This is a genomic window from Thioalkalivibrio thiocyanodenitrificans ARhD 1 (assembly GCF_000378965.1).
Classification (GTDB): Bacteria; Pseudomonadota; Gammaproteobacteria; order Ectothiorhodospirales; family Ectothiorhodospiraceae; genus Thioalkalivibrio_A; species Thioalkalivibrio_A thiocyanodenitrificans.
Map to the genome: position 1 here is coordinate 599,241 of NZ_KB900536.1, position 456,253 is coordinate 1,055,493.

The following is a 456,253-nucleotide window of genomic DNA, read 5'->3' on the forward strand; positions in this document are numbered from 1 at the left end:
CGACGGTGGCGTGATCAACCCGATCCCCGTGGCCCCGACATTGCGCGACGGTACGGATATCTGCATTGCGGTGACATCGAGCGGGCGCGAGGAGGAAGGGGTCGGACAGTCTGCCGACAGACTGACTGGTGAGGCAACGCCCCCAGAGAGCTATCAGAAAGCGATCGCTGATTTCATCGACGGCGTGCAGGAAAAGCTCGGTATGAAGGAGGGCCCGGAGCCCTCGGTAGACATGTTTGATGTGGTATCCCGCTCCATCGAGGCCATGCAGAACAGCATTGCACGCTTCCGTATGGCCGCCTACAACCCGGAATATCTGATAGAGATCCCGATGAATGCCTGCGGCCTGTTCGATTTCCATCGCGCCCGGGAAATGATCGAACTGGGTTACGAACGGGCGGAGCGTGTGTTGCGGGATAGCTGACGCGTGCGACGGACAGGAATGAACGAGATTTCTCTGAATGAACGGGATCAGGGCGGGGCCGTCGGGCCCATGGACCGACACCGCCTGTCCCGCGAGCCGCCTGCAGGCGGCCCGTGCGTCTGGACCGCCGCCCCGCCCCCCCTGTCCGACCTGTCCCAGCCATGCTGACCACCTCCCACAAGGATCGGGCGAAACGGCTCCTGGCCGACTCGGTCTTTCATTACCGATGCGTCAGATCAAGACAGCGGGCCCACCGGATACGGAAGCAGATCGTCGCGCAACGGGGTTTCTCGCGGGTGGATGCGGGCGTAATGAGAAGTATACGGAACTACTGCCGGTCGGCCTTTGGCAGTGCATCGTTCTGGCCATGGTTGGCCGTGTACACGGAAGTGCGGGGGGAGTTCGTCCGGGGCTGGATTCCCATCGAACTGCTGGTGCACCGGCTGTTCCCACGCGCAAACCCGGTCGACATTGCCCATGTAAGCCTCTACAAGACTTTGGACTACCGCCTGCTCGGAGACCTGTGCGTTCGGCCGGTCCTGATCTTCGTCGGTCAGTGTGTGTACGATGCGGACTACAGGCGCATCGGCATCGAGCAGGCCCGGGAAATCCTCAAGGCCCAGGAGGGAGAGGTCGTAATCAAGCGCGACGGAGGGTCCGGTGGCGATGACATCGATTTCGTGCATGCTCGGGAACTGGTTCCCGAGCGCTATCTGGGCAGGGGCAACTGGGTAGTCCAGCCGGTGGTGCAACAACATGACAACCTTGCAGCGATCTACCCGGACTCGGTCAATACCCTTAGAATCCTGACCGCCATCGATGGCCGCTCGGAAGTCAGGGTCCTGTTCCAGTTCATGCGGTTCGGGATCAACGGGTCGCGGGTGGACAACACCGCGAAAGGAGGGCGCTTCCTGTACCTGGACGCCGAGGGCCGTGCGGTGACCGGCGCGGTCAGTGATCTGGGCATCGAGTTCGAGCATCATCACCCGAACACGGGATATCCTTATCGCAGCATCGTGGTGCCGCAAGTGGCGCAGGCACGGAAGATGTGCGTAGCTGCGCATCATCGTTTTCCCTACGCGGGAATCGTGGGGTGGGATGTATTCATTGGGCCCGACGGCAGTCCCCGCTTGCTGGAGTGGAACGCGAGGCTACCCTACTACTGGATGAACGAGCCCTACATGGGGCCCTTGTGGGATGTAGACGATCCACGATTGCAGGCGCCATCATCTGGGGATCTGCGTGGCATTTTTGGCTGACAGGGCTTTGCCGAAAGGTGGGCCCGGTGACAGAGACCTGCGCCGGTTCTCGGCGTCCATTAAGCCCGGGGTTCGAATCCGTGCCCGGCTCCTGTCGGAGGTGCAATGAGCCGTATAACGGCGCAAGCAGTTCACTGGCTGTTCCGGCTGCGTGAGATCCGCATGCGCCGGGCCTTCAACCGGAGGGGTCATCGTCTCGCCCGCCGTCTGGGACTCCAGGCTCACGCACCAGACCGCAGCGGCATGGCCGAGCACGAGGCTGTCTGGTCCCCGGTGGCAAGGCGCGTTGACCCCGTTTGGTATCGCATTTACGGCCATGTGTTCGGCCGGGGCGACATACGTTTCATTCCGCTGGACGTCTACTACGTGCTTGTGGAGCCGGTCCTGAACAATGCGCGATTCTCGCTCGCATTCGGCGACAAGAATGGGTACGACCTCTGTCACGGAGATCTCCGCAAGCCCCGGGATTTCATTCGCCATATCGAGGGGAGCTACTACGATCGCTCCTACCGGAGGATTCCGGAGGATGCGTTGCAGGCGTCTTTTCTGCCCGAGGGGCTGATCGATGCCGACACGGGCACGGTGCTGGTGAAACCTGCGATCGACACCCGGCAGGGACAGTGGATCCGCAAGCTGTGGTTCCGGGATGGGATGCTGCATGACGCTACGGGCTGCGTGGTGACATTGGCGACCCTCGCGCGCGATTACCGGCGGGATTTTCTCGTGCAGGAATGTATCCGGCAACACGCCTGTACGGCCCGCTTCAATGACTCGTCGGTCAACAGCCTGCGCGTGTATACATATCGGTCGGTCGATGATGACACGGTCATTCCCCTGCATGTACTCCAGAAGGTCGGCGTGGCGGGCCACCTGGTCGACCAGGGGCTGCGGATCGGCGTCCGACCGTCGGGGCACTACAACCCCTTTTGCACCGATGAGAACGGGACCCGCTACGATGCGGTGAACGGCATGGCCCTTGGAGCGATCGAACCCTTTCCGTTTATGGATGAACTGAGAAAACAGGCGGTTGAAGTAGCAGAACGTTTTATCCACCAGCGGGTTCTTGGTCTGGACTTCGCGGTGCGTGAGGATGGGGAGATCCTCCTGCTCGAGGCCAATACGCGCTTCATCGGTCTCGATAATCTGCAGTTTCACCACGGACCGCTGTTCGGGGAGTTTACGCAGGAGGTGATCGATTTCTGCCGCAGCGCTCCCAGGACTGAGCTGTTAAGCACCATTCTTCGTTGATCCCGATTCCTTCGAGGCATCCGGGACAGATTCGAGATGAAGGAACGGAAAGGTACTGTGCTCCCGGCTCGGACAGGCCCATCGTTTCCGGCAATGATCTCAGGTGGTCATCCGGACCTGTACGAAGCCGCGTTTGGGCAACCGCGCGCACACGGCCGCTGCGACGATCAGAATGACGCCGGACGAGCCGAAGGCGACCCAGTGGGTACCGAAGGTCTCATAGCCCCAACCCCCCAGCCAGGAACTGATCATGGCGCCGATCTGGTGCCCCAGGAATGTCCAGCCGTAGAGCAGGCCGACAATATGTGACGATGCGGGACGTTGTCGATATCGGTGATGGATCCGGGGAAGAGAAAACCCTGCCCGCGATCAGCGATCCGGCCTCCTGCCCGGTCTGATGCGCATCATCCGCTCCCGCCTGGTGGCGGGACAAAGCCGCGATGGTCATTCCTGCCCATACGCAATTCCTGCGTCCTTTCCTGCACTGATCGTCATCCTTGCTTCGCGTCACCGGCCGCATGCTCGCTCCGCCACCCGGCCAGGCAGTCGTAGAGATCCCTGAATTCCGGCAACAGGCACACCCCCTTGATTGGCTTGCGGATCGGCTTGATGCCGTGACCGCCGGCCCACAGCGCCTGTTGTACGGGCAGGGCCCGACGCAGGTCGCGCATACCCTGTGCGGCGAGTGCCGGTGCGTACGCGGTGCTGAATGACAGGCACACGGCATCGATCTGCTTGGCTCGCGCGGCACGCACGATCTCGTCGATCGGTGTCTGCGGGCCGAGCAGGACCGGGTAGGCGTTCTCCATCGTCAGCAGCGCCTCGACCATGAGCAAGCCCAGCGTGTGTTCCTCGCCCGACAGCGTGGTGAGCAGGACCCGCGGACTGCCCCTGTGCGGTCCCATTCTGGCAAGGGTGGCACGGAACAGCTGTTCAAGTTGTTGGGAGAACAGGTGCTCCTCGAATACGCCGATCTCGTTGCGTGACCATGCGTCACCCACACGCGTGATGAGCGGTGCCACGATGTCCTGGACAAACGGTGCGAGCCCGCGCCTCGCCATCTCCCGGTGAAACTGCCCCTGCAGGACCTCGCTGTCATGGTCCTTGATCAGTTGCAGCCAGCTGTCGATTTGCGCCGTTTCTGGCGTGGCAAGGGGGGCCGCGCCCGTACCGTCGAGGGCGAGCAACGCTGTTTCGTCGAGGGCGAGCAGCTTGCCGGGACGGTGGCCGCGGTCCATCAGACGCTTGATCTGCACCAGGCGCCGGACCTGTGCCGGGGAATAGAGGCGCTCGCCCCGGGCGTCGCGCTCTGGTGTCGGGAATCCGTAACGGCGTTCCCACACCCGAAGTGTGTCCTTGGAGAGGCCGGTTTCACGCTCGACCGAAGCGATGGGCAGGTTGGGTGTGTTTTGCATTTGTCCTAGACAACCACTTGACATGATGGAGCGGATACCCTAGTTTAGCACTATGTCCATGTGTTGCCCAAGACAAACTCCTATTCTGTCTATGAGCATGCTGGTCATGGCCGGGCTGTTGTTCGCAGTCCCGGCGAAGGCACCAGCGGTGACGCCTGCCTTGAACCGGGCAGAAAACGCCGGCATCCCCGAGGGGATACCGGCCGAGTATCTGTTTTACCACAGGGCGTTCGTTCCGCAGGTGCTGATGTTTGAGAGGCCGCCGGAAGGCCGTTGCGGTATTACGCCGCGCGGTGGCCCGGATTCCGGTCTCACCGTGTCCCGTCCCCCACCCGCCCGGACCGCCCCGGCGGCCCCGGGCCCTGAATCCGACTCAGGAGTATCCCGATGAACAAGCCTTTGTGGATTGCCGGCGCCGTACTCGCGTCCGTCTGGCTGGCCGGCTGCAACAGCAGTTCGTCCAGTGATCGTGCCGATGCTTCTCCCCCGCAGCTGCGGGTACTGCACGCCTCGCCGGACGCCCCCAATGTCAATGTGCGCGTCAACGGCAGCACCGTGCTCGAAGATGTGCCGTACAAGACGGGCTCCGGCTACCTGGCACTCGAAACCGCAGCCATTGAAGTCGCGGTGGATGCACGCCTGCCGGGCGGCACCACCGCGACCGTCATCGGTCCGGTGCAGCTGGATGTGAGCGCGGACGCGCCAGCCACGGTGGTCGCATTCGGGCCGGTGGCGGATCTGGGGCCGCTGGTGGTGACCGCTTCCGGTGACCCGGTGGAACCCGGCCAGGCCAGGGTCCAGGTGCTCCATGCCGCGGCCGACGCGCCGGACGTGGATGTTTACGTGGTGGAACCCGGCACCGGCGATCCGCTCGGACTGGCGCCGCTCGGCGGTTTTGCCGCGGGTGAGATCCTCGGTCCGGTCAGTGTTCCGGCCGGGGAGTACCGCATTCTGGTGACGCCGGCAGGCAGTGCGGCTCCCGTGGTCTTCGACTCGGGGCCGATCAGTCTGGCGGACGGCGCGGACCTGCTGCTCGCGGCCGTATCCAATACCGGGCCGGGTGCCGCCCCGATCAGCCTGGTCGGACTGGATGGTACCGGGTCGTTCGAGATCCTCGACACCGGCACCCCTGCCAGCCTGCGCGTGGTGCATGCCTCGCCGGATGCACCCGCGGTGGATGTGGTGGTCAACAACCAGTTCGCCAGTCCGTTGGTTGCCGGTCTCGCTTTCCCCGGTGCCACCGGTTATCTCGATCCGGCGCCGGGCGACTACAACGTGAAAGTGGGTCCCACCGGCCAGGTCGCCGCTGTCACCGTGATCGACGCCGATCTGTCACTGGCCGCCGGACAGAGCTATACCGTGATCGCCGCCGGTCCGCTCGCTGCCATTGAACCGCTGGTGCTCACCGATGACCGCCGCGCCATTGCCACGGAAGCCCGTGTCCGCCTGGTGCACGGCTCGCCCTCGGCCGGCCCCGTCGACATCTACGTCACCGCCCCGGGGACCGATCTGGCCGGCGCTGATCCCGCCTTCGCGGATGTGCCGTTCAAGGCCGAGACCGGCTACGTGGCGCTGACCGCGGGCGACTACGAGATCTCGGTCACCCCGGCAGGCGACAAGACGGTCGCGATCGGCCCGGTCACGGTTTCGCTTGAGGCCGGACACATCTACGGTGCGATCGCCCGTGACGCCGCCGGTGGCGGGGGGCCGCTGGGCCTGATCCTGCTCGACGGTTTCGCGCCGTAACCCCCCGGTCATCCTCGCGGCGGTGCACCGCCCACCGATTCTGTCGAGCCCGGCCTTGTGTCGGGCTCGACGGTTCCGGCTGATCCAGCGCGGCTTCGGTTCACGATATGGTGTCGGTCGGTGGATCCGGGGCTTCGACGGGGCCAAGGCCGAATTCTTGCGAGGGCGCCGCGATGACTGTCGCTTGTGGTGGCCGGGTTGGCGGGTGTTGTTCCGTTGGTGAAGGGGAAAGGGCTGGTGTCCGGAGCATGATTCGGTGGGCAGGGGCTGCTCATTGCCCCGTTCTCTACTGTTCCGGTCCGGAAAGGATCTGTGCATACGCTCCGGACACGCCCATCGTTTCCGTCAGTGATTTCAGGTGGCCATCCGGACCTGGACGAAGCCGCGTTTGGGCAACCGCGCGCACACGGCCGCTGCGACGATCAGAATGACGCCGGACGAACCGAAGGCGACCCAGTGGGTGCCAAAGGTTTCGTAGCCCCAGCCCCCCAGCCAGGAACTGATCATGGCGCCGATCTGGTGCCCCAGGAATGTCCAGCCGTAGAGCAGGCCGACGATGCGGACCCCGTACACGTCGGCCAGGATGGCCGAGGACAGCGCGATGCTGCCCGCCCAGACGATCCCGCCGATGGCCGCCACCAGGTATAACTCCCACACCGCCGCCACCAGCAGAAGGCCAAAGAAACCCAGCCCGCGGATGAGATAGATCATGGCGAGCAGGTCTTTTCGCTGGAGGATATCCGAGAGACGGCCAAGCACCAGGGTGCTGGGGATGGCCACCAGTCCGATCAGGCCGATGCCGTAGGCGGCGGTCATCGGATCGAAGCCGTGGTCCACCAGCATGGGCACACCGTGGGCGCCGAGCAGGTTCATGCTGTAACCGCAGGCGAACAGACCGATGGCCACCTGCCAGAAGGGTCGCGTGCGCACCGCTTCACGCCATGTGAGGTCGTAGACCTCGATCGGCGGCGGGACCGGTCTTGCCGGCCGGCCCTCGCCGTGCGCCTGTTCCGGTAACAGGTCCGTATGCTCGGGCGCCTGATCACGGATGACCAGAAAGGTGATGGGCACGACCAGTACCACGAACAGCACGGAGAAACCGAGCAGGGTGTTCTGCCAGCCCACGTGCTGAATGAACCAGGACAGCGCCGGGGTGAGGATGGCGATGCCGACCATGGCACCGGTGGACAGAAAGAAAAGTGCCATGCCGCGTCTGCGGGTGAACCACCGGCTGATGACCGGCGTGAGTGCAACCGGACTGGTGAAGGAGAATCCCAGCGACATCAGCACGCCATAGGCCAGAAAGAAGGTGAAGGGATGCCGGGCGGTGACGGTCCAGATGATGGACGCAACCACGATCACCGTGCCCAGCAACAGCACGAACCGGGTGCCCCGGGTACCCGCCAGATGACCCGCAATGGGCATGCCCAGCCCATAGCAGAGCATGCCGATGGCCACGATCCCGGCCAGCATGCTGCGGCTCATCTGCAGATCCTCGGCCATGGGGATGAAGAACGGGCCGATGCCCATGCGCATCCCTACGGTCAGCAGGGTGATGAGGGTGGCGGCTGCAACGATGTTCCAGCCGAAATACCAGTTCCCGGGGATGGTTCCTTGCATGTCCTGGCTCTCGGTCAACAAACAGCGGGATCGGGTCCCGCGCCTGAACCCCGGATTTGCGGAGGAGCGGCACAACGCAGGACCCGATTCCGGGCACAGCGGGGGATTATGCCAAGTTCAAGGGGAAATGAGGACCGTCCGTGGGGCGCAAGGAGACCTTGGCGTCAGGCCCCGTCCGAAGCGCGTTCAGACAATGCCGTGCCGTCGAAGTGCACGGCATGAAGCCACACACGGGAGGGGGGTTCCCGCCACGACACCCGTTGCGTCCGGATCCTGTCCACCGGCCCCGGGTTCACTGCAGATATCGTTGAACGATCGCATCCACCGTGCCGTCGGCCAGCAGCGCGTCCAGCGCGTCCTGCAGCCGGGCAATCAGCGCGGGATCCGTGTCCCTGTGACAGGCATAGCCCATGTGACCTTCCCGCAGGGTGAGCACGGGTTCATAGAGGCTGGCGTCGATGCCTTCCTGTGCCATAACCCAACTGGCGGTGACGTGGTTGTAGGAGATGGCGTCGAAGCGCGCCCCCTGGAGCATGCGCATGAGAATGCGGGCCGAATCGGTGCGCACGACGGTTCCCTCGAAGCCTTTCTCCATGAGGGACTGTTCACCGATGTCGTCGCGCACCACGCCGATCCGGTAAGGGGTGAGCCCCTCCATGCCGTCCACATTCAGGCCCTGGCCCCTGGCCGCGATAATGCTCACGTTCGAGTCGATCAGCGGTTCGACGAACACGAACAGATCCCGGCGCGCGTCGGTCACGGTGGCAGCGAACAGGCAGGTACCGGGCTGTTCCTGGGCAATGCGATAACCCCGCGCCCAGGGCAGGACCTGGATGTCGGCGGGTGTACGGGCGACCCCCAAGCGTTCCCAGACCTTCACCAGGACGTCCACGGCGATGCCGGTGGCGACGCCATCCTCGGAGTAGTTGTAGGGCGCGAATTCCTCGGTGATCCAGTGCAGCCCGTTCAGGGCCTGGGTCTGGCCCGCGGCGAATCCGGTTGTCATCAGCACGAGACCCGCCAGCCAGCGGTTGATCAGGCGCGGCGCGGCGCGGTGTGCTGTGTGCATGGTGTTTCCCCCGAAAGTGACGGTGAACGGGTTTCTGGTCCGCCATGACAAATCCTTGCGGACGTCATGGGGTCTCCCGGAAAGATTATGCCAAGGAGACGCAGGCAAGGGGACTGTTTTCGCGGCGAGGGGCAGGTGCAGGCAATGGGCATCGATGCCACGCGGACCCGGGAGAGCGGCCCGGCGCATGCGTTCCCGGCTCCCCGGTCAGCGCCGGATCACTGCAGATAGCCCTGGATAATGGCATCCACCGTGCCGTCCTCGATCAACGCGTCCAGTGCTGCCTGGAGTTGCGCAATCAACGCGGCATCGATGTCCCTGTGACAGGCGTAGCCCATGTGGCCTTCCTGCAGGGTGAGTACAGGCTCGTAGAGTTCCGGATCAATGCCCTCCTGAAGCATCGTCCAGTCCGCCACCCGGATGTTGTACGCGGCACCGTCAAAGCGCTGGCCCTGGAGCATCCGCATGAGGATACGGGCCGAATCCGTGCGCACGTAAATGCCGGAGAACCCGCCTTCCTGAAGCAACTGGTCGCCGATATCTTCACGCACCACACCGATGCTGTAGGGTTCGAGATCCCGCACGCTGTCTGCCTTGAGGTTGTGTGAGCGGGCGGCGATCACACTGACGTTGGCGTCGAGGATCGGCTCGATGAACTGAAACTGCTCCCGGCGCGTGTCGGTCACGGTGGTGGAGAAGAGGCAGGTGTCCGGCTGATCCAGCGCCATCCGGTAGCCCCGTGCCCAGGGCAGGCTCTGTATGTCCGCCGCGGTCTTGTCCACGCCCAGACGCTCCCACATCCTGACAAGGATATCCACGGCGAGCCCGGTGACGACACCATCCTGCGTGAAGTTGTAGGGAGCGTATTCTTCCGTGATCCAGCGCAGCTCGTTGAGGTCACGGGGTGCGGACTGGGCCTGGGCATGCGCGGCCACGAGACCGGCGACAAGCAGGGCAAGACCCGCCATGCATCGGCTGAACAGGTATGAGTTGCGGGCACTGCCTGGGCGCATGATCGTTCTCTCCCCGGGTGTCAACGGTCAAGACTCATTTCTGCTTGAGAATGACCAGTGTCAGGTCGTCGTACAGGGTTTGGGTGCCGATGTGGCGTTTCACATCGTTGATGATGGAATCCTTGATGGCCTCGGCCGATTCATCGCGATGGGTCGCGATGATTTCCCTGAAGCGTTCGTCGCCGTAGAGACGATGGTCCTCGTCCGCGGCCTCGGTGATGCCGTCGGTGTACAGCACCACCACATCGCCCGGATGCAGGTCCACGTCGATCTGCGCAACGAAATGCGCCATTTCCTCCACCAGGCCGATGGGGAAACCGAGGTCGTCGGTGTCCACCACCTCCATGCGTCCGTCCCGGCGCGCGATGATCACGGATTCGTGCTGGCCGCTGATGCGCAGGTGGCCCGTTGTGCCGGGACGATCCGGATCGCTCACATGCCGGTAATCCAGCAGGGCGAGGGTCAGGTTCTTGCCGCAGCCCATGCGCTGCACGTTGTTGTAGATGGTGGTGTTGAGCACGTCCATGACCCGCACCATGTCCTGCTCACGGCTGGTGAGCAGGGTGCGCACTGCGCTCTGGGTCATGAGCATGACCACGCCGCTCTCCAGGCCGTGACCGGTGACGTCGCCGATGCCGATGCGCACGCCTCCGTCATGACTCAGGATGTCGTAGTAATCCCCCCCCACTTCGTGGGCAGCCTCCATGTGCGTGGCGATATCCAGGCTCTCGATGGCGTCCAGTTCGGCGCGCGAAGGAAGCAGGATCTGCTGGATGCGTCGGGAGACGTCCAGTTCCGCGCCCAGGCGGGTGTTTTCGTCTCGGGCGCGGTCGCGCTGCTCCAGTCCCTGCTGGAAGGCTTGCATGAGATTGTCGAGACTCTGCACGATCTGGCCCAGTTCATCGCGCTCATGGCGCGGGAAACGCGGCCGCGGCCAATCCCCGGGCCGGGCCGGATCGATGCGGGTGATGGCGGTGTGAAGTCCAAGCAGGGGACGCGTGATCATGAAGTAGAAGATCAGTACCACCAGCGCCGAGATCACCAGCGCCTTGACCAGTCCCACCGAAAAGATCACCAGCCCGCGTTCAGTGAAGCGCGCCGCGATCTCGCCGGCAGCCAGCCGAACCTCCAGCGCCCCCACGTGCTGGGCCGCTGCCTCCACCGGACCATGGTGCAGCTCGGTGGTGTATTCGGTGATATCTCCGAACAGCGTCCCGACCAGGGCGCTGGCGGGCGCGACGTCCTCCCGGTCCCGGCGCACGATGGTCCCGCCGAAGTTGTCGCGGATCACCACCGACTCCATCTCCCGGTGGGCGAACAGGCCGTCGACAACCTGTGTCGCGAGATCGTCATTGAACTGGAAGGCGGCCTCGGCGGCGGAGCCGCGCACCAGTTCCAGGCTCCGCCAGGTATGCTCCTGGATCTCCCCGCGCATGGAACGCCAGTCGGCGCCGAGCTCCACGGCACCGCCCAGCAGCCCGAGGAATGCAACAATGAGCAAAGTGACGGCAGCCTGACGGAAGGTCAGGCTGGCTGTGAACGGAATGGATCTGTCGCCCTTTTCGGTGCCCGTCCGCGGTTGAGTCACAAGGAATCCTTGATCGCTGTCACTCGAAAGTCAGTTCAAGCGCCGGCATGAGCCGTTTCAGGTTCTTGAGCGACTTGCCTTGCCATGCGATGGCCTCGGAGCCGCGAATGGCCAGCGCGCAATGCTGGCGATTGCGGGCGCTGATCACGAACTTGGACAGGGTCGCGATACCGGAACTGTTGAGGAATTCCAGTTCGGTAAGGTCGATGGTCAGTTCCGTACGGTCATCCAGTGCGTCTTCCAGCAGTTGGGAGAGCGGGGCGTACTCGGCCAGTCCTCCCAGGCGCAAGGCGCCGATCAACCGAACACTGTCGGTCTCGGCATCCAGTTCGACTTTGTAACCCTCTCCGGAAAGAGACTGCATCAGATCTTGCTCCGTCAAATTTCCAGGATCACCTGGGTGGTGACCCGAAAGCCGTTATCGGCGATAGGCTCGAAGCGCCAGGCCAGCTCCGCCCCGTAATCATTGATCATGGTCAGATACCCCAGCCCCGCGCTGCCTTCGGAGGCCGCACCCTGTTCAAGCTGCTGCACAAACAACTCGCCCGGGTCCGAGGAGCCGAGCCGCTCGACGAACGCGCGAAATGCCTCCGTGGCCTCACGGCCGGTGCAATTGACCTGCTGGAATATGATCTCCTTCTGTTGGAGACACAGCCGCATGGTGATCGGCTCGGGCAGGGAATCGTCGTGAAACTTCATCGCGTTCTCCAGGAGTTCGTTGGCGATAAAGCTCACGGCACCCCGGATCTCGCTCTGACGCTTTCGGGTAGCGGGATCATTCTCATCCAGAGGGAAAAAGGTGGTGACGTAGTCACCCAGAAAGTCGGCGGAAAGTCCGTTGTTGCGCCATCGCTGCTTGAGCGGCACCGATCCGGGCCAGAATGACAGGTCAAGTGACTCGGTGTTCCGATCGAACCGGATCTCCCTGATCTCCCCCTGATTCCCGTTCATGAAGATTCTCCGACTCTGGATGATGTGTGCTGTTGACGATGCAATTTCGACCCTTCTGCTTGGCCAGATACAGGCGCCGGTCCACCTCGGCGAACAGCGTGCCTTCGTCGTCATTTTCCGGGATTATGGCCGCCACCCCCATACTCAGCGTAATCCGGCCCAGGGGGGAATCCTCATGCCGATGATTCAACTCGGCGAGCCTCCTCTGGATACTGAATGCGACCTGCAGGGCGCCGCCTTCGTCAGTGTTCGGTAGAAGCAGGATGAACTCCTCTCCACCGTAGCGGGCGACCAGATCGCCTTCACGATGCAGCAGGTCCTTGAGCAACTCCGATAGCTGTTTCAGGCATTCATCGCCCGCCTGGTGGCCATAGCGGTCATTGTAGGGCTTGAAGTTGTCCACGTCGCACAGCAACATCGCGAGCCACTGACTCTGGCGCCGGGCCCGCGCCCATTCACGTTCCATCGCCTCGTCCAGCATGCGCCGATTGGCCAGCCCGGTCAGCGGATCATGCCTGGCGGCGCTCTCCGATTCGATATAGCGCTGTAACCAGTGCAGGTCGATCTGGTCCGCGTGTTCGGTGATGGTCTGCAGAACCAGTTCCAGATCGCGGCTCTTCTGGGTAATGGTGGTCACCAGATCGCGCAGTTGTTTCTCAATCAGCCGCCGCTCCCGCACTTCCCCCTGGAGCTGCCGGTTGGCCGTTTCGAGTTGGGATTCAATGGCATCGCCGTGTTCAACGGCGGTGGTCAGCGCAATCTCCAGGTCGTCCCGTTCCTGGCGCAAACGATCCACCGTCTCGCTCAGATCGGCCAACGTCTGCTCGATATCAAGCACCTGGATGTAGGGCGTCTTGCCTGGCATGAGTTCGCCGATGCTCCGTCAACCACCGCCCGCAGCGGTAAGCCATTGAATCCAAGAGGTGATTGCTCCCACCCCGTCCGGAGAGGGTATCCCCAGTACGCTTGGATTGTCCACAAGAGGTCATCGCCACGCAAGCCGGACCCGGACGAACGGTGGTGATCCAGGCCATGGGGCCCGTGGCAACCGCCGGGGATCGATGCCCACGGCCGCAAAGCGGCCGGGCCGTATGGGATCAAGGGGGGAAAGGCAGTACCAGCTTGGTACGTGCCACCGCGAGCATATAGAGGAATACACCGATGGCGGTGAACCAGACAATGGCCCTGGTCCCCGGGGACCGGGCAAGGCGGAATGCCGCCATACCCAGCAGAATGTAACAGACCAGCGCGATGAGCTTGGCAACGAGCCAGGGTTGCAGGTACTCGTGCATTCGCCAGAACCAGGCAAGCCAAAATCCCGTCAACAGCAGCACAGTGTCCACCACATGCGGAGCAATTCGGACGAACGGTCGTCTCACCAGCGGAGAATGACGCAGATGGAGAAGGCCCCGCAGCACGAAGCCGGCCAGGGACAGAAACGCCAGCGACATGTGAAGATGTTTGATGGTCAGGTACATGAGCGGTCGCGACCCGTCTCGATGCCGCGGCGGGCGAACGATAGTCGGGGTGCCGCGTCAGGGGAGGTGAGGCCCGTGGAACTTCGCCTCAAACCGAATCCCTCCACAACAGCCGTTCCACGGCACTTTCAACCGCAAGGGTGATGCGCCGGCTCAGCGGCTGACGCTTGCGGTAGCGGATCTCGTACAGGTCAAACTCGCGGGAAAGGTCCATGAGCAGGTCGTCGCTGGTGCGCAGTTCGTCCACCAGGCCCAGGGGCAGGGCCTGCTCGCCGTACCAGTGCTCCCCGGTGGCCAGCCTGTCCAGATCCAGGGCCGGCCGGTAGCGCTTCAGGTATACCTTGAACAGCCGGTGGGTCTCTTCCAGCTCCTGGCGGAACTTCTCCCGGCCCTCGGGGGTGTTCTCGCCCAGGACCGTCAGGGTCCGCTTGTACTCTCCCGCCGTGTGCAGTTCGATGTCCACGTCGTGCCGCCTGAGCATGCGGTTGATGTTGGGGATCTGGGCAACGACGCCGATGGATCCGACCACGGCAAAAGGGGCCGCCACGATCCGGTTGGCGACCGCGGCCATCAGATAACCGCCGCTGGCCGCGATCCGGTCCACGGCGATCGTCAGGTCCACGCCCTTGTCCCGCAGGCGCGCCAGCTGCGCGGCCGCGAGGCCATAGGAAGCCACCAAGCCGCCGCCGCTGTCCAGGCACACCACGGCCCGGTCCGTTTCCGGGCGCACCTGGGTCAGGACGGCGGTGATCTCCTGGCGCAGATTCTCCACGTGGCTGGCGCGTATGTCACCATGGAAACGCAGCACGAAGACCCGGGCCCGGTTTTCGTCGCGTTCCTTGTCGGCCTGCTTGTTCTCCCGCTTGAACTGACGGATCAGCCGGCGTCCGCCCCGCCGGCCCAGAATGCCCTGCCGGAGCGTGTGCTCCATATCCCGGTAACGGTCGTTGAGCCGTTTGACGGTCAGGTCCTCTCGTTCCCTGTCACGCCCCCGGCTCATCAGGGCGGCGAACACGCCCAACAGCAGCAGCGCCACCAGCAGGAGGGTCAGCGTCTTGGCGAGAAAGAGTCCGTAGTCCTGGATGAATTCCATGGGATACCGGGTCATGTGGATTCGAGTGGGGAGTATCCCGGTTTCCGACCATGCCTGTCCACGCGCAAGGCATCGTGTAAAGCTTGACGCAGCGCATTGGCGACCGGGGCGTAGCATGATCCAATCAGCCATGGTTCGGGCGGTTCCTGTCATCGCGCTGTCGACGGGTGCGTGTGCCGACCGGGCTGTTTTCCCTGATTCAATGCCCCGGGGTCCGACAACCGGGCCGCGACAAGGAGTTCCCGATGGGTCTGGTCGTAGCCACAGGTCTGGAGAAACGCTACCGCGCGGGAGACGTGGAAGTACCCGCGATCAGGAGGGTGGACTTCTGCATCGAACCCGGCGGTTTTGTCTGCTTTGTGGGACCCTCGGGCAGCGGCAAGAGCACGCTGCTCAACATGATCGGCTGCCTGGACCGGCCGAGCGCCGGTAGTCTTTCGGTGCTGGACACGGATGTGGCCCGTCTTGGGCGACGGGCGGCAGCCGACTTCCGTGGCGCGAACCTGGGTTTCGTGTTCCAGGACTTCAACCTGGTGCCGGTGCTGAGCGCCGCTGAGAACGTGGAGTACCCGCTGCGCATGGTGCAGAATTGGCCCGCGGCAAAGCGCCGCGCCCGGGTGGGTGAACTGCTCGAAGCGGTGGGCATCGCGGACCGGGCGGACAAGCGCCCGGATCAGCTCTCCGGCGGACAGAAGCAGCGTGTGGCCGTGGCCCGGGCGCTGGCCACCCGGCCCAGGCTGGTGCTGGCCGACGAGCCCACCGCCAACCTGGACCATGACACGGCCCTGCGCATCATCGACCTGATGCGGGCCATGCGTGACGAGTTCGGCACCACCTTCGTCTTCTCCACCCACGATCCCAAAATCATGGACGCCGCCGAGGTGGTGCACACCCTGGAAGACGGGCGCCTGGTGGCTTCGGGGGAGGGCGGGTCATGATCCGCGTCCTGGGGCTTTCGGCGCGCAATCTCGCCCGTTACTGGCGGCGCAGCCTGCTGACCGCTGGGCTGATCGTGCTGGGCATGGTGGCCGTGCTGGGGTTCATGGCCGTGTCGGGCTCCTTCCGGGACATCATGGTGGGCCAGATCACCGACTCCATGCTGGGCCACGTGCAGGTGCACCACCGCGGTTACGTGGCCTCCCTGGAGAACCTGCCCCTGAATCTCAACATGACCCCGGAGATGGTGGTGGAGGTGGAACGGTCGCTGGATGAGCTGGACGTGGTCGAGGCGATCACCCCGCGTCTGAAATTCGGCGCCATGTTCAGCAACTTCGAGGAGACCACCTCCATCCGCCTGAACGGCGTGATCCCGGAACGAGAGGCAGCCGCCATGCCCTTGCTTGGCGGACGACTGGTGGGGGGCAGCGTGGAGGACGGCCTGGTGGTCCCGGGGAGGCTGCTGATCCCGGAACTGCTGGCCCGGGGCATGGGCGTCCAGGTGGGTGATACCGTGGTGCTGGTGGCCACCAACCTGGACGGCTCGGTAAACGGCCGCACCTTCATCGTGCAGGGCATCCTGGAAGCGGTCACGGGCCCCGGCGGGCGGGACGGCTACCTGCACATGGACGATGCCCGCGAGCTGCTGCGCCTGGACAGGCCCGAAATCAACGAGCTGGCCATCCGGCTCCAGGACCTGCGCCACATGGAGCGGGTGATGGCGCACCTGGACCGTGCGCTGGCGACCGTGACGACACCGCGCGGCCAGCCGGCACTGGAGGTGCACGGCTGGGACCAGCTTTCGCCGTTCGCCAACATCGCCCGCATGATCGATCTGCTGGATCTCTTCATCCGCGTCATGCTGGTGGGCATTGTGCTGATCGCCGTGATGAACGTGATGATCATGGCGGTCTACGAACGTATCCGCGAGATCGGCACTCTCTCGGCCATCGGTACGCCGCCGGGGCGGATCATGGGACTGTTCGTGGGCGAGGGCGTCCTGCTCGGGCTGGCGGGCACGCTGGTGGGCGCACTGGTGAGCCTGCTCCTGGTGCAGGTGCTTAATTTCTGGCCGGTGAGCTTCGCCTTCGGACGCCAGCACATCCTGCTCGCCCCGCAGCTGGGTCCGGCGGACATCCTGGCGGTGAGCGGCATCGTGATCCTGGTGGCGGCCGTGGCGAGCCTGCAACCAGCCTTCAAGGCGGCACGCATGGATCCCATCGTGGCATTGCGTCACGTCTAGTGGGTGCCGCGACGTGCTTCCTGAGTATTTGCCACAGAGGGCACAGAGGGCACAGAGAAAGAACACGAGCCTTTTTTATCTCTGTGCTCTCTGTGTTCTCTGTGGCCAAACGCATTTGCCTTGCCGGCGGCGGGTCGATTCGCTAGTTGCAGAACCCATAGGCCGGATAAGGCGCAGCCGCATCCGGCACATCATCGGCCGGGGGGCGGCTGCCCCTCGCTTATCCGCCCTACGAGGCGAAGGGGGCGCGGCGTGCTTCTTGAGGATCAGCCACAGAGGTCACAGAGAAAGAACAAGCGCCTTTTCTCTCTGTGACCTCTGTGACCTCTGTGGCCAACGGCATTATTTCCCTACGGCCAGGACCAGTTCGGAGGGATCATGAAATCGATGTTCAGTGTTGCGTGGTTTCTTGTGCTGTGGATGCTCAGCGCCACAGTGGCTGCGCACGAGACGGAAGGGGACCAACTGCTGCGGGAGGTGGATCGGCGCATGCAGCCAGGTTCCTACGAGATGTATCGCAAGATCATCAATATCGAACCCGATGGGCGCCAGCGGGAGTTCGTGCTCTACAGCGTGCGCAAGGGGGAGGACAAGCTCGCGGCCGTCTTCCTGGACCCGCCGAGCGAGCGGGGCCGAAGCACCCTGCGCCTGGGCGAGAACATGTGGCTGTATATACCGGAGGTGGGGCGGCCCATTCGCATCACCAGCCTGCAGTCGGTGACCGGAGGCGTGTTCAGCAACGCCGACATCCTGCGCCTGGATTTCAGCACCGAGTACACGGCCACGCTGGAGGAGGAGGACGAGGAAGGCTACGTGCTGGACCTGAAAGCCCGCGGCCCGGCAGTGGCCTACGACCGGCTGCGCATGGAGGTGGACAGGGCCACACTCACGCCGGTGACCATCGAGGCCTACGCGGTGGGCGGGATGCTCATCAAGACCCTGCGCTACAGCGACATCACCGATTTCGGTCACGGCATCGTACGCCCGTCGGTGCTGGAGACCGATAGCCCGCTGTATCGGGGCTACCGCTCTGTGATGCTGTTCTCGGGCATCACCCCGCAGGAGTTGCCGGACGAGGTGTTCACCCTGAGCTACATGCCCCGGATCGGGGAGCTGCGCCGGTGATCCAGTGGATCCTCCGGGTGCTGCTGCTCGCGGCACCCGCTGCGGCAGCGGAGGAGTTCACCTTCGACTTCGACATCGCCCGCTACGAACGCCCGACCTACGAGTTCAGCGGATACCTTCAGGGCACGGCGGAGCACCTGCGCCTGGACAGGGATTCCGCCCTCTACGCCCTGAACTTTCCCGACCTTGATCCGGGCAGCTTCGAACGCTATCGGGCCCTGGGCGAACTCTCGGCGGTGTACCGCCACGAGGAGAGCGCTCTGCGGGCACGCATCCAGGCCGAGGTGGTGGATGACATCTTCGGCAGCAGCAGCGACCTGAACGTCCACGAACTCTACGTGTCCACCCCGGCCGGGGAGCACACCAGTCTTGAGATAGGCAAGCGCAGCCTGCGCTGGGGCACCGGCTACGCGTGGAGCCCCATCGGCTTCCTGGAACGCCCCAGGGATCCCAACGATCCGGAGCTGAGCCGCGAAGGCTTCATTCTCGGCTCGGTGGAACATGTGCGCAGCTTCCCGGAGGGGCGGCTGCGCACGGTCTCGTTCACGCCGGTCATCCTCCCGGTGACCGCGGACGTGAACGGCGATTTCGGCGAGCGCGAGACCATCAACGTCGCCGCCCGACTGTACCTGCTCTACCGGGACACGGACATCCACGTTACTGCCCGGAGCGACGGCAGCCGACCGGGTGCGCTGGGCATCGGGTTCTCGCGTAACCCGGTGCCCCACATGGAGATCCACGGCGAACTCGCCTGGTACGACGGACGCACGCGCGCGCTGATCAGCCATGGGGATCTTGAAACAAACGACACCCGCCCCGTGGACCTGCTGCTCGGCATGCGCTACCTGACCCGCGGCGAGACCACCTGGATCGTGGAGTACTACCGCAACGGCGCCGGTTACAGTCGGGACGAGATGAAGCGCTTTCTCGATCTCGCCCGTGCCTCGCGTGAAGACCCGGCCCTGCGGCCCCGGGCCATGTCCGCCCGCCGCGAAGGCTACGGCGCGCCCCAGGCGATGCGCGACTACCTCTTCCTGCGGGTGCGCAAGAATGAGCCCTGGGATGCCCTCTACTGGAGCCTGGGGGTCAACGCCATCGTCAACCTGCACGACGGCAGCGCCTCGACCATCCCCGAGGTGATGTACACGGGCTTTCGCAACACCGAACTGAGGGGCCGGCTGGCCGTGCTTTCCGGAGGGCGCGATACCGAGTTCGGTGAGCGCCTCAACGACTGGCGGCTGGAGTTGCGCGCCCGGTATTTCTTCTGACGACCCAATGGGTCGGTGAGGAGTAAGGAATGAGGGGTGAGGAGTGGCGGGGGATGATCTCCTCTCCTGCCTTGTCAGGTCCGCGGCCCGCCCTTGGCTTTCCCTGCCAGCCCGGTAGGTTGGGGTGAGCGCAGCGAACCCCAACATCCGAGGCTTCGATAGGCACGTCCGTTGGGGTTCGCTGTGCTCACCCCAACCTACGGTCCGGGAATCCCGATCATCGCCGGATGCGCTTCGTCTGTCCGGCCCGGATCGCCGTCAAGTCACGGAAACGAGACAGGACGGGGCGCTTTGGGTATCTTGTATGCGCCCTCAACTGCACCGGGGAAGAACAACAATGGAATGGGTCCTCCTGATTCTGGTCATTCTGCTGGTGGTGTTCGCGGTGGTGATCTACAACCGCCTGGTCACCGCGCGCAACCGCTACAAGAACGCCTTCGCCCAGATCGACGTGCAGCTCACGCGCCGTTACGACCTGATCCCCAACCTGGTGGAGGTGGCCCAGCGCTACATGAGCCACGAGAAGGACACGCTCGAGGCGGTGATCAAGGCCCGCAATCAGGCCCTGGGGAGTCTCAAGGAGGTGGCCGCCGACCCCGGCAACGCGGAGGCCATCCAGCGCCTGGGCGCCTCCGAGCAGGGGCTTTCCGGGGTATTGGGACGCTTGTTTGCCCTGTCCGAGAACTATCCGGACCTGAAGGCGAACCAGAACATGATGCAGCTCTCCGAGGAGCTGACCAGCACCGAAAACCGCGTCGCCTTCGCACGCCAGGCCTTCAACGACGCGGTGATGCACTACAACACCACCCGGGAGGTATTCCCCAACAACCTGATCGCCAACAACTTCGGCTTCCGCCCGGCGGCGCTGCTGGAGATCGACGCGCCGGAGAAGCGCGAGGCGGTGCGGGTCAGCTTCCAGTAAGGTGAGTGCCTCGATACGGGCTGCGGGGCGCGCGGATTCATGAACTTCTTTCAACACCAGGACAGGGCCCGGAATCGGACCCGCTGGCTGCTGGTGCTCTTCGCCCTGGCGGTGCTGGCCATCCTGACCGTCGTGAACCTCGTGGTCCTGCTGGTGCTCGGGGGCATGGAGCCGGCGGAACATCCCGTGTCCATGGGCGAATTCCTGGCCCGCCATGGCGGCGTCATTCTCTTGACCAGCCTGCTCACCGGGTCGGTGATCGGGATCGGCAGCCTCTACCGGACGCTGAGCCTGCGCGGCGGCGGGGCGGTGGTGGCCTGGCAACTGGGCGGCAGCGTGGTGGACCCGGACACCAACGACCCGCTGCGCCGGCGGCTTCGCAACGTGGTGGAGGAGATGGCCATCGCCTCGGGCGTGCCGGTGCCGGATATCTTCGTGCTGGAACACGAGGACGGCATCAACGCCTTCGCCGCCGGGTACTCCACGGCGGACGCCGCCGTGGCCGTCACCCGGGGGGCACTGGAGACCCTGGACCGTCGTGAACTGCAGGGCGTCGTGGCCCACGAGTTCAGCCATATCCTCAACGGCGACATGCGCCTCAACATCCGCCTCATGGGCATCCTGTTCGGCATCCTGGTCATGGCCGTGCTCGGCCGGCAGTTCATGTATTACACGCACCACGTCTCGGTGCGCCGCACCCGCGGCAACCAGGGGGCCATGGCGGTCCTGGCCATCGGCGTGACGCTGATGCTGGTGGGTTACATCGGCCTGTTCTTCGGGCGCTGGATCAAGGCGATGGTGTCGCGCCAGCGGGAATTCCTGGCCGATGCCTCGGCCGTGCAGTTCACCCGGGAGCCCGAGGGCATTGCCGGTGCCCTGAAGAAGATCTCCGTTGCAGGTGGGTCGGTGCTGCGTGCCAGCCCGGAGGAGGTGGGCCACATGCTGTTTGCCGATGGCGCCCTGGGCCGGATGTTCGCCACGCACCCGCCCTTGCTCGACCGCATCCGCGCCATCGAGCCCGGTTTCGACCCGGAGGAGTTCCACGCCCTTCGGGAACGGGTGCGGCGCCACAGGGAGGCACTGCGCGCGGCAGCGGAAGAGGCGACCCGCCGGGAGACCGAGAGGACGGCCCCGTCACCGGGCGGCCTCGCCCTGGATGCGGACTCGCTTCTCGAGCAGATGGGCCGGCCCGGGGTGGGCCAGATCCTGGCCGCCGCGCTGCTGGTGGCCTCGGTCCCACGCCCCCTTGAGCGGGCCGCCCATTCGCCCGAATGGGCCCCCGAACTGGTGTGCTACCTGCTGCTCGACCCCGAGGCGGAGATTCGCGACCGCCAGCTTCTCATGGTGGCCGAGGCCCTGGGCGGCGAGAGCGAGGGCCAGGTGCGTCAGTTGCTGGAGATGGAGCCCTGGCCCGCGCCGGAACTGCGCATCCCACTGCTGGAGATGGCCTTCCCGGGCCTGAAGCGGCGTCCGGAGAGGGAGATGGAGACCCTGCTCGCCCTGGTGGAGCGATTGATTCATGCGGACGGCCGGGTGGATGTGTTCGAGTACGCCCTGGCGAGGATGCTGGAACAGCACGTCACCGACGCCCGCAACCCCTCAGACTCCGCGCCTGCCGGTCGGCGCCGGCTGGGCGATGTGCGGGTCCAGGCGCTCGATCTGTTGGGGATTCTGGCCCACCACGGTCATCCGGAGGATCCCGACGCCGCGCTCGCGGCCATGAATGCCGGCCTGTCCGCGTTGGACATGGCAGCGGCAGGCAGGATGCCCGTGCCGGACGGATGGCCTGACCGACTGGATGCCTCTCTTGAACGCCTGGATGCCCTGAAGCAGATGGAGAAACAGCAACTGCTTCGGGCCCTCGTGGTCACCATCACCCATGGCGGCAAGACGGTGCCCGCCGAGGCCGAACTGCTGCGGGCGGTGTGTGCGGTGCTGCATATGCCCCTTCCCCTGTTGGATGCTGCTCAGGAAGAGCCGGCGGCGGAGGGGAGCTGATCGTTCCGGTTTCTGTTGGGGTGATGGAACAGTGGCAAGTCTCAAGTGGCAGGGAAAACCACCCTCACCCCGGCCCTCTCCCTCAGGGAGAGGGGGCACAGAACCGATGGGCCTGATTATTTGCTCCCTCCCCGGCAATGCGGGGGAGGGGGCCTTCCCACGTCGCGACCCGCAACTTCCCGCTTCGTTCAGGTCCGTTCGCCGATCCACTCGCCGATGGCGGGGGGCACCTGCTTCTGGGCCTTGCCGCTGACGTAGATGCCGATGTGGCCGCCGGGGAATGAGAGTTCCGTGTAGTCCTTCGTGCCGGCCACCTTCTTCAGGGCCTTGGAGGCGGCCGGCGGGACCAGGTGATCCTGTTCGGCAAAGACATTGAGCACGGGCATGCTGAGATTGGCAAGATCCGCCCGCGTCTTTCCGATCATCACACCGCCGTTCATCAATCCGTTCTTCTGGTAGAAATCCTTGATGAACTGACGGTAGGCCTCACCGGCCTGGTCGGGACTGTCGAAGATCCATTTCTCCATGCGCAGGAAGTTGTTGACCTTCGTGCTGTCATCCAGCAGGTCCACCATGTCCAGGTACTTCTGGCCGATGAGCTGGTAGGGCCTGAGCATCAGGAAGGTGGCATTGAGCAGTTCGCCCGGAATGTTGCCCATGGTGTCCACCAGCAGGTCCACATCCACGTGCCGGACCCACCGGCTGAGCACATTGTCCGGCGTGTGGAAGTCCACCGGCGTCACCATGGTGACCAGGTTTTTGACCTTCTCCTGATGCAGGGCGCTGTAGCACAGGCTGAAGGTGCCGCCCTGACAGATACCCAGCAGATTGACGGCATCCACGTTGTGGCGCTTGCGGATGACGTCCACGCAACGGTCGATGTAGCCGTTGATGTAATCGTCCAGGGTCAGGAACCGGTCGGCCCGGTCGGGATAGCCCCAGTCGATGAGATAGACATCCAGCCCCGCATCCAGCAGGCCGCGCACGGTGGAGCGGTTCTCCTGCAGGTCGGTCATGTACGGGCGGTTCACCAGCGCGTAGACGATGAGCACCGGTACCGGGTTCTGTACTTTTGCGGCCGGCGGCTGGAAGCGATAGAGGGTGAGCTTGTCCTCCTCGTAGATGGCCTCCTTGGGGGTGACGCCGGTGGGGATCTCGCCCGCCTCCATGAGGTTCTGAAGGCCGTGCCCCAGCTTGGTCTGAAACTCGGACAGCTCGGCCAGGATCTGATCGGGTCGCATCTGTACGGGGATCATTGCCTCATTTCCTCCTGGTCGCCGGCTTTCCGGCCGTGGTGCTCTTGCCGGTGGATTTCTTTGTCTTTGGTGCGGCCCGCTTGCGCTTGGGGGCGGCCTTGCGGGCAGACGTCGAAGCCGGTTCGGATTGCCTGTCAGCGCCGTTGCCTGCCGCTTTCAGTTCCTCGATCTCCCGGCGCAGGTTCCGGATCTCCCGCCGGCTTTCCTGAAAACGCTCGTGCAGGGTGCTGATCTCGCGCCGCGTGGGCATGTTGAGACCTTCCAGCGTCTCGTCCACCAGCCGCGAACCCTCCTGTTTCACCGCCATGAGGGCGTTGACCATATCGCCGTAGGTGCGGGCATAGTTGTCGGACATGGCGTACTCGCCGTAGACCTCCTCGCACACGTCCACCCATTCGTTGAACAGTTCGCGCATGGAGGTGATGGGCTGTTCCCGGCGCGCGGCGTCGTCCAGACGGGCACGGAACCGATCCACCGATTCCAGTGCCACACGGGCGAGACCCGTCTCGTAGGCCTGCCAGGCCCGCTGGTATTCGAGGATGCGGCGCGAGAGGGACTGGTACTGCTCCTGCGACTCCCGCGTGTAACCGACACCGGGCAGGGACAGGAAGCGCTCCAGATGCTCGCCGGGCCCGAAGGCGGCGGCGCCCTCGGGGCGCAGAGCCTTCAGCATGTCGCCCGGCAGGGGCGTGAACGAGGAGGCCACCCGCTGCCAGGTATCCATGGGGAGCTGCCAGAAGGCCATGAAATCCCGGGTGGAGTCGTCCTTCGCCCCGGCACCCGTGCCGACCTTGCGGAGCGCGTCGGCGCACTGATCGAGCCAGGACCTGAGGGCCTCGGTGCCCGCCTCGCCGCCGTCCTGGCGCATGAGCCCTTCGGCCATGCCGAAGTAGCCCCGGCCCAGATCCATCATGCGGCCGTAGAAATCGCGGGCATCCGGGGTGACGGCGGGGGCCACTGACTTCCACCACTGATCCAGGGCGCCGGACCATGGGTTGGCGGATCCGTGTGCCTGGCCGCCGGAAGACGGCGCGGCGTCCATGGAGGCACGGGACAGATCGAGCCAGGCGTCCCAGTACTTGCGTTGCGCCTCCATCCAGGCATCCGGATTGAAGGGGTTGGAATCGCTCATGCTTGGGTGCTCCTGCAAAGAACCTCCGCGCGGGAGGCCGAGTCTTGCGTGGGTGACGTAATGTGGTTAGCCTAACACAAAATTTGTGCACTGCAACAATTCAGGGGCCGTGACCGGGGCCGGCAGAACTTCGGCCTTTCTGTTATAGACAAACACAGGGTCCGTGGTCCCGTGACCCCGTCAACCCATCATCTGCGTCAAGCGAGGAGCGTCCCAAATGAGAGATTCCACCGTCATCGTGGAAGCGGCCAGAACACCCATCGGTTCATTCAACGGGGCCCTGTCCGGCATCCCCGCCAGTGAACTGGGTGCCCGGGTGATCCGGGCGTTGATGGAACGCTCCGGGCTCGACCCGGACCTGGTGGGTGAGGTGATCCTCGGCCAGGTCCTGCAGGCGGGCATCGGGCAGAACGGCGCCCGCCAGGCCGCCATGGGGGCGGGCCTTCCGGTGTCCGTTCCGGCCATGACCATCAACAAGGTCTGCGGCAGCGGCCTCAAGGCCGTGCAGCTGGCCTGGCAGGCCGTGGTTTGCGGTGATGCCGCGGCAGTGATCGCGGGCGGGCAGGAGAACATGAGCCTCGCTCCCCATGTACTGCCATCCTCACGAACGGGCAGGAAGATGGGGCCCTGGGAACTGGTGGATTCCATGATCGTGGACGGCCTGTGGTGCGCCTTCAACCAGTACCACATGGGCAACACGGCCGAGAACGTGGCGGGGGAGTTCAAGATCAGCCGCGAGGATCAGGATGCCTTCGCCGCCGAATCCCAGCAGCGCGCCGAGCGGGCGCAGAAGGCCGGCGTATTCGCCGACGAGATCGTGCCCATCGAGATCCCGCAGAGAAAGGGCGACCCCATCGTCTTCGACTCGGACGAATTCCCCCGCCACGGCACCACCGCCGAGGGACTGGCCAAGCTGCGGCCCGCCTTCAGCAAGGACGGCACGGTCACCGCGGGCAATGCCTCGGGTATCAACGACGGCGCCGCCGCGGTGATCGTCATGAGCGAAGCCCGGGCACGGGACCTGGGTCTGAAGCCGCTGGCGCGGATCGTGTCCTTCTCGGCCAGCGGCGTGGATCCTGCAGTGATGGGCACGGGCCCCATCCCCGCGGCCACCCGATGCCTGGAAAAGGCCGGCTGGAAACCCGCCGACCTGGACCTGGTGGAGGCCAACGAGGCCTTCGCCGCCCAGGCCATCGCCGTGAACCGATCCATGGGCTGGGATCTGTCCAAAGTCAACGTGAGCGGGGGCGCCATCGCGCTGGGGCATCCCATCGGCGCCTCCGGCGCGCGGGTCCTGGTGACCCTGCTGCACGGTATGAAGCGCACCGGTGCCCGCAAGGGGCTGGCAACACTGTGCATCGGCGGCGGGCAGGGGGTGGCCCTGGCCGTGGAGGGGGTGTGACATGGGCGAGGAACTGAAAGGACGGGTGGCACTGGTCACCGGGGGTACCGGCGGCATCGGCACGGCCATCTGCGCCCGGCTGGGCCGCATGGGCGCCCGGGTCGCCACCACCTACCGCAACCGCGAGAAGGCCGAGGCCTGGCAGAAGCAGATGAAGGCGCAGGGCCAGGACGTGGCCATCTACGCCTGTGACGTGGGCGATTACGATACCTGTGTGGCGCTGATCGGCCAGGTGGAGAAGGATCTGGGGCCGGTGGACATCCTTGTCAACAACGCGGGGATCACCCGGGATACGACACTCAAGAAGATGACACCGCAGCACTGGCGCGACGTGATCTGCGCCAACCTGGACAGTGTGTTCAACATGACCCAGCCGGTGCTCACAGGCATGGCCCAGCGGGGCTGGGGCCGGATCATCAACATCTCCTCCGTCAACGGGCAGAAGGGCCAGTTCGGACAGGCCAACTACGCCTCCTCAAAGGCGGGCATACACGGCTTCACCATGTCGGCGGCGCAGGAGGTGGCCCGCAAGGGGGTGACCGTCAACACCGTCTCGCCCGGCTACATCGCCACGGAGATGGTGATGGCGGTGCCCGAGGAGGTGCGCGAGAAGATCATCGCCCAGATTCCCGTGGGGCGTCTTGGACGCCCCGAAGAGGTGGCGCATGTGGTAGCCTTTCTGGCCTCGGAGGACGCCGGTTTCATCACCGGCGCCAATCTGGCGGCCAACGGCGGTCAGCACATGCACTAGCACTGCGGGCATCGTCCGAGGCGAATGATTCCGGCATGCAGTTCTGAGGGGCGATCAGGATGAACGAACCGCGCATCATCAAGAAGTATCCCAACCGCCGGCTCTACGATACGGAAGAAAGCCGTTACGTCACGATCAACGACGTGCAGCAGTTGGTTCGCGGGGGAACGGACATCCAGGTGCTGGACAGCCAGACGGGTGAGGACATCACCCGCAGCATCCTGATCCAGATCATCACGGACCAGGAGACGGGCGGCGACCCCCTGTTCTCCACCGAGACGCTCACCCACTTCATCCGTTTCTACGACGAGGCGGTGCATGACGCCTTCTCCGGTTACCTGGACCAGAGCATGCGCTTTTTCGCCGAGCAGCAGCAGCGCTTCACGCGGCAGATGCGCGACGTGGTGTCGGGCAAGGACGTCTGGGACGTGGCCGAGGTGACCCGCCGCAATCTCAAGTTCTGGCAGGACATGCAGGGTGAGTTTCTCAAGGCCGCGGGCTTTCCCGTGCCCGGCGACAAGTCCGATCCGCCGCGAAAGGATCCCAAGGACAAACCGCGCGACCCGGACTAGTGTCGTGTCCCGTGAATGACTTGCCAGTCAGCGCCCTGGGAGGCGCTGCGGCAAGCCCCGACGTCCACAGCCACCGGTTGCGCGCCAGGGTGCATTCCGGGGCCTCCATGGACCACGCAGGGTTGTGGCACCTCACTTCCCACTCCCCGAAGGTGCCCGATCCTCCTGGGTGATCCTGCCCAAACCCCTTTCGCCCGGAGGACCGGGCTCCTACGCTTGCCCGGATCCGCATCCCGTAGGAACTCGGTCCCCCGGGCGGATCGGTCGTTGCCGACAAAGGCTTTCCATTCGAGACGTCGAAGAACCCGTTTCCGACAGACGCGACTCCTGCCTGCCGCCTCGTCCGGCTGATGCGAGGCCCTGCCGTTAGATCCCGATGCTGGAGCGACTCAGCGTGTGCATCCCTCTGATGACGCTCTGTCGCGGCCTTTTCGAGCCCTGAAGAAATTCCGGATGAGGGCACTTGACATCCGGTGGGGATCATCTATATTGTGCACTGCAACATTGTTGCATCGCAGCAATGCATGAGATTCCGATGAACCTGGAGGGTAACCCCATGAAAGAAATGTTTGAACTGATGAACCAGATGGGCGAAAGCGCCCTTGAAACCTCCCGTCGCCTGGCCGAAATCAACCAGGCCACCATGGAGAAGCTGATGGCCCAGCAGATGGAACTGATGGACGCCTGGATGGACGCCGGCGTGAAGAACCTGGAGCTGATGGGCAAGGCCAAGGGCTACCAGGAAGTGGTGTCCGGTCAGGCCGATGTGGCCCGTGAGTACGGCCAGAAGGTCCTGGCAGGCTGCAAGAACGGTTCCGAGCTGCTGAGCGAGGCCCGCGATTCTTCTACCAAGATCGTGGACGAAGCCGTCAGGAGCACCGGCGAGAAGGTCAAGCAGGCCACCACTGCCGCCACCAAGCGTGCCGCCTGAAAGGAAACCGAAAGCCCGAAAGGAGAGAAGTCCATGGCAAGACGTGTAGCCCTGGTCACCGGGGGTACCGGCGGCATCGGGACGGCTATCTGCCGGGAACTGACCCGGCAGGGCTGTCTGGTGATCGCCAACTACCTGCCGGAGCTGGAGCAGGAGGCCAGGGCCTGGCAGAAGCAGCAACTGGCCGAGGGTGTCGAGGTGGAGATCGAACCCGGGGACGTGTCTTCGTTCGAAGGTGCCCGGGGCATGGTCGAAGCCGTACAGACGCGCATCGGGCCGGTGGACATCCTGGTCAACTGCGCCGGTATCACGCAGGACAAGACCCTGCGCAAGATGACCGAACAGCAGTGGCGCGACGTTCTGTCCACCAACCTGGACAGCGTATTCAATGTCACCCGGCACGTGATCGAGGGCATGATCGAGCGTGGCTTCGGCCGCGTGGTGAATATCTCCTCGGTGAACGGCCAGAAGGGCCAGTTCGGTCAGTGCAACTATGCCTCGGCCAAGGCGGGCATCCACGGGTTCAGCATGTCGCTGGCGCAGGAAGTCGCCACCAAGGGCGTGACGGTCAATTCCGTCTCACCCGGCTACGTGTCAACGGCCATGACCCTGGCCATGCCGGAAGAGGTGCGTGATGCCATCGTGGCCCAGGTCCCCATGGGCCGCATGGGTACACCGGAGGAAGTGGCCTACGTGGTCGGTTTCCTCTGTGACACACGTGCCGAGTACATCACTGGCGCCAACATCCCCGTCAACGGCGGCCTGTACATGTCCTGATCTGAATTACCTCCCCCCCATTGAGGCCCCGCCCGGGGCCTTTTTTTTGTGGTCAATTATCAGTGGTCCGTTGTCCGTTGTGAAAGAAGCCTTTGACATGCGGGTGGGGCAGGTTAGGCTCCTGACAACTGACAACTGACAACTGACAACTGACAACTGACAACCCATGAAACGGGTCTATTCCGCAAGCGACATCGGTGCTGCCGGCTTCATCCAGGGCGTGCTGGAGAACGAGGGCATCCAGGCCCTGGTCAAGCACGGGCTGTTGTCGGGCGCGGCCGGCGAGCTGCCGCCCACCGAGTGCTGGCCGGAGGTATGGGTCATGGAAGACGAGGATGAAACCCGGGCCCGGGAGATCATCGGGGCGGTGACCGCGAGCGGCCCCGAGGACGTCACGGGCTGGACCTGCCCCGGTTGCGGGGAGTCCCTGGAGGCGGCGTTCACCCAGTGCTGGAACTGCGGGCGCGAGAGGAACTGAAGTTGAAACTCCGCGTGCCTTTTGTCCGCCTTGCAATCAAAAGGCCATCCGGGAGAGCAGCGAGCGCAGGTTGGGGTGAGCATGGCGAACCCCAACGGGGGTCCGCAGACAGCCCGTAGGGGTTCCGGGGTTCCGGGCTTCGCTTCTCCCTGTCCGGTGCCTTACCCGGAACGGCCCGCACGCGCTTTCGCCGCTACGCCCTGACCTTGCCCTCGAGGCGCACAATCTCTCCGCTGGTGCGGCCGGCGTCGGGGCCCAGGAAATAGAGGTAGGGTGCGGTCACCTCTTCGGGGGCCGGGTTGTTGTGCGGGTTCTCGCCCGGATAGTGCTGGGTGCGCATGCGCGTGCGCAGCGGTCCCGTATCCACGGCGTTGACCCGCAGGAAACGCTCGCCGGAATACTCCGCGGACAGTATCTTCAGCATGGCCTCCTGTCCGGCCTTGGCCACCCCGAATGCGCCCCAGTAGGCTCGCGAGCAGGCATGGGCCGAGAACACGACGGCCGGATCCGGTGCCGATTCCAGTAAGGGCAGCACCGCACGGGTCAGCAGGAACGGTGCGTGCAGGTTGACGGTGATCACCCGGGACCACAGCTCCACATCGTACAGCTTGAGCGGCGTCAGCCCGCCGATCCAGCCGGCGTTGTGAACCAGCCCGTCCAGGTGCCCCATCTGCTCCTGCACGTTCCCCGCCAGGTCCTCGTAGTCCTTGGCGGTGGCCCCTTCCAGGTTCAGGGGATAGATGCCCGGCTGTCGGCCGCCTGCCTGTTCGATCTCGTCATACACCGATTCCAGGGCGCGGATCTCCTTGTCCAGGAGGATCACCGAGGCACCCAGCCGCGCGCAGGCGAGGGACAGGGCGCGGCCCAGCCCGGCGCCGGCGCCGGTGACGAGGATCACGCGTTCCGCGAGCAGGTCCGGGGGCGGCTCGTAGGTCAGCAATTGTTCGGGGGTCATGGGTTCGGCGTGAGGTGTCAGGGATCAGGCGTCAGTGTTTCGGGTAATGGCCCGGGCGCATTGTACGCCATTCATGACCGCGCCTTCGAGCGTGGCGGGCAGATCGTTGCGCACATGATCGCCCGCAAGCAGGAGTCCCGGCACGGGAGTGTGCATGGCGGGGCGGTGTTTCTCACAGCCGGCGGCGGCACGGAAGGTGGCACGTTTCTCACGCACGACCCAGTGATCCCCGGGTGGCGGCCAGTCAGGATAGAGCAGGCCCAGTTCCGCGGTGACCTGCCGGGCCAGCGCATCGTTGTCCAGTTCTATGTGGGGGCCGGGGCCGGAGATCACCACCGCCATGATGCCCGGATGCCCCGAGTGCCGGCGATCGAAGATCCACTGGGTGGTCAGGTCCAGCACGCCCACCATGGGCACGGGCAGATGCACCTCCGGCGGGTACTGCAGATAGACCGTGCAAATGGGTTCCTGCCCCAGGTGTTCGAGTCCGCGCACCACTGGGCGCATGCCCGCCAGCGGCGTGCACAGCGCCGCACTCACGGCAGGCGGCGTCGCCAGCACGACATGACGGGCGTCCATGGTGAGATCGCGCGTCCGGACACGCAGGACGCCGTCCATCGGTTCGAGCCCGGTGACGCGCCGCCCGGTCAGCAGGCGTCCGCCGCGGGCTTCCAGATAGCGCCGCGCCGGCTCGGCCAGCACCCGGTCCATATCCACCCGGGGAATCAGCAGGTCCGAATTGCGCCGGTGGCCGGTGAATGCCTGGCCGAGTACCCGGCAGAAGAGCTGCGCAGAGGCCTCCTCCACGGGGGTATTGAGGGCCGCGAGGCACAGGGGGCGCCACAGGCCGCGCACGAGATGCTCCGGCTGACGGCAGCGTTGCAGCAGGGCGCCGACGGTGATGTCGTCGTCTTCGCTCCGGCGAAGCATGCGTCGGATGCCGGGTAGGGCACCCAGGGTTTCCAGCACGCCGGCACCCCGTGCCGTGAGCAGTCCCGCCAACAGGTGTACGGGTGCCGGCAGATACAGGGTCGACAGTGACAGGCCGCGCCGCTCGGGGGCACGCATGGTCAGGTCCAGGGGCAGGCGCAGCAGTACATCCGCCTCGGCCACCTCCAGTGTCCGCAGCAGCGAAAGCACATGCTCGTAGGCGCCCAGCAGGATGTGCTGCCCGTTGTCCAGCGTGCGTTCGCCCAGGGTCACGCTGCGCGCCCGCCCGCCGGCCTGGGGTGCGGACTCCAGCACGGTCACTTCCCGGCCCGACGCGGCGAGTTCCACCGCCGCCGCCAGCCCTGACCAGCCGGCGCCGATAACCACCGTGTCGACGGATCTCATGGATGCTCGAGGCGGCGGTGGCGCCGCTTCTCGTGCCGGGCCGTGCGCCAGGCGATCCAGAGTTTGCGGATGGGCGTGAGCCGGATGCGCCGTTCCAGCACCCGGTAGCCGTCCGCCTCGATCTCGTCCAGCAGCGTCCGGTAGATGGCGGCCATGATGATGCCGCTTCTCTGGGCATGGCGGTCGACCTCAGGGAGCCGTTGGAACGCGCGGTCGTAGTATTCGTGCGCACGCCGTGCCTGAAAGTCGAACAGGGACTTCAGCCGGTCGGAGGCCTGGGGGAGCGTGAGTTCCCCTGGTTCCACGCCGAAGCGGTTCAGTTCCTCCATGGGGATATAGACCCGCCCGCGCATGGCGTCCTCGCGCACGTCGCGCAGGATGTTGGTGAGTTGCAGGGCCATGCCCAGATCGTGGGCGTAGCGGGTCGTCCGGCGATCCTCGTAGCCGAAGATCTCCGCGGCCATCAGCCCGACCACCGAGGCGACCCGGTAGCAGTACAACGAGAGTTCCGTAAACGTGGGGTATGCGTCGTAGTCCAGATCCATCTGCATGCCATCGATGATCTCCCGGAAGTATTCCTGGGGGAGATTGTAGCGCTCGATGGCCGGAAGCAGCGCCCGGCCCACCGGGTGGGTCGGGGCGCCAGCGAACAGACGGTTGATCTCCTCGCGCCACCAGTCCAGTTTCCTGCGCGCCACGTCGGGTTCGCGCATCTCGTCCACCACGTCGTCCACCTCCCGGCAGAAGGCGTACAGGGCGGTGATGGCCTGCCGTTGTTCCCCGGGCAGGAACAGGAAGCTGTAATAGAAGCTGGAACCGCTGCGCGCGGCCTTCTCCTGGCAGTACTGTTCCGGGGTCACGGCGGTGTCTCGCTGGCCATGGCGGCTGTTCCTGCGGGAAACAGGGCGCCCCTGAGGATGGCGGCGTAATCGCGCAGACGCAACCGGGGCCGCGAGAACACGTCCGCCTGCTGACATTTCAGGCGCCACAATACCCGCGCCCCGGCAACGGTGATCAGGCGGATCTCCAGCCCGAAACGTCCTCCCAGCGCCGAGCCCAGGGGCGCACCCGAGCGCAGCAGCCGGTCCGCCCGCGCGTACTGGAAGCGCATCAGCGCCTGCATGGGCGGATCGCTGATACCCTGTTGGATATGGGCCTCGGTGACACCGAAACGGGCCATCTCGTCCATGGGCAGGTAGATGCGTCCCATCTCGTGGAAATCCTGTGAGAGATCCTGGTAGAAATTGATCAACTGCAGGGCCGAGCAGATGGCATCTGACCACGCCAGCGAGCGCGCATCCGTATGACCGGCCACGTGGAGCAGCAACCGACCCACAGGGTTTGCCGAGCGACGGCAGTATTGCATCACGTCGCCGAAGTCCTGATAACGTGTCCGGGTTACATCCTGGCGAAACGCGTCCAGCAGGTCCAGAAACAGGGACACTGGCAGCCGGTGGACCCGGATGGCATGGGCCAGTGCCACAAAGCCCGCGTCATCGCCGGGATCGCCGTCAGCGGCCGCATGCAGGCGGCGTTCAAGGGCATCCAGTTCGTTCAGGCGCTGCCCGGCGGCCAAGCGGCCCTCGTCGGCCAGATCATCGGCCCGGCGGGCGAACACGTAGATGGCTGCCACCGGGCCGCGCATGTGTGCCGGCAGAAGGCGGGATGCGACGGGGAAGTTCTCATAGTGGGCCCGGGCCTGGCGTGTACACTGGGCATAGGCCCGGCGGGTCTCCGGGTCAGGCCGGGTGGACATGCGCACGCGGCTGCCCGCACCGGGGCGTGGAAGGAGGTGAACGATGAGACCGGGTTTGATCCGACATGGGTGGCGAGTCTATCACACGGATTCCACGGAGCCGGGGGCCACGGACCCCGGCTCCGCAGGGAGGTGACGCATGGATGAACTGGAACTCTACCGCGACACGCTGATCTATCTGGTCCTGCTGCTGGTGGTCTTCCTGGCCACCGTGGTGCCCGCACTGATCTCCCTGCGGCGCATGCGTGCCCGCGGTCGGCAGATGCGCAAGGCGGGGGGACGCCATGGCTTCGAACCCTGGTCCGGCAAGGAGGCGGTGCTGATGCGCGAACTGGAACGCCTGGGGGTGGTGGAATCCTCGGGCACGGCGGGCATCTTTCATCCCCTCTACCGGGAGGAGATGCGCCACCGTTCGTGGCTGTTCGACCTGTTGACGGGGCAGTCCGGGTGGCGGCGTTATCTGCTGCGTGACCGGGCGGCCGGCTCCACCCGGACCGTGGTGCTCATCCAGAGCGAGACGATGGATTGTCCCTACCTGATGGTCGAGCCGGAGAATCCCCGCACCCGGGCCCTGGGGCGCCTGGCCGACAGCATCGAGACCCTGCACGGGCTCGAACCCCTGGAACTGCCCGCCGGTGTGCGCCCGGTGACCGGCATTCGCATCCGCACCCAGGCGGGCCGTCAGGCCGAGGCCCTGCGGGTGGTCATGGAGTCGGGTCTGCTGGAGACCCTGCGCCGGGAAAAGGATCTGGCCGTCAGGGCCCACGGGAACACCATGGCGCTGGTGCGGCCCCTGAGCCCGACGGAGCCCCGGGAGGTGGGCGCACTGCTCACGACCGCGGAAACGGTGATCTCCGAACTGGAGAATGCCGCGCGGCCCGGCGAATCTCACGCCGCTTCATGAGCGCCGGATAAGCGGATGGCCTTGCGTCCGTCCCGTATCGGATTGCGGGTCGCGCGGATCGGTGCCATGGCCGCATTGTTCCTGCTGTCCCCGGGGCTTGTACCGGTCAGCGCGGAAGAACGCTTCACGTTCCCGGACACGGGTCTGGTGGCGGATCATCGACTGGGCCTGATCTGGATGCGTTGCAGCATCGGCCAGAGGCAGACCGGCGAGGGGTGTCCGGGAGAAGCCGATCGCCTGACCTGGACCGAGGTCCTCGCACGCATCGACACCCTGGCAACCCCCGACTGCCCGTGGCGGATTCCCGAGTTTCACGAGCTGCGCGCGCTCCTGCAGCCCGGCGGCGGAAAGCAGGCCCTGGACCCGCAGGCCTTCCCGGATACCCCGGATGGCTGGTTCTGGACCCGGGTGCGTGCCGGCGGCCACTCCCAGTACGACTGTTTCGTGGATTTCGCGGGTGAGGGCCGGACCCGCTGCAACATGGGCGGACGATTCCACCTGCGGCCGGTCATGACGCCGGTTGACGATGCGGGCTCATGCGCCGTCCGGTAGGCGCAAGCGTCAATCCGGCTTGCCCTCCTGCGGCGCGTCCTCGGTCTCAAGCGGCATGCGCGGCGCCTGCTCCAGGGGCGTCGGTTCCTCCATCTGCTTTCGCGCCTGGATGCCAAGCTCGGAGAAGCGCCGCGCCCCGGGCATGACGTTGCGTTCCAGGGAACCGACCGCCCTGTTGTAATGGTCCACGCTGGTGCCCAGGGTCTTGCCCAGTCTTGCAAGATGCTCAGTGAATACGGCGAGGCGCTTGTAGAGTTCCTCGCCCAGCTCGCGGATCTTCTCCGCGTTCTCCGCCACCGCCTGCTGGCGCCAGCCGTAGGCCACGGCACGCAGCAGCGCCACGAGACTGCTGGGGGTCGCCAGGATCACGCGATTGGACAGGGCATCCTCCAGCAGGGCCGGATCGTGTTCCAGCGCTGCGGAGAGAAACTGATCGCCGGGGATGAACAGGATGACGAAATCCGGTGACTCCTTGAACTGAGTCCAGTAGGCCTTGCTGGAGAGTTCGCGCATGCGCTCGCGCACCTTGCGCGCATGGGTCTTGAGGTGCTGTTCGCGCTGCCGGTCATCCGGCGCGTCCGCCGCCGCAAGGTAGGCGTCCAGCGGCGTCTTGGCATCCACCACCAGTTCCCGTGCGTCAGGCAGGCGCACGATCATGTCCGGTCGCATGGCGCCGTCCTCGGTGGCCCGGTGGGTCTGCTCCTGGAAGTCGCAGTGCTCCACCATGCCCGCCAGTTCCGCCAGGCGCTTAAGGGTCATCTCCCCCCACTGTCCGCGCACCGTGGGGCGGGAGAGGGCGCGCACCAGGTTATGCGTTTCCGACTGCAGCCGCTGCTGACCTTCAGCCATGAGCCTGAGGTGCTGGCTCAGCGAGCCGAATGCCGCCTCACGGGCCTGTTCCATGGCCCGGATCTGGGCTTCGGTCTTCTCCAGCGTCTCACGGATGGGCTTGACCAGGCCCTCGATGGCCTTTTCCTTCTGGGTGAGTTCGGCGTTGGCCTGCACCTGCACGCCCTTCAGGTGTTCGTTGGCAAGCCGCAGGAACTCCTCGCTGTTGTGGCGAAGCGCCTGGCCCGCCAGCGTGGAAAAACTGTCTCCGATCTGCTTGCGGTATTCCTCGAAGGCCGCAGTCCGTTCCTCTGTGCGGCGCCTCTCCGCCGCCAGTTCCGATTCCAGTACCGCCATCCGGCCCTGAGTACGCAGGTGCCCGATGAAGAAGCCCAGGACGAGCCCTGCGGCGAAGCAGACGACGGCGGCGGTGATGAGGAGTGTGGTGTCCACGTCAGGGCCTATTGGGGCGAATCAGTGTTCAAAGTTCAAGGTTCAAAGTTCAAAGTTCAAAGTTCAAGGTTCAAAGGGGAAGGGTGCCTTCGACTTGTTGAGATGGAAAGCGAAGCCAGCGTCTCTCCTTTGAACTTTGAACCTTGAACTTTGAACCTTGAACTTTGAACATTGAACCCTGCATGTCGGTATCAATTCACGTGTTCTCCACCCGTCGCACCGGCTCCAGGGTGCCGAGGATCCAATCCAGAATCTCGCGAGGTTCGTGGATCATGCCGTCGGCACCCCATTGATCCGGGTGCTGCGTCCCGTCGATGTAGCCGTACAGGGCAATGAGGGTGGACATGCCGGCGGCGTGTCCGGCCTGAATGTCACGCTCGGCATCCCCCACATAGAGGCACTCGGCGGGACGGCACCCGGCCAGTTCACAGGCGTGCAGCATGGGGGCGGGATGAGGCTTGCGTTGCGTGATGGTGTCTCCGCTCACGAGGCAGGCTGCCCGATGGGCCAGTCCCAGGGATTCCATCAGCGGATCGGTCAGAAACGCCGGCTTGTTGGTCACCACGCCCCATTTGAGGCCCCGGGATTCCAGCCACGCCAGCAGACTCTCCATGCCCGGAAACAGGGTCGTGTCCAGAAAGAGGTTCTCGGCATAGATGGCCAGGAAGCGCGCCCGCAACTGCTCGAAACGTTCCCCCTCGGCCTCCGGGAAGGCGAGCTTCACCAGGGCGGTGGAGCCGTGCGAGACATGGTCCCGTACCGCCTCGAAGGGCATGGGCTCGAGGCCGTGCTCCCTGGAGAGCAGGGCCTGGGCGGCATACAGGTCCGGGGCGGTGTCGGCGAGCGTGCCGTCCAGATCGAACAGCACCGTCCGGTAGGGAATCTCCAGGGCGGCCCTCACGCGTCCCTCGTGGTATGCATAAGGTAATTGACCTGCACGTCGTCCGCCAGCCGATACTCACCGGTGAGCGGGTTGTAGCCGAGGCCTCCGATGTGACGGGTCTCCAGTCCGGCCGCGCGTGCCCAGGCGGTCAGTTCCGAGGGCCGGATGAAGCGGGCGTACTCATGCGTGCCCCGGGGCAGCATGCGAAGCAGATACTCCGCCCCCACAATGGCGAACAGGAACGATTTCGGATTGCGGTTGATGGTGGAGAAGAATACGTGCCCCCCCTGCCGCACCAGGCGCGCGCAGGCGTCGACCACGGAGGCGGGATCCGGTACGTGCTCCAGCATTTCCATGCACGTCACCACGTCGAAGGCGCCGGGCATCTCCTCGGCCAGTTCCTCCACCGGGACCTGGCGGTAGTCCACCTCCACTCCCGACTCGAGCAGATGCATGCGCGCAACCTCCAGGGGCGCCGCCGCCATGTCGATGCCGGTGACCTGCGCGCCGCGCCGGGCCATGGACTCGGCCAGGATGCCGCCGCCGCAGCCCACGTCCAGCACCCGGGCATCGTCAAGGGGCATCCGCCGTTCCACGTAGTCCAGGCGCAGGGGATTGATCTCGTGCAGCGGCCGGAATTCGCCCTGGGGATCCCACCAGCGATGGGCCAGGTCGTCGAACTTGGCCACCTCGCGAGGATCCATATTGGGGCTGGAGGCGTCTGACATATGAAGCATCTCTGACCGCGTGTGGCGTTATGTTACAACACGAACCGAAGGAGATGATTCAAAATTCAAAGTTCAAAACTCAACGGAACGGCGGTTTGCCCTTTGAATCTTGAATCTTGAGTATTGAATCGCCTTCATGCCTTGCCCATGAGGCGTTGCTGCCACAGCGTCGCCTTGTCCTGGATCGCTTCCAGATCCAGGGTGGTGAGCCGGCGGTCCCGGAGCAGCGCCTTGCCGGCCACCCACACGTGGGTGACGTGCTCGCGGCCACTGGCGTAGACCAGCTGCGACAGTGGATGGTACACGGGGCGGCTCTCCAGACAATCCATGTCCACGGCCACCACGTCGGCCGCCTTGCCGGGCACCAGGGAGCCGATCTCGTCCGCCAGCCCCAGGGCCCGGGCGCCGTTGAGGGTGGCCATGCGCAGTGCCGTGGCGACCGGCAGGGCAGAGGCATCACCGGCAACGCCCTTGGCAAGAAGGGCGGCGGTGCGCATCTCGCCGAGCAGATTCAGGTCGTTGTTGCTGGCCGCCCCGTCGGTGCCGAGACACACGTTCACGCCGGCATTCAAGAGCTTGTGTACCGGGCAGAACCCGCTGGCAAGCTTCAGGTTGGATTCGGGACAGTGCAGTACGTGGGCGCCTGCCCGGGCCAGGTGCGCGATCTCCGCGTCATTGAGCTGGGTCATGTGCACCGCGAGCAGGTTCGGCCCGACGAGCCCCATCTGTGCAAGACGCTCCAGGGGGCGCACGCCGAAACGGGCCATGGATTCCTCCACCTCGTGGGCAGTTTCGTGGACATGCATGTGCACAGGCAGGTCCAGCTCGTTGGCCAGGGTGCGGATGCGCTGAAGCGGCTCGTCGGAGACCGTGTAGGGGGCGTGCGGGGCGAAACAGAAGGACAGCAGCGCCTCGTCCTTGTGCTCGTCGTAGATCGCCAGGCCCTTGGCGATGTACTCATCGGCACTTGACGCCCAGGCGGTGGGAAAGTCGATGACGATGAGTCCCAGGGCCGCGCGCATGCCGGCCCGGGCCGCCGCGTGGGCGGTGATCTCCGGGAAGAAGTACATGTCATTGAAGCAGGTGACACCGCCGCGCAGCATCTCCGCCATGGCCAGCTGCGCGCCGTCCTCCACGAACTCCGCCCCCACCCAGCGGTCCTCGTGGGGCCAGATGTGGCCCTGAAGCCATTCCATCAGCGGCAGGTCGTCAGCGACTCCCCGCATCAGGCTCATGGCCGCATGTGTGTGGCTGTTCACCAGTCCCGGAATGAGGGCATGGGTGGTGAGTTGATGCACGGCGTCAGCCCGGTAGCGCTCTTCGGCGTCCCGGATGGGCAACAGGTCCACGATGCGTCCGTCGCGAACGGCCAGCGCGTGGTCCTCCAGCACTACGTCGTCGGGCTCCACCGGAACGATCCAGCGGGCCTTGATCAGGGTGTCGACCATTTCCATGGCGATGAACCATACAGGGGGCGGGATGGCGCGACAATCTCCATGGATACATGACGCCGGGCAGGGCTCCGGAGTCATGCAGGTGGCCGCTCGGGCCGCTTCCGGGTACCGCCCGGCGGGCCACCGGGCCCCGGGAGCAGCCCGGCAGAAGGCGTTTTTCGGGATATTTTCTATAGTTATCAGGTATGCCACAGGTCCGGGCCAGGGACGGGCTGACAGATTGGGCCATGCCCGAACCAATGGGGAAAGGCCGTGTGACCGCAAGGTTGTCCCATATCCTCGAGGCCTGCCGTGCCCTGTTTCACGGGCATCCGGACGCGGTGTACCTGATGGACACGCAGGGGCACTACGTGCAGGTCAACGAACAGGCCTGCCGGATCCTGGGACTGGCGCGCACGGAACTGATCGGACGTCACTACGGCGAGTTCATCGCGCCCGAGGAGCACGAACGCCTCGACGCCATCTTCGAGGACGTGCTTCGCGGTCATCCCAGGGCCTTCGAACACACGTGTGCGGCACAGGACGGTGCCCGCATGCACTTCACCGTCAATGCCATGCCGTTGCTGGTGGACGGGAAGGTGGCCGGCGTCTATGCCATCACCCAGGACGTGACGGAACATCGACGCATGGAAGAGGCATTGCGGGACAGCGAGATGCTGCTTCGCGCCGCCAGCCACAGCGCACGCCTCGGCGGCTGGCTCGCGGATCTGGCAGCAGACCGGATGCGCTGGTCCGATGAAGTCTGCGCAATACACGATATGCCGGTGGAGACCGCGCTGACCGTGGCGGAAGGGATGAACTTCTACGCGCCTGAATCCATCGACCGGTTTCGGGAAGTCTTTCAGGCGTGTGTGTCCCGCGGCACCCCCTTCGACGAGGAACTGGAGGTCATCTCCGCCCGGGGCAGGCGCGTCTGGGTGCGCACGATCGGCGAGGCAGTGCGCGACCCGGAGGGAACGATCATCCAGGTGCGCGGCGCCATCCAGGACATCTCCAAGCGCAAGGGCACCGAGGCGAAGCTGAGGCATCTGGAGTCACGCCTGAGCGGAGCCATGGAGGCGATGAGCGACGCCTTTCTCACGGTGGACCGGGATTACCGTTATACCTACGTCAACCGGGAAGCCGAACGCCTCCTGGGCCGCCGGCGCGAAGAGATGATCGGGAGGCCGGTCTGGGACGAGTTTCCCGACCTGTCGGGCACCGTCACGGAGATGTCATTTCGTCGCGCCATGGATGAAGGATGCACCGTTCACTATGAGTTCCGGTATGAACCCCTGGGGAAGTGGATGGAGGTGCATGTGTACCCGGCACCCGAGGGGCTGGCAGTCTATTTCTGTGACATCGATGAACGCAAGCGCACCGAGGAGGAGATCCAGTCCCTCGCCTTCTACGATTCCCTGACCGGCCTGCCCAACCGGCGTCTGCTCATGGACAGGCTGCAACAGTCCCTGGCGGCCAGCCAACGGCTCGGCCTGCTGGGTACAGTGCTGTTTCTCGATCTGGACAATTTCAAGACACTCAATGACACCCTTGGCCATTCGGAAGGTGATGCCCTGCTGCGCCGCGTCGCCGAACGGCTGGCCGCCTGCGTACGGGCCACTGATACCGTGGCCCGGTTCGGGGGTGACGAGTACGTCGTGGTCCTGGGAAATCTGGGCGCGGATGCCGAGGAGGCCATGGCCCAGGCGGAATTCATGGCGAGAAAGATGCTCGCGGCGCTTCATCAGCCGTCCGGTGAGCCGGGACGGCAGGGTCAGATCACGTGCAGCATCGGAATCACCCTGTTCGGCATGCCGGGCGATACCGTGGATAGGGTCATCATGCAGGCGGATCTGGCCATGTACCAGGCCAAGGCGTCCGGGCGCAACACGTACCGCCGTTTTGACCCGAGCGCGCAGTCCACCGTACACCTCCGGGCGCAAATGGAGGAGGAGCTGCGCAGGGCCGTGGAAGAGGGGGAGTTCATTCCCTACTATCAACCCCAGGTCGATATCGGGGGGGAACTCTCGGGAGCCGAGGCTCTTGCCCGCTGGAGTCATCCACAGCGGGGTATCCTCGGCCCATCGGACTTCATTCACCTGGCCGAGGAGTCAGGGCTGATCTTCAGGCTGGGTCCCCTGCTGCTCGAATGCGTCTGCCGTCACGTGGCCGGATGGGCGGCGCACCCGCAGGGACCGGGATTCCGGGTGGACGTGAATATCAGCGCGCGGCAATTTCACCATCCCGATTTCGTCCACCAGGTCATTTCCGTCATCGAAAGCACGGGCGCCGATCCGCGGCAGCTGAGACTCGAACTCACCGAGGGCGCCCTGCTGCTGAATATGGACGACACGATCTCGAAGATGAAGGCACTGACATCCTGTGGTATCGGTTTTGCACTGGATGATTTCGGCACGGGATACTCGTCGCTGTACTACCTGAAGCACCTGCCCCTGAATCAGGTCAAGATCGATCAGCGTTTCGTGCGCGGCGTGCTGGACGACTCAAGCGACGCGGCCATCGTGCGGGCAATCATCGTGCTTGCGCAGAGTCTCGGTCTCGATGTCATCGCCGAGGGAGTGGAAAGTGTCCCCGTGCGGGATTTCCTCGTCAAACAGGGCTGCCTCAAGTTCCAGGGTTTCCTTTACGGCCATCCGATTCCCCGGGAACAGTTCGAGAAGTTCTTTCTTTCCACTCCCGCGTCAGGACACAACGACATCGGGGGCTGTGGCTGATCGGTGCCCGCCGCAGAGCGCGGAGGAAACTCCGGTCAGATCAGCCAGCCCAGCACCAGGGACAGGGTGACGATACTCAGCAGATTGCCGATGAACACGATGGAGGCAACCCGCCGGGGTTCCTGCTGGTACTTTTCCGCCACCATGTAGTTCAGGACGGCAGGCGGCAGCGCTGCAAAGACGAACAGATAGGCCAGCTGCTGGGACGTCAGATCCAGGAACGGCGAGACCACGGCCGCGACCAGCAGACCGCTCGCCGGGGTGAGCACTGCGCCCCAGAGCCCGAGGCGCCAGTCCGAGAAATCCGCGCCCACCATCCTCACACCCAGGGTGAAAAGCATCAGCGGAATGGCGATCTGTCCGACCATGTCGATGGGCACAGCCAGAACGTGGGGAACGACCAGGCCGCTCAGGCTGACGATGATGCCGGCGATGCTGGCCGCGATGATCGGTATGCGCAGCAGATCCCAGAGGCGCAGCCTGTGGTCCATCATGTAGATGCCGACACTGAAATGCAGCGTGTTCTCCACCAGAAAAAGCACGATGGCCGCCGGCAGGGCCGCCTCGCCGAAGGCGAGGAGCAGGATGGGGATGCCCATGTTTCCGCTGTTGGTAAACATTACGGGGGGCACAAAGGTCTTCCACTGGACCTTGAGCAGGCGTACGAACGGGAGCACCACGATGCCCGAGCCCAATACCACCAGCGTGCCCCCCAGGATCAGCAGCGAGTAGTCGGCGAGCTGGAAGCCCTGGGCCGACAGGGCACTGAAGATCAGGGCAGGGGTGAACACGTCCATGTTCAGGCGGTTGGCCGTGTCGATGTCGGTGGGATGACGCCGGCCGTAGAAATAGCCCAGGCCCACGACCAGGAATACGGGCAGGACGATCTGGAGGACTGGAAGCGGATTCATCTGGTTGATACCGGGCGCAGCATCCCGTCCCCGGTTCGATCGGGTGGATCAGTGCCATTAACCCAAGGAAAGGGAAGTTGTGTCCCGATTCCGTGCGAGGCCTCTTCTTAACACACTTGCGACAGCCTTGGACAGCCGGGGCCGTCTGTGCCCCGGGTCAGCCGCCGCTTTCTTCGCATGAGGAAGGTGGTTTGCCGGGGCGGCCTATCCGGCGGTTGATGACCGCAGGCGCTCCACCCACATGGCCGTGGCCCCGGCCACCCCTGCCGGCATCGCCACGAAATTGAGCACCGGGACCAGGGTGAGGATCAGCATGGCACTGCCAAATCCCAGCGCCAGCGCCGGCCGCTGCGCCAGCAGCCGGCGCGCATCGCGGAATCCAAGACCGTGGTTGCCCATGGGTGCATCGGCATACTCCAGTGCCAGCATCCACGCCCCGAAGGCGAGCCATACCAACGGCGCCAGCAGCTGTACGCCCGGAATGAGGAACAGGAGCAGCAGGGGCAGTGCGCGCAAGCTGATATATATCAGCTTGCGCAGTTCGTTCACGATGGCCGTCCCAGCCTCCCGCGCCCATGACAATCCGCTCTCCGGTGCGACGCCGGAAAGCTGCGTCTCCAGGCGGGCCGCCAGCAGGCCGTTGAACGGCGCACCCGCCAGGTTCGCCAGCAGGGTGAAACCGAAGAAGAAGACGGCAAGAACAGCGAGCACGAACAAGGGCCAGATCAGCCATTCGAGCCATGCGGGCAGAAGCGCCTCCAGGGTCGTGTTCAGGTATATGGCGGCCAGGACGATCGCGCCCGCGAAGATGACTGTATTGAGCAGAAACGGAACCACCACCAGCGGCCGGATGCCCCTGCGCCGGATCAGGCCGAGACCTCTAAAGGGATAGGAAAAGCCGGTCAGGTAGTCGTCAATCATGTTCTGGTGTCTTGTCCCGTGGGTATCCCGCACAGCCAGGCCCGAAGGGAGCGCCGCAAGAGCGCCAACGCCCCGCCACAGCGCGCAGATCGGCGACCGCAGCACGAGGGTGGCGAGATATGGGGGCTAGAATAGCCGGAAGCATTCGGAGTGATGAGGTCATGTTGCGTTTGCTTTTGAGCATTGCACTCATGATAGGCGGGGCGTACGGGATCCTGGTGGGTCTGGTGTACCTGGGTCAGGAGCGGCTCATGTACATGCCCACATCGACGCTGGTGACCACACCCGGGCAGCACGGCATGGATTACGAAGACGTGCATATGACTGCCCGGGACGGCGTGCGCCTGCATGGCTGGTATATCCCGGCACCGGACCCGCGCGGCGTGCTGCTGTTCTTCCATGGCAATGCCGGCAACATTTCCCACCGCATGGAGTCGATTCGCATCTTCCGTGACCTGGGCCTGTCTGTCTTCATCACCGACTACCGGGGATACGGCGAGAGCGAGGGGCGTCCCGGGGAGGCAGGCATCCGCAAGGATGCCCGTGCCGCATGGAACCACCTTCGGGAGGAACGCGGTATTCCGGCTCACGAGATCGTGATCTTCGGTCGATCCCTCGGGGCCGCCGTGGCCGCGGAACTGGCGGCGCGCAAGCAGCCGGGCGCCGTGATTCTGGAATCCGCGTTCACCAGTGCCGCGGACCTGGGAGCCGAGGTCTACCCGTTCCTGCCGATTCGATCCCTGCTGCGCCATCGCTACGAGGTCCGTGGCGTGCTCGCCGAAGTGAGATCTCCGCTGCTCATCGCTCACAGCCGGCACGACGAGATTGTCTCATTCGACCATGCCCGACGGCTCATGGATGCGGCTCATGACGCCGCAGTGTTGCTGGAAATGGAGGGCGGCCACAATGACGGTTTCCTGCGCACCGGCGCCCGTTACATACACGGCCTGGACACCTTTCTCGAAAATCATCTGTCCGCCGCCCGGTCAGCGCCGTAAGACCATCCGGTTGCGGCCGGCGGCGCTCAACCGGTGCGGGTCGCCATGAATCCCCGACGGGCGAGGATGGCCGCACCGCAGGCGGCTTCGCTGTGCACCGCGTCCCTCAGGGGAGCCGGGAGCAGCCGCTCACGGATGCGCCGCCAGGCAGGGTTGCCCGCGCCGCCGCCCACAGTGCGTATGTCTGCCGGGGCGGGCGCTCCCAGTTCCATGAGCCGCCGGTAGCCCGCGGCCTCGATGGCGCCAATACCCTCCAGCAGCCCCTGCAGGAAGCGGGCATCGTCGTCCGGACGCGGTGCCATGCGGGGCGGCAGGCGCGGGTCGCATACCGGGAAGCGTTCACCGGATGCCGGCAGCGGATAGAAATCCAGACCGGTGGGATGGTCCGGATCAAGGGCGGGCGTGAGCGACGCCAGTTCAGCCGGCGAGAAATACTGCAGGAGGACGGCGCCCCCGCTGTTGGAAGCGCCGCCGGCCAGCCAGCGGTCCCCGAGCCGGTGGCTGTAGACGCCGTACTCCGGGGCAAACACCGGGGTCGGGGAGACGATCTTGAGCACCAGGGTGCTGCCCAGTGAGGTGACCGCCTCGCCGGGTTCGGCGGCCCCGGTGGCCAGGAAGCCCGCCACGCTGTCGGTGGTGCCGGCGAACACCGCAAGCCCCGCCGGCAGGCCGGACAGGGCGGCAGCCTCCCGGGTGAGGCGGCCGAAGGTGTCTCCGGGCACCTTCACCTCCGGCAGCACGTCATCGGGCAGTCCCAGCGCGGCGAGCCAGTCCGGCCATGATCGGCTCACCGGGTCATAGCCCATTTTGAGCGCGTTATTCTCGTCACTCAGACCCCATCGTCCGGTGAGACGCGCGGCCAGCCAGTCGGCCTGGTGCAGGGCGTGGCACAGCGATCCGGCCTCGCGGTGCTCCAGCCACCAGAGCAGCTTGGCGAGGCTCGACGTGGCCCCGTGGGCGCCGCTCTCCCTGGGGGCAATCCCGCTGATCCGCTCCGCCTGCGCGCGTGCGCGGGCGTCGTTGTACATGAGCGCGGGCCCCAGGGGCTCACCCCGCGCATCCGCGACCACAAGGGTGCCCGAGGTGCCGTCGATGGCCAGTGCCCGCGGCGGGTCCGGCAGCTCCCCCATGATCGCCCGGGTCGCCTCACACAGGGCCTTCCACCAGAGCCCGGGGTCCTGCTCCACCCGGTCCCCCCGGCGGTCCGGGGGAGGCAGGGGTACGCTGCGCCGGGCCATCTCCCGCCCCCGGTCATCCACGGCAATGGCCCGGCACCCGGAGGTGCCCATGTCGATGCCTATGAACATCGAATTCAACATTCAAAGTTCAAAGTTCAAGATTCAAAGGGAAAACCGTGGGCCGTCCACGCCACCGTTGCCACTCGAAGGCCCCTTTGAACCTTGAACTTTGAACCTTGAATTGCCTTTATCACGGCAGGCTGACGGGGCTCGGCGGCTGCCAGGCCGGATCCCGGTGTTCCGCCACCACGGTGGTGTAGATGCCGCCACGCACCCCGAATTCGGCGGTCAGGCGCATGAAATGGGGATCGGTGGCGGCCACCAGATCGTCCAGGATCCGGTTGGTGACCGCCTCGTGGAAGGCGCCCTCGTCCCGGAAGCTCCAGACATAGAGCTTGAGGGACTTGAGCTCCACGCATCGCGCCCGGGGCACGTAGTCCAGGTGCAGGGTGGCAAAGTCCGGCTGGCCCGTCTTCGGGCACAGGCAGGTGAACTCGGGAACCCGGATGCGGATGGTATAATCCCGACCCGGTCGGGGGTTTTCGAAGGTTTCGATATCCTTGCTCGGCTGGCTGGGCATGATGTTCCTGTCTCGGACGGGATGGGGGCGGCCCGGAGAACGCGACTGGCGGCACACGGAGCCGGACCGGTTCCCCCCAAGGGCGGCATTATTGTAATAATGGGCGCCGTCCATGGCCACAACATGGGCACCACCTTGATCCCGGGCTTCTGGCCGGGCCGATCATCCCGGAAAACACAAGACCGCAGGTCCCGATGCGACTGAGCAAGATCAAACTGGCCGGATTCAAGTCCTTCGTGGACCCTACCACCATTCACCTTTCCAGCAGCCTGGTCGGTGTCGTCGGCCCCAACGGGTGCGGCAAATCCAACGTCATCGACGCGGTACGCTGGGTGATGGGGGAATCCTCCGCAAAGCATCTGCGCGGGGATTCCATGGAAGACGTGATCTTCAATGGCTCGTCTTCTCGAAAGCCCGTGGGTCAGGCCTCCATCGAACTGGTGTTTGACAACAGCGAAGGCACTCTGGGCGGCCAGTACGCGGAGTACAGCGAGATCTCGGTCAAGCGCCAGGTGAGCCGGGACGGCCAGTCCCAGTACTTCCTCAACGGCACCCGCTGCCGCCGCAAGGACATCACCGACATCTTCCTGGGCACGGGCCTGGGCCCGCGCAGCTATGCCATCATCGAGCAGGGCATGATCTCGCGGCTCATCGAGGCCAAACCCGAGGAGTTGCGCGTCTACCTGGAAGAGGCCGCCGGGATCTCCAGGTACAAGGAACGCCGCCGGGAGACGGAGACGCGTATCCGTCACACCCGTGAAAACATCGATCGCCTGGATGATCTGCGCGACGAGATCGAGAAACAGATCAATCACCTGCAGCGCCAGGCCAACACCGCGGAACGCTACAAGGGACTCAAGGAGGAGGAGCGCCGGGCCCGTGCCGAACTGCTGGTCCTTCGCCTGCAGGACATGGACAGCGATGCGCAACAGCGCGAACGGGGACTGCGCGAGGAGGAGACGCGTCTCGAGGGCGTGATCGCGGAGCTGCGCCGCCTGGAGGCCGCCATCGAGAAGAACCGCGCGTTGCACGTGGAGGCCAACGAAGCCTTCAACGAGGTGCAGGGCCGCTTCTACGCCTTGGGCAGCGATATCTCCCGTGTCGAGCAATCCATTCAGCATGCACGGGAGTTGCGCGAACGTCAGACGCGGGAACTGCACCAGGCCGAAGCGGGATTGAAGGAGGTCCGCGAGCATATCGAACTGGACCGGAGCCGGCTGCAGGAACTGGACCTGGAACTGGAAGCCCTGGTGCCGCAACACCGGGCCGCGGAAGAGGCACGCCGGACGGCCAACGACGCCCTCGGTGCCGCCGAGCACGCCATGAGCGAGTGGCAGGGCCGTTGGGAGGCATTCAATCAACGGGCCGCGGAACCGGCCCAGACCGCCCAGGTGGAGCGTACGCGCATGGAACACCTGGAACGCCAGATCCAGCATCTGCAGTCACGCCTGGAGCGGCTGCACCAGGAGCGCGGCCAGCTCTCCGGCGAGGCCTTGCGCAGTGAAATGGCGCAGCTCTCGGCCCAGGCCACCGAGGCCCATCAGGCTGCGGAAGCGCGTCAGGCGGAATTGACCGACACCCTCGATGCCATCCAGTCGGCCCGGGAATCCGGCCGCGCCCGTACCGGCCAGCTGGACGAACTGCGCCGCGGCATCCAGACCCGGGCCGGGCGGTTGTCCTCCCTGGAGGCGCTGCAGCAGGCCGCGCTCGGCAAGGGCGAGAAGGCCGTGGTGCAATGGCTCGAGGGCCAGGGGCTGGCCGAAGCCCCGCGCCTCGCCGAGCAGCTCTCCGTGGAATCCGGCTGGGAGCGGGCCGTGGAAGCGGTGCTGGGCCGATATCTGGAAGCGGTGTGCGTCGACGATCTGGACGGCGTGGCCGGCGTTCTGGACAGCCTGACGCACGGGGATCTGCTGGTGCTGGACACCCGCGCCGGCGGCGAGGGCGCGGGTGAGGCCGCCGGTGGGCTGCTGATGCAACGGGTCACGGGTCCGAAGCCCCTGGCAGACCTGCTGCGGGGCGTGCGCACGGCACAGGATCTCGGCGAGGCCCTGTCCATGCGCACCCGTCTGGCCGCCGGCGAGTCGGTGATCACCCCGGAGGGTGTCTGGCTCAGCCGCGCGTGGCTGCGGGTGGCCCGCGATCCCGACGAGCATTCCGGCGTGCTCGGCCGGGAACAGGAGATCAAGGGGCTCCAGGCGGAACTGGCGGACCTCAATCGCGAGCAGGCACTGCTGCAGGAGGCCCTGGAGGAGGACCGCGGCCGTGTGCGCGAACTGGAGGCGCGCCGCGAGGAGCTGCAGGTCTCGGTGAACCGTGCACACCGCACGGCCGCCGATCTGGATGCCCAGTTGAGCAACCGGCGCACCCGCCTGGAGCAGATGGAGGGGCGCTTTGCACGCATCAACGACGAGATCGCCGAGATCGAGGCCGCGCATGCGCGTGATGCCGAGGCCCTGCAGCAGGCCACGAATCGCCGTAACGAGGCGATGACGCTCATGGAGAACCTGGCCCGCGAGCGGGAGGCGCTCACTGCGGAGCGCGACGGTCTGGGCGAGCAACTCCAGGCCGCACGGCAAGACGCCCAGGGCCGGCGGGACGCATTGCACGAGATCGACCTGCGGGTGCAGACCCTGAAGAGCACCCGCGAATCCACCGCCCAGGGCCTGTCCCGGATGGAGACCCAGGCGGCGCAGCTCGCCGAGCGCCTGGAGGTCCTTCAAACTGCCATGCAGGACGGCGACGCACCCATCGGGGAGCTGTCCGCCGAACTGGAGTCACTGCTGGCCCGGCGCGTGGACGTGGAGCGTTCGCTGGCCGACGCGCGTGCCCGGGTGCAGGGCATCGAGGCGGAGATGCGCGAGCATGATCAGCGCCGCGTGGCCGTGGAAAGGCAGGCGGAAGAAACCCGCGCGAACCTGGACGGCCTGCGCATGGCCTGGCAGGAGATCAACGTGCGCCGCCAGACGCTGCGCGAGCAGCTGGCGGAAACCCCGTTCTCGGCGGAAGAACTGCTGGAGGCCATGGAGGAGGGCGCCACGGTAGCCGCCTGGCAGGAGAAGGTGGAGAACCTGGGTCAGCGCCTCCAGCGGCTCGGCCCCATCAATCTGGCGGCCATCGACGAGTTCAGGGAACAGAGTCAGCGCAAGGAGTACCTGGACGCCCAGCATGCGGACCTGATGGAAGCGCTGGAGACACTGGAGAACGCAATCCAGAAGATCGACCGGGAGACGCGCCAGCGTTTCCGCGATACCTTCGAACGGGTCAACGGCCGGATGCAGGAGATGTTCCCGCGCCTGTTCGGCGGCGGACAGGCCCACCTGGAGATGACCGGCGACGATCTGCTCTCCACCGGCGTGGCCGTGATGGCCCGCCCGCCCGGCAAGCGCCTGTCCACCATCCATCTCATGTCCGGCGGCGAGAAGGCACTCACCGCGGTGGCCCTGGTGTTCGCCATCTTCGAGCTGAACCCGGCTCCGTTCTGCATGCTGGACGAGGTGGATGCGCCCCTGGACGAAGCCAACGTGGGCCGCTTCTGCGACCTGGTGAAGGACATGTCCGGACGGGTGCAGTTCATCTTCATCACCCACAACAAGACCACCATGGAGCTGGCCGATCACCTGGTGGGTGTCACCATGCGTGAACCCGGCGTATCCAGGCTGGTGGCCGTGGACGTGGACGAAGCCGCACAAATGGCCACCGGCTGAGGAGAACGATTCGTGGACGCCCTGCGCTGGATACTGCTCATTCTCGCGGTGGTGGTGCTTGCCGGCATCTACCTTGCCGGGCGCATGCGCGCCGCCGGCCGGCGCTCCCGTGACCTCATGGATGAGGCGGTGGAGCGCGAGGAACTGGAGCAGATTCATATCCGCGCCGACAGCGAACGGCAGATTCCTTCCTTGCGCGCCGGCGGCCACGATGACCTGGATGCCCTGAACGATCTGGAGAACCTCAAGGCGCGCGTGGTGGAAGAGGCGAGGGACCGGCCGGTGCCCGCCGTGCAGACGACGGCGCGCCCGGCACCGGCATCAAGCGTCGAACACAAGGCCCGGGAGACACCCGAAGCCGAGAAGGCGGCTGCCCTGCCCGACAAACTGATCGTGCTGCACGTGGCCGCGGGGCCCTCGGGACAGATCATGGGTGTGCAACTGAAGGCGGCCCTGGAGGCCGAAGACCTCGAGTTCGGCGTCATGGACATCTATCACCGGCTGGCCCCCACCGGGAACGGGCGGGTGCCCCAGTTCAGCGTGGCGAACATGCTCAACCCCGGTACCTTCGATCCGGCGGCCATGGACGAATTCACCACCGTGGGCGTATCCCTGTTCCTGCAGCTGCCCGGGCCGCGCGACGGCATGGAATCCTTCGAGGCCATGCTCTCCTGTGCCCAGTCCCTGGCGGCACGTCTGGGCGGCCAGGTGCTGGACGCTTCCCGCAGTACGCTCACACCGCAGGGCATCGAGCACATTCGCGAAGGCATCCGCGAGTGGGCACTCAAGGCCCGTGTGCCCCGGGGGCGCTGAAGATTTGTCCGGTCCGCAAGTGAACGCTGAAAAGGCGCGTGCAAGAGCGGCATCGTTGCGCGAGCAGATCGATTACCACAACTACCGCTACTACGTGCTGGACGATCCGGAGATTTCGGATGCGGCCTACGACGCGCTGTTGCGTGAACTGCAAGAGCTGGAAGCCCGGTATCCGGCACTGGTGACACCCGACTCGCCCACGCAGCGGGTAGGGGCCGAACCCCTGAAGTCATTTGCCGAGGCCAGGCACCTGCTGCCCATGCTGTCCCTGGACAACGCCTTCGAGGAGGCCGAGGTGCTGGCATTCGAGAAGCGCATCGGGGACCGGATCGGCCACAACATCGAGATCGACTTCGCGGTGGAACCCAAGCTGGACGGGCTGGCCATCAGTCTGCTCTACGAAGATGGCCATCTGGTTCGCGGCGCCACCCGCGGCGACGGCACCACCGGCGAGGACGTGACCGCCAACGTGCGCACCATCCGGGCCATCCCCCTGAAACTCAAGGGCGGCGGTTATCCGGGAAAGCTCGAGGTACGCGGCGAGGTCTACATGGACAAAGCCCGCTTCGAGGCCTTCAACCGGGAGGCGGCCGAACGTGGCGAAAAGGTCTTCGTCAATCCCCGCAATGCCGCCGCCGGCAGTCTGCGTCAGTTGGATCCGCGCATCACCGCCCGGCGCCCGCTGACATTCTTCGCCTATGGCGCCGGCTACGTGGAGAACGGCACACTCCCCGATACCCAGGCGGCGGTGCTGGATGTGCTGGCCGACTGGGGCCAGCGGGTATGCCCGGAGCGTGACCTGGTCACCGGTGCCCGGGGATGCCTGGATTACTACCGGCGCATCGGCGAACGGCGGGACAGTCTGGCCTACGAGATCGACGGCGTGGTGTACAAGGTCAACCGCTTCGATCTTCAACTGCGCCTGGGTTTCGTCTCCCGCGCGCCGCGCTGGGCCCTGGCGCACAAGTATCCCGCCCAGGAGCAGGAGACCGTATTGCGCGACGTGGAATTCCAGGTGGGGCGCACCGGCGCGCTGACCCCCGTGGCACGGCTGGAGCCGGTATTCGTCGGCGGCGTGACCGTGAGCAATGCCACACTGCACAATATGGACGAGGTGGAACGCAAGGACGTGCGCATCGGCGACACGGTGATCGTGCGCCGGGCGGGTGACGTGATCCCCGAGGTGGCCGCGGTGGTGTTGTCGAAACGTCCGGCCGGGACGCGGCCCGTGGTCATGCCGACCCGCTGTCCCGTGTGCGGCTCGGAGGTGGTTCGCTTGGAGGGCGAAGCGGTGGCGCGTTGCTCCGGGGGGCTGTATTGCGCAGCCCAGCGCCGGGAGGCCATCAAGCACTTTGCCTCCCGCCGCGCCATGGACATCGAGGGTCTGGGCGACAAGCTGGTGGAGCAGCTGGTGGACGCGGGTCTGGTGGATCATGTGGACGGACTCTACCGGCTCACCGCCGAAGAACTGGCGGATCTGGAACGCATGGGCGAGAAATCCGCGCAGAACCTGGTGGAGGCGCTGGACCGGAGCCGGCATACCCAGCTCGCGCGGTTCATTTTCGCACTGGGCATCCGCGAAGTGGGTGAAGCCACCGCGCGGGCCCTGGCGCAGCATTTCGGCGGCCTGGATGCCCTCATGCAGGCGGACGAGGAAAGTCTGATGGAAGTGCCGGACGTGGGCCCCGTCGTGGCCCATCACGTGGCCACCTTTTTCCAGCAGCCCCATAACCGGGAGGTGATTCAGGCGTTGCGGGACGCCGGCGTACACTGGGAGGAAAAGGAACCGGCTGCGCGTAAGGAAGAAACACTCCCGCTTGCCGGCAATACCTACGTGCTGACCGGCGCGCTGGAATCCATGACCCGGGAGGAAGCAGGTGAACGGCTCATGGCGCTGGGAGCGAAGGTCGCGGGCAGCGTGTCGAAAAAGACCACCGCCGTGATCGCCGGCGAGGCCGCCGGTTCGAAGCTGGCGAAGGCCGAAAAGCTGGGTGTGACCGTGCTCGACGAGGCGGCATTCCTGGCACTCATCGGCGAAGGATAGCCTCCGGTGGCGGCGCCACCGAGTGGTCCGGAGCGCCCTGGCGAACGGGCGCGAAGAGTCCAGGGTTCAAAGGTGAACCGACCCGCGGGATTGCGTGCGTTCCCGAAGCACCGCATGATCCGCCCCGAACACCAAACGAGCGTGACCGACGACCCATGCGATTTGAACCAGGCAAACCCTACTCCGCGGCCTGTGACCAGAACCGCGACCCGATCCTGGCGGTGTTGCGGCGTTACCTTGACCGGCCCGGCACCATCCTGGAGATCGGCAGCGGCACGGGACAGCACGCGGTGTATTTCGGGGCAGCACTGCCGCACCTGGACTGGCAGCCTTCCGACGTGCCTGCCCACCTGCCGGGAATTCGCCTGTGGCTCGAGGAGGCGGCGCTGCCCAATGTGGCCGAGCCGCTCGAGCTTGATGTGCGCCGCACGCCCTGGCCGGTGCAGGCGGTCGACGGCGTCTATTCCGCCAATACGGCCCATATCATGCACTGGCCGGATGTGGAGGCCATGTTCGAGGGGGTGGGGCGTGTACTGCGTCCGGGCGGTTGCTTCTGCCTGTACGGGCCGTTCAATGAAGACGGCGAGTTCACCAGTGAAAGCAACGCCCGCTTCCACATGAGCCTGCGGATGCGCGACCCCGGCATGGGGATCCGCGACAAGGGCGACCTGGACCGGCTGGCCGGAGCGGCGGGGCTGGAACTGGTGGAAGACGTGGTGATGCCGGTGAACAACTTCACCCTGGTCTGGCGGAAGCGCTGACAACTGCTTGCGGGTCCTTTCGGCATCGCAGGGCAGATAAGCGAAGCGCATCCGCCAATCCCTGTCGATGGTTTGCCGGATGCGGCTGCGCCTTATCCGGCCTACGAGCTACGAGGTGGATTACCACCCCCCGGTCAGCCGCCTGGGACTCAACGTGAACAACCTTATGGGTTTACACAAATAGCCCGCATGCCTCACCACCGCAGCGGCGACGCGATGACTCGCACAGGCGCCCGGGAGCGCCGGCCCCGCCGCGAACCGGAAGTCCGGCGTCCTATCTGAGCTCAATGTCCGCCTGGCGGCGCAGGTCCTCGATGTTCTCCTGGACGATCCGGTTGTCCAGGATCTGCCGTACCCGATCCCGCACGGCCTCGAACGGAGGCGGCTCCGCGGTCCGGGTGTCTTCCAGAAGTATCACATGCCAGCCGAAATCCGATTGCACGGGCTCGCTTGAGTGGCTGCCGGGCTCCATGGCACGCACTGCATCGGAAAATGCCGGCACCATCCCGTCGGCGGTGAACCAGCCCAGATCGCCTCCCATGGGCCCGGAGGGTCCGGTGGAATGTTCCCGGGCCAGCTCCTCGAAGTCCGCGTCCGCATCCAGGGCCTCGATGATGTCGCGCGCATCCGCCTCGCTGTCCAGCAGAATGTGGCGTGCCTTGTATTCCTGGCGGTCCAGGGATGCGACCTGCCGGTCATATTCCGCGCGCATCTGTTCCTCGGTGTAGTCCTGACCCAGCCAGTCCTCGAAGAGCGCGCCCACCATCAGGTTGGTGCGGCTGCGCTCGACCTGGCGCAGGATCTCGGGATCGCGATCCAGCCCGCGCTCCGCGGCCGCCTGGCGCAGCAGTTCCAGGTTAACCATCTCGTCGAGCACCTGTTCCGGCTGCAGGTTCTCGTCGGGCCGGGTCATTCGCTGCAGACTGAGAAACTCCTGAAAGTCGGCATCGGCGATGGCCACGCCGTTCACTACCGCGATCACATCACCGTCCGGGATCTGCGCGCGAGGTTCCTCGGCACGGTCGCAGGCGGTCAGCAGGGCGATGGCCAAAAACAGTGCCAGGATGATATGCAGGTGTCGTGATGTCATGGCGTGCTTCCTTGTCAATGTACGGAATGCGGGTCAGGGGAGGACCTTGCGGAACGGCTTTACGGTGACCTGCGCGTAGACGCCGGCCTCCACATAGGGATCCGCGTCCGCCCATTGCCGCGCCTCGTCCAGGGAATCGAACTGAGCCACCACCAGGCTGCCTGTAAAACCGGCCGGGCCGGGGTCTTCGCTGTCGATGGCGGGCATGGGGCCCGCCAGTACCAGGCGACCGTCGTCGCGCAGGGCTTCCAGTCGGGCCAGGTGAGCCGGGCGGGTCTGTTTGCGTTTTTCCAGGCTGTTCTCCGTATCCTGGCCGATGATGGCGTAAAGCATCAGGATGGGTCTCCGGGGGAAGTGTGTTGATCGGGTTCGGTATGATGCCGCGCCAGGTAGACCGCCTGGCCGAGGATGAAAACCAGCGTCATGCCCAGCATGCCGAAGAGCTTGAAGTCGACCCAGAACGCCTCGCTGAAGGTGTAGGCCACGAACAGGTTCGCCAGTCCCGATACGATGAAGAAGATCACCCAGGCGTGGTTGGTCCGGGCCCAGATCCGTTTTGGCACATGCAGGGCATGTCCCATCATCGACTCCACCAGGGTGGAACGTCCCAGCCATGGCGGGATCAGAAACACCACGGCGAAGAGGAAGTTTACCAGAGTCGGCTTCCATAGGATGAACAGCGGGTCATGCAGCAGCAGGGTGGCCCCGCCCAGCACCACGATCAATGCGCCCGTGAGCATGGGCATGGCCTCGAGCCTGCGCTTGACGGCAAACCCCAGACCCAGTTGTACCACCATCACCCCCATCGCCACGGCGGTGGCAAGGTAGATGGCGTGTCCCGGGTCGCCCGGGACCAGCGCCACAGGCAGCCAGGCGCCCACGGCGAGCACCGCCGGCTCCGGCAGCGCATCGTAAAACTTGTACGCCAGAAAAAAGAGGATGACCGGAAGCAGGTCATAGAGAAGTTTCATCGCAATAGTGTGGCGCGTTTGAGGGCGCCTGGCCAGTTGTCCGTTGTCAGTTGTCCGTTGCTGTTATGCTTCGGACAACTGACAACTGACAACTGACAACCGTGAACCGAAGGCTTGACATTCATCCGGACAATCCCCAGGCCCGCCTGATTCGCCAGGCGGTGGATGTGATCCGGGCGGGGGGCATCATCGTCTACCCCACGGATTCCTGCTACGCGCTGGGTTGTGCCATCGGTGACAAGGGCGGCCTGGAGCGCATCCGCCGCATCCGGCAACTGGACGATGGGCACCACTTCACGCTGGTATGCCGCGACCTGTCGGAGATCTCCACCTACGCAAAGGTGGACAACGCGGCCTATCGGCTGCTGAAGATGCTCACGCCGGGTCCCTACACGTTCCTGCTGAAGGCCACCCATGAAGTCCCCCGGCGCCTCCAGCACGCCAAGCGCAAGACCATCGGGCTGCGCGTGCCGGACCATGCCATCACGCAGGCACTGCTGGCGGAGCTGGGAGAGCCCCTCATGAGCACCACGGTTCGCCTGCCGGGAGACGACCTCCCCATCTCGGATCCCTATGACATCGAGGAACGCCTTTCTTCACAGGTGGATCTTGTCCTGCTGGCCGGGTCCTGCGGCGTGGAACCCACCACCGTGCTTGATCTGGTGGGGGACGTGCCCGAGGTGGTGCGCCAGGGGTGCGGGTCCGTGGACTGGCTCTCTTGAAGGGGGAAGTGGGAATTGGGAAGGGGGAATCGGGGGCTTCGCCTGGAGACGGCGTTTGGCGGTATAATTCCCGTCTCCATGGATAACATCCTCCAGACCATTGCCATCTGGGCAATTCCCGTCCTGTTCGCCATCACCCTGCACGAGGTTTCCCACGGTTGGGTGGCGAAGCTGCTGGGCGATACCACGGCCCAGATGCTGGGCCGGCTGACGGTCAATCCCCTGAAGCATATCGACCCGGTCGGCACCGTGCTGGTGCCCCTAGCAATCATTTTTTACAGCGTGCTGATCCTCGGGACGCAGTATCCAATCATTTTCGGCTGGGCCAAGCCTGTGCCAGTGAACAGCCGCAACCTCAGGCATCCCCAGCGGGACATGGCCATCGTGGCGGCGGCCGGACCCCTGGCCAACCTGGTCATGGCCATGTTCTGGGCGCTGATGATCAAGCTGGGCTTCGGACTGCTGGGCACGTTCGACTGGGTGGCCATGCCCCTGATCTACATGGGCATGGCGGGCATCACCATCAACATCGTGCTCATGGTGCTGAATCTGCTGCCCGTGCCGCCCCTGGACGGCGGCCGCGTGGTGTCGGGATTTCTGCCCCCGCGCATGTCCGACGCGTACGACCGGATCGAGCCCTACGGGTTGTTCATCATCCTGGGGCTGCTGGCCACGGGAATGCTGTGGGCCATCATCGGGCCGTTCTTCGGTTTCTTCGTGGACCTGATCCGGACGATGTTCACGCTACCTCCGGAGATATTCGGATAGGACTATCCCCCCGGACACGGAGGGGAATGCCGTCAGGCGGAGTCACTTGCTCTCATGAAGAGAAAATACCTGGTCCCGATTCTGGTCATCGCCACGTTCATTGCGGCGTGGCCCGCCTGGCTGGGCTGGCAGGCCGATCGCCAGCTCGCCGCCTACCAGGGCGGACGCGTGGGCGATCTGATGCTGGCGCACAGCCTGGAGTTGTTCGACCGCGGCTGGTTCCGGTCCACCGCCACGAGCCGGATGGAGGCCCGCCTTGGTCCCGAGGTGTACCGGTTCGCCGTGCGTCACCGCGTTCACCAGGGTTTCGACGGCCTGACGGTGACGTCGGAACCCGTCTATCCGCCGGAGGCGGCCGAACGCCTGAGGGCGCTCTTCGGCGAGCACGCCCCCCTGTCCGTCACCACCCGTCTGGGCCCCTTGGGCGACAGCGCCGAGATCCATGTGTACTCGCCGGCCTTCAGCGGGATACTGCCGGATAACCCCGGCACCCATGTGCAGTCGGCGGGCCTCGAAGGGACGTTCCATGTCCATGCCCAACGACTGGACGGACAGATTCATGTCCCCGAGTTCACGCTGGCCGACGGCGAGGGCCGCCTGACGCTGAGGGGGCAGGTGCTGGAACTGAACCTGGCGGATCCGGCGAGCCGGCTGGCGGATGCACGCGTCGAGTACCGGCTGGACACCCTGGACGCGGCCGGTCAGGATGGCCAGGCACCGGTCCGCGTGGAACGTCTGCGCGTCCGGTCGAGCCAGGCGCGCAACGGCGAGTATCTGGATCTGGCGTTCCAGATGGGTTTCGGCGCCGTGACCGCCGCCGGATGGGAAACCAGCCAGGGGGACATCGGCCTGCGGCTGGGTCCGCTGCATGCGGCCACTTTCGACGCCCTGTTGCGGGAACTGGAGCAGGTGCAGGGCACCGGGGACGGTGAGATCACCCGCGGCGAACGGGGCCGCGCCGTGTTTCTGGCGTTCCTGCCCGCATTCCTGTCCCATTCCCCGGAACTGGCGCTCGACCCCCTGCGGGTGCAGACGCCGCGGGGCAGCCTCGAACTGGCCCTGGGCGCGGGCTTCGACGGCCGCGACCCAGAGGGCGGGCCGGACGAACTGGCGCGAATCCGGTTGACGGGCCGGCTCCAGGCCAGCCGGGCGCTGGCGGAGGAACTGGCCGGCGTCATCAGCCTGCAGACCATGGCCGGGGAGGGCGGCGCGGCCGTGGACCCGGACACCCGGCGCCTGCTGGCACGTCCGCTGGGCCGCGGCATCCTCAAGGGCCTGCGGGAGGAGGGGTATGTGCGCGCCGACGGTGATTCCTATCGCACGGATCTGCGCGTGGAGCAGGGCCGCCTGAGCATCAATGACGTGGACCGCAGCGAATGGCTGTATCTGCTGCTGGCCGGCCTGATTGCGCCGGATGGGTTCAACTGAACCGCCCGACCCACCATAATGTCGCATCGCCCGTCGATTGCGGCGACCCCGATCCGTTGACAGAGAACCGACAGGAGCGACCTTGAGTTCCCTACCTGCGCAACACCAGCGCGTGGTGTCCGGCATGCGGCCCACGGGCCGGCTTCATCTGGGCCACTATCACGGCGTACTGAAGAACTGGGTGGAATTGCAGCATGCCTACGAATGCATGTTCTTCGTGGCGGACTGGCATGCGCTCACGACCCACTACGAGGATCCCCGGGTGCTCTCGGAGAGTGTCTGGGAGATGGTGGTGGACTGGCTGGCCGCGGGCGTGAGTCCGGGGGCGGCGAAACTGTTCATCCAGTCCCGGGTACCCGAGCATGCGGAACTGCACCTGCTGCTCTCCATGATCACGCCCCTGGGCTGGCTGGAGCGGGTGCCCAGCTACAAGGATCAGCAGGAAAAACTGCGCGAAAAGGACCTGGCCACCTACGGTTTCCTGGGCTACCCGTTGCTGCAGAGCGCCGATGTGCTCATCTACAAGGCGGGCCAGGTGCCCGTGGGCGAGGACCAGGTGGCCCATATCGAGATCACCCGGGAGGTCGCCCGGCGCTTCAATCACCTCTACGGCCGCGAGCCCGGTTTCGAGGAAAAGGCCGAGGCCGCGGTGGACAAGATGGGCAAGAAGAACGCGCGCCTGTACCGGGATCTGCGCCGGCGCTACCAGGAGCAGGGCGATGACCAGGCCCTGGATGTGGCCCGTGCCATGCTGGAAACCCAGCAGAACATCTCCCTGGGTGACCGGGAGCGCCTGTTCGGTTATCTCGAAGGCTCCGGCAAGATCATCCTGCCAGAACCCCAGGCGCTGCTGACCAGGACCGCGAAGATGCCGGGCCTGGACGGGCAGAAGATGTCCAAGTCGTACAACAACACCATCTCCCTGCGGGAGGACCCGGCAGAGGTGGAGAAGAAGATCCGCACCATGCCGACGGATCCCGCCCGGGTGCGGCGCACCGATCCCGGCGAGCCGGAGAAATGCCCGGTCTGGTCCCTGCACCAGGTCTACTCCGACGACAGTACCCGCCAGTGGGTCCAGGAGGGTTGCCGCAGCGCCGGGATCGGCTGCCTGGAATGCAAGCAGCCGGTCATCGATGCGGTACGTGCCGAACTTCGCCCCATCCAGGAGCGCGCGCGGGAATACGAATCCGATCCCTCGGCGGTGCGCACCATCATCAACGAGGGCTGCGAAGCGGCCAGGGACATGGCCCGGGACACCCTGGACGAGGTGCGCCGGGCCATGGGACTTGCCTACCGATGAGCACCGAGATCCACGGGCCTCCCCCGGCCGGCCACCTGCAGGAGGAGATGCCTTTCGCCATCGTGCGCGGCGAGCCCCTGAGCATGCCGCCCAAGGACCTCTACATCCCGCCGGATGCCCTGGAGGTGTTCCTGGAGGCCTTTGAAGGCCCTCTGGATCTGCTGCTGTACCTGATCCAGCGCCAGAATCTGGATGTCCTGGACATACCCATTGCCGAGATCACGCGGCAGTACATGAGCTACATCGATCTCATGAAGGATCTGCGCCTGGAACTGGCGGCGGAATACCTGGTGATGGCCGCGATGCTGGCGGAGATCAAGTCCCGCATGCTCCTGCCGAGACCGGGCTCCATGGATGAAGAGGAGGATCCCCGCGCGGAACTGGTGCGGCGACTCCAGGAGTACGAGCGCTTCAAGAAGGCGGCGCTGGATATCGACGCCTTGCCGCGGGTGGAGCGGGACATCTACCCGGTGGCCGCCGAGGCGCCGCCCCTGGAGCGCGCGCCGATCCTGCCGGACGTGGAACTCAAGGAACTGCTGCTTGCCTTTCGCGAGGTCCTGCGCCGTGCCGAGATGTTCACTCACCACCACATCCAGCGCGAGCCTCTGTCCGTTCGCGAGCGCATGTCTCGAGTGCTGGAAGCCCTCAACGGGAGCCCCTTCGTGGAATTCCATCAACTGTTCACTCCGGAGGAGGGGCGCTCGGGGGTGGTGGTGACCTTTCTGGCCATTCTGGAGATGCTCAAGGGACACCTGATCGAACTGGTGCAACAGGAGCCGTACGCACCGATCTACCTCAGCCTGGCGGGCGACGCCCGGGAAGGCGATGAAATCGAAAATAACCTGGAATCAGAGTTTTAGTGTTTATATCTAATGAATAAGGTGAGCGTGAAACAAAATATCTTGCGCAGACAAAGGAATGCTTATAACTAATGTATTTTGTAGTTTTTGAAGATAACTTACGGTTTATAAACAATATATGGATCATGACCTGCTGAAGAAGATCATCGAGGGCGCCCTGCTGGCCGCCAACCGTCCCCTGAGCGTGGAACAGCTTGAGCGGCTGTTCGAGGGGGATGGGCACCCGGATCGCGCGGCCATCCGCTCCGCGCTCGGGCAGTTGTCCGAGGACTGCGATGACCGGGGCTACGAACTCAAGGAGGTGGCCAGCGGATTCCGTTTTCAGGTACGCGAGACCGTAGCCCCCTGGGTCTCCCGCCTCTGGGAAGAGCGGCCGCCACGTTACACGCGGGCCCTGTTGGAGACCCTGGCGCTGATCGCCTATCGCCAGCCCATCACCCGGGCGGAAATCGAGGAGATCCGCGGCGTGGCGGTGAGCACCCAGATCGTCAGGACCCTGACCGAACGGGAATGGGTCCGGGTGGTGGGCCACCGCGAGGTGCCCGGCCGGCCGGCCCTGTTCGGCACCACGCGGCAGTTTCTGGATTACTTCAATCTGAAGAGCCTGGACGAGCTGCCGACGCTGGCCGAACTGCGCGATCTGGACAAGCTGCATCCCGAACTGGATTTTGACGGTCCGCAGGAGGAAGCCGCCGCAGCGGGCGAGAGCGCGGCCGGGCCACCCGAGCCCGATGCCGGCGCGGGACCGGCGGACGAGCGGGGAGGTGAACAGGATCTGGACGCCGGCGCAGAACTGCCCGGGACGTCCGGAGGCCACACGCTGCAGTAAGGGCCGGGGCGCGGGTCCCGTCTGTGGCCCTGCATGTCCTCGTGGTGACCGGAGCCCCCCTGGTACAGGGTCCATACGCCCGGCATATCACCGGTAGGAGCCCGGTCCTCCGGGCGATGGCGCGGCAAGATGGCCGCCCAGGTCGACGGATTCCGGCATTGCGGGTCCGGCCGGACTCACTTCTCATCCAGGCGCGGCATTAGCATAACCAGGTTGCAGGGCATGTGACGATGGTCCAGTTGCTCGCGGATGAGTTCCTCCCAGCCTGTTTGGCAGGCGCCGGACGAGCCGGGCAGGCAGAAGATGAAGGTGGCATTGGCCACCCCCGCCAACGCCCGGGACTGCAGGCTGGAGGTGCGGATCTCCCGGAAGGAAATGGCCCGGAACAACTCCCCGAAGCCCTCGATCTCCTTGTCCAGCAGGGGAGCGACCGCTTCCGGCGTGCCGTCGCGGCCGGTGATGCCGGTACCTCCGGTGGTGATCACCGCGTTGACCTCCGGGTCCGCGATCCAGCCGGACACCACCGCGCGGATCCGGTAGATGTCGTCGGGCACGATGCGTTTCTCCGCGACCCGGTGCCCGCTCTCCCGCACCGCGTTGACCAGGTAGCCGCCGGAGGTGTCATCGGCCTCGGTGCGGCTGTCGGAGACAGTAAGTATGGCGATGCCGATGGGGATGAAGGGGCGGCTGTCGGACATGAAAGACTCCGGGATAGACTGTCAGCAAGTCGTGTGCGGCGATGGGGCGGTAAGCCATGTTCAAAGTTCAAGGTTCAAAGTTCAAGGTTTGAAGTTCAAAAGCGATACTATTGGGGCTCTTCGAAGTTTTGAATGGAAAACCCTGGTCGGCAACGGCCGGTTCGCCCGGGGAAGGGCACCTGGCCTGGGCAGGGTCACCCGGGGGATTGAGGGGGGATCGAGGCCGCGTAGGAGCCCGGTCCTCCGGGCGAAAGGGGCCTGGTGTTGGCAGGATCGCCCAGGGGACTGGGCTCCTACCGGGGGGAGATCATCACACGGATCTTCGTGGATGCCCTGTCACAATCAAAACCACCGGGAACCTCCAGAACCATAATCAACCAAAGCCATTGAACCTTGAACTTTGAACCTTGAACTTTGAACCTTGAACTTTGAACCTTGAATTTTGAATATTGAATCTTGAATTCCGAACCTGACCCCCGAATCGCCGGGAGGCGAATCATGACTGAACGACTGCAAAAACTGCTGGCCCGTCTGGGCCATGGCTCTCGCCGGGAGATCGAGCGCTGGATCGAGGATGGCCTCATCACCGTCAACGGACGCGTGGCGACCCTGGGCGACCAGGCCGGCCCCGAGGACAAGGTCACCATCCGGGGCCGGGTGGTGCCGCTCAAGGCCAGCGCCAGGCCCCGGGTGATCGCCTATCACAAGCCCGACGGTGAACTGACCACCCGCAAGGATCCGGAGGGCCGGCCCACGGTGTTCGAGCATCTGCCGCGGCTGCGCAACGGACGCTGGATTGCCGTGGGGCGCCTGGATTACAACACCTCGGGCCTGCTGCTGTTCACCACCGACGGGGAGCTGGCGGCGAGGCTCATGCACCCCTCTACGGAAGTGGAGCGCGAGTACGCGGTGCGGGTCCTGGGAGAGGTCTCCCCCGAGGCGCTCAGGCAACTCACCACCGGCGTGGAACTGGAGGACGGTCCGGCCCGGTTCGAGACGCTGCGCGATGCCGGCGGCGCCGGCGCCAACCACTGGTATCACGTGACACTCAGGGAAGGCCGCAACCGCGAGGTCCGCCGGCTGTGCGAGGCAGTGGGCCTGACCGTGAGCCGCCTCACTCGGGTCCGTTACGGTCCCGTGGCCCTTGGCCGCGCGCTGCGCGCCGGGCGATGGCGCGACCTCGAACCGCGGGAGATGGGAGCCCTGTACCAGACCGCCGGCCTGGACTGGCAACCGCCCAAACCGCGACGGGAAGCGCGCCGCCCCTCCCGCCCCCCGCGCACCGCGAGACGTCCGAAGCGATGAAGTAGTAAGGGGTGAGACGTGAGGGGGGAGGTGTGCCGGCAGCGGTGCATTCACGTCTCTCTCCTGACACCTCACGCCCGTCCGCCCAGCCAATGAACGCCCGCCGCCTGCAAGACATCTTCAGTATCCTGCTCAGGACGCACGGTCCCCAGCACTGGTGGCCGGCGGACAGCCGGTTCGAGGTGATGGTGGGTGCGGTGCTCACCCAGAACACCGCCTGGCGCAACGTGGAACGGGCCATTGCGGCCCTCGCACAAGCCGGTGTCCTGGAACCGCGGGCGCTGCTGGCCCTGTCCGATGCCCGGCTCGCCCGCCTGATCCGTCCCTCCGGCTACTTCAACGTGAAGGCCGCCCGCCTCAAGGCCCTGTGCCGCTGGTACCTGGAGCGGGGAGGGTGGCCGCGGCTGCGCCACTGGCCCACGGGGCGGCTGCGCGCGGCACTGCTGTCGGTGCACGGGATCGGCCCCGAGACCGCCGACGACATCCTGCTCTATGCCTTCGGGCGGCCGGTATTCGTGGTGGATGCCTATACGCGCCGTCTGCTGGGCCGGCTGGGGCATGCCCATGCCCGGGAAACGTACGATCAGTTGAGAACGGCCCTCGAATCCGCCCTCGGCCCGGACGTGAAGCTCTACAACGAGTACCACGCGCTGATCGTCGCCCATGCCAAGCACGTGTGCCGGCCAAGACCCCTGTGTGACCGGTGCGGGCTGGCCAAGGGATGCGCCGCGCGCAAGGATGAAGGATGAAATTCGGGGGCGTTCCGAGTCAGAACAGGTCCGGCTCCACCGACCAGCGGGCACCGTGGGGAGACAGCTCGCACAAATGGTCCAGACACCGGCGGAACTCCCGGCGCGGCATGGACCGCGCACCCATGCGGGTCAGGTGGGCGGACGGGGTCTGGGCATCGATCAGCGGGTAACCCCAGCGCTCCAGATGGCGGCAGAGCATCACCAGGGCCACCTTGGACGCGTCACTGACCCGGCTGAACATGGATTCCCCGTAGAACATGCGGCCCATGGAGACACCATACAGACCGCCCACCAGGGTGCCGTCCTCCCAGACCTCCACGGAGTGGGCGTGGCCGGCCTCGTGCATCCTTACAAAGGCCTGCTGCATGCCATAGGTGATCCAGGTGCCGTGCACCCCGCCCCGGGGCTCCGCGCATCCCCGGATCACGTGGCTGAAGGCCTCATCGATGCTGAACCGGAAGCGGCCGCTTCGCAGGGTTTTTTTCAAACTGCGGCTGACGTGCACTTCCGAGGGCACGAGCACCGTGCGCGGGTCCGGTGACCACCACAGGATGGGCTGACCCGCCTCGTACCAGGGAAAGATCCCTTCCCGATACGCGCGCAGCAGTCTCTCCAGGCTCAGATCACCCCCGGCCGCCAGCAGGCCGTTGGGTTCGGTCAGCGCCCGGTCCAAATGCGGAAAGGGTTCGTCCGGCTGTCCCGGATGCAACCAGGTGAGGGGATACATGGGTTCGGTCAGGACATGGAGGCCGCCGGGGGCCCGGCGTCATCCGGTCCGGCCCCTTCACGGAACGGGGAGAGGCCCATGAGTTGCCGGCAGTGCCGGGCCATCACCTGCTGCTCACGCCGGCAGAAATCCGCCACGGCCCGGCCCAGCTCTTCGTGGGCCAGCCAGTGGGCCGACCAGGTGGGCGTGGGCAGAAAGCCCCGCGGGATCTTGTGCTCGCCCTGGGCACCGGGTTCGAATCGCGCCAGGCCTTCCCGAATACAGTACTCGATGCCCTGGTAGTAGCAGGCCTCGAAGTGCAGGCCGTCGTAGTCCCGGGCACACCCCCAGTAGCGCCCGTACAGACTGTCATGACTGCGATAGCACAGGGCCGCGGCCACGGGCTCACCTTCATGTTCGGCCAGCACCATCACTACCCCGCGGCCCAGGGCCCGGCCGGTTTCCCGGAAGAAATCAAGGCTCAGGGTGGGGATGCCCATTTTCTTCTCGAAGGTGTCCGTATAGAACCCGTGAAAGGTTTCCCAAAGGGTGTCGGAAACTTCATTTCCGTGGAGGATGCGCAAGCTTACCCCCTGTTCCCCCACCTTGCGCCGTTCACGGCGCACATTTTTGCGTTTCTTTGAACTGAATCGCTCAAGGAAGTCATCGAAGTCCCGGTATCCGTCGTTGCGCCAATGGAACTGACAGCCCATGCGCAGGGAGAGGCCCTGCGCGCGCAGGGCCTCCAGATCGGTGTCATCGGGAAACAGCCAGTGAAGTCCGGAAACCCCGTGCGCCCGGGCAAACCGGATGCCCTGATCGATGAGCACGCGGCGCAGGTCCGGCGCATCGGCCTGCGGATGGATCAGCAGGCGCGGGCCGGTGGCGGGCGTGTAGGGGACGGACACCACCAGCTTCGGGTAATAGGACACGCCCGAGCGTTCCCAGGCGGATTCCCAGGCCCAGTCGAAGACGAACTCTCCGTAGCCGTTGGTCTTGGCATACATCGGCATGGCGGCCAGCAACCGTCCGCTTTCGTCCTCTGCCAGCACGTGGCGAGGGTACCAGCCGTATTGGCTGCCGAGACAACCGTAGCGCTCGAGTCCCGCCAGAAAGGCATGGCTCAGCAGGGGGTTGTGTTCGCCTCCCAGCGCATCCCATTCCCGGGCCGGAACCGTGTCCAGTTGCTCGACGATACGGATCTGCATGCGGTCAGTATGTCCCGAGCGCTCCTCAGCCGTTGTCCTCCAGGAAACGCTCCGCATCCAGGGCGGCCATGCAGCCGGTGCCGGCGGAGGTCACCGCCTGCCGGTAGACGTGGTCCATCACGTCACCGGCGGCGAATACGCCGGGTACGCTGGTGGCCGTGGCGTTGCCCGAAGTGCCGCTCTGCACCTTGATATAGCCGTTGCTCATCTCGAGCTGGCCCTCGAAGATGCCGGTATTGGGTTTGTGGCCGATGGCGATGAACACGCCCATCAGGTCGATATCGCGCGCGTTGCCGGACTTGACGTGCTTGATGCGCATACCGGTGACGCCCGAATCGTCGCCCAGCACCTCGTCCAGAACGTGATCCCATTCGATGGTGATCCGCCCTTCCTTCTCCCTGGCGAACAGCTGGTCCTGGAGGATCTTCTCGGCACGCAGCTTGTCCCGGCGATGCACCAGGGTCACGTGTTCGGCGATATTGGACAGGTACAGGGCCTCTTCCACGGCCGTGTTGCCGCCGCCGATCACCGCGACCTTCTGGTTGCGGTAGAAGAAGCCGTCGCAGGTGGCGCAGGCCGACACGCCCTTGCCCTTGAAGGCCTCCTCCGAGGGAAGGCCCAGGTACATGGCCGAGGCCCCGGTGGCGATGACGAGGGCGTCACAGGTGTAGCGGCCGGCGTCGCCCTCGAGGTTGAACGGGCGGCTGGACAGATCCACCTTGTTGACATGATCGAAGATGATCTCGGTATCGAAGCGCTCCGCGTGGCGCTTCATGCGTTCCATGAGTTCCGGACCCTGCACGCCCGCATCGTCGCCCGGCCAGTTGTCCACGTCGGTGGTGGTGGTGAGCTGGCCGCCCTGTTCCAGTCCCGTGATCAGCACCGGGGCAAGATTGGCGCGCGCGGCGTAGACGGCGGCTGTGTATCCGGCTGGACCGGATCCGAGGATGAGCAGCCGGCAGTGCTTGGATTCGCTCATGTATACTGACTCCTGTTTTCAATAGGTCTGGATCTGTGTGATTCTCAGGCGGTCCGGGCGGCATTCGATGAGACACGATTGGCCGTGCCGGGTTCGGCCGAAGGCCGGACTCGCGGGGCCCGTATTATCCGGGCCCCGTCCGTGCAAGTCACGCCCGCCGAGGTTTCCCCGGAACGAGGGATCTGAGGATGCGAGTTGGAATTCCCACTGAGGTGAAGACGCGGGAGGGCCGGGTGGGCCTCGTGCCTGCCGCCTGCGCGGAACTCGTGCGGCATGGCCACGACGTGGTCATCCAGCAGGGCGCGGGCAGCAAGAGCGGCTATGGCGATGCCGACTACCTGGCGGCAGGGGCCCGGATACTGCCGGATGCCGATGCCATCTATGGCGAGGCGGAGCTGATCGTGAAGGTCAAGGAGCCGGTGGGCGAGGAGATTTCGCGCCTGCGCCCGGAACACCGCCTGTTCTGCTTCCTGCACCTGGCGGCCAACCGGGAACTGGGCGAGCGCCTGCGCGCCATCGGGCTCACCGCCATCGCCTTCGAGACGGTGCGTGTGGGCGGTACACTGCCCCTCCTGGCGCCCATGAGCGAGATCGCCGGGCACCTTGCGGTCCAGGTGGGCACCCACCTGCTGCATCAGCCCCAGGGAGGCAAGGGCATGCTCCTCGGGGGGCTCGCGGCGGCCAGCCGGGGCCACGTGGTGGTGCTCGGCGCGGGGGTGGCCGGAGGTGCGGCGGTGCACACGGCAGCAGCCCTGGGTGCCCGGGTGACGGTGTTCGACGTCCATCGCGAGCGCATGACGGCCATGCGCGCCATTGGCAACAACGTCACCACGCTGTATGCCTATCAGCAGGCCATCGGCGACAGCTTGCCCTCGGCGGACATCCTCGTCGGGGCGGTACTGGTGCCCGGGCGGCGCACGCCCCACCTGGTGACCCGGGGGATGCTCCGGGCGATGGTGCCCGGCAGCGTGGCCGTGGACATCTCCGTGGACCAGGGCGGGTGCATGGAGACCACCCGTCCCACCACCTACGACGATCCGTTCTACATGGAGGAGGGCGTCACCCATTTCTGCGTCACCAACATGCCCGGTGCCGTGCCGCGCACCTCCTCCCAGGCCCTGTCGGCGAGCCTCATCCCCCACGTCCTGCGGCTCGCGGAGCCGGACTGGGCGGACGATCCGGCACTGACGGAAGGCATCAATGTACGGGATGGGGAGTATGTGAATCCGGCGGTCAGGGCGGAGTTGGGGTGAGGGGAATTGAAAAGTGGGAAGTTGGAATTGTGAAGTGCGAAGAGTCGGGGACGACAATCGGCGTATCGGCTCCGGCATGGGTTGGAGACCAGGCCTCAGCAGGCTCCGGGGTGTCATGCGACCACGCAATGGGGTAGGGGTTTCTTCTCACTTCCCAATTCATACTTCCAACTTCACCATATAAATCATATAATTGTGACCTATTCCTTACGCGGATACTGATCTTGGCCCAGGCAACCCAGAAGAAGACCAATGGCAAGCCGCTCTCGGCCCATGTGGGGCGGGGGCTGCGCGAGGTGGCGCTGCTGGTGCTGGGCGCGGCCGCGACATATCTGCTGATTGCGCTGGTGACCTTCAACCCGGCGGATCCGGGGTGGTCCCATACGGGCAGCGGGCTGCGGGTGACCAATCTGGGTGGCCGGGTGGGGGCGTGGTTCGCCGACGTGTTCTTCTATCTGTTCGGTTACCTGGCGTATCTGGCGCCGGTGATCGTGGGGTACAGCGGCTGGCTGCTCTACCGGGGGCAGTCGGATACCGGCGAACTGGACCTGCGCACCCTGGGCATCCGCTGGGCCGGATTCGTGCTCACCCTCGCCGCCGGGTGCGGACTCGCCACCCTGCATTTCGCGCCGGGTGTCCTGCCGCTCAACGCCGGCGGCATCCTCGGCGAGGTGCTGAGCGTACTGCTCATGTCCGGTTTCGGCATGGTGGGCACCACGCTGCTGCTGCTGGCCCTGTTCCTGGCCGGCGTCACCCTGTTCACCGGCCTGTCCTGGTTTGTGGTGATGGACACCGTGGGCCGCTACTCGCTGCTGCTGGCGGCCTGGGTGCGTGAACACATCGCGGGCATTCTGGAGCAGCGCGCCGGGCGCAAGGCGCGGGAGGCCCGGGAGACGGTCTTCCGGACCGAGACCGAAAAGATCCGCGGGCGTCCCAAGCCGCGCATCGAGCCGGTGGTGAGCAAGCCCGCCCCCGGCGAGCGCGTGCAGCGGGAGAAACAGATCCCCCTGTTCCAGGGCGCCCGTTCCGATGCCCTTCCGCCCCTGGCCCTGCTGGATCAGGCCAGGCCTCACGAAGGCGGCTATTCGGAGGCGAGTCTGGAGGCCATGTCCCGGCTTGTGGAGATCAAGCTCAGGGACTTCGGTGTGGAGGTGGAGGTGGTGGCCGTGCACCCGGGTCCGGTGATCACCCGGTTTGAACTGCAACCGGCGGCGGGTGTGAAGGTCAGCCGCATCAGTGGGCTCGCCAAGGATCTGGCCCGGGCATTGTCGGTGATCAGCGTGCGCATCGTGGAGGTGATCCCGGGCAAGTCCACTGTCGGCCTGGAGATCCCCAACGAGCAGCGCGAACTGGTGGTGCTCTCGGAGATCCTGCAATCCCAGGTTTTCGAGAGTTCCGGCTCGCCCCTGACCCTGGCGCTGGGCAAGGACATCGGCGGCGTGCCCATCGTTGCGGACCTGGCGCGCATGCCGCACCTGCTGGTGGCCGGCACCACCGGGTCGGGCAAGTCGGTGGCCATCAATGCCATGCTGCTGTCGCTGCTCTACAAGGCGCGCCCGGAACAGGTGCGGCTGATCCTCATCGATCCCAAGATGCTGGAGCTCTCGGTGTACGAGGGCATTCCCCACCTGCTGGCACCGGTGGTCACCGACATGAAGGATGCCTCCAACGCCCTGCGCTGGAGCGTGGCGGAGATGGAACGCCGCTACCGGCTCATGTCCCATCTGGGCGTGCGCAACATCGCCGGCTACAACCGCAAGGTGAAGGAGGCCGCCGAGAAGGGCGAGCCGCTGCGCAACCCGTTCCACAAGCCGCAGATGGAGTTCGACGACGAGGCGCCGGCCCCGGAACTCAAGCCGCTGCCGTTCGTGGTCATCGTGGTGGACGAGTTCGCGGACATGATGATGGTGGTGGGCAAGAAAGTGGAGGAGCTCATCGCCCGCCTGGCCCAGAAGGCCCGGGCCGCGGGCATTCACCTGATCCTTGCCACCCAGCGCCCGTCGGTGGACGTGATCACGGGCCTGATCAAGGCCAACATCCCGACCCGCGTGGCCTTCCAGGTCTCCTCGCGGGTGGACTCGCGCACCATCCTGGATCAGATGGGTGCGGAACAACTGCTCGGGCACGGGGACATGCTTTATCTGCCGCCGGGCACTGCCCATCCGGTGCGCGTGCACGGCGCCTTCGTCGCCGACCACGAGGTGCACCAGGTAGTGGACCACCTCAAAACCCTGGGTGAACCCGAGTACCTGGACGAGGTCCTAGAAGAACCGGAGTCCGGCGCGGCTGCCATTCCCGGCCTGGAGCCGGTGACCAGCGGAGACCCGGAGAGCGATCCGCTCTACGATCAGGCCGTGGCCGTCGTGCTGGAATCCCGCAAGGCCTCCATCTCCTATGTGCAGCGCCGCCTAAAGATCGGCTACAACCGCGCCGCGCGCATGATCGAGGACATGGAAGCGGCGGGCCTGGTGAGCGCGCTGCAATCCAACGGCAACCGTGAGGTCCTCGCGCCGGGCGGCCCCAAGGACTGACGCGGCCACAGTTCCCTTTCCGAGAGAGATTGCATGTCCAGATACCTGATGACGTCCCTGCTGGCGCTGATCCTGTTCACGCCGGCCATGGCCGATGACGCACGCCAGCAGCTCGACCGGTTCTTCCATGACGTCACCGGCTTCGAGGCCCGCTTCGAGCAGCTGGTGATCAACGAGGAGGACGAGGTCCTGCAGAAATCCGAGGGCACGGTGCAGTTGCAGCGCCCCGGCCGCTTCCGCTGGGACTACGAGACCCCGTATCGCCAGCTCATCATCGCGGACGGACAGTTTCTCTGGACCTACGACGAGGATCTGGCCCAGGCCACTGCCCGCCCGATGGAGCATGTCCTGGCCGGCGCGCCCATCATGCTGCTGTCCGAGCCGCGCCCCCTGGACGAGGATTTCGAGGTCGAGGTCGTGGGCGAGCGCGGTGGATTGAACTGGGTGGAGCTCTATCCCCGTGACCTGGATGCGGACTTCACGCGCATCCTCATCGGAATGGACGACCGGCAGATCGGCATGATGGTGCTCTACGACCAGTTCGGCCAACAGACCCGTATCCGCTTCACCGACATGAGCCTGAACCCGGATTTCCCCGCGCGCACCTTCCGCTTCGAGGCGCCCGAGGGTGTGGACATCATACGGAACTGACGGCGTGGACGTGAGGCGTGAGGGGACAGGCGAGAGGCGTAAAGCCGCCGTTACACGGTACGTCGAGGGGGTTAGACTGATACTCACGCCTCACCCCTGACGCCTCGCCCCTCACGCCCCACAACCATGACCGATCTCTTCGACACCGCACCCATTGATGAGACCGGCCGCCCGCTGGCGGACCGGATGCGGCCGCGCACGCTGGAGGAGTTCGCCGGGCAGGAGCATCTGCTGGCGCCGGGCAAGCCCCTGCGCCGGGCCATCGAGGAGGACCGGCTGCACTCGATGCTGTTCTGGGGGCCGCCGGGTACCGGCAAGACCACCCTGGCGCGCATGATCGCCCATTATTGCGGCGCGCAGTTCCTGACGCTCTCCGCCGTGCTCTCCGGCGTCAAGGACATCCGTGCCGCCGTCGAGCAGGCCCGCGAGCATCGGCGCATGCGCGGCAAGCCCACGGTGTTGTTCGTGGACGAGGTGCACCGTTTCAACAAATCCCAGCAGGATGCCTTCCTGCCCCACGTGGAGGACGGCACCATCGCCTTCGTGGGCGCCACCACGGAGAATCCGTCCTTCGAACTCAACAACGCGCTGCTCTCGCGCGTGCGCACCTACGTGCTCAAGGGCCTCACCGAGGCGGACATCCGTGCCGTCATCGATGCGGCACTGACGGATGCCGAACGGGGCTTGGGCGACCGGCACATCCGCATGGCCGACGGGTTGCGCGATCGCCTGGCGAAGGCCGCGGACGGCGATGCGCGGCGCGCGCTCAATCTGCTGGAGATCGCCGCCGACCTGGCGGAAGAGGGCGAGGACGGAGCGGAGATCACCGGAGCGACCCTGGATGAAGTCACCAGCCAGGGTCTGCGCCGTTTCGACAAGGGCGGCGAGATGTTCTACGACCAGATCTCCGCCCTGCACAAGTCCGTGCGCGGCTCCGACCCCGATGCGTCGCTCTACTGGTTGTGCCGCATGATCGACGGAGGATGTGACCTGGTGTACCTCTCCCGGCGCGTGGTGCGCATGGCCAGCGAGGATATCGGCAACGCCGATCCCCGGGGACTGACGCTGGCCCTCGAGGCCTGGGACGTGTACGAGCGCCTGGGCTCCCCCGAGGGAGAACTGGCGCTGGCCCAGGCGGTGGTCTACATGGCCTGCGCACCCAAGAGTAACGCCGTGTACAAGGCCTACAGCCGCGCCATGTCCGATGTGCGCGAACTGGGCAGCCTGGACGTGCCCCTGCACCTGCGCAATGCCCCCACGAAGCTCATGAAGGAACTGGACTACGGCAGGGATTACCGGTATGCCCACGACGAGGCCGACGGCTTCGCGGCGGGGGCGCGCTACTTCCCGGACGACATGCCGGAACGCCGTTATTACCTGCCGGTGGACCGGGGCCTGGAGATCCGGATCCGGGAAAAGCTGGAGGATCTGCGCCGCCGCAATGCGGACGCGCGCGGTGAGATCCGGGCCGGCAGCGAAGACAAGGGAAGTGGGAAGGAGATGCCGGAAACGCAGAGCGATGATTGAAGGGTTTGTCTGAACGCCGATCCCCACGACGTTCGCGAAGCAGCCGGATGATCATTGGCCCTTCTGTGGCCCCCGTAGGAGCCCGGTCCTCCGGGCGAAGCATTCCCCCGTGCCCTGCTATCGCCCGGAGGACCGGGCTCCTACGGGGGGGCGATTCAATCCGCAGGATTACGTCGAAGCGCCATATCGTTCCTGCCGGAACCCCTCACAAATACGGCGTCATCAGGCGCGCCGCACCGTCCCTGAGCTGCACCGCCAGGGAACGCCCGTCGACCTCTTCGAGGCTCACCTGCCGGGCGGATGCGCGCCGCCTTTCCACCCAGTCCGCGAGCCGGGCGCCCAGTTCCGGGTCCAGGCATTCCAGGTTGAACTCGAAATTGAGCCGCAGGCTGCGCGGATCCCAGTTGGCGGATCCCAGCAGGAACCACTCCCGGTCCACCAGCATGAGCTTGGTGTGATCGAAGGGGGGCGGCGTGAGCCAGATGCGGCAGCCCCGTTCCAGCAGTTGCCAGTACATGGCCTGGGAGGCCCATTGCACCAGGCGCAGGTTGTTGCGCTCCGGCAGCAGGATGTCCACCTGCAGACCCCGGAGCGCGGCACTGTTGAGCGCCGCGATGAGTGCATCGTCCGGCAGGAAATACGGGGTCATCACGGTCACCCGTTCCCGGGCTTCGGTGACGGCTGCGTGGATGATCAGCCGCAGGTTCTCGAAGTGCTCGTCCGGTCCGTCGGGCACACCCCGCGCAAATGCGTCGCCCGCGGGCCCCTGATGCGGAAACCATGCCTCGCCCTGCAGAGGCTCACCGGAGGCGAAATGCCAGTCCCCGGCGAAGATGCGCTGTATCTGCGCCACCACCGGACCTTCCACCCGGAACTGCAGGTCCTGGACGGGATGACGCCCCGGATTCGCCAGCAGGTTGCCCGCGCGCAGGTTCATGCCCCCGGTGAATCCGGTCTGTCCGTCCACGATCAGGAACTTGCGGTGATTGCGCAGGTTGAACGCGGCCAGACTGCGGGGCAGGTGCATGGGCAGAAACAGCCGGGTGGGGATGCCGACCCGGCGCAGTTCCCGCGCCATGCTGCGCCGGCTGTAGCGCGCGCCGACGCCGTCGATGAGCACACGCACCGACACCCCGCGCTCATGGGCGCGGTGCAGGGCATCCCTGAACCGGCGGCCGACCGGGTCGGTGTCGAAGATGTAGGTGGCGAGCCCGATGCTGCGGGTGGCCGAGTCGATCGCCTCGAGCATCTCCGGGTAGGCCTGGTCGCCGTTGACGAGCGGCTTGAGCCGGTTGCCGGCACTCAGGGGCAGCAGACCCAGTGCGTCGCCCACGGCCGCCAGCGGGTGCCATCTGGTATCCACCTGCGCGGGATCCACGCTCAGAGGCATGGATCCGCGGCCCGCAGACTCGCGCAGGGCGCGCGCCCTGCGCTTGATGCGGTTGACGCCCAGCAGCCAGTAGAGGATGGATCCGCCCAGCGGCAGGAGCATGATCAGCCCCACCCAGGCGATCACGGCGCGCGTGTCCCGCTTGTGGAGCAGGGCATGGCCCGCGCTGTAGAGCGCAAAGGCCAGCACGAGCACGGCGCTCACGCTGGCAATGACGGCTTGCAGAGTCTCGGGCAGCATCCCTCAAGTGTGAAGGAAGAGGGATGAACGATGAAGGATGAAACGACCCGGCCGGGTATTCAGCCGGTTTCTTCCACCGGCATGCCGGCGGTTTTCCACTCCGGGTAGCCGTCCTCCATGCGCCGCGCATGGTAGCCCCGTTCGCGCAGGCGGTAGACCGCGTCGTAGGCGAGCACGCAGTAGGGGCCCCGGCAGTAGGCGATGACCTCCCGTTCCGGGTCGATCTGCGTCAGGCGGGTTTCCAGTTCCTCCAGCGGGATGTTCAGTGCGCCGGGCAGATGCCCCGCCCGGAACTCGGCCTCCGGGCGCACGTCCACCACCGTGACCTCGCCATTGCGGATGCGCGCCAGAAGTTGATCCAGGGGCACCGGTTCCATGGCATCGCGCGGGTCCAGGTGATCGCGCACCAGCATGTCCACATCCGGCAGGTGCTGACGGGCCACCCGGCGCAGGGCGTCCATGAGAGACACCACATCGTCTCCGGCGAGCTGGTAGTACACCCGCTGTCCCTGTCGCCGCGACTCCACCAGCCCCGATTGCCGGAGCTGTTGCAGGTGCTGGGAGGTGTTGGCCACGCTCATCCCGCTCACGCCCGCCAGCTCATCCACGCCCCGTGGACCCTGAGCAAGGAATTCCAGCAGCTCGAGCCGGTTCGGATGGCTCAGGGCCTTGCCCAGGCGGGCGAACTGGGTCAGCAGTTGATGTTTGATCGTGGGGCTTGACATGGATCCATTACATCGCGAAACTGCACCGAAAGCAAGAATCAATAGATCAATTGAATTTTTATTTTAGACGAAGTCCATTGAGAGGGGATCGCCGATGAGCGAATGGATCACCGACCACGAGGCCATGCTGCGCCTCGGATTCTTCCTGGGCATGCTGCTGATGCTGGCCGTCTCGGAGGCCTGGTGGCCGCGCCGCGGCCGGTCGCTATCGCGTCTGCAGCGCTGGACCAGCAATCTGGGCATCGTGGTGATCAACACGGTGCTGCTGCGCGTGCTCTTTCCGGCGGCGGCGGTGGGCATGGCCCTGTTCGCCCAGTCCGCGGGGTGGGGCGTGTTCAACACCTTCGAGTTTCCCTACTGGGTGGCCGTGCTGGTCTCGGTGATCGTGCTGGACTTCATGATCTGGCTGCAGCACGTGATGGTCCACGCGGTGCCGATCCTGTGGCGTCTGCACCGGGTGCATCACGCTGATCTGGACTTCGACGTCACCACGGGACTGCGTTTTCATCCCATCGAGATCATCCTGTCCATGGTCATCAAGTTCGCGGTGATCGCGGTGCTCGGGGCGCCGGTGCTGGCGGTCATCCTGTTCGAGATCGCCCTCAACGCAACGTCCATGTTCAATCACAGCAATCTGCGCCTGCCCTCGGGCCTCGACCGGTGGCTGCGCTGGATCGTGGTGACGCCGGACATGCACCGGGTGCATCATTCCGTGGAGGATGACGAGACCAACTCCAACTTCGGCTTCAACCTGCCCTGGTGGGACCGCCTGTTCGGCACCTACCGGGCGCAGCCCCGGGGCGGCCACGAAGGTATGACCCTCGGCATCTCCACGTTCCGTGATCCCACGCAGTGCGACGGACTCAAGGGGATGCTGCTCATGCCCTTTGTGGGCAAGGTGACCGACTACGCGATCAACCGGCGGCACTGGGAGTGACGGGCATGGGCAATGGCAGAATCTGGATGCGCATCGTCCTGGTGGCGCTGGTGGTGGCGGGCATCCTGGTGGCGATCGGATTTCGGGACCGGCTCACGGTGGAGGGACTGGAGGTCTGGATCGGCGGGCTGGGTGCCTCGGCGCCGTGGCTGTTCATGGGTGTCTACGCGCTCGCGGCCGTTTTCTTCCTGCCGGGTTCCGTGCTGACCCTCGCCGGCGGAGTCCTGTTCGGCCCGGTGTGGGGCAGTCTGTACAGCCTGGTCGGGGCCACCGCGGGGGCCACGCTGGCCTTCCTGGTGTCACGCTACGTCGCCTCCGACTGGGTCAGCCGGCGCGCGGGCGGAAAGGTCGCCACCCTGATCCGGGGCGTGGAACAGGAAGGCTGGCGGTTCGTGGCCTTCACCCGGCTGGTGCCGCTGTTCCCCTACAACCTGCTCAACTACGCCCTGGGGCTCACACGCATCCCGCTCGTGCCCTATGTCCTGGCCACCTTCGTGTGCATGGCCCCCGGCGCCATCGCCTACACCTACCTGGGCTTTGCGGGCAGGGAGGCGGTGGCCGGCGGCGAGAACCTGATACGGACCATCCTCATCGCCCTGGCCCTGCTGGCCGTCGCCCTGTTCATCCCCCGCCTGGTGACCCGCCTGCGCCGGGGCCGTGACCTGACGGTCCGGGAGGTGCAGAGCGCCCTGGATGAAGGCCGGCTCACGCTTCTGGACGTGCGCGGCCCCGACGAGTTTGCCAAGGCCCACGTGGCGGGTGCCGTGCCCATTCCCGTGGACGATCTGCTGGCGGCCCCGCAGCGGGTGGCGGAGGCCCATTCCGGGCCGCTGGCCCTGATCTGCCGCACGGATCGCCGCTCGGCCAAGGCCCAGCGGGCCCTTGCCCGTGCCGGGGTAACGGACGCGCGGGTGGTGCAGGGCGGAATGGAAGCCTGGGAACGGGCCGACCTTCCGGTGGTGCGGCCGGACGGTTCGTGACCATTCCCCCGCCGCCGTTGTCCGTGGTAGTCCCCACCCTAAACGAAGCGGACAACCTGGATGACCTGCTGGAGACCCTGGCGCCGCTGCGCCGGCGGGGCTGCGAGGTGATCCTGGTGGACGGCGGCAGCCGCGACGGGACTGCGGCCAGGGCACGGGACCGGGTGGATCGGGTCCTGGCATCCCCGAGGGGGCGGGCAGTGCAGATGAATGCGGGTGCCGCCGAGGCCCGTGCCGGCGCCCTGTGGTTTCTTCATGCCGACTGCCGGATCCCCGAGGACGCCGATGCGCTCATCCGGGCGGGCCTCGCGGATCGGGGCTGGGGCCGGTTCGACGTGCGCCTCTCCGGCAGTCATCCGCTGCTGCGGATGGTGGAGTCACTCATGAATATCCGTTCCTGCCTCACGGGCATCGCCACCGGAGATCAGGGCCTGTTCATGCGTACGGAAACCTTTCGTGCCGCGGGCGGATTCGCCGAGATTCCGTTGATGGAGGACATCGATCTCAGCCGCCGCCTCAAGCGCGGGGCGGGGCGGCCCGCCTGCCTGCGGCACAGACTGGTGACCTCCAGCCGTCGATGGGAACAGCAGGGCATCGTGCGCACCATCGTGCTCATGTGGTGCCTGCGCGGCGCCTACGCACTGGGCGTGAGTCCCTCGCGTCTGGCCGGATGGTACCGGTGACGCGCATCCAGGTCTTCGCGCGGGCGCCCAGGGCCGGGGAGACCAAGACCCGGCTGATCCCGGTCCTGGGTCCGGAAGGGGCCGCGCGTCTTCACGAGCGGCTGATTCATCGCACCCTGCAGACGGCGCAGGCGGCATCGCCGGACGGGTTGGAACTCTGGTGCACGCCGGACACCGGGCATCCGTTCTTCATCGAGTGTGCCACTCGCTATGACGTCCGCCTGCGTGCACAGACGGGCGATGATCTGGGTGAGCGGATGCATCACGCCCTGGAGGATGCCCGGCGACGGGGCGCGCATGCCGTGCTGGTGGGCGCGGACTGCCCGGCGCTGACCGCCGGGCACCTGCGCCAGGCCATGGCGTGGCTGGAGGAGGGCGCGGACCTGGTGCTCGGTCCGGCGGAGGACGGCGGCTACGTGCTCATCGGTGCCGGACGGGCGGAACCGGAACTGTTCCGGGCCGTCCCCTGGGGCACCGCACAGGTCCTGCAGGAAACCCGGACCCGGGCCCGGCGCCTGGGGCTGGGGGTGCGCAGTCTGCCCGTATTGCCGGACCTGGATCGTCCCGAGGACCTGGGCCGTTTTCCGGAACTGCTCGGGGATGCGGACCCGTAAGCGGGCCGGGTTCGGGTACAATGCCGCCCCATGAAAAGACGGCTTCTGTCCATCATCGACCACGCATCGCTCACCCCGCTGATCATCCTGGCGCTCCTGCTGGGGCTCGCGCCCTTCGTGCCGGAACCCCATCTCACCGAGAAGCTGCGCATGCTGTTTCAGGGTACGCTCACCCGGCCCCTGGATATCTTCGACCTGCTCATGCATGCGGCGCCCATCGTGCTGCTTGGGCTGAAGCTGTGGCGCATGGCGTGGTTGAGGAAAGCGGCGCAGGCCTGACCCGTGCGGGCCATCCGGGGGCAGCGGGCGACCGTGTTGCGCGGCGGGATCGGCTGACCGCCTGGGGAGGGGCGTCTGATCCGGGCTACACGCCCGTGAGTTCCAGACTCCCCTGGTAGATCTTCTGCAAGGCGATGCGGTACGCAGCGGTGCGATAATCGTAAATCTCCCCGTCGCGCGCTTCCATGATGTCCTGGAACGCGGTACGCATGGTGTCATCGAGGCCGGAATGCACCAGGTCCACCTCGCGCGCGCCGCGCACCAGCGCGCTGTGCATCCAGTCCGGCACCTGCTCGCCGGTCAGCAATTCAAGGGCGGAGACGATGTGCTGTCCGCGCAGTTCATCGAAGCGCCGCTGCAGGCGTCCCAGGCGGATGTGGGACAGGTTGCGGATCCACTCGAAGTAGGACACCACCACTCCGCCGGCATTCATGTAGACATCGGGCAGCACCGACACCCCCATCTCCCGCAGGATCTGGTCGGCATCGAAGGTGATGGGCCCGTTGGCCGCCTCGGCGATGAGCCGTGCCTTGATGCGCGGTGCGTTGTTCCCGTGGATGACCCCTTCCAGGGCCGCGGGTACGAGGATGTCGCATTCGTGTTCCAGGACGATCGACCCGGGCTCCACGAACTCCACGCCGGGGAACCCCTGCACCCCGCCGGTCTTGGTCATGAACTGGCGCACGTCCTCCACGGGCAGGCCCGCCTCGCTGACCAGCGCGCCGTCCTGCTCGATGATCCCGATGATCAGGGCGCCATCCTCCTCCTGCAGAAACTTGCCCAGGTGATAGCCCACGTTCCCCAGTCCCTGGATGATCACGCGCTTGCCTTCAAGGGCGCCCGAGAGCCCGGCCTCCCTGAGGGCGGACGGATGGCGGAAGAATTCCCGCAGGGCGAACTGGATGCCGCGCCCGGTGGCTTCCAGGCGCCCCCGGATACCGCCGAAGTGCAGCGGCTTGCCGGTCACGCAGGCCGCGAAATTGAGATCCTCCGGGTAGAGGTTCTTGTAGGCGTCCATGATCCAGGCCATCTCCCGCTGCCCGGTGCCCACATCGGGTGCCGGCACGTTGGTGGCGGGGCTCAGGAAACCCTTGCGGGCCAGTTCCTGGGCAAAGCGCCGGGTGATGCGTTCCATCTCGTCGCGGTCGTACTGCCCGGGATCGATGCTCAGGCCGCCCTTTGAACCTCCGAAGGGCACATCCACCAGCGCGCACTTGTAGGTCATCAGCGCGGCCAGGGCCTCGGCGGTCTCCTGATCCAGCGTGGGGGAATAACGCAGGCCGCCCTTGGCGGGCAGCCGGTGGGTGCTGTGCACCGCGCGCCAGCCCGTGAACTCGCGGATCTCACCGCGGATCTTCAGGGGAAAGGACACCTGCAGGATCGCATTGCAGGATTTCAGGGCGCGGTCCACGCCCGGCGGAAGGTCCAGGCCCTCCAGCGCCTTGTCCACCATCAGGGCCACGCTTTGCAGGAAGTTGGGGGACGGCGCGGAATCTCCCGGCATGGACGACCTCCTCGAACAGGATTTCAGCGGTTTGGACATGCGCCGGCGCGGCGGCATGAATCAGCAGGCGCTGCAAGGCCGGGCCTGGTGCATCGTCCTGTTACAGCCTAGCAGATCGTGCAATATCCCATCGCGGCGGCCAGCCGTGTGAACCCGCCAGGTTGTTCACGGGCAATCCTGGGGACATAGGGCGGATAAGCGAAGCGCATCCGCCGGGCACCTTGCCCACGGCGTGTACGACAACGCTCTCCAGCACCCTAGGAGCCCGCTGCATCGCAGCAACCCTCCGGATGACAACCTGTTGAGAGATCACAGCCAGCCCTTCCGTCAGCCGGAACCGTGTCCGGGCGTTTCCTGCCGGCCCGAGGTGCCCACCAACCAGAGCGCGGCGAACGCGATCACGCCCAGCATGGCCGAGATCGCCAGCACCCCGGTGCCGAAACGCTCGATGAGCAGCGCGAACGCGAAGGGCGCCCCCGCCTGGGCGAAGCGCGACGGCGCGCTCAACAGGCCCATGCGATGCCCGTAGTTCTCCGGCCCGAAGATGGCCAGCGGAAGCGTGCCCTTGGCGATGGACAGGATCCCGTGGCCCGCGCCGTGCAGCAGCGTAAAGAACGCCGCCGCGGGTGCGCCCAGCACCAGTATGGCCAGTGCGCCCACCGGGTGTGCCAGGGTCGCCAGCTTGCTGGCCAGCAGCGGATGGAAGTGACGGAGCACCATGTAGTCGAACAGGCGCGCGGCCACCTGTGCGGGCCCCACCAGGGCCGCGATGGCCACCGCGGCGGCCGGCGAGAGCCCGGTGTCCTGCAACAGACGGGGCAGGTGCGCCGCCATAGCCGTGCCCGTGAACCATGCCACCGCGAACACGCAGGCGATCAGGATCAGCGATCGGTCCAGGGCGGTCGATCCGGTGGTGTGCAGTGCCCGGGGCGGCGGGGGCGGCTGAACCACTCGGGGCAGCAGAAACCGGTTGACGGGCAGCCCCGCGAACAGGTGCACGCCGGCCCAGATCAGGCAGGCGGCGCGCCAGCCCAGTTGCACCTCCATGTAGGCCGTCAGGGGCCAGCAGATGGTGCTGGCGAAGCCGGCCATGAGCGTCACGCCGATGATGGCGCCCCGTGCATCCCGGCCGTAGATGCCCGCGAGCGTGGAGAACGCTCCCTCGTACAGCCCCATGGACATGCCCATGCCGATGATCAGCCAGCCGGCCAGCATCGTGCCCGGCCCCTGGGCCAGCGCCAGGACCAGCAGGCCCGCGGCGAAGATCAGGCTGGAGGCGGCGAGCACGTGGCGGCCGCCGTAACGATCGATGCGGCGTCCCGCGACCGGCCCGAACAGTGCCGCGAGCACCAGTGCGGCGGAGAACGCGCCAAAGACCCAGCTCGGGGGAATATCCAGTTCCCGGGCCATGGGGATCGCCAGGATGGCCGGCAGGTAATAGGTGGAACCCCAGGCCAGGGTCTGGGTCGCACCCAGGGCGAGCACGGTGCGGTTGCGGGGGGCTTCGTTCATGCGGGCCGGGAAACGCACCGCTCCCGGCACGGGCATCGATTCTGGTACCCTTCCGCCTGAGTCCCGGGACGGCCGTGCGCCGGCGCCCCGCCGGCCTGGCCCGCGGGGCGTCGGGAGGCAGCGCAGAATCGAGACAGTGAATCAGGAATATTACGCATCATATTGTTTCTTATTATTTTATTGTGAATATTTCAGTCTGTTCATCGAACCGGATTGCCGTGGCGCCCATGATGGATTGGACGGATCGGCACTGCCGATACTTTCTGCGTCTCATCAGCCGCCGAGCCCTACTGTACACCGAGATGGTGACTACGGGCGCCCTGCTGCACGGGGATGCGGCGCGCTTTCTCGCCTACCACCCCGACGAGCATCCCGTGGCCCTGCAACTGGGCGGCAGCGAGCCGTCCGAGTTGGCCGGCGGCGCACGCATGGCCCAGGCGCACGGCTATGACCAGGTGAATCTCAACGTGGGCTGCCCCTCGGATCGGGTGCAGTCGGGGCGCTTCGGCGCATGTCTCATGGCGGAACCGGCGCTGGTGGCCGAGTGCGTCGCCGCCATGGCAGACGCCTGCACGCTGCCGGTGACGGTCAAGACCCGCATCGGCATCGACGATCTCGACGCCTACGAGGATCTCACCGCCTTCATCGACACCGTCCGGGCGGCCGGCTGCGGGACTTTCATCATCCACGCCCGCAAGGCCTGGCTGCACGGCCTGAGCCCGAAGGAGAACCGCGAGATCCCGCCGCTTCGCTACGACGTGGTGCACCGGCTGAAGGCCGATTTCCCGCACCTGGAGATCATTCTGAACGGCGGCGTCCGGGATCTGGACACGGTGGCGGCCCAACTGGACCATGTGGACGGCGTGATGCTCGGACGGGAGGCCTATCACAACCCCTACCTGTTGGCGGACGTGGACCGGCGTTTCTTCGGCGACAACCATCCCGTGCCGGACCGCCACGGCGTGGTGGAGGCCTTGCTGCCCTATATGTCCGACCGCCTGGATGAGGGGGTCCCCCTGCAGGCCATGACGCGCCACATCCTGGGCCTGTTCCAGGGCCGACCCGGCGCGCGCGCCTGGCGGCGCCACCTGAGCGAGAACGCCCATCGCCCCGGTGCCGGCATCGAGGTCATCCGCGCGGCGGCCGCGCGCGTGCCGGTGCCGGACGCGGAAGAGGCCCGCAGCGCGATCGCCTGATTGAGTTCAGCGGCATTCGAGGGAATGCATTTTTGCCACAGAGGGCACAGAGAAAAAACCAACGGAATCGTAGGTTGGGGTGAGCGCAGCGAACCCCAACACGGCGGAGGTCTTCCGGGCCCCGGAGCGTTGGGGTTCGTTCCTCACCCCAACCTACAACGGTTCAAAGCTTTTCCTCTGTGACCTCTGTGGCAAACGAAACTCTCACCCGGCCGCCTTGATCCGTTCCCACCGCACCAGCGCCTGCCTCCGGGTTTCCGCCAGGTCCACCACCGGCCCGGGGTAGTTGTCGCCCAGACGCACGCCCGCCTGTTGAAGCACCGTCCCGGGTGCCTCCCAGGGCTTGTGAACATACCGGGCGGGCAGGTGCGCGAGCTCGGGCACCCAGCGGCGCACATAATCGCCCTGCGGATCGAAACGTTCCCCCTGGAGGACCGGATTGAACACCCGGAAGTAGGGTGCGGCATCCGCGCCGCAGCCGGCGGTCCACTGCCAGCCCAGGGTATTGGCCGCCAAATCCGCGTCCACCAGGGTGTCCCAGAACCAGCGCGCGCCATCCAGCCAGTGAATGCCCAGGTTCTTGGTGAGCAGGGAGGCGACGATCATGCGGGCGCGATTGTGCATCCATCCGGTCGCCCACAGCGCACGCATCGCGGCGTCCACCAGGGGGATGCCGGTCCGGCCCTGCTGCCAGGCCTCGAGGATGTGCGGATCGGGATCGACCCAGGGGAGGGCATCGAAGCGCGGGTCCAGCGGGCGGGTGGCGGTGTGGGGAAAATGGTGGAGCAGGTGATGGGCGAACTCGCGCCAGCCGATCTCCCGAAGAAACGCGTCCACGGACTCGCGGCCGTTCCGGCTGTCCGCCTCTGCACCGGCCATGCGACAGGCGGCGACCACCTGGCGTGGTCCGATCTCCCCGAAATGCAGGTGCGCCGACAGTCTCGAACTGCCGTCCCGGTCGGGACGATTTCGCATGGGCTCGTAATCCTGCACCACCTTGTCCATAAAGGTCCGCAGACGGGCCAGTGCGCCGGCCTCGCCTGGTTGCCAGTATTCGCCAAAGGACGCGTCCCAGCCCGTGCGCGGCAGGAGCGCCAGGTCCTCCGGGTCAAGGCCCCGGGGCACGTGCCGCGGGGCCGAGATCCGCTCGGGGGCGGGGGTGACCCTGTCGGGCAGGCCCGCATCCCGGCATGCCTTCCAGAAGGGCGTGAACACCCGGTACGGATCGCCGGCGCGGTTGATCACCGCGCCGGGCTCGTGGAGCAGGGCGGCATTGAAGCTCTCCGCGATGACGCCTTTCTTCGTCAGCATGTCCCGGACCACCTCGTCCCGGGCAACGGGCGCGGGTTCGTGGAGCCGGTTCCAGCAGACGCGGCCGGCGCCGGTTTCCGCGATCAGCGCCTCCAGACACGGCAGCGTGGGTCCGCGCCGGATCACCAGCGGCGCGCCCCGGGCGGCAAGATCCCGTTTCAGGGCAACCAGACTGTGATGCAGCCACCAGCGGCTGGCGGCGCCCGGCGGCCAGTCGCCTTCCTCCTCCGTTGCATGAATGAACACCGGGATCACGCCGCCCTGTTCCAGTGCCCGTGCGAGGGCCGGATTGTCGGTCAGGCGCAGGTCACGCCGGAACCAGAGCAGCGACACGGTCATCGGTGACTCCCATGGGGAAATGGCGTACGTTCGGCGGCAAGGGGATGGCGGGTCTGCTCCGGCCATCGGTGGACGGTACGGACAGGCAACGCCCCCCTGTGCCGGCAGTGTAGGGCAATTGGTCGGACGACTCACCCGCGTGCACGACATGGACCCTGAACGGCCCCGGTCGGAAGGGCGCAGCGGAACAATCCGCACGCCGGCAACGTCCGTATCCATAGGCCGGAACACCATGCACAGCGCAACCAAGGGCATCCCATGATCACGCCTCGACCCCTGTTCATCGCCTTGCTCACCTGCCTGTGGCTCCTGCCGGGCCTCGGGCTGCCGCTGCTGGCGGGCGATCCGGATCTGCGCAACACCATGGGCGAGAGCCCGTCACCGTATCTGAGACTCCATGAGGATGATCCGGTCCGCTGGCAGGCCTGGTCGGATGCCACCCTGCAACTGGCCAGCGAGTCCGACCGCCTCCTGCTGGTGTCCGTGGGCTATTTCTCCTGCCACTGGTGTCACGTGATGCAGCGGGAGAGTTTCAGGGATGAGGACATCGCCGCGCGCATCAATGCGGGCTTCATACCCGTGAAGGTCGACCGGGAACTCAACGCGGCGCTGGATGAACGCCTGATGAATTTCCTGCACGCGACCCGCGGTTTCGGCGGCTGGCCCCTGAACGTGATCCTGACCCCCGAGGGACATCCCCTGGTGGGCACGGTTTACCTGCCTCCCGAAGAGTTCGACGGCTGGCTGGCGCGTGTCCATGAACACTGGCGGCAGGACCGGGAAAACCTGAGAGTCGTCACCCGGGAGGCCGCCCGGGAGCTGGCGGCCCTGGAACGCGCCGGGCAGGCCCCCGTGCAGGGCGCGAACCCGGAGGAACTGCTGGATCGCATGCTCAACGCACACCGCGGCCTGGCCGACAAGATGAGCGGCGGTTTCGGCAACCAGAGCAAGTTCCCCCACGCGGCGCAACTGCGCGTTCTGCTGGAGGCCACCCGGCTGCGTGACGAGCCCTGGCTGGAGGAGTTTCTCGCCGTGACCCTGGATGCCATGGCGACCCAGGGGCTTCGGGACGTGCTGGGCGGCGGCTTCTACCGGTACACCGAGGACCCGGAATGGCAGGTCCCCCATTTCGAGAAGATGCTCTACGACAATGCCCTGCTGGCCGAGTTGTACCTGCGCGCCGCCGAGGTCCTGGGCCGCGAGGACTACCGGGGCGTGGGCATGGACACCGTGCGTTTCATGCTAGAGGAGATGGCAACAGGGCGGGGCGACTTCGTTGCCAGCCTGTCCGCCGTGGACGACCAGGACGTGGAGGGCGGCTATTACCTCTGGTCGCGGGAGGAGGTGCACGCCCTGGTGGGTGACGATGCCTGGCCCGCGGTGGAACTGGCCTGGGGTTTCGACACCACGCCCATCCTGGAACACGGCCATCTGGCCGTCCAGGCAAGGTCGCCGGCCCGGGTGGCCGATGCACTGGACATGGAAGCGGGGCGGGTGGCCACGCACCTGGCACAGGCCCGTGAACGGCTGCTCGAAGCCCGGGCGTCGCGCGTATTGCCCGTGGACGACAAGGTGGTGGTGGGCTGGAACGGCCTCACGCTGTCGGCCCTCGCGGCTGCCGCGCCCCATGATGAGCGCGCCGCCGACGCCGGCGCGGCCCTGCATGGCCGCATCCTGGAAGCCATGTGGCGAAACGGGGAGCTGCCCCGTGCGCTGGACGCGGACGGCGTGCCCGTGGGTGAGGGGGAGCTGGAGGACTACGCCTTCATCGCCCGGGGACTGGCGCAATGGGCGGCGTACACGCAGGAGCGCGACGTGTGGCAACAGGCCGCGCAGGTGGCACATGCCGCCTGGAGCCTGTTCCACAACGAGGACGGCTGGCGCCCCACCCGGGTCCCGGTCCTGCCCGGATCACCCCGCCTGGTGCACCTTGAGGACACGCCGCTGCCTTCCACCAGCGCCACCATGCAGTCGGTCACCGCGCGCATCCTCGCCCACACGGACCACGATGGCCTTCGCCAACGCGCCGCCCGGGCGGAACGCCGCATCACCCGAAACCTGGTGGGTTCACCCTTTGTGCACGCCTCGCAGATTCTTCAATTGCATGCGGTGAATCAGTGAAGGGGGCAACTCATTGAGCAACTGATTTCAGTACTGCCGGGCGTCGGTCTCTGGCCTGGTTCTCTGACTCCTCGACATTCCCGATGATTCGATCATCTCAGAGGGTCGAAGGACATCCGCGATCAGAGGCATAAACACCTGGGCCAACCTGCCCAATCCAAACACCTTTCGCCCGGAGGACCGGGCTCCTACGCGTGCCCGTATCCCATACCGTAGGAGCCCAGTCCCCTGGGCGATCCTGCTCAAACCAAACCCCTTTCGCCCGGAGAACCGGGCTCCTGCGTGCCCATATCCCCATCCCGTAGGAGCCCAGTCCCGTGGGCGATCCTGCTCAAACCAAACCCCATTCGCCCGGAGACGCAGCCCGAGCACTATCCCGGTCGCGACTGCAGCTCCAGTACGTTCCCTTCCGGATCGGTGACATAGACCCACGTCAGCTTGACCCCCGCCGCATTCGTCAGCGTGACGACTTCTCCCACCGGCTGCCCTCCCGCAGCGAGCACGGCCTCGCGTGCGGACGGCACATCGTCCACTGCAAAGGCGATGTGGCCGAATCCCGGGCGGTTCACCGCCACTCCCGGCTTTTCCTCCAGGATGTTGTAGTTGAAGATCTCGAGCGTTGGGCCGTCCGCGCCGTAACCCGGCAAGCGCAGGTGCACGCCGCGGAGTTTGGCGCCCGGAATCCCCGTCCCACGCTCGAGGTCCCGGCCCTTGAAATCGCGTTCCGGCGGGACCGGCGTGCAGCCGAACAGATCCTGGTAGAACCGCGCCAGTGCCCTCCAGTCCTTCGCAATCAGGTTCGTGTGCCGGTACCTGGCTCCCGCGATCATCGTGTATCTCCGAAATCAGCTGACGTCGTTTCCGGGATCCGTTCGGCGGTTCGAGCGTCCGGCCGACGGAGTGTGGGCGACGGCCATCAGGCCGGCGGCTCCACCGACATGCTGCTCTCGATCGCCAGGTTGTACTGATGGAACTGAGTGTTGCGTACCCATCCCAGCGACTCGTACAGCGCCTGCGCCGGTCGGTTGTCGATTGCAGTGGAAAGCGAGAGCCGAACAGCCCCCGCCCCTTGTGCAAACTCGGCCGCCGCAAGCAACAGCGCCCGCCCGACGCCTCCCCGGCGTTGCGCGGGAGCCACAAAAAGATCGTTCAGAATGAACACCGGCGCGACGGCGACCGACGAGAATCCGGGGAACATCTGCGTAAAGCCCGCCAATACACCAGTCGGCATCTCCGCGACCAGCACAACAGAATCTCCCCGTTCCATGCGATCTGCCATGAAACGATGCGCGGCGGCAAAATCCGCAGCTTGTCCATAGAACATGCGGTACTGATCAAACAGCCCCGCGACCTCCTCAAGATCCTCGGGGACAGCAGGCCGTACGTGGATCACGACGTGACTCTCCTTCTGCTCTGGCGCGTCGCCTCGTACCGCAGCGCCACCGCCCCCGAGCTCAACTCCAGCCGGCTCACGAGCTTCAGGTCGACATGCTTCGACAGCCCCGCGAGCACCGTCGGGCCATGGCCCGCCAGCCTGGGATGCACAACGAACTCGTACTCATCGATCAAGCCCAGCTCCGCCAACGCCAACGGCAGCTTCACGCCTCCCACCAACAGTCCCTTGCCTGACTCCTGCTTGAGCTGCCGGACGGCCGTCTCGAGGTCCCCGCGCACGAGCTCCGCGTTCCAATCGACCCGGTCCAGGGTGCTCGAAACGACGTACTTCTTTGCCGAATTGATCGTCCGGGCGAAGGGCTCCATCCAGTCAGGCCTAGGTTCCGTCCCCGCCGGCGGCCGGAACGCTGCCTCCATCATCTCGTAAGTCACCCGCCCGAAGAGGAGCGCATCTGCCTGGCCAAGGCTCTCGATCGCGTGACGATGCAACTCCTCATCCGCAGGAATTGCACGATTGAGCTAGTTGAGTAATTTTCCGACAGTCCGCCCTGATTAGGGCGGGCACCGGGGTCTCCGGTAGATTGGTAGTCGCCAGACAATCCATCTACCAAGGAGAACTCCCGATGACCGCAGTCACAGAGAGTACCAAGCGCAAGCTGTCTTTGCTGCAACTGGCCGAGGAACTGGGCAATGTGTCCAAGGCGTGCAAGATCATGGGCTATCACCGAGACACCTTCTACGAGGTGCGCCGGGCCTTCCAGGTGGGCGGTGTGGGCGCCCTCATCGAGCAACGCCGGGGGCCCAGAAACCCCCACCCCAACCGGGTCGCCCCCGAGGTCGAGGAGGCGATCCTCGCGCTCTGCCTTGAGTTCCCCACTTACGGCGCCCAGCGCATCGCCAATGAGCTGCGCCTCCGGGATGTCAACGTCAGCCCCTCCGGTGTGCGCGGGGTGTGGCTTCGCCACGATCTCGAGACCCGCCACAAGCGCCTGTTGCGCCTCGAGGCCCGGGCCCAAGAGGACACCTTCGTGCTCTCCGATGCCCAGATCCGCCTGCTTGAGCGCCATTCCTGCGAGTTCCGTATGCGTCATGTCGAGACCAATGGCCCCGGAGAACTGCTCAACCAGGACACCTACTACTGGGGCACCCTCAAGGGCGTCGGCAAGGTCTACGTCCAGGTCGTGGTCGATGCCTTCTGTTCACTCGCCTTCGCCAAGGTCTACACCTCGAAGATGCCCATCACCTCGGCTGATCTGCTCTATGACCGGGTGCTGCCCTTCTATGAGACCTTGGGCGTGGCAGTAAAAGCGATCCTCACCGACAACGGGCGCGAGTTCTGCGGGCGTCCCGAGCAGCACCCCTACGAGCTGCTGCTGGCGCTCCATGACATCGAACATCGCACCACCAGGATCCGCAGCCCACGCACCAACGGTTTTGTCGAGCGCATGAACCGCACGCTGCTCGATGAATGCTTCCGCGTCGCCGGGCGCCAGACCTGGTATCTCTCGCCCGAGGAGATCCAGCGCGATCTGGACAGGTTCCTCGAGTTCTACAACCTCAGGCGCAGCCATCAGGGCTATCGCCTGAAGGGCCGAACCCCTGCTCAGGCGCTGCGCGAAGCGCTCGGCACAAAGAAGCTTCCACCCATCGTCCCCAAGGACGACACCAACGTGGAAAAAAAGGCGGCATGATCAACTGCCGGAGGCCCCGTGTGTCGGGTAATTACCAAACTTGTACAGCACGATGATCGCAGCAGCCGTCCAATGTGACGTTGATGGAATACCGAAGGGGTCGCATTTGCATGTGTCGATCCTCGGAGAGGCGGCTGCCGTTCAAAATGGACGGCTGATCCCGCGATGTCTGAACGACGGACAACACACTTCCGATTCGACATACTGCGGAGCGAAGTTAGGTACTTACACGGGTCCTGCATGCGTTCCACTGGATAGCAGTTGGATGGGGCACGCTATTCTGCCCTTGAAAGGTCGTGTTTGTATTGCCCAATGCTCCAGCCCAATTCATTCCATCTGGAATCCTGCGAGTGAATATGGATCTCAAACTCATCTCTAGACCAACCATAGGCCTGCGCCCGAGCCTCGACGTCGGCCATCGGGATAATGTAAGCATAGCGCTCTGCCGGATTGGTCAGGCAAAGCCACGCCTGTTTTCCGGACGAGGCCAAGTCTCTCCGCGGCTTCTTGTTGACGCGGTACCATAACAAGTCGGCCTCCTTATTGTAGTTCTGGCAGTAGACGAGTTGGTTGTCAGACTCAAACATGAACTGGTAGCGACTGACCTGATGGAAACCATCACCAAATCGGTCTTTCAGCAGGAACTGAACGAAGGTGGCAGAATCAACAAGTGGTGACTCACCGTCCCCTCGTGGCGTTACTTTCCTGCCCTTTGGAGGAGGCGGCGAAGGCATCTTGAGCAGGATTCTCCGTAGGACGTCATTTGCGGTGTCAACCAGTGGCTGCGCGTGCCGCTGAAGCATCTCGAACACTTCGGCGTCAACTCTAATCGTGTGCCACTTTGCTTGCGTCTCGTCAGGCATCTTTGCCACACCTCCAAGGAGGGTTGTCTGATGCGGATCGTCGAGAACGGCGACGGATCTAATCGTGCTCTGCAGAAACAGATCCGTCACTCATTCCAACGCAGAGGTATCTCGCGGGTTTCAGTGGCACGAATTATGGTTCACCATCTTGCAGAATGCTTGCCACTGACACCCGCCTGTTCCAGCACACTGTTGAGTCTTACTAAGCAAAATCAAGGTACTTTTCCTCGAACGATCGATAGAACGCATGCAGCCGTCCTTCAGCACAGCATTCCTTGAGATCGGCGACAACGTCCTCCAAGAGGAGGATTCGTAGCTTCTCTCGGCCCGCTTTCGAGAGAAAGGCATCCCTTGCCCGTTCCGCTTGACACAACACTTTGGTATTTCGCCGTGGAAATAGGAGGGTTCTACCCCATTTCCACGGACGGTTGAGTTAAGAGTAATTGCTTCTGCTTAGCCGCCTCAAGACGCCGCCTGCGGCGCGGGTTGTGGAAGCGCTCGATGTAGTCGAACACGTCGGCCCTGGTCTCGGTGCGGGTCTGATAGATTCGGCGATTGACCCGTTCGCGTTTCAGCAGCCCGAAGACTACGCTAAGCGGCTCCACGGATGACCACACTCCCTGTCCGTCTTCTCCGCCCGACTTTAACGGCTGGGAGCGGGGGAGGCAAACGGCGCACCCCTGATGGGAGGCGGTCTTGCAGCAGGGCCGGGCGCCGCTATGCCTTCCTGACGAAGCGTGCGATGCGGATTCCGGAAGATGCCGCGGTCATGGGCAGGGCAGGCCGCCGGGATTCACACTCAGAAGGCGTCCAGGGTCTCGTGGACGATGTCTTCCAGCAGATCCTCCACGGCCCGGAGGGATTCCTGCGAGGCCTCGCTGCCAACCGGCACCGGGCGGCGGTAGGAGACGTAGACGGTGTCCGGCTCCTCCTCGGTCACGTAGACCGCCACGATGTACGGACAGAACACGATGTTGTGCACGTCCGCCTCCATCATGCGCCGGGAGACGGTGGCGCTGCAGAACTCGTAGGCCTGGCCTTCCAGGTAGATGGCCTCGCCGCCCACGTCCGCGGCGGTGCGCTGGAGCATGGCGGCGATGTGGGCGACGTTGTTGACCACGATGCCCCGGTTGGTGATGGCCATCTCCAGACCTTCACGATAGGTCTCGAATTCCCCCTGCACCGAGTACACGCGCATGTGCTCGGTCTCCAGGTCCGGCCCCTTGGCCAGCGCGGTCTGGCCCAGCGCAGCCAGGGTGAACAGGGCGAGGACGGCGAGGAAGAACGGTTTCATGGGTTTCTCCGGGTCGTGGTGCCTGTGGGTAACGGGTCGGGACGCACCATCCGGCTCCCGGGCCCGGCATGCGTCGGCACCTGTCGTTGTATCCGCTGCGGTGTGAACGATGGCTGAACGCCGTCTCAGAACGGATCCACACGCTGGTAATCGGCCGGAATCCGGAACAGGTCCGGGGAAAGGGCATCCGTGGAAACCGACTGCAGGGTGATCTCGCTGCCGTCCTCCAGGTTCTTTACCAGTACCGGCACGCCGTCCACGGCCGGCAGCATCTCGGCGCCCATGTCCGCGGCGAAGGGCCCGCCCATGGACATGGCGATCTCCGACAGGCTCTGCATGAACTCGAACAGCACCTTCAATGTCCCGTAGTCGGCGGCGGACAGGCCGACGTGGCCGGGATCGGCCACACACAGTTCGTTGGTGATCTCGCCTTCCAGCAGGACCTCCATGACCTGGCAGCGGAAGCCGCCGATGGTCCGCTGCTCACCGGTGGGGCGTGTCTCCAGCGAGGAGAGATCCGGGGCCGGCGGGTCCTCGCCGGAGAGCATGGCCGGGTCGACGCCCATCTGGCGCATCTGCTGCTCCATCATCTGGCGCTGCTCGGGGGGCATCTGCGCCATCTGCTCACGCATCTGTGCGAGGAAGTCCTCCTGCATGCCCTGAACCTCTTGCGCCTGCGCCTTGAGTCCTTCCTCGGTCAGTTGCGCGTAGCTGCGCTCCTCGTCGATCACCATGGTCAGTGTGCGGGTCTCCCGATCGAACAGGCTGTAGACCATCGAGCCGTCCGCTTCACGTTCCTCCATGCGCACGTGGCCGCCCTGGATCATCAACGTGCTGCCGGTGTCGGCACCCGTTTCCGTGAACTGCATCGTGACATCCGCCTGCGCCGTCGCGACGAGGCCCAGCAGGAGGATGGCCGAAAATGCGTGGATCATGCGATCAATGCCCATGTGTTCACTCCGTCGTTGTGCGTCTCAATAGTTTTGCATCATAGCCCAGTGTCCGCCGGCCCGCCTCCGGGCCCGCAACGGCTCTCTGCCACCTGTGCGGGTACGAAACGATGCCGAGGTCCGTCACTCCGGTATCCGCGGGGTCTCCCGTGCCCGGCCGATGACGGACGCGGCCCGGTGCCTCACGACTTGGGCTTGTTGCGCAGGGCGTCGATATTGATGGGCACGACCGTGTTCTGCTTCGGTTCGTCCACATAGCGGGGGCGCATGTTCATCTCCTGACCAAGCGCATCCGCCAGTTCCCGCTGGCGCTCGACGATCAGCGACAGACAGTCGCGGATGTTGTGGATGGTCTTCTCGGTCAGCGGATGCTTCATGCCGGGCGGGGTGTTGGTATCCCGGGCCACGTCGGTCAGCACGGTCTGCATGATGCGCAGGATGCGCTGTTCCTTGGTGAGTTCGGCTTCGCTGGCGTCGTGGTCGGTCATGGGGGAGTCCGTGCGGCTGTGGGCGGGGTCTGACCGCCTATTTTACCAGTCCGGGCACGGGACGTCTCGCGGGCACCGGGATCCCCTGCGAACGTCCGGGAATGGTCGGGATGCATTACTGTCAGGGGAACGGGTCGATACCCGCACCGGGGCAGGGGATACCGGCCATGGATGCCCGGCGTGCCCCACCGAAGGCCCCCGCTGCGCCCGCGTGATGCGGCTACGCCTTGTCCGGCCGGCCGGCGTCCATGCAGCGGGCAATGTCCTCCAGGGGCAGATCATCCCGCCGGGTGTCGATGGTCACCACGGGCTCGTCCGCCTCCAGCGGGTCCGCGTTTGTCAACTGATGCGTCAGGACCTCGAGGCCCGCATCCGATGCATCCCGGTCGGCGGACTGCCGCTCCCGGATGCGCGCGCGGAGCACGGGTTCCGGCGCGATATAGTCGAGGATGCGGAACGGGATCTCCAGTTCCCGGGCCAGCGCGGCAAACCGGTCGCGCCGGGCGCGCTCCAGGAAGGTGGCGTCCACCACCACCGGAAGACCCGACTCGAGCACGTTCCGGGCGACTGAGGCGAGACGTTCATAGGTGCGCACGCCCATGTCCTCGGAATAGATACCGCTGCCCACGCCGCCCGAATCACGCTCAAGGCTGTCCATGCCGGACAGGCGCTTGCGTTCCACGTCGGAGCGAATCCGGATCAGGCCCAGCCGTTCCACCAGCGGCTGGCTGCGGGTGGTCTTGCCCGAACCGGAGAAGCCGTGATTGATGAACAGCGCGCGCGGGACGGGGCGCGTGAGGGATTCCGCCAGGTCCAGATAGCCGTGACAGCGGGATTCCGCCGCGCGGCGCTCCGCGTCCGGGACGCCTTCCTGGCCGAGGCGGATACCGGACACCTTGGCGCGCACCATGGCGCGGTAGACCTGATAGAAGCGCAGCAGGCGCAGGCCTTCGTAATCGCCGCTTCGTTCCAGCCAGGCATTGAGGAAATGATGGGCATGGGCGGGGGCCTCACGGTCCATGAGATCCATGGTGACGAATGCGATTTCGCTCATGATGTCGATCCAGCGCAGCCGTTCGCTGAACTCGATGCCGTCGAACACCAGCACCCGGCCGTCCACGTGGGCCATGTTGCCCAGGTGCATGTCGCCGTGGCATTCGCGCACGAAGCCCCGGGCCTGGCGTTCGGCGAGTATGTCGGCCAACCGTTCGAAGGCCTGCCCGGTCCACCGGGCGATGCGATCCAGCTGCTCGAGGCGGCGGGGGTCGGAAAGCGCTGGCCGCAGTTGCTCGAAATTCTGTTCCATGGGTTGGTAAACCGCGGCGGGCGTGCCCGTATCGCTGTCCGGCGCCGCACGGGGTATGCGCTCGTGGAACGCCGCCACGCACCCGGCCAGTTCGTCCATCCACTCGATGGGCAGGGCGCCGCGCTCCAGCAGCTTGTCCATTTCACGCTCGCGGTCGAAGCGTGCCATGCGCACGGCATACTCGAAGGGCTCCCCGGCGCCGTCGAACCGCGGGGCGTCCGGCGTGCCGCTGAAGGTCACCACGGCCTGGTAGAGATCCGGCGCCAGGCGGCGGTTGATGCGCAGTTCCTCCTCGCAGAAGAAACGGCGCCGTTCCAGGGTGGAGAAGTCCAGGAAGCCCAGATCCAGGGGCTTCTTGAACTTGTAGGCGTACGCACCCGCCAGCAGCACCCATGAGATGTGGGTCTCGATACACTCCACATCGTCCACCGGATGGGGGTAGGCGTCGGGGCGTTTCAGGGCCTCGATGAGCCGGTGCTGGATGTCTTGCTGGTCGGTCATGGTCTCCGTGCGGGGCGGTTGTGAGCAGGCGTCATGTCCACTTCCCTGAAATCGGGATCAGGCGATCGAACGCAAGGGAGATGATCGGGTCAACAACCCTCTCGGCCCCGGCGCATGGCTTCTCGTTTCCTGCCGTTCGCTTTCAGGCCTCCCGTAACGAATGCCTGAAGGGCCGGCAGCGCCCCCATGGTACAGCATCCACCGGCGCACCCCTTCCCGGGACCGGGTGCACGGATAGGACCGGCCCAAAAGCTGTAGAATGCCCGCCCCATGGCACGCCGCAAACCCGCGAAGAAGACCACCTCCCGCCGCAACGGCAGGACCCGCCGCCGCGCTGCGCGCGGGCCGCGCCGATTGTGGCGCGCCATCCTCGGCGCCCTGCTGATCGGCATCCTGGGCCTGGGCGGCTATGTCGCCTACCTGGACTACGAGATTCGCACCCAGTTCGAGGGCAAGCGCTGGTCCCTGCCCGCGCGGGTCTTTGCCCGGCCCCTGGAGCTGTACCCGGGACGCGGCCTGGACAGGGAGCAGTTCGTGCGGGAGCTGGAGCTGCTCCATTACCGCCGCGGTGATGCCATTCGCGGCGGCGAATTCAGGGAGCAGGGCGGGCGCATCTTTCTCAGCACCCGGGGCTTTCCCTTCGCCGACGGCCCGGAACCACCGCGCCGCCTGATCGTGGAGATCCGCGGCGGGCAGGTGACCGGACTGACGGATATCGAGACCGGGCAACCCGCCGCCCTGGCCAGGCTGGAGCCGGCGCTGATCGCCAATATCTATCCGGCGCACGGCGAGGACCGGGTGCTGGTGCGGCTGGACGAAGTGCCCGATACGCTGGTGGATGCCCTGATCACCGTGGAGGACCGCCGCTTCCACGAACACCGGGGCGTGGACTTTGCCGCCATCGCCCGTGCCGCGCTGGCCAACCTGCGTGCCGGGCGCACCGTGCAGGGCGGCAGCACCCTTACCCAGCAACTGGTGAAGAACTACTTCCTCACTCAGGACCGGACCCTGCGGCGCAAGATCAACGAGGCCATCATGGCCCTGCTGCTGGAGCGGCGCTATTCCAAGCCGGAGATCCTGGAGGCCTACCTGAACGAGGTCTACCTGGGCCAGGACGGGCAACGCTCCATCCATGGATTCGGACTGGCCAGCCAGTTCTACTTCCAGCGGCGGCTGGACGAGCTGGGGACGGACCAACTGGCCCTGCTGGTGGCCATGGTGCGCGGGCCGTCCTACTACGATCCGCGCCGGCGCCCGGAACGCGCGCTGGCCCGGCGCAACCTGGTGCTGGATCTGCTGGAGGCCCAGGATCGCCTGTCCGCGGATCGCGCCCGGCAGGCCCGGGCGCGGCCCCTGGGCGTCAGCGCCCGTCCGCCGTCGGGCGTGACTCCGTTTCCCGCCTTTCTGGATCTGGTACGCCAGCAGTTGCGCCGGGATTACCGGGAACGGGACCTGCAGACCGAGGGACTGCTCATCTTCACGACGCTGGACCCCGGGATCCAGATGGCCGCCGAATCCGCCGTGGCCGGACGTCTGGCCCGGATCGAACGCGCCCGGGGCCTCGACGTGGGCAGCCTGCAGGCCGGCGCGGTGGTCAGCGCCGTGGACAGCGGCGAGGTGCTGGCGGTGGTGGGGGACCGCAACCCGCGGTATGCCGGCTTCAATCGAGCCGTCAACGCACGGCGTCCCGTGGGCTCGCTGCTGAAGCCAGCGGTGTACCTGGCGGCCCTGTCCCGGCCCGCCGAGTACACGCTGGCGACGATGCTCGATGACGGTCCGCTGACCGTCCGCCTGGAGGACGGCTCCGACTGGAGCCCGCGCAACTACGACCGGGAGCATCATGGCCAGGTGCCGGCACTGGAGGCCCTGGTGCACTCCTACAACATCTCCACGGCACGGCTCGGCCTGTCCGTGGGCCTGAACCGGATCATCGACCAGATCCACCGGCTGGGCGTGGCGCGCGATCTGCGCCCCTATCCCTCGCTGCTGCTGGGGGCCGTGGAGCTCTCGCCCCTGGAGATGACCCACATGTACCAGTCCCTGGCGGACGGGGGGTTCGAGACGCCGCCCCGGGCGATTCGCGAAGTGATGAACCAGGAGGGTGCCCTGCTGCAACGCTACGGCCTGGATCTGCGCCAGGCCGCTGACCCCGCGGCCGTCTACCTGGTGACCGCCGCGCTTCACGAGGTCACCCGGCGGGGGACCGGCGCGACACTGCGCGGTCTGCTGCCCGAAGACCTGCCGGTGGCCGGCAAGACGGGCACCACCGGCGACAATCGCGATGCCTGGTTCGCGGGATACGCGGGGGATTATCTCTCGGTCATCTGGGTGGGCCGCGACGACAACGCCCCCATGGGACTGACCGGCAGCTCCGGTGCACTGCCCGTCTGGGCGGAGCTCATGGGCGGGATCTCCCGCCGAGGCTTGGAGCCCGTGCGTCCCGATGGCGTAGAATGGCTGCTCATCGACCCCGCCAACGGCCTGCGCGCCGTGGAAGGTTGCGAGGGCGCGCTGTGGATGCCGTTCATCGATGGATCGGCGCCCGGCGGCATGTCTCCCTGCGCGGACGGGGTCCCCGCCGCGGTGCGGCGTTCCTTTCGCTGGTTCAGAGGACTGTTTGAGTAATGCACAGATCCATTCGCCTCGTGGCCGTGATCCTTGCGGCCGCGGTCCTGTCCGCCTGCGCCGCGCCCCAGGCCACGCGGGTTCCCGACGACGAGACCGCCCGGCCGGCACCCCTGCCTGATCCGGACCCCCGCCCGGCCCTGGCCCGGGAACCCGCCCCGGACGCAGCCCCGTCCGGCGGCACCGGCGCGGTGGCCGAGCTCATGGCCGAGGCGGACCGGCAGCTTGTCTCCGGCGATGCGGACGGCGCCGCGGCCAGCCTGGAACGCGCCCTTCGCATCAATGCCCGGGATGCACGGCTATGGCAGCGCCTCGCGGTGGTTCGCCTGGAGCAGGGGCACCCGGCGCAGGCGGAGGCCATGGCCGCGCGATCCAACGGGCTGATCCGGGGTGACCGGGCGATGATGGCGCGCAACTGGCGCATCATCGCCGCGGCCCGGCGCATGGCCGGCAACGAGGCGGGCGCGCGCGACGCGGATGCCAGGGCCAACGCCCTCTCCGGCGAACGCGGATGAACCCGTCCGCAGCCGAGGTGCTGGGGCCCGACGGTCCGCTTGCGCACAGCCTGGACAACTTCAAGGCGCGGACCGCGCAGCAGCGCATGGCCGAGGCGGTGGAGCGGACGCTCGAGGCCTCCGGACGCCTGGTGGCGGAGGCCGGTACGGGCGTGGGCAAGACCTTCGGTTATCTGGTGCCCGTGCTCATGGACGGGCGCCGCGTGATCCTGTCCACCGGCACCCGCAATCTTCAGGACCAGCTTTTTCACAAGGACCTGCCGTTCGTGCGCGACGCGCTGGTGGCTGCCGGACTCGGGAGGGTGCCCCGGGTGTCCCTGCTCAAGGGTCGGTCCAACTACCTGTGCCTGCACCGCCTGGCGCTCACCCGCGCCGAGGGACGCCTGGACGACCGCCGCCAGGTGGATCAGTTGCTGCGCGTGGAGCGCTGGTCCTCGCGCACCATGCGCGGCGACATCTCGGAACTGCCGGACATCCCCGAAGACTCGCCCCTGTGGCCCCAGGTCACATCCACCACCGACAACTGCCTGGGCCAGGATTGCCCGGAGTATGACGGCTGTTTCGTGGCCCGCGCCCGCCGCGACGCCCAGGAAGCCGACGTGGTGGTCATCAATCACCACCTGCTCATGGCGGACCTGAGCCTCAAGGAGGAGGGCTTCGGAGAAATCCTGCCCTCCGCCGACGCCTTCATCCTGGACGAGGCCCACCAGCTGCCGGATGTGGCGTCCGTCTTCTTCGGCCGGACCGTGGGCAGCCGCCAGCTCCTTGATCTGGCCCGGGACGCGGTCGCCGAACAGTTGCGCGAGGCCTCCGACATGGCCGGCCTGCGTGATGCAGCGGACGCGCTGGCCCGGGCGGTGACCCGGGTACGCGCCTCGCTGGGCACGGGCATCGGGCGCGGCCCCTGGGGCCGCTGGGACGGCAACGCGCAGGTGAACGAGGCCATGGATGAACTGGTGACGGGCATGGACACACTGGTGACCTGGCTCGACACCGCCGCCGAGCGGGGCAAAGGGCTGGAGCAGTGCGCCCGGCGCGCCAATACCCTTCAGGGACGGCTCGCCGCCTTCCTGGCCCCGGAGGATGAGACGGTGCGCTGGTACGAGACCTATACCCGGGCCTTCGCGTTGCACGCCACGCCGCTCAACGTGGCCGAGCGTTTCGGCGAGCGCATGGCGGCCTTCCCGAGCGCGTGGATCTTCACCTCCGCCACGCTGTCCGTGGGCGGGCGCTTTGAGCACTTCACGGGCAGGCTTGGCCTGGAGGGCGCGGAAACGCTCCTGCTGGACAGCCCCTTCGACTACAGCCGCAACGCGCGGCTCTACCTGCCACCCAACATGCCCCAGCCCAATGCACCCAACTACACGCGCGCGGTGGTGGATGCGGCGGTGCCTGTCCTGGAGGCCAACCCCGGCGGCACCTTCCTGCTGTTCACCAGCCACCGGGCGCTGCGCGAGGCCGCTGACCTGCTGGACGGGCGGATTCAGCGGCTCCTGCTGGTGCAGGGCACCGCGCCCCGGGATGAACTGCTGGCCCGTTTCCGCGCGGCGGGGGACGCGGTGCTGCTGGGTGCACAGAGCTTTTGGGAGGGCGTGGACGTGCGCGGCCGCGCGCTATCCTGCGTGATCATCGACAAGCTGCCCTTCGCGGCCCCGGACGACCCGCTGCTGGAGGCGCGCCTGCAGGCGATCCGCGAGCAGGGCGGCAACCCGTTCATGGATTACCAGTTGCCCCAGGCGGTCCTCAGTCTCAAGCAGGGGGTGGGGCGTCTGATCCGCGACGTGACCGATCGGGGTGTGCTCATGATCTGCGACCCGCGTGTGCGCACCAAGGCGTATGGCCGCCTGTTCATCAGCAGCCTGCCGCCTGTCCCGAGGCTGGACAACCTGGCCGAGGTGGCCGGTTTTCTCATGAGCGACGATGAGGCATTCCATGAAGCTGCTGGCCATTGAAACAGCCACCGATGCCTGTTCAGCCGCCCTATGGCTGGACGGCACGCTGACCCGCCGCCATGAGGTGGCGCCCCGGGAACACACCCGCCTGATCCTGCCCATGATGGATGAACTGCTGGCCCGCGCCGGCGTGCGTCTCGCGGACCTGGACGCGCTCGCCTTCGGCCGCGGTCCGGGCGCCTTCACCGGGGTGCGCATTGCCGCCGCCGTCATCCAGGGCGCCGCCTTCGGCGCGAATCTTCCCGTGGTGCCCGTCTCCACGCTCGCCGCCCTCGCCCAGCAGGGCCTGGACGCAGGGGCCTCCCGCGTGCTCGCCGCCCTCGATGCCCGCATGGGCGAGGTCTACTGGGGCGCATTCGAGGCGGATGCCGGGGGTCTGGCTGTTGCCGCCGGTCCTGAACGGGTCGTCGCGCCGGATGCGGTACCAGTCCCCGAGGGGACGGGGTGGCATGGCGCGGGTTCCGGGTGGGCGGCCTATGAGGACGTTCTGCGCGGGCGCCTGGGTCCATGCATCGGCAGTATCGATCCCGCTTCGTGTCCGTCCGCCGCCGAAGTCGCCCGCCTCGCCGTGCGCGACTTCGCCGCGGGGCTCGCCGTCCCCGCCGAGCAGGCGCTGCCCGTGTATCTCCGGGACAAGGTGGCCGACAAGCCCAGGCCTGTGGCCGGGGTCTGACGCGAAGTCCAATGCATAAGGCATTTGGCCACAGAGGTCACAGAGAACTGAAAGCGGGGAAGCGACTCTCCGGCTGCTATCCGTGCATCCACCTGGGAAGCCTGCACCCACCATACCTTCTCCTCTCTGTGACCTCTGTGCCCTCTGTGACTCCAAACAGGTTTTCAGTACAACCGCACTCCCTGGTGGCCGCGCCGCGCTTGCCTGCCCTGCGGATCTGTTCCGTGGCTCGGATAATGCGCAGCCGCATCCGGCGGGCCGGACTCGATGAACAGATCGATGCACCCGTCGAGACGTGAAACCGCGAAGAACCTCGCGTAAGGACCCTGCCCGATGACCGATCTCCATAGCGCTTCCGTGTCTTCGCCACTTCGCGTTGAGGCCTGCACCGTAGCTACCGCACCCCCGCTGTTTGAAGCCCGCATCCGCGCCCGCCCGGAGGACTTTATCGTCGAGGAACTCTCCGCCGCCGAGCCGGACGGGCAGGGGGAACACGTGTGGGTACTGCTGGAGAAGACCGGCTGCAACACGGAACACGCGGCCCGCTGCCTCGCCCGCGCCGCTGGTGTGCCGCGCAGCGCCGTCGGCTACGCCGGGCGCAAGGACCGCCACGCCGTCACCACCCAGTGGTTCAGCGTCCAGCTTCCCGGCAGGGACGCCCCCGACTGGTCCGCGCACCTCGGCCCGGAGTTCCGCGTCCTGCGGGCCGAACGCCACGGCCGCAAGCTCAAGACCGGTTACCTCCTGGGCAACCGCTTCCGACTCACGCTGCGCGATTGCCGCGGCGATCTCGACGGTCTCGGAGAGCGGCTCGACCGCATTCGAGCCCGGGGCGTCCCCAACTACTTCGGTCCCCAGCGATTCGGCCGGGACGGCGCCAACCTGGACAAGGCACTCGCCATGTTCGAGGGCCGACTCCGCGTGCGCGACCGAAAGCTGCGCGGCCTCTATCTCTCCGCCGCCCGATCCGAACTGTTCAATCGGGTGCTCGCCAGGAGGGTGGAGCAGGGCACCTGGTGCCGGGCCCTGCCCGGCGATGTGATGATCCTGGACGGCAGCCGCAGCCACTTCCTGGCCGAGACAGTGGACGCCACGCTGGAGGCACGGGTGCGCGCCGGGGATGTGCACCCGAGCGGGCCCATGTGGGGCAGGGGGGCGCTGGATACGCGCGGCGCGCCGGCAGCACTGGAGCAGGCGGTGGGGGACGGGGAGCCGGTGCTGGCGCGGGGGCTGGAAGATGCCGGATTGAAGCAGGAGCGGCGGGCCCTGCGCATGCGGGTCGCCGGGCTGAGGCATGAGTGGGCGGAGGGGGAGACCCTGGTGCTGGAATTCGAACTGCCTGCCGGGGGATACGCGACGATGGTGCTGGCGGAGATCGCCGGGGTCGAGGATGCCGGGGTCGGGGATATGGAAGCGTAGGCGGGTGCTTCCGGCCGGCGCCTACCCCATCAGGGCGCGCACGATCCCCGCCACCGACAACACCATCAGCGTGATCAGCACAAACCGCCGATAGGTCGCCTGGGCGCTTGCCACGAAGGTGCGGTGCCCGACGGCGATCCCGGCGAACATGGGGATGGTCAGAACCGCCGCCGCGATCAGCGTCTGCAGACTGATCAGGCCATAGACACCGGCCACCCCGGCCATGTAGGTGCTCTGAAACATCACGTAAGCCACCAGGGTCGCCCGGACGATGGCCATCTCGGCGCTGATGGACAGGAACATCACGGCCACGATCAGCCCGCCCGAACCGGCGGCCCCTGTCATCATGCCAGACGCCAGCCCGGTACCAAGGGCGAGGCGCTTGCGTCCTTTCAGGGGAAAGCGGTAGCCCCGCCACAACAGAATCGTGGTGGCCAGCACCATGGCGGAGATCACCAGACGAAGCTGGGCGTCGGGAAGATTGGCCAGCAGGTAGGCCCCCGCGGGCACGCTGACCAGTGAACCGCCCATCAGCAGGGCCAGCGTGGTCCGGTCCACATTGCGCCATACGGTGGGCATCATGTGGATGCTGGCGATGATCTCCATGAGCATGAGCATGGGCACCACCATGGAGGGCGGCAGGAACAGGGACAGGCTCAGGGTCACCAGTGCGCTGAAACCGAACCCCGAGTAGCCCCGCACGATGCCCGCCAGGAACACGACAACGAGGGTGTAAACGATCAGGCCGGTACCGAGATCGAAGATGTTCATCGGCCTGTCCCGGCCCCACGCATCACGAGCAGGTGCGAGGCCCCGGTTCCGGCAAAAGCCCGGTTGGCCGCACTGGCGGATGGTTCCGATTTGGAATGGAAGGCCCTGAGCATGTCGGTCCAGCGGGTTCCTGCCTGACGATCACCTGCTTGGTCACGGAGCATCCGGCCTTGCAGCATGGCTACGCGCGTGACAACAGGAAGCCGTGGCACGGTACGGATCGTGCCGGGGGATTTCTGGTCACAGGTTCACGAACGGCGGTCAGTGTACCAGACGGACCACCGGCGCCGTTCATCCGGGCCGTCGCGGCCGGCTTGCGGAACCAGTCCGGCACCGGGCAGTCCACTGGTACAGACCAGAAACCCACAGAGCCGCGGGATGCAGAATCATCCGGCCCCGAACAACTGAGGAGAGTCCGATGCGATTGAAAGACAAGGTGGCCATCATCACGGGCGGCGCCAGCGGGATCGGCGAGGCCAGCGCTCTCGATATGGTGGCGGAAGGCGCCCGGGTGGTGATCGCCGACATGGACAGTGACCGCGGCGAGGCCCTGGCACGGCGGCTGAACGACATGCATGAAGCGTCGGCCGTCTTCCAGGCCGTGGACGTGGCGGACGAAGGGCAGGTGGAGGCCCTGTTCCAGGCGACCCTGTCGCACTTCGGGCGCGTCGATGTAGTGTTCAACAACGCGGGCATCGGTCACATGGCAGAGGCGGACAGCTATCCGACCGAGGACTGGCAGCGCGTGATCGACATCAATCTGACGGGGGTCTTCCTGGTGGCCAAGCATGCGCTGGGAATCATGAAGGCACAGGGTTCGGGCAGTATCGTCAACTGCGCCTCCATCCTGGGCAACGTGGGCCAGTCCATGACCTCGGCCTATTCGGCTGCCAAGGGCGGGGTGGTGAACCTCACCCGGACACTGGCCCTGGAATATGCGGCACACGGCATCCGGATCAACACCGTGTCACCCGCCTACATCGACACGCCGCTGCTCAGGGATCTGGACCGGGAGATGCTGGACCGGTTGATCGCGCTCCATCCGGTGGGGCGCCTTGGCCGTCCGGAAGAGGTGGCCAGGGCGGTGACGTTCCTGGCATCGGACGATGCCAGTTTCATCACCGGCGCCAACCTGCTGGTGGACGGCGGATTTACCGCGGGAAAGAGCTGAAACCGGCTGTCCCGTGAACGATACGGATCATTGCGCCCTTTGCGCGACGAGCATGGCCTCCGGCACCCGGGTCTTGAGCGCGGCGGGAAGCTCCAGGCAGATACCGGGGATAGGTCTCACGGTGACCCAGAGGACGTTGATTCGCAGGTTCATGTCCGCGAACACCACCGCGTGGCGGTACTGGGTCAGCACGGCGTTGATTTCGTGCAGTGTGCGCCGCAACTGGTCAGCGGGACGTCTGCCGAGTCTGGGGATCAGCATCATGAAATCGGACAGCGGCCGGCCTTCGTGGTCACGGGTCGGCACCCGCTTCCACAGGGGTTCGGCCGGATCCAGTGGTGATGTCGCCCGGAGAAGACCCCCTGCGGATGGTTTCGGGAGCTGCATACCGGTTCATTTAGGACAGATTGGACGGAATTGCGAATTGCACGGGATCGGGACCATTAATCCGGGCTCCATGGCTTTTCCGGGAGGGCGTTCTGTAACACAATTGCGCCCCGAGTCGGCCCGCCCCCCGTCAGGCCTTCTCTTGAGCCCGGACCCGAACACCTGCCAGGACCCACCTCGAGGAGCAGACCCCGATGATTTCAGCTCTTGAAGCCCTTGAAAGCCTTCGCGAAGGCAACAAACGCTTTGCCTCCGACACGCGTGATCGCGATTCGCTCCGGAGCACGATCAGGCGCGCCGAGCTGACCACGGGGCAGAAACCCTTTGCCATCATTCTGGGATGTTCGGACTCACGGGTACCGGCGGAGATCGTCTTCGACCAGGGGCTCGGCGATCTGTTTGTCATCCGCGTGGCGGGCAATATCGTGGCGCCATCCCAGGTGGGCAGCGTGGAGTTCGCCGTCGACCAGTTCGGCACCCCGCTGGTGGTGGTGCTGGGACACTCTCACTGCGGAGCCGTGACTGCCACCCTGGATGATCTCAGGCAGCCCACCGAGAACCAGTCCCAGAATATCCGTTCGATCGTGCACCGTATCCGCCCGTCCGTGGAGGCGCTGGTAAGGGCCGACGTGATCAAGGATCGGGACGAACTCATTGAACACGCCGTGAGAGCCAATGTACGGGCGTCGGTGAACCAGCTGCGCCATGGGTCCGAGATCCTGGAGCAAATGGTGATCAGCGGGAAGCTGCTGATCGTGGGCGCCGAGTATTCTCTGGAGACGGGCGTCGTGGACTTCTTCGAAGGCATGCCCGACGCGCGATAGCGGCGGAAACGGTTTACCGGGCGGGGTCGATTTCACGCAAGCGTGCGTTTAATCTTCCCGTCCCGACAATTCAAGACGCATGGAGATGATTCAATGTACGGATTCAGCAAGAAGGTGAACGCAGGTTTCGACGAAGCCGTGGAGCAGGTGACCGAGGCCCTCAAGGGAGAGGGGTTTGGGGTACTGACCGAGATCGACGTCAAGGCCGTGATGAAGAAGAAGCTCGACCTGGACAAGCGGCCCTACAAGATTCTCGGCGCCTGCAACCCCCAACTGGCCAACCAGGCGCTGTCCGCGGAACCGGATATCGGCCTGCTGCTGCCCTGCAACGTGGTGGTACGCGAAGACGACGATGGGTCCGTCACGGTCGCATTCATGGACCCGTCGGCGGTGCTCGATCTGGTGCAGCGCCCGGAGATCCATGACCTCGCGGCGGATGTGAAGGCCCGCTTGGAACGGGTGCGCGACGCGCTGGCCTGAAGCACGGGTCGGGCGACCCGCCGATATGCCGAGGCATCGGATCCCCGGCGGGCAGTCCGGCCGGGGCAGCGTTGTGCGCGGGCGGCTTCACCCGGGTACCGGCAGCAGGACGCCCGCCCGGCACAGATCCAGCAACAGCGTCTCCGCGCCTTTCTCCCCGTGGGTCAGGCGGCGAAGCGATTCCGTCTCGTAGCTCATGTCGCCGCACAACATGCGGACCAGGGGTTCCGCTCCGGGCGCCAGTGTGTGTTGCCGGCCGTTTGCAAAGAAATGCACGCCTTCCTCCGCCCGAATCCACGCCAGGCGCGCGGCGCCGTGGCGCTCCAGCGTGCTGGCCCGGGCCAGCACGTGCCGCGCCTCGTGCGCGGAACAGGGTTCCGGCGGCATCAGCCGTTCCAGGAGTTCCGCCTTGGGCTCCGTGAGTTGGCAGCCCAGCCAGTGGGCCATCTCACGGTCGCCGCCATTCATGGCTTCACGCAATCCGACGATGAGCCGGTCCAGGGCCTCGCCGGTGATCTCGCCCGGATTGTCCTGAACGGGTATCCCGGCATCCCCGTAGCGGCTCTCGGGGGGCAGTGACTCGTAGCGTGCATCCAGCCAGGCGGCCATCAGGTCCCGCCATGCGGGGGCACGAAAGCCCACGGACCATGTCATGCACGGGCCCTCGGCAATGCCGTGATGGGCGATGCGCGGGGGCAGATAGAGCATGTCCCCCGGCTCCAGCACCCACTCCTGCCCCGGAGTGAAGTCCCGGATGATGCACAGTTCCAGATCCGGCAGAAAGTTGTCCTCGTCGACAGGCCCGGTGTCGATCTGCCAGCGGCGCCGGCCCTGTGCCTGCAGCAGGAAGACGTCGTACTGGTCCACGTGGGGCCCCACCGATCCCGCGGGGGCGGCATAGCTCACCATGAGATCGTCCATGCGCCAGTCGGGAACGAAGCGAAACGGCTCCAGCCAGGCGCGCAGTTCGGGGAGATGCTTTTCCACATCCGATACCAGCAGGGTCCAGTGGGTCTCGGGCAGGGCGAGGAAATCCTCTTCCTCGAAGGGTCCGTGGCGCACCGCCCAGGCCCCTTCACCGCCGCGTTCCTGTACCACCCGGCTGATCACCGCCTCCTCGCAGGCCAGCCCCGCCAGTTCCTCCGGCGAGAGCGGGGACTCGAATCCCGGCACCGCCTGACGCACCAGCAGCGGTTTTCTCTGCCAGTACTCACGCAGGAATGCCTCGGCGGACAGGCCGCCCAGCAGCGCGAGAGGTTCGTCGGGACTGGGGATCATGGGCGTTGTTTCCATGGTGCGGGGCCGGGCGGGATACCCCGGTGATGCGGCATTTCACACAGTCCGGTGGTCGGCCGATGGCGGCGCCGTCTCCGAGAGACCCATGAAAATAATTTCAAAATCAGCGTGATATTAATAAATTTTTATAAAAAACATTACATGGCACGGACTTCGCATTCATTTGAATCAAGCCCCCCGGCGGGGTCGGTCATCCGATCGTGCACCGTGTCGTGACGTCACCTCCGCGATCGGATCACCGACCGCTTGCGGCGCCGGGGTCGGCTCACTTCTTCTCCACCGGTGTCAGATGCGCCGGGCCTGCTCGGCCGCGTTGCCGGTATAGGTGCCCGGGGTCAGATCCCGCAGCCGGGCCTTGTCGGCCTCGGGGATATCGAGACTGTCCACGAAGGCGCGCAGGGCGGCGGCATCCACCCGCTGGCCGCGGGTGAGTTCCTTCAGTTTCTCGTAGGGCTTTTCGATCCCGTAACGGCGCATGACAGTCTGGATGGGCTCCGCCAGAACCTCCCAGTTGGCATCCAGGTCCGCGGCCAGACGCGCCGCATCCACCTCCAGCTTGCTGATCCCCTTGAGCGCGGACTGGTAGGCGATGCTCGACCAGGCGAACCCCATCCCGATGTTGCGCAACACCGTGGAGTCCGTGAGGTCCCGCTGCCAGCGGGAGACGGGCAGCTTGCCCGCCAGGTGTTCAAGCACCGCATTGGCGAGTCCGAGATTGCCCTCGGCGTTCTCGAAGTCGATGGGATTGACCTTGTGGGGCATGGTGGATGAACCCACCTCGCCGGCCACCACCTTCTGCCTGAAGTAACCCAGGGCAATGTAGCCCCACACGTCGCGGGACAGGTCCGTCAGCACGGTATTGAAGCGTGCCACGGCGTGAAAAAGCTCCGCCATGTAGTCATGGGGCTCGATCTGGATCGTGTAGGGATTCCAGTCGAGCCCGAGGCCCGTGACAAAGGCCTCGGCGAACGCGGGCCAGTCCACCTCCGGGTAGGCGCAGAGATGGGCATTGTAGTTGCCGACCGCGCCATTGATCTTGCCCAGGAGCGCCACGCCTGCCACCTGGTCGCGCTGGCGCCCGAGGCGATGCACCACGTTGGCCATCTCCTTGCCCAGCGTGGTGGGCGAGGCGGGCTGACCATGGGTGCGTGACAGCATGGGCTGATCCGCGTACTCGTGCGCGAGCCGCTTCAGGGCATCGATCAGCTCGTCCATCTGCGGCAACAGCACCTCGCTGCGACCGTCGCGCAGCATGAGCGCATAGGACAGATTGTTGATGTCCTCGGAGGTGCAGGCGAAGTGCATGAACTCGGAGACGGCCTCCAGTTCCGCGTTGCCGGCGATCTTTTCCTTGAGGAAGTACTCCACGGCCTTCACGTCATGATTGGTCGTGCGCTCGATGTTCTTGACCCGGCGGGCATCCTCCTCGCTGAAGCCGGTGACGATGCCGTCCAGCACATTGGCCGCGTGCACACTCAGCGCCGGGACCTCGGCGATCGCCTGGTGGTCCGCCAGCGCCTTCAGCCAGGCCACTTCCACCTGCACCCGGTATCGGATCAGTCCGAACTCGCTGAAAAGGGGGCGCAACGCCTCGGTGCGGGCGCCATAGCGACCGTCCACGGGCGAGACGGCGGTCAGAGATGAGAGGTCCATGAACAGACTCCGGATTTCAACGGCCTGAATGCACTGCATTATACTACAGGCCCGAACCCTGCCGGGGCCGATGGAATCGAACCACCCCGGGCCCGGCGGGTCCCTGAGTCCCCCAAACACGAGTGACCCTGGAGGCAGCATGAGCAAGCAAGAGACCCGAACCGAGCGGGACAGCATGGGTACGGTGGAGGTACCGGCCGATGCGCTCTATGGTGCCCAGACCCAGCGCGCGGTGGACAACTTTCCCGTGAGCGGTCTTTCCATGCCGGCGGGTTTTATTCATGCGCTGGGCCATGTCAAGGCCGCCTGCGCCCGGGCCAACGCAGCCCTGGGCGCGCTGGACGCGGACGTGGCCAAAGCCATCGACGACGCCGCGCGCGCGGTGGCCGAAGGAGACCACGACACGCAGTTTCCCGTGGACGTGTTTCAGACCGGCTCGGGCACCAGTTCCAACATGAACGCCAACGAGGTGATCGCCCGCCTGGCGAGCGAACACCTCGGGGCGACAGTACATCCCAATGACCACGTCAACCGCGGCCAGAGTTCCAACGACGTGGTGCCAACGGCCATCCATGTCTCGGCGCGGCTGGCCCTGGTGAACGGTCTGCTGCCGGCCATGGAGCACCTGGCCGCGGTTCTTGAAGGGCGCGCAACGGAACTCAAGGACGTGGTCAAGACGGGGCGCACCCACCTGATGGACGCCATGCCCGTGACCCTGGGCCAGGAGATCGGCGGCTGGGCGCGGCAGATCCGCAGCGGCATCCATCGTCTCGAGCAAAGCGGGGAGGGCCTGCTGGAACTGGCTCTGGGCGGCACCGCCGTGGGTACCGGTGTGAATGCGGAACCGGGGTTCGCCCGGCTGGTGGCGGAGGAACTGCAGCAGACCACGGGCGAGGTCTTTCGCAGCAAACCGGACTTTTTCGAGGGAATGAGTGCCCAGGACACAGCAGTGGAGGTAAGCGGCCAATTGCGCACCGTGGCCGTGAGCCTGATGAAGATCGCCAACGACCTTCGCTGGATGAACTCCGGGCCGCTTGCGGGCCTGGGCGAGATCAGTCTGCCGTCATTGCAGCCGGGCAGCAGCATCATGCCCGGCAAGGTGAATCCGGTGATCCCCGAAGCGGTCGCCATGGTGGCCGCCCAGGTGATGGGCAACGATGCCACGGTGGCCGTTGCCGGCCAGTCCGGCAATTTCCAGCTCAACGTGATGCTGCCCGTGATCGCCCACAACCTGCTGCAGAGCACGGAGCTGCTGGCCAATGCGTCGCGCCTCCTGGCCGACCGGGCGGTGGCCGGGTTCACGGTCAACGAGGCCCGGCTTCGCGAGGCCCTGGACCGCAACCCGATCCTGGTGACTGCGCTCAATCCGATCATCGGCTACGAGCAGGGTGCCGCCATCGCCAAGAAGGCCTACGCCGAGGGGCGCGCGGTCATCGATGTGGCCCTGGAACAGACGGATCTGCCGGAAGCGGAACTGCGCAGACTGCTGGATCCGGGGAAGATGGTCTAGGAAAGTGGGAAGTGGGAATTGGGAAGTACGATTCCCACTTCCAGATTCCCACTTCCCACTTATGCCGTGGCTGTCCATCCATTCAGCAATGTGCGGAACTGCTCGAAGGGCAGGGGTTCGCTGTAGAAGTAACCCTGCACGATCTCGCAGCCGAGGCGGCGCAGGAATTCCAGCTGCTCGCGGGTTTCCACGCCCTCGGCCACCACTTCAAGGTGCAGGCTCTTCGCCATGGCGACGATGGCGGTGACGATGGCGGAATCGTCCTTGTCGTCCGGTATGTCACACACGAACGAGCGGTCCACCTTGAGCGTATCGATGGGGAAGTGCTTCAGGTTGTTCAGGGAGGAATAGCCGGTGCCGAAATCATCGATGGCGAGCCGGACGCCCAGGGAGTGAAGCTGCTGGAACATGCCCACCGCGATATCGATGTCCTTCATGATGGTGCTTTCCGTCAGCTCCAGCTCGAGACGTCCGGGATCGGTGCCCGTCTCCTGGATCACCGCGCGATACTGCTCCACCAGATTGCTCTGGCGGAACTGGCGTGCTGACAGATTGATGGAGATGCGGGGGGTCTCCGCACCATCCCGGCCCAGCCGACTAAGGTCCTCGCAGACCTCCTGCAGCACCCACAGGCCCAGTCCTTCGATCAGCCCCGTCTCCTCCGCGATGGCAATGAAATTGGCGGGCGGTTGAATGCCCTTTTCAGGATGACGCCAGCGCAACAGTGCTTCGGCCCCGATCACGCGGCCGGTGTCGAGTTCCACCTGGGGCTGGTAGTAGACCTCGAACTCTTTCCGGGCGAGGGCCTTGACGAGGTCGTTCTCGAGAATAAGCTGGCGATAGGTCTGGGAATTGATCTCCCTGGTGTAGAACCGGAAGCTGTTGCGGCCGCGCTGCTTGGCGTCATACATGGCCGCGTCCGCGTTCTTGATCAGCGTGTCCGCATTCTCGCCGTCATAGGGAAAGACGCTGATGCCCACGCTGCAGGTGAGAAAGACCTGATGCCCCTCGACGTCGTGCTCCCGGCTGATGATGCCGATCAGGTGCTGGACCGCGCGTACCACCAGGTCCAGGGATTCCACGCCATCCAGGATGAGCCCGAACTCGTCGCCGCCCAGGCGCGAGAGGGTGATGCTGGCAGGCTCAAGGTCGAAGCGCCTGGAGATCTCGTCGGTCAGAAAGGTCCTGTGCAGCTCGGTGCCGAGCAGCTTGATGAGCAGGTCCCCGGCCCTGTGGCCCAGAGAGTCGTTGACCCGCTTGAAGTTGTCCAGGTCCAGCAGAATCACGGCCAGGTTGGTGTCCCTGGCGGAACGCCGCGCGATCAACTGTTCCAGCCGGTCCACGAACAACACCCGGTTGGGGAGGTTGGTCAGCAGATCGTGGCTGTACTGGTGCACCAGTTCCTCGGACTGGCGTTCGGTGATCTTCTTGAGTGTGCGCTGCTGCTGGTCCATGAGGCTGTACAGCGCGGCGCTCTCCAGGGCATACGCGGTGTTGAACAGGACGATGGACAGGAGTTTCAGGGCCGCCTCGGTAGTGCCCGCCTGTTCCTCGGACAACCTGCCCGCGAACATGCCGCGAATACGGCTTCGGGTGGAGATCACGTGCAGGATGATGGTGGACTGGCGGTCCCTGGATGGCAGGCAGACCGGATGGTTCTGATTGATGGCCCAGGCAAACATGCCGTTTCGGATAAAGACTTCCACCTCTGCATCGATGCCGGCCTCCGAACCGTCCGGCTGCGCATAGGAGAGATCGAAGCTGGACTCATCATCAACCGTGTAAAAACCGGCCTCGTCGAAGCTGATGATGCGGCTGAGACATTCGTGGGCGTTTCTGAGGATCGACTGGGTGTCGCGATTGCGCTGGTTGTCGCCAAAGATGGCGGTCATGGAACCCAGCACATCCATGGCGTAGCTGTGCCACTGGTTGGTCTTCTCCAGATGTTCGACGCGGCGTTTCATGACTTCCATATCGGGAAGTGCATGATGCCAGGTCTTGGCCACTTCTGATGGCATGGACTTACCCCAGGAAGACCTCGACGGCTTGCCGATAGTGCTGCTCAGTATACCGGATGATCTGCTCCAGTGAAGATTCCGGCAGAGCCAGGCGGCTCCATGCGGCCGAGTCGATGGGTGGAACGTAGCGTTCGCCGCTGGTGCCGAATCGCAGGGCGTTGGCGATACTGTCGGCAACATGCACCACGGCGGCTTCAATGGGATAGCTGACGGCCTGATCAGGCGCGTGATGGCAGCGCACGGCTTCCTCGAACACGGGCGGCAACTGCCAGGCCGCCATCAGCGATCCGCCGAGCCCCGCGTGGTCGAATCCGAGCACCTGATGTTCCACCTTGTAAAGCAGTTCGGTGTGCTCGTCCCGGCGCTTGAGCAGCTGTGTGATCCTGTCTTCGGGCTGCATGAAGATCACCAGCCGACCGACGTCGTGCAGCAGGCCGGCGACGTAGAATCGTTCCACGTTGGGTTCGCGACGAATCGTGGCAATCGCGCGGCAGACGATCGCGCAGGCCACACCGTGGCGCCAGAAACTGTCCATGTTCACACCGTCCAGCGGCGCATGGTTGAAAAACCGGATCACCGTCGCGGCCAGAACCAGGTCTCTCAACTGCTCGGTCCCGATGATACTGATGGCCCGGGAGACGGACTGGATCTTGTAGGGAAAATCGTAGAGGCTGCTGTTGGCAACCTTGAGCATCTGCACGGTGAGCGCGGCATCCTGTTCAATGATGTGCGCCATGGCGTCGAAGGAGGTCGCCGGGTCGTATACCGTTTCCTCCATCCGGTGGTAGGTATCCGGGAGGTTCGTCAGCCTCAGGTTGTTCTTGATCAGATCTCGGGTAATCTGAACCGTCATGAGGGACCTTTCTGAGAGATCTCGAGAACCAGACGCCTGACCGAGGCTTCATAAAGCGCCCGCATCACCGGCATGTCAAGATCACAGTGGCGGAAGGCGTCTCCGGCGAGCGCTTCGGCCTGCGCCAGCAGTTGCGGATCCGGCCCTTCGCCCTGGTCTTCGGACTGTCCTTCGTCCTCCCCGGATCGGACGTCGCCTGTCTCGCACCATGCCACCACTTCGGTGACGCCCCAGGTCATGAGGATGCGCAAGTGCCGTTCCTTCAAGGGCATTCCGGCCGGTAGAAGCAACCGGCCCGAGCGATCATGGACGTCGTCGGCCAGAACCGAGCCCGGTACGAGGTATATCGTACGCAGCTTCTGTTTATTCTTCATAAGCCCTTGAATCCCAAGGCCTCGCGTCCACGCTACAGGTTGTCCGGGAACACCGCAAGCGAGTCCCGGCTCCTCCATGGACCGCCGCCCGGTTACCCAAGCGCCGCGATACCGAGGCGGGTCCCGACGGCTCAGCCCACCAGTTGGCGCAGCACATAGGGCAGGATGCCACCATGCCGGTAGTAATCGACCTCCTGGGGGGTATCCAGCCGCACCCGGGCCTGGAAGGTGATGACCGATCCGCTGTCGTCCGTGGCCTTGACGGTCACCTCCCTGACGGCCCCGTCACCCAGACCCTCGATGTCGATCCTTTCGCGGCCGGTCAGACCCAGTGACTGGGCGTTCTGACCCTCCTGGAACTGCAGCGGGAGTACGCCCATGCCCACCAGATTGGATCGGTGGATGCGCTCAAAGCTCTCCACGATCACGGCACGCACGCCCAGCAGGCACGGCCCTTTGGCGGCCCAGTCACGGGAAGACCCCGAGCCGTATTCCTTGCCGGCCAGGACCACCAGGGGCACACCTTCGGACCGGTACTTCATGGCGGCATCGTAAATGGACATCTGTTCGCCGTCCGGCAAATGCAGCGTCACGCCGCCCTCGGTACCGGGAGCCAGCAGATTGCGCAGACGGACATTGGCAAACGTGCCGCGCATCATCACCTCGTGGTTGCCGCGACGGGACCCGTAGGAGTTGAAATCCGCCGCTTTCACGCCATGCCCGGTCAGGTACAGACCCGCCGGACTGTCGGGCTTGATATTGCCCGCCGGGGAGATGTGGTCGGTGGTGACGCTGTCGCCCAGCAGCGCCAGCACCCGGGCCCCGCTGATGTCCCTGATCGGATCGGGGGTGGCGCTCATGCCGTCGAAGTAGGGCGGGTTGCGCACGTAGGTGGAGTCGTCCTGCCAGTCGAACCGCTGGCCGGCAGGGGCCGGCAGTTTGTTCCAGCGCGTCTCGCCCTGGAACACGTCGTCGTAGGCGGCGCGGAACTTGGCGGCATCCACGTTCTGGCTGACCACCGTGCGGATCTCCTCCTGCGTGGGCCAGATGTCATGCAGATACACGGGGTTGCCATCCGCGTCCTCGCCCAGGGGCTGGTTGTAGATGTCGATGTTCATGCGGCCCGCGAGGGCATAGGCCACCACCAGGGGCGGCGAGGCGAGGAAGTTCATGCGGATCTCGGAGTGGATGCGCCCCTCGAAGTTGCGGTTGCCGGAGAGTACGGAACTGACCACCAGGTCATCCTTCAGAATCGCCTCGCTGATGGGCTCGGGCAGGGGACCGGAGTTGCCGATGCAGGTGGTGCAGCCGTAGCCCACCACATGGAAACCCATGGCCTCCAGGTCATTGAGCAGGCCGGACTGGGTCAGGTAGTCGGTCACCACCCGGGACCCCGGGGCCAGGGAGGTCTTCACCCAGGGCTTGACCGTGAGACCGCGCTCGCGGGCCTTGCGGGCCACGAGCCCCGCCCCGAGCATCACCGAGGGATTGGAGGTGTTGGTGCAGGAGGTGATGGCGGCAATGACCACGGCACCGTGGTCCAGATGGAACTCCTCGCCGTTCATCTTCACGGTGTGGCGGGGCGGCCTGCTCTCGGCCTGGTGCTCCACGCCCACGGCCGTGTGGCCGCCCTCCGCCTCGAAGCGCTCGGCTTCGGCCGGTTCACTGGATTCAGGCTCGCGCTCGGCCAGCATGCTCCGGATGGCGCCCTCGATCACCTGGCCGGCCTCGCCCAGACGGATGCGGTCCTGGGGCCGCTTCGGCCCGGCCAGCGAGGGCTCCACGGTGGACAGATCCAGTTCCAGGAGGCTGGTATAGCGCGCCTCCGCGGCACCGGCCTCGCGGAACATGCCCTGTTCCCGGGCATACGCCTCCACCAGCGCGATCTGGTGCGGATCCCGGCCGGACAGACGCAGATACGTCAGGGTCTCGTCGTCGATGGGGAAGATGCCGCAGGTGGCACCATACTCCGGGGCCATGTTGGCGATGGTGGCCCGGTCTGCCAGGGGCAGGTGGGCGAGACCTTCACCGAAGAATTCAACGAACTTGCCCACCACGCCGTGCTTGCGCAGCATTTCGACAATCATGAGCACCAGATCGGTGGCGGTGGCCCCCTCGGCCAGGTTGCCCACCAGGCGGAAGCCCACCACCTGCGGGATCAGCATGGAGATGGGCTGGCCCAGCATGGCCGCCTCGGCCTCGATGCCGCCCACGCCCCACCCCAGCACGCCCAGACCGTTGATCATGGTGGTGTGGGAGTCCGTGCCGACCAGGGTGTCGGGATAGGCCATGAGCGTGCCATCGGGCTGCTCCTGGGAAAACACCGTGCGCGCCAGGTATTCCAGGTTCACCTGGTGCACGATGCCGGTGTCCGGCGGCACCACGGCGAAGTTGGAGAATGCCTGCTGGCCCCATTTGAGAAAACTGTAGCGCTCCCGGTTGCGGGAGTATTCCAGTTCCGCGTTCAGATTGAATGAATTGGCCGTGCCGAAACTGTCCACCTGCACCGAATGGTCGATCACCAGTTCCGCCGGCTGCAGGGGATTGATGCGCGTGGGGTCGCCCCCGAGACGCTCCATGGCGTCGCGCATGGCGGCGAGGTCCACCACCGCCGGCACCCCGGTGAAATCCTGCAGCAGCACGCGCGCCGGGCGGTAGGCGATCTCCTTGGAAGGCTCGGCGGCGGGATCCCAGTCCAGCAGGGCCTGGATGTCCCCGGGGTGGACGGTCTTGCCGTCCTCGTAGCGAAGCAGGTTCTCCAGCAGGATCTTCAGGGAAAACGGCAGTGTCCCGGTCCCGGGCAGATCGCGCAGGCGATGGATGACGTAGGTCTTGCCCTCGACGTCGAGTCGGGTGCGGGTATTGAAGCTGTCAGTCATGGAAAGATCCCCGTGGTCCGATGTGCGGTGATAAGTAAGTATCCAAGGAAGTGTTCAGTGCGCCATGATGGCCCGTGCCTCGCGCAGCAACCCGCTTCGGGAGAACAACAGGCGCCAGCGCGAACCGCCCGCCTGGCGCCAGAGTACCGCGGCACGGATGCCCGCAAGCAGCAGCGTGCGTATGCGCGCGGCGTTGTCCTCGTTGGAGAGGTGGGCCTGCTCCCCCTGAACGAGGATTCGCGGGCCAAGCTCGCTGATGGTGTCCTGATAGGTCTGAGCCAGCGCCGAGACGACACTTGGATGGGTCGGGTCGTCAAAGTAATCGCGCTGTCGTTCAGCGGACTGGATACCCTCGCGCAGGCGGTTCACCATCTCCGGCTGTTTCATGAGCTTGCGCTCGAGAAAAAGCAGGCCGACCGCGTACCGTGTCAGTTCCATTTCGCCGCCGCGCCCACCCGCCTGCAACTGACTGGCCACCAACTCCATACCCCGCCGAAGGCGGTGCACGTTGCCGTAGATGCCGTCGATCCCGGTCGCCTCGAAACTGAACAGGCTGCCCACCATGGTGCGGAACTCGTCGGCATCGCATCGGCCATGCCAGGCCAGGTCCTTGACCAGAGAAACCGCCTGAAAAAGTGCCGCGAGGGCGATGACACGATTGCGCTGGGTGGATTCCACGAACGGGTGGGCCTTGTGACTGAGTCGGGTTGCGGGTCAGGTCCGGGAGGCCTCGGCGTCCTCGCGGCATCGGCCTAATATACCGTGAATCGGGCGCCGGTATGAATGGCGGACCGGCCTTTGCGTCAACCGGAGCCGGCCCGGGGATTTGAACGGGACACGATGGTGCCGCCCCCAAGGCATTCCTCCGCCCGGTAGAACACCACCGACTGGCCCGGGGTGATGGCCCGCTGGGGCGCGCGGAATGCCACTTCCGCGCGCCCGTCGGGCAGCAGCGCCAGCCGGCAGGACTGCCGGGGCTGGCGGTGGCGGATGCGGGCCTGGCAGTCCAGGGGCGATGCCGGCGCTGCGCCCGAGACCCAGTGGAGCGCGTCCGCGTGCAGGGTGCGATGAAAGAGCAGCGGATGGTCATGCCCCTGGGCGACGATCAGCCGGTTGCCCCGCATGTCCTTGTCGACCACGTACCAGGGCTGTTCGGTGCCCGCGCGCACGCCGCCGATCCCCAGCCCCTGGCGCTGCCCGAAGGTGTAATACATGAGTCCCTGGTGCTCGCCCAGCACCGTGCCCTCCAGATCCACGATCGGACCCGGTCGGGCGGGCAGGTAGCGCATGAGAAAATCCCGGAAACGGCGCTCGCCGATGAAACAGATACCCGTGCTGTCCTTCTTGGCATGGACGGGAAGGCCGCGTTCCAGGGCGATCGCCCGGACCCGGCCCTTCTCCAGTTCACCGACCGGGAAGAGACTCCGTGCAAGCTGCGTCTGGTCCAGGGTATAGAGAAAGTAGGACTGGTCCTTGTCGGCATCGCGGCCGGCAAGCAGGGTATAGCGGGCCCCGTCGCGGCCGATCCGGGCATAGTGGCCCGTGGCGATGCGCGCCGCACCGAGCGCCCGCGCATGATCCAGAAACGCGCGAAACTTGATCTCCTTGTTGCACAGGATGTCCGGATTCGGTGTGCGCCCCGCCTCGTATTCATGGAGAAAATGTCTGAACACCCGGTCCCAGTAATGGTGGGCGAAGTTCACCTTGTGCAGCGGGATCTCCAGCAGGTCGCACACCGCCTGGGCATCGGCCAGATCCTCCGCGGCAGCGCAATAGCCCGGTTCGTCATCCTCCTCCCAGTTCTTCATGAACAGGCCTTCCACCCGGTAACCGTCCTCCAGCAGACGCATGGCCGCCACGGAGGAGTCCACGCCGCCGGACATGCCCACGATGATTCGTTCGGCCCGGCGGCTCATGATCCCGTCTCATCGTGGAGCAGATCCAGGGCGTGGCGCCGACCCGCCAGATAATCATCCACGCAGCGCAGCACCAGCGGGCTCCTCAATTGTGCCCGCCGCTCGAGCAGTGCCGTGCGATCCATCCACAGCACGCGGCGGATCCCGCGATCCAGGGCGCGGTTGTCGTCGTGGTCGCGCACGGTGCCGCAGAAGGCGAAGCGCAGGTAGGTGTCGCCGCTGCCGGGGTGGCGCCAGCGGTATACGCCCACGATGGCCTCGGGCACGAAGTGCCAGGCGGTCTCCTCCAGGGTTTCACGCACCACCGCCGCCAGAATGGATTCGCCGTCTTCCAGGTGACCGGCCGGCTGGTTCAGACGCAATCCGCCGGCCACGGATTCCTCCACCAGCAGAAAACGCCCGGCTTCCTCCACCACGGCGGCCACGGTCACGCGTGGCGTCCAGGGCATGGGCTCGTGCGGGTCTTGATGCAGTACGGACATGGCGGCTGACCGGATAAGGACGCGGAACAGGGCGGTTGGGTGACGGGACGATCAAACCTTCCATAGGAGCAGGTGGGACCGGAGTGTATAATTGCGTGACATCACAGAAAGTCACACCAGGGAGTCCCCATGGCCTACCAGCATATCAAGATCCCGGACAATGGCGCCAAGATCACCGCCAATGACGATAATTCGCTGAACGTCCCTGACAATCCCATCATCCCCTACATCGAAGGGGACGGTATCGGCGTGGACATCTCCCCGGTCATGAAGACCGTGGTGGATGCCGCCGTGGAGAAGGCCTACGGCGGCAAACGTGCCATCTCGTGGATGGAAATCTATGCCGGAGAGAAGGCCACCCGGGTCTACGACAAGGATACCTGGATGCCGGCCGAGACACTGGACGCCGTGCGCGACTACCTGATCTCCATCAAGGGGCCGCTGACCACGCCGGTCGGCGGCGGCATCCGTTCATTGAACGTGGCGCTTCGCCAGGAACTGGACCTTTACGTCTGCCTGCGCCCGGTGCGCTATTTCGCCGGCACGCCCAGCCCCCTGCGTGAGCCGGAGAAGACCGACATGGTGATCTTCCGGGAGAACTCCGAGGACATCTACGCGGGCATCGAATGGGAGTCCGGCAGCGCCGAGGCCCGCAAGGTGATCGATTTCCTGGTCAAGGACATGGGCGTGAGAAAGATCCGTTTCCCGGAGACCAGCGGCATCGGCGTCAAGCCGGTTTCCCGGGACGGCACCCGGCGCCTTGTGCGCAAGGCCATCCAGTATGCCATCGACAACGACCGTGACTCCGTGACCCTGGTACACAAGGGCAACATCATGAAATTCACGGAAGGGGCCTTCAAGAGCTGGGGCTACGAACTGGCCAAAGAGGAGTTCGGCGCCACGGAGATCGACGGCGGCCCCTGGTGCAGTTTCAGAAACCCGGTCACGGGCACGGAGATCGTGGTCAAGGACGTGATCGCCGACGCGTTCCTGCAGCAGATTCTGCTCCGTCCGGCGGAATACAGCGTAATCGCCACGTTGAACCTGAACGGTGACTATATCTCGGACGCCCTCGCCGCGCAGGTGGGCGGCATAGGCATCGCCCCTGGGGCCAACCTGTCGGACACCGTGGCCATGTTCGAGGCCACCCACGGCACGGCACCCAAATATGCCGGGCAGGACAAGGTCAATCCCGGCTCCCTGATCCTCTCTGCGGAGATGATGCTCCGGCACATGGGCTGGAGCGAAGCGGCGGATCTGGTCATCAAGGGGCTGGAGGGGGCCATCACCTCCGGGCGGGTCACCTACGACTTCGCTCGCCTGAAGGAGGGCGCCACGGAACTGTCCTGCTCCGAATTCGGCCAGAACATGATCGATCACATGGCCTGAGAGGCCGATCATCCGGCCGCATCCCCGCGCCGCCTTCAAAGCCCCCGCGCACCCAGGGGTTTCAGCGTCGGTGTCTGGGCTATAATCGGGGCGTCTGGCCGGTGATCATTCCGCGACCTGCCTGTTTTTTTCGGCACGAACCGTTGAACCACTGTCAAAAGACACCACTGTCAAGCCATGGGAGATGAAAGGAAACAACCCGACCAGGAGCTGGCCCTCGAGGAGGCCCGCCCCAAGATCAAGCCACCGCCGCAGTTTCAGGTCGTGCTTCTCAACGACGACTACACGCCCATGGAGTTCGTCGTGGAAGTCCTGGAAGGATTCTTCGGGATGGACAGGGAGAAGGCCACGCGGATCATGTTGCACGTGCACACCCGGGGCAAGGGCGTATGCGGCATCTATCCGCGGGATATCGCCGAGACCAAGGTAGCGCAGGTCAACGACTACTCTCGCCAGCACAACCACCCGCTCCTGTGCGCAATGGAACAGGCGTAACGACCCTGACGGGGTGACACCATGTTGAACAAAGAGCTTGAATTCTCCCTGAACACGGCCTTCAAGGCCGCCCGCGACAAGCGCCACGAGTTCATGACCGTGGAGCACCTGTTGCTTGCCCTGACGGAGAATCCCACGGCTGCCGGGGTGATGCGCGCCTGCGGCGTCGATCTGGACAAGCTGCGCAGCGAGCTGGCCCAGTTCGTGGATACCAACACCCCGCGCCTGCCGCCCAAGGACCTGCGCGATACCCAACCCACCCTTGGTTTTCAACGCGTGCTTCAGCGTGCGGTCTTCCATGTGCAGTCATCCGGGCGCAAGGAGGTCACGGGCGCGAACGTGCTGGTCGCCATCTTCGGTGAGCAGGAGTCCCAGGCCGTCTATCTGCTGTCCCAGCACGATGTGGCGCGTCTGGACGTGGTCAACTACATCTCTCACGGTATCTCCAAGGTGCCGGAGGAGCATCCGGACGAGGACGCGGCCGCGCGGCAGGAATCCGCCACGGAAGGCGAGGAAGGTCAGCGGACCAATCCGCTTGAGGCCTATGCCACCAATCTCAACGAGCAGGCCCGCCTGGGCAAGATTGACCCGCTCATCGGCCGGGCTCACGAGGTGGAGCGCACCGTGCAGATCCTGTGCCGCCGGCGCAAGAACAACCCCCTGTACGTGGGCGAGGCCGGCGTGGGCAAGACCGCCATTGCCGAGGGGCTCGCCAAGAAGATCGTGGACGAGGAGGTGCCCGAGATCCTCAAGGATGCGGTCATCTATTCCCTGGATCTGGGCGCCCTGGTGGCCGGCACCAAGTACCGGGGCGACTTCGAGAAACGCCTGAAGGGTGTGCTCTCCCAGCTCAAGCGCCGCCCGGGTTCAGTGCTGTTCATCGACGAGATCCACACGGTCATCGGGGCGGGCGCCGCCTCCGGCGGTGTCATGGATGCCTCCAACCTGATCAAGCCCATGCTGGCATCCGGTGAACTGAAGTGTGTCGGCTCCACCACCTACCAGGAGTACCGCGGCATCTTCGAGAAGGACCGGGCGCTGGCCCGCCGGTTCCAGAAGATCGACGTGAACGAACCCACGGTGGATGAGACGGTGGAGATACTCAAGGGGCTCAAGTCGCGTTTCGAATCCCACCATGACGTGCGCTACACCCAGAAGGCGCTCAAAGCGGCGGCGGAGCTGTCCAGCCGGTATATCACCGATCGGCACCTGCCGGATAAGGCCATCGACGTGATCGACGAGGCCGGCGCCAACCGCCGTCTGCAACCGCCGGGCAGCCGCAAGAAGACCATCTCGGTGCAGGACGTGGAGAGCATTGTCGCCAAGATTGCACGCATTCCGCCCAAGAGCGTGTCGGCATCCGACATGGAGACCCTCAAGCACCTGGAGCGCAACCTGAACATGGTGGTGTTCGGCCAGGAGGAGGCCATCTCCACGCTGGCGTCAGCCATCAAGATGGCCCGCTCCGGCCTGGGCGACGGCCACAAGCCCATCGGCTCGTTCCTGTTCTCGGGGCCCACGGGTGTGGGCAAGACGGAAGTCACGCGTCAACTCGCCGATCTGCTGGGCATCGAACTGGTGCGCTTCGACATGTCCGAGTACATGGAGCGCCACACGGTGTCGCGCCTGATCGGCGCACCGCCAGGCTACGTCGGTTACGACGAGGGCGGACTGCTCACCGACGCCATCCTCAAGCACCCCCACGCGGTGCTCCTGCTAGACGAGATCGAGAAGGCCCATCCGGACGTGTTCAACCTGCTGCTTCAGGTCATGGACCACGGCACGCTCACCGACACCAACGGGCGCAAGGTGGATTTCCGGAACGTGATCATGGTGATGACCAGCAACGTGGGGGCGGAACTCTCCGCCCGGGCGACCATGGGATTCACCCAGCAGGATCATTCCACCGACGCCATGGAAGTGCTCAAGCGCACCTTCAGTCCGGAGTTCCGCAACCGTCTCGACGGCATCATCCAGTTCCGCGCCCTGGCGCCGGAGACCATTGCCAGCGTGGTGGACAAGTTTCTCACACAGCTCCAGGCCCAACTGGACGAGAAGAAGGTGGTGCTGGACGTGGACGAGGAGGCGCGCCTGTGGCTCGCCCAGCACGGTTACGATCCGCGCATGGGCGCCCGCCCCATGGCCCGTGTCATCCAGGAGCACATCAAGAAGCCGCTGGCCGAGGAGATCCTGTTCGGCCGCCTGACCGGCGGCGGCGAGGTGCACGTCACCGTGCGCGACGGCTCACTGGTGCTCGACTACCAGGAAGAGGCGGTGCATTGAGATTGATAAAGCCGCCGCAGAGGCGCGGACGCGCAGAGAATTGAACAATCAATCCGATCGTTCTCTGCGCCTCTGCGGCAAGTTTTTGTTCTTTGGAAGGGAGATCCCCAGGGGATATCACTTATTGCGGTAGGTGATGCGGCCCTTGGTGAGGTCGTAGGGGGTCATCTGCACCGTGACGCGGTCACCCGTAAGGATGCGGATGTAGTGTTTGCGCATGCGCCCGGAGATGTGGGCCGTCACGATGTGGCCATTGTCAAGCTGCACCCGGAACATGGTGTTGGGCAGGGTGTCGAGCACCGTGCCTTCCATTTCGATATGGTCTTCTTTGGCCATAAGAACCTAATTTGTCAGGTCGAACCAAGCCGCCCATTATCAACAACCGGCTCCATAAAACAAGGGCGGATTCACGTTATTTGCCCGGACATCCACAGTTTAACTACACTACGCGGCCTGCGGGCGTGTCGCATGCCGGACGGGCTCCTTCCGTCCGGGGCGCCAGCCTCCGATGAGGTTGCAGGGCGCCCGGGGTTGCGCACGCCCCGCACACTGTCGAGGCCGATCCGTCGGACCGACATGTTCCTTCACCGCCACAGAGGCCATCCATTGATATGACGTTTGCCTGTGTATTCCCCGGCCAGGGGTCCCAGTCCCTGGGCATGCTGAGTGCGCTTTCCGACGCACACCCGCAAGTGCGCGAGGCCTTTGAGGAGGCGTCCGACGCCCTGGGCTCTGACCTGTGGAATCTGGCGCAGAACGGCCCGGAGGAAGATCTGAACCGCACCGAGATGACCCAGCCTGCCATGCTGGCCGCGGGCGTGGCCGCATGGCGCGTCTGGCAGGCTTCAGGGGGCAGGACACCGGCCATCCTGGCGGGCCACAGTCTGGGTGAATACACGGCGCTGGTGTGCGCCGGTGCACTGGCCTTCGGCAATACCGTGCAACTGGTCGCCGAACGCGGCCGCCTGATGCAGGGGGCGGTGGCGCCGGGTGAGGGTGCCATGGCGGCGATCCTGGGTCTGGATGACGGACAGGTCATGGACATCTGCGCCCGGGCCGCCCAGGGCGGTGTCGTGGAAGCCGTGAATTTCAACTCCCCCGGCCAGGTGGTGATCGCGGGGGACACCGCCGCCGTGGACCGTGCCGTGGCCCTGGCCGCGGAGGTGGGGGCCAGGCGCAGCGTGAAACTGCCGGTCAGTGTGCCGTCCCATTGCCGGCTCATGGAGGATGCGGCGGCCCGTCTGGCCGATCGCCTGGCGGACACGGCGGTCACCGCTCCGGGCATCCCGGTGATCCATAACGTGGATGCCTCCGCCCATGATGCGCCCGATGATATCCGCGCTGCCCTGGCGGCACAGCTTCACCGCCCCGTGCGCTGGGTGGACAGCGTGCGGCACATGGCCGCGCAGGGTGTATCCGCCATCGTGGAGCTGGGTCCGGGCAGGGTGCTCACCGGCCTCAACAAACGAATCGACAAGGGCCTGGGCGTGATCTGCGTCCAGGACCCGGAAAGCCTGCGCCAGGCCCTGGACCTGGTTGGCGCCTGACATCCCCGCAGGCAGCGAAGACACTAATTGCCACAGAAGTTCTCAGCGATCACAGCGTAAAGGACAGGCACGGTGCGCTGATCCAGGATCCTGCCCGAATCCCTGTGAACCCGGTGGCCGGAAAATGAACCGTTGCGTGATACCACGCGGCGATGAGCAGTCACGCGAGGAGAGTGGACCCATGACCCTTGAAAACGAGATCGCACTGGTCTCCGGCGCCAGCCGGGGCATCGGCAAGGCCATTGCCCTGGCGCTGGCCAGGCAGGGCGCCACCGTGGTGGGCACCGCCACCAGCGAATCCGGCGCCGAATCCATCACGGCTTACCTGCGCGAGGGCGGCTTCAAGGGCCGCGGCATGGCACTGGATGTCACCGACGCGGATGCCGTCGATTCGGTCATCCGGCAGATCACCGAGGATGTGGGCGGCATCACCATCCTGGTGAACAATGCCGGCATTACCCGGGACAACCTCATGATGCGCATGAAGGACGAGGAGTGGGACGCCATCATACAGACGAACCTCACCGCCGTCTGGCGTGTGACCCGGGGGGTGCTGCGCGGCATGATGAAGGCGCGCAAGGGACGCATCATCAACGTGGGCTCCGTGGTGGGCTCCACGGGGAATGCCGGACAGACCAACTACGCGGCGGCCAAGGCGGGCCTGCTGGGCCTGGGCAAATCACTGGCCCGGGAGGTCGGTTCCCGGGGCATCACCGTCAACACGGTGGCGCCGGGTTTCATCGATACGGACATGACCCGGGCCCTGCCCGATGCCCAGCGCGATGCGCTGCTGGGGCAGATACCGCTGGGCCGGCTGGGACGCCCCGAGGAGATCGCCTCGGTGGTGGCCTTCCTCGCTTCACCGGCGGCCGCCTATGTCACCGGGGAGACCCTGCACGTGAACGGCGGCATGTACATGGCTTGAGAAACGGGCCATAACAGACTCTTTATGAAGGGATTAGTGGTGCGGCTCGCTGGCCGGGACAGGGCCACGAAACGACGCCCGAAAGGTTTACAGGAGACAGGACACGCGCCATACTCGCGCCCCTTGAAAAGTCCTGAGGCACCAGGCCGGCGTGATCCATATCACTTCAAGTGGAAGGGCCTGGGGGTTTTCACTAAAATGGCTGCCCAGCAGCGGCTGCTTATCCAATCAATGGGGATACTCTGACCATGAGCAACATCGAAGAACGCGTCAAGAAGATCGTTGTGGAACAACTGGGCGTGAAGGAAGAGGAAGTGAAGACGACCTCCTCCTTCGTGGATGATCTGGGCGCGGACTCCCTGGACACCGTTGAACTCGTCATGGCGCTGGAAGAGGAATTCGAGACCGAGATTCCGGACGAGGAAGCGGAGAAGATCACCACCGTGCAGCAGGCGATTGATTACATCAACGCTCACCTGCAGGGTTGATCGGGGCGGGATTACGGCCCACGATCCAAGGTCTTAACCCGTGGCCGCGAGCGGAACCCCCTGTTCGCGGCCACGGGTGTTTTGATCCGGCAGGAAATCCAATTTTCCGAGGACAAGAGCTTGTCTAAACGGCGCGTCGTCATCACCGGACTGGGGATCGTCTCCCCGGTCGGATCAACCATCCCCACAGCATGGGACAATATCACCGCGGGCCGTAGCGGGATCTCGCCCATCGAGGTCTTCGACGCCTCCGAGATGCCCGTGCGGATTTCCGGCGAGGTGCGGGATTTCAATGCGGACGATTACATCTCGCCCAAGGAACAGCGGAAGATGGACACCTTCGTCCATTACGGCATCGCCGCGGGCCTCCAGGCCATACAGGACTCCGGGCTGGAGGTGACCGAGGCCAACGCCGAGCGTATCGGCGTGGCCATAGGCTCGGGTATCGGAGGCCTGCCCTACATCGAGAAGAGCTACGGCGCCTACCTCAAGGGGGGTGCGCGCAAGATCTCGCCGTTCTTCGTGCCCAGCGCCATCATCAACATGGTGGCCGGCAACCTGTCCATCATGTGCGGCCTTCAGGGGCCGAACATCTCCATTGTCTCCGCCTGTGCCACCGGCACCCACAACATCGGCGACGCCGCGCGCATGATCATGTACGGCGACGTGGACGTGATGGTCGCCGGCGGTGCCGAGATGGCGACCACGCCGCTGGGCATCGGCGGGTTTGCCGCCGCCCGCGCCCTGTCCACCCGCAACGATGATCCCGAAAGGGCCAGCCGCCCCTGGGACCGGGACCGGGACGGCTTCGTGCTCGGCGACGGTGCCGGCGTGCTGGTGGTGGAGGAGTACGAACACGCCCGCGCCCGCGGCGCACCGATCTACTGCGAACTCGCCGGGTTCGGGTGGAACAGCGACGCCTTCCACATGACCCAGCCCTCCGAGGGCGGGGAAGGGGCCGCCAAGTGCATGCTCATGGCGCTGCGTGATGCCGGGCTCAACGCGGATGAGGTGGACTACATCAATGCCCACGGCACCTCGACACCCGCCGGCGACAAGGCGGAAACCATGGCGGCCAAGCGCGCCCTGGGCGATCACGCCTACAAGACGGCCATCAGCTCCACCAAGTCCATGACCGGACATCTGCTGGGTGCCGCAGGGGGGGTCGAGGCGGTGTTTCTGGCCCTGGCCATCAAGCATGGCATTGCCCCGCCCACCATCAACCTCGACAACCCCGACCCGGAGTGCGATCTGGACTACGTGCCCAACACCGCCCGTGAGATGAACATCCGGGTGGGCCTGTCCAATTCCTTCGGATTCGGTGGCACCAACGGCACCCTCATCTTCCGGGCCCTCTGACGCCATCCAGGCATGGGGCGGCGATGCCCCCTGCCTGGAGTCGGTTGCGGATTTGCTGGCGCTTCACCGGCGCTGGCCCGGGCGATATCCCCACCTCCTGGAAAGCGCCCTGCGGGGCACGCCCCAGGCGCGCTACAGCATCCTGTTCGCATTCCCGGGGGACCGACTGGTCCTCGAATCCATGGATCGATCCCCGGACTTTCTGCACCGGCTCGATGCCTGCTGGCACAGGGAACGCATCGAGCGCCCGCCCGGTGATCCCGAACGCCTGCCGTTTCGGGGCGGCTGGTTTCTCTTTCTGGGCTACGAGCTGGCCGGCCAGGTGGAGCCGGTGCTGAATCTCCCGTCGGATCCCTGCGGATTGCCGGTGGCCTTCGCGCAGCGCTTTCCGTGCGCCATGGTGGTGGACCATGCCCTGGCGCGAACGTACCTGGTGGCTGAACCGGGACACGAGGATGCCCTTGCGCAGATGCGCGCCGACCTCGCCTCCCTGGACGCCGTGCGTCCGCCGCCCCCGGTCCCGTGGCCGGAATCCCTGGACGAGGATCCGCCACAGCGCTATCTGGACGGAGTGGCGCAGGTCATCCGTTATATTCGCGACGGCGATGTCTTCCAGGTGAACCTGTCCCGCGCCTGGCAGGCCCGGCTGGGAGAGGACATGCCGGCGGCCGACCTGTACGACAGACTGCGGGACTGCAATCCGGCGCCGTTCGCGGCCCTGGCCACCCTTCCGGGCGGGCAGATCGTCAGTTCCTCCCCGGAGCGGCTGGTGCGCGTGCGCGGCGACCGTGTCGATACACGTCCCATCGCCGGCACTCGCCCCCGGGGAGCCCGGCTGGAGGCGGACCGCGCATTGGCGACACAGCTCCTGGGCAATGCCAAGGAACGGGCCGAGCACATCATGCTCCTGGACCTGGAGCGCAACGACCTGGGACGTCTGTGCCGGCCCGGCAGCATCCGGGTGGACGAGCTGATGACCCTGGAAACCTATCCCCATGTCCATCACATCGTCTCCAACGTCACCGGCAGGCTGCGCGCGGAGGTCACCCCCGGTGAGGTCATCCGCGCGGTCTTTCCCGGCGGCACCATCACCGGCTGCCCCAAGGTGCGCTGCATGGAGATCATCGCGGAACTGGAAGGGCAGGGACGGGGCGCCTACACCGGTTCCCTGGGCTACCTGAACCGGGACGGGGACATGGACCTGAACATTCTCATCAGGACCCTGGTGCATCAGGGCCGGGAAATCCGCTTTCGCACCGGGGCCGGCATCGTCGCCGACTCCGACCCCCGGCGGGAACTGGAGGAGACCCGCCACAAGGCCGAAGGCCTGCGCCGGATGCTGGTGTCATGATCCTGGTGAACGGTGAAGCCCGGGAGGACGTGCCGGTGACCGATCGCGGCCTCGCCTATGGCGACGGCCTGTTCGAGACACTGGCCGTGCAGCGCCGTGAACCCGGGCACTGGCAACGGCACATGACACGCATGGCCGCGGGCTGTGCGCGCCTGGACCTGCCCATGCCGGACCCCGCCCTGTGGCTGACCGAGGCGCGCACGGTACTCGCGTCCGGCACACACGGCGCCCTCAAGCTGATGCTCACCCGGGGTAGCGGGCCCCGGGGCTACCGGCCACCCCCGTCACCCGAGCCGACACGCATCCTGATGGCCCTGGACATCCCCGCGTACCCGGCGGCCTGGCGCGAGGAGGGTGTCCCTGTCCGCGTCTGCCGGACGCGCCTGGCACGCCACCCCTTGCTGGCGGGCATCAAGCATCTCAATCGCCTGGAGCAGGTGCTGGCGCGCAACGAATGGCAGGACGGGTTTCAGGAAGGCATCATGCTGGACACGGAGGACCACGTGGTGGAAGGGACCATGAGCAACCTGTTCCTGATCCGGGACGGCGCCCTGCACACGCCCCTGCTGGATCAATGCGGCGTGGCGGGTGTCACCCGGGCCCGGGTCATGGCGTGTGCACGGGGGCTGGGGATTCCCGTCCATGAGGGGCGCTACGGCCTGGACGACCTGTTCGGGGCCGACGGGCTTCTGCTCACCAACACGCTGATCGGCCTGTGGCCGGTGCAGGCGCTGGACGGGCATCCGCTGCCGGTGCCCCCCCTGGTCGGCCTGCTGCAACGTGCCCTGGACGGAGACGGGCCGTGAGGTGGCTGGTGGCGAGCCTGGTGTTGCTTGCGGTGGCGGCTGCGGCGGGCCTGACCGTGGATTACCTGCGTTTCATGGACCGGCCCCTGGCCCTGGACGAGCCCCGGGTCTATGACCTGCCGGCCGGCGCCTCGGTACGCCGCGTAGCCCGCGAACTCCATGAAGCGGGCTGGCTCGAACGTCCCCTCTACTGGGAGTTCCATGCCCGGGTTGAAGCGGGTTCCACCAATGTCCGGACCGGGGAGTACCGCCTGGAACCGGGGCTGACGCCGCGCGGCCTGCTGGCACTGTTTCTCGGCGGGCGCACGATCCAGTACAGCCTGACCATCCCGGAGGGATGGACCTTCGCACAACTCATGCATGCCGTTCGCGCGCATCCCCATCTGAAGCAGACCCTGATGCCGGAGGAGGATATGGAGATCATGGCGCGGCTCGGCCGCCCCGGCGAACATCCCGAGGGCTGGTTCTATCCGGACACCTATCTGTTTCCACGCGGGACCACGGATCTGGAGTTTCTGGATCGGGCGCATAGGCGCATGGTGAGTGTCCTGGAATCAGCCTGGGCGGAGCGTCAGCAGGACCTGCCGCTGGAAACGCCCTACGAGGCCCTGATCCTGGCATCCATCGTGGAAAGGGAGACCGGTGTACCCGATGAGCGGGAACTGGTCGCGGCGGTGTTCACCACGCGCCTGCGCCGGGGCATGCGACTGCAGACCGATCCCACGGTCATCTACGGGACACAGGTGTATGGAGGGCAGGTCAGTGATGGCAGGCTGCGCCGGCGCGACCTGCGGACCGACACCCCGTACAACACCTATACGCGGGCGGGCCTGCCGCCCACGCCCATTGCACTGCCGGGGGGTGATGCCATTCGCGCCGCCCTCAATCCCGCCGACTCCGAGGTGCTGTTCTTTGTCTCCCGGGGCGACGGCAGTCATCATTTCTCCACCACCTACCGGGAACACCGGGAGGCGGTGATCCGGTATCAGCTGGGAGGCGATGCCGGTCGCTATCCGGGGAGCGCACGACCATGAACCAGCCGTCACCGAAACGACGGGGCCGCTTCATCACGCTGGAAGGGGGCGAGGGCGCGGGCAAGTCCACCCAGGTGGAGGGGCTCAAGCGGTTTCTGGAGGATCAGGGCATCGCGCTGGTCACCACGCGTGAGCCGGGGGGCACGCCCGTGGCCGAGGCGATTCGCGGCCTGCTGCTGTCCAGGGATCACCCGGCCATGCATCCGGATACCGAACTGCTGCTCATGTTCGCGGCCCGGGCGGAGCATCTGCGCACACTGATCCTGCCGGCCCTGGAGGCGGGCAGGTGGGTGCTGTGCGACCGGTTCACCGATGCCACCTATGCCTACCAGGGTGGCGGGCGCGGTGTCGACCCCGCCCGCATCGCCGCCCTGGAGGTCTGGGTGCAGGGCCCCGTACGGCCGGATCTCACGCTGCTGCTGGACATGGACGTGAAAACAGGCCTTGCCCGTGCCCGAGGCCGAAGCGAGGCGGACCGCTTCGAACAGGAGGCCGTGGAGTTTTTCGAGCGGGTGCGCGAGGCCTACCTGGAACGCGCCCGCAGCGAACCGGCCCGCTATCGCATCATCGACGCCTCCCGTTCCGTGGAAGCAGTGGCCGGTGACCTGCAACAGGCAGTCTCATCCCTGATGGGAACAGGGCAGGGGACATGAGCCCGCCGGCCCCCTATCCATGGCTGGAATCCACATGGCGTCAACTGCTGGGGCGCCTGGCGGCCGATCGCATGCCCCATGCACTGCTGCTCACGGGCCCCGGGGGCATCGGCAAGCTGGCCCTGGCGGAGGCCCTGGCCGGCGCCGCCCTGTGCACTGAACCCGGTCCGCAGGGAGATCCGTGCGGCCGCTGTCCGAGTTGCCGCCTGCACGATGCGGGCACCCATCCGGACCAGGTGCGCCTGACCGTCCCCGAGGACAAGACGCAGATCCTCGTGGATCAGATCCGCGAACTGGCAGAAACCATGGGCCTGAGCCGCTCCATGGGTGCCCACCGGGTGGCTGTCCTGTGGCCGGCGGACGCCATGAACATCAGTGCCGCAAACAGCCTGCTCAAGACCCTGGAAGAACCGCCCGAGCACACGCTCCTGATCCTGGTCACGGCGGACCCCTCCCGCCTGCCCGCCACCATTCGCAGCCGCTGCCAGATCATCTCCGTGCCCCTGCCCGGCGAGACGGATACACGTGCCTGGCTGACGGCTCAGGGTTTGCCGGAGGCGGATATGGACGTGCTGCTGTGCATGGCGCGGGGCGCCCCATTGACGGCCCGGACGCTGGCAGAGGAGGGGGCCGCGGAACACTGGCGGGCCCTGGTGCGTGATCTGGCCGAATTGTCCGCCGGCAGGCGCGGCATCGTGGAACTGGCGGAACACTGGAAGGGCCAGGAGACCGAGCGTCTCATTCGCTGGATACAGATCGCCCTGTGGGAATGCGCGCGTCAGGCATGGGCCGGGCAGACCGCCGATACGCGGATCAAGGATTTGCAGCCACTGGCAAAGGCGTTAGACTTGGGTCGAACCTTTCCATTGCAGGATCGCCTCGCCGAATGGCGGCGACTGGCCCGCACCACCGTCAATCCGCAGCTTCTGCTGGAAGACGTGTTTGCGGATCTCGCCCCCGGCAGGCCGTGACGGAGCCACCGCCATGTCGTCAGGACAGGGTATTCTCTCGCTATCCATCAAGGACAAGAACTCCTTGTATGCCGCATACATGCCGTTCGTGAAGAACGGCGGGCTGTTCATCCCCACCCAGAAGCCCTACAAGCTGGGAGACGAGGTGTTCATGCTGCTCACGCTCATGGAGGAACGGGAGCGCATGCCGGTGGCCGGCCGAATCATCTGGCTGACGCCGCCCCGCGCCCAGGGCAACCGCACCCCCGGCATCGGTGTGCAGTTCAACCCCCAGGACAACGGCGCCACCCGCAACAAGATCGAAGGCCTGCTCGCCGGCGCCCTGCAGGCCGATCGCCCGACACATACCATGTGAACTGAGGTTCAAGGTTCAAAGTTCAAGATTCAATGAAGGGCACGTTGGCTCTGGATGACCGCCAACTGATACGGTCCGGCCTTGAGCCTTGAACCTTGAACATTAAACCTTGAACTTTGAATGTCCTTCATGCTCATCGACTCCCACTGCCATCTGGATCGCATCGATCTGGAGAAATTCGACGGTTCCCTGGACAACCTGCTCGCGGCGGCCCGCGACGCGGGTGTGGTGCACATGCTGTGCGTGAACATCTCGCTGGAAGGGTATCCGACGGTGCGCGGCATCGCGGAACGTTACCCGCAGGTGTCGTGCTCCGTGGGGGTGCATCCTGGAGAGTCCGGGGGTGCCGAGCCCACCGTGGAAGACCTGGTCACCCGGGGTCGCGACCCCCTGGTGGCAGCAGTGGGGGAGACCGGGCTCGACTACCACTACCACCCGGACGATAATGAATGGCAGCGCGAGCGCTTCCGGGTGCATGTGCGCGCCGCCCGGGAACTGGGCAAGCCGCTGATCATCCACACCCGCGATGCCCGTGACGACACCATCAGCATCCTGCGCGAGGAAGGTGCCGACGGCCCGCGCGGTGTGATGCACTGCTTCACCGAGACCTGGGAGATGGCACGGGCCGCCCTGGACCTGGGCTTTTATATCTCGTTTTCCGGAATCGTCACGTTTCGCAATGCCGAGGCACTGCGGGACGTAGCCCGGCGCGTGCCGGACGACCGTCTGCTGGTGGAGACCGATGCGCCCTACCTGGCTCCCGTGCCCCACCGCGGCAAGACCAACCATCCCGCCTGGGTGCGCGACGTGGCCGCCAGGGTGGCCGAGGTGCGCGGCAGCGATCTCGAAACCATCGCCGAACTGACGACGCGCAATTACCACGCCCTGTTCGGGCGCGGCTGACGCTTCGGTTCATCACGAAACGCACGAAGGCAAGGGATATCTCTCACCAGGAAGCGCTCACGGTGCCGGGCGGGGCAGCGCGCCGTTCACCAGGAAGCGTTCCAGCGGGAGGGTGCGCAGTTGCCCGCCTGCATCGCGCAGGAAGGACACCCGCTCACCCGCCGTTTCGCAAGTCCATTGTTCCTGGTTGCGCGGGCGACGGCTGGCAAGCGCACCGGGAGTGAACAGGGCCGCGTCGAGCCCCGGGTCACGCGCCGAACGATACTCGAACGCTTCGATCCCGGCTGCACGCATGGCGGAGCCCAGGCGCTGCGTCGCGCCATAGGCGGATGGATGGGTCAGCACATCCCGGAAGCGGTCGAAAGGGGGCTCCTGAAGCTGCAGACCGCGGTCGCTTCGATAGCTGGCCTCGAAGATCGTGTGCCGCGTGATGAACGGCCGCGTGGGCGGCGTTTCCATGGCGTACCAGAAGTGGAACCGGTAGAAGGCCGCTTCGGCCAGCAGCGTGGGCAGGGACAGCGAACCGTAGAAGATGCTCGGCTCGAATCGTGCGCCGAATCTCGAGCCATGGCGCAGCGGCGGATAACGGAACGGGGTGCTGAGCAGATAGTGGCGTGGCGCTCCGGCCGGGATCGCCGGCTTGGTCCCTTCCAGCAGGGCCTCCAGGACGGCCTGTTCCTCAAGGGAATCCACGAGACTCGCCGTGGCTACCTGTTCCTGGCTCTCAACGATGCGAAGGAGGGTACCACGCAGGCTGCCCGGCCGGGCGTCCCTCGCACAGGCATCCCAGATGTCCGGTTCGGTCATGGTGGGGTGCCGCCCGCTCAGACCTTTCCGCGCATGGCGTCCAGGTACTCGGTGACGCGAATCAGACCCTGCACGGTACACACCTGCGCGGCCGGGACACCGCCGATGTCCCTGTTCGGCGTGTGCATCCAGTGGCGCATCTGCTCCGGCTCACCGCCCACCAGCACGAACAGGGCCCGGTAGCAGCGCACCAGCAGCAAAGCCAGCTCGCCCGCCTTGCTGGCCGGGTCAATCCGGCCCCGGACCAGGGTGCTGCGATCCTTTCCGATCACCTGGCCAAGTACGGTACGGCTCAACCCCAGGGCCTTTCCGGCCTTGAGAAAGGCCGTGGTCAGTGTTTGTGCCGGATCGATGCGAACCGGGCTGGCTGCCTGGGACATGGGACACCCCCGAAATGTTGCATAAACTGATTATCCGACTCCAATGACGCATATGCAACATTCCGTCAGCATGCGGTTTCGAGTCGCTCCACGGCCTCTGCCAGGTCCGCCTCCCCGTTATGGAAATGCGGGCTGAACCGTATCCCGCCGCCCCGATGGGCACACAGCACGTTGGCGTCCATCAATTGCCGATACCGCTTCTCCATGTCTTCGCCGGCGCGGCGGAAGGTCACGATCCCCGCACGCCTTTCCGGGGCCTTTGGCGACAGGATCTCGAAGGATCTCGCTTCCAGCAGGTCGATCAGACAGGACACATTGCCGGAGACACGCTCAGCGATGCTTTCCAGCCCTGTCTCCAGCAACAGGTCCAGGCTCGCCGCCAGGGCATGCACGCCCAGCATGTTGGGGCTGCCGCACTCGAAGCGGCGTGCGCTCGCCGCCGGCTGCCAGTCCGGCCGTTCGTGGTCGCCCGGGTACTCCAGCATGTGCCAGCCGAACTGGTTGAGGCTGAGGCGCTCGCGCACCTCCGGGCGCACGTAGAAGACCGCCAGACCCTCGGGCCCCAGCATCCACTTGTGTCCGTCCGCAGCCACGAAATCGGCTTGGCATGCCCGGGCATCGAAGGGCAGGGCGCCGAGCTGCTGAATGGCATCCACGCAGAACAGAACGCCGCGTCTGCGACAGGCCTCGCCCAGCCGTTCGAGATCCAGGCGAAGCCCCCGGGCGTACTGAACGGCGCTCACCGAAAGCAGACGGGTCCGGCCATCCATGGCCTCGATCAGTGCGGCCTCGGGGTCCGGGGCCGTTTCCAGATCCACCAGCCGGGTCCGGACACCGAATCGGGGCAACAGGGACTGCCAGACGACCCGGTTGGAAGGAAACTCCTGGGCCGCACTGACGATAGTGTCCCCGGAGGCCCAGTCCAGGCCGTACGCGACCACGGACAGTGCCTCGGAGGTGTTCTTCAGCAGGGCGATGTCATCGGGGGACGGGGCATTGATAAGGCGGGCCAGGAGTCCGCGCAGACGGGTCTCTTCTCCGATCCACCGGGCATAGGAGCGGGAACCTTCCCGCATGTTGGCCTCGGCGAATCGCTCGACCGCCGCCACGGTCCGGCGGGGCCAGGGCGCCACGGCGGCATGATTCAGGTGGATCAGACCGGGTTCCAGGGGGAATTCCGGGTGCATCGTCACGGCCTCCGGCCTTGAACACATCGGTGAGTCGTTGGCCCGGGGTGATCGGGCCGGCTGTGTGAGCGCAGGTTGGTATTCACAATGTTCCACATGAGATATACGTCATATACTATTCATTTAATGAAGAAAAATATGGGTAAACAGATCGGCAAAGGGGCCCGGCTCCGGGCCACGCAGCCTACTGAGGACACTGTGCCCCCGGGCGGCGGTCGCGGCAAGGGCCGGTTTGCATCCTGCAACGCCCATGGGGTAAGTTAACCGGCCTTTACCCATCCACTGACCGGCGGCGCGCGGAGTCCGCTCCAGGTACGCGTGCCGGTCATTCCATGACTCGGCTTGCACGCCTGCGGGGCCCTGTCATCACCCCGGAGCCGAAGGGGACCCGAGTTCCCCGGGATCCGGAAGCAATCGGAGGCGCGACATGAGCTCAGTCCTCAAGTTCTATAACGACAAAGCCCTGGGTGAGATCGAGGCCCGCAACTTCAAGGTCTTCAACGACCGCAGCCTGGAGAAGATTCCGCAATTGGCCCGCCTGTCCGACGCCCGGCGGTTCGAGATGAAGGTGGTGTCCAGCGTACTGCCGTTCCGCGTCAACGAATACGTGATCAACGAACTGATCGACTGGGACCGGGTGCCGGACGATCCCATGTTTCAGTTGACCTTTCCCCAGCGGGGCATGCTGGCCCCCGATAGCTTCGAGCGTATGGCGGAGCTGCACCGCAGGGGTGCCGACAAAACGGAGATTGCCGCGCTCGCCCGGGAATTGCGCGAGGAATTGAATCCCCATCCCGCGGGCCAGCTGGACATGAATCTGCCCAGGATGGACGGGGAGGTGGTCGAGGGCCTCCAGCACAAGTACCGGGAAACGGTGCTGTTTTTTCCCAGTCAGGGTCAGACCTGCCACTCCTACTGCACCTTCTGCTTCCGGTGGGCCCAGTTCGTGGGCGACAAGGAGCTGCGCATCGCATCCAGCCAGTGTGACCAGGTGCTGGGATACCTGCGCCGCCATCCGCGCGTGACCGACCTGCTGGTCACGGGGGGCGACCCCATGGTCATGAAGACCCGAAACCTCGCCCAGTACCTGGAGCCGTTGCTGGAGGACGCCGGACTCTCTCACGTGCAGACCATCCGCATCGGCACCAAGGCGCTCACCTTCTGGCCGCATCGATTCGTCACCGACAATGACGCCGACGAGCTGCTGGACCTCTTCGAGCGCCTGGTGAAGGCGGGCCGGCACGTGGCCATCATGGCGCACTACAACCACTGGCGTGAACTCGAGACGCCCATCGCCCGGGAGGCCATCCGCCGGCTGCGGGAGACGGGTGTGGAGATCCGCAGCCAGGGACCGCTGCTGGCACACATCAATGATGACCCCGATGTCTGGGTGCGCCTGTGGAAGACCCAGGTGCAACTCGGCATCATCCCGTACTACATGTTCGTGGAGCGCGACACCGGTGCGCGGCGCTACTTCGAAGTGCCGCTGGCCAGGGCGGCCCGGATCTACCGGGAGGCCATGCAGCATGTTTCCGGCCTCGGCCGCACCGCCCGGGGCCCGTCCATGAGCGCCGGGCCCGGCAAGGTGGAAGTCCAGGGCGTGGCCGAGATCCAGGGTGAGAAGGTGTTCGTACTGCGCTTCATCCAGGCTCGCAATCCGGAATGGGTCCAGCGCCCCTTCTTCGCCAGGTACGACGAAGAGGCCACATGGCTCAACCACCTCAAGCCGGCATTCGGCGAGGAGAAGTTCTTCTTCGAGGACGAGTACGAAGCCATGCGGGCGGGCAACGGTTGAGGCCTGGGGCAGAACCGCGACGCAAAGACGCAATGACGCGAAGATCCGCAAAGGTTTTTTGAACGCAGTCGACAGGGCATCCCGAGCGACGGAGTCGTCTCCTCAGTCTTGGGACAGCCTGTCAGCCTTCTCAAGAATCAGTTTTGCGATCCTTTGCGTCATTGCGTCATTGCGTCTTTGCGTCGAAAATGCCTTTCCCATGAACAACGACAACCTCACCCGCCGCGACCTGTCGGTCGTCTGGCATCCCTGCACCCAGATGAAGGACCACGAGCACCTGCCCATGACGCCGATCCGGCGGGGGGAGGGCGTGTGGCTGGAAGATTTCGACGGCAATCGGTACATCGATGCCGTCAGTTCCTGGTGGGTGAACCTGTTCGGCCATGCGAATCCCCGCATCAACCAGGCCATCCGCGACCAGCTGGATCGACTGGAGCACGTGATCCTGGCCGGGTTTACCCATGAACCGGTAATCCGGCTGTCCGAGAAGCTCGTGGCAATCACCCCGCCAGGCCTGAGCCGTTGCTTCTTCGCGGACAGCGGCTCGGCCGCCGTGGAGGTGGCGCTCAAGATGAGCTACCACTACTGGCGCAACCGGGGGCAGGGTGGGAAGACCCGCTTCATCTGCCTCACCAACAGCTACCACGGCGAAACCCTGGGTGCATTATCCGTCGGAGATGTTCCTTTATACAAAGAGACTTACAAATCTCTTTTAATGCAATCTATCACTGTTCAGGCACCCGACTGCTACCTGCGGGAAGCAGGCGAGGACTGTGCACAGTTGGCCGAACGGATGTTCGTGCACATGGAACAGGCCCTGGCGCGGCACGCCCACGAGACCTGTGCCGTGATCGTGGAACCCCTGGTGCAGTGCGCCGGGGGCATGCGCATGTACGACCCCCGATACCTCTCCTTGCTGCGAGAGGCCTGTGACCGCCATGGCATGCACCTGATTGCCGACGAGATCGCCGTGGGTTTCGGCCGCACCGGGACGATGTTCGCCTGCGAGCAGGCCGGGATCACGCCGGATTTCCTGTGTCTCTCCAAGGGGCTCACCGGCGGCTACCTGCCGCTGTCGGCGGTGGTGACCACGGAGGGCGTCTATCAGGCTTTCTACGACGAATACGAAAAGCTCAATGCCTTCCTGCATTCTCATTCGTATACCGGCAACCCGTTGGCCTGCGCGGCGGCCCTGGGCACCCTGGGCATCTTCGAGGGCGAAGACGTCATCGGCAACAACCGGCATCTGGCCAAAGTCATGGCCGAGGCGCTCGCGCCGCTCCAGGACCATCCGAACGTCGCCGAGGTACGCCAGACCGGCATGATCGCCGCTGTGGAGATGGTCCGTGACAAGGCCACGCGGGAACCCTATCCGTGGCAGGAGCGGCGCGGACTGGCCATCTACCGCCATGCGCTGCAGCGCGGCGCATTGCTGCGGCCCCTGGGCAATGTCAGTTACCTCATGCCGCCCTACGTGATCAACGAAGAGCAGATCCGGTTTCTCGCCGAGGTGATGCGCGAGGGCATCGATGTCGCCACGCAGGATCAACCCCCGCGGGCAAATCGGACCCGTCGCGGTTGACAGATCCGCGGACCGACTTCCGGGAGGTGTGAAGTGAGATTCAAGGCGCTCGTGACGATCCTGCTGATGTCCCTGTCCCTGGCGGCACCGGCGTGGGCGGACACCCGGGAAGTGACACTCGACGTCATGGGCATGGTATGCCCGGCATGCCCGCCCAACGTGAAGTACGCACTGGAATCGGTGGATGGGGTCACTCATGCCGAAATGAATCCCCGTGAGCGCCAGGCCATCGTCCGTTTTGATCCGGCCCGAACGAACGTGGAAGCCTTGCTGCAGGCCACCGACGATGCCGGCTACCCCTCGACCCTGAAGCACTAACCGGCCGGAACGGTTCACGTACGGGGACTAACGAAAGCAATCCCCATGGTCTGTGTGGGCACGTGAGTTGCCGATAAAACAGGCTAGACTCCCCCCATGCAGCCCGAGCTTGTCTCCAGCGAACACCCTGAAAGCGCCTTGCAGGAATCACGATGGTTCCGGGCAATCTTCGAGAATGCCACCGACGGCATCATTATCGCCGAAGTGGAAAGCCGAAGGATGCTGTTCGGCAATACCGCAATATGCTGGATGCTGGGCCGGCGCCCGGAGGAGATCAGGGGACTGACCCTCCGGGACATTCACCCGGAGAGTTTCCTGGCGCATGCGGAACGTGACTTCGCGCGTCTCGCCGAGAATCAGGGTGGTCTGTCGGAGAATATCCCGATGAAGCGCAAGGACGGCAGTATCTTCTACGCCGACATCACCGTGGCACCCATCAAGATCGGGGCGAAGCGTTACCTGGCCGGCTTCTTCAGGGACATCACGGAGCGCAAGCTGGCAGAGCAGCTGGTCAGGGACAGGGAGGCCGACTTCACGGCCATCGTCGAACATTCGCCCATCGCGATGCTCGTGAGCGTGGGAAGTGGTGCCGATGACAGAATCATGGTGATGAATCAGGCTGCTTCCGCGATGATGGGATACACGCTGGATGACATTCCTGATCTGCGACAATGGTGGATACGCGCCTATCCGGACGAGAAATACCGCGAAGAAGTCCGCACCGAATGGACGAGGCGGACAGCAAGCGCCATTGAACGCGTCGGCAGCATCGAACCCATGGAGACCACGGTCACCTGCAAGGACGGGACGACACGCTGCGTGAGATTCTCCTTCGCATCCATCGGGGACAGGAACATCATCACGGGTGAAGATCTGACCGCGCGCAGGCAGGCCGAAATAGCCTTGCGCGAGAGCGAGGCGCGCTACCGGAACATATTCAATGCCGCCTACGACGTTATCTATACGATCGAACCGGATGGCACACTGTCATCCATCAGTCCATCCGCCGAGCGGATGACCGGGTGGCGGCCGGAGGAGTGGATAGGGAAGCATTTCGCGCCCGCGGTCCACCCCGAAGACCAGCCCAGGGCTCAGGAGGTCCTAGAACGCTTGTTTGCAGGTGAGGCTGACCCCGGCGCCGAGATTCGCATCCTGACGAAATCCGGCGCGTACCTGGATACCGAATTCACGGTCGGCGTGCTCCGCGATATCTCCGCCCGCAAGCGGGCGGAAGAGGAAGTTCAGCGCCTTGCGACAACGGATGAACTCACGGGCATTGCAAATCGCCGGGAGTTCACCCGGATACTGAACAGAGAACTGGATCGTGCAAGGCGATATGGCACGCCCCTGTCCCTGATCATGTATGACCTTGACCATTTCAAACGGGTGAACGATTCGTTCGGTCATGACGTGGGCGACCACGTGTTGCAGAAGGTCGCCCGCCTGGTGAACGACAACATCCGCAGCGTGGATACGGCGGGTCGGTGGGGCGGCGAGGAGTTCATGATCCTGATGCCGCAGTCGGTCGCGGCCGCGGCGCGGATCGCGGCGGAAAAGCTGCGCCAGACCATTGCACAGTACCGCTTTGATGGGGTTGGCACCGTCATCACGGCGAGTTTCGGCGTCGCGCTGTTTACGCAGCAGGACGATCGCGACTCGCTGCTCAAGAAGGCGGATCAGGCGCTCTACCAGGCAAAGGCGCGCGGGCGGAACCGGGTCGAAACCGTGATTGACGGCGAAGACATGCACAGCGGGTAAGTACCCGCGCACACGAAGTGTCCCGGTCTCGCTCAGGACCTCCCGGGCAAGCCCGCAAACCCCGGGCTCGGTTGGACGGGGAGGTGCCCTTGGATCAACTCATCCCTGGGGTTTATCCATCATCTCTCTGGCCAAGAATAACCGCTCCTTGCCAATAGGATATGATCACACGGGACCTGACACTTAATCTTTACTTCAGAAGGTGACAACAACGTGGTGGGACGACAGTCAGAGTCTCTCGGTGTGCTTCTTCAGGCGTGAAAGCCCCATTTTCTTCAGCATCCACCGTTCATAGAATGGCTCGCTGACTCCCTTTCTGAGCTTGCGCAGAAAGTACTTCTCGAATGCAATCTTGGCCAGGTGTACCCACTTGCCCTGGCTCGACCAGGTGATGTTCCGGGGCGGGATCTGTGGATCGGCGAGAAACGCGATGCCCGTATCGCCCAGATCGGCAAGACACAGTGCCACCCAGGTCCCTTCGTTGTCAGGCTCGTGCCCGTCGAGTTCGGCGCGGATGTTGCGGGCGGTCGCCGCGACCATGGATTCGATCATGTACCCCGTCTTCGGAGCTCCCACGGGAAGCGGCGTCTTCTCCACCGGGGGGATGGCGATACAGGCACCCACCGAATAGATGTTCTTGAAGGTGGGATTGCGCTGATGGTTATCAACGATCACGAGCCCGCGCGGATTCACCAGACCTTTAATATCCCGAACCGCATCGATGCCGGTAAAGGCAGGAATCATCATGGAATACTTGAACGGAAGTTCGTGGTGATCTCTGTCGTTGCCTTCGTCATCCACCACGGTCACATACATCTTTCCGGGTTCGACGCGATTCACCCTGGCGTTGGTAATCCATTTGATGTGCCGGTCTCGGAAAACGCTTTCGAACATGCCTTTGGTGTCACCCACGCCACCAAGTCCGAGATGACCAACATAGGGCTCGGCAGTCACAAAGGTCATAGGCACCCGATCGCGAATCTTGCGTTTGCGCAACTCGGTTTCCACGATCAATGCAAATTCATAGGCAGGCCCGTAGCAGGAAGCGCCCTGAACAGCCCCCATGATGATGGGGCCGGGGTCGGCCACAAAGGCGTCCCACTTTGCCGCGGCGGCGTCGGCCTCGTCCACATGGACCACTGATTCGGTAAATCCGTCCGGACCCAGTCCCGGCACTTCATCGAATGCCGACCGGGGACCCGTGGCGATGACGAGATAATCGTAGTCGACAGAACTGCCGTCTGCCAGGACTACCCGATTGGCCTCCGGCTCCACCCTGGCGGCAGCCTTCTGGATGAACTCGATCCCCTTTTTTCTGAAGATCGGTGCAAGCTCAACCTTGATGTCCTTCGGCCTTCGCCAGTTCACGGCCACCCAGGGGTTCGAAGGTACGAAGTGGAATGTAGGACTATCGGATACAACGATCACCTCATCTCCCTTACGGGCGAGTTCCTTCATTTCGAATGCCATCGGAACTCCGCCGATGCCTGCACCTAGAATGGCTATCCGGCTCATGTCGATCACCTCGCTGGTCTAATACACACCTGAATGAATGACGAACGTCACCTCGAACGTGACCACGGGGCAGCCATAGGTTGGCCGTTGTGAACAGCGTCCTATCCTTGTACCCCCGGCAAGTTCGGCCCGTGGTCGGCTCATAAGCTGTACCTGACCCGGAGGAAAATGCTGGAATCATCCCGGAACTGACCGTAGAAGGTCTGTCGCCCGGTTCCGCCAAAGAAATGGGCGCCGCCGCTCACACGCAGGCGATCGCTGTGGCGGTACTCGATGGTTGGGCGCAGAAAGTAGTCCTCGTCACTTGGTGAGTAGAAGTTCATCAGTGACAGCACGAGGTTGTCACGCAGCATGCGGTAGGTGAGCCGCAGCGTGACCAGATGCCGGTACTCGTCGGGGCGCAGCGCCGGATCGAATGGCCAGGCCGGCCGGAGACGGTCGTGGTTCTGGATCCACTCGAGGTAATACTGGCCGCCCAGAGTCAGGTTGGTCGCCATCTCACGCTCGTAGCCCGCCAACAGACGCAGCTCCGAGTTGGGGATATCAGGATTGTCCCCGCGGCGATCGTCCACCGAGTCATACCAGGCGAGTTCCAGGTTGTAGAGCCCGCCGCCCAGTGGGCCGCGCAGGCTTGAGCCATAGGCATTGAGCCGGGCGAACGTCGGGCGGCCGCGCCCAGGATCGAAAGCGGTGGGCTGACCGAAGAACCCCCGGTAGCCGTACAGCGCCCATTCGGTGGCACCGACAAGGCCGTGCACGCGCAGCGCGAGTTCGCCATTACTGAAGGTGCGGGGTGGCTCGTAGGCGTGCAGCCGGGGAGGGGCGGCGACCATCTCGCCGCGTACCTTATCGAAGTAGGCGACACGCGTACCGTCCACGAAGCGATCCGGTTCGAAGACGGGCGTCCAGACAGCGTCCAGACTGGCGTGCTCGCTGAACCAAACGAGGCGCAGGGCGTCGCTGGGTACCTTCAGGTAATCATCGTCACGCCCGATCAGGAACGATGGCCAATCTTTCGGAAACAGGTCGTTCAGAAACAACAAGTCTCCGGTGCCCCAGGTCAATACCTGCCGGCCCAGGCGAAGGTCGAATTGCCCCCCCAAGGGCAGGCTGACGTTCGCCTCGCGCAGCTCGCCGTCGAGGGAGTCCTCCACACGGTCGGCGATTCCGTCGGCCTTGAAGCGCCAGGTGACGCGATCGCCCCGGTATATGGCCTCCAATTGCAGGCGCAGCTCGCCCAGGGACGCATCACCGGAGATCAGGGGCTGATGCCGGGTACGCATGCCCGCCGCACCTTCCACAAAACCATGCAGCACCCACGGAGAGTCGGTTGATTCTGCCCATGGGTCATCGTCCTGTGCCGCCGCCGGCACGGCAGCGGCTACGAACCAGGCCGCGAGCAAATGGTGAAGCATATGGCGCATGGAGATCATTGCTGCCTTCGCTCCTGTCCTGATGGAGCTGAAACCGCCACACGAAGAACACGCGCGGCACGCATGGAATCGATGCGTTTCATGGGATCATTGTCCTCTCGGCGACCACCGTTCAAGGCCGTCGCAACCACTTCCGGGGCGGGTTGCGCAGCGAGCGCTCGCTGAAGACCCCCTCCGGAATCTCCAGGTCGTAGGCGGTGAAACGCATCTCGGCCAGCGTATGGCCGCCGCTGTCAAGATCGGACATGCGCATGCGTGTGGCGGTCGGATAACCCTGGATCTGTTCGATCTCCAGCACCTCCATGCGCCGATATATGTTGCCCTGCGCGTTCTCGTACTCGGCCCGCGCCGGCAACCATGTCTCCCGGTCGATCCAGGTGGTGTAGGCGGCGAACTCCACTGTGCCGGAATCCATCGGGGTACTGCGGATGACGTAGTGCTCGTCTGTGACATCAGCCAATGTGTGTTCGTCGTCTTCCAGGTGGCGCCCGGAGACGTCCTCGTAGAAGAAGTGTGAGCCGACAAAGCTGGTGCGCTTGTCGCCGGGGGCGATGCGCCGCACCAGGTCGAGCCCTGGAAGGTAGAGCCAGCGGTGGTCGTCGGCGCCGGGGCGCTTGTGCACCAGGAATGTGGTGCCACGCACGTCCGCCGGGTGGCTGAACACGACCAGATAATGCTGCTCGCCTTTCTCGCCATTGCGCCGCAGCATCGTGAACTGGCGGGTCTGCTCGCGCCCGCGCCCGTCGACGATCTGCATGCGTGCCTCGGTGCGCCCGTCGTGTCCGGCATAGTAGGCGGCCAGGTGCGCGCGGCTCACGATCTCACGGGCAGTTGGCAGTTCCGCGGAAAGAGGTCCCGAGAGGATCACAGCGAGGAGCAGGCTCGCAGTCATTTTGATTCGCATGTTCGTCACTCCTGTGTGCGGGCGGTCGGCACACCTTCGGCGTGCCCGAAGAACAACCGGGGCCACGTTTCGAAGAGGGTGGGAAGCATGACCAGCGTGATTACTGTCGATGCAATCATGATGCTGGCCATGAATACACCCACGGTGACGTAGGTCAGCAGCGGCGCGGTCAGCAGCGGCAGAAAGCCGGCGCCGATCACCACGGCGTTGCGGGTGATGGCGCGGGCGGGTTCGGTGAATACGTAGGCGAGTGCCGTGCGCCAGTCGCCCGAGTCGGCCAGCGACACGCGCAGGCGCTGGATGAAGTGAATGGCGAAGTCGACCGACAGCCCTAGGCTGAGAGATGACAGCACCGCCACCGGCATGTCGTAGTCCTTGCCGATCAGACCCATGACGCCGTAGATCAGCGCGATGGAGAGTGTCAGCGGCAGCATCGCCAGCACACCGAAGGTCAGCGAGCGAAACAACAGGATCATCATGAACAGCACCACGACGAAGGCGGAGAGCAACGCGAACAGCATGCCGACCACCATCTCTCCCTGCCAGACCAGGTTGATGTAGGTCATGCCGCCCCATTGCAGCCGTACGCCATCCGGAAGAGGGTGCGCAGCCGTGAACTCCGCCACCGCGTCAAGTACGCGCTGCATGTCCTGATTGTCGCCGCTTGGGAGCTGAAGCCAGATGCTGGCGGCGCGGTAGTCCTGGGTGACGAAGTGCCACAGATCGTGCGGGCGGTGCGAGGACTGAAAGGTCAGCAGCGCCTGCGCGACGCCCGCCGGGCTGTCAGGGATGCGATAGTCCACGGGATCGCCGCTCACCAGTTCCCGGTAGACCGTGCGCACGAGATCGGCAAGCGAATTGCTTTTCCCCACGACGCCGCCTTCCTCGAGGTGCGTCTGGAGCCGGGCCATGTAGGCGAGCGCCCGGGGGCTCTGGAAGTAGAGCAACTCGGTGCGCAGCCCCTCGGTCGCCTCCAACAGCTGCTCCCACACGCTCGCCTGCAGGGCAGGCGATTCATAGACCTTGTCCTCGAGCGCGAAGAGCAGGTTGTCCAGCCAAGTGCCTAGATCGTCCTTGCGACTCTGCTCGAGCAGCGCGCGCCACTGCCCGCGCATGTCCGCCGATGGCGCATCCTCCAGAATTGGAGCGACCCGCTTGTCGAGCTGTGTCTCTGGATCGGCGCCGGCGTGCTGTTCGAGTACCAGATAGGCCTCGTAGGTGCCGGAGAAGTGCTCGTTGAGCACGGTATCGGCGACTCGGATATTGTGGCTTTGCTTGAACCACCGTGTGGGATTGTCGTTGACCTGGATCTGGCTGATCCCGGCCACGGCAAGCACCAGCAGGCCGACGAATACCACGAGCAGGGTGCGGGCACGGGCCATGGCGAAGCGCCCGAGTGCTTCCACGGTCACGCACAGGCGGCAGCCGGCGCTGTGGCCCTCGTCGTCCTGATGGCGACGAACGCGCGTGACCATGCGCGTGACCACATGTCGCGGCAGTGCCGCGGTGTAGGCGGGGATGAAGGTGAACGTGAGCGCCATGGAGAGCACCACGCCAAAGGCGACGAACGCACCAAACACCTGCACCGGTGGAATCGGCGTCAGGGTCAGGGAGGCGAAGCCGACGGCGGTGGTAAGCGCGGTGAACAGCACGGGTTTGAAGAGCGTATCCATCACCTCCGCTATCACCGCCTGTGGGTTGTCATTCGGGCGGCAGCGGTCGGCAAAGGTGGAGAGCACGTGCACGGATGCGATCACCGCGATGGGCATCAGGAAGATCGGGATCATGGAACTCATGATGTGCACAGTGAAGCCCGCGCCGATCAGCAGTCCCATGGTAATGATCACCGTGGCCATTGCCAGCAGCATGGGCGCCATCACCAGAGCGACGCTGCGGAAGAAATAGAACATCAGGAGGAATATCACCAGCCCGGCCAGTGGCGCGGAAATCGCCATCTGCTCAAACATTTGCACGCCGAAAGTGTCCTGGGCAACCGGTTGCCCGGTGATGTGAAAGGCGTCTCCGGTCTCCAATGTGTCGATCACCGCCTGGATCTCTTGCGAGATCCGGTAGCTCTCGTTCTTGTCGACGATGGGTACGTAGATGCCTGCTGCTCGCCCGTCCTCGGAGACCAGAGTGCCGTGGAACATCGGTAGGCGCTCGACGGCTGCCCGGATAGCCAGTGACGCCTCGCGGTCAGCGGGCGGGCGACTCATCATCCAGTCGAAGCTGATGGTGCCGGGGGTTACCTGCTCCACGTTGTCCACCGTGGTGAGCGAGAGCAGATCGCGTGCCACCACGCCGTCGATACGCTCGATGGCACGGGTCAGCGTGTACAGCGCCCCCAGGGAGGCCGGGTTGTAGATCCCATCCGGATGGCCGTCATTGACCACGCCCACCACGATCATGTCGTGCAGGTCGAAGCGCTCCTTGATCGCGTTGTGCAGCACCCGGTCGGCCTGGTCCGCAGCGAGCATGTTCTCGGGATCGGTGTCGATGTTGATCCGCGGCATCATCGCACCCATGACCAACACCAACGCGACGAGGGACCCGAAAACCCAGCGCCGGTTCCGCATCGAGAATATCGCCAGTACTCTGCCCATATCGTTGATCCCCCTTCGGGAAAAGGGCCGCTCGACGTGCGGCCTGCTGCCGACGCGCTGGCACTCCGAGCGGAAAACGGCTCGTCTCTTGGGGCCGACTCCAGTGCGGCTAGAACACGAGGACCTTGTCCGCGTCCACCGTCCACGCGGTCAGTCGATCTAGCGTCGAACGCTGTGCGCCGTCGGCGAGCTCCTCGTCGGCGATCCCGCGAGCATCCATGCAGGTTCCGCAGACGCCGACCTCTCCGCCACGGCGCGTGACGACAGAGAGCAGGTGCTCGACGCTGTAGTAACCTGGCGGCACCTTCTGTCCGGACTTGGCGCAGGCCGCTGCATCGCCCAGAAGAAATATGCGGGCCTCAACTCCTTCTTGCTTGATCAGAGCGCCGCCAAGACGCAGGCCATTGTAGGAACGTTCGGTGCCGTATGGGGGGTCGTTCAGGATAAGAAGGACTTTCATATCGCTCTCTCCGGCTGGGATCCCGGCTGTATGTGCCGGGACGCTGGATGGGCCGAACCTCTGTGTTCCTGTCGTCGGTCGGACGACAATCGATCTGTGTGAGGCTCAGTCATTCTTGAGGGCACCACGCGGCGCGCCTCATCCGTAGCCTAATACTCAATTGTCCAATTGATCGTTAGAGTTTTCGATTAATTGATTTTAGTCAAGCATAGAGACTATTTGATCCTGCTCTGGGGTTTTCCCGGCGTCCGCCGGCGACGTAGATCGTGCGCTTGAGTCCCGATCAATTCGTGCAAAGAGGGCTCTACGGGGTTGTGGCTTGCACCAGTGCGCATCATGGACATAAATATCCACTGCCAAGTTACTGTGATCTAGAGAAAAAGCTATGTCTGCTCGGCGGATTGAGGCGCTCCGGAGCCGCGCGCATGTGCGGCATCTGAACGCAGCGGGCGCGCCTACGAGACCGGCGAGCGTGCCACGCCGTTGCCGGTCCGGGCATTGCTGTGCCTGCACGTGGACGCGTGCCGCTTGCCAAGGAGTGGCGGGGCTGGAGGATTCATGGCAATGCCCTGATCTCGCCGGACGGGCTGGAGTTCGGCCCCAAAAGAGATCGCCGTTTGTGCGCCAGGTGCTGCGCGGGCAACGCAACTGCCGACCCTACGAATGAAACTAAGTGGCGGTGTTACCGGGACCGCCACTTGCAAGCGCCCGGGCACGAGCGCCGAGGGCTCCGCCAAGTCGACGGTGCCGGGAGGGCCGCATGATGAGTTCTGCCCTGTCTAGTTCGCATAATGTATATTATGGTAAATCCTGTACCGAAGACCGGGGTCCTGACAAGGCGCTGTCCCCGACAGCGCCATTATACGGCATGACCCGAAGGCACTGTGATTCCGCCGCCTCTACCAAGCACCCACCTCGCTGATGTCAGGGATGATCACGGTCAACCCGAGCATCTGCCAGTTCTGCATGCCACCGCGATAGTAGTGCAGCTTTTCGGGCGGATAACCCAGATCCACAAGCGCCCGGATCGCCCGGGGCGACTGGTCGCACCAAGGGCCGTTGCACCACAGCGCCAGCTCTTTGGCCTCGCTGAAGTCCCATATGCCCTGCCCCTGCTGCGAGGCTTCTGCCGTTTCGATCAGGCTACGGACCCTGGTCCAAAGGCTGCTCCACCAGGAGGTCGCCTTCGGCTGGGCCGGCTTTGCCCCCAAGCGCATGAGCAGGTTGCGCATGGCCTCCGATTCCGGGTCGTCCTCGAATCGGGTGAACGCGATGTTCACGGAGCCCGGGATAGTGCCGCGCTCGAAAAAGCTGGCGGTCCGGGCATCCACCAGCAGGCCCCTGCCAATGGCCACCCGGGTGCGGAGAAAATCGAAGATCTCCAGTTCCCCGATACCATGAACACCGGGGGCGGGTATCGCGGGCGTAACACAGAACGGCGGGCACTTGCGTGATGTCCTCGCGTAGCCACCCGACAGTTCATGCTCCTCGTCCTGTATCCTTTGCACGCGCACCAGCTGGTCGCCGTGATTGACGTAGATATAAGGTCTGTCCTCTGTGATCCTGACCTCGGCATGGGTCGTCAAGGCCAGCATGACCCCCAGCAGAATCGGCAAAATGATTGATATGGTTTTCATCTATGTATCCCCCCTGTTTGCCCGCCACGGGCCCCGGCGTTCTGCTACATGGAGAACGCCGCTTTCCTTCGTATGACCGATATGCGGTTATCGTTCTGATATTCGCGGTAGACCGCCTCCTTGGCCTTTTTCGACAAACTTTGAAAGATGATGTTGGTTCCGGCAAAACGCTGATTGAGTTCCTGCTCGAACTCTTCCCTGGTCAGCCCGGGAGTCACGTACCTGCGCTCCATCACGGCCTCGGACCTGGATCCGTCGGATCTGTCGAGGGGTGCCGCGTTGTCCAGATGCTTGATTGATCCGGCTTCTTGCTCGAGTGCCTCGAGATATGCGTCAGCGCCCCCATGGGCGAGCATGGGACCCATTAAGACCCACGGGATCACAACCGCCATGACGTACCGGGACATCCTCCCGACAACAAACCCTTTGTGTATCTTCATTGTTTCCAGCATCCCCCGCCCGGACGACACCCCCCGCCAACGACCGGCCACTGCCCTTACCGGCGCCATCGACTTGCGGAGAGTTTCCCGCCGCCTGTTCCATTGCCCTGTGCTCCGTGCCCCGCGTCCACCCGCCCAACCTGTCGTCGGGCTCCATGTCCAGGGTGTGTATCGCACATTCCTATAGAAACGAAGTGGTTATGATTGATCTGGGTCAATCGACCGAAACGGCCCGGGACAAGCGGTGTCGATTCAGGGGACAGGCGGTCGCCGAAATGCGACACCCCGTTCGCCGCCGCCACGATCCCCGGGGTGAAGATCCGGCCGGGCAACGGCACCACCTACGACTCAACCTGAACCCTCGGGCCACCCTGCCCCACTTCCTTTCCTGCTCCTTCCCTCACCCCCCCCGGACGCTCCCTGCAAGATAGTTCCACACTGCTGCAAGAAACTCCTAGCGAGGACGCGCAGCGCGACCGACAGTTATACAGGGGGCATTCCCCCCGTGAGGCTGACGGCACATGTCCGTCGGGAATCGGACGATTCTTTTGGAGACGAGAGCCATGAACAACAGGCTGAGTGTTGAAGTGAAACGATTCCTTCGCGAGGAGGAAGGCACGGAAGTCGTGGAGTGGGCCCTGGTTGCGGGGCTGGTCATCGCCGTGGGCGCTGCGATTTTCGCCACCATCGGCGGACATGTTCAGACGCACCTGACCAACCTCGCGAACATGCTCGGTGGCGGGGGTGGCGGCGGCGAAGGCGGCTGAGCGGAAAGGATCACCACCCGGGCCAGGAAGGCCCCGCCCACCGCAACCGCCTTTCGTGGCGTTTTTCAGCAGGAAACGGAGACCGGACTGATGCCTGTCGGGGTCGATGCTGTCCATATCGTGCTGCCCGCGATGCTTCTTGGGGTGGTGTGGATCGCGCTTGTCATCGACCTGTGTCAGCACCGTGTTCCCAACGTCCTGACATTCGGTGCAGCGACGGCCGGGATCACCCTGCAATCGGCACTCGGAGGCACCGCCGGCCTGCTCACGGCCCTGGCGGGGCTGGGTGTCGGTCTGGTCATCCTGCTTCCGGGGTACCTGGCACGCACCACCGGTGCCGGTGACCTCAAGCTGATGGCGGCTGCCGGCACGCTTCTTGGCCCCTATTGGGTACTGGTGGCCGGGATCGTCAGCATCCTTGTCGGCGCCCTGATTGCGGCGGCATATGCCGCATCCACGCTGTTCTCGAGAACCGGCCCGGCCCCCTGGCCACGTTACGGCCTCATGCTCAAGACCCTGGTGACCACGGGGCGGGTGTCCTACGTGGCGCCCGCGGAGGGCGAGGTCATGGGCCGGAAACTTCCCTTTGCCGTGTCCATCGCGCTGGGCACGACGTTGACCCTGGTGCTGTGGTGGCCGGACCTGAACGCGCGCTGGGCGGGGTGACGGCATGGACATGAACCTCAACGGCATGCACAGTTCTGGCAGTGATGCCCGCCCTCACCCGGTCAATGGATCGAGACCTGGCTCTGCGGCCGCGGCCCATGCACCCGGGCGGCCACGCACCGCCGCCGACACGGGGCTCACGGAAGCCTTCCTGGGGGACCTGGTATGCAAGCACCTGTTTGAAGGAGGCGTGCTGGATCTCCGTGAGCTGACACGCCGCACAGCGCTGTCGGGCGCCCTCCTCCAGGATGTTTGCGCATTCCTGCGCACCGACGGGCAGGTGGAAGCGCGCGGCACCCATCCCGATTCCGCCATGCTCCGCTTCGGGCTGACGGACCGGGGGCGTGCCAGCGCCTTGGAAGCACTGGGCCGGGACGGCTACGTCGGGCCGGCGCCGGTACCGCTGGCTCAGTATGCACGCACCGTGGAGAACCAGAGCCTGAGCGCGCGCACGGTCGATTTCGACACCCTGCGAACCGGTTTCGCCGACACGGTGATCCAACCGAAACTGCTCGACCAGCTCGGCCCTGCGCTGCACTCGGGTCGGGCCATGTTCATCTACGGCCCCCCGGGCACCGGAAAGAGCTTCATCGCCCGTCGGCTGGCCCGACTGTTGGCGGGCGAAGTACTGGTTCCTCACGCGATCACGGTCTCCGGAAAGACCATTCAGTGCTTCGACCCCGGGATGCACGAAGCGCTGCATCCGCCGCACGAGGGAGATCACGTCAAGTTCGATCAGGGCGACGATCCCCGCTATGTGAGATGCCGGCGTCCGCTGGCCATCACGGGCGGCGAACTGACCATGGATATGCTCGAGGTGCAATACGATGAGACCACACGGTCATTCCGGGCGCCGGTGCAGCTTCTGGCCAACAACGGGATGCTGGTGATCGATGACCTGGGCCGGCAACGTCTCGAACCACAGCAACTCCTTAACCGGTGGATCGTGCCGCTGGAAGAGCGCCACGACTACCTGATGCTGCGCAACGGGCAGCACTTCCGGGTTCCGTTCGACGTGGTCCTGGTGTTCTCCACCAACCGCAATCCACTGGAACTCGCCGACCAGGCGTTTCTGCGCCGGATTGGCTACAAGATCCGCTTCGAGCCTCTGGAAGAGGCCGACTATCTCACCATCTGGCAGCAGGAGTGCCGGCATCGCGGCATCGACTACGACCCGGCGCTGGCACGTTTCGTTCTGGACGAACTGCACGCCCGTCACGGCGTACCTCTGCTGCCCTGTCATCCGCGGGATCTCATCGACCTGTCGGTGGACTATGGCCGCTACATGAATCAAGAACCGCTCTCAACCGAGGCCTTGTGCCGCGCATGGGAGACCTATTTTGTCGGGCTCGATGAGCCCGGGGGGATGGCGTCATGAAGAAACGTGGAATTGTGGTGATGCTGCTGATTTCCCTGATGATGGCCATGGGCGCCTCCGCCCTTGCGATGACCTGGCTTCAGGAACGGATGACCGATCGGGACGCAGTCGACGAATCGTCCGTGGTGGTGGCAGCCATGCAGATCCCCTTCGGCCAGAAGGTCGAGGCCGCGGACCTGCGCATGATGGAACTGCCGCCCCACGCGATTCCCAGGGGCAGCTTCAAGCGTGTCGATGAGGTGGTCGGCCGGGTGGCATCGCAGACCATTTATGCCGGCGAGGTGATTCTCAAGGAACGGGTCGCAGAGCATCTGGGCGGCAGCGCACTGGCCGCGGTTCTGGATCACGGCATGCGTGCCATCACGGTGCGTGTCGACGACGTGGTGGGCGTGGCCGGTTTCCTGTTGCCGGGCAACCGGGTGGACGTAGTATCCAGCCAGCGCACGGGCGGAAACCGCTTGGTGCAATCCGAGACCATCCTCACCGCTATCAAGGTACTGGCGGTCGACCAGATCGCCTCGCCGGAACGGGACGGCCCGGTCATCGTGCGGGCGGTGACGCTGGAGGTTACGCCGTCCCAGGCAGAACGCCTGGTCAAGGCCACCCAGGAAGGAAGGGTCCAGCTGACGTTGCGCAACCCGCTGGACCAGGAGCCGGGGCCGATACAGGAAGTGGCCGTGGCTGAGCCACCGCCGGAACCTGAGGTCCGGCCCGCACCGGTGAGGTCGCGTCCGGCGCCGCAACGGCCTCGAAACCTGCAGATCACCGTGATCCGCGGCACCGACAGCAGTACCACCACCGTCAAAGAGTAACGCCACACCGGGAACGCAGAACAATCAGAGGGGTGGGTGCGATGAACAAGCAAAGAACAGGATCATGGATGCATCTTCGGCTCGTGCTCGGCGTTGTGGCGCTGCTCACACTGGCATTAGCAATGGGCACCCAGGCCCGGACCGCGAACGCGGAAACCCGACCGGGCGCCGGTGCCATGGAGTCCATTGCCCAGGACCAGGCCACCCGCACGATTCGCGTCGCGGTGAACAAGTCCCAGGTACTGGAGTTCGGCTACCCGGTCAGCGTGGTATCCATCGGGAACCCGGACGTGGCGGACGTGGTTGTCATGCGGGCCCGGCAGATCTATGTACTGGGCAGGTCGCTCGGCACCACGAATGTGGTGCTATGGGATGACGACAACCGCGTTCAGGGGATGCTCAACGTCGAAGTGACCCACGACCTGGACACCCTCAAGGCCAATCTGCATGAGATCCTTCCGGGAGAGTCCATAGAGGTACGCTCCGCCCAAGGCAGTCTCATCCTTGGCGGTGCTGTCTCAAGCACCGCACGGATGGATGCCGCACTGCGACTCGCCAACAGCTTTGCCGCGGCGTCCGGGGGCGGCAACCCCGTGCTCAACATGATGGAGGTGGGCGGATCCCACCAGGTCATGCTGGATGTCAAGGTGGCGGAGGTGTCGCGCACCCTGGTGAAGCGTCTGGGCGTTCAGTTCAACGCGTTTGACTCCGGTTCCCCCTGGAAGATAGGGGCGGTTCAGGGAGGCGCCAGCTTTCCGGATGCCGTATTCACCGGCGGCGAGCGCATTCCGTTCTTCAGCCATGGCACACCCATAGGTCCGGTGATCGGCGAGTTCGCGCCGGTGACACCGTCGATCGAGAACACCGGTATCTTCGCGAGCTACCACAGCGGCGATTTTCTCTTCAACATGGTCATCGACGCGGCCGAACGCGAAGGCGTCGCGAAGATCCTTGCGGAGCCCAACCTCACCACCCTGAGCGGCCAGGAAGCTCATTTCCTGGCCGGGGGCGAGTTCCCTATCCCGGTGCCCCAGGATCTGGGGCGAGTCACCATCGAGCACAAGGAATTCGGTGTGGGTCTGAGGTTTCTGCCGCTTGTCCTGGACTCCGGGCAGATCAACCTCAAGGTGGATGTCTCCGTGTCCGATCTGACGCGTGAAGGCAGTATTGTCATCGGGGTCGGCGACCAGGCCCAGCAGCAGTTCTTCGTGCCCGCGCTCGTCAAGCGCAGCGCCAGCTCCACCGTGGAGCTTGGGCACGGCCAGACCATCGCCATCGCCGGCATGATCAACGAGAACCTGCGGGACAACGTGGAAAAGTTTCCCGGCCTGGGGGATCTGCCGATCCTCGGGCTGCTTTTCCGCAGTCAGGACTTCGCCAAGGACCAGACCGAACTGGTGATCTTCGTGACCCCGCGGCTGGCCCGTCCGATCACACCGCAGCAGGCCCGATTGCCCACCGGCAGCTTCGTCGCGCCCACCAATCTCGAGTTCTACCTGCTTGGCAACGAACCGTGGCATGACGCCGATGCCGGCGAAGACCGCCAGGACGGTGATGCCCTTTCGAATCGCCGCGATGGCGGCACCGCGGGACGTTTCGGTCACGACATGTGAGCGCGTTGCGTACCCATATACGAGGACAATCGCATGCACACCGTTCGAGTCATGATGCTGATATCGCTATCCGTTGCACTCACGGCATGCGCCGCCCTGACACCCGGAGGCGAGCGCCCGGAGTTCGGCGAATCCGTACGCCACATGATACAGATGCAGACGTACGCGCCCGGCGATGAGGTGCCATCACTGCGGGGAGACACGGGGGCCGAGGCCATGGAGGCACACCGCCGGGATACGGGCACCCCGGAGCGCTTCGGAAAGGGACTGATGGGCCTGGATTAGCGCGAGGGGGGGACCCGCGCAACCGCGCGCTGCGGGAATGCCGGGAAAGACACTGACGAGGATTGCCATTCAAGGCGGATGAAACATCATGCGCTATCGACTAGAAATTCTGGTGGTTGGACGTTCCAGGGAACAGCTGCTGATGCTGCAGGACCTTCTGGGGCGGCAGGGTGACGTCAACGTAAGGATCCGGCACGTCGGGAACGGCCATACCGATCCGCTGTACGAGGTGGACCCGTTGCCCGATGCGCTGGTGCTGGTGCTCAGCGAGAACTGGCATGCCGAACTGTCGGCGCTGATGGAGCGCCGCGCCACCGAACGCCCTCCGTTGCTGGTGGTTGGGCACGACGGCAACGTCGACCTGATCCGCGAGGCAATGCGTGCCGGTGCGAGGGACTTTTTCACCCCGCCCATCTCCGAGAGCGAGCTCACGCAGTCTCTCCAGAAACTCATGCGCGACCGGATGGCGGAGGCGTCCCGGCACACGGCTCACCTGACGGCCGTCATCAACGCCAAGGGAGGCTCCGGAGCCAGCATGATTGCCGCCAATATCGCGCACCTTCTGGCCGTTACCGCGTCCGATCGTCGCACGGCACTCATGGACATGGATCTGCAGTTCGGCGCCCTGCCCCTGTACTTCAACATGACCCCGCGCAACGGCATGGTCAGGGCGCTGGAGTCTGTTGACAGCCTGGACACGATGGCCCTGGAAGGCTACGTGCAGCCCCACCAGAGCGGCCTGGACCTGCTGGCGTCCGCCCCCGACGAGTTGGTGAGCGTGGCCGATGTTCCGGAGTCGCGCGTGGAACTGCTGTTGCAGGTCATGAGTGAGGCCTACGACGACATCGTGGTGGATCTGCCGCGTTGGATCGGCGGTTCAACGGCCATGGTGCTGGAGCGTGCGGACCGGGTTCTCGTGGTCCTTCAACAGGGTGTGGCGCACCTGCGCGATGCGAAGCGCCTGATCGGCATTCTCCGGCAGGAGATCCACATCAGCGGCCCCCGGATCATCATCGTCGTGAACCGGTACGACAAGCGCAATGCGGTGAGTCTCCGGGATATCCAGGATGCACTGCCGGACCAGGATATCGTGACCTTGCCCAATGATTTCCGTCAGGTCACGCAAAGCATCAATATCGGCAGCCCGCTGCCGGAACACGCCGCCCGGGCTCCGGTGACGCGCGAGCTGGCAAAGCTGTCCCGCCGTCTGCATGAGGACCGGCCGGGTGATGACGGCAGGAAGAGCGGCGGCTGGAGCCTGTTCGGCCTGGGCCGGAGAAGCTGATTGAGGAGTAGACCGTCATGGGCCTGAAGGAACGGTTCGGAAATGGTGATGGCCGCAGTGCCGAGAACGGGCGAACGGCCTGGGCACAGCGCAGCCAGCGTTCCGGGATGCTGAGTCTCACGGCGCCGGAACAGGAATGCAAACAGCAGCTCTTCAAGCAGCTTGTGAAGGTCCTGGACCTCTCCCTTCTCGGCGGTCTGGATGACAAGGACGCGCGCGCCGAGATACAGCAGGTCTGCGAGAACCTCATGGCCGAGGAGGCGCTGCCAATCAATGCCGGCGTCCGCCAGCGTATCATCTCCGAGCTGCAGGACGAGGTGCTGGGACTGGGTCCACTGGAAACGCTGCTGGCGGACAGGACCGTAGCGGACATCCTGGTCAACGGAGCCAACCAGGTCTACGTGGAGCGGCAAGGGAAGCTGGAACAGACCGCCCTGCGCTTTGACAGCGACCGGCACCTGATGACCATCATCGACCGCATCGTCTCAAGCGTGGGTCGCCGGATCGATGAATCCTCCCCCATGGTGGACGCGCGCCTGCGGGACGGTTCCCGTGTCAACGCCATCATCCCTCCCCTGGCGGTCGACGGGCCCATGCTCTCCATTCGCCGCTTCGCCGTGGATCGGCTGACCGCGGAGAATCTGGTCGAGATCGGCACGTTGACGCCGGTCGCGGCACGGTTGCTGGAATCGGTGGTGAAAGCGCGGCTGAACGTGCTGATCTCCGGGGGCACCGGGGCCGGCAAGACCACCCTTCTCAATGTCCTGTCGGGCTTCATTCCGCACCGGGAACGCATCGTCACCATCGAGGATTCCGCAGAGCTTCAGCTCCAGCAACCCCACGTGGTGCGCTTGGAGACCCGTCCTCCCAACATCGAAGGCAAGGGCGAAGTGAGCCAGCGCGACCTGGTACGCAACAGCCTGCGCATGCGCCCGGATCGTATCATCGTGGGCGAGGTGCGCGGTGGCGAAGCGCTGGACATGCTTCAGGCCATGAATACCGGTCACGACGGATCCCTGACCACAGTCCATGCCAACAGCCCCCGCGATGCATTGACCCGGGTGGAGAGCATGGTGGCCATGAGCGGCGTCAACCTCCCTTCACGACCTCTGAGGGCCCAGATCGCGTCCGCCATCGATGTGGTCCTGCAGGTGGAGCGCCTGGAGGACGGCAGGCGCCGGGTGGTGAGCATGCAGGAGATCAACGGCCTGGAGGGAGAGATCATCACCATGTCGGAGATCTTCCGGTTCCAGCGCGAGGGGCTGGATCAGGATGGCAACGTGCTGGGCCAGCTCAAGGCCACCGGCATCGTGCCCAGATTCCATGACCATCTCAAGCGCAGGGGCCTTGACCCCGGCCTTGACGTGTTCGAACCCGGACGCTAGCCATGTCCTGGACCATCTCCGATGAAGTGATCTTCCTCGTCATGATATTCGTGGCGGCGTTCCTGCTGGTGCAGAGTTTCATGCTGCCCGTCTTCGGCGAGAACCGGCGGGCACGCAAACGCCTCAGGAAACGGCTTAAGTCCATGGAAGGCATGGAGGGCCAGGCCGGTCATATCTCGCTGGTGCGCAGCAGGTTCCTGCGGGAACTCTCCCCGTTGGAGCGCTGGCTGGAGGCTCTGCCGGGAATGCAATCCCTGGAACGGCTGATCGAACAGGCCGGGCACGAGACACCGGCCTATCGGGTGGTCCTCAGGGCCCTGTTGCTGGGCGTCGGCACCGGGCTGGCGTTCGGCTACCTGCTTCCCCATCCGGCGATGGCCCTGATCGTCGCGTTGTTGGCGGGTGCCTACCCCTTCATCCGGTTGTCCATGGACAAGTCCCGGCGTCTGGCCAGGTTCGAGGAGCAACTGCCGGATGCCCTGATCATCATGTCCCGGGGTCTGCGGGCCGGGCATCCGTTCGCGGATGCCTTGCGTCTGGTAGCCGAAGAGATGCCCGACCCGATCGGCAGCGAGTTCCGAACCACCTTCATGGAGATCAACTACGGCGGTGATGTCCGCATGGCCCTGGGCGGCCTGTTGAACCGGGTGCAAAGCGTGACCGTCATGGTCTTCGTGACCTCGGTGCTGATCCAGAAGGACACCGGGGGCAATCTCGCCGAGCTTCTGGACGGGCTCGCGGGAGTCGTTCGTGACCGATTCCGCTTTCACCGCAAGCTGCGGACCCTCTCGGCCCAGGGGCGGATGGCCGGCTGGGTCCTGTCACTCATACCATTCGCGCTGGCTGCGGTGCTCTCGGTGGTCAATCCGAAGTTTCTGCCCATGCTGACCCAGGATCCCACGGGCCGACAACTGGTCGTGGCCGCATTCGTTCTCATGGTCATCGGCATCATCTGGATGCGGAAGATCGTGCGGATCGACGTATGAACGGAGACATGTCATGGAACCGCTAGGCAACCTGATCGCCCTGCTCGACGAGCTCATGACTAACCCCGAAGCGGCACAAATCGGGTTCGCCGCCATGATGGGGCTGGCGGCCTTTACCCTGATGGTGGCGATGATGCTGTTGCTCGCGGGTCTGGCAGACCCATTGCGCCGCCGGCTCCAGCATCTCGAGCAGGACGAGGGCGAAAAGCGCACAGGGTCGATCATGATGCGGCTGTTCGCACCCGTGGGCGATTACCTGGTGCCCACCGAGCGTGAAAACCGCTCCAGGGCGGCCCTGCGCCTGCGCCACGCAGGGATTCGTTCACCCACCGCATTGCGGGCTTTCTACGGAGCAAAACTGGCCCTCGCCGCTTTGCTGCCGCTGGTCGTCCTCGGCGTTGTCACCACCTTCTTCCGGGTATCGGTAACCGCAACCCTGCTGTTCGCCATCTCCGCCGCCCTCGGCGGCTACCTTCTGCCTACCCTGTGGCTGGAGCGGGCCATCCGCCGGCGCACCCGCGCACTGCGCCGCGGCCTGGCGGATGCCCTGGATCTGCTGGTGGTCTGCAGCGAAGCCGGGCTCGGACTGGGACAGGGAATCCAGCGTGTCGCGGAGGATCTGGAGGTCAGCCACCCGGAGTTGTCGGACGAACTGCTGCTGTTCAACATGCAGACGCGCGCCGGTATGGACAACCGGGAGGCGTTGCGGGATCTGGAGGAGCGTACCGGTGTGGAGGACATCCGGGGCCTGGTGACCACGCTCCTGCAGAGCATGCGGTTCGGCACGAGTATCGCGGCAACGCTGCGGATCTTCGCCGCCGAGATGCGTGACAAGCGCACGCAGGAGGCCGAGGAAAAGGCGGCCAAGGTCAGCACCAAGATGCTCTTTCCGCTTGTCTTCTGCGTGTTTCCAAGCTTCTTCGTGGTCGCGTTGGGGCCGCCGATGCTGGGCGCCATGGCGGCGCTGGGCGCACGCTGAACCCCTGTCGCCGACCCCGCGGTCGAGGACCATATCATGAGCCTGAAGAAAACCGGTTCCAGGAAGCTTCTTCCGGCACTGGCGTTGAGCGCGATCCTGGCCGGATGCGCCAGCATTCCCCGAAACGAAAGTCCGGATGTCTACGGGATGCTGTACGACGGTGAATCCACCGCCGCCTATGCCACCGCGTTCCCGGTAGGGAGCCCCGCGGAAGCTTACGGGAACGGTGACATGGCCGCGCGGGCGGGGGATTTCGACCGCGCCCTTTTCGAGTATATCCGCGGTCTGCGTCTCGAGTCGGAACCGGTGGCGGAACCCCTGTACCGGATCGGCACCATACATCACCAGCGGGAGAATCACCGGTTGGCCGAACTGGCCTATCGCTGGGCACTGGAGGTGGATCCGGATCACGGGGCGGGCGCCACCGCGCTCGGCATCATGCAACTGGAGAAGCGCCAGTATGTCGAGGCGGCGGCGCAGCTTGAGTCTGTCACCCGAAGCGGCAACGCGAACTGGCGCACCTACAATGCCCTGGGAATCCTGTCGGACCTTCACGGGGACTTCGAGGAGGCCGCGCGCCACTTCAGCGATGCCCTGAACGCCAGTCCCGGGAACCCGGTCGTCCTCAATAACCTCGGATACTCCCGCTACCTGGCGGGAGACCTGGAAGGTGCGCGCGCGGCACTGCGCCAGGCACTGCGCGGCAATCCACGTTACGAACTGGCGTGGCGAAATCTCGGTCTGGTGCACGCACGCGAAGGCAATTACGACGCCGCGCTGGATGCCCTTGCCAGAAGCGGCACCGAGGCAGAGGCCTACAACGATATCGGCTACGTGTCCATGGTAGGCGGACGGTATTCCGAAGCAACCTTCTTTTTCCAGGAAGCGATGCGCCGATCGCCCGCGTTCTATGCAACCGCCAGCGAGAATGCCAGACACCTGGAACGCCGAATCCGAAGAAAGGCGGCTTCCCGGCAGGACTGAGGGCACCCGCCGCGGATCTCGCCCGGAGTCACGACGATGAGAATCGGCATACGAAGGAAACAACGGGGATCCGAACTGGTGGAGTTCGCCATTACGGCATGGCTCCTGTTCGTGCTCCTGTTCGGCATCATCGAGTTCAGCGTGGCGCTCTTCGACAAGGCCACAATAACGAACGCCGCCCGGGAGGGTGCACGCCACGGCATCCTGTTCCGCCCGGATCCGCGTGACCTGGCGGCCGAGAATGCCGCCATCACGCAGGCCATCAACGACTACGCGTCCTCCTACCTCATCTCGCTGGGCGGAGAGGCCGAGATGGCGATCGCCATTCAGCGCTCGAACGGAGGCGGCACCTTCAATGTGGGTGATGAACTTACCGTGACTGTCACCTATCCATACCAGTTCATGCTCATTCCGGGATTCATCGCGGGCTTGGGCGGCGGCATCGACCTCTCCTCAACATCGGTCATGCGGGCGGAATAGACATGCTTCACAATCACGTCTCCCGGCACCGGTTTGCAGCGTCGCGGCCGCGCCAGCGCGGGGCCTCCATCGTGCTGGTGGCCGTATCGCTGGTCGTCCTTTTGGGGTTGGGTGCCCTGACCCTGGACGGCGGCAACCTCTACGTGGCCCGTAACGAACTGCAGAACGCATCGGATGCGGGTGCGCTCGCCGGTACCCGCATGCTCTACCTTCCTGACGGTTCCATGGTGAATGCGGGCGCCAACCAGATTGCACACGATGCCGCCATCGCCAACAGCAGCCAGGGCACACCGGTGGAAGTGGTCAGCGTACAGCGGGGACACTGGAGCTTCACCACCAGGACCTTCACGCCCAATCCTTCCCTGGAACCGGTGGATCTGTTCAACGCATCGACGACCGAACTGGACCTGAACCTGAACTTCATCAACGCCATGGAAGTGATCACGCAGAGAAGTGCTACACCGGTCCAGGCGTTTCTTGGCTCTGTGTTCGGATTCAGCGGCTACTCCGTATCGGCCCGGGCGGTCGCCTACATCGGTTTCGCGGGGACTCTGCGGCCCGAGGATGTCGACCAACCCATCGCCATCTGTAGCGATGCCATTACGGATGGAAACGAGTTCTCATGTAACGTGGGGCGTTTCATTCCGGATCATTCGGACACCGGCGGCTGGACCAACTTCCGGCATGACGACAGCGGCGCCACCAATGCCAACGAACTCAATCAACTGATCTGCAGCAGCGGCAACCCCGATGAAATGCACTTCGGCGATGATATTGCAACCAACAACGGACAGGTGCAGTCAGCCTTCAACTCACTGTATGCCTGCTGGAAGGAAGAGACCGAGCAGGAGCGGCTATGGAACCTGACTCTTCCGGTGATCGACTGCTCGGGCGGCATCGCCCCCAGCAATCCGCTCGTCGGCGCGGTCAACCTCAATATCGTGTGGATCGAGGACAGGGGCATTGCCAACAGGATAGACGATGATGCGCCCTGGCAGATGGAACTGCCCCCACTCGATGGCAACGATGTGTCTCCGGGCTCCTGGAGCAACGATGACCCTGACGGGACCCGGCGCTGGGATGACTTTGTGGAAACCTTCAATATCCGCATGCCGGATGGAAGCCATGCCTACTGGAGCGATGATCCCCAGGAACGGGGCTGGAAGCAGAAGACCATCTACTTTCTTCCCGATTGCGCCCCGCACGAACCGATCGGACGCACGGGTGGAGAGAACTTCGGCGTGCTCGCCCAGATCCCGGTGCTGGTGGACTGATTGCCGGACGCGAGGGTGGGCGACCCATCGGGTGACCGTGGTACCTCAAGGACCGATTCAAGCCGGCTGGAGCGAGTACACCCCCGCCACAGCACGCAGAACGGCTGCCGCAGTAGAAAAGGGTGGCGAGATATGCGGGCTAGTCGCCCGGACGCGGCTCTGGTTTCGGCAATCCCAATGTCAGACCCTGATGCCGCGTGCTGGCCGGGACAGGCTGTAATCGCGCTTCCGCACCCGGCTGCCCACCCCCGGTCGACCTCCCCTGCCGGGCCGCCGCCACACGGTAATGCGAGGGGGTATCGCCCACGTAACGATGGAACGTACGTGTGAAATACGACAGATCGTGAAAGCCGACATTGAAGCAGACATCGGTGACCGAAGCTCCCGGATGGGCGAGCATGCGCTTCGCCTCCTCGATGCGCGTGCGTTGCACGTACTCCTGAAATGTCATCTGGTAGTGACGCTTGAAGATGCGGCTGAACTGAAACGGGCTCAGCCTGCAGATCGCGGCCGCCTCCGCCTGAACGATCTTCCCGTGCAGATTGCGCGCTACATACGTGGAAATCGGGTCCAGGGCAGACGAGTCACCCGGTGCGCCGACACCTCTCATTCGTGCCTCTGGCGGAATCACATTAGGGGGCGTCAATGTGCCCCGCAGCGGCCGTCGCCCCATGTCGTGGTCCGGCCGGATGGTCGACAACTCGTTGAGTACACACAGGAACCTGTCAACATCCACGGGTTGGACGAAGAAGTCCCGTACACCCGCGCGAAATGCCCAGACCGCCAGCGGTTCCGAATGCGCCTGGGTGATCATGAGCAGCGGCACGGAGGGCATGCGTTCCTTCACCAGGCGCAATTCCGCCAGCCCGGGAAGGTCTGGGTAGTCGTACTGAAAACAGGCCACCAGCGGCGCTTCCTGCGCCAGGATCGGCAACGGCGACTCGCCCGGAAGGATCCGCCGAACCCGGTAGCCGCTCTCCTGCATTCCCGCAATGTATGCGTCGTTCGTGGCATCCCTGATATTGCGTACCACGATCAGGACGCGACCCCCTGTTTCCATGACCGGTACTCCCTGACATGCGCTGCCCGATGTCCCGGATGGCAGCCATCGTGGCCGGCGCTGCGGCATGGCAAAAGTCGTGCGTAGGTACTTGTTGTCCGCCTGGTGCCCCGGTCTTGTGTGATTGCTTAAGAAAGTTTTCCAATGATATGAAAAGCAAAGATATTCGAGGCTATCGCGCGTTTGTCCGGAAACCTGACGCAATGCCATCGATAAATGTGACGGGGACACTTGACATAAGTGTAGGCAATGTAATAGGGAATTCAAGCATGAACACTACGGACGAAGGTCCGGGGCCAACGGTCCTGGCGATGGTCGACCCCGGACACGAAGCACGCTCAGCAAACCGTTTTCACGGCGGGGTTGCGCGGCAAACCGCGCCTGCGGGTCGTTGCCATCCCCGTCGCCCGGTTCACCACCTTCGGCGGCATCTTGAGATCGCCATTGCCCGGCCGCCATTAGCTGGGCTCCCGAGGTGATCCCGTAGGCCGCCAGCCACACCCCATCCTTCCGGCTTCCTGTACCGGGGAGTGCCCTCACCACCCATGCGGTGGTGCAGGAACGCTATCCACGCAATGGCCGATGGGCCCCGAAGCGGGGAATCCCGGAGAACCAGGGAGTCCGGCGGCGGCGCGTGGTGCGTCGCTTCGGGAGAATTCCAAGGGTGTTTGTGATAGCTTGGACACGAAATGATCACATACGATTTTTCTGCCCTGATCATGTCCCTGGAGCGGCGATCCGACTTCTCCTCTGCAGGAAGTCAGGTTCAGGTATGCGCTGATCCGGCTCCGGACGAACACCCATCAATGACCCGCGGATGAAAGGAACCACGTAACTCCGAGCCACGTCGTAATTGTGAGAAGACACCTACATGGACAAGACCACACTCGATCAAGCCGCCCTCGACTACCACCTGCTCCCCACTCCCGGGAAGATCTCGGTGGTACCCACCAAGGGACTTACCAACCAGCGAGACCTGGCACTGGCCTATTCGCCGGGCGTGGCGGCCGCCTGCAAGGCGATCGAGGCCGATCCCGCGCAGGCGGCAAGGCTTACGGCACGGGGCAACCTGGTGGCCGTGGTGACCAACGGCACGGCGGTACTGGGCCTGGGGGCCATCGGACCCCTGGCGGCCAAGCCGGTGATGGAAGGCAAGGCGGTTCTGTTCAAGAAGTTCGCCAACATCGACGTGTTCGATCTGGAGCTCGACGAACGGGATCCGGACAAGCTGGTGGACATGATTGCCGCGCTGGAGCCGACCTTCGGCGGCATCAACCTGGAAGACATCAAGGCGCCCGAATGCTTCCAGATCGAAAGCCGCCTGCGCGAGCGCATGAATATCCCCGTGTTCCACGACGATCAGCACGGCACGGCCATCGTTGTGGCGGCTACGGTGCTCAATGGCCTCACCCTGGCCCGCAAGGAGATCAGCGAGGTCAAGCTGGTCACTTCCGGCGCCGGGGCCGCCGCCCTCGCCTGCCTGGATCTGCTGGTCACCCTGGGCTTGCGCATGGAGAACATCTGGGTGACCGATCGACAGGGCGTCGTCTACAAGGGGCGTGCCGACGAGATGGAGCCCTTCAAGGCACGCTATGCCCAGGAGACCGAGGCACGCACCCTGGGAGAGGCCATCGATGACGCTGACGTATTCCTGGGCCTGTCCGCCGGCGGCGTGCTCAAGCCCGAGATGGTGGCGCGCATGGCCCCCTCCCCGCTCATTCTGGCCCTGGCCAATCCGGATCCGGAGATCCTGCCCGAGGAGGTGGCCACGGTACGCGACGATGCCATGATGGCCACCGGGCGCTCCGATTACCCCAATCAGGTGAACAATGTCCTGTGTTTTCCGTTCATCTTCCGCGGCGCCCTGGACGTGGGCGCGAAGGCCATCACCGAGGAGATGAAGGTGGCCGCCGTGCGTGCCCTGGCCGACCTGGCGCGCGCCGAGCCCTCCGATCTGGTTGCCAAGGCCTACGGCGAGGACAACCTGCGCTTCGGACCTTCCTACCTGATACCCAAGCCCTTCGACCCCCGGTTGATCGTGAAGATCGCGCCCATGGTGGCCAAGGCGGCCATGGAGTCCGGGGTCGCCACCGCGCCCATCGACGACCTCTGGAGCTATCGCGACCAACTGAACAACTTCGTCTACCAGTCAGGCTTCATCATGAAACCGGTGTTCGCCGCCGCAAAGGCCGCCCCCCGGCGCGTTGTGTTTGCGGAGGGTGAGGAAGAGCGGGTACTCAGGGCCATTCAGACGGTGCTCGAGGAGGGGCTGGCGGAACCCGTGCTGATCGGCCGGCCGGACGTGGTGCAGATGCGCATCGACCGGATCGGACTGAAACTGGAGCCGGGCAAGGATTTCGAACTGGTGAACCCCGATTCCGATCCCCGCTACCGGCCGCTGTGGACCGATTACCATGAACTCATGGGCCGCAAGGGCGTCACCCCGGAGATCGCCAAGCAACTGATGCGCAGCGACACCACGCTGATCGGCTGCATGCTGCTGCGTCATGGCTATGTGGATTCGCTGATCTGCGGCGTGACGGGAAGCCTCGCCACCCATCTGCAGCACGTGTCCGACGTCATCGGACTGGCACCGGAGCAGCGCAACTTTGCCACCATGAACCTGCTGATGCTGCCGCGCGGCACCATGTTCATCTGCGACACCTACGTGAACGAGGATCCCGATGCCGAGACCATTGCCGAGATCACCGTCATGGCCGCGGAAGAGGTGCGCCGCTTCGGGCTGACACCCAAGGTCGCCCTGGTGTCACACTCCAACTTCGGCAGTGTCCGATCTGCCGCGGCCCGCAAGATGAGCGAGGCGCGGGCCATCATCGAGCGCATGGCGCCGGGACTGGAGGTGGACGGCGAGATGCATGCGGACGCCGCCCTCAAGGAAGAACTTCGCGAGCGCCTGTATCACGGTTGTCAGCTCAAGGGCGAGGCCAATCTGCTGATCATGCCCAACGTCGGCGCCGCCAACATCTCCTTCAACCTGCTCAAGGCCTCCAGTGGCGAAGGGGTGAGCGTCGGTCCGATCCTGCTCGGTGCGGCGCGGCCGGTGCATGTACTCACGGAGACCGCCTCCGTGCGGCGCCTGGTGAACATGACGGCGCTGGCGGTGGTGGAGGCGCAGAAAGAGAGTTGAACGATCCGGTGAACCGATCTCTGGTGAGATGCAGGCCCGGACATCGGCGCACGGATGAAGACGACGCGAAGGGCACCACCTGTCCCCTTGCGTGGCGATGTCGTCGATGCACGTCCGCACTCGACGTCCCTTTGCATCTCCCGCAACTTCCGGGCAAACCCGGGGTCAACGGCGTATTGGGCCCGTGCAGCGTCCTGATGCCCCGCCTCATGCACGGAACGGACGATGCCCCCTCGACAGAACACCCGGGTCAACGACCCGCGCCTCTCATGCGTTAGGCTCACAAGGCCCTCCGACGCCGGAACACAGCGAATCCCGATGAAAAAGCTGGCACTCCCCCTGATCCTGATCGTCGCTGCGGGCGCTCTCCTGTGGTGGTGGACCTCCCCCGGTGATGACCCCGGCCGCTCCTCCGCCCCTGCGGGCCCCGCGGCCGTTCAGGGGGCCCGGGACCGGGTCGTGGCCGTGACCGCCGCGCCGGTCGAGAACAGGGACATACGGGATATCGCCCGGTTCACGGGGTCTCTGACGGCGGCCAGCCGGGTTGAGATCACCCCCCGCGTCACGGGGCGGCTGGATCGACTCCACGTGGACATCGGCGACACGGTGCGCCGAGGCGACCTTCTCGCGAGCCTTGAGACGGACATGTTCGAACAGGAGTTGCAACAGGCCCGCGCGGAACTGGCCGTGGCACGGGCGAGCCTGTCCGAGGCCGAGGCATCCCTGGAAGCGGCACGCCGCGCGCTGACCCGCACCCGTGAGCTGCGGGAGCAGCGGGTGGCTTCCCAGTCCGAGCTGGATGCCGCCGAAACCGAGGTCCAGGCCCAGGCCGCGCGGCTGGAGCTGGCCCGCTCACAGATCGCTCAGCGGGAGGCCGCCCTGCAGGGCGCCCAGATCCGTTTCTCCTACACGGAGCTGCGGGCGGTCTGGCACGGGGATGATTCCGAGCGCCTGGTGGCGGAGCGCTTCGCCGATGAAGGCAGCATCCTGCAGGCAAACAGCCCGCTGCTGGCCCTGGTGGAACCGCACCCGCTGCGGGCGGTCGTGTTCGTCACCGAGCGCGACTATGCGAAATTGCAGCCGGGGCAAACCGTCTCACTCACCACGGAGGCCTACCCGGGGGAACACTTCCACGGGATCGTTTCGCGGCTGGCACCCGAGTTCCGGGAAACTTCGCGCCAAGCCCGGGTGGAGATCAATGTGCCGAACCCGGACCTGCGGCTGCGCCCGGGCATGTTCGTGGAGGTCCGCATCCAGGTCCGTCACGTGGAAAACGCCACAGTGGTTCCGGTGGACGCCCTGGTTGAGCGGGACGGGGCGCCGGGCGTGTTCCGTCTGCAGGATGCTGAAGACGGTGCGCGGGCCCGGTTTGTGCCGGTGGGCACCGGGATTCGCGACGGCACATGGGTGGAGATCCGCACACCGGAACTGGAGGGCCGGGTGGTGACGCTCGGGCACCACATGCTCAGTGACAGCAGCCGTGTGCAGGTGGTGGACACCGACCAGATGGATGTTCAGGGTGCCCGCCGATGAACGTGGCGCGGTTTACAGTCCCGCGGCCGGTCTTCACCGTCATGGTCACCCTGATCGTGGTGACCCTTGGACTGATGGCCCTTTCGCGACTTCCCATCGACCTGCTGCCCGACATCACTTACCCCACCATCACCGTGGCCACCAGCTACGCCAATGCCGGCCCCGAGGAGATGGAGCAACTGGTGACCCGCCCGGTCGAGGAGGCGGTGGCGGCCGTGCCCGGGGTTCAGGAGATCACGTCAACTTCCGCGGAAGGCAGCAGCAACGTGCGAATCTCCTTTGGCTGGGGTGCCAACCTGGACGAGGCCACGAACGACGTGCGCGACCGCCTGGAGCGCATCGTCAACCGCCTTCCCGAGAACGCGGATCGCCCCAGGGTACGCAAGTTCGACACCGCCCAGTCCCCGGTGATGCTGCTGGGTGTCTCGGGCCGCCTGGACCCCATCGAGATGCGCGAGATCATCGACGACCGCATCCGTCCGCGCCTGGAGCGGGTACCGGGCGTGGCGGCTGTGGACGTCTGGGGCGGCCTGGAACGCGAGATCCGCGTGGAGGCCTTTCCGGAGCGGCTCCAGGCCCTGGGGCTGAGCCTTGAGGACATCCGGACCGCATTGCGCGACGCGAACGTCAATGTGCCGGCAGGCGACATCGCGCACGGTCGCCTGGACCTGCGGGTACGCACACCGGGAGAGTTCACCAGCCTGGAGGAGCTTCGCGGCACGGTGGTAGCGGTGCGCGAGGGCGCGCCCATCACCCTGCATCAGGTAGCCCAGGTGCGCGACACCCATCAGCGCATCACGCGCATCATCCGCATTGACGGGGAACCGGGCGTACGCCTGGCCGTGCGCAAGCAGTCCGACGCCAATACCGTGGAGGTGGCGCGCGCCGTGCAGCGGGAGGTGTACCGCCTGAACGCGGATTTTCCCCAGCTCGGCATCACCGTGCCCATCAATAATGCGCGTTATATCGAGCGTTCCATCGAGAACGTGAGCCGCTCCATCCTGTACGGCGGCAGTCTGGCGCTGCTGGTGCTGCTGTTTTTCCTGCGCAACCTGCGCTTCACGCTGGTGGCGGCCACCGCCATCCCGGTATCGGTCATCGCCACCTTCGGCCTCATTCATTTCGGCGGGTTCACCCTCAATCTGATGACCCTGGGCGGGCTTGCCCTGGGCGTCGGGCTGATGGTGGACAATGCCATCGTGGTGATCGAGAACATCGCCCGCCGGCGGGCTGAAGACGATCTGGAGCCGGCGGAGGCCGCGGTGCACGGCACGGGGGATGTGTCTGCCGCCATCATCGCCAGCACCCTGACCACGCTCGCCATCTTCCTGCCCATGTTCTTTGCGCAGGAACTGGCGGGCATCCTGTTCAGGCAACTGGCGTTCGTGGTCGCCTTCTCTCTCTTCTGTTCCCTGCTGGTGGCACTCACCCTGGTGCCCATGCTCATGGGCCGGCGGGTCACCATCACCCCGCGCAAGACGATCGGCCCCGTCTCCGCCCTCGGGGCCGGTGCGAGGCGGATGGTGGAGGAACTGGAGTCCGGCTACCTGCGGGCGCTGGACGCCAACCTGCGCCAGCGCTGGTTCATCATCGTGCTTAGTGCGGGTCTGTTCGTCCTCGCCCTGGCCCTCGTCCCCCGGCTCGGCACGGAGTTCATGCCGCCCACGGACGAAGGCGAGCTGCGCGTGGGTATCGAGATGGCGCCCGGGACACGCCTGGAGGTGATGGATGCCCAGGTACGGCGCATCGAGGAGATCGTACAGGAGCAGGTCCCCGAGATACGGAGCACGGTCGTGAGCGTGGGCACTTCCGGATTATGGGCAACATCGCCGGCAACCGCCCGGATCCGGCTGGCCCTCGCGCCGCTGGCGGAACGCTCCCGCTCCAGCGAGGCCATCGCCGCCGATCTGCGCCGCCATCTTTCGGGCATGCCGGGCACAACGATCCGGGTTCGGGCCAGTCAGGGAATGATCCTCCGCGGACTCGGCGGAGAGGAAGGCGAACGGCTCACCGTGGAGGTGCGCGGATTTGATCTGACGCAGCTGGACGGCATCGCCCGGGAGGTGGCGGCGCGACTGCGCACGGTGGAGGGGATCACCGACGTGCGCATGGGCCGCGACGAAGCACAGCCCCAGCAGATGGTGCGCATCGACCGGGCCCGGGCGGCGGATCTGGGCGTGAGTGTCGCGCAGATCGCCCGCACCCTGGAAACGGCGCTGGGCGGTGGCGGCGCCGGCGAATTCCGGGCGGGAGGCACCGAGACCCGAATCTGGGTGCAGCTTGATGATGCCGAGCGCCTGTCCCTGGACGATATCCTTCGCCTCACCCTGCCCGGCCGCGACGGGGAGCCCGTTGCCATGCGCAACCTGATCACCTTCGAACTGGGCGAAGGTCCCACCACGATCCAGCGCAAGGAACAGCAACGCATCAGTACCGTATCCGCCAATATCGCGGGGCGGGATCTGGGCTCCGTGGTGACCGATGCCCGCGTACGGATCGGGGAACTCCCGCTGCCCCGCAACGTGGACGTGCTCTTCGCCGGCGACTTCGAGGAACAGGAGCGGGCCTTCTCGGAGCTCGCCGTGGCACTTATGATGGCCGTTGCGCTGGTTTACATGGTCATGGCGAGCCTCTACGAATCCCTGCGCGATCCGCTGATCGTGATGATGGCCGTGCCGATGGCGCTCATCGGCGTGGTGAGCCTGCTGCTTGTGACCGGCTCCACCATCAATGTGCAGTCCATGATCGGCGTGATCATGCTGGTGGGCATTGCCGTGAACAATGCGATCCTGCTGGTTGATCAGAGTGCCCGGCTGCACCGCGGTGACGGCTGGGCGGTCGCGGATGCAGTGCGCGAAGCGTCCCGCCGGCGCATGCGCCCCATCCTCATGACCTCGCTGACCACGATTCTCGCGCTGCTCCCGCTGGCCATCGGTATCGGTGAAGGCGGTGAGGCCCAGGCGCCCATGGCCAGGGCGGTGATCGGCGGGCTGATCAGCTCCACACTCATCACCCTGTTTCTGATCCCGGCCCTGTATACCCTGTTTCATGGCAACCGTACCCGGACAGTCAAAGGACCCGCTGCATGCGCCACAACCTGACTTTCCTCATTCTCCCGCTGGCGATGCTGGCCCTGCCCCTCGCGGCACAGCAGGCCGGTGAGGACACGCGCCCCGGTGACGCGGGCCGCGCGCAGGTGGAAACGCGCGGTGTGGATCTGCACACATCGGACGCGGATCCACAGGCGCATCGGGTGGATGCGGACGGCGCGGCAACCGGAGATGACGACCCGAGTATCGGATTGCGCCTGGGTCTGCCCGAGGACTGGAAGCCCGGTGCGCCGTCCGCCGAGGCGCTGCAGATCTCGGTGGAGAATGCGGTGTATCTGGCGCTGCGCCACAACCGCGCTCTGTCCGTGGAACAGTTGCGTCCGTTGATCGCGGGAACCTTTGAGGCCACGGAGCGCGCCGTGTTCGATCCGATCCTCTTCGCGGAGGCCGGTACCGGGCGGGACCGCGTGGTACGGCAGCTCGAGGAGGTCGAGGAAGTGGACCTGATCTCTTCCGAGCGGGATTTTCTCGAAGGGGGCATCAGTCAGCGCTTTCCCACGGGCACCCAGGTGGAACTGAGCCTGCGCAGCGTGCGCACCGATTCCAGCCGCATCGAGGAACAGCAGTTCAGCGCCCGGGCTGGGGTGACCCTTACCCAGGCCCTGCTGCGCGGCGCCCGGGTGGAATCCAACATGGCCCGGCTGCGGCAGGCGGAGCTGGACACTCTTGCCTCGGAGTACGAACTGCGCGGGTTCGCCGAGGCCCTGGTGGCGGACGTGGAACAGGCCTACTGGGAGTACGTCCTGGCTGATCGCCGCACGGAGATCTTCGCCGAGGCCCTGGCGGTGGCCGAGCAGCAGCTGGACGAGACGCGCAGCCGCATTGCGGTGGGTCAGCGTGCGGAGACAGAAGAGACGGCCGCCCTGGCGGAGGTGGCCCTGCGCCGGCAGGGGCTTATCGATGCGCGTGCCGGCAAGGCCGGTGCACGGATGCGCCTGCTGCGGCTGGTCAACCCGGCGGGCGCGGACTGGACCACGGAGATCGTGCTCGAGGACGTGCCCGAGGCGGCCGGTGCCGCCCCGGACCCGGTCGGTATGCACGTTCAGCTGGCACGCCAGCTGCGACCCGAGCTCAACGAGTCGCGCATCCGCGCGCGCCGTGGCGAACTGGAGGTCATCCGCACCCGTCAAGGTCTGCTGCCGCGCCTGGATCTTTTCATCACCCTCGGCGAATCCGGCTACGCCAATGCCTTCGGCCGCGCCTGGCGGGACGTGGACGGCCCCGGCTATGACTACAGCCTCGGCCTGCGGTTCGAGGTGCCCTTCGGCAACCGGGCCGCCCATGCCGAATCCCGGCGCGCACGCCTGACCCGTCAGCAATCACTGGAAGCAGTGGCCAATCTCGCCCAACTCACGGCCCTGGACGTGCAGACCGCATGGCTCGAAACGGAACGTACCCGTGAACAGATCAACGCCACCCGGGTAACGCGCGAACTGCAAGAAGAGGTCCTGCGCGCCGAGCAGGCGCGTTTCCGTGTGGGCACCGGCACCGCCCTGGCCCTCGCCCAGGCGCAGCGGGACCTGCTGGAGGGACAGCTCGAAGAGGTGGAGGCCATCATCCGTCACCGCCAGGCCCGCACCGACCTCTACCGCCGCAGCGGCACGCTGCTCATACGGCGCGGCATCTCGGCACCGGGGGATGAAGAGGTGGTGCTCTGAGCCGACAGTCAGACGTGATCGACATGGCGTAGTGAGTGGCCACCCCTTTCGCCCGGAGGACCGGGCTCCTACAGGGGGATCAAGGCACGCGTAGGAGCCCGGTCCTCCGGGCGATTCTGCCCGCCCCAAACCCCGTTCGCCCGCCACCGGCAATGCGAGCGCATGGGCGAAACTCCGGACGGGTTGTATCCCGAGGCCGGGTCCTGTGACGGGATTCCGGTTCAATGCGAGGTGTCGGCACAGGTGTGGATCCCGGGCCGTTGTCCCACACCATACACTCAGCCGTTGGCAAGCGCCTGAATCTTTTCCATCAGCGCGTCCGGGACCTCCACGCCATTCTCCCGAGCCGCCTGTTCCAGCTGATAGCGACGGGCGCCTGGCAGGCGGACACCCTCGTCCTCGAGCATCTTCGTGATCAGCGTCTCCATGCGCTCCAGGTAGACCTGGCGGCCGGCAAGGGCCTCCGGGTCAATGATCAGGAACGCCTGGCCGATGCGCGGCTGGTTGCCCTCGTCGCTGAAGAAGGAATCCGCCTCGAAGCCGAAGGCGGCACCGGTCAATGCGCAGCACAGGAGTTCCACCGTCAGCGCCAGCATGGCGCCCTTCACCCCGCCGGCCGGCGCCATGCTGCCGGACAGGCCGGCCTGGGCATCCGTGGTGGGGTTGCCTTCGGCGTCCATGGCCCAGCCCTCGGGGATGGGCTCTCCCTTCTGGGCCGCCACCATGATCTTGCCCCGGGCCACCTGGGACAGGGACAGGTCCACCATCAGTGGCAGTCCGTCCTGGCGCGGAAACACGGCGGCGATGGGGTTGGTGCCGAACAGCGGCGTCTGCCCGCCCCAGGGGGCAATGGCGGCCGGCGAATTGCCGAAGGCCAGCGCCACCATGCCGGCCTCGGCGGCGGCACGCAGGTGCAGAGCCGCTGCGCCGAAGTGGTTGCTGTTGGTCACACCCACGAATGCGACACCATGATCCCTGGCACGGTGAATACCCTCCTGCACGGCCAGCGCGCAGGCCGGATAGGCCATGCCGCAGGCGGCGTCCACCAGGCAGGCACCACCATGTTCGCGGATCACCTTCGGTACCGCCGAGCCGTCCGTTCGCCCGTTCTTCAGATGGGCGCAGTAGAGCGGCGTGCGCGAGACGCCGTGGGAGGCAAGCCCCTGGGCATCGGCGTCCACGAGGGCGCGGGCAGCGCTGGCCGCCATGGCGGGGTTGGCGCCGCAGTTCTCGAACGCGCGGGTCACCAGTTCGGTCAGTTCATCAAGGGCGATCTGTGTCATGGTCTTCCTCGGGGTGTCTTACAATTATTGAGCCACAGAGGGCACAGAGGCAGGCACGGGATCCTGGGTCGTCGAAGGTTCTCCCGTCTTTATTCTCTGTGACCTCTGTGACCTCTGTGGCAGATGTCTTTTTCTGCATGCCTGTGCGCCAATGGGAGCGGATCAGCCCAGGGCTTCGGCCACCCGCTCGGCGATCAGGCGGCTCACCCGGGTGTTGGATTCCTCGGTCACGCCGGCGATATGGGGCGTGAGCACCAGATTGGGCACATCGGCCAGCACACTGCCCGCCGCCAGGGGCTCCTTGTCGAACACGTCCAGCGCGGCGCCGGCCAGATGGCCGTCCTTGAGCGCGCGGGCCAGGGCGAATTCGTCGATGATACCGCCTCGCGCCGAATTGATGAGCACCGCCCCCCCGCGCATGGCGGCAATGCGTTCTGCATCAAACAGGTTACGGGTCTCGTCTGTGAGCGGAATGTGCAGGGAGATCACGTCGGACTCGGCCAGCAGCCCGTCCATGTCCAGCAGCCGGGTGCCGGTCTGCGCGAGCACGGGGGCATCGGCCTCGATATACGGGTCGTAGGCCACCGTCTCCATGCCGAGGCCCCGGGCCAGCTTCGCTGTGAGCTGACCGATACCGCCAAAACCGGCAAGCCCCAGTGTCTTGCCGGCCAGTTCACGGCCCCTGGAGAGCGCGGGTCGCGGCCACTCGCCGGCGGCCACCCGGTCACTGGACAGGTAGGCGCCGCGCAGCAGCATCATGGCGGTGCAGATCACGTACTCGGCCACGGCCAGCGCATTGGCACCGGTGGCGGGAATCACCTGTACGCCGCGCTCGGCGCAGGCGGGCTGATCGATGTTGTCCAGCCCCACACCCAGGCGGCCCACCACCTTCAGTCCGGGGGCCTGCTCGAGCAGTTCCGGGCGCACCTGGGTGCGGTTGCGCACGATGAGGGCTTCGCAATCGGCCAGCAGCGGCGCGAGCTTGTCGGGCTCGTCCACCAGCGTGGGCCCGTAATGGGTGTCCAGACGCGAGGAAAGCCATTCCACCGCGTCGGTGTCCATGAACTCGGTAATGACGATACGAGGCATTGTTTCAGGTTCCTGTGGATTCTTCGGGATTCAGAAGGGACTCACCGGGCGCCACCCGTGTAAAGCGCACCTGCCCGGTGTCCATGATGAACTGCTCATCCCGGTATCGGATCTGGGTGAATACGGAGCTGCCGAGATCACCGGCGTCCGTGAAATCTTCGCGGTAGTGGGCGCCGCGGGAGTTCTCGCGCCTGAAGGCCGCCGTGGCGATGGTGCGGCTGACCATGATGAGATTTCGCAGGTTCATCCAGTCGTGCCAGCTCACGTTGTACGCCCGGCTGCCATTGCCGACGCCGACCTCTTCGAGGCTCCCCGCCAGGTCATCCAACTCGCCCAGGGCGCGCCTGAGGTCCACCTCGTTGCGCATGATGCCCACCCGGTCCCACATGATGTCGAAGAGCGATTCCCGCAGGGGCGTGAGATCGCTCATGGGCTTGTCCAGGGGACGCATGCATTCGTCCACCACCTGTTCGATCACGGCATTGTCCGGATCGCGGAAGGCGCCCTCCCGGGGCACCCACCCGGCCATGCTGTCACCCGCCACCCCGCCGAACACGGTGGAGTTGGCCACCCCGTTTCCGCCCAGGCGGTTGGCCCCGTGCACGCCGCCGGTGTCCTCGCCCGCGGCGAACAGGCCGGGCATGGCCGTGGTGCAGTCCGGATTGAACGTCACGCCGCCCATCATGTAGTGCGCGGTGGGCACCACTTCGACCAGTCCGCCGGCCAGGTCAAAGCCGCAATCGGCACAGCGTTCCACCATGCCCTTGAATCTTGTGCGCACATCGTCAGGACCCAGATGGCTCATGCGGATATGCACGCCCCCGTTGGGGGTGGTGCGGCCGGCGCGCATCTCGCTGTAGATGCCCCGGGATACGATGTCGCGGGTGGCACGCTCGGCACGCGCGTCATACTGTTCCATGAAACGCTCACCGTTGCCGTTGAGCAGATGCCCGCCGGCACCGCGCAGGCCCTCCTCCAGCACGGTCCCGGTCATGCGCGTATGGTCCCCCGCCAGCAGGCCGGTGGGATGGAACTGCACCATCTCCATGTCCCGCAATGCCAGGCCGGCGCGCAATGCCATGGCCATGCCATCACAGCTCTTGTCGCCGCTGGGGGTATGGTACTTGTACATGGTGGGGCCACCCCCGGTGGCCAGCAGCACGGCGCGGGCCTGCACGAACCGGAAACCGCCGCTGCGCATGTCGATCATGAGCACGCCGGAGATGCCGGAGCCGTCCTTCGCCGGGACGATCGCAACGGCCCGGTGCTCCTCCATGCGCTCCACATCCCTGGCCCAGACCTGCTCGGCCAGGCGGTTGATGATCTCGATGCCGGTGAGATCGCCCTTGTGCACGGTGCGGTCAAAGGTCTGCCCGGCAAAGGCCTTCTGGTGCAGGGAACCGTCCGGATTCCGGTCGAAGAAGCAACCGAGCTCGTTCTCGAGTTCGTGGACCCGCTCGACGGCGGTGGTGACGAGCTTCCAGGCGAGATCCTGGTCCGGCAGCCACTTGCCGCCCTCGATGGTGTCCATGAAGTGGCGCTCGATGGAATCGCCCGGCGCCAGGGCCACGTTGTAGCCCCCCTGCACCATGCGCGTGCAGCCGCACTTGCCCAGCAGGCCCTTTACGGCCACGGTGACCTTGAGGTCCGGCGCGGCGCGCTTGGCGTGCAGGGCGGCGAACAGGCCTGCCCCGCCCGATCCCAGGATCAGGATGTCGGTCTTGACGGTGTCCATGAAGCCCTCTTCCGGTGACAGTGAATGGGTTTGAACCAGCGGCTACCTGGAGGCGACGCCCAGGCTCGCCAGCACTGCGTCACGCCGTTTGGCTCCTTCCTCGCGCACATGGTCGTAGAGACTGTTGCCGGTGCTGTCCATGGCCACAAGAAGCGGGCCGAATCCCTTGATGCGGAACTTCCACAGGGACTCCGGGTTGAGATCGTCCAGATCCACGTCCTCGATGGCCTCCACCCAGGTGGTCTCGAGCGCCGCGGTTCCACCCACGATGGCGAGATACACGCCGCCCAGATCCTGGAACGCCTGCAGCGAGTCATTGAGCAGTCCGCCCTTGCCGATGATCATGCGCACCCCGTACTGCTCCATGAGCGGTCGGGTGAAGCGTTCCATGCGTGCGCTGGTGGTCGTGCCGATGCACACCGGTGCATAACCGGCCGGATACTCATCGCTCTTCTCCACCTTGCGCACGTTGGGCGCGGTGTGGATGACCGCGTGGCCGTTGAGGTCAAAGTGCGTGGTGCGCCCCCGGTCGAACATGTGGATCTGGGTGGCGTCGCGGATCCCGAACAGGGTCCCGTTGAGGGTGACCGTGTCGTTCACACGCCAACTGCGGATGGTCTCCTCGGAGACCGGGGTTGTGATGTCGTGATGTGCCATTTGCGTGCTCCTAGAAGCCGTAGGTAACGCCTTCCGGCGTGAACCGGGCCGAGGCCCGGCGCGCGGAATGGCATTGCATGTTGACGGCCACCGGATTCATGGTGATGTGGGTCGCGGCCAGTTCCACGTGCACGGCAAAAGCCGTCGAATCGCCGCCCAGACCCTGGGCGCCCACACCCAGCTCGTTGACCACCGCCGAGAGTTCCTCCTCGAGCTTGCGCCCCTCGGGATCCTGGCAGTGGGAGCCCAGCGGACGGGTGGCGGCCATCTTGGCCATGTGCACGCACAGTTCCGAGGTGCCGCCCACGCCCACACCCACGATGGTGGGCGGGCAGGTCTTGCCGCCCGCTTCCAGCACGCGATCGACCACGAACGCCTTCACCGCGTCGATGCCTTCCGCCGGAATCGCCATGCGCAGCCAGGAATTGTTCTCTGAGCCGCTGCCCTTGGGGATCATCTCCAGGCGCAGTTCATCGCTGGTGTCGTCAAAGTCGAAATGGATCACCGGCACCCGCACGCCCGTGGAAGTGTGGTTGTTCTTCCGGGTCAGGGGATGCACCACGGAGGACCGCAGCGGATGTTCCGTGGTGGCCCGCTCGCAACCCCTGCGAATGGCTTCCTTCAGCATGGCCCCGTCGAACTGCACGTTGCGGCCGACGATGACATTGTAGATGGGCACGCCCGTGTCCTGGCACAGCAGGTTGTCGGTATCCTCGGCGACGGCGATATTCTGGATCATCGTGCCGAGCACCGCCTTGCCGGTATCGGAGGTCTCCCGCTCGCTGAGCCGGTCAAATCCTTCCTTGATATCGGGAGGAAGGACCTTGAGGGCGCGGATGTAGAGTTCCCTCGCGGCCTCCTCCACAGCATTCGGATCGATGTTCATGTGTGTGACTCCATCTTTCTCTCGGGGCCCGCCGGCGCATCCGGCGTACGGCCCATCGGTGAATCGCCCTGCACCGGCCGTGCATGCGGCCAGGCGCGCAGGGTCCTGACAGTCTCGCGGTCTGGTGCCTTCATGGAGCGCCCCATGGGCGCCCGAACGCACCGGATCACCTTTTCAACCCTGCGGTCAGATCAACAGCAGGGCGCCGGAGACGATGAACAGCCCCAGCATCAATCGGCGGAATCCGGCCTCGCTGGTGCGCTGAAACAACTGCAGGCCGATATAGCCGCCGGCGGCCACGAACGGCACGCACCACAGGATGTCGTAGAGGGTCTGCCTGCCGAGTGTGCCGGTACCGCCGAACCACGCCAGCGTATAGAGATGAACCAGCAGCACGTAGGGCTGGAACACCCCCCGCTGCTCCTGGGCGCTCCAGCCGCGAAGCCCGCACCAGAGGCTGGGGAATACCCCGTTCAGGCTCGTGGAGCCGCCCATGAAACCACCCAGCCCGCCGACGCCGGCATCCAGTACCCTGCCCGTGCGGCGGGACAGCGGCAGCACCGGCATCGCCGCCCGGCTGAGCATATACAGACTGTAGACGATCAGCAGCGCCCCCACAGTCTGGCGGATCAGGGCCGGATCCACGTGCCGCAGCGCCGCCACGCCCAGGGGCACCCCCAGCGCCGCGCCGATCAGGAACGGATTCAGACGCTTCATGTCCACGGAGGACCACAGCCGCCAGATGAGCGCGAGGTTCAATACCGTCGAACAAAGGATCACCAGGGGCACGGCCCGTTCCGGGGAGATGGCATGCAGCCAGATGGCCATGCCCACCAGCCCGAAGGCGAAGCCCGAGGCGCCGGCTGCCAGCGAGGCCGCGAAGGCCCCGAAGGTCAGCACCGTCAACTCAAACCACATAGGCAAAGACCACGCCGGCGATGACCGTCAGTCCGGCGGCCACTGCCAGCAGGTCTTTCTGCCACCCGCGCCAGGCGAGGAACTCAAGCGCCATGAGACGCAATCCGCCGGTCAGGTGGGCGGCCAGCAGAATCACCAGGCCGGCTTCGGCAAACTTCACCAGAGGCCGGTCGGCCCAGGCGAAAAACTCATCCATGCGTGCCGCCTCGTTCAACGCCATGCCCAGCACCCAGAAATGGAACGGCAGGAACAGGGTCAACACGATGCCCGAGATCCGATGCACCAGGAAGGCCCACCAGGCCGGATGATTGCGCGCACGCCAGTCGGTCTTCATGCGAACACCCCCCAGACGGCGCGCATGCCCCAGATGCCAAGGGCGAGCGCGAGAATCACCAGCAGGATGTCGACCCAGGCACCGCGCCGGCCCAGCCATTCATCCAGAACGGCGCGCATGCCCACTGGCGCGTGTACGACCACCGCCAAAAGGAACACCACGTAGAACAGGAACCAGAGCCAGTTGCCCTGGGTACGCTCCAGGATGGCGGCCGCCGACAGGTCACCCCGCATGGCGACGATGATGGTCACCAGGTGAATGAACACGCACACGCCCAGCACCATGGCGCTGATGCGCTGAGCCGCCCACAATCGCGCCTGGGTGCCGGTTCTCACAGATCACCCCGCAGCGCCGCCTTCATGACGGCGCGTTTGAGTCCGGCAATCCCGGCGGTGGGGGAAATGTGCTTCGGGCAGCGTTCCGTACAACTTACATGGGTATGGCAGGCGAGGCAGCCGGCGTCGTCTCCCACGGCGCGCAGGCGCTCGTTGCGGGCACCGTCACGCTCATCGTTGATCAGAGTCCAGGCGCGATTGAGCGCGGCCGGGCCAAGGTAATCGGGCCGCCACTGCACCACGTCGCAGGACGCGTAGCACACGCCGCAGCCGATGCACTCGATGCCGGCATCGGCATTCCTGCGTTCCGGGGAATCCGGCCTGACCCGGGCGAAAGGGTCCTCGCGGGTGGCGGTGGGATGGAACTGCCCACGCGCCCTCGCCCACTTGTCGAAAAACGCCGACATGTCCGTGACCAGGTCACGGACAACCGGCAGGTGCGCCAGGGGCGCCAGTTCCAGTGCGCCGTCCTTTGCCACCTTGGAGACATGGGTCCGGCAGGTCCATCGGGCCACGCCGTTGACGGTCATGGCACAGGAGCCGCACATGCCCACCCGGCAGGCGAAACGGTACGCAAGCGTGGGGTCCATGTGACGCTGAATGTGGCTCACCACATCCAGCACGGTCTGGCTCTCGAGCCGCGGCACCTCGAATGTCTGGTACTCGCCCTGCTCGTCTCCCCGCCACACGCGGACCTGCAGGATATCCGACATGGAAAATGACTCCGGATGGTGACTGGAACGGGCCACGCAAGAACAGCCGGCCTGACCACATGACGGGCCAGGCCGGTGTACAGCGTGCTTACGCGCTTCGGTACAAGCGCGTCAGGACGAACTCACGATGACCCAGGGCCTCGGCCGCGGTCATGCGGCCATTGGCGGTGCGGATCATGCACTCGAGCAGGGCCTGACCCGCGTCGTCCATGTTCATGGTCTTCTGCAGCAGACCCGTGACGTCCACGTCCACGTGTTCGCTCATGGTGCGCACCGTGCGGGGGTTGGCCGTGATCTTGATCACCGGCACGATCGGGTTGCCAATCACGTTGCCCTGCCCCGTGGGGAAGAAGTGCACCACGTAACCGCCGGCGGCCACGAGGGTGACCATCTCGGCCGCAGCGGATGAAGAGTCCATGAAGAACAGACCGTCACCCTTGGGCTCCTCGGCGGGCTCCAGCACCCCGTGCACCTTGCACTTCTTGCCGATCTTCTGGATGTTGCCCAGGGCCTTCTCCTCGATGGTGGTCAGACCACCCTCGATATTGCCCTTGGTGGGCTGGGAGTCGGACAGGTCGTTGGTCTTGTTCTCGTTGATGAAATCGTTGTAGGCGCTCCAGGTGGCCATGAAGTGATCCGCCACCTCCTTGCTGATGCAGCGATCGCGCACCAGGTGTTCGCCGCCGGTGATCTCGGAGGTCTCCCCGAACACCAGGGTGTTGCCGTTCTCATAGAGCCGGTCGAAGGCCGCGCCGACACAGGGGTTGGCACCCAGGCCGGAGGTGGTGTCGGACTCGCCGCACTTGGTGGACACCCACAGTTCCTTGATGGGGCACGGCTCGCGTTGCAGCTCGCTGGCCCACTGCACGAACTCCTTCGCCTTGCGGGAGGCGGCGGCGATGGTGTTGATATCGCCATTCTGTTCGATGCTGAAACCGGCAACCGGCTTGCCGCTCTCGGCAATGCCGTCGACCACCTTCTGGGTCCAGCCGGGTTCGATGCCGATGACCACCACGGCGGCCACGTTGGGGTTGCGCCCGGTGCCAATCAGGGTGCGGAAGTGAAGTTCCAGATCCTTGCCGAACTGCAGGCGGCCATAGGGATGCGGCAACGCCAGGGTGCCCTTGATGTTGTTCGCAACGGCCTCACTGGCGGCATTGGACAGATCGTCGAGGGGAAGGATGATCACGTGGTTGCGGACACCCACGCGGCCGTTCTCACGGCGATAACCGAGAATTGTCTGATCAAGCATGTGTGTTACCACCGTTTCGTCTTGAGGTTGTGAACATGCACGTGCTCGCCTGCCTGGGCAGGCTTCACCATGCGCCCGATGTCCGTGCTGTACTTGATGACGGTGTCACCGTCAGCCAAGTCGCGGATCGCGAATTTATGGCCAATGGGGATGTCGTTACGGACCTTGACCTTGAGGTCCTTGTCCTGGTCCATGATCCAGCCATTGACCTCCTGGCCGGCCTTGACCCCCTCAACCACGACGACCCCCACTGAGTCGTTCTGGTCATGAACGATGAAATGAATCATGTTTCCTCCGGTACCTGGCGTTGTACAGTTGATGCCCTTCCGCATGAAAATCACCGTCCGGGCACCGCCATTTCTGGCGGTGCAGCCCCGGTTCGGCGGCGGCATTCCGACAAGCGTAGTACGCCTCGAAAAATAATTCAACTATATGACCTAGCTGAGTAAGGTGATTTTGTGCTCAGGCCCCGGATTTCCCCCGCTCTTGGCCCCGGTGAAGGGTCGCAGTCAGATATCTCGGTAATTCGTTGGATCCCTGTCTACACTTGCAATTCGGGCCGCCACGCATGAGGCCGCCCGGTTCACCGGGTCCGGATTGACAAAACAAACATATCAACTATATGACCTAGACTTGTTAAATGACTCGTGCTAGCTTCCAAAAACCCGTGCACCGGGGATAAAAAGCCCATAGGGAAAACGAGGAAGGATCCTGCATGCCGCGATCCATTGGTTTTCGGGATCTCACCGGGGCCCTGGCAATCGGCATGCGCAGGTATCAATCAAAAGACGGTTGGCAAACCATCGAGAAGAATGTAACTGGAGGAAAACCATGTTCAAGCTATTGAAACGATCCGCCCTGGTGGGCGCCTGCCTGGCCGGCGCCCTCGGTATGGCGGCCGGTCCCGCCGCTGCCGCGTTCCCGGAGCGCACGGTCACCTACGTGAACCCGTTCAGCCCCGGCGGTGAGTGCGACATCGTCCAGCGCATGCAGCAGGAACCCCTCAAGCAGGAACTGGGGCAGGACGTGGTCATCGAGTACCGTGAAGGCGGCGGCGGCGCCGTGGGTTGGGCGCACGTGAGCCGGCAGCGGGCCGACGGCTACACCTTCGCCTGCTTCAGTATCCCGCATATCATCGCCCAGCCGATGGTCCGCAATCCCGGTTACCAGACCGACGATCTGCAGATCATCTACACCTACCACTCCACGCCGCAGGTCCTTGTGGTCCGCGAAGACAGCCCCTTCAAGACCCTCGAGGACTTCATCAACGCCGCCAAGGAAAACCCCGGTTCCATCACCGTGGGCGGCACCGGTACGGCCAGCGGCAACCACCTCGGCGCCGTGCGTCTCATGAGGGCGGCGGACATCCGCCTGACCTGGATTCCGTTCCCGGGTTCCGGCCCGACCATCCCGGCGCTCCAAGGTGGCCACGTGGGTGCGTTGATGACCAACTCCACCATGTACGTTCAGAACAAGGACCGGTTCCGTGCCCTGGCCGTGTCGACCGAGGAGCGCGTGCCGTTCATCCCGGACGTGCCCACCTTCAAGGAACTGGGTTACGACGTGATCGAGGCCATCTACCGCGGCGCCCTGGGTCCCGCGGGCATGCCTGAGGAGGCCGTCAACCGCATCGCCGAGGCCCTGGACAAGGTGAACCGCGCCCAGGCAGAGCGCAAGCAGGAGATGGGCTTCCAGATGCACTATTACGGTCCGAAGGAAAGTGCCGAGCTCGTGGAGCGTCTGAAGGTCGATTACGGGGCGCTGCTCGAAGAACTGGGCATGGCCCGGTAATCACCATCTTTATGTAGGAACTGAACCGTTGAACGGGGTCCCCAGGGACCCCGTTCAACGATTTCAGGAGGCATCCCGTGCTTCCGGGCCGCCTCAATGGTTCTCACCCGTACCGTTCAAAGCGGGCGGAGATGTACCGGGACAACGTCCCGCAAACACGTACGATACCTATCCAGACTCAGAGGCGACGCCGACGTGATCGAATCTGTCATTTCCGGCTTGATGGCCGTTCTCGGCTGGGAAGCCCTGTTGCTGGTCGTCGCGGGCACGATCGTCGGCCTGTTCGTCGGCTCGGTGCCCGGGCTCACGGCCACCATGGCCCTGGCGCTGCTGGTGCCGTTCACATTCACCATGGATCCGCTCAGCGCGATGGTGCTGCTCGGAGCGGTCTACGTATCTTCCATGTATGGCGGAGCATTCACCGCCATCCTGATCAACACGCCGGGAACGCCGGGGGCCATCGCAACGACCCTCGACGGATATCCCATGGCACAACAAGGCAAGGCGGAACTGGCCATTCTGGCCGCCACCGTGGCATCGGTGGTGGGCGGCATCATCAGCGTCATCTTCGTTTTGCTGCTTGCAGCACCGCTGACCGAGATCGCCATCCGGTTCGGGCCTGCGGAGTATTTCTGGGTGGCGGTCCTGGGCCTCAGCCTGATCGGCGCGCTGTCCACGGGCTCCCTGGTCAAGGGCCTCCTCGGCGGCGCTATCGGCATGCTCATCGGCACCATCGGAGTGTCACCCCTGGGCGGCGAATCGCGATTCCTGTTCGGCACGTCCACCCTGCAGGGGGGCGTGAACCTACTGGTGGCCCTGATCGGCATCTTCGCCATACCCGAACTCATCCGGCTCGCGGCAACCGCCATGCGTACGGTCGACGTCGATTACTCGCGAGGCGGCGAAAAACTCAGTCACGTCTTCAGGATCACCCTGGCAAAGCCTTTCAACGTCATCCGGTCATCGGTGATCGGGCTGATCATCGGCATCATCCCGGGCGCGGGCAACAACGTGGCGGGCCTGGTGGCCTACAACGAGGCGAAGCGTGCCTCCAGTGACTCCCAGAGTTTCGGCAAGGGCAACGTGGACGGGGTGATCGCCTCGGAAGCCAGCAACAACGCGGCCGTGGCAGGCAGTGTCGTGCCCCTGCTCACGCTGGGTGTCCCCGGTTCGCCGCCGGCGGCAGTGATGCTGGGCGCGCTCATGCTGCACGGTATCCGGCCCGGCACGGCCCTGTTTGTGGAGACCGGCACCCTCGCCTACGGGTTCATATTCTCCCTTGGCGTATCCGCGATCGCACTGCTGGTGGTGGGCGTGATCGGCGGCCGGCTCATCTGCCGGGCGGTCTGCTCGGTACCGCTCGGCTACCTGGTTCCGACGATCGCGTTCATGACCATCCTGGGCGCCTACTCGATGCGCAACAGCCTGGTGGACGTGTTCATGATGATCGGACTCGGGGTGTTCGCCTACGTGGTGCGCTACTTCGGCATCCAGGCTGCACCGATCGCTCTGGGGCTCATTCTCGGGCCGATCGCCGAAGACGGGTTCGGCATGGCCATGCTTCAGGGCACCGCCCGCTTCGGCCCGGACGCGGCCGCACTGGCGCTGTTCACCAATCCGTTATCGTGGATGCTGATCGCCCTGACGGTACTGACCCTGATCTGGCCCGCGGTCCAGAACTACCGTGGCCGCAAACGTATCCTGGTACAAGGCGAGTGATGACATGACGAACATGAAATCTTACAACACCGATCTCATCGCCGGCGCCGGGGCCCTGGCCATCGCCGCCCTGTTCGGCTTTGCGCGCGAGCCCTGGACACCGTTGAGTGCACGCTGGCCCAACGCCATCCTGGTGTTCATCCTGATCTGCGCCGTGTTCCTGCTCATCCGTGCCTTTATCAAGCCGGAGCGCTCCCCGCTGTTCGATGAAGGCAGCCGGGTGCGCATGGCGGTCTCGGTCGTCCTGCTGCTGGTGTGGGCAACAATGATGGAGTATCTGGGTTTTGTCGTCACCAGCGTCCTGATCTTCTACGCCTTCTGGTGGTATGTGACCCGGGCCGCCAAGAAAGTGGAGGGCGATGCTTCCCCCATCGGCCTGATCGCCTATCTCCGGGCCGCCGGGGTCGTTATCGCGCTGGTCGGCACGTTCTATTTCATATTTGCCAGGTATCTCTATGTGCCGCTCCCGCGGGGAATCCTCATCTAGGGTGCGCCCGGAGAATCGTTAACTCAAAGGAGAGTCCGTTTCATGCACCTGTCCCGCTATCCCCGTCTGCACTTCGCGCATCTCCCGACTCCGCTGGAGCCCATGGAGGCCCTGTCGAAGGAACTCGGAGGGCCCCGGTTATGGATCAAGCGCGATGATTGCACCGGGCTGGCCACCGGCGGCAACAAGACCCGCAAACTGGAGTTCCTGATGGCCGATGCCCTGGACCAGGGCTGCGACACGGTGATCACCCAAGGGGCGGTCCAGTCCAACCACGCCCGCCAGACGGCGGCCATCTCTGCCAAGCTGGGATTGCAGTGCCACATCCTGTTGGAGAACCGTACCGGCTCCTCTGACCCGGATTACCTGGGCAACGGCAATGTACTGCTGGACAGGCTGCTGGGCGCCAGTGTCTCCACCCGTCCGGGCGGTGCGGACATGGCCCGCGAGATGGACCTGCTCGCGGACCAACTGCGCGCGGACGGACACAAGCCCTACATCATCCCGGGCGGCGGTTCCAATCCGGTGGGTGCCCTGGGCTACGTGAATGCCGCGCTGGAGCTGCTCACCCAGGCCAATGCCATGGGGCTTCGCATCGACCACGTGGTCCATGCGACCGGCAGTGCGGGCACCCAGGCCGGTCTCGTCACCGGGCTGTCGGGCGCGCGCAGCGGCATCCCCGTACTGGGCATCAGCGTCCGTGCGCCCCGGGAGGTTCAGGAAAAGGCGGTGTTCGAACTCGCGCGGCGTACGGCAGAGCATCTGGGCATCGGTGACGTGATCGCCCGGGAGGACGTGGTGGCCAACAGTGACTACGTAGGCGAAGGCTATGCCCTGCCCACGGAGGGCATGGTGGAGGCCGTCAAGCTGCTGGGCCGCACCGAGGCGATCCTGCTTGATCCCGTCTATTCCGGCAAGGGCATGGCGGGCCTGATCGATCTGGTCCGCAAGGGTCACTTCAGGAAGACCGACAACGTGGTGTTCCTGCATACCGGGGGCAGCGCTGCCTTGTTCGGTTATCCGGACATCTACGGGTTATCGCCGGAGGGTTGACCAGGTATCCGTCCCGCGTTTCCAAATATCCAGATGATTCGGGTAACATAACTCAGTTGTAGAGGCTGCCCGGGTCCGCCGGAAAGGCCACTGAACCCTGGTGATCACGGACATGGAGATCCACGCATGATAGATGGGACGATCAGCGCGGCCGATATCGGACACGGCCCCCTGTACAAGCGGGTCAAGAGCCTGTTGACCCAGAGCCTTGCCGATGGCGAATGGAAGCCCAACGAGGCCATCCCCAGCGAATCCCGCCTGGCCGAACGTTTCGATGTGAGCATCGGCACGGTGCGAAAGGCCATTGATGAACTGACCGCCGAACGCATCCTGGTGCGTCAGCAGGGGCGCGGCACCTTTGTCGCGGCCCATACCCAGAATCGCTTTCTCTATCACTTCTACCACGTGGTCGGCGAAGACGGCATCAAGCGCTTCCCCACCCCCGAGCTTCTGCAGTTCCGCCGCATCCGGGCGGAACCGAACGTGGCCATGCGCCTGGGCATCGAGAAGGGAGCACGGGTGATTCATGTGCGCAATCTGCTCCGCATCGAAGGTGCGCCGGTGGAAGTCAACGACATCTATCTGGATGCCGAGGTCTTCGAGGGGCTGGATCGCGACACCTTCAGCAACCGGCCCGGCACGATCTATCAGCTCTACCAGGAACGCTTCCGGCTTAATATCATCCGCACCATGGAACAGCTGCGCGCGGTGGCCATCGGAGAGACCGAGGCCCCCCTCCTGCAGCTGGCACAGAACGCACCCGTACTCCAGGTTACCCGAGTCGCCTATACCTATCACTCCCAGCCGGTGGAATACCGTTGTTCCCTGGTGAACACGACCCATCACGTCTATCAGAGCGACCAGGAAGTCCGGGGGTGAGATGGCCGGATTCCTGTTCCAGGGAATCTGACACTCACTGCCGCCGGGGACGCCGCCGGTGAACGTGGCGTCCCTCCTCATTCCGACGTTTGCCCTGGTCCTGATCGGGTATCTGCTGCGCCGTTACGGCGGCTTCAGCCGACCCTTCTGGTCGGATCTGGAACGGCTCATTTACTACGTCCTGTTCCCTGCCCTGTTGTTCGGGGCCCTGGCAAGCCGTCCGCTGGAACTGGGCCAGGCGGCCCCGATGATCTACACGGGCGCGATCTTCATCGTCGCGGGCATGATCCTGGGTTACGGCGCGCGCTGGCTGTTCAGGCTGACGCCCATTGCGTTCGCATCCGCCTATCAGTGCAGCTTTCGGTTCAACGGCTACATCGGGTTCGCACTGCTTGGCAGTTTGTACGGCCAGGACGGTATCGCCGCCTTCGGTCTGCTCGTCGGCTTCATGGTCCCCCTCGCCAACGTGGCGTCCGTATGGGCGCTGGCCCATCACGGTCAGGGACGCCTGTGGCGCGAGATCCTCGGCAACCCGCTGATCCTGTCCACGTTCAGCGGGCTTGTGTGGGCGGGGCTGGGCCTCCCCCTCCCCGGCATGGTGGACACGACTCTGCAGTTTCTGGGGCAGGCCGCCCTGCCGATGGGACTGATCGCCGTCGGCGCGGGACTGCGGATCGTGATCTCCGGGCACCAGATGGGCGCCCTGGTCTACCTGACGGCGGTCAAGCTGCTGGCCGTCCCTGCGATCGCCTGGTGGGTCGGTGGCTTGTTTGATCTTCAGGCGGAATATCTGGCCGCCGCGGTGGTCATGGCTGCCCTGCCCACGGCATCTTCCGCCTACATCCTCACGGTGCGCATGGGAGGCGACGGCCCGCTGGTGGCGTCCATCGTCGCGGTGAACATGCTGGGGGCGATCGTTACGCTGTCGCTCTGGCTGTCGCTGTTGTAGCCCTGTAGGAGCCCGCTCCCGCGGGCGATGCCGAAGCTCGGGCGATCGCCCACGGGAGTGGGCTCCTACAATGCTGTCACACTTCCTCGATGATCGCTTCCAGCAGGTGCCGCACGTTCGCCATGGCGGCGGCGATGTTCTCCTGGACCTCATCCATGGTGATCTCCCCCTCGCCGCGCCCGGCTGCCCAGTTGGCCACCACCGCGCAGGTGGCATACGGCAGTTCCATTTCCCGTGCCAGCACCGCTTCGGGCATGCCGGTCATGCCCACCATGTCGCAGCCGTCACGCTCCAGGCGGTTGATCTCGGCAGCGGTCTCCAGGCGAGGGCCCTGGGTGGCGGCATAGGTGCCCTGCTCCACGGCATCGATGCCGATCTTGCGGGCGGCGCCAATGAGCCGCTGCCGCAGCACGCCGTCGTAGGGCTCGGTGAAGTCCACGTGGGTCACGTGGGTGAGATCCTGGTCGAAGAAGGTGTGCGCACGGGACCAGGTGTAATCGATGATCTGATCCGGAAAGGCAATCCGGCGGGGGCGCATCTCCGGATGGATGCCGCCGACGGCGGCAACCGCCACCACGCCATGGACACCGGCATGCTTGAGTGCCCAGAGGTTGGCCCGGTAATTCACCTGGTGCGGGGGAATCGTATGGCTGTAGCCGTGACGCGCCAGGAACACCACCTCGCGACCGGCCAGGATGCCGTGGGTGAGCGGGCCCGAGGGTTCTCCATACGGGGTGTGCATCACCTCCCGACGGGATATCTCCAGCCCCTTGAGAGAGGTGAGGCCCGTGCCTCCGATAATGGCCAGGATGGTGTCAGTCATGATGTGTTGCCCATGGGTTCGTGGCGGGCCCGGACAGGCGGGCGGATCCACGCCCGTTCAGCCGGCAGGGCCTGAGCGTGCTGCGGCACGCCACTGGTCCGGCCCATAAGAATGCATTCACATGCCGTTCACTGCATAGATGCCCGCGGCGTTGCGCAGGTACTCCTTGTAGTCCATGCCATAACCGAACACGTAGCGGTCCTCCACCTCCACGCCCACGAAATCCGCCTGAATATGCGGATCACGACGCTCGTGCCGCTTGAGCACGAGCACGGCGCTGTACACGGCGGCGGCATCATGCTGATGGCAGTAGTCCAGGATGCCCGACAGCGTTCGGCCCTCGTCCAGGATATCGTCGATCACCAGAACGGTACGGCCTTCCAGCGGAAACTGGGGACGCACCAGCCAATGAAGTTCCGCGGCCCCCTCGACGTCTCCCCGGTAGCGGGTGGCATGCAGATAATCCAGCTGCAGGGGGAAGTTCAGCCGGGTGAGAAGGTGGCCGGCGGCCACCAGGCCGCCATTCATGACGCAGAGGATGAGCGGGTCGCGATCGCCCAGGACTTGCGTGATCTCGCGGCCCAGACGATCCAGGGCCTGTTCCACCGATGCCCGGTCGTGAAGGCAGTCCGCTTCGCGCCATACCCGCGCCGCCTGTTCGGCAGTGATCGTCATTGTGCCAGCTTACCGCCGACGGCCGAGGATGACACCCTGACCCGTCAATACGTGAAAGTGACGGTGTTGTCGTCCATGGCCTCGCTGATCACGTACGCGCCACCGACGGTTTCATCGATCTCGGGAATCAGGTCATCGCCCCACAGGTCCAGGGTGGGCGTACAGACCTTGAACTTGACGCCCGCTTCGGCTGCATCCTTGATGAAGTCATACACCGATCTGGGGCTTCCTTCCTGGATGAACAGCTTCTCCGCCACGCCCTTCCTGGCAAGTTCGCCGGCGCGCCCGGTCATGATCACCTCCACTTCGTATTCCATGGCGGCGGCCACGGTGGCCTGGAAGAATGGCGCCCCCAGTTCCGACGGGTTGGTGGGGTCGGTGTTGACCATGACGATCAGCAGCTTGTCAGCCATAACGGTATGTCTCCGGAGCAGGGTCGCTTTCAGACAAAGTGCCGCATTATAGGCATGCCACACGGCCAAGACCAGCCGCCCGGCAGTACCCGCAAGACGCGATTCGCCTCCGGCGGGCACGTTGATCATAACTCCGACGCGGCCGGCCGATCCGCTCGCCGTGACGGGCTGTGCTCGCCAGGAACGATGGGGAGATATGCGGGCTAGACATCCAGTTCCAGAAGCGGCGAGTCATCAAGGTTTTCCATCGCCTGCCGTGCCCGGCGCCAGGCAGCGGACTCCACGAGCACGTCCCAGGCGATGCCCTTGCGTCCGTGCATGCGGACCAGCCGCGCGATGGAGACCGGATCCGGCTCCTCGTCGAGGGCGTCCAGGACCCGCACCGCGGCATCCGGATGATTGCAGACAAGCACCATGTCGCAACCCGCCCCGAGCGCGGCGCGGGCCCGCTCCGGAAAATCACCCATGCACTCGGCGCCGGCCATGCTCAGATCGTCGCTGAAGATCACGCCCGCGAAGCCCAGCCGTTCACGCAGCACCCCGCGCAACCAATGGCTGGAGAATCCAGCCGGCAGCGAATCGCATTGTTCGTAGATCACGTGGGCAGGCATGATCCCGGCCAGCCCGTAATGAATCATGCGCTCAAAAGGCAGGATATCGCCGTCCAGGTCCGCCGGATCGCGCCGGTCCACCGGCAGCGCCAGGTGGGAGTCCTCGCGTACCCCGCCGTGGCCGGGAAAATGCTTCCCCACCGCTGCCATGCCAGCGTGCCCCATGCCACTCATGAAATGACGGGCCAGATCGGCCACCACCTCGGCGTCCCGATGAAACGCCCGGTCTCCGATAACCCCGCTCAGGCCGTGGGACAGATCCAGGACCGGGGCGAAACTGAAATCGACTCCCACCGCGCGCAACTCAGACGCCATCAGCCATCCGGCCATGCGTGACAGCTCCCGTGCACGTGCCGGGTCGCGGTCATGACATTCCCCCAGCCGCGCCGCCGCAGGCAACCGGGTGAAGCCTTCCCGGAAGCGCTGCACCCGGCCCCCTTCGTGGTCCACGGCCACGAGAAGCCGTGGCGTACGCAGGGCATGGATCTCCCGGACGAGTTCCGTGAGTTGCGCGACAGACTCGAAATTGCGGGTGAACAGGATCACGCCGCCCGCGCGCGAATGAGCCAGCAGGCGCGCTTCCGTCCGGGACAGCGAAACGCCCTGCAGATCGAGCATGACCGGGCCCAGAGACATCGTTTCGACCTTGCGTGCTTGAACGAGTTTGCCATTGTACCGAAAGCGCCCGATCCACGGTCCGCCGACGCGGCCAGGATCGGCACACCACCGGGTGATGCGTCCGCGGCACTGGCCCCCGTCATCCGGGCCGACCCGTTCTTCGCCCCTTGCAATCGAAAAAAAGGGGTGCACGAGGCACCCCAAAGCAGGAGGAGTTTTGAGACATGGCCAACAAGATGCAGAGACACAGTCCAGTCGGTCACGCGTATAACCAAGCACAGTGCATGCCATATGCATTTATATTTGTAATCATTGTGTTGTGGAATATACTTGGTGTGATGTTGCACCAAAGGAGCGCGTGCCCGCCACGGACTGCGCCTACCTGGTGCAGGCAGGGTTCGGCCGGGTAAAGACACACCGACCCGTTCCATGGTCGGATCCGGCAAAGCAGGCTGCCATTGCCGTTCCATGCAGTTCAGGCGGTTGCGCCAACCCGAATCAGTCGTCGGGTTGCCCCTGCAGCCGATTCCACTCATTGTCGGGGAGATCATGATGTCCGGAACCATACAACGTTTGAGCGCACTTTCCGCGCTGGCTCTGTCACTCGCCCTGCTGGGCGGTTGCGCCACCACCGCGGATCTTCAGCAGGCCCGCTCCACGGCGGATGAGGCCACCGCAGAAGCGAGCCAGGCCCGCACCGAGGCCCGTCAGGCACGCTTGGCCGCCGAGCAGGCCACCCGCACCGCCAACGAGGCCCGCGACCTGGCTGCCGAGGCCAACCGCAAGGCCGATGCGGCACTGGAGGAGACCGCACGGCTTCGGGAGGCCATGGATCGCATGTACGAGCGCGGCACTCCGAAGTAGGGACGGCGCAACCCGGCGCGCAGCCACACGCGCGCCCGGGCCAGGCAGGCCCGCAGTGGAACGTGGGGGGCGGAAACGAACGGATGCGTTCGGGGGTTTCCGACTGCCGGGAATGAAACTACCGCAAAGCGGCCTCACCCGATGCATTCAGACTGACCACATGGCCGTTCTCGCCCAACGCCTCGCGGATCACTTCCGCCAGGGCCCTCGCCTCCCCGGCAGTGCTCGCGGGCCCCACCAGCACCCGGGTCAGGGTCTGCCGTTCCCGCCGCTCATCGTCCAACCGCACCGTGAATCCCGCCTGTTTCAGGCGTGAAGCCAGCCTTTGCGCGTTGTCAGCCATACTGAAACTGCCCATCTGCACGTACCAATGCTTCGCCTCGCCTTCGCCCGTTGGTCCCCTGTCCTCGGGGGCCGGGGGACGGGTGCCGGCGGTTTCGGTGATCCCCGGCCCCTGATCGAACACCCCCACCGGCTCCGGGATGCCGGTGCGCGCCATGGCCACCTGGTGGACCGCGTCCCAGTCCACCCGGGCCATGCGCGAGCCCGTGGCGGCCACCACGGCCCGCACGGCCGGGGTCAGATTGTTGGGTTCCTGCAGTTCCTCCAGGACCGGATGGGCCTCCAGGTACAACGTATCGCCGGACCAGCCCGCTTTCACGGGCTCGTTCACGATATGCACGTGCGTGCCGACCGGGATGCGGCTGAAGAGATGCTCGATGTCCGCCGGCCCGAGGCGGATGCAGCCGTGTGTGGCCCGCATGCCGATGCCTTCAGGCCAGTTGGTGCCGTGAATCAGGTAACTGGGCCGGCTCAGGCGCATGGCGAAATCACCCAGCGGATTGTCGGGCCCCGGCGGGACCCGGGCCGGCAGAGACTGCCCCCGGGCCGCGTAGGCTTCGCGCACGGACGCGGGCGGATGCCAGGCGGGCCGCTCGGTCTTCTCGATCACGGACAGAGTGCCCACCGGCGTGGACCAGTCCATGCGTCCGATGCTCACCGGGTAGGTCATCAGCTCGCCGTCTCCCGGCGTGAAATCGTAGAGCCGCATCTCGGGCAGGTTGATGACGATCCCGGAACGCCGGGTCCGGGGCAGCACATGTTGACGGGGCAGCACCACCGGGGTCCCCTCCCCCGGAACCCAGGGGTCCACGCCGGGGTTGGCATTGCGGATCGCCTGATACCCCAGTCCATGGGCGCGCGCGATGTCGATCAGCGTGTCCTCGTAACGGGCATGGACCGTCAACAGTTCACCCACCAGGTCCGAATCCGGATCCAGGACCCGCACCGCCTGTTCCGCGGCATCATCCCCGGCATCGACGGCACAGAACGGCAGGACCAGTAACAGCAATACGCCCGCCAGGACGTTGCCCCTCATCCGGCAGTCACCTCCGGCATGCCCAGGCTGCCCTTGCGCAGGTGCTCGATGCGATCCCGCAGGCGGGCGGCCTCCTCGAACTCCAGATTGCGGGCATGCTCGAACATTCGGCTTTCCAGCGCGGCGATCTCCTTGATGGCCTTCTCCGGCGGCAGGGCATATGCGCGCTCGTCCTCGGCCACGCGGGCGAAGCGCCGCGGCGATGCCATGGCACCCCCGGCATAGGCCCCTTCCATGATATCGGCGACGCGCTTCTCGATACTCTTGGGCGTAATGCCGTGTTCGGCATTGAAGGCGAGCTGCTTCTCCCGGCGCCGTTCCGTCTCCTCCATGGCACGGGCCATGGAGCCCGTGATCCTGTCCGCATAGAGGATCGCACTGCCATGCACGTTGCGCGCGGCCCGGCCGATGGTCTGGATGAGCGAGCGGTCGGAGCGCAGGAAACCCTCCTTGTCCGCGTCGAAGATGGCCACCAGGGACACCTCCGGCATGTCCAGCCCCTCGCGCAACAGGTTGATGCCCACCAGCACGTCGAACTCGCCCAGGCGCAGGTCGCGGATGATCTCCACCCGCTCCACGGTGTCGATATCCGAATGCAGGTAGCGCACCCGCACCCCGTGTTCCTGCAGGTAATCGGTCAGATCCTCGGCCATGCGCTTGGTCAGCGTGGTGATCAGCACCCGCTGGTCCGCCGCGACACGGGCATGAATCTCGGAAAGCACGTCGTCCACCTGGGTTGCGGCCGGGCGCACCTCCACCTGCGGATCCACCAGTCCCGTGGGACGCACTACCTGTTCCACTACCTGACCCGCATGCTCCAGTTCGTAAGGGCCCGGCGTGGCGGACACGTAGATGGTCTGGGGTGAAAGATCCTCGAACTCCTCGAAGCGCAGCGGCCGGTTGTCCAGGGCCGATGGCAGCCGGAAGCCGTACTCCACCAGCGTCTCCTTGCGGGAGCGGTCACCACGGTACATGCCGCCCAGCTGTGGAATCGTCACGTGGCTCTCGTCCACCACCAGCAGGGCATCCTCGGGCAGGTAATCGAAGAAGCATGGCGGCGGCTGACCCGCCTCGCGTCCGGAGAGGTAACGGGAGTAGTTCTCGATGCCCGAGCAGTAGCCCACCTCCAGGATCATCTCGATGTCGAACAGGGTGCGCTGCTCCAGGCGCTGCGCCTCCACCAGCTTGTCCGCGACACGCAGCTGCTCCAGGCGCCCGCGCAGTTCCTCCTTGATCTGCTCCACCGCCGCCAGGAGCGTCTCCCGCGGGGTGACGTAGTGGGTCTTGGGGTAGATGGTCAGCCGCGGCACCCGGCGCAGCACCTCCCCGGTGAGCGGGTCGAAATAGGACAACTGCTCCAGTTCATCGTCGAACAGTTCCAGGCGCACCGCCTCCCGCTCGGACTCGGCCGGATGGATGTCGATCACCTCTCCGCGCACCCGGTAGGTGCCCCGGCGCAGTTCCATGTCGTTGCGGGTGTACTGCAGTTCCGCCAGTCGCCGCAGGATGCCGCGCTGGTCCACCCGGTCACCCCGCTTCAGGTGCAGCACCATCGCGAGATAGGCATTCACATCGCCCAGACCGTATATGGCCGACACACTGGCCACGATGATGGCATCGCGCCGCTCCAGCAGGGCCCGGGTGGCGGACAGGCGCATCTGCTCGATATGGTCATTGATGGAGGCATCCTTCTCGATGAAGGTGTCCGAGGACGGCACGTAGGCCTCCGGCTGGTAGTAGTCGTAATAGGAGACGAAATACTCCACCGCATTGTCCGGGAAATATTCCTTCATCTCCCCGTAGAGCTGGGCCGCCAGGGTCTTGTTGGGGGCGAGGATGATGGTCGGGCGGCCCGTGCGCTGGATGACGTTGGCGATGGTGAAGGTCTTGCCGGAGCCGGTCACCCCCAGCAGGACCTGATGGGCCAGACCGTCGTCCAGCCCTTCCACCAGCCGGGAAATGGCCCCGGGCTGGTCGCCGGCCGGCGAATAGGCCGTCTTGAGGGAAAATTGCCGGGTCATTGGGCTTATCTTAACCGCCGTCTTTGCGTATCATTCATATGTTTTGCGCCGTGATCGGGTATTGTCCCGGCACGGCCCTCCCAACCGCCCCATCCACAACCTGACATACCGGACACGACCTTGGACATCAAGCTTTCCACCCGCGTTCAGCGCATCAAGCCCTCCCCCACCCTGGCGGTAACCGCCCTGGCCGCGCAGCTCAGGGCCCAGGGCCGCGACATCATCGGCCTGGGTGCCGGTGAGCCCGATTTCGACACGCCCGAGCATATCAAGGAAGCGGCCATCGCCGCCCTGCACGCGGGCAAGACCAAGTACACCGCGGTGGACGGCATCGCGAGCCTGAAGCTGGCCATCATCGACAAGTTCAGCCGTGACAACGGGCTGACCTATGAAGCGGACCAGATCCTGGTTTCCTGCGGCGGCAAGCACAGCATCTTCAACCTGCTGGAGGCCCTGCTGGACGAGGGCGACGAGGTGATCATCCCGGCGCCCTACTGGGTATCCTACCCGGACATGACCCTGCTGGCCGATGGCACGCCCGTGATCGTGTACACGGATCAGACCCAGGGCTTCAAGATGACCCCGGAGCAGCTTGAGGCGGCGATCACCGGGCGCACCCGGCTGCTGATGCTCAACAGTCCCTCCAACCCCACCGGAGTGGCCTACAGCCGCGAAGAGCTGCGCGCGCTGGGCGACGTGCTGTTGCGCCACCCGCAGGTGCTGGTGGCCACCGACGACATGTACGAGCACATCCTGTTCAGGGATCAGTCCTTCTGCAACATCCTCATGGCCTGCCCCGAGCTCTATGACCGCACCATCGTGCTCAACGGTGTCTCCAAGGCCTACTCCATGACCGGATGGCGCATCGGCTACGCGGGGGGCCCAAAGAAGCTCATCGGCGCCATGAAGAAGATTCAGTCCCAGAGCACCTCCAACCCCACCTCCATCGCCCAGGCGGCGGCCGAGGCGGCGCTCAAGGGGGACCAGAGCTGCGTGGCCACCATGCGCAGCGCCTTCGAGCAGCGCCACGACTACCTGGTGGAAGCCCTGAATGCCATACCGGGCGTGGAATGCCTGCCCTGCGATGGCACGTTTTATTGCCTGCCAAGCATCAAGGGCGCCATGCAGTCCCTGGGCCTTGAGACCGACACGGCCTTTTCCGAACGGCTGCTGGAGAACGGCGTGGCCCTGGTGCCCGGCTCCGCCTTCGGCGCCGACGGCCATGTGCGGATCTCGTTCGCCACCAGCATGGACAATCTCAAGCAGGCGGTGGCGCGTATTCACCAGGCGGTGGAGGGCTGAAGGCCCTCCCCCTGCCTTGACCGTGATCCGCCGCTTCCTATAAGATGCGCGGCTTCATTCCCCGGTAGCTCAGTCGGTAGAGCGGGTGACTGTTAATCACTAGGTCGGCGGTTCGAGCCCGTCCCGGGGAGCCATAAAAACAATGACTTAGGCCACTTTCGATAGGTGGCCTTTTTCGTTTCTGGGGAATTTGTATGGCGGGTGTATGGCGCAAACTGGCAGGGCATGGACACCCTGCTATCCTCTGCCCGGGCCGCCTTCGCCTCTAAGCCGCGACGCACCGCACAGGGAAGTCAGCGCACGCGTTGGCGGTCCACCCTCTCCAGGCTGCAATGGCCGCAGCATGTGCCGTGAGTTCGCCACGGATCACGGATTCTGCAAGCTGGGGGTTATCGCGTTTCAGGCGGGCGATGGTGTGCTGTTGGGATGTGCCGTAACTTAACCGGATATTATCCGCTTTACCTCCACCCTCCGGCCTTCCCTGTTTCTTCGCTGGCTCCACCTGCTCCAGCAGCAAGGCCCGGCACTCCTTGTCCTGCCCGCCTTGCACCCATAAAAAAGCCGCCCGGCATCACGCAAGGCGGCTTTACCCTTCGGGCAGGCCGGGTCAGCCCACAGGGTTTACTCGCCCTTAGAAGCTACCATGCACAATCGCAGTCGGAAGGATCACGGTCACCGTGCTGCGCATCTCCGCCCGAATCGTCACCAGGTTCCGCTGGACGTTGGTTTCGTCCTGCTCGAACATCTCCACGGTGACATTCTGCCGATCCCACAAAATGGCCGCCCGGTTGAAGTCGGCCACCAAGAACTGACCTTGCGGCATGGAGTTCGACGGCACCACGGGAAGCCCCCACAGCATCGCAGCAGAGGCCGCAGGGCCGCCCATAAGGTAGCGGTCCTCGTTATCCTTCAGGCGCGTGATTGCTCGCCAGTCAGCGACGTTCAGCACGATGCCGGAGGCCGAATAATCCGCCACCTCCACCTGCTCGATTGCCCGGGACAGGGTATCCAGGTGGGTATCGCCGGTGGCGGGTCCGGTGAAGGCGGTCGCGTTCTGGATCAGGCCGGACATATTCGACCCGGTGCCGTTGCCGGTAAGCACCTGCACTTCCTCGGCCAGCCCGACCCCGTAACGCATCCGCCGATCCAGGTAGAGGCCCAAGGCGGCCTGATCGCTCAATGCCTGCTTGGATACCTTGATGAAGTGCGCGATGGTGCGCACGGGGGCCTCGATCAGTTCAAAGGTCAGATCCGTTTCGGCCTTCTCGGCACCCTCGGACGCCTGGGGCGCGGCATTGTTGGAGAACGCCAGTTCCCGCGTGACCTCCACCAGGTTGGAATCCGCCTGCATGACCGGCAGCAGGTCGCGGATACGCAAGGACCGCTCGGCAGGCATGACAATACCGGGCATCCGGGTCGCGGGACTGAGCGTTGACCCGGGCTGTGCAGGGGAACCTTCATCGCCGGTAAGCGTGTTCTTCGACAGCAGGTCCACGTCCAAGCTCATTTTCACATGCTTGGCGTTGCCCGAGGCCAGGGCCTTGAACTGCTCGGACTCCACCACGGCGCGTCCGAAGTCATGCACGGTCCCGGAGTTCGCGGGACGCATCCCGCCAGCGCCTTTCTGCTCGACCTCGTGAAGCCGATTCTGCAACTCGTGGACGGCCTCGCCCATGGTTTTGATCTTGCCGCCGAACTGCTCAACGGCGGCCTTGTTTTCTTCGATAATCTGCTTGAGTTCCATCGTTCGTACTCCGTCAGGAAGCGAATAGGTTGTTCAGTTCGCGCAGTGCCTCGGCCAGTTCTTCGGCCTCGGCCTGCTCATCGGTTTTGAGAAGTTCGCGGTAGCCGCCGGACATGAGCCGTTTGGCCTGTCTGGCGGACAAGCCGACTTCGCGCAAGGCGGATTCCAGGGTGCGCGGGGAAGTGATATCCACGGATAGATTCTTGACCCCGGTCAGACGGGCACCAGCAGCCGCAGGGACACCCACAAAGCTAATCTCGAATAGATCCAGCTTCTTCAGTATCCGGGCACCATGCGCATAGTCCGCGCCACCCTCGGCAAGCCTGAAGCCGATGGACAGGCCAACGGCGTCTGCCTTCGATAGCTCGTAAGCTTCACGTCCGGCGTCTGTCTTTAGCGCGAGTTGACCGCGTACCAGCAGCCCGGCGTCCGTCTCGCGCACCTCGGACCACTTGCCCGCAACTTTCGATTGATCGTGGTGAAGCAGCATCGCCGGGAGGCGCTTTTTTAGGGTGTCGCTAAACGCACCAGGCATCACCACGTCGCCCTGGGCATCCTGCTCGCCATAGGGCGAAGCAATGCCTTCCACGATGCCTTGCGGCGTGGTCGCGGCCTTGAGTTCAAACAGGAGATTTTCAGTCATGGCGACCTCTCCACAGTTAAACGTCCGGCGTTGCCGGTCCTGTGCAGTGCGTCGCGCACTCGCTCCGGTGGGTCTGGCCTCGCACGTCGCGCACGGGCCAGCGGGAGCAATACTGTAAGTTTATACACTGCCCGGGCATTGTCAATGCTCCTTGGGTGCCAGCAGGTCATGAATGCGCTCATCGGCAACGGTCAGCAGCCGGGCAGCGGCCTGGGGTTCACCCGACTCGATATGCTCAACGGCACGGCGGAAGGTGAGTTCCGCCATCTGCAAACTCAGTGCTTGTATGTGGATGGTTTTCTCCAGCAGCGTCATGGGGCCTTGCCAGGACTCCGGCAGTGTCTCGCGTGGCGGGGACTCGGGAATCAACTCGTTTACGTCCGCGTAATCACTCATCGGCGGCACCCTCCAGGGCAGCGCGGATATCCCGGGCCAGGGTCTTGAGTGAGTCCGTAAGGTCGGGCACGGACTGCGCGAAGTTCTCGGCCTTCACCTCCAGCGCGGTCAAGGCGGAACCCTCGGCAATGGCGTTCCAATCGGGCAATTTGCGTTCATTCATGGGTCTGTTCCTCGTCGGTCAGAAGCCCGTGACGGGCCAGATACTCACGCTCGGCCTCAGCCTCGGGGCGCGGCTCCGGGGCATCAAACTTCCACCAGGCAAACGGGCGGGTTCCGGCGTTCGTGGCGCTCCACTCGGCAAGCAATTGATCCCGGTGGCGCTCCCAGTCCCGGCGCATCCGCTCGTCGTCACAAATCGTCTCCGGCAGGTAGCTGTGATACCCAAGCCCAGCCAGCCAGCACGGCCCATTGAGCAATTCGCCCCGGCACCAGGCATCCAGGGCGGAACTACGCAGTTTTCGGGTTCTGTTCGTCGGCACGGTTCACCTCACGCGGCCATGGGCGGACGGCCCACAGCCTTCAGGGGCTCGGTATCGAAGTTCAGTTGCCGCATGGTGGCGGCGGCCTGCTTCTCCGCGTCACGCAGGACGCCACAAAGCGGGTGCGCCTTGCCGTCCATCAACAGCCCGTCCCGGTCGATCTGCTCCCGCGCCTCCCGGGCTAACTGGAGTGACCGGCAGAGTTGGTGCAGGAGCACCAGGCCGGGCGCGTCCTGCACGTCGTAGTCGGCCTGCAATCGCCGGTAGATATCCGCCTCGGGCGCGGCCAGCGTTTCAGGTGGTGCAAATCTGTTCGTCATGCCTTCTTCTCCTTACCCGCGCACGCGGGAATCCTTAGTTGCGATAATTCGTGACTGCCCCTTGCGGTCCGTCAGGCGTTGCCATTCCACTTTCGGACACCCCCTCCCCCTCACTTCTCGCCCGTCCAAGCTCGCGTCCCATCCGGTTCTGCATCGCCCGCCAGGTCGGCAGCCGTGACGCCTCTCGCCTGCAGTGCCGCCTTTAGCTTCGCCAGTGCCCGGCGCTCGATGAGTCCCACCAAGGCACCCGACACGCCTAGCTCGGCGCCCACCTCGTCGTGGGTCATCAAGGCCAGGTTGTCGGGCACACGCTTACGCGGCATGCGTCAGCCCCACCCGATCAGCCAGAATCCCGAAATCAGCGCGGCGTGCACGTCCACGGTCAGCGCTCCATCATCGGCATGGTGCAAATCATCTCCATTAGGTCGCGGGCATGGGCCATTGCCGGGTCGTCCATGCTCATGCGGTCGCGCAGCCGGTCCGCCTCCAGATAAAGCTCTATACGAAAACGGTTGTACGCGTTGCGCTCGGCCTGCGAGAAAGCCTTGTTTGCAGTGCTCCAGAAGGTCGTTTTCATGTCATCGCCTCGCTCAAAATGGTTTGCAGTAACCACAACCCTCACCACCACAGCGGGGGCAGACTCCGGGGTCGTCGTCCTGAGATGGTCTGCAATCCATGCCCGCTTTCCCCGCATTACCCGCATAGCGCGGGGGTTGCGGGTATTGCGGGTCAGGATTCCGGCCTCTCTCTTGGTAGGTGTGCGGGTCTTGCGGGTGTTGCGGGTATGAAATACGGGCAATCTCAGGAGGACGGACGTCCCACCTCACTACCTTGTCGTGGTTAACGCCGTCGTCGTGGTCAACACGCCATCCGGCCTTGCGCATGACCGGGGCCTGGCGTTTCAGCCGTGCTGTCACGCTCCGTGCGTTTGCGGGCCAGCCTTTCGGGGGCCGCTCCGGCGTGATGCTGCCCAGCAGCTCGGCAGACGTCCCAGAGAACCCGCCCGGGTATTGCTTGGCGATTGCCGAGACGAAGGTGTCCCCCTCCAGGGAGTCAGCCGCCATCGCGCCCTGCTTGCTCATGTAGTAGGTGAGTCCGCTCGTCCCCATCACCCTGTCGGTGGCCGCGAGGATGCGCACGAAGTCGGCCATCCGGGGTTTGGAGTCAAGACGGACAGAGGGAAGTACACCCGCGACACCCGCAACCAGGTCCAAAACTGCCCCCAGCACCTTGGGGTGCACCCTATCCCACAGGGGCCAGATATCGGAATCGCACCGGCGCTTGTCATCGGGAATAATCTCCAGATGGATGGGCAGCATCCGCTCCGCGAGGTCGCCGCGAAGCGTGCCCAGGTCGATACCGTTTATCAGGACGCAGCGGCGAAAGGAAAAGACCGCGTGTTCTCCGTCGGTGTACAGCTTGCGGCGCACGTCGCCATCACCAGTTACAGCACGGCAGATTGAATCACTCAGCCAGTCCGCGATATCGGATAGGTTGTCCAAACCCACAACCCATGACCCTGCGGCAGCAGTCACCCACGCCTCTGCGTCTCTTGGCGGTTTGCGGATGGGCACAGGCCCGGGGTCAATGGCACGGATCAGCATTTTGCCTGCGGTCGTCTTCCCGGTTCCCTGTTCGCCCATGAACGAGAGCACGCAATGGGCTATCTCTCCGAAGAATGCTGACGTCAGCCATGCCGCAACCAGGGGGCGGTCGTTCTCGGCTACATTCAGCATGTCCCACAGGATGGACATATCCGCGCCGCGTTCAGGCTCGGGTAGTGCGCCGTTTAGTGCCGTGCGCTTGAACAGGACGGGAGGCTTATCAACAATCTCCCACCCGCTACCCGTTATGCGCACTGCGCGGCCCGTATTGTCCCCAAGGTCCAGCCAGTGCGCGCCGCCATGCTCAGCGACACGAAGGTATAAATCTTCCGGTGCGGACTCCTGCGCCATACCCTCGATAACCAAGAGCGCGTCGGCCAGGGCCTGCTGAGGCGCGGCACGGCCAGCAGTTCGGAAATAATCCCGGGCAAGCTGGCCCCGAAGTGACTGACGATTACCTCTTAAGGTCGCGACCACCTTGGGGCCGGACAGCGGGACCGCGAAACACTCGCCATCCCCGGATATCCCGAACCTGTACTTCTTCTGCGCAAGCTCCACCAGTATGGTGGCCGCCGACTTCTTGGTCTCGCCATCGTCAGGGCTAGAGCGCGGAGTCACTTCAATATCAACATCATCATGCCGCACGCTCATGGCGGTCCCCCTTCACCTGCGCCCTGTACCGGATGCCGGCGTGAATGTCGAAAATCCTGTTTGTGCCATCCGATAGGATTGCCCGGACGGTTTCCATCAGATGATTGCCGTCCACGGCCCCACATCGCCACAGCAGCAGCGGCTCGGACGCGGCGCAAAAGCGCCAGTCGAAGGACCAGGGGTCGGCATCGGGCGGGCATAGAGTGACAAGGCGGTGGTCGTGCCATTCACGGGCCACGGTCCAGGCATCCGATCCGCAGCAGACGATGATGCTCGGGTTCTTACCGTCCGCACTGGTGCCCCACCAGCCGGACAAGTCTCCACGAAGGGCCTCGGCTATCTGGCGGCCATAGGGCGGCAGTTTGCGGGCGGTCATCGTCCACCCCCCACCAGGTTGCGGGCGGCCTTCACGTGACGTTTGGCAAGAGACCAGCGCCAGCACGTCGGGCACATGGTCGCCCAGGGCCTCGACTCGGGTCTTGACCACTGAATACCGCAATTTCGACACAAGGCAGGATGGACGGGCGGCGGGGGCGTGGTAGAATCACCGTACAGTTCGCTCAGTAATTGAATCTGTGCCCCTGCCGCCCCCGTCGCCGTTGCCCCGGCTCGGGGGTTCCCTTTTCTGGGCATCAGGCGGCCTCCCCATCCTTGATGGACAGCATCCGTGCCTCGTAGTCCGCCGGCCAATCAAGCCGACCGTTTGGCAGCTTGCGAGGGATCAAACCGTAGTAAGAGCCCCGGCGGCAATAGTGCTCCCGAACGGTGGACGGCTGCACATGCGCAAATCGGGCAACCTCCTCCGTGCTGGCGCCATACTTGATTGTGTCGGTCATGCTTTTGCACCTATCGCAATGGGTTTATGCGTCAGGTGCTTTATACAAACCGATAGGCGAATAGCTGGGCTATGTCGCACCCTGAAAGTGCGACGGCAGGATTACTTGCGCAGGCGTTGCACCTGCTTTCGGAAGGCGTCGTATGTGATGGACCCGGACCCCAAGTCATAAAATGCCTTGCCGTTGACCGTCTTTTCTTTAATGTCGCGGAATCCAGCCGACTCAAGTTCCGCATACAGTTGGGGCCACAGTTCCACGGGCTGTAGGTAGTCCCCAAGCTCATCAAGCCGAAGCGCAACCCGCTTTATTGCGGCCTGAACATCGTCCTTGCTTGCCCATCGCGCTTCAGCGCCCTTGCGCCCCTTGTCGGCAGCCATCGTGCGCGTTTCCCAAAGGTGATAATCCTCCAGCGCCCGCGCCCATGCGTCGTGAAGCTTCAGCCAAGTAAACCGAAGGTCCTTTCCATCCTCATGATGCTGAAACGCCTGGTCCAGCAGACGCACCAGCGGTGCCTTGTGCCCGTGCTTGCCCTCGGCCTCTATGGCGCGGTCCATTTCGTCGGGAAGGCTCTCCACGTCACTTCTCAGGCGCCCCAGTTGGGCCATGTGGTCGGCGGGCAGCTCAATGGTCTTGGCTCTCGCGTGAAGCGCCCTGGTCGCTTGCGCGGCGGCGTCGAAGCGGGCTTTCAACTTTTCGACCATCACTTGCCCCCCCGTATATTCACCACCTTGGCGGGTTTCTCGGCGGCTATGGCTGCAAGCCTCCTTTCCCACTTCGCCAGCGCCCGGCGCTTCTCATCGGCGTATGAATGGCGGTCATAATGGGCCACCTGTACGCCTGCAAGTCCGTGGCTCAGGAGTTGGGCGCGGATCTCCCGGCTTATCCCCATTCCTGCAAGCAGGGTTTCACAGGTGCGGCGCACGTCGGCCACGGTGAAAGGCTCGCCACCCATCGCGGCGGCTATCTCGGCAAGGCGTTTTCCGGGGGTTCCGGCGTCCATGCGGCGGCGTCGCTGGAAAAAAAGATGTGGGGCGTCCTGCTCCTTCGCCCGGGTCACCAGATCGGAAACCATCGCGGCGGCTTTCGGTGCCAGCGGCAACAGGTGTTCCCTCGGGGTCTGGCGGCGCCCCTTAGCGTCAAAAAGTCGCATTGTCTTGGTATCCGGGCTCCAGTCCTCCACCCTCGCCCGCAGGAGTTGCGCGATACGTTGCCCTCCCGCATACAGGGCAAGCCTCAACGCCTGGTCGGCCAGTTCGTCGCCCAGGCCATTCATATAGGCGCGTAGCTCATCGGGCGTTAGAGTCCGGTCACGAGGTTTGACCGGGATCGCGGCGATAGGCTGGACGGGGTTCACCTCGACGGCAAACGGGATCAGGTCGGACGGCAGGCGGGCATCAAAGGGCGCACGGGCGGCGGCGTTGTACGCGGCGCTCAGATAGCTTCTCAATGCCCCGGCGGTCCTCTCCTTCCCCTTCTCCATCACTCTGCGAACTATGGCGGCAATCTCAAGCGGGGCCACGTCCCGGGCAGGTTTGTCAGCCACCTCGGGAAAGGGCGTGAAAACGTGGCGCTCAAACATGGTTCGCGTAGCGGCGGCGCTTGCTCGCTTGCCCTTCGCCTCCAGGTGTCGGCTATACGCTTCCAGCAGGGCGCGTGTCGTGTGCTTGGCGCGGGCCTCGGCCTCTTTGCGCACCCTCTCCTGCTCGGCCCGCTTGGCGGCTCTGGCGGCCTTCTGCTCTCTCTCCGCTTCACGGGGGTCTATGCCCTGATCCACCATTGATTGCAGCCGTGCGGCCTCCTGACGGGCTCCACGCTGGATTTCCTTTCGATTGGCACCCTTCCCGCTCCATGTGGATTCAAGCGGCCAGTCTCGACAATCCCCAAGCGTGATACGGATCAGCTTCCCGTCTAGCGTTCCCTCAAAGACGAACGCCTTTCCGCCCTGTGTTGCCCTGACGGCGAGACGGGGGGAAAGAGTATCTCTCAAGAACACCTGTTGCTTGCCGGGCGGGCACTGGAAGGCATCAATCCGGGCCAGGGTCAGGCGGTCGCGGTTGCTCTGTGCTTTCATGGTCGACTCCATACATGGGCCACACAATGATTCCCTGTCACTAGGTCGGATTCATCTCCTGTCACTAGGTCAGGATGTATGGCGTATGTATGGAGTTTAGAGCAATGCCGCTCAATATGGAACAATGCAATAATGACGCTAAGTAGCTGTTACTTCATAGTAAATGGCGTTGATTAGCGTTGCGTGATATTGCACCGAATTGGGGCATTTTCGTGACTGTTAATCACTAGGTCGGCGGTTCGAGCCCGTCCCGGGGAGCCAAAAAAGAGAAGCAAATACGGGGGGTTAGGTCATAAAGACCGGCCCCCTTTTTCGTGCCTGAAAGCCTGTTGTCACTGAATCTGTCACCAGTTTTCACCTAGCGGCCTGCACCCGCACCACCAGCCTGCTATCCTCACCCCCGGGCCGCCTTCGCCCTCAATGCCGACGCCCACAGGGAAGTCCAAGCGCTGGCGTCAGCGTATCCTGCCCATACGCAAACTGAGTGCAGCCCGTCAGCTTTTTGGTCATTTCCTCCCGCACCTCCATTGTTTTTGTGACGAATGTCGCACTTTCCTAGATATGACGTCTATAATGATTATGTATCTGAACGAAGAAGGTCCCGTGTCTCATGCGGGGCCTTTTTGTGTCTTAACGGTCGACTGGAGTCACCATGCAACCAAAACAGCTAGTCGTTCGTTGTTTCGCAGAGAGCCGCCATGGAGTATGGCAGGCGTTCTGTATCGATCTGAATTTGGCTGTTCAAGGAGAATCCCAGAGAGAGGTTATTGATAAGCTGGGTGATATGATCGTCGATTACCTAATTGACGCACTTGAGGGTGAAGACGAGAAGTTCGCTGAACAGCTTTTGGATCGGCCGGCACCTCTATCCTTGCGTCTACGATATCACTGGTACGCCTTTATCCAGCGTTGCACCCGCTTGCACAGTGATTTACATGGGGCGTTTCAGAAAGCCTTGCCTCTCACAATTTCCAGACATAATGGGCCAGCCCATCAGGTTTAATGGGCTGGCGACATCCACCGCTTACGTGCAAGGACGTTAAGCGGATACTCAAGCATCTTGGCTTCAAGCCCAGACCAAGAAAAGGCACGTCCCATGAACAATGGGTCAAGGAAGAAAACAACCGTCTGTTTAAAGTCACAGTAGATTGCCCCAAATCACCCTTTAGCCAAGACCTGATCACATCTATGGCTGCTCAAGCCGGAGTAACCAAGAAGCAATTCTATGCGGTATTGAATAAGAAGAAATGAGCGAACAAGTGCCGCATGGCAAACAGTCTCTACGCTTGCATATCCAGCAATTCGGCCTAGGACCTAACCCCGCCATCGATCCAACCATCATCACGGGGGCCGCCTTCGCCCTTCGTGCCGAACGCCCACAGGAAAGTCTAGGCGGCATTTTCGATGAAGTCATTGGGCCGGTGGTCCACCCTTGCAGCGCCAGAAAATAATGAATCTGGCTCATCCATCAATAGTTGCTGCGTTTCTGCTTGGGGCCATCGTCGGCGCATCTGCAGTCTACGTCGTTATACCGAAAGGGCCGTCCAACTTCGACGAATGCGTTTTGACTCATGGTAGTAACGCCAGCAATATGGTGATGCTCATGGAAGTGCAGCGTCGGTGTAGGAATCTCTTCCCAGAGTAATCTAATCTCTTTCGGCCGCTTCCACGCGATCCAGCACCCACAAAAAAGCCCGCCAACGCATCACGTGCAGCGGGCTACCCTACCCCCCTGGTTGTTGCTCTGGTCGGTATGCGCATTCCGGCGAACGTGACCGATCATTCCGTTTGATCGTGACCGATTTTGGCGCGGCGGCCGGAATGGACGGTCACGATGCCGGAAACGGCGGTCACGTTGGGCCGGAATACGCACTTCCGGGCGAAGTGCCAAGCAAACACCCCAGCACCGTAGGAGCCCAGTCCCCTGGGCGATCCGGTCCGGCACCGGTGAGTCACCCTTCGCCCGGAGGACCGGGCTCCTACGGGAAGCCCCCTGCATCGCAGCAACCCTCCGAATGAACAACCTATTGAGAGATCACAGCCCGGGTGTCACAAGGTGTACCCAGCCCCGATAAGCCGAGACATGCATGGGCACGTTATGAATCCGGATGATGTCCACGCCCTGCGCACACAGATTCAACGAGCCGCCCAGGGTCGTCAGGTCCTTGTCGCTCACGTCCGGGCTGGAGAAGTCCTTCATGAAGGACTTCCTCGAATGGCCGACCAGGACCCGCAGGCCATGACGACGGAACCGGGCTGATTGCTGCAACAGCTTCAACGATTGCAGGCTGTCCTTGCCGAAGCCGATGCCGGGGTCGAACACGATCCGGCCGAGGTCCAGACCGGCCTTGTCCCAGCTTTCCATCTGCGCCATCAGCCAGTGCTCCACGGTGGCCACCGGATCGCAACCCGGCGGCAGAACCCTGTCCCTGCTGGCCGGGATGCTGACGTGATGCATGGCGATCCAGTCCTTGCCGCTCGAACGTGCCAGTTCCCGCATCCCGGGCGAGGTCAGACCGCTCACGTCATTGATGATGTCCACGCCCAGCTCCAGTCCCCGCCGGGCCACCTCGGGATGATAGGTGTCCAGGCTCAGCAAGGGGCGCAAGGGATCATGAGCGAATTTGGACGAGAGCCGGGTGAGCACCGGTTCCAGGCGCGCCCACTCGTCCGCGGCGCCGAGGGGCGTCGCCCCCGGGCGGGTCGATTCGGCACCGATGTCGATGATATGGGCACCTGCCGAAACCATGGCATCCACGTGCGGCTCGATCCGGTTCCAGTCCATGAACAGGCCCCCGTCGGAGAACGAATCGGGGGTCACGTTGACGATGCCCATCCACAGCGGAATGTGGTGCGTCAGTTCCCGCGACCAGTCCAGCAGGGTCCGGTTTCCGAGGCCGGGAACGGTCAGACGCGGTTCCAGTGCGACCATGGGCGCCAATACAAAACCCCGCCGATGCAGATCCGCATGCGGAATGGTCAGGCCGCCCCCGGCAAGCTGCCGGTCCCCCCACAGCAGGATATCGATGTCGATGGGGCGCGGTGCCCAGCGAGATGTGTCGCCCCGCCCCATCCGCGCCTGGATATCGACGATCCATTCCCGCAACTGCCGGGGCTCGCAGCCGACCTCGCCTTCCAGGGCCAGATTCAGGTAAGGCAGATTCCAGTCGGCGGGGGCGTCGTCCGGCAACAAAGCCGGCGATTCCACCACCGGCGAGACTCTCAGCCGTTTGAGACCCCGGGCCTGCAGCAGCCCGATGGCCTGCCGCAGGTTTTCCCGCCGGTCACCCAGATTGGAACCGAGACTCAGATAGATCCGCATAGTCATTGAGGCCGAAGGATCGGAGGGCATCTGACTGTCAGGCAGCCGGACCCCACTCCACCGACCGTCTCGGATGATCGCAAGCCGCCTGCGTAGGCGCGGCGGGTGCCAGGGACGGTGGCGTGAGCGTAGAAGGTGCCCAAGAATAAGAGATCGAGGATTGGAAATCCAACCCGAGAGCGCACGCCTGCCCGGCGACGGCAACTGTGGGCATTCGGAAACCGACTACACGCCGGCTGCGGTCATACCTTCTCCCGTTCGGGAGTCGATCTGTTCCTCCTGATCGCGCATGGTACCCCGATCGCCGGCCGTCACAGGCCGCCGGCGATCATGCACCCACGGATCGATCCACTGAAGGCTGCACCGGTCTGCGCAACCGGCCCGCCAGGCGCAGAAGGCTCAACACCCCGCAGGTCAGCACCAGCATCGGGCCAAAGGGCTGATCCAGCGCAATGGCAAGGACAAATGCGATGACATAGGCAACCGTCGCGATCGCCGCCGCGAGCAACAGCACCCATCGCCAGCCCCGGGACAGCGCCCAGGCGATCCAGGGCGGCACGAACACCAGCGCAAACGCGGCCATGACCCCAAAACTCGTCGTCGCCAGCGCAACAGCTGCCACCACCAGCAGATCGAACAGAACATGATGCCGCCACGCCGGGATGCCATTAGCCGAGAAATGATCGGGGAAGAAGCAGGACATCAGCAGCCGTTTGGAAAGCCAGGGGAAGATCGCTGCCCCCACAACCAGAAGCAGGAGTGCCGACACCAGATGCCCCTGGCCGGTGAAGTAAAGCTGCCCATCCATCAGCGACTTGCTGACCATGTCTCCATGGGCCGTGAAGGCCGCGGCCACGAGGGCCACACCCCAGCCGATCAGGATGAAGACGGCAAAATGATCATTGCCGGCCCGCTCAAGCAGACCCTTGGCGATGGCGACGAGGCCGGCCGCGACCAGCGCCCCGGCCATGACCGGCGCATGTATCACCACCGCGAGTACGCCGCCGGCGGCAGCCACCTGTGCATAGGCCAGCGCGGCCAGCCACTCGTTACGCAGTCGCAGATAAACACCGGCCACCGCCGCCAGGGGCGCGAGCACCAGTCCGGTCACGAAGGGCAGATGAAACAGGGGATCGAGGAGCAGTTCAAACATCAGCGGTCCACCGGGAAACTGCGTGAGCAGACGGCCTCGATGAAGGACGCATCGTGACTGACCAGCAGCAGGGTCCGGCCGTCGCGCTCCTCCCGGATCAGGCGGCTCAGCACTGCATTCGTGGTGGGATCCAGGTTGTTCGTGGGTTCGTCGAGAAGCACCAGATCTGCCGGGCTGCCGAGACAGGCCCAGATCTGCACGATCTGGAACTGCCCGCCGCTGAGTTGATCCATACGGCAATGCAGTAACCGGGAGACCTCGTCCGGCGGGTTCCGGTGGACAGCGCCGGTGAGCCGGACCAGGTCCTCGCCCGTAAGGGGGAACTCGTGCGGGCGCACCGGGAGTTGTCGATGGTGCGCCAGCCGAAGGCCCGGCCGTTTCCGGATACTGCCGCCAAACACCCGGGCAACGCCCGTGATGGCCTTCAGGACCGTGGACTTGCCGGCGCCGTTGCTGCCCAGCAGACCCAGCACTTCGCCCGGGTGGAGATCGAAACTGAGCGGGCCGACCACCGGCCGCGCATAGCCCGCCACCAGCTTCTCGCAGCGCAGCACCGGTTCGGATGTCATCGAAGACGCCATTGCCGCTACAGGGTGCCGGCCATCGCCTTCACCCACTGATCGATCAGCTCCAGGTAGGCCCGGGCATCCGCGTCCAGGGGCGGGTCCAGTGGCAGGGCGTACAGCGTCCATCCCAGTTCCTCGGCAATGAACCGGGGTCCGCGCTCGGGATGATGCGCGGCGCGGATCACCACACCCTCGCTTCCTTCCAGTTCCCGCACCAAATCCCGGAGGTGTCTGGCGGTGGGCGGAATGCCGGGCAGCGGCTCCACGTAGCCGAGGACGGGAACCCCCAGCCGGGTCGTCAGGTAACTGGCATCCTCGTGGTAGGCAATCATGCCCGGTGCCCCGCTCACCTGTTCCTGCCAGACCGGGAGGCGCTGTTCCACCTGGCGCGCGAAGGCCTCGGCGTTTGCGCGGAAGCGTTCCGCATTTGCCTCGTCAAAGCGTGCAAGACGTTCGGCCAGCGCGCGGCCCACCTGCGCCATGCGCACCGGATCCATGTTGACATGGGGATTTCCGGTCGGATGAACGTCGCCAAGTGCCCGATCCGCGGGACCTCCTGCGCCGATCAGCTCCACTTGTGCCGCCGCCTCGAAATAGCCGATTTGTCCGGGATTCAGTGCCGGGTTTGCCGCCCCCTGGAGGGCCGCCGGCAGCCAGCCGACCTCCAGTTCCGCGCCCACGGACACCACCAGATCGGCCCGCCTCAAGGCGGCCATCATGCTCGGGCGTGCCTGCAGGTAATGCGCATCCCGGTCCGGCGGGGCGAGTACCCGAACCGAAACCGCGTCGCCCCCCACCGTTCGGGTCAGCATGCCCATGGTCGAGGTCGTCGCAATCACTTCAACCGTCGCTTGCGCCGTCACTGCTGCCAGCAGCAGGATCAGGCCGGTCAACAACTTGTACATCAACATATCTCCTGTCGTCTGCAGATTCCCCGGGCGGCGAAACCTTGCGCCGTCCGTGCCGGAGAGAACGCGCGGTTCACCGATGATCCTGTCCGCCCCGCACGACTGCGTGAATCAGAATTTGTGGGCACCGTGCACCCCCAGCGCCATCTGGAACTGGAGCATGAATGCCCATTCCGGGTCCTGATCGTAATAATCCGAGCGATTGAGCTGGGCCCGAAACATCGAGAACTCGGTCGGACGGAAGGTCACACTGCCGGCGTATCGGTAGGAGGTCCCGAAGTCGGCGAAAAAATCATCCTCGACCAGGGCATTCCTGTTGGTCAGGCCCAGGGCCTCGGCACGCAGGCCTGCCTGCCAGCGCGGGGCGAATCCGTAAAGGGCCTGGAGATAGAGCCCGTCCTGCCGGGCCGTGGCCGATTCGGCATGCGTGATCTCGAGGCTTCCGTTCTGGAAACGCATCTCCCGGAAATCGGCGTCGACTTCCCGGTAGAAATATTCGCCTTGCACGACCCAATCCCCATGGCCGTAGTTGCGGCCGGCATCGTACTTGTAAACGGCGTCCAGCCCGGCAAACCATGCGCTGCCTTCCCAGGATTCATACCGCAGGCTGGAATGCAGGTCGTCCCGCTGGAACGCCCGGGCGTAGCCATAGGACAGGCCGAACTGCGCCGCATGATCGTAGCCAAGGTCCGGGCCGAACTTCGCGAACCCCGTGATCAACCGTGGGCCGGATTCGTCGCTGAAGGGATTGTCGTCGCGCCAGCGGACCCTGACGGGATTGCCATCGGCATCCGGCAGCACGGTCACGTGCTCGACCCTTCCCGCACCCACGTAGGGCGAGATCCCGTCAGACTCACCCTGAAGAAGCTCGATCCCGAACTGGCTGTAGAACGGCGTGGCCGGCATCCAGGTCAACTGCACCCCGGTCTCCTGCAGACCGTGATCCCCGAACAGGAACTCGTTCACCAGCGGCCGGTCGACGAAAGCCCAGTCGTGCGGGTGCTGCGCATTGATGTAGCCGACATCGGAGAGGAACTTGCCCACCTTGACCTGGAGTCCCGCCGGCAGGTTGCGGGTGGTGGCGTAGGCCTCCTCCACCTCGACGCCATGCTCATCGAACGCCAGCGTGGCAAGGGCATCGAAATAGGGATCGACTGTGGCGGTAAAGGTCAGTTCCGTCTCCCGAAGATTGAAACCCTCCTCAAGCCCGTGATCATCGCCATGGCCATGTCCGTGATCGTGGCCACCCTCGAAGCCCGCCGGATCCTCGATCGAGCCACTCTGGTGGTACTGGACCATGTCCACGATGATCGAGATACCGGGGTTGAAGGCAGAGCCGGAAGTCACCCGGTCTCCGCCAAGCACCGGCAGGGGCACCAGCTCTGCGCCGGGCACATTGCTGCCGCGGGGCGGCTCCTGTGCGGCAAGGGCGGTGGACGAGAACGCCACCACCAACGCCGCGAACAGCGTGCCCGGTGTCGGGACACCGGCTGTCCTGCCGGGCAGGGTGATCGTCTCGATACAAGTCCCGGAAGATGAACCCGTTCTGGCCATGGGGACATTGGACACACGCGCAAATTTCTTGCGCACCGGTATGGAAGCGATGGATGACAGCCATGAACTCATTTCGGACTCCTTTGTCGATGTGTAGCAGCAAACCAGATTAATAATGTAATTACGTTACATGCCCACAAAGGACGACATCCTGCATCCAACACATTCTTGCGGACTTCCCCATAAGTTTCCCCTTATGGGTGGCCGGTTTTCCGCCGCGTGGAACGTCCTCCCGGCGGAATGTCCTTCCTGAGCCAACCGTTGGCGGGCACCAGAGGTCCCGCGGTTCCGGCTCCCCGTGCACTTCGGCGCGTTACCACCGCGCAGGCCATATGCCCCGGACAGAACGCGTCAGGCGAGCAGTGCCAGCCCCTCCTCCCGCGTGCGGGGCAACGGCGCGTCGGGGGCCAGCCTTCCCGACGCGCGGGCCTTCAGGCCCAGTTCCAGCAGAAACGGCCGTTTCAGCGAAGCGCCGGCCAGCGATTCGCAATCCCCCAGCACCGTCTCGGTCGGACCGTGCGCTGTCACCCGGCCGGCTGCGAACAACGCGGCATCGTCGGCCCAGCGCCACGCCAGATCCACGTCGTGGGTCGTAATCACCAGGGTGGTGCCTGCTGCCTTCAGCCGCTCCAGCGCCGCGAGCAGATGCACAGCCCCCCGGTGATCCAGCCCGGCGGTGGGTTCATCCAGCAGCAGGATCTCGGGCCGCATGGCCACCGCTCCGGCAATGGCAGCGCGCTTTTTCTGGCCGAAGGAAAGCATGTGGGTCGGGCGCTCGGCCAGATCCGCAATCCTGAGGGCGTCCAGTGCCTCCTCCACCCGGGCGCGCGCCTCGGTTTCAGTCAACCCCAGGTTGAGCGGGCCGAACGAGACATCCTCGAACACGGTGGCGGCGAACAACTGGTCATCCGGTTCCTGCAGCACCAGGCCGACCCGCCGGCGCCACGGCGACAGTTCCCTGCGTGAATATCCGCACGGGACACCCTCCAGTGACACCGTACCGCTTCGGGGCTTCAGAGTGCCATTGAGATGCAGGAGCAATGTGGTCTTGCCGGCACCGTTGGGTCCCAGAATGGCCAGTGTACGGCCGCGCCGGACAGCCAAGTCCAGCCCGTCCAGCGCCGCCTCGCCCCCGGGATAGGTGTAGCCCAGTCCGGCGGCGCTGAGGATCACATCGTCCACAGGGAACTCCCGGCAATGACCGTCAGCAACGCGACGATGGCCGCCAGGCGCACCGGCGAGACGGGCCGGCGCGCGGCCAGCGTGGGAAGCGTGCCGTCGAAGCCACGGGCCGCCAGGCCCACCTCCATGCGCCGCGCACGGTCCAGCGCCCTCGGCAGCAGAGCCGCAGCCATCGACCCGGTGGACCGGACCGAACGGCGCCATCCGTCATGGCCCAGCCGCGCCGCCTGACTGGCGGTGACGGTGCGGGCCGTGCGTTCCAGCAGGAAGATGAAGCGATACGTGGACAGTGCGACCTCGGCCAGTTCGGACGGCAACCCGAGCCGCCGGGCGCCCCGCATCAGTTCGGCTGCGGGCGTGGTGGTCGTCAGCAGCAGCAGGCACGCGACGGCGGCGGATCCACGCACCAGCACGCGGATGGCATCCTGCGCCCCCGTGAACGCAAACCCGTCAGACACCGAGATGGCCACGGCTGCCGAGCCGAGCAGAATAAATCCGAACGGAGCGGCCGCCGTGCGCAGCCACCTTCCGGGCGGCGTGCCGGCAGCCAGGGCGGCGATCAGGGCAGTCCCCAACACCAGTACACCGCCCGGCCAGGGCGGCACCACCAGGGCCAGGACCAGCAGACCCAGGGCAAGCAGCGCCTTCTCGGCCAAGGGTGGCGCATGCCATCGAGCGGCGCGGGCCAGCCGGCCGAGGCGGCCCGTCATGCCGGCGAACCGTCCGGCAGGGGATAGGCGATCCCCGTTCAGACGTCCGTCGAGCGCCCCGGCGGGGGAATCCGTCGAGGACCAGGTCCTTTCAGCGCTCATCCGGCTTCCTCCCGCGGCGTGCCGTCACGCGGCCCAGCACAAAACCCAGCAGGCCGGCACCACCGGCGGCCTGGAGCGCGAAGAACATGCTTTCCACCTCGTCGCTGGGCGGGCTCCACAGCGGCTCGAACCAGGGCTCGTAGCCGGTCTCCTCGATGGCCGCCTGGGCCATGTCATCCGCTCCCTCGTAGTCGCCCGGCAACGACAGCAGCAGGGGCGCCGCGACGATCAAGGCGGCCGCCAGCAGCAGGATGAAATTCATGCGTGTGCTCATGCCTTGGCCTCCACGCGAAAGTTGAGCAGACCCCGGGCGGCCAGTGCGCCGATCACCACCACGGTCAGCAATGCCTCGGCCACCGCCAGCGGCACCTGGGTCACCGCGAAGATGCCGGCGAACTTGGCGAACGCGGCCATGACACCGCCTTCGGCCTCGGGAAACGCCAGGGCAAGCTGCGCCGACGTCACCAGGTAGGTCCCCATATTGGCGGCAAAGGCCCCGGCGAACACCGCGGGGGCCAACCCCAGACCCAGACGGCGCCCCAGCATAAACGTGCCCCAGGCCAGCCAAGGGCCGACGATGGCCATGGAGAACACATTGGCGCCGAGCGTGGTGATGCCGCCGTGGGCCAGCAGCAGCGCCTGGAATACCAGTACGACGGTGCCGATCACCGTCATGGCCTGGGGCCCGAAGGCCATGGCACCCAGGCCCACCCCGGTGGGATGCGACGAGGAGCCGGCCACGCTGGGAAGCTTGAGCGCCGACAGCACGAATGCGAAGGCACCCACGGCACCCAGCGTCAGGCGCGCCTCCGGATTGTCGGTGAGCTGGCGCTTGAGCCGCCGCGCGCCGACCACCACGAACGGTGCCGAGACCAGGCTCCACGCCACGGCATGCTCCACCGGCAGGAAACCTTCCATAATGTGCATGCAAAGCCTCCTTCAGGATCCGCTTGCGCCTGCAACCGGCAAGCGCTCCGGGACGGTGTCCGGCCGCGTCATGGGCACAGGCTGCGTCTCGTCACGCCCGGGAGCCGAGCGCAGGAAGGAGAGCATTGGACGCATACCGGACCCCCTTGGACTGAGACGTTATACCGTACGATGGATGTTATATAGTACTGAGCGTAAGAGCGATGGAAGTCCCGGTCCAAAACTTTTTTCCTATGGGCCCATAGGCATAAACCTATGAAGGCAAGGGTTATTCCGATGGCTTTCCTGGGGTACTGCCCGACGCATGCAGCGTTTCGTCCAGCAACTGGATCCAGTGCACGACCGGCAGTGGTGAAGCGGCCGCCAGGTGCGTCATGCACCCGACGTTCGCCGTGGCGATGAGTTCCGGACCGGTCTCCAGCAGGGTTTGCAGCTTGTGCGTGCGCAGGGAATTCGCCAGTTCCGGTTGCAGGACCGAGTAACTGCCCGCGGAACCGCAGCACATGAAACGATAGGCGGCGGGGACCAGTTTGAATCCGGCGCGCCGCAGCAGTCCCTCGACCACGCCCTTCTGTTGGTGGCCGTGCTGCAGGCTGCAGGGTGACTGGAACGCGATGCGTCGTTTGCCTTGAACCGCGGATGCATCATGCAGCGGGTCTTCGCGCCATTCGCCGGCAACCACCTCCGCGATATCCCTGGTCATTTCGGAGATGCGCCTCGCCTTTTCGCCATAGTGCGGATCGTCCTGCAGAAGCTGCCCGTAATCACGCAGATGGGCGCCGCAGCCGCTGGTGGTCGTGACGATGGCCTCGGCGCCCGCCTCGATCTGCGGCCAGAGGGCATCGATACTGCGACGCATGAAGGCGCGTGCCTCGTCCGCGGCGGCCAGGTGCTGGCTCAATGCGCCGCAACAACCCCCATCGGCAGGAACGAGCCGGATTCCGAAACGGTCCAGAACGCGCGCCGCCGCCGCATTGATATCCGGCGCCAGCGCCGGCTGCACGCATCCCTGCCAGACGAGCATGCCGCGGTCATGTGCGCGCTCAGGCCAGGGACCGGCCCGTCGCCGCTCCGGGATTCTCACGCGCAGATTTTGCGGCAGGAATCGGCGCAGGGCCTGTCCCGTGCGCAGCAATGCGGTAAACCGGTATCTGTATGCAACGATGGCACGCACGGCACGGCGCGCGAAGCGCTCTTTCAGCGGGCGCGGCGTTTCCTTCTCGACCAGCTCCCGCGCGATATCCAGCAGGCGGCCGTAGCGAACCCCTTCCGGACAACTGGATTCACAGGACCGGCACGTCAGGCAACGATCAAGATGCAATTGCAGGTTGGCGCCCAGCGTGCGCCCCTCCAGCGTTTGCATGGTGTAGGCCGGAGGCAGCGTGGAGGCATCCGGCGTACGTCCCTCGAACAGCAGCTTGATCAGGTAGATGCGTCCGCGCGGTCCGTCCCACTCGTCGTCCAGCAGCCGGAAGGTCGGGCAGGTAAAGGTGCACTGACCGCATTGCACGCACGGCAGCAGCAGTGATTCGACCTCGCGTCCCAGCGTGGTACCACGGAACCTTTCAGCAAGTTCGATCTTCATGCCGGTCCTCCAGGGGAAGCGATGGCAGCTCAGTGCCGGTGATGGTCGTGTCCGTGGCTTCCGTGCCCTGATGCGTGCGGCGCTTCGCGGTGCACCGGGACCTCGACTTCGAGCCGGTGGCCGTCGTCGAACTCCAGACTCAGCGGCACGGTCATGCCCGGCTGCAGGTCACGGGTCACATCCATCATCATGATGTGCAGACCACCCGGGGCCAGCCGGACCGTCTCTCCGGGGGGCAGTTCGATGAAGTCAACATGCCGCATCTGCATCATGCCGCTTTCACGGTCATGGATATGGGTATGGAGTTCCGCGCGTCCGGCCACGGTCGAGGAGGCCCCGACCACCCGGCGGACTTCGTCGCCGGTGTTGCGGATCGCAAGGTAGGCGGCGGTGACGGTCCGTTTGGGGGGCGTGGCCCGCACCCACGCATCCCCCGTGATCTCAACCTGATGGGTGCCATGTTGCCCCAGGGCGGGTGTTCCGAGGGCAGCCATGCAGACCGCGAGTACAAATAACGCAAACTGTTTCATGAGGTCATGTCCTGTTCCTGATAGGTGTCATCCGTCGGCCATGTGCTTCCCTCACGGGAAGGCGGACCGGCAGGTACCGCCGCCGTGCGATGGCACAGCCGGCGCAAGGGTGTCGCGTGATGCGGGAACTCAACCCCGGGGTGGAGCGCGCAAGGGGGGACGTGTGAACGGACGCGAAGGGTGGACGATTCCGAGACGCGACGGCGGGTGCGGGAGCATCTCCGCCGCCGGTTCCCCCGTGAGGCTCACGGAGGACAGGGACCCTGCCTGCATCACCTTGCAGGTCAGGCATTCGCAACTCATGACGCGGTGATCGGCCGGACCGTGGGATTCCGGGCCGGCGCCGGGGTCATTCAGGTCACCGGCAAGGCACAGTTCGCCATGCAGATCCGGCGCAACGAGACCGGCTTGCGGATCACCATGATAGGCGTGCAGGACCGGCAGCCACAGGTACCCCAGGATGGCCAGTGCCGCCAGCCAAAGTCCTCGGCGGCAGGGCGATTTCACGCCATCACGCATCCATCGATACATTGCTTATGCCATTCCCGTAGGTTTGCCCTGCGATACGGGTCCTATTTAATCCCATGCGCGCCGGCTTGGCCAGTGCCGGCCGAAGACAGTCGGGCCCGTAATCCGACCGCCAATCGCTCATTGCGACCGGACACGTTCACGACGACCGGTGACAGGCTATGCGAACCGGCCCCGGATGACCTCGAACATGGCACGCATCCCCATGGCCTCGCCCCCCTTGGGCCGACCCGGACGATCGCGGGTGTTCCAGGCCATCACGTCAAAGTGGATCCAGGGCACGTCCGGCTCGACAAATTCCTTGAGGAACAGTGCAGCGGTGATGGCGCCGCCATAAGGGCCGCTGCCGCAGTTGGCGATATCGGCGACCTGGCTGTCCAGACCGCTTCGATAAGGTCCGTGCAGCGGCAGGCGCCACACCGGATCGCCCAGCGTACGGGCGGCATCCTCCAGATCCCGGTAGAGCGCATCATCATCGGTAAAGCAGGCGGCGATCTCGGTGCCCACCGCCACCCGAGCGGCGCCGGTCAGGGTAGCAAAGTCCACCAGCAGGTCCGGCTTGTCTCTGCCCTCGCAGGCCTCGGTCAGCAGATCACAGAGGACCAGGCGCCCTTCCGCATCAGTGTTCTCGATCTCGATGCTCAGGCCCTTGCGTGAAGCAAGCACATCGCCGGGCCGGAAGGCATCGCCGGAGATGGCGTTCTCCACCGCACCGATCAGGACGCGCAGCCGAACGGGCAGCATCGCGGCCATGATCAGCTGCGCAACCCCCAGTACGTGCGCCGCGCCGCCCATGTCCTTCTTCATGTGGCGCATGCCGCCGGAAGACTTGATATCCAGGCCGCCACTGTCGAAACACACGCCCTTGCCCACCAGCGTCACGCGCGGGTGCGCCTTCTTTCCCCAGGTCAGCTCCACCTTGCGGGGCGTGTGGTGGCTCGCCCGGCCCACCGCGTGGATACAGGGGTAGTTCTCGTCGAGCAGGGCGTCACCCTCGACCGTGCTGAAGCGCGCGCCATGGGCATCGGCCAGCATACGGGCCGCCTCCGACAGGTGCTCGGGCATCATGTCCTGGGAGGGCGTATTGATCAGGTCGCGCACCAGGGCGGTGGCATCCACCACGCGCGCCACCTCGTCCGCATCCACATCCCCGGGGAGATACAAGGCCGGCGGGGATTCGTCCGAGGCCTTGTATCGCTCGAAGCGGTAAGCACCCAGCCCCCACCCGATGGAGGCCTGTGTCCGCCAGTCGGCGTCCCTGTCGCTGTCGAGGCGGTAGATACCGGGCGAGAGCCTGCATGCCGCCCCCGCCAGAGCCCACACGGGTGCGTCCCTGTCCATCCCCGCCAGCACACACTGTACGCGGCCGTGTTCGTCAGGCAGGAGGCACAGGCTATCGGGCTTGCCCTTGAAGCCGGTGGCCTCCACCCAGGCCCGCAGCCGGGCCGGCTGCCCCTCGAGCCAGCCGGGCAGGCTCTCGGGTGTCACGGGGATCAGGTCAATCGGGTTGTGACCCGGTTCAAGAACGAAACTTTCGCGCATGGGGATACCGGTTCAAGATTCAAGATTCAAGATTCAAGATTCAAGATTCAAAGTTCAAAGTTCAAAGTTCAAAGTTCAAGAGGATAAGGCCACGCCTTCGGGTTCCTTGGTCCGGTGCCGGGTCACCCGCATGGGACGGCATCATGGTATCATCTGCAGCCGACGCATTCTCTTAAAAGCCCCTGAAAAACAATGCCCAAAGCCCTCTCGCTGCGCAATCTCACCAAGACCTACAAGAACGGTTTCGAGGCGCTGAAGGGCATTGATCTGGACGTAGAGCCGGGCGATTTCTTTGCCCTGCTCGGGCCCAATGGTGCCGGCAAATCCACCACCATCGGAATCATCGCCTCTCTCGTGAACAAGTCCGGCGGCGAGGTGTCCATCTTCGGCCATGACCTGGATCACGAAAAGGACGCCGCCAAGGCCTGCCTCGGTCTGGTGCCCCAGGAGTTCAATTTCAACACCTTCGAGCCGGTGGTGGAGATCGTGGTCAACCAGGCCGGCTACTACGGCATCCCCCGCCGCCAGGCGTTCCAGCGCGCAGAGCGTTATCTGCGCGAACTGGGGCTTTGGGACAAGCGCCGGGAGATGGCGCGCAATCTCTCCGGCGGCATGAAGCGGCGGCTCATGATCGCCCGGGCCCTGGTGCACGAGCCGCAACTGCTGATCCTGGACGAACCCACCGCGGGCGTGGACATCGAGATCCGCCGTTCCATGTGGGCATTCCTGAGAAGGATCAATGCCGAGGGCCGCACCATCATCCTCACGACCCATTACCTGGAAGAGGCGGAAAGCCTGTGCCGGAACATCGCCATCATCGACCAGGGCGAGATCATCGAACACACCTCCATGAAGGCCCTGCTCGGCAAGCTCAACGTGGAGACATTCATCCTGGATCTCGCGCAACCCATGGCCTACCTGCCGGAGTTGCCCAATCACACGGTGCGCCGGGTGGATGAACTGACCCTGGAGGCGGATATCCGCAAGGAAGACAGCGTCAATCAGCTTTTCGTGGACCTGGCGCAGGCCGGCGTGCATGTATTGAGCCTGCGCAACAAGACCAACCGGCTGGAGCAGCTGTTCATGAACATGGTGAAGGAAAACCTCCCCGTATGAGCCTTCGCCGGAATTACATCGCCTTCCAGACCATCGTCATCAAGGAAGTGCTGCGCTTTGCCCGCATCTGGGTGCAGACGGTGCTGCCTCCGGCCATCACCACGGCGCTCTACTTCATCATCTTCGGCGGCCTGATCGGCGCGCGCATCGGCGAGATGGACGGCCTGCGCTACATGGATTTCATCGTGCCCGGGCTCATCATGATGACCATCATCACCAACTCCTACGCCAATGTGGTGTCGTCCTTCTTCGGGTCCAAGTTCCAGCATCACATCGAGGAGATGCTGGTGGCGCCCATCCCCAATTACCTGATCATCCTGGGCTTCGTGGCCGGCGGCGTGTGCCGGGGCCTGACCGTGGGGGTGGCGGTGACGCTGGTGTCGCTGTTCTTCAGCCCCTTCAGCATGCACAACCTGTGGGTGACCCTGTCGGTGGTCCTGCTCACCTCGATCCTGTTTGCCCTGGCCGGACTCATCAACGGCATCTTCGCCAGGAGCTTCGACGACATCGCCATCATCCCCACCTTCGTGCTCACCCCCCTCACCTATCTGGGCGGCGTGTTCTATTCGATCACGATGCTGCCGGAATTCTGGCAGGGGGTGTCCCATCTCAACCCCATCCTGTACATGGTCAACGCGTTCCGTTACGGGCTGCTGGGGGTGACGGACATCAATCTCTGGCTGTCCTACGCCATCATCCTGGCCTTCATCGCCGCGCTCTTCGGCTTCAGCCTGCACCTGCTCAACAAGGGGCATGGCATCCGGAACTGACCAGCCCCGGGGATTCACCGCACTGGAACCGTCCGTACTGGCGCTTCGGGACGGCACGCCCTGGTCGGAACGCTACGGCGATGTGTACTACAGCCGACGTCGCGGCGCGGACGAATCGACCGAGGTGTTTCTCCGGGCCAACGGCCTGCCGGACCGGTGGGCGCATCGGGACCTGTTTACCGTAGCCGAAACGGGTTTCGGCACCGGTCTCAACTTTCTGCTGACCTGGGATCTCTGGCGCGGACGTCCCGGGCCCGGCTGGCTGCATTACCTCAGCGCCGAACTGCACCCCTTCATGCCGGCGGACATGGCCCGGCTGGTGGCCACCCTGCCCGCGGGGCTGCGTGCCCTGGGCGAGACGCTGGTATCGCAGTATCCCGAAACGATTCCGGGTTTCCACCGGCTGATCTTTCCCCGGGACCGGGTCACCCTCACCCTGCTGTTCGGTGACGCCACCGACGGGTTCGCACAGTGCGAGGCCCGGGTGGATGCCTGGTACCTGGACGGTTTCGCCCCGGCCCGCAACCCGAGACTCTGGCACGCGGCACTCTACGCCCAGATGGCCCGCCTGACCGCGCCCGGCGGGACGCTGGCCAGCTATACCGCCGCGGGCCATGTGCGACGGGGACTCCAGGCGGCCGGCTTTCACATCGAGCGGCACCCGGGATTCGGAGCCAAGCGCGAGCGTATCGTGGGCCGGCGCGACACCGGTGCCATTCTTCCCGATGCACGCGCACCCTGGTTCCGGTGGCCGGACGCTGCCGAGCCCCATGAACGCCACGTCGCGGTACTGGGCGCCGGCCTGGCCGGCAGTGCGCTGGCCCTGGCCCTGGCCCGGCGCGGCTGGGAGGTCACGGTGGTGGATGCGGGTCCGGGGGCGGCCTCAGGGGCTTCCGGGAATCCGGCGGGCATCCTCATGCCTCACCTGAGCGCGGATCACGGCGTACTGAGCCGATTCACCCTGCAGGCATCGGAGTTCGCGCGGCACTGGATCGACTCGATGCATGTGTCCCCGGACTCCCTGCCACGGGACTGGTGCGGCGCCCTGTGGCTTGCCGACGGGGAGCGACTGGCCGGGCGGCTGGAGCGCATTGCCGCGCGTCTGCCGTTGCCGGAGACCGTGATGCGGCCCGTGGATGCCCGACAGGCCAGCGCCCTCGCAGGCGTGCCCCTGACCCTGCCCGGGCTGTTTCTGCCCCGGGCGGGCTGGGTGGACCCGAAAGCCCTGTGCCGTGCGCAACTGTCATCGGCAGGGGCCAGGGTCCTGACGGACATGCGTATTGAACGTGTGCAACCCGCGGGTGGACATTGGTGTCTGGAGGACGGCGGCGGCCGGATCGTGGCGCGGGCTTCCCGCCTGGTCCTGGCCAACGCCAGGGGCATGCCCGCTCTCCACCCCGGCATCGAAACGCGTCCGCTGCGCGGACAACTGAGCCTGCTCGCACCCTCGCCCGCCACCCGCGCCCTGCAACGGGTGCTGTGCTACGAAGGGTATGTCACGCCGGCCACTGCGGCCGGGCATGTATGCGGCGCGAGTTTCGTGCGCGGCGACACCGGAACGGATCTGCGCGCAGAGGAACACGCCGCCATTCTGGCCGCGCTGGCACGGGTATGGCCCGGGGCCTGCCCCGGCGAGCCGCCGCCCATGGCCGGGCGGGCCGCTGTTCGCTACAACGCGCCGGGCCGCCTGCCGCAGGCGGGTCCACTGCCGAACATGGCGGAGTTCGAGCGGATTTACCGGGATCTGCACCACGGGCGACCCGCCCGGGATTATCCCGATGCCCCCTGTCTGCCCGGCATGTATGCCACCCTGGCCCACGGCTCCCGGGGCCTGACTACCGCCCCCCTTGCCGCCGAACTGGTGGCGAGCCTCATGCACGGGGATCCCCTGCCCCTGCCCAGGGATCTGGTGGAGACCCTTCACCCGGCACGGGGGCGGGTGCGCGCCCTGATCAGGAGTCCGGTTCGGCGGTGACATGGACCTCCAATTGCCCGGAGGAAAAATCGACACGCCGTTCGATCTCACCCTCCGCCGGGACCGTAATCCCGGTCAGCCGCGTGCCGGGATGACCGTCGATGGCCATGGGCACCACCCTGACGTGGTAATCGCCCGCCGGCAGGTCCAGGCGCAGGGGGTTCGGATAGGGCAAGTATCAACAGAGACGTGGCGGGCCGTTACCAGCCCGCCCCGTGTCCTCAGGCCGCCGACATCACGCAGGCATCCTGATCGAATTGCTCGTCCATGTACTGGGCTTTGAACTGCGCCCAGCCGTAGTAGTCGTTGTCGATCCAGAGACCGTCACCTTCGTACTTGACGGTTGTCGTGCTGCCGCCGTACGTCACCCGGACCTGTCCGTCATGCGGATGCTCTTTGTCCTTCTCGATGCGCACGGTCTCCAGCGTCTCGACCGTGGTCGTAATTCCGGCACCCGTCATGGTGCCGTTGATCTCCAGCTCGAATATGTCGTTGCCGACCGGCCGAACATGCATTGAATAGTCGAGTTCCCATACCCCGTGTTGTGTCGCCCCATCGCAGTCCGCCGCCATCTCCATGGTCAGGTCCAGTTCGACCAATCCCTCGCCGGAAGACGGGTCGTCCGTATGGGCGATGATGGAACCATCCATCGAAAAATCGATTTCGTCACCGTCACCCGAAGACATTCTCAAGGTGAAGTTCTCATAGTCCACCCTGGCTACGTGCGTATACACGGACACTTGGTCGTCGATGGAATAGGAGACATTACCGTCCATATACATCGAGAAGAATGGACTCTCGATGGTGCAGGCGTTGTATACGGCATCGTAACCATTGGCCCTTTCGGTCACCGACATGCTGCCCGAATGGCAGTCGGCGCTCCACGAAGACTGGATACCGATGCGCGTGGTTTCGCGGACCGCGTCCGGAATTGAGCCCGAAGAGGCCCGGGCAATTGCGAACATGTCATCCTCGAAATCCGATGGGGGGGTTGGGGACTCCTGCGCGTCTTCCACCATCTCTCCCCAATCCCCGGAATCGCGGAACATCGCAGTGACGAAAGCGGCAGCCTCCTCCTTGCTGAACGCTCCGGGCGGTGCGCCGGAATCGTCAGGCGGCGGAGCGTCTCCGGATGACGAAGAGCCTCCTCCGCAGCCCGTCGCCAAAACAACCACGATCAGGGCCGCGAGTGCCACGATCGGCAATGATCGGATCCAGTTTCTTGTCCACATGGTTTTTCCCCTCCGTTTTCGGGACTTCAGTTCAGCCCTTCCGGAACGGACACCTTCCGTGAAGGCCGCCCGACCGGGAGAGCGGCTCCATCATGGCCGCATCCCCTTACAAGACGCTTACCCGCCTCCCCCAGATCCGGCCCTCGAGCACCATCAGTGCCAGAAGCCTTCGTTCCACTTCATCTCGTTCCATACATTGGCCACCGCATCCTCCTCCCCGTCCTTATCCGAGTCGCCATCATCCCCGCTGTCCGGATCGGGGTCGGTACCCTCGCCCACTCCACCGTCCTGCCCGTTATCATCGGTGATCGGGCTGTCACCATTGCCGTCCGGTCCTTCATCCCCGCCGCCGGAGCCGCCTCCGCCGCAGGCGGTAAGCAGCAGAGCGACCAGGACGACGACCGCCCATTGCCTGTTCATGATCCGCATGTCCCCTATTCGATTGCCGGGATGGTCTGGTCTGTGTAATGGGCCGGTTGATTGCGGCCGCCGAGGATGCTGCTGTAGTCACCCCGTGCAAAATTCGCGAAACCGCCCCCGACGGATGCCATGATGCCTGATGCGGCGCTGTGGGAGCCGCCGGTGACAGTGGCGAAGCGCCGGTTGATGTAGTTCCGGTAGCCGACGATGAGTCCACCGTATCTCGAGTAGGAATTTTCCCGGCCGCCGACGATGTTGTGTGAACCCGATTTGTGATTCTCCGCCCAGACGTGGCCGGCGACCGTACATTGCGCCTCGTTGTCATACTCCCCGTTGCTGCACACGCTGGTGCCAGTGCCGGAGCGGCTCTCGTTGTAGCCGACGATGAGGTTGCCGAGCCCGTTGACAGTATTGGTATCCCCTTGCCCGTTGACGATCTGCACGTTCACGCCGGAGAAGCGAACCGTGTACTCGTTGAGGACATGGGGGTCGGGAATGATCTCCACGTAATCATGCAGCGCGAGTGCGTTGTTGGCCCGGACCGCGGAAAGTTCGCTCTGCAGGGCGGCAACCTCGGCTTGCAGGGATTCGATCGTGTCCCGGAGAACATTGAAGTTGGCGTTCACCTCCGAGGCCCTGGCCGTGTCTCCGGCCTGGAAGGTGTACGGAATGTTGACCTGTGCCAGCAGGGGCACGGTGCCCAGAGTCAGCAGAAGCGCGCCGGGCAGATACTGCAACCATTTTCCCATGGTCGTCGGCCTCCCTTGAGTCGGCAGTTTGAGAAAGATGCTTTCGGGCGATACGATAGAAAAGGGTGTCTTACATCTGTCTCACACATGACGCGAGTAGAGCGATTGGCAAAACGTCAGGGCCATCCGGCCGTTCGTGTCACCCGACAACATGCAAATCCCGCCGCCATGCAGGGCGATTCCGCCATTTCAATGCGCCACAGACCACCGCCCGGCGCTGACGGATGGCTCGATGGCCGGCGCGATGCAACCCTTGCGAAGCTGTCCCGCTCGGCCATTCTGTGGATTGACGGGCCACCCGGCGCCGGCAAGACCGTTCTCGCCGTAACCCTGCTGCGGGCGCGGCCCGGGAAACGGCTCTGGCTCCGGCTCGCCGCGGAGGACCACGATCCCAATCACCTGCTGGAGGACGTGATCATGGCCCTGCACGGGACCGGAACCGGTCCGGGCGGGTCCGCCCACGCCGGATCATTGACGCATCCCGGTGAAGAGATCGCCAACCTCCTGGCCCCCCATGCGCCATACACGCTGGTACTGGATGGTGCCGACGTCCTGGGCGAATGCACGGGCTTCCACCGACTGATCGAGCACCTCGCCACCGCGTGCCCGGCGGACAGCGCGGTGGTGATCACGGCGCGAATGCCTCCTCCACCCTCGCTTGAACGGTTGCGCATGGAGGGCCTGGTGGACCGCGTCTCATGGAACGACCTTCGGTTGTCATCGGACGAAGCCGCGGGCGCGGCCGGCACCATCCTGCCACCGGAGGACCTGAATCCCGAAGCCGTGGCGGACGCCCTGCGCCGGTCCCGGGGGTGGCTGGCCGGCTTTCGCGCCTTGCTGGAAGCAGAGGCAGGGGGTTGCGGGACGCTCGGCAGTCTGAACCGATACCTGGAGCATGAACTGTTCTCCGACCTGGAGCGGGCGGATCGTGAGTTGCTGGTCACACTGGCCGTCCGAGAAGAAGTGCCACGCCCCGTGGTGGAGGCGCTGGCCGGCCCCGAGGCCTGCGACAGGCTGCATGATCTCGCCCGGCAGAACCGCCTGATCGAGTGGCGGGGGGATCATGTCGTCCTCCATCCCCAACTGGCGGCCTGCCTGCGTGATCTTGACCGCGAGGGCCTCGCCCGGCGGCATTGCCGCCTCGGGGACGCCCTCGCGGCAGCCGGCGCGGAGGCACAGGCCGTGGAGGAGTGGCTTTCGGCCGGTGAGTGGAGTCGATCCGGTGAGATGATCGCGCGGCTGGCCCCCGAACTTGTCAGGAACGGCGAGCACCCAAGGGTGCGCGACTGGCTCCGGCGCATACCGGAGGGCAGCCGCCCGGTCGGCTCACGGTTGCACCTCTGGCATGCCCTTGCGCTCGTGCCCGAAGACGCCGCCGCGGCATATGATGAACTCGTTGCCGCGCTCCCGGCGCTTCACGGCAACGGGGATTACAGCGGTGCCGCGCTGGCCTGGGCCGGCCTCGTCGAGCAGGCATGGCTTCGGTGGGGTGATTTCAGTCGTGCCCGCTGGCTGCTGGATGTGCTCGACGAACTCGGACCGCAGCGAATCGAGGAACTTGAACCGTCCGCCGCCGCGCAACTGAGCGCCGCCGCCCTGCTGCTCATCGGCGTGATCGCGCCGGGAGGGCACCGTGGGGCGGCATGGATCGCTGCTGCCGAAAGGGTGGTCCGACTGAGCATATCGGACAGAGACCGCATGCGCATCCTGCACGTGCTGCTGGTGACTGATGTATGGGTTTACGGCAACCGTGTCCGCGCCACGCGTACCGTTGAACAGGGCCGTATTGCGCAGGTCCGCGGCAGGCTTCCACCGCTCCAGGAGCAGATGTGGCTCGCCGCGGTGGCCGGATATCAGCTGTGGTTCGATCCGGATCCACATGCCGCGCGACTGACCGTCGAATCGGCACTGCGTCGTGCCGAGGAGCATGGTGTGCATCTCTGGGATTTCCAGCTTCAGGCCCTTGGCGCCTGTGCCGCCCTGCGCAGTGGAGACGACCACCTTGCCCGGGACTGGGTCGCCCGCACGCGTCTCACCACCGAGCCAGGACAGGCCACCGATGCGAGTTTTCAGGCCTGGGTCTGCGGATGGACGCTGCTGCGCGGCGGTGACGTCGCCGGGGCGGCCGGTATCGCTGAAGAGGCCTGGCAACTGATCGACGGCCGTGGCCCCGACAATGCTCAGCAGCTTGCGCGCCTGGCGGTAGCCCGCGCGCGACGCCGGCTCGGTCAGCACCGCACGACGCTTGCCGAGGCGGTCGCCATCGATCGTGTGGCCCGCCACCGGGACATGGGGTTGTATCGATGGCTCGCACGTCTGACCGCGGCCCAGTCCCTGCGCGACTGCGGACGACATCGCTGGTCTGACCGGTTGCTTGAGCAGGCGCTTGTCGAGGGTCAATCGCAGGGCTATCTGTGCATCCCGTGGTGTGAGCGTGGGGAGCTGGAGGATCTTTGTGGTCGGGGTGTGGCCCTCGGTGTCGACATCCGCTATCTGTGTCAGCTGGCCCGGACAAACGGCTTGGACGACTGGCAGCCGCCGCCGCATGCCCCGGCGAGTGGCTGGCCGCTTCGCCTCCAAGCCCTCGGAGTCCTTCGGGTGGAGGGGGCCACCGGAACGATTCGTATCGTGGGCAAAGGTGCGCGGCTTCTCCGGTGGCTCGCCGCTGCCGGCGAGAACGGAATTGCCGAGGCGGACGTGCTTGACGCCCTGTGGCCTGATGCCGAAGGCGACCGGGCCCGACGTGCCTTCGACACCCTGCTCTATCGCCTGCGCCGTCGGCTCCGCATACCGGATGCCGTCCAGCTCCGGGACCGACGTCTGACGCTGAATACCGCCGCGTGCCGGACCGATTTCGGGGCACTGGAGCACCATCTCAAGGCGGCCATGAATGGTAGTCTAACTGCGTGGGAAGATGCGCTCGAGCTGGCCCAGGACAGTGGAGTGGAGGCAGCACACTGGCCGCCACCGGCGGGGCCGCGATTGCGACGCCGGTTTCACGACGCGGTGGACACGATGGTGCACCGATTGGCCGCCGAACAGGGACAGGACGCCGCCTGTGCGGCTGCCTCCCGTGCCTTGGAGATCGACCCGCTTCACGAGCCCTTGTGTCGGATCGTACTTGAGCTGGCCCGTGCGCGCCGGGACCGCGAACTCGCCGAACAGGCGTATGACCGCTGTCGTCATGCCTTGGCACGGGAGGGGAAGGGAGAACCCACAGAGAAGTTGCGAACCCTTTATGAAGCGATACGGCAGGCCGTTTGCTGACAGCGGGGCAACCGGCTGCCCGGTCATTCCAGCCACGGATCCTCGCCCTCTTCCGGGCCGCCCCGGATCTCGGCTTGCCTGCACGCGTCGATGGCACGTATGAGCACGGCGTGATTGTGTTCGGCGAGCCCCGAATGCAGGTAACTCTCCGCGGCCTGGCGCACATGCTCCAGATGTTTCATCCGGTAGTGCAGGTTGAGCAGACACTTTGCCAGGAACCGGGGGTCCTCACCCTGTTCACGCATCCGTGCGGCCTCGGTCAGGGCGGTCTTGAGTTCTTCGTCGCTCGGTTTTCCCATGGTTCCCCCGATCGGCCGTGTGAAGCAATGATAGGGCGTTGTACACTGTTCAGAGCGGATATCGACGGCGCCCAACTCACGCGAGTGTAGCAGTTGCCCATGGCACGCACGGGTGACGGCGATCAAGGCGCGCGCCGATGAACGGGGGCATGCTTCAGATTCAGGCCTTGCGCCCCCAGACGACATACCGAACGGGAGATCCCAGATGACAGAAAGCCGCACAGCGCTCCACGTGGGCGCCCAGGATCCGGAGCTGCAGAATTCGCCCATCGCCATGGAGATGGATGAGGAAATGGAGGTGTTGCGTCAGGAGGTGCCGGGCGAACCCGTGTGTCACTTCAACGGTGTGGCCTATGCCCACGGTGATCTGGTGGACAGTGCAGGTACGCTGTTGCGTTGTGATTACGGGATCTGGGTCGCCGCCACCACCGAGGACTGAGACGCGGGATATCCCAACCCATCAGACCCCGAGGTCCTGGGAAGGGATGGTGCCCGGGGCCGGACTCGAACCGGCACGGCCAAAGCCGGGGGATTTTAAGTCCCCTGCGTCTACCTGTTCCGCCACCCGGGCATGGGAAAGGCACCGACAACGACATTGTAGCCGCACAGACAGGGTGATCCGGAAGGAAATGGAGGCTGGGGTCGGAATCGAACCGGCGTACACGGCTTTGCAGGCCGCTGCATAACCACTCTGCCACCCAGCCGAGGGGCACCGAAAGACGGGGATGATAGCATCCCTGCCCCGGAAACCAAAAGACTCGTGACTCCTGGGGTCGACAACCCTGGAAAGGACGCAGTGAACAACCAAAGGGGTCATTGTAATAAACAGGCTCCTCAGGCGGCAACGGATCCGGCTGTCCCGGGCCCGGTCACCCACCGCCCGACGGCTGGCGCCCATGATGACGGACCCGGGATCGGCACGGAGGCGTGGCCGTGCGTTCGACCGCCAGCCCTCAGAGTTCCGGGTACCGGGACCGCCCCGGCGCGGCCTCATCCCGATCCCCGCACCCTTGCCCGTGCCGTTCCTGGGCACTCCCGGGGACAGGCCACCGGACCCCGAAATCTGTTGATTGTCCAGCGCGCGTCTTCGTCGGGATCGAAAAGATCATCAAGAACATCCTGTCGAAACCGGTTGAACGGCTTACCGAAAGGCAGGTCCGCTTCATGCGGAATCAGGGCCGGGATTCAGCCGTGTTCCAGACCATGGCGTAAGTTGACTGGTCCACCTTTCCCTGGTTATCGGCAATGATCACTTCCGCGTCGTACGTCCTGACGGCCTGATTGACCGGGCTGTTGAATATCGCCTGCCGAAAAGCCTTATAGTCAATCGTGCCGAAAACAGGCTGGTGACATTGAAGAAACCGGTGCAGATCCGGCAGGGTGAAGTCCCATCGATCGTCCTCCACGCTGAAGGATCCTTCCCTGTTCAGCTTCTCCAGCAACACGCTGTCTCTCTGCGCCACCTGTTCAAAGAAACGGATCAGTGCCTGTTCAATGCCTTTCATTGAACAATGTCATGCAGGTAATGCCTGATGGATGCCGTCCCAGAACCGGAGCCGGGCCACGAGGGCGCGTTCCGCGACATCCATCGCCTCCGTCTGTTTCGCGGCCGAATCATCACACAGATCCTGCACCACCCGAACCATAAGCGGGCCGTGCTCCTGTTCGTCGAGCTCAATATGGCGTTGAAAGTACCCGTAGAGATGGGGTGCGTGGCGCGGATGTATCGCCAATCCTTCCCGTAATGACCGGAACAGCCGGGGCAGCAGGGCCTCCCGGCCATACGCCAGTACCGCCGCCAGAAGATGGGGCTGCCCGCGCTCAATGATCTTGAACGTAAATCGCATGAACTCTCTTGCCGGCGCCGGAATTCCGGGATCCTCGAGGGCGCCATCAAGGCCCTCGTCGCGCACCCGGTCAACAAACGCCGAAACCGGACAAACATCCGCGCCTACCTCTTTCATTGCCTGAAGGTAGCTCTCGAAATGGCAGGCGTACGGGGCGCCGCCGTCATCCGTCAAGGCGTGATCCGACTCCTCCTCCAGAACCAGTTGATTGATGAAACGGACATGGTGCGCATGTCCGGACGGAACCCACGGAACGCGCGTCGGTGCAATGATCCTCTGCAGTGACTTGATAAGAGACATGAAATCCCATACCGCATAGACATGGTGTTCCATGAACACCTTGAGATTGCTTTCGGTTTGGAGCGCAGCATACAGCGGGTGTTCACTGATCCGCTTGCGCAGGGATGCCTGCCGGGATGACACTATGTCCATGCGAGTGCTTGTGCTGTTCCGGTTGCGCAGTTCCATCCAGACCCCTTCCGAACGCGTCACGACACGAGTTGGAATACCGGCAATCGGACGTCTATTGATCCGTGCCAGCCGTTGTGCGCTCCCGAAGGCGCTTCAGCACGCGGGTGAATACCGCCGGGTCATCCTGCGACCGGGCCAGGACCAGCGCACCCTGGATGCCCGCGACGATGTCCTCCGCGGTCTCCCTTGCCTCTCTTGCGGCAAAACCATTGCGTTTCAGGGCGTCCGCAAGCGCCCGCGTCCATGCGGTGAAGTACTCATTCACCCGGGTTTCGAACCGGTCCCGGGTATCGTCCAGCGCAAAGGCACCGACCAGGCAGATGCGCTTGCCGGAACGGAAGTAACGATCGACCTCCTCGAACATCCTTGCGATGCCTTGCCCCGGATCCCGGCTTTCCCGGAGCACCGCGAAGACGTTCGTCTCGAACCAGTTCGCCACGTCGTCCAGAACGGCCTCCGCCATCTCCGTTTTCCCGTCCGGAAAGAAATGATAGAGGCTGCCCTTTCCAAGGCCGGTCCGGCGGGTAATCTCAGAAAGCGAGGATCCCGCGAAGCCATGTTCCCTGAAGACTTCCCCGAGCACCGGGATCACATCGCGCCGTTCCGCGATTTCACGGGGCATGACCTAGAGCCCCAACTCCGTCAGTCCCGGAAAATCGTCGGGGCGCGGTCCCTGCTTCCACAGGAACTTGCGCTCGGATTCCCCGATGGGCACATCGTTGATGCTGGCCTCACGCCGACGCATCAGCCCCCGCTCGTCAAACTCCCAGTTCTCGTTGCCGTGGGCACGAAACCAGTTGCCGGAATCGTCATGCCACTCGTACTGAAAACGCACCGCAATCCGGTTGTCATGAAATGCCCACAGTTCCTTGATCAGGCGGTAATCCAGCTCACGTGCCCACTTGCGCTTAAGAAAGGCCACGATCGCTTCACGTCCCTGGAAGAACTCAGCGCGGTTGCGCCAACGGCTGTCCTCAGTATAAGCGAGCGATACCTTCTCCGGATCGCCGGTGTTCCATGCGTTCTCGGCCATCCGGACCTTCTGGATGGCGGTCTCGCGGGTAAACGGCGGGAATGGCGGTCGTTCGGACATGGTCGATTCCTCGTGGGCATTGTACCGTGCCGTTTAGTATGTACCGTACGGTACATCTCTGCAACCAGACAAGGCCAGGCGAGACGCGCTGCCGATGTTGAAGACTGGCCCGCTCCCTGGACATCATGCGGGGTTCCCGGTGTTCGTCGGGGCGGGGTCCCTCCGGCCCTTTGGCAGGACCGCCGCACGGCCCCCCGCGGGCGGGTGTCCCCTCGCGGAACCGGTCGGGGAGCTTCCCGGCGATCTTTGCCAGGCGGCTTATCAGATCGGGCAGATGTTCCTCGCAAGGAGCAGTGTAGCGAAGCACCGGCTCGATGGATCGATAGTTCGCGGATAAGGCCCGCATCTGCCATCTGCGATAAGGCCTGGCAGCAGTGTCTCGATTCACACCTTCGGAAGCCTCCTGCATCTCCGAGAGGGCATCACCACGGGGGCCAGGCATGGGGGAGGCCATCCTGTCCTGCTCCTCATTTCCTGGCGGAATGAGAAACCCGTGATGCTGCCGCGGCTTGCCCCCATACCACCAGGCTGAGTTGCAACTGGGAGTTGAACTCATGACCGTTAGAATGACAGGAATGTCATGCAAAAAATTCGCAGCGCGCAGGCTCCCGGCCGAAATAACCTGCTCCGGGCACTCCCGGGTGCGCTGCTACAAGTCCATATGATGTTCGAGGAACTCAGCTACCCTGTCGGTGCAGATCCCGCAAGGCCTCATTCCAGTACTTGCCGAGCATTGAAAGCGCTCGAAGCCCTTCCTGGGTACCGGGTTCGCGGGCCACCCGCCAGATACCCGAAATACCGCCTTCGGCAGGCGGAATAGTCGCCAGTTCGCGACTCATCTTGCCGATGGCATCCGCCAGGCTCACCAGAAGGAACTGACTTTCAGGGCGATCCAGCACCTGGAGAAGGCGGCGCAGACCTTCATTGCGCAGGAGGCGGTCGAGCATTGCCATGGATTCGCTGGCCGTGTGCGCGATGCGTGTCACCATGTCATCGGACATCGCGTCCTTGGCCGATCCCAGAAAATGAATGATCTCGACCAGATCGTTGACCGCCGCCTCATCGAGCGCAGGCACTCCTTGTGACGTTTCGTCCGCTTCATTCACCATTGCAGAAACCTGTGGTTTTTCGTTTGCCATCCCGATTATTTCTCCTCAGAGTAACCCGCGCACTGTGGTCCAGTACATCTGGTTGTACGCCATCTTGAACCAGTGAATCGCCTTGGACGGAGGCTTCAGGTCGGGCAGATTGACGTAGTCGAACGAATTGTAAGTGGCACGATCGTAACCGGCCTCGATAAAGCAATAGACCCGCCCGTCATACTCGCGCACCGAAGTGCCGGTCTTGATCATGGAGGAGATGTTCTCGGCCAGCACCTCCGCCTCGAAATGCGCAGCCGATCCGGTTTTGCTCACGGGGATGTTCGTGCAATCACCGATTGCATAGACGTTATCGTATCCCTCTACACTCAGTTTGTTACGGTGGGTCGGGATCCAACCTCCCTGTCCCAGGTTGTTCTTGTCGGCGATTTCAGATCCCCGGTGGGGTGGGATCGCGATCAGCATGTCGTACTTGAGTTCGGTGCCTTCCTCGCTATGGATCACCTTGTTGACCGGATCCACCTCTTTCAGGTTGAACAGCGTTTCATACTCAATACCCGCCTTGTCGAACTCCGGCTTGGCCCAGTGAGCGACGTTGCGGGTGGCGTGGACCGCATTGACGGGATACTGATAGCGCAGCGTCACCTTGTCGCGGATACCGCGCGCCTTGAAGAAGTCGTGCATCATGAAGATGGCTTCCACCGGCGCCACCGGGCACTTGTGCGGGATGGATACCGTCATCACGATGGTGCCGCCCTCGAACTCCATGAGACGCTTGTGCATCCGGACCGCACTTTCCTCCGTGAAGAAACTTTCCGACCCTTCCTTCAGCCCCGGCACTTCCTCCGGCACGATACGTGCGCCCGTTGCAATGATCAGGATATCGTACTTGTGGATCTTCCCGCTTCTCGTTTCAACCTCGTTCCTGTCGAGCCGAAATTCGGTGACCGCATCCACATGGAAATCAACGCTCGGCTCGAGCAGGGAGGCCTGATCGCGATAAAGCTGATCGGGCGTCATTTGCCCGAAGGCGACATAGAGCAGACCGGGTTGATACATGTGGCGATCCGAGTCCGTGAGCATACTGATCTGGACCTTTCGGTCCTTAATCTCCGGGGCCAATCGCCGTGCCAGATTGTTGGCCACGATGGTGCCGCCCGTACCCCCCCCGACTACTACGATTTTCATGACAATCCTCGCTTTGTGCTGAAACGTTTCTGCCCGTCGGCAATAGGCGCCTCGAAAAACTGCGCATTCACTACTTGGTCTTCCGAACCTTGATATGCCAGATGTCGCCAACCTGTTCGGCGCTGATCATCTCGTGCCCGACCTTGTTGATCCACTCCGGCACGTCAGTGGCCGTGCCGCTGTCGGTCGACAGCAGCTCAAGCGTGTCACCCACGTTGGCCTGCTTCATATGGGTGATGAGCTCCATGAGCGGTCCGGGACAGAAGGTGTTGCATGCGTCAATAACTTTCACTTCACTCATAACTTGATTGCTCCTGCCGCGGTCAGAAAGTGAGCAGCTGCCCACCCTCGGATTGAACGAGAAAACGCGTCAGACCCGTTGGCGGACCAAACTCCGGGTCGAGATCGTCTCCCGTGATTTTCAGTAAGTCCATCGCCATCGAGCACGGCAACAACTGTGCGTCGCCAAGCTCAGCCGCCTGCTGGAAAAGCTGTCTGAACGGCGGCACACCCTCATGTGCCATGAGCGTTCCGAACTCGCCTTCCACGGGTGCATCCGCGACGTTCCCCTTGACGAAGTACGTCAGCGCGTTCATGGAAAAGAACACGGTCACCGTATCTCCGCTGGCGGCTGCGACCGATGCCATCATTGCGGCCATCTGCAGCTTTTCACGTGTTCCGGACACGCAAACGATGTTGATTTGACTTGACATTATGGTGTACTTGCCTCGCTTTGGACTGCGTCGCGTCCGCGACTGTAGCCATCATCTGTACTTGATAAATTGCCTGTCGGGGACCGTAAACTGTCGAGACGCTCCCCGTCGTTTCTAGTGGCAGGGGAAACCCGCTGCATGGCGCATGTCATGGGCCGCGGTATGCACCGCGGACATATCCACAAACCCCACCCCGAACAGCATCACCATGCCCAGCATGAAGGCCGCGGCGATCTGGAACATGGGGCTGGACAGCGAAGTCGAGACACTCGCGGTACGCAGCGTGGCAGCCGATGCAATCTGTTCTTTCATGGTCATGTCTCCTACTCTCCTACACGTTGGCTTTCGAACTTGTCAGAATTCGCCGTACCGCCCAGGCCGAGGTAAGCCCCAACACGAGCCACTGAATGGCGTTGGCAAGTGCCGTCGCACCGAAGAACTGTCGGGCCAGCACCTCCAGTTCCGCCGCCATGGCCGGTGGATACTCCGCAAACATGGCCGTGGACGGCTCCGGCGCGCCGACCAGGTGCGGCACCGCCAGCAATCCGAGCGCGGCCCAGCGCCAGGGTGATCTGAGAAACGCCACCCCGGCGAGTCCCGCGGCCGTGCACACAACAGTGAATAGCCACCATAGCTGTCGCGCCTCCAGAGACGCCCCGGCGGCCCCCGGAATCTCGGGCGGCTGACCAAGCGCCGGTGCCAGGAAGAAAACAGCGTATCCTGCGGCGCCCCAGATCAGCCCGTGGCGCCAGTGGAATCCGGCTGCGGCCTGATTCCTGTGTGAGGCCACCATCACGCTGAGCATCAACATGGCGAACCCGGCGCCGATCATCATGTTGGACAGCAGGGTCAAGCCCGTTCGCTGCACCCCGTCCCCATGTTCATGATCGTGATCATGGGCCCCGTGCTCGTGGCCGTGGCCACTGTGTGCATGGAGAGATGCGAGTTCGTCCTCGAAATGCTCCGCACTCTGGATGATCGGGAAGACCTGCCAAAACTGCACGGCAGTCAGCAGCAGGCCGGTCGCCGCACCGATGAGCAGCGCATAGAGCACGATTTGCCGAAAGAGCATCAACTGCGTCCTAGTGGCAGGGGAAACCCGCTGCGTGGCGCATGTCATGGGCAGCGGTATGCACTGCGGACATATCCACGAAACCCACCCCGAAGAGCATCACCATGCCCAGCATGAAGGTCGCGGCGATCTGGAACATCGGGCTGGACAGCGAGGTCGAGACGCTCGCGGTACGCAGCGTGGCAGCCGTTGCAATCTGTTCTTTCATGGTGTTGCCTCCTTTGGTTTGACAATCACAGTCAACACGGTTCGGAACTGTCCGAAATGATCATCTACGCTCACAATCTCAGGGCCGGGTGGCGATCCTGGTTTGGCGCCGTTACGTCGAGACGTTTCCGGTACCGAACCATCCGACCCACTGCCAACTATCCTCCGGCTCAATCCTCGCGCACCCAGCTTGCCCGTTTCTGAAGCCTTACCAGAACGGCATCCATGACATAGCCGACACACCCGATGATGACGATCATCGCCATGAGTTCGTCATAAAACAGGTTCTCACGCGCGTTCTGGAGCGTATATCCGATTCCCGAACTGGTACCGAAGAACTCCGCGGGAATAATCACGATCCACGCGATACCCACCGCGAGCCGGAGCCCGGTCATCACGTCGTAGGCGATCGCCGGCCAGATCACCGAAGTCAGCATCTGCCACGGCTTCGCCCCAAGGTTACGCGCAACCTTCCGCCAGGACGGATCGATCTTCGCGACGCCTGCCGCTGTGGCAAAGATGATCGGCCACACGGCGCCGATGAAAATCAGAAAAACGACCGCCTGGTTCCAGGTCGCCAGGGCAATCACCGCGATAGGCTCCCAGGACAGCGGGCTGGTCATGCGCATCAGCTGGAACGGAACATGGGTCGTCTCGGCAGTCAGCCTGCTCAGGCCAACCATGATGCCGATGGGCACCCCGACCGCAATCGAGAGCAGCAGGCCCGTGCCCAGGCGAGCACCGCTGGCTGAGATCGACTCCTGCAGCGTCCCGTATGCCCACAGCTTGGGCAATCCCTCGAGGAGTGCTGCTCCGGGCCCGAACTGATCGAAAAAGAACGGCGCGGTCGGATCCAGGGTGATCAACCAGACACCGAGCCACCACAGCACAACCAGGATCAGGAGGCCCGCACAGAAATCAAAGACCTTCTTCCCGCTCGATTGCGCCCATCTCTTCAAACCGGCACGGGTACGCTCGGACGCCACTTCGGCCTGTACAGTACTCAAGGCTGATCCCCCTTTATCTGATTCCGTCTGCTGGCGAAGGCCATTTCGGTATCGTCTGACCGGACCGCGCAAACACGCGCTGCCGGCCAGGCCGTCGACCTCGTACAACCACAATGCGTTTTCAAAGCGTCCATCAATGTTTCCTGCGGTGATACCAGCTGTAGCGGTTGATCAGGCATACAAGCACGCTGTCCATGATGAACCCGATCACGCCGATCGTAACCAGCATGGCCGTCAGGTAGCTGTAATCCACCGTCTCACGCGCGTCCCTGATGGCGTAACCGAGTCCCGAGGTGACCCCCAGCAGCTCAGCCGGCACGAGCACGATCCACGCAACACCCAGGGCGAGTCGCAACCCACTGAAGATATCGAACGCAATCGCCGGCAGAATGACTGTCTTGAGAATGTGGATGCGGCTGGCGCCAAGATTTCGCGCAACCTTGTACCAGCTCGGGTCCACCTTGGCGAGCCCCGCTGCGGTCGAGTACGCCACCGGCCACATCGCGGCGATCACGATGAGAAACACGATCGCCCCGTTCCATGTCGCGAAGATGATCACCGCCAGCGGCATCCATGCCAGGGGGCTGACCATACGAATGAACTGGAACGGCGAGTGAGAGAGTTCCCTGAACCGCCTGCTGCGGCCGATGAGAATGCCCAGGGGCACGCCGATGATTGAGGCAATAAGCAGCCCCGTCCCCAGACGGTCCACGAGACTTGCGCTGATGGCGCTCTGTATCCTGCCCTGCGCCCACAGCTCCGGGAACTTCAGGAACGTGGGAATCGGGCCGAAGCCCCCGAACACCCGGGTCTCCGGCTGGCTCACCAGGTACATGATTCCGAGCTGCCACAGGACCAGCAGCACCAGTATCCCCCCGGCGGCATACATCAGGCGCCGCGCCCCACGGACGCACATGCGGCCGAAAGCAGGCATCTCACGCCCCTGGGGCGCGGCATCAGTACTCATATCTTGAACACCTCCTCACGTTCATAGGGATTGCCTTCCTGTGGAACGCTCTTGTCATTCCGCCATGCCGGGAACTTCTCGAGCGAGTTCCTGATGAAGTCGTAGTTGACCAGATCATTGACCACAAAGTCGGTGTCCAGCTCGTCCAGGAACGAACGATCACCCGTGATGACAACCTTGCGCATCTCGTCGACCACGACTTTGGTCGCCGATGGGTAGGGCCAGGCCTGCATGTTGATACGGTCCTGCTGCCACTCCACATGCTTGATTGCCTGAGGATTATCGTAATAAGCCGGGTCGTAGAAGTTCATCGCCCGGTCGATCACCTGGAAGGGGAACGGCAGGTAGCCACCACCGTCGCGGGAAAGACGCATAGCCGCCTCTTCCCGGTTCTCCGCGATCCAGAGCTGAGCCTGGACAATGGCGTCCGTGACCGCTTGAGTCCACGCCTTGCGGTCAGGATCCTCGACGTCCGCCTCGTGCATCACCACCACGCAGCACGGATGACCCTTCCAGTAATCTCCCGTGAAGCGCAGCATGTTCGCCCCGGCCTGCACCTCTCCCAGGGAATTGAACGGCTCGGCAACGATATAGGCATCGATTCTTCGTGCGGCGAGTGCGGGCGGCATGTCCGGCGGCGCCACCACCTGCAGGTTGCACTCGTTGGGCGCGAGTTGCGCGTCCTGGGAACGTATCACCGGTGTGATGCCGTACTCCCGCAGGAACTGCTGAAGGATGATGTTGTGGTTGGAGTACCACCACGGCACTGCCACCTGCTTTCCGCCAAACTCGGACCAACTGGTGATTCCCGTATGCCTGCCGACCACGCAGGCCGAGCCGTTGGTATGGTCCCAGGCCGTGATCTTGACCGGGACGCCCGTGCCATAGCGCATCCAGAGCGGGATGGGATTGAGAAAATGCGACACATTGTGTCTGTGTGACTGAAAAGCCTCCACAAAAGGCATCCAGCCGCGATGGAGTTCCGGGCGAACGGCGTCGAGCCCCTGCTCCTTGTAGAAACCCTTGTCGTACGCAATCAACAGGGCTGCCGCATCGGTGATGGGGATGTATCCGACACGCACCACCTCATCCTTGGGCTTGTCCGGCCAGGCCTGGCCCCACGGCATCATCGCGCCGAGGCCGGCAGCCGCCCCCGCTTTGAGGAAGCTGCGCCGGTTGAGACCCGTGCCATGGTCAATCAAACCCGGCTTCTCGATGCCTGCACCCATCCCGAGAATCCCTCTCACACCGGCGCGCGGGTCTGTCGGATCGTAGCTCGCTCTCAGCCTCGGATCGGGTGCCCCGTCCGCAATATCCGGATCCCTTGGGGGCAGTCGTGGGTTGTGGTGCTCAAGATCGCCTGATTTCTTCCTGGTGGTCATCGGGGCTCCTCCTAGACTTTTTTGTGGTTTACCCGTTGATGGATCGGTCACCTTATTGGTGTGCCGCTCGCTGTCCCTGCCGAAGAACTCATGACGCTCCGAGCGCCATTCATTGCTCTGCAATCCGCACCCCTGCGCGTCTCACGAGACGGCGCCACGCACGGCCAGGATATGCCTCGCGCCCGATCAGCCCGGCACGGCGGCTGACGGCGAGGAGCCCCGTTGCTGCACAGACGGCGACTCCTCTTCATCATCAGCCGCGGGTCGCTGACCCTTGGCACTGGCTGTCGCGTCATGAAAGGCGGTCATCAACTCTGCGCGCATCCTTTGAACTTCCGGGTCCTCGCGGTTGCGCGGATCCGGGAGGTCGACTTGCATCTCGTCCATGAACCTGCCGGGCGACCCCGCCATGATCAGGGCGCGATCGGCCATGATGACCGCTTCATCGATATCGTGGGTCACAAGGATCAGGTTGATACCGATCCGTTTGGCAATGGCGCGCACATCGTGCTGCAGGGACGAGCGGGTGAAAGCATCCAACGCGGAGAAGGGTTCATCCAGCATCAGGATCTCGGGTTCCATGACCAGGGAGCGTGCCAGCGCCACGCGCTGCTGCTGCCCTCCGGACAGGTCCTGTACATTGTGGTCGGCGAACTTCTCGAGCTCTACGAGCTTGAGCGCCTCGTTGACCCGCTCGTCGATCTTCTTCTTCGGCCAGCCCGCGAAACGCAATCCGACACCCACGTTCTGCGTCACCTGCATCCACGGGAACAGGTGCGGGGCCTGAAACATCATCACCCAGCGAGGCGAGGGCCCCCGCACCTCGGTATCACCGAGGTGCACCTTGCCGCCTGTCGCAGGAAGCAGCCCGGCCATGATATGAAGAAGGGTCGACTTCCCGCAGCCGGAGCGGCCGATGATCGCGATGGCCTCCCCCGGTTTTGCCTCCAGGTTGACTTCCTCGAAGGTGAGCGGGCTCTTGGGCGTGTATTTGTGTGTAAGGCCCTTGATCTTGATGTCTACGCCGCGGACTGGCATCGATTGACTCCTACCAATGAGCAATAAGCTGTACGAAATTTCTGGTCAGACGCGTTCAATAATGCACCGCTTGTCGGCACGGCACCGTCGCATCCACGTGGTAAATTCAGGGCATCCATGCCTCGCAGGTTCCAACATCCATCTGTAAAGATGGGGCTCAAACGCTGTTCAGGCGCTGACCCACCTGCTCCATGCGACGGGCCAGCTCTTCCTCATCGAGCAGACCGCGCCGGATCATCGAGTGCGCCAGGGCGAGAAGCTGTCGCTCGGGGAACGGCACCTCCTCGTAGATCGTCTCCGACAGGTCGTCCTCCTCGGCCCGACGCTCGAGCGCCGGAAGCGCACAGGAGCCCTCTTCGATCTCTTCATGGAACTTCACGCAGGAATCCCCCGCGAGCAGATCACACGTGGCTTCCAGCGTGATCTTCCATGGCGGATCCGGGTTGGTCACCCCGTACTGGGCAGCCAGATCCTCCCAAACCCTGCCCTTGCTCTGCACATCCTCCAGCAAAGGGATCGGGGACGTATCGATGACCCTTTCGATCTCCTGGCCATCCGAGCCGTTACGGTTCGTCGCAGTCATGGCGGACTCCTCAAGGATATGACCAAAATCAGTGGTCGTGGTGAACCGGGTTCTTGGCCTTGAGGACCGGGCGCTTCGCATTCGAAGTAATGCCGGGCTTCGGCAAAGCAACTCCGATCAGACAGTCGCGGGTCACGATCTCCGCCAGCTGATCCTCGGTCCAACCCTCGGTGCCCTCGGGCCGGACCGGCATCACGATGTAACGGGTCTTCTGGTTGGAGTCGGCCACCCGCACCTCAACGTCCTCAGGCAGCTGCATGCCGAACTCCGACAGCACCTGGCGCGGCCAGCGCACGAGACGGCGACGGTAGTTGGGGGTGCGATACCACTCCGGGGACTGGCCGAGAATCGGGCGGGGATAGCAGGAGCAGAGCGTGCAGACCACGACGTGCTTCAGTTTCGGCGTATCCACCAGGACACGGAGGTTGCAGTAATCACTGGGGGTGCCGAAGTGGGTCGGCGGAGTCATCACCCAGTCGATGCCCACGGCCTTGCTGGCCTCGACACCATCCTCTTCACACAGCTTCTTGTACTCGGGGTCCAGCCACGCCTTGGCCACCAGGCGGGCCGCCGGCAATGGCCCGAGAGTGTGTACATACTCGGTCCACACCCGGTGATCCTCTGCCGAAAAGAGCCCTTTCTCGATGGCCAATTCACGGACAGCCAATTCGAGGATCTCAAAATCGCTGACCTCGTCAACCATCGGTGCGGGTTTGTGGTCATGATCTGCCATCTGCATTTCCTCTTTAATCTTGTATGTCGGCGTAACGTCTTACGCCTTCTCTAGATACATCTCGGGGATTTCGGTCTCCAGGGTGTCGCCCCCGTAGACCTCATGATACTCGGGCCAGAGATCGCGCTGCGAGAACACGATGCTGTAGAACCACACGACATTGTCCGTGTTGTCCCAGGCTTCGTCCTCGGCAGGGGGGCTTTCATAAACAGTCCTGACGATCGTGCCGACGGCCCCGCGGACGTAAGTCATAGTGCGGGTATAAAAGATATCCGGGCGGTCCTTGACGCGAACCCGATCACCGATCTTGAACTTGGCCTTCCCCGCCTTGCCCTTGAAACACTGGGGATCGCCAACGCCCGTGGCGATCTTGGCGTGATGAGTCCTATCGTGCTCAACTCTGCTCATAGCGCTTTCTCACCTCTTCGATTTTGTCGTGCAGCTCAGTGAGCGTGACGTACTGTTTGTCGATAAGGATCAGGGCCGCCGTCATCAGCCAACGCCCGTAATAAGGAAGCCCGAGGTAGATGGTCTGGCCAACATCAACGTTCTGACGCCGACGACGTTCCTCGGCCGTCCAGACGCCGCGCCATGCCAGGCATTCGCAGGTCGCAAAGGTGTTGAGCTCCCACACTTCCTCTTCTTTCTCATGCCACTCGATGGGCACGTCATACTCACCGCCGACATCATGCGCCGAACGCGTGTACGCCCGGTAGAGCGTATGAGTGATCTCCGTCGGAGCCGGCGCGTGCGTCTGCTTATGCAGTGCCGGCTGCAGCTGTCCGACGGTCTGAAGATGCTGGAGCACCTCTTCTCGTGTTGACGATGACATTGTGTTGGACTCCTTAGATGTACTGTGGACTACGAACAAATCCGGGTTTTCAAGAACTTTGCGCCCCGTCCTCCTGGGGGTGCGATCACCACTCCTCAGTTACTGATCCATCCACCGGCCGAACCCATCCAGCCACGTCAAGGCGCCGCATGAACTACTCTCTGCTTGCCGTTGACATTCCGGGACCCCTTCCTTCGACCGGGACAAGCCGTGTCGCAGGTCGAGTTACAAGACCCCTTCCCAAGGCTTGATATAGACGATCCCTATAGGAACATCCTGCGTATCTCTTTCGGAGTATAGGCAGGGGCCGCTCATTAGGCCAAGAACTTATTATTATGGAACTTATAGGACTCTCCTATTTACAGCAAGTCCCGATTTTCCTGACCTTCCGGCTTGCTCGCGGCTCCGGGCCACTCCCGTCCTGCATTCCCTGGGCTTATCCAGGATGGGATATAAGCGTTTTCTAATGGCCGCAAATTTCTTCTGGGTATGGAGCCTAAACGCTGATGTGCTATAAGTCTAAGAACTAATAACTATTGAACTCGTAGGACTTTCCTATGCCCAGAAAAGTTGTTTTCCCTCGCTCCCTTCAGTACCTGCTCGCGATCGCCGAGCACGGCAGCTTCACCCGGGCGGCCGAAGCCCTTCACGTATCACAACCCAGCCTGTCCCAGCAGATCAAGCAACTGGAGGAGCTGCTGCAATCCCCGCTGCTGGACCGCACGGGGCGGACAGTGCGGTTGACCGACGCCGGCGAGGTCTACGTGCGCCATGCCCGGCGGGCCTGGGGGGAACTGGACGCCGGTACACGGGCCATCCACGACATGCAGGACCTGAGCCGAGGCTCGCTCCGCCTGGGGTGGAATCCGATCACCGATTACCTGACGTGCTCCCTGCTGGTGGAATTCAACAGCCTCTATCCCGGCATCACGCTGAGCACCCTGGAGATGCCCCAGGACGACATCGAAGCCGCCGTGGCCGACGACCATATTGATGTCGGCATTACCTTTCGCCATCCGGCCCGGAGCAAAGCGACACGATCGGGCGAGATCGAGACGACCCTGCTCTTTGAAGAGTCCCTCTGCCTTGCGGTCGGTAACGCCCACCCCCGTGCGGGCCAGCAGGACCGCCTGGACGCACAGGAATTCGGGCAGGAATCGCTGGTACTGCTCAATCGAGACTTCGCGTTGCGACGCCACGTGGACGGCTATTGCCTGGAGCACGGCATCGTGCCGCGCACCGTGATGGAGACCAATTCGCTCAGCGTGATCATCGAGATGCTTCAGGTCGGACCGCTTGCCAGTGTCCTGCCCAAGACCATCGTTCGCAGCCAGTGCGGCCTTTACGCCATTGACTTGACACCCAGGCTTCCGCAGAAGGCGATCACCGTCATCACCCGCAAGGGTGGGTACAAAAGCCCGGCATGCCTCGCGTTCACGGCGCTGGCCTCGGACTGGTCCGTCCGCAGAACCAAGGAGATACCCGTTCGACGGAGAAGGCCCTGTCCGCTTGCCGAGGAATATCATCAACCGAAGGGAAGTCAGCTGCAGGCGAAACACTGACGGCTTGTGCCTGCCAACACGGATAAATGGGAGCCGAACCCGATTGCCGCGCGGCAACGAATGTTGTTACTTTGACACTTTTTGATTGACGGAGGAGAAGAGATGAACAAAGAAGAAATGACCGACCGCATCATTGCTGCCAAAAAGGCCCGGGGACTCACCTGGGAGGCCATTGCCGCCGAGGTGGGCAAGGGTCAGACGTGGGTTACATCGGCCTGTCTCGGCATGAACAGCATGCCCGAGGACATCGCAAGGCGGCTTTGCGATTTCCTCGAACTCGACGATGAGGTGTGCATCACGCTGCAGGAGTATCCCCACAAGTCATGGAAGAAGACGGTCCCGCAGGACCCGGTCATCTACCGGCTCTACGAGGCACTCGGCGTATACGGCGATACCATCAAGGAAACCATTCATGAGAAGTTCGGTGATGGCATCATGAGCGCCATCGACTTCTCCATGGACATCCGGAAGCAGGAGGATCCGAACGGGGACCGCGTCGTGATCACGCTGAACGGCAAGTTCCTCCCCTATCGCTCGTGGTGATGACCGGCCCCGTTGCCGCACGGCCGTCAGGCCCGTGACCGCCGGCACCAAACGATAAAAGCCCCGGAATCGGGGCTTTTATCGTTTGGTGCCGTGCCATATCTGGAGCGGGAAACGAGACTCGAACTCGCGACCCCAACCTTGGCAAGGTTGTGCTCTACCAACTGAGCTATTCCCGCAGGAAGCGCGTATTTTAGTGAGCCACGGGAATTTGTGTCAAGCTCACCGCCCCCGGGCAGGTCAGACCTCCTCCACCCGGCGCAGCGCCGCGCGCAGGTACTGGATCATGGACCAGAGTGTCAGGGCGGCTGCCACATAGAGCAGGACAAGACCCAGGGTGACCACGGGCATGCCGGCCACGGGCTGCTCGTAGAGCAGCAGGAAGATGGCCACCATCTGGGCGGTGGTCTTGAGCTTGCCCATGCTGGATACGGCCACCTTGCGCTGCTGACCGATCTGCGCCATCCATTCCCTGAGGGCGGAGATGGCAATCTCGCGGCCAATGATGACTATGGCGGCGGCGGCCACCACGATACCCCCCATCCGGTCCACCACCAGGACCAGCGCCGCGGCCACCATGAGTTTGTCTGCCACCGGGTCCAGAAAGGCGCCAAAGCGTGATGTCTGCCCCAGACGCCGGGCCAGGTAGCCGTCCAGCCAGTCGGTCACCCCTGCCAGGGCGAAGATGCCCGCGCTGGCGGGTCCCGCCCATGAGACCGGCAGATAGAAGACCACCACGATGAGGGGGATCAGGGCAATGCGCAGCCAGGTGATCAGGGTGGGGATGTTGAGGATCATGGCTCAGCGCCTTTGTTGTGGGTTCCCGCTCATCGCGGGGTGTTCCGGAACGGTCGAGGCCGGCGCGTGTGATGAATTCGCAGGCGCTCAGTCCGCGTGGAAGCTGTCATAGATCTGCTGCGCCAGTTTCCGGCTGATGCCCGGCACCTTGGCCAGTTCCACGACCCCTGCCCGGCTGATGCCCTGCAGACCTCCGAAATGCTTGAGCAGCTGCTGCCTGCGCTTGGGCCCCATCCCCGGGATCTGTTCCAGGGGTGACACGTTGCGCGCACGGGCCCGTCGCTGGCGATGCCCGGTGATGGCAAACCGGTGCGCCTCGTCGCGTATCTGTTGAATGAGGTGCAGGGCGCGGGAGCCTGGCGCCAGTATGATAGACGGGCGCCCCGGGTCACTCAATACGAGTGTCTCCAGCCCGGGGCGCCGGTCAGCGCCCTTGGCCACACCCACCACGGTGACACCGGCCACCTGGAGTTCCTCCAGTACCTTGAGGGCCTCGGCCACCTGCCCCTTGCCGCCGTCGATGAACAGCACGTCCGGGAGGCGGCCCTCCCCTTCCTTGAGGCGGGTGTAGCGCCGATGCAGGGCCTGGCGCATGGCCGCGTAGTCGTCCCCCGGGGTGATGCCCTCGATGTTGAAGCGCCGGTAATCGGATTTGACCGGTCCTTCCGCGTCGAAGACCACGCAGGAGGCCACCGTGAGTTCGCCCTGGGTATGACTGATGTCGAAACATTCCATGCGCCCCGGGGGCTCATCGAGGTCCAGTTCCTCGGCCAGCACCTCCAGACGCTCGCGCATCCCGGCCCGGCTGGCGAGGCGGCCGGCCAGGGCCATTTCGGCGTTGCGCAGGGCCATTTCCAGCCACCGGGCGCGCTCTCCGCGCACCCGCGTGCTCAGCGTCACCGCCTTGCCCCGGCGCAGGGCGAGCATTCCGGCCAGGGTTTCACGGTCGGCGGGTTCGTGGCTGAGGATGATCTCGCCGGGCACCTCGTGGTTGAGGTAATACTGCCCCAGGAAGGCGGTGAGCAGTTCATCCACCTGCGTGTCCTCGGGCAGCTTCGGAAACAGGGCCTTGTTGCCCAGGTGGTGGCCGCCGCGCACGAAGAATACCTGTACGCAGGCCTGACCGGATGCCACGTGACAGGCAACGATATCCACGTTTGCGCTGCCGCCGCTGATGTGCTGTTGCTCGGAGATCTGCCGCAGCCGGCTGATCTGGTCCCGATAGCGGGCCGCATTCTCGAAGGCCAGCTCCGCGGAGGCGGCCTCCATGCGGTTGACCAGATCCTGGATCACCTCGCCGCTGCGCCCTTCCAGGAACTGCACCGCGTGTTCCACGTCGCGCCGGTATTCCGCCTCGTCCACGTAGCCGACGCACGGCGCCGTGCAACGGCGGATCTGGTATTGCAGGCAGGGGCGGGACCGATTCTGGAAAAAGCTGTCCTCGCACGGGCGCAGGAGAAAGAGCTTTTGCAGCAGATTCAGGGCCTCGCGCACCGCGGCAGAGGAGGGATAAGGGCCGAAATAGCGCCCGCCCGGCTTGCGTGCACCGCGGTGAAAGGCGAGGCGGGGAAAGGCGTGATCGGTGACGAGGATGTAGGGATAACCCTTGTCATCGCGCAACAGCACGTTGTAGCGGGGCTGGTGCTCCTTGATCAGGTTGTTCTCCAGCAGCAGCGCCTCGGCCTCGGTGTCGGTCACCGTGATCTCGATGGCGTCTATCTGGCTCACCATGGAGCGGATGCGGGTGCTGGAGACGTTGCGGCGAAAGTAACTGGACACCCGTTTCTTCAGGTCCTTCGCCTTGCCCACGTAGAGGACCGTGCCCTGCGCATCCAGCATCCGGTAGACGCCGGGACGATGGGTCAGGTGACGCAGGAACGCCGACGGATCGAAGGGTGCCGCGGACGACGAATCGCTCATGAGCCGGTTACCCGGGCGTGCCGGAATCCCGGGCGGGCGGGACCAGTTCCCGGATTCGATGGAACACCGTGCGAAACATCTCCGGCGTCAGGCGCCGGGTCTGGGTGTTGTACCGGCTGCAGTGATAGGAATCCACCAGGGTGAGGCCGTCCAGCGCGTGTTCCGCGCCGTGGCCGAAGCGGTGCGCCGACGCCTTGAGGCCCAGCGCGCGCAGCACCGCATTGTGTGCCAGCGTGCCCAGAGCCAGGACAACCGCGCCCCGGGGAAGGATGCGCAGTTCCGCCGCCAGGAAGGGGTTGCAGTTGGCCACCTCCCGGGTCTCCGGACGGTTCTCCGGCGGCAGGCATTTTACGGCGTTGGTGATACGGCAGTCCGTGAGTTCCAGGCCATCCCCCATGGCGACCGCGGTGGGGCGGTTGCTGAATCCGAAACGGTGCAGCGTTTCATAGAGCAGGATGCCGGCATGATCGCCGGTGAACGGGCGCCCGGTGGCATTCGCGCCGTGCATCCCGGGGGCCAGCCCCACCACCAGAAGCCGTGCGGCAGCGTCGCCGAATGGCGCCACGGGCGCGGCGTGATAGTCGGGGTGGCGTTCACGTACCCGGCTCAGGAAACCGGTCAGGCGCGGGCAAAGGGTGCAACGGGCGTCGAAGGTGCTTTCCATGCATGCAATGCTACCACGGTCATGCACCCTGCCCCGCCCCGGCGGCCGCCGGGGCGGGGTATCAGGAGCGGGTCAGGCCCGAGTCCGCATCACCCTGGATCAGGCCGTGCCGCATCGCCAGTGTGAGCAGCTCCATATCGGTGGACAGGCCCAGTTTGTCGAGCATACGGCACTTGTAGGTGCTGACTGTCTTGGGGCTGATATTCAGGACATCGGAGATGATCTGCGGCTTCTGGCCCTTGAGAAACATGAGCAGTATCTGGCGCTCCCGGTGGGACAGCCGATCGAAGGGGTTGGCATGGCGATCCGTCCCGCAGGCGTTTTCGATGGCCAGGCGCTGTGCAACCTCGGGGCTGATGTGGCGCTCTCCGCGAACCGCGCCCTGGATGGCGGCAATCATCTCCTCAATGCGGCAGCCCTTGGTCAGGTAACCCGCGGCACCGACCTCCAGCACCCACCGGGGAAACGGCCCCTCGTCGGTGGCGGTGAGCACCAGCACCTTCACGCCCGGCTGATTGCGCACGATCTGGCGGGTGGCTTCCAGCCCGCCGATGCCCGGCATACTGAGATCCATCAGGACCACGTCGGGACGAAGGCGGCGCGCCAGGTCCAGGGCCTCCTCACCGGTGCCCGCCTCCCCCACCACGTAGATGCCCGTGGTCGTGGCCCGCTCGCTCAGCAGCCCGCGGATGCCGTGCCGGACCAGTTCGTGATCGTCCACCAGCAGCAGGTCGATCATGTGCGTCACCTCCGGCTCACGCAGACCCGACCCGGCCGCGGCTCACGTCCAGTGTGTATAGGGATGTCTGACCAGGCTCGTGTTGTAGTAACGCGCGTCATGGGACACCTCCTCCCCGATCCAGTCCGGTCTCTCAAAGGTCTCGTCCTCGCTCGACAACTCGACCTCCGCCACTACAAGCCCCTGGTTCTGCCCTTCGAATACGTCCACTTCCCAGACGTGTCCCCGGTACTCGACGAAGTGGCGGGTCTTCTCGATCAGCGGTCCCTCGCAGAGCAGTTCGAGCATATGCCGGGCATCCGGCAACGGCACGGGATACTCGAACTCCTCCCGCCGCACGCCGAGCGTGGCGCTCTTGATATTAAGGTACCCCGACTCGTCCGAAACCCTGATCCGGATTGAACTCCGTGCATTACCGCACAGATAGCCCTGCTGGTATTGGACGCTTCGGGAGACAAGATGCCTCCACGAGTCGCCGATGACCAGAAATTTTCGTTCTATCTCCTGTGCCATGGTACCCCCTCTACGCCCCCATCCATATATGAAAGATATAGATGAGTGGCCCGGGACCTGTCGGGGTGCAGGCCAGGGCCTGTCCGAGCCATCTGCGCACAGCGGACTGCGTAGGAAATCGAGGCCGGATTCTCGATTGTTTTAGGGGCATAGTGGTGACTATGCGACGAAAAGGATCGGAAATCCGGCCCGATGTCCCACCATCACAGCAGCGACATGATGACTCCGAGGGGCTCCTAGTAATACAGCAGCGCGGAACCCCAGGTAAAGCCGCCGCCGAAGGCCTCCATCATCAGCAGATCGCCCGGGCGGACCCGGCCGTCCCGCACGGCGACATCCAGGGCCAGCGGAATGGATGCCGCCGATGTGTTGCCATGCTCCTCCACGGTGACCACCACCCTGTCCATGGGCATCTTCAGCTTGCGGGCTGTGGCCTGGATGATGCGGATGTTGGCCTGGTGGGGGATAAGCCAGTCGATCTGCGCCTTGTCAATGTCATTGTATTCCAGGGTCTCGTCCACGATGCGGCCCAGCGTGTTGACCGCCACTTTGAACACCTCGTTGCCCTTCATCTGCAGGTAGGCCTTGCCGGCCATCACGTCATCGTAGTGGGTGGAAATCCCCTTGGGCACGTGCAGGAGCGTCTCGAAGCGTCCGTCGGCATGCAGATGCGTGGAGAGGATGCCGGGTTCTTCGCTGGCCTCGAGCACCACGGCGCCGGCACCATCGCCGAACAGCACGCAGGTGGAGCGATCGGTCCAGTCGATGATGCGCGAGATGGTTTCAGCACCGACCACCAGCGCGCAGCGAGCCCCGCCGGTTCGCACGAAACGATCGGCAACCCCCAGCGCATAGACGAATCCGGTACACACTGCCTGCACGTCGAAGGCGGCGCAGCCGTGGATCCCGAGACGCTGCTGCAGCAGGCAGGCGGTGCTGGGAAATATGCGGTCGGCGGTGGTGGTGGCGACGATGATCAGATCGATGTCCGACGCCTTGCGCCCGGCCATTTCCATGGCCGCCCGGGCGGCATGCTCGGCCAGATCGCAGGTGGCCTCGCCCGGACCCGCTATATGACGCTTGAGGATGCCGGTACGTTCCCTGATCCACTCATCGCTGGTGTCCACCATCCTGGCCAGATCCTGGTTGCTGAGGACCTTCTCGGGCAGGTATCCCCCCGTGCCGGTAATGCGGGAATAGGTCACGATGACTCCCTTTCCGTAAGCAGCTGCTCCAGTTGCTTGTCGATCCGCTGGGCGATCTTCTTGTCCACCTCGATGCGGGCGATCCGGATGGCGTTTGCAAAGGACACGATATCGGCGCTGCCGTGACTCTTGATGACGATGCCCTGAAGCCCCAGTAGGCTGGCGCCATTATAGCGCCGCGGATCAATGCGTTTCTTGAGCGCGTTCAGGATCGGGAGCGCGAACAGGGCGGCGAATCGGGTGAGGAGATTGCGCTTGAACTCCTTGCGCAGGAAATGGGTCACCATGCGCGCCACGCCCTCCCCGGTTTTGAGGGAGACATTGCCCACGAAACCGTCGCACACGACCACATCGACCTCGCCGCAGAAGATGTCGTCACCTTCCACGAAGCCCACGTAATTGAGATTGCTCTGTTCGAGCAGGCGGGCGGCCTCCTTGATCTTGTCACTGCCCTTGATGGCCTCCTGGCCGATGTTGAGCAGTCCCACCCGGGGGTTCGGATCGTTGTCCACCGCGCCCACCAGCACGGATCCCATGACGGCGAACTGGAACAGGTGCTCCGCCGTGCAGTCCACGTTCGCCCCCAGGTCCAGCATGTGGGTATGTCCGTGGATGGAGGGAATCGCCGCGATGATGGCCGGCCGGTCGATGCCCGGGAGGGTCTTGAGCACATAGCGGGCGGTGGCCATCAGTGCGCCGGTGTTGCCGGCGCTCACGCATGCGTGGGCGGCGCCCTCCTTGACCAGGTTGATGGCCACCCGCATGGAGGAGTCCTTCTTGCCGCGCAGCGCCTGGGCGGGCGGTTCGTCCATGCCCACCACCTGGCCGGCATGGTGGATGCGCAGGCGCCCGGGCAGGGACTTCGCGTGGCGGGATATCTCCTCCGTCAGAAGGGCTTCGTCACCCACAAGCACCAGTTCAATGTCCGAAAAATCGCGTAACGCCCGAAGGGCCGCCGGGATCACGACGTTCGGTCCGTGATCCCCGCCCATGGCGTCCAGTGCAATGGTAAAGGCTTCGCTCATTCAGTTCCGACGGATTTCGCCTGCCCGAAAAACGACGACGCGGGATGAGGCACCCCGCGACGTCTTGCATGATCACAGTTGGAGCGGCCGGCCCGTGCGTCTGATGATCGACGGGCGAGCCATGACGACGGAAGCTTATTCCTCGTCCTGCTGCTCCTTGGCCTTGATCACCTGGCGTCCGCGGTAGAAGCCATCCGGGCTGATGTGATGCCGGCGATGGACTTCTCCCGTCGTGGGCTCGATGGACAGGGCGGAAGTCTTGAGGGCGTCGTGTGAACGGCGCATGCCCCGCTTCGACGGGGTGGTGCGGCCTTGCTGTACAGCCATGATGACAATCTCCGTAAGCGTTGATCTGTAAGCCGGTGTCGGGCAACCGGAAATGCCTGTGTAATTGATCCATTGCCGAGCATGCTCGGTCTGCCTCAACGATCCTTGTCCCCCTCCTCCTTGAGTGTTTGCAGGACGGCAAAGGGATTGCTGTCGTCCTCGCGCTGCGCCCGGGCCACATCCGCCTGCCCGAACTCCCGCAGGGCTGCCTCGGCACAGGCGCTTCCTTCCCCGTGCAATGCCACCACGGGCAGGGACAGCAGCAGTTCGTCCTCGACCAACGTGTGCAGACTCAGGCCCCGCGCTTCCACCCACACCGCGTCTTCATGGTCGGGTATGGCCGCCGCTTCCGTACCTTCGGATACCAGTCGCGCGTCGAGCGCAGGGCTCACCGGCAGGTCCATGGGCTCCAGGCAGCGCTGGCACCGGACCCGCAGAACCGCCTCCACGTGCCCCGTCAGACGGTCCGGCTGGCCTGCCGCGCGGGTAAACACAAACCAGGCCGTGGCTCGCCCTTGCGAACCCGCAAGGACCGCCGAGAGGCGCGGCATTTCCGCCAGGGGCAGAAAACCCTTGATCTCCCTGGCCTGAGACGCCAGCCGCGCGGGGTCGACCCAGTCGGGCAGCCTGTCGAACATAAGCGGGCGATTTTACGCGGGCGAAAGCCGCGCTGTCAAAAAGAGTTTCCCCAGCAGAATCCGGGTCTTGGCTTGAAAAACCTCCGCAGGATCACGGATACTGCCGCTTCCTTTGTCCCACATTCCTCTTTCCCCCTAAGGTAAGCGCCTCTCGTGATACGCAAGATACTCATCGCCAACCGCGGCGAAATCGCCGTGCGCATCATTCGCGCGTGTGCGGAGATGGGCATTACCTCGGTGGCGGTCTACACCGATGCGGATCGTCACAGCCTGCATGTCAAGAAGGCCGACGAGGCCTATTCCATCGGTCCCGACTCCCAGGCCGGTTACCTCAACGTGCATCGCATGGTGAACCTGGCGCGCGCGGCCGGCTGTGACGCCATTCATCCGGGATACGGATTCCTCTCCGAGAACCCCCAGTTTGCCAAGGTCTGCGCCGCCCGGGGCATCCGGTTCATCGGCCCCTCGGCCGAGGTGATCCGCGCCATGGGCGACAAGGTGGAAGCGCGGCGCACCATGATCGAGGCGGGCGTCCCGGTGGTGCCGGGCAGCGAGGGCAATCTGGCCAGCGCGGACGAAGCCGCCGACCTGGCCGGGCGGATCGGCTACCCGGTGATGCTCAAGGCCACCACAGGCGGCGGTGGACGCGGCATCCGCCGCTGTGACAACCCGGAATCGTTGCGCGGCGGCTACGAGCGGGTGCGCTCGGAGGCCACCAAGGCCTTCGGCAGCACCGAGATCTTCATGGAAAAGGCGGTCGTCGACCCCCGCCATATCGAGGTGCAGGTGCTGGCCGACAGCCAGGGCAACGTGATTCACCTGTTCGAGCGGGACTGCTCCATACAGCGCCGCCACCAGAAACTCGTGGAGGTCGCGCCCTCCCCTCAGCTCAATGACGCCCAGCGGGAATACGTCGGCGAGTTGGCGGTACGCGCGGCCAGGGCCGTCGGATACCAGAACGCGGGTACCGTGGAGTTCCTCATGGACCATGAGGACAACTTCTACTTCATGGAGATGAACACCCGTTTGCAGGTGGAGCACCCGGTCACCGAGATGATCACCGGCGTGGACATCGTTCAGGAACAGATCCGCATCGCCTCCGGCCTGCCCATGACCTACACCCAGGACCAGGTACAGCGCCGCGGCTTCGCCATCGAGTTCCGGATCAACGCCGAAGACCCCAAGAACGATTTCCTGCCCAGCTTCGGGCGCATCACCCGCTACTTCGCGCCCGGTGGTCCCGGCGTACGTACGGACGGCGCCATCTACACCGGCTACCACATCCCGCCCCACTACGACTCCATGTGCGCCAAGCTGATCGTCTGGGCACTGGACTGGGAGGGGCTCATCCGCCGGGCGCGCCGGGCCCTCCAGGACATCGGCGTCTACGGGGTGAAGACCACCATCCCCTACCACCTGGAGATCCTGGGTACCGGAGAATTCCAGTCCGGACGTTTCAATACCGGCTTCGTGCAGAATCATCCGGAACTCACCGGGTACTCCGTGCGCCGTCCGGTCCGTGAACTGGCGGCCGTGATCGCCGCCGCCATCGCCGCCCACAAGGGCCTGTAATCCCCAAAGGTATCCGCATGTCAAAGGTCATGATCACCGATGTCACCCTCCGTGACGGCCACCAGAGTCTCATCGCCACGCGCATGCGCACCGAGGACATGCTTCCCGTATGCGAACGCATGGACCGGATCGGTTTCTGGTCCCTGGAGGTCTGGGGCGGCGCCACCTTTGACGCCTGCGTGCGGTTTCTCAAGGAGGACCCCTGGGAGCGCCTGCGCCAGCTTCGCGAGGCCCTGCCCAACACGCGCCTGCAGATGCTGCTGCGCGGCCAGAACCTGGTGGGCTACCGCCATTATGCCGATGACGTGGTGCGCAGCTTCGTGGCGCGGTCCGCCGCCAACGGCATGGACGTGTTCCGCATCTTTGACGCCATGAACGACACCCGCAACCTGCGGGTCTCCATCGAGGCGGTCAAGAAGGAGGACAAGCACGCCCAGGGCACCCTCTGCTACACCACCAGCCCGGTGCACGACATCCCCCAGTTCGTGGACATGGCACGGGAGATGGTGGACATGGGCTGCGACAGCATCGCCATCAAGGACATGGCCGGCCTGCTCACCCCCGCCACCACGGCGGAGCTGGTCAGCGGCCTGGCGGGCGCCGTCCAGGTGCCCATCCACCTGCACATGCACGCCACCTCGGGCCTGTCCGAGATGTGCCATCTGAAGGCCATCGAGAACGGCGCCGCCGTGATCGACACCGCCATCTCCGCCTTTGCCGGCGGCACCAGCCATGCGCCCACCGAAAGCATGGTGGCGGCACTGAAGGGCACGGAATACGACACGGGGCTGGATCTCGAGGCCCTGCAGGAGATCGGCTTCTACTTCCGGGAGATACGCCGGAAGTACCACCAGTACGAGAGCGAGTTCACCGGCATCGATACACGGGTGCAGACCACCCAGGTGCCGGGCGGCATGATCTCCAACCTGGCCAACCAGCTCAAGGAACAGGGTGCCTTGGACAAGGTCGGCCAGGTGATGAACGAGATCCCGCGGGTACGCGAGGACCTCGGCTACCCCCCGCTGGTCACGCCCACGTCCCAGATCGTGGGGACCCAGGCGGTGATGAACGTGCTGACGGGGGAACGCTACAAGACGATCACCAACGAAGTGAAGCTCTATCTCCAGGGACGTTACGGCCGCACCCGGGGCACGGTGAATCATGTGGTGCGGCAGAAGGCGATCGGCAACGCGGATGTCATCGACTGTCGGCCGGCCGATCTGCTGGACGACGAGATGAACAACCTTCGCGAGCAGGCAGGTGACCTGGTCCTGAACGAGGAAGACGTGCTCATCTATGCCATGTTCCCGGAGATCGGCCGGGAATTCCTCGAACACCGCCGCGCCGGGCAGTTGGTGCCCGAACCCCTGCTGCCTGCCAACACCGCGCAGGGCGAGGACGAGGCCGCCCCGGTGGAGTTCAATGCCACCCTGCACGGCGAGACCTACCACATCAAGGTCACGGGCACCGGCCACAAGCGCGAGGACATGCGGCCCTTCTACGTGACGGTGGACGGCATGCCCGAAGAGATCATTCTGGAGGCCCTGGACGAACTGATGCCGGAAGCCGGCGAGGGCGAGGGCGCGCGGCCCCGGGCCCGCCGGGGCAGCAAGCGCCCCCGGGCCACCAAACCGGGGCATGTATCCACCTCCATGCCGGGCACCATCATCGACGTGCTGGTCAGCGAAGGGGGCGAGGTCAAGGCCGGCGATGCGGTCCTGGTGCTGGAAGCCATGAAGATGGAAACGGAGGTGCAGGCGCCGGTCAGCGGTACCGTCAAGGCCGTGCACGTGGCCAAGGGTGACAGCGTCAATCCGGACGAGACGCTGCTGGAAATCGAATGAACGGCGGGGCTTCCCGGCGAGCACCCTTGGCAGTGGTCCGGAGCGTGCTGTGCGCACGCTGATCCTGGCCTCCTCCTCCCCGTACCGGCGGGAACTCCTGTCCCGGCTCGGGCTCGTCTTTGAGTGCCATTCGCCGGACGTGGACGAATCGGTCCTGGCCGGAGAGTCTCCCGATGCGCTGGTCGTGCGCCTGGCGCGATCCAAGGCGCAAGCCGTGGCGCACCAACATCCGGATGCGCTGATCATCGGCTCGGACCAGTGTGCCGAACTCGACGGGCGCATCCTGGGCAAGCCCGGTGATCACGAAGGTGCCGTCAGGCAGCTTCGTGCCGCGTCCGGGCGTGAGGTGGTGTTCCATACGGGCCTGTGCCTGCTCAATGCCCGTACCGGGCGGGCCCATGTGACCAGTGTGCCCTTCCGGGTGCGGTTCCGCGCCCTGGATTCCGCGATGATCGAGGACTACCTGCGCCGCGAAACGCCTTATGACTGCGCCGGCAGCTTCAAGTCCGAGGGGCTGGGCATCGTGCTCTTCGAGGGCATGGAGGGGGATGACCCCACCTCCCTGGTGGGTCTGCCACTGATCGCCCTGGTGGGCATGCTTCAGCGGGAAGGGATGCCGGTCCTCGGCGGGCCCCGATAGGGTCCCGAAACGGAATCGGGCGGCACCAGGGGTGCCGCCCGATTCCGTTTCAGCGCTCTTGCGGGCTAGTATCCCGGATTACGGAAGTGGATCAGGTGCGGATCGCCCTTTTCCACCGGCCGTCCCAGGCTGATCACACCCTCGTTCACCAGCGGGAACTCCTCGCCGTTGAGCAGGCAGATCTGATCATTCCCCGCGATCTGCACATAGGTGCCGTTGGTGCTCTGGTCGATCATCACGAACTTGCCCTTGCGGTAGATGAAACGGGCGTGATGCCGCGACGCCACCGGGGTCGCCACCACCAGATCACAGTCCATGTTGCGGCCTACCACGAACACCCGAGAACTGGCGGTAAACCAGTGCTCCAGCCCCTCGTAACTCAGTGACAGGCGTGCATTGAGGTCATACATGGCCCGGATACGATCGGCACTGATCTGTTCGGTCGGTGCGCGTTCTTCGTAGCCGTCGTCAGAGGACTCCATGGAATATTTCATGGTCTGCCTTACCTCGATTGCCAGTAGTCTTATACTAATAGAGTATGTGCGTCCGGATACGTTATTTTCTGTGAACTCAACCAGAAAACGTCCACATTTCGGGCGTTTCGCGGGCATTCCGACCACCCGTACCGACCTTCAGTGTATGGTTTTGCCAGACTTTGACAAGTGGTTCGATGCCGGAACCGGTCATCGGAGGGGCTCATGTCGGGGAAAGCGGTAGGCATCATCGGTGCCGGCAACGTGGGCATGGCGGCGGCCTATGCCCTGTTTCAACGCCAGATCGCCGGCCGGCTCGTGCTTCTGGACCTCGACCGGCGCCGGGCCGAGGGCGAGGCCATGGACCTGATGCACGGACAGGCGCTGGTGGGGCGCGTATCTGTCCGGGCCGGGGACTATGCGGACCTGGCCGGCTGCCAGGTGGTGGTAATCTGCGCCGGCGTCGGGCAGCAATCCGGAGAAAGCCGGCTGGACCTGCTCAATCGCAATGCGGCCGTGTTCCGGGAGATCGCCGCCGAGCTGGATCGGCACGCCCCCGGCGCGGTGCTGGTGGTGGCCACCAACCCCGTGGATATCCTCACTGCGGTGATGCAGCGGCTCAGCAACCGGCCGCCTAAGCGGATCGTCGGCACCGGGACCATGCTGGACACCTCCCGCTTTCGCGCCCTGCTCGGCGAGTATTACGGCGTGAATCCCCGTTCGGTGCACGCCTACATTCTGGGAGAACACGGGGATTCCGAGGTGCCGCTCTGGAGCAGCGCCGCCATCGGCGGGCGCACCATCGTCGACCATGAGGTCAACGGACGCCCCTTTGATGCCGCCGCCATGCAGGCACTGTTCGAGCAGGTGCGGGGCGCGGCCTACGACATCATCGAACGCAAGGGCTACACCAATACGGCCATCGGACTGGTCATTGCGTATCTGGTGCGCGTAATTCTCGAGGATCAGAAAAGCGTCCTCGCGGTGAGTATCGACCCCGGAAGTCACTATGGACTCGCGGATGTCTGTCTAAGCATCCCCTGCGTCGTGGGTTCCGGCGGCGTGGAGTGCGCAGTCCCGCCCGTTCTGTCCGATCAGGAACGCGCGGGCATGCACGCATCGGCCGCCGTCCTGCGCGACAGCCTGTCGGGCATGACGATCGGGTCCTGACCGGTTCGAAATGACGCCCGGGCCGCGCTAAACTCGGTCAGGACCCCTTAGGGAGAATGCGCATGAGTACACTGGACCAGATCAGGGAGGGCTTCAGCCACGCCATGAACAGCCTGGGGCGCGGCTGGCACCAATTGCGTGAACACGCGGGGCAGGCCCTGACCCGCTTCCAGCCGGCATCCGACGAGGGGCCGGTGGAAAGCGTCGAGCAGGGACTGATCCGCAATGCCTCCCGCTGGGGAGTCCTCGCCTCCGAGGTACGCGAGACCGACGAGGCGGTGATCGTCGGGCTCGAGATCCCCGGTATGGAATCCGAGGATTTTCAGATCGACGTGGTGGACAGTTACCTGGTCGTGAGCGGCGAGAAGCGCCTCTCCAGGGAGGAGTCCGGCGGACGATTCTACGTCATGGAGCGGGCCTACGGCCGCTTCGAACGCGCGGTGCCGCTGCCTGTGCCTGTCGACGCCGGTGGGGCCAGGGCCCGCTACAGAAAAGGAGTACTGACTGTCACCCTGCCCAAGAACGTCCGCGCCATGGGCCGGCGCATCCCCGTCCAGGGAGCCTGATGATGAGTGAGGACATACCCGGCAACGACACGACCTACACCGGCCCGGAACGCCGCAAGGGGGAACGCCGCTCCGGCAAGGACCGGCGCGACATGCTGCGCTTCGAGCCCGAAAAGAACCCGCGGCGCTCCGGCAAGGACCGGCGCGCCGGCAAACAGGATCTGTGGGACAAGCGGGACTTCTGACGACAAGGAAAAGCGGGAAACGGCAACTGAAGGCACCCTGGCCCGGCTTTCCGCGTGCACACCGATCCGCGAGCGGCATTCCCGCTTCCCGATACTCACTGCCCCCTTGCAGTGCGATGGGCGCCCGGCCGGTCTTCCATGCCGGCCAGGCGCTTTCGATCCTCCGTATAGGGTGAATCCCCGGACACGGCCTCGAGGCTGGCCGAGAGCACAGAGCGCACCCAGTCGGGCAGTGCCCCGCTGATGCGGTAGTAGACCCACTGCCCACGCCGCTTGTCGTTGACCAGTCCGCTGTCCCTCAACTGGGCCAGGTGACGGGACACCTTGGGCTGGGGCACGCCCAGCGCATGGGTCAGTTCGTACACGCACAACTCCCCCTCCCCCAGCAGCAGCGCCAGGCAGCGCAGGCGGGTCCCGTCTGAGAGGGCGCGAAACACGGCTTCCGGAATCATATTCATTTTACCGAATATACGAGAAGCCACGGCGCCATGTCACCCTCCGGCACCGCCCGCAAAGCAGGCACGCACCGGGACGGACGCGTCTCCGATGACACGACCTCACGGGCCGCCGATTGGCGGCCCGTGAGGATCGGAGTCAGTTATAGAGATAACCCGGCAGCCAGAGCCCGATGGCCGGGAAGGTGTAGAAGAGGACCATGGCCACGAACACCATGAAGAGGAACGGCAGGATCCCCATGAAGATCTCCGTGAGTTTTATCTGTGGCGCCACGCCTTTCAGATAGAACGCGGACATGGCCATGGGCGGCGTCAGGAACGAGGTCTGGATATTGAGCGCCACCAGCACCCCGAAAAACAGCGGATCGATCCCGAACGCCGGCAGGAGGGGCAGGAAGATGGGCACGAAAATGATGATGATTTCGGTCCACTCCAGGGGCCAGCCCAGCAGGAAGATCACCAGCTGCGCCAGGATCAGGAACTGGATCGGGGTCATGTTCAGGCCCAGCAGCCACTCCTCGATCAGGGCGTGTCCGCCGAGCAGCGAGAACACCGAGGAGAAGATCCACGAGCCCACGAACAGCCAGCACACCATGGCCGACGTCCGCGCGGTCAGGAACACCGACTCCTTGAATCGCCTGAACGTCAACTGCCCGTACGCAGCCGCCAGGAGGATGGCCCCCAGAGCGCCGATGCCCGCCGCCTCGTGGGGCGTGGCCAGACCGAACAGGATGGCGCCCAGCACCGAGAGGATCAGAATCGCCAAGGGGAAGAAGGACGTCAGCAGAGAGGCAACGATCTTGAGGATCGGCACCTTGCGCTCCTCCTCCGGCAAGGGCGGCGCCACCTTGGGGTTCCACAGGGCGCGCGCGACCACGTAGAGCACGTAGAGCCCCGCCAGCAGCATGCCCGGGAACAGGGCCGCCGCATACAGGCGCACCACGGACACTCCGGCCATGGCACCGTAGAGGATGAGCATGATGCTCGGGGGGATGAGAATGCCCAGGCAGCCGCCGGCACAGATCACCCCGGAGGCGAGCTTTTTGTCGTAACCGGCCTTGAGCATCGCCGGCAACGCCAGCAGCCCCATCAAGGTCACCACAGCACCCACGATGCCGGTGGCGGTGGCGAACATCGCACAGGTGATCAGACTCGCGACCGCCAGCGACGCCGGCACGGCGCCGAAGGCGAGCTGAAGACTGTGAAATAATCGATCCAGTATGTTCGCGCGCTCGACCAGGTACCCCATGAACAGGAAGAGTGGCACCGCGATCAGCACATCGTTGGCCATCACGCCGTAGGCGCGCTGGACCAGCAGGGAGAAAATGATGTCGCCGATGGCGAAATAGCCGAAACCCAGCGCGAGGGCGATCAGGGTAAAGGCAATGGGAAAACCGAGAAGGATGGTGATGATAAAGATGCCGAGCATCAATATCCCGAGTTCCGCATTGCTCATGGAGCGTGCCCCGTTATATTCGCTTTGTCCGGTGGGAGCAGGTCTTCCCCGATCTCCTTGACATCCCCCACCCTCCTGGGCCATTTGCCGTCCTTCAGCGCCATGATGCACCGAAGTATCTCTGCAACCCCCTGCAGGGTCAGGAAGAATCCGCTGAGCGGTATCATTGCCTTGAAGTGGTACAGCGGAGGACCTCCGGGGCTGAAGGAGCTGCGTTCCCGCATCATCCAGGAAGATTCCGCAAAGTGATAGCCGGCATACATGAGGGCAAGTACGGCCGGCATGAAAAAGACGAGGTACAGGACCAGGTCAAGACCTGCCTGGGCCCGGATGGGAAACAGTCGGTAAACGACATCCGCACGCACGTGGGCCTGGCTGGCAAGGGCATATGCGCCCGCCATGATGAACAACGTGCCATACAGGATGTAGCTCGTGTCGTATGCCCATTCCGTAGGGGCATGCATCACGTAACGCATGAATACCTCGTATGTGACCACGGCCGTGAGGAACACGATGGCCCACGCAAACAGCTTGCCGACCCAGATGCTGATGTGGTCGATGAAGAAAAGGAACCGCTGCATCAAGCAACTCCAGACAGATGACAACCGGATCGGTACCGTCACAATGTACGGCACCGACCCGGATTCTCAAAAAACGGACAGAGGGCGTACCGGGGTCCCGTACGCCGCCGCCACCCTTACAGGATGGTGGAATCCGCCGTCACCTTGCGCCCGAAGAAGTGCTCGTAGGCGGGTTCCTTCGGGGTGTTGCCTTCCAGGTGGAAGGCAACCGTCTTCTCGCAGAATGCGCGCTGCGATTCGATCACCTTCTTGAAGAAGGCATTCGCCTCGGATTCACGCTGGATCACCACATCCCACGCATCAAGCTGTGCCTGGAGGATGGAATCCGGCGTGATGTAGGTCTGGAGACCCTCCTCCGTACGCATCTTCTCCAGATCCTCCGGGTAGCGGCGCATGGCCTTCCAGTACATATCCGAAGAAGCAGCCTCGGAGGCATACTTGATAATCGCCTTAAGTTCATCAGGCAACCCATTGAATTTGCGGCGATTGAAGATGATCTCAAAGCACTCCGCATCCTGATGATAGCTGCGCAGCATCCAGGTCTTGCTCACGTCCGTGAATCCCAGCAGCCGGTCCGAAGACGGGTTGTTGAACTCCGCTCCATCCAGCAGACCGCGGTCCATGGCCGGCACGATGTCACCGCCGCCCATGATGGTGACTGCCGCGCCGAACTCGCGCATCAGGTCCGCGGCCAGACCCACGGTACGATACTTCATGCCCCGCAACTGGTCAGGCGAACGAATCGGTTCCTTGAACCAGCCAAGGGCCTGGGTGGGCATCGGGCCGGTGAGGAAACCCACCAGGTCCAGCTTGAGGATATCGTGCAGCAGCTCGTTGTAGAGCTCCTGCCCGCCGCCGTACTTCTGCCAGGCCAGGTATTGGTGGGCGTCCCAGCCGAACGGCGGCGGCGTCCCGAACAGGGAGAAGGCCTTGTGCTTGCCGTACCAGTACGCACACACACCATGGCCGCCATCCAGCGCCCCGGAGATCACCGCATCCTGCATCTGCAGTGCCCCGACCACGGCGCCGGCCGGCAGCAGGTTGATGCGCAGGCGGCCGCCGGACATCTCGTTGACGATACGCACATAGTCCGAGGCGAACTCGTGGAAGATGTCCCGGGAGGGCCAGGTGCTCTGGAAGTTGAGCGTTGTCGTCTGGGCCCGTGAGATGGAGGGGAATCCTGCCGTGGCGGCACCACCCACAGCCGCCGCCGAAGCGGCCAGGAACTTGCGCCGGCTCAGGCCGCCGCTCTTGCCGCTGCCGGTCTCCTTGCCAACAGTCTTGTCGTCACTCCCAACTGTGTCATCACTCATTGTCTACACCCTCCTGGGTTTGCATTGGGGTCAAGTATCCCGGGCGTTCTTGTCAGCCGGCCGCGCCGCCAGCGGCGACAGTCGGCATGCTTCCGGCCAGGCCCGGAATCCGGTCGGAAGCGAATATGAAATTCTTGGGGAAACTCGCGGCGCACAGGGGTGGTGACACATGGATCGGAGAAACCGGGTTCCGGACACGCGGTACTCGGCAGGGAGCCGGAACCAGTGGGTCCGGTGTCGGAACGAGAAAGCTGAGAACCACCGGTGGTATTCCCCACGAGTCTTCGTTGTGACGAGGTTCGTTCGTTATACGTGCGGTTCGTGTGCGGCGTGGGGCATGGAGCCGATCTGCCAATGCCGGCCGACGTAGTGATGCTAGCCCATGGGGAACAAAAGTGAAAGTAATCGGAGCCAAATTTCCCCTTATCCGCGTATCGCAACCATGAGCGCCGGACTCACAACCCACTGGTGGTCGGTCCCCGGCACCATTACTATCTGCTCCAGGAAGCATCCGACCTCATCGCTATCGGGGAGCACACACCATGACCATCAAAGTTGGGGAACACCTGCCGGACGGCCGGCTGAGCGAATACGTGGAGACGGAGGCCGGGGGCTGCAGCATCGGCCCCAACCACTTCCAGGTGGCGGACCTGGTCAAGGGCAAGCGCATCGTCATCTTCGGCCTGCCCGGCGCGTACACGCCCACGTGCTCCGCCCAGCATGTGCCGGGTTTCGTGGCCAATTATGACCGGCTCAAGGCCGCCGGCGTCGACGAGATCTGGTGCATCTCCGTCAACGATCCGCATGTCCTCCATGCCTGGGAACAGTCCCTGAACTCAGCGGGCAAGGTGCGCATGATGGGCGACGGCAACTGCGACTACACCCGCAAGCTGGGCCTCGAGATCGACTTTACCGAACGCAACTGGGGCTTCCGCTCGCGGCGCTACTCCATGCTGGTGGAGGATGGCGCCGTCAAGGCGCTCAACGTGGAGGAACCGGGCCAGTTCGAGGTCAGCAGCGCCGAGGCCATGCTCGAGATCCTAGGCAACCGATAGGATTCCGCCTGGGCGCTCCGTCCGCTACCCGGTTGCCTGGCCCTTCGGGGCCAGAAGGCGTTGCACCTCGGCCACGACCGCCGAATCCTCCTCGCCACGACCCTGCCCCACGGCGGCGTTGATCAGCTGGGTGGCCAGCGCCGTGCCCGGCACCGGAAGGCCCAGGTCGGCGGCCGTCTGCAGTGCTATGGCCATGTCCTTGCGGTGCAGCCGGGCCTTGAAACCGGGTTTGTACACCCGGTTGAGCATGCGCTCGGCATGCACCTCCAGCACCTTGGAATAGGCAAACCCGCCCAGCAGCGCCTCGCGCACGCGGGCGGGGTCGACGCCCGCCGCCTCGGCCATGGTGAAGGCTTCGGCTATGCCCATCATGGTCTGGGCGATGATCAGCTGGTTGCAGGCCTTGGCCATCTGCCCGGCACCGTGATCGCCCACGTGGGTGATGGTCTTGCCTTCCGCCTCCAACAGCGGACGGACCTTTTCGAGCACCTCCGCCTTGCCGCCCACCATGATAGTCAGCGTACCGCTGATGGCCCCCTGCTCACCCCCGGAGACCGGGGCGTCCAGCATCTCCACCCCCTTCTCCGCCAGTGCCGCGGCCATGCGCATGGTGGCCGTCGGCGAGATGGTGCTGTGATCCACCACCACCAGACCCGGCCGCGCGCCCTGGGCCACGCCGTCCGGGCCGAACAGCACCTGCTCCACGTCCGGGGTGTCGGAGACATTGATGAACACCACGTCCACGGCGGCAGCCAGTTCCGCCGGGGTCGCCGCCGTGCCCGCACCCTCGGCGGTCAGCGGCGCCATGCTCTCGGCACGGCGGCCCCAGACGGTCCCGGCAAAGCCGGCCCGCAGCATATTGAGTGTCATGGGCTTGCCCATGATCCCGAGACCGATGTAGCCGAAACGCAATGCCATACCCGACTCCTTTGTTCGTATGAAATGTGTGTGTGCGCTTACGAGCCCCCTCTGATCCGCCGCCCGGTCACGGGGGCCGGGGGACCATGGGACAGTGGCGCTGTTCGGACTGTTAACAATAGCCGAAAACACGCGCCGTGGCCCGGCTGCGCACTGAACCACCACACCGCTGACCGGCGGAGGCACGGATGCCGCGTGTCACTGCACGCTGTGCACAACCCGGATCCTGTCGGGCGCGTCCACGCGCAGCACCACCCCCCTGCCCGACGCCGTCGGCCGATCCACGAGGCCCCGGATGTTGGCCTGGTGGGTCAGGGGATTCTCATCGGCGGACAGGCTCCCGGCGTACAAGGCCGACAGCCCCGCGCACAGCAGAATCACCAGCCCGGTCCGGCGCACGCGCGTCATGGGCGGATACTACGCACTGCCCGACAGGGGGTGGCCGCGCCGGGCTTCGCCCATGCCGGCCAGGGCCTGCCGAACCAGTTCATCGCACAGCCTGTCCGTGACCGTCCGGTCGGCGTGAATCATCCCCGCCCGCACCGCCAGCGCCATGGCCAGGGCCTGCAGGACATCCCCGTTGGCGGTATCGCCCAGCACACCGATCTCCTGATCCAGTGTCTCCAGCAGCCGGTACAGCAACTGGCTGACCCGCATGGCGGACACCGTGTCGGGATGAAGGCTGAAATTCAGGCTGAAATGCTCCCCGGTCGGGCTGGTGTATTCGAATGGCAACTTCGACGGCATGGATCCACCTCCTGACGGGGATGCGCGGTTCACGCTTCTTCCCGCGACCGGGACTCTCTCCCAAAGGTAGACGAAACGGGCGCCGTTGAATGTCCGGCAAAGGCCCCGCGGTTCAGGCCTGCCGGGCCTCGGCCGCCTGCACGCAGCGCAGCAGTCCGTAGGGATAGGCCCCGCCCAGGGCGTCGAACACCGGCCGCAGGGCCGGCGCCCGGCAATCGAAATGGGCCTCGAAGGCGGTCCGCACCCGGGCCAGTTCATTGTCCGGTAGGTCGACCGCCTCCCGCAGTGAGAGTTCTCCGGCCTCCACGGCCCGGGCCAGGTGGTTGTAGACGGTCTCCACCGTCAGGCCGCGCCGCCCGGCAATGGCCGGGGCGTCGAAACCGAGCCTGCGCAGACCCAGGGTTTCGGCCACGGTGTCGGACACGGTGCCGGGCTCGTCCTGCGCGGCGTGGGCCAGGATCACCGACAGGAAGTCCTCTCCGTACTGCGCCAGCTTGCGCTGACCCACGCCGGAGATCTCCCCCAGTTCATCCAGGGTGCGGGGCCGCTCCGCCACCATTTCGTGCAGCGTGGCGTCGTTGAAGATCACGTAGGCCGGCACGTTCTGGGCATCAGCGAGACCGCGGCGCAGCGTTCGCAACGCCTCGAACAGGATCTCTCCCGGTCCGTCCGCGGGCCGGGGCACGTCGCGCCGGCCGCGTTCCCGGCGGCGCCCGCCCCGGGGCGGGCGCGCATCCTTGCGCAGCCAGACCGGCTGCTCGCCGCGCAGCACGGGGCGGCAGGCGTCGGTGAGTTTCAGGGCGCCGAAACCCTGCGCATCCACCGTCAGCAGACCCGCCGCCACCAACTGCCGGAACACCGCGCGCCACTGGTTCGCGTCCAGATCCGTGCCGATGCCGTAGGTACTGAGCCGGTCGTGGCCCAGTGCCGTGATGCGCTCGCTGTCCTTGCCCAGCAGCACGTCCAGCACATGGTTCACGCCGAAACGCTGGCCCGTGCGATGTACGCAGGACAGTGCCTTCTGTGCCGCCACCGTGGCATCCCAGGTCTCGGGCGGCGTCAGGCAGGTGTCGCAGTTGCCGCAGGGTTCGGGCAGTTGTTCGCCGAAGTACTCCAGCAGGCGCTGCCGGCGGCAGGTGGTCAGCTCACAATAGCCGAGCATCGCTTCCAGGCGCGCGCGCTCGATGCGCTTGTGTTCCTCGCCCGCCTCGGAGGCCTCCAGCATCTGGCGCAGCATGATCACGTCCTGCAGCCCGTAGGCCATCCAGGCGTCCGCGGGCAGTCCGTCGCGCCCCGCCCGCCCCGTTTCCTGGTAATAGGCCTCGAGGCTTTTCGGCAGATCCAGGTGGGCCACGAAACGCACGTTGGGCTTGTCGATGCCCATGCCGAAGGCGATGGTGGCCACCACGATCACGCCCTCCTCGCGCAGGAACCGGGCCTGATGATCCTGGCGGATCTCCTGCGCCAGGCCCGCGTGATAGGGCAGCGCGGTCAGGCCCTGATCCTCCAGCCATTGTGCCGTGGCATCCACCTTTTTGCGGGACAGGCAGTAGACGATGCCCGCCTCCCCCGCGTGGTTCTCCCTGATGAATCGCAGCAGCTCGTTGCGCGTGCCCGAATGCTTCTGGGTGACCCGGTAGACGATGTTGGGCCGGTCGAACCCGCTGATGAAATGACGCGCCCCCACCAGACCCAGACGTTCGGCGATCTCCTTGCGGGTGGGCGCGTCGGCGGTGGCCGTGAGGGCTACCCGGGGCACCCGGGGGAAACGCTCGTGCAGGGCGGAGAGCTTCAGGTACTCGGGCCGGAAGTTATGGCCCCATTGGGACACGCAGTGGGCTTCGTCGATGGCGAACAGCGCCAGGCGGCTGCGCGCCAGCAGGTCCAGCATGCGTTCGGTCATGAGCCGTTCCGGCGCCACGTAAAGCAGGTCCAGCTCGCCGGCCAGCAGCGCCTGTTCCACCTCCTGGGCGGTGCGGGCGTCCAGGCTCGAATTGAGGAAGGCGGCGCGTACGCCCACCTGCCTGAGCGCGTCCACCTGGTCCTGCATCAGGGCGATCAGGGGCGAGACCACGACGCCGGTCCCCTCCCGCACCAGCGCCGGGATCTGGTAGCACAGGGACTTGCCGCCGCCCGTGGGCATGAGCACCAGGCCTTCGCCGCCGCCCGCCAGATGCGCGATGATCTCTCCCTGTGCGGGCCGGAAGTCGCTGTAACCGAAGATATCCCGAAGGATGTGTCTTGCCTTGTCCATGGCCGCCTCCCTGTGGCCGTCCCGAAGAACCGTCATGAATCGTCCCGGCGGTTTTCCCTGAGCATGTGCATGAACAACTCCCCCTGCTCCCGGGCGTCGTCCAGGGCCACATGGGTGTGGGGGCGCTCCCGGGAAAACCAGCGTTTGGGGAGATACTGCTTGCCGCTCCTGCGATACTCAAGCCGCCGCAGGGCCATGGCGTAGGTGCGGATGTCCAGGGCGTTCTCGTGAAACGGGCGCCGGCCCGTGAAGCGGGTCAGGTACCAGTACACCCACATGAAATCCCAGCCGGCGGGCCAGCCGGTGAACACGACCCGCCCCGGCAGGGCCTCCACCCAGTCCGCGTAGGCGTTCATGGCCTTCTCCGGGGCCACCGTATCGCGGCGGCATTCGGCCCAGGCCTCGGGAAACTGCGCCCACCATTCCACCATGCGCGGGTGCGCCTCCGCGCCGTCCAGGGTCTCCAGGTTCACGGAGAAACTGCCCAGCTCCTGCCCGTCCGGGTCATAGGCCACCGACGCCAGGCTCAGCATGGAATGAGGGCCGGGAATGGGGCCATCGGCCTCGATGTCGGTGGAGACGTAGATTTCGGGCTGGGATCGGGTATCGGTCATGACTGCCTTGAGTGAATGCGAAGATCTGCGGGATTGCAAAGGAACCCGCATCTGATATATTAAATGAATTATCAATCACAAGTTATTGATAATATAAGAATACATAGAACCATCACGAGCACTGCTCATCCGTGATCCTGCGGCTTCTGCCGGCCACCGGAGATACGCTGATCCGTGTCTCCCCGGGCAGCCGGGGTGGTGATATACGCGCAAGCATACGCTGTCCCCGGGCATCGGGCATGCGTCTGCTCTCCGGCCTACCCTACCACCCTTCCACGGCGGGCCCCCCTCCCGAGGAACGCGGATGAGAGAGACGGGCCCTCCGGGTGAATGATCCAACGATGCCGGGACGATCGCCCAGGGGACTGGGCTCCTACGCTGCGGCGGTGTTCTCCTGGCCCGACCCTCCGGGTGAACGGTCCAACGGTCCCGGGACGATCGCCCAGGGGACTGGGCTCCTACGGGGGATCAGAGCACGCGTAGGAGCCCGGTCCTCCGGGCGAACGGGGTTTGGTTTGGGCGGGGTCGCGCCCAGGGGGCCGGACTCCTGCGAGCGGCGCGTACACCTTGCCCGTGAACAACCTGGTGGGTGTACACGGCTACGCCCGGTGTTCCGGGAGCGTCACGTTCAGTTCCAGCACCTCGCAGTCTCCGTCGCGCTCGATCTGGATGCTCACCGCCTCCTCGTCCACCTGCACGTACTTGCGGATCACGTTGAGGATCTCCTCCTGGAGCCGCGGCAGATAGTCGGGGCCGTCCCGGTGCACCCGTTCCCGGGCGACGATGACCTGCAGGCGTTCCTTGGCCACCTGGGCCGATCTCCCCTTCCGGGAGCGGAAGTAGTTGAAGAAATTCATCATGTCAGCTCCCGAAAAGGCGTCCGAACAGCCCCTTCCTGCGCACATCCAGGAACCGGTGCACACGCTCCTCGCCCAGAAAACGCGCCACCGCGTCCTGGTAAGCCTGGCCGGCGTCGGATGCCTCGTCGGCGATCACCGGCGTACCGGCATTGGAGGCGTTGAGGACCGCCTGGGATTCCGGGATCACGCCCAGCAGATCCACCGCAAGGATCTCCTGCACGTCCTCGACACTGAGCATCTCGCCCTTTTCCACCCGCTCCGGGGAGTAACGGGTGAGCAGCAGACGTCCCGGGATGGGGCCGTTGCCCTGTTCCGCATGGAGCGTCTTGCTGGAGAGGATACCCAGGATGCGGTCGGAATCGCGCACGCTCGAGACCTCCGGATTGGTCACCACGATGGCCTCGTCGGCGAAGTAGGCGGCCATGAGGGCACCGCGTTCGATGCCCGCGGGGCTGTCGCAGATCACGTAGTCGAAGTCCTCCGAGAGTTCCTGGAGCACCCTTTCCACCCCCTCGGTGGTGAGCGCGTCCTTGTCCCGGGTCTGGGAGGCCGGGAGGATGTAGAGCCCGTCCACCCGCTTGTCCCTGATCAAAGTCTGCTTGAGGTTGGCATCGCCGTTGATCACATTGACGAAGTCATAGACCACCCGGCGCTCCACCCCCATGATCAGGTCCAGGTTGCGCAGGCCCACGTCGAAATCCACCACGGCGGTGCGATGTCCCGCCATGGCCAGGCCCGTGGAAATGGCGGCGCTGGTGGTGGTCTTGCCCACCCCGCCCTTGCCCGAGGTTACAACGACAATCTTCGCCACTGGCGTTTCTCCATGAATTGGGTGTGATTCATAACGGCAAACCTTCAACCATGAAGCGCACGGGAATACGAAGGAATTCGGGCTCGAATCGCCGTCCCTTCGCACGCCTCGTGCGCTTCGCGGCACACATGCTTCTACATCCGTTCGATCAGCAGGCTTTCACCCTCCAGGCGGACCTGCACGGGATGTGCCCGTTCCGCGTCACCGATCTGCTCACTGAGCCGGTAGTGGCCCGCCACGGCCACCAGTTCGCAGTCCAGCTTCCGGCAGAAGATGCGCGCCTGCGTATCGCCGAGCACGCCGGCCATGACGCGCCCCCTGACGGGGGCATAGGCGTGGATATGGCCGTCGGCCATCACCTCGGCCCCGGCGCTCACGGCGGCGGTGAGCACGAGATCCCCGCCCCGGGCGTAGACCTGCTGACCGGAGCGCACCGGCTGGGTCACCATCAGGGTGGGTGACGCCCCGGACACCGACGCCGGCGCGGGTTCCGGCTCCGTCTTGCGACGCGGCGCCTCCCGGGCACCGTCCACGTTGAGTACCGGCAGGCCGGCGCTCTCCGCGATTCTCCGCACGGTCCCGCCGGAGTCCCGCAGCCCGACCAGGGTCACCTCCCGCGCCCGGAGCAAGCCGCTCAGGGCCTCCAGATCCAAGGCGTCGGAACTGTCTCCCAGCGCCTCCAGATCCAGCACGGTGGGCAGCCCCGAGAGCAGGCCCGGGGCGTCCCGGAGATGTTCATCCAGGCTGGCGGCAATCGCGTCCAGGGAGGGAACGAGCAGGCGCAGCACGGTCACCGTGATCATGCGCCCCTTGAACTGCAGCGCCGTGGCCGTGTGCACATTCATCGGGGCACCCCCCGGAACCGGGAAAATCCGTGGCATGGCCGGGGGGTCTGAACGGGAATCGGGGGGTGCATCGGGGTCCACTGGCGTCATTTCGGGCGCCAATGGTATCAGCCATGTCCCGAATGCACAGGATTGACACCACAAAAATCATCTTTCAACCGCGGCCGGCCCCAACCGCATTGGTTCTTCGACGTCTCGAACGGAAGGCCTTCGTCAGCAACGGCCGGTTCGCCCTGGGCAGGATCGCCCAGGGGACTGGGCTCCTACACGGGTGGGGTTACCGCGCGGGGGTTTATGCCTCTGATCGCGGATGTCCATGGATCCTCTGTGTGGATCGAATCCACCGGGACCGTCGAGGAGCCCCGGCGTTTCCATGCCGGGGGCCGGCGCGTACCATGGGGCGGTCCATCATCCACGGCCATCTCCATGCTTGCACGGCAGTCAACCGCGATACCGCCCCTGGTGTCCGCCCGGGGCCTCACCAAGCGCTATGACGGGCGCACGGTGGTGGACCACGTCGACCTGAGCGTGGCGCCGGGTGAATGCTTCGGCCTGCTGGGCCCCAACGGCGCCGGCAAGACCACCACGCTGCGCATGATGCTGGGCCTCACCCCGCCGGACGAGGGTGAACTCACGGTGCTCGGCGAGCCCATCCCGGCCCGTGCCCGGGAGGCCCGGTGCCGCATCGGCGTGGTGCCCCAGTTCGACAACCTGGATCCGGACTTCACGGTGCGTGAGAACCTCTCCACCTATGCCAGCTACTTCGGTCTGCGCGGCGAGGCGCTGGCCAAGCGCGTGGAGGAACTGCTGGATTTCGCCAACCTGCGGGGCCGGGAGTCCGTGCCCATCCAGTCGCTCTCCGGCGGCATGAAGCGACGCCTGACGCTGGCCCGGGCGCTGATCAACGCGCCGGAACTGGTGGTCCTGGACGAACCCACCACCGGTCTCGATCCCCAGGCCCGGCATCACATCTGGCACCGCCTGCGCGACCTGCTGGCACGCAACACCACCCTGATCATCACCACCCATTACATGGAGGAGGCCGAGCGCCTGTGCGACCGACTCGCCATCATCGACCGGGGCCGCGTGGTCGCCTGCGACAGCCCGCGCGCGCTGATCCAGGCCCATATCGAACCCCACGTGGTGGAACTCTCCGGCCATGCCGCCACCGTGTGGCTGGACCGCCAGGGCCATGCCCCCGACGCCGCCCGCCTCTATCGGGTGGGCGACGTGGCCCTGATCTATGCCCAGGACCCACGCCCCCTGCTCGACCGCCTGGACGCCGACGGCGAACGCTACCTGCACCGCCCGGCGAACCTGGAAGACGTGTTCCTCAAGCTCACCGGGCATGAACTGAGGGACTGATTGAATTGCGAAGTGTGGATTGGAAAGTGGGAAATGAAGTACGAAGTTTGAATTTGGAAGTGGGAAGTAAGGTCCATGGACCCAGCATCGCCAAAGCTGACCGAGGCGGTTTTTTTCGCACTTCCCAATTCACACTTCGTACTTTTTCCAGGCACTAAGCCGAAGCCACCGGCATCACGTTAAAAGAACAAACTCGACCATGTCCCTCAGTCTCCGCTTCCTTCATATCTGGCGCCGTAATCTCAAGGTGTGGCGCAAGATCCTGATTCCTTCGATCCTGGGCAATTTCGGCGAGCCGGTGCTGTACCTGCTGGCGTTCGGCTACGGGTTCGGGCGGCTGGTGGGGGATCTGGGCGACATGCCCTACATGGTGTTCCTGGCATCCGGAATCATCTGCTCCAGCGCCATGTTCACGGCCAGCTTCGAGGGCATGTATTCCGCGTATACGCGCATGGAGGTGCAGCAGACCTGGAGCGCCATGCTGGGGGCGCCGCTCACCGTAAACGATATCGTGCTGGGCGAGGTGGCCTGGGCGGCCACCAAGGGGCTGATGAGCGCGGCGGCGATCCTGATCGTGGCCGCGGTGCTCGGGCTGGTGGCGGACGCGCGCGCCCTGCTCTCCCTGCCGGTGCTGCTGCTCACGGGCTTCACCTTCGGCGCCTGCGCCATGGTGGTGACGGCATTCTCGAAGAGCTACGACTTCTTTCTCTACTACTTCACCCTGGCGATCACGCCCATGCTGCTGCTCTCCGGCGTGTTCTTTCCCCTGGAGCAGTTCCCGGCACCGGTGCAGGTGGTGGCCTACCTGCTGCCGCTGGCGCACGCCGTGGAGCTGGTGCGCCCGCTGCTGACCGGCGAGACGCCGCAGCAAGTCCTGCTGCATCTGGCGGTGATCACGGCCTATGGGGTGACTGCGTTGACGATCGCCACCCGGTTCATCCGGCGGCGGCTGATTCGGTAGGCGGAAGGGATGTGAGCGTGAATCCCGGGGTCACGGGACACCGCCGCCCCGCCTCCGATCGGTACGATGGCCAGCGGCCCGGGAGATCAGGGTTTACCCGCCGGATTCGGATCCTGTGATGCCGATGCGGCCTCCAGTGAATCTTGCGCATCGCGCTCCAGGGATCGCACGAGATGCAGAAAAGTAGCCAGGTGGCACAGCGCCAACAGCACGGCAAGCCCCGCATAGAATATGGCCCAGAGCCCGAACCCCTGAAGCACCATCAGCGTCGCCGGGAACGCGATCAGGATGAGATAAAAGATCGCAAAGGCCGGCAACGCCACACGATCATGCACCCGCCGCTGCCAGTCGGGCCACGCCAGCGCCACGGCGAACACCGGCTCGGATCCCGGATAGAGCACATTGAGCCGCTGCTCGAAGCGGCGCATGCGCGCCTGATGGTAGAAGAAGATCGACTGCTTCATCAGGTTGTAGAACAAAACGAACATGACAACCAGAAGCAGCGTCGTGAATCCCACCGGCGTCACCGGCTGATCCAGGCGCGCGTTGAGCTCCAGCATCCGCGCAATCGGATCCCAGGCCAGCACGGCACCGATCCCGCCCAGCAGCTTGATGTCAGACAGGGCATCCTTGACGTAGCCGTTGCAGCACTCGGCCAGGCGAACGTACTCCGTGTATAGCAAGTCCCGCGCCTCGCCGTCCGGCACCTGCCCGGACTTTTCCTCCATCACTCAACCCTTCGCCAAAACCTGTGTGCGTCGTTCCCGCGGCCGCGGTTGCATCGAAAAACCCTGCTGCCCACCGCCTAATCCCGGGCGTGCGCCCTCCGGGTTCTTATAGCAGCGATTTCCGCCGGCGACACCGGGACGGATCGGTTTCCGTACCAAAAGAATAACGTCGTCATGTTTTCCGGGTGTCGACGATTTCAGTTTCTGCGGCATGCGGCGACAAGGACGAGGACGTGGTGGAACGCAACCTGGAGCTGGTGCGCCGCGCCGCGGGCGACCGAACAGCGGGCACCCCCGGGCAAGCGCGGCCCGGACATGGAGGTGGACGGTGGCTACAGGCCGGAGGACGTTCATGGCGAGGCGCGCCGATGGAGGAGTCAGACTCTACGCTGCCCCGGCGTCAATCCCTCCGTATCGTTGTTGCTCTGCACCAGATGTAATTGCAGTCATGACACACCTCCTGTGGGTACCTGAAAGACTAGTACGCTTTTTGGTACGTACGCCAAGAGGTACGCCTAGCTCCTTAACATTGCAGCCAGGCTGCGGCGCTTTGCGGCGTCGGCAACACGCACCTTGCCGAAAACCCGGTATTCGTCACCGACTGCCTGGTCGAGAACCCCAAGAAAGGATCGCTCGGCGGGCGAAAACAACCCCTCGATCTTCACGTACGGATAACGAGTCGCCTTGCCCCCGCCCGCGCGTAGCTTCCAGGCCACTACCGCAACCAGTATCACGACCGCCAGTAGAAGGACCCATTCCACCAGTTTCTCCTTTTGTGAGCTCTGACGTTAACGGTCAGGCGCACGCTTTTTGTGTCGGCTGGAACGTTCTGGTAGTGGTTGCTTATGGGCTTGCGTATAGGCATCCAGTAACCGGCGGATCATCTTTTGGTACTGGGTATTATGCTTTTCCGCCTCTTGCTTGAAAAACTCAACGCTTTCTTTACTCAACGCGATCGTGACCTTTACCGTCTCCTCCTTGAAAACAAGGTCTTCAGGTGCCGGCAGGAAATCCGGCACGACCTTTAATGGTCCGAGCGGTTCGTCAGTGTATTTGATTTTCGCGCTCATAAATCTGTTTACCTTTGCGCCAATAGCCGGCCCCGAATATCCGGATACGACCATGGCGGTATGTGAATCTGACAGTCAAAATGCCGCCCCCGACTTTCCCAAAGCAGTAATAAGGTTTTTCACCATGGCTATGGGACAGATCCTCCGCAATGACGCGATTCGGATCTACGAAAGCACTCTGCGCCTCAGAGAAGGCGACGCCATGCTTTGCTTGATTGACAAGATCCTTCTCCGGATCCCATTCAAAGCTCTCCGTGCTCATGACTGAATTCTAGCAGATGCCTGGCGTGATAGCCATATTTTTCTATGGCGATTTTTCTGGGCACCTGTTAGCTTGCCTGGCAACCTCTAACGACAGCCATCTCCGGTGACAACATCGCAGCGAAGCGGAGATTCTGGCATTGCGTTAGCTGTGGTAGCCTTACACGCATGCCGCCCTTATCCCTGATTCGCGGCTCTGAGCCGATCGCACCACCCGACTACCCGGTCCTCGCCGACGAGCCGGTACTGCGGCCACTCGACCCGACGGAATGGAACATGGAACGGCTCAACCGCGTGTCCAACGGGGCCGGCTGCGTCTACCAGATCGTCCGCGGTCGTGGCCCCTTGACCGAAACCCGCCTGCGCACGGCGGTCGAGGCTGTGACCCGGCGGCACCCTATGCTCAGCGCCCGCATCGTGCGTGAGCGCGACGATGACGACGCCCCGCTCCTCTACGTTCGCGGCGGCACACCGCAGGTGGCCTTCGCCGAAGTTACCGGCCTCGACGATCGCTACCTCGACATCGTCGAGGCCGACATGAACGCCGGCCCTTCACCGTGCTGGCGTACCTCTCCCTTCCGCTTTGCCTGCCTGGCAGACGCGGCGCACCCGGAGCGGTGGGTGCTGGTGCTGGCGGGCCCCCACGCACACTGCGACGGGATCAGCCTCGCTTGGCTGGCCCACGAGTTACTGGAGGCCATCGCCACGGATGAGGTCGGCGACCCCTTGCCGTTGCGATCGATCCGGATCAATCCGCTTCCCGAGCGCGAGGTCGAAACGTCTGAAGCAGCGAGCCCGCGGTTCGTTGCCCCCGAGGCCGACGTGCCCGCCGAACCGGGCCGAAGGGACCTCGTGCAGACGGGGCTCATGCAGGACCGCCTCTCGCCCGAGGCCACCCGAACCCTCGTGCGCGCGGTCAAACGCAACGGGTTGACGGTCCACGGGGCGATCGGCGCGGCTGTGCACATCGCACTCGCGGCCCGGCACGCCTCGGTCTCCGGTGAATCACCGTACGGCGTCTACCGGGCAGGCTCGCCGGTGAGCATCCGACCGCACGTCGATCCCCCTCTCGCCGACGCCGATATTCGCATGGCAGTCGACGTCGCGTTTACCGACATGGTCGTCGGCGCCGATGAGGGGTTCTGGTCGCTGGCCCGCCGCTTCGGAATGGCCGTGCGAGAGCAGATCGACAACCGGGACATTCTGCGATCGTGGAACCGTACAACGAAGAACGCCCGCGAGTTTGGCTCGACCGGCGTTCCCATCCCGCTCATCTCGAATGTGGGGCGCTCGGTTCTGCAGCCGGCCTATGGCCCTTTGGCAGTCGAAGACGTCGCGGGTGCGATGGCGACGCACGGCATGTTTCAGATCGACATGCTTTTCACGACCTTCGATGGCCAGCTCGGCGGGTGCTTCTACTTCGAAACGCCCACGGTGAGCCGAACGTCGATGACGCGATTTATGCGCCACACCATGGGCATCCTGGCCAGCCCCGAGGTGCACGAGGGCGAGCCGTCCATCGCGGCGCTTCTGGATGTAACCCAATAACCGTCCAAACAGAGGCGCCACCTGACCCTTGAACCAGATCAGGAACCCATGAGGGAGAAAATCACAAAAAGCGCTCAGGACTACATCGATGAAGCCAATGCGATTGTCCCGCGTGTCACGACCAACGAGGCGATTGAAATCCACTCAAAGGGTCGGGCGGTTTTTATTGACGTGCGCGATAGCAACAGCCTCAGAAAGACGGGAACAATCGCTGGAGCACACCACGTTCCGCGCGGGATGGTCGAACTCTCGGCCGATCCGAAGAGCGAGTACTACAAACCATTCTTCAGGAAGGACACGCAAATATGTATTGTCTGTGGCGCCGGCTTGATGGCCGCGATGGCCGGCAAGACCCTGATCGAGATGGGATATGAGAATATTATCAATGTCGGCGGGATGCGGGCATGGAAAGATGCCGGTGGCCCGGTCGACCCATTGGATTCATAGCCTGACGCAGTGCGGTCTCGTCGCTCATGCCAGCTTCCCCTCGCTTATCACCTTCACTTGAGCGAACTGGCGGTGGCCCTCGACGGAGCCGTGGTAGCCGTAGCCGCTTTCCTTCGCACCCACCCAGGGTGTACCGCTGGCGCCGAAACAACTCTTGTTGACACCGACCATGCCTGACTCAATCCGGCGCGCGACCGCGCGCGCCGCCTCGGGACTGCCGAATACCGAGCCGCCCAGCCCCAGCGGGTTGTCGTTCGCCAGCCGGACTGCTTCCTCCGCGCTCCCGACGCGCTGAATCGCCAGCACCGGCCCGAACGTCTCGTCGCGCATGATCGTCATCGATTCGTCGCATTTGCCGAGCACGGTGGGAACCACGAAGCGGGCCGGATGATCCGTGCCACCGGCGAGGACCGTGGCGCCTTGCTTGATTGCATCCTCGATCTGGCCGATCACGTGCAACCGCTGCCGCTCGTTGATCATCGGCCCCATTTCGGCGGATTCGTCGTCCCACGGGCCATAGCGGATGTTCCCGACAAGCTCCGCCACGCGCTGCTCGAATGCCTCGGCAATGGAGTCGTGGACGTACACGCGCTCGCTGGAGACGCACATCTGCCCGCCGTTCTCGTAGCCATTCTCCACCGCGCATTGCGCAGCCGCCTCGATATCCGCATCCGGCAGAACGATGAACGGATCCTTGCCGCCCAATTCGAGGATGACGCGCTTCAACTTATCCGCAGCGCTGCCGAGGATGTGCTTGCCGGCAGTGCGCGAACCCGTGAACGCGATCAGGCCCACGTCCGCCTTCACCAGCGCGCGGCCTTGCTCGTCGGCCCCGTGAACGATCTGCAGCACCTCCGCGGGCAGAAACTCATTCAGCGTGTCGACATACGCCTGCGCGATCAATGGTGTTTCCTCCGACGGTTTCAGGACCACCGCGTTGCCCGCCACCAACGCCGGCAATACCAGCCACTGCGGCATCGACATCGGGTAATTCCACGGGCTGATCGCCGCGCAGACTCCGAAGGGTTCGTAGTAGAGGGTCGAACGTGTGTTGTCGTCCTCGAGCGTGCGCGGCTGCAACGCGCCGACCATCTCGTCAAGCTTGCCCAGGATGCTCTCGCTGCAGAACCGGACCTCGCCGATGCCGTACTTCAACGGCTTGCCCATCTCGCGACTAAGCAGGTGCCCCAGTTCCTCGGCACGCTCGTCGAGCCGATCCGCCGCGCGCCCAAGCAGTTGGGCCCGATCCTCCAGGGATTGGTCACGCCAGCCGAGCGCCGCGCGGTGCGCACGAACGACGGTCTCGCCGATATCTTCCGGGCTGCTCACCGCAACCTCACCAACGACTTCCCCGTTGGCAGGGTTGAAGGACTTCAGCATTTCACTCATCAGTATTTCTCTCATCAGTGGAGTCCGAGGTCACAGGAGTTCAGGGTCCGAGTGACGTAGGGGCTTGACCAACCACTGAGTTTCTACTCTGACCCCGAATATCCTGACGTAGAAGTCACCGGCGCTGCGCGGCTTTATCGCGTAGTGTCCGTGTGGACTGCCGGGTTAGAAACCTATTTCGCACGAAGATACAGAACCTTTTGTGTTGATCCTGCTGATTGTCGTTCTTCAGTTACAAAGAGTTCTGTCTTGGCCTTGACAAGGTCGGAGAGCTTCTTGTAACCGTAAAGTCTGGAATCAAAGTCTGGCTGCAACTTGGTGAGATAGCTTCCGAAGGTGCCCAAATGCGCCCATCCAGAGTCGTCACTTGACTGTTCAAGTGCGGCGAGCACAAATTTCTTGGGAAACTTCTGTTTTGGTTCCGCGACCACAGCCGTAAATTGAGGTGAAGTGGTCTTCTGATCATTCTTGGCCTTCTTCGCGAATGCGGTGGGGTCGTCTGCTGAGTTTGGACGAAGAACCTCCGTGAACACAAACTTGTGGCAGGCGTTGCGAAACGCATCTGGTGTTTTCTTCTCGCCAAAGCCGAGAACAGTGAGCCCCTCTTCACGTAAGCGCATCGCAAGACCAGTGAAATCACTGTCGCTCGTAATCAGACAAAACCCATCGAATTGTCGCGTATAGAGCAAATCCATCGCATCAATGATCAGCGTGCTATCCGTGGCATTCTTTCCAGTTGTATATGCAAACTGCTGAACGGGTTTGATAGCGTACTGTTGAAGCACTTTCCTCCATGAAGAGCTTGTCGGGACCGTGAAGTCACCGTATATGCGCTTTACAGTTGCCTCTCCGAACCGTGCTATTTCCGCAAGTAGTCCTTCGATAACGGAAGCTTGTGCATTGTCGGCGTCGATGAGAACTGCTAACCGGCGGGTTGGTTCTTCGGCTTCATTTCTTTCGACCAATCGAGAGGATTTCAAGATGGCTCCTGTTTTCTAACTTATAAGCATTTATCCGCCGTGCGCAGCATGGTGGATAAATGTCTGTTGGACTAAGCCGCCCTTCAGACTGGCACGGAACGATCTATAGGGAAATGTATTGCGCGCAGCGGTCGCGACGTGCTGCGCTGGGCACCGGCGCGGGCGGAAATGACGTCCGGCGGGGTCTCATCAGCCATACTCTTGCTCCCTGTGGCATGTGAGTTATGGCCATTCTCGCGCCATTTTGGTGCAAGATCCAGCGTCAGGACGCACGACGCCGCATCCCCTCGCGGGGCCGTCGATGGTGACTGCCTTTTACCGTGTGCTGCAGGGTTTGCTCATGATGGTGCCTCTGGTGGCCTCCAGGGCTGGCGGCGCTGTCGGCACTTGGCGCATGGATAGCCGGCGTCGCCGTGAACAGCAACCCTGGGTGACATACGAGCATGACAGATCTATCGTTGTGCAATCCGCTCTGCTGGCAGGCACACCCACCCATGTCCACCCTCCCCCACTGGCAGCACTTCCCCCACGAGGCCGACATGGGCGTGCGCGGCCATGGCGAGACTCTCGCGGCGGCCTTCGAGCAGGCGGGGCTGGCGCTCACCGCCGTGATCACCGACCTGGACGGGGTGGAACCCCGGGAACCCGTGGAAATCCGCTGCCAGGCCCCGGACCCGGAGATTCTGCTCTATGATTTTCTGAACAGCCTCGTGTACGAGATCGCCGTCGGCGGACGCCTGTTCTCGCGGTTTGAGGTGGAGATCAACGGTGAACACCTCAGCGCCCGGACCTGGGGCGAGCCGGTGGACGTGGGCCGCCACCAGCCGGCGGTGGAGGTCAAGGGCGCGACATTTACCCAGCTCCGGGTGCAGCAGCAGCCGGACGGGCACTGGATCGCGCAATGTGTGTTGGACATCTGAGAGCCCTGTCCCCTCGCGCAGACGCCATTCCTGAATTCAGAGGCATCACCCCATGGACCCGAATCGCTTCACCCGACTCTCCGACACCGCCTGGCAGCTTGAGCCCACCGGCAGGATGCGCGTGCCGGCGATCCTGTATGCCACCGAGGCGCTGCTGAAGGAGATGGACGACAAGGTGGCCGAGCAGGCGAGCAACGTCGCTACCCTGCCCGGCATCGTGCAGGCCAGTTATGCCATGCCCGACGCCCACTGGGGCTACGGCTTTCCCATCGGCGGCGTGGCGGCGTTCGACGCCGACGAAGGGGGTGTGGTGTCCGCCGGAGGCGTGGGCTTTGACGTCTCGTGCGGCGTGCGCACCCTGCACACGGGGCTGACCCGTGAAGCCATCGAGAAGATCAAGCCCGCCCTGGCCGACGCGCTGTTCGAGACGGTCCCCGCCGGCCTGGGCAGCACCGGGCGCATCCACCTTCAGGACCACCAGATGACCGAGATGCTCGCCGGCGGCGCCGCCTGGGCGGTGGAACAGGGCTACGGGGAGGCCGCCGACCTGGAACGCATCGAGGAGCACGGCCGCATGTCGGGCGCCGATCCCTCCGCCGTTTCGGAACAGGCGCGCAAGCGCCAGAGAAACGAGATGGGGACGCTCGGCTCCGGCAACCATTATCTGGAGGTGCAGCACGTCACCGAGATCTACGATCCCGCGGTGGCCGATGCCTTCGGCCTGGCCGGCGGTCAGATCATGGTGAGCATCCACTGCGGCTCCCGCGGCCTCGGCCACCAGATCGGCACCGAGTTCCTGCGCGAGATGGCGGTGTCCGCCGCCCGCCACGGCATCGATCTGCCGGACCGGGAACTGGCCTGCGCCCCCATACGCTCGGAACTGGGGGAGCGTTACCTGGGCGCCATGCGCTCGGCCATCAACTGCGCGCTCGCCAACCGGCAGATCATCACCCACCTCACCCGCACGGTGTTCGCGCGGGTGCTGCCCGAGGCGCGTCTGGACCTGCTCTACGACGTCTCCCACAACACCTGCAAGGTGGAGACGCACCGCATCGATGGGGAGCCGCGCCAGCTCTACGTGCACCGCAAGGGCGCTACCCGCGCCTTCGGCCCCGGCCATCCGGACCTGCCCGAGGCCCTGCGCCCGGTGGGTCAGCCAGTGCTGATCGGCGGTTCCATGGGCACCGCCTCCTACATCCTGGCGGGCACCAACGAGGGCGAGGCCCTGTCCTTCAATTCCGCCTGCCACGGCGCCGGGCGCGCCATGAGCCGCCACGCGGCCACCCGTCAATGGCGCGGCCGCGCCCTGGTCGATGAACTGGCCGCCCGAGGCATCCTGATCCGAAGCCCCAGCCTGCGCGGCGTGGCCGAGGAGGCGCCGGGGGCCTACAAGGACGTGAGCGCGGTGGTGCAGGCCACCCACGACGCGGGGCTCGCCCGGATCGTGGCGCGGGTGGAGCCTGTGATCTGTATCAAAGGCTGACCGTGTGGCTTTGAAGCGCATTTCCGGCCTTTGTTAGGGTGGATGGCGGAACCAACTTTATCCGAGAGGAGGATCGCCATGCATGATCGCGAAACGAACCTCACACGCCGCCGACTGCTGCGCGCAGGTGTCGCCGGATTGGTGGCCGCGCCCGCGGTGCCGTTGATCTTCAGCCCCGCCCTGGCCGATGAACGCCTGAGCGAGGACGATGCCCAGGCCCGGGCGCTGCATTACCGCCACGACGCGGCGGATGTGGAACATGCGGATTACGAGGAAGGCCAGACCTGCGCCAACTGCCAGCTCTACACGGACGCCGACGCCGAGGACTGGGGCCCCTGCTCCGCGTTCCCGGGCCGCCTGGTATCGGCCAACGGCTGGTGCACCGCGTGGGTACCCCGCGGCTGAATCATCCCGAACATCTCACAGGCCGGTGCTGACCCGAACGTCACGCCGGCCTTTCCTGTGGTTCGTCGTCTATAACCTGCATGCGGCCCCGATGCCGCCCGGTTTACCGCGGCGTGAAGTCGTCCCCGCCCTTGCCTGTACGCGGCGGCAGGATGGACAATGCCACGGAAGGATCCCGGTACGGGCACGACCGCCCCTAGCTCCCGAGGATGACCCTGGACCGCACGCCATGTTCCTGCCGCCCTTTAATGTCAGCCATCTTCACGAAACCTTCGCCCAGGTATCGGGGGATGTGGTCGAGGCCTATGAAGACCTGGCCGATCCCGGTGCGGATGAACAGCAGACCCCGGTCATGCTGGTGGAGGCCATGGAACAACTGCTGGAGGTGCTCAGGCGCATCGAGGAGAAACAGGGGGATGTTCCCGGCGCGTCGGACGACGCCTCCCCCCTGGACGAACGTGAAATGAGCGAACTGGGGGACTTCGGCATCCAGATCCTCGACGAACTGGCGACCCATGCCGTCCGGCTGGGTCTCGAAGCGCACGCCGAAGTCCTGTCCGACCTCACCTTCCCCCTGGCCGTGTGGGTGGTGCGCGCCGGCGGTGATCTCCGCATCCTGCAACCGGTGGTGACCGCCGTCTCAGATCTGGCCAACAAGGCGCGGGACCCGGCCCTGCTCGAGGAACTGTTCCGCGTCACCGCCGAGATCGTGGAACACGTGGACGAACAGCTTAAACAGGACGAGGAGAAGACCGACCCGATGCGGCCGTGGCGGATCCTGCTGCTCAATTTCGGCATCATCGCCACGCGCAGTCATCAGCCCGCGATGATGGAACACGCCTTCGATACCCTGATTCAGTACCTCCCGGAAGAGGCCCCGGAGTTCTTCCGCCAGGGGATGGAGCAGATGGAGGCCCTGAACTATCCCCAGCACGTGCGCGAGGTGGTGGAACGCTACCACGACGAATGGGGCCGCCCGCGTACCATTCACTGATCCGGCGCGAAGCCGGCGCGGGAGGACGTGTCCGCCTCCCCTGCGCTCAATCGCGAATGCCCGCGCCCCGGGTATCCGCCACCGTCTCGCCGAAGCCGGCGGAGTCGCTGATGCGCTCCTGCTGCTGGTGCGTCCAAAGTTGCGCATAGGTGCCGCCGGCGGCCAGCAGCGCGGCATGGTCGCCCTGCTCCACGATGCGGCCCTGGTCCAGCACGATGATGCGATCCGCATCCACGATGGTGGACAGCCGGTGGGCGATGGCCAGCGTGGTGCGGCGCTCCGCCACCTCGTTCAGGGCCTCCAGGATCACCTTCTCGCCGTGGGAATCCAGTGACGACGTGGCCTCGTCCAGCACCAGGATCGGCGGATCCTTCAGCAGCACGCGGGCGATGGCGATGCGCTGCTTCTCGCCCCCCGAGACCTTCAGCCCGCGTTCCCCCACCTGGGTTTCCAGACCCCGGGGCAGCGATGCGATGAAACCGTCCAGGTGGGCCATGCGCACGGCCCGCTCGATCTCCTCGTCCGTGGCGTCCGGACGGCCGTAGGCGATGTTGTAGCGAATGGTGTCGTTGAACAGCACCGTGTCCTGGGGCACGACGCCGATGGCCCGGCGCAGGCTGTGCTGGGTGACCGAGCGGATGTCCTGCCCGTTGATGGTGATGCGCCCGTCCGTGACATCGTAGAAACGGAACAGCAGCCGGGCGATGGTGGATTTGCCTGCCCCGCTCGGCCCCACGATGGCCAGTTTCTGCCCGGCGGGTATCTCGAAGCTCAGGTCCCGGAGGATGGGACGGTCCTCCGTGTAGGCGTAATGCACGTGTTCGAAGCGGATGGTGCCGCCGTCGGGCCGCAGTTCGGGCGCGTCCGGGGCATCGACGACCCTGGCGGGCTGGTACATGAGTTTGAACAGGCGCTCGATATTGACCAGCGCCTCGCGGATCTCCCGGTACACGAACCCCAGGAAGTTGAGCGGCATGAAGAGCTGGATCATGTAGGCGTTGACCATGACCAGGTCGCCCAGCGTCATCCGGCCCGCCGCCACCTGCTGGGCCGCCATGACCATCATCACCGTGATGGAGCCGGCGATGATGAGCGCCTGACCGGAGTTCAGGCCCGCCAGGGAGAGGCGATTCTTCATGCGCGCCTCTTCCCACGCCTCCAGGTTCCGGTCGTATTCCCGGGCCTCGTAGGCCTCGTTGCCGAAGTACTTCACCGTCTCGTAGTTGAGCAGGCTGTCCACGGCCCGGGTGTTGGAGCGGTTGTCCATCAGGTTGCTTTCGCGCACGAAGCGGTTGCGCCACTCCGTGACGTAGATGGAGAACACCGCGTAGACCGCCACCGCCGCCAGCACCGTGAGCGCGAAGCTGGCATCGAAGGCCACCAGCATGATGACGGTGATCATGCCGATCTCCAGCAGCGTCGGCACGATATTGAACAGCATGAAGCGCAGCAGGAAGCTGATGCCGGTGGTGCCGCGTTCGATGTCCCGGGCGAGCCCGCCGGTCTGGCGCGCGAGGTGAAAGCCCAGGTCCAACTGGTGAAGATGCTCGAACACGCGCAGGGAGACACGGCGCATGGCCCGTTCCGCCACGCGTGCGAAGACCGCGTCGCGCAACTCGCCGAAGAACACCGCGGTGAAGCGCAGCGCCCCGTAACCGAGCAGCAGGGCCAGCGGCACCGCCACCATGGCCTCTTCCGGGGATTCGAAATGATCCACGATGAACTTGAGAGCCACCGGCACGGTGACGCCGGCCAGCTTGGCCAGCGCCAGGAAACCCAGCGCCAGGAACACCCGGCCCCGGAATTCCATGAGAAACGGAATGAGGCTCAGGATGATGCGCCAGTTGACCGGCCCGCCCCGGTATTCGCTATCCCTGCGTGTTCTCACTGCAGGTCCACCTTGCCGCGCAACTCCTTGGTCCGGCCCCGGCGGGTCTTGCTGTCCATGCGCCTGCGTTTCGCGCTCAGGCTCGGCCGGGTGGGCTTGCGGGCCTTGGGCACCGCCGCGACGCTGCGAATCAGTTCCGCCAGCCGCCGCAATGCATCCTCGCGGTTGCCCTCCTGTGTCCGGAAGCGCTGCGCCTTGATGACCACCACGCCGTCGCCGGTGATGCGCCGGTCACGCAGTTTCAGGAGTCGGGTCTTGTAGAAATCCGGCAGGGAGGAACCGGGGATGTCGAAGCGCAGGTGGATCGCGCTCGCCACCTTGTTCACGTTCTGCCCGCCCGCACCCTGGGCGCGGATCGCCGTGATCTCGATTTCGTGATCGGGGATGGACACCTTGTTGGAAATGCTGAGCATGGGCTGGCGTGCGGCTTCGGGCAGCACACAGTCTAGCAAGAAGCCTCCCCGCATGGGTCCGCTGCGCTTGACCCATCCTACAGGAGCCGTCACCCGCCACCGGTGCCAGACGGTAGGATGGGCAAAGCGAAGCGTGCCCATGCGGACACCGGAGTAAGGGAGCCCGCAGCCCCGTCCGGGGTCGGGTGGGTGGCCGCCATCGCACCGTCACCTGTCGGCGTTGTGCCTCTCCCGCATGGGTCCGCTGCGCTTGACCCATCCTACTACAGGAGTCATCGTCCACCACCGGCGCCGGAATGTAGGATGGGCAAAGCGAAGCGTGCCCATGCGGACAGCGGCGACAAGTCACGCCCGACGCTTCTCGGCCTCCTGCCATTCCTGCCTGCCGAGCTGCTGCGCCCGTGCCGTCTCGGCCACGTGGCGGCCCTGGGAACGGGCCATGGCCAGCTCGTTCTCGGAAGGCTGGCGGCTGCCGTCGCCCCCGGAAAGCGTCGTGGCGCCGTAGGGGGTTCCTCCGCTGATCTCATCCAGGCTCAGCTGTCGCTTCTCCGTGTAGGGCAGGCCCACCACGGTCATGCCCAGGTGCATGAGATTGACGATGGTGGAGACCAGCGTGGTCTCCTGTCCGCCGTGCTGGCTGGCGGTGGAAGCGAACACGCTGCCCACCTTGCCCACCAGCTTGTCGTGCAACCATAGCTGACCGGTCTGATCCAGAAAGTTGGCCATCTGCGCGGCCATCCGGCCATAACGGGTGGGCGTGCCGATGACGATCGCGTCGTAGTCCGCCAGCTCGGCGGGCTCGGCAACGGGTGCCGCCTGGTCCAGTCTGGCGCCGGCGCGTTTCGCCACTTCCTCGGGCATCAGTTCGGGGACGCGCTTGATGACCGCCTCGGCCCCCGGCACCTCGCGCACGCCGTCGGCCACGGCCTGGGCCATCTGTTCCACGTGGCCCCAGGTGGAGTAATAAAGGACGAGAATCCGGGTGTTCATGTATGCCTCCGATTGGCTGAAATGGGATCTTCGGTACAGCCTAAAGGTTGCGTTTTACAGAAATAAGGGCACAGAATCGAAATCAGTGTTCGTAAATTTGGTACGTTTATGAAACTGGAAGGGATTCGAACCTTCGTGACGATCGTGGAGGCGGGCTCCATCACCGGGGCGGCGCGCAGGCTGGGCGTGGCCAAGTCGGTGGTCAGCCACCGGCTCTCGGAACTGGAGGACGCGGTGGACGCGCGCCTGATCCAGCGTTCATCGCGCCGTTTGTCGCTCACCGACCAGGGCGCCACGTTCCACCGTTTCTGCACGCGCATGCTGGGGGAACTGGACGAGGCCGTCTCCCTCATCGCGGAAAAGGGCCACGAACTGTGCGGCCCGCTGCGGGTGGCCGCCCCCATGAGTTTTGGCCTGCTGCACCTGGGGCCTGCCCTGTTTGCCTTTCTCGCCGGGCATCCCGGCATCCAGCTGGATCTGGATCTCAACGACCGGATGGTGGATCTGGTGGGGGAAGGCTATGACATGGCCATTCGCATCGGACAGCTGCCGGACTCCAGCCTGGTGGCGCGCCGCCTGGTCTCCAGCCGTTCCCTGCTGGTGGCCAGTCCCGACTATGCCCGCGCACAGGGATTGCCGCGCCGCGTGGAGGACCTGGCCGGGCATCGCGGCATCCTCTACTCCAACGTACACCCCAATGACCAACTGCGCTTCAAGCGCGGCGGCGGATTCGTCACCGGGCATTTCGGGACATCCATGCAGGTCAACAACGGCGACATCATGCGCGATGCCGCCATCGCCGGCCTCGGCCTCGCCGTGATCCCGGATTTCATCGTCTGGCAGGCAGTCGCTGACGGACGTCTGCAGGTGGTGCCCCTGGACGGCTCCCTGCCGGAGGTGGGCATCTACGCGGTATTCCCCCAGACCCGCCACCTGCCCGCCAAGGTGCGGGCCCTGGTGGATCACCTGGCGGAGACCTTCGGGGATCCACCCTATTGGCAGGGGGAATGAGGGGGAGGCGACAGGTACATTACCCCTTACCCCTTACCCCTTACCCCTTACCCCTCACGCCTCACGCCTCACGCCTCACGCCTCACCCCTATCGCCTATCCCCTCACGCCTCACCCGAACTTGCCCCGCCCCCGAATCCGGACTACTGTAATTAAATACAGTCTCCTTCATCCGGACGCGCCCATGATCCCCCTCACCCCCCGACAGGCCGAGATCCTGCAATTCATCCGCAACGCCCTGGGCGAGAGCGGGATGCCGCCCACCCGGGAGGAGATCATGCGGGCCTTCGGCTTCAGCTCCCCCAATGCCGCCCAGGCGCACCTGCAGGCCCTGGCCCGCAAGGGGGCCATCGAACTGCGCGCCGGCACCTCACGGGGCATCCGGCTGCGTGACGGTGGGGGGCTGCCCCTGGTGGGCCGGGTGGCGGCCGGCCGGCCCATCCTGGCGGAGCAGCACATCGAGGACCATTACAGCCTGGATCCCCGCCTGTTCTCCCCGGCACCGGACTACCTGCTGCGGGTGCACGGCCAGAGCATGCGGGACGCGGGCATCCTGGACGGGGATCTGCTGGCGGTGCACCGCACGCCGGAGGCACGCAACGGCCAGATCGTGGTGGCGCGCCTCGAGGACGAGGTGACCGTGAAGCGCTTTCGCCGCCGGGGCAACCGGATCACCCTGCTGCCGGAGAACCCGGAGTTCGAGCCCATCGTGGTGGACCTGCGCCGTGAGCCGCTGGTGATCGAGGGCATCGGCGTGGGCGTGATCCGCAACCGGCCGAAATGAGCGGGCATGAAACCGCACTCCGACACCCGGGATGCCTGCGCCGCGCCCGACGACGAAACCCTGGACGCCCTGCTCCGCCGCACCGACCTCTGGCGCGGCCGCACGCCCCTGCCCGGCGGCGGCGACCTGCCCACCGGCCACCCGGCCCTGGATACCTGCCTGGGCGGCGGCTGGCCCCGGGGCGCCCTGGTGGAACTGCTCACCGATCAGGAAGGCATCGGCGCGGTTTCCCTGCTGCTGCCGCTGCTTGCGGCGCAGACCGCGGCGGGCCGTCATGTTGCCCTCGTGGCCCCGCCGCACATCCCCTATGCCCCGGCGCTCGCCGGGGCCGGTATCGCACTGGATCGGGTCCTGGTGATCGGGGCGCAGAACGACCCGGAGATACTCTGGTCTCTGGAACAGGCCCTGGGCAGCGGTGCCTGCGGCGCGGCGCTGGCCTGGCCGGACCGTGCGGACACACGCGCCCTGCGGCGCCTGCAACTGGCGGCGGAACGGGGCCGCGCCACCGGTTTTCTCTACCGGGCAACCCGCGAGGCCGGACAGGCCTCCCCCGCCGCGGTGCGCCTGCACCTTTCGCCGACGGAGGCGGGACTCGCCGTACAAGTGCTCAAGCGCCGGCGCGGCTGGGGCGGCTCCGTGGTGGTGGTGCCGCATCATGAACAGAACCCCGGTCGCGGCGGGGGCGGCTCGGCGATGGCGGTGCCGCATCATAAACAGAACCCCCGTAGGTTGGGGTGAGCCGTGCGAACCCCAACAGGACAGGATCATGCACCCGCCGTCCTGTTGGGCTTCGCTCCGCTCAGCCCAACCTACGACTGCTGTGACTGCTTTATTGCCACAGAGGTCACAGAGGGCACAGAGAAAAAAGCCAACAGGATTGTAGATACTCCGTACCCGTCCTTGGCGGTTCGCTTTAAGGCCCCTTAATTCGCGTTCATTTGCGGCCCCTTCGAAACACATGAAATCTCCCGCACAGACACGACAACACACCCTGCCGGGCCTCGACCCGGTCCCGGCCCGGATCGCCGCGTCCGCCGATCCGCTGCTGCCCCGTGCCCGGCCGGGGCCCGATACCCTGTGGCTGGCGCTGCACTTTCCCCATCTGGCCCTGGATCTGATCGCCCGGGAAGGCATGGCGCCCGTCCCGCTGGTGGTCTGCAATACCCCGCGGGGCCGCCCGGAAGTGCATGCCGCCAGCCGTGCGGCACGGCGGGCGGGCATCCGCCCGGGCATGCCCCTGGGTGCCGCCCTGGGCCTGTGCGCGGATCTGCGCGTGCGGCAGCGGGATGCGGCGGCGGAACACGCCGCCCTGGAGACCCTGGCCGCATGGGGGCTGCAGTACACGGATCACGTGGTGGTGGAAGACGGCCACGTGCTGCTGCTGGAGGTGGGCCGGAGCCTGCGGCTGTTCGGCGGCCTGGAACACCTTCGCCGGCGCATCCTCGATGATCTGGCCGCGCTGGGCCATCACGCCCGTGCCGGTCTGGCCGTCACGCCGCTGGGCGCCCGCCTGCTGGCCCGGCTCGGCATCACGGCACCGGCGCGGGACACCGATGCCCTGACGGCCCTGATCCGGGAACTGCCGGTGGAGGCCCTGGAATGGCCCGCGGCCACCGTGCAGCGGCTTCGCGGCATGGGCGTCACCCGGCTCGGTGCCCTGTGGCGCCTGCCCCGGGACGGCCTGGCCCGGCGCCTGGGTGCGTGGCTGCCTGTCCATCTGGATCGCCTGACGGGACGCCGACCGGACCCCCGGCCCCGCTTCGCGCCACCGCCCCGCTTCGAGAGCCGGCTGTGGCTGCCCGCGGAGATGGCCGACCGGTCGATGCTGCGCCTTCCCCTGCACCGGCTGCTGCGGGAACTGGCGGGCGTGCTGCGCGGGCGCGGCGCGGCGGTGCAGTCCCTGGTATTGCAGTTGCTCCATGCCCGTCACCCGGCCACGGCCCTGACCCTGGGCCTGGCGGCCCCCGGCCGCGATCCGGATCATCTGCTGGGCCTGTGCATGGAACGCCTGTCCCGGCAGGTTCCGGCGGCGGCGGTGACCGGCATGGTGCTGCGTGCCGACATCTTCCTGCCCCTGCCTCACCGGGACACCGCCCTGCTGCCGGATGCCGGGACGGACACGGATGCCTGGCAGGCCCTGCTGGACAGGCTTCGCGCACGGCTGGGCCGGGCGGCGGTGTGGAGTCTTGCCGTGTGCGACGATCATCGTCCCGAACGGGCCTGGAGACGCACGGACCCGGCCGATTCAGCACCGGGAGGTGTTTCTCCCCCCCAATATGGTCCGCGCCCCCTGTGGTTGCTTGAACATCCCCTGCCCTGCCCGCCTTCCCTTCGCCGCGTGCACGGCCCGGAACGCATCGAAACCGGCTGGTGGGACGGCGCCGGAGAACGCCGTGACTACTACATCGCCGAAGACCGCTACGGCGTACGCTGGTGGCTCTACCGCGAACACGGCACAGACTCGGTTTGCTTGTGCGGGGTGTTCGGGTGAAATTCAGAAAACAGAACCTCGACGCAGAGGCGCAAAGCTTTTGACCTTCAAAAAACAACCCGCCGCCGATTGTCCGAAGGCCACGGGTACTCCATATTGCGGGCGGCATTGAGGGCCACCTCGTCCCCGTGCTGCCGGGCCACCAGTTTCAGCGCCAGATCGATGCCCGCGGAGATGCCGGCGGAACTGATGATGCTGCCGTCCTCCACCACGTGCAGGTCCTCGTGCACACGCACGTCCGGAAAGCGCTCCTTCATGAACGCCAGCGAGCGCCAGTGGGTGGTGGCCTCGCGGCCGTCCAGCAGTCCGGCGGAGGCCAGCAGCAGGGACCCGGTGCATACCGAGGCCAGGGTCTTCACCCGTGTCGACTGTTCCCGCAGCCAATCGAGCAATTGCGCGTCCTCCAGCAGCGCCCTCACCCCCCAGCCGCCGGGCACCACCAGGATCTCCTGGGGCGGCGCATCGGCCAGCGTATGGGTAGGCAGCACCCGCATGCCGCCGGAGGTGGTGACGGGTTCCGCCGTGGCCGCCAGCAGGCTCACCCGGTAGGGGGATTCGGTCTCGCGCCGGCGCGCCTCGTCCAGGCGCGTGGTGACGAACACCTCGTAGGGACCGCAGAAGTCCAGCACCTCCACGTTCTCGAAGATCAGGATACCGACCCGGGTATTCATGAGGCCTCCGGAGGCAGAATGGAAACGACAGGATACAAGATACGGGGCGCATCCTGACGCGGCATATGCGGGGCGCGGCTTCCACCCCCGGAAACGCGCGGGCCGCGGTGTGTCAGAACCATCCCGGCATCGTGGTGAGCAATACCATCCTGCCGGTGGTGCCCCGCGTCTAACTGATCGTCAGCGGCACCGCAGAACCCACCGGGGCCTGACTGACGGGCAGCCCATCGCCCGCTCATCCCCGGCCGGGCAGCGGCACGTAGCCCGGCAGGGCCTCGATGTCCTCGAACCAGCGGCGGATGGACGGGTACGGCGAGAGATCGATATCCGCATCCGTCGCCAGCGCCGTGTAGGGATAGCAGGCGATGTCGGCGATGGTGGGATGGTCCGTGCTGGCCAGCCAGCGATGCCCGGACAGCCGGCCTTCGAGCACCGACATGGCCACCCGGGCGAACTCCCGACACTCCTCCATCCGGCCGTTCTCGGCGAAGGGCGTGGGCAGCCTGAGCGCGATGGCCCGGGCGCGGGCGGAACCGTAGCGGCCTTCGTTCTGTTCCAGGGCCAGCCATTGCATCACGCCCGCCATGGCGGCCGGCTCAAGAGGCAGCCAGTTCTCGCCGCCGTACCTGCGGGCAAGGTAGACGAGGATGGCCGTGGAATCCCAAAGTACCTGCTCGCCATCCTTGAGCACCGGCACCTGGCCGCGCGGATTGAGCTGCAGAAATGCCTCCGATTCCAGTTCGCCGCCGGCCATGTCGACGGTCCTGCGCTCGTAGCCCATCTGCAGCAGTGCCAGCAGCAGGCGGATCTTGTAGCAGTTACCGGAGCGCTCGAAATCGTAGAGAATCATGGCAACCTCCCGGGCAGTCTTTTCCGTCACTATCCCGTGTTCACCCGGCATTGGCAATCGCCTAGCGATGGAACTCGCCGGCCGCCTCGGGCTGGTAGAGGATATCGATGATGCGCACCGTCATGTCCCCGTCCCGGGGCGAGGGCCAGTCGATGCTGTCGCCCACCGAGAGGCCCAGCAGCGCGCTGCCGATGGGGGCCAGCACGGAGATTTTTTCGGGGCTGCCGTCCGCCCCCGAGGGATACACCAGCGTGCGTTCGAACATCTTGCCCTCCGGTTCCATGCGGAAGCGCACCGTGGAGTTCATAGTCACCAATCCGGCCGGCACCTTGTCGGGTTCCACCACGTTGGCGCGATTGAGTTCATCCACGAGGGCCTGTTGGGCCTGAAGCGCTTCCCTCGGCAGTTCGTCGAGCAATTCCTCGAGGCGCTGCATGTCCAGGGACGACACGGTAATTGCGGGTTTCTGCGTCATGGGTCTACCTCCGGCCCGTATACAAACGAACTGCGGCCCGCGCAAGCGCGGGCCGCAGAGACTCAAGAAAAACATGCTGGTTCACGTCCGACTTGCGGATGGCTTACCTGCCTTTATGGCACAGCCCGTGCCTGAAGGCAAAGTGCCGTCGATCCTGTCAGACCCGGTTGCCCCTGGAGGCGCCGCTACGGCCCTGCCCCTGCCGGCGGCCACCCGGGCGCGGTCCCTTGGAAGGACCGCCGCGCGGCGGCCCCTTTCGGGCACCATTGCCCGGACGGGCGCCGCTCGGGCGCGGATTGCGCGGGCTGTCGTTGGCCGGCCGGCTGGGTGCGGCGAAGCCTTCGGTCTGGATACGCTCGATGGGACGACGGATCAGGCGCTCGATCCCCGACAGCAGACGCAACTCCTCCCCGTCCACCAGCGACAGGGCGGCGCCCGAGGTGCCGGCACGGCCGGTGCGCCCGATGCGGTGCACGTAGTCCTCGGGCACGTGGGGCAGTTCGAAGTTCACCACCTGCGGCAGCTGGTCGATATCCAGACCGCGCGCGGCGATGTCAGTGGCCACCAGCACGGGAATACGACCGGACTTGAACTGGTGCAGCGCCTTGGTGCGCGCCGCCTGGGTCTTGTTGCCGTGAATGGCGGCGGCCGGAATACCGTCCTTGGAGAGCTTCTCCGCCAGCTTGTTGGCGCCGTGCTTGGTACGGGTGAACACCAGCACCTGCTGCCAGCGGTTCTCCTTGATCAGGTGACTGAGCAGGTCGCGCTTCTGGTGAGTTTCCACCAGGTGCACATGCTGCTGCACCAGCTCGGAGGCGGTGTTGCGCGCCGCCACTTCCACCCGGACGGGATCGTTCAGCATGCCGTCCGCCAGGCGGCGGATGTCATCGGAGAAGGTGGCGGAGAACAGCAGGCTCTGCCGCGTGGCGGGCAGCAGCTTCAGGATGCGCCGGATGTCGTTGATGAACCCCATGTCCAGCATCCGGTCCGCCTCGTCCAGCACCAGGATTTCGATGCAGGAGAGATCCACCGTCTTCTGGCCCACGTGATCCAGCAGGCGGCCCGGCGTGGCCACAACGATGTCGATCTGGCCGCGCAATGCCCGGAACTGGGGATTGATGTTCACACCCCCGAAGACGGACGTGGCGCGAAGGCTCAGGTGCTTGCCGTAAGTCTCCACCGATTCGTGGACCTGGGCGGCCAGTTCCCGGGTGGGGGTCAGCACCAGGCAGCGCGGTCGGCCCGAACCGGGACGGGCCGCGGCACGGGTGGACAGCAACTGCAGGATCGGCACGGTGAAACCGGCGGTCTTGCCGGTACCGGTCTGGGCGGCAGCCAGCAGGTCACGTCCCTCGAGGATCCGGGGGATGGCCTGGGTCTGAATCGGCGTGGGCGATTCATAGCCGGAGTCGGAAAGTGCACGCAAAAGGGGATCGGCCAACCCGAGGTCGGCAAAACGGGAAACTGAAGACATTCAGGAAAACTCCAACGGCGACCCGCCACTCCAAACCGGAGAGGCGCCCATCTGGGAAGACGAAATCAGGTGGAAAGGATCAGATGAACGGACGCTGACGGGCGGGACGTTCGGTGAGGCGCACTATACAGGAGAAAGGAGGGGTTGGGAAATGCGAAGTGGGAATTGGGAAGTGGGAAGTGGGAAGTGGGAAGTGGGAAGGAAATTCATTTCTCCCTGTCCCTCAGGGACCAATCCGCCGGGAGCGGCTTTGAACAGGCGACAGGTCGAGCCGAAGGGTCAAGGGCCGGGCGCCAGGAACAGAAGAACGGCGTGAGGGTGGTTATGTTCCCCCTTCCCACTTCACCTCGCACTTCCCAATTCCCATTTCGCACTTCATCCTCTCACTGCCCAATTCCCACGTCGCACTTCACTTCTCACTTCCCAATTCCAACGTCCCAGTTCAACAGGAACTGCACCACCAGCGTCGCACTCAGGACCCACAGCACACCGCGCAGCCAGCCGCGGTAGGCGTCCGCCGTCACCCGTTCGCGCACCCACATGCCGGCGCGCAGGCCGGCCAGCGCCACGATCACCACGGGGACCGAGAGCAGCAGCAGACTCGAACCGAGCATGCCGGCAACGCCGAAGGTTGCCGCCTGCGCGCTTTTGCCCAACAGGAAGGAGAGGTTCATGGACTGGACCACCACCAGCGGCGCCACACGCAGCTCCAGGAAGTAGATCATCAGCACCGGGCCGCCCACGTTCACCGTGCCGCCGAGCAGCCCGGCGGCCAGTCCCGCCGCGCTGCCGCTCGTCCCCGGGTGGCGCCGGATCACCCCGAAGTCGAGGCGCTTGATCTGATCGCTCAGCAGATAGAGCACGAGGGTGAGTGCGAGCAGCAGGCGAAAGGGGTTGGGATCCAGCCGCACCAGCAGCAGGGTGCCGAGTACCGAACCCACCAGCATCCACGCGGCCACGTACCAGTAACGTCCCAGGCTCTCGCCCCAGTTGCCTCCCCGGAGCATGCTCCAGAGGTTCACGGCGATGTTGGGCGCAAGCGTGAGCAGGATGGCGGTTTTCACGTCGGTGACCAGCGCCACCAGCGGCGTGGCGATGATCGGAAAACCGAGCCCGAATATCCCGTGGACCAGGCCCGCGATCACCGCCACGATGATCACGACAAGGATCTCGGTCAGGCTGTAGGCATCCAAGGGAGCATCCCGGATCTGTGCTGGTGGACGCCATCATAGCAGCACGGCATCCACGTCTGACCCGTGACGGGGACCGGGAATACCGGTTCATGTCAAGACGGCGGGCGACCGGGTGAAGTGCGTTGCACGGGCGCCCGCCGTCATCGGGGGCGCGACGTCAGGAACCGGTCCAACTGATTGGCGAAGGCCTGGCGATCCTTCTGGCTCAGGGTCGAAGGGCCGCCCGTGTTGATGCCGCTCGCTCGCAGGGTATCCATGAAGTCGCGCATCCCGAGCCGCTCGCGGATCGTGTCCCGCGTGTAGCGTTCGCCTCGCGGATTGAGCGCATGTCCACCCTTCTCGATTACTTCCCAGGCCAGCGGGATATCGGCGGTGATGACCAGGTCACCCGGCGAAAGCCGGCGCACGATCTCGTTGTCCGCCACGTCGATGCCGGGGGATACCTGCAGGGCGCGCACCCATTGGGACCGGGGCGTCTGCACGGGACTGTTGGCCACCAGGACCACCGGCACCCGCACCCGCTCGGCCGCCCTGAACAGGATCTCCTTGATCACCTTGGGGCAGGCGTCGGCATCTACCCAGATCTGCATCGTTGAGGTGTCCTCCCGTGAGCGCGAAGCCTGCAGGGTACGGTATTTTCCGGAATGAGGGGCGACCCGGCTTGCGGAACAGACAGTGAACTGTATATAAATACAGTATCCGCATTCAGCCCTCCGCCTGCCATGCCTCCCGACTACGCCGAACTCCACTGCCTCTCCAATTTCAGTTTCCTGCGCGGGGCCTCGCACCCGGAGGAACTGGTGGCCCGGGCCGCCGAACTGGGCTACCGGGCGCTGGCCCTCACCGACGAGTGTTCGCTCGCCGGCGTGGTGCGTGCCCACCAGGCGGCCAAGGAACACGGCCTGCACCTCATCATCGGCACCGAGGTACGCCTGTCCACCGTAGGTTGGGGTGAGCGCAGCGAACCCCAACAAATGGATGCGGATCGTGCAACGGATGTTGGGGTTCGCTGCGCTCACCCCAACCTACGGGTGCCAGGGGGATGCGCCGAGGATGCGCTGCATCTGGTGCTGCTGGCGGAAAACCTCGAGGGCTACGAAAACCTCTCCCAACTGATCACCACCGGCCGGCGCAACGCCGCCAAGGGCAGCTATCACCTGACCCGGGATGCCCTGGCCCGCCACGCCCGCGGCCTGCTGACCCTGTGGCTCCCGCCCCCCCATTCAACCTTCAACCTTCATCCTTCATCCTTCCTGCAAGGCATCTTCCCCGGCCGCGCCTGGATCGCCGTCGCCCTGCACCGGGACGGCCGGGACGCGGCGTGGCGTACCGCACTGGAAGCGTTATCGGAACGCACCGGACTGCCGCTCGCGGCCACCGGCGTGGTGCACATGCACCTGCGCGAACGCCGCGCGCTGCAGGATGTGCTCACCGCCATCCGCCACTGCGTTCCCCTGTCGGCGGCAGGCGCGCGGCTGTTCCCCAACGGCGAACGCCATCTGCGTCCCCGAGAAGACCTGGCGCGCCTGTACCGACCCGAATGGATGGCCGAGGCCGTGGCCATCGCCGGGCGCTGCCGCTTCTCCCTGGACGAACTGCGCTACACCTACCCGGTGGACGATGTGCCGCCGGGGGATACGGCCATGGACCATCTCACGCGCCTCACGCGGGAGGGCATGGCCGCGCGCTGGCCGGGAGGCGCGCCGCAAAAGGTCCGGGACCTGGTGGCCCATGAACTGGCCATCATCGGCGGGATGGACTACGCCCCCTACTTTCTCACCGTGTACGACATCGTGCGCTTTGCCCGCGGGCGGGGGATCCTCTGCCAGGGCCGCGGCTCGGCGGCCAACTCCGCCGTGTGCTACTGCCTCGGCGTCACCGCCGTGGACCCTTCCCGCTCGGAGATGCTGTTCGAGCGCTTCGTGTCGAAGGAACGCAACGAGCCGCCGGACATCGACGTGGACTTCGAGCACGAGCGGCGCGAGGAGGTGATGCAGTACATCTACGGCAAATACGGCCGTGAGCGTGCCGCACTGGCCGCGACGCTGATCACCTATCGCCGGCGCAGCGCCATCCGCGACGTGGGCAAGGCCCTGGGGCTCTCGGTGGACCAGGTCACCCGCCTGTCCGGCAACCTCGCCTGGTGGGCACCCGGGGTGGCGGCGGAGTGCATCCGCGAGGCGGGCCTGGACCCGGACAGCCCGGTGCTTCGGCGCCTGGTGGCGCTGGTTGAGCAACTGGTGGGCTTCCCCCGGCATCTGTCCCAGCACGTGGGCGGTTTCGTCATCGCCCGGGACGTGCTCTCGAAGCTGGTGCCCATCGAGAATGCCGCCATGGCCGAGCGCACCGTGATCCAGTGGGACAAGGACGACCTGGACGCACTCGGCCTGCTCAAGATCGACGTGCTGGCGCTGGGCATGCTCTCCGCCGTGCACCGCGCCTTCGACCTGATCCACGGCTACCGGGATGTACGGCTGGACATGGCGACCGTGCCCGCCGAGGACCCGGCCACCTACGAGATGATCTCCCGGGGCGACACGGTGGGCGTGTTCCAGATCGAGTCCCGGGCGCAGATGAGCATGCTGCCGCGCCTGAAACCCCGCTGCTTCTACGATCTCGTCATCGAGATCGCCATCGTGCGCCCCGGCCCCATCCAGGGTCAGATGGTGCATCCCTACCTGCGCCGCCGCCAGGGGCTCGATCCGGTGAGCTATCCGAGCGAGGCGGTGCGCGGCGTGCTGGAGCGCACACTTGGCGTACCCATCTTCCAGGAGCAGGTGATCAAGCTGGCCATGGTGGCGGCGGGCTTCTCCGCTGGCGAGGCGGACGGCCTGCGCCGGGCCATCGGCGCCTGGCGGCGCAAGGGCACCCTGCATCTGTTCCGGGAACGGCTGCTCAGGGGCATGGCCGAGCGGGGATATCCACAGGACTTCGCCGAGCAGATCTACCAGCAGATCCTGGGCTTCGGGGAATACGGCTTTCCGGAATCCCATTCCGCCAGCTTCGCGCTCATCGCCTACGTCTCCGCCTGGCTCAAGCGCCACGAACCCGCCGCCTTCACCGCCGCACTGCTCAACAGCCAGCCCATGGGCTTCTACGGCCCCTCGCAACTGGTGCAGGACGCCCGGCGCCACGGGGTGACGGTGCTGCCGGTGGATGTGTGCGAAAGCAGCCGGGACTGCACCCTGGAAGCGCCCCGGTTCAATGGCGATCAGCCGCCCCTGCGCCTTGGCCTGCGGCTCGTTCAGGGACTGGGCGAAGCTGTGGCGGAACGCATCGCGGCGGCCCGGGATGAGTGCGCGTTTGCCAACGTGAACGATCTGGCCCGACGGGCGACACTGGATACCCGGCAGCTGGACATCCTGGCGGATGCCGGGGCCCTGAAATCGCTTGCCGGCCACCGGCATCGTGCCCGCTGGGCGGCCCTGGGGGTGGAGGCGCCCCTGCCCCTGCTCACGGATGCCGCGCCCGCCGAGGCGGACCCCCTGCTGCCGGCGCCGGGCGCGGGCGAGGACTGCGTGGCCGACTACCGCGCCACGGGACTGACCCTGGGCGACCATCCCCTGGCCCTGCTGCGCGGGCGGCTGCGCCGCGCGGGCGGACTCACGGCCAGGGAGCTGGGGACGCGTCCCCATGGACGTCATGTGCGTTACATCGGTCTGGTCATCACCCGCCAGCATCCGGCCTCCGCCAATGGCACGGTCTTTCTCACCCTGGAGGACGAGACCGGCACCGTGAACGCCATCGTCTGGCCCGGTCTGGTGGATCGCTATCGCCGGGAGGTGATCATGGGGCGGCTGCTGGAGATCCGCGGGGAGCTGCAGCACGTGGAAGGGGTCATGCACCTGGTGGCCCGCCGGCTGGAGGACCGCAGTGGATGGCTGGGGCGGTTGGTGACGCCGTCCAGGGATTTCTGTTGAAATCCGTCCCGCACGGGTTTCGCCCGCGAACCCCCGGAGGGTACCGGCGGTCCATAGTATCGTCCCTGCACGATCTGACCGGGCCCGTTCCGGATGCATAAACGATCAATTAAATATTTATAAATAAATTAGTTATAAGTTATTCTTAAAGTTTAATATTGGATCCTGACCGGACCCCTGACCCATGCATGCCCTCCTGAAATGGATCGCCGGCACCCTCCTGCTCCTGTTCCTGCTGCTGACGGGGCCGGCCATCATGGCCATGTCCGAACAGGTGGCCCTGGGCGGTTCCTGGCGGACCGCCGACCGCTCCAGTACGGGCCTCGCCCCGGATCCGGCCCTCACCCCCGAGGCCGTGGTACAGGTGTACGGGGCCCGCGCGTTCAACTGGCGCGGCGCGTTCGCCGCCCACACCTGGATCGCCGTCAAGCCCGCCGGCGCGGACGGCTACACCCTGCACCAGGTGACACGCTGGCGCGGCCTGAGCACGGGCCCGGGTGTCGCCGACGCCCACTGGTTCGGCAACCGCCCCCATGTCCTGGCCGAACTGCGCGGGGCGGAGGCCGAACGGGCCATCGAACGGATCGGGACACTGCTGCCCGAATACCCCTGGCCCCACCTCTACCGCGTCTGGCCCGGACCCAACAGCAACACCTTCACCGCGTGGATCACACGCCGGGTCCCCGAGCTGCGGGCACGATTGCCCACCATCGCCGTCGGCAAGGACTACCTGGATTCACGGATGGTGGACGTGGCCCCCAGCGGGACCGGCGTTCAGTTCTCCGTGCAGGGGCTCCTGGGCATTCTGATTGCCCCCGAGGAAGGCCTCGAGGTCAATGTGCTCGGTCTCGTTATGGGCATTGACCCTCAGGCACCCGGCATCAAACTGCCGGGCATCGGACAGGTCCGTTTCGGGCGATCCGCGGAATCCCCCGGCACCGCCGCCGCTTCAGACCGGTGACGGCGGCGTTTCGCCGATCAGCTGTTCGCACCAGTGCTCGATGGCGTGGCGCGCTTCGACCGGGCGTTCCGTCAGCAGCCAGTGATCGGCATCGATGGCCACCTCCTGGCCCAGCGGGAACCGGATAATCTGAGCGGCGACCGCATCACGGTCACTCACGCTGGCCCCCGCCGAGCGCAGCACCAGCACCGGCACCCGGATCCGGCACGGGTCCGGGACAGGCCGCACCACCTCACGCAGATCCTGGAGATAATTGCGCAGCGGCAGATAGCGAAGATCCGCCCTGGGGTTCATGTAAAGCCGACCGATGTGTTCCGCTTCGTTACGGCGCAACCGCTCGCGCGTGCGTGCATCCAGGGCGGCCAGGTCCCGGTAGGGAAACCTCCGCCTTCCGATGCCCAGGCGCTGCGCGGCGGCCAGCAGGGCAATCACGAGACGATTGACGGGGGCCAGCCTGCGCACCAGACCCAGCATGCCCCGAAGCGCCCCGGGAAACACCGGATCCACCAGGATCAGTCCCCGCACGCGCGCCGGGTGGGCCACGGCGAGATCCATGATCACCTGGGCACCCAGACTGTGGCCCAGAAAGACCGCCCGCTCGTGGCCCTCGGCATCGAGAAGTGCAAGCAGATCCCTGCACCAGAGTTCCCGGCTGAGCGTTCCCCGGCGCATGGACGCGCCGTGGCCCCGCAGGTCCGGCCGAAGCAGGTCCCAGGTTCCGCGCAGGCGCATTTGGTCGCTCAGTTCGCTGAACCGCGTACTGTTGCTGGCCACCCCGTGCACCATGACCAGCGCGGGGGCATCCCGCATGCCGCAGTGATGGACGCGATACGCGAGTCTTGCGCCGTCGGCTGCCGGGTAATACCGAAGCAGGCCATGGTCGATGTCATCCATCGGTTCATGTTAGCCCAGAAGAGGGGCCGCATTGCCGGGACACAATCCCGTTCGGGCCGAAGGACCGGGACGCCGGCGATCCGCGCCGGCGCCCCGGGGAACTTCGGTATTTCCGTGTGATCCATTTATACTCATGAGAAGCCCGGTGTGATCCGGAGGTAGCGCATGAGATTTTGGCCCGCCCTGCCCGCCCTGCTCCTGACGTTCAGCGCCATGGGCGCCGAAACGATCCCCTTCAACCACTGGACGGTCATGTCCCATGCGGACCCGGACTCCGACAAGGTGTTCATCGCCGCCTGGACACGCAACCGCGACGGGCACATGCTCGCCTTCGGCCAGCAGGACAACGGCCCCATCGAGGGCGCGCTGATCCTGAACGAAAACAGCGGCTCCGAGGCCCACGCGGGTCATGCATTGCGGGTCAGCATCGCCCGCAAGGGCGAACACCGGGTGGCGGATCTGCGCATCCCGGACAGCGCCCGGAACGGGGACCGGTCCGAAGTCGCCAGCCGCGTGGAATGGCCCGTCTGGGAGAAACGCCAGGGCGGCAAGCCGCCCAGCCTTCTGAGCGAGATGCGCGAGGGCGAGCAACTGGAACTGGAATTCAGGGATGCCCAGGGGCAGGCGCAGCAGACGCACTTCTCACTCAAGGGGGCGGATCGCGCCCTGGCCTGGATCCTCCAGGAAGGCCCCATGACGGCCAGCTATCACACCGTGGACACCCTCTCCGAGGACGCCGCCCTGCAATGCCGCCGCCAGGCCGACGGCGACCCCCGCCGCCGGGACACCTGCTTCGACCGCATCGTCTCCTGCTGGGACAAGCAGGGCAACGGCTCCGTCGCCGCCTTCCGCGGCTGCCTGAGCAACGAAGGAGTGATGTAAGTAAAGGATGAAGGTTGAAGGTTGAAGGTTGAAGGATGAATTAAACCACCCCTCCCCGGCCCTCCCCTGAGGGGGGGACTGTAATTAAATCTGTGTAACTGCTTGTTTCTGTTTATGGTAGCTGAAACGGGAGACAAGCAGATGCAAGAACAAGAGAAGAAGGACTTGGCGGCGCGCCTGGCCAAGGGGATCAAGACGGAGAAGGATCTGAGCGATTTCAGCGCTGAGCTGATGAAGCTGGTGGTGGAAACCGCGCTGGGTGCGGAGATGGAGGCGCACCTGGGCTATGCCAGGCATGACCCGGGCGGGCACCACAGCGGCAACAGTCGCAACGGCTTCAGCCGCAAGACGCTCAAGGGCAGTCACGGGGAGGTCGAGATTGCCACGCCCCGGGATCGCAACGGCAGCTTCGAGCCGCGGCTGGTGGGCAAGGGCCAGACGCGGCTGACACAGTTTGATGATCAGATCCTGGCGCTCTATGCCCGGGGCATGAGCACGCGCGACATTGTCTCGGCCTTTGAGCAGATGTACGGGGCGCAAGTGTCTGCGAACCTGGTCTCGCGGGTCACCGAGGCGGTGATCGAGCAGGTTGAGGCCTGGCAGAACCGGGTGCTCGACGAGGTCTATCCCATTGTTTTTCTGGATTGTGTGGTGCTCAAGGTGCGCCAGGACCGGCGCATGGTGAATAAATCGATGTACCTGGCGCTGGGGATCAACACCGAGGGCGAGAAGGAGTTGCTGGGGCTGTGGCTGGCCGAAACCGAGGGGGCGAAGTTCTGGCTCTCGGTGCTCACCGAGCTTCAAAACCGGGGGGTCAAGGAGATCTTCATCGCCTGCGTGGACGGGCTGAGCGGCTTCCCCGATGCCATCGAGGCGGCCTTCCCCCATGCGCGGGTGCAGCTGTGCATGGTGCACATGGTGAGAAACAGCGTGCGCTACGTCTCCTGGAAGGAGCGCAAGGCGGTGTGCCGGGACCTGCGCCAGATCTACCACAGCGCGAGCGCCGAGCAGGCCGAGGCGCAGCTTGCTGCCTTTGAGGCCGTCTGGGGCGAGCGCTATCCCAGCATTGGGCCGATCTGGCGCCGGCACTGGGCACAGGTGATCCCGCTGTTTGATTATCCGCCCGAGATCCGCAAGGTGACCTACACCACCAACGCCATCGAATCGCTCAACAGCGTCATCCGCAAGGCCACCAAGAACCGGCGTGTCTTCCCCAGCGATGCCTCGGCGATGAAGGTGGTATTCTTGGCCGTGCAGAGCGCCTCAAAGCGCTGGACCCGGCCCATCCAGAACTGGAAGGCCGCCATGCATCGATTCGAAATCGAACATGGCGAGCGAATCCGGGACACTCAGGGATAGGCAGTTACACAAAAAGAATTACAGACTCCTGAGGGGAGGGAGCAGGGTCTGTTTTCATTCATCCTTCATCCTTCATCCTTCATCCTTCATCCTTCATCCTTCATCCTTCATCCTTCATCCTTCATCCTTCATCCTTCATCCTTCATCCTTCATCCTTCATCCTTCATCCTTCATCCTTCATCCTTCATCCTTCATCCTTCATCCTTCATCCTTCATCCTTCATCCTTCGGTTCTGCTGCCCATCAGGGCAGCAGAACCGAAGACCCCGTCGTCTTGCGTCCCTCCAGATCCCGGTGCGCCTGGGCCGCGTCCTTGAGGGCGTAGGTCTGGTTGATCTCGATGCGCACGGCGCCGCTGCCCACCACCTCGAACAGATCGCCGGAGGCCCAGGCCAGGTCTTCGGGCGTCGACGTGTAATGGAACAGGGTCGGGCGCGTCAGGAACAGTGATCCCTTCTTCGACAGCAGGATCGGCTCGAAGGGCGGCACGGGACCGGAGGCGTTGCCGAAGGTGACCATCATGCCCCGAGGGCGCAGGCAGTCCAGTGAGCCCATGAAGGTGTCCTTGCCCACGGAGTCGTACACGGCCGCCACCCCTTCCCCGTCGGTGATCTCCCGCACGCGCGTGACGAAATCCTCGCGGGTGTAGACGATGGGATGGTCGCATCCGTGGGCGCGGGCGATTTCGGCCTTCTCGTCACTGCCCACCGTGCCGATCACCGTGGCGCCCAGGTGGCTGGCCCACTGACAGGCGATGAGCCCCACCCCGCCCGCGGCGGCATGGATGAGAATCCTGTCCCCGGGTTCCACCCGGTGGATGCGCCTGAGCAGGTAATGCGCCGTCATGCCCCGGAGCATCATGGCGGCGGCGGTCTTGTCCTCGATGTTGTCGGGCAGCTTGACCAGCCGGGTCGCGGGCATGATGCGCGCTTCCGCATAGGCGCCCGGCGGCGGCGTGGCATAGGCCACCCGGTCGCCCTCGGAGAGCGTGGAGACGCCCTCGCCCACCGCCTCCACCACACCGGCCGCCTCCATGCCCAGCACTCCGGGCATCGACGGCAGCGGATACAGACCCGTCCGGAAATACACGTCGATGAAATTGAGCCCTACCGCGGTCTGGCGCAGACGCACCTCGCCCGGGCCGGGATCGCCCACCTCGATGGACTCCCAGCGCATCACCTCCGGACCGCCGGTTTCGTGGATTCGGATTGCGTGGGTCATGAATGGCTCCTTCAATGCAGATACATGAAAAACAGATACAAGATACAAGATAAGGGAGGATGCTGCCCGCGGATCACCGGCTCTTTGCTGTTTCGAGTGGATGGTCTTTGTCGACCACGCAAGGATCGCAGGGGGGGGGCAGAGCCAAGGGCACACGTAGGAGCCCGGTCCTCCGGGCGATAGGAGGGCACGGGGAGACGGATCGCCCGGTCCCCCGGGCTTCCACCGCCATCCCTTACAGGATCGCCGGTTCATCCATGACCGCGATCTGTTCGCGCAGTTCCAGGATGCGGTCTTCCCAGTAGCGGGGGTTGTCAAAGAACGGGAAGGCCATGGGAAATGCGGGATCGTGCCAGCGCCGCGCGATCCAGGCGGAATAATGGATGAGGCGCAGGGTGCGAAGCGCCTCGATGAGGTGCAGTTCCCGGAGGTCGAAGTCCCGGAAATCCTCGTAGCCCTCGCGGATGGCGGCCCATTGGGCGGCCATGCTCTCGGGGTCGCCCGAGAGCAGCATCCACAGATCCTGAATCGCGGGCCCCATGCGGGTATCGTCGAAATCCACGAAGTGCGGGCCGGCATCGGTCCACAACACGTTGCCTCCATGGCAATCGCCGTGCAGACGCAGGGCACGGACCTGTCCGGCACGCCGGTAGCAGTGCGCCACCCCTTCCAGCGCCTGATCCACCACGCCCCGATAGACCGGCTCCAGGTCCGCGGGAATGATCCGGTTGTCCAGCAGGAACGCCCTGGAGCGCATGCCGAAGGTCTCGGCATCCAGGGTCGGCCGGTGCCGGAAGTCTTCCATGGCACCGACCCCGTGGATACGGGCGATGAAGCGCCCGAGCCGGGTCAGCGTTTCGGGATCGTCCAGTTCCGGGGCATGTCCCCCCTGGCGGGGAAACACGGAGAAACGTTCACGGCCGGCATGAAGCAGCGTGCCCTGTCCGGGAAATTCCAGGGGCGGTACCGCGGGGATCTCGCGCTCCGCGAGCTGTCCGACGAACCGGTGCTCCTCCAGGATGGCAGCATCGCTCCAGCGGCCGGGCCGGTAGAACTTGACCACGCAGGGAGTCTCATCCTCCAGGCCCACCTGGTAGACGCGGTTCTCGTAGCTGTTGAGCGCCAGCAGGCGTCCGTCGCAGACCAGTCCGTGGGCTTCGAGCACGTCGAGGATGCGATCCGGCGTCAGGCCCCCGAACGGCGCGCTCAGGGCATCGGCCTCGATGCCGGGATCGGGCGGGCCGCCGCTCATGCGTGCACCCACCGGCCCGGCCCGGCCGGCCACGGTACGACGAGGACCGCCGCACCGTGGATCATGGCCGTCAGGACAGTTGCAGCGTCAGCAGGGCGAGCCGCTTGCGCTGCATCTTGAGCAGATACTCGAACTCCCGGATACGCGTGCGCATGACGGCATGTTCCCACTGGACTGCAAGCTGCTGCCGGGTCTGTTCGTACAGGCCGCGCTTGTGGGCCTTCCATTGCTCCAGGACGGACAGGAAGTGCTGGTACTCCTGCTCCAGCACCGTTCGCCATTTTTCCACGTTGCCGCCCCCCCGGGAGAGCTTCCTGCGCGCCTCGCGGAATTGCATGGCGATCAGGGCCTGCTGGATCTGGAAATTGCTGGCCCGTTTCAGGTTTCCGGCGAGACCCAGCCAGCTCAGGGTGGCGATCAGCCACTTGGTCGGGTCGTACTGCCACCAGCGCACGCCGTTGCGGTAATCGTACTGAAACAGGTGGTGGAAATTGTGATACCCCTCGCCATAGGTCAGCAGCGCCAGGACGCCGTTGTCCCGGGCGCTGTTCCCGTCCGTGTACGGCTGGCGGCCCCAGAAATGGGCCAGCGAGTTGATGAAGAAGGTGAAATGATGCGCGAGGACCAGGCGCAGAAAACCGGCCAGCAGGAGCATCTCGATCACATTGCCGAAAATCAGCCCGAGCACCACCGGCAGGCCGATGTTCATCGACAGTGCAATGGGCACGTAGTAGCGGTGCTGCCACATGACGACGGGGTCGCGCAGCAGGTCCGGCGCGTTGCTGAAGTCGGCCTTGCCGCTGGGGTAGTCCCTGAGCATCCAGCCGATGTGGGAGAACCAGAGACCCCGCCCGGCGGAGTAGGGATCCCGTTCATTGTCATCCACGTGACGATGGTGCGTGCGGTGGCCGGAGGCCCAGATCAGGATGCTGTTCTGCAGGGTACAGGCACCCCACAGGGCCATGAAGACGCGCACCGCGGGATGGGCCTCGTAGGCGCGATGCGCCCACAGCCGATGGTAGCCGGCCGTGATGGACATGCTGCCAAAGACCATGAACAGGCCGAAGGCGACCCAGGCGCTGGCACTGTAGCCATGGGTCAGGCCGTACCAGGGCACCACGGTCACGGCCACCAGCGCCGTCAGGCTGAACATCAGCGTGGTGGTCCAGATCAGGCGCGGACGGGTTTCGGGGGACGCGGATTCGCTCATGGGACGCAGGACTCGCAATCGGGTGACGGACTTGGTTACATTTTAGCAGGGAGCCGCTTCATACCGATACGTCAACCGGCGGCTGTCGTTCAGTCCCCCGGCACCGGGCGCCTTCGCGGTGGCGTGTCGGGCCGGTCTCGCGAACCGTGATCCGGGCCCGGCGCATACCCGGTGCCTGGCTGACCGGATGGCGGCTCCCGGCTTTGGATGCAAGTGATTGGATCATTAAAGTTTAATTAAATCAATATTAAATAGGACATATCTCTCAAGAAACATGACATCCGTCGGGCAGAATCCGGTGGGTGGTCTAAGGTTAGCAGAGAACAATAAAAGCCAATGGGAAGACACGGTCGGACCGGTTGATGCGCCATCCGACGCGATTCCCGCGCCCCGGAGAAACGCCCTGCGCGACTGACGCCGGAGCGATAACCAGAGAGAGGGAGTATTGCCGATGAAACGCTTTTTCCTGACACTCGTTTCCGCCCTTGTGATTGCCGTCCCCCTGGGGCTGTCGGAGATCCGTACCGCAGACGCCCAGGGCCAGGTGACACAGTTGCGCTGGGCCACCTCTGCGGTGGGTTCGGCGGGCCATCGCGCCAAGGTGGCCCTGATGGCCATGCTCAACCGGGAGATGCCCGACTACTCCATCACGGTACTGCCCACGCCGGGCGCGCTTGCCACGGTGCGGGGCTATGCCACCAACCAGTTCGACGGCTACTACGGCGCCGACATCGCCTTCCGCGAGCTGGCGGGCGACACCGGCCGGTTCCGCGGCTTCAGCCAGCAGATGCAGCGTGAACCCGTGCAATCCTTCTGGGCCTACACCATGGAAGTGGGCCTGGGTGTGCGGGCCGCCGACCGGGGCAACTATTCCGGCTGGGGCGATCTGGCCGGCCGGCCCGTGTTCACGGGTCCGGCGCCCTGGGACGTGCGCGCCCAGCTGGAGCGGGCCATGCAGACCCTGGAAGTGGGGCATGAGTACGTGGAACTCGACCGCGGCCTGACCGCCTCATCCCTGGCCGAGGGAAACATCGATGCCTTCATCGTCTACAGCACCGGCGAAGCCAGCCCCGCCCCCTGGGTGAACGAGGCCATGATCGCCGCCGACGTGGCCGTGCTCAACCCGAGCGAGGCCGAGATCGCGAAGCTCCGGGGGGCCGGACTTGACGTGGTGGAAGTGGATCCGGATGTATTCCGCGGCGACGTGTATGTGGACAAGGTGCTGGTGGTGCCTTTCTACTACGGGTTCCATGTAGGGCCCGAAGTGCCCGCCGTTGATGTGTTCCGCATGCTCACCATCATCGAGGCACATGCTGAGGAACTGGCGCGCTCCGACGCCGCGTTCCGTCAGATCAGCCGGGACATGGTGGATATCCAGCGCCGTGGCGTAGCCGCCTCTGTGGACTCGGTGAAGGTGCATCCGGGGCTTGCCCGTTACCTGCGTGAAAAAGGCGCCTGGGACAGCGCCTGGGACGATCGCATCGCCGGCAACTGAGGGGCCGCTGATCGCCCCGACGGCCTGATGAACGAATCCGCCGCCAGCGGTCCCGACGTGCCGGGACTTTCCCCCTTGGCACGTCGGTTGCGGCTGGCGGCGGATATCCTGTTCTACCTGGTCGGTACGATCTTCTTCCTGCACTTATCGCGCTACTACGTCACCGGGGCCGGCGGCCCCACCCAGCTCGCCGTGGTGGGGGTCCCGCTCACCATCTGCCTTGTCTACCTCAACGATCTGCGCCATGGCGAGTTGTATCCACGCCTGGGGCATCTGGCCCCGTTCATCATCGCGCTCGTGTATTGCGGCATCAGTGTCTACGCCATTTCCTATCTGATCCGCGAGTTCGACGAGATTCGCATCTATCGCCTTGGCCTGTGGAATCTCCATGACCTGGCGGTGGGCGGCGCCGTCGCGGCGCTGGTGATGGAGTACACACGGCGGCGCTACCTTGCCCTGTTCGTCCTCAACATCCTGTTGATCCTCTACACGGTCTACGGCTATCTGGTACCGGGCCTGTTCAACCATCCGGGCATGACCTGGACCCGCGTGGTCAGTGCAGTGAGCGTGGAGATCTCGACGGGAGTCTTCGAGCGTCTGCCGCAGCTTGGCCTCACGCTGATCGGTTCCTTCATCCTGGTACTGGCGGCACTTCGCGCCTTCGGCTGCATCGACTCCCTCCTGCACGGCTCCACCCGGATTGCCGTGCATTCGCCCAGATTGCTGCCCCAGGCGGCGGTGATCGGCTCCTTCGGTGTGGCGGCCGTATCGGGCTCAGGCGCGGCCAATGCCGCAACCACCGGCACCGCAACCATTCCCGTGCTCATCAAGGCGGGCTTTCCACGAGTCACGGCAGCGGCGGTGGAGACCGCCTCATCCCTGGGTGGCCAGCTCATGCCCCCGCTCATGGGGATTGCCGCGTTCCTCATGGCCGACTATCTGGGCGTCGGCTACTTCGACGTGGTGGCCAGGGGGTTCGCACCGGCCATCATCTTCTACCTGGGCGTGGCCTTCGCCGTCTGGCTTCTGGCCGGGCGCTACTACCGGCGCGCCGTCTCGCCGGCGGTGGAGCCCCTGGGCTTCATGGACTGGGCCAATATCGCAGCCTACTTCGTCGCGGTGGCGGGCCTGATCTATTTCATGGGCGTGGAGCGCAAACCCGCCATGGCCGCGGCTCAGACCGTGTTCACCTACTTGTTCATCTTCCTGGCCGCGGCCTTCGCCGTGCGCAGCGTCAAGGCGCGCCGTTTCTCGATCGAGTGGGTTACCCGCCCGCTGCTGCGAATGATCGAATCCTATGCCAGCATCACCGCCGAGTTGACCATCCTGCTGGCGACCCTGGGCATACTCACGGCCACCTTCACCATCACGGGCGTGCCGACCAAGGTGGGCATCCTGCTCATGGAGGGCGCCGGGATCAATCTTGCCGTGATGGTGCTGGTAGGCTTCGGGTTCGGCTATATCATCGGCATGGGCCTGCCGGTGGCGCCGACCTACATCATCATCGCCATCGTCATCTCGCCGTTCATGATCCGCGCCGGCGTGGATCCGTGGGTGGTGCACTTCTTCGCCTTTCTGGTGGCGGTGTTCGGTGAACTCTCGCCACCCACCTCGGTGACCGCCGCGGTCGCCTCGCGTATCGCGGAGGCGCCCTTCATCCGTACCATGATGGTGGCCATGGTGATCTGTATGCCGTTGATGCTCATGATGGGCGCCATCTTCGCCCGTCCCGACCTGGTCGTGCAGCCGGGGATGGCGCAACTGCCCGCCTTCGTCCTGGTGCTGATCGGCACCCTGGCCATCAGCTTTGCCCTGCAGGGGAGCTTCATCTACCCGCGCATGGCGGACATCACCCTGCGCATCATCCTGGCGGGTCTCGCCGGCGCGGCGGTCTTCCATCCCGACACTGCAACCGCAGCGGGCTATGCCGTGCCCAGCCTGCTGCTGATGCTGTTCGGGCTGTGGCGATACCGCCGGCTCGTACCCTTGAGATGACCATCGAACAGGTCTTGCTGCTGCTGGCGGCAGGCGCCCTGTCGGGCTTTCTCAACGTCATGTCCGCCGGGGGATCCATGATCACCCTGCCGGTGCTCATGTTCGTCGGCCTGGACAGCACCACGGCCAACGGCTCCAACCGTGTCGGCATCGTGCTGCAGAACATCACGGCCACCTGGAAGTACCGCAGCGCCGGACACCGGCACCTGCGCCTGGGCATCAAGCTCTCCGTACCCGCCGTGGCGGGCGCCGTCGTCGGGGCCTGGGCCGCCACTCTGGTGGGCGACGACCTGTTTCGCTGGATTCTCATCCTGGTGATGGTGGGCTCGTCGGTGATCATGCTGATGCCCATGCCGACGCACCGGGACACGGTATACCTGGAGGATTCGCACCTGCGATGGCCGGTGATCGCCGCCATGGGCGTCATCGGCTTCTACGGCGGCTTCATCCAGGTGGCCGTGGGCATCCTGTTCATCGTGCTGCTCTACCGGATCCTGCGCATCGATCTGGTGCAGGTGAACATCCTCAAGGTGCTGGTGGTGCTCTTCTACATGGTGCCGGCCCTGGGCATCTTCATGGCCACGGGCAACGTGCACTGGGGCTTCGGACTGGTGCTCGCCGCAGGCAGCATGGCCGGCGCCTGGCTCGGCGCCCACATGACCCTGGGCCCGCGGGGCGCGGTGTGGATCCAGCGCATCACCCTGCTCATCATCGCGGCAATCATCATCAAGCTCATCGCCGACATGTGACGGCGGCTGCCCGCCGCCCATCGCTGGATGGTCATCAATTTCATGACTTCTCGTCAGAAGTGAATCTGATAGTTCTTTCCAATCAATGCATTGGAAATCTCGCCGCCAACGGATTGTTGACACTTCCGCCAAAACCGCTAGTGTTCTACTAGCCGGCCGGAGTGAGCACGCCCCGTCACAGCGAGCGGATCGGCGGCCGCAGCAGAAGGGTGGCGAGATATGCGGGCCACCGTGCTATCTCGCCGGATCGGCCATGGCAAGGCATCCGGACACCGCGTTCCCGTCGAGGTATCCGGCCGGGCCGAAACCCGGAACACAATTTTCGAGGGTGCCCGGAATCCCCGCGGTACAGACCGCCGCACCACGCAGGCACGGCGCTGTTTCGATCAGGATTCGAAGGCATCCCCCACGGCAGTGATCGGAGAGGAGTGAGTCATGGGGTACGAAGACGTCTACGCCCGCGCGGTGCGCGATCCCGAAGGCTACTGGGCGGAAGCCGCCAAAGCCATCCACTGGGACACGCCCTGGGAAAAGGTGCTCGACGAAAGCCAGTCGCCGTCCTGCCGCTGGTTCGTGGGGGGCAGGCTGAACACCTGCTACAACGCCCTGGACCGGCACGTGGACGATGGCCGCGGCGATCAGCCCGCGGTGATCTATGACAGCCCGGTCACCGACACCCGGCAATCCATCACCTACCGCGAGATGCGCGACCGGGTGGCCCTGTTCGCAGGCGCCCTGGCCCGGCTGGGCGTGACCAAGGGCGACCGGGTCATCATCTACATGCCCATGGTGCCCGAGGCCCTGGTCAGCATGCTGGCCTGCGCGCGCCTCGGCGCCGTGCACTCGGTGGTGTTCGGCGGCTTCTCGGCCCACGAGCTTGCGACCCGTATCGACGACGCCAAACCGCGGGTGGTGGTCGCGGGATCCTGCGGCATCGAGCCCACCCGGGTGGTGCAGTACAAGCCGCTGCTGGACAAGGCCATCGACCAGGCCAGCCACAAGCCCGAGCACTGCATCATCCTGCAGCGCCCCCAGGGGCCGGGCGAGATGGTGTCCGGGCGGGATCTGGAATGGAACGAGGCCATCGAGGGCGCCGAGCCCCACGACTGCGTATCCGTGGCCGCCACCGACCCCCTCTACATCCTCTACACCTCCGGCACCACCGGCAAACCCAAGGGTGTGGTGCGCGACAACGGCGGCCACGCGGTGGCGCTCAAATGGACCATGGAGCACTTCTACGGAGTGAAGCCCGGCGAGGTGTACTGGGCCGCCTCCGACGTGGGCTGGGTGGTGGGCCACTCCTATATCGTCTACGCCCCCCTGCTGCACGGCTGCACCACCATCGTCTACGAGGGCAAGCCCGTGGGCACGCCGGACCCCGGTGCCTTCTGGCGGGTGATCTCCGAACACGAGGTAGCGGCCATGTTTACCGCGCCCACCGCCTTCCGCGCCATCAAGAAGGAGGACCCGAAGGCCGAGCATCTCAAGCGCTACGACATGAGCGCCTTTCGCACCCTGTTCCTGGCGGGAGAGCGCTGCGATCCCGACACCCTCAACTGGGCCGGCGAGATCCTCGACCGGCCGGTGATCGACCACTGGTGGCAGACCGAGACCGGCTGGGCCATCGCCGGCAATCCCATCGGCATCGAACTGCTGCCCATCAAGGCCGGCAGCGCCGGCAAGCCCGTGCCCGGGTTCAACGTGCGCATCGTCAACGATCAGGGCGAAGAGGTGCCGGACGGCACCATGGGCCGCATCATGGTCAAGCTGCCCATGCCCCCGGGCTGCCTGCCCACCCTTTGGAACAATGACCAGCGCTTCCGCGAGGCGTATCTGGATGCCGTGCCCGGCTACTACCTGACCGGGGATTCCGGCTACCTGGACGAGGACGGTTACCTGTACGTGATGGGCCGCATCGACGACACCATCAACGTGGCGGGGCACCGGCTGTCCAGCGGCGCCATCGAAGAGGTGCTGGCCGCGCATCCGTCGGTCGCCGAGTGCGCGGTGATCGCCGTGGCCGACGAGCTCAAGGGCTCCGTGCCCCTGGGCCTGGTGGTGATGAAGAGCGGCGTCACCCAGGACCGGGACACCCTGTGCAAGGAACTGGTGGCGCTGGTGCGCGAGGAGATCGGTCCGGTGGCGGTGTTCAAGAAAGTGGCCGTGGTGGATCGGCTGCCCAAGACCCGCTCCGGCAAGATCCTGCGGGCTGTCATGCGCAAGATCGCCGACAACGAGGCCTACCAGACCCCGGCCACCATCGACGACCCGGCCATCCTGGACGAGGTCCGCGAGGCGCTCCAGGGCCTCGGTTATGCGGCTGGCGACGGGGGCAATTGATCGGCCGGAGCGTCGAACAACGGCGGGACGCCCCGTAGGAGCCCGGTCCCCCGGGCGATTTGCCAGGCCCCGGCCATCGCCCGGGGGACCGGGCTCCTACAGGGAGGGCCGGCGGTGCCACACGACGGATCGACCGTCTCGATCCCGCCCGGAGACCTGCTGACAACGTGTATACAATATTCCCGTAAATACCCCTGAAGAACGGTGTAATTGGCTTGCTTTGCAGCAAGATTGTTGACAATATAGGCGCCGCTATGCATCCCGACGAACAAGGCATCACCCTCTCCGAGCGGGTATTCCGCCGCCTCCGCAAGGCCATCGTGGAGGGCGAGATTCCCAGCGGCAGCAAGATCAGCGAGCCGGAGCTGGCGGCCGCCTACGGCATCAGCCGGGGCCCGCTGCGCGACGCCATCGGCCGCCTGGAGGCCTGCCACCTGGTGGAACGGCGGCCCAACGTGGGCGCCCGGGTGGCCACCCTCACCCAGGCCGACCTGATGGAGCTGTACCTGCTGAGAGAATCCCTGGAGGGGCTGGCAGCGCGCCTGGCGGCGGAGCGCATCACCGGCGAGGAGATCAGCGAGTTGCGCGGTCTGCTGACCCAGCACGAGCAGCGGGTGGAACTGCAGGAAGGGGTCGCCTACTTCCAGAAGGAGGGGGATCTCGACTTCCACTACCGCATCGTCCAGGCCAGCGGCAATGCACGGCTCGTCCAGCTTCTCTGCAACGATCTCTACCACCTGATGCGCATGTACCGCTACCAGTTCGGCATGGCCAGCAGCCGGGCACGCAATGCATTCCGGGAGCACGGCCATATCGTCGACGCCATCGCCGACCGTGACGGGGAGATGGCCGAACTGCTCATGCGCCGCCACGTGCGCGTCTCCCGGGAGAACGTGGCCCGCCAGTTCGCGGAGCATCCGGATCAGTCTCCCAATATCCGTATCGCCGGTTAGCGGCATGTCCGCATGACCAGGAGCCACTCATGACCGAAGCATCCCCGACACCTTCCAAACCCGGCGCCCGCCTGCGCCGGGCCGTGGCCGAAGAAAGGCCGCTGCAGGTGATGGGCGCCATCAACGCCTATCACGCCACGCTGGCGGAACATGCCGGCTACCGCGCCCTCTACCTCTCCGGCGGTGGCGTGGCCGCCGGCTCCCTGGCCCTGCCGGACCTGGGCATCAGCACCCTGCACGACGTGCTGGAGGACGTGCGCCGCATCACCTACATCACGGAGCTGCCGCTGCTGGTGGATGCGGATACCGGCTTCGGACCCAGCGCCTTCAACATTGCCCGCACCGTGCGCGAACTCATCCGCGCAGGCGCCGCCGGCTGCCACATCGAGGACCAGGTGCAGTCCAAGCGCTGCGGCCACCGTCCGGGCAAGGCCATCGTCTCGAAAGGCGAGATGGTGGACCGCATCAAGGCCGCCGCCGATGCGCGCACCGACGACTTCGTCATCATGGCGCGCACCGACGCCCTGGCGGTGGAAGGCCTGGATGCGGCGGTCGACCGTGCCGCGGCCTGCGTGGAGGCCGGTGCCGACATGATCTTCCCGGAGGCGGTCACGGAACTGGATCAGTACCGGCGATTCGTGGAGGCCGCGGGCGTGCCCGTGCTGGCCAACATCACCGAGTTCGGCCAGACGCCGCTGTTCACGACGCAGGAGCTGAAAGACGCCGGCGTCGGGCTCGCGCTCTATCCGCTGTCCGCCTTCCGCGCCATGAACCAGGCGGCCCTCAAGGTCTACGAGGCAATCCGCCGCGACGGCACGCAGAAGGCGGTGCTCGACCTCATGCAGACCCGCGACGAACTCTACGAACACCTGGGCTATCACGCCTACGAACAGCAACTCGACCGCCTGTACCGCCAGGAGGGGGACAACGCAGATGACTGAAACCGATACCACCCAGACCAAACCCAGGCCCAAGAAGTCCGTGGCCCTGTCGGGCACCGTGGCCGGCAACACGGCCATCTGCACCGTGGGCCGCACGGGCAACGACCTGCACTACCGGGGCTACGACATCCTGGATTTCGCCGACAAGGCGGAGTTCGAGGAGATCGCCCACCTGCTGATTCACGGCACCCTGCCCGACCGCGCGGAGCTGGCGGCCTACAAGGAACGGCTGCGCGCACTGCGCGGCCTGCCCGCGGCGCTGCGCACCGTGCTGGAGCAGATCCCGCCTTCGGCCCACCCCATGGACGTGATGCGCACCGCAGTCTCCATGCTGGGCACCCTGGAGCCGGAGAAGGAGGACATGACCGTGGCCGGCGCGCGCCAGATCGGCGACCGGCTGCTGGCAAGCCTGGGGTCGGCCCTGCTCTACTGGTATCACTTCGCCCACAACGGCCGGCGCATAGACGTGGAGACCGACGACGACAGCCTGGGCGGGCATTTCCTGCACCTGATGCACGGGCGCGCGCCCTCCGAACCGTGGGTGCGCGCCATGCACACCTCGCTCAATCTCTACGCGGAGCACGAATTCAACGCCTCCACCTTCACGTCCCGGGTGGTGGCGGGCACCAACGCCGACCTCTACTCGGCCATCACCGGCGCCATCGGCGCCCTGCGCGGCCCCAAGCACGGCGGCGCCAACGAGGTGGCCTGCGACATCCAGTTGCGCTACGACGATCCCGACCAGGCGGAGGCGGACATCCGCGAGCGCGTGGGCCGCAAGGAGATCATCATCGGCTTCGGTCATCCCGTGTACACCACCGGGGACCCGCGCAACGAGGTGATCAAGGCGGTGGCGAAGCGCCTCTCCGAGGACCGGCACACCATGACCATGTTCGCCGTGGCGGACCGCCTGGAGAGCGTCATGTGGGATCTGAAGAAGATGTTCCCCAACCTGGACTGGTTCTCCGCGGTCTCCTACCACATGATGGGCATCCCCACCGCCCTGTTCACGCCCATCTTCGTCATCTCGCGCACCACCGGCTGGGTGGCCCACGTGATCGAACAGCGCCTGGACGGCAAGATCATCCGCCCCAGCGCGAACTATACGGGGCCGGAGAACCGCAAGTGGGTGCCGATTGATAAGAGGTGAAGCAGAAATGAAGTGCGAAGTGGGAATTGGGAAGTGGGAATGAAACCACCCTCACCCCGGCCCTCTCCCTGAGGGAGAGGGCGCGCATCGGGGCTATTCCGACTTCCCAATTCACACTTCCCACTTTCATTCGCCCTTCCCAATTCACACTTCTTACTTCCAAGAAATGCGACATCAGGAGCATTGAGATGAGCCAACACATCGCCGACGCCAACGTCCGGCCCGACCCGGACCCGGAAATCAAGGCCATCGCCGACTACGTGTGCGACTATGCCGTCGATTCCCAGGAAGCGCTGGACACCGCACGCAACTGCCTGATGGATTCCCTGGGCTGCGCCATGCTGGCGCTGCAGTATCCCGAGTGCACCAAGCACCTCGGGCCGGTGGTGCCGGGGACCGTGGTGCCCAACGGCTCGCGCATCCCCGGCACCCAGTTCCAGCTCGACCCGATCCAGGGTGCCTTCAACATCGGGGCCATGGTGCGCTGGCTGGACTTCAACGACACCTGGCTCGCCGCCGAGTGGGGTCACCCCTCCGACAATCTGGGTACCATCCTGGCCCTGGCCGATCACCTGAGCCGCAGGGCGGTCGCCGAGGGCAGGCCACCCATCAACATGGACGACGTGCTGCGCTACATGGTCAAGGCCCACGAGATCCAGGGCGTGCTGGCCCTGGAGAACAGCTTTAACCGTGTGGGTCTGGACCACGTGGTGCTGGTGAAGGTGGCCTCCGCGGCGGTGGCCGCCCACATGCTGGGCGCACACCGTGAGCAGGTCATCGACGCCGTCTCCCAGGCCTGGGTGGACGGGCAGTCGCTGCGCACCTACCGCCACGCCCCCAACACCGGCTCGCGCAAATCCTGGGCCGCGGGAGATGCCTGCGGGCGCGCGGTGCGCCTGGCGCTGATGGTCATGAAGGGAGAGATGGGCCTGCCCAGCGTGCTGTCCGCGCCCCGCTGGGGTTTCTACGACGTGCTCTTCAAGGGCGAGAAGTTCAGGTTCCAGCGCGACTACGGCAGCTACGTGATGGAGAACGTCCTGTTCAAGATCAGCTTCCCGGCCGAGTTCCATGCACAGACGGCAGTGGAATGCGCGCTGAAGCTGCACGACCAGGTGAAGGACCGCATCGACGAGATCGACCGCATCGAGCTGACCACGCAGGAATCCGCCGTGCGCATCATCAGCAAGGACGGCCCCCTGCACAACCCGGCGGACCGCGACCACTGTCTGCAGTACATGGTGGCCGTACCGCTCATCTTCGGCCAGCTCACCGCGCGCCACTACGAGGACGACGTGGCCGCCGATCCGCGCATCGACGCCCTGCGCGAGAAGATGCGCGTGGTCGAGGACCCGCGCTATTCGAAGGAATACCACGACACCGACAAGCGCTCCATTGCCAACGCCATACAGGTGTTCTTCAAGGACGGCTCCAGCACCGACAAGGTGGAGGTGGAATACCCCATCGGCCACCGCCGGCGCCGCGCCGAAGGCATCCCGGTGCTGGAGAACAAGTACCGCGACGCCCTGCGCACCCGTTTCCCCCGCGGCCAGGCGGAGCGCATCTTCGATCTGTGCAAGGACCCCGGCCGCCTGTCGGCCACCCCGGTGCACGAGTTTGTGGATCTGTTTCTGATTTGATGGGACGGCGGCTTTGAGGGAACCACCACTTTCAGAGAACCGCGGCGCAAAGACGCGAAGGGGCGCAAAGTTAACTGATCTAAAAACAGCACTTATATTCGGGTGTTCTTTTTACACATGATTCTTTGCGTTACTTTGCGTCTTCGCGTCTTCGCGTCAAAGCTCTTGATCTGTCGGTAAACCACATGACCCAAGTACATTACGAAGATCTCGACCACGGCATCACCATGATCGATGCCCAGCTGTATCGTCAGGGACAGGTGTCCACCTACCTGATGATCGAAGGGGACCGCGCCGCGTTCATCGAGACGGGAACCGCCCACTCGGTACCGGGCATGCTGTCGGTGCTGGAGCAGAAAGGCATCCCGCGGGAGAACGTGGATTTCGTGATCCCCACCCATGTGCACCTGGACCATGCCGGCGGTGCCGGCGCGCTCATGCGCCACCTGCCCAACGCGCACATGGTGATCCACCCGCGCGGTGCGCGCCACATGATCGACCCGTCCAGGCTCAACGCCGGTGCCGCGGCGGTCTATGGTGAAGCCGAGATGGAACGCATGTTCGGCACCGTCGTGCCCGTGCCCGCCGAACGAGTCACGGAGGCCGGCGACGGAGACGAACTGGATTTCAACGGCCGGGTGCTGCGCTTCCTGGACACGCCCGGCCACGCCAAACACCACTTCTGCGTGGTGGACGAGGCCGGTGACGGCATCTTCTCCGGCGACACCTTCGGACTCTCCTACCGGGAGTTCGACACCGAACACGGCCCCTTTGTGCTGCCCACCACGACACCGGTCCAGTTCGATCCCGAGGCCCTGCATCAGTCGGTGGACCGGCTCATGGCGCAGAGCCTGAGCTACATGTATCTCACCCACTACAGCCGCGTAGGCGATCTCAAACGTCTGCAGCAGGACATGCACGAACTCATCGACATCTACGTGGACCTGGCACGGGCGCGGGCCCATGACGGCGACGCCCGCCACGACGCCCTGTGCGAGGACATGATGCAGGTGCTGATTCGACGCCTGAGAGATCACGGCTGCCGGCTGCCGGAGGACGAGATGCGCACCCTCCTGGACCCGGACGTAGGCCTCAACGTCCAGGGCCTGGAGATCTGGCTGGACCGCCAGACACAAACGTAGCTTGGGGTGAACGCAGCGAACCCCAACATGGCAGAGGCCTCCCGGGCCCCGGCGCGTTGGGGTTCGTTCCTCACCCCAACCTACAACTGCTTTCTTGCCACAGAGTACACAGAGGTCACAGAGAAAAAAACAACAGAATCGTAGGTTGGGGTGAGCGCAGCGAACCCCAACACGGCAAAGGCCTCCCTGGCCCCGGCGCGTTGGGGTTCGTTCCTCACCCCAACCTACGCTCTGGCTGGACAGGCAGGCACAGGCGCGCGGCGCGGCCGCCGCTGCCACGGTAAACCGGGGTCCGGAATCGGAACCACCGGCACACACACAGCAACCGAACAGGAGTGACCCATGAGCGAGACATTCAAGGCCCTGGTACTGGAAGAAGCCGAGAAGGCCCCCGTCGCATCCGTCAAGGAACTCACGCTATCCGATCTGCCGGAAGGCGACGTGCTGGTGCGGGTGACCCACTCGGGCCTCAACTACAAGGACGGCATGATCATCAAGGGCCTCGGGCGGCTGGTGCGGAAGTACCCGCACGTACCCGGCATCGATTTCGCCGGCACGGTGGAGGAATCCGGCGACGCGCGCTACCGGCCCGGTGACGCGGTGGTGCTCACCGGCTGGCGCGTGGGCGAAGTCCACTGGGGGGGCTACGCGCAGATGGCGCGGGTCAAGGCCGACTGGCTGGTGCCCCTGCCCGACGGTCTCAGCGCGCGCCAGGCCATGGCCGTGGGCACGGCCGGATTCACCGCCATGCTGGCCGTCCAGGCGTTGGAGGATGACGGATTGTCACCCGGCAATGCCCAGGGCGAGGTGCTGGTGACCGGTGCTTCCGGCGGGGTCGGCAGCGTGGCCGTTTCACTGCTCTCGCGTCTCGGCTACCCGGTGGCGGCGGTGACCGGCCGCCCGGACAACGAGGACTACCTCAAGGGGCTGGGCGCCGCCAGCGTCGTGGCCCGTGCCGAGTTGGCGGACCCCCCCGGCAAACCGCTGCTCGGCGAACGCTGGGCAGGCTGCGTCGACGCGGTGGGCGGCGACATGCTGGCTCACGTGCTGGCGGAGATGCGCTACGGATCATCCGTGGCAGCCTGCGGGCTGGCCGGCGGCCCGGCACTGAAGACCACCGTCCTGCCCTTCCTGCTGCGCGGGGTGAGGCTGCTGGGAATCGATTCGGTCATGTGCCCCACGGAAAGGCGCACGGCCGCCTGGACGCGCATCACCGAACTCCTGCCCACGGACGTGCTGGATTCCATGACCACGGAGATCGGCCTGGACGACCTTCCGGAATACGCGGACCGCATCCTCCAGGGCCAGGTGCGCGGACGCGCGGTGGTGGTGCTGGACTGACCCGCCTTTGCGTCTGCGCGAGAGAATCGGTTTTACCGGATGGGGGCCCGCAGCCTGTAGGTTGGGGTGAGGAACGAACCCCAACAACGGGTGGTCTCCGAAGCCGCGCCGTTGGGGTTCGCTGCGCTCACCCCAACCTACGGTTCTGTTGGTTCTTCTCTGTGACCTCTGTGTACTCTGTGGCAAGAAAGCAGTTGTAGGTTGGGGTGAGGAACGAACCCCAACGCGCCGGGGCCTGGGATATTTCCGCCATGTTGGGGTTCGCTGCGCTCACCCCAACCTACCCTCTCCCAGCATTGACAGGGCGAGCCGTTCCTGTCGGCCGCTCTGTGTTCCGTAGGAGCCCACTCCCGTGGGCGATCGGGCCAGGCTCTGCCATCGCCCGGAGGACCGGGCTCCTACATCGGGCCGGTTCAATCCGATGGGGTTCATTCTCGCGCCCTCGGCGTGCTTCATGGCTGAACCGGGCACACCCACACTCACCTGGCGCCACCCCGCAACGGTCGCAACACCCGCCCCTTCCACACCCACCGCATCACCACCCGCCACCCCAGCAGCACGCCCAGGATCACCGCGTACAGCAGCGGCTCACGGTAATCCGCACGGGTCAGCCACCAGAAGTGCAGCACGCCCAGGATCGCCGCCGGATAGACCAGCCGGTGCAGGTGCGCCCAGCGCCGCCGCAGACGGCGCATCATGGCGTCCGAGGACGTGAGCGCCAGGGGCACGAGGAGCAGCCATGCGGTGAAGCCCGCGGTGATGTAAGGCCGGTTGAGGATATCGTCCCAGACAAGAGTCCAGTCGAAGAACAGGTCCATGCCGATCCACACGCCCAGATGCAGGCAGGCATAGAAGAAGGTGAACAGCCCCAGCATGCGCCGCAAGCGCATGACGGCGCTCCAGCCGGTCAGATGACGCAGCGGACTGACCGCCAGGGTGATGAGCAGGAACCGCAGGGTCCAGCTGCCCAGATCGCGCATGACGAACTCGATGGGGTTGGCGCCGAGCCCCCCGCCCATGCCCCCGAAGGCACGGGCGAACAGGATCGCCAGCGGCAGCAGGCACAGAACGAACACCGCCGCCTTGAGCGCCTTGAAGGTTCCGGGGCTCAGAAGTGCTTCCTCAGGTCCATGCCCGCATAGAGCGCCGCCACTTCATCTTCATACCCGTTGAACATCAGGCTGCGCCGCCGGCGCAGCTCACCGATACGCCGTTCCGTGCGCTGGCTCCAGCGCGGGTGATCCACATCCGGATTGACGTTGGAATAGAATCCGTACTCCCGGGGCGTGGCCATGTTCCAGCTGGTGGGCGGTTCCTCCTCCGCGAAACGGATGTGCACGATGGACTTGATGCTCTTGAAGCCGTACTTCCAGGGGACCACCAGGCGCAGCGGCGCGCCATTCTGGTTGGGCAGGGTCTCCCCGTAGAGACCCACGGCCAGGATGGTCAGCGGATGCATGGCCTCATCCATGCGCAGCCCCTCCCGGTACGGCCACTCCAGCACCCTCAGGCGCTGCCCGGGCAGATTCTCCGGATCCATCAGCGTGGTGAAGGCCACGTAGCGGGCACTGCCCAGGGGCTCCGCCTGCGCGATGATGCGGTTGAGCTCGAAACCCACCCAGGGGATGACCATGGACCAGCCTTCCACGCAGCGCAGCCGATAGACACGCTCCTCCAGTGCATGGGGTCTGAGGAAATCCTCCAGCCGGTAGCGCCCGGGATTCAGGCATAACCCGTCCACGGTCACGGTCCAGGGTTCGGTGACCAGCCGGTGGGCATTGCGCGCCGGGTCCGCCTTGCCGGTGCCCAGTTCGTAGAAGTTGTTGTAGGTGGTGATGTCCTCCCGGGGCGTCAGCGCCTCGTCGGTGCCGAACGGCCCCGGCATGTAGTCCAGGGATGCCCCGTGGGCGGGCGCGGGCTGCAACAGTGCCGATCCGCCCAGCGCCCCCATGGCCGCCAGACCCATGCCACGGAGAAACCGCCGCCGTCCCCGGTAGACCTCGGGCGGGGTGATCTCCGATGGTTTCGGCGCATGTTTAGAGGGGATGCGGATGAGCATGAGCGGGTTCCAGGCCGGGGGTGTTCCCAAAGAGGATACGACGCTTGTCGGCGTTTGGATGCCCCCACCGCCGATTGGTTTCCGGGGCCGGGCGGGCAGGGAACGGGGCATCAAACATTTTTTGGATTAGGAATAAAAAAAATCTTGTTGCGCATTTCGACAAGCACGGTATAAGGGCGTCGTAAAACGTCGCTTTTAAAGGACATTGACGCCAACCGTGGAGAAGCGCCCCTATGGCAAGGGTCCGAGACATCCCCACCATGGACGATGAACTGGACAGTCCTGAATGGACCCAGGAGACCAACGCGGCCCCCCGCACCACCGCCCGCCGTTCCCTGGAGCGGCTGCTGGAGAAGCGCGCCCTGCGCCGTCAGCTGGAAGACACGTTCGGAGACGACAGCCACGCGCTGAGCGAACTCGACTGGTAACTCAAGTTTGAAGTGTGAATTGGGAAAGGGGAACTGAAGTTTGAAATGTGAATTGGGAAGTGGGAATAAGAAAAAAGGGCGAGCCGCAGGGACTGTAATTAAATCTGTGTAACTGCTTGTTTCTGTTTATGGTAGCTGAAACGGGAGGCAAGCAGATGCAAGAACAAGAGAAGAAGGAGTTGGCGGCGCGCCTGGCCAAGGGGATCAAGACGGAGAAGGATCTCAGTGATTTCAGCGCTGAGCTGATGAAGCTGGTGGTGGAAACCGCGCTGGGCGCGGAGATGGAGGCGCACCTGGGCTATGCCAAGCACGACCCGGCTGGGCACCACAGCGGCAACAGTCGCAACGGATTCAGCCGCAAGACGCTCAAGGGCAGTCACGGGGAGGTCGAGATTGCCACGCCCCGGGATCGCAACGGCAGCTTCGAGCCGCGGCTGGTGGGCAAGGGCCAGACGCGGCTGACACAGTTTGATGATCAGATCCTGGCGCTCTATGCCCGGGGCATGAGCACGCGCGACATTGTCTCGGCCTTTGAGCAGATGTACGGGGCGCAAGTGTCTGCGAACCTGGTCTCGCGGGTCACCGAGGCGGTGATCGAGCAGGTTGAGGCCTGGCAGAACCGGGTGCTCGACGAGGTCTATCCCATTGTTTTTCTGGATTGTGTGGTGCTCAAGGTGCGCCAGGACCGGCGCATGGTGAATAAATCGATGTACCTGGCGCTGGGCATCAACACCGAGGGCGAGAAGGAGTTGCTGGGGCTGTGGCTGGCCGAAACCGAGGGGGCGAAGTTCTGGCTCTCGGTGCTCACCGAGCTTCAGAACCGGGGGGTCAAGGAGATCTTCATCGCCTGCGTGGACGGGCTGAGCGGCTTCCCCGATGCCATCGAGGCGGCCTTCCCCCATGCGCGGGTGCAGCTGTGCATGGTGCACATGGTGAGAAACAGCGTGCGCTACGTCTCCTGGAAGGAGCGCAAGGCGGTGTGCCGGGACCTGCGCCAGATCTACCACAGCGCGAGCGCCGAGCAGGCCGAGGCGCAGCTTGCTGCCTTTGAGGCCGTCTGGGGCGAGCGCTATCCCAGCATTGGGCCGATCTGGCGCCGGCACTGGGCACAGGTGATCCCGCTGTTTGATTATCCGCCCGAGATCCGCAAGGTGACCTACACCACCAACGCCATCGAATCGCTCAACAGCGTCATCCGCAAGGCCACCAAGAACCGGCGTGTCTTCCCCAGCGATGCCTCGGCGATGAAGGTGGTATTCTTGGCCGTGCAGAGCGCCTCAAAGCGCTGGACCCGGCCCATCCAGAACTGGAAGGCCGCCATGCATCGATTCGAAATCGAACATGGCGAGCGAATCCGGGCCACTCAGGGATAGGCAGTTACACAAAAAGAATTACAGACTCGAGCCGCAGGCTCGCCCTTTCCTTTTAAGTTCCCCCTTCCCAATTCCCCCTTCTCACTTGAGTTCCCCCTTCCCAATTCACACTTCCGACTTCAACAACTCCATTCCCTCGCATTGCGGAACAGCCGCAGCCACGGCCCGTCCTCGCCCCATTCGGGCGGGTGCCAGGAATGCTGCACGGTGCGCACGACGCGCTCCGGGTGAGGCATCATGATGGTGACCCGGCCGTCACGGGTGGTAAGGCCGGTGATCCCGGCGGGAGACCCGTTGGGATTCTCCGGATAGTGCTCCGTGACCTGCCCGCGGTTGTCCACGTAGCGTAGCGCCACACCCGGCGCGGACGCGGCATCTCCGCCGTCGAAGACCACCCTGCCCTCACCGTGGGCCACGGCCACGGGCAGCCTTGAACCCGCCATGCCCGCCAGCAGGATGGACGGACTCTCTGTCACCTCCACGAGGGACAGGCGCGCCTCGAACTGCTCGGAGCGGTTGCGCAGGAAGCGCGGCCACTGGTCGGCCCCCGGGATCAGATCCTTGAGCTGCGAGAACATCTGGCAGCCGTTGCACACGCCAAGGGCAAAGCTGTCCTCGCGCTCGAAGAAGGCCTGGAAGACCTCCCGGCCCCGGGGATTGAAGAGGATGGAGCGGGCCCAGCCGCCCCCCGCGCCCAGTACGTCGCCGTAGGAGAAGCCGCCGCAGGCCGCCAGCCCGCGAAAACCCGACAGCTCCAGGCGGCCCGACAGAATGTCGGTCATGTGCACGTCCACGCTCTCGAACCCCGCCTTGTGGAAGGCGGCCGCCATCTCGATCTGGCCGTTCACCCCCTGCTCGCGGAGGATCGCCACCCGCGGGCGGGCACCGGTGTTCACGTAGGGGGCGACCACGTCCTCGCCCGGATCAAAGGCAAGCACAGGCGACAGCCCCGGATCGTCAACGTCGGAGATCCGCTCGAACTCCTCACGGGCGCAGTCCGGGTTGTCGCGCAGTGCCTGCATGCGGTAACTGGTCTCTGACCAGGCGGCCTGAAGCTCCGCCCGGGGTGCCCTGAACAGGTCCTGCCTGCCGTGGCAAAACCGAAGCTCATCGGCGTCATTGAGACTGCCGATCACGTGGCTGTGATGTCCCAGCTCCGCCTCGCGCAGCACGGAAAGCACCTCCTCGGTATTCTCGTGGCGCACCTGGATGACGATCCCCAGCTCCTCGGTAAACAGCGCCGCCAGCGGGTCCGCACCCAGATCATCCAGGTGCAGCGTCACGCCGGTGTGCCCGGCAAAGGCCATCTCGCAGACCGTCGCCATGAGTCCGCCGTCAGAGCGGTCATGGAGCGCCAGCAGATACCCGCCCCTGCTCAACTCGCGCACCGCCCCGAAACAGCGCACGAGCATGTCCGGATCATCCAGGTCCGGCGGGTGGTGGCCCACCTGCTTGTACGCCTGGGCCAGCGCCGAGCCCGCCAGGCGATTGCGCCCCTTGCCCAGGTCGACGAGGATCAGGTCAGTTTCGCCCGGCTCCGTGCGCAGCATAGGCGTGAGCGTGCGGCGGATGTCCGCCACCGGCGCGAACCCCGTGACGATGAGCGACACCGGCGCGGTCATGACCTGCTCGCCCGCCCCGTCCCGCCACACGGTCTTCATGGACAACGAGTCCTTGCCCACGGGGATGGCGATACCCAGCCGCGGACACAACTCCTCGCCCACCGCCTTGACCGTGTCGAACAGCGCCGCGTCCTCACCGGCATGTCCCGCCGCGGCCATCCAGTTGGCGGACAGGCAGATGCGTCCGATGCGATCGATGTCCGCGGCCATCAGGTTGGTGACGGTCTCGCCGATGGCCATGCGCCCGGAGGCCGCCGGATTCACCAGGGCGATGGGCGCGCGTTCGCCCATGGCCATGGCCTCGCCGGTGTAGCCGGTGTGATCCGTAGCGGTGACAGCCACGTCCGACACCGGCACCTGCCACGGCCCCACCATCTGGTCGCGCGCCACCAGCCCCGTGACGGTACGGTCGCCGATGGTGATCAGAAACCCCTTGGATGCCACCGAGGGCAGACGCAGCACGCGGTGCACCGCGTCGGCCGGATCCAGCCCGGCGGTCTCGAACTCCGGCTTGTGGAAAGTCTTGTGGTGCACCTCGCGCAGCATCTTCGGCGGCTTGCCCAGCAGCACCTCCATGGGCAGGTCCACCGGCTCGTTGCGGAACAGCCCGTCCCCCACCAGCAGGTGCTGGTCGGCCGTCGCTGTGCCGATCACGGCGAAGGGTGCACGCTCCCGCTCGCACAGGGCGGTGAAGGCGTCCAGGCGTTCCGGATCGATGGCCAGCACGTAGCGCTCCTGGGCCTCGTTGCACCAGATCTCCATGGGCGACATGCCCGGCTCGTCGGAGGGCACCGTGCGCAGCTCGATGGCACCGCCCCGGCCGGCGTCGTTGAGGATCTCCGGTACCGCGTTGGACAGCCCGCCCGCACCCACGTCATGGATGGACAGGATGGGATTGGCGGCACCCATGGCGGTGCAGCGATCGATGACCTCCTGGCAGCGGCGCTCCATCTCCGGGTTGCCCCGCTGCACCGACGCGAAGTCGAGATCCTCCGCGCTCTCGCCGCTGGCCACCGAAGAGGCCGCCCCGCCGCCCAGCCCGATGAGCATGGCCGGTCCGCCCAGCACTACCACCGGCGTACCCTCGGGCAGGGCATGCTTCTCCACGTGCTCGGGGCGGATGCTGCCGAGACCGCCGGCGATCATGATGGGCTTGTGGTAACCGCGCAGTTGGCTGCCGCCTGGGCCCGGCACCCGCTCCTCGAAGGTGCGGAAATAACCGGCCAGGGCCGGGCGGCCGAACTCGTTGTTGAAGGCCGCCGCGCCGATGGGCCCGTCCAGCATGATGCGCAGCGCGCTCTCGATGCGCCCCGGCCTGCCGTGATCCGTCTCCCAGGGCTGTTCGAAGCCCGGGATGCGCAGGTTGGACACGGAAAACCCCGTGAGCCCCGCCTTGGGCTTGGAGCCCCGGCCGGTGGCACCCTCGTCGCGGATCTCGCCGCCCGCACCGGTGGCTGCCCCCGGGAAGGGCGAGATCGCTGTAGGGTGGTTATGGGTCTCCACCTTCATGACGATGGGCAGATCCATCTCCTCGGCGCGGTAGGCGGCGGTGTCCGGGTCGGGCATGAAACGCATGCCGCGCGCGCCCTCCATGACCGCGGCATTGTCCCGGTAGGCGGACAGGATGCCCCGGGGCGAACGGGCATGGGTGTTGCGGATCATGGCGAAAAGGGTTTTCTCCTGCGCCTTGCCGTCGATGATCCAGTCCGCGTTGAAGATCTTGTGGCGGCAGTGCTCGGAATTGGCCTGCGCGAACATCATCAGTTCCACGTCGGTGGGCGCCCGGCCCAACGCGCCATAGGCCTCGGCCAGGTAGTCGATCTCCTCGTCGGACAGGGCAAGACCCATCTCCGCGTTGGTCCGCCTCAGCGCCCCTGGTGCGTCGTCCCCCAGCTCGATCACCCCCACCGGGGCGGGCTCATGGTGCAAGAACATCCGCTCGGCCTCGGCGACATCGAACAGCACCGTCTCGGTCATGCGGTCGTGGAGAAAACCGGCCAGCCGGCGCCGGACCTGCGCATCCGGACCGGGGCCCTCCAGCCGGTAGAAGATGCCCCGCTCGATACGCCGCACGGCCCCGTCCAGCCCGCAGTGGTGCGCGATATCCGTGGCCTTGCTGGACCAAGGGGAGACGGTGCCCAGACGGGGCACCACCAGGAAATCGAACTCCACCGTCCCCTCACCGGAGGTCTCCAGCAGGGCATCCAGCACCAGCCGCTCGGCCGCCGTCAGCGCCCGTTCCGGATCCACAAAATAGACGAAGCGCGCGGTGAGCCCCTGCACCGACGATTCGGCGTCCCGGAGCGTGCCCAGCAGGCGTTCGAGACGGAAGTCGGACAGGGCGGGCGCCCCAGGCAGAAACAGCATTGCAGACCCCAGGAAAGGCTGTGGATTGAAGGCCGCCTATGATACTGTAAAGGCCTGTCCGCGGCACCGTCGGAAGCGATGCCGGAGGGGAACTTCCGCGGACAGGGCTGGTCTATTCGAACAGCCAATGGGGGCGACCTGGCTTCGACGTGGGTCACGAAACCCGAGGTGCATGCCGAGGAGACAGCTTCCCTCGTAAAACCAGCTGTAACGCTATAGTTGCCAACGACGACAACTACGCTCTGGCTGCGTAAAACCAGCTGGACCTTCGACTGGACTTGCTTGTGGGTCCTACTTGAAGGTCATCGCACACAAGCTCGCGGAGCGGACTCGCCCGGGTCTTAACCGTTAAACCTGATCGGGATCGCGTCTGGGTATCCTGTCCGTCGGAGACTCAGTCGTAAAATTAAACGACGGCTCTAAGCATGTAGTATCCGAGGATGTAGGTCTCGCGGACGCGGGTTCGATTAACACAATGGTCGCCTCTACCCGTAAGGGTAGAGTGAAAACGGGGCTCACATCGGTGGACCCTACGGCAGGGCAACCTGCTACGGCAACACCGAGGGGTAGGAAGAGGGCCAACCTCAGGCCTGCCCTGTAGAGACTCATAGACCGGCTGAGTTCATGGGAACGGAGCCGGCACTAGGATTCGCGGAAACATTGCACCGCGGATAACACGCCCCGCATCCTGGAAACAGGATGAAGGTATAGTCCAGCCCATATCGAAAGATATGGATCACTGTCCCGCCGCCTCCACCAACCCTGAAAACCCTGGCCGGAAACGGCCAGGGTTTTTTTGTGGCGCTATACTCGGTCCCACAGGACATGGGCCAAAGGGTTACACGGATGAACCTTGAAGACCTGGCCGCGATACACGCCGCCTACATCGCAGGACTGATCGACGGGGAAGGCACCATCACCCTCACCCGAAAGCATCGAAACGAAAACCGTCAGCTCGCGGTAACCATCAGCAGCACGGAGCGAAATCTTCTGGAATTCGTCAAGGAAACCCTCGGCGTCGGAAAGATTACCCGGATTCGAAACCGCGGTGCTCAGCATCAAGCCGATTGACGATGGGTGATCATCTGCCTGACCGCGGATAGTCGGCGGGATATGCAGCCGCTGCTGGCGGGACGGCTGTTGGGGAGGTGACCGTCCCTGACCAACCCGCACCCACCTGCCTCTGCCAAATGCCTGCGATACGCTCGGTGTGACACGCTGGTGTCGCACTTTTTACCCAAGACGTCCGACGTCAAGATATGAAGACGCGCGCATTGGCAGGCCGCGGTCTTGTAGCGCCGCGGCCGAGGCACCCTGTTTCAGGCTCCTCAACGTTCCCGGCGGATGCGATCATCACGGAGGATCCAGGGACATCCGCGCGATGACCTACACCCCATGTAGGAGCCCACTCCCGTGGGCGATCCTGCCCAGGCCAAACCCCTTTCGCCCGGGGGACCGGGCTCCTACACGCGTGTGCCTCGATCCCCCTGTAGGAGCCCACTCCCGTGGGCGATCCTGCCCAAGCGAAACTCCCTTTCGCCCGGGGGACCGGGCTCCTACGAACGCCCGTAGGCATCCTCAAAACGCACGATGTCGTCCTCGCCCAGATAGGCCCCGGACTGCACCTCGATCAGTTCCAGCGGGATGCGTCCCGGATTCTCCAGGCGGTGCTTCACGCCGATGGGAATGAAGGTGGATTCGTTCTCGCTCAGCATGAATACCTCCCCGTCCCGGGTGATGCGCGCCGTACCGCGCACCACCACCCAGTGCTCGGCGCGGTGATGGTGCAACTGCAGGGAAAGCCTTGCCCCCGGCTTGACCGTGATGCGCTTGACCCGGAAGCGTTCCGCCGAATCGATGCACTCGTACGTGCCCCAGGGGCGCGCCACGCATCGGTGATCGAGGGCCTCCTCGCGATCCGCCTCGCGCAGGCGGTCGACGATCCGCTTCACATCCTCGGTGCGCGACTTGTCCATGACCAGCAGCGCATCGCCGGTCTCCACGATGATCAGGTCCTCCACACCCACCGCCGCCACCAGCCGCCGGCCGGCGTGCACGAAGGTGTTGCGCACACCCTCGGCAAGCACATCCCCGTGGAACACGTTGCCGGCCGCGTCCTGCCCGCCCGCCTCCCGGAGGGCGCTCCAGGAACCCACGTCGCTCCAGCCCGCATCCAACGGCACCACCACGGCCCGGTCGGTCTTCTCCATGACCGCGTAATCGATGGAATCCGCGCGGCAGCGGGCAAAGGCCTCCTCATCGACGCGCAGAAAATCCCGGTCCCGCTCCTGCCCGGCGAGCGCCTCCCGGCAGGCCTCCAGGATGTCCGGTGCGTGCCGCTCCAGTGCCTCCAGGTAAGCGGAGGCCCGGAACAGGAACATGCCGCTGTTCCAGAAGTAATCGCCCGAGGCCAGATACCGCCCGGCGGTCGCCGCGTCGGGCTTCTCGACGAACCCGGCCACTGGATACGGTCCGTGGTTTGAAGGCGGTCCGTTGTCAATTGTCCGTGGTCCGTCGCTTTTCAACAACTGACCACTGACCACTGACCACTGACCGCTCTTATCAACCCGTATGTATCCGTAACCCGTATGGGCGGACGCCGGCACCACCCCGAAGGTGACCAGCATCCCCGCCCTGGCCGGTTCCAGCCCAACGGACAGGGCCTTGTGGAAGTCCTCCACGTCCCGTATCACGTGGTCGGCGGGCATCACCAGCAGCATCGCATCCGACTCCGCCTGGCTCAGCGCGGCCAGCGCCACCGCCGGTGCCGTGTTGCGGCCCACGGGCTCCAGCAGGATCGTGCCCGGATCCTCCGACACCGTGCGAAGCTGCTCCGCCACCAGGAAACGGTGCGCTTCGTTGCACACCACCAGGGGGGCACCGACACCGGGATACCCGCGGATGCGCTCCACGGTGGACTGCAGCAGCGTGCGATCCTCCCGGACCAGGGGCAGGAACTGCTTCGGATACAGTGCCCGGGACAAGGGCCATAAACGGGTACCCGACCCACCGCTGAGAATGACAGGAATCACAAAGGAGGCTCCTTAAAGGCTGTCAGTTGTCAGTTGTCCGTTGTCCGTTGTCAGTTGTTGAAAGCGACGGACCACGGACCACGGACAACGGACCGCCTTTAAACAACTGACAACTGACAACTGACAACGGACCATCAATAAACATTTCTGCCCACGAACCCCTTGAAGACCGTGAGCAGGATGATCTTCAGGTCGAACCAGATCGACCAGTTCTCGATGTAGTACAGGTCGTGCTCCACCCGTTTGCGCATCTTCTCCAGGGTGTCGGTTTCGCCCCGGTAGCCGTTGATCTGGGCCCAGCCGGTGATTCCCGGCTTTACCTTGTGGCGCTGCATGTAGTGGTCCACGTGCTCCTTGTAGAACGCGTTGTGCGCCAGCGCGTGGGGGCGCGGACCCACGATGGAGATACGGCCCTGCAGCACATTGACGAACTGCGGCAGCTCGTCCAGGCTCGTTCGCCGCAGGAAGGCGCCGAACGGTGTCACCCGGGCATCGTTCCTGCGGGCCTGGGTGACCCGGCCGTCCTCCTCCCGGTGTTCCACCATGGTGCGAAACTTGTAGATGCGCATCTCGCGGCCGTCCCAGCCGTGGCGCGTCTGCCTGAACAGGACAGGGCCGGGGGAACTCAGTTTGACCCCGACGGCGATGACCACCAGCAGCGGACTGACGAGCACGAGGATCAACAGGGCGAGGATCCTGTCCTCGAGCCCCTTGATCAGCCGGTTGAACCCCTCCATCGGCGACATGGAGAGATTCATGACCGGCAGGCCGGCCACGTCGGTGACCGAGTGATTGATCAGGCGGAGCCCGAACAGGTCCGGCACAAAGCGGATGTCCACCGTGGCATGGCGCAGCGCATACAGCAGATCGCGGACCTTCTCCTCCTCCTTGAGGGGCAGGGCGAGCCAGACCTGATCCACCGGCTCCCTCTCCACGTACGCCGGCAGATCCCCGATGGAACCGATCACGGGATAAGGGCCCACCCCTGTCTCCGGGGGCCCATCGGGATCAGAGAAGAATCCCGCGACCTGAAGTCCCGTCCACGGCGCCGCGCTGATACGCGCCGCCACCTCCCGGCCCAGTTCGTCGGCGCCGACGATGACGATCCTCCGTTGATTGAAGCCGCGCGCCCGCATCCATTTCAGCAGCCTTCGCAGCAGGATCCGGCTGGCGATGAGCCCGAACCACGCCAGGGCGGCCCATATCAGCGCCCAGCCCCGGGAATAGGTCTCCCCCATCTTGATCACGAAGGCGATGAACACCAGCGCGGCCACCACCGTCGCCCAGGACAACGTGATCAGGCGCAGCTCCTCGATCAGGGAAGCGCCGCGCCATGCCCTGTAGACGTGGAACCGCGGGAACACCAGGGCCGCGAGCAGCACCCCGACGAGAATCGCCGCCTCGTAGAAGCCGGGAAGCGACGGCCTGCCCAGGTAGATCCAGTGGGCGAGCCAGCCGGTCAGGGCGATCCACACCCAGTCGCACACGTGCAGCAGCACACTGAGTGTGCTGGAGTATTCCTTCAGTACACCCCGCAGCGATCCGGTTGCCATCAGGCAGGCCTCTTCACGGCACGGGCCTTGCGGTCCGCAACCCTACGGCTTGCCCCGCCTCCCGGGACGCCGAAGCGGAAACGGCCCCGCGCTTCGACGAGCGCTGTCATGCTGTCACCCGGCTTGCTCAAGCCTCCCTCCTCGCCAGTGTGGTGTCCGGGGCGCGTTGTGCGAACCGGCGACGGCGTCTGACGTCACTGCTCCGCGGCACCGTCACAACCAGTAGGCGTGCCGGATGATGTCCATCGGTTCAACATGAACCCCCGGAACCGTTTCCAGATGCATCATGAGCGCCGTTTCATGCAGCGCGGCCAGCGCGCCGACGCGCTTGTGAAGAGGATACCCCGTGTCCGGCGCCCCGGCGAGGAACCGCACCAGGTCCTCCCCGTATCTGCGCACCCGGTCCTCCAGCCCCTCGGGTGCGACCACGGCCGACTGCCCGATGCCCGTGCGGAGCAGGAACAGGTAGTCGAAATCCAGGCAATAGGGAACGTCCTCCAGGAAAGGATACCGGCTCAGGTCCCCGAGACATCGTTCAAGCAGGGGCTCGGCGTGCCTGTAGGGCCGACCCAGCACGTGATTGATCCAGTGGACATGCACCACGCCTCCGATATCGCCATGGGCGGGGTCATGGCGGGCACGGTAGCACAGGCGAAAAAGGGCCTGAAGCGGTTCACTGCGATAGGCCCGCAGCAATCCCGTCCCGTCCGCGATCAGGTGCCTGTCGCAGGCCGCCATGATTTCGCCGACCAGACCTTCCTCAACGGTGCCCCCGGGATCATGGCGCGCGAAGTTGAGCAGGATCGCCGGAACGCCCCCGATCCAGTGACTCACCCGCCAGGTGTGATGCGACCAGGCCCGCGGCCATCTCGGCAGCATTCGAGCCCGGTCGATGAGTCGATCCGCATCGAGATCGATCGCCCCGAGTGTCTCCCCGCGATGATCGTGGCCGGACAACGCCAGCAGATTGAGCGCGCCAAGCAGATAGGCCGACAAGTGGGGGCGCAGGGTCGCGCCGTGTCCTGACCGGCCGGCCAGCGGTGCCTCGGCCACCGCCTGCGCAAAGGCCTGCGCACCGGCGGGCGGAACATCGCCCAGCGTGCCCGTCAACGCCCGGCAATACACATAATCGGCATGCGCCAGATAGCCCGACGGCGTCGTCTCGATCCGCCCCCCGTCCTCCCAGAATGCGTTCACATCCCGCGGGGCCCAATCCTGCCAGCGACGAAGGTCCATGAACGTCATCCGGTCATCCGCGCCGCGGGCCTGCCCCTGTCTCCGGAGGCCCTACTGCGCATCACGGTCCTGCCGTCCCCGCTTCGCCTGTATCGTAAGCACGCGATCCACCCGACTCCTGCACCTCGTCCCCGGGACACGGGGTGTCGCTCATCTTACCGTACGGACCCGTGTCCGCAACGTCCCGGCCTTCCTGCCCATGACGTGTACGACAACACCCCCGCTGTGTAGGAGCCCAGTCCCCTGGGCGATCCGGCCCAGCACGGTGGATCATCCTTCGCCCGGAGGACCGGGCTCCTACGGGAAGACCCCGCAGCCGCAGGCCACCTTGCCCATGGCGTGTACGACAATGCCCCCGCAGTGCAGGAGCCCAGTCCCCTGGGCGATCCGGCCCGGCACCAGTGGATCATTCTTCGCCCGGGGGACCGGGCTCCTACGAGGAGGCCCTGCATCGCAGCAACCCTCCGGATGAACAACCTGTCGAGAGGTCACAGCTGGCGCACGCGCGATGGCGACCGGTCGCGGCAATGTGCGCCCGCCTGCGTGCGTCGCCACGACACACGAGACCTAACCACCTGACTTTCCTGCATATGCATGGCAGACTACGAACGTGCAGACCACCCCCGATCAAGTCACCCGTTACGAACAGCACGGGCATGGCGCAACGCCCTGGCTTGCGGTGCCGATCCTGCTTGTTCTAAGCGCCCTGATGGTGCTGGGCGGCACCCTTGTTTTCTATCTGACCGGCGACCACTACGAACAGCGCATGACGCGCGTGTGGGATGGCGCGGGTCTGACACCTGCCGGAAGCGTCACTCAGTACGAGCAGGGGGGCCTGGTGCTGCCCCTGCTGGACTTTCGGCAGCAAGTCAGCGTGGAACTCCCGGTCGGGACACTGTCCACGGAACACTACGACACGCTGGAATTTCACGTCTCGGGCCAGGGACGCATCCGTTTCGAACTGGCCTGGTCCGATGCCACCGCGCCGGGAAACATCCGGTCCATCTGGCTGCCCCCGATCGCCGAAGGGACGCAAACGATCGACCTGGGCAACGAACCCGTCTGGCGGGGCACCATCGGGGATCTCTTCCTGCTGATGCGGGGCCCCGTCACCGAAACGATGATCCTGCACAAGATCCGGCTGCAGCCGGTCGAGCCGTCCGCGGGCCGGCTGTTGCAGCAGATGTGGCGGGAATGGACGGCATTCGAGGGCTGGCGTACCCATTCGATCAACTTCATCGTGGGCGGCAGCCGCGCCCCGTTGATCTCCCCCGTTCCGGCGTCCGCCGCATGGGTGGCACTGAGCATGGTGCTCTACGCCCTGTGGGTGCTGTTTCGCCGACAACCTTTTCACCTGGCGCCATTGGCGGTCATCTTCCTGGCCGGCTGGCTTGCGCTGGACATTCGCTGGCAGGCGGATCTCCTGCGCCAGTTGCAGATGACCCACTCCCAGTTCGCCGGCAAGGACTATCATGAGAAACGGCTGGCATCCCCTGACCGCGACCTCTATCGCTTTGCGGAACAGGTCAAGAACCATCTGCCCCCTGATCCCGCACGCCTGTTCCTCGTTCCACCCTCGAACCGGCAGGAACACTATTACCTCCGCACCCGCCTGCACTACCTGCTCCTGCCGCACAATGTCGGCTCCGTCTGGGACAGGCCTCCCGCGCCGGAGCACACACGTGCCGGCGATCACCTGCTCGTCCTGCGCCCCCATCCGCGCGTGAGCTTCGACCATTCGACCGGGCGCCTGCACTGGGATCAAAGCCGGGAACTCGCCGTCGAGCGACTGATGGCACATCCCACCGGGGATCTGTACCGGGTGCGATAGCGCATGGAGACCCTCCGCCTGTCGATCGCATCCCTGCTTCCCCTGGTCCTCGGCATCGCCTGGCTGCGCGGGATCTGGCACGCTGACACGCCCGGGGCCTGGCCGGCCATCCTGGGCTACGGATACATCCTGGGCATGGTGGCGACCGCCCTGGTCATGCTGGCGCTTGACACGCTGGGCGCCCCTCAGCATTTCGCGCTGATCGCAGGCGTGCTGGGTGTCCTGACGGCCGCCGGACTGTGGGCCACGCGGCGCCGCCCGGGCACCGTTCCCGCATCGACGGAGGTCCTGTTCACGGACCCGACACGGGCCGTTCCCTGGCAACGCGTCGTCATGGCACTCCTGCTGGGCCTGATCGCGCTGCGCTTCGCCGGTTTTGCCCTGGAGATCGCATGGCGTCCGCTGTTTCCCTGGGATGCCTGGATGAACTGGGCGCTCAAGTCGCGGGTGTGGTTCGAGCACGGCCAACTGGTGCCCTATATCTCGCCCTCCGAGTGGATGACAGGCACCGACCGTTCCGCCTACACCGGCTCCACGCTGCACAACACCCACTACCCGCCGCTCGTTCCCCTCATTCAACTCTGGATGGCCCTGGGCGCCGGATACTGGAGCGAATCCCTGATCAATCTTCCCTGGCTGCTGTGCGGCATCGCGCTGGTGCTGGCCTTTTACGGGCAGGCCCGTGCCCTGGGGGCGTCCCCGCTCGTGGCCCTGATCTTCTGCTACCTGCTGGCGTCCATGCCGTTCATCGGTATCCATGTGGCACTGGCGGGTTATGCGGAACTCTGGCTGGCCGCATTGTATGCGCTGGCGGCCATGGCCTTTCTGCACTGGGCCGCAACCCGTCACCCCGGTCAGGGCATCCTCGCCATCGCGTGTATCGCCGCCCTGCCCTTCGTCAAGCAACCCGGCATCGCATGGGCCGTCACCTTCATTCCCGCCCTGCTGGTCGCGGCGCTGCCTTTCCGGTGGCTTGCCGTCGGCACGGTCATCGCGGGCGGCACGCTGGCCGCCTTTTATTTCACGACGGGTATCGCGCTTCGCCTGCCCCAGATCGGCAAGATCGTCCTGAGCCCGGACCGCGTCCGGCTGCCGGGCTACACCGGTGACGGCTTCACCTTCTATCCGGTATGGGATCCGTTCGTGCAGAACCTTTTCGTGCTCGCCAACTGGCATCTGCTCTGGTTCCTGGTGCCAGTCCTGCTGGCTGCGGCGCTGCCGTCTCTGGCCCGCAGCCGCGAACTTCGCGCGGGGCTCACGCTTGCACTGACCGCACTCGCGTTCCTGTTCGTCGTGTTCTTCTTCACCCGGCGTTACAGCGTCGAAGCCCTCAACTACACGACCATCAACCGCGCCATCATCCACATGGTCCCCGCGCTGCTTTTTGTCGCAATGATGTCGATCCGCCGTGTACGGATCCCGTTTCGGGAATGACAGCAGGATGACGGAGTCGACACAGGCGCACCGGGAGGAACAGCGGGAACACGGATGGGTAACCCTCCCCGCCATCCGCATCGGAGGCATGCGCATCGTGACCGCCTCACGGAGCGCGCTGGCCGGGGCAATGGTGGCGGACTGCCTGGCGGCGCGGCGCCCCGATCCCCGCCCGCGCCTGATATTCAGCGCAAACGGTCATGCCCTCTCCCTGCGGGAAACGGACAGCGCCTATCGCGCCGCCGTGGATCAGGCGGATGTCATTCACGCGGACGGCGGCTTCCTGGTGACCGCATCGAGACTGCTTGCATCCACGCCCATCGCGGAACGCAGCGCCACCACCGACATGATCCACGACTGCGCCGCGCAGGCCGCCGCCCACGGCCTGTCCTTCTATCTGCTTGGCGGGACCGAAACGGTCAACGCCGCCTGTGCCCGCATCCTGGCCGACACCTACCCGGGGCTCGCAATCGCCGGACGGCGGCACGGTTACTTCTCTCCCGAGGAGGAGGACGACATCGTTGCCGGGATCAATGCGGCGCAGCCCGACGTCCTGTGGGTCGGGCTCGGAAAACCCGGGGAGCAGCTTTTCAGCGTACGTCACCGGGACCGGCTGTGCGCCGGATGGCTGGTCACCTGCGGGGGATGCTTCAACTTCGTCACCGGAGACTACCGGCGGGCGCCCGCGTGGATGCGCAACCACAATCTGGAATGGCTGCACCGCATGCTGAGCCAACCGCGCAAACTGTTCCGGCGCTACCTGCTGACCACGCCCCACGCCCTATGGCTGGTGCTGACGCGGCGTTGACCCGGGCTGCGGGTCCGCCGGCCCCCTCGCCTATGGCTTGAAAGACAAACACCCCCCACACCGTAGGAGCCCAGTCCCCTGGGCGATCCGGTCCGGCATCGGTGGGTCATTCTTCGCCCGGAGGACCGGGCTCCTACGGGAAGAATCCTGCATCGCAGCAACCAGCCGGATGAACAACCTGTTGCCGGATATCTGACCACCCTTCAACTGCGGCCGCCGATCTGCGCGCTGTGGCGGAGCGTACTCGCTACGAACGGCGGGGAGATATCCGGGCCAGGTAGAAATCGGCGATGCGCCGGTAGGCGCCGGCCGGGAACAGGATCTGCATGGCGATGACCATCGCGAGCCGCGGCCTGTAGCACCGGTGCCCGACGGCGGACGCATAGAGCGTCAGTGCCTTCCAGAGCCTTCCCGATCGGGCATACGACTTTGCAAGGAACCATCCCCGGTGGCCATGGTACGCACGCACCGGAATCTCGCTCCTGATGCCCTCCAGCCAGCGCAGCCGGACCTCCGGCACCGATCGCGCCGAAATTCTTTCCGGGTCCGCCACGTCCCGCCAGACGACCGACGGTTCGGCAAGCAGATGAAAGTGCATCCCGTGAAGGTAGAGCCGGATGGCGAAATCCGTGTCCTGACCGTAGGGCAGTCCCTCCAGGTACCGGACTTCGCGGGCGACAGGCGTGGGCACCACCAGCGAGGACGTGGCCACGAAACCGCGTTCGCAGAGCAGGTACTCGGCCATGTGTTCCCCGGGCGCGAGCCCCCGCGGTGGTTTCAGGTTCGTCCTGCCGCCGCCTCGGTCGACCAGTACCCGTCCATGAACGACGGTTTCGGGTGACACGCGCAGGACCGCGGCGACGCTTTCCAGATGGTGCGGCATGAACCGGTCATCAGAGTCGAGAAAGGCGATGTATCGCCCATGCGCCGCGTCGATCCCCCGGTTCCGGGCGGTATTGGCACCGCTGTTATCCTGCCGGATCAGGCGAATGCGGCGGTCCCCGAGCGCTTCCAGCACGGCGTCCGGGTTGTCGTCCGAGCCGTCGTCCACGACGATGATCTCGAAATCCCGGCACGTCTGCGCCAGCACCGACCGGATGGTCTCACCCAGGAGGTGCGCACGGTTATAGACGGGTATCACAACCGTGAAAAGCGGCTCGCTCATGTCCGCCAAGAGATCCCACCCTCTCCCGGGCATCGGGCATGCAGGCCCGATGACGCCTGATGCGGCGCCATGGATGCGCCCTTCCCTGTATTCGCGTCGTCCCGCATCAACCCCCCTGAACGTGGCGGTAGTTCTCCAGCTTCCATCCCAGCAGACCGCTCAGCACCCCGAGCTGCGTGGACAGGTATTGCAGCAGATCGACCCCCACATACCTGCGCTGCCCCCGGATGAACCGCCACACCTGCTGCAACGCCCGGACGTTCTGATACCCCGCGAAGGCGAGAAGGTACACGACGGCCTGAAAACGCGGGCGCAGAATGAGATGCATCCTCGCCAGGGCATTGCCGTGACACAGCGCGCGCCTGAACACCCAGCGCCGGGTCAGCCGCTCCTCGGGAACACGCTCCGTCAGCCGCGCGGCATTGTGCCAGTGAATCGAATATCCAAGCCGATTCAACTGGATGAAGTAAAGCTCGTCTTCTCCCCCCGTGAGCGCCAGGCGGTGATCAAAGCGCAGTCCGGAACGCCGGATCACGTCAGTCCGGATCAGGACATTGCCGCTCGCCGCGCGGGGCACTGCCTCGCCGTCACGGTACGCCTTTCGCCGGAAGATGCTTGCGTGCGCCACCCATGGCGGCGCCGAATCGGGGAATGCGCGCACCACCGGCCCTGTCACCACGTCCGCCCGGTATGCGCGCTGCGCCTCGAGCAGCGCGTGCAGCCACAGGGGATCCGCCACCTCGTCATCGTCAATGAACGCCAGGAAGTCGCATGCCTCGTCCGCTGCCGCCCTGTCCAGCGCCCGGTTTCGCGCCTGGCTGATGCCTCGCTCCGGCACCGGCAGGTAGGTCAGCGGGAACGGGAAACCGGGCGCCAGGGCATCGAACACCGGGCGGGCGCAACCCTCGGCATCGTTGTCGATGAGATACACCCGCAGGGTCACCCCCGGCGTGGAGATCTCCTGTGCGGCGATGCTCTCCAGTGTGCGCCGCAGGCTGCGCGGACGCCGAAAGGTGGGGATGAACAGGCTGACCGCGATCCGGCCTTGTGGGACATCAGGTTTCATTGACGTAGAGGAAATCCCCGAACCAGTCGTCTCTCGGCACATGCGCCCGCTGTCTGAAGCCATGGCGGATCAGGTACTCATGGACCGGCTGATAGAGGGACTGACCATGATAGACCTCCCGGTGCTCGAGTTCGGCGATGATATAGCGCACGGTGGAGATGCGCTCGCCCAGACCCCGCAATGCCTGCATGCCCGCTCCCTGCACATCCATGCAGATCAGATCGATCGATCCGATGCCCTGTTCCCTGCAGTACGTGTCCAGCCTGATTGCCGGTACCCGGACCCGGGTCTGGTCATAGCGCTGAAGGTAATCATCCCGTGCGCGGAAGCACGACGATGCGCCGATGTTGGTGACCGGATTGCCCCGGCCGTCCGTGATCTCCCGGCCGTCCGCCCACCGGGAGGCCGTGACCGGATAGAACGTGATCTCGGTATCCTCGTCCCATACGGCCGCCTCCACCAACCGGATACGCCGCCGCCAGCGCAGGTTACGGCGGCACATCCGGACCGCCTCCGGATTGCATTCGAACGCCGTGACGTCGGCGTGGAAATGGTCTCTGAGCCGAACCGAGTCATGACCATCCCTGGCGCCCAGCTCGAAGATGCGCCTTACTTTCGCCGAGTCGATCCGTGCCGTAAACTCCCGTGCCAGATAGTCCGAATGGCCAACCGTTGACCGGAATCCCATGCGGGTAAGATACCAGGGCCTGGCGCTCATGAGTTTCGTGACTCTGCCGTAATGGAGAGGATGCCGGAATTCTCCCACAGCGGGATGGATGCCTCCACATGCGCGAGCTGACATTGCCGCAGCATGCGCCCGGCACCGGCGTGTGCAGATGCGCCGCGCCTTTGAATCGACAGGACCCGCCAGGCCCGCACATGGACAACCCCGTACCACTGCATATCTACGGCGGCTTCGGCGCCCCCTGCGGTTACAAGACCCATACGCTGTCGTTCGCCAGGGCATTGGCGCGCATCCGCCCGGTCCGGCTGCGTCTGCTGGGCGAACGGCTGGTGCCGTCATCGCTGCCCGACGACCTGCAAGGTCTGTTGGAACAGGATCAGGACACCCTTCCCGACATCGGCCTGTACATCGGCGGCATGCATGATTTTCCCCGGCTGCCGGGCCGGTTTCGCATCGGCTATGCCGTGTTCGAGACGACCCGGCTGCCCGAGCGGCTGCTGCGCGCCTTCGACGGACTCGATCAGATCTGGGTACCCACCACATGGTGCCGCGCGCAGTTGATCCACAACCGGATCGACCCGGCGCGCATCCGGATTGTCCCGGAAGGGGTGGATACCGGCACCTTCTCCCCCGGTATCGAACGCCGGGCCGGGGACGGGACGCCCTTTCGCTTCCTGTGCGTCGGCAAGTGGGAGACGCGCAAATGCCAGGAGGAACTGATCCGCACCTTCGTCCGGACGTTCGGCCCGGACGAGAACGTCGAGCTGATCATCCACGGGCACAATCCCTTCATGCCCGGCTTCTCCCTGGAACATGCGATCACCCGGGCCCGGGGCCGCACCCGGCATCGGATCATCGCCAGTCCCCCGCTGTCGGAAGCCGAGCTGGTGAATCTTTATCGCCGCTGCGATGCACTGGTACTGCCCACCCGCGGCGAGGCCTGGGGGCTCCCCATCACCGAGGCCATGGCCTGCGCCCTGCCGGTCATCGCCACCGCGCATGGCGGTCCGCTGGATTTCCTGCACGACGACCACGCCTACCCGCTGCCCGTCTCCAGGCTCAGGCGTGTCCGCGACCGCTCGAACTTCCGCCCCGGCCGCCACTTCGGACGCTGGGCCGAACCCGACTGGAAGGCACTGTCGTCAATCATGCGCCACGTGGTCGAGCATCCGCTTCAGGCACGTGCCGTCGGGGCCCGGGCAAGGCGGTATGCCGAGCAGCACCTCACCTGGCACCACGCGGCGGAAAAGGCGGCACGCGTCCTGAAGGATCTGCCCAGTACCGCTCCCTGAGACGCGATGCCGCCGCAGCGCACATCTCGCGGCGCGCCTGCGCGTCCGCCAGCAGGTGGAGCACCGCGTCGGCGAATCCCTGCGCCGATGCGGCGATCGCCAGATGACCGGTGTCGAAATCCAGACCTTCCATGCCCATGGGCGTGGTCACGACTGCCCTGTGATGGGCGATGGCCTCCAGAATCTTGATGCGCGTACCACCTCCGGCGCGCAACGGGCAGATGGCCACGTCCGCGGCCCGATAGATCCCGGCAAGGTCCTCCACGTACCCGTGCACGGTCACCGATGGATCCTCCGCCAGCTCACGGGCCAGCTTCCGGCGTACCCCCGCGCCCACCACGTGAAACCGGATCGGTCCGGCAAACCGCGTCTTCACCTCTGGCCAGATCTCCCGGAAGAACCAGCGCACCCCGTCCCGGTTGGGCAGATAGCCCATGGAGCCCACGAACAGGATCGCGGCCTCCCGGGACACGGCCCGCTGATCATTCTCCACGATGTCACCCACATAGCGATTGGGAAAAACCTCCACATGGTCCGAACCGAACACCTCCGACAGACCCTGGCGATCCACATCGGAGCAGACGAAGACCCGGTCCGCCGCCGGGACCCAGCGGGCCTCATCCTGGCGGTAGGCCTCGGCCATCCGGAGATAGCGCCGCTCTTGGGCGCGGCCGCCCTCCCGGCCGGCCAGCCTTGCAATCCGGCCATGGCAACGGGACTCCCAGTCATCGAGATCGAGCCACAGCGCCCGCCCGCGCGCCCGGACGGGCAGGCGCGACAGCACCGGCATCATGTAGAGCCTGAACACCAGGACGATGTCCGCACCGCTGATAAGCGCCCGCGCCTTCGCCGGCACCGTGAGGTCTTTCATCGCAGCGCGGGGGCCGCCGTCGACGGGCCACCGGGACCTCAATGCCCGCGGCAGCCGCCGGAGCACCCGTCGCAACCATGCGCCCGCGCCGCGGTCCGGGCTGAGCATGAAGTCATCGCGCACCCATGCGCGCACTTCCGGCGAGAGGGGTTCCGGATCCCCTCTCAGGAGCACGATCGCGTATTCCTCCGACAGGAGCCGGATCCACTGATATGCGCGCATCCGCCTGCCCGCCCCCGTCGGCTTCGGTGTCACGGGCGAAATGAACACCAGCGTCTTCTTCATCGGGTCAGGCGCTCCCGCAGCGACGTCAGCCGGCGGGCGAGTCCGTGGCGGACCCGGTCCGGCACTCCGGCCAGCACCCCCCAGGCATCCCTCGCGCGATAGCCCATCATGCGGATGAGGTCGGTCCCGCCATCGTCGGGCAGAAACCGGCGTGCAATCAGATTGAAGGTCGTGTCCACGTCGCGAATGCGCCGCTCCGTGATCAGTCCATGGTGAAAGCGCGAGAACTCCGTGCGGTGCCGGTCCCACCACAGGTGATTCCAAAGGTGAATACTGCACACGCCCCGGTGGTCCGTCACCACGTTCTCGAACAGATCCGCCAGACCTTCTCTCGTCCACATGTACCTGTAGAACGTGGCCTCCGGCTCCACGTGAACCCAGTCCGGGTGGGCCTCACTGATCTCATGGGGCAGGTAACAGGAATGATTGCTCCAGGTGCCGTCGAAGTATTCCGGCATCTTCACCAGCCACTCCCTGAGGAAGCGCGCATCCTTTCGGCCCATGAAAAAGGCATTGCACAGGGAAGGACGCGACACCTGTCGCACGGGACAAAACACATCCCGCTCCCGGCCGATCACGAACTCCTTGCGGTACAGATGCTCCGGAAGCGGATTGACGAACAGCGTATCCATGTCCGCGTACACACCGCCGCACTCCAGCACCTTCTCCACCCGGATGAAATCCGCATGATGCGCATAGCTGTAGCGATGGTGTCCGGACAGACGCCCGTAGTGCGACTCGAGATCCCGGTTGAGCGGCACCCTGACCAGCGTCAGATGCGGGCGCATCAGATCCCAGTAACGCCCGTAGGGCAAGTAGTGATAATAGAAATAGATCCTCTCCGGCCGATTCACCTCCAGACAGGATCTCAGGCACAGGTAGAAGACCAGATGGAACTGCTCGCGCTGCTTCCGCAGGCCGAACACAAAGTGAAAGACACGGGGGATCGTATCCCCATCGGCCGGATCAGCGGACATGGGCCGAAAGCAAGGTCATGAGTTCCTGCGTAACCACGGAAGCGTCGAAACGGCGTTCAATATGGCGCTGCAGTGCCGCGTTCGGGCCCGCGGGCATCGCCTGCATCTTCGCCACGGCATCCCCGATTTCGGCCTGCGCCCAGCACTGCTGTTCACTGTACGAGCCGCGCCCCCTGGGATCAAACACCGGCACCATCTCGTACGCCACCAGAAACGCCAGGTCGGGGGGCAGATAATTGAGCGGACCGCCATAGCCCGTGATCAGCACCTGGTTGCCGGCCCGGGCCGCATCGAAGGCGCCCATACCCCACCCCTCACCGTGGGTGAGCGAGACAAAGCAATGGGCCTGCGCATGCAGGGCCCCGATCTCCGCCGCGGACAACTCCTCATCGATCAGATGAACACGGGCCGGGTTGCGGAACTTCTTCAGGATCCTGCCAAGCGCGCGGGCGGTGGACGGTCGATACCGCCAGAAACCCCGCCTGGTCAGATCATGCCGGCCGGTCTTCACCACAAGCAGCGTGTCGTCGTCGCCGGTGAAAGCCTGAAGGTAGGCCTCGATCGTCTGCCACAACGCCTTGCGCCAGGTCCAGGCGTTGATCGTATAGAACACCATATCGGCCGGCCTCGCCGGCAACGAAAGCGCCGCACCACCGGAGGTCACCGGTTCTGAGATATGGGGCACCACCTCGATCGGCACCCTCACCCCGCACCGCCTCATCACCTCCCGGTTCCAGTGGCAGGGCACCAGCAGGAGATCCACGCCATTGAGCAGATCCGGCCAGTGGTCCGGCAACCGGTCCGTCTCCCAGGTCGTATACCCCACCAGGAACCGGTCCGGCTCAAGTTTGCGCCAGTACGGAAAATACTCCGGCACCGCATGGACGATCACCGTGTCATAATCGATATCCCGCATGCAGAGCCGATCCAGCGCCGGATTCGTACGGCTCGGCTCCTTACGAGGCCCGTACCACAACCCCGGCTCCGTCCCGCCTCCCGGAGACAGCGGCGTCCAGGTCACCGCCACCCCCGCATCCACCAGCCCCGCAACGTAACGGCTGGCCGAAATGCCGTAGCCGCTTCTCTCATTGAGCGAGATGTACCTGATGCCTTTCAACCGGTCACCGCTAATCCACCCCATGGGGGTCAAGTCTAGTTTTATCTAGTTTACTCTCCGCGGGCACCCCACGGGGGTCAAGTCTAGTTTTATCTAGTTTACTCTCCGCTACAACGCCATCTCCGGGCGCAACGCAATCAGCATCACGCTCCACTGGCAGAGACCCAATCCCCCATGATGGCGTTGATCTCCCCTCTCAATGCCTTGTCTTCCGCCATGCGCCGACGCAATGCGCGTATCGTCGATCCCGCGCTGGCATAACTGGCCAGGCCAAATGCACCCGCGATCTCCGACAAGGTCATCCCGCACGCCTCCTGCGCCGCATACATCGCCACCGCGCGCACCGGCTTGCCGGCATTCCGCCCGCGCCGGGTGATCCAGACCTGCCGTTCGTCCTCCCCAAACCGCGCACAGACAACGCGCACCACCTCCTCCAGCGTCGGCCGGGGCCGATGACGCGCCACCTCGGGCACATCCACGCTCGGCGCACGCCCATCAAGCACTCTCTGGCGAAACTCTTCGTCGCCCAGAATGGATGGCGTGCCACTTTCGTAGAATTCACTTAACCCCTCGGCAGTGTCGCCCTCCATGTACACCCGATAGCGGGCGTGCGTGCGACGTTTGCCAATGGCCCCCAGCACGTACCCGGTTTCCAGCCAATCCGGCGCCGGCTCCAGCCCCACATAGGCCCGATAACTGGACCAGCGGTAGTCCGCTAGATCGTCCACCAGACCGGCTTCCAGAGGATTGCGATGGATGTAGCGCGAGAGTTCCAGCCAGTGGGCTTGCGCATCCACCAGAACCGACTTGTAACGCCCCCGGAACAGCGGCCCGTCCCTGCCCTCACGGCGATTGAAGTACTGCGTGTACACCCCGTTCACATGGCGCATGATCCGCTGCATGTTGCCTTCCGGGGTACGCAAAAGCAGGTGGTAATGGTTGTCCATCAGACAATACGCATGCCACTCCGCGTGGAAACGCGCATGCGTATCACCCAGCAGCGACAGGAAGTACAGCCGCTCGGCGTTGGTCCTGAAGACCTTCTGCCGGCCAGCGCCCCGGTTCATCACGTGATACCAGGCCCCGGGGTATTCGATGCGAAGTGGACGTGCCATGGGCGGAGATTAGTCCGATAAACTATATTTTACTAGACTTGACCCCATCGTCTTTGACCCCATCGTCTTGCGCTGAACCCTGCGGGTGTGCATCATACACACCATGAACAGCAGGGAGCTGATCAGGGAACTCAGGGAAGCAGGCTGGCGCCAGGTACGGGTACGCGGCAGCCATCATCAGTTCTCACATCCCGATCATCCCGGAGCCATCCTCACCGTGCCCCACCCGAAGAAGGATCTTGGCAAGGGACTGGTCAAGGCGATTCGTAAACAGGCAGGACTGGAGTAGATTGATGCGGTACCTCATTCTGATCGAACCGGGCACCGAATCCTGCGCGTATGGCGTCGTGGTTCCTGACTTTCCCGGCTGTTTCTCAGCCGGTGACACCTTGGAGGAGGCCATCGAGAATGCCGAGAACGCCATTCTCATGCACCTCGAATCCCTGATTGACGCCGGTGAACCCCTCCCGGCCCCTCTGCCCGCTGAAACCTACGTGAACAACCCGGCATACAAGGGCTGGATTCATGCGATGGTGGACATCGACGTAAGCCGTATCCAGGGGCCCGCGCAACGCATCAACATCACCATTCCCAAGCGGGTATTGCGGGCCATCGATGCCGCGGCAGCGCGCGCGCATGAAACACGCTCCGGGTTTCTTGCCCGGGCCGGGCTTGAGTTAGCCAAATCGCAAGGATCCGACGGGAATACTAGCCCCGACTGATCCCTGCGGATGCCCCATCGGGGATCGCCTGACCAGCCTGCATATCCCACACCGTTCATAGCGAGAACACCCCGTCACAGCACGCAGATCGGCGGCCGCAGTAGTAGAGAGATATGCACGCCATGCTCCCCGAATCGTCCTCGACTCCCGGACGCGGGTCCCACAGGTCACTCCCTTCCGCTGGACATGAATCACCCGGACGGCGCTGAATCGGCTTGCTGACTGCCATGGTCGATAAACTATATTTTGCTAGACTTGACCCCTATAGGTAATGACATACACCAGCAATCAAGCCGCCCTCGGCCGGACCGACAATTCAACACCAAATGCCCCCAGAATCGCCCGAAGACTGGACAACCGTGGGTTCCCCTCCTTGGAGAGGGTCCTATACAGCGATTCCCGCGACAAGCCGCTGCGACGCGCCAGTTCCGACATGCCACCAATTGCGTCCGTAGCATTCCTGAGCGCCAGCAGCAGAACCCGTTCATCACCGTCCTCGAGCGCCGCATTCAGGTAATCTGCAATATCCTCAGCAGACTTCAGATAGTCAGCCGAGCGATACGGCACCGAGCGCGATTCATTGACCATGATAATCTCTCCAGAACTCTCTCGCTTTCGCAATATCACTCGACTGCGTCGACTTGTTCCCACCGCACAGAAGCAGCACGAGCGCATCGTCATCCCACGCGTAATACACCCGATATCCACCACCTTCGGGGATACGAAGCTCACGAACTCCCTCACCAACTGGCCTCCAGTCCCCTTCCAGACCAAGCGCCAGACGGTCGATCCTTACCTGAATCCGCCTCTGCGCCCTCCTGTCGCGGAGCCCGGCGAACCATTCGTCGAACGGAACCCGCGCCTGTACCGTCCTGTACTTGCGGATCTCAACCATACCCGGATTGTAGCTTATAAATTACACCGCACCAAACGACAATCCGCCGGCCCCGTTCCAGTTGCCCCCCGGGCGAATCCTGGCCTGAAAAGGACTGACCGGCCCCGGACGCGATGCATATCGGAATCTTGCACCTCGCCCACTCGGGTACTACGATATGACTACCTGTGCCCCGGAGTGAGTCATGCCCGTCGTATCTACATCCATAAAGCTCCCTGAAGAACTCAAGGCCAGGATCCAGCGGCTGGCCGAACTGAGTCACCGCTCGCCCCACAGCGTCATGGTCGAAGCGCTCGAGCGGGAAATCTCGCGCGAAGAACGGATGCATGAATTCGTTCTCGAGGCCATGCGGGCGGATAACGACATCGAGGAAGGCGGCCACGTTTATCGTGCCGACGATGTGCACACCTGGCTGAAGCGGTTGGCGCAGGGAGTCGCCACCGATAGGCCACGGCCTTGCCGAAAGTAATCTATTCCGAGAACGCGCTCGAGAATCTGGAGCGCCGGTTCAAGTTCCTGCTCGAACACGACCCGACAGCAGCGGTAACGGCAGCCGATGTCATTACCTGCGCAATAGATGCGCTCAAGGCACATCCCTTGATCGGCCGCAGTATTGAAAGCGACATCCGCGAACTGATCATCTCCTACGGCAAGTCCGGCTACGTCGCCCTCTATCGCTTCATCCCCGCACGCGACCAGATCCGCATCCTCGCCATCCGCCACCAACTGGAACTCGACTATCCACCATGAATGGACGATCGCACACAGCCCGTAGCGCCTGCGTGTCTTGTGTGCCGGTCCCCGTAGACCGTCCCACGAAGGTGTGGGTTTGACCCGGCGTTTGAGTGAAGTCGATAAACTATATTTTGCTAGACTTGACCCCCAATGGGGATATGCGAACACGACCCGACAGCAGCGGTAACGGCAGCCGATGTCATTACCTGCGCAATAGATGCGCTCAAGGCACATCCCTTGATCGGCCGCAGTATTGAAAGCGACATCCGCGAACTGATCATCTCCTACGGCAAGTCCGGCTACGTCGCCCTCTATCGCTTCATCCCCGCACGCGACCAGATCCGCATCCTCGCCATCCGCCACCAACTGGAACTCGACTATCCACCATGAATGGACGATCGCACACAGCCCGTAGCGCCTGCGTGTCTTGTTTGCCGGTCCCCGCAGACCGTCCCACGAAGGTGTGGGTTTGACCCGGCGTTTGAGTGAAGTCGATAAACTATATTTTGCTAGACTTGACCCCCAATGGGGATATGGGGATACCGCGCCGATCGCCCGCAGGAGCGGGCTCCTACAGGGGGGGAAGCGCCCCATCCAACGGGCAATGCCTTCGCCAGGGCCGGTCCCGTAGGAGCCCGGTCCCCCGGGCGATTTCCCACAGTCAACCCCTACCCTCTGCCGGATGTGCGGCAAACAATGCGAGACCTGACCTCATAGGCGGGGCTGCTACTTCACGCGCCCGTAGGTATCCTCCAGGCGCACGATGTCGTCCTCGCCCAGGTAGGCGCCGGACTGGACCTCGATCAATTCCAGCGGGATCCGGCCGGGGTTCTCAAGACGATGCTTTACGCCAATCGGGATGTAGGTGGATTCGTTCTCACTGAGGATGAACACCTCCTCACCACGGGTGATGCGGGCCGTGCCGCGCACCACCACCCAGTGCTCGGCACGGTGATGGTGCATCTGCAGCGAAAGCATTTCGCCGGGCTTCACCGTAATGCGCTTCACCTGAAAACGCTCCGCCGAATCCACGCACTCGTAGGTACCCCAGGGCCGGGCCACACAGCGGTGGGTCCGGGTCTCGCCGCGGTCTGCTTCGCGCAGCTGCTTGACGATCTCTTTCACGTCCTGGGTCCTGGCCCTGTCCATGACCAGCACCGCATCGCCGGTCTCCACGATCCCCAGGTTCTCCAGGCCTACCGCGGCGACCAGCCGCTGGCCGGCATGCACATAAGTGTTTCGGACCCCTTCGGTAAGCACATCCCCGACGAGCACGTTACCGTCTGTATCCTGCCTGCCGATCGCCCAGAGGGATTCCCAGGAACCCACGTCATTCCATCCCGCATCGAGCGGCACCACCATGGCGCGGTCGGTCTTCTCCATGACGGCGTAATCCACGGAATCCGCGCGGCAGCCGGCAAAGGCCTCCTCATCCGGACGCAGGAAATCCCGGTCGCACGCCTGCGCCTCCAATCCCGCGCGGCAAGCCTCGAGAATATCCGGGGCATGGCGCTCCAGTTCCTCCAGGTAGCTGGATGCACGGAACAGGAACATGCCGCTGTTCCAGAAGTAGTCACCCGACGCGAGATACCTCTCCGCCGTTGGCGCATCGGGTTTCTCGAAAAATTCCGCCACCAGGTACGGCCCGTTGTCAGCGCTCCCCGATCGGTCGGCTTTCACCAACTGACCATCAACAACGGACCACTGACGTTCCTTGTCGGCCCGTATATAGCCGTAGCCGGTATGCGCAGAGGTGGGCACGATACCGAACGTGACCAACGCGCCCTCCTGGGCCAGGGGCAATCCCGCGGCAACACTCTCATGAAAGGCGTCCACGTTCCGGATCACGTGATCCGCGGGCATCACCAGCAGGACCGAATCCGGATCCGCCTGGGCCAACGCAGCAAGTGCCACCGCCGGTGCCGTGTTGCGCCCCACCGGTTCCAGCACAATCGCTTCGGGCTTCACACCGGCCTGGCGCAACTGTTCGGCCACCAGAAAACGGTGCTCCTCGTTGCACACCACCACCGGCGCCCGTCCGCCGGGAAAGTCCGCGATCCGGTCCAGCGTGCACTGAAGCAACGTCCGATCGCCATCCGAGAGTGGCAGGAACTGTTTCGGATACAACTCCCGGGACATGGGCCAGAGCCGGGTGCCGGAACCGCCTGAAAGAATCACTGGAATCACGGGAGAATCACTCCTTGATCGTAACGATAATGCGTGGAATCAGTTGTCAGTTGTCAGTTGTCAGTTGTCAGTTGTCAGTTGTCAGTTGTCAGTTGTCAGTTGTCAGTTGTCAGTTGTCAGGAGCGTAATCGGCCCCGGAGGCATGTCAACGGGTTTTCACAACGGACCACTGACAACTGACAACGGACAAATCGTCCAAAGATACTTTGTCAATGTCTGCCGAGCACATCCCTATAGACCTCAAGGGTCATCGAGGCAGTGCGCTCCCAGGTGAATTCCCTCGCCCGGGACAATCCCGATGTTCGCAATCCTTCGGCAAGGCCCGGCACTTCGAGGATCTGGCGCATGGCGTCCGCGATCTCGCCCGCGTCTTCGGGATCCACCATGAAGGCCGCCCCTTCGGCCACCTCCGGCAATGCGGTCGTCCCCGAGGCCACCACGGGGATACCGGCCGCAAAGGCTTCGAGTACAGGCAGACCGAAGCCCTCGTGAAGGGACGGGAACACCAGGGCTGCCGCTCCACTCATCACGCTCTTCAGATCAGACTCCGGCACATAGCGCAGCCAGCGCAGCCCCGCATCGCCCTCGGCCTCAAGCCGGGCGATCACATCCCCACACCCCCAACCCGCCCTGCCCACCACGATCAGCGGTACATCGCGTCGCAGGGAATCAGGCAGTTGCCGGTGGGCGTCGATCAGCCGCGCCACGTTCTTGCGAGGCTGCAAGGTCCCCACGAACAGGAAGTATCGCTCCGGGAGCACGTAGCGGTTGCGCACCCGCGCGACATCGTCCCCCGCGGGCGGTTCGAACCAGCGGTGGTCCACGCCAAGCGGGATGACGCTGATGCGCTCGCCCGGAATACCGAACCAGCGTTCGATCTCGAGCCGTGAGAACTCGGAGATCGTGATCACGTGATCGGCCCAACGCACCGATCGGCGCCACAAAGCGTTGGTGACTCGCTTCAGCGGATAGGACACCCACTCCGGATGGGAAAGCGGAATGGCGTCCATGACCGTGGCCACCACGGGGATGCCCCGCACGCGGGGCACCAGGTGGTCGGTGGCATGGACCAGTTCAACCCCGGCCATCGCGCGCAGACCAGGGAACGAGGCCCCGGTCACCAAAGCACGCAACGCCTGGCGATGAAAACTACCGGCATCCTGCGCGGATACGCCGCCCGGAAGGCTCGCCGGCGGGCCATAGACGAAGGGCAACAGGTCCACCGCGTCCATGGCCGCCAGGCGCGAACCCAGTTCACGCGTGTAGGCGCCGATACCATCGACACCGCCTCCCGCCGTACCGTGAGCGAGCGCCGTCATGCCGAACGCCACACGCATTGCCACATCAGACACCCCGGGTGGAGTGGTCGCCTTAGTTCCGCGGGTCTCAGGGACAGCCGCGTTCACGCGGGCTCCCGGCTCTCGTACATCCAACGCAGGGTGTCGTGCAGGGGAATCCACGGCATCGCGCCCAATGCGGCATCCAGTCTCGCGCGGTCACCATGAAGGCACTTGACCTCGTTGGCACGCACAAAATCTGGATTGACCCTCACTTCGATCCGATAACCGGAAATCTCCTCCATCATGTCCAGGGCCTGCTGAAGACTCACGGCTCTCCCCGAGCAGATATTGAAGGTCTCGCCAGCCGGCGCAATCCGGATCAACCGCATATAGGCATCGACCACGCTGCGGACATCCGAAAAATCGCGAGCGACGTCGACATTGCCCAACTCGATCACCTGCCTGCCCTGGCGGAAATGCTCGACAATCTTCGGCAGCAGGAACCTGTCCGATTGGCCCACGCCCGTGTAGTTGAACGGACGCGCCATAACGACCGGAAGCCGATGGGCCCACAGCCTTGCCATGTGCTCCATGGCGAGCTTGCTGACGGCATAATCATTGGCGGGTGCGGTCGGGCTGTCCTCCGTCAGCGGCCCTCCCTTCGCGTTGCCGTAGACGTTGGCACTGCTGGCAAGCAGGACGCAACGCGGCACGTGCGCACAGTGCGCCAGCGCCTCCAGAAGGTTGCGGGTACCGATGAGATTCACGCGATAGAAATCACCCGCATCCGCGTGACCCACAAAGGCAATCCCCGCCAGGTGGACGACCACGTCGGGCCGCACCTCCGTCACAGCCTTCGACAGAGCGGGGCGGTCTTCGAGATCCACCGTGAAGTAACCCGGGGAATCGGAGGGATGCGATCCGATCCCGAAGACCTCATAACCGCCTTCGGTCAGTGCTCGCTCCATATAGCGGCCCGTGAAACCGCTCAGGCCGGTGACCAGTGCGCGCGGTTTCGAACTCATCTCAGAATGACCGGGGTTGATCGATGCGAGGGAGATCCGCTTCGTACATCATTTGGCAGAGCTCCTCGAGACTCGTCTTCGCCTCCCAGCCAAGCTCACGCCTCGCCTTCTCCGCATTGCCGATCAACAGGTCCACCTCGGCGGGCCGGTAGAATCCGGGGTTGACGCGCACGATCGTCTTTCCCGTCTCCATATCCACCCCCTGTTCCGATTCACCCTCACCGCGCCACTCAATGCCCATGCCCGCCGCCTTGCACGTCATGGTCACGAAATCCCGCACGTTCTCCGTACGCCCGGTGGCCAGCACATAGGTGTCGGGCTGTTCCGTCTGCAGCATGCGCCACATGCCGTCGACATACTCCTTCGCATAACCCCAGTCCCGCTTGGCATCCAGATTGCCCAGCTCCAGCACGTCCAGCTTTCCCCTCTTGATCCGGGCGATGGCATCGGTGACCTTGCGGGTCACGAACTCACGGCCACGAAGCGGGGACTCGTGATTGAAGAGGATACCGCTGGCCCCGAAGATTCCGTGGCTCTCACGGTAGTTTACGGTCATCCAGTGCGCATAGAGCTTTGCCACGCCATAAGGGCTTCGGGGATAGAAGGGGGTACTCTCGTCCTGCGGTACGGTCTGCACCTTGCCGAACATCTCCGAGGTGCTGGCCTGGTAGAAGCGGATGCCCGGGTTCACGATACGGATCGCCTCCAGGAGATTGACCGCACCCATGCCGGTGATCTCTCCGGTGGTAATGGGCTGATCGAAGGAGACGGTGACGAAGCTCTGGGCCGCCAGATTGTAGACCTCGTCGACCTCGGCACGTTCCAGCAGGCGAATGCTGGCCGAGAGGTCCGTTAAGTCATGTTCCACCAGATGCAGGCCGGGATGGTCCTGAATCCCCAGTTCCTCGATTCGCCAGAAGTTGGCCGAGCTGGTCCGCCGATAGGCGCCGAACACCTCGTAGCCCTTCTCCAGAAGCAACTGCGCCAGGTACGCGCCATCCTGGCCGGTAATGCCTGTAATGACTGCCTTTTTCATCATGACTCCCCTTCCCTTTTCATCCTGCTGAACCAATGACTTCCATGCGCACCGCGTCGGACTCGCGCCGTATCGATAGGAGCCCAGTACCCTGGGCGATCCTGCCCGCCGGGACCAAACCCCTTTCGCCCGGAGGACCGGGCTCCTACGCGTGTCCTGCCCTTCCGGTCGGGGCCCAGTCCCCTGGGCGATCCTGCCCGGGCCCGAACCCCTTTCGCCCGGAGGACCGGGCTCCTACGCGTGCCCTGCCCTCCCGTAGGAGCCCAGTCCCCTGGGCGATCCTGCCCGGGCCGAACCCCTTTCGCCCGGAGGACCGGGCTCCTACGCGTGTCCTGCCCTTCCTGTCGGGGCCCAGTCCCTTGGGCGATCCTGCCCGGGCCGAACCCCTTTCGCCCGGAGGACCGGGCTCCTACGCGGCCCTGCCCTCCTGTAGGAGCCCAGTCCCCTGGGCGATCCTGCCCAAACTAAACCCCTTTCGCCCGGAGGGCCGGCCCTTCCCGACGAACGGGTTCCATTCGAGGCATCAAGGCACCGATACACATGGGATACGGCACAGGACTGTTCCCACACAAAAATGCGGCATTCTACCCTCGATACCACGGCGTCGCGACGAACCACGTCTCGAGATCGCAACCTGATCCGGGATCACGGCCCCGGTTGGGGGTCCACGGGCCCGGGGATCGGTACGAGCTCATAACCCGTTACCCGCAGTCGATCATCACTGGTGACAAAGATCCGGATCTCGGCATCCCGGATCGGGGAAGTCACCGAGACCATGCCTTCGACCACGCCGGCACCCGCATCCGGATGATCCGCCAACGGAAAGACCGCATGGCGTTCCCGGCCGGTGCCGGACACCAGTTCGACGTGTCCGCCCGCGGCCGCATCGACCTCGCCGAACACGCGAAGCCGGTAATCGCCCGCCGGCAGAGTTTCGTAGGGCCCATACAGCAGAAATCCGCGCCGCCCGTCAGACACGACCGCCCCCGCCTCCCTGCGCCCCACCAGGCCCGGCAGCCGCGCCAGCGCCTCCGCGTCGATCTTGAGGGCTCTGGGCGGCATGGGCGCCAACGCAAGGACCCGATGCCCCCGATCGCTCACCACCCGGGCCTCGCGCAATTCCAGAGGCGCGATGTAGGTGTTGGCCTGGCGCACGCATTCGGCCACGTCCGCCTTCAGACAGCTGATCCGCAGCACCCCGTCCGCGTCGATCCTCGCCTGGGCCGCGCGGCGCAGCGCCTCGCCGTTGCCGCTCGCACGCTCGGCCACACCCAGGCTGTCCTCCCCGCGAAGCAAACCCCGCATCACGGCCGCCCATGCAAGGTTGAAGTCACCCGCATAGAACGACGTATCGGCCTGTCCAAGTGCGTCCACCCGCTGGATGAATGCATAGTCCTCAAGGGGGACGAATGGCCTGGCCAGATAGCCCACCACTCCCGCCAGGACAATTCCCGTCAGGGCCGTGCGAAACCCTCTCCCCAGCGGGAGACGCACGCGCGCCAGCCCCAGGGAAATCAACATCACCGCCGCGAAGACGACCATGGCGAAATACCGGAAGTGGTACTCGTTGAGGACCACCCACGTACTGCCGGAAAACACCACCAGCCATCCCAGGCCGAAACCCAGCAGGGCCGCCCCGAGCCGGCCCATGGGCACGGCATCCCGATCCGCGATCCCCGGCGCGTCCCGGCGGGATGACCACCACCACGACCCGGCCACCAGCACGAGCACGGCGATGGCATTGACCGTGTACAGGACCTGCAGGATGTTGCCGATCACCCCTGCCATGGCCGCCGGGAGCGAGCTGAAATCAAACCCGGCGTAGGCCTCCGCCCCGGGGCCGGGATAAAGGCGCGCCACCATGCCCCAGGCCGCAAACACCGCAACCGCCGCCCCCGAAAAGCCAAGTGCACGGCGATCCAGCCTGCCCGCCAGCCAGACATGCGTGCCGCCGAGCGCCAATGCCGGCAGGACGACGCTGTAGTTCACACCCGTCGCGACCACCAGCAGCGCCATGCCTGCCGGCCACGCAAGCCACCGGGGACCTGCGGAAACGAATGCCACATAGGCCAGACCAAGCAGCAGCAGGGAGAGGGTGTACTCCACATGCCAGATGACAAAATCAAATACCGCCGCGGGCCTGAACACCAGGAAGACCACCGCCACCACGAGCACGAACAACTCACGTGCACCCGGCAACCCGACGCGGCCACCCCCTGACGCCAGGCGTGCCGCCTGACCGGTCCAGAATCGAATCATCGCGAAGAAGGCCAGCGCGGGAAACAGCAGGTTGGCGTAGAGATTGGCCGCCGGATCACGAATGACGGACGTGAGCAGCGGCCCGACATTTAGCAGCCGGTTCTGTTCCCAGAAGAACAGAGTGACGTTCTGCAACGACATCACGGAATAAAGAATGACATCGCCCGAATGTATATCCGGTGCGAAGCGATTCACGGTCAGTGCCGCCAGACCCAGCACCAGGGCCGCATCCAGCCACATCCCATGCCACCGGATCCGGCCCATCAGCATTCATACCCGGGGCTTTCCACGCCGTCCCGAAAGGGGTCGATCAGCGCATCTGAATGCTCGCCCATCAGCAGCCGGTTTCTCGGCAGGAAATGGAGCCGGTAGAAGCGGCTGAAAGCCGCCAATCGCTCACCTCTCCCGGTCAGTCTGACGCAGTCATCCTCGATCAGGATCGTTCCGGATGCCAGTTGTTCAGTCAGGCGCACCTGGACCAGCCGATGCTCGGGCATGTACTCATCCACGAAAACCTCCCCGAAGCGATCGAGACGAATCCCGCCGCCACGCTGGTCAAGCTTTTCCAGGATGTAGAAAGACAGGGAACGGTCGATGACCGTCGGTACCGAGATCGCGAAGGCGTAGGCGGCCAGGATCCAGATCAGGCACAACTGAAACTTCTCAAAGATGCTGAGCGGCCAGAACCAGCGCGCCCCGAACAGCACAGCCGCCCCGACCAGACACGCCACCAGCCCGTCAACCAGGGCGCTGTACAACACCACATCCACGGTCAGGAACCGCACGTGCACCCAGTGCACCGCCAGCAACGCCAGCAGGAAAACGGCCGTTGCCACCCCTGCGCGCCAAACCTTGATCATCGGATCACCCGTCGCATGCCTCCCGTCCATCGCCAGCCTGCTCCGCCCTGCCTGCCGGCGCTGCGCCCATTTCCGGACCGTCCGGCTTCACCAGCACCGCGTCAATGAACGCCAGGTAAGCCGGGCGGCCCAAGACCCCGCCACCACCGACGCCGGTCCGCATCAGCAACATCCAGGCGAGTACTGCCGTCTGCGCAAACAGCAGTGCCACGACACCCAGCGCCACCGGCACCCAATCGGGTATCGCGGCCCCGGCGGTTTTCAGCAGAATGGCACCCGCGCCGACCAGCAGGGACAGGGCGGCCAGCAGAATGAAGGCCATCCCGATCCTCACCAGCACGGTCTCTCCAAACACCCTCAACGCCCTCGCGCCATGCAGCACCAGTGCGGAGAAACTCATTCTGCTCTCACCCGTATAGCGCCGCCCCCGATCGGTCGGACAGCCGGCGATGCGAAGCCCGGAACGCAGCGCACAGGCCGCCACGTGGACCCACAATTCGTGCATGGCGGCCAGGCGCCGGACAGCAGCCGGGCGAAGCGCCATGAAGTTGCCGAACCCGATCCGCCGCCCGGTGAGCATCCGGAAGGCCCACTTGTACACCTGGTAGAACACGCGAAAGCCCGTGCTCTCCTGGCGGCGCCGCCGCTCGGCCACCACCACATCCGCGTCGCCGTGCCCCAGCATATCCAGAAGCGCGCCCACGCTCGCCGGAATATCTTCCCCATCGGCATCCATGACCACCACCCGCTCCGCGCCGGGCAAGTGGTCCGCGACGTAGTTGAGCCCGATGGCGATCGCGCGCTGATGCCCCATGTTGCGGGTCAGGCGCAGGACCAGTCCGTCGATCCCCTCCAGGTCGGACGCCTCCAGCGGCTCCCGCACCGATCCGTCATCCACCGCCACCACGAACGCCCCCTCGCCCAGCAGGGAACCAAGCTCCGCAAACAACCGGGAGGCGGCCTTTCGATCCTCGTAGACCGGTGTGACGATGACCGTGCCGATCTTTGCATCCCCGCCTGCCGGCGTCATGCCCGCAGAATCCCGCGAAAGTACGCGATCGTCTCCTTCAGGCCGTCCTCCAGCGTCACCGTCGGCGTCCAGCCCAGTTGATCGCGAACAAGCCCGATATCGGGTCTGCGCCGACACGGATCATCAGGCGGGCGCGGCCCGAACTCGATCCTCGACGTCCCCCCGACAAGCCGCACGATCGTCTCGGCCAGCTCGAGGATGGTGATCTCGGTGGGATCGCCGATATTCACCGGGCCGGTAAAATCCGGCGGGGTCTCCATCAGCCGCATCAGACCGTCGACCATGTCGTCCACGTAGCAGAAACTCCTTGTCTGCTGCCCGTCCCCGAACACGGTCAGGGGCTCCCCCTTGAGCGCCTGCACGACAAAGTTGCTCACCACCCGCCCATCCTTCATGTCCATCCGCGGGCCGTAGGTGTTGAAGATCCGGGCCACCTTGATGCCCAGGCGATACTGTCGCCAATAGTCGAAGAACAGCGTTTCGGCGCAGCGCTTTCCCTCGTTATAACAACTGCGCACACCGATCGGGTTTACCCGCCCCCAGTAAGATTCCGACTGCGGATGCACCTCCGGATCCCCGTACACCTCGGACGTGGAGGCCTGAAGGATGCGCGCCTTGACGCGCTTGGCGAGGCCCAGCATGTTGATCGCGCCGTGCACCGACGTCTTGGTGGTCTGCACCGGATCGAACTGGTAGTGAACCGGCGACGCCGGGCAGGCCAGATTGTAGATCTCGTCCACCTCCACATAGAGCGGGAACGTGACATCGTGACGCATGGACTCGAAAAGAGGATTTCCGATCAGATGGGCAACGTTCGACTTCGTGCCGGTGAAGTAGTTGTCGACGCACAGGACGTCATCGCCCCGCCGCACCAGGCGGTCACAAAGATGGGAGCCGATAAAACCCGCGCCGCCGGTCACCAGAACCTTGTTCACACATGATCCCCCGCAAGGTCTGGCCCGGCGCGCCTGAAGACATCGTTCACGATTTCACCCTTCCCGCTGTTCTCGCGGGTTCCACAACGCGTTGCGCATCGCCCGGCCTGCCCGGGCGTTCATGATACGCACCATCCCGGGAGCATTGCCAGGGTACGGATCCGACACAACCCATCTTGGACCGGGACGTGATTCCCCTGGATGCAACCAGCACGAAGCGCCTGCAAGCGGATCAGCCACATGTAGGAGCCCGGTCCTCCGGGCGATCAGGGTTTAGCCTGGGCAGGATCGCCCAAGGGACTGGGCTCCTACACGGCGGGGATCAAAGCACGCGTGTAGGAGCCCGGTCCTCCGGGCGATCAACCCCCACCGCACAGATCGCCCGCGGGAGCGGGCTCCTACGAGGGGTGATCTGGGGGTGCACGGGATGAACCTCGCCCCGCTTGACCCGCTTTGATCCGGCGGCATAATGTGAATTCAAAAGGTTTCAAGGGCAAACTGCGGGTGACCGTAGGGCGCAAAGTCGTGGATCCCGCGTGAACAGATCGCGGGACAGCCTGGCTACAACCGCCCTCCCGAATTCCTCCTGGCCACGACAGGAAAACCGGCCGGAGAGTTTGCTCCAACACGATATTCCTCCCGGTCGGATGGCCCGGATCTCATGATATGAAACGCACAAACGGCGTCATATTTCGCCTTGCCGCTGTAATCCTCATCGCGGCGCTGGGGTTGCTCGGCTATACGCTGCCGACCGCCGGCGAGAATCCCCACCTGCCCGCGCTGAGCTCGCATCCGGCATCCGTCGAAACTCCAGAGGAACATCACGCCGCATTGGTCAACCGGGCGATTGCCGACGGCAACGTGCCCATCCTGGTTCAGCTCGACGTTCATCTGGTACTCGAAGAAAAGCTGCCGGACCATGCCGCCCTCACCGCGCAGCGCGAACGGCTGCGCAGCATTCAGGAACAGGTCCTGCAACGTCTGTCGGCCGTGCCGGCGCCCGAAGCGGCCCGCGGAATCAAGCGATTCCACCTCTTTCCCGGCTTTGCCATGCAGGCCAGTGCAGTCGAGATCCAGAAACTGCTCGAAGACCCCAAGGTTGTCCGTATCTTCGAGGACACCCCCGTACCGCCCCTGCTGGACGACAGTGTGCCGCTGATCGGCGCGGATGGCTCCGGAACCTTCTCCGGATTCACGGGAGACGGGCATGTCATCGCGATCCTCGATACGGGTGTCGACAAGCACCATACGTTTCTGAGCGGAAAGGTGATCTCGGAGGCCTGTTATTCAAGCACCGTGGAGGCTGATGGCTCCACGTCACTTTGTCCGGACGGTGTCGCCGAATCCACGGCACCCGACTCCGGCCTGAACTGCCCGGGGAGTATCTCCGGCTGCGATCATGGCACCCACGTGGCCGGCATCGCGGCAGGGAAAGGCGACACCTTCTCCGGCGTTGCCCGGGAGGCCGAACTCATCGCGATCCAGGTGTTCAGTGAGGTCTCCGGCACCATATGCACGAACCACGGATTGTCGTCACCATGCATTCTCAGTTACAACTCAGACCTGCTCAAAGCACTGGAAAGGGTGTTCGATCTGCGCAACACCTACGACCTCGCCTCCGTCAACATGAGCCTCGGCGGGGGCGCCTATCCCAGCGCATGTGACGACAATCCGCTCAAGACACCCATAGACAACCTTCGCGCCGCGGACATCGCAACGGTGGTTGCCAGCGGCAACAACGGCTTCACCGACGCCATCAGCAGCCCGGCCTGCATCTCCACTGCCGTGAGCGTCGGCAGCACGACCAAGTCGGACATCGTATCGGCCTTCAGCAACAGCGCGGATCTCCTGGATCTGCTGGCACCGGGCGATTCAATCTTCTCTTCGATACTCGACAACAGCTTCGGCTACAAGTCCGGAACCTCCATGGCCGCGCCTCATGTGGCGGGTGCCTGGGCCGTGCTCCGGCAGGCACAAAGCGATGCGACGGTGGATACCATTCTGGACGCATTCAAGAGCACCGGCGTCCTGATCACCGACACCCGCACCGGCGCGGGTAACCGGATCAAACCGCGTATTCGCGTGGACGCCGCGATCGAGGCCGTCACGACCGGCACGGGTCCCGCGCCCGAAGAACCGCCCCCGCCCCAGCAGATCAAGACCGGCGAAACCATCGACGGGATCACCGGTGATCAGGGCAGCGAGCGGTATTTCTTCATCGAAGTGCCTGCCGGCGCATCCGACCTGGTCATCAGCACCTTCGAAGGCACCGGGGACGTGGACCTGTACGTACGCTTCGGCACGCCACCCACCCAGTCGGAGTACGACTGCCGCCCTTACCTGCCGGGCAATGAGGAAACCTGCGAGTTCTCAACGGCTCCTGACGGCATCTGGTACATCATGCTGCATGGCTGGGACGCCTATGCCGACGTAAGCCTGACGGCCAGCTATGCATGTGAGCCCGGGCAGATCCTTCAGATTTCCGGAACCGTGATCGATGCCTATTCACTCACCGCATGCCGGACCATCCGCACGAGCGGGGATGGCTTTACAGTGAATTCCGATGCCTATGCACAGTTCAGGGCAGGCGAGCGCATTACCCTGTCTCCCGGCTTTCGGGTTCTCCCGGGAGGAAGCTTCAACGCACGCGTGGATACCGCTCTCGCGCCCTGAACAAGGTGTCGGGCCCCCTTGCACCTCCATTCTCGAAAGATCCCGTATCGACATCAGGAGATCGACATGTTTCAACCATCCATATCCGGTTCAGTACCCGTCCGCCAAGGGTTGATGGTCTCGGTCCTAGCCCTTGTCGCCATTTTGTACAGCCCCCTTCCGCAACAGGCGGTACACCAGGCAGGCGCCGGCATCCTGACGCTCGTCGCATCCTCCGCACATGCCAGTGGTGAGATGTATGTCGAACCTGAGGGTGTCGGAATCGGTACGGCGAATCCCCAGCGTCAGCTTCATTTGGTCGGAAACAATGCGGTTTTCCGTATGGACCGGTCTGCCAACACGGCGGCATTCCTGATGGTGCGTACCGACGCAGGTGGCACTCCCCTAAAAACCTTCGTGGTCGGCACCAACGCCTCCGGTTCGGACAACGGCGAGTTCATCATCACCGACCTGGGTACCGCACTCGGGGGCTCCGGAGCCCGACGCCTTACGATTACCAACGATGGCGAGGCACATTTCACCGGCACCGTGCGCGCTCCCGCGTTCGTGCAGACCAGTTCGGCACGGCTCAAGGACAACGTTGAAACCCTGCGCCACGCGCGCCTCGCCATACAGCAGCTACGCGGGGTTCGATTCTCCTGGAAGGACTCGGGTGAAGCGTCGTTGGGAGTGATTGCCGAGGAAGTCCAGGCCGTGTATCCGGAACTAGTGGACACCGAGGACGGCATGGCGGCGGCGGTGAACTACTCCGCCCTGGTGGCGGTGCTGGTGGAAGCGGTCAAGGAACAGCAGACCGTCATGGACGATCAGCAGAAGGAGATTGCCGCCCAACAGGCCCGTATGAAGCTGCTGGAGAACCGACTGGCAGAAATCGCGCTATTGAAGGCCCGCTTGGCGGATGTCGAGGACCAGCTCACCCGCGGGCACCTCCAAAGCGCAACACTTTTGGAGTGATGCATCGCGATCCACGGATGGGGTTGCCACCATGGGGCGGGGCGTCTGAGCTTCCCCCAATAAAACGGACGGTTTAATTGCTCGCGTATCGTGCTTCGTATTCTACCGGCGCCAGGTAGCGTAACGAAGCATGCCGTCGTTGCCGGTTGTAGAACACCTCGATGTACTCAAAGAGGCTTTGCTTGGCTTCTGCCCGGGTCTTGTAGTCCTCGTGGTGCACCAGTTCGTTCTTCAGGGAACCGAAGAAGCTTTCGGCCACCGCGTTGTCGAGGCACTCGCCCTTGCGGCTCATGCTGCAGCGCAGGCCGTTCTCGCGTAACTGCTGCCGGTACGTCGTCGAGGCATAGGTGCTGCCCTGATCGGAGTGGACGATGAGGTTGTCGACCTTTTTTCGACGCCACAGCGCCATAGTCAGGGCCTGCTGCACCAGTTCGGTATCGTTGCGGTTGCCCATGGCCCAGCCGATCACCTGACGGGAGAAGAGGTCCAGGAGCACGGCGAGGTAGAGCCAGCCCTCGCGGGTGGGGATGAAGGTGGTATCAGAAACCCAGGCAGTGTCCGGCTGGTCGACGGTAAATCGTCGCTGTAGCAGATCGGGTGCGGGCTGCAGGGTGTTCTTCGAATCCGTGGTGATGACGAACTTGCGGGCCATCCGGGACTTGATGTCCGCCGCCTTCATCAGGCGAGCCACCCGGTTAACACCACAGGCCGCGCCTTCGGCGACCAGGTCTTTGTGGATCTTCGGCGAGCCGTAGTTTTGCCGGGAACGTTGATGATAGTAGGCGATCTTCGCGGTGAGTCGTTTGCTTTCCTGGGTCCGCGGGCTCTCGGGCCGATCCAGCCAGTCGTGGTACCCGCTACGGGAGACCCCCAGTACCGCGCACAGCCGTGAGAAGGTGTGTTGATGACGGTGTTCCCGGATGAAGGCGTACTTCACTTGGACTCCCGAGCAAAGTACGCCGCGGCTTTTTTTAGGATTTCATTCTCCTCCTTGAGCCGCTTGTTCTCCTGGCGAAGCGTGGCCATCTCGCTCTGGCCTTCTTTCCTGGGCCGGCCCCGTTTGCTTGAAGCCACCTTGCCTTTCTGACTCATCTGTTCCTTCCATTTGTAGAGCTGGTTGCGTCGGATGCCGAGCTGCCGGGCTACTTCACTGGCCGGCCTGTCGGATTCCTCCAGCAAGCGCAGGGCTTCGAGCTTAAAGGCTTCGGGATAGGTTTTATAGGGCTTGCGTTTGACGGTCATGGGACACTCCTTGGGGAGACGCTCGTCTCCGATTAAAAGTGTCCGCTAAACTGGGGGAGGTTCAGTCTGACCCGATGCTTCCGTGAACCCGATAAACTATATTTTACTAAACTTGACCCCATGGCTAGCCCACGATATGGCGCTTAACGGGCTCCATACCAGTCGCCTCGCATGGCTTCCCGGTCGAAGGGTTCGAAGCATGTCGGACGGGACGAATTCATGACATTTTCAACGGCCTGTTAAAGCAGGTTTCTGGCTAAAACGCCTCAGCAGTAATCCGACCAGTAGTGATATCGCGTCACCAACAGTAGTTGTGATTCTTAGAGTAATCCCCAGTCCTATCGCCGCACCAGTGCCGAGAACAGGAGAAAGCGTTACTGCCATAACGGCTTCCCGTATCCCAAGCCCACCTGGTGCTCCTGGCACAAGATACCCAGCCAACCACGCAATTGCGAATAAACAAGTTATTTCAAAAACATTACCGCCAGACACCCCAAAAAACCACTCGGCCTGGAATTTAAGGATTAGCCCCATAATCAAAAAGCTAGCCAGATAAAGAAGGCCCACTGCAATAGCCGTTCTTGGGCTCGGAGTGCTTATTGAGCTGCCCCCCGATAGCCGTTTAGCTAGTTCTGGGAAAAGCTTGTTAATAAACTTTATTCCGATCCAAGGAGAGAGCAACAAGACGAGCGTCGCGGCCGCAAGCTCAGTCGCACCGATTTGAATATACGAACTGACTGTACTTGCATCGACATACAGGAGCACGGATAAAAGCGACAGTCCCGCTCCGGTACCTGCGCTCCAGAGCATTTCGACTACTATTGTATTTAGAACAATTGAAACGGGAATACCGATGTCTCTTGCAAGAATAATACGGCCAAAGTGTTGTCCTACATTGCCAGGTAGATATTTTCCGAACTGAGCGATTGCGAATGTACCGATTACATCCACTTCCCCCCTTTTGACCCCGTTGTCTCGCAAAAGGAGCAGCCAAATTACTCCTCCAATTATCGTGCCGAATACAATGAGTACCGCACTGCCTGCCATAACGAGAATGGCTGAAGGGGTAACCGTGATGCTAGGTATTTCTTCGCGAAAAGACCAAACCAGCGTCACGTAGAAAACCAAGGCCACCAAAAAAAATACGGCCTGAATAAGTTTCTTAATTGAGTTCTTACTCACCAGCATCCGGACTCGTGTGGCGTAATGCCCTTCCGAGGGGCATGCATCTTCCGCAATACGCGTTAGCTATCTTGGATAAAATCCAAGAATCTGTGGCTTTTAGGGACGAACAAGATATTTCTACTGCCATTCTCGTGCGAAAAAATATCGTTCCCGCATAGGCAAGGTCCGGTTCCAGTAACGATTATCGATTCATACCCAAGTGTACGAAGGAACGTGACAATTTCTCTACACCTCTCTGATTGGCCATTTTCATAAAACACTTCGACAAGCAACACCGGTTTATCTCGCTGTATTGTACTCTGTCCGCCAGCGATCACACGTTCCTCGGCGCCTTCCACGTCGATTTTTACAAACCCTACATCCTTAAAATCGTAAGAATCCAGCGTGCGGACCCTCACACGCCTTTCTTCACCATGCGTGTTGCCAACAAGTGACGCTCTAGTCGTGACTCGCCTCCCATTGCTAACCGGTATTCGTAGAGTGAACTCACCATTCTCATCGGCTAAAGCTGAGTTAATAGCGGTCAATCGTGGGGAGCCGTATCTCCGTATGTAATCGCATAGTTCGGAAATCGGTTCAAAACCGTAAACGTGCTGTGCGCGCTTAGTAAGTGCATAGGAATAAATACCCTTATTAGCACCCACATCTATTGCCACCCGGTGAGGATCGACAAGGACATCCAGATAGTACATCTCCGGTTCCAGTGCCCCTACGAATCGTTGTCCGTGATATCGAAGCGGAAGCCGCAGTGACTTGGGCACTGCTTTCTCGAGAACCTCCAGTTTGCGAGAAAACGTGATTGGCAACTTCATGGTTTTGCGTCCAAAATTGACTTGACGAGGCCCCACCAACTCAGACGTCTCCTGTATGATGCAATAGCGTCAGGACTGTAAATACACTCACTTGACAGGACCTTCCGGATCGCCTCAGCCAGCATAGCACCCGAGTCAGGATCAATGAGTGTTCCGCTAACCCCATCTTCGACTACATCCGGAAGCCCGCCCACCCGTGTCGCGATGACCGGTTTTCCATAGCGATAGGCAAGTGGTATCACGGCGCTTCCAGTCGCACTCCGATATGGGAGAACCACCAAATCGCAACGCTCGAAATAACTGGCAGCCTCGCCGTCAGATACGTAGCGCGGCTCGAACTCTACTTTATTCTCGATTTTATTATCAACGATAAACTGGCGAGCGTCTTCTTCACCTTTCCAGAATTCTCCGACAACAGACAGGAATATATCCTCATCTTTAAGGAGATTGATTGCCTCCAACAATACCTCGAGTCCTTTATATGGTCTGATAAAGCCGAAAAAGAGCAATTCCAGCTTGGCTCTTCGAGGTAACCGGGTTGTCGCCTCAGGAAATTCTTCGAACACAGGGATGGGATGGATCGTTACGCTCCGTTGGGGGAAGCGATGCCTTAAATTACGCTCATCGACAACGGTGTGGACCACGAAACGATCGGCGGACCGTAGCACTAAATCACCCAGACGGCGCTTCCAAGGGGCGTCTTCATGACCAAATACGTTATGGCATAGGAATACGATTTCGACATCTTGGCTCTTGAGTCGCTGACTGAACCACCAAAAACAAGGTGCCCAATACACATGCCACCAAGGGAAGATCGCGATCGACGGTCCAAACTCCTTCGCACGCTTCAGGGCCTTAGACCAACTAAGGGGATTGATAGAATCAATGAGGTACTCGACGCCTTCCTCTCGAAGGTCACCTTTGCTGCGGTCTTTGTCATCCTTCCCGGGAAACAGCCAACGGGGGTACTGTCTGCTAAATGAAATCATTAGGGTCTCTGTTTCCTTTGCCAACGCACGATACAACATGGTGGTGTGCTGGGCGATGCCGCCGCGATAAGGGAGCACGGGCCCGATTAGAAGGACACGAACAGGTCCTCCTGGTGAGGACGATCGGGCGCAATCAGAATCGGGTGGAATGGCGTCCACCTTCTTGATTACCGGACAAGTAACTGAGCATACGGTGCATTATCGACCACAATTTTGCACGTGCGCGTACCACCGCGATTGGCAGTGACGATCATCGCTCCGCCTATTTCCCTGCGTCTCCCTGGCATTATTCTTCGTGCGCCTTCCTGGCGCGCAGCATATATCCCTTCCCGATGCCGAATTTTCCCAACACCCCTTGGGCCAGGAACGAACTCCGCATCAACAGCCTGCCGGGAATACTGCACAGATGCGGATACAACCGCATCTCGACAGGGCGCTCCACGCCGCTCAAGGAGCTGCCCACATCCTTTCCGCCGATCCCCTCACGCCTGCGCCGAGACAATTGCCGCGCATGAACTCGGGCGCGGATCGGATCGATCAAATTCGCAAGCGGCGACCCGTAGGCCTCGAGATGGTCGATGGCATAACCGCACTCTGCAACCAGCGACTCGAGCCCTTGTCGCTCATAACGGCGGTAGTGGCCCGCCCACTCATCGCTGGCTGTCCACTGGCTCATGTGCGCGGGTACAGACAGCAACAAGTTCCCGCCCGGCTTGAGCCATTGTCGCCATTGCGCCAGGGCCGCCCTGTCGTCCTCAATGTGTTCGAGCACCTCGAATGCCATGACGCAGTCGAACCTTTCGTGCCATCGGTCATCCGGCCTGTCTGCGACGAAGACGCCCGATTCCGCGTTTAGATGACGCGCGATGGCCAACGCTGCCGCGGAGGTTTCGAGTGCCGTACACTTAAGACCCCTGCCGGCCAATTCATAAAGAAGCGCTCCTGCACCACAACCGATCTCCAGTATGTCGCAAGGCTCTACCTCGTCAAAAAGCCTCAGGATCCGGTCACGTCGCAGCAAATAGCTGGGCGCGGGGACCCATCCCACTTCGGGTGCGCTCGGCCCGTACAAGGCGTCATAGTCCATCGTCCTCTTTACCCCGAAGCCGCCGTGTTACCGATCACTTCGGTCATTCTGCGACCGATGCTGACAGGAGATATCCGTGCCCTGACGGCCGCGTGCAGTCCCGGCTCGCATTCCGGGCTTGCACGCACCGCTTGTGCGAGCGCCACCGCGTCCGCCGGAGGCACCAACGCGATACCCGTCATCCCGCTGCCGACCAGCTCGCGGATCGCCGGCGAGTCGCGCGTAATCAGCGGTTTGCCGCTCATCAGGATTTGGAACACCTTGTTAGGGATCACGCGAGCCGCCTTGTCAGTGTCACCGAAGATGCCGAGGCACACGTCCGCGCGGCGTATCCAGTGCGCGAGTTCCAGATAGCGCACCCATGGCAGCCATTTAACCCGAGGCAGCGGCGATTCGTCGAGCATCTTTCTGATTCTGCCCGCCTCCTGGCCGCTGCCGATGATGATCCAGTGGATAGCCTCGTTCTTCGTTTCGCGCGCCGCGTGGATGATCGTCTCGATGCCGTGCAGGGGGATGAACTGTCCGTAGAAGAGCGCGATCTTCTCGACTCCGGCAGGACGTTCCTCGGCCGCGGCGACGGGAAACGCCTCCTGCTCGGCGCCGACCCAGACAACGTCAGTGCGTTCCGCCGGGCACCCGAATGTCGCAACGAAATAATCCGCATGGGCTCGCGTGTCGAGCACCACCCGGTCGGCCGCCCGACACGCCAGCCATTCCAGTACATACAAAAGCCATGCGACGGGGTGCCATTTCCGCAACAGGCACCGATCTTCAACCACGGTATTGTAAAGAGACAGGAAGGCATCCCAAACGATCGGTACACCCCGCAGCCTCGCGAACGGCCAGAGTACCAATACATCCATCTGCCCCATATACCCCACCACGACGGCATCGTGCCGGGGCGCGCGTAGATAACAGCTGATCAGCCACGGATAGGTCAGGAGCCATCGGCCGGCCATCACCAACCGCGAGAGCCAACCGTGTACCTGGCTCTTGTCCTCGATGTCGCCCCAGACCTCGCGATGGCACTCGATAACCTCGATTCCATTCTCCGTCAGGCCGCGGCGAATGATCCGCACACGGGGCTTGCCATTATCGTAGGTTCCCCACAGGACGACGCGCATCAATTCTCCCGGCACTGAACCACTCCGGGCTTTTCGGAGGCTCGTGGATTTGAGTCACGCCGCCATGCGTGACCCGCGGATTGTAGTGCAATGCTCCACTTCGACTTCTCCCGATGGCCTGTCGCCATTCGAGCTAAACAACCAACGATGATTGAACCAGTCAACCCACTCCAGGGTCGCAAACTCAACCTGATCGAGGTTTCTCCACGGATCGCCATTTGCGGATCACCTCGGTTTTATCTTGTAGAGTCGGTTGATTGTCTCGGCGAGAGCGTCATCGTAGGAGCCCCCACGCTCCCTACCGATGGTTCAATCTCGGCCTCGGCCAGTCGCTGGCTGTAGCGGAGTAACAGATACTTGCTTAGGTTCAAGTAGTCGTCGCAACACTGGCGCGCATACAGCGCCTGTTCCAGCGCATCCAGCACCAGCCGTACGGCCCGCCCCTTCACTTCTTGTGAATCGCTTGGTCTTCTCATATATTGCTCCATTCTCTCAAGATATGGAGCCTCTGGGAAACTCGGGGTGGTTCAATATTCAAAACATAAAATCTAGCGAGTCACTCAATACATTCCACCTGTATGTGAGTCAGTTCAACAATTGCCTCGGCTATTCTGAAGCGGAACTCCAAATCTCTGACCTCAGCTAAAACATTAAAATCCAGATGGACTAAGCTCCCATTGTCTGACTCTGGATCAGTAACCTGCACCAGCCGCTGCGCGATCATTGTTCCCCCTTTATCTGCAACCACATCCACTTCGCCAATGTCCGCCGTCACCGACTCCAACATCGACCCGTACCATGTCACCCTGTACTTCCCAGGAGTCGCACTGACATACGGGCCAAACTGAAGAAACCCGGGCTGTCCGATCGACGTCAGCGTGCGTCCTTTCTGATCGAGTTTACCCACACGCGTGTGAAGTAACGGATCACCCACCGCGATCGAATCTGAGTCGCACACCGCCGTTCCGGCATGGCTCAATGGTTCGACTGAAACGTAATGACAACGCGATATCAACTTCTCGGGACGTCCCCCTCGCACACTTTCCGTGTACTCTCCACACCATTTCGGCCCGCTTCCAAGCGAAATTCTCTGTGGACTGATCACTTGCCGCGCGCCACCAATTGCCCACGCCTGGTCGCCCAGTTCCTCCCTGAATACCTCAAATCCATTACTGCGAACGAGCACCGTCGGAATACCGTATACGTAGGTCAGTACGCCGGCCAGATGACCATCTCTCGTGGCGTAGACTTTGGCAGAGTCGTTTCTCTCAAGTTCGGTCGCCAATCTTTCGTACTCATACGGATAGGCAGCCAGCAGCGACGTCGACCAGAAAGGTGTCACCAGGGTCATGGTCCCCCATAGATACCAAGCCAGCGGCGCCAGTATGACCACGCCGGATACGGAAATCGGATACCCCCTGTTTACTAAGGTCTGGTGTCCAAATTGAACGGCCTTCACGGAGAACAGCACGATCAACGGGATGCAGTAACTCAGCCATCTTCTGGAGGCCCAGAAATGGTCTGGGGTGATACTTGGTCGCCATGTGTAGACAAACAAGGTAGCCAGAAACACGCCACCAATGGTCAGTATGTAAAGCCATTGCCTTTCTCTATAAAGTACCCAGACGCCTACGACCGACAAGACAAGTGCAAGTGGCGTCACATACCATCCTAGTTCGCGAACCGAGCGCAATGGGAAGTCGGCGTCGTTTGAGAAGGACAGCCCATAACGAATCACAACCCAACCTACAATCCCCGAAAGCACCAGTGGTAACGCCTTGTCCAGATAGCGGGCCAAAGTACCTCGCCACCTATCGTTACCGCGGACAATTAGAGCAATACCCGCACCAAACCCAAACACATAGTTGGCAATCACGAGTTGCTTGAGAGACCCATGTGCCCAGAGGTCAAACAAATAGGGATATGCGTGAAGATAACCATCCACTAATCCCAGGGTACTGATCCCAAGATAGGAACCGACCAAGCAGAGACCCGCTTTTTTGAGTTCCGGGCGCTTAATACAAGCGTACAGAGCGAAACCAACTATCACCAAAACAGCTATGAGTGCATCCAGTCGGTTGAACACCCCGAGCCCCAGCACAACGCCCGCAAGAAGCGCCCACCAAGCCGACTCTCTGTCGGTCGCCTTAAGAAGTAAATACACGCCCGTAAATAGGACTACGATCTGGAGAGGTTCGGTGAAGGTCGATCTGGTCACCCATACCATGGACGCATTGATCGCCAGAAGAAACGTGGCGGCCAACCCCCACCGATCTCCGACAATCCGTCGAGACACCATGAAGAAGGACCAGAGGGCAAAAAAGGCGATTACCGCATTTGTCCGAACAACGCCTTCGAGTCCCGCGACCTGGTGGCTCAACGCCCCATACGCCGGGAATAGATGCATAAACTGAGGAATAAGTGTCGAAGGACTGTCACTTAAGCCCCTGTTGTAGGCGCTGTATATCCCCGGATAGCCAAGCAGTACGGCATCACCAACGCGTTCGTGGATGTCGGCCAACCACGGAAGATCCAGGTCCAGCCCCCCGGTGTAGGAAATATGATGGGCAAATATCAGATAAAGTCCGTGGTCCCTCCACCCAAGAAGGTAATAGGTTGGGTACCAGGCATAGAGCAGCAAACACAGGACACCAAGTCCGCCAAGAACCAGCGCTGCCGGAATGGCATTCCCTGTGTTGCGGTCGGCCTTCGATTTGATCGCGAGACTTGCGCCAAACGCCGCTGCCGATAGCACCAACGTTAGGACCGATACCAGCGTCGCCGAGAAGATTCCCAGGCGTACACTCGCGAGCGCCGTTGCACCAAGCAGAAGAAAGGCCAGCGTCGCGGAGACGAATAAGCGATCCAACTCCGAAGGCCCGAATGGCGATGTGGACTCGCACTGCCGAAACGCCACCACGGCACCTGTAAAGCAAAGTGCCAACACGATTCCATTCATCATAAAGAGGCCTTATTTTCTACTTGTCTGAACGGACAATCAGGAGGTTATGGGAACCTCCCAGAGCGCCACGCAGTTGCCCTTCATTATTGTGCCCGTTTAACACTACGCCGACCGTTGGGCCGAAGCCTCCGTAAGCGTCTCTGACTCGATACTCCGCTCCAGAACGACATCGAGTAACTGTCGGGCACTCTGTTCCCAAGTCATCCATGGCATCAAATCTGATTTCGGATGGCTATCCTTCTCGTACAAAGCAAGCCACTCCTGCACTGTCCGTTCCAACACCTCCGGCGAGGTGTTATCGGGGAAATAGTATGCGTACGCCCCGGCCACCTCACGAAAAACCGGGATGTCTCGGGCGATAATCGGGGTACTGTGCTTGGCGGCCTCTATAATCGGCAATCCGAAACCTTCCGCCTCGGACGCAGCAATCAAACAGTCACTGGCAGAATAAACTTGGTCAAGATATTTGTCGCAAATACCGTCAAGCCAGAAAAGTCGTCTATCTCTTTCGGAATGATTGCGCAGACTTTCCATCAGTTTGTCGACCATCCACCCCCCCTTTCCTACAATCACCAAATTGACATCCACCCCTCTTCTCCACAGAAGATCAAACGCGGCAAGGACTTGCGCATGGCCTTTCCGGGGTTCCAGTGTCCCGACCATTACAAAAGATGGTGCTTCTCGCATTCGCCGCAAAACAACATTCGATTTATCCGTGGAAACATTTACTGTATTCATATTGAGATTGTCTGTACCAAGATGAATCCAGTCGATCCTATAGGGACAGAGGCGCTTTGTTTCTTGTTTGCAAAGCCATTCACGAAGCTCTTGCGCCACAGATTTCGAAATGCAGACGGCTCCATCAAACTGCGTTATGGCTTGGAGCCATCTTTGATAGCAGTCTTCCATATCTTTCGGAAAAAATTCCGGCCTATTCACGGCAATCAGATCATAAACCATGAAATAGATACTTACTCCCTGCTGATGAAGTTTGTGCAAGTAGTCTGTTTGCGCTGGAACGGATTGCGGCTGGAGATCTAAGCCGAAGAATATATCGCCCGGCGCGCAATCCACGAGTTCATCCGGGAGCGATGCAGGGCTCCCTCCAAAAAACTCACAGGTAAAGCGCCTCGCATATCGATATCCATGCGTCAGCGCGGCGTACACAGGCTCGATGCGGTATCCGTTTGGCGGATGGCTTAACAACTCTCTCAGCATAGTGCGCACCACACGCTGGATGCCGGTTCTGGCATCGCGCTGCACCAGTTCAGAAACATCCACCAGAAGTTGCCGGCGTGGGTAGTTCTGCTCGATCAGCGCTGTCTTGAGTTTTTCGGCACTTTCCTGCCAAGTCGACCATGGCATCGAGGTGGAGTGCGGATGCTGGCCCGCGTGGTACAGACCGAGCCATGCCTTGAGTGCCTGAGCGAAGTCATGCGGCGTTTCACCGCAGAAATAGTAAGCGTGACGACCAGCGACCTCTCGAAACACTGGTATATCGCGCGCAATGATCGGGATCCCGTGGCGTGCGGCCTCTATAAGGGAAAGACCGAATCCTTCGTCGATACTGGCTGCAACGAGGCAGGTGCTGGCTGCGTAGACTCTTTCAAGGTATTCATCGCTAATGCCCTCAAGCCAATAGAGGCGTTTTCCCTGTTCGTAATGACTGCGCAGTCGATTGGCGAGGGATTCTGTTTGCCAACCTTCCTGGCCGACAAGAACGAGATTCAGATCCGTGCCTTCTTGCCATAGCTGCTCGACAGCTTCGAGTACTTGTTGCTGCTGCTTGCGTGGTTCCAGAGTGGAGACACAAAGCAAGGTCGGTCGTTGACGCAGGGTTTCCAGGATTTTCTCGGCGCCACCTGGCAAGCCACGGGAAGGATTGGAGCCGTCGATATCACCCCCAATATGCACCCAACATGTGCGAAACGTCGGCGATCGCGGGACACCGGCTTCATTGATCCAGGTTTCGAAGGCGTCGGCTGTGGCCTTTGAAATACACACAGCGCCATCCGTACCGGCAATCAACGTCAGCCATCGTTCGTGTAGCTCTTTCGCGTTCGAGTCCTTAAACAGATCAGCCAACTTGATCGGCAGCAAGTCATAGACAAGAAACTTGACAGTCACGCCATCCTGCATGAGCTGACGGTAAAACGACGCATGTGCGAGCTGGACATGGTGCTGCATGTCCAAGCCAAAGAAGACATCGCCGCGTTGCCAGCGCACAGGGTCGTCGGATGCGTCCGTGGCATCCTGACCCAGGAAGCGCTGGGAAAATCGGCGTGCATAACGATAGCCTTCATTCTGTGTTGCGTAGATCGGCTCGACCCTGAACCCAGGGGGTGGCAATTGCAGCAGCCAATTCAGGTAACTACGAACAACGCGCTGTATACCAGTAGCAGCATCGTGCCGGCTAATCTCCGACACATCCACGAATAGTTGACGCACGGATCCGGCGGCGTGATTTTTTGCAAGGCAGTCGGCAAGTACTGGCAGTTCGTCCGCTTTGTTTCTAGAAATCTTCTCCGTCAAGTTTTCAACAAGCATTGCGCTCGCGCTCAATGCTGACCAGCCAAGTGCGTTGTGACGCTCACGTGTATCGCACACCGACTCCCATGCATTGAACGCGCGCCTGGCCGTATCATCCCATGCAAACGTTTTTGCCTGTTTCAGGCCATGCTCTCTTAGCATCGCGCGAAATACACCATCCTCCAGCACTCTCACCATCTTGGCAGCGATTGCGTCAACGTCAAACGGATCAAACAAGGCGTCATCCAGACCAATCACCTCGGGAATACTCGATGTATTTGATCCGATTACCGGGGCACCGCAAGCCATTGCTTCGAGCGCAGGGAGACCAAAACCCTCGTGCCAAGACGGGAACACGAAGAACTCGCAAAAGTTGTACAGCTTGATAAGGTCATCGTCAGATATGTATCCCGTGAAGCACACATCATCGGCTTCAAGGCCAGCAACTCGTGCTTTATGCTTGAGCTGCGCTACTTGATACTCTGGCATCATCCCCGCCAGCAGCAATTGGTATTTGCTCCGAAGTGGCTGCGGTATTTTCCCGAATGCTTGAATCAAGCGAGCCAAATTCTTCCGGTCATCAGCCCCACCGGTATAGAGAATGAAGGGTCGGGTCAAGCTGAGCTTCCGGCGGAATCCCGCGGAAATCGCTGGCTTCATGTCGAGAACACCAAAGCGTGGCTCTGTCGCCGTGGAAATATTGACCACGCTTTCTTCTGGCACACCCAAATATCGTATCGCTTCCTGACGAGATGACTCCGATATCGTCAGATATAAAGCTGCCTTCTTAGCCTCACGGAGCTTGCTTTCATAAAAGCGTGCGAACTCGGGATATGGCTTAAGATACTGGTCTGGATTCAGCAACGGGATGAGGTCATACAGCGATACACTCACCAGATAGGAGGTATTGTGACAACCGATGTTAGCGGCCGCACTGTCACTAAAGCCTTCGAAAAGGCTGCTCAGATGGACAACATCCGGCTGGAGACTTTCCAGGAATGCCTCGCGAAGAAGCTGGGCCACCTCATACCGTGATTCCCTTTCCTGTAAGCCCTTCTTTGCGGGATCAGGCGCATGCCAGACCCTTATACTCTCTTGGGGAATAAGTCCGTCAAATGCCGCCCTAATGATCTCGATTGTGTCGGGGAAGAGGCCACTCAGTGCGAGGATGACTTCGTGCTCGCCCCGGTTACGCACGACGGCCTGTGCAAACGACATCGTGTACCGGCCGATACCGCGAAAACGGCTTTCGGTTTGCGCTCCGTGCATGTCGATCACGATCCGCATCAGTGCTCTGTCCCGTGTTTCTCCAATCTTGCCTTCAGGTCCGCATGGATCCGCCGGGCCCTTGGGGGGAGTTGCTGCAAACTCTCATCCTCCCCGGTTCGGTCGGCATCTGCCTTTCCATTCACCGAAGCAAACGGCGGTGGCACGATCCGGGTCACGACCCGAGTGGCAGCGGCATGGAGCCGCGGGAACGGTCGCAGGCAGCGGTGCACACACGCGACGAGCCGCGGGTTGCCGAGGGAATGGAACACGGCCCCATGGAACCATCGTGGCGGTGTCACCGGGCCCGCCCTGCACCCGGTGAGCAACCGCATGAAATCCAGCCCGCATCTCAAGGGTGCCGTGATGCGCCAGGAGAGGCTTCTACGAAGCGCCTCTGCTTCGGCCTTCGCGCTCTGGGCACGGTCCTCGGCTGCTACAGCCTGCTCCCCCCGTTCCGTCGCAAGTGCCTCGGCCGCTACAGCCCGTTTCTCATGCTCCGTCGCAAGTGCCTCGGCTGCTACAGCCCGTTTCTCCTGCTCCGCCGCAAGTGCCTCAGCTGCTACAGCCCGTTTCTCCTGCTCCGCCGCAAGTGCCTCGGCCGCTACGGCCCGCTTCTCCTGTTCTCCCGCGGAAGCCTCAGCCGCTGCCGCCAGCCCCTCCTGCTTGGCCGCTCGGGCATCGGCGGCAGCAGCTTCTTCTTCTGCTACCCGAGTCCTTAACTCGGAGGCAAATTGCCGCGCGGGCATAAATTCGTCAAAAACGTTCGGTGGCGTTATGAAATGCGCCTTCAACTCATGATGCTCATATGCCACGTAATAGCGGTTCAGCCCGTCGAAATAGACATAATCATAATCGGCGTCACAAAGAATCGGCTCCCATTCCGCGTAATCTTCGATTTGCGTATTCGGCAATGTCGATTCGACGACGATGACCCACGGACGAATAATCGAGAGATCGAGCCCTTCGAGAACATCTTTTTCCGCCCCTTCCACGTCTATTTTCAGGAAATGGATGGGGGCCACATGAAGGCGCCGGCAGATGGATGTCAGCGTTTCAACGGGCACGGCATTTTCAAGTTTTTTATAACCACGCTCGGCTTCGTGACGCTCGGCCGTCGCCTTGTCCGTCGTCGAAAGCCCCGTATCCGGCAACTCATAGATCACGACTTCGCCCTGCTTCGCGCCCACCGCCATCTGCAGGTTGATGTCCCGAGGGCGCTGCTCCTCAAGTCGCTGGAACCACTGTGCGACGGGCTCGATGTTGATACCCTGCCAGCCACGATCATAGAAGGCCTTCGTCACCGAATCGATCTCTGGATCGTTGGCGCCAACATCGATGTAAAATCCGCTTTCGACATGCTTGAGCGCACGCCAAAGCATGACGTCTTCAAAGTTCTGGGCGTAAGAAACGAACGTCATGACATACTGATTCTGATTTCGGGATCGATCCACGCACAGCCGGCAAAGTGTGTCTTGCTGATATTCACGACATTGAACACCAAAGCGAGGTCACGCCATTCGTAATTATCAACGAGATGGGTATCCGTGCTGCACAGCGCCGTCTGGACCGAATAGCTCCCCGGTCCGAGATTGGCGGGGAAGGCGATTTCATACACGACCGTCGCTCCGGCCGAAACGCTCGACAACGCCTGGTCCCTGAGGTGGGTGTTGGTCCCGTACATTACCTGTCCAAGGCGATCCTTGATGCCGTAACCGAACACGAGGCGGTCGATGTCCCGATATACGCGAACGACGACACGCAGCGTGACCGGCGCCCCGACGTCGATGCACTCGACCCGCCGGCCCGAGGCGTCGATCAGCGCAATGTCCTCGACGGCAGCCTCGCCAGTTCCTGAAGTCGTCTGCGCCCTCCCATCCTCAAGCCGCTTCACTTCGACGGTGGCGTTCTCCTTTTCGGCGATGATGGCGTTATAGAAGTCCATCACCTCCTCCGGATTTCCGTCCCTGATGACGAAGCCGTCCTCAAGCAGAATGGCGCGGTCGCACAGGCTCTGGATAGCCAACCTGTCATGCGAAACGATCAGCAGCGTGGTGCCCTGCTTGCGGAATTGGCGGATACGGTCGAAGCTCTTGTGCTGAAAATAGGCATCACCGACGGACAGGGCCTCGTCAACGATGAGGATCCCAGGCCGCCGGGCCGTAGCGACGCTGAAGGCAAGGCGCATCTGCATGCCACTGGAATACACGCGCACCGGCTGGTCGATGTACTCGCCGATCTCGGCGAAGGCCTCGATCTCCGGCATCATGCGCTCGATTTCGGCGACGGTGAAGCCCATGATCTGGCCGGCCATGTAGACGTTCTGGCGGCCGGTGAACTCCGGATCAAAGCCCATGCCGAGTTCCAGCAGCGCGGCCATTCGGCCGTTGACGTGGACGCTGCCGGTGGTGGGCTGGGTGGTCCCGGCGATGATCTTGAGCAGGGTGCTCTTGCCGGCGCCGTTGATACCGACGATGCCCACGGCCTCCCCCGGCTCGACGGTGAAGTGAATGTCCTTCAGCACCCAGGTGAGTTCATGCCGGGGTCCGGCGAAGGGAGCCATCCATTCCACCAGGCGCGACCAGCGCGTCGGGTAGCGCTTGTAGGCCTTGGACACGTTGGTCACGGCGACACTGCCCATCAGAGTTCGTCCACCATCTCGCCGGCGCGGCGCAGGAACAAACGCACGCCCAGGGCACAGAGCACGATGCCGGCCAGTGTCACCGGCCAGAGGGACCCCCAATCCGGCGCCTGAGCGTAGACCATGATGTCCTGATAGGCAGACATGAGCGGATACATGGGATTGTAACGAAGCATCGCCTCGACCCTGTCGGGCAGGATGGCGGCGGGGTAGACGATGGGGGTAAGCCAGAACCAGAAGAAGAGGACCACGGTCACCGTCTGGCCAACGTCGCGGAAGAAGACGTTGAGAATGCCCAGGGAGACGCCCAGCCCCAGGGAAAACAGCAACTGAATGACCAGCAACGGGATCATGGCGAGCATGGCCCAGCCGGGGAACGCGCCGACCGCGACCAGGAAGACGATGAACAAGCCGAAGATCAGGACAAAGTTGACCAGGGCGTTCAGCGACAGGATCACGGGCAGGCAAAGCCGGGGGAAGCTTACCTTCTTCAGCAGGTTCGCGTTCTCGATGAACATGGTCTGGCTGCGGCTGACGATTTCGGCGAACAGGCCCCAGGTGATGATGCCGGCGCACAGGTAGATGCTGTAGGCGAACGGGCTCTCCACCCCGGGCAGCCTGGCCTGCATGATCTGGGAGAAGATGAGCGTGTAGACCACGATCATGCTCAGGGGCTGGATGATGGTCCAGGCGCCCCCCAGCATGGAGCGCCGGTACTTGGACTGGAACTCGCGCTTGACGCTGCCGAGGATGAAACCGCGGAAGTTCCAGACCGGCCTGACGATGCCGATCATGGTTCATCCCCGTCCGTACCGACAGGCGCCCGCGGGCGCGGGGTGGATGACGTCGAGGCCGGGGATCGGGAGAGGTCGATGATGGCCCGCTCGCGCAGCAAGGCGAGCACCCGATCGACGGACTCCTCGAGCGAGAGCCGGTCGGTGTCCACCACCAGTTCCGGGTTCAATGGCTCCTCGTAGGGCGCGGAGATACCCGTGAACTCCTTGATCTCACCGGTGCGGGCGCGCTCATAGTGCCCCTTCACATCGCGGGTTTCGCAGACCTCCACCGGGCAGCGGCAGTAGATCTCCAGAAAATCATTCGGCATCACCAGGCCGCGCACCCGCTGGCGGTCCGCTGCAAACGGAGAGATGAACGCGGTCAGTATGATCACGCCGGCATCGACGAAAAGCTTCGCCACTTCGCCGACACGGCGCGCGTTCTCGCTCCGATCCTCCTCCGAGAAGCCGAGATCACCGCAGAGGCCGTGCCGGACGTTGTCGCCATCCAGCACATACGTGACACAACCCTGCTCGTGCAGCTTTTCCTCAACGCCATGGGCAAGCGTGGACTTTCCCGCGCCCGACAGGCCGGTGAACCACAGCACGGCGCTGCCGTGCCCGTTGAGACGCCGGCGATCTTCGCGCCTGACGGTGGCATGATGCCAGACCAGGTTATTCGTCATCCCTCATCCCGCGTCTTTCTTTCATAAAGCGCCAGTTGCTGGTTGAGCCTGCGCAACCGGCGTTCGTTGCGTGTGTTCGCGATGTCCGCCAGCAACGATTTTACGAACAGCACGATGACGGCGCCCAGCAGCAGGAACGCGGGCGGATAGGCGACACCGAAAAGGCCGGCGATCCGGTCGATCAGGCCCGGCACGGCGCCGAAGATCACGGCGATGGCGGCGACGGCAATCCAGAAGACGCCGTGACTGAGACGCAGGTGGTCGCGCCGGATGAGCACCAGTATGGTGGCCGCCAGGCCAACTCCCAGGATCGTCGTTGTCACGGTCAGTTGCATGGTCACCTTCCGTAGTGCTTCGGATGCCACCGGGCGCAGCACAGCAAGGTGCTTTCGGCCATGTAGCGGGCCACCCGCCACCAGTTGGCAAAGACACGCGAGTGACCGTTGGCGCGCTCGTTCATCTCGACCGGCACCTCCGTGATCTTCAGGCCGTTGGCCCGCAACAGCAGCAGCACGCCCACATCCTGGTAGTCGAAGAGCGTCGCCTCGACCCCCGTGAGCACTTCGCATGCCGCGCTATTGTAACAGCGAAAACCCGAGGTGATGTCCTCGATGCCGAAGCCCGTGATGAACCGGAAATAGCCCCAGGCGATCTTGCGCAGCCGGCTGCCGCGCCCGGTGCAGGCCCCGATGACCACATCGCTGCCCCTGGCGGCTTGCAGCAGATCCCGGACATGTGCCGGTTCGTGCTGGCCGTCCGCGTCAAGCGTGACCACCTGGCGAAAGCCCCGGCGCAGCGCATAGCGGATGCCGGTCTGGGTGGCCCCCCAGGCACCGAGGGGAAGCGTGGCCGATAGGACAACGGCGCCGGCGCGGGATGCGCACTGCGCCGTGTCGTCGCGGCTCTGATCATCAATTACGACGATGTGCTTCCAGCCCTCGGCACGCAACGCTTCGACTACCGCGCCAATGGTCTCTGCCTCGTCACGGGCGGGAATGACCATCATCGGCTGCTCGGGCGGCGCGTCCGCGGGAATGGCCAAATCCATCCCGGCGTACAGATCCCGGACGGCGTGCTCGCAGGTGCGGATATCGAAACGCGAGAACGCGGCTTTCCGGCCGGCGCGGCCCATGGCCCGCGCCCGGTCGGGCTCGCTGCCCATGGCGGCGATGGCGTCGCGCCAGGCGGGGATATCGTCGGGCGGGACCGTTCGGCCGGCACCGGAGCTTTCCACCAGCCAGGGCAGCCCGGACCCGGGCAGGTCGCTCACCAGGCAGGGCCGTGCATAACGCATGGCCTCCAGGACGGCCAGCCCGAAGGCCTCCGTGCGCACGCGCGAGGCCAGGCAGAAGACGTCACATGCCGCCAGCATGGCCCATTTCTCCGCCCCGGACGCGGCGCCGGCGAGGGTCACCCGAGGCGACTGGCCCGCGGGCGTGGTGTCGGCGATGAGCCGTTCCAGTTCGGCCCGTGACTCGCCCTCCCCCACGATGACGAGATGGACACCGTTCATTCCGGCCACGGCGCGCACCAGGGTCTCGTAACCCTTGTAATGGGAGAGCCGGCCGATGGACAGCAGGCGCAGAACACCCGGCGGCCAGAGGTCCGGGGGGGCGGGCCCGGGGTCATCGGGCAACCGGTGCAGATCCAGGCCCAGCGGAATCACCGCGCAAGCATCGCGCCAGCCGGCCAGGGGTTCGGATGCCTTCAGGTAGGGCGGTGACGTCACGATGATGCGGTCCGCGTGCTCCAGAACAGCCTGCTCGAACGGACGGTAGACACGATAGGCCGCGTTCACGGCGCCATGGTCTCGCGGCCCCACGACATCGGAGTGCCAGTGCACCACCCACGGGAGGTCCCGCGCGGCCGCGAGGGAGAGTGCCCAGAGCGCCGACGGGTTGGGCAGGTGCAGGTGCAGGAGATCCGGCCGGAAGCGGCGGATCGCGGCGGACAGCGCCCCGCGAAAGCCCGGCGCAAGCGGCGTGTAGAGCAGCGAGCCCTTCACGGGTACACGGATGAGCCAGTCCGGATCGTCCGGCAACGGGGTGCCGTGCACCAATGCCGCGGCGTCGACACCCCCGGCACGCTGGGCGCGGACCAGGTCGGCGAGAAACCTCTCCATGCCGCCATGGGCCGGCGGGAAGAACTTCCCGATATGGAGCACGGAAGCCGTCATGCGCTCACGCCGGCATGGCCGGGCCGCGCGGACAGGTCGGTGCGGTTGCGCATGTATTCGATCACCAGCCATGTGTGCACAACGAACACGGCACTCCAGTGCAGCAGCAGGCGATTGGTGGCGGTGAAGTCGGCGCTCCAGGCGCCGGCCTCCGAGTAGAAGAACATCACATAGAACACGGCGACGGCGGGAATCAGTACCGCGGAGGTGGCCCGGATCAGGCGGTCATGCCGCCCGAGATACACGCCGGCGATCAGCGCAATCGCGGCGACGAACCAAAGCAGGTGCCAGTTCGCCAGGGCGAACATATTGAGGACCAGCGGCCGCCACGCACCCGGCATGACCTCCCAGGCGAAGGTGCCGACCAGCGGCACATGCAGCAGTCCGTCCCGCAGCCCGATCGCACCCGGGTCCATCGGCAGAGGCAGATAGAGATTGAATCCCAGCGAGACCCACGCCAGCACGGCGACCCCCATCAACGCGGCCACCATCAGCCAACGGCCGGAAACCACCCACACGACGGCGAGCGGCAACAGGCACAAAAACCACAGCATGCCCTCCAGCTTGACGAACGGTAACGCCAGGGCCGCCGGCAGCACGACCCAAGCGAGGCGATGCTGCCCGGTATGGATCCATAACAGGGCGCCCATGACGGCCAGCCCCAGAATGACCGTGATCCACAGATCCGCATAGCCCGCCAGGGCGGCGTGCGTGGAGAGCATCGGCAACGAGCCGAGCACATAGGCGACCGCGACCCCGGCCACCCACGAGCCGCTCAGCCGGACGACGGTGCCATAGGCGCCGGCGAGCAGCGCGAACCAGCACAGCAGCCAGGGCAACCCGACGGCGAGGTCGGATTTCACGCCGGTGGCCAGCAGGCCCCAGGTGGCCGCCAGGGAAACAAAGGCGGGGTAGTGCCAGGCGGCGAGCTGCCAGGTTTCGGGAGGCTGCAGGTGGGGCTGCGCGGCCGGGGCGACGAACTCCACAAGCTCTCCTTGCTCGAACCACAGCAGGGCACGATAGATCCAGGTGGTCCACGCGTCCCAGGGATACGTGGGCAGACGCACCACTTCATGGATCAGGCTGCCGAAACGCAATGCGAGGAGCATCAGCAGCAGACCCGCGAGAAGGGCATACCAGCGGCCCGCCGATACCCGCGACACGGCGGGCACGGCGGACGCCGGACTGCGTCCGGCAAGCCGGAGCCTGACCACCGTGCCCGCGGCGACCAGCAGGGAGAGCAGCAGGCCAGGAGCGATACTCAACGGATAGCCGGCCGCGTCGATCACCACCAGGGTCGCGGTCATGGCCAGCGCACTGAGCGGGAATCCGAAAGCGACGGCGAGCGGCAGGCTGCCCCTTTCCCGGGACGGATGAAACACAAGCGCGTAGACGAGCAGCGAGAACGCCAGCCACGGAAGACCGAAGGCGGGCACCAGGTACAGTTCCGTCATCGCTCGTATCCGGTCAAGACGTGTTCCGTGCGCATGAATCTCCCTGACCGTCAGTGCGTTACATCTTGCGTTACATCTAATGACAGCGTGACGTTGAACTGCATGAGGCGGGGCGTGCACAGCTATCCCCAAAAACACGCCAAACACAAGGAATCAAGTCACGAATTACGCAATTCTCAGGTTCCTCGACGTTTCCGGTGGTTTCGATCATCACAGCGGATCCAGGAACATCCGCGCGATGATCTACACCCCCTGTAGGAGCCCACTCCCGTGGGCGATCCTGCCCCAGGCCAAACCCCTTTCGCCCGGGGGACCGGGCTCCTACACGCGTGTGCCCTGATCCCCCTGTTGTAGGAGCCCAGTCCCCTGGGCGATCCTGCCCAAACCAAACCCCTTTCGCCCGGAGGACCGGGCTCCTACACGCGTGTGCCTTGATCCCCGCCCTGTAGGAGCCCACTCCCGTGGGCGATCCCGCCCAGGCCAAACCCCTTTCGCCCGGAGGACCGGGCTCCTACACGCGTGTGCCTTGATCCACCTGTAGGAGCCCACTCCCCTGGGCGATCCTGTCCAGGCCAAACCCCGGTCCTCCGGGCGAACCGGTCATTGCCGATAAAGGCTTACCATTCGAGACGTCGAAGGACCAATTTCTATGTGCCTGGCGGAGTGGGAACCGTCATCCGCCGGATCGTGCTCGCCGCTTCCGATGCCGGATTGTGTTCACCGCCAATGATGATGCTGATCAGGTAATCAGTGCTTTGGCGGATGTTTTTGTTCGAACGCCCTGCCGGGGATTAGACCCATGTCCATTTCAGGGATCAACACTTGACCTGGACGGACGGCTTAACTGGTGTGGTCAATGGTCAGTTGTCAGTTGTCAGTTGTCAGTGATTGAAGCGTAGTCGGTCGCGGATGGGTGAGTGCCCGGATCGGGGATGATGCCGTAATCATTCCACGCCGGAACGACAACTGACGTCGTACGGGAGCTGTCAGTTGTCAGTTGTCCGTTGTTGGTCGTTCTTTAACCACTGACAACGGACAACTGACAACTGACAATTAAAAATCCCCAACTAAAAAACCCTTTCGGTCAACAGACGCAGGAGGTACTGTCCGTAGCCGTTCTTGCTCAGGGGCTCGGCCAGTTGTTCGAGCTGCTCGGGGGTGATGTAGCGCATGCGGTAGGCGATCTCTTCCGGGCAGGCGATCTTGAGGCCCTGGCGGGTTTCGATGGTTTCGATGAACGTGGCGGCTTCGAGCAGGGAGTCGTGGGTGCCGGTGTCGAGCCAGGCCATGCCGCGGCCCATGATCTCGACGTTGAGCCGGCCTTCACTGAGGTACTGCTTGTTGACGTCGGTGATCTCCAGTTCACCGCGGGCGGACGGCTTGAGGGACCGGGCGATGTCCACCACCCGGTTGTCGTAGAAGTACAGGCCGGTCACGGCGTATCGGGACTTGGGGTTGGCCGGTTTCTCTTCGAGGCTGAGGACCTGGCCGTCGCGGTCGAATTCCACGACGCCGTAGCGCTCCGGGTCCTTCACGGGATAGGCGAACACGGTGCCTCCCCCGGGGTTGCCGGCGGCGCGCTGGAGCTGCGGGGCGAAGTCGTGGCCGTGGAAGATGTTGTCGCCCAGGATCAGCGCGCAGTCGTCACCGCCGATGAATTCGTTGCCGATCAGGAAGGCCTGCGCGAGGCCGTCGGGCGAGGGCTGCACGGCATAACGGATACTGATGCCCCACTGGCTGCCATCACCGAGGAGCTGCTCGAAGCGCGGCGTATCCTGCGGCGTGGAGATCAGCAGGATATCGCGGATGCCCGCAAGCATCAGGGTACCGAGGGGGTAGTACACCATCGGCTTGTCGTAGACCGGCAGCAGCTGCTTCGAGACCACCTGGGTCACGGGATACAGCCTCGTGCCGGAACCGCCCGCCAGGATGATGCCCTTCATGAGGCACCTTCCGCGAGGCCGATGCGCTCGAGGCGGTAGCTGCCGTCGAGCACCCGGCGCCACCATTCGGGGTTCTCCAGGTACCATTGCACCGTCTTGCGCAGGCCGCTCTCGAAGGTCTCCTCCGGGGTCCAGCCAAGCTCTTTTTCGATCTTCGCCGCGTCGATGGCATAGCGCCGGTCGTGCCCGGGGCGGTCCTTCACGAAGGTGATCAGCGACTTGTGCGGGCGATGCGGGGATTCGGGCAGCAGCTCGTCGAGCAGTTCGCACAGGGTGGTGACCACCTCCATGTTGGTGCACTCGTTGTGTCCGCCCACGTTGTAGGTCTCGCCCGGGCGGCCCTGCTCCAGGATACGGACCAGGGCACGCACGTGGTCGTCCACGTAGAGCCAGTCGCGCACGTTGGTGCCGTCTCCGTAGATGGGCAGGGGCTTGCCGTCCAGGGCATTGAGGATCATGTGCGGAATGAGCTTCTCGGGGAACTGGCAGGGGCCGTAGTTGTTGGAGCAGTTGCTGGTGACCACGGGCAGGCCGTAGGTATGGTGCCAGGCGCGCACCAGGTGGTCGGAGGCCGCCTTGCTGGCGGCGTAGGGGGAGTTGGGCTGGTACGGCGTCTCCTCGGTGAACAACCCGGTCGTGCCGAGGCTGCCGTACACCTCGTCGGTGGAGACGTGGTGAAAGCGAAACGCCGCCCGCGCCTCGCCTTCCAGCCCGATCCACCAGGCGCGGGCCGCCTCCAGGAGTGTGCTGGTGCCGACGATGTTGGTGTCGATGAACTCGGCGGGCCCCTCGATGGAGCGATCCACGTGGGATTCCGCCGCCAGGTGCATGACGGCGGCGGGCCGGTGCTCCCCGAACACCCTGTCCAGCGCCCGGCGGTCCCGGATGTCCACCTGCTCGAAGGCGTAGCGCGCGGACCCGGCGGCCCCGGCCACCGAATCCGGGTTGCCCGCATAGGTGAGCCGGTCCAGGTTTACGACCCGGTAATCGGTGTGGTGAATGAGGTGACGGATGACTGCCGAGCCGATGAACCCGGCTCCGCCGGTGACGATGAGCGTTTTTGACACTGGTGAGCTGCCCGTTGTTCTTCTGCAAGAAGACGCGTGGTTCCGTAGGGCGGATCAGCGAAGTCCATCCGCCGACCCTTGCCGCTGGCATGCCGGATGCGGCTGCGCCTTATCCGGCCTACGAGGTCCGCGGGACCGCCCGCCAGTTACGGCCGATCCATGCGGAGAACCGGCATCGTGGATGCCTGTCCCGGAAAACCAAAAGGGAATTAAGCCCTTGCTGGCGGCGCGGGTCAAGACTTGACTTTGCATTCCCGCCCCGCAAAAGCGGGGAACCGCCGGATCCGAAATCGGGACCGTTCACCCAGGTGGCTTGGGGCCCCTGAGGATGTCCGGTAGGAGCCCGGTCCCCCGGGCGATGGCCGGGCCGTGGAACGCCCGTTGTAGGAGCCCGGTCCCCCGGGCGATGGCCGGGCCGTGGAACGCCCGTTGTAGGAGCCCGGTCCCCCGGGCGATGGCCGGGCCGTGGAACGCCCGTTGTAGGAGCCCGGTCCTCCGGGCGATGGCCGGGCCGTGGAATGCCCGTTGTAGGAGCCCGGTCCTCCGGGCGATGGCCGGCCCCGGGGATGATCGCCCACGGGAGTGGGCTCCTACAAGGGGGGCATCCGGGTGCCGTCGGCGCCTTCCGGGCGATAGGCCGGGGCGCGGAATACCCGTTGTAGGAGCCCGGTCCTCCGGGCGATGGCCGGCCCCGGAAGCGATCGCCCACGGGAGTGGGCTCCTACAGGGGGTGGGTGTTTGCGGCTAACGGACCGCGGCCATGGCGCGGAAGCGCTCGCTGGATTCGATCAGTTCGTCGTAGCTGCCCTGCCCGATGACCCGCCCCTTGTCCAGGAGATAGATGCGATCGCACTCCCGCACGGTGCTGAGCCGGTGGGCGATGAGGATGATGGTCTTCCTGCGGCCCAGGTTGTGCACGGCCTCCATGACCGCAAACTCGGTCAGGTTGTCCAGGGCGCTGGTGGCCTCGTCCATGATCAGCACCTGGGGGTCCCGGTACAGCGCCCGGGCAATGCCGATGCGCTGGCACTGCCCGCCGGACAACCGGATACCGCGCTCCCCGATGCGGGTTTCGTATCCGTCGGGCAGTTCGGACACCACGAAATCGTGCAGATTGGCGACGCGGGCCGCCTGTTCGACGGCGGACAGGTCGATCTCGTCGTGCGCCCGTCCGAAGGCGATGTTCGCGGCCACGGTGTCGTCGGCCAGGTAGATGCGCTGGGGCACGTACCCCAGGTTGCGCTGCCAGGCACGGAGGTTGTCCGCGCCCAGCGGCTCATCGTCCACCAGCACACGCCCGGTCCGGGGCCGCAGCAGGCCGAGGATCACGTCGACGGCGGTGGTCTTGCCGGACCCGGTGGCGCCCACCAGTCCGACGGTATGCTGCGCGGGGATCTCCAGGCCGAGATCCCGCAGCACGGGGCTGTCGGCCCCCGGGTAGGTGTAGGTCACTCCCTCCAGGCGCACCGCACGGTGCACCCGCAGCGGTTCCGCGCCCTCCCCGTCCCCGGCGGCGCCCGGCCCGGGTGCCAGCCCGGTGAGATCCCGGTGCAATGCCTCTACGGCGGCCTCGGCAAACCTCAGGTTCGCGAGGTCTCCGTAGACCGTCTGCAGCGCGGGAATAAGCCGGTATCCCGCGAAGGCGTACAGGGCGATGACGGGCAGGGCCTGCTGCAGGCCGCCCTCCCCCGCCATCAGGTACAGCACGACCGCCAGCATGCCGCCGAAAACCACCACCTCGAGACCGAACCGGGGGACCCGGCGGGCCACCTGGGCCGCCGCCTGGCGCGTCGCGAACCGCCTTGCCGGGCGCTGGAAGCGTGCCAGCATCCGGCCTTCCGTTCCCGAAAGCTTGATCTCCTTCACCCCGCCGAAGGTCTCCTGGACCACCCGGAACCGCTCCTGGTTGGCCTTGACCCGGTCCGCGCCCAGGTGGCCCAGATAGCGGCGCAGGAGCATGTAGATCGCGACATAGGCGCCACCGAGCCCCAGGGCCACCACGGTGGCCAGCCCGGGGTCCACCACCACCAGCAGCATGAGAATGGCCAGGACCACGGTGCCGTGGGCGATGACGTGCAGCATCGGCATCAGCCCCCCCTGCACCACCTGACCGACCTCCGACAGCACCATCTTGCCGAGATCGGCGCTGTGGCGATCCAGGTACCATTCATAGGGCTGATTGAGGTACCCGGCCGTCAGCCGCATGCTGAGGGCGTACTCACGCATGTTGGCGTAGCGCGCGATGGCGTAGTGCGTCAGCGCCTTGAACAGGGTGGAGACCACGAAGAAGACGAATACGAGTACGCCCAGAAAGAAGAGGAACCGCTCCGGGTCCCGGAAGCCGAGCAGTTCATACGCCGCGGACAGATAGGCGTTGGTGTGCACCAGCTCCATGTTGGCCAGGACGGCCAGGAACGGCAGGATGGAGGCCACGCCCAGCACCTCCAGGAACGCCATCATGAGGATCATCCCCAACAGCAGATAGCCCCGGCGCCGCTCGGCGGGGGTCAGCAGGTCAAGGATGCGTCGCGGTGTGGTCAGGGGCACGGGGGAGTTGGTGAGTTGTCAGTTGTTTATTGTCAATTGTCAGTCGTCCGTAGTCAGTTGTACAAGAGCCCTTTGACATGCTGCGGGGGCCGATTTCGCTCCTGACAACGGACAACTGACCATCACCCACCACCAACCTTATCTGTCCCTATGGAGTTCAGGTATGCGTTGAGTCTGGGGGCCAGTTCGTCGATGGTGGCTTTCAGGGGCTCGATATCCCGATCCGGGAGCAATTTACGTTTATAGGCCCGGCGCAGCCAGTGCTGGACTTCGGTGAGGGAACCCCGGGCGATGCGAATGAAACGGCGGTTATCCTGATATGTGCCCCTGGCACTGCCTTCGGCGATGTTGGCGCCGACGCTGTCGGCCGCCTTCACGAGTTGCTTGCCTACAGTCTCCCTGGGAAACGGGTCCCACCCGGATACGATCTCCCAGATCGCGTCGGCCAGGCGTTCGGACAGTCCATAGACATGAAGATTCTGAAAATTCGGCCTTCCCATGGCAATCTCCCGTGCTTTAGTCCGTGGCCGTTGCATTTAACAACGGACAACGGACCACTGACAACGGACCAAAAAAAACCCCGGACCCTTGCGGGTGCCGGGGCGGGCCAATCCGTGGCCAGTCTATGGTGATTGCAGCGTTCCATACGCGATCCGTCGAATCCATTCCCGGAGCATCCGTGCCCCGGCACTGCCCGGAAATCCCTTTCCCGGATCGCGGCACTATGATCCCGGCTGGGCTGTTGACACGTAAACCCTCGATCCACGGCGCTTTTGTAGGATTCGGCCCCAACGCTCGTAGGACCGGCCCGATCGGGAGGCTATCCGTCGTCAGATGCAACCGCCAACGGGCAGGGCGTACAGATCGCGCGCGGATTGTGCCGCCCCGTAGGAGCCCGTTCCTCCGGGCGATGGCTGGCCCCGGAAGCGATCGCCCACGGGAGTGGGCTCCTACAGGGGGGCGTCCAAGTGTCATCGGAGCCTTCCGGGCGAAAGGCCGGGGCGTGGAATACCCGTTGTAGGAGCCCGGTCCCCCGGGCGATGGCTGGCCCCGGGGATGATCGCCCACGGGAGTGGGCTCCTACAGGGGGGCGTCCAGGTGTCGTCGGAGCCTTCCGGGCGAAAGGCCGGGGCGTGGAATACCCGTTGTAGGAGCCCGGTCCCCCGGGCGATGGCTGGCCCCGGGGATGATCGCCCACGGGAGTGGGCTCCTACAGGGGGGCATCCAGGTGTCGTCGGAGCCTTCCGGGCGAAAGGCCGGGGCGTGGAAATCCCGTTGTACGAACCCCCGGCCAGCCCCCTGGGCGAACAATCTACCGAGAGCCCACAATGAGGTCACGGATCTCGATTGTCTTTGATTTCAGCAGATCGGCGTCGCGGCGGGTTTCCACGTTCAGGCGAATGACGGGTTCCGTGTTGGAGCCCCGCAGGTTGAAGCGCCAGGTGTCGAACTCCATGCTGAGGCCGTCGGTGCGGTCGACGGCGGGGGACTCGGACTGATAGCGGGATTCGATTCGGGCGATGGTGTCGCGGACACTGTCCACGTGGAAGTTGATCTCTCCGCTGCAGGGATAGGCCGCCATGCGCGCGTCGACCAGGTCGGCCAGGGGACGGGGCTTTCCGCCCTCGGCACTATCCGCGGAGGCACACATGCGTTCGGTGATGAGCAGCCAGGGAATCATGCCGGAGTCGCAATAGGCGAAATCCCGGAAGTAGTGATGTGCGCTCATCTCGCCGCCGTAGACGGCATCCTCCAGGCGCATGCGCTCCTTGATGAAGGCATGGCCTGTCTTGCTCATGACGGGGATGCCGCCCGCGGCGGTGACCTGTTCGATGGTGTTCCAGGTCAGTCGGGGATCGTGGATGATCTTTGCGCCCGGATACTTGGCAAGCATGACCTCCGCAAGCAGACCCACCAGATAATAGCCCTCGATGAAGCGGCCGTCGGCATCGAACAGGAAGCAGCGGTCGAAGTCGCCATCCCAGGCGATGCCCATATCCGCACCGCATTCCCGAACCGCGTTCGCCGTGACCGCCCGGTTCTCGGGCAGCAACGGATTGGGGATACCGTTGGGAAAGCGGCCGTCCGGTTCGTGGTGGATGCGCGTGACCTGAAACGGCAGATGCTCGGCAATGGCATCGAAGACCGGGCCTGCTGCGCCGTTGCCTGCGTCGACCACAAGGTGCAGAGGCTGAAGCGCCGCCACGTCGACAAGCGAGAGCACACGCCGGACGTAGCCGGCAATGACGTCCAGCGGCTCATCCCTTCCACGGTCCGTAGCATCCGGAAACTCCCCCTTACGAACGAGCTGCTCGATTTCCCTGAGACCACTGTCGCCGCTGATGGGGATCGCCTCTTCCCGTACCAGCTTCATGCCGTTGTAGTCGATGGGATTGTGGCTCGCGGTCACCATGATGCCTCCGCCCATGCCGGGCAGGGAGGCCGCGTGATAGACGATCTCGGTACCGCACAGGCCGAGGCTTCGGGTATCCACGCCTGCATCGTTCAGGCCCCGGATAACGGCTTCGGCCAATTCGGGGCTGGTGAGCCGCATGTCCTGCCCTACGGCCACGGGGCCCGACGGTCCGATGACCCGTGCATAGGCACGGCCGATGCGGTAGGCCAGCTCCGGATTGAGTTCGTCCGGGATACGACCCCGGATGTCGTAGGCTTTGAAACAGGGCAGGGTCTGTGACATGCGGTGCTATCCATTTTGTTGCATTTGGGTGGGAGGCAATTGCCCACGGGAGTGGGCTCCTACAGGGGGTTTTCGTAGGAGCCCGGTCCTCCGGGCGATGGCTGGCCCCCGGGAAAATGATCGCCCGGAGGACCGGGCTCCTACGAGAATCGCGGACCGGCGCGGCTCACAACCAGGCGGCATCCCAATGAGGATAATCTCGTCGCAGTAGGGACGCCGGTTACCCGGCGCCCCCTGCACAGATCCCGGCGTGCGGTTTTCCCGCACCGGGCTCTTCAATCATGCTCACATTCGTAGAAGCAGCAATGCTGCTCATAGATAGTCCCTGCAAGAAGGTTGGCTCGTCGTACTCCGGCCCTACATTGTCCGGCGCGAGTTGCCTTTGCAAGCTACACATGACTGTCACTCCCTTCCCCATGTGATCGGCCCTACCGTCTCCGAGTACTATGGAGTGATCCGACTCCCCATCGGCCTTCAAGCCAGCCTCCCGTTTGTAGCGGTCCGCTGTACTTTACCCTTCCCTTGGAGCCCATGGGGCCTCCCGCGTTCATGACGCATCTCTTGTTACATGCCGCAGCTTGAGAACTCCGCCGGCTCTCTACAGGCTCACCAATGCGCCTGCTTCGTATGGGCTTCACGCGCGTTACAACGCTGGCCAACCGTGAACCGCCCCGGGAATTGCGGAGGCTGGTTGGTTTAAGTCAAGCCGCCATTACGGCCTGACTGGCGAGTTGCCGATAGTAGTTTGCCTCAGCTTCCACCGGCGGAATATACCCCAAGGGCTCCATCAACCTCTGATGATTGAACCAGGACACCCATTCCAGCGTCGCCAGCTCCACCGACTCCCTGGACCTCCAGGGGCCGCGGCGATGGATCAGTTCCGCCTTGTACAGGCCGTTGATGGTCTCGGCCAAGGCATTGTCGTAGCTGTCGCCACGGCTGCCGACCGACGGCTCGATACCGGCTTCGGAAAGTCGCTCCGTGTAGCGAATGCTGACGTATTGCGACCCGCGGTCGGAGTGATGGATCAGGGCATCGTTATGCTCGGGCTGCCGAGCGTAGAGCGCCTGCTCCAGGGCATCGAGCACGAAGTCCGTGGTCATGGTGCAGCTGACGCGCCATCCCACGATGCGCCGTGCGAAGACGTCGACAACGAAGGCCACGTACAGCCATCCCTGCCAGGTCGAAACGTAGGTGAAGTCCGACACCCAGAGCTGGTTGGGGCGCTCGGCCTGGAACTGCCGATTAACCCGATCCAACGGACATGGCGCCGATCGGTCCGCCACGGTGGTGCGAACCGTCTTGCCACGGCGTGCCCCCTGCAAGCCCAGGCGGCGCATGAGCCGCTCCACGCTACAGCGCGCCACGGAAACACCTTCGCGGTTGAGTTGCTTCCAGACCTTGTCGGCGCCGTAGACCTGGAGGTTGGCCTCCCAGACACGCTCAATGTGTGGAACCAGCCGCTCATCGCGCTTGGCCCGGGCACTGCGCAGATCCGGATTGCGCCGCCGGGCCGCATGGCGCCGGTAGGCCGATGGGGCAACCTGCAACACTTTGCAGATCGGCTCGACCCCATAGGCGTCCCGGTGCTGATCGATGTAGGCGTTTACGACTTCAGTTTGCGGTCGAGCTCCGCCTGCGCGAAAAAAGCGCTGGCGGTACGCAGGATCTCATTGGCGCGCCGTAACTCCTTGTTCTCGCGCTCCAGGTCCTTGATGCGCTGCGTCTCGGCCGTGGTCATGCCTGGCCGCGCACCCGCATCAATCTCCGCTCGCCTGACCCACTCCAGCAGCGTCTGTGGCACGCAGCCGATCTTTGGGGCTATCGACTCCACAACCGCCCACAGCGACGGGTACTCCCCACGGTGCTCCTGGACCATCCGCACCGCCCGCTCACGGACCTCAGGTGAAAACTTGTTTGACTTGTTCATGGCTCCATTCTCTCAAGAGTTGGAGCCTCCGCGATACCCGGGGCGGTTCACCGGGACTGTTCATTTCGAAGCGATTCCATCTCTAAGGAGCTACGTCTCCAAACGGCCTGCAACATACCCTGTGTACGCTTCACCTCTCTTGTTCACGCATGCTCCAGTCTTCGTGACCAAGGCACCGTTCCGCCAGAGGCGCAACACTCGGTAATGGTGGGTGGTTCACCCTTACCATGTCGGGACTCTCACCCGACCAGATGCGCCACGCTTTGCGCGGCGCGCCAACGCTTGCCACCAACCCGGCGCGCAGGGGGTTGGCCACGATATATCGCGCCCAGGCCCGCACGTCGTCTTCCTTTCTCAATGCGTGATCATGAAAACCCTTCTGCCAGACCCGGCGCCCGACACGGCGGCTGCTCATGGCCTTGACGTCGCGAACCACCGCAGACAGGTCATGACCCGGCCGAGTGTCGTGTCCCACAAATAACTTGCCATTCAGCGCGACTGTGCGGGCGTGTGGCCAGGCACGCTTGCGCAGGAATGGCCACCCCCTTTCAAGCAAGCGTAACACCGCCACACGCCCGCACAGCCGCGCCCGAAGGGAGCCCCGCAAAAACGCCAATGCGGCGTTGCACACCTTGCCAAGGGCCTGCCATTGCCTGCGGTGTGCGCCTTGCCTTGGCGCTTTTGCGGGGCTCTGAATGGCAAGTTATTTGTGGGACACGACACTAGCCGCATCAGCCAATGCAGGTGATCGGGCATCACCACGTAGGCCAGGGTCTCGGCGCGTTGCAGATCCCGCTGCTCACGAAGCACCCGAACCACGGCCCTTGCCGGTGGAAACTCCGAGAAATACGCGCGCCGGTCGCGGGTGACCGTGGTGACCGCATACACCTGACCCGGAACCGAGACGCGCCCGACGCGCAGGCGTCGCCCGTGAGGCTGAAGAGACATGGTGGACCTCCTGTCCGTTGAAATCTCATCCCTGGGTCGGCCCTGCGCGAAGCCGCCTGGCTACAAGGGCCTCCCCCAACAAAATACCTGTCCCGAGGTCATTCATCCACCGTGTAGGAGCCCACTCCCGTGGGCGATCGCCGGAGGTCCGACCTATCGCCCGGGGGACCGGGCTCCTACGGGAGGATCCCGGGGCTCCGTTATCGCCCGGGGGACCGGGCTCCTACGGTCGGGATCCTCGGAGGCTCCGTTATCGCCCGGGGGACCGGGCTCCTACGGTGGGGATCCCGGGGCTCCGTTATTGCCCGGGGGACCGGGCTCCTACGGAACCGCCGGCCAGGCCCCTGTAGGAGCCCACTCCCGTGGGCGATCGCACTGCCACCCTACCTCAGCAGTTGTAGAACTCCCGATACCATTTCACGAAATTTGCCACGCCCTGCTCTACGCTGGTTTCTGGCTTGTAACCCGTGTCGTCGACCAGGTCCCGGACGTCGGCGTAGGTGTCGGGGACGTCGCCGGGCTGGAGCGGCAGCAGGTTCTTCTCGGCCTTCCTGCCCAGGCACTGCTCCAGGACCTCGATGTAGTGCGTCAGCTCGACGGGGTTGTTGTTGCCGATGTTGTAGAGCCGATACGGTGCATAGCTGGTGGCGGAGTCGGGATCGTCTCCCGACCAGTCCGGGTTCGGCCCGGGGATCCGGTCCAGCGCCCGGATCACGCCCTCGACGATGTCGTCGATATAGGTGAAATCGCGCCGGTGCCTGCCGTAGTTGAAGACGTCGATGGGCCTGCCGGCGAGGATGTTCTTCGTGAACAGAAACAGCGCCATGTCCGGCCGCCCCCAGGGGCCGTAGACGGTGAAGAACCGCAGGCCGGTGGTGGGCAGCCCGTACAGGGAGCTGTAGGTGTGGGCCATGAGTTCGTTGGCCTTCTTGCTGGCCGCATAGAGGCTCATGGGGTGATCCACGTTGTCGTGCGCCGTGAACGGCATGCGGGTGTTGGCGCCGTAGACGGAACTGGACGAGGCGTAGACCAGGTGTTCGACGCCGTGATGGCGGCAGCCTTCCAGGATGTTCACGAATCCCACCAGGTTGGTGTCCACGTAGGCATGGGGATTCTCGATGGAGTAGCGCACGCCGGCCTGGGCGGCCAGGTTGACCACCCGGTCCGGCTTGTGGGCGGCAAAGGTGTCCTCCATGGCGTCGCGGTCGCTGATATCGGCGCGCACGTCGGTGAAGCCCGGCTCCCCAACCACCCGGGCGAGCCGGGCCTTCTTGAGATTGACGTCGTAATAGTCGTTGAGGTTGTCGATGCCGACCACCTCGTCGCCCCGCGCCAGGAGGCGCAGGGCCAGGGCATTGCCGATGAAACCGGCGGTGCCGGTGATGAGGACCTTCATTGCGGAATCCTTGAGATGGGCTCAGTCGGTGGCCGGATCGCTCAGCATACCGGCGTACAACCTGTACAGCTCCTGCAACGCGGGATACTTGTCGCACAGCACATCGTAGACCTGACCATGATCGAGACGGGCATAGTCGTGCACCAGCAGGATTCGAAACGCCGCCATGCCGTCCAGAGACCGGTACAACGCCTCCGGCAGCACATTGTGATCGAACAGGACGGCAAGCACGCCGGCGTAGGTGTCGGGCCGCGGGTAGCCGCGTTCGGCGATGATATGGTTGCCGATATCCAGAGCACTCTCCATCGCGAGGTGCAGGTAACGCTCGCCTGCACCACGCAGGATCGGGTCCCCGACAAACTCGTCCCGGAGCCGCGTCCTGATGGAATCCAGCAGACCGAGATACTCGCGAAATCGATCCAGCCGGGCGGCAAATGCCGTCTTGTCGATCATGTCCGGCCAGCACCTGCAGAGGCCCTGAGCGCCGCGTCATGCGGTTCACGCAGGGCATGCGTATCGAAGTACTCCGACATGGCTCGAACCTCGAACGGCACGCGCACCGAGTGGTCGCCCTTGAGCAGAATGCCATCGCAGATCACGTTGAATCGGAGAACAGGGGAGGCCTGCGCAAGGTCGATCAGATCGACACGATCCGATCCGAGATACCTGCACAGGGCATCGTGGAGTCGGAGCCTGTCGTTGAAGTCATCGTCCCCGGGGCCGGAGAACCGCACGGCCACGTCCACGTCGCTGAGGGGCCCCGTGGTGCCACGCGCGGCCGAACCGAAAAGCCAGGCGAGTTCCACCCGGGGCTGCTCCTGGAAGAAGCTGCGCAGTCGGGCTGAAAGATCCGGGCTGTTCGGCTGGAGGGTCATGGCCATGGGCTCATCGGCAATGAGGGCATTTTAACCGATTTGACGACGATCTCATTGACCGGATTCCGGATGCATTCCCACGATCGGGCTGGCGCGAAGCGCAATCGATGTGCGGGCGCGGCGATCCGGCCGTAAACCAGCCGGGCCCGCCCGGGCGCCGCATGCCCGGCATCCGCTACGCGGCATTCCGAAGTCTAGAGACTCCAGTAACGCAGTTTCCCGCCCATGTCGCCCGGGCCGATGGCCGACTTCACGTCCACGAACACGCCGTCATCCACCATCATGGCGGCCAGGCCCCGGGCGCCAAGTTCGAGGTACGGGCGATGCGTGACCGCGAGGATCAGGCCGTCCAGGTCATGGAAGGCCTCCAGGGGAGACAGTTCCAGGCCAAACTCGTCACGGGCCTCATCGGGGTCGGCGAGCGGGTCGTGAATCATGGGCTCGATACCGAACTGGCGCAGCTCCCTGACCATGTCGGGCACACGCGAGTTGCGCAGGTCGGGGACGTTCTCCTTGAAACTGAGACCCAGGATGCCCACCCTGCCGTGCTTCACGGGGCGGTCCTGCCCGATGAGCATCTTGACCAGGTGCTGGACGATGTAGGGGCCCATGCCGTCGTTGATGCGCCGACCGGCCAGGATCACCTGGGGGTAGTAACCCACGGCCTTGGCCTTGGCGGTGAGGTAATAGGGATCGACGCCGATGCAGTGGCCCCCCACGAGTCCCGGACTGAAGGGCAGGAAATTCCACTTGGTGGCGGCGGCGGCGAGCACGTCCCGGGAGCGGATGCCGAGCCGGTTGAAGATCATGGCCAGTTCGTTCATCAGCGCGATGTTGAGATCGCGCTGGGTGTTCTCGATCACCTTGGCGGCCTCGGCCACCTTGATGGAGGGCGCGCGGTGGATGCCAGCGGTGATGATCCGCCCGTAGGCTTCGGCCACGCGCGCCAGGGTCTGATCATCCTCGCCGGAGACCACCTTCACGATGCGCTCCAGGGTATGTTCGCTGTCGCCCGGGTTGATCCGCTCGGGGGAATAGCCCAGCTTGAAATCCCTGCCCTGCGCCAGACCGGAAACACGCGCCAGAATGGGGCCGCAGACTTCCTCGGTGACCCCCGGATAAACGGTGGATTCGAACACCACCACCGCCCCGGGCGAGAGCGCCCTGCCCACGGTTTCGCAGGCGGCCATCACCGGGCGAAGGTCGGGCTGGCGGTTGTCGTCGATGGGGGTGGGGACCGTCACCACGAAGAAGGTGACGCCCTGCAGATCCGCCGGGTCCGTGGTGAAACGCACGGAAGCGGCAGCGAGTTCGTTCGGTGTGACCTCGCCGGTATGATCGCACCCCTCCCCGAGGGTGCGAACGCGCCGCTCGCTGACGTCGAAACCCACGGTATCCGGGTAGTGCCTCGCGAAACCCAGGGCCACTGGAAGGCCCACATACCCCAGGCCGATGACGCCGACTCTTTCCGTCATGCTGCTCATCCTGTTTACAGGCGGATCCGGGGGCGAACGATAGCCCAAACGGACGGTGGGGGAAAAGGGGCGGGCGCAATGGCGCCCCGATCAGGATTCTGCCTACGCCGGCCCCGGGGAATACCTTGCGATCATGGAACAGCCCACTTGCCAGACGGGAAAGACTCGGGGACGCCGTGGATCAGGCAGTTGCACATCCGGGCAAGCGGGGGCGGCGCAGATCAGAACTGTTTGGAAAGCCCTGCCTGCCTCAATACGGCGTTTGCCGTGTGCCGAGAAATTACGCTCAGTGATGGGGCTGTACCAAATCTCATGATCACCTTTTCCCTGGCGTACGAAGTTACATCCCGCATCACGCAAAACGCGTTTCAGGTCCGGGGTAAAGCTACCCCCCATCAGCTCGCCAGGCGGACGCTATCGTGGCGCTCCGCAATGACTTCGAACGGCAGTTCATCGTTCTCTGTCTGCGGGGTAATGCCATTGGCTTCCAGTAGTTCGGGGATGAGTACGCGCAGCTTTTCAGTGAGAGCTTCGATGGTATCCGCCTCGGTCACCAGGCCCGGCACATCATCGCTTTCTGCGGCCCAGACCTTTGCGTCTGGATCCCACAAGGCATTGATGCGAATGACGGTAGCCATACTGGAGCCTCGGGTTACCCGGTTACCGGAAAAATTATAGTCAACTATGAGGAGGGCATAGCAGCAGTCTGCACCCCGATCGCTCCTCATCACCCGCCAATCCCCGCTGAACTATCTTAACCCATTGATTATTGGCGCCCCGATCAGGATTCGAACCTGAGACCTTCCCCTTAGGAGGGGGACGCTCTATCCAGCTGAGCTATCGGGGCGGCGGGGAGAACGCAGCACAGGATACGGGATACGGGTTGCGGGAGGGAAGCGCGGGCGCCGGCGCGTGCCGCCCGCCGCTTGCAGCGGGCACGCTTTTCCGACGTCCGACGCGGGGGAAGACGTGGCTCGGGCCGGCATGCGGCAGGGATGCCGCATGCCGGCCCGAGAGGTTGCGCTCAGTCGCCCGAGCCCGGGGGACCGGCGTGTTCCGGCGGCCCCGCATGATCGGGCGGCCCGGCATGGGGCGGCGGACCACCGCCCACGTCACTCACCACCTGATCATTCATGCCCAGGGTAATGGCCACGATACGGTGCGCCTCGAAGTAACTCTCGCCCTGCTCGCCCTGGGCGATGATGCGCACCCGGTCGAAGTCACCCAGGTCGGCGAGGGCACCATCGGACACCTGGCCCTGCCCGCTGATCACGAGCTGGCCGCCCTCCTCGAGCTGGACCCAGTGAACTTCACCGTTCACGTCCACCTGCAGGGTGTCTTCGTTCTCCACGGCGATCAGTTCTCCCCTGATATTCGTGGGAGACGCGCCGAAAGCCTCGCCGTTACCGTCATCGTCATCGTCATCGTCACCTCGCAGAATCACCAGGGTCGCCGGGATCGGATTCGAGGGACCGCCGACAATGCCCATGAAGGTCAGGCCCTGCCCGTCCATGATGGCCTCGGCGCCCAACGGCTGACCCCGGTTGTCGACCACGGGGGTCTCCGGCGCCAGGGCCACCGTGCGTCCGTCGCGCAGCACGAAGTGACCGTTCTCGTCCACGGGACCGCCGGCAGCGCCGCCACGCGTACCTACCGTCGGGCGAGTGCCCATGGTGATGCTCAGCACCTCCAGCACACGGCGGCCATCCTCCGGATCCCGTTCAAGCAGACCCATGGCGATGAGGCGCGCGCCTTCCGTGAGGGCATCGGGACCAACCAGAGCGCCGGTAGTGTCGAACACCGGGCTTTCATCGTTCAACGAGAGACGCACACAGGCCGTCTCGGACGCCGCTGTGGCGGGGCAGACCAGCACGCGGTCTTCCTCCGCCAGACGCACCAGGCCACTGACGCCCAGCAGCGGCGCGTCTTCCCCGGCGGTCTCCATCTCCTCGTTGTCGACGGCCTCCGGCAGCCCGTTCTCTTCACCGTTTCCGTTCTCGCCGTTGCCCTCATCCTCCTCGAAGACACGGACAAACACGACCGGACGGAAGATCAGGTTTCCGGTGCCGGTCTCCGTGATCAGCAGCGAATTCCGGGCGTCGAGATCAAGCTCCAGATAGAGCGTCTGATCCTCGGCCACGGTGAGCGGCTCCTTCGGCAAAAGGTCGATCTTGCCGCTCGGCAGCGTGGCGAACACGCTGCTCGGCGGTTCGGTGCCGTTATCGACGAGTTCGACCTGGGAGATGAACAGGCGAACCTTCTCGTAGTCGTCGATCGGTACCTCTTCCGCGACGACGAACAGATCCGCGTAGTCGCGCAACTGCAGGATATCGATGGTCTCTTCGCCTTCGAACAGGACGACCTGTTCCGCATCGGAGGCGTCCTCGCGAGGCAGCAGCACGATGCCGGTGATGGTGACATGGATCTCGTCGTAGAGAAGGGTCGGCGCGTCGGTGAGCAGCACCGCCACGTTGCCGGTGGGACCGGTCGTGTCACTGCTGCCCGTGCCCGAGCCTCCGCCACAGGCACCGAGCAGCAGCGAGAGGCCCATGACCAGGGCCGCGGTGACGTATGTGAATCGGGATTTCGGGAAGTTCATGATTGCCCCCTGCACGATGGTTGTGTCCAAGCCGTTCCGGCAAGGCTCTCGGCTTTTTGCGCGACTCCGGGGTCCTTCCGGGGTCGCGATCGTCGGCCGTCAGGCTATCGGGCTCCCTGGGGTTCAACGTTGTCCGGCATCACATTCCCGGGCATCCGGCGATGGGTTCGGGGACGAATGGCACCCGGTACCCGACGGGCTGTACTCAGGTGTCCCGAAATGCCGGACTCATGGCATGATGGAATCGTTTCGGCATCCCGGGCGGCATGAGGAAGAGATGAGATGAAGGTCACGGAACGCTTCGAGGTCGGGGATCCGCTGGGCCGGGAGGCACGGACCCTCCGGGCCGGCACCTACAACCGCGCGCAGTTGCTGCTGGCCCGAAGCGGCGAGCCGGCGCTCTTTGTGCCCATCCGCAGCATGCAGTACCTGGCCGTGATCGAGCCCCGGGAATTCGTCTTCGTGGACGGTTTCGGTTGCCGCACGGTGGAACTGCTGTGGCGCGGATTCCGGCCCGGAGAGCGTGAATCCCTGGACGACCCGGTACCCTTCGAGATGGTGTACTTCCGCCCGGACGCCCCGGACCTGATGCGCCGCCTGCACACCGAGTTCCCGCGCGCCCTCCAGCTTCTGGCCGAGCGCCGGGAAACGGCACCGACAGGCACTAATGTTGTGGATTTCAAAAGATGCCAATAGTCAGTTGTCAGTTGTCAGTTGTCAGTTGTCGGTTCTGCCTTTAACCACGGACAACGGACAACTGACTATTGGCATCTCTTAATCAAACGGGACTTTCAGGGCGAAGGCGAAGATGACGTAGCCGATGGTGGCGACGCTGACCGAGATGACCAGGAACCCGGTGAGCGCACGCAGGGTCCAGGGCTCGAAACGGGCGAGCAGGCCCGCGCAGATGAAACCCACCACGCTGGCGGGATAGAAGCCGATGCTGGCGATCAGCACGACCCACAGGGCCCCCACGCCCACCAGCGCCAGGGGACGCCAGAGGGACTGGATCGGCGTGACCGGGGTGGGCGGCAGACCGGCAATCACCCGCGCGATCAGGGCCACGCCGACGACGATCATGACGATGGCCACGGTGCGCGGGAAGATGGAACCGAACCGGGTGTAGTGTTCGGTCACCCAGAGCACGTAACCGGCCAGACCGATGCAGAACGCCGCCGCCGCGAGGCCCGACCAGTCGCGTCCGGCGTGCTTTTCGGTATCACTCTTCATTGGTGGGCAGCAGCTTTGACTTGAAGCGTTTCATGATCAGCGGATACAGCAGGCCCAGCAGGATGAGGCCGATGATCACCAGCGAAATGGGTCGTGCGAAGTAGATGCCGAACAGGTTGTCCGAAGCACTGCCGATGAGCCAGGACTGCACGAAACCCTGCTCCGCGATTGCCCCGAGCACCACCCCCAGGACGATGGGCGCCGGGGCGAATCCGGCCCGGCTCAGCACCCAGGCGACCACGCCAAGCGCCATCATGATGACCACATCGGCATAGCTGCTGTGAATGGCGTAGGTGCCCAGCACGGTCATCAGCAGGATGCCCGGCACCAGCAGCGTCTTGGGGATGGCCACGAATGCGCGGAAGGCGTAGCGCCCGATCAGCAGGCCGATCGGCAACATGATCACGGTGGCGATCATCAGGCCGAAGATGAAGGTGTAGACCACGTCTCCGTGTTCGGTGAACAGGTTGGGCCCGATGCGGATGCCGTGCACCAGCAGCGCGCCCAGGATGATCGCATCCGGCGGCGTGCCGGGGATGCCCAGCACCAGGGTGGGGATGAAGCCGCCCCCCACCGTACCGTTGTTGGCGGACTCCGAGGCGATGATGCCGCCGGGAGCGCCCTTGCCGAATTCTTCCGGATTCCGGGCGCTGCGCCGTGCCTCGGAATAGGCGATCAGGGATGCCACGGACCCGCCGGCGGCGGGCAGCGCGCCGACCAGGGTGCCGATGGCGGAACTCTTGAGCAGGTTGACCTTTTCCCGCCATGCGTGACGGAAGGCCTCGCCAAGGCGCAGACCCTTATTCTCCCCCGCGTTGACCTCCATGTGCGGGTCCGGCGAGGACACCAGGTCCAGGATCACCGGGATGCAGAAGATGCCGATCAGCGCGACGATGATGTCCACGCCGCCCACCAGGGCCGGCTGATTGAAGGTGAAGCGCATGTCGCCGCCCACCACGGCGGAGCCCGTGAACGAGATCAGCAGACCCAGGCAGGCCCCGAGCAGGCCCTTGAGCAGGGTGCCCTTGGAGAGTGATGCCACCAGGGTCAGACCGAGCACCGCCAGCCAGAAGTACTCCGGCGGACCGAAGGCCAGTGCGATCTTCGCCAGCTGCGGGGCGAGCAGCAACAGGGCCACCACGCTCAGGAAGCCGCCGGTCACCGAGGCCAGGGTGGCGAGACTCAGGGCCATCTGCCCGTCGCCGCGCCTTGCCATGGGATAACCGTCGAAGGTGGTGGCAATCGATGAAGGTGTGCCTGGCGTATTGGCCAGGATGGCGGCGTAGCAGCCGCCGTAGATGGCGCCCATGTAGATGGCCGCCAGGGTGATCAGGGCCGAATCGGCCGGCATGGTGAAGGTCAGCGGGACCAGCACCGCCACCGCCATGGTGGCGGTGAGCCCCGGCATGCCGCCGATGGCCACCCCCGCGATGACCCCGCCCACCGCCAGCATGAGGTTCAAGGGCGTGAGCGCCTGAAACAGGTACTCGAACATGGATCAGTTCCGTTGCATCAGCCGGTACTTGTGCAGGGTCTGCGCGGGGGTGACCCGTGTCAGCGGATCATGCCCAGCAGGCGCGCCACCTCCTGGTAGTTCTCGGAGAGCTGACGGCTGTATTCGGCCATCTCCGAGTAGGGGATGTCCAGCAACACGTAGCCCGCGTCCTCCATGCGCTTGCGCAGGTCGGGATCCTGGTTCACCTTGGCGAATACGTCCGACATCTGGTGGCGCATCTCCTCGGACACACCGTTGGGCACGGCCACGCCGCGGCGGGCACCACCGGTGAAGTCGATGCCCTTTTCCTTGAAGGTGGGCACATCCGGGAACAGGGGATGACGTTCTTCCGTGGCCACGCCCAGCAGGCGCACCTGGTCACCCTGCTGCACACCTGCCGTGGTAAACGCCCACTGGGCCTGAACCTGGCGGCCAAGCAGCGCGGCCGAGGCAGCGGCGGTACCGGTAAAGGGCACGTACGTGGTCTGGATGCCCGCGAAGTGGTCGAAGCTCTCCTTGGCCACGTGGGGCGCGGAGTTGGTGCCGGTGCCGGCCACGGTGATGGTGCCCGGGGCAGCCTTGGCGCGTGCGATGTAGTCGTCCAGATCCTTGATCGGGCTGTCATGGGGCACGATCAGGGCATAGGGGGTGAGCTGGAAGATGTAGACCACGTTCACGTCTTCGGTCTTGTAGCCCACGTTGCCCGCCAGGGGCTGCAGGAAGATGTGCGGTGTGTTGATGCCCATGATGGCGGAGCCATCGCTGGTGATGCGGTTGAGCTGGGCCCAGCCCGCCGCGCCGCCGGCACCCACCCGGTACTGGTAGATGAAACCGTGCCCGGTCACTTTCTTGAACGTGGACTCCTGCATGCGTGCCGTGATGTCCGACTCGCCGCCCGGATTGAAGTTGATGATGTAGGTGACGTCTCCCGTGGGCCACTCGGCGGAAGCCGTCGCGGCAAAACCCAGGGACAGTGCCGCCACACAGGCGACGGCAAGACTCGATAAACGTGAGAGTTTCATGATCCCGCTCCTCCAATGGTGTCTTTTTTGCTACCCAGTAGTTGTATATCCAGTCTGACGAAATCGCCGCGATAGACGATCTCCGCCACGTAGATCACCCGATCCGAGCGATCGGTGATGACCCGGCGAACCTCCGCCACCGGTCCACCCACGTCCATGTCCAGCAACCGCGCCGTCTCCATGTCGGCCCGCCCCACCGTCAGGGTCTGATGGGCGGAGCCGAACGCCACCTGCTCCATGCCGTTCAGGGTCTCCAGGACGAGGCGCTCCCTGAACCGTTCCGGAGCCAGCGCGTAGATATCGCTGGCGAGAAACAGATCGATCTCGCAGTAGGGCCGCCCGTCGCGCGTGTGAATGCGGTGGATGCGCTGATAACACGCAGCGGGTGTACCGTCCTCCGGCCGCAGCGGGTCCGGGTGCGCCACCTCCATGGTTTCGATCAGGCGCATCCGTGTGCCGTCGATCATGCGCAACAGGCTCGACCACTCGGTCCCCACGGGCAGCCAGCGATCATTGCTGGGCCGACGGGTCACGAAGGTCCCCTTGCCCTGGCGTCTCCAGATCAGCCCCTCCTGCTCCAGCAGCCCGATGGCCTGGCGCACGGTCACCCGCGCCACGCCGAAGCGTTCCGCCAGGTCCTCAAGACTCGGAATGCGCTCTCCGGGTGCCCACTCCCCGGCGCTGATCCGCTGCCGCAGGTCGGACGCCACCTGGTCGTACAGGGGCAGGCGGCTGTGCGCGTAGGCACTCGCCGGCCCTGTGACGGCCCCTGGATCCGGTCTGTTCTCGATCATCCTGGCCCCATGCGGCAGATGTCCGTTCAACGATGAAAGATATGGTCGTACTATTTATAGTATCTTTACCGAAGGACAGGCTACCATTGAATGACCGCCGACGCCAAGACATCGGCCAACACGACTCCGAGGGGAAACCCGTGCCCATGCACCGCGACGAAGTTCTGACCCCGAGCGATCCGCCGCTGGACCCGGACGCCGCCCTGCCCGGCACGGCTGCCGTATCCGTCCGCCGGGTGGAGACCTTCGTCTTCCGCGCTCCCATCGACACCCCCGTGGTGACCTCGTTCGGCGAAATGCACAGCCGGCCCGCGGTGCTGGTACGGGTGGAAGACGCCGACGGCGTTTGGGGCTGGGGCGAGGTCTGGTGCAACTTCCCCGCCTGCGGCGCCGAACACCGGGCGCGGCTCCTGGACACGGTGCTGGCGCCCCTTCTGCTGGACACGCGCTTTTCGGGCGTACCGGAGGCCACCCGCGCGCTGGAGGCCGCCCTTCGGATCCTGGCGGTCCAGACCGGGGAATGGGGTCCGCTGGCCCAGGTGCTGGCAGGCGTGGACATCGCCCTCTGGGATCTGGCGGCCCGCCGCGCCGGGCAACCGCTGGCACGGCTGCTCGGCGGCACGAGCGCCATGAGGCAGGTCCCCGCCTATGCCAGCGGCATCAACCCCGGGGACGTGCCGCGGATCCTTGCAGGCAGCCGGGCGGCGGGTTATCGGGCATTCAAGATCAAGGTAGGTTTTGGCCATGAGGCCGATCTGGCGGCACTGGACCGTGCCCGGACCTGCCTCGCCCCGGGCGAGCGGCTCATGCTGGATGCGAACCAGGCCTGGTCCGTGGACGAGGCCTTGCGGATGGCGGAAGCGCTCGCCGCGTTCGGGCCCGAATGGCTCGAGGAGCCCCTGGGTGCGCATCAACCCCTGGATGAATGGCGCCGTCTCGCCGGGTCCTCCCCGGTGCCCTTGGCCGGCGGGGAAAACCTGCGCGGCACGGCCGCCTTCAAACGTGCCATCGAGGCCGGCGTGATGCAGGTGGTGCAGCCCGACATCTGCAAGTGGGGCGGGTTCACGGGCTGCCTGCCCGTGGCACGCGCCGCGCTCGCCACCGGCCGGCGCTACTGCCCCCATTTCCTGGGTGCCGGCATCGGCCTGATGGCATCGGCCCACCTGCTGGCCGCGGCAGGCGGTGACGGTCTGCTGGAAGTGGACGCCAACCCCAATCCGCTGCGCGAAGTGCTGGGCACCCCCTTCCCGCCCCTGGACAGCGAGGGCCGCCTCCCCCTGCCCGCGACGCCCGGACTGGGTGTGGAGCCCGACCTGAACGCCGCCCGCCCCTGGCAGGTGATGCATCTGGAAGGCGGTGAGTTGTGAGTTTGTCCGTAGTCAGTTGTCAGTTCTGCCTTTAACAACGGACAACGGACAACGGACAACTGACAACGGACAAACTCACCCAACTACCCGCCGTACGCTGGTGACATTGGGCAGTGCGCCGAGCTTGTCCATCAGGCCGCTGAGCTGGGCGCTGTCCTCCACCTCCAGGGTCAGTTCCATGGTGACGGACTGGTCGCTGCGGTCGGTACGGGTGGTGGCCGACAGGACGTTGATGTGGTCGTTGGCCATGACGCCGGTAATGTCGCGCAACAGGCCCTGGCGGTCGAAGGCCTCGATGCGCACATCCACCGGGTAGGCCCGGGGCTCGGCACCCCAGTTCACCTCCACGAGGCGCACCCGCTTCTCGGCGGGCATGCGCAGGACGTTCACGCAGTCGCGCCGGTGGATGCTCACCCCCTTGCCCCGTGTGATGAATCCGATGATGGGGTCGCCGGGCACGGGCCGGCAGCAGCGGGCGATCTGGGTAAGCAGATTGCCCACGCCCCGGATGTGAATCTCGGACCGGTCGGCCGCGGCGGGCTTGGGGCCGCGTCTGCGGCGCTTGCTGGTGACCAGGGATTCGACCGCCGGGGCCACCGGCTGCAGGGCGGTGGCCAACTGGGCCGGGCTGATGTCACCCGCGCCCACGGCCACGAGGAACTCCTCCCGGTTGGGCAGATGGAAGCGCCGCGCCAAGGCCTCAGTGTCCGGATTGGTCACGCCCATGCGCTGGCATTCCCGGTCGAAGATGCTGCGTCCCTCGGAGACATTGCGATCGTGGTCCTGGAGCTTGAACCATGACCGGGCCTTGGCCCGCGCCCGGGAGGTGCGGAGATACCCCATGCTGGGGTTGAACCAGTCACGGCTCGGGCCGCCCTGACGGGTGGTGAGCACCTCCACGCGCTGCCCCGAGCGCAGGGTGTAGGTGAGCGGCACGATGCGCCCGTCCACCTTGGCACCCCGGCAGCGGTGGCCCACCTCCGTGTGGATGGCGTAGGCGAAGTCCAGCGGCGTGGCACCCCTGGGCAGGTCCACCACGTCACCCCGGGGGGTGAGCACGAACACCCGGTCCTGAAACAGCTCGGACCGGAAGCTGTCGATGAGGGCCTCGTCGTCCTCGCGGTTCTCCAGCAGGCGGCGCAGGGAGCCGATGGCGCGCCCCATGGCCTGGTCCTCGCGTCCGCCCTCCTTGTAGCGCCAGTGGGCGGCCACGCCGAGTTCCGCGAAGTCGTCCATCTCCCGGGTCCGGATCTGCACCTCCACCACCTTGGCCTTCGGGCCGATCACCGCCGTGTGCAGGGACTGGTAGCCGTTGTCCTTGGGATTGGCGATGTAGTCGTCGAACTCCTGGGGAATGTGGGGCCACAGGCCGTGGACCACGCCCAGCACGGTGTAACAGGTGGAGACCCGGTCCACGGTCACCCGCACGGCGCGGAGATCATAGAGTTCGTCGAAATCGAGCTGCTTGCGGCGCATCTTGCGCCAGATGCTGTAGATGTGTTTCGGCCGCCCCAGCACCTTGGCCTCGACACCCTCGTCGCGCAGGGCCTTCTCCAGGCGCTCCATGAAGTCCCGGATGAAGGCCTCCCGCTCGGTCCGGCTCTCCTCCAGCAGTTTCGCCACCCGACGGTATTCATCGGGCTCCAGGATGCGGAAGGACAGATCCTCCATCTCCCACTTGAGCTGCCCGATGCCCAGACGATGGGCCAGGGGCGCGAACACCTCCAGGGTCTCCCGGGCGTAGGCCCGGCCCAGGTCGTCCGGATGCCGGGATATGAGGCGCAGGCGCTGCACCCGGTATGCCAGCTTGATGAGCACCGCACGCACGTCTTCCACCACCGCCAGTAGCAGGCGGCGCACCCGCTCGGCCTGCTCCGGGCCGGTTGCGGACCCCTGGGGCATCTCCTCCTTGAAGGTGAGCATCCAGTTGACGCTGCGCACCAGCCCCGCCACCGGCTCGCCGAAGCGCTCGCGCATCCCGGCCTCGGGCAGGCGCCGCTCCATGAAGGCGTCCAGCAACAGGGTGGCGATCAGGGTTTCGCGATCCACGCCCAGCAGGCGCAGGATCTCCGCCACGTCCAGGGCGCTGGGACGCAGGGGATCGTCCCCGCGATAGGCCACGGCCATCTTCAGCGCCTCGCGAAGGCGCGTATCCGTGGGGTCCCCGGGGACCGCGGCGAAGTGCGCCTCCAGCTCGTGGAGCGGCGCGCCGGAGACATGCTTCTTGTGGTAGTGGGAATGTTTCATAGGACGAAGGGACAAGTTACAAGAGCGAGGATACAACGGGAAACGAAATACCGGTGTCTGAAACGGCTGACTATTTGTGACTCACCGGTCCGCATGGGTCCGCTGCGCTTGACCCATCCTACCGCTGCCATCCCGCCGTCACCCGTCGTCGGCGTTGTGGCCCTTCCGCATGGGTCCGCTTCGCTTTGCCCATCCTACCGGTTGCCCTCTGCATTCACTTTTCTGCTCATGCGGCCTTTCGCAGCGTGAGCAGCGGCGGGTGTCTCAGCACGCCCCGGGCGCCCAGCCAGCCGGCCAGGCCGACGCCGAGGGCGCCGCCGCCGACACCGGCGATCCACAGCCAGGGGTTGACCGCGAAAGGCAGGTCGAAGATCTGCCGGGCGAGGATATAACCCACCAGTGTCGCCCCGGCGGCGGCCAGCAGGCCCGCCAACAGGCCCATGACCAGGAACTCCGAGAGCAGGCCGGCAAGCACCTGGCGGCGGCTGGCACCCAGGGTGCGCAGCAGGGCGGTCTCGTGCCGGCGCACGTCCCGGGTGGACTGGATCGCGGCAAACAACACGGTCACCCCGGCCAGGAGGGTGAAAAGGAACACGTATTCCACCGCCAGCGTGGCCCGGTCCATGATGGAACGCACCTGGTCCATGAGTGCGCGCACATCCAGCACGGTGACACTGGGAAACCGGCGCACGGCGTCGGCCAGCAGGCCGTCACCGGCGTCATCCAGCCGGAAGCTGGTGATGTAGGTGGTCGGCATGTCCGCGAGCAGCGCCGGGGTCGCCACCACGAAGAAGTTCACGTTGAAGGAATCCCAGTGCACCTTGCGCAGACTGGTGACAGTACCTTCCACGCGCTCGCCGGCAATGCGGAAACTGAGCCGGTCGCCCATTTCGATACCCAGGGTGTCGGCCAGCCCCTCCTCCACGGACCACTGGCCCGGGTCGCCGCCCGGCTGCCACCAGCGGCCGGCCACGATGCGATTGTCCGGCTGGGGCTCGTCGCCGAAGGAGAGATTGAACTCCCGGGCCGCCAGCCGCTCGGCCCGGGGATTGGTGTAGTCCTCGGGATCGACCGCCCGGCCGTTGATGGCGGTGAGCCGCCCGCGCACCATGGGGTAGTAGGCCGGCGCCGGCAGACCCCGGGATTCGAACAGGTCCTGCAGCGGCGCCACCTGGTCCGGCTGCACGTTGATCATGAAATGGTTGGGGGCATCCGGCGGCAGGTTCTGCTCCCAGGCCGAGAGCAGGTCCACCCGTACCAGGGCCAGCAGCAGCAGGGCCATGATGCCCAGCCCGAAGGCGGAGAGCTGCACCGCGCTCAGGCTGCCGCGACGGGACAGGTTGGCCAGCCCGAAGCGCAGCGCCACGCCGCCCCGCGTACGCAGCGGCCGGAGCAGCAGGATCATCCCCCAGGCCACACCCCAGAGCACCAGACCCATGACCACGGCGCCGCCCAGCACGCGACCCGCCATGCGCATGTCACCCGACTGCCAGAGCAGCAGAACCGCCAGGGTCGCCAGGGCCAGGCCCAGCACCAGCCACATGGACGGCGGCGGTGCACCCAGTTCCCGGCGCAGCACCCGCAGCGGCGGAACCCGGCCGATGCGCAGCATGGACGGCAGCGCGAAACCCAGCACGGTCACCAGCCCGACGGCGAGCCCCGTGAACACCGGCCAGGCGGAGGCCCCGGGCAGACCGCCGGCGAACCACCGGCCCAGCAGGCCGGTGAGCACCGTCTGGGCACCGTAACCCGCCAGGGCGCCGGCCAGGCTGGACAGGAGGGCGATCCACAGCAGGCGCAGCAGAAAGACCCGCACCACGAAATCCCGGCTCGCGCCCAGGCAGCGCATCACGGCGCTGGTGTCGGACTGGCGATCGCTGTAATGGCGCGCCGCCACGGCAATGGCCCCGCCGGCCAGCAGCACCGCCACCAGCGCCGCCAGGCCCAGGAACTGTTCCGCCCGCTCGAGGGCCTGGCGCAATTCGGGGCGTGCATCACGCACGCTCTCGATGCGCTGGTTGGGGGCGAGGCGCGGCGCGGCCCACGCCCGAAACTCGCCGACCGCGGCCTCGTCCCCGGCCACCAGCAACTGGTGGCGCACGCGGCTGGCGGGCGTGACCAGGCCCGTGGCGGGCACATCGGCCAGGTTGAACATCACCCGGGGAGCCAACTGGAACAGGTCCCCGCCCCGGTCGGGTTCGTAGGTGAGCACCCGGGTGACCTCCAGCTCGATCTCCCCCACCTGCAGCCGGTCACCCGGTTCAAACCCCATCTGCTGGAACAGGCGTGCCTCGACCCACACCTGGCCCGGACCGGGACCCTCGACCCGCGCCTGTTCTTCCCCGAAAAGGGTTTCGGAGACGCGAAGCTGCCCGCGCAGGGGGTAACCGCCATCCACGGCCTTGAGTTCCGCAAGCTGCGCGGCGTCCTCGAACAGCACCACGCTGGGGAAGGTCACGAACCGGGCGGTGGACAGCCCGCGCCCCCGGGCGCCCGCCTCCAGGGCGTCATCCACCGCTTCCGCGGAGGCTACCACCAGGTCCGCCCCGAGCAGTTCCGTGGCCTGGAGCAGCATGGCCCGCTGCACCCGGTCGGTGAAGAACCCCACGGAGGTCACCGCCGCCACGGCGATCACCACCGCCAGCGCCAGCACCTGCAACTCGCCCGCGCGCCACTCGCGCATCAGCGAACGCAGGGAATAGCGGATCGCGCCACCGTTCATCGGGCTTCCAGGACCCCGTCGCGCAGAAACAGGCGGCGGTCGCAGCGTCCCGCCAGTTCCACGTCATGGGTGACCATCACCAGCGCCGTGCCGGAGGCCACCTTGAGATCGAACAGCAGGCGGATGATCTGGTCACCGGTGACCTGGTCCAGGTTGCCGGTGGGCTCATCGGCGAACAGTACCCGGGGACCGGGGGCGAAGGCGCGGGCAATGGCCACCCGCTGCTGCTCGCCGCCGGAAAGCTGGCTGGGGTAATGGGCGACCCGGTCCCTGAGCCCCACCCGCTCCAGGGCCTCGAGCGCCACCCTGCGGGCATCGCCCGGATGATCCCCCAGTTCCAGGCCCAGCATCACGTTCTCCAGGGCCGTCAGCGCCGGCAGGAGCTGGAAGGACTGAAACACGAAACCCACCCGTCCGGCACGCAGCCGGGCCCGGTCATCCTCATCCAGCGCACCCAGGGATTCGGACATCAGGCGAACTTCTCCGCCGCTGGGCAGATCCAAACCGGCAAGCAACCCCAGCAGGGTCGACTTGCCGGACCCGGAGGCCCCCAGGATCGCGACTGCCTCGGAGGGCGCCACGGACAGATCCACGCCCTTGAGGATATCCAGGCGCCCGCCCGGCCCCTGCACGAACTTGACCAGCCCGGCCGCCTCCACCATGGCGCCGTTTGACACGTTAGAATCGGACCCCATGAAACGCCTGCTCCTGTTGTTTGCCCTGCTGATTCTGCCACCCGGCCTCGCCGCCGGTGAACGACCCACGCTGATGGTGCTGGGCGACAGCCTGAGCGCCGCCTACGGTTTTGCCGAGGAGGAAGGCTGGGTGGCCCTGCTGGAACGGCGCGTGGCCGACCACGACCCGCCCTGGCGGGTGGTCAACGCCAGCATCAGCGGCGACACCACCCGGGGCGCACTCACCCGCCTGCCCCGGGCCCTGGAACGCCACGACCCGGCGCTGGTGATCATCGAACTGGGGGGTAACGACGGCCTGCGGGGCGTCCACCCGAACCAGATGCTCGACGAGATGCGCACCAACCTCACCGAACTGGTCCGGTTGAGCCTGGAACACGGCGCCGATGTCCTGCTGCTCGGGATGCACCTGCCCCCCAACTACGGCAGCCATTTCACCGAGAGGTTCCACCGGATCTACCACGACGTGGCCCGGGAAATGGATGTCTCGTTGGTTCCGTTCTTCCTGGAAGGGGTGGCCGAGGACCGCGCGCTCATGCAGCCTGACGGTATCCACCCCACCGCCGAAGCGCAAGCACGGATGCTGGAGAATGTCTGGGAGATGCTGGAAGAGATGGTCAGTTGTCCGTCGTCAGTGGCCAGTTGCACCAACAACGGACAACGGACTACTGACTATTGACTGTCTTCAGGCTTATCGTCGATCTGGATCAGGCCCTTTCGCCAGAGGTCGTAGCATTCGAGACCGCAGAAATGCTGAACGTACTCTTCCTCCTCCACGCTGTGAGATTCGTGGGGAGGCAACTCCTTGAGACAGATCTCGCAGGCGATGAGCTCCGGTTCAGTGGGGTAAGGCTTCCTGGTCATGGGCATTCCGTCACGGGAATCGCGAACACCTCCAAAGCATAGTCGAAAATGCTGTGACTGGTCAGTGATCAGTTGTTTATTGCAACTGACCACTGACAACTGACTATTGACGGGTGTTGGGAGAGGCCTTCAGCGCCATGATGCGCTGCTCCAGGGGCGGGTGGCTCATGAACAGCTTCTTGAGGCCCTGGCCCATGCCGCCGCGGATGCCAAAGGCGGCCAGTTGATCGGGCATCCGGGTGGGCTGATGCACGGCACGCAGACTCTCCAGCGCCGAGATCATCTTCTCCCGCCCGGCCAGGCGGGCGCCGCCGGCATCGGCGCGGAACTCCCGCTGGCGGGAGAACCACATGACGATGATGGACGCCAGGATGGCCAGGATGATCTCCGCCACGATGGTGGTGATCCAGAAGCCGGGGCCATGGCCGCGCTCGTTCTTGAATACCACCCGGTCCACGAAGTGGCCGATCACCCGGGCAATGAATATCACGAAGGTGTTCACCACACCCTGGATGAGCGCCAGGGTCACCATGTCGCCGTTGGCGACGTGACTCACCTCATGGCCGAGCACTGCCTCCACCTCGTCGGCGTTCATGCGCTCCATCAGTCCGGTGCTCACCGCAACCAGGGCGTTGTTCTTGCTCATGCCGGTGGCAAAGGCATTGGGATCCGGGGAATTGAAGACACCCACCTCCGGCATGCCGATACCCGCCTGCCGGGCCTGGCGCTGCACGGTTTCCAGCAGCCATTGTTCGGTGCTGTTGCGCGGTTTCTCGATGATATGCACCCGCATCGTCCGCTTGGCCATCCACTTGGAGATGGCCAGGGAGATAAAGGAGCCGCCGAAGCCGAACACGGCCGCGAAGACCAGCAGGGCATTGAGATTCAGCCCGGTACCGGTCTCGTCCAGGATGCGCTCCACGCCCAGCAGGCGCAGGGTGATGCTCAGCACCACGATGATGGCCAGGTTGGTGGCCAGGAACAGGGCAACGCGCTTCATCGTCTCTCCGAATCGTAAGGCGTTCAGGACCTTGGGAACGTCGTATTAGATAGGGGCAAAGCCGAAAAATTCAACCTTGAAGGCTGTCCGTTGTCAGTGGTCCGTTGTCAGTTGTGAAAAAAACAACGGACCACTGACTACTGACCGCTCCTTAGAGCGTCCACCTTCTGGAACCCCCTCGGCAGCTTGCGGCCGCGCTTGCCGCGTTCGCCGGCGTATTCGTCCACCTCGGGGCCCTTCATGGTCTTGAACTTCCTGCCGGCCACCACGGTGAGGGGCTCGCCGTCCTGAACCAGGGTGACGGCGGCGACCCATTCCGCCCGGGTTTTGAGCTTCGCCGAGGGGACGTTGATGATCTTGTTGCCCTTGCCGCGGGCCATGCGCGGCAGCTCGGCCAGCGGTGTCACCAGCAGGTGACCCTCGCTGGTGGCGGCGGCGATCCAGTCCTGCTCCGGGTCGCGCACCCGCACCGGCGGCAGCACCTTCGCCCCGGCGGGCACGCCCAGGACCGCCTTGCCCGCCTTGTTGCGGCTCTGCATGTCCTCCAGGGAGCAAACGAACCCGTAGCCGTAATCGGTGGCCAGCAGGAACAGGTCCGAGGGCGCTCCCATCATCACGCCCACGAAACGGGCTCCGTCGGGGGGCGTAAGGCGGCCGGACAGGGGTTCGCCCTGCCCCCGGGCCGAGGGCAGCGTGTGGGCCGGCAGGGTGTAGGTGCGGCCCGTGGAGTCGATGAATACGGCGGGCTGGTTGCTGCGCCCCCGGGCCACGGACTGGAAACCGTCGCCCGACTTGTAGTTCAGGGCATGGGCATCCACGTCATGCCCCTTGGCGGCACGCACCCAGCCCATCTTCGAGAGCACCACCGTCAGCGGTTCGGTGGGAATGAGTTCGGACTCGTCCATGGCCTGGGCCGCGGCCCGCTCGACGATGGGAGATCGGCGGGCGTCGCCGAACTTCTCCGCGTCGGCCATGATCTCGTCGCGGATGAGGCGTTTCAGGCGCGCGGCGGAACCGAGTGTCTTCTGGAGCGTGTCACGTTCCTTCCCCAGTTCCTCCTGCTCGCCGCGGATCTTCATTTCCTCGAGTTTCGCCAGGTGACGGAGTTTCAGTTCGAGGATCGCCTCGGCCTGGACGTCCGTGAGTCCGAAGCGTTTCATGAGCACGGGCTTCGGTTCGTCGTTCTCGCGGATGACGCGGATCACCTCGTCGATGTTGAGATAGGCGATCAGCAGGCCTTCCAGGACGTGCAGCCTCGCCAGCACCTTGTCCAGGCGCCACTGAAGGCGCCGGCGCACGGTCTCGGTGCGAAAGCCCAGCCACTCGCCGAGCAGGGTGGCCAGGTCCTTCACCCGGGGACGGCCGTCCAGGCCGATCAGATTCATGTTGATCCGGTAACTGCGTTCCAGATCCGTGGTGGCGAACAGGTGGGCCATGAGCGCCTCCACGTCCACCCGGCTGCTGCGCGGCTGGATGACCAGGCGGGTGGGATGTTCATGGTCCGACTCGTCGCGCAGGTCCTCCACCATGGGCAGCTTCTTCGCGTTCATCTGCGCTGCGATCTGCTCCAGCACCCTGGCGCCGGAGACCTGGTGGGGCAGCGCGGTGATGATGATGTCGCCGTTCTCGCGCTCGTAACGGGCGCGCATGCGAAGGGCGCCGTTACCGGTCTCGTAGACCTTCCGCAGTTCCGCCCGCGGCGTGATGATCTCCGCCTCGGTGGGGAAATCCGGACCCTGGATGTGCTCACAGAGGTCCGCCACGGTGGCCTTCGGATTCTCCAGCAGATGCACGCAGGCGGCGGCCACCTCGCGCAGGTTGTGGGGCGGGATGTCGGTGGCCATGCCCACGGCGATGCCGGTGCCCCCGTTGAGCAGCACGTTGGGCAGGCGCGCGGGCAGCACCTTCGGCTCTTCCATTGTGCCGTCGAAGTTGAGCACCCAATCCACGGTGCCCTGCCCCAGCTCCGAGAGCAGCAGCTGCGCGTAGGGGGAGAGCCGCGACTCGGTGTAACGCATGGCGGCGAAGGACTTGGGATCGTCCGGCGAGCCCCAGTTGCCCTGCCCGTCCACGAAGGGATAGCGGTAGGAGAAAGGCTGGGCCATGAGCACCATGGCCTCGTAGCAGGCGGAATCCCCGTGGGGATGGAACTTGCCCAGCACATCGCCCACGGTGCGCGCCGACTTCTTGTACTTGGAGGCCGCCGACAGCCCCAGCTCGCTCATGGCGTAGATGATGCGCCGCTGCACGGGCTTGAGGCCGTCGCCGATATGCGGCAGCGCCCGGTCGAGGATCACGTACATGGAGTAATCCAGGTACGCCTTCTCGGTGAAGTCCTTGAGCGGCAGCCGCTCGGCGCCTTCCAGATTCAGATCAAGACTGCTCATGATAGTTGCCGCTTTGAATTTGTTAAAAAACCCCTCGACGCAAAGGCGCGAAGGCGCAAAGGTTCGCAAAGAGATTCCTTGCGTGAACTACAAATGCAAAGAACCATGTGCTTACAGAGAAATCTTTGCGTTCCTTTGCGTCATTGCGTCTTTGCGTCGCGGTCCTTACTCCGACAAGTGCCGCGGCGCCTTGCCGACCTTGTCTCCCAGTGCACGTTCGCGGTCGGTGACGATGCGCTCGGCGATCTTCTGCACGGCGTCGGTGAGCCACATGCAGGTCTGGGTGCCCTGCCGGTAGTCGGCCGGGCCGAAGGCCTGCACGCGGCCCTGGCGCTGCAGCTCGTTGACCTGGCTGAATTCCCGGCGCTGGCCCGGGTTGTAGACACCGTAGGTATAGCCCCCATTGCGCTTGACCACCGAGAACACGGGCACGTCGGAAGGGCCGTCGGCGATGTAGATCATGTTCTGGAACGGGATGCGCCGCTCGGCCTCCGCTACCGCCGCGTTCACGTCGATCTGCTCCGGGTGCTTGTTCACCCCCTTGTTGATCTCGAACACTGCGCGGGTCTTGGTGGTGTTGTCCAGCACGTAACCGACCTGCGCGATCACCGGCGGATCGGTATTCAGGTCCTCCAGGAACTCGCACCCCCAGACGCCGTCCAGATACGGCGCGATGGCGCTGCCGCGGATGGTACGCGTGAAACCCGTGCTCACCACGTAATGCTCCAGCGTGATGTCGTGATGGGCATAGCGCGGCTCGCGCTCCACCGTCTCCTTCAACTCGCCGAAGAACTCCGGCAGCCCCGGATAGAACTCGAGCCGCGCGCCCAGTTCGCCCAGTTTCTCGTTGCTCAGATCCCTGAACACGCCGCGGCGCACATAGTCGAGGATGTGATTGAGATAATTCATCTCCCCCGACACCTGCTCTGAACCGCGCTCGCGGTAGATGCGCGAAAGCTCATTGACCTCGCGCCAGAACTGACGCTCGTCCACCCCGTAATGCTCGAACAAGGGCCCCTGCATGTAGCCCGGAATCAGCGTCTTGTCGAAATCCCACACCACCGCGATGATGGTCTGGGTGAACAGTGTGGCCATGTTCCTGAACCCCTCTTTCCGATAAACCCTTTTCGACGCAAAGGCGCAAAGACGCAGTGAATCGCAAAAGTTCTCTGTGCAAGAAAACCGCCTTGGATCTTCAGCGATTGAATCTCTTTGCGTTCCTTTGCGTCATCGCGTCTTTGCGTCGAAAGCTTTTCCAGTCAGACCTCCACCTCAGCCAGATGCCCCTTGGTCTCCAGCCAGCTCTTTCGATCGGCGGCGCGCTTCCTGGCCAGCAGCATGTCCAGCAGGGTGTTGGTGTCGTCGCCGGCGTCCACGGTGAGCTGCACCAGGCGCCGGGTGTCCGGGTCCATGGTGGTCTCGCGCAGCTGCAGGGGGTTCATCTCGCCCAGCCCCTTGAAGCGGGTCACCGATACCTTGCCCTTCTTCTTCTCCGCCTCGATGCGCTCCAGCACGCCCTGCTTCTCGTGCTCGTCCAGCGCGTAGAAGGTCTCCTTGCCGACATCGATGCGAAACAGCGGCGGCATGGCCACGTATACATGGCCGTGCTCCACCAGGGGCCGGAAGTGGCGCACGAACAGGGCGCACAGCAGCGTGGCGATATGGGCGCCGTCGGAATCCGCATCGGCCAGGATGCAGATCTTGCCGTAGCGCAGATCCTTCAAATCCGGCGCACCCGGTTCCACGCCCACGGCGACGCTGATGTCGTGGATCTCCTGGGACCCCAGCACCTGGTCCGGCTCCACCTCCCAGGCGTTCAGGATCTTGCCGCGCAGCGGCATGATGGCCTGAAACTCCCGGTCCCGGGCCTGCTTGGCGGAACCGCCCGCGGAGTCGCCCTCGACCAGAAAGAGTTCGGTGCGGGCCAGATCCTGGCTCGCGCAGTCGGCCAGCTTGCCCGGAAGCGTCGGGCCCTGGGTGACCTTCTTGCGCACCACCTTGCGGCCGGCGCGGGCGCGGCGCTGGGCGCTGTTGATGGCCAGTTCGGCGATGCGCTCGCCGGCCCCCGGGTGCTGGTTGAGCCAGAGGCTGAAGGCGTCCTTGACCACGCCCGAGACGAATGGCGCAGCCTCGCGCGAGGACAGGCGTTCCTTGGTCTGACCGGCGAACTGGGGATCCTGCATCTTGAAGGAGAGGATGTACGAGACACGATCCCAGACGTCCTCGGGGGTGAGCTTCACGCCCCGGGGGAGCAGGTTTCTGAATTCGCAGAACTCGCGCACCGCGTCGGTGAGCCCCGTGCGCAGGCCGTTGACGTGGGTGCCCCCCTGGCCCGTGGGGATGAGGTTCACGTAGCTCTCGGTCACCGCGTCGCCGCCCTCGGGCAGCCACACCACCGCCCACTCGGCCGCCTCGGTCTGGCCGGCCACGGACCCCATGAAGGGCTCCTCGGGCACGCGCTCGAATCCGGCCACCGCCTCCACGAGGTAGTCCCGGAGGCCCGCCTCGTAGCACCAGTCAGCGCGCTCGCCGGTGATCTCGTCGTAGAAGCTGACCGCGAGTCCGGGGCACAGCACCGCCTTGGCCCGCAGGATGTGCTTCAATCTCGGCACCGAGAATCCGGGCGAATCGAAATACTTCGGGTCCGGCCAGAAACGCAACGTGGTGCCGGTATTGCGCCGGCCCACCTCGCCCACGACCTCCAGTTCGCTCTTCTTGTAGCCACCGGCGAAGGCCATGTTGTATTCCCTGCCGTCGCGCCTGATCCACACCTCCAGGTGCCTTGAGAGTGCATTCACCACGGACACGCCCACGCCGTGCAGGCCGCCGGAAAACTGGTAGCTCTTGTCCGAGAACTTGCCGCCCGCATGCAGCGTGGAGAGGATCACCTCCACGCCGGGGCGTTTCTCCTTCGGGTGCATGTCCACGGGCATGCCGCGCCCGTCATCAGCCACGGAGAGTGAGCCGTCCTTGTGCAGCACCAGGTCGATCTTCTTCGCGTACCCCGCAATGGCCTCGTCCACCGAGTTGTCGATCACCTCCTGGGCCATGTGGTTGGGCCGGGAGGTGTCGGTATACATGCCCGGACGCTTGCGTACCGGGTCCAGCCCGGAGAGAACTTCAATATCAGCCGCGTTGTAACTGGTGGTCATGGAAGGCTGAGAACCCAAGATAGTGGGGCCAACGGGCCCGGGAGATACAAGATAATGGGCGACATACCCTACAGGATACAAGGCCCTTGAGGTAGGTCCACACCCCCAAAAGCTGTATCTTTACCTTGCCACTTGCCACTTGCCACTTGCCACTTGCCACTTGCCACTGATGTCAGCCACAGATCCCGATCTCAACGTCTCCGTCTTCGCCTCGGCCGGCTCCGGGAAGACCTACCTGCTGGTCACGCGCATCCTGCGCCTGCTGCTCGCCGGCGCCCGGCCGGACGGCATCCTGGCGGTGACCTTCACCCGCATGGCCGCGGGCGAGATGCAGACCCGCCTCACCGAGCGGCTGCTTGAGTGGCAGGATCTGGACGACGCGGCACTGGAAAAGGCGCTGGCGGACATGGGGGTGCCGCCGGACGACACCCTGCTGGAACGGGCCCGGCGGCTGTTCGAGACCACGCTGCTGGCGGACCGCCCGGTGCGTACCACCACCTTCCACGCCTTCTGCCAGGACATCCTGGCGCGCTTTCCCCTGGAGGCACAGGTACCGCCGGGCTTCGAGCTGGCGGACAACGAACGCGAACTCCGGGATCGGGCATGGGACGCCCTGGTCAGCGTGGCCACCCGGGAACCGGACGGCCCTCTGGCCGGGGCGCTGCAGGCGCTGCTCACCACGCTCGGCGGGGTGGACAACGTGCGCAAGGCCCTGGACGGATTTCTCGCCCACCGGGAGGACTGGTGGGCCTGGACCGAGCACGAGGCCGATCCCCTGGCATTTGCCCGGGCGCGCATCGCCGCGGAACTGGCAGTGGACCCCGACGCGGACCCCCGGGCCGACTGCCTGGACCCGCCCACCCGCGAGGCGCTGGCGGAACTGGCGGCCCTCTTGGCCCGCAACACCCCCACCGACCAGGGCCTGGGCCAGGGCCTGGCCGATGCACTGGCGCGGGAGGATGCCGACCTGCTGTTCCACGCGGCGCGCACCGCCCTGCTGACCCAGGCGAATACGCTCAGGTCGCGCAAAGCCAGTGCCGCCCAGGCCAAACGCCTGGGGGGCGCCGAAACGGAGGACCGGTTCCTGGCACTGCACCGGTCCCTGGGTGAGGAGTTCCTCGACGCCCTGGACCGGCTCGCCCGCCAGCACAGCCTGCGGCTCAACCGCGCCTGGTTCACCGCCGGGCTGGCGTATCTGGATCATTACCAGGCGATCAAGGAAGAACTGCGCATCCTGGATTTCACCGACCTGGAGTGGCGCACCTACCGGCTGCTCAACCACGGCGACCACGCACTGTGGGTGCAGTACCGGCTGGACAGCCGCATCGATCACCTGCTCATCGACGAGTTCCAGGACACCAACCCCACCCAGTGGCGGCTCATGCTGCCACTGCTGGAGGAACTGGCCGCCCAGGGGGACCGGCAGGGCCGCAGCGTCTTTCTGGTGGGCGACACCAAGCAGTCCATCTACAGCTTCCGCCGGGCCGATCCCCGGCTGCAGGAGATTGCCGCGCGCTGGATCCGCGAGCGTCTGGGCGGGCGCCCGGAATCGCTGGACCGGTCGTGGCGCTCCAGCCCCGCGGTCATGGACTTCGTCAACCGCGTGTTCACCGCCGCCCCCGCCCTGCGCGAGGCGCTCCCGGATTTCCATCCCCATGACACCCACCTGCAGAACCTGTGGGGCCGCGTGGAGGTCTGGCCGCTGGTCGAGGCGGAAACGGACACCGGCGACGCAACGCCGCCCGAGGGCCTGCGCAACCCGCTGACCACGGCCCGCGCCGACACCGGCGACGACCTGCACGCCTGGGAGGGCCTTGGCATCGCCCGGCGCATCCGGGAAATGGTAGCCGCGGGCCTGATGGTCGGCCGGGGCGCGCAGGCCCGCCCCATCGGCTACGGCGACATCACCATCCTGGTGCGCAACCGCACCCATGTGGGGGCCATCGAGGACGCCCTGCGTGACGCCGGGGTCCCCTATCTGAGCGCCGCCCGGGGCGAGCTGCTGGATCATCTGGAGGTGCGCGATCTGGAGGCCCTGCTGCGCATACTCATCACCCCCCATGACGATCTCGCCCTGGCCCAGGTGCTGCGCTCGCCGGTGTTCTCGGTGGGGCACGGCGAACTGGAACAACTGGCGGACGCGGGATCCGGCCCCTGGCATGCGCGTCTCGAGGCCCTGGCACCGGCACTGCCCGATGAGAGCCCGCTCAGGCAGGCGGCGGAGAAACTCGGGCGCTGGCGCCTCTGGAGCGATGCCCTGCCGGTGCACGACCTGCTGGATCGCATCTTCCTGGACGGCAACGTGCTGGCCCGGTACGCCGCCGGCAGCCGCCCCGACCGGGTGCCCACGGTCCTGGCCAGCCTGATCCGCTTCCTGGAACTGGCGCTGGAGGTGGACAGCGGCCGCTATCCGAGTCTCGTGCATTTCCTGTCGCGCCTGCACGGTCTGCGGGATCAGGCGGATGCCGCCCCGGACACCCCGCCGGTGCGGGGCGCCAGCGCCCGGGTACGCATCATGACCATCCACGCCGCCAAGGGCCTGGAAGCCCCGGTGATCTTTCTGGCGGATGCGGCCGCCGTCCCCAGGGATTCCAAGACCTATGAAGCCCTGGTGGACTGGCCCACGGGCGAGGACCACCCCCGGCTCATGCGGCTGCTGCCCAGGAGCGGCGATCTCGACCGGATCACCGCCGATGCACTGGACAGATACCGGGCCGCCCGTGCCAGGGAGGATGCCAACCTGCTGTACGTGGCCCTGACCCGGGCCCGCCAGGTGCTGATCGTCTCGGCCAGTGCACGGGCCAGGAGCAACGGCGGCTGGTATGCGCACATCCGGGAGGCCGTGTCCCCCGAGGCGGCCACGACGGACGGCCTGCCTGGCAGGTACACGGATGGGGGCATCTGGGTCCACGAAACGGGCCAGCCGCCGCCGTCGGGTTCGGGCGCCGTCACCGACACCCCCGGATCGCTCCCGCCCCCTGCCGGACTGGCGTCGCCCCTGGCCCGCGCCGCGCCGGAACTGGAGATCGCCCCCAGCCGGGAGGCAGGCGGCTTCGGCGACCGCGGGCCGGACAGCGACCGCACCGGCGATGAGGACGCCCGCCTGCGTGGCGTGGCCATCCACCGCCTGCTGGAATGGCTGACATCCGGACAGAAAGAACCGGACGCCGCCCTGTGCCGCCGCCTGGCGGCCGAGCAGGCCCTGGACCCGGACCATCCCGAACTGGCAGACTGGCTCGCCGAGGCCCGCGCGGTGGTCGCCGACCCGGCCCTGGCGGCGGTGTTCGCCCCGCAACCCGGCACCCGGGACTACAACGAGGTCCCGCTGCAATATACCCATGCCGACGGACGTACGGTGTATGGCATCATCGACCGCCTGCGGGTGACTGAAGAACGTGTCCTGCTGGTGGATTACAAGACCCATCGGGTGGCCGATTATGCCGCCGCCCGCCGCCTGGCGGAAAGATACGCCGCACCCATGGCCCTTTACGCGGAAGGCGTGCGCCGGCTGTGGCCGGGGCGGACGGTGCAGGGGCTGCTTCTGTTCACGCACATCCGGAAAGTGGTGAAAGGGTAAGTCAAGGCTCAAAGTTCAAGGTTCAAAGTTCAACGTTCAAGGTTCAAGGTTCAAGGTTCCAGGTTCCAGGTTCAAGGTTCAACGGATAGGCTGCCTGCCCAACTTTGAACTTTGAACTTTGAACTTTGAACTTTGAACTTTGAACTTTGAACTTTGAACTTTGAACCTTGAATCTCCCCGCCTCATCCCAATACATCTGTCCCAGTCAACGCCAACGCAAGCCAGGAGGAACCACCCCCATGTCCGACTCCCCTTACATCATCGACGTCACCCAGGGCAATTTCGAGCAGGTGGTGCTGGAGGGGTCGCAGGAACGGCCGGTGCTGGTGGACTTCTGGGCGGACTGGTGCCAGCCCTGCCACATGCTCGCCCCGGTGCTGGAAAAGCTGGTTCAGGAGTACGAGGGCCGCGTCATTCTGGCCAAGATCAACTCCGACGAGCAGCAGGCCCTGGCCGCCAGTTTCGGGGTGCGCAGCCTGCCGACCGTGATGATATTCCGTGACCGCAAGCCCGTGGACCAGTTCATGGGCGTGCAGCCGGAATCCGCCATCCGCGCCCTGCTCTCCCGGCATCTGCCGCGCGATTCCGACACCCAGCGCGATGCGGCACGGGAACAACTGGAGGCAGGGGATGCGGAATCGGCACTGACCACCTTGCAGGCGGCCATCGACAGCGATCCGGACAATCAGGCCATCAAGATCGACATCGCCCGGGCGCTCATGGCCCTGGGCCGGGCCGACGAGGCGGATGACACCCTGAAGACGCTGCCCATGGATCTGCACCAGGATGAGGAGGTGCAGCGCCTGGAGGCACAGATACAGTTCGCCCGGGTGGCGGCCCGGGGTGAAGAACTGGCGAGGCTGGAGGCCGAGACGGAATCCGGCGACAACCCGGAGGCACTGCACCGCGTGGCGGCGGCCAGGATCCTCTCCGAGGACTACGAGTCGGCCCTTGCCCTGCTCCTGCGCCTGATGCAAAAGCACCGAAAGTACGGGGACGACGCCGGCCACAAGGGCCTGCTCACCGCCTTCGAACTGCTGGGCGCGCAGCATCCGCTGGTCAAGGAATACCGGCGCAAGATGGTGAGCCTACTGTACTGACAACTGGGAATTGTGAATTGGGAAGTGAGAAGTTGATGTCCGTTCCCGCTTCCCAATTCTCACTTCCTACTTACTCTTTGGCCTGCTCCATGATCCGCTCCAGATCGGCCACCGGGCGGTAGCCGGGCAGCATGACGCCGGATTCCAGGACCAGGGCGGGAGTGCCCCGGACACCCAGTTGCTCGCCCAGCGCCATGTGCTCCTGGACGGGGTTGTCGCAGTTGGCCACGGGGATCTCGCGGCCCAGCTTGGCCTCATCCATGGCATGGTTGCGATCCTCGGCGCACCAGATGCCCACGGCCTTGAGGTAGCTCGGGGAATTGATCCCGGTACGCGGGAACAGCAGGTAACGGATCTTGATGCCGCGCTCGTTGTACTCGCTCATCTCCGAATGCATCCGGCGGCAGAAGGTGCAGTCCGCGTCGGTAAAGACCGTCAGCACATGCCGTGTCTCGCCGTCGGGCGGATAGATCACCATGCGCGACTCGTCCAGGGTATCCACCACCTGCTTCCTGGCCTGGGTGCGGCTGGCTTCCGTCAGATTGGTCCGGGTCTCGGTGTCCACCAGGGTGCCCTCGAGCACGTACTTTCCATCCCCGCTCATGTAGAAGACCTGGATGCCATAGCGCACCTCGAACACCCCCTCCACCGGCGTTTCCACGACCGCGTCCGGGGTGGCGTTGGGGATCAGGGCCTGCATCCGCTCACGCACCACTTCCTCCGAGGCGATGGCGGACAGGGAAATACCGGCCAGGACGAGACCCAGCAGGGCGGCAATCGGGGGCTTGATCATGTAATCGGACCTTCCGGGAGGCAAGTGATTTTCAGCTTAGCTGGAAATAAGACGCGCGATGATGCCAAAGATTCCATCCAAGTGGGAATCCTGAATTGCGAAGTGAGAAATAACGGCATTCCGCATCCACAGTCCGGGACACACCCATTCCCACTTCCAGATTCACACTTCCAAATTCCCACTTCCCACTTATCCCCTTGGATGGTGTTCCCCGTGCAGTTCCTTGAGCCGGGCCCGGGCCACGTGGGTATAGATCTGCGTGGTGGAGAGATCGCTGTGGCCCAGCAGCATCTGGACCACACGCAGGTCCGCGCCGTGGTTGAGCAGATGGGTGGCGAAGGCATGGCGCAGGGTGTGGGGCGAGAGATGCTTGCGGATGCCCGCCCGGGCGGCGTAACGGCGGATCAGGTGCCAGAAGGCCTGGCGGGTCATGCCGCCGCCGCGTCTGGTCACGAACAGGTCATCGCAGGCGCCCCGGCCCTTGAGCAGCACGGGACGTGACTGCTCCAGATAACGGGCCACCCAGGCGGATGCCTCCTCCCCCAGGGGCACGAGGCGCTCCTTGCCGCCCTTGCCCACCGTACGCACCACCCCGTGGCGAAGATTCACCTGGTCCACCCTGAGCCCCACAAGTTCCGACACCCGCAGCCCGGTGGCATAGATCAGCTCCAGCATGGCGCGGTCCCTGAGCCCCAGATCCGTATCGACATCCGGCGCGGCCAGCAGAGCCTCCACGTCCGCCTCGCTCAGGGTGTCCGGCAGCGGCCGCCCCGGCCGGGGCGAGTCGATCCGGGCCGTGGGATCATCCTTGCGGCGGCCGTCGCGCACCAGGTGGCGGTAGAACCGGCGCAAACTGGAGAGCAGCCGGGCGGTGGAGCGGGGCCGGGCCCCGGCGGCGACCCGGTGGGAGAGATAGGCCAGCAGATCGGCCCGGTCCGCCCGCTCCACTGCCTTGCCGGCGCCCGCAAGCCAGCGGGCCAGCGCCGTCAGGTCGGCCCGGTAGGCGGACAGGGTATGTTCACTGAGACCGTGCTCGGCCCAGATGGAGTCCAGGAACGCATCGATGGCCCGTGTCGACAGGGAGACGGAGTCTGACTCGGACGGCGTATCAGACATCGGACACGAACGGCGAAGTGGGAATTGGGAAGTGGGAACTACAAGACTTCTCACATCCCAATTCCCACTTCCGACTTGGTTTCCAAATTCTCACTTCCCACTTTTCGTCAGTGCCTTGAAAATCTCCCCCATCTCGATGGGCAGCGGGAAGAACAGGGTGGACGACCCGGTCTTGGTGGACATGTCGTTCATGGTCTGCAGGTAACGCAACTGCAGTGCGGCGGGATAACGTCCGATGATCTCGGCGGCCTCCGACAGCTTTTCGGCGGCCTGCAGCTCGCCTTCCGCGTGGATCACCTTGGCGCGCCGTTCACGCTCGGCCTCGGCCTGACGTGCAATGGCGCGGATCATGCTTTCGTTGAGATCCACGTGCTTGATCTCCACGTTGGTCACCTTGATGCCCCAGGCGTCGGTCTGCTTGTCGAGGATCTCCTGGATATCGGCGTTGAGCTTGTCGCGCTCGGAAAGCATCTCGTCCAAATCGTGCTTGCCCAGGACCGAACGCAGAGTGGTCTGGGCCAGTTGGCTGGTGGCGGCGTAGTAGTCCTCCACCTGAATGATGGCCTTGGCGGAATCCATGACGCGGAAGTAGAGCACCGCGTTGACGCGCACGGTCACGTTGTCCTGGGAGATCACGTCCTGGCTGGGGACGTCCAGGGTGATGATGCGCAGGTCCACCCGCACCATCTGTTGAATCCCCGGGATGACGATGATCAGGCCGGGCCCTTTCACGGACTGGAACCTGCCCAGGAAAAAGACCACGCCGCGCTCGTACTCCGGAACGATCCGGATGGACATGACCAGGAGGCCCACGACCAGGGCCACGGGTACCAGATAGGCGATCATGTGGCAGCTCCTTTGTTGGTGTCGGTTTGTTCAGCCACCGGCTCCACCTCGAGCCGCAGGCCCTTCATGCCGGTCACTTTCACCGGATCTCCCCCGTAGACCGGAACGGGAGACTCGGCGGACCAGGACTCGCTGTGCAGCCAGACGCGTCCCTTGTTGCCCTCGAAATCCTCCACGGCCGTACCTTCCAGACCGATCATTTCCTCCTGGCCCGTGACCACCTTTCGCCTCCGGATGCCAAACAGCCGGCTCAGAATCCAGATAAAGAACGCGGCTGACACCAGGGCGACACCGCCGATCAGCGGGATGGAGATATTCAGGGTTGCTTCGTCCATCAGAATGATCGATCCCAGTACGAACGCGGCGATGCCGCCGAAGCCCAGTATGCCGAAACTGGGCGCGAAGGCCTCGGCAATCATCAATACGATACCCAGAAGGATGAGCGCAAGCCCGGCGTAGTTGATGGGCAGCACCTGGAAGGCGTACAGGGCCAGCACCAGGCAGATCACTCCCACCACGCCAGGGAAGATGTTGCCCGGGTTGGCCAGCTCGAAGATGATGCCGTAGATGCCCACCATCATCAGGATGTAGGCGATATTGGGGTTGGTGATCACCGACAGCAGCCGGCTGCGCCAGTCCGGCTCGATCTCCACCACCTGCAGATTTTCCGTGTCCAGCACACGTTCGCCCACTTCCATCTTCACGGTGCGTCCATGGATCTGCTCCAGCAGATCCGCCACGCTCTCGGCCACCACATCGATGACGTTCTTCTCCAGCGCCTCGGTGGCGGTCAGGTTCACCGCCTCGCGCACCGCCTCCTCGGCCCAGTCGGCGTTTCGGCCGTGGCGCTCGGCGAGGCCGCGGATATAGGCCACCGCGTCCTCCAGGACCTTGCGCTCCATGGCATCTGCGCCCCGGCGGGGTTGCGCGCGTTCCTCGGCATCTTCCTCGCCGGCGGCGGCCTCGTCACCGTTGTCGGACGCTTCGTTCTCGTCCGCCTGCCCCCTGGATCTGTCTGGCCGATCCTGCTGATCATCGGGCATGCCCGGCACCCCGCCGATCTGCACCGGCGTGGCCGAGCCCAGATTGGTGGCCGGAGCCATGGCGGCGATATGGCTGGCATAGAGGATATAGGTACCCGCGCTGGCGGCGCGGGATCCGGGGGGTGATACATAGCTGGCGACGGGTACCGGCGAGGAGAGGATCTCCTTGATGATCTCGCGCATGGCCGTGTCGAGACCACCCGGGGTATCCATGCGCAGGATCACCACCTCGGCACCATCGTCGCGCGCCTGCCGGATGCCGCGCACGACATAGTCGCTGGTGGCGGGCCCGATGGCTCCGGAGATTTCCAGCAGGACCGCGGTACGCCGGTCATCCTGACCGGAGACCCCCAGGGCAAGGCCGGCGCCCAGCAGGAACAGGAAGCCCCACACCAGGAGGCGGAACATGCCTGCGAATCCGTGTCGCGTTTCACCCATGCCAGTTATCATAGCATCCCGTTCATGTAGCCTCTCTGACCATGGCACAGGCAAATCATTCAATCGGGGCAATCACCGGTGCCGTGCTGGCCGGCGGCAGGGCGACGCGCATGGGAGGCCGGGACAAGGGACTGCTGCCGCTCGGCGGGGAACCCATGGTGCGGCGCGTGCTCCGCGCCCTCGCACCCCAGGTGCGTACGCTCGTGATCAACGCCAACCGCAACGAACCGGTCTACACCACGTTCGGCTACCCGGTGGTCACGGACGATCACGACGATTATCCCGGGCCCCTGGCCGGCATGGCCGCAGCCCTGCGCCATGCGCCGACGGACTGGGTGCAATGCGTGCCCTGCGATGCCCCGACACTGCCGGAAGACCTGGTGGCCCGACTGTGGCGCGCACTGCAAGGCACCGATGCCCTGATCGCCCTGCCCTTCGACGGCCACCGCATCCAGCCTCTGTTCGCCCTGCTGCACCGGGATCTCCTCCCCGCACTCGACGCCGATATCCGTGCCGGACGCCTGGCCGTGGGCCGCTGGATGCTGGATCACACACACGTTGAGGTGGATTTCTCCGACTGCCCCGGGGGATTCGCGAACCTCAACACACCCGAGGAACTGGCTTTACATCAGTCAGTGGTCCGTGGCCAGTAGTCAGTTGTCAGTTGTCAGTTGTCAGTTGTCAGTTGTCAGTTGTCAGTTGTCAGTTGTCAGGAGCCTGACTCCGGTAGAGGGCCTGTCAAAGGGGTTTCCAACAACTGACAACTGACTAATCCGACATTCCCAGACGCTTCATTCGTTCCCAGAGGTTCTTGCGGCTGATGCCCAGGTTGGCGGCGGTGTGCCCGATGTGGCCGTCATGCAGCTCCAGGGCGCGGCGGATGTAACTCTCCTCGCAGGTTTTCAGGTAATGGCTCAGGCGGCCGGCGTCCTGATACGCGCCCTGCGCCGGTTCCCGCGGTTCGTCGAAGAAGACCTCCGCCTGAAGCAGCGGGCCGGGGTTCAGGATCCAGGCCCGTTCAACGGCGTGCTTGAGCTCCCGGATGTTGCCGGGCCATGGATGACGCAGCAATGCCTGCTCGGCGGCGGCCGTCAATTGCTTGAGCGGCTCACCGCTTTCACGCGCATGCGCCTCCAGGAACTGCCGCACCAGCCAGGGAATGTCTTCGGGACGTTCCCGAAGGGGCGGGATGCGCAGGTGGATCACGTGGATGCGGTAGTAGAGATCCTCCCGGAACCTGCCATCCCTGACCATCTGCAACAGGTCCTGGTGGGTGGCGCATATCAGGCGCAGACGCACGGACACCGGGGCGTCGCCGCCGACGCGCACGATCTGTCGTTCCTGGATGGCGCGCAACAGCTTGACCTGCATCACCAGGGGCATGTCGCCGATCTCGTCCAGAAAGAGCGTGCCGCCGTCGGCCTGCTCGAACACCCCGGCACGAGAACGCACCGCGCCGGTGAATGCGCCCTTCTCATGACCGAAGAGTTCGGCCTCCAGAAGGGTTTCGGTGAGCCCGCCGCAGTTCACCGCCACGAAAGGCTGCGAGGCATTCTGCGCATCCAGCCGATGCAGTTCGCGCGCGACGGCCTCCTTGCCGACACCGGACTCGCCGGTGATCAGCACCGTGCCCGCCTGGGTCGCCAGTCGCGGCAAGAGGGCCTCCAGACGCCGCATGGCCGGTGAAACGCCCAGCCGGGCACCCTGCCCGCGGACGGTATCGCCCGCCGGCACGATGAGCCCGTGGAGCTTTTCCACCAGGGCATCCAGGTCGAAGGGCTTGGTGATGTAATCGGCCGCGCCCCGTTTGAGCAGGGCCACCGCGCGGTCCACCGCGCCGTAGCCGGTAATGAACAGCCAGGGACAGGTCACGCTGCCCGCGGCCATCAACTCCTCGAACAGCGCATCACCGTCGCCGTCCGGCAGTCGGATGTCGCTGATCACCACGTCGTGGGCGTGGTCCGGCAAGACCGCGCGCGCCTCGGCCAGGTCTCGGCACCAGTCCACTTCAAAGCCCTCGAGTGCGAACCGGTCGCACAGGGACTCCCCCATGATGGGATCATCCTCGACAAGGCACAGCCGCGGATGCATCCCGCCGCTCATGCGGCCTCCCAGACGCGCAGCGGCAGTGACACCCGGAATACGGTTCGCCCGTCACCGCTTTGCACCTCGATACGCCCTTCCATCTGCTGGACCAACTGGTAGGTGACCCACAGGCCGAGGCCATGGCCCCGGCCCGGCGTCCCCGAGAACGGTTCAAACAGGCGGGTCATCTGCATGCGCGAGATGGGTTCTCCGTGATTGACCACCTCCACATGCAGACCCTGTTCCCGGGGCCACAGGCGGCAGATCACCCGACCGCCCGGTTCACTCGCCTGCACGGCATTGAGCAGCAGGTTGAGCATGATCTGGCGCACCTGGGTGGAGGGGAGCGCGAGCGGTTCCCTGACGCGGCTGTCCCAGACCAGTTCCAGTGACTTGCCATGCGCGTCCGGCAGGATGAGGGTGTGGATGTCGTGGATGTCCTGTGGCGTGAGCGCATGGCTTTCCAGCCGTGCCTCCACGAGCAGCGCGCCCACCGTCTCCTTGATCTGTCGCAATCCCCGTTCCAGCAGCGATATGGTGCGCTCCGTGACCGCGTCCGGATCGCCATGGCGGCGATAGGTACTGACGGCGTTGAGCATGCCGCCGAGCGGGTTGTTGATCTCGTGGGCGATCCCCGCGGTCAGGCGCCCCACGGCCGCCAGGCGCTCGGACGCCATGACACCACGTTCCAGTTCCTGCTTCTGGCGCAGCTCGGCGAGCATGCGTTTCAACTGGGTACCCGCCTGGCCGATCTCGTCCCTGGATTCGTACAGGCGGCACTCGTCCTCGGAGGGGATCTCCGGGCCGACGCGCCCCATGCAGTCGGCCAGCTGCACCAGCGGTTCCGCCATGCGGCGGCCCCAGTACCAGGACAGCGGCAGGAGCAGGACCAGCACCAGCAGCGTGATCAGGCCCGCCCGCCAGACGATACTGAAGAACCGGGGCACGAACAGGGATTTGGGATATTCCAGGACGAGCATGCCCAGGTGCACACCGTCGAACACGATGGGCGCCACCATGAAGAAGTGGGTGGCTTCGGACAACTCGACGGCGCGGGGCCCCTTTTCCGCCCCCTCCTGCAATGCAGTATCCAGCCTGGCGTACTCCGGGCCCAGTCGCTCCAGCCCGACGAGCATGGGGTAGTCCATGGGTTGCGTGGACACGTATATCCGCCTGTCCGGATCGAGCACCATGATGAGTTCGGCGCCCAGCGTGGACTGACCCGCCTGCAGCGGCGAGTTGATGGTCTCGTAAACGCGCCAGACATCATCGTGAATCATCGGTGTGACGAGGGTATTGGACAGGAGACGCCCCATGCTCTCGGCATTCTCGAACAGATCGCGACGCACCTGATCATACTCCCTTGCCAGGATCGCGCCGGTGATGAGCACGGCGGTAATGAGCACCAGCACCGTCGCGCGCAGGGGGATCTTGTAGCGGAAACTGAGGTTGCGAAGGATCATGGTTTACAGGCGTCCCGTCGCACGGGCCATGTGCGCGATCTCGTCATAAAGCCGGGCGGTGCCCGACACGAAACCGTCGAGGTTGAGTTTCTCCAGGAGGCGGGTCCCCGTCTCGTCCCGGCCCATGTCCATCAGCACGGATTGCACCGCGTCGAACTCGGCCTGCGACAGTGAGGCGGCGGCCACGAACGGCGGAAATCCGAATTGCCCGGACTGCTTGACCACCCGTGTCTGCCCGGTGATCTCCGGATGGAGCCGTTCCAGGGTATCCCAGACGTAACCGTCCACCGCCCCTCCGTTGGCCATGCCCACGGCCACGGCCTCCACCACCCGCCGATGGGACCAGGTGAAGAACGTCCTGCGGAAGAAGCGCTCGGGCACGCTACCGCGCTGATGCAGCTGATAGAGGGTGTACAGGTAGCCGGAATTGGAATTGGGATCCGAGAAGGCGAATATCTGATTGTCCAGGTCATCCAGCGATGCGGATATCCGGTCGATGGCGGGCACGATGAAGTAGGAGCGGTACAGGGGCTGCCCGTGGTACAGAGGCACCGCCAGCAAGCGCATTCGGCTCAACTGCTGGACGTAGGGGTAGCCGCAGACCCAGGCGATGTCCACGCCGCCCATCACCACCTGCTCGATGATCTCCCGGTAGCTGGCCCGTTGCACGAAGGCCACCGGGCGTCCCAACCGCACCGCCAGGTAATGCCGCCAGTCGTTAAGGAAGGCCGCCTGGTCATCCAGAAACACCGGGGTCAGGCCGATACGCAACGGGGGCGCACCGGCGACGGCGCCGCCCGCCAGGGCACCCGCCATTCCGGCAGCCAGTCCCCGCAATAGAGTTCTTCGCTTCATGGGCAACGCACCGGGGCCTGATTGACCGAAGGCCCGACTGTTCAGTTTAGGCACGGCAGTCATCGGGACGACATGAGGCCGATCAATAAACCGGTCCGTCGCGATCCGGTACCGCCGGGTGTTACCCATGGGTAACACCCGGCGGCTGAGAACGGCCGGCAGGTTACCGGTGGGTAACCCCCTCAAGGGGGCATATGTTTTCCAACCCCATGTTTATCGGCGTTTTCCTGTATTGGCACACCCCGTGCAGGGTATTCAGTCAACACGTTGCATGCCAGATCCGGGTGCCCCGGCACAGAGGACAAGGCGGCGACCGATGCACACTGAATAAGGACGCCAGGACCATGGCGATCACCGCCAAAGTCAGCGCTGTTTCATCGCTTGCGCGTCTCTCCCCGCACGGGGGACCGTGGGCAGACCAGTCTGCCTGCCTTGGCCTGCGCTTCCCCGGCACCGGATGCCGCGCATGCGAAAGCGCCTGTCCGGCATCCGTGTTGAAGGTGACAACCGGGGGACTCGAACTGGCCGACGGTTGCATCCGGTGCGGACGCTGCGCCGCGGTCTGCCCCACCCATGCCCTGTCAGTCCCCGGTTTTCAGACCTCTGCCCCTGACGACGGGCGGGACGCATTGATGGTCGACTGCGCGAAGGTACCCGGTGCCGGGGAGTTTCCCGGCGAGTTGCGCGTCCCCTGCCTCGGGGGCCTCAGCCGCAGCCGCCTCCTCGCCCTGGTGAAGGCAAGGCCGGAGCGTCCCGTGGTGCTCATGGATCGCGGCTGGTGCACGGACTGCGCTGCCGGGGGCTGCCGCTCTCCGGCCATGGAACAGGTCGCGGAGGTCAACCGCTGGCTGGCCGCCATGGGGGTGCCCGAACACCGGCACATTCGCCATCAATCCCGCCCCCTGCCCCTTTCCCGCATGCCGCCGGAGATTCCCGACCCGGCCATGGCCCGGCCCATGGACCGCCGGGGCTTCCTGCGCCAGCTGGCGGGCCAGGTGGCGGTGGCCGCCCAGGGCGGCGATCCGGCGCACGACCGGGTGGGCGATCCGGTCGACCCGGACGGTTCCATGCGAATCCATCCGGCGGAACGCGCTGCCATCCTGGCGCAACTGAAGGACATGTCCCCCAACGGCCGGCGGACCCTGCCCCCCGACCTGTTCACGATGGTGGAGATCGACGCCGATCGCTGCCATCACCACGGTGTATGCGCGACAACCTGTCCCACCGGGGCGTTGCGTGTCTGGACGAACGGTGACGAGTGCGGCACCCGGTTCGACCCGGTCACCTGCACAGGCTGCGGCGAGTGCGAACGCAACTGTCCGCAACAGGCGCTCCGGCTGCGGCGACCCGAAACCGTCACCACGCCCGTACGGCCGCACATCCTGAGCCGTCATGACACGCGTGTCTGCGTCCGATGCCACACACGTTTCGTTGCCCGGGGGCTCGTACCGGACGACACGGACCTGCCCGTATGTCCCGCTTGCGAAAGATCCAACGGATTGATGGCGTCCACGTTCGAACGCCACTTTGGCCGATCGCAGCACCCGGCCGACCGACAACCACCCCAGGAGAGAGAAAGCATATGAATGTCTTGAAGGCACTCATGACCCGTCGCCGCTTCCTGAAGGTCAGCGGCACCGTGGGCGTCGCCGGCGCAGCCGCGGCTAAACTCACCGGATTCACCGCCGCAGCCACGGCATCCGCACCCGCCGGAGCCACGATCCGCGGCGAGACCACGGTGACCAAGAACATCTGCGCACAGTGTCCGGCACGCTGCGGCATCGACGTGTACACCACCAACGGCCGCGTACATGCCATCTACGGCGACAAGGGCAACCCCATCGCCAACGGAAAGCTCTGCCCCAAGGGACATCTGGGCACGTACTTTCTGTACGACCCGGACCGCTTCCGGGGCCCCATGAAGCGCACCAACCCGCGCAAGGGGCGCAACGAGGATCCGGGGTTCGTGCCAATCTCCTGGGACGAGGCACTGGACACGGTGGCCGCGCGCATCAACCGGCTGCGCGAGAACGGCGAGGCACACCGGTTCGCCCACTTCTACGGGCGCGGCTGGGGTTCCTCGGATGCCGGCCTCTATGGGGATTTCGGCAAACTGATCGGCACCCCCAACTCGGCCATCGGTCATGCCTCCATGTGCGCGGAAGGGTCCAAGCGCGCAAAGCAGGCTACCGACGGCAACAACTCCTATAACGCCTACGATTACAGGAACACGAACTATATCCTGTGCTTCGGCGCTTCCTTCCTGGAGGCATTCCGGCCCTACAACTATCTGATGCAGGTGTGGGGATACATGCGCAGCAAGAGTCCGATGACGCGCGTCACCGCCATCGACGTGCGCATGAACCCGACCCTCGCGGCGGCCGATCGCGCCCTGATGGTCAAGCCCGGAACGGACGGCGCCCTGGCCCTGGCCATCGCCCATGTCATGCTCACCGAAGGACTCTGGGACAGGGATTTCGTTGGCGACTTCCACGACGGCCGCAACCGCTTCCGTGCCGGCCAGCGCATTGCCCCGGGAAGCTTTGAGGAGAAGTGGACCCAGGGACTGATCGGCTGGTGGAACGATGAAGTCAAGGACCGTACGCCGAGCTGGGCCGAGAGCGTCACCGGCGTCCCTGCGCGACAGATCGTCACCGTTGCCCGGGAGTTCGGCACCACCCGGCCGGCCATGGCGATCATGGAGCGCGGCCCCACGGCGCATACCAATGGCGTGTACAACGGAATGGCCATTCACGCCCTGAATGCCCTGTCCGGCGCGATGTTCGCCGAAGGCGGTCTGTTCTACCAGATGGGCTCCCCGTACGGACCGCTTCCCGCCAACTCGGACGACCACATGGATGACATCGCCCGGGAAATGCGCGGTAAGCATCCGCGCATCGACATGGCGCGCACGGATCGCTGGCCCATGTCCGGGACCATGATGCAGGAGGTTGCCCGCAACCATGTGAACGGGGACCCCTACAAGCTGGACACGGCCATGTTCTTCTACACGAACCCCGTGTGGACGGCACCCGACACCAGCCACTGGGAAACGATGCTGAGCGAGATCTTCGTGATCGACACCTCGCCGTTCCCGGGCGAAACGGCCATGTTCGCCGACCTGGTGCTCCCAGATCACACCTACCTGGAGCGCCTACAGGACGCACCCACCTATCCCTTCGAGGGCTGGCCCATGGCCGCCCTGCGGGTGCCGGCCGTCGATCCGATCTACGACACCAAGCACTTCGGCGACACGCTGATCGAGATCGGCAAGCGCATCAACGGGCCCACTGCGGAGTTCTACCGCAGGCTGGACAATGTGGAGAACTGCCTGCGCCATCGGGCCGAGGGTTTCCGCGACAACCCCGGCGACAACGGCGTGATGGACTTCGAGACATGGAAGGAGAAAGGCGTCTGGTACAGGAAGCCCTATCACTGGCGGCAGGTGCGCGGCGAGTTCTACGAGTGGGACGGCGAGGGTTACAACCGCCGGATGACGCCCGAGGAAGTCAGGGACAAACTGCTCAGAACGCCCTCCGGCCGATTCGAGCTGAAAGCCTCGTTCCTGGAGGCCCACGCGGACTACATCAACAGCCGGCTCGGCGTACCCCACGAACGGGTCGGATACCCCCAGTGGATCGAGCCGCGCCATACCGGCGGTGATCGCGATCTGCATTTCGTCACACCCAAGACCCCGCTGACCGCCGAGGGCCGCAGCGGCAACATTCCGCACGCCACCGCCTTGCAGCAGCCCTCGGTAGGCGGGCGGCGGACCGTGTACATGGAGATCCATCCGAAGACGGCGCGGGAACGCGGCATCCGCAACGGCGACCTGGTGAGGGTCACCTCCGATCTGGGATCGATCCACGCGTATTGCCGCTTCACCGCTTCCAATCGCCCGGACACGGTGGTGCTCCCCTATGAGCACGGCCACTGGGCACAGGGGCGCTGGGCCACGGCCCAGGAGCGCAGCACACACCCCGGAAATCCAAGCGAAATCACCGCGAACGTCTCGGATCCCATCTCCGGTCTTGCCTGCTATTACACCGGCAAAGTCACCGTCGAACGGGCCTGACCCTGAACATCGAGAGGAGCTTCAATCATGGCAAAGTGGGGAATGGTCATCGACCTGGACAAGTGCACCGGATGCCAGGCCTGCACCACGGCCTGCGGCATGGAGAACAACACCCTGCCCGGTGAAAACTGGCAGGACGTGCTGTACTACAACGAAGGCGAGTACCCGAGCGCGCAGATGAAGTGGCTGCCGAGGCCATGCATGCAGTGCGAGAATCCCTCCTGCGTACACGTCTGCCCGACCCGGGCCACCTACAAGGACGAAGCGGCCGGGGGCATCGTGTTCGTGGACTGGAACAAGTGCATCGGCTGCAAGTACTGCATGATCGCCTGCCCGTACGGTGTGCGCTTCTATACCGACGAGCGGCCGCTGCTTGAGCCCAACATCAAGGACGTGTTCCCGGGCGCAGACGGACAGCAGTGGAGTCCGCCGTACCAGAACCCGAACGTCGACTGGCGCCGTGGCATCGGCATCCAGCCAAAGGGCGTGGTCTCCAAGTGCACCTTCTGCTACCACAAGGTGAGCCAGGCACCGGCCGGCACGCCAGACCTGGACGAGGATGATCCCGAACTGGTGGAGTACGTGCCCGCCTGCGTACGCACCTGCCCGCCCAAGGCACGCTACTTCGGCGATCTGGACAACCCGGCCTCCAACGTGAACAAGCTCATTGCCGATCGCAAGGGGGTACGCCTTCTGGACCACACGGGCAACAGGCCGCAGGTCTACTACCTGGGCACCGGAGCCGGCATCCCGACCTTCCGGCCCGCCCCCAAGGCATAAACGAACAGCCACGCTGAGGAGTTCAGGATTATGAGCGCACGCGCAGAAAGCGTCTTGCCGGAGCAGCAATCCGGCAGCCTGCCGATCGGGATCATCATTACCGGCCTGATACTGGTCGGGGTCGGTCTGATCGGCCTACTCAATCTATTCGCCCAGGGGCACGCCGCCTTCAACGTCGGCAGTGACGGCGTGGTCTGGGGCCTGCCGATCATTGCCTATCTTTTCCTGGCGCTCTCGTCGACAGGCTTGGCAATGGTGGCCTCGCTGGCGCTGGTGTTCGGGATGAAGGACTTCTATCCCATCGCCAAACGCAGTCTGTGGCTGGCCATCGGTCTGCTGATCGGTGCCTTTGTCACCCTGGCCTTTGAGCTGGGCCACCCCTTTCGCATGCTCTGGGCCATGCCCCTGAACTTGCAGGTAACCTCCCCCATGTTCTGGATGGGCGTCTGGTATGCGGTCGCCCTGGTGTTCATGGTGCTCAAGTGCACCTCACTGCAAAGAGGCGACTGGACAAGCCAACGCAGCCGCTCAATCGGCGTCATTACCCTGGCCGCAGAGATCGCCGCCGCCGGGACCCTCGGCCTGGTATTCGGCATGATGGCCATGCGTCCCTTCTGGTACGGATCGTTCGTGCCGCTTTACTTCCTCGCCACGGCAGCGCTGTCGGGCATCGCCTTCGCGACACTGTTCACCTACATCGCCCACGGCCTGGACACTTCGCGCATGGGAGCGCAACTCAAGGGCCTCATGGAGCGCCATCTCCCCAACACATTCGCACTGGTGCTGGGCGTGGTGCTGGTTTTCCATGTCGGCCGCGTCATTACTGGGCTTTGGAGCAACAATCCCGAGATCAGCATGGTGATGTGGCATCAGGCAGGCACCTGGATGTTCCATGTGGAGTTGTGGCTGGGCATGGCACTGCCCCTGGTGCTGCTGCTCACGCCTTCCCTGCGGTCACGTCCCGGCGTGCAGGTGCTGAGCGCGATCCTGGTACTGATCGCCATGTTCATCAGCCGCTACCTGTACGTCACCGGAGGGCAGATCGTTCCCCTCTGGAAGGGCACGTGGATGCCAGACTTCATCGCCTACACGCCTTCATTCACCGAATGGTCCCTGATGTTCCTGGGCGTCGGAGTCGGACTGCTGATCTACGCCTACGGTTCGTGGAAGCTCAGCCTGAATGCGCAGCCGACAGGCGCCTGACCCCAACCTCCACGGGGTGTTGCATACGCCCCCTCCTCCCTGCCCCGGCGCGGCTTGCGCGCCCGGGGTCCTTTTCTGAAACGGGCACCATCAGGATGGAGTACGGACACATGGCGATGTCACAGAACCACCTCCTCATGCCTGGTCCGGCGGCATGGACCGAATGGGCGGAAGCCTGCCTGTGCCTCGGTCACGGATTTCTGCCTCCGCGGCATCCGCGGTTTCGCAGGGGGCTGAGAGACGATCTGACCGCGGATCTGCGTGACCTCAATCGGCAGATGTCCCTCGCGAGTGAAGGTGCCCTGGCGCGGTTCGAATCGGCCTTGCGGGATCTCGATCCGGATTCCGACGCCCTGTTGCGCACATACAGCCAACTCTTTCTCGCACCGCCCACACCGGCGAGCCTGAACGCGGGCATGTACCTGGACGGCGGCATCTTGGGCAACAGCGTCCTCGAGATGGAGGAGATATACGAGCGCTACGCCCTGGCCAGGGATGCGGAGTTTCGCGACCTACCCGATCACCTGGCCCTTCAACTGCAATTCCTCGGCTACCTGATGGCCTGGTCCAGCGAAAGCGATACGCCGGACGAGGCACTCAAGGATGCCCACGGCTTCATCCGCAACCACCTGCTGACCTGGCTTCCCGTGCTCATCCGGCAATGCCGGTGCGCGGAAGCACGGTACGCGCTGCCCCCCGTGTACAGTTCACTCGTCGCCGTGACGCTCGAGGCACTGGACAGCCTGCACCGTGTGCTGCCCGAGCCTGCCGCAGGCGATATCGAGACCCCACCCCGGGACATCCCCGACAACCCCGCGCCGAAACCGGCTGCGGACAGCGGTGATACAGCCACATGCGGCCGTTGCAGCAGGCCCTTCATGGCAGGCAGTGAACTCGCCGCCATGATCACGGCGCTTCAGTCCCACGGACTGGATGCCAGTCACCTGGCCGTGTGCGCCGATTGCCGGACATCAGCCATGGGCCTGCAACCGCTGACGCCGCCCCGGCCAAAGAAGCCCGGCCGGGAATGAGTCCGGGTAACCGGCGGACCGCACCCGCAAGGGGGGTTGATCATGAACATGCCACCCACGATCTCCAGGGGACACCGGGTCACGGTGAAATGCCGAGTCCGCGACCATGACACCGGCGCCCCGCTGGGTGAAGAGTCCGGGCTCCCCGGTGAATCCTCCTTCACCTACCTGCACGGATTCGAGGACAGTGCCATCCCGGGGCTGTCCCGGGCACTGCAAGGGGCGGCCGAGGGATTCTCGGGCGAGGTCACCATTCCCCCGGTGCTGGCCTTCGGTGCATACCGGCCGGAGCTGGTGTTCGAGGCCATGCGCGAGAACCTGCCCGCCGACACTCCGCTGACACCCGGGAAACCCCTGTACACCTGCAGTGACCAGGGCGCCTTTCAATTGCGCGTCGTACGGCTCACCGACCGGGGTGCCGTGCTCGACGGCAATCACCCCCTGGCGGGTCGAACCTTGCGGGTAAACGTGGAGGTCGTATCCGTGCGTCAGGCCACCGCCGAGGAGATTGCGCGGGGCACAACCGCACCCGCCCACTGACCAATCACACCGAGCCCGACCGGGCACAGGAGTCGTAGGTTGGGGTTCACGTTGCTCACCCCAACCTACGACACTTGTTGCCCTTCGAAGCCCCCGAAAACCGCCTGTTCTCACGGGGACAATGGGTGATTCCGGAGTTTGCTGTTTTCTCCGCGCCTGCGCGTCTCCGCAAGAGAATCAGGCAATGGCTCCGTCATCCTGACACGCGCTCCGGCACCAGCAGCACCAGCCGGCGCGCGCCGTGACACACCGCCTCTGCGGTACTGCCCAGCAGCAGGTCGGTCATGGGATTGTGGCCGCGCCGGCCGATAATGATGAGGTCCGCATCCTTCTCTTCCGCCACCCGTGCGATCTGCTCGGCGGGCCTGCCCTTGCCAAGCAGTACCGTCTCGAACCCGTCGGCCGGTGCCTGCTCGCCCAATGCAGCCACATGGGCTTCAACACGGCGATGCTGGTCCTCGAATTCCGGTCGGCCTTCCCATCGACCCACGGACACGACCACCCCGGGCTCACACTGGCGCAGCAGTCTCAGGAACACGGCCTCGGCACCGGCGGCTGCGGCGGAACCGTCGGTGGCCAGCAGGGGGCGACACACCGCCTTCTCCGGCAACACGGCGGTCTCGTCCGTGGGCGCCAGCAGCAGGGGGCGCTCGATCCGGCGGGCCAGGTCGAGAACGGTGCTGCCCAGCAGGAGATCCCTCAGCGTGCTGTGGCCGTGGCTTCCGGCCAGGATGACGCCGGCCTCCCGCTCCCGGGCCACGCGTCCCAGTTCAGCGGCCACCAGCCCGACACACACTTCGGTGTCGACCTGAAAACCCCGTGCCCGAAGCGAATCCGCGACTTTGCCAAGCCGTTGCTCGTAATGCGTGCGATGGCTCACCTCCGGCGCCTGGGTGTAACCGGAGGCGATCACGTGTACCAGTGTCAGCCGGTGGCAGCCCAGGGCCTTCACACGCTCCAACTGTGCCTCCAGGCGCTGCCAGGCGGGAGAGAAATCCACGGCCACCAGGATATGCTCAAACATGTGTGACTCCCGATTCCCGGATGCGATTCATGGCCTGTTCGTCCAGCGATCCACCGCGCCTTCCACCGTCAGGCGGTGCAGGGACAGGAAACCCTCCAGGTCGATTCGGCAGGATCCGTCGTGCAGTCCACGTTCCACATGCACGCATACACCGTCCACCTCCTGCGCAGCGTACCTTTTGCGGCTGCGGGGCGCACCCGCCTCGGCCACCGGCACCGCTGCGTGACCTCCGCAGCAGCCATGGCGCGGTGAGCCGCGCAGCGTCACTTCACCACCCCGGTCCAGCAGCCAGTCCCGCGCCGGGGCGCTGAGGCTGATCGCGTTCACGCGGGATGCGGCGCCTCCTGCGCCGGGAACCAGTGCCGGGTGCGGTTGGCGATGCGCACCAGGGCCAGCATCAGCGGCACCTCCACCAGCACACCCACCACCGTGGCGAGCGCCGCCCCGGACTGCAGTCCGAACATGGCGATCGCCGCCGCCACGGCCAGCTCGAAGAAGTTGCTGGCGCCGATCATGGCACCGGGCGCCGCCACCGCGTGGCGCACCTTCCACGCCTTCGCCCAGCGATAGGCGATGTAGAAGATCAGGAACGTCTGGATGGTGAGCGGCACCGCGATCAGCAGGATGTGGAACGGGTTGTTCAGGATGGTCTCGCCCTGGAACGCGAACAGCAGCACGAGCGTGATCAGCAACCCGATGGGCGTCACCGGCGCCAGGCGCTTCATGAACACGTTGTCGAACCACTCGATGCCCTTGCGCCGGATGAGCAGAACCCGCGTGAGATAGCCGGCCGAGAACGGGATGACGATGTAGAGCAGCACGGACAGCGCCACCGTCTCCCAGGGCACGACAATGTTGGACACCCCCAGCAGCAACACGACGATGGGCGCGAAGGCCACGAGCATGATGAGATCGTTCACCGCCACCTGCACCAGCGTGTACGCGGCGTCCCCCCGGGTGAGGTAGCTCCACACGAACACCATGGCGGTGCAGGGCGCCGCGCCCAGCAGGATGGCGCCGGCCAGGTACTCGCGGCCCAGGTCCTCGGGGATCCACGGTGCGAACACCACCAGGAGGAAAAACCAGGCGAGGGCGAACATGGTGAAGGGCTTGATCAGCCAGTTGACCGTGGTGGTGACGCCGAGCCCCTTGGGCTCACGGCGTACCCCCAGTATGGCGGAGAAGTCGATCTGCACCATCATGGGATAGATCATGGCCCAGATGAGGATCGCCACCGGGATCGACACCGAGGCGTATTCCCAGCGCGCCAGCGTTTCCGGGACCACGGGCAGCCACTGGCCGAGGGCCACACCGGCGATGATGCACAGGGCCACCCACACGGTCAGGTAGCGCTCGAAGAAGCCCATGCCCTCGCTGACGGGCACCGTATCGCTGGAAGCATTCCGATTCACGAACGGCCCCGACCCTTGCTATGCCATGGACTGCTCATGCGCCAGGCCCGCCGATACGGTCCAGTTCCGATAGCAGACGTTGCGGATCCCGTTCGAGCTCATCCAGGGACAGTGCCAGCAGGGCCTCGATGCACCGGCGCAGGATCCGGTAAGCCTGCTCGAAGGCCGCCTCGATCTCGGCCTCGCTGCCCGTAGCCCTGGCGGGATCCTCCACCCCCCAGTGGGCACGAATAGCCGATCCCAGATACGCGGGGCAGCTCTCGCCGGCGGCACTGGCGCACACGGTGATGACCACGTCGGGGGGCTCGGGGAGGTTGTCCCAGGACTTGCTGTGCAGGCCTTCGGTGGAGATGCCCTCCCGTTGCAGCAGGGCCAGGCTGCGCGGATGGACGAATCCGGTCGGCTTGCTGCCGGCGCTCATGGCCCGCCAGCCCGGCGGCGCCAGGTGGTTGAACACCGCTTCGGCGAGGATGGAACGGCAGGAGTTGCCGGTGCACAGGATCAGGATGTTCATGGTTCAGGGCTCGCGGCGGGTGGCAGGCAGATCGGAGTCGGCGTCGACGCATCCGGAGAGGGCGGAGACATTCACGCACAGCTCCGGGTGCCCGGCGCAGCACTCCTCCGTGAGATAGGCGATCAGCTCGGCCATCAGGGGAATGTTGGCCCGGTAGCGCTGGTAGCGGCCCTCCTGGGTCACCGACAGCAGGCCCGCGCGGGTCAGGGTCTTGAGATGGAAGGAGAGATTGGTGGGCGGCAGGTCCAGGGCGGCCGATATGTCGCCCGCCACCATGCCCTCCGGTCCTCGTCGCACCAGCAGCCGGTAGACGTCCAGCCGCACCGGCGAGGACAGGGATTCGAACATCCCGATGGCTGTTGTCTGATCCATATTTCAATACTACAAGAACTCTTGAAATATTGTCCAGCATCTTGCCGCAGGGAAGCGGGGTGTTACCGGTCAGAAAGGAATCAGCCCGCGAATGAATGCCAATCAGTAATACGACTCCAGCGGGATCTCGCCCAACACGTCGAACCCGCCGGTGCCATCGGGCTGCAGGATCACGAGGCTGCCTGCCTCCACGTTCTGGAAGGTGATGGTGTTGATGTTCGGACGATGGGTCATCAGGAACAGATTGCCCGGGCCGCGGAAATCGCCGATACGATCACGCACGTCCTCCAGGAGGAAATCCGCGTCGTCCACGGGAAGAGCATTGAGCAGGTTCAGCGCATTCCAGCCCTCGGCCCCGCCAAAGCCCAGTTCCGCGGTCTCGCGCGCCCGGCAGAATTCGCTGGTCAGCACCTCTGCCACCTGCACCCCGTGCTGCCGGATGGCGTCTCCCAGAGCCCTGGCCTGCGCCCTGCCCTCGTCGCTGAGATTCTGCTCTTCACTGCAATCGCCATCGCTCAGGTGCAGGGAACGTTCCGGTTCCGCCTCCTCGGACTCGGTGTGGCGCACCATCGCGACCTTGCCCCCTTCCGCAAGGGCGGCCCACAGGGGATCCTTGGCCTGAACGGGGCCCACAGTCAGGCCGGCGAGCAGCAGCCCCGCCATTGCGGCGAGAGTGAAACGGCGTGTCATGGGTATCATGATCAACCTCTGAGTGATTTTTTATATTCGGTTTGCACCGGCCATTCTAGCCATATCCACAGTTAAATGAATGATATTGATCAAGCGCAGCTTTGTGTCGATTGTTCGCCGATCCGCAAGGCTGTGCGACGATATACTGCGTGAATGAATACCGATCACGTCGATACCCTGTCCTTCATGCTGCCCGTCCTGGGCTTTGCCGCCTGGAGCGGCACCGGCAAGACCACCCTGCTGACGCAGCTGATTCCGCGGCTTCGTGAACGGGGCCTGCGCATCGCCATGGTCAAACACGCCCACCACGCGTTCGACGTGGACAAGCCGGGCAAGGACAGTTACGAGCTGCGCAAGGCCGGCGCGAGCCAGATGCTCATTGCCTCGAGCCGGCGCATGGCCCTGATGACCGAGCTCAACCCTCCCGCGGAACCCGGGCTCCCGGAGCTTCTGGCACGGCTGGACGCCAGCCGCGCGGACCTTGTGCTGGTGGAGGGTTTCAAGGAGGCACGGATTCCCAAGATCGAATTGCACCGCCCGAGCCTCGGCAAACCGCTGTTGTTCCCGGACGATCCGGACATCGTCGCCGTGGCCAGTGACGCGCCCCCGGGGCGTCCCTGCGACCGCGTATTGCTGGATCTCAACGATCTCGGGACCATCACGGAATTTGTCCTACAATGGCAGCGCAACCACCGCTGACACCCCGAATAAATGAAACGGCATGCCTCATGACCCGAACACAGACCACCACCTGCATGGATGAATTCGACCCCGCCGCCCAGACCGTGGAGCAGGCGCTGGCAAACATACACGCACTGACCGAACCCGCGAGAGGCATCGAGCGGGTCGGCCTGCGCGATGCCCTGGACCGTGTGCTCGCCCGTGATGTGCACGCGGCCATGGACGTGCCGCCGGAGCGCAACTCGGCCATGGACGGTTATGCCTTCGCCGGCCGGGATCTCGATCCCGAAGGCGGGACCCGGCTGAAGCTGACGGGGCAGTCCCTCGCGGGCCACCCGTTCTCCGGCACACTGGGCGCCGGTGAATGCATACGCATCATGACGGGCGCTGTCATGCCGGACGGGGCCGACTCGGTGGTGATGCAGGAACGGGTGGAGATCGACGGCGACGTGATCGTCCTGGCGCCCGGCACAGGAGCGGGTGAGAACGTGCGGCTGCCGGGCCAGGATGTGTGCCGGGGCGACGTGCTGCTGGGCGCGGGTCGCGCGATCAATGCCGCCGACATCGGCCTGCTGGCCTCCCAGGGGATCGCCGAGGTGGACGTGCGCCGGCGACCCGTGGTGACCTATTTTTCCACCGGCGACGAACTGCGCGGCATCGGCGAGGTGCTGGCGTCCGGGCAGATCTACGACAGCAACCGGCACACCCTCCATGCCCTGCTGCGGCGGCTGAGCGTGGAGATCCGGGACATGGGCGTCATCCCTGACGAGCCCCAAGCCATCCTGCAGGCCTTCAGGGACGCCATGGACACCTCGGACATGGTCATCACCACCGGCGGCGTCTCCGTGGGCGACGCCGATTATGTCAAGCAGACCCTGGAATCCCTGGGGCGCATCGATTTCTGGAAGATCGCCATGAAGCCGGGACGCCCGCTGGCCTTCGGCCGCCTGGGCAATGCCCTGTTCTTCGGTCTGCCCGGCAACCCGGTTTCCACCATGGCCACCTTCATCCTGTTCGTGCGCCCCTCTCTCCAGCGGCTCATGGGTGCGGAACCCCGAGAACCGCTGACACTGCGCGCCAGGTGTCTGAACCGCCTGCGCAAGACCCCCGGGCGCACGGACTATCAGCGCGGCATCCTCTCCCGGGACGAGTCGGGCCGCCCGGTGGTGGGGACAACCGGCCTGCAGGGCTCCCACGTGCTCAGTTCCATGAGCCGCGCAAACGCGTTGATCGTCATCCCCCTGGAGGCGGGGGACGTGGAGGAAGGTACCGAAGTGGACGTCATACCGCTGGATGGCCTCATCTAGCTGCGTGAAGCCCCCCGGGCGCCTGCCGGACACAGCGTAGGAGCCCGGTCCTCCGGGCGATCCTGCCCAACCCAAACCCCGATCGCCCGGAGGACCGGGCTCCTACGGGCGGAAGACCTCGGCGGCGCGGCAAGATCTTGCCGCAGTGCAGCATTTCCGGTATATTGCACTGCAACAAACCGATTGCCGTATAGACCTGTCCGGAGAATGCGCCGATGTCCCGCCTGAGCTTTCGTTTTCCCGCCCCCGACGAGTCCGCAGCCCGCGACCAGGCGGCGGAACTGGCAGCGATCGCTTCCCTGGAACCGGTACAGGTGACCCGGGATGGCAACGACGTCCGGGTCGAGATTCACCACCCCCTGGCCCTGTTGCTGGCCAGGGCAACCGACCTGGTCTGCTGCTGCTTCGGGTGCCTGTCCGAGTTCCTGTGCCCGCACCGGGCACACGACTACAAGCCGCAGGGCACGCAGGGCGCCTGAACGGCCCGGGCGAGCGCGAGCCGGGGCCGCCGGACATGGCTTACGGCTGAAGACCCACGCGCTCCAGATGAGTCCGCACGATGGCCGCCACCGCCCGGTCAGCCTTGAAATGGACCTCGTGGCCCACCCCTTCGATCACATGCATTGCACCGCCGAGGGCGGCCGCGCCGGCCTGAACCCGCCTCAGAAAGCCGTCCTGTGCCCCTGCGTAATGACAGGAAGGCGGCATTCGCGCCATCGGGGGCAATGCCGGCCATTCCCGAAGCGCCAATGACACCGCGGCGAGCGCCGCCGGGTCATTGTTGCGCTCGAAGCGTTCGCGAAACACCCGCACCCCGGGCCCTTCCTCGGCGCCGTCCGGTGTCAGCACCCGCCAGAAGCCCTGCCAGTCGCCGCGGCTCAGGGCTCCGGCCCGGGCCTCGAGATAATCGGGCCCGTCGTCATCACCCGGCAGGGGCGGCCCGGCGCCGCCGACAATCAGCGAGGCCACCCGCTCGGGCGCATGGGCCAGCATGGCCCAGGCATTCCGCCCGCCCATGGAATAGCCCCAGATATGTGCCCGGTCGATGCCCAGCGCATCCAGAACCGCGGTGAAATCCGCCACCCGCCCACGCGTCTCATAGGCATCCTGTTCGTGGGGGCGATCGCTGCGTCCATGGCCCAGGGCATCCACCGCCACCAGGGCGTACCGTTGCGAGAAATCCCGCAGGTAGGGAAGCCAGCTCCTGCCCGACCCGCCGAACTCGTGCAGCAGCAGCACCGGCGCTCCGGCACCGTGCACCTGGAAATGAATCCGGAAACCTCGGGATGTGACCTGCATCGTCGGTGATCGACCGCGGGTGTCGGGATCCTGCGCCCCGCCGCCGTGTGCGGCTACTTCACCACCAGTACCGCGCCGTCGAAGTGACCCACGACACGCTCGGAGACACTGCCCACCAGCAGACGCGCGATACCCGTACGGCCGTGGCTGCCGACCACGATCAGATCGGCCCCCTGCCGATTGGCGTACGAGACGATCACGTGGTGGGGTCGCCCTCTTTCCACGACGCAGTCCGCCAGGGTGTCCAGTCCGGCGAGGGAGGTCCTGGCACGATCGGCGATCTCCCGGGCGGTGCCGGCGTCGGGATCGTCCTTGCTGCCGGTGACGACCGCCAGTACATGCAGGGGGATTCTGAACGCCCGGGCAAACCAGGCGGCCGAGGCCACGGCCCGCTCGCTGAAATCCGAGCCGTCGGTGGCCACCACGATGCCATGCCAGGGGACGGATGCACCCCGGGGCGCCACCAGGACCGGGCACGGGGCATGGCCGATCACCTTCGCCGTACTGTCGCCCATCATCAGGCGGCTGAGATCATTGCGGTTGCGCCGCCCCATGACGATCAACTGGGCCTCGGATTTCGCGGCATGATCCGTGATGGCGCGAAACGGTTCGGCCGCCGGTTCCACCACCGATGCGCAGGACACATTCTGCCCCGCCATGCGCCGGCACAGATCATCCACGTGATCGCGGGCGTTCTTGACGGCCGCGTGTTCGCCATGGGGCACCACCACCGGGTACCCGGTGGCACCAAGCACCGCCTGCAGGACAGTCAGCCCCGCGCCGCTGTTTCTCGCCAGCCAGGCGGCGACCGCCTCGGCGGGATGGCTGTACTCGGTGCCGTCCGTTGCCAGCAGGATCCTTTCGAGTCGTTCAACTGGGGCAGCCATGTTTCACTCCGTCTCGTGCATTCCGTGGGCAGCCGCTGAGGGCATGCGGGGGAATCCGTGCGCAACCGCCCGGCCGTTTTCCTTCAGTCACGGCTCATATTCGTGCTTACCGGAGGCGCCGTATGGCGCATCTCCTCCAGGATATCCGGGATCCGCAACCGCTGAATCTTTCCGGACGGCCCCTTGGGCACCCAGCGTACCACGGCGATCTCACAAGGCGCCTTGTACCGGCCCAGCTTGTCCACACAATACGCGCGCAGCGTCTCCCCTTCGAGAGACACGCCGTCGCTGGGCACCACACAGGCCATGATCTCCTGACCGTAACGGTCATCGGGCACGGCGAAGGCGGCGGCCTCGAGCACGCCCGGGTACTGGAGCAGCACCTCGTCGATCTCCCGGGGAGCCACGTTCTCGCCCCCCTTGATGATCAGTTCCTTGATACGCCCGGTGATGAAAAAGTAACCGTCCTCGTCCTGATAGCCCAGGTCGCCGGTGTACAACCAGCCGTCGTCGCCAAGGGCGCTGCGTGTGGCCTCGGGGTTCTTGTAGTACCCGGACATGACGTTGTCACCGCGAACCACCAACTCCCCCACCTGGCCCCGCGGCATCTCGTTGCCCTCGCTGTCCACCACCCGGACCTCGTTCCCGTAGGGGATGCCCGGCGACCCGTACTTGCCGGTGGCGGGCGGCAGCGGGTTCGACAGGATCTGCGCCGCGGTCTCGGTCAGGCCCATGGTCTCCACGATGCGGATGCCGAAGGAATCCTCGAACGCCTTGTGCATCTCGGGCGACAGTGCCGACGAGGCGCTTCGGCCGAAGCGCACCTGACGGAAACCTTCCCCGTTCTTCACGTGATCCGCCGTTTCCGCGGCCTTGTCGAGCACATAGGCGATGATGGTGGGCACCACGCTGAACCAGGTGCACTGATGGCGCTCGATCCACGTCCAGAAGGCACTGCTGCTGTAGCGGTAAGGGATCACCAGACTGCCGCCGCTCAACAGCGGCGCGATGACCGTCACGATCTCGCCGTTGATGTGATAAAGGGGCAGCACGCACAGCGCCCGGTCCCGCTCCGTCAGGGAATGGGCCTCCACGGTGTATCGCCCGCCGGCGATCACACTGCGGTGACTGAGCATCACCCCCTTGGGGCGGCCCGTGGTGCCGGACGTGTAGATCAGCAGCGCCGTATCCTCCGGCTCGGGCCGGCCGCCGGCGGCCTCTTCGCCGGCCGGCCAGGGCCACCGGGGCCCCTGTTCCAGGTGCGTCGGAATCCGCGTGATGGCGCGGTCGATGCCCGCCACGATGGCCTCCGCCCGCTCGCGGTAGGTCTCCGTCACGAACAGGAGCCGGCTGTCCGAGTGATCCAGCACGTAGCGCAACTGATCGTCACCGGATACCGCGTTCAGG

The 456,253-nt window shown here is 64.6% G+C and carries 424 protein-coding genes, 5 tRNA genes, 1 other RNA gene, 3 pseudogenes, 1 riboswitch and 1 other annotated feature (2 of these 435 only partly in view); of the genes and pseudogenes, 171 read left to right on the forward strand and 262 right to left on the reverse strand.

The features are described 5' to 3' along the window. The 3 genes from THITHI_RS0102765 to THITHI_RS0102775 form a co-directional block, all read left to right on the forward strand. A protein-coding gene (locus tag THITHI_RS0102765) for a patatin-like phospholipase family protein (RefSeq protein WP_018231546.1) crosses the window boundary here: on the forward strand, positions 1–424 show its final stretch. The gene continues 479 nt to the left of window position 1, outside the view; the window shows 424 of its 903 coding nt (coding positions 480–903); its start codon lies off the left edge, out of view; it ends in the stop codon at positions 422–424. A 311-nt stretch (positions 425–735) separates the two neighbouring features. Then, positions 736–1,683: a sugar-transfer associated ATP-grasp domain-containing protein gene (locus THITHI_RS0102770; protein WP_232199377.1), complete on the forward strand. Its 948-nt coding sequence runs from the start codon at positions 736–738 to the stop codon at positions 1,681–1,683. A 105-nt stretch (positions 1,684–1,788) separates the two neighbouring features. Further along, complete coding sequence (locus tag THITHI_RS0102775) at positions 1,789–2,931, forward strand: sugar-transfer associated ATP-grasp domain-containing protein (RefSeq protein ID WP_156820455.1); 1,143 nt, start codon at positions 1,789–1,791, stop codon at positions 2,929–2,931. A 99-nt stretch (positions 2,932–3,030) separates the two neighbouring features. Here THITHI_RS0102775 and THITHI_RS20065 read toward each other — a convergent pair whose 3' ends face one another. Both THITHI_RS20065 and THITHI_RS18345 read right to left on the reverse strand, forming a co-directional pair. Beyond that, positions 3,031–3,183, reverse strand: coding sequence for a hypothetical protein (locus THITHI_RS20065; RefSeq protein WP_018231549.1), 153 nt, complete (start codon positions 3,181–3,183; stop codon positions 3,031–3,033). A 239-nt stretch (positions 3,184–3,422) separates the two neighbouring features. Continuing rightward, positions 3,423–4,346 carry a MerR family transcriptional regulator gene (locus THITHI_RS18345; protein WP_018231550.1) on the reverse strand — a complete coding sequence of 308 codons (924 nt, stop codon included), beginning with the start codon at positions 4,344–4,346 and terminating at the stop codon, positions 3,423–3,425. A 387-nt stretch (positions 4,347–4,733) separates the two neighbouring features. On the opposite strand from THITHI_RS18345, the gene THITHI_RS0102790 reads away from it, so the two are divergent. Next, entirely contained in the window at positions 4,734–6,092 is a 1,359-nt protein-coding gene (locus THITHI_RS0102790) for a DUF4397 domain-containing protein (protein WP_018231551.1), read from the forward strand. Positions 6,093–6,446: 354 nt separating this feature from the next. On the opposite strand, the gene THITHI_RS0102795 is transcribed toward THITHI_RS0102790, so the two are convergent. The 9 genes from THITHI_RS0102795 to sohB all read right to left on the reverse strand — a co-directional run bounded on the left by THITHI_RS0102795 (position 6,447) and on the right by sohB (position 14,904). Beyond that, complete coding sequence (locus THITHI_RS0102795; RefSeq protein WP_018231552.1) at positions 6,447–7,712, reverse strand: MFS transporter; 1,266 nt, start codon at positions 7,710–7,712, stop codon at positions 6,447–6,449. 292 nt (positions 7,713–8,004) lie between these two features. Continuing rightward, entirely contained in the window at positions 8,005–8,781 is a 777-nt protein-coding gene (locus tag THITHI_RS0102800) for a substrate-binding periplasmic protein (protein WP_018231553.1), read from the reverse strand. A 218-nt stretch (positions 8,782–8,999) separates the two neighbouring features. Then, positions 9,000–9,794 carry a substrate-binding periplasmic protein gene (locus THITHI_RS0102805; RefSeq protein WP_018231554.1) on the reverse strand — a complete coding sequence of 265 codons (795 nt, stop codon included), beginning with the start codon at positions 9,792–9,794 and terminating at the stop codon, positions 9,000–9,002. Between the two features lie 34 nt (positions 9,795–9,828). Next, positions 9,829–11,382, reverse strand: a complete 1,554-nt coding sequence (locus THITHI_RS0102810; protein WP_018231555.1) for a PP2C family protein-serine/threonine phosphatase — start codon at positions 11,380–11,382, stop codon at positions 9,829–9,831. A 19-nt stretch (positions 11,383–11,401) separates the two neighbouring features. Beyond that, positions 11,402–11,746: a slr1659 superfamily regulator gene (locus THITHI_RS0102815; RefSeq protein WP_018231556.1), complete on the reverse strand. Its 345-nt coding sequence runs from the start codon at positions 11,744–11,746 to the stop codon at positions 11,402–11,404. A gap of 14 nt (positions 11,747–11,760) precedes the next feature. Next, entirely contained in the window at positions 11,761–12,333 is a 573-nt protein-coding gene (locus THITHI_RS0102820) for a slr1658 superfamily regulator (protein ID WP_018231557.1), read from the reverse strand. Further along, positions 12,272–13,198: a GGDEF domain-containing protein gene (locus THITHI_RS0102825; protein WP_018231558.1), complete on the reverse strand. Its 927-nt coding sequence runs from the start codon at positions 13,196–13,198 to the stop codon at positions 12,272–12,274. Before THITHI_RS0102825 ends, THITHI_RS0102820 begins: the two co-directional genes overlap by 62 nt. A 232-nt stretch (positions 13,199–13,430) precedes the next feature. Then, on the reverse strand, positions 13,431–13,811 hold the full coding sequence (locus tag THITHI_RS0102830) for a SirB2 family protein (protein WP_018231559.1): 381 nt from the start codon (positions 13,809–13,811) through the stop codon (positions 13,431–13,433). An 88-nt stretch (positions 13,812–13,899) separates the two neighbouring features. Next, entirely contained in the window at positions 13,900–14,904 is a 1,005-nt protein-coding gene (sohB, locus tag THITHI_RS0102835) for a protease SohB (RefSeq protein ID WP_018231560.1), read from the reverse strand. A 245-nt stretch (positions 14,905–15,149) separates the two neighbouring features. Here sohB and THITHI_RS0102840 point away from each other — a divergent pair, with 245 nt between their 5' ends. The 6 genes from THITHI_RS0102840 to THITHI_RS0102865 all read left to right on the forward strand — a co-directional run bounded on the left by THITHI_RS0102840 (position 15,150) and on the right by THITHI_RS0102865 (position 22,396). Further along, positions 15,150–15,842 (forward strand): ABC transporter ATP-binding protein, encoded by a 693-nt coding sequence (locus THITHI_RS0102840; protein ID WP_018231561.1) that lies wholly within the window; start codon positions 15,150–15,152, stop codon positions 15,840–15,842. Further along, positions 15,839–17,083 carry an ABC transporter permease gene (locus THITHI_RS0102845; RefSeq protein ID WP_018231562.1) on the forward strand — a complete coding sequence of 415 codons (1,245 nt, stop codon included), beginning with the start codon at positions 15,839–15,841 and terminating at the stop codon, positions 17,081–17,083. The genes THITHI_RS0102840 and THITHI_RS0102845 overlap by 4 nt, the downstream gene beginning before the upstream one ends. A gap of 378 nt (positions 17,084–17,461) precedes the next feature. Further along, complete coding sequence (locus tag THITHI_RS0102850) at positions 17,462–18,208, forward strand: outer membrane lipoprotein-sorting protein (protein WP_156820456.1); 747 nt, start codon at positions 17,462–17,464, stop codon at positions 18,206–18,208. Continuing rightward, on the forward strand, positions 18,205–19,476 hold the full coding sequence (locus THITHI_RS0102855; protein ID WP_018231564.1) for a hypothetical protein: 1,272 nt from the start codon (positions 18,205–18,207) through the stop codon (positions 19,474–19,476). Before THITHI_RS0102850 ends, THITHI_RS0102855 begins: the two co-directional genes overlap by 4 nt. A 337-nt stretch (positions 19,477–19,813) precedes the next feature. Continuing rightward, positions 19,814–20,398 carry a LemA family protein gene (locus tag THITHI_RS0102860; RefSeq protein ID WP_018231565.1) on the forward strand — a complete coding sequence of 195 codons (585 nt, stop codon included), beginning with the start codon at positions 19,814–19,816 and terminating at the stop codon, positions 20,396–20,398. A gap of 39 nt (positions 20,399–20,437) precedes the next feature. Continuing rightward, positions 20,438–22,396: a M48 family metallopeptidase gene (locus THITHI_RS0102865; RefSeq protein ID WP_018231566.1), complete on the forward strand. Its 1,959-nt coding sequence runs from the start codon at positions 20,438–20,440 to the stop codon at positions 22,394–22,396. A gap of 188 nt (positions 22,397–22,584) precedes the next feature. Here THITHI_RS0102865 and THITHI_RS0102870 read toward each other — a convergent pair whose 3' ends face one another. Both THITHI_RS0102870 and phaE read right to left on the reverse strand, forming a co-directional pair. After that, a complete protein-coding gene (locus tag THITHI_RS0102870; RefSeq protein ID WP_018231567.1) occupies positions 22,585–23,652 on the reverse strand; it encodes a class III poly(R)-hydroxyalkanoic acid synthase subunit PhaC in 1,068 nt (355 codons plus the stop codon). A gap of 4 nt (positions 23,653–23,656) precedes the next feature. Beyond that, positions 23,657–24,784, reverse strand: a complete 1,128-nt coding sequence (gene phaE / locus THITHI_RS0102875; RefSeq protein ID WP_018231568.1) for a class III poly(R)-hydroxyalkanoic acid synthase subunit PhaE — start codon at positions 24,782–24,784, stop codon at positions 23,657–23,659. A 217-nt stretch (positions 24,785–25,001) separates the two neighbouring features. Here phaE and THITHI_RS0102880 point away from each other — a divergent pair, with 217 nt between their 5' ends. From THITHI_RS0102880 to THITHI_RS0102905, 6 genes are all read left to right on the forward strand, one after another. Continuing rightward, positions 25,002–26,186, forward strand: a complete 1,185-nt coding sequence (locus THITHI_RS0102880) for an acetyl-CoA C-acetyltransferase (RefSeq protein WP_018231569.1) — start codon at positions 25,002–25,004, stop codon at positions 26,184–26,186. Position 26,187: 1 nt separating this feature from the next. Then, on the forward strand, positions 26,188–26,937 hold the full coding sequence (phbB, locus tag THITHI_RS0102885) for an acetoacetyl-CoA reductase (protein WP_018231570.1): 750 nt from the start codon (positions 26,188–26,190) through the stop codon (positions 26,935–26,937). Positions 26,938–26,996: 59 nt separating this feature from the next. Continuing rightward, positions 26,997–27,509, forward strand: coding sequence for a polyhydroxyalkanoate synthesis repressor PhaR (gene phaR, locus THITHI_RS0102890; RefSeq protein WP_018231571.1), 513 nt, complete (start codon positions 26,997–26,999; stop codon positions 27,507–27,509). Between the two features lie 556 nt (positions 27,510–28,065). Continuing rightward, complete coding sequence (locus THITHI_RS0102895; protein ID WP_156820457.1) at positions 28,066–28,440, forward strand: phasin family protein; 375 nt, start codon at positions 28,066–28,068, stop codon at positions 28,438–28,440. A 33-nt stretch (positions 28,441–28,473) separates the two neighbouring features. Beyond that, positions 28,474–29,217, forward strand: coding sequence for an acetoacetyl-CoA reductase (phbB, locus tag THITHI_RS0102900; protein WP_018231573.1), 744 nt, complete (start codon positions 28,474–28,476; stop codon positions 29,215–29,217). Positions 29,218–29,383: 166 nt separating this feature from the next. Then, positions 29,384–29,695, forward strand: a complete 312-nt coding sequence (locus THITHI_RS0102905; RefSeq protein WP_018231574.1) for a putative signal transducing protein — start codon at positions 29,384–29,386, stop codon at positions 29,693–29,695. A 193-nt stretch (positions 29,696–29,888) separates the two neighbouring features. Here the strand turns inward: THITHI_RS0102905 and THITHI_RS0102910 are convergent, their stop codons facing one another. Genes THITHI_RS0102910 through hpnC form a run of 4 tightly spaced genes read right to left on the reverse strand, consistent with a single transcriptional unit; the run spans position 29,889 to position 33,741 of the window. Next, positions 29,889–30,650 (reverse strand): SDR family NAD(P)-dependent oxidoreductase, encoded by a 762-nt coding sequence (locus THITHI_RS0102910; protein WP_018231575.1) that lies wholly within the window; start codon positions 30,648–30,650, stop codon positions 29,889–29,891. A 24-nt stretch (positions 30,651–30,674) separates the two neighbouring features. Further along, positions 30,675–31,985, reverse strand: a complete 1,311-nt coding sequence (gene hpnE, locus THITHI_RS0102915) for a hydroxysqualene dehydroxylase HpnE (RefSeq protein ID WP_018231576.1) — start codon at positions 31,983–31,985, stop codon at positions 30,675–30,677. After that, the gene (gene hpnD / locus THITHI_RS0102920) at positions 31,982–32,845 is read right to left on the reverse strand and encodes a presqualene diphosphate synthase HpnD (protein ID WP_018231577.1); all 864 of its coding nucleotides are present in this window, start codon (positions 32,843–32,845) and stop codon (positions 31,982–31,984) included. Before hpnD ends, hpnE begins: the two co-directional genes overlap by 4 nt. Beyond that, positions 32,842–33,741 carry a squalene synthase HpnC gene (hpnC, locus tag THITHI_RS0102925; RefSeq protein ID WP_018231578.1) on the reverse strand — a complete coding sequence of 300 codons (900 nt, stop codon included), beginning with the start codon at positions 33,739–33,741 and terminating at the stop codon, positions 32,842–32,844. The genes hpnD and hpnC overlap by 4 nt, the downstream gene beginning before the upstream one ends. A 139-nt stretch (positions 33,742–33,880) precedes the next feature. Here hpnC and THITHI_RS0102930 point away from each other — a divergent pair, with 139 nt between their 5' ends. Both THITHI_RS0102930 and THITHI_RS19705 read left to right on the forward strand, forming a co-directional pair. Then, positions 33,881–34,645 carry a hypothetical protein gene (locus tag THITHI_RS0102930; protein ID WP_018231579.1) on the forward strand — a complete coding sequence of 255 codons (765 nt, stop codon included), beginning with the start codon at positions 33,881–33,883 and terminating at the stop codon, positions 34,643–34,645. Between the two features lie 15 nt (positions 34,646–34,660). Next, on the forward strand, positions 34,661–35,197 hold the full coding sequence (locus THITHI_RS19705; RefSeq protein ID WP_018231580.1) for an Lcl C-terminal domain-containing protein: 537 nt from the start codon (positions 34,661–34,663) through the stop codon (positions 35,195–35,197). Positions 35,198–35,206: 9 nt separating this feature from the next. On the opposite strand, the gene rmuC is transcribed toward THITHI_RS19705, so the two are convergent. The 4 genes from rmuC to THITHI_RS0102955 all read right to left on the reverse strand — a co-directional run bounded on the left by rmuC (position 35,207) and on the right by THITHI_RS0102955 (position 39,543). Then, positions 35,207–36,478 (reverse strand): DNA recombination protein RmuC, encoded by a 1,272-nt coding sequence (gene rmuC, locus THITHI_RS0102940; RefSeq protein WP_018231581.1) that lies wholly within the window; start codon positions 36,476–36,478, stop codon positions 35,207–35,209. A 196-nt stretch (positions 36,479–36,674) separates the two neighbouring features. Next, positions 36,675–37,379: a phosphoglycolate phosphatase gene (gene gph, locus THITHI_RS0102945; RefSeq protein WP_018231582.1), complete on the reverse strand. Its 705-nt coding sequence runs from the start codon at positions 37,377–37,379 to the stop codon at positions 36,675–36,677. Next, on the reverse strand, positions 37,376–38,089 hold the full coding sequence (gene ubiG / locus THITHI_RS0102950; protein WP_026186008.1) for a bifunctional 2-polyprenyl-6-hydroxyphenol methylase/3-demethylubiquinol 3-O-methyltransferase UbiG: 714 nt from the start codon (positions 38,087–38,089) through the stop codon (positions 37,376–37,378). The genes gph and ubiG overlap by 4 nt, the downstream gene beginning before the upstream one ends. 134 nt (positions 38,090–38,223) lie before the next feature. Continuing rightward, positions 38,224–39,543, reverse strand: coding sequence for a TRZ/ATZ family hydrolase (locus THITHI_RS0102955; RefSeq protein WP_026186009.1), 1,320 nt, complete (start codon positions 39,541–39,543; stop codon positions 38,224–38,226). 254 nt (positions 39,544–39,797) lie between these two features. Between THITHI_RS0102955 and THITHI_RS18355 the strand changes: the two genes are divergently transcribed. Further along, a complete protein-coding gene (locus THITHI_RS18355; protein WP_051079905.1) occupies positions 39,798–42,257 on the forward strand; it encodes a sensor domain-containing protein in 2,460 nt (819 codons plus the stop codon). Between the two features lie 35 nt (positions 42,258–42,292). On the opposite strand, the gene THITHI_RS0102965 is transcribed toward THITHI_RS18355, so the two are convergent. After that, positions 42,293–43,168, reverse strand: coding sequence for an AEC family transporter (locus tag THITHI_RS0102965; RefSeq protein ID WP_018231586.1), 876 nt, complete (start codon positions 43,166–43,168; stop codon positions 42,293–42,295). Positions 43,169–43,372: 204 nt separating this feature from the next. Then, positions 43,373–44,089, reverse strand: coding sequence for a sulfate transporter CysZ (gene cysZ, locus THITHI_RS0102970; protein ID WP_018231587.1), 717 nt, complete (start codon positions 44,087–44,089; stop codon positions 43,373–43,375). A 161-nt stretch (positions 44,090–44,250) separates the two neighbouring features. Between cysZ and THITHI_RS0102975 the strand changes: the two genes are divergently transcribed. After that, positions 44,251–45,087 (forward strand): alpha/beta hydrolase, encoded by an 837-nt coding sequence (locus THITHI_RS0102975; protein ID WP_026186010.1) that lies wholly within the window; start codon positions 44,251–44,253, stop codon positions 45,085–45,087. Positions 45,088–45,113: 26 nt separating this feature from the next. On the opposite strand, the gene THITHI_RS0102980 is transcribed toward THITHI_RS0102975, so the two are convergent. Further along, complete coding sequence (locus THITHI_RS0102980; RefSeq protein WP_026186011.1) at positions 45,114–46,406, reverse strand: FGGY-family carbohydrate kinase; 1,293 nt, start codon at positions 46,404–46,406, stop codon at positions 45,114–45,116. Between the two features lie 109 nt (positions 46,407–46,515). Next, positions 46,516–46,905 (reverse strand): preQ(1) synthase, encoded by a 390-nt coding sequence (gene queF, locus THITHI_RS0102985; protein ID WP_018231590.1) that lies wholly within the window; start codon positions 46,903–46,905, stop codon positions 46,516–46,518. A 194-nt stretch (positions 46,906–47,099) separates the two neighbouring features. Between queF and smc the strand changes: the two genes are divergently transcribed. From smc to THITHI_RS0103005, 4 genes are all read left to right on the forward strand, one after another. Continuing rightward, a complete protein-coding gene (gene smc, locus THITHI_RS0102990) occupies positions 47,100–50,609 on the forward strand; it encodes a chromosome segregation protein SMC (RefSeq protein WP_018231591.1) in 3,510 nt (1,169 codons plus the stop codon). 12 nt (positions 50,610–50,621) lie between these two features. Then, on the forward strand, positions 50,622–51,422 hold the full coding sequence (zipA, locus tag THITHI_RS0102995; RefSeq protein ID WP_018231592.1) for a cell division protein ZipA: 801 nt from the start codon (positions 50,622–50,624) through the stop codon (positions 51,420–51,422). 4 nt (positions 51,423–51,426) lie between these two features. Continuing rightward, positions 51,427–53,466, forward strand: coding sequence for an NAD-dependent DNA ligase LigA (gene ligA / locus THITHI_RS0103000; RefSeq protein ID WP_026186012.1), 2,040 nt, complete (start codon positions 51,427–51,429; stop codon positions 53,464–53,466). 155 nt (positions 53,467–53,621) lie between these two features. Beyond that, on the forward strand, positions 53,622–54,227 hold the full coding sequence (locus THITHI_RS0103005; RefSeq protein ID WP_018231594.1) for a DUF938 domain-containing protein: 606 nt from the start codon (positions 53,622–53,624) through the stop codon (positions 54,225–54,227). Between the two features lie 274 nt (positions 54,228–54,501). Here THITHI_RS0103005 and THITHI_RS0103010 read toward each other — a convergent pair whose 3' ends face one another. Genes THITHI_RS0103010 through THITHI_RS0103020 form a run of 3 tightly spaced genes read right to left on the reverse strand, consistent with a single transcriptional unit; the run spans position 54,502 to position 56,288 of the window. After that, entirely contained in the window at positions 54,502–55,317 is an 816-nt protein-coding gene (locus tag THITHI_RS0103010) for a peptidylprolyl isomerase (RefSeq protein ID WP_018231595.1), read from the reverse strand. A 33-nt stretch (positions 55,318–55,350) separates the two neighbouring features. Beyond that, positions 55,351–55,650: a YciI family protein gene (locus THITHI_RS0103015; protein WP_018231596.1), complete on the reverse strand. Its 300-nt coding sequence runs from the start codon at positions 55,648–55,650 to the stop codon at positions 55,351–55,353. Then, positions 55,650–56,288: a septation protein A gene (locus tag THITHI_RS0103020; RefSeq protein WP_018231597.1), complete on the reverse strand. Its 639-nt coding sequence runs from the start codon at positions 56,286–56,288 to the stop codon at positions 55,650–55,652. The genes THITHI_RS0103015 and THITHI_RS0103020 overlap by 1 nt, the downstream gene beginning before the upstream one ends. Before the next feature lie 101 nt (positions 56,289–56,389). Here THITHI_RS0103020 and THITHI_RS0103025 point away from each other — a divergent pair, with 101 nt between their 5' ends. From THITHI_RS0103025 to scpB, 6 genes are all read left to right on the forward strand, one after another. After that, positions 56,390–57,010: an L-threonylcarbamoyladenylate synthase gene (locus THITHI_RS0103025; RefSeq protein ID WP_018231598.1), complete on the forward strand. Its 621-nt coding sequence runs from the start codon at positions 56,390–56,392 to the stop codon at positions 57,008–57,010. Positions 57,011–57,088: 78 nt separating this feature from the next. Next, a complete protein-coding gene (locus THITHI_RS0103030; protein ID WP_018231599.1) occupies positions 57,089–57,778 on the forward strand; it encodes a site-2 protease family protein in 690 nt (229 codons plus the stop codon). A 54-nt stretch (positions 57,779–57,832) separates the two neighbouring features. After that, complete coding sequence (locus tag THITHI_RS0103035; RefSeq protein ID WP_018231600.1) at positions 57,833–59,206, forward strand: DUF945 family protein; 1,374 nt, start codon at positions 57,833–57,835, stop codon at positions 59,204–59,206. A gap of 82 nt (positions 59,207–59,288) precedes the next feature. Continuing rightward, entirely contained in the window at positions 59,289–60,506 is a 1,218-nt protein-coding gene (locus tag THITHI_RS0103040; RefSeq protein ID WP_026186013.1) for a tryptophan--tRNA ligase, read from the forward strand. Continuing rightward, positions 60,503–61,366 (forward strand): segregation and condensation protein A, encoded by an 864-nt coding sequence (locus THITHI_RS0103045; RefSeq protein ID WP_018231602.1) that lies wholly within the window; start codon positions 60,503–60,505, stop codon positions 61,364–61,366. Before THITHI_RS0103040 ends, THITHI_RS0103045 begins: the two co-directional genes overlap by 4 nt. A 118-nt stretch (positions 61,367–61,484) precedes the next feature. Further along, complete coding sequence (gene scpB / locus THITHI_RS0103050; protein ID WP_018231603.1) at positions 61,485–62,195, forward strand: SMC-Scp complex subunit ScpB; 711 nt, start codon at positions 61,485–61,487, stop codon at positions 62,193–62,195. 176 nt (positions 62,196–62,371) lie between these two features. On the opposite strand, the gene moaB is transcribed toward scpB, so the two are convergent. Beyond that, positions 62,372–62,893 (reverse strand): molybdenum cofactor biosynthesis protein B, encoded by a 522-nt coding sequence (gene moaB, locus THITHI_RS0103055; protein ID WP_018231604.1) that lies wholly within the window; start codon positions 62,891–62,893, stop codon positions 62,372–62,374. 498 nt (positions 62,894–63,391) lie between these two features. Here moaB and rluB point away from each other — a divergent pair, with 498 nt between their 5' ends. Both rluB and THITHI_RS0103065 read left to right on the forward strand, forming a co-directional pair. Continuing rightward, complete coding sequence (rluB, locus tag THITHI_RS0103060) at positions 63,392–64,198, forward strand: 23S rRNA pseudouridine(2605) synthase RluB (RefSeq protein WP_018231605.1); 807 nt, start codon at positions 63,392–63,394, stop codon at positions 64,196–64,198. Positions 64,199–64,290: 92 nt separating this feature from the next. Next, positions 64,291–64,947, forward strand: coding sequence for an endonuclease III domain-containing protein (locus THITHI_RS0103065; protein ID WP_018231606.1), 657 nt, complete (start codon positions 64,291–64,293; stop codon positions 64,945–64,947). A gap of 19 nt (positions 64,948–64,966) precedes the next feature. Here the strand turns inward: THITHI_RS0103065 and aat are convergent, their stop codons facing one another. The 3 genes from aat to trxB are packed head-to-tail and all read right to left on the reverse strand — an operon-like array spanning position 64,967 to position 67,843. Further along, positions 64,967–65,677: a leucyl/phenylalanyl-tRNA--protein transferase gene (aat, locus tag THITHI_RS0103070; protein ID WP_018231607.1), complete on the reverse strand. Its 711-nt coding sequence runs from the start codon at positions 65,675–65,677 to the stop codon at positions 64,967–64,969. Between the two features lie 8 nt (positions 65,678–65,685). Next, a complete protein-coding gene (locus THITHI_RS0103075; RefSeq protein WP_018231608.1) occupies positions 65,686–66,864 on the reverse strand; it encodes a GNAT family N-acetyltransferase in 1,179 nt (392 codons plus the stop codon). 25 nt (positions 66,865–66,889) lie between these two features. Next, a complete protein-coding gene (gene trxB, locus THITHI_RS0103080) occupies positions 66,890–67,843 on the reverse strand; it encodes a thioredoxin-disulfide reductase (RefSeq protein WP_018231609.1) in 954 nt (317 codons plus the stop codon). Positions 67,844–68,031: 188 nt separating this feature from the next. Here trxB and ald point away from each other — a divergent pair, with 188 nt between their 5' ends. The 4 genes from ald (at position 68,032) to THITHI_RS0103100 (ending at position 73,805) form a co-directional block, all read left to right on the forward strand. Next, on the forward strand, positions 68,032–69,096 hold the full coding sequence (ald, locus tag THITHI_RS0103085) for an alanine dehydrogenase (RefSeq protein ID WP_026186014.1): 1,065 nt from the start codon (positions 68,032–68,034) through the stop codon (positions 69,094–69,096). Between the two features lie 224 nt (positions 69,097–69,320). Next, complete coding sequence (locus THITHI_RS0103090) at positions 69,321–71,627, forward strand: DNA translocase FtsK (RefSeq protein WP_018231611.1); 2,307 nt, start codon at positions 69,321–69,323, stop codon at positions 71,625–71,627. A gap of 33 nt (positions 71,628–71,660) precedes the next feature. After that, entirely contained in the window at positions 71,661–72,278 is a 618-nt protein-coding gene (gene lolA / locus THITHI_RS0103095; protein WP_018231612.1) for an outer membrane lipoprotein chaperone LolA, read from the forward strand. 126 nt (positions 72,279–72,404) lie between these two features. Further along, positions 72,405–73,805 carry a replication-associated recombination protein A gene (locus THITHI_RS0103100; RefSeq protein WP_018231613.1) on the forward strand — a complete coding sequence of 467 codons (1,401 nt, stop codon included), beginning with the start codon at positions 72,405–72,407 and terminating at the stop codon, positions 73,803–73,805. A 205-nt stretch (positions 73,806–74,010) separates the two neighbouring features. Here the strand turns inward: THITHI_RS0103100 and THITHI_RS0103105 are convergent, their stop codons facing one another. Both THITHI_RS0103105 and THITHI_RS0103110 read right to left on the reverse strand, forming a co-directional pair. Beyond that, entirely contained in the window at positions 74,011–75,435 is a 1,425-nt protein-coding gene (locus tag THITHI_RS0103105) for a phospholipase D-like domain-containing protein (RefSeq protein ID WP_018231614.1), read from the reverse strand. A gap of 59 nt (positions 75,436–75,494) precedes the next feature. After that, positions 75,495–76,160, reverse strand: a complete 666-nt coding sequence (locus THITHI_RS0103110) for an ArsR/SmtB family transcription factor (protein WP_018231615.1) — start codon at positions 76,158–76,160, stop codon at positions 75,495–75,497. A gap of 94 nt (positions 76,161–76,254) precedes the next feature. On the opposite strand from THITHI_RS0103110, the gene THITHI_RS0103115 reads away from it, so the two are divergent. The 5 genes from THITHI_RS0103115 to THITHI_RS0103135 are packed head-to-tail and all read left to right on the forward strand — an operon-like array spanning position 76,255 to position 79,653. Further along, positions 76,255–77,097, forward strand: a complete 843-nt coding sequence (locus THITHI_RS0103115) for a sterol desaturase family protein (RefSeq protein ID WP_018231616.1) — start codon at positions 76,255–76,257, stop codon at positions 77,095–77,097. A gap of 5 nt (positions 77,098–77,102) precedes the next feature. Next, positions 77,103–78,077, forward strand: a complete 975-nt coding sequence (locus THITHI_RS0103120) for a VTT domain-containing protein (RefSeq protein WP_026186015.1) — start codon at positions 77,103–77,105, stop codon at positions 78,075–78,077. After that, positions 78,074–78,760 carry a TIGR04283 family arsenosugar biosynthesis glycosyltransferase gene (locus THITHI_RS0103125; protein WP_018231618.1) on the forward strand — a complete coding sequence of 229 codons (687 nt, stop codon included), beginning with the start codon at positions 78,074–78,076 and terminating at the stop codon, positions 78,758–78,760. Before THITHI_RS0103120 ends, THITHI_RS0103125 begins: the two co-directional genes overlap by 4 nt. Then, positions 78,748–79,374, forward strand: a complete 627-nt coding sequence (locus THITHI_RS0103130) for a TIGR04282 family arsenosugar biosynthesis glycosyltransferase (protein ID WP_018231619.1) — start codon at positions 78,748–78,750, stop codon at positions 79,372–79,374. The genes THITHI_RS0103125 and THITHI_RS0103130 overlap by 13 nt, the downstream gene beginning before the upstream one ends. Before the next feature lie 30 nt (positions 79,375–79,404). Next, positions 79,405–79,653 (forward strand): hypothetical protein, encoded by a 249-nt coding sequence (locus tag THITHI_RS0103135; RefSeq protein WP_018231620.1) that lies wholly within the window; start codon positions 79,405–79,407, stop codon positions 79,651–79,653. Between the two features lie 85 nt (positions 79,654–79,738). Here the strand turns inward: THITHI_RS0103135 and THITHI_RS0103140 are convergent, their stop codons facing one another. After that, on the reverse strand, positions 79,739–81,157 hold the full coding sequence (locus THITHI_RS0103140; protein ID WP_018231621.1) for a Glu/Leu/Phe/Val family dehydrogenase: 1,419 nt from the start codon (positions 81,155–81,157) through the stop codon (positions 79,739–79,741). Between THITHI_RS0103140 and THITHI_RS20510 the strand changes: the two genes are divergently transcribed. After that, positions 81,156–81,308 (forward strand): hypothetical protein, encoded by a 153-nt coding sequence (locus THITHI_RS20510; RefSeq protein ID WP_018231622.1) that lies wholly within the window; start codon positions 81,156–81,158, stop codon positions 81,306–81,308. The genes THITHI_RS0103140 and THITHI_RS20510 overlap by 2 nt on opposite strands. Before the next feature lie 176 nt (positions 81,309–81,484). Here THITHI_RS20510 and THITHI_RS0103150 read toward each other — a convergent pair whose 3' ends face one another. Beyond that, positions 81,485–82,669 carry an MFS transporter gene (locus THITHI_RS0103150; RefSeq protein ID WP_033337029.1) on the reverse strand — a complete coding sequence of 395 codons (1,185 nt, stop codon included), beginning with the start codon at positions 82,667–82,669 and terminating at the stop codon, positions 81,485–81,487. 188 nt (positions 82,670–82,857) lie between these two features. Here THITHI_RS0103150 and dusA point away from each other — a divergent pair, with 188 nt between their 5' ends. Continuing rightward, positions 82,858–83,865, forward strand: a complete 1,008-nt coding sequence (dusA, locus tag THITHI_RS18360; RefSeq protein WP_269646187.1) for a tRNA dihydrouridine(20/20a) synthase DusA — start codon at positions 82,858–82,860, stop codon at positions 83,863–83,865. 204 nt (positions 83,866–84,069) lie between these two features. Here dusA and THITHI_RS0103160 read toward each other — a convergent pair whose 3' ends face one another. Next, complete coding sequence (locus tag THITHI_RS0103160) at positions 84,070–85,515, reverse strand: cryptochrome/photolyase family protein (RefSeq protein ID WP_018231625.1); 1,446 nt, start codon at positions 85,513–85,515, stop codon at positions 84,070–84,072. Between the two features lie 258 nt (positions 85,516–85,773). On the opposite strand from THITHI_RS0103160, the gene THITHI_RS0103165 reads away from it, so the two are divergent. Further along, complete coding sequence (locus THITHI_RS0103165; protein WP_018231626.1) at positions 85,774–87,636, forward strand: thioredoxin domain-containing protein; 1,863 nt, start codon at positions 85,774–85,776, stop codon at positions 87,634–87,636. Positions 87,637–88,007: 371 nt separating this feature from the next. Here the strand turns inward: THITHI_RS0103165 and THITHI_RS0103170 are convergent, their stop codons facing one another. From THITHI_RS0103170 to THITHI_RS0103180, 3 genes are all read right to left on the reverse strand, one after another. After that, the gene (locus tag THITHI_RS0103170; protein ID WP_018231627.1) at positions 88,008–88,466 is read right to left on the reverse strand and encodes a VOC family protein; all 459 of its coding nucleotides are present in this window, start codon (positions 88,464–88,466) and stop codon (positions 88,008–88,010) included. 86 nt (positions 88,467–88,552) lie between these two features. Further along, positions 88,553–89,029, reverse strand: coding sequence for a GNAT family N-acetyltransferase (locus THITHI_RS0103175; RefSeq protein ID WP_018231628.1), 477 nt, complete (start codon positions 89,027–89,029; stop codon positions 88,553–88,555). After that, positions 89,026–89,520 (reverse strand): dihydrofolate reductase family protein, encoded by a 495-nt coding sequence (locus THITHI_RS0103180; protein ID WP_018231629.1) that lies wholly within the window; start codon positions 89,518–89,520, stop codon positions 89,026–89,028. Before THITHI_RS0103180 ends, THITHI_RS0103175 begins: the two co-directional genes overlap by 4 nt. A gap of 134 nt (positions 89,521–89,654) precedes the next feature. Here THITHI_RS0103180 and THITHI_RS0103185 point away from each other — a divergent pair, with 134 nt between their 5' ends. Next, on the forward strand, positions 89,655–90,722 hold the full coding sequence (locus THITHI_RS0103185) for an IS481 family transposase (RefSeq protein ID WP_018231239.1): 1,068 nt from the start codon (positions 89,655–89,657) through the stop codon (positions 90,720–90,722). A 275-nt stretch (positions 90,723–90,997) separates the two neighbouring features. Here THITHI_RS0103185 and THITHI_RS0103190 read toward each other — a convergent pair whose 3' ends face one another. The 6 genes and pseudogenes from THITHI_RS0103190 to THITHI_RS0103215 form a co-directional block, all read right to left on the reverse strand. Beyond that, positions 90,998–91,585 (reverse strand): hypothetical protein, encoded by a 588-nt coding sequence (locus THITHI_RS0103190; protein WP_156820459.1) that lies wholly within the window; start codon positions 91,583–91,585, stop codon positions 90,998–91,000. A 407-nt stretch (positions 91,586–91,992) separates the two neighbouring features. Further along, positions 91,993–92,169 (reverse strand): annotated as a pseudogene (locus tag THITHI_RS18365) (IS3 family transposase); the annotation flags it as partial. A 215-nt stretch (positions 92,170–92,384) separates the two neighbouring features. Beyond that, on the reverse strand, positions 92,385–92,879 hold the full coding sequence (locus tag THITHI_RS0103200; RefSeq protein ID WP_018231632.1) for a DUF302 domain-containing protein: 495 nt from the start codon (positions 92,877–92,879) through the stop codon (positions 92,385–92,387). A gap of 125 nt (positions 92,880–93,004) precedes the next feature. Then, positions 93,005–93,829, reverse strand: coding sequence for a hypothetical protein (locus THITHI_RS0103205; RefSeq protein ID WP_018231633.1), 825 nt, complete (start codon positions 93,827–93,829; stop codon positions 93,005–93,007). A 182-nt stretch (positions 93,830–94,011) separates the two neighbouring features. Beyond that, complete coding sequence (locus THITHI_RS0103210) at positions 94,012–94,317, reverse strand: hypothetical protein (protein WP_018231634.1); 306 nt, start codon at positions 94,315–94,317, stop codon at positions 94,012–94,014. Between the two features lie 220 nt (positions 94,318–94,537). After that, a complete protein-coding gene (locus THITHI_RS0103215) occupies positions 94,538–96,124 on the reverse strand; it encodes a bifunctional aminoglycoside phosphotransferase/ATP-binding protein (RefSeq protein WP_018231635.1) in 1,587 nt (528 codons plus the stop codon). A gap of 270 nt (positions 96,125–96,394) precedes the next feature. Here THITHI_RS0103215 and mrcB point away from each other — a divergent pair, with 270 nt between their 5' ends. The 5 genes from mrcB (at position 96,395) to truD (ending at position 103,308) form a co-directional block, all read left to right on the forward strand. Continuing rightward, the gene (mrcB, locus tag THITHI_RS0103220) at positions 96,395–98,749 is read left to right on the forward strand and encodes a penicillin-binding protein 1B (protein WP_018231636.1); all 2,355 of its coding nucleotides are present in this window, start codon (positions 96,395–96,397) and stop codon (positions 98,747–98,749) included. Further along, complete coding sequence (locus THITHI_RS0103225; RefSeq protein ID WP_018231637.1) at positions 98,749–99,264, forward strand: tetratricopeptide repeat protein; 516 nt, start codon at positions 98,749–98,751, stop codon at positions 99,262–99,264. Before mrcB ends, THITHI_RS0103225 begins: the two co-directional genes overlap by 1 nt. Continuing rightward, on the forward strand, positions 99,261–101,216 hold the full coding sequence (locus tag THITHI_RS0103230) for an ATP-dependent DNA helicase (protein WP_018231638.1): 1,956 nt from the start codon (positions 99,261–99,263) through the stop codon (positions 101,214–101,216). Before THITHI_RS0103225 ends, THITHI_RS0103230 begins: the two co-directional genes overlap by 4 nt. After that, a complete protein-coding gene (gene tsaB, locus THITHI_RS0103235) occupies positions 101,197–101,889 on the forward strand; it encodes a tRNA (adenosine(37)-N6)-threonylcarbamoyltransferase complex dimerization subunit type 1 TsaB (protein WP_018231639.1) in 693 nt (230 codons plus the stop codon). The genes THITHI_RS0103230 and tsaB overlap by 20 nt, the downstream gene beginning before the upstream one ends. Positions 101,890–102,222: 333 nt before the next feature. Next, positions 102,223–103,308 (forward strand): tRNA pseudouridine(13) synthase TruD, encoded by a 1,086-nt coding sequence (truD, locus tag THITHI_RS0103240; RefSeq protein ID WP_018231640.1) that lies wholly within the window; start codon positions 102,223–102,225, stop codon positions 103,306–103,308. A gap of 21 nt (positions 103,309–103,329) precedes the next feature. Here the strand turns inward: truD and THITHI_RS0103245 are convergent, their stop codons facing one another. Then, a complete protein-coding gene (locus tag THITHI_RS0103245; RefSeq protein WP_018231641.1) occupies positions 103,330–104,079 on the reverse strand; it encodes a sulfite exporter TauE/SafE family protein in 750 nt (249 codons plus the stop codon). A 418-nt stretch (positions 104,080–104,497) separates the two neighbouring features. Between THITHI_RS0103245 and THITHI_RS0103250 the strand changes: the two genes are divergently transcribed. Continuing rightward, positions 104,498–105,250 carry an SDR family NAD(P)-dependent oxidoreductase gene (locus THITHI_RS0103250; protein ID WP_018231642.1) on the forward strand — a complete coding sequence of 251 codons (753 nt, stop codon included), beginning with the start codon at positions 104,498–104,500 and terminating at the stop codon, positions 105,248–105,250. Positions 105,251–105,277: 27 nt separating this feature from the next. On the opposite strand, the gene THITHI_RS0103255 is transcribed toward THITHI_RS0103250, so the two are convergent. Next, the gene (locus THITHI_RS0103255) at positions 105,278–105,556 is read right to left on the reverse strand and encodes a hypothetical protein (RefSeq protein WP_232199379.1); all 279 of its coding nucleotides are present in this window, start codon (positions 105,554–105,556) and stop codon (positions 105,278–105,280) included. A gap of 275 nt (positions 105,557–105,831) precedes the next feature. Here THITHI_RS0103255 and THITHI_RS0103260 point away from each other — a divergent pair, with 275 nt between their 5' ends. Both THITHI_RS0103260 and THITHI_RS0103265 read left to right on the forward strand, forming a co-directional pair. Continuing rightward, positions 105,832–106,461 carry a carbonic anhydrase gene (locus THITHI_RS0103260; protein ID WP_018231644.1) on the forward strand — a complete coding sequence of 210 codons (630 nt, stop codon included), beginning with the start codon at positions 105,832–105,834 and terminating at the stop codon, positions 106,459–106,461. Between the two features lie 93 nt (positions 106,462–106,554). Continuing rightward, on the forward strand, positions 106,555–106,941 hold the full coding sequence (locus THITHI_RS0103265; protein WP_018231645.1) for a DUF302 domain-containing protein: 387 nt from the start codon (positions 106,555–106,557) through the stop codon (positions 106,939–106,941). An 87-nt stretch (positions 106,942–107,028) separates the two neighbouring features. On the opposite strand, the gene THITHI_RS0103270 is transcribed toward THITHI_RS0103265, so the two are convergent. Continuing rightward, positions 107,029–108,219, reverse strand: a complete 1,191-nt coding sequence (locus THITHI_RS0103270) for a cupin domain-containing protein (RefSeq protein ID WP_018231646.1) — start codon at positions 108,217–108,219, stop codon at positions 107,029–107,031. A gap of 303 nt (positions 108,220–108,522) precedes the next feature. Further along, complete coding sequence (purB, locus tag THITHI_RS0103275) at positions 108,523–109,890, reverse strand: adenylosuccinate lyase (protein ID WP_018231647.1); 1,368 nt, start codon at positions 109,888–109,890, stop codon at positions 108,523–108,525. A gap of 139 nt (positions 109,891–110,029) precedes the next feature. Between purB and THITHI_RS0103280 the strand changes: the two genes are divergently transcribed. Beyond that, the gene (locus THITHI_RS0103280; RefSeq protein ID WP_018231648.1) at positions 110,030–111,400 is read left to right on the forward strand and encodes a class II fumarate hydratase; all 1,371 of its coding nucleotides are present in this window, start codon (positions 110,030–110,032) and stop codon (positions 111,398–111,400) included. A gap of 59 nt (positions 111,401–111,459) precedes the next feature. Here the strand turns inward: THITHI_RS0103280 and THITHI_RS0103285 are convergent, their stop codons facing one another. The 7 genes from THITHI_RS0103285 to THITHI_RS0103315 all read right to left on the reverse strand — a co-directional run bounded on the left by THITHI_RS0103285 (position 111,460) and on the right by THITHI_RS0103315 (position 119,922). Next, complete coding sequence (locus THITHI_RS0103285; RefSeq protein WP_051079908.1) at positions 111,460–113,418, reverse strand: putative bifunctional diguanylate cyclase/phosphodiesterase; 1,959 nt, start codon at positions 113,416–113,418, stop codon at positions 111,460–111,462. Positions 113,419–113,422: 4 nt separating this feature from the next. After that, on the reverse strand, positions 113,423–114,271 hold the full coding sequence (locus THITHI_RS0103290; protein WP_018231650.1) for an HDOD domain-containing protein: 849 nt from the start codon (positions 114,269–114,271) through the stop codon (positions 113,423–113,425). Beyond that, positions 114,268–114,543, reverse strand: a complete 276-nt coding sequence (locus tag THITHI_RS0103295; RefSeq protein WP_018231651.1) for a hypothetical protein — start codon at positions 114,541–114,543, stop codon at positions 114,268–114,270. Before THITHI_RS0103295 ends, THITHI_RS0103290 begins: the two co-directional genes overlap by 4 nt. Before the next feature lie 233 nt (positions 114,544–114,776). Then, positions 114,777–117,524, reverse strand: a complete 2,748-nt coding sequence (gene acnA / locus THITHI_RS0103300; protein ID WP_018231652.1) for an aconitate hydratase AcnA — start codon at positions 117,522–117,524, stop codon at positions 114,777–114,779. A 54-nt stretch (positions 117,525–117,578) separates the two neighbouring features. Further along, a complete protein-coding gene (gene hflD / locus THITHI_RS0103305) occupies positions 117,579–118,202 on the reverse strand; it encodes a high frequency lysogenization protein HflD (protein ID WP_018231653.1) in 624 nt (207 codons plus the stop codon). A gap of 125 nt (positions 118,203–118,327) precedes the next feature. After that, positions 118,328–119,440, reverse strand: coding sequence for a tRNA 2-thiouridine(34) synthase MnmA (gene mnmA, locus THITHI_RS0103310; RefSeq protein ID WP_018231654.1), 1,113 nt, complete (start codon positions 119,438–119,440; stop codon positions 118,328–118,330). Next, positions 119,437–119,922 carry an NUDIX hydrolase gene (locus tag THITHI_RS0103315; RefSeq protein ID WP_232199380.1) on the reverse strand — a complete coding sequence of 162 codons (486 nt, stop codon included), beginning with the start codon at positions 119,920–119,922 and terminating at the stop codon, positions 119,437–119,439. Before THITHI_RS0103315 ends, mnmA begins: the two co-directional genes overlap by 4 nt. A 129-nt stretch (positions 119,923–120,051) precedes the next feature. On the opposite strand from THITHI_RS0103315, the gene icd reads away from it, so the two are divergent. The 3 genes from icd to clpA all read left to right on the forward strand — a co-directional run bounded on the left by icd (position 120,052) and on the right by clpA (position 124,089). Then, the gene (gene icd / locus THITHI_RS0103320; RefSeq protein ID WP_018231656.1) at positions 120,052–121,311 is read left to right on the forward strand and encodes an NADP-dependent isocitrate dehydrogenase; all 1,260 of its coding nucleotides are present in this window, start codon (positions 120,052–120,054) and stop codon (positions 121,309–121,311) included. 177 nt (positions 121,312–121,488) lie between these two features. Then, positions 121,489–121,806, forward strand: a complete 318-nt coding sequence (gene clpS / locus THITHI_RS0103325) for an ATP-dependent Clp protease adapter ClpS (RefSeq protein ID WP_018231657.1) — start codon at positions 121,489–121,491, stop codon at positions 121,804–121,806. Positions 121,807–121,827: 21 nt separating this feature from the next. Beyond that, positions 121,828–124,089 carry an ATP-dependent Clp protease ATP-binding subunit ClpA gene (clpA, locus tag THITHI_RS0103330; RefSeq protein ID WP_018231658.1) on the forward strand — a complete coding sequence of 754 codons (2,262 nt, stop codon included), beginning with the start codon at positions 121,828–121,830 and terminating at the stop codon, positions 124,087–124,089. A gap of 117 nt (positions 124,090–124,206) precedes the next feature. Here clpA and infA read toward each other — a convergent pair whose 3' ends face one another. Next, positions 124,207–124,425 (reverse strand): translation initiation factor IF-1, encoded by a 219-nt coding sequence (infA, locus tag THITHI_RS0103335; protein WP_018231659.1) that lies wholly within the window; start codon positions 124,423–124,425, stop codon positions 124,207–124,209. Positions 124,426–124,700: 275 nt separating this feature from the next. Between infA and fabD the strand changes: the two genes are divergently transcribed. From fabD to THITHI_RS0103390, 11 genes are all read left to right on the forward strand, one after another. Further along, entirely contained in the window at positions 124,701–125,636 is a 936-nt protein-coding gene (gene fabD, locus THITHI_RS0103340; RefSeq protein ID WP_018231660.1) for an ACP S-malonyltransferase, read from the forward strand. Between the two features lie 181 nt (positions 125,637–125,817). Further along, on the forward strand, positions 125,818–126,561 hold the full coding sequence (fabG, locus tag THITHI_RS0103345) for a 3-oxoacyl-ACP reductase FabG (RefSeq protein WP_018231661.1): 744 nt from the start codon (positions 125,818–125,820) through the stop codon (positions 126,559–126,561). 248 nt (positions 126,562–126,809) lie between these two features. Next, positions 126,810–127,049, forward strand: a complete 240-nt coding sequence (acpP, locus tag THITHI_RS0103350) for an acyl carrier protein (protein ID WP_018231662.1) — start codon at positions 126,810–126,812, stop codon at positions 127,047–127,049. 120 nt (positions 127,050–127,169) lie between these two features. Next, on the forward strand, positions 127,170–128,408 hold the full coding sequence (gene fabF, locus THITHI_RS0103355) for a beta-ketoacyl-ACP synthase II (protein ID WP_026186022.1): 1,239 nt from the start codon (positions 127,170–127,172) through the stop codon (positions 128,406–128,408). 34 nt (positions 128,409–128,442) lie between these two features. After that, positions 128,443–129,759, forward strand: coding sequence for an aminodeoxychorismate synthase component I (locus THITHI_RS0103360; RefSeq protein ID WP_026186023.1), 1,317 nt, complete (start codon positions 128,443–128,445; stop codon positions 129,757–129,759). Continuing rightward, complete coding sequence (gene pabC / locus THITHI_RS0103365) at positions 129,756–130,565, forward strand: aminodeoxychorismate lyase (protein WP_018231665.1); 810 nt, start codon at positions 129,756–129,758, stop codon at positions 130,563–130,565. Before THITHI_RS0103360 ends, pabC begins: the two co-directional genes overlap by 4 nt. Further along, the gene (gene mltG / locus THITHI_RS0103370; protein ID WP_018231666.1) at positions 130,562–131,599 is read left to right on the forward strand and encodes an endolytic transglycosylase MltG; all 1,038 of its coding nucleotides are present in this window, start codon (positions 130,562–130,564) and stop codon (positions 131,597–131,599) included. Before pabC ends, mltG begins: the two co-directional genes overlap by 4 nt. Further along, entirely contained in the window at positions 131,596–132,252 is a 657-nt protein-coding gene (tmk, locus tag THITHI_RS0103375; RefSeq protein WP_018231667.1) for a dTMP kinase, read from the forward strand. Before mltG ends, tmk begins: the two co-directional genes overlap by 4 nt. Then, the gene (locus tag THITHI_RS0103380; RefSeq protein ID WP_018231668.1) at positions 132,249–133,223 is read left to right on the forward strand and encodes a DNA polymerase III subunit delta'; all 975 of its coding nucleotides are present in this window, start codon (positions 132,249–132,251) and stop codon (positions 133,221–133,223) included. Before tmk ends, THITHI_RS0103380 begins: the two co-directional genes overlap by 4 nt. 13 nt (positions 133,224–133,236) lie before the next feature. After that, positions 133,237–133,578 carry a PilZ domain-containing protein gene (locus tag THITHI_RS0103385; protein ID WP_018231669.1) on the forward strand — a complete coding sequence of 114 codons (342 nt, stop codon included), beginning with the start codon at positions 133,237–133,239 and terminating at the stop codon, positions 133,576–133,578. Between the two features lie 129 nt (positions 133,579–133,707). Continuing rightward, positions 133,708–134,481: a TatD family hydrolase gene (locus tag THITHI_RS0103390; RefSeq protein ID WP_026186024.1), complete on the forward strand. Its 774-nt coding sequence runs from the start codon at positions 133,708–133,710 to the stop codon at positions 134,479–134,481. Between the two features lie 57 nt (positions 134,482–134,538). On the opposite strand, the gene THITHI_RS0103395 is transcribed toward THITHI_RS0103390, so the two are convergent. The 3 genes from THITHI_RS0103395 to THITHI_RS0103405 all read right to left on the reverse strand — a co-directional run bounded on the left by THITHI_RS0103395 (position 134,539) and on the right by THITHI_RS0103405 (position 136,855). Next, a complete protein-coding gene (locus THITHI_RS0103395; RefSeq protein WP_018231671.1) occupies positions 134,539–135,288 on the reverse strand; it encodes an RES family NAD+ phosphorylase in 750 nt (249 codons plus the stop codon). A 17-nt stretch (positions 135,289–135,305) separates the two neighbouring features. Further along, the gene (locus THITHI_RS0103400; RefSeq protein WP_018231672.1) at positions 135,306–135,668 is read right to left on the reverse strand and encodes an MbcA/ParS/Xre antitoxin family protein; all 363 of its coding nucleotides are present in this window, start codon (positions 135,666–135,668) and stop codon (positions 135,306–135,308) included. Between the two features lie 65 nt (positions 135,669–135,733). Beyond that, on the reverse strand, positions 135,734–136,855 hold the full coding sequence (locus tag THITHI_RS0103405; protein WP_018231673.1) for an aminotransferase class V-fold PLP-dependent enzyme: 1,122 nt from the start codon (positions 136,853–136,855) through the stop codon (positions 135,734–135,736). Between the two features lie 427 nt (positions 136,856–137,282). Between THITHI_RS0103405 and THITHI_RS0103410 the strand changes: the two genes are divergently transcribed. The 4 genes from THITHI_RS0103410 to THITHI_RS0103425 all read left to right on the forward strand — a co-directional run bounded on the left by THITHI_RS0103410 (position 137,283) and on the right by THITHI_RS0103425 (position 142,308). After that, positions 137,283–138,650 carry a KamA family radical SAM protein gene (locus tag THITHI_RS0103410; RefSeq protein ID WP_018231674.1) on the forward strand — a complete coding sequence of 456 codons (1,368 nt, stop codon included), beginning with the start codon at positions 137,283–137,285 and terminating at the stop codon, positions 138,648–138,650. Between the two features lie 199 nt (positions 138,651–138,849). Continuing rightward, positions 138,850–140,232, forward strand: a complete 1,383-nt coding sequence (locus THITHI_RS0103415; protein WP_018231675.1) for an adenosylmethionine--8-amino-7-oxononanoate transaminase — start codon at positions 138,850–138,852, stop codon at positions 140,230–140,232. Positions 140,233–140,265: 33 nt separating this feature from the next. Next, positions 140,266–140,550, forward strand: coding sequence for a mercury resistance system periplasmic binding protein MerP (gene merP / locus THITHI_RS0103420; RefSeq protein WP_018231676.1), 285 nt, complete (start codon positions 140,266–140,268; stop codon positions 140,548–140,550). 96 nt (positions 140,551–140,646) lie between these two features. Beyond that, positions 140,647–142,308, forward strand: coding sequence for a GGDEF domain-containing protein (locus tag THITHI_RS0103425; protein WP_018231677.1), 1,662 nt, complete (start codon positions 140,647–140,649; stop codon positions 142,306–142,308). A gap of 228 nt (positions 142,309–142,536) precedes the next feature. Here the strand turns inward: THITHI_RS0103425 and THITHI_RS0103430 are convergent, their stop codons facing one another. The 5 genes from THITHI_RS0103430 to THITHI_RS0103450 all read right to left on the reverse strand — a co-directional run bounded on the left by THITHI_RS0103430 (position 142,537) and on the right by THITHI_RS0103450 (position 149,223). Continuing rightward, complete coding sequence (locus THITHI_RS0103430) at positions 142,537–143,823, reverse strand: NAD(P)/FAD-dependent oxidoreductase (protein WP_026186025.1); 1,287 nt, start codon at positions 143,821–143,823, stop codon at positions 142,537–142,539. A gap of 140 nt (positions 143,824–143,963) precedes the next feature. Continuing rightward, complete coding sequence (locus tag THITHI_RS0103435; RefSeq protein WP_156820460.1) at positions 143,964–145,247, reverse strand: DUF1302 domain-containing protein; 1,284 nt, start codon at positions 145,245–145,247, stop codon at positions 143,964–143,966. A gap of 121 nt (positions 145,248–145,368) precedes the next feature. Beyond that, positions 145,369–146,160, reverse strand: a complete 792-nt coding sequence (locus THITHI_RS0103440; RefSeq protein WP_018231680.1) for an outer membrane lipoprotein-sorting protein — start codon at positions 146,158–146,160, stop codon at positions 145,369–145,371. A 5-nt stretch (positions 146,161–146,165) separates the two neighbouring features. Beyond that, positions 146,166–148,685, reverse strand: coding sequence for an efflux RND transporter permease subunit (locus THITHI_RS0103445; RefSeq protein WP_232199381.1), 2,520 nt, complete (start codon positions 148,683–148,685; stop codon positions 146,166–146,168). Positions 148,686–148,872: 187 nt separating this feature from the next. After that, positions 148,873–149,223 carry a DsrE/DsrF/TusD sulfur relay family protein gene (locus THITHI_RS0103450; RefSeq protein ID WP_018231682.1) on the reverse strand — a complete coding sequence of 117 codons (351 nt, stop codon included), beginning with the start codon at positions 149,221–149,223 and terminating at the stop codon, positions 148,873–148,875. Between the two features lie 521 nt (positions 149,224–149,744). Between THITHI_RS0103450 and THITHI_RS21175 the strand changes: the two genes are divergently transcribed. Continuing rightward, entirely contained in the window at positions 149,745–149,987 is a 243-nt protein-coding gene (locus THITHI_RS21175; RefSeq protein WP_408643391.1) for a DUF3653 domain-containing protein, read from the forward strand. A 135-nt stretch (positions 149,988–150,122) separates the two neighbouring features. On the opposite strand, the gene THITHI_RS0103455 is transcribed toward THITHI_RS21175, so the two are convergent. Continuing rightward, positions 150,123–150,860, reverse strand: a complete 738-nt coding sequence (locus THITHI_RS0103455) for a rhodanese-like domain-containing protein (RefSeq protein ID WP_018231683.1) — start codon at positions 150,858–150,860, stop codon at positions 150,123–150,125. A 44-nt stretch (positions 150,861–150,904) separates the two neighbouring features. Next, a complete protein-coding gene (locus tag THITHI_RS18370) occupies positions 150,905–151,300 on the reverse strand; it encodes a hypothetical protein (protein WP_018231684.1) in 396 nt (131 codons plus the stop codon). Positions 151,301–151,863: 563 nt separating this feature from the next. Between THITHI_RS18370 and THITHI_RS0103465 the strand changes: the two genes are divergently transcribed. The 13 genes from THITHI_RS0103465 (at position 151,864) to THITHI_RS0103525 (ending at position 164,194) form a co-directional block, all read left to right on the forward strand. After that, on the forward strand, positions 151,864–152,067 hold the full coding sequence (locus THITHI_RS0103465) for a Flp family type IVb pilin (protein ID WP_018231685.1): 204 nt from the start codon (positions 151,864–151,866) through the stop codon (positions 152,065–152,067). A 90-nt stretch (positions 152,068–152,157) separates the two neighbouring features. Further along, entirely contained in the window at positions 152,158–152,733 is a 576-nt protein-coding gene (locus tag THITHI_RS0103470) for a prepilin peptidase (protein WP_018231686.1), read from the forward strand. Positions 152,734–152,737: 4 nt separating this feature from the next. After that, complete coding sequence (locus THITHI_RS0103475) at positions 152,738–154,111, forward strand: ATP-binding protein (RefSeq protein ID WP_018231687.1); 1,374 nt, start codon at positions 152,738–152,740, stop codon at positions 154,109–154,111. Further along, positions 154,108–154,923, forward strand: a complete 816-nt coding sequence (cpaB, locus tag THITHI_RS0103480; protein WP_026186027.1) for a Flp pilus assembly protein CpaB — start codon at positions 154,108–154,110, stop codon at positions 154,921–154,923. The genes THITHI_RS0103475 and cpaB overlap by 4 nt, the downstream gene beginning before the upstream one ends. Before the next feature lie 68 nt (positions 154,924–154,991). Then, complete coding sequence (locus THITHI_RS18375; protein ID WP_018231689.1) at positions 154,992–156,536, forward strand: type II and III secretion system protein family protein; 1,545 nt, start codon at positions 154,992–154,994, stop codon at positions 156,534–156,536. A 33-nt stretch (positions 156,537–156,569) separates the two neighbouring features. After that, positions 156,570–156,821 (forward strand): hypothetical protein, encoded by a 252-nt coding sequence (locus THITHI_RS0103490; RefSeq protein WP_156820461.1) that lies wholly within the window; start codon positions 156,570–156,572, stop codon positions 156,819–156,821. Between the two features lie 88 nt (positions 156,822–156,909). Next, complete coding sequence (locus THITHI_RS18380) at positions 156,910–158,106, forward strand: AAA family ATPase (protein WP_156820462.1); 1,197 nt, start codon at positions 156,910–156,912, stop codon at positions 158,104–158,106. Between the two features lie 17 nt (positions 158,107–158,123). Then, the gene (locus THITHI_RS0103500; RefSeq protein WP_018231692.1) at positions 158,124–159,491 is read left to right on the forward strand and encodes a CpaF family protein; all 1,368 of its coding nucleotides are present in this window, start codon (positions 158,124–158,126) and stop codon (positions 159,489–159,491) included. A gap of 2 nt (positions 159,492–159,493) precedes the next feature. Then, complete coding sequence (locus THITHI_RS0103505) at positions 159,494–160,477, forward strand: type II secretion system F family protein (RefSeq protein WP_018231693.1); 984 nt, start codon at positions 159,494–159,496, stop codon at positions 160,475–160,477. A 13-nt stretch (positions 160,478–160,490) separates the two neighbouring features. Further along, positions 160,491–161,456, forward strand: a complete 966-nt coding sequence (locus tag THITHI_RS0103510; RefSeq protein WP_018231694.1) for a type II secretion system F family protein — start codon at positions 160,491–160,493, stop codon at positions 161,454–161,456. Between the two features lie 36 nt (positions 161,457–161,492). Beyond that, positions 161,493–162,440, forward strand: coding sequence for a tetratricopeptide repeat protein (locus THITHI_RS0103515; RefSeq protein ID WP_018231695.1), 948 nt, complete (start codon positions 161,493–161,495; stop codon positions 162,438–162,440). 36 nt (positions 162,441–162,476) lie between these two features. Next, positions 162,477–162,920, forward strand: coding sequence for a TadE/TadG family type IV pilus assembly protein (locus THITHI_RS0103520; RefSeq protein WP_018231696.1), 444 nt, complete (start codon positions 162,477–162,479; stop codon positions 162,918–162,920). 2 nt (positions 162,921–162,922) lie between these two features. Continuing rightward, positions 162,923–164,194: a pilus assembly protein TadG-related protein gene (locus THITHI_RS0103525; protein ID WP_018231697.1), complete on the forward strand. Its 1,272-nt coding sequence runs from the start codon at positions 162,923–162,925 to the stop codon at positions 164,192–164,194. Positions 164,195–164,333: 139 nt separating this feature from the next. Here the strand turns inward: THITHI_RS0103525 and THITHI_RS0103530 are convergent, their stop codons facing one another. Further along, the gene (locus THITHI_RS0103530; protein ID WP_018231698.1) at positions 164,334–165,254 is read right to left on the reverse strand and encodes a response regulator transcription factor; all 921 of its coding nucleotides are present in this window, start codon (positions 165,252–165,254) and stop codon (positions 164,334–164,336) included. Positions 165,255–166,125: 871 nt separating this feature from the next. On the opposite strand from THITHI_RS0103530, the gene THITHI_RS0103535 reads away from it, so the two are divergent. The 4 genes from THITHI_RS0103535 to THITHI_RS0103550 all read left to right on the forward strand — a co-directional run bounded on the left by THITHI_RS0103535 (position 166,126) and on the right by THITHI_RS0103550 (position 174,703). Next, positions 166,126–168,402: an NADP-dependent malic enzyme gene (locus THITHI_RS0103535; RefSeq protein WP_018231699.1), complete on the forward strand. Its 2,277-nt coding sequence runs from the start codon at positions 166,126–166,128 to the stop codon at positions 168,400–168,402. Positions 168,403–168,720: 318 nt separating this feature from the next. Next, the gene (locus tag THITHI_RS0103540; protein WP_018231700.1) at positions 168,721–169,935 is read left to right on the forward strand and encodes an efflux RND transporter periplasmic adaptor subunit; all 1,215 of its coding nucleotides are present in this window, start codon (positions 168,721–168,723) and stop codon (positions 169,933–169,935) included. Beyond that, entirely contained in the window at positions 169,932–173,036 is a 3,105-nt protein-coding gene (locus THITHI_RS0103545) for an efflux RND transporter permease subunit (protein WP_018231701.1), read from the forward strand. The genes THITHI_RS0103540 and THITHI_RS0103545 overlap by 4 nt, the downstream gene beginning before the upstream one ends. Then, the gene (locus THITHI_RS0103550) at positions 173,021–174,703 is read left to right on the forward strand and encodes a TolC family protein (protein WP_018231702.1); all 1,683 of its coding nucleotides are present in this window, start codon (positions 173,021–173,023) and stop codon (positions 174,701–174,703) included. The genes THITHI_RS0103545 and THITHI_RS0103550 overlap by 16 nt, the downstream gene beginning before the upstream one ends. Positions 174,704–174,981: 278 nt before the next feature. On the opposite strand, the gene THITHI_RS0103555 is transcribed toward THITHI_RS0103550, so the two are convergent. From THITHI_RS0103555 to THITHI_RS0103605, 11 genes are all read right to left on the reverse strand, one after another. Next, positions 174,982–175,986 carry an Ldh family oxidoreductase gene (locus THITHI_RS0103555; RefSeq protein ID WP_018231703.1) on the reverse strand — a complete coding sequence of 335 codons (1,005 nt, stop codon included), beginning with the start codon at positions 175,984–175,986 and terminating at the stop codon, positions 174,982–174,984. Positions 175,987–176,148: 162 nt separating this feature from the next. Further along, a complete protein-coding gene (locus tag THITHI_RS0103560) occupies positions 176,149–177,075 on the reverse strand; it encodes a hydroxyacid dehydrogenase (RefSeq protein WP_018231704.1) in 927 nt (308 codons plus the stop codon). Between the two features lie 4 nt (positions 177,076–177,079). Then, entirely contained in the window at positions 177,080–178,810 is a 1,731-nt protein-coding gene (locus THITHI_RS0103565; protein WP_018231705.1) for an L-aspartate oxidase, read from the reverse strand. A gap of 42 nt (positions 178,811–178,852) precedes the next feature. Then, a complete protein-coding gene (locus THITHI_RS0103570; protein WP_018231706.1) occupies positions 178,853–179,467 on the reverse strand; it encodes a FumA C-terminus/TtdB family hydratase beta subunit in 615 nt (204 codons plus the stop codon). Between the two features lie 10 nt (positions 179,468–179,477). After that, entirely contained in the window at positions 179,478–180,353 is an 876-nt protein-coding gene (locus tag THITHI_RS0103575) for a fumarate hydratase (RefSeq protein ID WP_018231707.1), read from the reverse strand. A 186-nt stretch (positions 180,354–180,539) separates the two neighbouring features. Next, positions 180,540–181,271 carry a sulfite exporter TauE/SafE family protein gene (locus tag THITHI_RS0103580; RefSeq protein WP_018231708.1) on the reverse strand — a complete coding sequence of 244 codons (732 nt, stop codon included), beginning with the start codon at positions 181,269–181,271 and terminating at the stop codon, positions 180,540–180,542. Beyond that, on the reverse strand, positions 181,261–181,605 hold the full coding sequence (locus THITHI_RS0103585; protein WP_018231709.1) for a hypothetical protein: 345 nt from the start codon (positions 181,603–181,605) through the stop codon (positions 181,261–181,263). The genes THITHI_RS0103580 and THITHI_RS0103585 overlap by 11 nt, the downstream gene beginning before the upstream one ends. Continuing rightward, positions 181,602–181,940, reverse strand: coding sequence for a hypothetical protein (locus tag THITHI_RS0103590; protein ID WP_018231710.1), 339 nt, complete (start codon positions 181,938–181,940; stop codon positions 181,602–181,604). Before THITHI_RS0103590 ends, THITHI_RS0103585 begins: the two co-directional genes overlap by 4 nt. Continuing rightward, entirely contained in the window at positions 181,937–182,653 is a 717-nt protein-coding gene (locus tag THITHI_RS0103595; protein WP_018231711.1) for a succinate dehydrogenase/fumarate reductase iron-sulfur subunit, read from the reverse strand. The genes THITHI_RS0103590 and THITHI_RS0103595 overlap by 4 nt, the downstream gene beginning before the upstream one ends. Before the next feature lie 88 nt (positions 182,654–182,741). Further along, positions 182,742–183,905 carry a UxaA family hydrolase gene (locus THITHI_RS0103600; protein WP_018231712.1) on the reverse strand — a complete coding sequence of 388 codons (1,164 nt, stop codon included), beginning with the start codon at positions 183,903–183,905 and terminating at the stop codon, positions 182,742–182,744. 5 nt (positions 183,906–183,910) lie between these two features. Beyond that, positions 183,911–184,192, reverse strand: a complete 282-nt coding sequence (locus THITHI_RS0103605; RefSeq protein WP_018231713.1) for a UxaA family hydrolase — start codon at positions 184,190–184,192, stop codon at positions 183,911–183,913. A gap of 544 nt (positions 184,193–184,736) precedes the next feature. On the opposite strand from THITHI_RS0103605, the gene THITHI_RS0103610 reads away from it, so the two are divergent. The 6 genes from THITHI_RS0103610 (at position 184,737) to THITHI_RS0103635 (ending at position 190,783) form a co-directional block, all read left to right on the forward strand. Beyond that, positions 184,737–185,696 carry a tripartite tricarboxylate transporter substrate binding protein gene (locus THITHI_RS0103610; protein ID WP_018231714.1) on the forward strand — a complete coding sequence of 320 codons (960 nt, stop codon included), beginning with the start codon at positions 184,737–184,739 and terminating at the stop codon, positions 185,694–185,696. 195 nt (positions 185,697–185,891) lie between these two features. Continuing rightward, positions 185,892–187,415 carry a tripartite tricarboxylate transporter permease gene (locus THITHI_RS0103615; protein ID WP_018231715.1) on the forward strand — a complete coding sequence of 508 codons (1,524 nt, stop codon included), beginning with the start codon at positions 185,892–185,894 and terminating at the stop codon, positions 187,413–187,415. 13 nt (positions 187,416–187,428) lie between these two features. Beyond that, positions 187,429–187,902 (forward strand): tripartite tricarboxylate transporter TctB family protein, encoded by a 474-nt coding sequence (locus tag THITHI_RS0103620; RefSeq protein WP_198005565.1) that lies wholly within the window; start codon positions 187,429–187,431, stop codon positions 187,900–187,902. Positions 187,903–187,944: 42 nt separating this feature from the next. Next, positions 187,945–188,955: a D-cysteate sulfo-lyase gene (gene cuyA, locus THITHI_RS0103625; RefSeq protein ID WP_018231717.1), complete on the forward strand. Its 1,011-nt coding sequence runs from the start codon at positions 187,945–187,947 to the stop codon at positions 188,953–188,955. A 126-nt stretch (positions 188,956–189,081) separates the two neighbouring features. Then, positions 189,082–189,834, forward strand: a complete 753-nt coding sequence (locus THITHI_RS0103630; RefSeq protein WP_018231718.1) for a GntR family transcriptional regulator — start codon at positions 189,082–189,084, stop codon at positions 189,832–189,834. Positions 189,835–189,892: 58 nt separating this feature from the next. Then, positions 189,893–190,783, forward strand: coding sequence for an AEC family transporter (locus THITHI_RS0103635; RefSeq protein WP_018231719.1), 891 nt, complete (start codon positions 189,893–189,895; stop codon positions 190,781–190,783). Positions 190,784–190,859: 76 nt separating this feature from the next. Here THITHI_RS0103635 and THITHI_RS0103640 read toward each other — a convergent pair whose 3' ends face one another. From THITHI_RS0103640 to nagZ, 4 genes are all read right to left on the reverse strand, one after another. Continuing rightward, entirely contained in the window at positions 190,860–191,606 is a 747-nt protein-coding gene (locus THITHI_RS0103640) for an S-methyl-5'-thioinosine phosphorylase (RefSeq protein ID WP_018231720.1), read from the reverse strand. Between the two features lie 117 nt (positions 191,607–191,723). After that, the gene (locus THITHI_RS0103645) at positions 191,724–192,281 is read right to left on the reverse strand and encodes a hypoxanthine-guanine phosphoribosyltransferase (protein WP_018231721.1); all 558 of its coding nucleotides are present in this window, start codon (positions 192,279–192,281) and stop codon (positions 191,724–191,726) included. A 44-nt stretch (positions 192,282–192,325) separates the two neighbouring features. Next, positions 192,326–192,694, reverse strand: coding sequence for a DsrE/DsrF/DrsH-like family protein (locus THITHI_RS0103650; protein WP_018231722.1), 369 nt, complete (start codon positions 192,692–192,694; stop codon positions 192,326–192,328). A 203-nt stretch (positions 192,695–192,897) separates the two neighbouring features. Continuing rightward, positions 192,898–193,941 (reverse strand): beta-N-acetylhexosaminidase, encoded by a 1,044-nt coding sequence (gene nagZ / locus THITHI_RS0103655; protein ID WP_018231723.1) that lies wholly within the window; start codon positions 193,939–193,941, stop codon positions 192,898–192,900. A gap of 555 nt (positions 193,942–194,496) precedes the next feature. On the opposite strand from nagZ, the gene THITHI_RS0103660 reads away from it, so the two are divergent. Beyond that, positions 194,497–194,787, forward strand: coding sequence for an Lpp/OprI family alanine-zipper lipoprotein (locus THITHI_RS0103660; RefSeq protein WP_018231724.1), 291 nt, complete (start codon positions 194,497–194,499; stop codon positions 194,785–194,787). Positions 194,788–194,905: 118 nt separating this feature from the next. Here THITHI_RS0103660 and THITHI_RS0103665 read toward each other — a convergent pair whose 3' ends face one another. Beyond that, positions 194,906–196,165, reverse strand: coding sequence for a L,D-transpeptidase family protein (locus THITHI_RS0103665; protein ID WP_018231725.1), 1,260 nt, complete (start codon positions 196,163–196,165; stop codon positions 194,906–194,908). Continuing rightward, positions 196,162–198,186: an excinuclease ABC subunit UvrB gene (gene uvrB / locus THITHI_RS0103670; RefSeq protein WP_018231726.1), complete on the reverse strand. Its 2,025-nt coding sequence runs from the start codon at positions 198,184–198,186 to the stop codon at positions 196,162–196,164. The genes THITHI_RS0103665 and uvrB overlap by 4 nt, the downstream gene beginning before the upstream one ends. Positions 198,187–198,306: 120 nt before the next feature. Here uvrB and THITHI_RS0103675 point away from each other — a divergent pair, with 120 nt between their 5' ends. Together THITHI_RS0103675 and THITHI_RS0103680 are read left to right on the forward strand one after the other, a co-directional pair. Then, positions 198,307–199,488 (forward strand): pyridoxal phosphate-dependent aminotransferase, encoded by a 1,182-nt coding sequence (locus THITHI_RS0103675; protein WP_018231727.1) that lies wholly within the window; start codon positions 198,307–198,309, stop codon positions 199,486–199,488. Between the two features lie 58 nt (positions 199,489–199,546). Next, a tRNA-Asn gene (locus THITHI_RS0103680) sits at positions 199,547–199,622 on the forward strand. Positions 199,623–200,119: 497 nt separating this feature from the next. On the opposite strand, the gene THITHI_RS18385 is transcribed toward THITHI_RS0103680, so the two are convergent. The 13 genes from THITHI_RS18385 to THITHI_RS0103745 all read right to left on the reverse strand — a co-directional run bounded on the left by THITHI_RS18385 (position 200,120) and on the right by THITHI_RS0103745 (position 208,235). Beyond that, on the reverse strand, positions 200,120–201,232 hold the full coding sequence (locus THITHI_RS18385; RefSeq protein ID WP_018231407.1) for a phage major capsid protein: 1,113 nt from the start codon (positions 201,230–201,232) through the stop codon (positions 200,120–200,122). A gap of 13 nt (positions 201,233–201,245) precedes the next feature. Next, entirely contained in the window at positions 201,246–201,875 is a 630-nt protein-coding gene (locus tag THITHI_RS0103690) for an HK97 family phage prohead protease (protein WP_018231408.1), read from the reverse strand. Positions 201,876–202,016: 141 nt separating this feature from the next. After that, positions 202,017–202,271 (reverse strand): hypothetical protein, encoded by a 255-nt coding sequence (locus THITHI_RS0103695; protein WP_018231409.1) that lies wholly within the window; start codon positions 202,269–202,271, stop codon positions 202,017–202,019. Beyond that, positions 202,264–202,434, reverse strand: a complete 171-nt coding sequence (locus THITHI_RS20740; protein WP_018231728.1) for a hypothetical protein — start codon at positions 202,432–202,434, stop codon at positions 202,264–202,266. The genes THITHI_RS0103695 and THITHI_RS20740 overlap by 8 nt, the downstream gene beginning before the upstream one ends. Further along, positions 202,427–202,753 carry a hypothetical protein gene (locus THITHI_RS0103705; protein WP_232199382.1) on the reverse strand — a complete coding sequence of 109 codons (327 nt, stop codon included), beginning with the start codon at positions 202,751–202,753 and terminating at the stop codon, positions 202,427–202,429. The genes THITHI_RS20740 and THITHI_RS0103705 overlap by 8 nt, the downstream gene beginning before the upstream one ends. An 8-nt stretch (positions 202,754–202,761) precedes the next feature. Beyond that, positions 202,762–203,073 carry a hypothetical protein gene (locus THITHI_RS0103710; protein ID WP_018231730.1) on the reverse strand — a complete coding sequence of 104 codons (312 nt, stop codon included), beginning with the start codon at positions 203,071–203,073 and terminating at the stop codon, positions 202,762–202,764. A 110-nt stretch (positions 203,074–203,183) separates the two neighbouring features. Further along, positions 203,184–203,396 carry a hypothetical protein gene (locus tag THITHI_RS0103715; RefSeq protein WP_018231731.1) on the reverse strand — a complete coding sequence of 71 codons (213 nt, stop codon included), beginning with the start codon at positions 203,394–203,396 and terminating at the stop codon, positions 203,184–203,186. A gap of 59 nt (positions 203,397–203,455) precedes the next feature. After that, positions 203,456–203,650, reverse strand: a complete 195-nt coding sequence (locus THITHI_RS0103720; RefSeq protein ID WP_018231414.1) for a hypothetical protein — start codon at positions 203,648–203,650, stop codon at positions 203,456–203,458. Between the two features lie 13 nt (positions 203,651–203,663). Continuing rightward, entirely contained in the window at positions 203,664–205,328 is a 1,665-nt protein-coding gene (locus THITHI_RS18390) for a hypothetical protein (protein WP_051079910.1), read from the reverse strand. Continuing rightward, entirely contained in the window at positions 205,312–205,704 is a 393-nt protein-coding gene (locus THITHI_RS18395; RefSeq protein WP_018231733.1) for a hypothetical protein, read from the reverse strand. The genes THITHI_RS18390 and THITHI_RS18395 overlap by 17 nt, the downstream gene beginning before the upstream one ends. A 256-nt stretch (positions 205,705–205,960) precedes the next feature. Continuing rightward, positions 205,961–206,164 carry a hypothetical protein gene (locus THITHI_RS0103735; protein ID WP_018231734.1) on the reverse strand — a complete coding sequence of 68 codons (204 nt, stop codon included), beginning with the start codon at positions 206,162–206,164 and terminating at the stop codon, positions 205,961–205,963. Positions 206,165–206,265: 101 nt separating this feature from the next. Then, positions 206,266–206,868, reverse strand: coding sequence for a hypothetical protein (locus tag THITHI_RS0103740; RefSeq protein ID WP_156820463.1), 603 nt, complete (start codon positions 206,866–206,868; stop codon positions 206,266–206,268). After that, positions 206,865–208,235: an integrase family protein gene (locus THITHI_RS0103745; protein ID WP_156820464.1), complete on the reverse strand. Its 1,371-nt coding sequence runs from the start codon at positions 208,233–208,235 to the stop codon at positions 206,865–206,867. Before THITHI_RS0103745 ends, THITHI_RS0103740 begins: the two co-directional genes overlap by 4 nt. 652 nt (positions 208,236–208,887) lie before the next feature. Here THITHI_RS0103745 and THITHI_RS20075 point away from each other — a divergent pair. After that, positions 208,888–209,238: a hypothetical protein gene (locus THITHI_RS20075; RefSeq protein ID WP_083908645.1), complete on the forward strand. Its 351-nt coding sequence runs from the start codon at positions 208,888–208,890 to the stop codon at positions 209,236–209,238. Beyond that, positions 209,238–209,486, forward strand: coding sequence for a type II toxin-antitoxin system HicA family toxin (locus THITHI_RS20080; protein ID WP_083908646.1), 249 nt, complete (start codon positions 209,238–209,240; stop codon positions 209,484–209,486). Before THITHI_RS20075 ends, THITHI_RS20080 begins: the two co-directional genes overlap by 1 nt. Positions 209,487–210,270: 784 nt before the next feature. Here the strand turns inward: THITHI_RS20080 and folP are convergent. From folP to THITHI_RS0103810, 13 genes are all read right to left on the reverse strand, one after another. After that, positions 210,271–211,563: a dihydropteroate synthase gene (gene folP, locus THITHI_RS0103750; protein ID WP_198005566.1), complete on the reverse strand. Its 1,293-nt coding sequence runs from the start codon at positions 211,561–211,563 to the stop codon at positions 210,271–210,273. Positions 211,564–211,885: 322 nt separating this feature from the next. Further along, a complete protein-coding gene (locus THITHI_RS0103755; RefSeq protein WP_018231739.1) occupies positions 211,886–212,710 on the reverse strand; it encodes a metal ABC transporter permease in 825 nt (274 codons plus the stop codon). Next, the gene (locus THITHI_RS0103760) at positions 212,710–213,279 is read right to left on the reverse strand and encodes an ATP-binding cassette domain-containing protein (protein WP_018231740.1); all 570 of its coding nucleotides are present in this window, start codon (positions 213,277–213,279) and stop codon (positions 212,710–212,712) included. Before THITHI_RS0103760 ends, THITHI_RS0103755 begins: the two co-directional genes overlap by 1 nt. Before the next feature lie 17 nt (positions 213,280–213,296). Beyond that, a complete protein-coding gene (locus THITHI_RS0103765; protein ID WP_018231741.1) occupies positions 213,297–214,181 on the reverse strand; it encodes a metal ABC transporter substrate-binding protein in 885 nt (294 codons plus the stop codon). 114 nt (positions 214,182–214,295) lie between these two features. Further along, positions 214,296–215,810, reverse strand: coding sequence for a TonB-dependent receptor (locus THITHI_RS0103770; RefSeq protein WP_018231742.1), 1,515 nt, complete (start codon positions 215,808–215,810; stop codon positions 214,296–214,298). Between the two features lie 279 nt (positions 215,811–216,089). Next, positions 216,090–216,920: an energy-coupling factor ABC transporter ATP-binding protein gene (locus tag THITHI_RS0103775; protein ID WP_018231743.1), complete on the reverse strand. Its 831-nt coding sequence runs from the start codon at positions 216,918–216,920 to the stop codon at positions 216,090–216,092. Beyond that, positions 216,908–217,732, reverse strand: coding sequence for a cobalt ECF transporter T component CbiQ (gene cbiQ / locus THITHI_RS0103780; protein ID WP_083908649.1), 825 nt, complete (start codon positions 217,730–217,732; stop codon positions 216,908–216,910). Before cbiQ ends, THITHI_RS0103775 begins: the two co-directional genes overlap by 13 nt. Then, a complete protein-coding gene (locus THITHI_RS0103785) occupies positions 217,722–218,006 on the reverse strand; it encodes an energy-coupling factor ABC transporter substrate-binding protein (protein WP_033336900.1) in 285 nt (94 codons plus the stop codon). Before THITHI_RS0103785 ends, cbiQ begins: the two co-directional genes overlap by 11 nt. After that, positions 218,003–218,659, reverse strand: a complete 657-nt coding sequence (locus tag THITHI_RS0103790; RefSeq protein WP_018231746.1) for an energy-coupling factor ABC transporter permease — start codon at positions 218,657–218,659, stop codon at positions 218,003–218,005. Before THITHI_RS0103790 ends, THITHI_RS0103785 begins: the two co-directional genes overlap by 4 nt. Before the next feature lie 268 nt (positions 218,660–218,927). After that, positions 218,928–220,244, reverse strand: coding sequence for a glycolate oxidase subunit GlcF (gene glcF, locus THITHI_RS0103795; protein ID WP_018231747.1), 1,317 nt, complete (start codon positions 220,242–220,244; stop codon positions 218,928–218,930). Between the two features lie 29 nt (positions 220,245–220,273). Next, positions 220,274–220,774 carry a copper chaperone PCu(A)C gene (locus THITHI_RS0103800; protein ID WP_026186033.1) on the reverse strand — a complete coding sequence of 167 codons (501 nt, stop codon included), beginning with the start codon at positions 220,772–220,774 and terminating at the stop codon, positions 220,274–220,276. 129 nt (positions 220,775–220,903) lie between these two features. Continuing rightward, on the reverse strand, positions 220,904–221,281 hold the full coding sequence (locus THITHI_RS0103805; RefSeq protein WP_198005568.1) for a DUF2946 family protein: 378 nt from the start codon (positions 221,279–221,281) through the stop codon (positions 220,904–220,906). 180 nt (positions 221,282–221,461) lie between these two features. Then, positions 221,462–222,844 carry a leucyl aminopeptidase family protein gene (locus THITHI_RS0103810; RefSeq protein WP_018231750.1) on the reverse strand — a complete coding sequence of 461 codons (1,383 nt, stop codon included), beginning with the start codon at positions 222,842–222,844 and terminating at the stop codon, positions 221,462–221,464. A 192-nt stretch (positions 222,845–223,036) separates the two neighbouring features. On the opposite strand from THITHI_RS0103810, the gene THITHI_RS0103815 reads away from it, so the two are divergent. The 3 genes from THITHI_RS0103815 to mnmC are packed head-to-tail and all read left to right on the forward strand — an operon-like array spanning position 223,037 to position 226,705. Then, entirely contained in the window at positions 223,037–223,960 is a 924-nt protein-coding gene (locus THITHI_RS0103815; protein ID WP_018231751.1) for an ABC transporter ATP-binding protein, read from the forward strand. Next, entirely contained in the window at positions 223,957–224,730 is a 774-nt protein-coding gene (locus THITHI_RS0103820) for an ABC transporter permease (protein WP_018231752.1), read from the forward strand. The genes THITHI_RS0103815 and THITHI_RS0103820 overlap by 4 nt, the downstream gene beginning before the upstream one ends. Further along, a complete protein-coding gene (mnmC, locus tag THITHI_RS0103825) occupies positions 224,714–226,705 on the forward strand; it encodes a bifunctional tRNA (5-methylaminomethyl-2-thiouridine)(34)-methyltransferase MnmD/FAD-dependent 5-carboxymethylaminomethyl-2-thiouridine(34) oxidoreductase MnmC (RefSeq protein WP_018231753.1) in 1,992 nt (663 codons plus the stop codon). The genes THITHI_RS0103820 and mnmC overlap by 17 nt, the downstream gene beginning before the upstream one ends. Here mnmC and THITHI_RS0103830 read toward each other — a convergent pair. From THITHI_RS0103830 to THITHI_RS0103845, 4 genes are all read right to left on the reverse strand, one after another. Further along, entirely contained in the window at positions 226,683–226,880 is a 198-nt protein-coding gene (locus THITHI_RS0103830) for a hypothetical protein (RefSeq protein ID WP_018231754.1), read from the reverse strand. The genes mnmC and THITHI_RS0103830 overlap by 23 nt on opposite strands. 46 nt (positions 226,881–226,926) lie before the next feature. Then, positions 226,927–227,937, reverse strand: a complete 1,011-nt coding sequence (locus THITHI_RS0103835; protein WP_156820466.1) for a hypothetical protein — start codon at positions 227,935–227,937, stop codon at positions 226,927–226,929. A gap of 153 nt (positions 227,938–228,090) precedes the next feature. Next, positions 228,091–228,357 carry a hypothetical protein gene (locus THITHI_RS0103840; RefSeq protein WP_156820467.1) on the reverse strand — a complete coding sequence of 89 codons (267 nt, stop codon included), beginning with the start codon at positions 228,355–228,357 and terminating at the stop codon, positions 228,091–228,093. 14 nt (positions 228,358–228,371) lie between these two features. Then, positions 228,372–229,106 carry a hypothetical protein gene (locus THITHI_RS0103845; RefSeq protein ID WP_018231756.1) on the reverse strand — a complete coding sequence of 245 codons (735 nt, stop codon included), beginning with the start codon at positions 229,104–229,106 and terminating at the stop codon, positions 228,372–228,374. 192 nt (positions 229,107–229,298) lie between these two features. On the opposite strand from THITHI_RS0103845, the gene THITHI_RS0103850 reads away from it, so the two are divergent. Next, the gene (locus tag THITHI_RS0103850; protein ID WP_198005569.1) at positions 229,299–232,373 is read left to right on the forward strand and encodes a BTAD domain-containing putative transcriptional regulator; all 3,075 of its coding nucleotides are present in this window, start codon (positions 229,299–229,301) and stop codon (positions 232,371–232,373) included. A gap of 23 nt (positions 232,374–232,396) precedes the next feature. On the opposite strand, the gene THITHI_RS0103855 is transcribed toward THITHI_RS0103850, so the two are convergent. Then, entirely contained in the window at positions 232,397–232,672 is a 276-nt protein-coding gene (locus tag THITHI_RS0103855; protein WP_018231758.1) for a hypothetical protein, read from the reverse strand. Between the two features lie 205 nt (positions 232,673–232,877). Here THITHI_RS0103855 and THITHI_RS0103860 point away from each other — a divergent pair, with 205 nt between their 5' ends. Further along, positions 232,878–233,111, forward strand: coding sequence for a hypothetical protein (locus tag THITHI_RS0103860; RefSeq protein ID WP_018231759.1), 234 nt, complete (start codon positions 232,878–232,880; stop codon positions 233,109–233,111). A gap of 47 nt (positions 233,112–233,158) precedes the next feature. Here the strand turns inward: THITHI_RS0103860 and THITHI_RS0103865 are convergent. The 21 genes from THITHI_RS0103865 to THITHI_RS21080 form a co-directional block, all read right to left on the reverse strand. Further along, positions 233,159–233,243, reverse strand: a tRNA-Leu gene (locus THITHI_RS0103865). 59 nt (positions 233,244–233,302) lie between these two features. Next, a tRNA-Cys gene (locus THITHI_RS0103870) sits at positions 233,303–233,376 on the reverse strand. 468 nt (positions 233,377–233,844) lie between these two features. After that, a complete protein-coding gene (locus tag THITHI_RS0103875; protein WP_018231760.1) occupies positions 233,845–234,177 on the reverse strand; it encodes a hypothetical protein in 333 nt (110 codons plus the stop codon). 9 nt (positions 234,178–234,186) lie between these two features. Continuing rightward, positions 234,187–234,987, reverse strand: a complete 801-nt coding sequence (locus THITHI_RS0103880) for a DUF3050 domain-containing protein (RefSeq protein ID WP_018231761.1) — start codon at positions 234,985–234,987, stop codon at positions 234,187–234,189. A gap of 55 nt (positions 234,988–235,042) precedes the next feature. Further along, complete coding sequence (locus tag THITHI_RS0103885; RefSeq protein WP_018231762.1) at positions 235,043–235,612, reverse strand: TetR/AcrR family transcriptional regulator; 570 nt, start codon at positions 235,610–235,612, stop codon at positions 235,043–235,045. A 3-nt stretch (positions 235,613–235,615) separates the two neighbouring features. Then, positions 235,616–236,083, reverse strand: coding sequence for a nuclear transport factor 2 family protein (locus tag THITHI_RS0103890; RefSeq protein ID WP_018231763.1), 468 nt, complete (start codon positions 236,081–236,083; stop codon positions 235,616–235,618). A 677-nt stretch (positions 236,084–236,760) separates the two neighbouring features. Next, entirely contained in the window at positions 236,761–237,222 is a 462-nt protein-coding gene (locus tag THITHI_RS0103895) for a hypothetical protein (RefSeq protein WP_198005570.1), read from the reverse strand. A gap of 15 nt (positions 237,223–237,237) precedes the next feature. Beyond that, entirely contained in the window at positions 237,238–238,371 is a 1,134-nt protein-coding gene (locus THITHI_RS0103900; protein ID WP_018231765.1) for an NAD(P)/FAD-dependent oxidoreductase, read from the reverse strand. A gap of 70 nt (positions 238,372–238,441) precedes the next feature. After that, on the reverse strand, positions 238,442–238,672 hold the full coding sequence (locus THITHI_RS0103905) for a sulfurtransferase TusA family protein (protein WP_018231766.1): 231 nt from the start codon (positions 238,670–238,672) through the stop codon (positions 238,442–238,444). A gap of 22 nt (positions 238,673–238,694) precedes the next feature. Then, entirely contained in the window at positions 238,695–239,084 is a 390-nt protein-coding gene (locus THITHI_RS0103910; protein ID WP_033336901.1) for a DsrE family protein, read from the reverse strand. A gap of 114 nt (positions 239,085–239,198) precedes the next feature. Continuing rightward, positions 239,199–239,396: a CbtB domain-containing protein gene (locus THITHI_RS0103915; protein WP_156820469.1), complete on the reverse strand. Its 198-nt coding sequence runs from the start codon at positions 239,394–239,396 to the stop codon at positions 239,199–239,201. A gap of 19 nt (positions 239,397–239,415) precedes the next feature. Further along, positions 239,416–240,156: a CbtA family protein gene (locus THITHI_RS0103920; protein WP_018231769.1), complete on the reverse strand. Its 741-nt coding sequence runs from the start codon at positions 240,154–240,156 to the stop codon at positions 239,416–239,418. Between the two features lie 10 nt (positions 240,157–240,166). Beyond that, positions 240,167–240,364, reverse strand: a complete 198-nt coding sequence (locus THITHI_RS0103925) for a CbtB domain-containing protein (protein WP_018231770.1) — start codon at positions 240,362–240,364, stop codon at positions 240,167–240,169. Positions 240,365–240,533: 169 nt separating this feature from the next. After that, complete coding sequence (locus tag THITHI_RS0103930; protein WP_026186039.1) at positions 240,534–241,370, reverse strand: ABC transporter permease; 837 nt, start codon at positions 241,368–241,370, stop codon at positions 240,534–240,536. 133 nt (positions 241,371–241,503) lie between these two features. Continuing rightward, positions 241,504–242,337, reverse strand: coding sequence for an ABC transporter permease (locus THITHI_RS0103935; RefSeq protein ID WP_018231772.1), 834 nt, complete (start codon positions 242,335–242,337; stop codon positions 241,504–241,506). Continuing rightward, complete coding sequence (locus THITHI_RS0103940) at positions 242,334–243,566, reverse strand: ABC transporter substrate-binding protein (RefSeq protein WP_018231773.1); 1,233 nt, start codon at positions 243,564–243,566, stop codon at positions 242,334–242,336. The genes THITHI_RS0103935 and THITHI_RS0103940 overlap by 4 nt, the downstream gene beginning before the upstream one ends. Before the next feature lie 339 nt (positions 243,567–243,905). After that, a complete protein-coding gene (locus THITHI_RS0103945; protein WP_018231774.1) occupies positions 243,906–244,757 on the reverse strand; it encodes an ABC transporter ATP-binding protein in 852 nt (283 codons plus the stop codon). 157 nt (positions 244,758–244,914) lie between these two features. Further along, positions 244,915–245,340, reverse strand: a complete 426-nt coding sequence (locus THITHI_RS0103950) for a hypothetical protein (RefSeq protein WP_018231775.1) — start codon at positions 245,338–245,340, stop codon at positions 244,915–244,917. Positions 245,341–245,368: 28 nt separating this feature from the next. Then, positions 245,369–246,073, reverse strand: coding sequence for a thiocyanate hydrolase subunit gamma (gene scnC / locus THITHI_RS0103955; RefSeq protein ID WP_083908650.1), 705 nt, complete (start codon positions 246,071–246,073; stop codon positions 245,369–245,371). Positions 246,074–246,112: 39 nt separating this feature from the next. Continuing rightward, positions 246,113–246,481, reverse strand: coding sequence for an SH3-like domain-containing protein (locus tag THITHI_RS21075; RefSeq protein WP_198005572.1), 369 nt, complete (start codon positions 246,479–246,481; stop codon positions 246,113–246,115). Continuing rightward, on the reverse strand, positions 246,468–246,905 hold the full coding sequence (locus tag THITHI_RS21080) for an SH3-like domain-containing protein (protein ID WP_198005573.1): 438 nt from the start codon (positions 246,903–246,905) through the stop codon (positions 246,468–246,470). Before THITHI_RS21080 ends, THITHI_RS21075 begins: the two co-directional genes overlap by 14 nt. A 557-nt stretch (positions 246,906–247,462) precedes the next feature. Here THITHI_RS21080 and cynR point away from each other — a divergent pair. Beyond that, positions 247,463–248,467, forward strand: coding sequence for a transcriptional regulator CynR (gene cynR / locus THITHI_RS0103965; RefSeq protein ID WP_018231777.1), 1,005 nt, complete (start codon positions 247,463–247,465; stop codon positions 248,465–248,467). 102 nt (positions 248,468–248,569) lie between these two features. Beyond that, the gene (cynS, locus tag THITHI_RS0103970; RefSeq protein WP_018231778.1) at positions 248,570–249,010 is read left to right on the forward strand and encodes a cyanase; all 441 of its coding nucleotides are present in this window, start codon (positions 248,570–248,572) and stop codon (positions 249,008–249,010) included. Positions 249,011–249,113: 103 nt separating this feature from the next. On the opposite strand, the gene THITHI_RS0103975 is transcribed toward cynS, so the two are convergent. From THITHI_RS0103975 to THITHI_RS0104020, 10 genes are all read right to left on the reverse strand, one after another. Further along, positions 249,114–249,189 (reverse strand) — tRNA-Gly (locus tag THITHI_RS0103975). A gap of 61 nt (positions 249,190–249,250) precedes the next feature. Then, positions 249,251–249,808, reverse strand: a complete 558-nt coding sequence (pgsA, locus tag THITHI_RS0103980; RefSeq protein ID WP_018231779.1) for a CDP-diacylglycerol--glycerol-3-phosphate 3-phosphatidyltransferase — start codon at positions 249,806–249,808, stop codon at positions 249,251–249,253. A gap of 87 nt (positions 249,809–249,895) precedes the next feature. Then, the gene (gene uvrC, locus THITHI_RS0103985; RefSeq protein WP_018231780.1) at positions 249,896–251,728 is read right to left on the reverse strand and encodes an excinuclease ABC subunit UvrC; all 1,833 of its coding nucleotides are present in this window, start codon (positions 251,726–251,728) and stop codon (positions 249,896–249,898) included. A 7-nt stretch (positions 251,729–251,735) separates the two neighbouring features. Further along, entirely contained in the window at positions 251,736–252,392 is a 657-nt protein-coding gene (locus THITHI_RS0103990) for a uracil-DNA glycosylase (RefSeq protein WP_018231781.1), read from the reverse strand. Positions 252,393–252,453: 61 nt separating this feature from the next. After that, a complete protein-coding gene (locus THITHI_RS0103995; RefSeq protein ID WP_018231782.1) occupies positions 252,454–253,131 on the reverse strand; it encodes a response regulator in 678 nt (225 codons plus the stop codon). Between the two features lie 42 nt (positions 253,132–253,173). After that, complete coding sequence (locus THITHI_RS0104000) at positions 253,174–253,644, reverse strand: CYTH domain-containing protein (RefSeq protein ID WP_018231783.1); 471 nt, start codon at positions 253,642–253,644, stop codon at positions 253,174–253,176. A 236-nt stretch (positions 253,645–253,880) separates the two neighbouring features. Further along, positions 253,881–254,849 (reverse strand): beta-ketoacyl-ACP synthase III, encoded by a 969-nt coding sequence (locus tag THITHI_RS0104005; RefSeq protein WP_018231784.1) that lies wholly within the window; start codon positions 254,847–254,849, stop codon positions 253,881–253,883. After that, complete coding sequence (plsX, locus tag THITHI_RS0104010; RefSeq protein ID WP_018231785.1) at positions 254,846–255,874, reverse strand: phosphate acyltransferase PlsX; 1,029 nt, start codon at positions 255,872–255,874, stop codon at positions 254,846–254,848. Before plsX ends, THITHI_RS0104005 begins: the two co-directional genes overlap by 4 nt. A gap of 135 nt (positions 255,875–256,009) precedes the next feature. Continuing rightward, on the reverse strand, positions 256,010–256,201 hold the full coding sequence (gene rpmF, locus THITHI_RS0104015; RefSeq protein ID WP_018231786.1) for a 50S ribosomal protein L32: 192 nt from the start codon (positions 256,199–256,201) through the stop codon (positions 256,010–256,012). 95 nt (positions 256,202–256,296) lie between these two features. Then, positions 256,297–256,839 carry a YceD family protein gene (locus tag THITHI_RS0104020; RefSeq protein WP_018231787.1) on the reverse strand — a complete coding sequence of 181 codons (543 nt, stop codon included), beginning with the start codon at positions 256,837–256,839 and terminating at the stop codon, positions 256,297–256,299. A gap of 153 nt (positions 256,840–256,992) precedes the next feature. On the opposite strand from THITHI_RS0104020, the gene THITHI_RS0104025 reads away from it, so the two are divergent. From THITHI_RS0104025 to THITHI_RS0104035, 3 genes are read left to right on the forward strand one after another with little or no spacing between them, the layout of a single operon-like run. Then, positions 256,993–258,411, forward strand: coding sequence for an acetyl-CoA carboxylase biotin carboxylase subunit (locus THITHI_RS0104025; protein ID WP_018231788.1), 1,419 nt, complete (start codon positions 256,993–256,995; stop codon positions 258,409–258,411). Between the two features lie 17 nt (positions 258,412–258,428). Further along, positions 258,429–260,255 (forward strand): sodium-extruding oxaloacetate decarboxylase subunit alpha, encoded by a 1,827-nt coding sequence (gene oadA, locus THITHI_RS0104030; protein WP_018231789.1) that lies wholly within the window; start codon positions 258,429–258,431, stop codon positions 260,253–260,255. A gap of 49 nt (positions 260,256–260,304) precedes the next feature. Next, on the forward strand, positions 260,305–260,895 hold the full coding sequence (locus THITHI_RS0104035) for a Maf family protein (protein WP_018231790.1): 591 nt from the start codon (positions 260,305–260,307) through the stop codon (positions 260,893–260,895). A 65-nt stretch (positions 260,896–260,960) separates the two neighbouring features. Here the strand turns inward: THITHI_RS0104035 and THITHI_RS0104040 are convergent, their stop codons facing one another. After that, entirely contained in the window at positions 260,961–261,389 is a 429-nt protein-coding gene (locus tag THITHI_RS0104040; protein ID WP_026186041.1) for an FHA domain-containing protein, read from the reverse strand. A 204-nt stretch (positions 261,390–261,593) separates the two neighbouring features. Here THITHI_RS0104040 and THITHI_RS0104045 point away from each other — a divergent pair, with 204 nt between their 5' ends. From THITHI_RS0104045 to THITHI_RS0104055, 3 genes are all read left to right on the forward strand, one after another. After that, positions 261,594–262,538, forward strand: a complete 945-nt coding sequence (locus tag THITHI_RS0104045) for an L-lactate dehydrogenase (RefSeq protein ID WP_018231792.1) — start codon at positions 261,594–261,596, stop codon at positions 262,536–262,538. A gap of 62 nt (positions 262,539–262,600) precedes the next feature. Further along, positions 262,601–263,104 carry an Hsp20/alpha crystallin family protein gene (locus tag THITHI_RS0104050; protein WP_026186042.1) on the forward strand — a complete coding sequence of 168 codons (504 nt, stop codon included), beginning with the start codon at positions 262,601–262,603 and terminating at the stop codon, positions 263,102–263,104. 2 nt (positions 263,105–263,106) lie between these two features. Beyond that, positions 263,107–263,289, forward strand: coding sequence for a hypothetical protein (locus tag THITHI_RS0104055; protein ID WP_026186043.1), 183 nt, complete (start codon positions 263,107–263,109; stop codon positions 263,287–263,289). 95 nt (positions 263,290–263,384) lie between these two features. On the opposite strand, the gene THITHI_RS0104060 is transcribed toward THITHI_RS0104055, so the two are convergent. The 4 genes from THITHI_RS0104060 to THITHI_RS0104075 all read right to left on the reverse strand — a co-directional run bounded on the left by THITHI_RS0104060 (position 263,385) and on the right by THITHI_RS0104075 (position 267,094). Beyond that, entirely contained in the window at positions 263,385–263,747 is a 363-nt protein-coding gene (locus THITHI_RS0104060) for a metalloregulator ArsR/SmtB family transcription factor (protein WP_198005574.1), read from the reverse strand. A gap of 136 nt (positions 263,748–263,883) precedes the next feature. After that, the gene (locus THITHI_RS0104065) at positions 263,884–265,200 is read right to left on the reverse strand and encodes a TRAP transporter large permease (protein ID WP_018231796.1); all 1,317 of its coding nucleotides are present in this window, start codon (positions 265,198–265,200) and stop codon (positions 263,884–263,886) included. Then, a complete protein-coding gene (locus THITHI_RS0104070) occupies positions 265,197–265,781 on the reverse strand; it encodes a TRAP transporter small permease subunit (protein WP_018231797.1) in 585 nt (194 codons plus the stop codon). The genes THITHI_RS0104065 and THITHI_RS0104070 overlap by 4 nt, the downstream gene beginning before the upstream one ends. Positions 265,782–265,897: 116 nt before the next feature. Next, on the reverse strand, positions 265,898–267,094 hold the full coding sequence (locus THITHI_RS0104075; RefSeq protein WP_018231798.1) for a TRAP transporter substrate-binding protein: 1,197 nt from the start codon (positions 267,092–267,094) through the stop codon (positions 265,898–265,900). 542 nt (positions 267,095–267,636) lie between these two features. Here THITHI_RS0104075 and THITHI_RS0104080 point away from each other — a divergent pair. Next, the gene (locus tag THITHI_RS0104080) at positions 267,637–268,149 is read left to right on the forward strand and encodes a peroxiredoxin (protein WP_018231799.1); all 513 of its coding nucleotides are present in this window, start codon (positions 267,637–267,639) and stop codon (positions 268,147–268,149) included. A 24-nt stretch (positions 268,150–268,173) separates the two neighbouring features. Here the strand turns inward: THITHI_RS0104080 and THITHI_RS0104085 are convergent, their stop codons facing one another. The 8 genes from THITHI_RS0104085 to minC all read right to left on the reverse strand — a co-directional run bounded on the left by THITHI_RS0104085 (position 268,174) and on the right by minC (position 275,198). Beyond that, positions 268,174–269,067 carry an NAD(P)-dependent oxidoreductase gene (locus tag THITHI_RS0104085; protein ID WP_018231800.1) on the reverse strand — a complete coding sequence of 298 codons (894 nt, stop codon included), beginning with the start codon at positions 269,065–269,067 and terminating at the stop codon, positions 268,174–268,176. 198 nt (positions 269,068–269,265) lie between these two features. After that, positions 269,266–269,475: a hypothetical protein gene (locus THITHI_RS0104090; RefSeq protein ID WP_018231801.1), complete on the reverse strand. Its 210-nt coding sequence runs from the start codon at positions 269,473–269,475 to the stop codon at positions 269,266–269,268. A gap of 9 nt (positions 269,476–269,484) precedes the next feature. Beyond that, the gene (locus tag THITHI_RS0104095; protein ID WP_018231802.1) at positions 269,485–269,814 is read right to left on the reverse strand and encodes a hypothetical protein; all 330 of its coding nucleotides are present in this window, start codon (positions 269,812–269,814) and stop codon (positions 269,485–269,487) included. Between the two features lie 112 nt (positions 269,815–269,926). Continuing rightward, positions 269,927–272,068, reverse strand: coding sequence for a DNA helicase RecQ (gene recQ, locus THITHI_RS0104100; RefSeq protein ID WP_198005575.1), 2,142 nt, complete (start codon positions 272,066–272,068; stop codon positions 269,927–269,929). A gap of 32 nt (positions 272,069–272,100) precedes the next feature. Continuing rightward, positions 272,101–272,682, reverse strand: a complete 582-nt coding sequence (locus THITHI_RS0104105; protein ID WP_018231804.1) for a 3'-5' exonuclease family protein — start codon at positions 272,680–272,682, stop codon at positions 272,101–272,103. A 599-nt stretch (positions 272,683–273,281) separates the two neighbouring features. Next, complete coding sequence (gene minE / locus THITHI_RS0104110) at positions 273,282–273,539, reverse strand: cell division topological specificity factor MinE (protein WP_026186044.1); 258 nt, start codon at positions 273,537–273,539, stop codon at positions 273,282–273,284. A gap of 4 nt (positions 273,540–273,543) precedes the next feature. Then, complete coding sequence (gene minD / locus THITHI_RS0104115; protein ID WP_018231806.1) at positions 273,544–274,353, reverse strand: septum site-determining protein MinD; 810 nt, start codon at positions 274,351–274,353, stop codon at positions 273,544–273,546. 134 nt (positions 274,354–274,487) lie between these two features. Further along, positions 274,488–275,198, reverse strand: coding sequence for a septum site-determining protein MinC (gene minC / locus THITHI_RS0104120; protein WP_018231807.1), 711 nt, complete (start codon positions 275,196–275,198; stop codon positions 274,488–274,490). Between the two features lie 426 nt (positions 275,199–275,624). Between minC and THITHI_RS0104125 the strand changes: the two genes are divergently transcribed. Further along, positions 275,625–276,563 (forward strand): ATP-binding cassette domain-containing protein, encoded by a 939-nt coding sequence (locus tag THITHI_RS0104125; RefSeq protein ID WP_026186045.1) that lies wholly within the window; start codon positions 275,625–275,627, stop codon positions 276,561–276,563. A gap of 199 nt (positions 276,564–276,762) precedes the next feature. Beyond that, the gene (locus tag THITHI_RS0104130) at positions 276,763–277,524 is read left to right on the forward strand and encodes an ABC transporter permease (RefSeq protein ID WP_018231809.1); all 762 of its coding nucleotides are present in this window, start codon (positions 276,763–276,765) and stop codon (positions 277,522–277,524) included. A gap of 86 nt (positions 277,525–277,610) precedes the next feature. Here THITHI_RS0104130 and THITHI_RS0104135 read toward each other — a convergent pair whose 3' ends face one another. The 4 genes from THITHI_RS0104135 to THITHI_RS20085 form a co-directional block, all read right to left on the reverse strand. Further along, positions 277,611–278,252 (reverse strand): hypothetical protein, encoded by a 642-nt coding sequence (locus THITHI_RS0104135; protein ID WP_018231810.1) that lies wholly within the window; start codon positions 278,250–278,252, stop codon positions 277,611–277,613. A 515-nt stretch (positions 278,253–278,767) separates the two neighbouring features. Then, complete coding sequence (locus THITHI_RS0104140; RefSeq protein WP_018231811.1) at positions 278,768–279,013, reverse strand: DUF2726 domain-containing protein; 246 nt, start codon at positions 279,011–279,013, stop codon at positions 278,768–278,770. Positions 279,014–279,040: 27 nt separating this feature from the next. Next, the gene (locus tag THITHI_RS0104145; RefSeq protein WP_018231812.1) at positions 279,041–279,322 is read right to left on the reverse strand and encodes a CopG family transcriptional regulator; all 282 of its coding nucleotides are present in this window, start codon (positions 279,320–279,322) and stop codon (positions 279,041–279,043) included. Beyond that, positions 279,297–279,584: a BrnT family toxin gene (locus THITHI_RS20085; RefSeq protein ID WP_083908652.1), complete on the reverse strand. Its 288-nt coding sequence runs from the start codon at positions 279,582–279,584 to the stop codon at positions 279,297–279,299. Before THITHI_RS20085 ends, THITHI_RS0104145 begins: the two co-directional genes overlap by 26 nt. 275 nt (positions 279,585–279,859) lie before the next feature. On the opposite strand from THITHI_RS20085, the gene THITHI_RS0104155 reads away from it, so the two are divergent. Both THITHI_RS0104155 and THITHI_RS0104160 read left to right on the forward strand, forming a co-directional pair. After that, on the forward strand, positions 279,860–281,131 hold the full coding sequence (locus THITHI_RS0104155; RefSeq protein ID WP_018231814.1) for a phthiocerol/phthiodiolone dimycocerosyl transferase family protein: 1,272 nt from the start codon (positions 279,860–279,862) through the stop codon (positions 281,129–281,131). Positions 281,132–281,179: 48 nt separating this feature from the next. Further along, the gene (locus tag THITHI_RS0104160; RefSeq protein ID WP_018231815.1) at positions 281,180–281,578 is read left to right on the forward strand and encodes a rhodanese-like domain-containing protein; all 399 of its coding nucleotides are present in this window, start codon (positions 281,180–281,182) and stop codon (positions 281,576–281,578) included. Positions 281,579–281,602: 24 nt separating this feature from the next. Here the strand turns inward: THITHI_RS0104160 and THITHI_RS0104165 are convergent, their stop codons facing one another. Together THITHI_RS0104165 and THITHI_RS0104170 are read right to left on the reverse strand one after the other, a co-directional pair. Beyond that, on the reverse strand, positions 281,603–282,967 hold the full coding sequence (locus tag THITHI_RS0104165) for an aldehyde dehydrogenase family protein (RefSeq protein ID WP_026186047.1): 1,365 nt from the start codon (positions 282,965–282,967) through the stop codon (positions 281,603–281,605). A gap of 173 nt (positions 282,968–283,140) precedes the next feature. After that, entirely contained in the window at positions 283,141–283,947 is an 807-nt protein-coding gene (locus THITHI_RS0104170; protein ID WP_026186048.1) for an NYN domain-containing protein, read from the reverse strand. Between the two features lie 494 nt (positions 283,948–284,441). Here THITHI_RS0104170 and THITHI_RS0104175 point away from each other — a divergent pair, with 494 nt between their 5' ends. From THITHI_RS0104175 to THITHI_RS18405, 4 genes are all read left to right on the forward strand, one after another. Beyond that, positions 284,442–284,867 carry an archease gene (locus tag THITHI_RS0104175; RefSeq protein ID WP_018231818.1) on the forward strand — a complete coding sequence of 142 codons (426 nt, stop codon included), beginning with the start codon at positions 284,442–284,444 and terminating at the stop codon, positions 284,865–284,867. A 52-nt stretch (positions 284,868–284,919) separates the two neighbouring features. After that, complete coding sequence (locus THITHI_RS0104180) at positions 284,920–286,350, forward strand: RtcB family protein (RefSeq protein WP_018231819.1); 1,431 nt, start codon at positions 284,920–284,922, stop codon at positions 286,348–286,350. A 78-nt stretch (positions 286,351–286,428) separates the two neighbouring features. Then, entirely contained in the window at positions 286,429–286,755 is a 327-nt protein-coding gene (locus THITHI_RS0104185; protein WP_018231820.1) for a high-potential iron-sulfur protein, read from the forward strand. A 229-nt stretch (positions 286,756–286,984) separates the two neighbouring features. Next, a complete protein-coding gene (locus THITHI_RS18405; RefSeq protein ID WP_018231821.1) occupies positions 286,985–287,749 on the forward strand; it encodes a hypothetical protein in 765 nt (254 codons plus the stop codon). A gap of 46 nt (positions 287,750–287,795) precedes the next feature. Here THITHI_RS18405 and THITHI_RS0104195 read toward each other — a convergent pair whose 3' ends face one another. The 3 genes from THITHI_RS0104195 to wrbA all read right to left on the reverse strand — a co-directional run bounded on the left by THITHI_RS0104195 (position 287,796) and on the right by wrbA (position 291,040). Next, positions 287,796–289,637 carry an ABCB family ABC transporter ATP-binding protein/permease gene (locus THITHI_RS0104195; protein ID WP_018231822.1) on the reverse strand — a complete coding sequence of 614 codons (1,842 nt, stop codon included), beginning with the start codon at positions 289,635–289,637 and terminating at the stop codon, positions 287,796–287,798. Next, positions 289,634–290,050: an alternative ribosome rescue aminoacyl-tRNA hydrolase ArfB gene (gene arfB / locus THITHI_RS0104200; RefSeq protein WP_026186049.1), complete on the reverse strand. Its 417-nt coding sequence runs from the start codon at positions 290,048–290,050 to the stop codon at positions 289,634–289,636. Before arfB ends, THITHI_RS0104195 begins: the two co-directional genes overlap by 4 nt. Before the next feature lie 345 nt (positions 290,051–290,395). Beyond that, complete coding sequence (gene wrbA / locus THITHI_RS0104205; RefSeq protein WP_018231824.1) at positions 290,396–291,040, reverse strand: NAD(P)H:quinone oxidoreductase; 645 nt, start codon at positions 291,038–291,040, stop codon at positions 290,396–290,398. A 108-nt stretch (positions 291,041–291,148) separates the two neighbouring features. Here wrbA and THITHI_RS0104210 point away from each other — a divergent pair, with 108 nt between their 5' ends. The 4 genes from THITHI_RS0104210 to THITHI_RS18415 all read left to right on the forward strand — a co-directional run bounded on the left by THITHI_RS0104210 (position 291,149) and on the right by THITHI_RS18415 (position 295,325). Next, positions 291,149–292,051 carry a LysR family transcriptional regulator gene (locus THITHI_RS0104210; RefSeq protein WP_018231825.1) on the forward strand — a complete coding sequence of 301 codons (903 nt, stop codon included), beginning with the start codon at positions 291,149–291,151 and terminating at the stop codon, positions 292,049–292,051. Between the two features lie 186 nt (positions 292,052–292,237). Next, positions 292,238–292,834, forward strand: coding sequence for a transcriptional repressor LexA (gene lexA / locus THITHI_RS0104215; RefSeq protein WP_232199449.1), 597 nt, complete (start codon positions 292,238–292,240; stop codon positions 292,832–292,834). Positions 292,835–292,840: 6 nt separating this feature from the next. Beyond that, on the forward strand, positions 292,841–293,572 hold the full coding sequence (imuA, locus tag THITHI_RS18410) for a translesion DNA synthesis-associated protein ImuA (RefSeq protein ID WP_018231827.1): 732 nt from the start codon (positions 292,841–292,843) through the stop codon (positions 293,570–293,572). A 220-nt stretch (positions 293,573–293,792) separates the two neighbouring features. After that, positions 293,793–295,325, forward strand: a complete 1,533-nt coding sequence (locus THITHI_RS18415; protein WP_018231828.1) for a Y-family DNA polymerase — start codon at positions 293,793–293,795, stop codon at positions 295,323–295,325. Between the two features lie 47 nt (positions 295,326–295,372). Here THITHI_RS18415 and THITHI_RS0104230 read toward each other — a convergent pair whose 3' ends face one another. From THITHI_RS0104230 to THITHI_RS0104260, 6 genes are all read right to left on the reverse strand, one after another. Beyond that, complete coding sequence (locus tag THITHI_RS0104230; protein WP_018231829.1) at positions 295,373–295,996, reverse strand: DJ-1/PfpI family protein; 624 nt, start codon at positions 295,994–295,996, stop codon at positions 295,373–295,375. 235 nt (positions 295,997–296,231) lie between these two features. After that, entirely contained in the window at positions 296,232–296,846 is a 615-nt protein-coding gene (locus THITHI_RS0104240) for a glutathione S-transferase family protein (RefSeq protein WP_018231831.1), read from the reverse strand. A gap of 61 nt (positions 296,847–296,907) precedes the next feature. Further along, positions 296,908–297,321 (reverse strand): nucleoside diphosphate kinase regulator, encoded by a 414-nt coding sequence (rnk, locus tag THITHI_RS0104245; RefSeq protein WP_018231832.1) that lies wholly within the window; start codon positions 297,319–297,321, stop codon positions 296,908–296,910. Between the two features lie 157 nt (positions 297,322–297,478). Next, positions 297,479–298,795 carry a DEAD/DEAH box helicase gene (locus tag THITHI_RS0104250; protein WP_026186050.1) on the reverse strand — a complete coding sequence of 439 codons (1,317 nt, stop codon included), beginning with the start codon at positions 298,793–298,795 and terminating at the stop codon, positions 297,479–297,481. 416 nt (positions 298,796–299,211) lie between these two features. Then, complete coding sequence (locus THITHI_RS0104255) at positions 299,212–299,988, reverse strand: sulfite exporter TauE/SafE family protein (RefSeq protein WP_018231834.1); 777 nt, start codon at positions 299,986–299,988, stop codon at positions 299,212–299,214. Positions 299,989–300,128: 140 nt separating this feature from the next. Then, a complete protein-coding gene (locus tag THITHI_RS0104260) occupies positions 300,129–300,578 on the reverse strand; it encodes a YaiI/YqxD family protein (protein WP_018231835.1) in 450 nt (149 codons plus the stop codon). Between the two features lie 132 nt (positions 300,579–300,710). Here THITHI_RS0104260 and THITHI_RS0104265 point away from each other — a divergent pair, with 132 nt between their 5' ends. Both THITHI_RS0104265 and THITHI_RS0104270 read left to right on the forward strand, forming a co-directional pair. Continuing rightward, entirely contained in the window at positions 300,711–303,908 is a 3,198-nt protein-coding gene (locus THITHI_RS0104265; protein WP_018231836.1) for an error-prone DNA polymerase, read from the forward strand. Between the two features lie 184 nt (positions 303,909–304,092). Continuing rightward, a complete protein-coding gene (locus THITHI_RS0104270; RefSeq protein ID WP_018231837.1) occupies positions 304,093–304,869 on the forward strand; it encodes a DUF3750 domain-containing protein in 777 nt (258 codons plus the stop codon). On the opposite strand, the gene THITHI_RS0104275 is transcribed toward THITHI_RS0104270, so the two are convergent. Further along, positions 304,858–305,763 (reverse strand): alpha/beta fold hydrolase, encoded by a 906-nt coding sequence (locus THITHI_RS0104275; RefSeq protein WP_018231838.1) that lies wholly within the window; start codon positions 305,761–305,763, stop codon positions 304,858–304,860. The genes THITHI_RS0104270 and THITHI_RS0104275 overlap by 12 nt on opposite strands. A 165-nt stretch (positions 305,764–305,928) precedes the next feature. Between THITHI_RS0104275 and THITHI_RS0104280 the strand changes: the two genes are divergently transcribed. Both THITHI_RS0104280 and THITHI_RS0104285 read left to right on the forward strand, forming a co-directional pair. Next, positions 305,929–306,645, forward strand: a complete 717-nt coding sequence (locus THITHI_RS0104280; protein ID WP_018231839.1) for a hypothetical protein — start codon at positions 305,929–305,931, stop codon at positions 306,643–306,645. A 141-nt stretch (positions 306,646–306,786) separates the two neighbouring features. Further along, positions 306,787–308,004, forward strand: coding sequence for an IS256 family transposase (locus tag THITHI_RS0104285; RefSeq protein ID WP_018231840.1), 1,218 nt, complete (start codon positions 306,787–306,789; stop codon positions 308,002–308,004). A 242-nt stretch (positions 308,005–308,246) separates the two neighbouring features. Here the strand turns inward: THITHI_RS0104285 and THITHI_RS0104290 are convergent, their stop codons facing one another. The 3 genes from THITHI_RS0104290 to THITHI_RS0104300 form a co-directional block, all read right to left on the reverse strand. After that, positions 308,247–309,224: a quinone oxidoreductase family protein gene (locus tag THITHI_RS0104290; RefSeq protein ID WP_018231841.1), complete on the reverse strand. Its 978-nt coding sequence runs from the start codon at positions 309,222–309,224 to the stop codon at positions 308,247–308,249. Positions 309,225–309,459: 235 nt separating this feature from the next. After that, positions 309,460–310,476, reverse strand: coding sequence for a serine/threonine protein kinase (locus THITHI_RS0104295; protein WP_083908767.1), 1,017 nt, complete (start codon positions 310,474–310,476; stop codon positions 309,460–309,462). Between the two features lie 70 nt (positions 310,477–310,546). Next, a complete protein-coding gene (locus THITHI_RS0104300; protein ID WP_018231843.1) occupies positions 310,547–311,686 on the reverse strand; it encodes an acyl-CoA desaturase in 1,140 nt (379 codons plus the stop codon). A gap of 451 nt (positions 311,687–312,137) precedes the next feature. Here THITHI_RS0104300 and THITHI_RS0104305 point away from each other — a divergent pair, with 451 nt between their 5' ends. From THITHI_RS0104305 to THITHI_RS0104355, 10 genes are all read left to right on the forward strand, one after another. Next, positions 312,138–313,181: a TAXI family TRAP transporter solute-binding subunit gene (locus THITHI_RS0104305; RefSeq protein WP_018231844.1), complete on the forward strand. Its 1,044-nt coding sequence runs from the start codon at positions 312,138–312,140 to the stop codon at positions 313,179–313,181. Between the two features lie 27 nt (positions 313,182–313,208). Next, positions 313,209–315,176, forward strand: coding sequence for a TRAP transporter permease (locus tag THITHI_RS0104310; protein WP_018231845.1), 1,968 nt, complete (start codon positions 313,209–313,211; stop codon positions 315,174–315,176). Then, positions 315,173–315,925 (forward strand): sulfite exporter TauE/SafE family protein, encoded by a 753-nt coding sequence (locus THITHI_RS0104315; protein WP_018231846.1) that lies wholly within the window; start codon positions 315,173–315,175, stop codon positions 315,923–315,925. Before THITHI_RS0104310 ends, THITHI_RS0104315 begins: the two co-directional genes overlap by 4 nt. Before the next feature lie 435 nt (positions 315,926–316,360). Next, positions 316,361–318,265: a propionyl-CoA synthetase gene (locus THITHI_RS0104325; RefSeq protein ID WP_018231848.1), complete on the forward strand. Its 1,905-nt coding sequence runs from the start codon at positions 316,361–316,363 to the stop codon at positions 318,263–318,265. 254 nt (positions 318,266–318,519) lie between these two features. Then, the gene (locus THITHI_RS0104330; RefSeq protein ID WP_018231849.1) at positions 318,520–319,218 is read left to right on the forward strand and encodes a GntR family transcriptional regulator; all 699 of its coding nucleotides are present in this window, start codon (positions 318,520–318,522) and stop codon (positions 319,216–319,218) included. 29 nt (positions 319,219–319,247) lie between these two features. After that, a complete protein-coding gene (prpB, locus tag THITHI_RS0104335) occupies positions 319,248–320,159 on the forward strand; it encodes a methylisocitrate lyase (protein ID WP_018231850.1) in 912 nt (303 codons plus the stop codon). Beyond that, positions 320,152–321,309, forward strand: a complete 1,158-nt coding sequence (gene prpC, locus THITHI_RS0104340) for a bifunctional 2-methylcitrate synthase/citrate synthase (protein ID WP_018231851.1) — start codon at positions 320,152–320,154, stop codon at positions 321,307–321,309. The genes prpB and prpC overlap by 8 nt, the downstream gene beginning before the upstream one ends. A 188-nt stretch (positions 321,310–321,497) precedes the next feature. Then, complete coding sequence (locus tag THITHI_RS0104345; protein WP_018231852.1) at positions 321,498–322,946, forward strand: bifunctional 2-methylcitrate dehydratase/aconitate hydratase; 1,449 nt, start codon at positions 321,498–321,500, stop codon at positions 322,944–322,946. Positions 322,947–323,131: 185 nt separating this feature from the next. After that, positions 323,132–324,088: an MBL fold metallo-hydrolase gene (locus THITHI_RS0104350; protein ID WP_018231853.1), complete on the forward strand. Its 957-nt coding sequence runs from the start codon at positions 323,132–323,134 to the stop codon at positions 324,086–324,088. Positions 324,089–324,430: 342 nt separating this feature from the next. Beyond that, the gene (locus tag THITHI_RS0104355) at positions 324,431–325,429 is read left to right on the forward strand and encodes an MDR family oxidoreductase (protein ID WP_018231854.1); all 999 of its coding nucleotides are present in this window, start codon (positions 324,431–324,433) and stop codon (positions 325,427–325,429) included. A 479-nt stretch (positions 325,430–325,908) separates the two neighbouring features. On the opposite strand, the gene THITHI_RS0104360 is transcribed toward THITHI_RS0104355, so the two are convergent. Further along, complete coding sequence (locus tag THITHI_RS0104360; RefSeq protein ID WP_018231855.1) at positions 325,909–326,505, reverse strand: protein-methionine-sulfoxide reductase heme-binding subunit MsrQ; 597 nt, start codon at positions 326,503–326,505, stop codon at positions 325,909–325,911. Positions 326,506–326,537: 32 nt separating this feature from the next. Further along, positions 326,538–327,488: a protein-methionine-sulfoxide reductase catalytic subunit MsrP gene (gene msrP / locus THITHI_RS0104365; protein ID WP_018231856.1), complete on the reverse strand. Its 951-nt coding sequence runs from the start codon at positions 327,486–327,488 to the stop codon at positions 326,538–326,540. A 233-nt stretch (positions 327,489–327,721) separates the two neighbouring features. Between msrP and THITHI_RS0104370 the strand changes: the two genes are divergently transcribed. Then, on the forward strand, positions 327,722–327,916 hold the full coding sequence (locus THITHI_RS0104370; RefSeq protein ID WP_018231857.1) for a PA3496 family putative envelope integrity protein: 195 nt from the start codon (positions 327,722–327,724) through the stop codon (positions 327,914–327,916). Between the two features lie 155 nt (positions 327,917–328,071). Continuing rightward, the gene (locus THITHI_RS0104375; RefSeq protein ID WP_018231858.1) at positions 328,072–329,289 is read left to right on the forward strand and encodes an IS256 family transposase; all 1,218 of its coding nucleotides are present in this window, start codon (positions 328,072–328,074) and stop codon (positions 329,287–329,289) included. Positions 329,290–329,408: 119 nt separating this feature from the next. Here the strand turns inward: THITHI_RS0104375 and purL are convergent, their stop codons facing one another. Next, positions 329,409–333,278 carry a phosphoribosylformylglycinamidine synthase gene (gene purL, locus THITHI_RS0104380; RefSeq protein ID WP_018231859.1) on the reverse strand — a complete coding sequence of 1,290 codons (3,870 nt, stop codon included), beginning with the start codon at positions 333,276–333,278 and terminating at the stop codon, positions 329,409–329,411. A gap of 129 nt (positions 333,279–333,407) precedes the next feature. Between purL and ssrA the strand changes: the two genes are divergently transcribed. Continuing rightward, positions 333,408–333,769, forward strand: a transfer-messenger RNA (tmRNA) gene (ssrA, locus tag THITHI_RS20090). 355 nt (positions 333,770–334,124) lie between these two features. Beyond that, positions 334,125–334,349: an LAGLIDADG family homing endonuclease gene (locus THITHI_RS18420; protein ID WP_018231860.1), complete on the forward strand. Its 225-nt coding sequence runs from the start codon at positions 334,125–334,127 to the stop codon at positions 334,347–334,349. A 485-nt stretch (positions 334,350–334,834) separates the two neighbouring features. Here THITHI_RS18420 and THITHI_RS0104390 read toward each other — a convergent pair whose 3' ends face one another. The 3 genes from THITHI_RS0104390 to THITHI_RS0104400 all read right to left on the reverse strand — a co-directional run bounded on the left by THITHI_RS0104390 (position 334,835) and on the right by THITHI_RS0104400 (position 339,108). Next, positions 334,835–336,310: a mannose-1-phosphate guanylyltransferase/mannose-6-phosphate isomerase gene (locus tag THITHI_RS0104390; protein WP_018231861.1), complete on the reverse strand. Its 1,476-nt coding sequence runs from the start codon at positions 336,308–336,310 to the stop codon at positions 334,835–334,837. A 134-nt stretch (positions 336,311–336,444) separates the two neighbouring features. Further along, on the reverse strand, positions 336,445–337,863 hold the full coding sequence (locus THITHI_RS0104395) for an undecaprenyl-phosphate glucose phosphotransferase (protein WP_018231862.1): 1,419 nt from the start codon (positions 337,861–337,863) through the stop codon (positions 336,445–336,447). Between the two features lie 213 nt (positions 337,864–338,076). After that, positions 338,077–339,108, reverse strand: a complete 1,032-nt coding sequence (locus THITHI_RS0104400) for a hypothetical protein (protein ID WP_018231863.1) — start codon at positions 339,106–339,108, stop codon at positions 338,077–338,079. Between the two features lie 601 nt (positions 339,109–339,709). Between THITHI_RS0104400 and THITHI_RS0104405 the strand changes: the two genes are divergently transcribed. The 3 genes from THITHI_RS0104405 to THITHI_RS0104415 are packed head-to-tail and all read left to right on the forward strand — an operon-like array spanning position 339,710 to position 343,172. Continuing rightward, a complete protein-coding gene (locus THITHI_RS0104405) occupies positions 339,710–340,930 on the forward strand; it encodes a hypothetical protein (RefSeq protein ID WP_018231864.1) in 1,221 nt (406 codons plus the stop codon). 3 nt (positions 340,931–340,933) lie between these two features. Beyond that, the gene (locus tag THITHI_RS0104410; RefSeq protein WP_018231865.1) at positions 340,934–342,364 is read left to right on the forward strand and encodes a hypothetical protein; all 1,431 of its coding nucleotides are present in this window, start codon (positions 340,934–340,936) and stop codon (positions 342,362–342,364) included. Positions 342,365–342,371: 7 nt separating this feature from the next. Beyond that, the gene (locus THITHI_RS0104415; RefSeq protein ID WP_018231866.1) at positions 342,372–343,172 is read left to right on the forward strand and encodes a WecB/TagA/CpsF family glycosyltransferase; all 801 of its coding nucleotides are present in this window, start codon (positions 342,372–342,374) and stop codon (positions 343,170–343,172) included. Positions 343,173–343,419: 247 nt separating this feature from the next. On the opposite strand, the gene THITHI_RS0104420 is transcribed toward THITHI_RS0104415, so the two are convergent. The 3 genes from THITHI_RS0104420 to THITHI_RS20755 all read right to left on the reverse strand — a co-directional run bounded on the left by THITHI_RS0104420 (position 343,420) and on the right by THITHI_RS20755 (position 346,121). Next, complete coding sequence (locus THITHI_RS0104420; RefSeq protein WP_018231867.1) at positions 343,420–344,337, reverse strand: glycosyltransferase family 2 protein; 918 nt, start codon at positions 344,335–344,337, stop codon at positions 343,420–343,422. Positions 344,338–344,443: 106 nt separating this feature from the next. Then, positions 344,444–345,403, reverse strand: a complete 960-nt coding sequence (locus THITHI_RS0104425; RefSeq protein ID WP_018231868.1) for a glycosyltransferase family 2 protein — start codon at positions 345,401–345,403, stop codon at positions 344,444–344,446. Then, positions 345,393–346,121 (reverse strand): FkbM family methyltransferase, encoded by a 729-nt coding sequence (locus THITHI_RS20755; RefSeq protein ID WP_198005576.1) that lies wholly within the window; start codon positions 346,119–346,121, stop codon positions 345,393–345,395. Before THITHI_RS20755 ends, THITHI_RS0104425 begins: the two co-directional genes overlap by 11 nt. A 161-nt stretch (positions 346,122–346,282) precedes the next feature. Here THITHI_RS20755 and THITHI_RS0104435 point away from each other — a divergent pair, with 161 nt between their 5' ends. Next, a complete protein-coding gene (locus THITHI_RS0104435) occupies positions 346,283–347,380 on the forward strand; it encodes a glycosyltransferase (RefSeq protein ID WP_018231870.1) in 1,098 nt (365 codons plus the stop codon). Here the strand turns inward: THITHI_RS0104435 and THITHI_RS19710 are convergent. The 4 genes from THITHI_RS19710 to THITHI_RS0104455 all read right to left on the reverse strand — a co-directional run bounded on the left by THITHI_RS19710 (position 347,313) and on the right by THITHI_RS0104455 (position 351,745). Then, positions 347,313–348,536, reverse strand: a complete 1,224-nt coding sequence (locus THITHI_RS19710) for a glycosyltransferase (RefSeq protein WP_018231871.1) — start codon at positions 348,534–348,536, stop codon at positions 347,313–347,315. The two genes, THITHI_RS0104435 and THITHI_RS19710, sit on opposite strands and share 68 nt — an antisense overlap. Continuing rightward, a complete protein-coding gene (locus THITHI_RS18430; RefSeq protein WP_018231872.1) occupies positions 348,533–349,513 on the reverse strand; it encodes a glycosyltransferase in 981 nt (326 codons plus the stop codon). Before THITHI_RS18430 ends, THITHI_RS19710 begins: the two co-directional genes overlap by 4 nt. Continuing rightward, positions 349,503–350,630 carry a glycosyltransferase family protein gene (locus tag THITHI_RS0104450; RefSeq protein ID WP_018231873.1) on the reverse strand — a complete coding sequence of 376 codons (1,128 nt, stop codon included), beginning with the start codon at positions 350,628–350,630 and terminating at the stop codon, positions 349,503–349,505. The genes THITHI_RS18430 and THITHI_RS0104450 overlap by 11 nt, the downstream gene beginning before the upstream one ends. Before the next feature lie 143 nt (positions 350,631–350,773). After that, entirely contained in the window at positions 350,774–351,745 is a 972-nt protein-coding gene (locus THITHI_RS0104455) for a transposase (RefSeq protein WP_033336904.1), read from the reverse strand. A gap of 103 nt (positions 351,746–351,848) precedes the next feature. Here THITHI_RS0104455 and THITHI_RS0104460 point away from each other — a divergent pair, with 103 nt between their 5' ends. Both THITHI_RS0104460 and THITHI_RS0104465 read left to right on the forward strand, forming a co-directional pair. Further along, on the forward strand, positions 351,849–352,034 hold the full coding sequence (locus THITHI_RS0104460; RefSeq protein WP_033337056.1) for a type II toxin-antitoxin system HicA family toxin: 186 nt from the start codon (positions 351,849–351,851) through the stop codon (positions 352,032–352,034). 4 nt (positions 352,035–352,038) lie between these two features. Next, the gene (locus THITHI_RS0104465; RefSeq protein ID WP_018231876.1) at positions 352,039–352,467 is read left to right on the forward strand and encodes a type II toxin-antitoxin system HicB family antitoxin; all 429 of its coding nucleotides are present in this window, start codon (positions 352,039–352,041) and stop codon (positions 352,465–352,467) included. Between the two features lie 288 nt (positions 352,468–352,755). Here the strand turns inward: THITHI_RS0104465 and THITHI_RS0104470 are convergent, their stop codons facing one another. Both THITHI_RS0104470 and THITHI_RS0104475 read right to left on the reverse strand, forming a co-directional pair. After that, positions 352,756–353,055, reverse strand: coding sequence for an addiction module antidote protein (locus THITHI_RS0104470; RefSeq protein ID WP_018231877.1), 300 nt, complete (start codon positions 353,053–353,055; stop codon positions 352,756–352,758). Beyond that, on the reverse strand, positions 353,045–353,362 hold the full coding sequence (locus THITHI_RS0104475) for a type II toxin-antitoxin system RelE/ParE family toxin (protein WP_018231878.1): 318 nt from the start codon (positions 353,360–353,362) through the stop codon (positions 353,045–353,047). The genes THITHI_RS0104470 and THITHI_RS0104475 overlap by 11 nt, the downstream gene beginning before the upstream one ends. A gap of 184 nt (positions 353,363–353,546) precedes the next feature. On the opposite strand from THITHI_RS0104475, the gene THITHI_RS18435 reads away from it, so the two are divergent. From THITHI_RS18435 to THITHI_RS18440, 3 genes are all read left to right on the forward strand, one after another. Beyond that, positions 353,547–353,831, forward strand: coding sequence for a CopG family ribbon-helix-helix protein (locus tag THITHI_RS18435; RefSeq protein ID WP_018231879.1), 285 nt, complete (start codon positions 353,547–353,549; stop codon positions 353,829–353,831). Further along, the gene (locus THITHI_RS0104485; RefSeq protein WP_018231880.1) at positions 353,819–354,112 is read left to right on the forward strand and encodes a type II toxin-antitoxin system RelE/ParE family toxin; all 294 of its coding nucleotides are present in this window, start codon (positions 353,819–353,821) and stop codon (positions 354,110–354,112) included. Before THITHI_RS18435 ends, THITHI_RS0104485 begins: the two co-directional genes overlap by 13 nt. Positions 354,113–354,247: 135 nt before the next feature. Then, positions 354,248–354,487 carry a type II toxin-antitoxin system RelE/ParE family toxin gene (locus THITHI_RS18440; RefSeq protein WP_051079911.1) on the forward strand — a complete coding sequence of 80 codons (240 nt, stop codon included), beginning with the start codon at positions 354,248–354,250 and terminating at the stop codon, positions 354,485–354,487. Positions 354,488–354,823: 336 nt separating this feature from the next. Here THITHI_RS18440 and THITHI_RS0104495 read toward each other — a convergent pair whose 3' ends face one another. The 8 genes from THITHI_RS0104495 to THITHI_RS0104530 form a co-directional block, all read right to left on the reverse strand. Beyond that, a complete protein-coding gene (locus THITHI_RS0104495) occupies positions 354,824–356,284 on the reverse strand; it encodes a mannose-1-phosphate guanylyltransferase/mannose-6-phosphate isomerase (RefSeq protein ID WP_026186054.1) in 1,461 nt (486 codons plus the stop codon). A 209-nt stretch (positions 356,285–356,493) separates the two neighbouring features. Further along, a complete protein-coding gene (locus tag THITHI_RS0104500; protein WP_018231883.1) occupies positions 356,494–357,621 on the reverse strand; it encodes a glycosyltransferase family 4 protein in 1,128 nt (375 codons plus the stop codon). A 65-nt stretch (positions 357,622–357,686) separates the two neighbouring features. Continuing rightward, the gene (locus THITHI_RS0104505; RefSeq protein WP_018231884.1) at positions 357,687–358,589 is read right to left on the reverse strand and encodes an NAD-dependent epimerase/dehydratase family protein; all 903 of its coding nucleotides are present in this window, start codon (positions 358,587–358,589) and stop codon (positions 357,687–357,689) included. Position 358,590: 1 nt separating this feature from the next. Further along, the gene (gmd, locus tag THITHI_RS0104510) at positions 358,591–359,625 is read right to left on the reverse strand and encodes a GDP-mannose 4,6-dehydratase (RefSeq protein WP_026186055.1); all 1,035 of its coding nucleotides are present in this window, start codon (positions 359,623–359,625) and stop codon (positions 358,591–358,593) included. Between the two features lie 645 nt (positions 359,626–360,270). Continuing rightward, positions 360,271–362,124, reverse strand: a complete 1,854-nt coding sequence (locus THITHI_RS18445) for a hypothetical protein (protein WP_156820472.1) — start codon at positions 362,122–362,124, stop codon at positions 360,271–360,273. 23 nt (positions 362,125–362,147) lie between these two features. Next, positions 362,148–362,744: a hypothetical protein gene (locus tag THITHI_RS0104520; RefSeq protein ID WP_018231887.1), complete on the reverse strand. Its 597-nt coding sequence runs from the start codon at positions 362,742–362,744 to the stop codon at positions 362,148–362,150. A 4-nt stretch (positions 362,745–362,748) separates the two neighbouring features. Beyond that, entirely contained in the window at positions 362,749–363,774 is a 1,026-nt protein-coding gene (locus tag THITHI_RS0104525) for a glycosyltransferase (protein ID WP_018231888.1), read from the reverse strand. Beyond that, complete coding sequence (locus THITHI_RS0104530; RefSeq protein ID WP_018231889.1) at positions 363,771–364,709, reverse strand: UDP-glucuronic acid decarboxylase family protein; 939 nt, start codon at positions 364,707–364,709, stop codon at positions 363,771–363,773. Before THITHI_RS0104530 ends, THITHI_RS0104525 begins: the two co-directional genes overlap by 4 nt. 482 nt (positions 364,710–365,191) lie before the next feature. Continuing rightward, positions 365,192–365,278: riboswitch (cyclic di-GMP riboswitch) on the forward strand. A gap of 97 nt (positions 365,279–365,375) precedes the next feature. On the opposite strand from THITHI_RS0104530, the gene THITHI_RS18450 reads away from it, so the two are divergent. Both THITHI_RS18450 and THITHI_RS19715 read left to right on the forward strand, forming a co-directional pair. Then, positions 365,376–367,382 (forward strand): S8 family peptidase, encoded by a 2,007-nt coding sequence (locus tag THITHI_RS18450; RefSeq protein WP_018231890.1) that lies wholly within the window; start codon positions 365,376–365,378, stop codon positions 367,380–367,382. A gap of 66 nt (positions 367,383–367,448) precedes the next feature. Next, positions 367,449–368,336 carry a tail fiber domain-containing protein gene (locus THITHI_RS19715; RefSeq protein ID WP_083908655.1) on the forward strand — a complete coding sequence of 296 codons (888 nt, stop codon included), beginning with the start codon at positions 367,449–367,451 and terminating at the stop codon, positions 368,334–368,336. A 73-nt stretch (positions 368,337–368,409) separates the two neighbouring features. On the opposite strand, the gene THITHI_RS0104550 is transcribed toward THITHI_RS19715, so the two are convergent. From THITHI_RS0104550 to THITHI_RS0104700, 31 genes and pseudogenes are all read right to left on the reverse strand, one after another. Continuing rightward, positions 368,410–369,273: an IS3 family transposase gene (locus THITHI_RS0104550; RefSeq protein WP_018231893.1), complete on the reverse strand. Its 864-nt coding sequence runs from the start codon at positions 369,271–369,273 to the stop codon at positions 368,410–368,412. Next, positions 369,270–369,578 (reverse strand): transposase, encoded by a 309-nt coding sequence (locus tag THITHI_RS0104555; RefSeq protein ID WP_018231894.1) that lies wholly within the window; start codon positions 369,576–369,578, stop codon positions 369,270–369,272. The genes THITHI_RS0104550 and THITHI_RS0104555 overlap by 4 nt, the downstream gene beginning before the upstream one ends. 228 nt (positions 369,579–369,806) lie before the next feature. Continuing rightward, a complete protein-coding gene (locus THITHI_RS20100) occupies positions 369,807–370,766 on the reverse strand; it encodes a lysylphosphatidylglycerol synthase domain-containing protein (RefSeq protein WP_083908656.1) in 960 nt (319 codons plus the stop codon). Positions 370,767–370,822: 56 nt separating this feature from the next. Then, positions 370,823–371,575, reverse strand: coding sequence for an FkbM family methyltransferase (locus tag THITHI_RS21180; RefSeq protein ID WP_083908657.1), 753 nt, complete (start codon positions 371,573–371,575; stop codon positions 370,823–370,825). After that, positions 371,572–372,642 (reverse strand): glycosyltransferase, encoded by a 1,071-nt coding sequence (locus THITHI_RS0104565; RefSeq protein WP_018231896.1) that lies wholly within the window; start codon positions 372,640–372,642, stop codon positions 371,572–371,574. Before THITHI_RS0104565 ends, THITHI_RS21180 begins: the two co-directional genes overlap by 4 nt. 208 nt (positions 372,643–372,850) lie before the next feature. After that, complete coding sequence (locus THITHI_RS0104570; protein WP_018231897.1) at positions 372,851–373,651, reverse strand: class I SAM-dependent methyltransferase; 801 nt, start codon at positions 373,649–373,651, stop codon at positions 372,851–372,853. An 8-nt stretch (positions 373,652–373,659) separates the two neighbouring features. Continuing rightward, positions 373,660–374,775, reverse strand: a complete 1,116-nt coding sequence (locus THITHI_RS18460; protein WP_018231898.1) for a glycosyltransferase — start codon at positions 374,773–374,775, stop codon at positions 373,660–373,662. Between the two features lie 54 nt (positions 374,776–374,829). Further along, positions 374,830–375,200, reverse strand: a pseudogene (locus tag THITHI_RS20970) (IS3 family transposase); the annotation flags it as partial. Between the two features lie 131 nt (positions 375,201–375,331). Next, complete coding sequence (locus tag THITHI_RS0104585) at positions 375,332–377,737, reverse strand: glycosyltransferase family 39 protein (RefSeq protein ID WP_018231899.1); 2,406 nt, start codon at positions 377,735–377,737, stop codon at positions 375,332–375,334. A 102-nt stretch (positions 377,738–377,839) separates the two neighbouring features. Next, positions 377,840–381,553, reverse strand: coding sequence for a glycosyltransferase family 4 protein (locus THITHI_RS18470; protein ID WP_018231900.1), 3,714 nt, complete (start codon positions 381,551–381,553; stop codon positions 377,840–377,842). Beyond that, a complete protein-coding gene (locus tag THITHI_RS0104595; RefSeq protein ID WP_018231901.1) occupies positions 381,553–382,953 on the reverse strand; it encodes an FkbM family methyltransferase in 1,401 nt (466 codons plus the stop codon). Before THITHI_RS0104595 ends, THITHI_RS18470 begins: the two co-directional genes overlap by 1 nt. Further along, positions 382,950–384,173 (reverse strand): ABC transporter ATP-binding protein, encoded by a 1,224-nt coding sequence (locus tag THITHI_RS0104600; RefSeq protein ID WP_018231902.1) that lies wholly within the window; start codon positions 384,171–384,173, stop codon positions 382,950–382,952. Before THITHI_RS0104600 ends, THITHI_RS0104595 begins: the two co-directional genes overlap by 4 nt. Continuing rightward, positions 384,173–384,967, reverse strand: coding sequence for an ABC transporter permease (locus THITHI_RS0104605; protein WP_018231903.1), 795 nt, complete (start codon positions 384,965–384,967; stop codon positions 384,173–384,175). The genes THITHI_RS0104600 and THITHI_RS0104605 overlap by 1 nt, the downstream gene beginning before the upstream one ends. Then, positions 384,964–385,635, reverse strand: a complete 672-nt coding sequence (gene cysC, locus THITHI_RS0104610; protein ID WP_018231904.1) for an adenylyl-sulfate kinase — start codon at positions 385,633–385,635, stop codon at positions 384,964–384,966. Before cysC ends, THITHI_RS0104605 begins: the two co-directional genes overlap by 4 nt. Continuing rightward, positions 385,632–385,970: a DUF2304 domain-containing protein gene (locus THITHI_RS0104615; protein WP_018231905.1), complete on the reverse strand. Its 339-nt coding sequence runs from the start codon at positions 385,968–385,970 to the stop codon at positions 385,632–385,634. The genes cysC and THITHI_RS0104615 overlap by 4 nt, the downstream gene beginning before the upstream one ends. 2 nt (positions 385,971–385,972) lie before the next feature. Continuing rightward, positions 385,973–387,811, reverse strand: coding sequence for a glycosyltransferase (locus THITHI_RS0104620; RefSeq protein WP_018231906.1), 1,839 nt, complete (start codon positions 387,809–387,811; stop codon positions 385,973–385,975). Then, positions 387,808–389,265 (reverse strand): hypothetical protein, encoded by a 1,458-nt coding sequence (locus THITHI_RS19720; RefSeq protein ID WP_018231907.1) that lies wholly within the window; start codon positions 389,263–389,265, stop codon positions 387,808–387,810. The genes THITHI_RS0104620 and THITHI_RS19720 overlap by 4 nt, the downstream gene beginning before the upstream one ends. 1,067 nt (positions 389,266–390,332) lie before the next feature. After that, a complete protein-coding gene (gene rfbA / locus THITHI_RS0104630) occupies positions 390,333–391,208 on the reverse strand; it encodes a glucose-1-phosphate thymidylyltransferase RfbA (protein ID WP_018231908.1) in 876 nt (291 codons plus the stop codon). Beyond that, entirely contained in the window at positions 391,205–392,275 is a 1,071-nt protein-coding gene (rfbB, locus tag THITHI_RS0104635) for a dTDP-glucose 4,6-dehydratase (protein WP_018231909.1), read from the reverse strand. Before rfbB ends, rfbA begins: the two co-directional genes overlap by 4 nt. A 744-nt stretch (positions 392,276–393,019) precedes the next feature. Beyond that, complete coding sequence (locus tag THITHI_RS0104640; protein ID WP_018231910.1) at positions 393,020–394,822, reverse strand: ABC transporter ATP-binding protein; 1,803 nt, start codon at positions 394,820–394,822, stop codon at positions 393,020–393,022. 122 nt (positions 394,823–394,944) lie between these two features. Then, positions 394,945–395,322 (reverse strand): four helix bundle protein, encoded by a 378-nt coding sequence (locus THITHI_RS0104645; protein ID WP_018231911.1) that lies wholly within the window; start codon positions 395,320–395,322, stop codon positions 394,945–394,947. Between the two features lie 812 nt (positions 395,323–396,134). Continuing rightward, positions 396,135–397,520 carry a phosphohexomutase domain-containing protein gene (locus tag THITHI_RS0104650; RefSeq protein WP_018231912.1) on the reverse strand — a complete coding sequence of 462 codons (1,386 nt, stop codon included), beginning with the start codon at positions 397,518–397,520 and terminating at the stop codon, positions 396,135–396,137. Between the two features lie 701 nt (positions 397,521–398,221). Beyond that, a protein-coding gene (locus tag THITHI_RS0104660) for an IS3 family transposase (protein WP_156820441.1) occupies positions 398,222–399,450 on the reverse strand; the annotation gives its coding sequence in 2 pieces (ribosomal slippage) (positions 398,222–399,171 and positions 399,171–399,450; 1,230 coding nt in all). Next, positions 399,056–399,172 (reverse strand) — a sequence feature (AL1L pseudoknot). (Overlaps the previous gene by 117 nt.) Before the next feature lie 274 nt (positions 399,451–399,724). After that, a pseudogene (locus THITHI_RS20975) lies at positions 399,725–399,898 on the reverse strand (transposase); the annotation flags it as partial. A gap of 888 nt (positions 399,899–400,786) precedes the next feature. Then, a complete protein-coding gene (locus THITHI_RS0104670; RefSeq protein WP_018231914.1) occupies positions 400,787–401,794 on the reverse strand; it encodes an NAD-dependent epimerase in 1,008 nt (335 codons plus the stop codon). 21 nt (positions 401,795–401,815) lie between these two features. Beyond that, positions 401,816–402,247 (reverse strand): type VII toxin-antitoxin system HepT family RNase toxin, encoded by a 432-nt coding sequence (gene hepT / locus THITHI_RS0104675; protein ID WP_018231915.1) that lies wholly within the window; start codon positions 402,245–402,247, stop codon positions 401,816–401,818. Beyond that, positions 402,244–402,675: a type VII toxin-antitoxin system MntA family adenylyltransferase antitoxin gene (gene mntA, locus THITHI_RS0104680; protein WP_018231916.1), complete on the reverse strand. Its 432-nt coding sequence runs from the start codon at positions 402,673–402,675 to the stop codon at positions 402,244–402,246. The genes hepT and mntA overlap by 4 nt, the downstream gene beginning before the upstream one ends. Before the next feature lie 188 nt (positions 402,676–402,863). Next, positions 402,864–404,144 carry a nucleotide sugar dehydrogenase gene (locus THITHI_RS0104685; protein ID WP_018231917.1) on the reverse strand — a complete coding sequence of 427 codons (1,281 nt, stop codon included), beginning with the start codon at positions 404,142–404,144 and terminating at the stop codon, positions 402,864–402,866. 395 nt (positions 404,145–404,539) lie between these two features. Continuing rightward, entirely contained in the window at positions 404,540–404,782 is a 243-nt protein-coding gene (locus tag THITHI_RS0104690) for a DUF1902 domain-containing protein (protein WP_018231918.1), read from the reverse strand. Positions 404,783–404,914: 132 nt separating this feature from the next. After that, positions 404,915–404,991, reverse strand: a tRNA-Arg gene (locus THITHI_RS0104695). Positions 404,992–405,168: 177 nt separating this feature from the next. Next, the gene (locus THITHI_RS0104700) at positions 405,169–406,743 is read right to left on the reverse strand and encodes a DUF4382 domain-containing protein (RefSeq protein WP_156820598.1); all 1,575 of its coding nucleotides are present in this window, start codon (positions 406,741–406,743) and stop codon (positions 405,169–405,171) included. A gap of 282 nt (positions 406,744–407,025) precedes the next feature. Here THITHI_RS0104700 and THITHI_RS0104705 point away from each other — a divergent pair, with 282 nt between their 5' ends. Beyond that, positions 407,026–407,439: a hypothetical protein gene (locus tag THITHI_RS0104705; protein ID WP_018231920.1), complete on the forward strand. Its 414-nt coding sequence runs from the start codon at positions 407,026–407,028 to the stop codon at positions 407,437–407,439. Between the two features lie 78 nt (positions 407,440–407,517). Here THITHI_RS0104705 and THITHI_RS20530 read toward each other — a convergent pair whose 3' ends face one another. From THITHI_RS20530 to THITHI_RS18480, 4 genes are read right to left on the reverse strand one after another with little or no spacing between them, the layout of a single operon-like run. Next, positions 407,518–407,973, reverse strand: a complete 456-nt coding sequence (locus THITHI_RS20530) for a tripartite tricarboxylate transporter TctB family protein (protein ID WP_018231921.1) — start codon at positions 407,971–407,973, stop codon at positions 407,518–407,520. Next, on the reverse strand, positions 407,963–409,468 hold the full coding sequence (locus THITHI_RS0104715) for a tripartite tricarboxylate transporter permease (RefSeq protein WP_018231922.1): 1,506 nt from the start codon (positions 409,466–409,468) through the stop codon (positions 407,963–407,965). The genes THITHI_RS20530 and THITHI_RS0104715 overlap by 11 nt, the downstream gene beginning before the upstream one ends. Positions 409,469–409,527: 59 nt before the next feature. Continuing rightward, positions 409,528–410,490 (reverse strand): Bug family tripartite tricarboxylate transporter substrate binding protein, encoded by a 963-nt coding sequence (locus THITHI_RS0104720; RefSeq protein ID WP_051079913.1) that lies wholly within the window; start codon positions 410,488–410,490, stop codon positions 409,528–409,530. Then, complete coding sequence (locus THITHI_RS18480) at positions 410,487–411,284, reverse strand: GntR family transcriptional regulator (protein ID WP_018231924.1); 798 nt, start codon at positions 411,282–411,284, stop codon at positions 410,487–410,489. The genes THITHI_RS0104720 and THITHI_RS18480 overlap by 4 nt, the downstream gene beginning before the upstream one ends. A 146-nt stretch (positions 411,285–411,430) precedes the next feature. On the opposite strand from THITHI_RS18480, the gene THITHI_RS0104730 reads away from it, so the two are divergent. Then, positions 411,431–412,651 (forward strand): mandelate racemase/muconate lactonizing enzyme family protein, encoded by a 1,221-nt coding sequence (locus THITHI_RS0104730; RefSeq protein ID WP_051079914.1) that lies wholly within the window; start codon positions 411,431–411,433, stop codon positions 412,649–412,651. Between the two features lie 75 nt (positions 412,652–412,726). On the opposite strand, the gene relA is transcribed toward THITHI_RS0104730, so the two are convergent. The 3 genes from relA to THITHI_RS0104745 all read right to left on the reverse strand — a co-directional run bounded on the left by relA (position 412,727) and on the right by THITHI_RS0104745 (position 418,315). Beyond that, positions 412,727–414,898, reverse strand: a complete 2,172-nt coding sequence (relA, locus tag THITHI_RS0104735) for a GTP diphosphokinase (protein WP_018231926.1) — start codon at positions 414,896–414,898, stop codon at positions 412,727–412,729. 226 nt (positions 414,899–415,124) lie between these two features. Beyond that, entirely contained in the window at positions 415,125–417,620 is a 2,496-nt protein-coding gene (locus THITHI_RS0104740; protein WP_018231927.1) for an ABC transporter permease, read from the reverse strand. After that, positions 417,617–418,315, reverse strand: a complete 699-nt coding sequence (locus tag THITHI_RS0104745; protein WP_018231928.1) for an ABC transporter ATP-binding protein — start codon at positions 418,313–418,315, stop codon at positions 417,617–417,619. The genes THITHI_RS0104740 and THITHI_RS0104745 overlap by 4 nt, the downstream gene beginning before the upstream one ends. On the opposite strand from THITHI_RS0104745, the gene THITHI_RS18485 reads away from it, so the two are divergent. Continuing rightward, complete coding sequence (locus THITHI_RS18485) at positions 418,314–418,991, forward strand: arylesterase (protein WP_018231929.1); 678 nt, start codon at positions 418,314–418,316, stop codon at positions 418,989–418,991. The two genes, THITHI_RS0104745 and THITHI_RS18485, sit on opposite strands and share 2 nt — an antisense overlap. On the opposite strand, the gene THITHI_RS18490 is transcribed toward THITHI_RS18485, so the two are convergent. The 5 genes from THITHI_RS18490 to parE all read right to left on the reverse strand — a co-directional run bounded on the left by THITHI_RS18490 (position 418,985) and on the right by parE (position 425,715). Next, the gene (locus THITHI_RS18490; RefSeq protein ID WP_018231930.1) at positions 418,985–419,176 is read right to left on the reverse strand and encodes a DUF3330 domain-containing protein; all 192 of its coding nucleotides are present in this window, start codon (positions 419,174–419,176) and stop codon (positions 418,985–418,987) included. The two genes, THITHI_RS18485 and THITHI_RS18490, sit on opposite strands and share 7 nt — an antisense overlap. Positions 419,177–419,279: 103 nt before the next feature. Next, positions 419,280–420,176 (reverse strand): protease HtpX, encoded by an 897-nt coding sequence (gene htpX, locus THITHI_RS0104760; RefSeq protein WP_018231931.1) that lies wholly within the window; start codon positions 420,174–420,176, stop codon positions 419,280–419,282. A gap of 137 nt (positions 420,177–420,313) precedes the next feature. Next, positions 420,314–422,563 (reverse strand): DNA topoisomerase IV subunit A, encoded by a 2,250-nt coding sequence (gene parC, locus THITHI_RS0104765; RefSeq protein WP_018231932.1) that lies wholly within the window; start codon positions 422,561–422,563, stop codon positions 420,314–420,316. A gap of 165 nt (positions 422,564–422,728) precedes the next feature. After that, positions 422,729–423,658, reverse strand: a complete 930-nt coding sequence (locus THITHI_RS0104770) for an HAD family hydrolase (RefSeq protein WP_018231933.1) — start codon at positions 423,656–423,658, stop codon at positions 422,729–422,731. Positions 423,659–423,822: 164 nt separating this feature from the next. Then, positions 423,823–425,715: a DNA topoisomerase IV subunit B gene (gene parE, locus THITHI_RS0104775; protein WP_018231934.1), complete on the reverse strand. Its 1,893-nt coding sequence runs from the start codon at positions 425,713–425,715 to the stop codon at positions 423,823–423,825. A gap of 169 nt (positions 425,716–425,884) precedes the next feature. Between parE and THITHI_RS0104780 the strand changes: the two genes are divergently transcribed. Continuing rightward, positions 425,885–429,292 carry a UvrD-helicase domain-containing protein gene (locus THITHI_RS0104780; RefSeq protein WP_018231935.1) on the forward strand — a complete coding sequence of 1,136 codons (3,408 nt, stop codon included), beginning with the start codon at positions 425,885–425,887 and terminating at the stop codon, positions 429,290–429,292. A 239-nt stretch (positions 429,293–429,531) separates the two neighbouring features. After that, positions 429,532–430,392 carry a thioredoxin gene (trxA, locus tag THITHI_RS0104785; RefSeq protein WP_018231936.1) on the forward strand — a complete coding sequence of 287 codons (861 nt, stop codon included), beginning with the start codon at positions 429,532–429,534 and terminating at the stop codon, positions 430,390–430,392. A gap of 70 nt (positions 430,393–430,462) precedes the next feature. Here the strand turns inward: trxA and THITHI_RS0104790 are convergent, their stop codons facing one another. The 4 genes from THITHI_RS0104790 to THITHI_RS0104805 all read right to left on the reverse strand — a co-directional run bounded on the left by THITHI_RS0104790 (position 430,463) and on the right by THITHI_RS0104805 (position 434,598). Then, positions 430,463–431,185 (reverse strand): DsbC family protein, encoded by a 723-nt coding sequence (locus THITHI_RS0104790; protein ID WP_018231937.1) that lies wholly within the window; start codon positions 431,183–431,185, stop codon positions 430,463–430,465. Positions 431,186–431,374: 189 nt separating this feature from the next. After that, the gene (gene xerD / locus THITHI_RS0104795) at positions 431,375–432,301 is read right to left on the reverse strand and encodes a site-specific tyrosine recombinase XerD (protein WP_018231938.1); all 927 of its coding nucleotides are present in this window, start codon (positions 432,299–432,301) and stop codon (positions 431,375–431,377) included. Positions 432,302–432,391: 90 nt separating this feature from the next. Further along, positions 432,392–433,147 carry a slipin family protein gene (locus tag THITHI_RS0104800; protein ID WP_018231939.1) on the reverse strand — a complete coding sequence of 252 codons (756 nt, stop codon included), beginning with the start codon at positions 433,145–433,147 and terminating at the stop codon, positions 432,392–432,394. After that, positions 433,144–434,598, reverse strand: a complete 1,455-nt coding sequence (locus THITHI_RS0104805) for an NfeD family protein (RefSeq protein ID WP_156820474.1) — start codon at positions 434,596–434,598, stop codon at positions 433,144–433,146. Before THITHI_RS0104805 ends, THITHI_RS0104800 begins: the two co-directional genes overlap by 4 nt. Positions 434,599–434,669: 71 nt before the next feature. Here THITHI_RS0104805 and mobA point away from each other — a divergent pair, with 71 nt between their 5' ends. Next, positions 434,670–435,281 (forward strand): molybdenum cofactor guanylyltransferase MobA, encoded by a 612-nt coding sequence (gene mobA, locus THITHI_RS0104810; RefSeq protein WP_018231941.1) that lies wholly within the window; start codon positions 434,670–434,672, stop codon positions 435,279–435,281. A gap of 115 nt (positions 435,282–435,396) precedes the next feature. On the opposite strand, the gene THITHI_RS0104815 is transcribed toward mobA, so the two are convergent. Genes THITHI_RS0104815 through THITHI_RS0104825 form a run of 3 tightly spaced genes read right to left on the reverse strand, consistent with a single transcriptional unit; the run spans position 435,397 to position 439,031 of the window. Beyond that, positions 435,397–436,731, reverse strand: coding sequence for a sigma-54-dependent transcriptional regulator (locus tag THITHI_RS0104815; protein ID WP_033336905.1), 1,335 nt, complete (start codon positions 436,729–436,731; stop codon positions 435,397–435,399). Continuing rightward, positions 436,728–438,176 carry an ATP-binding protein gene (locus THITHI_RS0104820; RefSeq protein ID WP_018231943.1) on the reverse strand — a complete coding sequence of 483 codons (1,449 nt, stop codon included), beginning with the start codon at positions 438,174–438,176 and terminating at the stop codon, positions 436,728–436,730. Before THITHI_RS0104820 ends, THITHI_RS0104815 begins: the two co-directional genes overlap by 4 nt. 3 nt (positions 438,177–438,179) lie before the next feature. Continuing rightward, positions 438,180–439,031 (reverse strand): substrate-binding domain-containing protein, encoded by an 852-nt coding sequence (locus tag THITHI_RS0104825; protein ID WP_156820475.1) that lies wholly within the window; start codon positions 439,029–439,031, stop codon positions 438,180–438,182. A gap of 344 nt (positions 439,032–439,375) precedes the next feature. Between THITHI_RS0104825 and THITHI_RS0104830 the strand changes: the two genes are divergently transcribed. The 6 genes from THITHI_RS0104830 (at position 439,376) to THITHI_RS0104855 (ending at position 446,660) form a co-directional block, all read left to right on the forward strand. Continuing rightward, complete coding sequence (locus THITHI_RS0104830; protein ID WP_269646170.1) at positions 439,376–440,617, forward strand: 4Fe-4S binding protein; 1,242 nt, start codon at positions 439,376–439,378, stop codon at positions 440,615–440,617. Continuing rightward, a complete protein-coding gene (locus THITHI_RS0104835; RefSeq protein ID WP_018231946.1) occupies positions 440,614–443,106 on the forward strand; it encodes a molybdopterin-dependent oxidoreductase in 2,493 nt (830 codons plus the stop codon). The genes THITHI_RS0104830 and THITHI_RS0104835 overlap by 4 nt, the downstream gene beginning before the upstream one ends. Before the next feature lie 27 nt (positions 443,107–443,133). Then, positions 443,134–443,886, forward strand: a complete 753-nt coding sequence (locus THITHI_RS0104840; protein WP_332252107.1) for a 4Fe-4S dicluster domain-containing protein — start codon at positions 443,134–443,136, stop codon at positions 443,884–443,886. A 30-nt stretch (positions 443,887–443,916) separates the two neighbouring features. Continuing rightward, positions 443,917–445,089 carry an NrfD/PsrC family molybdoenzyme membrane anchor subunit gene (nrfD, locus tag THITHI_RS0104845; protein ID WP_018231948.1) on the forward strand — a complete coding sequence of 391 codons (1,173 nt, stop codon included), beginning with the start codon at positions 443,917–443,919 and terminating at the stop codon, positions 445,087–445,089. 110 nt (positions 445,090–445,199) lie between these two features. Continuing rightward, on the forward strand, positions 445,200–446,120 hold the full coding sequence (locus tag THITHI_RS18495; protein WP_018231949.1) for a TorD/DmsD family molecular chaperone: 921 nt from the start codon (positions 445,200–445,202) through the stop codon (positions 446,118–446,120). Positions 446,121–446,162: 42 nt separating this feature from the next. Beyond that, on the forward strand, positions 446,163–446,660 hold the full coding sequence (locus tag THITHI_RS0104855) for an FKBP-type peptidyl-prolyl cis-trans isomerase (RefSeq protein ID WP_232199383.1): 498 nt from the start codon (positions 446,163–446,165) through the stop codon (positions 446,658–446,660). 193 nt (positions 446,661–446,853) lie between these two features. On the opposite strand, the gene THITHI_RS0104860 is transcribed toward THITHI_RS0104855, so the two are convergent. The 6 genes from THITHI_RS0104860 to THITHI_RS0104885 all read right to left on the reverse strand — a co-directional run bounded on the left by THITHI_RS0104860 (position 446,854) and on the right by THITHI_RS0104885 (position 450,672). Further along, positions 446,854–447,684, reverse strand: a complete 831-nt coding sequence (locus THITHI_RS0104860; RefSeq protein WP_018231951.1) for a universal stress protein — start codon at positions 447,682–447,684, stop codon at positions 446,854–446,856. A 27-nt stretch (positions 447,685–447,711) separates the two neighbouring features. After that, a complete protein-coding gene (locus tag THITHI_RS0104865) occupies positions 447,712–448,011 on the reverse strand; it encodes a CC/Se motif family (seleno)protein (protein ID WP_018231952.1) in 300 nt (99 codons plus the stop codon). Beyond that, a complete protein-coding gene (gene arsB / locus THITHI_RS0104870) occupies positions 448,008–449,051 on the reverse strand; it encodes an ACR3 family arsenite efflux transporter (RefSeq protein ID WP_051079971.1) in 1,044 nt (347 codons plus the stop codon). Before arsB ends, THITHI_RS0104865 begins: the two co-directional genes overlap by 4 nt. Positions 449,052–449,130: 79 nt before the next feature. Continuing rightward, positions 449,131–449,610, reverse strand: a complete 480-nt coding sequence (locus THITHI_RS0104875; protein WP_018231954.1) for an arsenate reductase ArsC — start codon at positions 449,608–449,610, stop codon at positions 449,131–449,133. Positions 449,611–449,613: 3 nt separating this feature from the next. Then, on the reverse strand, positions 449,614–449,982 hold the full coding sequence (locus THITHI_RS0104880; protein ID WP_018231955.1) for an ArsR/SmtB family transcription factor: 369 nt from the start codon (positions 449,980–449,982) through the stop codon (positions 449,614–449,616). 102 nt (positions 449,983–450,084) lie between these two features. Beyond that, positions 450,085–450,672, reverse strand: coding sequence for a histidine phosphatase family protein (locus tag THITHI_RS0104885; protein WP_156820599.1), 588 nt, complete (start codon positions 450,670–450,672; stop codon positions 450,085–450,087). Between the two features lie 153 nt (positions 450,673–450,825). On the opposite strand from THITHI_RS0104885, the gene mobB reads away from it, so the two are divergent. From mobB to THITHI_RS0104900, 3 genes are all read left to right on the forward strand, one after another. After that, on the forward strand, positions 450,826–451,371 hold the full coding sequence (gene mobB, locus THITHI_RS0104890) for a molybdopterin-guanine dinucleotide biosynthesis protein B (RefSeq protein WP_018231957.1): 546 nt from the start codon (positions 450,826–450,828) through the stop codon (positions 451,369–451,371). Between the two features lie 29 nt (positions 451,372–451,400). Beyond that, entirely contained in the window at positions 451,401–452,660 is a 1,260-nt protein-coding gene (moeA, locus tag THITHI_RS0104895) for a molybdopterin molybdotransferase MoeA (RefSeq protein WP_018231958.1), read from the forward strand. Positions 452,661–452,875: 215 nt separating this feature from the next. Further along, entirely contained in the window at positions 452,876–453,139 is a 264-nt protein-coding gene (locus THITHI_RS0104900; RefSeq protein WP_018231959.1) for a hypothetical protein, read from the forward strand. A 40-nt stretch (positions 453,140–453,179) separates the two neighbouring features. On the opposite strand, the gene THITHI_RS19725 is transcribed toward THITHI_RS0104900, so the two are convergent. The 3 genes from THITHI_RS19725 to THITHI_RS20535 all read right to left on the reverse strand — a co-directional run. Further along, the gene (locus THITHI_RS19725) at positions 453,180–453,959 is read right to left on the reverse strand and encodes an alpha/beta fold hydrolase (protein ID WP_018231960.1); all 780 of its coding nucleotides are present in this window, start codon (positions 453,957–453,959) and stop codon (positions 453,180–453,182) included. 53 nt (positions 453,960–454,012) lie between these two features. Further along, complete coding sequence (locus tag THITHI_RS0104910) at positions 454,013–454,846, reverse strand: universal stress protein (RefSeq protein WP_018231961.1); 834 nt, start codon at positions 454,844–454,846, stop codon at positions 454,013–454,015. An 83-nt stretch (positions 454,847–454,929) separates the two neighbouring features. Further along, positions 454,930–456,253, reverse strand: partial view of an AMP-binding protein gene (locus THITHI_RS20535; RefSeq protein ID WP_018231962.1) — the 3' portion only. The gene runs 248 nt beyond the window's last position; only the last 1,324 of its 1,572 coding nucleotides appear in the window; the start codon falls outside the window, past its right edge — the gene reads right to left on this strand; its stop codon occupies positions 454,930–454,932.

Bases quoted from the DNA above. Each gene is read 5' to 3' on its own strand.
- parE (WP_018231934.1), bottom strand. From the start codon at position 425,715: ATGACCACCAGTTACAACGCGGCTGATATTGAAGTTCTCTCCGGGCTG.
- THITHI_RS0103695 (WP_018231409.1), bottom strand. From the start codon at position 202,271: ATGAGTGATTACGCGGACGTAAACGAGTTGATTCCCGAGTCCCCGCCA.
- THITHI_RS0104060 (WP_198005574.1), bottom strand. From the start codon at position 263,747: ATGAATATGATTCCGGAAGCCGTGTTTCGCGCCCTCTCAGACGGGACC.
- THITHI_RS0103910 (WP_033336901.1), bottom strand. From the start codon at position 239,084: ATGTCAAGTCAAATCAACATCGTTTGCGTGTCCGGAACACGTGAAAAG.
- THITHI_RS0103605 (WP_018231713.1), bottom strand. From the start codon at position 184,192: ATGATTCATTTCATCGTTCATGACCAGAACGACTCAGTGGGGGTCGTC.
- THITHI_RS0102850 (WP_156820456.1), top strand. From the start codon at position 17,462: ATGAAATCGATGTTCAGTGTTGCGTGGTTTCTTGTGCTGTGGATGCTC.
- THITHI_RS0103110 (WP_018231615.1), bottom strand. From the start codon at position 76,160: ATGTCAAGCCCCACGATCAAACATCAACTGCTGACCCAGTTCGCCCGC.
- THITHI_RS0104685 (WP_018231917.1), bottom strand. From the start codon at position 404,144: ATGACGGAAAGAGTCGGCGTCATCGGCCTGGGGTATGTGGGCCTTCCA.
- mobA (WP_018231941.1), top strand. From the start codon at position 434,670: ATGGCACAGGCAAATCATTCAATCGGGGCAATCACCGGTGCCGTGCTG.
- THITHI_RS0103580 (WP_018231708.1), bottom strand. From the start codon at position 181,271: ATGTGGTTTGAGTTGACGGTGCTGACCTTCGGGGCCTTCGCGGCCTCG.
- cuyA (WP_018231717.1), top strand. From the start codon at position 187,945: ATGCACCTGTCCCGCTATCCCCGTCTGCACTTCGCGCATCTCCCGACT.
- THITHI_RS0104780 (WP_018231935.1), top strand. From the start codon at position 425,885: ATGTCAGCCACAGATCCCGATCTCAACGTCTCCGTCTTCGCCTCGGCC.
- THITHI_RS18345 (WP_018231550.1), bottom strand. From the start codon at position 4,346: ATGCAAAACACACCCAACCTGCCCATCGCTTCGGTCGAGCGTGAAACC.
- THITHI_RS0103755 (WP_018231739.1), bottom strand. From the start codon at position 212,710: ATGTTTGAACTGCTCCTCGATCCCCTGTTTCATCTGCCCTTCGTGACC.
- THITHI_RS0103545 (WP_018231701.1), top strand. From the start codon at position 169,932: ATGAACGTGGCGCGGTTTACAGTCCCGCGGCCGGTCTTCACCGTCATG.
- THITHI_RS18495 (WP_018231949.1), top strand. From the start codon at position 445,200: ATGGCGATGTCACAGAACCACCTCCTCATGCCTGGTCCGGCGGCATGG.
- THITHI_RS0104830 (WP_269646170.1), top strand. From the start codon at position 439,376: ATGGCGATCACCGCCAAAGTCAGCGCTGTTTCATCGCTTGCGCGTCTC.
- THITHI_RS0103385 (WP_018231669.1), top strand. From the start codon at position 133,237: ATGTCGTCAGGACAGGGTATTCTCTCGCTATCCATCAAGGACAAGAAC.
- aat (WP_018231607.1), bottom strand. From the start codon at position 65,677: ATGTATCCCCTCACCTGGTTGCATCCGGGACAGCCGGACGAACCCTTT.
- THITHI_RS0104065 (WP_018231796.1), bottom strand. From the start codon at position 265,200: ATGAGCAATGCGGAACTCGGGATATTGATGCTCGGCATCTTTATCATC.
- THITHI_RS0104670 (WP_018231914.1), bottom strand. From the start codon at position 401,794: ATGAAGGTCCTCATCACCGGCACCGCCGGTTTCATCGGCAATGCCCTG.
- THITHI_RS0103065 (WP_018231606.1), top strand. From the start codon at position 64,291: ATGAACGCCCGCCGCCTGCAAGACATCTTCAGTATCCTGCTCAGGACG.
- THITHI_RS0104690 (WP_018231918.1), bottom strand. From the start codon at position 404,782: ATGGCTACCGTCATTCGCATCAATGCCTTGTGGGATCCAGACGCAAAG.
- phbB (WP_018231573.1), top strand. From the start codon at position 28,474: ATGGCAAGACGTGTAGCCCTGGTCACCGGGGGTACCGGCGGCATCGGG.
- THITHI_RS0103170 (WP_018231627.1), bottom strand. From the start codon at position 88,466: ATGATCGCGGGAGCCAGGTACCGGCACACGAACCTGATTGCGAAGGAC.
- uvrB (WP_018231726.1), bottom strand. From the start codon at position 198,186: ATGACCCGGCAATTTTCCCTCAAGACGGCCTATTCGCCGGCCGGCGAC.
- THITHI_RS0102980 (WP_026186011.1), bottom strand. From the start codon at position 46,406: ATGTTGAATTCGATGTTCATAGGCATCGACATGGGCACCTCCGGGTGC.
- THITHI_RS0104295 (WP_083908767.1), bottom strand. From the start codon at position 310,476: ATGAGCGGCGGCCCGCCCGATCCCGGCATCGAGGCCGATGCCCTGAGC.
- THITHI_RS0104585 (WP_018231899.1), bottom strand. From the start codon at position 377,737: ATGATGAATGGAATCGTGTTGGCACTTTGCTTTACAGGTGCCGTGGTG.
- THITHI_RS0103535 (WP_018231699.1), top strand. From the start codon at position 166,126: ATGGACAAGACCACACTCGATCAAGCCGCCCTCGACTACCACCTGCTC.
- THITHI_RS0104840 (WP_332252107.1), top strand. From the start codon at position 443,134: ATGGCAAAGTGGGGAATGGTCATCGACCTGGACAAGTGCACCGGATGC.
- clpS (WP_018231657.1), top strand. From the start codon at position 121,489: ATGGGAGATGAAAGGAAACAACCCGACCAGGAGCTGGCCCTCGAGGAG.
- THITHI_RS20085 (WP_083908652.1), bottom strand. From the start codon at position 279,584: ATGAGCACGGAGAGCTTTGAATGGGATCCGGAGAAGGATCTTGTCAAT.
- THITHI_RS0103770 (WP_018231742.1), bottom strand. From the start codon at position 215,810: ATGAGTTCATGGCTGTCATCCATCGCTTCCATACCGGTGCGCAAGAAA.
- wrbA (WP_018231824.1), bottom strand. From the start codon at position 291,040: ATGAACACCCGGATTCTCGTCCTTTATTACTCCACCTGGGGCCACGTG.
- THITHI_RS0103130 (WP_018231619.1), top strand. From the start codon at position 78,748: ATGGTACCGGTGACGCGCATCCAGGTCTTCGCGCGGGCGCCCAGGGCC.
- THITHI_RS0103880 (WP_018231761.1), bottom strand. From the start codon at position 234,987: ATGGAACTGCGCAACCGGAACAGCACAAGCACTCGCATGGACATAGTG.
- THITHI_RS0104160 (WP_018231815.1), top strand. From the start codon at position 281,180: ATGAGGGAGAAAATCACAAAAAGCGCTCAGGACTACATCGATGAAGCC.
- acnA (WP_018231652.1), bottom strand. From the start codon at position 117,524: ATGACTGACAGCTTCAATACCCGCACCCGACTCGACGTCGAGGGCAAG.
- mobB (WP_018231957.1), top strand. From the start codon at position 450,826: ATGAATACCGATCACGTCGATACCCTGTCCTTCATGCTGCCCGTCCTG.
- THITHI_RS0104370 (WP_018231857.1), top strand. From the start codon at position 327,722: ATGGCAAGGGTCCGAGACATCCCCACCATGGACGATGAACTGGACAGT.
- THITHI_RS0104790 (WP_018231937.1), bottom strand. From the start codon at position 431,185: ATGATCAAGCCCCCGATTGCCGCCCTGCTGGGTCTCGTCCTGGCCGGT.
- THITHI_RS0103890 (WP_018231763.1), bottom strand. From the start codon at position 236,083: ATGTCCGAACGACCGCCATTCCCGCCGTTTACCCGCGAGACCGCCATC.
- THITHI_RS0103790 (WP_018231746.1), bottom strand. From the start codon at position 218,659: ATGCACATTATGGAAGGTTTCCTGCCGGTGGAGCATGCCGTGGCGTGG.
- THITHI_RS0103715 (WP_018231731.1), bottom strand. From the start codon at position 203,396: ATGCCGCGTAAGCGTGTGCCCGACAACCTGGCCTTGATGACCCACGAC.
- THITHI_RS0103190 (WP_156820459.1), bottom strand. From the start codon at position 91,585: ATGCCTGACGAGACGCAAGCAAAGTGGCACACGATTAGAGTTGACGCC.
- THITHI_RS19720 (WP_018231907.1), bottom strand. From the start codon at position 389,265: ATGACGGAACTGTACCTGGTGCCCGCCTTCGGTCTTCCGTGGCTGGCG.
- THITHI_RS20075 (WP_083908645.1), top strand. From the start codon at position 208,888: ATGCAACCAAAACAGCTAGTCGTTCGTTGTTTCGCAGAGAGCCGCCAT.
- THITHI_RS0104705 (WP_018231920.1), top strand. From the start codon at position 407,026: ATGAAGGTCACGGAACGCTTCGAGGTCGGGGATCCGCTGGGCCGGGAG.
- scnC (WP_083908650.1), bottom strand. From the start codon at position 246,073: ATGGCAGATCATGACCACAAACCCGCACCGATGGTTGACGAGGTCAGC.
- THITHI_RS0104425 (WP_018231868.1), bottom strand. From the start codon at position 345,403: ATGAAACCTGATGTCCCACAAGGCCGGATCGCGGTCAGCCTGTTCATC.
- THITHI_RS0103435 (WP_156820460.1), bottom strand. From the start codon at position 145,247: ATGCGCCATATGCTTCACCATTTGCTCGCGGCCTGGTTCGTAGCCGCT.
- THITHI_RS18370 (WP_018231684.1), bottom strand. From the start codon at position 151,300: ATGAAGATACACAAAGGGTTTGTTGTCGGGAGGATGTCCCGGTACGTC.
- THITHI_RS0103215 (WP_018231635.1), bottom strand. From the start codon at position 96,124: ATGACCGACCAGCAAGACATCCAGCACCGGCTCATCGAGGCCCTGAAA.
- prpC (WP_018231851.1), top strand. From the start codon at position 320,152: ATGACTGAAACCGATACCACCCAGACCAAACCCAGGCCCAAGAAGTCC.
- THITHI_RS0103650 (WP_018231722.1), bottom strand. From the start codon at position 192,694: ATGGCTGACAAGCTGCTGATCGTCATGGTCAACACCGACCCCACCAAC.
- THITHI_RS0103290 (WP_018231650.1), bottom strand. From the start codon at position 114,271: ATGACGGTTCAGATTACCCGAGATCTGATCAAGAACAACCTGAGGCTG.
- THITHI_RS0104860 (WP_018231951.1), bottom strand. From the start codon at position 447,684: ATGTTTGAGCATATCCTGGTGGCCGTGGATTTCTCTCCCGCCTGGCAG.
- THITHI_RS0104395 (WP_018231862.1), bottom strand. From the start codon at position 337,863: ATGGCAACCGGATCGCTGCGGGGTGTACTGAAGGAATACTCCAGCACA.
- THITHI_RS0102955 (WP_026186009.1), bottom strand. From the start codon at position 39,543: ATGGAAATGGTCGACACCCTGATCAAGGCCCGCTGGATCGTTCCGGTG.
- THITHI_RS0103760 (WP_018231740.1), bottom strand. From the start codon at position 213,279: ATGACATCCGAACCGGTGCTGCGCTGCGAGAAGCTGGTGGCGGGCTAT.
- THITHI_RS0103560 (WP_018231704.1), bottom strand. From the start codon at position 177,075: ATGCCTCGTATCGTCATTACCGAGTTCATGGACACCGACGCGGTGGAA.
- THITHI_RS0104135 (WP_018231810.1), bottom strand. From the start codon at position 278,252: ATGGAGGAAAAGTCCGGGCAGGTGCCGGACGGCGAGGCGCGGGACTTG.
- THITHI_RS0104270 (WP_018231837.1), top strand. From the start codon at position 304,093: ATGCATGCCCTCCTGAAATGGATCGCCGGCACCCTCCTGCTCCTGTTC.
- THITHI_RS0103245 (WP_018231641.1), bottom strand. From the start codon at position 104,079: ATGAACATCTTCGATCTCGGTACCGGCCTGATCGTTTACACCCTCGTT.
- THITHI_RS0104050 (WP_026186042.1), top strand. From the start codon at position 262,601: ATGAGTACACTGGACCAGATCAGGGAGGGCTTCAGCCACGCCATGAAC.
- rpmF (WP_018231786.1), bottom strand. From the start codon at position 256,201: ATGGCTGTACAGCAAGGCCGCACCACCCCGTCGAAGCGGGGCATGCGC.
- THITHI_RS0103915 (WP_156820469.1), bottom strand. From the start codon at position 239,396: ATGAAAGAACAGATTGCATCGGCTGCCACGCTGCGTACCGCGAGTGTC.
- THITHI_RS0102820 (WP_018231557.1), bottom strand. From the start codon at position 12,333: ATGAACGGGAATCAGGGGGAGATCAGGGAGATCCGGTTCGATCGGAAC.
- THITHI_RS0103860 (WP_018231759.1), top strand. From the start codon at position 232,878: ATGACAGAAAGCCGCACAGCGCTCCACGTGGGCGCCCAGGATCCGGAG.
- THITHI_RS0103800 (WP_026186033.1), bottom strand. From the start codon at position 220,774: ATGAAACAGTTTGCGTTATTTGTACTCGCGGTCTGCATGGCTGCCCTC.
- mnmA (WP_018231654.1), bottom strand. From the start codon at position 119,440: ATGAGCCGCCGGGCCGAACGAATCATCGTGGGCATGTCCGGCGGCGTG.
- cynS (WP_018231778.1), top strand. From the start codon at position 248,570: ATGAACAAAGAAGAAATGACCGACCGCATCATTGCTGCCAAAAAGGCC.
- THITHI_RS0104820 (WP_018231943.1), bottom strand. From the start codon at position 438,176: ATGATCCTTCGCAACCTCAGTTTCCGCTACAAGATCCCCCTGCGCGCG.
- purL (WP_018231859.1), bottom strand. From the start codon at position 333,278: ATGCTGTTTCTGCCTGGGGCGCCCGCCCTGTCCGACTTCCGTCTCGAA.
- imuA (WP_018231827.1), top strand. From the start codon at position 292,841: ATGAAACCGCACTCCGACACCCGGGATGCCTGCGCCGCGCCCGACGAC.
- THITHI_RS0102790 (WP_018231551.1), top strand. From the start codon at position 4,734: ATGAACAAGCCTTTGTGGATTGCCGGCGCCGTACTCGCGTCCGTCTGG.
- THITHI_RS18415 (WP_018231828.1), top strand. From the start codon at position 293,793: ATGAAATCTCCCGCACAGACACGACAACACACCCTGCCGGGCCTCGAC.
- THITHI_RS21075 (WP_198005572.1), bottom strand. From the start codon at position 246,481: ATGAGCAGAGTTGAGCACGATAGGACTCATCACGCCAAGATCGCCACG.
- THITHI_RS0104875 (WP_018231954.1), bottom strand. From the start codon at position 449,610: ATGAACATCCTGATCCTGTGCACCGGCAACTCCTGCCGTTCCATCCTC.
- sohB (WP_018231560.1), bottom strand. From the start codon at position 14,904: ATGGAATTCATCCAGGACTACGGACTCTTTCTCGCCAAGACGCTGACC.
- THITHI_RS0104375 (WP_018231858.1), top strand. From the start codon at position 328,072: ATGCAAGAACAAGAGAAGAAGGAGTTGGCGGCGCGCCTGGCCAAGGGG.
- THITHI_RS0103505 (WP_018231693.1), top strand. From the start codon at position 159,494: ATGTCCTGGACCATCTCCGATGAAGTGATCTTCCTCGTCATGATATTC.
- fabD (WP_018231660.1), top strand. From the start codon at position 124,701: ATGACGTTTGCCTGTGTATTCCCCGGCCAGGGGTCCCAGTCCCTGGGC.
- THITHI_RS0102860 (WP_018231565.1), top strand. From the start codon at position 19,814: ATGGAATGGGTCCTCCTGATTCTGGTCATTCTGCTGGTGGTGTTCGCG.
- THITHI_RS0104645 (WP_018231911.1), bottom strand. From the start codon at position 395,322: ATGGGAAGGCCGAATTTTCAGAATCTTCATGTCTATGGACTGTCCGAA.
- THITHI_RS0104070 (WP_018231797.1), bottom strand. From the start codon at position 265,781: ATGCAGCGGTTCCTTTTCTTCATCGACCACATCAGCATCTGGGTCGGC.
- THITHI_RS0104730 (WP_051079914.1), top strand. From the start codon at position 411,431: ATGCACCGCGACGAAGTTCTGACCCCGAGCGATCCGCCGCTGGACCCG.
- THITHI_RS21080 (WP_198005573.1), bottom strand. From the start codon at position 246,905: ATGTCATCGTCAACACGAGAAGAGGTGCTCCAGCATCTTCAGACCGTC.
- THITHI_RS0103515 (WP_018231695.1), top strand. From the start codon at position 161,493: ATGAGCCTGAAGAAAACCGGTTCCAGGAAGCTTCTTCCGGCACTGGCG.
- THITHI_RS0104900 (WP_018231959.1), top strand. From the start codon at position 452,876: ATGTCCCGCCTGAGCTTTCGTTTTCCCGCCCCCGACGAGTCCGCAGCC.
- THITHI_RS0102880 (WP_018231569.1), top strand. From the start codon at position 25,002: ATGAGAGATTCCACCGTCATCGTGGAAGCGGCCAGAACACCCATCGGT.
- THITHI_RS0104815 (WP_033336905.1), bottom strand. From the start codon at position 436,731: ATGAGCGGCGGGATGCATCCGCGGCTGTGCCTTGTCGAGGATGATCCC.
- THITHI_RS0104260 (WP_018231835.1), bottom strand. From the start codon at position 300,578: ATGCAGATCTGGGTAGATGCCGACGCCTGCCCCAAGGTGATCAAGGAG.
- THITHI_RS0103920 (WP_018231769.1), bottom strand. From the start codon at position 240,156: ATGCTCTTTCGGCAAATCGTGCTCTATGCGCTGCTCATCGGTGCGGCG.
- THITHI_RS0104250 (WP_026186050.1), bottom strand. From the start codon at position 298,795: ATGTCTTCAGTTTCCCGTTTTGCCGACCTCGGGTTGGCCGATCCCCTT.
- THITHI_RS0103540 (WP_018231700.1), top strand. From the start codon at position 168,721: ATGAAAAAGCTGGCACTCCCCCTGATCCTGATCGTCGCTGCGGGCGCT.
- THITHI_RS0102825 (WP_018231558.1), bottom strand. From the start codon at position 13,198: ATGCCAGGCAAGACGCCCTACATCCAGGTGCTTGATATCGAGCAGACG.
- THITHI_RS0104290 (WP_018231841.1), bottom strand. From the start codon at position 309,224: ATGACCCACGCAATCCGAATCCACGAAACCGGCGGTCCGGAGGTGATG.
- THITHI_RS20530 (WP_018231921.1), bottom strand. From the start codon at position 407,973: ATGAAGAGTGATACCGAAAAGCACGCCGGACGCGACTGGTCGGGCCTC.
- THITHI_RS0103510 (WP_018231694.1), top strand. From the start codon at position 160,491: ATGGAACCGCTAGGCAACCTGATCGCCCTGCTCGACGAGCTCATGACT.
- THITHI_RS0104080 (WP_018231799.1), top strand. From the start codon at position 267,637: ATGACCATCAAAGTTGGGGAACACCTGCCGGACGGCCGGCTGAGCGAA.
- THITHI_RS0103640 (WP_018231720.1), bottom strand. From the start codon at position 191,606: ATGACTGACACCATCCTGGCCATTATCGGAGGCACGGGCCTCACCTCT.
- hepT (WP_018231915.1), bottom strand. From the start codon at position 402,247: ATGATCGACAAGACGGCATTTGCCGCCCGGCTGGATCGATTTCGCGAG.
- THITHI_RS0103620 (WP_198005565.1), top strand. From the start codon at position 187,429: ATGAAATCTTACAACACCGATCTCATCGCCGGCGCCGGGGCCCTGGCC.
- THITHI_RS0103135 (WP_018231620.1), top strand. From the start codon at position 79,405: ATGAAAAGACGGCTTCTGTCCATCATCGACCACGCATCGCTCACCCCG.
- THITHI_RS0104520 (WP_018231887.1), bottom strand. From the start codon at position 362,744: ATGATCAAGGTTTGGCGCGCAGGGGTGGCAACGGCCGTTTTCCTGCTG.
- ubiG (WP_026186008.1), bottom strand. From the start codon at position 38,089: ATGTCAGACGCCTCCAGCCCCAATATGGATCCTCGCGAGGTGGCCAAG.
- cysZ (WP_018231587.1), bottom strand. From the start codon at position 44,089: ATGATTGACGACTACCTGACCGGCTTTTCCTATCCCTTTAGAGGTCTC.
- THITHI_RS0103185 (WP_018231239.1), top strand. From the start codon at position 89,655: ATGACCGCAGTCACAGAGAGTACCAAGCGCAAGCTGTCTTTGCTGCAA.
- THITHI_RS0104210 (WP_018231825.1), top strand. From the start codon at position 291,149: ATGAAACTGGAAGGGATTCGAACCTTCGTGACGATCGTGGAGGCGGGC.
- THITHI_RS0103445 (WP_232199381.1), bottom strand. From the start codon at position 148,685: ATGGGTGCGATGATGCCGCGGATCAACATCGACACCGATCCCGAGAAC.
- THITHI_RS0103165 (WP_018231626.1), top strand. From the start codon at position 85,774: ATGATCACGCCTCGACCCCTGTTCATCGCCTTGCTCACCTGCCTGTGG.
- cpaB (WP_026186027.1), top strand. From the start codon at position 154,108: ATGAAGAAACGTGGAATTGTGGTGATGCTGCTGATTTCCCTGATGATG.
- THITHI_RS0104055 (WP_026186043.1), top strand. From the start codon at position 263,107: ATGAGTGAGGACATACCCGGCAACGACACGACCTACACCGGCCCGGAA.
- THITHI_RS0103005 (WP_018231594.1), top strand. From the start codon at position 53,622: ATGCGATTTGAACCAGGCAAACCCTACTCCGCGGCCTGTGACCAGAAC.
- THITHI_RS18390 (WP_051079910.1), bottom strand. From the start codon at position 205,328: ATGAGCGTGCGGCATGATGATGTTGATATTGAAGTGACTCCGCGCTCT.
- THITHI_RS0102800 (WP_018231553.1), bottom strand. From the start codon at position 8,781: ATGCACACAGCACACCGCGCCGCGCCGCGCCTGATCAACCGCTGGCTG.
- THITHI_RS0103815 (WP_018231751.1), top strand. From the start codon at position 223,037: ATGCCCAAAGCCCTCTCGCTGCGCAATCTCACCAAGACCTACAAGAAC.
- THITHI_RS0103395 (WP_018231671.1), bottom strand. From the start codon at position 135,288: ATGACCGAACCGGACATCTGGGATGCCTGTGCGAGGGACGCCCGGCCG.
- THITHI_RS0103840 (WP_156820467.1), bottom strand. From the start codon at position 228,357: ATGAACAGGCAATGGGCGGTCGTCGTCCTGGTCGCTCTGCTGCTTACC.
- THITHI_RS0104240 (WP_018231831.1), bottom strand. From the start codon at position 296,846: ATGATTCTCTACGATTTCGAGCGCTCCGGTAACTGCTACAAGATCCGC.
- THITHI_RS0103785 (WP_033336900.1), bottom strand. From the start codon at position 218,006: ATGAGCACACGCATGAATTTCATCCTGCTGCTGGCGGCCGCCTTGATC.
- moeA (WP_018231958.1), top strand. From the start codon at position 451,401: ATGACCCGAACACAGACCACCACCTGCATGGATGAATTCGACCCCGCC.
- THITHI_RS0103565 (WP_018231705.1), bottom strand. From the start codon at position 178,810: ATGGACACCGTCAAGACCGACATCCTGATCCTGGGATCGGGCGGGGCA.
- THITHI_RS0104460 (WP_033337056.1), top strand. From the start codon at position 351,849: ATGAACAGCAGGGAGCTGATCAGGGAACTCAGGGAAGCAGGCTGGCGC.
- THITHI_RS0103405 (WP_018231673.1), bottom strand. From the start codon at position 136,855: ATGCACCCGGAATTCCCCCTGGAACCCGGTCTGATCCACCTGAATCAT.
- THITHI_RS0104305 (WP_018231844.1), top strand. From the start codon at position 312,138: ATGAAACGCTTTTTCCTGACACTCGTTTCCGCCCTTGTGATTGCCGTC.
- THITHI_RS0104145 (WP_018231812.1), bottom strand. From the start codon at position 279,322: ATGAGCGCGAAAATCAAATACACTGACGAACCGCTCGGACCATTAAAG.
- THITHI_RS0104175 (WP_018231818.1), top strand. From the start codon at position 284,442: ATGTCCACCCTCCCCCACTGGCAGCACTTCCCCCACGAGGCCGACATG.
- THITHI_RS0103280 (WP_018231648.1), top strand. From the start codon at position 110,030: ATGAGCAAGCAAGAGACCCGAACCGAGCGGGACAGCATGGGTACGGTG.
- mntA (WP_018231916.1), bottom strand. From the start codon at position 402,675: ATGGCCATGACCCTCCAGCCGAACAGCCCGGATCTTTCAGCCCGACTG.
- THITHI_RS0102830 (WP_018231559.1), bottom strand. From the start codon at position 13,811: ATGTACCTGACCATCAAACATCTTCACATGTCGCTGGCGTTTCTGTCC.
- hpnE (WP_018231576.1), bottom strand. From the start codon at position 31,985: ATGAGATCCGTCGACACGGTGGTTATCGGCGCCGGCTGGTCAGGGCTG.
- THITHI_RS0103895 (WP_198005570.1), bottom strand. From the start codon at position 237,222: ATGGCAAACGAAAAACCACAGGTTTCTGCAATGGTGAATGAAGCGGAC.
- THITHI_RS0102975 (WP_026186010.1), top strand. From the start codon at position 44,251: ATGTTGCGTTTGCTTTTGAGCATTGCACTCATGATAGGCGGGGCGTAC.
- THITHI_RS0103120 (WP_026186015.1), top strand. From the start codon at position 77,103: ATGGGCAATGGCAGAATCTGGATGCGCATCGTCCTGGTGGCGCTGGTG.
- THITHI_RS0103470 (WP_018231686.1), top strand. From the start codon at position 152,158: ATGCCTGTCGGGGTCGATGCTGTCCATATCGTGCTGCCCGCGATGCTT.
- THITHI_RS20100 (WP_083908656.1), bottom strand. From the start codon at position 370,766: ATGCTGGTGAGTAAGAACTCAATTAAGAAACTTATTCAGGCCGTATTT.
- THITHI_RS0103075 (WP_018231608.1), bottom strand. From the start codon at position 66,864: ATGCAGATCCGTATCGTCGAGCAACTGGACACGGTTCCGGCCCGGGAA.
- THITHI_RS0104280 (WP_018231839.1), top strand. From the start codon at position 305,929: ATGAGATTTTGGCCCGCCCTGCCCGCCCTGCTCCTGACGTTCAGCGCC.
- lolA (WP_018231612.1), top strand. From the start codon at position 71,661: ATGTCCAGATACCTGATGACGTCCCTGCTGGCGCTGATCCTGTTCACG.
- THITHI_RS0104090 (WP_018231801.1), bottom strand. From the start codon at position 269,475: ATGACGCGCGTGCGCCGGACCGGGCTGGTGATTCTGCTGTGCGCGGGG.
- THITHI_RS0103745 (WP_156820464.1), bottom strand. From the start codon at position 208,235: ATGAAAGCACAGAGCAACCGCGACCGCCTGACCCTGGCCCGGATTGAT.
- THITHI_RS0104040 (WP_026186041.1), bottom strand. From the start codon at position 261,389: ATGAAATATTCCATGGAGTCCTCTGACGACGGCTACGAAGAACGCGCA.
- THITHI_RS0102775 (WP_156820455.1), top strand. From the start codon at position 1,789: ATGAGCCGTATAACGGCGCAAGCAGTTCACTGGCTGTTCCGGCTGCGT.
- THITHI_RS0103150 (WP_033337029.1), bottom strand. From the start codon at position 82,669: ATGAACGAAGCCCCCCGCAACCGCACCGTGCTCGCCCTGGGTGCGACC.
- purB (WP_018231647.1), bottom strand. From the start codon at position 109,890: ATGGACCTCTCATCTCTGACCGCCGTCTCGCCCGTGGACGGTCGCTAT.
- truD (WP_018231640.1), top strand. From the start codon at position 102,223: ATGACCGATCTCCATAGCGCTTCCGTGTCTTCGCCACTTCGCGTTGAG.
- THITHI_RS0104825 (WP_156820475.1), bottom strand. From the start codon at position 439,031: ATGAAGCGAAGAACTCTATTGCGGGGACTGGCTGCCGGAATGGCGGGT.
- THITHI_RS0103315 (WP_232199380.1), bottom strand. From the start codon at position 119,922: ATGTCCGTACTGCATCAAGACCCGCACGAGCCCATGCCCTGGACGCCA.
- gmd (WP_026186055.1), bottom strand. From the start codon at position 359,625: ATGAAAAAGGCAGTCATTACAGGCATTACCGGCCAGGATGGCGCGTAC.
- THITHI_RS0102910 (WP_018231575.1), bottom strand. From the start codon at position 30,650: ATGACCCCCGAACAATTGCTGACCTACGAGCCGCCCCCGGACCTGCTC.
- minE (WP_026186044.1), bottom strand. From the start codon at position 273,539: ATGAATTTCTTCAACTACTTCCGCTCCCGGAAGGGGAGATCGGCCCAG.
- THITHI_RS0104285 (WP_018231840.1), top strand. From the start codon at position 306,787: ATGCAAGAACAAGAGAAGAAGGACTTGGCGGCGCGCCTGGCCAAGGGG.
- THITHI_RS0103990 (WP_018231781.1), bottom strand. From the start codon at position 252,392: ATGGAAAGCACCTTCGACGCCCGTTGCACCCTTTGCCCGCGCCTGACC.
- THITHI_RS0104330 (WP_018231849.1), top strand. From the start codon at position 318,520: ATGCATCCCGACGAACAAGGCATCACCCTCTCCGAGCGGGTATTCCGC.
- THITHI_RS18375 (WP_018231689.1), top strand. From the start codon at position 154,992: ATGCATCTTCGGCTCGTGCTCGGCGTTGTGGCGCTGCTCACACTGGCA.
- THITHI_RS0103845 (WP_018231756.1), bottom strand. From the start codon at position 229,106: ATGGGAAAATGGTTGCAGTATCTGCCCGGCGCGCTTCTGCTGACTCTG.
- THITHI_RS0103440 (WP_018231680.1), bottom strand. From the start codon at position 146,160: ATGCGAATCAAAATGACTGCGAGCCTGCTCCTCGCTGTGATCCTCTCG.
- THITHI_RS0103285 (WP_051079908.1), bottom strand. From the start codon at position 113,418: ATGCCATCAGAAGTGGCCAAGACCTGGCATCATGCACTTCCCGATATG.
- trxA (WP_018231936.1), top strand. From the start codon at position 429,532: ATGTCCGACTCCCCTTACATCATCGACGTCACCCAGGGCAATTTCGAG.
- THITHI_RS18450 (WP_018231890.1), top strand. From the start codon at position 365,376: ATGAAACGCACAAACGGCGTCATATTTCGCCTTGCCGCTGTAATCCTC.
- THITHI_RS0104075 (WP_018231798.1), bottom strand. From the start codon at position 267,094: ATGAGTGATGACACAGTTGGGAGTGACGACAAGACTGTTGGCAAGGAG.
- THITHI_RS0103450 (WP_018231682.1), bottom strand. From the start codon at position 149,223: ATGAAAGTCCTTCTTATCCTGAACGACCCCCCATACGGCACCGAACGT.
- tsaB (WP_018231639.1), top strand. From the start codon at position 101,197: ATGAAGCTGCTGGCCATTGAAACAGCCACCGATGCCTGTTCAGCCGCC.
- THITHI_RS0102845 (WP_018231562.1), top strand. From the start codon at position 15,839: ATGATCCGCGTCCTGGGGCTTTCGGCGCGCAATCTCGCCCGTTACTGG.
- THITHI_RS0104230 (WP_018231829.1), bottom strand. From the start codon at position 295,996: ATGAATACCCGGGTCGGTATCCTGATCTTCGAGAACGTGGAGGTGCTG.
- THITHI_RS0103950 (WP_018231775.1), bottom strand. From the start codon at position 245,340: ATGACTGCGACGAACCGTAACGGCTCGGATGGCCAGGAGATCGAAAGG.
- THITHI_RS0104165 (WP_026186047.1), bottom strand. From the start codon at position 282,967: ATGAGTGAAATGCTGAAGTCCTTCAACCCTGCCAACGGGGAAGTCGTT.
- THITHI_RS0103500 (WP_018231692.1), top strand. From the start codon at position 158,124: ATGGGCCTGAAGGAACGGTTCGGAAATGGTGATGGCCGCAGTGCCGAG.
- acpP (WP_018231662.1), top strand. From the start codon at position 126,810: ATGAGCAACATCGAAGAACGCGTCAAGAAGATCGTTGTGGAACAACTG.
- THITHI_RS0103925 (WP_018231770.1), bottom strand. From the start codon at position 240,364: ATGAAAGAACAGATTGCAACGGCTGCCACGCTGCGTACCGCGAGCGTC.
- THITHI_RS0102795 (WP_018231552.1), bottom strand. From the start codon at position 7,712: ATGCAAGGAACCATCCCCGGGAACTGGTATTTCGGCTGGAACATCGTT.
- THITHI_RS0104045 (WP_018231792.1), top strand. From the start codon at position 261,594: ATGTCGGGGAAAGCGGTAGGCATCATCGGTGCCGGCAACGTGGGCATG.
- THITHI_RS0103600 (WP_018231712.1), bottom strand. From the start codon at position 183,905: ATGCTTGATCAGACAATTCTCGGTTATCGCCGTGAGAACGGCCGCGTG.
- THITHI_RS0103015 (WP_018231596.1), bottom strand. From the start codon at position 55,650: ATGCTTTACGCCATCATCGGCCAGGATACGGAGAACAGCCTGGAAAAA.
- THITHI_RS0103900 (WP_018231765.1), bottom strand. From the start codon at position 238,371: ATGAAAATCGTAGTAGTCGGGGGGGGTACGGGCGGCACCATCGTGGCC.
- THITHI_RS0103250 (WP_018231642.1), top strand. From the start codon at position 104,498: ATGCGATTGAAAGACAAGGTGGCCATCATCACGGGCGGCGCCAGCGGG.
- THITHI_RS0103260 (WP_018231644.1), top strand. From the start codon at position 105,832: ATGATTTCAGCTCTTGAAGCCCTTGAAAGCCTTCGCGAAGGCAACAAA.
- THITHI_RS0103105 (WP_018231614.1), bottom strand. From the start codon at position 75,435: ATGCTGCCCGAGACTCTGCAAGCCGTCATTGCCAGCGTGAGCGCCGTG.
- THITHI_RS0103045 (WP_018231602.1), top strand. From the start codon at position 60,503: ATGAGCACCGAGATCCACGGGCCTCCCCCGGCCGGCCACCTGCAGGAG.
- THITHI_RS19705 (WP_018231580.1), top strand. From the start codon at position 34,661: ATGGCCTTGCGTCCGTCCCGTATCGGATTGCGGGTCGCGCGGATCGGT.
- THITHI_RS0103940 (WP_018231773.1), bottom strand. From the start codon at position 243,566: ATGGGTGCAGGCATCGAGAAGCCGGGTTTGATTGACCATGGCACGGGT.
- THITHI_RS0104720 (WP_051079913.1), bottom strand. From the start codon at position 410,490: ATGAAACTCTCACGTTTATCGAGTCTTGCCGTCGCCTGTGTGGCGGCA.
- moaB (WP_018231604.1), bottom strand. From the start codon at position 62,893: ATGTCCGACAGCCGCCCCTTCATCCCCATCGGCATCGCCATACTTACT.
- THITHI_RS0104180 (WP_018231819.1), top strand. From the start codon at position 284,920: ATGGACCCGAATCGCTTCACCCGACTCTCCGACACCGCCTGGCAGCTT.
- THITHI_RS0104265 (WP_018231836.1), top strand. From the start codon at position 300,711: ATGCCTCCCGACTACGCCGAACTCCACTGCCTCTCCAATTTCAGTTTC.
- THITHI_RS0103935 (WP_018231772.1), bottom strand. From the start codon at position 242,337: ATGAGTACTGATGCCGCGCCCCAGGGGCGTGAGATGCCTGCTTTCGGC.
- prpB (WP_018231850.1), top strand. From the start codon at position 319,248: ATGACCGAAGCATCCCCGACACCTTCCAAACCCGGCGCCCGCCTGCGC.
- THITHI_RS0104095 (WP_018231802.1), bottom strand. From the start codon at position 269,814: ATGCCGTCGAAGTTGCCATTCGAATACACCAGCCCGACCGGGGAGCAT.
- queF (WP_018231590.1), bottom strand. From the start codon at position 46,905: ATGCCCAGCCAGCCGAGCAAGGATATCGAAACCTTCGAAAACCCCCGA.
- THITHI_RS0103140 (WP_018231621.1), bottom strand. From the start codon at position 81,157: ATGCCGGGAGATTCCGCGCCGTCCCCCAACTTCCTGCAAAGCGTGGCC.
- THITHI_RS0104475 (WP_018231878.1), bottom strand. From the start codon at position 353,362: ATGGTTGAGATCCGCAAGTACAGGACGGTACAGGCGCGGGTTCCGTTC.
- THITHI_RS0102870 (WP_018231567.1), bottom strand. From the start codon at position 23,652: ATGATCCCCGTACAGATGCGACCCGATCAGATCCTGGCCGAGCTGTCC.
- THITHI_RS0103905 (WP_018231766.1), bottom strand. From the start codon at position 238,672: ATGAGTGAAGTGAAAGTTATTGACGCATGCAACACCTTCTGTCCCGGA.
- folP (WP_198005566.1), bottom strand. From the start codon at position 211,563: ATGACTATGCGGATCTATCTGAGTCTCGGTTCCAATCTGGGTGACCGG.
- THITHI_RS0104400 (WP_018231863.1), bottom strand. From the start codon at position 339,108: ATGACGTTCATGGACCTTCGTCGCTGGCAGGATTGGGCCCCGCGGGAT.
- THITHI_RS0102930 (WP_018231579.1), top strand. From the start codon at position 33,881: ATGGATGAACTGGAACTCTACCGCGACACGCTGATCTATCTGGTCCTG.
- THITHI_RS0103475 (WP_018231687.1), top strand. From the start codon at position 152,738: ATGGACATGAACCTCAACGGCATGCACAGTTCTGGCAGTGATGCCCGC.
- THITHI_RS0104700 (WP_156820598.1), bottom strand. From the start codon at position 406,743: ATGAACTTCCCGAAATCCCGATTCACATACGTCACCGCGGCCCTGGTC.
- THITHI_RS0102905 (WP_018231574.1), top strand. From the start codon at position 29,384: ATGAAACGGGTCTATTCCGCAAGCGACATCGGTGCTGCCGGCTTCATC.
- THITHI_RS0103430 (WP_026186025.1), bottom strand. From the start codon at position 143,823: ATGAGCCGGATAGCCATTCTAGGTGCAGGCATCGGCGGAGTTCCGATG.
- THITHI_RS0104740 (WP_018231927.1), bottom strand. From the start codon at position 417,620: ATGAACGGTGGCGCGATCCGCTATTCCCTGCGTTCGCTGATGCGCGAG.
- THITHI_RS0103100 (WP_018231613.1), top strand. From the start codon at position 72,405: ATGACCGATCTCTTCGACACCGCACCCATTGATGAGACCGGCCGCCCG.
- THITHI_RS20510 (WP_018231622.1), top strand. From the start codon at position 81,156: ATGGACGACCTCCTCGAACAGGATTTCAGCGGTTTGGACATGCGCCGG.
- THITHI_RS0104595 (WP_018231901.1), bottom strand. From the start codon at position 382,953: ATGACGTTCGTTTCTTACGCCCAGAACTTTGAAGACGTCATGCTTTGG.
- mrcB (WP_018231636.1), top strand. From the start codon at position 96,395: ATGGCACGCCGCAAACCCGCGAAGAAGACCACCTCCCGCCGCAACGGC.
- THITHI_RS0103610 (WP_018231714.1), top strand. From the start codon at position 184,737: ATGTTCAAGCTATTGAAACGATCCGCCCTGGTGGGCGCCTGCCTGGCC.
- THITHI_RS0103410 (WP_018231674.1), top strand. From the start codon at position 137,283: ATGAGCTCAGTCCTCAAGTTCTATAACGACAAAGCCCTGGGTGAGATC.
- msrP (WP_018231856.1), bottom strand. From the start codon at position 327,488: ATGCTCATCCGCATCCCCTCTAAACATGCGCCGAAACCATCGGAGATC.
- THITHI_RS0103425 (WP_018231677.1), top strand. From the start codon at position 140,647: ATGCAGCCCGAGCTTGTCTCCAGCGAACACCCTGAAAGCGCCTTGCAG.
- THITHI_RS0103645 (WP_018231721.1), bottom strand. From the start codon at position 192,281: ATGACGATCACTGCCGAACAGGCGGCGCGGGTATGGCGCGAAGCGGAC.
- THITHI_RS0104880 (WP_018231955.1), bottom strand. From the start codon at position 449,982: ATGGATCAGACAACAGCCATCGGGATGTTCGAATCCCTGTCCTCGCCG.
- THITHI_RS18445 (WP_156820472.1), bottom strand. From the start codon at position 362,124: ATGTGGCTGGATGCGGCCCTGGTGCTGGGTCTGGCGGCACTGACCGTG.
- icd (WP_018231656.1), top strand. From the start codon at position 120,052: ATGGCCTACCAGCATATCAAGATCCCGGACAATGGCGCCAAGATCACC.
- THITHI_RS19710 (WP_018231871.1), bottom strand. From the start codon at position 348,536: ATGAAGAAGACGCTGGTGTTCATTTCGCCCGTGACACCGAAGCCGACG.
- THITHI_RS0104415 (WP_018231866.1), top strand. From the start codon at position 342,372: ATGACGGAGTCGACACAGGCGCACCGGGAGGAACAGCGGGAACACGGA.
- THITHI_RS0104020 (WP_018231787.1), bottom strand. From the start codon at position 256,839: ATGTTCGACAGGCTGCCCGACTGGGTCGACCCCGCGCGGCTGGCGTCT.
- THITHI_RS0103835 (WP_156820466.1), bottom strand. From the start codon at position 227,937: ATGTGGACAAGAAACTGGATCCGATCATTGCCGATCGTGGCACTCGCG.
- THITHI_RS0103570 (WP_018231706.1), bottom strand. From the start codon at position 179,467: ATGGCACATCACGACATCACAACCCCGGTCTCCGAGGAGACCATCCGC.
- THITHI_RS0103595 (WP_018231711.1), bottom strand. From the start codon at position 182,653: ATGTCGGATATCCTGCAGGTCCGCGTGTGGCGGGGAGACGAGCAGGGC.
- THITHI_RS18490 (WP_018231930.1), bottom strand. From the start codon at position 419,176: ATGACCAGGAAGCCTTACCCCACTGAACCGGAGCTCATCGCCTGCGAG.
- infA (WP_018231659.1), bottom strand. From the start codon at position 124,425: ATGGCCAAAGAAGACCATATCGAAATGGAAGGCACGGTGCTCGACACC.
- THITHI_RS0103665 (WP_018231725.1), bottom strand. From the start codon at position 196,165: ATGAGGGGCAACGTCCTGGCGGGCGTATTGCTGTTACTGGTCCTGCCG.
- THITHI_RS18380 (WP_156820462.1), top strand. From the start codon at position 156,910: ATGCGCTATCGACTAGAAATTCTGGTGGTTGGACGTTCCAGGGAACAG.
- THITHI_RS0103875 (WP_018231760.1), bottom strand. From the start codon at position 234,177: ATGAAAGGCATTGAACAGGCACTGATCCGTTTCTTTGAACAGGTGGCG.
- THITHI_RS0104800 (WP_018231939.1), bottom strand. From the start codon at position 433,147: ATGATCGCCTATCTGGTACCCGTGGCCCTGGTCGTGGGCCTCCTGGTC.
- phaR (WP_018231571.1), top strand. From the start codon at position 26,997: ATGAACGAACCGCGCATCATCAAGAAGTATCCCAACCGCCGGCTCTAC.
- THITHI_RS18435 (WP_018231879.1), top strand. From the start codon at position 353,547: ATGCCCGTCGTATCTACATCCATAAAGCTCCCTGAAGAACTCAAGGCC.
- trxB (WP_018231609.1), bottom strand. From the start codon at position 67,843: ATGAGCGAATCCAAGCACTGCCGGCTGCTCATCCTCGGATCCGGTCCA.
- mnmC (WP_018231753.1), top strand. From the start codon at position 224,714: ATGGCATCCGGAACTGACCAGCCCCGGGGATTCACCGCACTGGAACCG.
- THITHI_RS0103850 (WP_198005569.1), top strand. From the start codon at position 229,299: ATGCGCCACAGACCACCGCCCGGCGCTGACGGATGGCTCGATGGCCGG.
- THITHI_RS0104525 (WP_018231888.1), bottom strand. From the start codon at position 363,774: ATGACGCCGGCAGGCGGGGATGCAAAGATCGGCACGGTCATCGTCACA.
- THITHI_RS0104105 (WP_018231804.1), bottom strand. From the start codon at position 272,682: ATGACCGATACCCGATCCCAGCCCGAAATCTACGTCTCCACCGACATC.
- arfB (WP_026186049.1), bottom strand. From the start codon at position 290,050: ATGCTCAGCATTTCCAACAAGGTGTCCATCCCCGATCACGAAATCGAG.
- parC (WP_018231932.1), bottom strand. From the start codon at position 422,563: ATGAGCAGTCTTGATCTGAATCTGGAAGGCGCCGAGCGGCTGCCGCTC.
- THITHI_RS0104455 (WP_033336904.1), bottom strand. From the start codon at position 351,745: ATGGCACGTCCACTTCGCATCGAATACCCCGGGGCCTGGTATCACGTG.
- rfbA (WP_018231908.1), bottom strand. From the start codon at position 391,208: ATGAAGGGCATCATCCTGGCGGGCGGTTCCGGCACGAGGCTGTATCCC.
- THITHI_RS0102965 (WP_018231586.1), bottom strand. From the start codon at position 43,168: ATGAATCCGCTTCCAGTCCTCCAGATCGTCCTGCCCGTATTCCTGGTC.
- xerD (WP_018231938.1), bottom strand. From the start codon at position 432,301: ATGTCTGATACGCCGTCCGAGTCAGACTCCGTCTCCCTGTCGACACGG.
- htpX (WP_018231931.1), bottom strand. From the start codon at position 420,176: ATGAAGCGCGTTGCCCTGTTCCTGGCCACCAACCTGGCCATCATCGTG.
- THITHI_RS0103210 (WP_018231634.1), bottom strand. From the start codon at position 94,317: ATGACCGACCACGACGCCAGCGAAGCCGAACTCACCAAGGAACAGCGC.
- THITHI_RS0104315 (WP_018231846.1), top strand. From the start codon at position 315,173: ATGACCATCGAACAGGTCTTGCTGCTGCTGGCGGCAGGCGCCCTGTCG.
- THITHI_RS0104155 (WP_018231814.1), top strand. From the start codon at position 279,860: ATGGAACGGCTCAACCGCGTGTCCAACGGGGCCGGCTGCGTCTACCAG.
- THITHI_RS0104650 (WP_018231912.1), bottom strand. From the start codon at position 397,520: ATGTCACAGACCCTGCCCTGTTTCAAAGCCTACGACATCCGGGGTCGT.
- clpA (WP_018231658.1), top strand. From the start codon at position 121,828: ATGTTGAACAAAGAGCTTGAATTCTCCCTGAACACGGCCTTCAAGGCC.
- THITHI_RS0104325 (WP_018231848.1), top strand. From the start codon at position 316,361: ATGGGGTACGAAGACGTCTACGCCCGCGCGGTGCGCGATCCCGAAGGC.
- THITHI_RS0104310 (WP_018231845.1), top strand. From the start codon at position 313,209: ATGAACGAATCCGCCGCCAGCGGTCCCGACGTGCCGGGACTTTCCCCC.
- tmk (WP_018231667.1), top strand. From the start codon at position 131,596: ATGAACCAGCCGTCACCGAAACGACGGGGCCGCTTCATCACGCTGGAA.
- THITHI_RS0103020 (WP_018231597.1), bottom strand. From the start codon at position 56,288: ATGAAACTTCTCTATGACCTGCTTCCGGTCATCCTCTTTTTTCTGGCG.
- THITHI_RS0103585 (WP_018231709.1), bottom strand. From the start codon at position 181,605: ATGAAGACCGACTGGCGTGCGCGCAATCATCCGGCCTGGTGGGCCTTC.
- THITHI_RS0103465 (WP_018231685.1), top strand. From the start codon at position 151,864: ATGAACAACAGGCTGAGTGTTGAAGTGAAACGATTCCTTCGCGAGGAG.
- THITHI_RS0104470 (WP_018231877.1), bottom strand. From the start codon at position 353,055: ATGGTCAATGAATCGCGCTCGGTGCCGTATCGCTCGGCTGACTATCTG.
- THITHI_RS0103820 (WP_018231752.1), top strand. From the start codon at position 223,957: ATGAGCCTTCGCCGGAATTACATCGCCTTCCAGACCATCGTCATCAAG.
- rluB (WP_018231605.1), top strand. From the start codon at position 63,392: ATGACTGAACGACTGCAAAAACTGCTGGCCCGTCTGGGCCATGGCTCT.
- THITHI_RS0104085 (WP_018231800.1), bottom strand. From the start codon at position 269,067: ATGGCATTGCGTTTCGGCTACATCGGTCTCGGGATCATGGGCAAGCCC.
- THITHI_RS0103945 (WP_018231774.1), bottom strand. From the start codon at position 244,757: ATGCCAGTCCGCGGCGTAGACATCAAGATCAAGGGCCTTACACACAAA.
- THITHI_RS18440 (WP_051079911.1), top strand. From the start codon at position 354,248: ATGGGGATATGCGAACACGACCCGACAGCAGCGGTAACGGCAGCCGAT.
- minC (WP_018231807.1), bottom strand. From the start codon at position 275,198: ATGAATGTGCACACGGCCACGGCGCTGCAGTTCAAGGGGCGCATGATC.
- fabG (WP_018231661.1), top strand. From the start codon at position 125,818: ATGACCCTTGAAAACGAGATCGCACTGGTCTCCGGCGCCAGCCGGGGC.
- THITHI_RS0103225 (WP_018231637.1), top strand. From the start codon at position 98,749: ATGCACAGATCCATTCGCCTCGTGGCCGTGATCCTTGCGGCCGCGGTC.
- THITHI_RS0103200 (WP_018231632.1), bottom strand. From the start codon at position 92,879: ATGAAACCGTTCTTCCTCGCCGTCCTCGCCCTGTTCACCCTGGCTGCG.
- THITHI_RS0103810 (WP_018231750.1), bottom strand. From the start codon at position 222,844: ATGCGCGAAAGTTTCGTTCTTGAACCGGGTCACAACCCGATTGACCTG.
- THITHI_RS0103995 (WP_018231782.1), bottom strand. From the start codon at position 253,131: ATGATCGACCTGCTGCTGGTGGACGATCACGAACTGGTCCGGCACGGC.
- phbB (WP_018231570.1), top strand. From the start codon at position 26,188: ATGGGCGAGGAACTGAAAGGACGGGTGGCACTGGTCACCGGGGGTACC.
- THITHI_RS20740 (WP_018231728.1), bottom strand. From the start codon at position 202,434: ATGAATGAACGCAAATTGCCCGATTGGAACGCCATTGCCGAGGGTTCC.
- THITHI_RS0104570 (WP_018231897.1), bottom strand. From the start codon at position 373,651: ATGGACTATGACGCCTTGTACGGGCCGAGCGCACCCGAAGTGGGATGG.
- THITHI_RS0103720 (WP_018231414.1), bottom strand. From the start codon at position 203,650: ATGAAAACGACCTTCTGGAGCACTGCAAACAAGGCTTTCTCGCAGGCC.
- THITHI_RS0103855 (WP_018231758.1), bottom strand. From the start codon at position 232,672: ATGGGAAAACCGAGCGACGAAGAACTCAAGACCGCCCTGACCGAGGCC.
- glcF (WP_018231747.1), bottom strand. From the start codon at position 220,244: ATGAAGATCGAACTTGCTGAAAGGTTCCGTGGTACCACGCTGGGACGC.
- THITHI_RS0104600 (WP_018231902.1), bottom strand. From the start codon at position 384,173: ATGGGCAGTGTCGCCGTGACCAACGTGTCCAAGGCCTACAAGCGCTAC.
- THITHI_RS18385 (WP_018231407.1), bottom strand. From the start codon at position 201,232: ATGGAACTCAAGCAGATTATCGAAGAAAACAAGGCCGCCGTTGAGCAG.
- THITHI_RS0103270 (WP_018231646.1), bottom strand. From the start codon at position 108,219: ATGATCCCCAGTCCCGACGAACCTCTCGCGCTGCTGGGCGGCCTGTCC.
- THITHI_RS0104275 (WP_018231838.1), bottom strand. From the start codon at position 305,763: ATGGATGACATCGACCATGGCCTGCTTCGGTATTACCCGGCAGCCGAC.
- THITHI_RS0103710 (WP_018231730.1), bottom strand. From the start codon at position 203,073: ATGACGAACAGATTTGCACCACCTGAAACGCTGGCCGCGCCCGAGGCG.
- arsB (WP_051079971.1), bottom strand. From the start codon at position 449,051: ATGGGCTTCTTCGAGCGCTACCTGACCGTGTGGGTGGCCCTGTGCATC.
- cbiQ (WP_083908649.1), bottom strand. From the start codon at position 217,732: ATGAGCGCTGAAAGGACCTGGTCCTCGACGGATTCCCCCGCCGGGGCG.
- THITHI_RS0104885 (WP_156820599.1), bottom strand. From the start codon at position 450,672: ATGACACGCCGTTTCACTCTCGCCGCAATGGCGGGGCTGCTGCTCGCC.
- recQ (WP_198005575.1), bottom strand. From the start codon at position 272,068: ATGGACAAGGCAAGACACATCCTTCGGGATATCTTCGGTTACAGCGAC.
- THITHI_RS0103525 (WP_018231697.1), top strand. From the start codon at position 162,923: ATGCTTCACAATCACGTCTCCCGGCACCGGTTTGCAGCGTCGCGGCCG.
- THITHI_RS0103575 (WP_018231707.1), bottom strand. From the start codon at position 180,353: ATGAACATCGATCCGAATGCTGTGGAGGAGGCCGCGAGGGAACTCTAC.
- THITHI_RS0104615 (WP_018231905.1), bottom strand. From the start codon at position 385,970: ATGCAACTGACCGTGACAACGACGATCCTGGGAGTTGGCCTGGCGGCC.
- THITHI_RS0104620 (WP_018231906.1), bottom strand. From the start codon at position 387,811: ATGACGGCTTCCGTGCTCCATATCGGGAAGTTCTTCCCGCCGGCCCAT.
- THITHI_RS0104555 (WP_018231894.1), bottom strand. From the start codon at position 369,578: ATGACCGTCAAACGCAAGCCCTATAAAACCTATCCCGAAGCCTTTAAG.
- THITHI_RS0103380 (WP_018231668.1), top strand. From the start codon at position 132,249: ATGAGCCCGCCGGCCCCCTATCCATGGCTGGAATCCACATGGCGTCAA.
- THITHI_RS0102815 (WP_018231556.1), bottom strand. From the start codon at position 11,746: ATGCAGTCTCTTTCCGGAGAGGGTTACAAAGTCGAACTGGATGCCGAG.
- THITHI_RS0103885 (WP_018231762.1), bottom strand. From the start codon at position 235,612: ATGCCCCGTGAAATCGCGGAACGGCGCGATGTGATCCCGGTGCTCGGG.
- THITHI_RS0103295 (WP_018231651.1), bottom strand. From the start codon at position 114,543: ATGCCCTTGAAGGAACGGCACTTGCGCATCCTCATGACCTGGGGCGTC.
- THITHI_RS18405 (WP_018231821.1), top strand. From the start codon at position 286,985: ATGTTCCTGCCGCCCTTTAATGTCAGCCATCTTCACGAAACCTTCGCC.
- THITHI_RS18480 (WP_018231924.1), bottom strand. From the start codon at position 411,284: ATGATCGAGAACAGACCGGATCCAGGGGCCGTCACAGGGCCGGCGAGT.
- rnk (WP_018231832.1), bottom strand. From the start codon at position 297,321: ATGACGCAGAAACCCGCAATTACCGTGTCGTCCCTGGACATGCAGCGC.
- THITHI_RS0103400 (WP_018231672.1), bottom strand. From the start codon at position 135,668: ATGTCCCAGGCAGCCAGCCCGGTTCGCATCGATCCGGCACAAACACTG.
- THITHI_RS0103690 (WP_018231408.1), bottom strand. From the start codon at position 201,875: ATGACTGAAAATCTCCTGTTTGAACTCAAGGCCGCGACCACGCCGCAA.
- relA (WP_018231926.1), bottom strand. From the start codon at position 414,898: ATGAAACATTCCCACTACCACAAGAAGCATGTCTCCGGCGCGCCGCTC.
- THITHI_RS0103415 (WP_018231675.1), top strand. From the start codon at position 138,850: ATGAACAACGACAACCTCACCCGCCGCGACCTGTCGGTCGTCTGGCAT.
- THITHI_RS0104355 (WP_018231854.1), top strand. From the start codon at position 324,431: ATGAGCGAGACATTCAAGGCCCTGGTACTGGAAGAAGCCGAGAAGGCC.
- THITHI_RS18420 (WP_018231860.1), top strand. From the start codon at position 334,125: ATGAACCTTGAAGACCTGGCCGCGATACACGCCGCCTACATCGCAGGA.
- THITHI_RS18470 (WP_018231900.1), bottom strand. From the start codon at position 381,553: ATGCGGATCGTGATCGACATGCACGGAGCGCAAACCGAAAGCCGTTTT.
- THITHI_RS0104505 (WP_018231884.1), bottom strand. From the start codon at position 358,589: ATGAGTTCGAAACCGCGCGCACTGGTCACCGGCCTGAGCGGTTTCACG.
- THITHI_RS0104420 (WP_018231867.1), bottom strand. From the start codon at position 344,337: ATGAGCGAGCCGCTTTTCACGGTTGTGATACCCGTCTATAACCGTGCG.
- THITHI_RS0103520 (WP_018231696.1), top strand. From the start codon at position 162,477: ATGAGAATCGGCATACGAAGGAAACAACGGGGATCCGAACTGGTGGAG.
- THITHI_RS0104745 (WP_018231928.1), bottom strand. From the start codon at position 418,315: ATGGGGTCCGATTCTAACGTGTCAAACGGCGCCATGGTGGAGGCGGCC.
- cysC (WP_018231904.1), bottom strand. From the start codon at position 385,635: ATGACGAATAACCTGGTCTGGCATCATGCCACCGTCAGGCGCGAAGAT.
- THITHI_RS0104715 (WP_018231922.1), bottom strand. From the start codon at position 409,468: ATGTTCGAGTACCTGTTTCAGGCGCTCACGCCCTTGAACCTCATGCTG.
- uvrC (WP_018231780.1), bottom strand. From the start codon at position 251,728: ATGAGCGATTCGTCGTCCGCGGCACCCTTCGATCCGTCGGCGTTCCTG.
- THITHI_RS0104605 (WP_018231903.1), bottom strand. From the start codon at position 384,967: ATGATCGGCATCGTCAGGCCGGTCTGGAACTTCCGCGGTTTCATCCTC.
- THITHI_RS0103630 (WP_018231718.1), top strand. From the start codon at position 189,082: ATGATAGATGGGACGATCAGCGCGGCCGATATCGGACACGGCCCCCTG.
- THITHI_RS0104300 (WP_018231843.1), bottom strand. From the start codon at position 311,686: ATGAGCGAATCCGCGTCCCCCGAAACCCGTCCGCGCCTGATCTGGACC.
- hpnC (WP_018231578.1), bottom strand. From the start codon at position 33,741: ATGTCCACCCGGCCTGACCCGGAGACCCGCCGGGCCTATGCCCAGTGT.
- THITHI_RS0104130 (WP_018231809.1), top strand. From the start codon at position 276,763: ATGTCCCTCAGTCTCCGCTTCCTTCATATCTGGCGCCGTAATCTCAAG.
- THITHI_RS0103115 (WP_018231616.1), top strand. From the start codon at position 76,255: ATGAGCGAATGGATCACCGACCACGAGGCCATGCTGCGCCTCGGATTC.
- THITHI_RS0103205 (WP_018231633.1), bottom strand. From the start codon at position 93,829: ATGGGCATTGATCGCATGATCCACGCATTTTCGGCCATCCTCCTGCTG.
- nagZ (WP_018231723.1), bottom strand. From the start codon at position 193,941: ATGTCTCTGGGCCCGGTCATGCTCGATCTGCAGGGCGTTTCGCTGTCC.
- THITHI_RS0104350 (WP_018231853.1), top strand. From the start codon at position 323,132: ATGACCCAAGTACATTACGAAGATCTCGACCACGGCATCACCATGATC.
- nrfD (WP_018231948.1), top strand. From the start codon at position 443,917: ATGAGCGCACGCGCAGAAAGCGTCTTGCCGGAGCAGCAATCCGGCAGC.
- THITHI_RS0103490 (WP_156820461.1), top strand. From the start codon at position 156,570: ATGCACACCGTTCGAGTCATGATGCTGATATCGCTATCCGTTGCACTC.
- THITHI_RS0103160 (WP_018231625.1), bottom strand. From the start codon at position 85,515: ATGACCGTGTCGCTGCTCTGGTTCCGGCGTGACCTGCGCCTGACCGAC.
- THITHI_RS0104805 (WP_156820474.1), bottom strand. From the start codon at position 434,598: ATGTTCCGCCTCCTGGTGTGGGGCTTCCTGTTCCTGCTGGGCGCCGGC.
- THITHI_RS0104855 (WP_232199383.1), top strand. From the start codon at position 446,163: ATGAACATGCCACCCACGATCTCCAGGGGACACCGGGTCACGGTGAAA.
- THITHI_RS0104000 (WP_018231783.1), bottom strand. From the start codon at position 253,644: ATGGCACAGGAGATAGAACGAAAATTTCTGGTCATCGGCGACTCGTGG.
- THITHI_RS0103455 (WP_018231683.1), bottom strand. From the start codon at position 150,860: ATGAAAACCATATCAATCATTTTGCCGATTCTGCTGGGGGTCATGCTG.
- THITHI_RS19725 (WP_018231960.1), bottom strand. From the start codon at position 453,959: ATGCAGGTCACATCCCGAGGTTTCCGGATTCATTTCCAGGTGCACGGT.
- oadA (WP_018231789.1), top strand. From the start codon at position 258,429: ATGTCAAAGGTCATGATCACCGATGTCACCCTCCGTGACGGCCACCAG.
- THITHI_RS20080 (WP_083908646.1), top strand. From the start codon at position 209,238: ATGGGCTGGCGACATCCACCGCTTACGTGCAAGGACGTTAAGCGGATA.
- THITHI_RS0104835 (WP_018231946.1), top strand. From the start codon at position 440,614: ATGAATGTCTTGAAGGCACTCATGACCCGTCGCCGCTTCCTGAAGGTC.
- THITHI_RS20065 (WP_018231549.1), bottom strand. From the start codon at position 3,183: ATGATCAGTTCCTGGCTGGGGGGTTGGGGCTATGAGACCTTCGGTACC.
- pgsA (WP_018231779.1), bottom strand. From the start codon at position 249,808: ATGATCCTCAACATCCCCACCCTGATCACCTGGCTGCGCATTGCCCTG.
- THITHI_RS0102840 (WP_018231561.1), top strand. From the start codon at position 15,150: ATGGGTCTGGTCGTAGCCACAGGTCTGGAGAAACGCTACCGCGCGGGA.
- THITHI_RS0103230 (WP_018231638.1), top strand. From the start codon at position 99,261: ATGAACCCGTCCGCAGCCGAGGTGCTGGGGCCCGACGGTCCGCTTGCG.
- THITHI_RS0103530 (WP_018231698.1), bottom strand. From the start codon at position 165,254: ATGGAAACAGGGGGTCGCGTCCTGATCGTGGTACGCAATATCAGGGAT.
- THITHI_RS0104435 (WP_018231870.1), top strand. From the start codon at position 346,283: ATGGACAACCCCGTACCACTGCATATCTACGGCGGCTTCGGCGCCCCC.
- THITHI_RS0102805 (WP_018231554.1), bottom strand. From the start codon at position 9,794: ATGCGCCCAGGCAGTGCCCGCAACTCATACCTGTTCAGCCGATGCATG.
- ald (WP_026186014.1), top strand. From the start codon at position 68,032: ATGCGAGTTGGAATTCCCACTGAGGTGAAGACGCGGGAGGGCCGGGTG.
- THITHI_RS18395 (WP_018231733.1), bottom strand. From the start codon at position 205,704: ATGACCGCCCGCAAACTGCCGCCCTATGGCCGCCAGATAGCCGAGGCC.
- THITHI_RS0104500 (WP_018231883.1), bottom strand. From the start codon at position 357,621: ATGCGTGTGGCGTTCGGCATGACGGCGCTCGCTCACGGTACGGCGGGA.
- THITHI_RS0103390 (WP_026186024.1), top strand. From the start codon at position 133,708: ATGCTCATCGACTCCCACTGCCATCTGGATCGCATCGATCTGGAGAAA.
- THITHI_RS0104185 (WP_018231820.1), top strand. From the start codon at position 286,429: ATGCATGATCGCGAAACGAACCTCACACGCCGCCGACTGCTGCGCGCA.
- THITHI_RS18485 (WP_018231929.1), top strand. From the start codon at position 418,314: ATGAAACGCCTGCTCCTGTTGTTTGCCCTGCTGATTCTGCCACCCGGC.
- phaE (WP_018231568.1), bottom strand. From the start codon at position 24,784: ATGAGCGATTCCAACCCCTTCAATCCGGATGCCTGGATGGAGGCGCAA.
- THITHI_RS0102865 (WP_018231566.1), top strand. From the start codon at position 20,438: ATGAACTTCTTTCAACACCAGGACAGGGCCCGGAATCGGACCCGCTGG.
- THITHI_RS0103035 (WP_018231600.1), top strand. From the start codon at position 57,833: ATGAAGAGAAAATACCTGGTCCCGATTCTGGTCATCGCCACGTTCATT.
- THITHI_RS0104410 (WP_018231865.1), top strand. From the start codon at position 340,934: ATGGAGACCCTCCGCCTGTCGATCGCATCCCTGCTTCCCCTGGTCCTC.
- plsX (WP_018231785.1), bottom strand. From the start codon at position 255,874: ATGAGCGAAGCCTTTACCATTGCACTGGACGCCATGGGCGGGGATCAC.
- THITHI_RS18460 (WP_018231898.1), bottom strand. From the start codon at position 374,775: ATGCGCGTCGTCCTGTGGGGAACCTACGATAATGGCAAGCCCCGTGTG.
- scpB (WP_018231603.1), top strand. From the start codon at position 61,485: ATGGATCATGACCTGCTGAAGAAGATCATCGAGGGCGCCCTGCTGGCC.
- THITHI_RS0102770 (WP_232199377.1), top strand. From the start codon at position 736: ATGAGAAGTATACGGAACTACTGCCGGTCGGCCTTTGGCAGTGCATCG.
- THITHI_RS0104345 (WP_018231852.1), top strand. From the start codon at position 321,498: ATGAGCCAACACATCGCCGACGCCAACGTCCGGCCCGACCCGGACCCG.
- THITHI_RS0103010 (WP_018231595.1), bottom strand. From the start codon at position 55,317: ATGACATCACGACACCTGCATATCATCCTGGCACTGTTTTTGGCCATC.
- THITHI_RS0104465 (WP_018231876.1), top strand. From the start codon at position 352,039: ATGCGGTACCTCATTCTGATCGAACCGGGCACCGAATCCTGCGCGTAT.
- THITHI_RS0103550 (WP_018231702.1), top strand. From the start codon at position 173,021: ATGCGCCACAACCTGACTTTCCTCATTCTCCCGCTGGCGATGCTGGCC.
- THITHI_RS0104770 (WP_018231933.1), bottom strand. From the start codon at position 423,658: ATGGCCACACTGTTCACCCAGACCATCATCGCGGTGGTGTGGGATTTC.
- THITHI_RS20755 (WP_198005576.1), bottom strand. From the start codon at position 346,121: ATGAGCGCCAGGCCCTGGTATCTTACCCGCATGGGATTCCGGTCAACG.
- THITHI_RS19715 (WP_083908655.1), top strand. From the start codon at position 367,449: ATGTTTCAACCATCCATATCCGGTTCAGTACCCGTCCGCCAAGGGTTG.
- THITHI_RS18430 (WP_018231872.1), bottom strand. From the start codon at position 349,513: ATGTCCGCTGATCCGGCCGATGGGGATACGATCCCCCGTGTCTTTCAC.
- THITHI_RS0103735 (WP_018231734.1), bottom strand. From the start codon at position 206,164: ATGACCGACACAATCAAGTATGGCGCCAGCACGGAGGAGGTTGCCCGA.
- THITHI_RS0103030 (WP_018231599.1), top strand. From the start codon at position 57,089: ATGGATAACATCCTCCAGACCATTGCCATCTGGGCAATTCCCGTCCTG.
- cynR (WP_018231777.1), top strand. From the start codon at position 247,463: ATGCCCAGAAAAGTTGTTTTCCCTCGCTCCCTTCAGTACCTGCTCGCG.
- THITHI_RS0103265 (WP_018231645.1), top strand. From the start codon at position 106,555: ATGTACGGATTCAGCAAGAAGGTGAACGCAGGTTTCGACGAAGCCGTG.
- THITHI_RS0104910 (WP_018231961.1), bottom strand. From the start codon at position 454,846: ATGGCTGCCCCAGTTGAACGACTCGAAAGGATCCTGCTGGCAACGGAC.
- smc (WP_018231591.1), top strand. From the start codon at position 47,100: ATGCGACTGAGCAAGATCAAACTGGCCGGATTCAAGTCCTTCGTGGAC.
- THITHI_RS0103555 (WP_018231703.1), bottom strand. From the start codon at position 175,986: ATGACACAGATCGCCCTTGATGAACTGACCGAACTGGTGACCCGCGCG.
- THITHI_RS0102895 (WP_156820457.1), top strand. From the start codon at position 28,066: ATGAAAGAAATGTTTGAACTGATGAACCAGATGGGCGAAAGCGCCCTT.
- pabC (WP_018231665.1), top strand. From the start codon at position 129,756: ATGATCCTGGTGAACGGTGAAGCCCGGGAGGACGTGCCGGTGACCGAT.
- THITHI_RS0103765 (WP_018231741.1), bottom strand. From the start codon at position 214,181: ATGTACAAGTTGTTGACCGGCCTGATCCTGCTGCTGGCAGCAGTGACG.
- THITHI_RS21180 (WP_083908657.1), bottom strand. From the start codon at position 371,575: ATGAAGTTGCCAATCACGTTTTCTCGCAAACTGGAGGTTCTCGAGAAA.
- THITHI_RS0104125 (WP_026186045.1), top strand. From the start codon at position 275,625: ATGCTTGCACGGCAGTCAACCGCGATACCGCCCCTGGTGTCCGCCCGG.